The sequence below is a fragment of the Acinetobacter sp. 24-47-47 genome, from assembly GCF_057737035.1.
Genome location: NZ_CM173216.1, coordinates 1498009 through 1959381 on the forward strand (window position 1 = coordinate 1498009; position 461373 = coordinate 1959381).

At 38.4% G+C, this 461373-nt stretch carries 424 protein-coding genes, 4 tRNA genes, 3 rRNA genes and 1 pseudogene (2 of these 432 cut by a window edge); 195 read left to right on the forward strand and 237 right to left on the reverse strand.

Features of this window, described 5'->3' with window-relative positions; genetic code table 11:
* From AC1M9E_RS07030 to AC1M9E_RS07095, 14 genes are all read left to right on the forward strand, one after another.
* Nucleotides 1–240, forward strand: partial view of a hypothetical protein gene (locus tag AC1M9E_RS07030; RefSeq protein ID WP_481595310.1) — the 3' portion only. It extends 57 nt beyond the left edge of the window; 240 of the gene's 297 nt are visible here — the last part of the coding sequence; its start codon lies beyond the left edge, outside the window; the stop codon is at nt 238–240.
* Between the two features lie 102 nt (nt 241–342).
* Nucleotides 343–1530, forward strand: coding sequence for a DUF2213 domain-containing protein (locus AC1M9E_RS07035; protein ID WP_488225177.1), 1188 nt, complete (start codon nt 343–345; stop codon nt 1528–1530).
* Between the two features lie 14 nt (nt 1531–1544).
* Nucleotides 1545–2015, forward strand: coding sequence for a structural cement protein Gp24 (locus tag AC1M9E_RS07040; protein ID WP_488225178.1), 471 nt, complete (start codon nt 1545–1547; stop codon nt 2013–2015).
* A gap of 6 nt (nt 2016–2021) precedes the next feature.
* Nucleotides 2022–3017, forward strand: a complete 996-nt coding sequence (locus tag AC1M9E_RS07045; RefSeq protein ID WP_488225179.1) for a DUF2184 domain-containing protein — start codon at nt 2022–2024, stop codon at nt 3015–3017.
* A gap of 13 nt (nt 3018–3030) precedes the next feature.
* Complete coding sequence (locus AC1M9E_RS07050; RefSeq protein ID WP_481595307.1) at nt 3031–3417, forward strand: hypothetical protein; 387 nt, start codon at nt 3031–3033, stop codon at nt 3415–3417.
* Between the two features lie 8 nt (nt 3418–3425).
* Nucleotides 3426–3809 (forward strand): DUF4054 domain-containing protein, encoded by a 384-nt coding sequence (locus AC1M9E_RS07055; protein ID WP_481595306.1) that lies wholly within the window; start codon nt 3426–3428, stop codon nt 3807–3809.
* A gap of 9 nt (nt 3810–3818) precedes the next feature.
* Nucleotides 3819–4013, forward strand: coding sequence for a hypothetical protein (locus AC1M9E_RS07060; RefSeq protein ID WP_481595305.1), 195 nt, complete (start codon nt 3819–3821; stop codon nt 4011–4013).
* 7 nt (nt 4014–4020) lie between these two features.
* Nucleotides 4021–4503: a hypothetical protein gene (locus AC1M9E_RS07065; protein WP_481613920.1), complete on the forward strand. Its 483-nt coding sequence runs from the start codon at nt 4021–4023 to the stop codon at nt 4501–4503.
* Nucleotides 4496–4936, forward strand: coding sequence for a hypothetical protein (locus AC1M9E_RS07070; RefSeq protein ID WP_481595303.1), 441 nt, complete (start codon nt 4496–4498; stop codon nt 4934–4936). The genes AC1M9E_RS07065 and AC1M9E_RS07070 overlap by 8 nt, the downstream gene beginning before the upstream one ends.
* Nucleotides 4937–4996: 60 nt before the next feature.
* Nucleotides 4997–5758, forward strand: coding sequence for a hypothetical protein (locus tag AC1M9E_RS07075; protein ID WP_481595302.1), 762 nt, complete (start codon nt 4997–4999; stop codon nt 5756–5758).
* A 6-nt stretch (nt 5759–5764) separates the two neighbouring features.
* Complete coding sequence (locus AC1M9E_RS07080; protein WP_481595301.1) at nt 5765–6085, forward strand: hypothetical protein; 321 nt, start codon at nt 5765–5767, stop codon at nt 6083–6085.
* 26 nt (nt 6086–6111) lie between these two features.
* Entirely contained in the window at nt 6112–6345 is a 234-nt protein-coding gene (locus AC1M9E_RS07085; RefSeq protein WP_481595660.1) for a hypothetical protein, read from the forward strand.
* A 4-nt stretch (nt 6346–6349) separates the two neighbouring features.
* On the forward strand, nt 6350–6640 hold the full coding sequence (locus AC1M9E_RS07090) for a hypothetical protein (RefSeq protein WP_179998024.1): 291 nt from the start codon (nt 6350–6352) through the stop codon (nt 6638–6640).
* Nucleotides 6641–6736: 96 nt separating this feature from the next.
* The gene (locus AC1M9E_RS07095; RefSeq protein ID WP_481595300.1) at nt 6737–7504 is read left to right on the forward strand and encodes a hypothetical protein; all 768 of its coding nucleotides are present in this window, start codon (nt 6737–6739) and stop codon (nt 7502–7504) included.
* A gap of 35 nt (nt 7505–7539) precedes the next feature.
* On the opposite strand, the gene AC1M9E_RS07100 is transcribed toward AC1M9E_RS07095, so the two are convergent.
* A complete protein-coding gene (locus AC1M9E_RS07100; RefSeq protein WP_481590002.1) occupies nt 7540–7791 on the reverse strand; it encodes an Arc family DNA-binding protein in 252 nt (83 codons plus the stop codon).
* 108 nt (nt 7792–7899) lie between these two features.
* Between AC1M9E_RS07100 and AC1M9E_RS07105 the strand changes: the two genes are divergently transcribed.
* The 10 genes from AC1M9E_RS07105 (at nt 7900) to AC1M9E_RS07150 (ending at nt 21548) form a co-directional block, all read left to right on the forward strand.
* Nucleotides 7900–8052, forward strand: a complete 153-nt coding sequence (locus AC1M9E_RS07105; protein WP_481590003.1) for a toxin-antitoxin system HicB family antitoxin — start codon at nt 7900–7902, stop codon at nt 8050–8052.
* An 82-nt stretch (nt 8053–8134) separates the two neighbouring features.
* Entirely contained in the window at nt 8135–9067 is a 933-nt protein-coding gene (locus AC1M9E_RS07110) for a phage antirepressor N-terminal domain-containing protein (protein WP_481590004.1), read from the forward strand.
* Between the two features lie 96 nt (nt 9068–9163).
* Nucleotides 9164–12859 carry a lytic transglycosylase domain-containing protein gene (locus AC1M9E_RS07115; RefSeq protein ID WP_488225180.1) on the forward strand — a complete coding sequence of 1232 codons (3696 nt, stop codon included), beginning with the start codon at nt 9164–9166 and terminating at the stop codon, nt 12857–12859.
* Nucleotides 12860–12869: 10 nt separating this feature from the next.
* Nucleotides 12870–13511 carry a DUF2460 domain-containing protein gene (locus tag AC1M9E_RS07120; protein WP_488225181.1) on the forward strand — a complete coding sequence of 214 codons (642 nt, stop codon included), beginning with the start codon at nt 12870–12872 and terminating at the stop codon, nt 13509–13511.
* A complete protein-coding gene (locus AC1M9E_RS07125) occupies nt 13508–14365 on the forward strand; it encodes a DUF2163 domain-containing protein (protein ID WP_488225182.1) in 858 nt (285 codons plus the stop codon). Before AC1M9E_RS07120 ends, AC1M9E_RS07125 begins: the two co-directional genes overlap by 4 nt.
* A gap of 58 nt (nt 14366–14423) precedes the next feature.
* Nucleotides 14424–17588: a right-handed parallel beta-helix repeat-containing protein gene (locus AC1M9E_RS07130; RefSeq protein WP_488225183.1), complete on the forward strand. Its 3165-nt coding sequence runs from the start codon at nt 14424–14426 to the stop codon at nt 17586–17588.
* Nucleotides 17588–18010, forward strand: coding sequence for an NlpC/P60 family protein (locus tag AC1M9E_RS07135; RefSeq protein WP_488225198.1), 423 nt, complete (start codon nt 17588–17590; stop codon nt 18008–18010). The genes AC1M9E_RS07130 and AC1M9E_RS07135 overlap by 1 nt, the downstream gene beginning before the upstream one ends.
* Before the next feature lies 1 nt (nt 18011).
* Nucleotides 18012–20501: a phage tail protein gene (locus tag AC1M9E_RS07140; RefSeq protein ID WP_488225184.1), complete on the forward strand. Its 2490-nt coding sequence runs from the start codon at nt 18012–18014 to the stop codon at nt 20499–20501.
* A gap of 59 nt (nt 20502–20560) precedes the next feature.
* Complete coding sequence (locus AC1M9E_RS07145) at nt 20561–20797, forward strand: holin (RefSeq protein ID WP_481595292.1); 237 nt, start codon at nt 20561–20563, stop codon at nt 20795–20797.
* Nucleotides 20784–21548, forward strand: coding sequence for an N-acetylmuramoyl-L-alanine amidase (locus AC1M9E_RS07150; protein ID WP_481595291.1), 765 nt, complete (start codon nt 20784–20786; stop codon nt 21546–21548). Before AC1M9E_RS07145 ends, AC1M9E_RS07150 begins: the two co-directional genes overlap by 14 nt.
* Nucleotides 21549–21999: 451 nt before the next feature.
* On the opposite strand, the gene AC1M9E_RS07155 is transcribed toward AC1M9E_RS07150, so the two are convergent.
* Together AC1M9E_RS07155 and AC1M9E_RS07160 are read right to left on the reverse strand one after the other, a co-directional pair.
* Entirely contained in the window at nt 22000–22224 is a 225-nt protein-coding gene (locus tag AC1M9E_RS07155) for a hypothetical protein (protein WP_481590017.1), read from the reverse strand.
* Nucleotides 22225–22289: 65 nt separating this feature from the next.
* Nucleotides 22290–22478, reverse strand: coding sequence for a hypothetical protein (locus tag AC1M9E_RS07160; RefSeq protein WP_481595290.1), 189 nt, complete (start codon nt 22476–22478; stop codon nt 22290–22292).
* Between the two features lie 605 nt (nt 22479–23083).
* Between AC1M9E_RS07160 and AC1M9E_RS07165 the strand changes: the two genes are divergently transcribed.
* Nucleotides 23084–24247 (forward strand): MFS transporter, encoded by a 1164-nt coding sequence (locus tag AC1M9E_RS07165; protein WP_481607506.1) that lies wholly within the window; start codon nt 23084–23086, stop codon nt 24245–24247.
* Nucleotides 24248–24251: 4 nt separating this feature from the next.
* Here AC1M9E_RS07165 and AC1M9E_RS07170 read toward each other — a convergent pair whose 3' ends face one another.
* Entirely contained in the window at nt 24252–25718 is a 1467-nt protein-coding gene (locus tag AC1M9E_RS07170; protein ID WP_488225185.1) for a GGDEF domain-containing protein, read from the reverse strand.
* A 252-nt stretch (nt 25719–25970) separates the two neighbouring features.
* Between AC1M9E_RS07170 and AC1M9E_RS07175 the strand changes: the two genes are divergently transcribed.
* On the forward strand, nt 25971–26453 hold the full coding sequence (locus tag AC1M9E_RS07175; RefSeq protein ID WP_035270703.1) for a hypothetical protein: 483 nt from the start codon (nt 25971–25973) through the stop codon (nt 26451–26453).
* Nucleotides 26454–26535: 82 nt separating this feature from the next.
* On the opposite strand, the gene accC is transcribed toward AC1M9E_RS07175, so the two are convergent.
* The 5 genes from accC to AC1M9E_RS07200 form a co-directional block, all read right to left on the reverse strand.
* Nucleotides 26536–27900, reverse strand: coding sequence for an acetyl-CoA carboxylase biotin carboxylase subunit (gene accC / locus AC1M9E_RS07180; protein ID WP_035267832.1), 1365 nt, complete (start codon nt 27898–27900; stop codon nt 26536–26538).
* Nucleotides 27901–27915: 15 nt separating this feature from the next.
* Complete coding sequence (gene accB, locus AC1M9E_RS07185) at nt 27916–28335, reverse strand: acetyl-CoA carboxylase biotin carboxyl carrier protein (protein ID WP_035267829.1); 420 nt, start codon at nt 28333–28335, stop codon at nt 27916–27918.
* A gap of 18 nt (nt 28336–28353) precedes the next feature.
* Nucleotides 28354–28809: a type II 3-dehydroquinate dehydratase gene (aroQ, locus tag AC1M9E_RS07190; RefSeq protein WP_488225186.1), complete on the reverse strand. Its 456-nt coding sequence runs from the start codon at nt 28807–28809 to the stop codon at nt 28354–28356.
* Nucleotides 28810–29045: 236 nt separating this feature from the next.
* Nucleotides 29046–30377, reverse strand: coding sequence for a Y-family DNA polymerase (locus tag AC1M9E_RS07195; RefSeq protein ID WP_488225187.1), 1332 nt, complete (start codon nt 30375–30377; stop codon nt 29046–29048).
* A gap of 28 nt (nt 30378–30405) precedes the next feature.
* Nucleotides 30406–31023 (reverse strand): LexA family protein, encoded by a 618-nt coding sequence (locus AC1M9E_RS07200; RefSeq protein ID WP_257219868.1) that lies wholly within the window; start codon nt 31021–31023, stop codon nt 30406–30408.
* Between the two features lie 152 nt (nt 31024–31175).
* Here AC1M9E_RS07200 and AC1M9E_RS07205 point away from each other — a divergent pair, with 152 nt between their 5' ends.
* Complete coding sequence (locus tag AC1M9E_RS07205) at nt 31176–31526, forward strand: immunity protein Imm33 domain-containing protein (protein WP_035267817.1); 351 nt, start codon at nt 31176–31178, stop codon at nt 31524–31526.
* Nucleotides 31526–31897 carry a hypothetical protein gene (locus AC1M9E_RS07210; RefSeq protein ID WP_180027827.1) on the forward strand — a complete coding sequence of 124 codons (372 nt, stop codon included), beginning with the start codon at nt 31526–31528 and terminating at the stop codon, nt 31895–31897. Before AC1M9E_RS07205 ends, AC1M9E_RS07210 begins: the two co-directional genes overlap by 1 nt.
* A gap of 247 nt (nt 31898–32144) precedes the next feature.
* Here the strand turns inward: AC1M9E_RS07210 and AC1M9E_RS07215 are convergent, their stop codons facing one another.
* From AC1M9E_RS07215 to tusD, 4 genes are read right to left on the reverse strand one after another with little or no spacing between them, the layout of a single operon-like run.
* Nucleotides 32145–32468 (reverse strand): TusE/DsrC/DsvC family sulfur relay protein, encoded by a 324-nt coding sequence (locus AC1M9E_RS07215; protein WP_035267814.1) that lies wholly within the window; start codon nt 32466–32468, stop codon nt 32145–32147.
* 27 nt (nt 32469–32495) lie between these two features.
* A complete protein-coding gene (locus AC1M9E_RS07220) occupies nt 32496–32795 on the reverse strand; it encodes a DsrH/TusB family sulfur metabolism protein (RefSeq protein ID WP_035267811.1) in 300 nt (99 codons plus the stop codon).
* Between the two features lie 5 nt (nt 32796–32800).
* A complete protein-coding gene (locus tag AC1M9E_RS07225) occupies nt 32801–33151 on the reverse strand; it encodes a hypothetical protein (protein WP_035267809.1) in 351 nt (116 codons plus the stop codon).
* A gap of 44 nt (nt 33152–33195) precedes the next feature.
* Entirely contained in the window at nt 33196–33564 is a 369-nt protein-coding gene (gene tusD, locus AC1M9E_RS07230) for a sulfurtransferase complex subunit TusD (protein ID WP_481612664.1), read from the reverse strand.
* A gap of 71 nt (nt 33565–33635) precedes the next feature.
* On the opposite strand from tusD, the gene AC1M9E_RS07235 reads away from it, so the two are divergent.
* From AC1M9E_RS07235 to AC1M9E_RS07255, 5 genes are all read left to right on the forward strand, one after another.
* Entirely contained in the window at nt 33636–34637 is a 1002-nt protein-coding gene (locus AC1M9E_RS07235; protein WP_488224632.1) for an NAD-dependent epimerase/dehydratase family protein, read from the forward strand.
* Between the two features lie 110 nt (nt 34638–34747).
* On the forward strand, nt 34748–36142 hold the full coding sequence (gene fumC / locus AC1M9E_RS07240) for a class II fumarate hydratase (protein WP_488224633.1): 1395 nt from the start codon (nt 34748–34750) through the stop codon (nt 36140–36142).
* A gap of 269 nt (nt 36143–36411) precedes the next feature.
* Nucleotides 36412–37335, forward strand: coding sequence for a DUF4760 domain-containing protein (locus AC1M9E_RS07245; protein ID WP_488224634.1), 924 nt, complete (start codon nt 36412–36414; stop codon nt 37333–37335).
* 142 nt (nt 37336–37477) lie between these two features.
* Nucleotides 37478–37969, forward strand: coding sequence for a hypothetical protein (locus AC1M9E_RS07250; RefSeq protein WP_035267803.1), 492 nt, complete (start codon nt 37478–37480; stop codon nt 37967–37969).
* Between the two features lie 244 nt (nt 37970–38213).
* Nucleotides 38214–38816: a nitroreductase family protein gene (locus AC1M9E_RS07255; RefSeq protein WP_481597086.1), complete on the forward strand. Its 603-nt coding sequence runs from the start codon at nt 38214–38216 to the stop codon at nt 38814–38816.
* Between the two features lie 49 nt (nt 38817–38865).
* On the opposite strand, the gene AC1M9E_RS07260 is transcribed toward AC1M9E_RS07255, so the two are convergent.
* The 4 genes from AC1M9E_RS07260 to AC1M9E_RS07275 all read right to left on the reverse strand — a co-directional run bounded on the left by AC1M9E_RS07260 (nt 38866) and on the right by AC1M9E_RS07275 (nt 42230).
* Nucleotides 38866–40074 carry an MFS transporter gene (locus tag AC1M9E_RS07260; RefSeq protein WP_488224635.1) on the reverse strand — a complete coding sequence of 403 codons (1209 nt, stop codon included), beginning with the start codon at nt 40072–40074 and terminating at the stop codon, nt 38866–38868.
* Nucleotides 40071–40520: a MarR family winged helix-turn-helix transcriptional regulator gene (locus tag AC1M9E_RS07265; RefSeq protein WP_481590973.1), complete on the reverse strand. Its 450-nt coding sequence runs from the start codon at nt 40518–40520 to the stop codon at nt 40071–40073. Before AC1M9E_RS07265 ends, AC1M9E_RS07260 begins: the two co-directional genes overlap by 4 nt.
* Before the next feature lie 100 nt (nt 40521–40620).
* Nucleotides 40621–41175, reverse strand: a complete 555-nt coding sequence (locus AC1M9E_RS07270; protein WP_481607346.1) for a thermonuclease family protein — start codon at nt 41173–41175, stop codon at nt 40621–40623.
* A 140-nt stretch (nt 41176–41315) separates the two neighbouring features.
* Nucleotides 41316–42230, reverse strand: a complete 915-nt coding sequence (locus AC1M9E_RS07275) for a LysR family transcriptional regulator (protein WP_488224636.1) — start codon at nt 42228–42230, stop codon at nt 41316–41318.
* Between the two features lie 89 nt (nt 42231–42319).
* Here AC1M9E_RS07275 and AC1M9E_RS07280 point away from each other — a divergent pair, with 89 nt between their 5' ends.
* From AC1M9E_RS07280 to AC1M9E_RS07295, 4 genes are read left to right on the forward strand one after another with little or no spacing between them, the layout of a single operon-like run.
* Complete coding sequence (locus AC1M9E_RS07280) at nt 42320–43561, forward strand: acyl-CoA dehydrogenase family protein (RefSeq protein ID WP_481607344.1); 1242 nt, start codon at nt 42320–42322, stop codon at nt 43559–43561.
* Nucleotides 43562–43588: 27 nt separating this feature from the next.
* Nucleotides 43589–44710 (forward strand): phosphotransferase family protein, encoded by a 1122-nt coding sequence (locus AC1M9E_RS07285; protein ID WP_180027838.1) that lies wholly within the window; start codon nt 43589–43591, stop codon nt 44708–44710.
* Complete coding sequence (locus AC1M9E_RS07290) at nt 44707–45405, forward strand: histidine phosphatase family protein (protein ID WP_035267788.1); 699 nt, start codon at nt 44707–44709, stop codon at nt 45403–45405. The genes AC1M9E_RS07285 and AC1M9E_RS07290 overlap by 4 nt, the downstream gene beginning before the upstream one ends.
* A 31-nt stretch (nt 45406–45436) precedes the next feature.
* Nucleotides 45437–46180 carry an SDR family oxidoreductase gene (locus tag AC1M9E_RS07295; protein WP_481607343.1) on the forward strand — a complete coding sequence of 248 codons (744 nt, stop codon included), beginning with the start codon at nt 45437–45439 and terminating at the stop codon, nt 46178–46180.
* Nucleotides 46181–46204: 24 nt separating this feature from the next.
* On the opposite strand, the gene AC1M9E_RS07300 is transcribed toward AC1M9E_RS07295, so the two are convergent.
* Nucleotides 46205–47581 carry an alpha/beta hydrolase-fold protein gene (locus AC1M9E_RS07300; protein ID WP_488224637.1) on the reverse strand — a complete coding sequence of 459 codons (1377 nt, stop codon included), beginning with the start codon at nt 47579–47581 and terminating at the stop codon, nt 46205–46207.
* A gap of 147 nt (nt 47582–47728) precedes the next feature.
* On the opposite strand from AC1M9E_RS07300, the gene AC1M9E_RS07305 reads away from it, so the two are divergent.
* The gene (locus AC1M9E_RS07305) at nt 47729–48451 is read left to right on the forward strand and encodes an SGNH/GDSL hydrolase family protein (protein WP_481587907.1); all 723 of its coding nucleotides are present in this window, start codon (nt 47729–47731) and stop codon (nt 48449–48451) included.
* 13 nt (nt 48452–48464) lie between these two features.
* A complete protein-coding gene (locus AC1M9E_RS07310) occupies nt 48465–49052 on the forward strand; it encodes a uracil-DNA glycosylase family protein (protein WP_481607341.1) in 588 nt (195 codons plus the stop codon).
* Between the two features lie 29 nt (nt 49053–49081).
* Here the strand turns inward: AC1M9E_RS07310 and AC1M9E_RS07315 are convergent, their stop codons facing one another.
* Both AC1M9E_RS07315 and AC1M9E_RS07320 read right to left on the reverse strand, forming a co-directional pair.
* Nucleotides 49082–49519, reverse strand: coding sequence for a hypothetical protein (locus AC1M9E_RS07315; RefSeq protein ID WP_481607340.1), 438 nt, complete (start codon nt 49517–49519; stop codon nt 49082–49084).
* A 90-nt stretch (nt 49520–49609) separates the two neighbouring features.
* A complete protein-coding gene (locus AC1M9E_RS07320; protein WP_481607339.1) occupies nt 49610–51088 on the reverse strand; it encodes a phospholipase D family protein in 1479 nt (492 codons plus the stop codon).
* A 201-nt stretch (nt 51089–51289) separates the two neighbouring features.
* Between AC1M9E_RS07320 and AC1M9E_RS07325 the strand changes: the two genes are divergently transcribed.
* Nucleotides 51290–52399, forward strand: a complete 1110-nt coding sequence (locus AC1M9E_RS07325) for an S-(hydroxymethyl)glutathione dehydrogenase/class III alcohol dehydrogenase (RefSeq protein WP_092766302.1) — start codon at nt 51290–51292, stop codon at nt 52397–52399.
* A gap of 40 nt (nt 52400–52439) precedes the next feature.
* Here AC1M9E_RS07325 and AC1M9E_RS07330 read toward each other — a convergent pair whose 3' ends face one another.
* Nucleotides 52440–53645, reverse strand: a complete 1206-nt coding sequence (locus AC1M9E_RS07330; protein WP_035267772.1) for an amino acid aminotransferase — start codon at nt 53643–53645, stop codon at nt 52440–52442.
* A 243-nt stretch (nt 53646–53888) separates the two neighbouring features.
* On the opposite strand from AC1M9E_RS07330, the gene AC1M9E_RS07335 reads away from it, so the two are divergent.
* From AC1M9E_RS07335 to AC1M9E_RS07350, 4 genes are all read left to right on the forward strand, one after another.
* Nucleotides 53889–54650 carry an alpha/beta fold hydrolase gene (locus AC1M9E_RS07335; protein ID WP_488224638.1) on the forward strand — a complete coding sequence of 254 codons (762 nt, stop codon included), beginning with the start codon at nt 53889–53891 and terminating at the stop codon, nt 54648–54650.
* Nucleotides 54651–55034: 384 nt separating this feature from the next.
* On the forward strand, nt 55035–57170 hold the full coding sequence (locus AC1M9E_RS07340) for a sensor domain-containing protein (RefSeq protein WP_180027846.1): 2136 nt from the start codon (nt 55035–55037) through the stop codon (nt 57168–57170).
* Nucleotides 57171–57579: 409 nt separating this feature from the next.
* Nucleotides 57580–58617 (forward strand): 3-deoxy-7-phosphoheptulonate synthase, encoded by a 1038-nt coding sequence (locus AC1M9E_RS07345; RefSeq protein WP_488224639.1) that lies wholly within the window; start codon nt 57580–57582, stop codon nt 58615–58617.
* Between the two features lie 160 nt (nt 58618–58777).
* Nucleotides 58778–59941, forward strand: a complete 1164-nt coding sequence (locus AC1M9E_RS07350) for a PilT/PilU family type 4a pilus ATPase (protein ID WP_179997983.1) — start codon at nt 58778–58780, stop codon at nt 59939–59941.
* A 54-nt stretch (nt 59942–59995) separates the two neighbouring features.
* Here AC1M9E_RS07350 and AC1M9E_RS07355 read toward each other — a convergent pair whose 3' ends face one another.
* The 13 genes from AC1M9E_RS07355 to AC1M9E_RS07415 all read right to left on the reverse strand — a co-directional run bounded on the left by AC1M9E_RS07355 (nt 59996) and on the right by AC1M9E_RS07415 (nt 74938).
* Nucleotides 59996–61171, reverse strand: coding sequence for an MFS transporter (locus AC1M9E_RS07355; protein ID WP_481597092.1), 1176 nt, complete (start codon nt 61169–61171; stop codon nt 59996–59998).
* 196 nt (nt 61172–61367) lie between these two features.
* Nucleotides 61368–61742, reverse strand: coding sequence for a glycine cleavage system protein GcvH (gene gcvH / locus AC1M9E_RS07360; RefSeq protein ID WP_035267502.1), 375 nt, complete (start codon nt 61740–61742; stop codon nt 61368–61370).
* Between the two features lie 68 nt (nt 61743–61810).
* On the reverse strand, nt 61811–62842 hold the full coding sequence (locus tag AC1M9E_RS07365; protein ID WP_035267503.1) for an AraC family transcriptional regulator: 1032 nt from the start codon (nt 62840–62842) through the stop codon (nt 61811–61813).
* A gap of 117 nt (nt 62843–62959) precedes the next feature.
* Nucleotides 62960–63394 (reverse strand): MaoC family dehydratase, encoded by a 435-nt coding sequence (locus AC1M9E_RS07370; protein ID WP_481607333.1) that lies wholly within the window; start codon nt 63392–63394, stop codon nt 62960–62962.
* Complete coding sequence (locus AC1M9E_RS07375; protein ID WP_481607332.1) at nt 63381–65246, reverse strand: ABC transporter ATP-binding protein; 1866 nt, start codon at nt 65244–65246, stop codon at nt 63381–63383. Before AC1M9E_RS07375 ends, AC1M9E_RS07370 begins: the two co-directional genes overlap by 14 nt.
* A gap of 30 nt (nt 65247–65276) precedes the next feature.
* Nucleotides 65277–66518, reverse strand: a complete 1242-nt coding sequence (locus tag AC1M9E_RS07380; protein WP_481607331.1) for a mechanosensitive ion channel family protein — start codon at nt 66516–66518, stop codon at nt 65277–65279.
* A gap of 560 nt (nt 66519–67078) precedes the next feature.
* Entirely contained in the window at nt 67079–67615 is a 537-nt protein-coding gene (locus AC1M9E_RS07385) for a DUF2058 domain-containing protein (protein ID WP_481595267.1), read from the reverse strand.
* Nucleotides 67616–67627: 12 nt separating this feature from the next.
* Nucleotides 67628–68305 carry a YoaK family protein gene (locus AC1M9E_RS07390; RefSeq protein ID WP_488224640.1) on the reverse strand — a complete coding sequence of 226 codons (678 nt, stop codon included), beginning with the start codon at nt 68303–68305 and terminating at the stop codon, nt 67628–67630.
* A gap of 34 nt (nt 68306–68339) precedes the next feature.
* Nucleotides 68340–69542 carry a serine/threonine transporter SstT gene (gene sstT / locus AC1M9E_RS07395; protein ID WP_481590040.1) on the reverse strand — a complete coding sequence of 401 codons (1203 nt, stop codon included), beginning with the start codon at nt 69540–69542 and terminating at the stop codon, nt 68340–68342.
* A gap of 162 nt (nt 69543–69704) precedes the next feature.
* Nucleotides 69705–71450, reverse strand: a complete 1746-nt coding sequence (locus AC1M9E_RS07400) for a SulP family inorganic anion transporter (protein WP_481607328.1) — start codon at nt 71448–71450, stop codon at nt 69705–69707.
* A gap of 115 nt (nt 71451–71565) precedes the next feature.
* On the reverse strand, nt 71566–72978 hold the full coding sequence (locus AC1M9E_RS07405; RefSeq protein WP_481607327.1) for an amidase: 1413 nt from the start codon (nt 72976–72978) through the stop codon (nt 71566–71568).
* Between the two features lie 432 nt (nt 72979–73410).
* Nucleotides 73411–73752: a helix-turn-helix domain-containing protein gene (locus AC1M9E_RS07410; protein ID WP_481595263.1), complete on the reverse strand. Its 342-nt coding sequence runs from the start codon at nt 73750–73752 to the stop codon at nt 73411–73413.
* Nucleotides 73753–74362: 610 nt separating this feature from the next.
* Nucleotides 74363–74938, reverse strand: a complete 576-nt coding sequence (locus AC1M9E_RS07415) for a DUF6037 family protein (RefSeq protein WP_481595262.1) — start codon at nt 74936–74938, stop codon at nt 74363–74365.
* A gap of 261 nt (nt 74939–75199) precedes the next feature.
* Between AC1M9E_RS07415 and AC1M9E_RS07420 the strand changes: the two genes are divergently transcribed.
* Both AC1M9E_RS07420 and AC1M9E_RS07425 read left to right on the forward strand, forming a co-directional pair.
* Nucleotides 75200–75436, forward strand: a complete 237-nt coding sequence (locus AC1M9E_RS07420) for a VF530 family protein (protein ID WP_481595261.1) — start codon at nt 75200–75202, stop codon at nt 75434–75436.
* Nucleotides 75437–75643: 207 nt separating this feature from the next.
* A complete protein-coding gene (locus AC1M9E_RS07425) occupies nt 75644–76342 on the forward strand; it encodes a DUF1826 domain-containing protein (protein WP_481595260.1) in 699 nt (232 codons plus the stop codon).
* 17 nt (nt 76343–76359) lie between these two features.
* On the opposite strand, the gene zigA is transcribed toward AC1M9E_RS07425, so the two are convergent.
* A complete protein-coding gene (zigA, locus tag AC1M9E_RS07430) occupies nt 76360–77580 on the reverse strand; it encodes a zinc metallochaperone GTPase ZigA (RefSeq protein ID WP_488224641.1) in 1221 nt (406 codons plus the stop codon).
* A 246-nt stretch (nt 77581–77826) separates the two neighbouring features.
* On the opposite strand from zigA, the gene AC1M9E_RS07435 reads away from it, so the two are divergent.
* Nucleotides 77827–78972: an RICIN domain-containing protein gene (locus AC1M9E_RS07435; RefSeq protein ID WP_488224642.1), complete on the forward strand. Its 1146-nt coding sequence runs from the start codon at nt 77827–77829 to the stop codon at nt 78970–78972.
* A gap of 858 nt (nt 78973–79830) precedes the next feature.
* Here AC1M9E_RS07435 and AC1M9E_RS07440 read toward each other — a convergent pair.
* From AC1M9E_RS07440 to betI, 4 genes are read right to left on the reverse strand one after another with little or no spacing between them, the layout of a single operon-like run.
* A complete protein-coding gene (locus tag AC1M9E_RS07440) occupies nt 79831–80610 on the reverse strand; it encodes a TorF family putative porin (RefSeq protein ID WP_481607505.1) in 780 nt (259 codons plus the stop codon).
* 14 nt (nt 80611–80624) lie between these two features.
* A complete protein-coding gene (gene betA / locus AC1M9E_RS07445) occupies nt 80625–82292 on the reverse strand; it encodes a choline dehydrogenase (protein ID WP_481592578.1) in 1668 nt (555 codons plus the stop codon).
* A 10-nt stretch (nt 82293–82302) separates the two neighbouring features.
* The gene (betB, locus tag AC1M9E_RS07450) at nt 82303–83778 is read right to left on the reverse strand and encodes a betaine-aldehyde dehydrogenase (protein WP_481607324.1); all 1476 of its coding nucleotides are present in this window, start codon (nt 83776–83778) and stop codon (nt 82303–82305) included.
* Nucleotides 83779–83811: 33 nt separating this feature from the next.
* Entirely contained in the window at nt 83812–84393 is a 582-nt protein-coding gene (gene betI / locus AC1M9E_RS07455) for a transcriptional regulator BetI (RefSeq protein ID WP_481607323.1), read from the reverse strand.
* A 248-nt stretch (nt 84394–84641) separates the two neighbouring features.
* On the opposite strand from betI, the gene AC1M9E_RS07460 reads away from it, so the two are divergent.
* On the forward strand, nt 84642–86678 hold the full coding sequence (locus AC1M9E_RS07460) for a choline transporter (RefSeq protein ID WP_035268654.1): 2037 nt from the start codon (nt 84642–84644) through the stop codon (nt 86676–86678).
* A gap of 34 nt (nt 86679–86712) precedes the next feature.
* Nucleotides 86713–87321 (forward strand): MarC family protein, encoded by a 609-nt coding sequence (locus tag AC1M9E_RS07465; protein ID WP_035268656.1) that lies wholly within the window; start codon nt 86713–86715, stop codon nt 87319–87321.
* A 69-nt stretch (nt 87322–87390) separates the two neighbouring features.
* Here the strand turns inward: AC1M9E_RS07465 and AC1M9E_RS07470 are convergent, their stop codons facing one another.
* Nucleotides 87391–88005, reverse strand: a complete 615-nt coding sequence (locus AC1M9E_RS07470; RefSeq protein WP_481607322.1) for an OmpW/AlkL family protein — start codon at nt 88003–88005, stop codon at nt 87391–87393.
* A gap of 309 nt (nt 88006–88314) precedes the next feature.
* Between AC1M9E_RS07470 and AC1M9E_RS07475 the strand changes: the two genes are divergently transcribed.
* Genes AC1M9E_RS07475 through AC1M9E_RS07485 form a run of 3 tightly spaced genes read left to right on the forward strand, consistent with a single transcriptional unit; the run spans nt 88315 to nt 91430 of the window.
* A complete protein-coding gene (locus AC1M9E_RS07475; RefSeq protein WP_481607321.1) occupies nt 88315–90780 on the forward strand; it encodes a heavy metal translocating P-type ATPase in 2466 nt (821 codons plus the stop codon).
* A gap of 22 nt (nt 90781–90802) precedes the next feature.
* Nucleotides 90803–91198 (forward strand): Cu(I)-responsive transcriptional regulator, encoded by a 396-nt coding sequence (gene cueR / locus AC1M9E_RS07480; RefSeq protein WP_035268660.1) that lies wholly within the window; start codon nt 90803–90805, stop codon nt 91196–91198.
* Nucleotides 91199–91232: 34 nt separating this feature from the next.
* The gene (locus tag AC1M9E_RS07485; protein ID WP_035268662.1) at nt 91233–91430 is read left to right on the forward strand and encodes a heavy-metal-associated domain-containing protein; all 198 of its coding nucleotides are present in this window, start codon (nt 91233–91235) and stop codon (nt 91428–91430) included.
* 77 nt (nt 91431–91507) lie between these two features.
* Here AC1M9E_RS07485 and AC1M9E_RS07490 read toward each other — a convergent pair whose 3' ends face one another.
* Nucleotides 91508–97897, reverse strand: coding sequence for a BapA/Bap/LapF family large adhesin (locus tag AC1M9E_RS07490; RefSeq protein WP_488224643.1), 6390 nt, complete (start codon nt 97895–97897; stop codon nt 91508–91510).
* Nucleotides 97898–98218: 321 nt separating this feature from the next.
* On the opposite strand from AC1M9E_RS07490, the gene AC1M9E_RS07495 reads away from it, so the two are divergent.
* Nucleotides 98219–99289, forward strand: a complete 1071-nt coding sequence (locus AC1M9E_RS07495) for a zinc-binding metallopeptidase family protein (protein ID WP_481588080.1) — start codon at nt 98219–98221, stop codon at nt 99287–99289.
* 78 nt (nt 99290–99367) lie between these two features.
* A complete protein-coding gene (locus AC1M9E_RS07500; RefSeq protein WP_180029055.1) occupies nt 99368–100129 on the forward strand; it encodes a 3-oxoacyl-ACP reductase in 762 nt (253 codons plus the stop codon).
* Nucleotides 100130–100219: 90 nt separating this feature from the next.
* Here AC1M9E_RS07500 and AC1M9E_RS07505 read toward each other — a convergent pair whose 3' ends face one another.
* The 4 genes from AC1M9E_RS07505 to AC1M9E_RS07520 form a co-directional block, all read right to left on the reverse strand.
* On the reverse strand, nt 100220–101113 hold the full coding sequence (locus AC1M9E_RS07505) for a LysR family transcriptional regulator (protein WP_092766282.1): 894 nt from the start codon (nt 101111–101113) through the stop codon (nt 100220–100222).
* Between the two features lie 163 nt (nt 101114–101276).
* Nucleotides 101277–102548, reverse strand: coding sequence for a DcaP family trimeric outer membrane transporter (locus AC1M9E_RS07510; RefSeq protein ID WP_481608243.1), 1272 nt, complete (start codon nt 102546–102548; stop codon nt 101277–101279).
* 83 nt (nt 102549–102631) lie between these two features.
* On the reverse strand, nt 102632–104002 hold the full coding sequence (locus tag AC1M9E_RS07515; protein ID WP_035270292.1) for an MFS transporter: 1371 nt from the start codon (nt 104000–104002) through the stop codon (nt 102632–102634).
* Between the two features lie 386 nt (nt 104003–104388).
* Entirely contained in the window at nt 104389–105303 is a 915-nt protein-coding gene (locus AC1M9E_RS07520; protein ID WP_035270297.1) for a LysR family transcriptional regulator, read from the reverse strand.
* Between the two features lie 114 nt (nt 105304–105417).
* Here AC1M9E_RS07520 and AC1M9E_RS07525 point away from each other — a divergent pair, with 114 nt between their 5' ends.
* From AC1M9E_RS07525 to AC1M9E_RS07595, 15 genes are all read left to right on the forward strand, one after another.
* On the forward strand, nt 105418–106527 hold the full coding sequence (locus AC1M9E_RS07525) for a muconate/chloromuconate family cycloisomerase (RefSeq protein WP_092766279.1): 1110 nt from the start codon (nt 105418–105420) through the stop codon (nt 106525–106527).
* A 26-nt stretch (nt 106528–106553) separates the two neighbouring features.
* Nucleotides 106554–106844, forward strand: a complete 291-nt coding sequence (gene catC / locus AC1M9E_RS07530) for a muconolactone Delta-isomerase (protein ID WP_092766278.1) — start codon at nt 106554–106556, stop codon at nt 106842–106844.
* A 150-nt stretch (nt 106845–106994) separates the two neighbouring features.
* Nucleotides 106995–107915: a catechol 1,2-dioxygenase gene (gene catA, locus AC1M9E_RS07535; RefSeq protein WP_481590937.1), complete on the forward strand. Its 921-nt coding sequence runs from the start codon at nt 106995–106997 to the stop codon at nt 107913–107915.
* A gap of 74 nt (nt 107916–107989) precedes the next feature.
* Nucleotides 107990–109372, forward strand: coding sequence for a benzoate 1,2-dioxygenase large subunit (benA, locus tag AC1M9E_RS07540; protein ID WP_035270495.1), 1383 nt, complete (start codon nt 107990–107992; stop codon nt 109370–109372).
* Nucleotides 109369–109872, forward strand: coding sequence for a benzoate 1,2-dioxygenase small subunit (benB, locus tag AC1M9E_RS07545; protein WP_035270498.1), 504 nt, complete (start codon nt 109369–109371; stop codon nt 109870–109872). Before benA ends, benB begins: the two co-directional genes overlap by 4 nt.
* 90 nt (nt 109873–109962) lie before the next feature.
* Nucleotides 109963–110979, forward strand: a complete 1017-nt coding sequence (gene benC / locus AC1M9E_RS07550) for a benzoate 1,2-dioxygenase electron transfer component BenC (RefSeq protein ID WP_481595218.1) — start codon at nt 109963–109965, stop codon at nt 110977–110979.
* Between the two features lie 13 nt (nt 110980–110992).
* Nucleotides 110993–111772 (forward strand): 1,6-dihydroxycyclohexa-2,4-diene-1-carboxylate dehydrogenase, encoded by a 780-nt coding sequence (locus AC1M9E_RS07555; RefSeq protein ID WP_092768934.1) that lies wholly within the window; start codon nt 110993–110995, stop codon nt 111770–111772.
* Between the two features lie 56 nt (nt 111773–111828).
* Nucleotides 111829–113037 (forward strand): benzoate/H(+) symporter BenE, encoded by a 1209-nt coding sequence (gene benE / locus AC1M9E_RS07560; RefSeq protein ID WP_488224644.1) that lies wholly within the window; start codon nt 111829–111831, stop codon nt 113035–113037.
* Nucleotides 113038–113080: 43 nt separating this feature from the next.
* Nucleotides 113081–113752 (forward strand): 3-oxoacid CoA-transferase subunit A, encoded by a 672-nt coding sequence (locus AC1M9E_RS07565; RefSeq protein ID WP_488224645.1) that lies wholly within the window; start codon nt 113081–113083, stop codon nt 113750–113752.
* A gap of 20 nt (nt 113753–113772) precedes the next feature.
* Nucleotides 113773–114426: a 3-oxoacid CoA-transferase subunit B gene (locus AC1M9E_RS07570; RefSeq protein ID WP_180028014.1), complete on the forward strand. Its 654-nt coding sequence runs from the start codon at nt 113773–113775 to the stop codon at nt 114424–114426.
* A gap of 23 nt (nt 114427–114449) precedes the next feature.
* On the forward strand, nt 114450–115652 hold the full coding sequence (pcaF, locus tag AC1M9E_RS07575) for a 3-oxoadipyl-CoA thiolase (protein WP_488224646.1): 1203 nt from the start codon (nt 114450–114452) through the stop codon (nt 115650–115652).
* A gap of 47 nt (nt 115653–115699) precedes the next feature.
* Nucleotides 115700–116479 (forward strand): 3-oxoadipate enol-lactonase, encoded by a 780-nt coding sequence (pcaD, locus tag AC1M9E_RS07580; protein ID WP_488224647.1) that lies wholly within the window; start codon nt 115700–115702, stop codon nt 116477–116479.
* Nucleotides 116480–116661: 182 nt separating this feature from the next.
* On the forward strand, nt 116662–118323 hold the full coding sequence (locus AC1M9E_RS07585) for a phosphoethanolamine transferase (protein WP_488224648.1): 1662 nt from the start codon (nt 116662–116664) through the stop codon (nt 118321–118323).
* Between the two features lie 13 nt (nt 118324–118336).
* On the forward strand, nt 118337–119017 hold the full coding sequence (locus tag AC1M9E_RS07590) for a response regulator transcription factor (RefSeq protein WP_092768381.1): 681 nt from the start codon (nt 118337–118339) through the stop codon (nt 119015–119017).
* A 15-nt stretch (nt 119018–119032) separates the two neighbouring features.
* Entirely contained in the window at nt 119033–120346 is a 1314-nt protein-coding gene (locus tag AC1M9E_RS07595; RefSeq protein ID WP_481608202.1) for an ATP-binding protein, read from the forward strand.
* 4 nt (nt 120347–120350) lie between these two features.
* Here the strand turns inward: AC1M9E_RS07595 and AC1M9E_RS07600 are convergent, their stop codons facing one another.
* On the reverse strand, nt 120351–121019 hold the full coding sequence (locus AC1M9E_RS07600; protein ID WP_481608201.1) for a phosphatase PAP2 family protein: 669 nt from the start codon (nt 121017–121019) through the stop codon (nt 120351–120353).
* A gap of 151 nt (nt 121020–121170) precedes the next feature.
* Here AC1M9E_RS07600 and AC1M9E_RS07605 point away from each other — a divergent pair, with 151 nt between their 5' ends.
* Nucleotides 121171–122043, forward strand: coding sequence for an alpha/beta hydrolase (locus AC1M9E_RS07605; protein ID WP_488224649.1), 873 nt, complete (start codon nt 121171–121173; stop codon nt 122041–122043).
* Between the two features lie 4 nt (nt 122044–122047).
* On the opposite strand, the gene AC1M9E_RS07610 is transcribed toward AC1M9E_RS07605, so the two are convergent.
* The gene (locus tag AC1M9E_RS07610; protein ID WP_035270045.1) at nt 122048–122665 is read right to left on the reverse strand and encodes a TetR/AcrR family transcriptional regulator; all 618 of its coding nucleotides are present in this window, start codon (nt 122663–122665) and stop codon (nt 122048–122050) included.
* Nucleotides 122666–122769: 104 nt separating this feature from the next.
* On the opposite strand from AC1M9E_RS07610, the gene AC1M9E_RS07615 reads away from it, so the two are divergent.
* Both AC1M9E_RS07615 and AC1M9E_RS07620 read left to right on the forward strand, forming a co-directional pair.
* A complete protein-coding gene (locus tag AC1M9E_RS07615) occupies nt 122770–124125 on the forward strand; it encodes a flavin-containing monooxygenase (RefSeq protein WP_488224650.1) in 1356 nt (451 codons plus the stop codon).
* A gap of 113 nt (nt 124126–124238) precedes the next feature.
* Nucleotides 124239–125861, forward strand: coding sequence for a long-chain-fatty-acid--CoA ligase (locus AC1M9E_RS07620; protein WP_488224651.1), 1623 nt, complete (start codon nt 124239–124241; stop codon nt 125859–125861).
* A gap of 60 nt (nt 125862–125921) precedes the next feature.
* Here AC1M9E_RS07620 and AC1M9E_RS07625 read toward each other — a convergent pair whose 3' ends face one another.
* The 5 genes from AC1M9E_RS07625 to AC1M9E_RS07645 all read right to left on the reverse strand — a co-directional run bounded on the left by AC1M9E_RS07625 (nt 125922) and on the right by AC1M9E_RS07645 (nt 131737).
* Nucleotides 125922–127238: a flavin monoamine oxidase family protein gene (locus AC1M9E_RS07625; RefSeq protein ID WP_488224652.1), complete on the reverse strand. Its 1317-nt coding sequence runs from the start codon at nt 127236–127238 to the stop codon at nt 125922–125924.
* Between the two features lie 182 nt (nt 127239–127420).
* On the reverse strand, nt 127421–128419 hold the full coding sequence (gene cysK, locus AC1M9E_RS07630; RefSeq protein WP_481608197.1) for a cysteine synthase A: 999 nt from the start codon (nt 128417–128419) through the stop codon (nt 127421–127423).
* Nucleotides 128420–128541: 122 nt separating this feature from the next.
* Complete coding sequence (locus AC1M9E_RS07635) at nt 128542–129216, reverse strand: class I SAM-dependent methyltransferase (protein ID WP_481592301.1); 675 nt, start codon at nt 129214–129216, stop codon at nt 128542–128544.
* A 100-nt stretch (nt 129217–129316) separates the two neighbouring features.
* Nucleotides 129317–131008 carry an AMP-binding protein gene (locus AC1M9E_RS07640; protein ID WP_481592300.1) on the reverse strand — a complete coding sequence of 564 codons (1692 nt, stop codon included), beginning with the start codon at nt 131006–131008 and terminating at the stop codon, nt 129317–129319.
* Nucleotides 131009–131110: 102 nt separating this feature from the next.
* Complete coding sequence (locus AC1M9E_RS07645) at nt 131111–131737, reverse strand: TetR/AcrR family transcriptional regulator (RefSeq protein ID WP_092768402.1); 627 nt, start codon at nt 131735–131737, stop codon at nt 131111–131113.
* A gap of 145 nt (nt 131738–131882) precedes the next feature.
* Here AC1M9E_RS07645 and AC1M9E_RS07650 point away from each other — a divergent pair, with 145 nt between their 5' ends.
* From AC1M9E_RS07650 to AC1M9E_RS07680, 7 genes are all read left to right on the forward strand, one after another.
* Nucleotides 131883–133055 (forward strand): isovaleryl-CoA dehydrogenase, encoded by a 1173-nt coding sequence (locus tag AC1M9E_RS07650; protein WP_481592299.1) that lies wholly within the window; start codon nt 131883–131885, stop codon nt 133053–133055.
* A gap of 26 nt (nt 133056–133081) precedes the next feature.
* Nucleotides 133082–134683 (forward strand): carboxyl transferase domain-containing protein, encoded by a 1602-nt coding sequence (locus AC1M9E_RS07655; RefSeq protein ID WP_481608196.1) that lies wholly within the window; start codon nt 133082–133084, stop codon nt 134681–134683.
* Nucleotides 134684–134695: 12 nt separating this feature from the next.
* Nucleotides 134696–135496 carry an enoyl-CoA hydratase/isomerase family protein gene (locus tag AC1M9E_RS07660; RefSeq protein ID WP_481592297.1) on the forward strand — a complete coding sequence of 267 codons (801 nt, stop codon included), beginning with the start codon at nt 134696–134698 and terminating at the stop codon, nt 135494–135496.
* 13 nt (nt 135497–135509) lie between these two features.
* Nucleotides 135510–137504: an acetyl/propionyl/methylcrotonyl-CoA carboxylase subunit alpha gene (locus AC1M9E_RS07665; RefSeq protein WP_488224653.1), complete on the forward strand. Its 1995-nt coding sequence runs from the start codon at nt 135510–135512 to the stop codon at nt 137502–137504.
* Nucleotides 137504–138436, forward strand: a complete 933-nt coding sequence (locus AC1M9E_RS07670; RefSeq protein WP_092768465.1) for a hydroxymethylglutaryl-CoA lyase — start codon at nt 137504–137506, stop codon at nt 138434–138436. Before AC1M9E_RS07665 ends, AC1M9E_RS07670 begins: the two co-directional genes overlap by 1 nt.
* 78 nt (nt 138437–138514) lie before the next feature.
* Nucleotides 138515–139219 carry a CoA transferase subunit A gene (locus AC1M9E_RS07675; protein WP_488224654.1) on the forward strand — a complete coding sequence of 235 codons (705 nt, stop codon included), beginning with the start codon at nt 138515–138517 and terminating at the stop codon, nt 139217–139219.
* Nucleotides 139220–139222: 3 nt separating this feature from the next.
* Nucleotides 139223–139858, forward strand: a complete 636-nt coding sequence (locus AC1M9E_RS07680) for a CoA transferase subunit B (protein WP_092768415.1) — start codon at nt 139223–139225, stop codon at nt 139856–139858.
* A 39-nt stretch (nt 139859–139897) separates the two neighbouring features.
* Here AC1M9E_RS07680 and AC1M9E_RS07685 read toward each other — a convergent pair.
* Nucleotides 139898–140947 (reverse strand): annotated as a pseudogene (locus AC1M9E_RS07685) (phospholipase A); the annotation flags it as partial.
* 115 nt (nt 140948–141062) lie between these two features.
* On the reverse strand, nt 141063–144002 hold the full coding sequence (locus AC1M9E_RS07690; RefSeq protein WP_488224655.1) for an insulinase family protein: 2940 nt from the start codon (nt 144000–144002) through the stop codon (nt 141063–141065).
* A 258-nt stretch (nt 144003–144260) separates the two neighbouring features.
* Between AC1M9E_RS07690 and AC1M9E_RS07695 the strand changes: the two genes are divergently transcribed.
* From AC1M9E_RS07695 to AC1M9E_RS07730, 8 genes are all read left to right on the forward strand, one after another.
* A complete protein-coding gene (locus AC1M9E_RS07695) occupies nt 144261–145265 on the forward strand; it encodes an adenosine kinase (protein ID WP_481608191.1) in 1005 nt (334 codons plus the stop codon).
* Between the two features lie 16 nt (nt 145266–145281).
* Nucleotides 145282–145590, forward strand: a complete 309-nt coding sequence (locus AC1M9E_RS07700) for a Rieske (2Fe-2S) protein (protein WP_171076765.1) — start codon at nt 145282–145284, stop codon at nt 145588–145590.
* A gap of 17 nt (nt 145591–145607) precedes the next feature.
* The gene (locus tag AC1M9E_RS07705; protein ID WP_035266601.1) at nt 145608–146222 is read left to right on the forward strand and encodes an OB-fold-containig protein; all 615 of its coding nucleotides are present in this window, start codon (nt 145608–145610) and stop codon (nt 146220–146222) included.
* 415 nt (nt 146223–146637) lie between these two features.
* Nucleotides 146638–146829: a cytochrome oxidase putative small subunit CydP gene (gene cydP, locus AC1M9E_RS07710; protein WP_481587955.1), complete on the forward strand. Its 192-nt coding sequence runs from the start codon at nt 146638–146640 to the stop codon at nt 146827–146829.
* On the forward strand, nt 146829–148409 hold the full coding sequence (locus AC1M9E_RS07715; protein ID WP_035266593.1) for a cytochrome ubiquinol oxidase subunit I: 1581 nt from the start codon (nt 146829–146831) through the stop codon (nt 148407–148409). The genes cydP and AC1M9E_RS07715 overlap by 1 nt, the downstream gene beginning before the upstream one ends.
* Before the next feature lies 1 nt (nt 148410).
* Nucleotides 148411–149556, forward strand: a complete 1146-nt coding sequence (gene cydB / locus AC1M9E_RS07720; protein WP_092768425.1) for a cytochrome d ubiquinol oxidase subunit II — start codon at nt 148411–148413, stop codon at nt 149554–149556.
* A 26-nt stretch (nt 149557–149582) separates the two neighbouring features.
* On the forward strand, nt 149583–149684 hold the full coding sequence (cydX, locus tag AC1M9E_RS07725) for a cytochrome bd-I oxidase subunit CydX (protein ID WP_035266590.1): 102 nt from the start codon (nt 149583–149585) through the stop codon (nt 149682–149684).
* A 1-nt stretch (nt 149685) separates the two neighbouring features.
* The gene (locus AC1M9E_RS07730; RefSeq protein ID WP_488224656.1) at nt 149686–149982 is read left to right on the forward strand and encodes a cyd operon YbgE family protein; all 297 of its coding nucleotides are present in this window, start codon (nt 149686–149688) and stop codon (nt 149980–149982) included.
* Between the two features lie 64 nt (nt 149983–150046).
* On the opposite strand, the gene AC1M9E_RS07735 is transcribed toward AC1M9E_RS07730, so the two are convergent.
* The 3 genes from AC1M9E_RS07735 to ftsY form a co-directional block, all read right to left on the reverse strand.
* On the reverse strand, nt 150047–150688 hold the full coding sequence (locus tag AC1M9E_RS07735; RefSeq protein WP_488224657.1) for a DUF2057 family protein: 642 nt from the start codon (nt 150686–150688) through the stop codon (nt 150047–150049).
* Between the two features lie 114 nt (nt 150689–150802).
* Nucleotides 150803–151396 (reverse strand): nitroreductase family protein, encoded by a 594-nt coding sequence (locus AC1M9E_RS07740; RefSeq protein WP_481592290.1) that lies wholly within the window; start codon nt 151394–151396, stop codon nt 150803–150805.
* A 237-nt stretch (nt 151397–151633) separates the two neighbouring features.
* Nucleotides 151634–152713 carry a signal recognition particle-docking protein FtsY gene (gene ftsY, locus AC1M9E_RS07745; RefSeq protein WP_481592289.1) on the reverse strand — a complete coding sequence of 360 codons (1080 nt, stop codon included), beginning with the start codon at nt 152711–152713 and terminating at the stop codon, nt 151634–151636.
* A gap of 252 nt (nt 152714–152965) precedes the next feature.
* Between ftsY and AC1M9E_RS07750 the strand changes: the two genes are divergently transcribed.
* Both AC1M9E_RS07750 and AC1M9E_RS07755 read left to right on the forward strand, forming a co-directional pair.
* Nucleotides 152966–154273 (forward strand): M16 family metallopeptidase, encoded by a 1308-nt coding sequence (locus tag AC1M9E_RS07750; protein WP_481608205.1) that lies wholly within the window; start codon nt 152966–152968, stop codon nt 154271–154273.
* A 7-nt stretch (nt 154274–154280) separates the two neighbouring features.
* Nucleotides 154281–155792, forward strand: coding sequence for a M16 family metallopeptidase (locus AC1M9E_RS07755; protein ID WP_481608188.1), 1512 nt, complete (start codon nt 154281–154283; stop codon nt 155790–155792).
* On the opposite strand, the gene AC1M9E_RS07760 is transcribed toward AC1M9E_RS07755, so the two are convergent.
* The gene (locus AC1M9E_RS07760) at nt 155789–156109 is read right to left on the reverse strand and encodes a hypothetical protein (RefSeq protein ID WP_180028944.1); all 321 of its coding nucleotides are present in this window, start codon (nt 156107–156109) and stop codon (nt 155789–155791) included. The genes AC1M9E_RS07755 and AC1M9E_RS07760 overlap by 4 nt on opposite strands.
* A gap of 106 nt (nt 156110–156215) precedes the next feature.
* Nucleotides 156216–156575: a hypothetical protein gene (locus AC1M9E_RS07765; RefSeq protein ID WP_481587962.1), complete on the reverse strand. Its 360-nt coding sequence runs from the start codon at nt 156573–156575 to the stop codon at nt 156216–156218.
* A gap of 225 nt (nt 156576–156800) precedes the next feature.
* Between AC1M9E_RS07765 and AC1M9E_RS07770 the strand changes: the two genes are divergently transcribed.
* From AC1M9E_RS07770 to AC1M9E_RS07785, 4 genes are all read left to right on the forward strand, one after another.
* The gene (locus AC1M9E_RS07770; RefSeq protein ID WP_035266572.1) at nt 156801–157034 is read left to right on the forward strand and encodes an SEL1-like repeat protein; all 234 of its coding nucleotides are present in this window, start codon (nt 156801–156803) and stop codon (nt 157032–157034) included.
* Nucleotides 157035–157174: 140 nt separating this feature from the next.
* On the forward strand, nt 157175–157558 hold the full coding sequence (locus tag AC1M9E_RS07775) for a DUF2750 domain-containing protein (protein ID WP_481608187.1): 384 nt from the start codon (nt 157175–157177) through the stop codon (nt 157556–157558).
* An 87-nt stretch (nt 157559–157645) separates the two neighbouring features.
* The gene (locus AC1M9E_RS07780) at nt 157646–158077 is read left to right on the forward strand and encodes a CBS domain-containing protein (RefSeq protein ID WP_035266567.1); all 432 of its coding nucleotides are present in this window, start codon (nt 157646–157648) and stop codon (nt 158075–158077) included.
* A 174-nt stretch (nt 158078–158251) separates the two neighbouring features.
* Nucleotides 158252–159133 carry a hypothetical protein gene (locus AC1M9E_RS07785; RefSeq protein WP_488224658.1) on the forward strand — a complete coding sequence of 294 codons (882 nt, stop codon included), beginning with the start codon at nt 158252–158254 and terminating at the stop codon, nt 159131–159133.
* 35 nt (nt 159134–159168) lie between these two features.
* On the opposite strand, the gene trpB is transcribed toward AC1M9E_RS07785, so the two are convergent.
* The 9 genes from trpB to AC1M9E_RS07830 form a co-directional block, all read right to left on the reverse strand.
* Entirely contained in the window at nt 159169–160377 is a 1209-nt protein-coding gene (gene trpB / locus AC1M9E_RS07790) for a tryptophan synthase subunit beta (RefSeq protein ID WP_481595205.1), read from the reverse strand.
* Nucleotides 160378–160412: 35 nt separating this feature from the next.
* On the reverse strand, nt 160413–161600 hold the full coding sequence (locus AC1M9E_RS07795; RefSeq protein WP_481608185.1) for a vWA domain-containing protein: 1188 nt from the start codon (nt 161598–161600) through the stop codon (nt 160413–160415).
* 8 nt (nt 161601–161608) lie between these two features.
* Nucleotides 161609–162460, reverse strand: a complete 852-nt coding sequence (locus AC1M9E_RS07800) for an AAA family ATPase (RefSeq protein WP_092768445.1) — start codon at nt 162458–162460, stop codon at nt 161609–161611.
* A gap of 29 nt (nt 162461–162489) precedes the next feature.
* Nucleotides 162490–162861, reverse strand: coding sequence for a hypothetical protein (locus tag AC1M9E_RS07805; RefSeq protein ID WP_481589528.1), 372 nt, complete (start codon nt 162859–162861; stop codon nt 162490–162492).
* Nucleotides 162862–162895: 34 nt separating this feature from the next.
* Entirely contained in the window at nt 162896–163201 is a 306-nt protein-coding gene (locus AC1M9E_RS07810) for a YcgL domain-containing protein (protein ID WP_035266558.1), read from the reverse strand.
* A gap of 129 nt (nt 163202–163330) precedes the next feature.
* Entirely contained in the window at nt 163331–164473 is a 1143-nt protein-coding gene (locus AC1M9E_RS07815) for a ribonuclease D (RefSeq protein WP_035266550.1), read from the reverse strand.
* 209 nt (nt 164474–164682) lie between these two features.
* The gene (recR, locus tag AC1M9E_RS07820) at nt 164683–165279 is read right to left on the reverse strand and encodes a recombination mediator RecR (protein WP_481608184.1); all 597 of its coding nucleotides are present in this window, start codon (nt 165277–165279) and stop codon (nt 164683–164685) included.
* Between the two features lie 12 nt (nt 165280–165291).
* Nucleotides 165292–165621, reverse strand: a complete 330-nt coding sequence (locus tag AC1M9E_RS07825; protein WP_035266548.1) for a YbaB/EbfC family nucleoid-associated protein — start codon at nt 165619–165621, stop codon at nt 165292–165294.
* 24 nt (nt 165622–165645) lie between these two features.
* Nucleotides 165646–166833 carry an O-succinylhomoserine sulfhydrylase gene (locus AC1M9E_RS07830; protein ID WP_481614308.1) on the reverse strand — a complete coding sequence of 396 codons (1188 nt, stop codon included), beginning with the start codon at nt 166831–166833 and terminating at the stop codon, nt 165646–165648.
* Between the two features lie 141 nt (nt 166834–166974).
* On the opposite strand from AC1M9E_RS07830, the gene AC1M9E_RS07835 reads away from it, so the two are divergent.
* From AC1M9E_RS07835 to ppk1, 6 genes are all read left to right on the forward strand, one after another.
* Nucleotides 166975–168069, forward strand: a complete 1095-nt coding sequence (locus tag AC1M9E_RS07835; protein ID WP_481954882.1) for an alpha/beta fold hydrolase — start codon at nt 166975–166977, stop codon at nt 168067–168069.
* Nucleotides 168070–168074: 5 nt separating this feature from the next.
* Nucleotides 168075–168944: an NAD(P)-dependent oxidoreductase gene (locus tag AC1M9E_RS07840; protein WP_488224659.1), complete on the forward strand. Its 870-nt coding sequence runs from the start codon at nt 168075–168077 to the stop codon at nt 168942–168944.
* Between the two features lie 83 nt (nt 168945–169027).
* Nucleotides 169028–169294, forward strand: coding sequence for a YARHG domain-containing protein (locus AC1M9E_RS07845; RefSeq protein ID WP_481592277.1), 267 nt, complete (start codon nt 169028–169030; stop codon nt 169292–169294).
* A 29-nt stretch (nt 169295–169323) separates the two neighbouring features.
* Nucleotides 169324–169737, forward strand: coding sequence for an HIT family protein (locus AC1M9E_RS07850; protein ID WP_481587969.1), 414 nt, complete (start codon nt 169324–169326; stop codon nt 169735–169737).
* Nucleotides 169738–169956: 219 nt separating this feature from the next.
* Entirely contained in the window at nt 169957–171048 is a 1092-nt protein-coding gene (locus AC1M9E_RS07855) for a porin (RefSeq protein ID WP_179999803.1), read from the forward strand.
* Between the two features lie 177 nt (nt 171049–171225).
* Nucleotides 171226–173292 (forward strand): polyphosphate kinase 1, encoded by a 2067-nt coding sequence (gene ppk1, locus AC1M9E_RS07860; RefSeq protein WP_488224660.1) that lies wholly within the window; start codon nt 171226–171228, stop codon nt 173290–173292.
* Nucleotides 173293–173302: 10 nt separating this feature from the next.
* Here ppk1 and ybaK read toward each other — a convergent pair whose 3' ends face one another.
* Nucleotides 173303–173773, reverse strand: a complete 471-nt coding sequence (gene ybaK / locus AC1M9E_RS07865; RefSeq protein ID WP_481592275.1) for a Cys-tRNA(Pro) deacylase — start codon at nt 173771–173773, stop codon at nt 173303–173305.
* Nucleotides 173774–174042: 269 nt separating this feature from the next.
* Between ybaK and AC1M9E_RS07870 the strand changes: the two genes are divergently transcribed.
* Nucleotides 174043–174528 (forward strand): lytic transglycosylase domain-containing protein, encoded by a 486-nt coding sequence (locus tag AC1M9E_RS07870; RefSeq protein WP_488224661.1) that lies wholly within the window; start codon nt 174043–174045, stop codon nt 174526–174528.
* Between the two features lie 26 nt (nt 174529–174554).
* Here the strand turns inward: AC1M9E_RS07870 and AC1M9E_RS07875 are convergent, their stop codons facing one another.
* The 11 genes from AC1M9E_RS07875 to AC1M9E_RS07925 form a co-directional block, all read right to left on the reverse strand.
* Nucleotides 174555–175907, reverse strand: a complete 1353-nt coding sequence (locus tag AC1M9E_RS07875) for an MFS transporter (protein WP_481592274.1) — start codon at nt 175905–175907, stop codon at nt 174555–174557.
* A 553-nt stretch (nt 175908–176460) separates the two neighbouring features.
* Nucleotides 176461–176575: ribosomal RNA gene (gene rrf / locus AC1M9E_RS07880) — 5S ribosomal RNA — on the reverse strand.
* A 180-nt stretch (nt 176576–176755) separates the two neighbouring features.
* Nucleotides 176756–179647 (reverse strand): 23S ribosomal RNA (locus tag AC1M9E_RS07885).
* 379 nt (nt 179648–180026) lie between these two features.
* Nucleotides 180027–180102 (reverse strand) — tRNA-Ala (locus AC1M9E_RS07890).
* 55 nt (nt 180103–180157) lie between these two features.
* Nucleotides 180158–180234: transfer RNA gene (locus AC1M9E_RS07895), tRNA-Ile, on the reverse strand.
* 61 nt (nt 180235–180295) lie between these two features.
* Nucleotides 180296–181833 (reverse strand): 16S ribosomal RNA (locus tag AC1M9E_RS07900).
* The 16S, 23S and 5S rRNA genes sit together here with 2 tRNA genes alongside, the layout of an rRNA operon.
* Nucleotides 181834–182269: 436 nt before the next feature.
* Nucleotides 182270–184147, reverse strand: coding sequence for a 5'-nucleotidase C-terminal domain-containing protein (locus AC1M9E_RS07905; protein ID WP_488224662.1), 1878 nt, complete (start codon nt 184145–184147; stop codon nt 182270–182272).
* Nucleotides 184148–184209: 62 nt separating this feature from the next.
* Nucleotides 184210–185805 carry an FAD-dependent oxidoreductase gene (locus tag AC1M9E_RS07910; protein ID WP_488224663.1) on the reverse strand — a complete coding sequence of 532 codons (1596 nt, stop codon included), beginning with the start codon at nt 185803–185805 and terminating at the stop codon, nt 184210–184212.
* Nucleotides 185802–186263: a hypothetical protein gene (locus AC1M9E_RS07915; RefSeq protein WP_481611010.1), complete on the reverse strand. Its 462-nt coding sequence runs from the start codon at nt 186261–186263 to the stop codon at nt 185802–185804. Before AC1M9E_RS07915 ends, AC1M9E_RS07910 begins: the two co-directional genes overlap by 4 nt.
* 162 nt (nt 186264–186425) lie before the next feature.
* The gene (locus AC1M9E_RS07920; protein ID WP_481593701.1) at nt 186426–187040 is read right to left on the reverse strand and encodes a YidB family protein; all 615 of its coding nucleotides are present in this window, start codon (nt 187038–187040) and stop codon (nt 186426–186428) included.
* A 101-nt stretch (nt 187041–187141) separates the two neighbouring features.
* Nucleotides 187142–187609: a DUF6231 family protein gene (locus tag AC1M9E_RS07925; RefSeq protein WP_092767830.1), complete on the reverse strand. Its 468-nt coding sequence runs from the start codon at nt 187607–187609 to the stop codon at nt 187142–187144.
* 31 nt (nt 187610–187640) lie between these two features.
* On the opposite strand from AC1M9E_RS07925, the gene AC1M9E_RS07930 reads away from it, so the two are divergent.
* Nucleotides 187641–188510 (forward strand): DUF2797 domain-containing protein, encoded by an 870-nt coding sequence (locus AC1M9E_RS07930; protein WP_481593700.1) that lies wholly within the window; start codon nt 187641–187643, stop codon nt 188508–188510.
* Between the two features lie 66 nt (nt 188511–188576).
* Here AC1M9E_RS07930 and AC1M9E_RS07935 read toward each other — a convergent pair whose 3' ends face one another.
* Complete coding sequence (locus tag AC1M9E_RS07935) at nt 188577–189014, reverse strand: GIY-YIG nuclease family protein (protein WP_481593699.1); 438 nt, start codon at nt 189012–189014, stop codon at nt 188577–188579.
* 15 nt (nt 189015–189029) lie between these two features.
* Nucleotides 189030–190199, reverse strand: coding sequence for a lipid-A-disaccharide synthase (gene lpxB / locus AC1M9E_RS07940; protein ID WP_481593698.1), 1170 nt, complete (start codon nt 190197–190199; stop codon nt 189030–189032).
* Between the two features lie 186 nt (nt 190200–190385).
* On the opposite strand from lpxB, the gene AC1M9E_RS07945 reads away from it, so the two are divergent.
* From AC1M9E_RS07945 to AC1M9E_RS07955, 3 genes are all read left to right on the forward strand, one after another.
* Nucleotides 190386–191261 carry a sulfite exporter TauE/SafE family protein gene (locus tag AC1M9E_RS07945; protein WP_035269154.1) on the forward strand — a complete coding sequence of 292 codons (876 nt, stop codon included), beginning with the start codon at nt 190386–190388 and terminating at the stop codon, nt 191259–191261.
* A gap of 261 nt (nt 191262–191522) precedes the next feature.
* Nucleotides 191523–192614, forward strand: a complete 1092-nt coding sequence (locus AC1M9E_RS07950; RefSeq protein ID WP_051586615.1) for a 3-deoxy-7-phosphoheptulonate synthase — start codon at nt 191523–191525, stop codon at nt 192612–192614.
* A gap of 47 nt (nt 192615–192661) precedes the next feature.
* Nucleotides 192662–193186, forward strand: a complete 525-nt coding sequence (locus AC1M9E_RS07955; protein ID WP_481593697.1) for a protein-tyrosine phosphatase family protein — start codon at nt 192662–192664, stop codon at nt 193184–193186.
* A gap of 10 nt (nt 193187–193196) precedes the next feature.
* Here AC1M9E_RS07955 and ispF read toward each other — a convergent pair whose 3' ends face one another.
* Nucleotides 193197–193682 carry a 2-C-methyl-D-erythritol 2,4-cyclodiphosphate synthase gene (gene ispF / locus AC1M9E_RS07960; protein ID WP_481593696.1) on the reverse strand — a complete coding sequence of 162 codons (486 nt, stop codon included), beginning with the start codon at nt 193680–193682 and terminating at the stop codon, nt 193197–193199.
* Nucleotides 193683–193780: 98 nt separating this feature from the next.
* On the opposite strand from ispF, the gene AC1M9E_RS07965 reads away from it, so the two are divergent.
* A complete protein-coding gene (locus AC1M9E_RS07965) occupies nt 193781–194434 on the forward strand; it encodes an A1S_1983 family putative colistin resistance protein (protein ID WP_481608083.1) in 654 nt (217 codons plus the stop codon).
* Nucleotides 194435–194457: 23 nt separating this feature from the next.
* Here the strand turns inward: AC1M9E_RS07965 and AC1M9E_RS07970 are convergent, their stop codons facing one another.
* The 4 genes from AC1M9E_RS07970 to AC1M9E_RS07985 form a co-directional block, all read right to left on the reverse strand.
* Nucleotides 194458–195306, reverse strand: a complete 849-nt coding sequence (locus AC1M9E_RS07970; RefSeq protein ID WP_481596359.1) for an EamA family transporter — start codon at nt 195304–195306, stop codon at nt 194458–194460.
* Nucleotides 195307–195383: 77 nt separating this feature from the next.
* On the reverse strand, nt 195384–196421 hold the full coding sequence (fba, locus tag AC1M9E_RS07975; RefSeq protein WP_035269168.1) for a class II fructose-bisphosphate aldolase: 1038 nt from the start codon (nt 196419–196421) through the stop codon (nt 195384–195386).
* A 132-nt stretch (nt 196422–196553) separates the two neighbouring features.
* Nucleotides 196554–196802: a hypothetical protein gene (locus AC1M9E_RS07980; RefSeq protein ID WP_481592481.1), complete on the reverse strand. Its 249-nt coding sequence runs from the start codon at nt 196800–196802 to the stop codon at nt 196554–196556.
* Nucleotides 196803–196922: 120 nt separating this feature from the next.
* The gene (locus AC1M9E_RS07985; RefSeq protein WP_481596360.1) at nt 196923–198110 is read right to left on the reverse strand and encodes a phosphoglycerate kinase; all 1188 of its coding nucleotides are present in this window, start codon (nt 198108–198110) and stop codon (nt 196923–196925) included.
* Nucleotides 198111–198248: 138 nt separating this feature from the next.
* On the opposite strand from AC1M9E_RS07985, the gene AC1M9E_RS07990 reads away from it, so the two are divergent.
* The 5 genes from AC1M9E_RS07990 to AC1M9E_RS08010 all read left to right on the forward strand — a co-directional run bounded on the left by AC1M9E_RS07990 (nt 198249) and on the right by AC1M9E_RS08010 (nt 203380).
* Entirely contained in the window at nt 198249–198632 is a 384-nt protein-coding gene (locus AC1M9E_RS07990; RefSeq protein WP_035269188.1) for a DUF2237 family protein, read from the forward strand.
* The gene (locus AC1M9E_RS07995; protein ID WP_481592480.1) at nt 198632–199243 is read left to right on the forward strand and encodes a Maf family protein; all 612 of its coding nucleotides are present in this window, start codon (nt 198632–198634) and stop codon (nt 199241–199243) included. Before AC1M9E_RS07990 ends, AC1M9E_RS07995 begins: the two co-directional genes overlap by 1 nt.
* 460 nt (nt 199244–199703) lie before the next feature.
* Complete coding sequence (locus tag AC1M9E_RS08000; protein WP_488224664.1) at nt 199704–200198, forward strand: hypothetical protein; 495 nt, start codon at nt 199704–199706, stop codon at nt 200196–200198.
* A 234-nt stretch (nt 200199–200432) separates the two neighbouring features.
* Complete coding sequence (locus AC1M9E_RS08005) at nt 200433–201599, forward strand: ribosomal protein uL16 3-hydroxylase (protein WP_481608073.1); 1167 nt, start codon at nt 200433–200435, stop codon at nt 201597–201599.
* A 110-nt stretch (nt 201600–201709) separates the two neighbouring features.
* A complete protein-coding gene (locus AC1M9E_RS08010) occupies nt 201710–203380 on the forward strand; it encodes an FMN-binding glutamate synthase family protein (RefSeq protein ID WP_481608072.1) in 1671 nt (556 codons plus the stop codon).
* 36 nt (nt 203381–203416) lie between these two features.
* Here AC1M9E_RS08010 and AC1M9E_RS08015 read toward each other — a convergent pair whose 3' ends face one another.
* Genes AC1M9E_RS08015 through AC1M9E_RS08030 form a run of 4 tightly spaced genes read right to left on the reverse strand, consistent with a single transcriptional unit; the run spans nt 203417 to nt 207154 of the window.
* Complete coding sequence (locus tag AC1M9E_RS08015; protein ID WP_035266046.1) at nt 203417–204445, reverse strand: alpha/beta hydrolase; 1029 nt, start codon at nt 204443–204445, stop codon at nt 203417–203419.
* Nucleotides 204445–205575 carry a YdcF family protein gene (locus AC1M9E_RS08020; RefSeq protein ID WP_488224665.1) on the reverse strand — a complete coding sequence of 377 codons (1131 nt, stop codon included), beginning with the start codon at nt 205573–205575 and terminating at the stop codon, nt 204445–204447. Before AC1M9E_RS08020 ends, AC1M9E_RS08015 begins: the two co-directional genes overlap by 1 nt.
* A 10-nt stretch (nt 205576–205585) precedes the next feature.
* The gene (gene murB / locus AC1M9E_RS08025) at nt 205586–206620 is read right to left on the reverse strand and encodes a UDP-N-acetylmuramate dehydrogenase (protein ID WP_488225199.1); all 1035 of its coding nucleotides are present in this window, start codon (nt 206618–206620) and stop codon (nt 205586–205588) included.
* Between the two features lie 12 nt (nt 206621–206632).
* A complete protein-coding gene (locus AC1M9E_RS08030; RefSeq protein ID WP_481590721.1) occupies nt 206633–207154 on the reverse strand; it encodes a low molecular weight protein-tyrosine-phosphatase in 522 nt (173 codons plus the stop codon).
* 113 nt (nt 207155–207267) lie between these two features.
* Here AC1M9E_RS08030 and AC1M9E_RS08035 point away from each other — a divergent pair, with 113 nt between their 5' ends.
* Nucleotides 207268–208428, forward strand: a complete 1161-nt coding sequence (locus AC1M9E_RS08035) for an iron-containing alcohol dehydrogenase (protein WP_481590722.1) — start codon at nt 207268–207270, stop codon at nt 208426–208428.
* 37 nt (nt 208429–208465) lie between these two features.
* Nucleotides 208466–208909, forward strand: a complete 444-nt coding sequence (locus tag AC1M9E_RS08040) for an acyl-CoA thioesterase (protein WP_092767801.1) — start codon at nt 208466–208468, stop codon at nt 208907–208909.
* Here AC1M9E_RS08040 and dnaX read toward each other — a convergent pair.
* The 7 genes from dnaX to AC1M9E_RS08075 form a co-directional block, all read right to left on the reverse strand.
* The gene (dnaX, locus tag AC1M9E_RS08045; protein ID WP_481593689.1) at nt 208906–211032 is read right to left on the reverse strand and encodes a DNA polymerase III subunit gamma/tau; all 2127 of its coding nucleotides are present in this window, start codon (nt 211030–211032) and stop codon (nt 208906–208908) included. The two genes, AC1M9E_RS08040 and dnaX, sit on opposite strands and share 4 nt — an antisense overlap.
* 118 nt (nt 211033–211150) lie before the next feature.
* Complete coding sequence (locus AC1M9E_RS08050; RefSeq protein WP_092767797.1) at nt 211151–211609, reverse strand: copper resistance protein NlpE N-terminal domain-containing protein; 459 nt, start codon at nt 211607–211609, stop codon at nt 211151–211153.
* A 60-nt stretch (nt 211610–211669) separates the two neighbouring features.
* Nucleotides 211670–212287 (reverse strand): metalloprotease secretion chaperone CpaB, encoded by a 618-nt coding sequence (gene cpaB / locus AC1M9E_RS08055; RefSeq protein ID WP_092767795.1) that lies wholly within the window; start codon nt 212285–212287, stop codon nt 211670–211672.
* Between the two features lie 3 nt (nt 212288–212290).
* Nucleotides 212291–214021: a metalloendopeptidase CpaA gene (gene cpaA / locus AC1M9E_RS08060; protein ID WP_481608070.1), complete on the reverse strand. Its 1731-nt coding sequence runs from the start codon at nt 214019–214021 to the stop codon at nt 212291–212293.
* Between the two features lie 108 nt (nt 214022–214129).
* Complete coding sequence (locus AC1M9E_RS08065) at nt 214130–215389, reverse strand: serine hydrolase domain-containing protein (protein WP_481608082.1); 1260 nt, start codon at nt 215387–215389, stop codon at nt 214130–214132.
* 68 nt (nt 215390–215457) lie between these two features.
* The gene (locus tag AC1M9E_RS08070; protein WP_481597806.1) at nt 215458–216312 is read right to left on the reverse strand and encodes a MaoC family dehydratase; all 855 of its coding nucleotides are present in this window, start codon (nt 216310–216312) and stop codon (nt 215458–215460) included.
* Nucleotides 216313–216452: 140 nt separating this feature from the next.
* Complete coding sequence (locus AC1M9E_RS08075; RefSeq protein WP_035266061.1) at nt 216453–217844, reverse strand: 3-oxoacyl-ACP reductase; 1392 nt, start codon at nt 217842–217844, stop codon at nt 216453–216455.
* A 240-nt stretch (nt 217845–218084) separates the two neighbouring features.
* Between AC1M9E_RS08075 and AC1M9E_RS08080 the strand changes: the two genes are divergently transcribed.
* Both AC1M9E_RS08080 and AC1M9E_RS08085 read left to right on the forward strand, forming a co-directional pair.
* Nucleotides 218085–219614, forward strand: coding sequence for an acetyl-CoA C-acetyltransferase (locus AC1M9E_RS08080; protein WP_488224666.1), 1530 nt, complete (start codon nt 218085–218087; stop codon nt 219612–219614).
* 177 nt (nt 219615–219791) lie between these two features.
* On the forward strand, nt 219792–220790 hold the full coding sequence (locus tag AC1M9E_RS08085) for an OmpW/AlkL family protein (RefSeq protein ID WP_481587644.1): 999 nt from the start codon (nt 219792–219794) through the stop codon (nt 220788–220790).
* A gap of 43 nt (nt 220791–220833) precedes the next feature.
* Here AC1M9E_RS08085 and aceI read toward each other — a convergent pair whose 3' ends face one another.
* Entirely contained in the window at nt 220834–221265 is a 432-nt protein-coding gene (gene aceI / locus AC1M9E_RS08090) for a chlorhexidine efflux PACE transporter AceI (RefSeq protein WP_092767850.1), read from the reverse strand.
* A gap of 97 nt (nt 221266–221362) precedes the next feature.
* Here aceI and aceR point away from each other — a divergent pair, with 97 nt between their 5' ends.
* The 4 genes from aceR (at nt 221363) to AC1M9E_RS08110 (ending at nt 225278) form a co-directional block, all read left to right on the forward strand.
* Nucleotides 221363–222247 (forward strand): HTH-type transcriptional regulator AceR, encoded by an 885-nt coding sequence (gene aceR / locus AC1M9E_RS08095; protein WP_488224667.1) that lies wholly within the window; start codon nt 221363–221365, stop codon nt 222245–222247.
* Between the two features lie 94 nt (nt 222248–222341).
* A complete protein-coding gene (gene tal, locus AC1M9E_RS08100) occupies nt 222342–223328 on the forward strand; it encodes a transaldolase (RefSeq protein WP_481587645.1) in 987 nt (328 codons plus the stop codon).
* A 67-nt stretch (nt 223329–223395) separates the two neighbouring features.
* Entirely contained in the window at nt 223396–224046 is a 651-nt protein-coding gene (gene leuE / locus AC1M9E_RS08105) for a leucine efflux protein LeuE (RefSeq protein ID WP_481587646.1), read from the forward strand.
* Nucleotides 224047–224099: 53 nt separating this feature from the next.
* Entirely contained in the window at nt 224100–225278 is a 1179-nt protein-coding gene (locus AC1M9E_RS08110; RefSeq protein WP_488225200.1) for a benzoate/H(+) symporter BenE family transporter, read from the forward strand.
* Between the two features lie 19 nt (nt 225279–225297).
* Here AC1M9E_RS08110 and map read toward each other — a convergent pair whose 3' ends face one another.
* Nucleotides 225298–226092, reverse strand: coding sequence for a type I methionyl aminopeptidase (gene map / locus AC1M9E_RS08115; protein ID WP_481597802.1), 795 nt, complete (start codon nt 226090–226092; stop codon nt 225298–225300).
* 344 nt (nt 226093–226436) lie between these two features.
* Here map and brnQ point away from each other — a divergent pair, with 344 nt between their 5' ends.
* Together brnQ and AC1M9E_RS08125 are read left to right on the forward strand one after the other, a co-directional pair.
* Nucleotides 226437–227729, forward strand: coding sequence for a branched-chain amino acid transport system II carrier protein (gene brnQ / locus AC1M9E_RS08120; RefSeq protein WP_488224668.1), 1293 nt, complete (start codon nt 226437–226439; stop codon nt 227727–227729).
* A 420-nt stretch (nt 227730–228149) separates the two neighbouring features.
* Complete coding sequence (locus AC1M9E_RS08125) at nt 228150–228401, forward strand: hypothetical protein (RefSeq protein ID WP_035266079.1); 252 nt, start codon at nt 228150–228152, stop codon at nt 228399–228401.
* A gap of 91 nt (nt 228402–228492) precedes the next feature.
* Here the strand turns inward: AC1M9E_RS08125 and AC1M9E_RS08130 are convergent, their stop codons facing one another.
* Together AC1M9E_RS08130 and AC1M9E_RS08135 are read right to left on the reverse strand one after the other, a co-directional pair.
* On the reverse strand, nt 228493–228948 hold the full coding sequence (locus AC1M9E_RS08130) for a hypothetical protein (protein ID WP_488224669.1): 456 nt from the start codon (nt 228946–228948) through the stop codon (nt 228493–228495).
* 145 nt (nt 228949–229093) lie between these two features.
* Nucleotides 229094–230626, reverse strand: coding sequence for a TerC family protein (locus AC1M9E_RS08135; RefSeq protein WP_092767773.1), 1533 nt, complete (start codon nt 230624–230626; stop codon nt 229094–229096).
* 494 nt (nt 230627–231120) lie between these two features.
* Between AC1M9E_RS08135 and AC1M9E_RS08140 the strand changes: the two genes are divergently transcribed.
* Nucleotides 231121–231585 (forward strand): MarR family winged helix-turn-helix transcriptional regulator, encoded by a 465-nt coding sequence (locus AC1M9E_RS08140; RefSeq protein ID WP_035266085.1) that lies wholly within the window; start codon nt 231121–231123, stop codon nt 231583–231585.
* Nucleotides 231586–231602: 17 nt separating this feature from the next.
* Here AC1M9E_RS08140 and AC1M9E_RS08145 read toward each other — a convergent pair whose 3' ends face one another.
* From AC1M9E_RS08145 to AC1M9E_RS08165, 5 genes are all read right to left on the reverse strand, one after another.
* Nucleotides 231603–232268, reverse strand: coding sequence for an SOS response-associated peptidase (locus AC1M9E_RS08145; RefSeq protein ID WP_481592103.1), 666 nt, complete (start codon nt 232266–232268; stop codon nt 231603–231605).
* A 59-nt stretch (nt 232269–232327) separates the two neighbouring features.
* Nucleotides 232328–233776: an aldehyde dehydrogenase family protein gene (locus AC1M9E_RS08150; RefSeq protein ID WP_481608065.1), complete on the reverse strand. Its 1449-nt coding sequence runs from the start codon at nt 233774–233776 to the stop codon at nt 232328–232330.
* Between the two features lie 91 nt (nt 233777–233867).
* Nucleotides 233868–236030 (reverse strand): malate synthase G, encoded by a 2163-nt coding sequence (locus AC1M9E_RS08155; protein WP_481608064.1) that lies wholly within the window; start codon nt 236028–236030, stop codon nt 233868–233870.
* Between the two features lie 355 nt (nt 236031–236385).
* Nucleotides 236386–237528, reverse strand: coding sequence for a cell division protein ZapE (gene zapE / locus AC1M9E_RS08160; protein ID WP_092767765.1), 1143 nt, complete (start codon nt 237526–237528; stop codon nt 236386–236388).
* Nucleotides 237529–237628: 100 nt separating this feature from the next.
* A complete protein-coding gene (locus AC1M9E_RS08165) occupies nt 237629–238639 on the reverse strand; it encodes an AraC family transcriptional regulator (protein ID WP_481587653.1) in 1011 nt (336 codons plus the stop codon).
* A 155-nt stretch (nt 238640–238794) separates the two neighbouring features.
* Between AC1M9E_RS08165 and AC1M9E_RS08170 the strand changes: the two genes are divergently transcribed.
* Complete coding sequence (locus AC1M9E_RS08170; protein ID WP_481608063.1) at nt 238795–240315, forward strand: flavin-containing monooxygenase; 1521 nt, start codon at nt 238795–238797, stop codon at nt 240313–240315.
* A 39-nt stretch (nt 240316–240354) separates the two neighbouring features.
* Here the strand turns inward: AC1M9E_RS08170 and AC1M9E_RS08175 are convergent, their stop codons facing one another.
* A complete protein-coding gene (locus tag AC1M9E_RS08175; RefSeq protein WP_035266096.1) occupies nt 240355–240837 on the reverse strand; it encodes a glutathione peroxidase in 483 nt (160 codons plus the stop codon).
* Complete coding sequence (gene msrB, locus AC1M9E_RS08180) at nt 240834–241253, reverse strand: peptide-methionine (R)-S-oxide reductase MsrB (RefSeq protein ID WP_481608062.1); 420 nt, start codon at nt 241251–241253, stop codon at nt 240834–240836. The genes AC1M9E_RS08175 and msrB overlap by 4 nt, the downstream gene beginning before the upstream one ends.
* A gap of 151 nt (nt 241254–241404) precedes the next feature.
* Here msrB and AC1M9E_RS08185 point away from each other — a divergent pair, with 151 nt between their 5' ends.
* From AC1M9E_RS08185 to AC1M9E_RS08235, 11 genes are all read left to right on the forward strand, one after another.
* Nucleotides 241405–242640, forward strand: a complete 1236-nt coding sequence (locus AC1M9E_RS08185; protein ID WP_035266106.1) for a pyridoxal phosphate-dependent aminotransferase — start codon at nt 241405–241407, stop codon at nt 242638–242640.
* 186 nt (nt 242641–242826) lie between these two features.
* Complete coding sequence (locus AC1M9E_RS08190; protein ID WP_481608061.1) at nt 242827–243885, forward strand: type II asparaginase; 1059 nt, start codon at nt 242827–242829, stop codon at nt 243883–243885.
* 173 nt (nt 243886–244058) lie between these two features.
* Entirely contained in the window at nt 244059–247637 is a 3579-nt protein-coding gene (dnaE, locus tag AC1M9E_RS08195) for a DNA polymerase III subunit alpha (RefSeq protein ID WP_481590733.1), read from the forward strand.
* 13 nt (nt 247638–247650) lie between these two features.
* The gene (locus tag AC1M9E_RS08200) at nt 247651–248493 is read left to right on the forward strand and encodes an RNA methyltransferase (RefSeq protein WP_092767753.1); all 843 of its coding nucleotides are present in this window, start codon (nt 247651–247653) and stop codon (nt 248491–248493) included.
* Complete coding sequence (gene cysE, locus AC1M9E_RS08205) at nt 248486–249298, forward strand: serine O-acetyltransferase (RefSeq protein WP_035266113.1); 813 nt, start codon at nt 248486–248488, stop codon at nt 249296–249298. The genes AC1M9E_RS08200 and cysE overlap by 8 nt, the downstream gene beginning before the upstream one ends.
* Nucleotides 249299–249408: 110 nt before the next feature.
* Entirely contained in the window at nt 249409–250326 is a 918-nt protein-coding gene (locus AC1M9E_RS08210; RefSeq protein WP_092767751.1) for an ABUW_2363 family tetratricopeptide repeat lipoprotein, read from the forward strand.
* A gap of 114 nt (nt 250327–250440) precedes the next feature.
* Nucleotides 250441–252444, forward strand: a complete 2004-nt coding sequence (locus AC1M9E_RS08215) for an esterase/lipase family protein (RefSeq protein ID WP_488225201.1) — start codon at nt 250441–250443, stop codon at nt 252442–252444.
* A gap of 230 nt (nt 252445–252674) precedes the next feature.
* Nucleotides 252675–254111, forward strand: a complete 1437-nt coding sequence (gene antA, locus AC1M9E_RS08220) for an anthranilate 1,2-dioxygenase large subunit (protein WP_035266117.1) — start codon at nt 252675–252677, stop codon at nt 254109–254111.
* A 2-nt stretch (nt 254112–254113) separates the two neighbouring features.
* Nucleotides 254114–254605: an anthranilate 1,2-dioxygenase small subunit gene (gene antB / locus AC1M9E_RS08225; protein WP_035266119.1), complete on the forward strand. Its 492-nt coding sequence runs from the start codon at nt 254114–254116 to the stop codon at nt 254603–254605.
* 11 nt (nt 254606–254616) lie between these two features.
* A complete protein-coding gene (gene antC / locus AC1M9E_RS08230) occupies nt 254617–255651 on the forward strand; it encodes an anthranilate 1,2-dioxygenase electron transfer component AntC (protein WP_180028207.1) in 1035 nt (344 codons plus the stop codon).
* A 98-nt stretch (nt 255652–255749) separates the two neighbouring features.
* Nucleotides 255750–257093 carry an MFS transporter gene (locus AC1M9E_RS08235; RefSeq protein WP_092767747.1) on the forward strand — a complete coding sequence of 448 codons (1344 nt, stop codon included), beginning with the start codon at nt 255750–255752 and terminating at the stop codon, nt 257091–257093.
* Nucleotides 257094–257136: 43 nt separating this feature from the next.
* Here AC1M9E_RS08235 and AC1M9E_RS08240 read toward each other — a convergent pair whose 3' ends face one another.
* Nucleotides 257137–258117, reverse strand: a complete 981-nt coding sequence (locus tag AC1M9E_RS08240; protein ID WP_481590736.1) for an AraC family transcriptional regulator — start codon at nt 258115–258117, stop codon at nt 257137–257139.
* A 458-nt stretch (nt 258118–258575) separates the two neighbouring features.
* Here AC1M9E_RS08240 and AC1M9E_RS08245 point away from each other — a divergent pair, with 458 nt between their 5' ends.
* Nucleotides 258576–259613: an AraC family transcriptional regulator gene (locus AC1M9E_RS08245; RefSeq protein WP_092767742.1), complete on the forward strand. Its 1038-nt coding sequence runs from the start codon at nt 258576–258578 to the stop codon at nt 259611–259613.
* A gap of 48 nt (nt 259614–259661) precedes the next feature.
* On the opposite strand, the gene AC1M9E_RS08250 is transcribed toward AC1M9E_RS08245, so the two are convergent.
* The 5 genes from AC1M9E_RS08250 to AC1M9E_RS08270 are packed head-to-tail and all read right to left on the reverse strand — an operon-like array spanning nt 259662 to nt 264521.
* Nucleotides 259662–260606: a SphA family protein gene (locus AC1M9E_RS08250; RefSeq protein ID WP_481592093.1), complete on the reverse strand. Its 945-nt coding sequence runs from the start codon at nt 260604–260606 to the stop codon at nt 259662–259664.
* A gap of 53 nt (nt 260607–260659) precedes the next feature.
* Nucleotides 260660–261184 carry a flavin reductase family protein gene (locus AC1M9E_RS08255; protein WP_180028210.1) on the reverse strand — a complete coding sequence of 175 codons (525 nt, stop codon included), beginning with the start codon at nt 261182–261184 and terminating at the stop codon, nt 260660–260662.
* A 19-nt stretch (nt 261185–261203) separates the two neighbouring features.
* Nucleotides 261204–262442 (reverse strand): styrene monooxygenase/indole monooxygenase family protein, encoded by a 1239-nt coding sequence (locus tag AC1M9E_RS08260; protein ID WP_488224670.1) that lies wholly within the window; start codon nt 262440–262442, stop codon nt 261204–261206.
* A 21-nt stretch (nt 262443–262463) separates the two neighbouring features.
* A complete protein-coding gene (locus tag AC1M9E_RS08265) occupies nt 262464–263249 on the reverse strand; it encodes an SDR family oxidoreductase (RefSeq protein WP_488224671.1) in 786 nt (261 codons plus the stop codon).
* Nucleotides 263250–263270: 21 nt separating this feature from the next.
* On the reverse strand, nt 263271–264521 hold the full coding sequence (locus tag AC1M9E_RS08270) for a dienelactone hydrolase family protein (protein WP_180028213.1): 1251 nt from the start codon (nt 264519–264521) through the stop codon (nt 263271–263273).
* A gap of 298 nt (nt 264522–264819) precedes the next feature.
* Here AC1M9E_RS08270 and mutS point away from each other — a divergent pair, with 298 nt between their 5' ends.
* From mutS to AC1M9E_RS08290, 4 genes are all read left to right on the forward strand, one after another.
* Nucleotides 264820–267471, forward strand: coding sequence for a DNA mismatch repair protein MutS (gene mutS, locus AC1M9E_RS08275; RefSeq protein WP_488224672.1), 2652 nt, complete (start codon nt 264820–264822; stop codon nt 267469–267471).
* Nucleotides 267472–267706: 235 nt separating this feature from the next.
* Nucleotides 267707–268030 carry a ferredoxin FdxA gene (gene fdxA / locus AC1M9E_RS08280; protein WP_035266386.1) on the forward strand — a complete coding sequence of 108 codons (324 nt, stop codon included), beginning with the start codon at nt 267707–267709 and terminating at the stop codon, nt 268028–268030.
* 131 nt (nt 268031–268161) lie between these two features.
* The gene (locus tag AC1M9E_RS08285; protein ID WP_035266384.1) at nt 268162–268881 is read left to right on the forward strand and encodes a D-Ala-D-Ala carboxypeptidase family metallohydrolase; all 720 of its coding nucleotides are present in this window, start codon (nt 268162–268164) and stop codon (nt 268879–268881) included.
* Between the two features lie 136 nt (nt 268882–269017).
* On the forward strand, nt 269018–269683 hold the full coding sequence (locus AC1M9E_RS08290) for an O-methyltransferase (RefSeq protein WP_035266381.1): 666 nt from the start codon (nt 269018–269020) through the stop codon (nt 269681–269683).
* Nucleotides 269684–269962: 279 nt separating this feature from the next.
* Here AC1M9E_RS08290 and AC1M9E_RS08295 read toward each other — a convergent pair whose 3' ends face one another.
* The 11 genes from AC1M9E_RS08295 to AC1M9E_RS08345 all read right to left on the reverse strand — a co-directional run bounded on the left by AC1M9E_RS08295 (nt 269963) and on the right by AC1M9E_RS08345 (nt 281774).
* Nucleotides 269963–270805, reverse strand: a complete 843-nt coding sequence (locus AC1M9E_RS08295) for a universal stress protein (protein ID WP_035266378.1) — start codon at nt 270803–270805, stop codon at nt 269963–269965.
* A 110-nt stretch (nt 270806–270915) separates the two neighbouring features.
* Nucleotides 270916–271533 (reverse strand): acyltransferase, encoded by a 618-nt coding sequence (locus tag AC1M9E_RS08300; protein ID WP_481608080.1) that lies wholly within the window; start codon nt 271531–271533, stop codon nt 270916–270918.
* Nucleotides 271520–272122: an IMPACT family protein gene (locus AC1M9E_RS08305; protein WP_481608054.1), complete on the reverse strand. Its 603-nt coding sequence runs from the start codon at nt 272120–272122 to the stop codon at nt 271520–271522. The genes AC1M9E_RS08300 and AC1M9E_RS08305 overlap by 14 nt, the downstream gene beginning before the upstream one ends.
* A gap of 108 nt (nt 272123–272230) precedes the next feature.
* The gene (locus AC1M9E_RS08310; RefSeq protein ID WP_035266373.1) at nt 272231–273418 is read right to left on the reverse strand and encodes an HlyD family type I secretion periplasmic adaptor subunit; all 1188 of its coding nucleotides are present in this window, start codon (nt 273416–273418) and stop codon (nt 272231–272233) included.
* A complete protein-coding gene (locus AC1M9E_RS08315; protein WP_488224673.1) occupies nt 273415–275550 on the reverse strand; it encodes a type I secretion system permease/ATPase in 2136 nt (711 codons plus the stop codon). Before AC1M9E_RS08315 ends, AC1M9E_RS08310 begins: the two co-directional genes overlap by 4 nt.
* The gene (locus AC1M9E_RS08320; RefSeq protein WP_481596411.1) at nt 275547–276953 is read right to left on the reverse strand and encodes a TolC family outer membrane protein; all 1407 of its coding nucleotides are present in this window, start codon (nt 276951–276953) and stop codon (nt 275547–275549) included. The genes AC1M9E_RS08315 and AC1M9E_RS08320 overlap by 4 nt, the downstream gene beginning before the upstream one ends.
* Nucleotides 276954–278378: 1425 nt before the next feature.
* Nucleotides 278379–279125 (reverse strand): LPS export ABC transporter ATP-binding protein, encoded by a 747-nt coding sequence (gene lptB, locus AC1M9E_RS08325; protein WP_481587670.1) that lies wholly within the window; start codon nt 279123–279125, stop codon nt 278379–278381.
* Nucleotides 279125–279655: a lipopolysaccharide transport periplasmic protein LptA gene (gene lptA / locus AC1M9E_RS08330; RefSeq protein WP_481593707.1), complete on the reverse strand. Its 531-nt coding sequence runs from the start codon at nt 279653–279655 to the stop codon at nt 279125–279127. The genes lptB and lptA overlap by 1 nt, the downstream gene beginning before the upstream one ends.
* A gap of 25 nt (nt 279656–279680) precedes the next feature.
* A complete protein-coding gene (gene lptC / locus AC1M9E_RS08335) occupies nt 279681–280226 on the reverse strand; it encodes an LPS export ABC transporter periplasmic protein LptC (protein ID WP_481593664.1) in 546 nt (181 codons plus the stop codon).
* 39 nt (nt 280227–280265) lie between these two features.
* A complete protein-coding gene (locus AC1M9E_RS08340) occupies nt 280266–280805 on the reverse strand; it encodes a KdsC family phosphatase (RefSeq protein WP_179999563.1) in 540 nt (179 codons plus the stop codon).
* 3 nt (nt 280806–280808) lie between these two features.
* Nucleotides 280809–281774 (reverse strand): KpsF/GutQ family sugar-phosphate isomerase, encoded by a 966-nt coding sequence (locus AC1M9E_RS08345; RefSeq protein WP_481596412.1) that lies wholly within the window; start codon nt 281772–281774, stop codon nt 280809–280811.
* 222 nt (nt 281775–281996) lie between these two features.
* Here AC1M9E_RS08345 and cysS point away from each other — a divergent pair, with 222 nt between their 5' ends.
* The 3 genes from cysS (at nt 281997) to AC1M9E_RS08360 (ending at nt 284446) form a co-directional block, all read left to right on the forward strand.
* Nucleotides 281997–283418, forward strand: a complete 1422-nt coding sequence (gene cysS, locus AC1M9E_RS08350; RefSeq protein ID WP_481596392.1) for a cysteine--tRNA ligase — start codon at nt 281997–281999, stop codon at nt 283416–283418.
* A gap of 64 nt (nt 283419–283482) precedes the next feature.
* Nucleotides 283483–283558: transfer RNA gene (locus AC1M9E_RS08355), tRNA-Gly, on the forward strand.
* Nucleotides 283559–283786: 228 nt separating this feature from the next.
* The gene (locus tag AC1M9E_RS08360) at nt 283787–284446 is read left to right on the forward strand and encodes a cupin domain-containing protein (RefSeq protein WP_488224674.1); all 660 of its coding nucleotides are present in this window, start codon (nt 283787–283789) and stop codon (nt 284444–284446) included.
* A 48-nt stretch (nt 284447–284494) separates the two neighbouring features.
* On the opposite strand, the gene AC1M9E_RS08365 is transcribed toward AC1M9E_RS08360, so the two are convergent.
* Nucleotides 284495–285571, reverse strand: a complete 1077-nt coding sequence (locus tag AC1M9E_RS08365) for a nitrilase-related carbon-nitrogen hydrolase (protein WP_180028226.1) — start codon at nt 285569–285571, stop codon at nt 284495–284497.
* A 98-nt stretch (nt 285572–285669) separates the two neighbouring features.
* A complete protein-coding gene (locus AC1M9E_RS08370; RefSeq protein ID WP_092767707.1) occupies nt 285670–286119 on the reverse strand; it encodes a MarR family winged helix-turn-helix transcriptional regulator in 450 nt (149 codons plus the stop codon).
* A 174-nt stretch (nt 286120–286293) separates the two neighbouring features.
* On the opposite strand from AC1M9E_RS08370, the gene AC1M9E_RS08375 reads away from it, so the two are divergent.
* The gene (locus AC1M9E_RS08375; protein WP_488224675.1) at nt 286294–287655 is read left to right on the forward strand and encodes a spinster family MFS transporter; all 1362 of its coding nucleotides are present in this window, start codon (nt 286294–286296) and stop codon (nt 287653–287655) included.
* Nucleotides 287656–288259: 604 nt separating this feature from the next.
* Here the strand turns inward: AC1M9E_RS08375 and AC1M9E_RS08380 are convergent.
* The 17 genes from AC1M9E_RS08380 to AC1M9E_RS08460 form a co-directional block, all read right to left on the reverse strand.
* Nucleotides 288260–289246: a TauD/TfdA family dioxygenase gene (locus AC1M9E_RS08380; protein ID WP_488224676.1), complete on the reverse strand. Its 987-nt coding sequence runs from the start codon at nt 289244–289246 to the stop codon at nt 288260–288262.
* A gap of 17 nt (nt 289247–289263) precedes the next feature.
* A complete protein-coding gene (locus AC1M9E_RS08385) occupies nt 289264–290007 on the reverse strand; it encodes a class II aldolase/adducin family protein (protein ID WP_228143120.1) in 744 nt (247 codons plus the stop codon).
* Nucleotides 289997–290998, reverse strand: coding sequence for a ketopantoate reductase family protein (locus AC1M9E_RS08390; RefSeq protein ID WP_488224677.1), 1002 nt, complete (start codon nt 290996–290998; stop codon nt 289997–289999). The genes AC1M9E_RS08385 and AC1M9E_RS08390 overlap by 11 nt, the downstream gene beginning before the upstream one ends.
* Before the next feature lie 38 nt (nt 290999–291036).
* Complete coding sequence (locus AC1M9E_RS08395) at nt 291037–291810, reverse strand: ABC transporter ATP-binding protein (protein ID WP_481590751.1); 774 nt, start codon at nt 291808–291810, stop codon at nt 291037–291039.
* Entirely contained in the window at nt 291807–293609 is a 1803-nt protein-coding gene (locus AC1M9E_RS08400) for a branched-chain amino acid ABC transporter ATP-binding protein/permease (protein ID WP_488224678.1), read from the reverse strand. Before AC1M9E_RS08400 ends, AC1M9E_RS08395 begins: the two co-directional genes overlap by 4 nt.
* A complete protein-coding gene (locus AC1M9E_RS08405) occupies nt 293606–294643 on the reverse strand; it encodes a branched-chain amino acid ABC transporter permease (protein ID WP_488224679.1) in 1038 nt (345 codons plus the stop codon). Before AC1M9E_RS08405 ends, AC1M9E_RS08400 begins: the two co-directional genes overlap by 4 nt.
* 88 nt (nt 294644–294731) lie before the next feature.
* The gene (locus AC1M9E_RS08410) at nt 294732–295874 is read right to left on the reverse strand and encodes an ABC transporter substrate-binding protein (protein WP_180028233.1); all 1143 of its coding nucleotides are present in this window, start codon (nt 295872–295874) and stop codon (nt 294732–294734) included.
* A gap of 35 nt (nt 295875–295909) precedes the next feature.
* On the reverse strand, nt 295910–297145 hold the full coding sequence (locus AC1M9E_RS08415) for an OprD family outer membrane porin (protein ID WP_481587681.1): 1236 nt from the start codon (nt 297143–297145) through the stop codon (nt 295910–295912).
* Between the two features lie 226 nt (nt 297146–297371).
* Nucleotides 297372–298334: a p-hydroxyphenylacetate 3-hydroxylase reductase component gene (locus AC1M9E_RS08420; RefSeq protein ID WP_180028234.1), complete on the reverse strand. Its 963-nt coding sequence runs from the start codon at nt 298332–298334 to the stop codon at nt 297372–297374.
* Nucleotides 298335–298383: 49 nt separating this feature from the next.
* Nucleotides 298384–299337 carry a PDR/VanB family oxidoreductase gene (locus tag AC1M9E_RS08425; RefSeq protein WP_481592082.1) on the reverse strand — a complete coding sequence of 318 codons (954 nt, stop codon included), beginning with the start codon at nt 299335–299337 and terminating at the stop codon, nt 298384–298386.
* 30 nt (nt 299338–299367) lie between these two features.
* Nucleotides 299368–300105 carry an SDR family NAD(P)-dependent oxidoreductase gene (locus AC1M9E_RS08430; protein ID WP_481589334.1) on the reverse strand — a complete coding sequence of 246 codons (738 nt, stop codon included), beginning with the start codon at nt 300103–300105 and terminating at the stop codon, nt 299368–299370.
* Between the two features lie 9 nt (nt 300106–300114).
* Nucleotides 300115–300600 carry an aromatic-ring-hydroxylating dioxygenase subunit beta gene (locus AC1M9E_RS08435; protein WP_481608047.1) on the reverse strand — a complete coding sequence of 162 codons (486 nt, stop codon included), beginning with the start codon at nt 300598–300600 and terminating at the stop codon, nt 300115–300117.
* A gap of 10 nt (nt 300601–300610) precedes the next feature.
* Nucleotides 300611–301888: an aromatic ring-hydroxylating oxygenase subunit alpha gene (locus AC1M9E_RS08440; protein ID WP_035266339.1), complete on the reverse strand. Its 1278-nt coding sequence runs from the start codon at nt 301886–301888 to the stop codon at nt 300611–300613.
* A 36-nt stretch (nt 301889–301924) separates the two neighbouring features.
* Complete coding sequence (locus tag AC1M9E_RS08445) at nt 301925–302452, reverse strand: nuclear transport factor 2 family protein (RefSeq protein ID WP_481608046.1); 528 nt, start codon at nt 302450–302452, stop codon at nt 301925–301927.
* 10 nt (nt 302453–302462) lie between these two features.
* Entirely contained in the window at nt 302463–302822 is a 360-nt protein-coding gene (locus tag AC1M9E_RS08450; protein ID WP_035266405.1) for a hypothetical protein, read from the reverse strand.
* Nucleotides 302823–302846: 24 nt separating this feature from the next.
* Entirely contained in the window at nt 302847–304004 is a 1158-nt protein-coding gene (locus AC1M9E_RS08455) for an acyl-CoA dehydrogenase family protein (protein ID WP_488224680.1), read from the reverse strand.
* On the reverse strand, nt 304001–305134 hold the full coding sequence (locus AC1M9E_RS08460) for an amidase (RefSeq protein WP_488224681.1): 1134 nt from the start codon (nt 305132–305134) through the stop codon (nt 304001–304003). Before AC1M9E_RS08460 ends, AC1M9E_RS08455 begins: the two co-directional genes overlap by 4 nt.
* Before the next feature lie 138 nt (nt 305135–305272).
* On the opposite strand from AC1M9E_RS08460, the gene AC1M9E_RS08465 reads away from it, so the two are divergent.
* Nucleotides 305273–305740, forward strand: coding sequence for a MarR family winged helix-turn-helix transcriptional regulator (locus AC1M9E_RS08465; RefSeq protein ID WP_092767678.1), 468 nt, complete (start codon nt 305273–305275; stop codon nt 305738–305740).
* 30 nt (nt 305741–305770) lie between these two features.
* Here AC1M9E_RS08465 and AC1M9E_RS08470 read toward each other — a convergent pair whose 3' ends face one another.
* The 5 genes from AC1M9E_RS08470 to AC1M9E_RS08490 all read right to left on the reverse strand — a co-directional run bounded on the left by AC1M9E_RS08470 (nt 305771) and on the right by AC1M9E_RS08490 (nt 311385).
* The gene (locus AC1M9E_RS08470) at nt 305771–306757 is read right to left on the reverse strand and encodes a 3-hydroxybutyryl-CoA dehydrogenase (RefSeq protein ID WP_488225202.1); all 987 of its coding nucleotides are present in this window, start codon (nt 306755–306757) and stop codon (nt 305771–305773) included.
* On the reverse strand, nt 306748–307863 hold the full coding sequence (locus AC1M9E_RS08475; RefSeq protein WP_481587687.1) for an NAD/NADP octopine/nopaline dehydrogenase family protein: 1116 nt from the start codon (nt 307861–307863) through the stop codon (nt 306748–306750). Before AC1M9E_RS08475 ends, AC1M9E_RS08470 begins: the two co-directional genes overlap by 10 nt.
* A gap of 100 nt (nt 307864–307963) precedes the next feature.
* The gene (locus AC1M9E_RS08480; RefSeq protein WP_488224682.1) at nt 307964–308944 is read right to left on the reverse strand and encodes a helix-turn-helix transcriptional regulator; all 981 of its coding nucleotides are present in this window, start codon (nt 308942–308944) and stop codon (nt 307964–307966) included.
* A gap of 36 nt (nt 308945–308980) precedes the next feature.
* A complete protein-coding gene (locus AC1M9E_RS08485; RefSeq protein WP_488224683.1) occupies nt 308981–310327 on the reverse strand; it encodes a spinster family MFS transporter in 1347 nt (448 codons plus the stop codon).
* Nucleotides 310328–310494: 167 nt separating this feature from the next.
* On the reverse strand, nt 310495–311385 hold the full coding sequence (locus AC1M9E_RS08490) for a LysR substrate-binding domain-containing protein (RefSeq protein WP_481596405.1): 891 nt from the start codon (nt 311383–311385) through the stop codon (nt 310495–310497).
* Nucleotides 311386–311499: 114 nt separating this feature from the next.
* On the opposite strand from AC1M9E_RS08490, the gene AC1M9E_RS08495 reads away from it, so the two are divergent.
* From AC1M9E_RS08495 to pcaD (AC1M9E_RS08525), 7 genes are all read left to right on the forward strand, one after another.
* Nucleotides 311500–312609: a muconate/chloromuconate family cycloisomerase gene (locus tag AC1M9E_RS08495; protein ID WP_481608041.1), complete on the forward strand. Its 1110-nt coding sequence runs from the start codon at nt 311500–311502 to the stop codon at nt 312607–312609.
* A 26-nt stretch (nt 312610–312635) separates the two neighbouring features.
* Nucleotides 312636–312926, forward strand: coding sequence for a muconolactone Delta-isomerase (catC, locus tag AC1M9E_RS08500; protein WP_092766278.1), 291 nt, complete (start codon nt 312636–312638; stop codon nt 312924–312926).
* A 151-nt stretch (nt 312927–313077) separates the two neighbouring features.
* A complete protein-coding gene (gene catA / locus AC1M9E_RS08505) occupies nt 313078–313998 on the forward strand; it encodes a catechol 1,2-dioxygenase (RefSeq protein WP_481598102.1) in 921 nt (306 codons plus the stop codon).
* Between the two features lie 142 nt (nt 313999–314140).
* Nucleotides 314141–314812, forward strand: coding sequence for a 3-oxoacid CoA-transferase subunit A (locus AC1M9E_RS08510; protein WP_488224684.1), 672 nt, complete (start codon nt 314141–314143; stop codon nt 314810–314812).
* A 20-nt stretch (nt 314813–314832) separates the two neighbouring features.
* Nucleotides 314833–315486, forward strand: coding sequence for a 3-oxoacid CoA-transferase subunit B (locus tag AC1M9E_RS08515; protein WP_180028014.1), 654 nt, complete (start codon nt 314833–314835; stop codon nt 315484–315486).
* Nucleotides 315487–315509: 23 nt separating this feature from the next.
* Complete coding sequence (gene pcaF, locus AC1M9E_RS08520) at nt 315510–316712, forward strand: 3-oxoadipyl-CoA thiolase (RefSeq protein WP_488224646.1); 1203 nt, start codon at nt 315510–315512, stop codon at nt 316710–316712.
* A 47-nt stretch (nt 316713–316759) separates the two neighbouring features.
* Nucleotides 316760–317539 carry a 3-oxoadipate enol-lactonase gene (pcaD, locus tag AC1M9E_RS08525; RefSeq protein ID WP_481610355.1) on the forward strand — a complete coding sequence of 260 codons (780 nt, stop codon included), beginning with the start codon at nt 316760–316762 and terminating at the stop codon, nt 317537–317539.
* Between the two features lie 418 nt (nt 317540–317957).
* Here the strand turns inward: pcaD (AC1M9E_RS08525) and AC1M9E_RS08530 are convergent, their stop codons facing one another.
* The 7 genes from AC1M9E_RS08530 to AC1M9E_RS08560 all read right to left on the reverse strand — a co-directional run bounded on the left by AC1M9E_RS08530 (nt 317958) and on the right by AC1M9E_RS08560 (nt 323092).
* Nucleotides 317958–318065, reverse strand: coding sequence for a DUF2474 family protein (locus AC1M9E_RS08530; RefSeq protein WP_155757002.1), 108 nt, complete (start codon nt 318063–318065; stop codon nt 317958–317960).
* A gap of 11 nt (nt 318066–318076) precedes the next feature.
* On the reverse strand, nt 318077–319081 hold the full coding sequence (gene cydB / locus AC1M9E_RS08535; RefSeq protein WP_481592454.1) for a cytochrome d ubiquinol oxidase subunit II: 1005 nt from the start codon (nt 319079–319081) through the stop codon (nt 318077–318079).
* Complete coding sequence (locus AC1M9E_RS08540; protein WP_488224685.1) at nt 319078–320523, reverse strand: cytochrome ubiquinol oxidase subunit I; 1446 nt, start codon at nt 320521–320523, stop codon at nt 319078–319080. The genes cydB (AC1M9E_RS08535) and AC1M9E_RS08540 overlap by 4 nt, the downstream gene beginning before the upstream one ends.
* A gap of 236 nt (nt 320524–320759) precedes the next feature.
* Complete coding sequence (locus tag AC1M9E_RS08545; RefSeq protein WP_488224686.1) at nt 320760–321173, reverse strand: DUF2946 domain-containing protein; 414 nt, start codon at nt 321171–321173, stop codon at nt 320760–320762.
* 183 nt (nt 321174–321356) lie between these two features.
* Nucleotides 321357–322244: an MBL fold metallo-hydrolase gene (locus AC1M9E_RS08550; protein WP_488225203.1), complete on the reverse strand. Its 888-nt coding sequence runs from the start codon at nt 322242–322244 to the stop codon at nt 321357–321359.
* A 14-nt stretch (nt 322245–322258) separates the two neighbouring features.
* Nucleotides 322259–322675: a DUF6691 family protein gene (locus AC1M9E_RS08555; protein WP_488224687.1), complete on the reverse strand. Its 417-nt coding sequence runs from the start codon at nt 322673–322675 to the stop codon at nt 322259–322261.
* Nucleotides 322676–323092 carry a YeeE/YedE family protein gene (locus AC1M9E_RS08560; RefSeq protein ID WP_488224688.1) on the reverse strand — a complete coding sequence of 139 codons (417 nt, stop codon included), beginning with the start codon at nt 323090–323092 and terminating at the stop codon, nt 322676–322678.
* Nucleotides 323093–323194: 102 nt separating this feature from the next.
* On the opposite strand from AC1M9E_RS08560, the gene AC1M9E_RS08565 reads away from it, so the two are divergent.
* The gene (locus tag AC1M9E_RS08565) at nt 323195–323512 is read left to right on the forward strand and encodes an ArsR/SmtB family transcription factor (RefSeq protein WP_092768848.1); all 318 of its coding nucleotides are present in this window, start codon (nt 323195–323197) and stop codon (nt 323510–323512) included.
* A gap of 117 nt (nt 323513–323629) precedes the next feature.
* On the opposite strand, the gene dsbG is transcribed toward AC1M9E_RS08565, so the two are convergent.
* From dsbG to dsbD, 3 genes are read right to left on the reverse strand one after another with little or no spacing between them, the layout of a single operon-like run.
* Nucleotides 323630–324361 carry a thiol:disulfide interchange protein DsbG gene (gene dsbG / locus AC1M9E_RS08570; RefSeq protein WP_481596680.1) on the reverse strand — a complete coding sequence of 244 codons (732 nt, stop codon included), beginning with the start codon at nt 324359–324361 and terminating at the stop codon, nt 323630–323632.
* Between the two features lie 20 nt (nt 324362–324381).
* On the reverse strand, nt 324382–325227 hold the full coding sequence (locus AC1M9E_RS08575) for a prolipoprotein diacylglyceryl transferase family protein (RefSeq protein WP_481607620.1): 846 nt from the start codon (nt 325225–325227) through the stop codon (nt 324382–324384).
* Entirely contained in the window at nt 325227–327188 is a 1962-nt protein-coding gene (gene dsbD / locus AC1M9E_RS08580) for a protein-disulfide reductase DsbD (protein WP_488224689.1), read from the reverse strand. Before dsbD ends, AC1M9E_RS08575 begins: the two co-directional genes overlap by 1 nt.
* A gap of 1108 nt (nt 327189–328296) precedes the next feature.
* Between dsbD and AC1M9E_RS08585 the strand changes: the two genes are divergently transcribed.
* Nucleotides 328297–329109: a M48 family metallopeptidase gene (locus AC1M9E_RS08585; protein ID WP_180028996.1), complete on the forward strand. Its 813-nt coding sequence runs from the start codon at nt 328297–328299 to the stop codon at nt 329107–329109.
* A gap of 45 nt (nt 329110–329154) precedes the next feature.
* Here the strand turns inward: AC1M9E_RS08585 and AC1M9E_RS08590 are convergent, their stop codons facing one another.
* From AC1M9E_RS08590 to hrpA, 4 genes are all read right to left on the reverse strand, one after another.
* On the reverse strand, nt 329155–329982 hold the full coding sequence (locus AC1M9E_RS08590) for an SDR family oxidoreductase (RefSeq protein ID WP_481607623.1): 828 nt from the start codon (nt 329980–329982) through the stop codon (nt 329155–329157).
* Nucleotides 329983–330451: 469 nt separating this feature from the next.
* Nucleotides 330452–331222 carry a lysophospholipid acyltransferase family protein gene (locus AC1M9E_RS08595; RefSeq protein WP_481607624.1) on the reverse strand — a complete coding sequence of 257 codons (771 nt, stop codon included), beginning with the start codon at nt 331220–331222 and terminating at the stop codon, nt 330452–330454.
* 19 nt (nt 331223–331241) lie between these two features.
* Nucleotides 331242–332357, reverse strand: coding sequence for a beta-ketoacyl-ACP synthase III (locus tag AC1M9E_RS08600; RefSeq protein WP_488224690.1), 1116 nt, complete (start codon nt 332355–332357; stop codon nt 331242–331244).
* A 47-nt stretch (nt 332358–332404) separates the two neighbouring features.
* Complete coding sequence (gene hrpA / locus AC1M9E_RS08605; RefSeq protein WP_481607693.1) at nt 332405–336292, reverse strand: ATP-dependent RNA helicase HrpA; 3888 nt, start codon at nt 336290–336292, stop codon at nt 332405–332407.
* A gap of 510 nt (nt 336293–336802) precedes the next feature.
* Between hrpA and ahpC the strand changes: the two genes are divergently transcribed.
* Nucleotides 336803–337366 carry an alkyl hydroperoxide reductase subunit C gene (ahpC, locus tag AC1M9E_RS08610; protein WP_035270191.1) on the forward strand — a complete coding sequence of 188 codons (564 nt, stop codon included), beginning with the start codon at nt 336803–336805 and terminating at the stop codon, nt 337364–337366.
* A gap of 76 nt (nt 337367–337442) precedes the next feature.
* Here ahpC and AC1M9E_RS08615 read toward each other — a convergent pair whose 3' ends face one another.
* Complete coding sequence (locus AC1M9E_RS08615; RefSeq protein ID WP_481607625.1) at nt 337443–338027, reverse strand: O-methyltransferase; 585 nt, start codon at nt 338025–338027, stop codon at nt 337443–337445.
* A 65-nt stretch (nt 338028–338092) separates the two neighbouring features.
* Nucleotides 338093–338314 carry a DUF1653 domain-containing protein gene (locus AC1M9E_RS08620; RefSeq protein WP_035270203.1) on the reverse strand — a complete coding sequence of 74 codons (222 nt, stop codon included), beginning with the start codon at nt 338312–338314 and terminating at the stop codon, nt 338093–338095.
* Between the two features lie 236 nt (nt 338315–338550).
* Here AC1M9E_RS08620 and ahpF point away from each other — a divergent pair, with 236 nt between their 5' ends.
* From ahpF to AC1M9E_RS08640, 4 genes are all read left to right on the forward strand, one after another.
* Nucleotides 338551–340116: an alkyl hydroperoxide reductase subunit F gene (gene ahpF / locus AC1M9E_RS08625; protein WP_481607626.1), complete on the forward strand. Its 1566-nt coding sequence runs from the start codon at nt 338551–338553 to the stop codon at nt 340114–340116.
* Nucleotides 340117–340290: 174 nt separating this feature from the next.
* A complete protein-coding gene (locus tag AC1M9E_RS08630; RefSeq protein ID WP_035265393.1) occupies nt 340291–340635 on the forward strand; it encodes a hypothetical protein in 345 nt (114 codons plus the stop codon).
* A 149-nt stretch (nt 340636–340784) separates the two neighbouring features.
* Nucleotides 340785–341486, forward strand: a complete 702-nt coding sequence (locus AC1M9E_RS08635; RefSeq protein WP_180028406.1) for a VIT1/CCC1 transporter family protein — start codon at nt 340785–340787, stop codon at nt 341484–341486.
* 131 nt (nt 341487–341617) lie between these two features.
* The gene (locus AC1M9E_RS08640; protein WP_481607628.1) at nt 341618–342829 is read left to right on the forward strand and encodes a YeeE/YedE family protein; all 1212 of its coding nucleotides are present in this window, start codon (nt 341618–341620) and stop codon (nt 342827–342829) included.
* A 255-nt stretch (nt 342830–343084) separates the two neighbouring features.
* Here the strand turns inward: AC1M9E_RS08640 and AC1M9E_RS08645 are convergent, their stop codons facing one another.
* From AC1M9E_RS08645 to AC1M9E_RS08655, 3 genes are all read right to left on the reverse strand, one after another.
* Nucleotides 343085–344383 (reverse strand): dicarboxylate/amino acid:cation symporter, encoded by a 1299-nt coding sequence (locus tag AC1M9E_RS08645; RefSeq protein WP_035265514.1) that lies wholly within the window; start codon nt 344381–344383, stop codon nt 343085–343087.
* A gap of 536 nt (nt 344384–344919) precedes the next feature.
* The gene (locus AC1M9E_RS08650) at nt 344920–345699 is read right to left on the reverse strand and encodes a TIGR03915 family putative DNA repair protein (RefSeq protein WP_481607629.1); all 780 of its coding nucleotides are present in this window, start codon (nt 345697–345699) and stop codon (nt 344920–344922) included.
* Nucleotides 345700–346959, reverse strand: a complete 1260-nt coding sequence (locus AC1M9E_RS08655) for a putative DNA modification/repair radical SAM protein (RefSeq protein WP_180028409.1) — start codon at nt 346957–346959, stop codon at nt 345700–345702. It lies immediately after the preceding gene.
* A 178-nt stretch (nt 346960–347137) separates the two neighbouring features.
* Here AC1M9E_RS08655 and AC1M9E_RS08660 point away from each other — a divergent pair, with 178 nt between their 5' ends.
* Nucleotides 347138–348187 carry an NAD(P)H-dependent flavin oxidoreductase gene (locus AC1M9E_RS08660; RefSeq protein ID WP_488224691.1) on the forward strand — a complete coding sequence of 350 codons (1050 nt, stop codon included), beginning with the start codon at nt 347138–347140 and terminating at the stop codon, nt 348185–348187.
* A gap of 73 nt (nt 348188–348260) precedes the next feature.
* A complete protein-coding gene (locus AC1M9E_RS08665; RefSeq protein WP_180028411.1) occupies nt 348261–348461 on the forward strand; it encodes a hypothetical protein in 201 nt (66 codons plus the stop codon).
* Between the two features lie 45 nt (nt 348462–348506).
* On the opposite strand, the gene dusB is transcribed toward AC1M9E_RS08665, so the two are convergent.
* Entirely contained in the window at nt 348507–349553 is a 1047-nt protein-coding gene (gene dusB, locus AC1M9E_RS08670; protein ID WP_481607631.1) for a tRNA dihydrouridine synthase DusB, read from the reverse strand.
* A 282-nt stretch (nt 349554–349835) separates the two neighbouring features.
* Here dusB and AC1M9E_RS08675 point away from each other — a divergent pair, with 282 nt between their 5' ends.
* Nucleotides 349836–351041 (forward strand): DUF1615 domain-containing protein, encoded by a 1206-nt coding sequence (locus AC1M9E_RS08675; protein ID WP_092767037.1) that lies wholly within the window; start codon nt 349836–349838, stop codon nt 351039–351041.
* Nucleotides 351008–351655, forward strand: coding sequence for an HAD-IB family hydrolase (locus tag AC1M9E_RS08680; RefSeq protein ID WP_481589042.1), 648 nt, complete (start codon nt 351008–351010; stop codon nt 351653–351655). Before AC1M9E_RS08675 ends, AC1M9E_RS08680 begins: the two co-directional genes overlap by 34 nt.
* A 22-nt stretch (nt 351656–351677) precedes the next feature.
* Here AC1M9E_RS08680 and proB read toward each other — a convergent pair whose 3' ends face one another.
* Nucleotides 351678–352811 carry a glutamate 5-kinase gene (gene proB / locus AC1M9E_RS08685; protein ID WP_035265485.1) on the reverse strand — a complete coding sequence of 378 codons (1134 nt, stop codon included), beginning with the start codon at nt 352809–352811 and terminating at the stop codon, nt 351678–351680.
* Between the two features lie 28 nt (nt 352812–352839).
* Nucleotides 352840–354051: an Obg family GTPase CgtA gene (cgtA, locus tag AC1M9E_RS08690; RefSeq protein WP_488224692.1), complete on the reverse strand. Its 1212-nt coding sequence runs from the start codon at nt 354049–354051 to the stop codon at nt 352840–352842.
* 257 nt (nt 354052–354308) lie between these two features.
* Here cgtA and AC1M9E_RS08695 point away from each other — a divergent pair, with 257 nt between their 5' ends.
* On the forward strand, nt 354309–355490 hold the full coding sequence (locus AC1M9E_RS08695) for an MFS transporter (protein WP_481607633.1): 1182 nt from the start codon (nt 354309–354311) through the stop codon (nt 355488–355490).
* A 55-nt stretch (nt 355491–355545) separates the two neighbouring features.
* On the opposite strand, the gene AC1M9E_RS08700 is transcribed toward AC1M9E_RS08695, so the two are convergent.
* Nucleotides 355546–355920 (reverse strand): winged helix-turn-helix transcriptional regulator, encoded by a 375-nt coding sequence (locus AC1M9E_RS08700; protein ID WP_481607634.1) that lies wholly within the window; start codon nt 355918–355920, stop codon nt 355546–355548.
* Nucleotides 355921–356037: 117 nt separating this feature from the next.
* On the opposite strand from AC1M9E_RS08700, the gene AC1M9E_RS08705 reads away from it, so the two are divergent.
* The gene (locus tag AC1M9E_RS08705) at nt 356038–356901 is read left to right on the forward strand and encodes an SDR family oxidoreductase (protein WP_481607635.1); all 864 of its coding nucleotides are present in this window, start codon (nt 356038–356040) and stop codon (nt 356899–356901) included.
* Between the two features lie 28 nt (nt 356902–356929).
* Here the strand turns inward: AC1M9E_RS08705 and AC1M9E_RS08710 are convergent, their stop codons facing one another.
* From AC1M9E_RS08710 to uvrB, 7 genes are all read right to left on the reverse strand, one after another.
* Entirely contained in the window at nt 356930–357610 is a 681-nt protein-coding gene (locus tag AC1M9E_RS08710) for a hypothetical protein (protein ID WP_481607694.1), read from the reverse strand.
* Nucleotides 357611–357621: 11 nt separating this feature from the next.
* Nucleotides 357622–358380, reverse strand: a complete 759-nt coding sequence (locus AC1M9E_RS08715) for an MFS transporter (RefSeq protein WP_481607636.1) — start codon at nt 358378–358380, stop codon at nt 357622–357624.
* Nucleotides 358381–358569: 189 nt separating this feature from the next.
* Entirely contained in the window at nt 358570–360027 is a 1458-nt protein-coding gene (locus tag AC1M9E_RS08720; protein WP_481607637.1) for a glyceraldehyde-3-phosphate dehydrogenase, read from the reverse strand.
* Between the two features lie 245 nt (nt 360028–360272).
* The gene (locus AC1M9E_RS08725; RefSeq protein ID WP_481607638.1) at nt 360273–361985 is read right to left on the reverse strand and encodes a hypothetical protein; all 1713 of its coding nucleotides are present in this window, start codon (nt 361983–361985) and stop codon (nt 360273–360275) included.
* A gap of 157 nt (nt 361986–362142) precedes the next feature.
* Complete coding sequence (gene rarD, locus AC1M9E_RS08730) at nt 362143–363087, reverse strand: EamA family transporter RarD (protein WP_481607639.1); 945 nt, start codon at nt 363085–363087, stop codon at nt 362143–362145.
* Between the two features lie 106 nt (nt 363088–363193).
* Nucleotides 363194–363796, reverse strand: a complete 603-nt coding sequence (locus AC1M9E_RS08735) for a lipocalin family protein (RefSeq protein ID WP_035265500.1) — start codon at nt 363794–363796, stop codon at nt 363194–363196.
* 122 nt (nt 363797–363918) lie between these two features.
* Nucleotides 363919–365940 carry an excinuclease ABC subunit UvrB gene (gene uvrB, locus AC1M9E_RS08740; protein ID WP_488224693.1) on the reverse strand — a complete coding sequence of 674 codons (2022 nt, stop codon included), beginning with the start codon at nt 365938–365940 and terminating at the stop codon, nt 363919–363921.
* 190 nt (nt 365941–366130) lie between these two features.
* Here uvrB and AC1M9E_RS08745 point away from each other — a divergent pair, with 190 nt between their 5' ends.
* The 4 genes from AC1M9E_RS08745 to AC1M9E_RS08760 all read left to right on the forward strand — a co-directional run bounded on the left by AC1M9E_RS08745 (nt 366131) and on the right by AC1M9E_RS08760 (nt 373152).
* Entirely contained in the window at nt 366131–366916 is a 786-nt protein-coding gene (locus AC1M9E_RS08745) for an A1S_2505 family phage non-structural protein (protein WP_481607640.1), read from the forward strand.
* Nucleotides 366917–366992: 76 nt separating this feature from the next.
* The gene (locus AC1M9E_RS08750; RefSeq protein WP_092767051.1) at nt 366993–368408 is read left to right on the forward strand and encodes a sensor domain-containing diguanylate cyclase; all 1416 of its coding nucleotides are present in this window, start codon (nt 366993–366995) and stop codon (nt 368406–368408) included.
* A gap of 145 nt (nt 368409–368553) precedes the next feature.
* Entirely contained in the window at nt 368554–369996 is a 1443-nt protein-coding gene (locus AC1M9E_RS08755) for a sensor domain-containing diguanylate cyclase (RefSeq protein ID WP_481589035.1), read from the forward strand.
* A gap of 261 nt (nt 369997–370257) precedes the next feature.
* Nucleotides 370258–373152, forward strand: coding sequence for a calcium-binding protein (locus tag AC1M9E_RS08760; protein WP_481587794.1), 2895 nt, complete (start codon nt 370258–370260; stop codon nt 373150–373152).
* A 41-nt stretch (nt 373153–373193) separates the two neighbouring features.
* Here the strand turns inward: AC1M9E_RS08760 and AC1M9E_RS08765 are convergent, their stop codons facing one another.
* Nucleotides 373194–373376 carry a hypothetical protein gene (locus tag AC1M9E_RS08765; RefSeq protein ID WP_092767054.1) on the reverse strand — a complete coding sequence of 61 codons (183 nt, stop codon included), beginning with the start codon at nt 373374–373376 and terminating at the stop codon, nt 373194–373196.
* A 215-nt stretch (nt 373377–373591) separates the two neighbouring features.
* Here AC1M9E_RS08765 and AC1M9E_RS08770 point away from each other — a divergent pair, with 215 nt between their 5' ends.
* On the forward strand, nt 373592–374818 hold the full coding sequence (locus tag AC1M9E_RS08770; protein WP_035265512.1) for a pyridoxal phosphate-dependent aminotransferase: 1227 nt from the start codon (nt 373592–373594) through the stop codon (nt 374816–374818).
* Nucleotides 374819–375314: 496 nt separating this feature from the next.
* Here the strand turns inward: AC1M9E_RS08770 and AC1M9E_RS08775 are convergent, their stop codons facing one another.
* Nucleotides 375315–375758, reverse strand: a complete 444-nt coding sequence (locus AC1M9E_RS08775; RefSeq protein WP_481587793.1) for a hypothetical protein — start codon at nt 375756–375758, stop codon at nt 375315–375317.
* A gap of 239 nt (nt 375759–375997) precedes the next feature.
* On the opposite strand from AC1M9E_RS08775, the gene AC1M9E_RS08780 reads away from it, so the two are divergent.
* A tRNA-Asn gene (locus AC1M9E_RS08780) sits at nt 375998–376073 on the forward strand.
* A gap of 87 nt (nt 376074–376160) precedes the next feature.
* On the opposite strand, the gene AC1M9E_RS08785 is transcribed toward AC1M9E_RS08780, so the two are convergent.
* The 11 genes from AC1M9E_RS08785 to AC1M9E_RS08835 all read right to left on the reverse strand — a co-directional run bounded on the left by AC1M9E_RS08785 (nt 376161) and on the right by AC1M9E_RS08835 (nt 385420).
* Nucleotides 376161–376814, reverse strand: a complete 654-nt coding sequence (locus AC1M9E_RS08785; RefSeq protein ID WP_180028430.1) for a MiaE family protein — start codon at nt 376812–376814, stop codon at nt 376161–376163.
* Nucleotides 376815–376828: 14 nt separating this feature from the next.
* Entirely contained in the window at nt 376829–377554 is a 726-nt protein-coding gene (gene pdxJ / locus AC1M9E_RS08790) for a pyridoxine 5'-phosphate synthase (RefSeq protein ID WP_035267175.1), read from the reverse strand.
* A gap of 9 nt (nt 377555–377563) precedes the next feature.
* Complete coding sequence (recO, locus tag AC1M9E_RS08795; protein ID WP_481587792.1) at nt 377564–378277, reverse strand: DNA repair protein RecO; 714 nt, start codon at nt 378275–378277, stop codon at nt 377564–377566.
* Nucleotides 378278–378289: 12 nt separating this feature from the next.
* Entirely contained in the window at nt 378290–378481 is a 192-nt protein-coding gene (locus AC1M9E_RS08800) for an NF038104 family lipoprotein (protein ID WP_180028433.1), read from the reverse strand.
* Nucleotides 378482–378510: 29 nt separating this feature from the next.
* A complete protein-coding gene (gene era, locus AC1M9E_RS08805; RefSeq protein ID WP_035267178.1) occupies nt 378511–379539 on the reverse strand; it encodes a GTPase Era in 1029 nt (342 codons plus the stop codon).
* Nucleotides 379536–380237: a ribonuclease III gene (gene rnc / locus AC1M9E_RS08810; RefSeq protein WP_035267179.1), complete on the reverse strand. Its 702-nt coding sequence runs from the start codon at nt 380235–380237 to the stop codon at nt 379536–379538. The genes era and rnc overlap by 4 nt, the downstream gene beginning before the upstream one ends.
* Entirely contained in the window at nt 380209–380583 is a 375-nt protein-coding gene (locus AC1M9E_RS08815) for a DUF4845 domain-containing protein (protein ID WP_035267180.1), read from the reverse strand. Before AC1M9E_RS08815 ends, rnc begins: the two co-directional genes overlap by 29 nt.
* A gap of 25 nt (nt 380584–380608) precedes the next feature.
* Entirely contained in the window at nt 380609–381463 is an 855-nt protein-coding gene (lepB, locus tag AC1M9E_RS08820; RefSeq protein ID WP_481587791.1) for a signal peptidase I, read from the reverse strand.
* A 16-nt stretch (nt 381464–381479) separates the two neighbouring features.
* A complete protein-coding gene (lepA, locus tag AC1M9E_RS08825) occupies nt 381480–383297 on the reverse strand; it encodes a translation elongation factor 4 (RefSeq protein WP_180028436.1) in 1818 nt (605 codons plus the stop codon).
* 163 nt (nt 383298–383460) lie between these two features.
* Nucleotides 383461–383922: an acyl-CoA thioesterase gene (locus AC1M9E_RS08830; protein WP_481590304.1), complete on the reverse strand. Its 462-nt coding sequence runs from the start codon at nt 383920–383922 to the stop codon at nt 383461–383463.
* Nucleotides 383923–384034: 112 nt separating this feature from the next.
* On the reverse strand, nt 384035–385420 hold the full coding sequence (locus tag AC1M9E_RS08835; RefSeq protein WP_481613017.1) for a Do family serine endopeptidase: 1386 nt from the start codon (nt 385418–385420) through the stop codon (nt 384035–384037).
* Nucleotides 385421–385653: 233 nt separating this feature from the next.
* Between AC1M9E_RS08835 and nadB the strand changes: the two genes are divergently transcribed.
* Entirely contained in the window at nt 385654–387285 is a 1632-nt protein-coding gene (gene nadB / locus AC1M9E_RS08840) for an L-aspartate oxidase (protein WP_488224694.1), read from the forward strand.
* Between the two features lie 35 nt (nt 387286–387320).
* On the opposite strand, the gene AC1M9E_RS08845 is transcribed toward nadB, so the two are convergent.
* From AC1M9E_RS08845 to pabC, 4 genes are all read right to left on the reverse strand, one after another.
* On the reverse strand, nt 387321–387740 hold the full coding sequence (locus tag AC1M9E_RS08845; protein WP_481595969.1) for a PaaI family thioesterase: 420 nt from the start codon (nt 387738–387740) through the stop codon (nt 387321–387323).
* 61 nt (nt 387741–387801) lie between these two features.
* Entirely contained in the window at nt 387802–388425 is a 624-nt protein-coding gene (gene tmk / locus AC1M9E_RS08850) for a dTMP kinase (protein WP_488224695.1), read from the reverse strand.
* 14 nt (nt 388426–388439) lie between these two features.
* The gene (mltG, locus tag AC1M9E_RS08855) at nt 388440–389489 is read right to left on the reverse strand and encodes an endolytic transglycosylase MltG (protein ID WP_488224696.1); all 1050 of its coding nucleotides are present in this window, start codon (nt 389487–389489) and stop codon (nt 388440–388442) included.
* 5 nt (nt 389490–389494) lie between these two features.
* On the reverse strand, nt 389495–390304 hold the full coding sequence (gene pabC, locus AC1M9E_RS08860; protein ID WP_488225204.1) for an aminodeoxychorismate lyase: 810 nt from the start codon (nt 390302–390304) through the stop codon (nt 389495–389497).
* Nucleotides 390305–390457: 153 nt separating this feature from the next.
* Here pabC and AC1M9E_RS08865 point away from each other — a divergent pair, with 153 nt between their 5' ends.
* The 7 genes from AC1M9E_RS08865 to AC1M9E_RS08895 all read left to right on the forward strand — a co-directional run bounded on the left by AC1M9E_RS08865 (nt 390458) and on the right by AC1M9E_RS08895 (nt 397143).
* Complete coding sequence (locus AC1M9E_RS08865) at nt 390458–391465, forward strand: sulfate ABC transporter substrate-binding protein (RefSeq protein ID WP_488224697.1); 1008 nt, start codon at nt 390458–390460, stop codon at nt 391463–391465.
* Nucleotides 391466–391641: 176 nt separating this feature from the next.
* Nucleotides 391642–392658, forward strand: coding sequence for a sulfate ABC transporter substrate-binding protein (locus AC1M9E_RS08870; RefSeq protein ID WP_488224698.1), 1017 nt, complete (start codon nt 391642–391644; stop codon nt 392656–392658).
* A gap of 15 nt (nt 392659–392673) precedes the next feature.
* Nucleotides 392674–393279, forward strand: a complete 606-nt coding sequence (locus AC1M9E_RS08875; RefSeq protein WP_481591413.1) for an alpha/beta hydrolase — start codon at nt 392674–392676, stop codon at nt 393277–393279.
* Nucleotides 393280–393363: 84 nt separating this feature from the next.
* Nucleotides 393364–394197, forward strand: coding sequence for a sulfate ABC transporter permease subunit CysT (gene cysT / locus AC1M9E_RS08880; RefSeq protein ID WP_035267202.1), 834 nt, complete (start codon nt 393364–393366; stop codon nt 394195–394197).
* Nucleotides 394194–395084, forward strand: coding sequence for a sulfate ABC transporter permease subunit CysW (cysW, locus tag AC1M9E_RS08885; RefSeq protein ID WP_488224699.1), 891 nt, complete (start codon nt 394194–394196; stop codon nt 395082–395084). Before cysT ends, cysW begins: the two co-directional genes overlap by 4 nt.
* 12 nt (nt 395085–395096) lie before the next feature.
* The gene (locus AC1M9E_RS08890) at nt 395097–396158 is read left to right on the forward strand and encodes a sulfate/molybdate ABC transporter ATP-binding protein (protein ID WP_488224700.1); all 1062 of its coding nucleotides are present in this window, start codon (nt 395097–395099) and stop codon (nt 396156–396158) included.
* Nucleotides 396159–396213: 55 nt separating this feature from the next.
* Nucleotides 396214–397143 carry a CysB family HTH-type transcriptional regulator gene (locus AC1M9E_RS08895; protein ID WP_481612268.1) on the forward strand — a complete coding sequence of 310 codons (930 nt, stop codon included), beginning with the start codon at nt 396214–396216 and terminating at the stop codon, nt 397141–397143.
* Between the two features lie 93 nt (nt 397144–397236).
* On the opposite strand, the gene carO is transcribed toward AC1M9E_RS08895, so the two are convergent.
* Nucleotides 397237–397980 carry an ornithine uptake porin CarO gene (carO, locus tag AC1M9E_RS08900; protein ID WP_179997890.1) on the reverse strand — a complete coding sequence of 248 codons (744 nt, stop codon included), beginning with the start codon at nt 397978–397980 and terminating at the stop codon, nt 397237–397239.
* A 298-nt stretch (nt 397981–398278) separates the two neighbouring features.
* Here carO and dapD point away from each other — a divergent pair, with 298 nt between their 5' ends.
* Both dapD and queE read left to right on the forward strand, forming a co-directional pair.
* On the forward strand, nt 398279–399100 hold the full coding sequence (gene dapD / locus AC1M9E_RS08905; RefSeq protein WP_488224701.1) for a 2,3,4,5-tetrahydropyridine-2,6-dicarboxylate N-succinyltransferase: 822 nt from the start codon (nt 398279–398281) through the stop codon (nt 399098–399100).
* 110 nt (nt 399101–399210) lie between these two features.
* The gene (queE, locus tag AC1M9E_RS08910; RefSeq protein WP_481589025.1) at nt 399211–399921 is read left to right on the forward strand and encodes a 7-carboxy-7-deazaguanine synthase QueE; all 711 of its coding nucleotides are present in this window, start codon (nt 399211–399213) and stop codon (nt 399919–399921) included.
* A 72-nt stretch (nt 399922–399993) separates the two neighbouring features.
* Here the strand turns inward: queE and filA are convergent, their stop codons facing one another.
* Complete coding sequence (gene filA, locus AC1M9E_RS08915) at nt 399994–400869, reverse strand: putative pilus system protein FilA (protein WP_481587782.1); 876 nt, start codon at nt 400867–400869, stop codon at nt 399994–399996.
* 277 nt (nt 400870–401146) lie between these two features.
* Between filA and queC the strand changes: the two genes are divergently transcribed.
* From queC to AC1M9E_RS08930, 3 genes are all read left to right on the forward strand, one after another.
* Nucleotides 401147–401815 carry a 7-cyano-7-deazaguanine synthase QueC gene (queC, locus tag AC1M9E_RS08920; RefSeq protein ID WP_180028449.1) on the forward strand — a complete coding sequence of 223 codons (669 nt, stop codon included), beginning with the start codon at nt 401147–401149 and terminating at the stop codon, nt 401813–401815.
* 16 nt (nt 401816–401831) lie between these two features.
* Nucleotides 401832–402245 (forward strand): hypothetical protein, encoded by a 414-nt coding sequence (locus AC1M9E_RS08925; RefSeq protein ID WP_481590297.1) that lies wholly within the window; start codon nt 401832–401834, stop codon nt 402243–402245.
* Between the two features lie 87 nt (nt 402246–402332).
* Nucleotides 402333–402794, forward strand: coding sequence for a peroxiredoxin (locus AC1M9E_RS08930; RefSeq protein WP_481590296.1), 462 nt, complete (start codon nt 402333–402335; stop codon nt 402792–402794).
* Nucleotides 402795–402850: 56 nt separating this feature from the next.
* Here AC1M9E_RS08930 and AC1M9E_RS08935 read toward each other — a convergent pair whose 3' ends face one another.
* A complete protein-coding gene (locus tag AC1M9E_RS08935; RefSeq protein ID WP_488224702.1) occupies nt 402851–405007 on the reverse strand; it encodes a TonB-dependent receptor in 2157 nt (718 codons plus the stop codon).
* 132 nt (nt 405008–405139) lie between these two features.
* Nucleotides 405140–405742, reverse strand: a complete 603-nt coding sequence (locus AC1M9E_RS08940; RefSeq protein WP_488224703.1) for a LysE/ArgO family amino acid transporter — start codon at nt 405740–405742, stop codon at nt 405140–405142.
* A 101-nt stretch (nt 405743–405843) separates the two neighbouring features.
* On the opposite strand from AC1M9E_RS08940, the gene AC1M9E_RS08945 reads away from it, so the two are divergent.
* Complete coding sequence (locus tag AC1M9E_RS08945; RefSeq protein ID WP_488225205.1) at nt 405844–406725, forward strand: LysR family transcriptional regulator ArgP; 882 nt, start codon at nt 405844–405846, stop codon at nt 406723–406725.
* A 27-nt stretch (nt 406726–406752) separates the two neighbouring features.
* Here AC1M9E_RS08945 and AC1M9E_RS08950 read toward each other — a convergent pair whose 3' ends face one another.
* Together AC1M9E_RS08950 and AC1M9E_RS08955 are read right to left on the reverse strand one after the other, a co-directional pair.
* A complete protein-coding gene (locus AC1M9E_RS08950) occupies nt 406753–407310 on the reverse strand; it encodes a YceI family protein (protein WP_228143107.1) in 558 nt (185 codons plus the stop codon).
* Nucleotides 407311–407342: 32 nt separating this feature from the next.
* Nucleotides 407343–407924, reverse strand: coding sequence for a nicotinate-nicotinamide nucleotide adenylyltransferase (locus tag AC1M9E_RS08955; RefSeq protein ID WP_488224704.1), 582 nt, complete (start codon nt 407922–407924; stop codon nt 407343–407345).
* A gap of 103 nt (nt 407925–408027) precedes the next feature.
* Here AC1M9E_RS08955 and AC1M9E_RS08960 point away from each other — a divergent pair, with 103 nt between their 5' ends.
* The 4 genes from AC1M9E_RS08960 to AC1M9E_RS08975 all read left to right on the forward strand — a co-directional run bounded on the left by AC1M9E_RS08960 (nt 408028) and on the right by AC1M9E_RS08975 (nt 411974).
* Nucleotides 408028–408828 (forward strand): enoyl-CoA hydratase-related protein, encoded by an 801-nt coding sequence (locus AC1M9E_RS08960; protein WP_488224705.1) that lies wholly within the window; start codon nt 408028–408030, stop codon nt 408826–408828.
* A gap of 56 nt (nt 408829–408884) precedes the next feature.
* Nucleotides 408885–409634: a nitroreductase family protein gene (locus AC1M9E_RS08965; RefSeq protein ID WP_481591403.1), complete on the forward strand. Its 750-nt coding sequence runs from the start codon at nt 408885–408887 to the stop codon at nt 409632–409634.
* 188 nt (nt 409635–409822) lie between these two features.
* Nucleotides 409823–410830 (forward strand): DUF6670 family protein, encoded by a 1008-nt coding sequence (locus AC1M9E_RS08970; protein ID WP_481608828.1) that lies wholly within the window; start codon nt 409823–409825, stop codon nt 410828–410830.
* A gap of 124 nt (nt 410831–410954) precedes the next feature.
* Nucleotides 410955–411974, forward strand: a complete 1020-nt coding sequence (locus AC1M9E_RS08975) for a helix-turn-helix domain-containing protein (protein ID WP_481591401.1) — start codon at nt 410955–410957, stop codon at nt 411972–411974.
* Nucleotides 411975–411980: 6 nt separating this feature from the next.
* Here AC1M9E_RS08975 and AC1M9E_RS08980 read toward each other — a convergent pair whose 3' ends face one another.
* Nucleotides 411981–412295, reverse strand: coding sequence for an NGG1p interacting factor NIF3 (locus AC1M9E_RS08980; protein WP_481591400.1), 315 nt, complete (start codon nt 412293–412295; stop codon nt 411981–411983).
* The gene (locus AC1M9E_RS08985) at nt 412288–413196 is read right to left on the reverse strand and encodes a LysR family transcriptional regulator (protein WP_481587770.1); all 909 of its coding nucleotides are present in this window, start codon (nt 413194–413196) and stop codon (nt 412288–412290) included. The genes AC1M9E_RS08980 and AC1M9E_RS08985 overlap by 8 nt, the downstream gene beginning before the upstream one ends.
* Before the next feature lie 159 nt (nt 413197–413355).
* On the opposite strand from AC1M9E_RS08985, the gene AC1M9E_RS08990 reads away from it, so the two are divergent.
* Complete coding sequence (locus AC1M9E_RS08990; protein ID WP_488224706.1) at nt 413356–415098, forward strand: FAD-dependent monooxygenase; 1743 nt, start codon at nt 413356–413358, stop codon at nt 415096–415098.
* A gap of 62 nt (nt 415099–415160) precedes the next feature.
* Here AC1M9E_RS08990 and AC1M9E_RS08995 read toward each other — a convergent pair whose 3' ends face one another.
* Nucleotides 415161–415445: a hypothetical protein gene (locus AC1M9E_RS08995; protein ID WP_481591397.1), complete on the reverse strand. Its 285-nt coding sequence runs from the start codon at nt 415443–415445 to the stop codon at nt 415161–415163.
* Nucleotides 415446–416146: 701 nt separating this feature from the next.
* Here AC1M9E_RS08995 and AC1M9E_RS09000 point away from each other — a divergent pair.
* The gene (locus AC1M9E_RS09000; RefSeq protein WP_481591396.1) at nt 416147–416623 is read left to right on the forward strand and encodes a hypothetical protein; all 477 of its coding nucleotides are present in this window, start codon (nt 416147–416149) and stop codon (nt 416621–416623) included.
* A gap of 87 nt (nt 416624–416710) precedes the next feature.
* Here AC1M9E_RS09000 and AC1M9E_RS09005 read toward each other — a convergent pair whose 3' ends face one another.
* The 17 genes from AC1M9E_RS09005 to hcaE form a co-directional block, all read right to left on the reverse strand.
* Nucleotides 416711–416833 (reverse strand): KGW motif small protein, encoded by a 123-nt coding sequence (locus tag AC1M9E_RS09005; RefSeq protein ID WP_257219859.1) that lies wholly within the window; start codon nt 416831–416833, stop codon nt 416711–416713.
* Between the two features lie 405 nt (nt 416834–417238).
* Nucleotides 417239–417421 (reverse strand): abortive infection family protein, encoded by a 183-nt coding sequence (locus AC1M9E_RS09010; protein ID WP_488225206.1) that lies wholly within the window; start codon nt 417419–417421, stop codon nt 417239–417241.
* 433 nt (nt 417422–417854) lie between these two features.
* On the reverse strand, nt 417855–421688 hold the full coding sequence (purL, locus tag AC1M9E_RS09015; protein WP_488224707.1) for a phosphoribosylformylglycinamidine synthase: 3834 nt from the start codon (nt 421686–421688) through the stop codon (nt 417855–417857).
* 232 nt (nt 421689–421920) lie between these two features.
* Nucleotides 421921–422967 (reverse strand): M20/M25/M40 family metallo-hydrolase, encoded by a 1047-nt coding sequence (locus AC1M9E_RS09020; RefSeq protein WP_488224708.1) that lies wholly within the window; start codon nt 422965–422967, stop codon nt 421921–421923.
* Nucleotides 422968–423083: 116 nt separating this feature from the next.
* Nucleotides 423084–424007, reverse strand: a complete 924-nt coding sequence (pstB, locus tag AC1M9E_RS09025) for a phosphate ABC transporter ATP-binding protein PstB (protein ID WP_035267112.1) — start codon at nt 424005–424007, stop codon at nt 423084–423086.
* A 12-nt stretch (nt 424008–424019) separates the two neighbouring features.
* Entirely contained in the window at nt 424020–425408 is a 1389-nt protein-coding gene (gene pstA, locus AC1M9E_RS09030; protein ID WP_488224709.1) for a phosphate ABC transporter permease PstA, read from the reverse strand.
* A complete protein-coding gene (gene pstC, locus AC1M9E_RS09035) occupies nt 425408–426787 on the reverse strand; it encodes a phosphate ABC transporter permease subunit PstC (protein ID WP_092767091.1) in 1380 nt (459 codons plus the stop codon). Before pstC ends, pstA begins: the two co-directional genes overlap by 1 nt.
* A gap of 99 nt (nt 426788–426886) precedes the next feature.
* Nucleotides 426887–427912 (reverse strand): substrate-binding domain-containing protein, encoded by a 1026-nt coding sequence (locus tag AC1M9E_RS09040; protein ID WP_179997953.1) that lies wholly within the window; start codon nt 427910–427912, stop codon nt 426887–426889.
* 354 nt (nt 427913–428266) lie between these two features.
* Entirely contained in the window at nt 428267–429799 is a 1533-nt protein-coding gene (locus AC1M9E_RS09045; RefSeq protein WP_092767092.1) for a pyridoxal phosphate-dependent decarboxylase family protein, read from the reverse strand.
* 3 nt (nt 429800–429802) lie between these two features.
* Nucleotides 429803–431176: a diaminobutyrate--2-oxoglutarate transaminase gene (locus AC1M9E_RS09050; RefSeq protein WP_035267118.1), complete on the reverse strand. Its 1374-nt coding sequence runs from the start codon at nt 431174–431176 to the stop codon at nt 429803–429805.
* A 433-nt stretch (nt 431177–431609) separates the two neighbouring features.
* Nucleotides 431610–432515 carry a DMT family transporter gene (locus AC1M9E_RS09055; protein WP_481607657.1) on the reverse strand — a complete coding sequence of 302 codons (906 nt, stop codon included), beginning with the start codon at nt 432513–432515 and terminating at the stop codon, nt 431610–431612.
* An 88-nt stretch (nt 432516–432603) separates the two neighbouring features.
* Nucleotides 432604–433833 (reverse strand): 3-phenylpropionate/cinnamic acid dioxygenase ferredoxin--NAD(+) reductase subunit, encoded by a 1230-nt coding sequence (gene hcaD / locus AC1M9E_RS09060; protein ID WP_092767094.1) that lies wholly within the window; start codon nt 433831–433833, stop codon nt 432604–432606.
* A gap of 4 nt (nt 433834–433837) precedes the next feature.
* Nucleotides 433838–434803, reverse strand: coding sequence for a 3-carboxyethylcatechol 2,3-dioxygenase (locus AC1M9E_RS09065; protein WP_481591390.1), 966 nt, complete (start codon nt 434801–434803; stop codon nt 433838–433840).
* A gap of 68 nt (nt 434804–434871) precedes the next feature.
* A complete protein-coding gene (gene hcaB / locus AC1M9E_RS09070; protein ID WP_035267124.1) occupies nt 434872–435687 on the reverse strand; it encodes a 3-phenylpropionate-dihydrodiol/cinnamic acid-dihydrodiol dehydrogenase in 816 nt (271 codons plus the stop codon).
* Between the two features lie 2 nt (nt 435688–435689).
* Nucleotides 435690–436016 (reverse strand): 3-phenylpropionate/cinnamic acid dioxygenase ferredoxin subunit, encoded by a 327-nt coding sequence (gene hcaC, locus AC1M9E_RS09075; RefSeq protein WP_005181999.1) that lies wholly within the window; start codon nt 436014–436016, stop codon nt 435690–435692.
* Entirely contained in the window at nt 436016–436534 is a 519-nt protein-coding gene (hcaF, locus tag AC1M9E_RS09080) for a 3-phenylpropionate/cinnamic acid dioxygenase subunit beta (protein WP_035267127.1), read from the reverse strand. Before hcaF ends, hcaC begins: the two co-directional genes overlap by 1 nt.
* Nucleotides 436531–437898: a 3-phenylpropionate/cinnamic acid dioxygenase subunit alpha gene (gene hcaE / locus AC1M9E_RS09085; RefSeq protein WP_092767097.1), complete on the reverse strand. Its 1368-nt coding sequence runs from the start codon at nt 437896–437898 to the stop codon at nt 436531–436533. Before hcaE ends, hcaF begins: the two co-directional genes overlap by 4 nt.
* A gap of 282 nt (nt 437899–438180) precedes the next feature.
* Between hcaE and hcaR the strand changes: the two genes are divergently transcribed.
* Nucleotides 438181–439080 (forward strand): DNA-binding transcriptional regulator HcaR, encoded by a 900-nt coding sequence (hcaR, locus tag AC1M9E_RS09090; RefSeq protein ID WP_035267131.1) that lies wholly within the window; start codon nt 438181–438183, stop codon nt 439078–439080.
* 334 nt (nt 439081–439414) lie between these two features.
* On the opposite strand, the gene AC1M9E_RS09095 is transcribed toward hcaR, so the two are convergent.
* From AC1M9E_RS09095 to AC1M9E_RS09115, 5 genes are all read right to left on the reverse strand, one after another.
* Entirely contained in the window at nt 439415–440275 is an 861-nt protein-coding gene (locus AC1M9E_RS09095) for an alpha/beta fold hydrolase (RefSeq protein ID WP_035267132.1), read from the reverse strand.
* Nucleotides 440276–440538: 263 nt separating this feature from the next.
* Complete coding sequence (locus AC1M9E_RS09100) at nt 440539–441831, reverse strand: OprD family outer membrane porin (protein ID WP_481607658.1); 1293 nt, start codon at nt 441829–441831, stop codon at nt 440539–440541.
* Nucleotides 441832–442228: 397 nt separating this feature from the next.
* Nucleotides 442229–443248, reverse strand: coding sequence for a 4-hydroxy-2-oxovalerate aldolase (dmpG, locus tag AC1M9E_RS09105; RefSeq protein WP_092767099.1), 1020 nt, complete (start codon nt 443246–443248; stop codon nt 442229–442231).
* An 11-nt stretch (nt 443249–443259) separates the two neighbouring features.
* Nucleotides 443260–444156, reverse strand: coding sequence for an acetaldehyde dehydrogenase (acetylating) (locus AC1M9E_RS09110; protein WP_035267137.1), 897 nt, complete (start codon nt 444154–444156; stop codon nt 443260–443262).
* A gap of 25 nt (nt 444157–444181) precedes the next feature.
* Nucleotides 444182–444979 carry a 2-keto-4-pentenoate hydratase gene (locus AC1M9E_RS09115; protein ID WP_180028836.1) on the reverse strand — a complete coding sequence of 266 codons (798 nt, stop codon included), beginning with the start codon at nt 444977–444979 and terminating at the stop codon, nt 444182–444184.
* Nucleotides 444980–445522: 543 nt separating this feature from the next.
* Between AC1M9E_RS09115 and AC1M9E_RS09120 the strand changes: the two genes are divergently transcribed.
* A complete protein-coding gene (locus AC1M9E_RS09120; RefSeq protein WP_488224710.1) occupies nt 445523–446224 on the forward strand; it encodes an SIMPL domain-containing protein in 702 nt (233 codons plus the stop codon).
* Nucleotides 446225–446275: 51 nt separating this feature from the next.
* Here AC1M9E_RS09120 and AC1M9E_RS09125 read toward each other — a convergent pair whose 3' ends face one another.
* Together AC1M9E_RS09125 and AC1M9E_RS09130 are read right to left on the reverse strand one after the other, a co-directional pair.
* Nucleotides 446276–447370, reverse strand: coding sequence for a fatty acid desaturase family protein (locus tag AC1M9E_RS09125; RefSeq protein ID WP_179997864.1), 1095 nt, complete (start codon nt 447368–447370; stop codon nt 446276–446278).
* A gap of 12 nt (nt 447371–447382) precedes the next feature.
* Complete coding sequence (locus tag AC1M9E_RS09130; RefSeq protein WP_488224711.1) at nt 447383–448453, reverse strand: flavin reductase family protein; 1071 nt, start codon at nt 448451–448453, stop codon at nt 447383–447385.
* A 139-nt stretch (nt 448454–448592) separates the two neighbouring features.
* Between AC1M9E_RS09130 and fabR the strand changes: the two genes are divergently transcribed.
* Nucleotides 448593–449273 (forward strand): HTH-type transcriptional repressor FabR, encoded by a 681-nt coding sequence (gene fabR, locus AC1M9E_RS09135; protein WP_035267148.1) that lies wholly within the window; start codon nt 448593–448595, stop codon nt 449271–449273.
* A gap of 43 nt (nt 449274–449316) precedes the next feature.
* On the opposite strand, the gene AC1M9E_RS09140 is transcribed toward fabR, so the two are convergent.
* On the reverse strand, nt 449317–451023 hold the full coding sequence (locus AC1M9E_RS09140; protein ID WP_035267149.1) for an AMP-binding protein: 1707 nt from the start codon (nt 451021–451023) through the stop codon (nt 449317–449319).
* A gap of 318 nt (nt 451024–451341) precedes the next feature.
* Here AC1M9E_RS09140 and AC1M9E_RS09145 point away from each other — a divergent pair, with 318 nt between their 5' ends.
* Both AC1M9E_RS09145 and AC1M9E_RS09150 read left to right on the forward strand, forming a co-directional pair.
* Complete coding sequence (locus AC1M9E_RS09145) at nt 451342–452544, forward strand: iron-containing alcohol dehydrogenase (RefSeq protein WP_481607661.1); 1203 nt, start codon at nt 451342–451344, stop codon at nt 452542–452544.
* A gap of 79 nt (nt 452545–452623) precedes the next feature.
* Nucleotides 452624–453427, forward strand: a complete 804-nt coding sequence (locus tag AC1M9E_RS09150; RefSeq protein ID WP_481607662.1) for an enoyl-CoA hydratase-related protein — start codon at nt 452624–452626, stop codon at nt 453425–453427.
* A gap of 29 nt (nt 453428–453456) precedes the next feature.
* Here the strand turns inward: AC1M9E_RS09150 and rapA are convergent, their stop codons facing one another.
* The 6 genes from rapA to thiE form a co-directional block, all read right to left on the reverse strand.
* Complete coding sequence (gene rapA, locus AC1M9E_RS09155) at nt 453457–456294, reverse strand: RNA polymerase-associated protein RapA (protein ID WP_481607663.1); 2838 nt, start codon at nt 456292–456294, stop codon at nt 453457–453459.
* A gap of 202 nt (nt 456295–456496) precedes the next feature.
* The gene (locus AC1M9E_RS09160) at nt 456497–457141 is read right to left on the reverse strand and encodes an RluA family pseudouridine synthase (RefSeq protein WP_481607664.1); all 645 of its coding nucleotides are present in this window, start codon (nt 457139–457141) and stop codon (nt 456497–456499) included.
* Nucleotides 457142–457301: 160 nt separating this feature from the next.
* Nucleotides 457302–458012 (reverse strand): phosphopantetheine-binding protein, encoded by a 711-nt coding sequence (locus AC1M9E_RS09165; RefSeq protein WP_488225207.1) that lies wholly within the window; start codon nt 458010–458012, stop codon nt 457302–457304.
* A gap of 7 nt (nt 458013–458019) precedes the next feature.
* Nucleotides 458020–458436: a GlcG/HbpS family heme-binding protein gene (locus AC1M9E_RS09170; protein ID WP_035267160.1), complete on the reverse strand. Its 417-nt coding sequence runs from the start codon at nt 458434–458436 to the stop codon at nt 458020–458022.
* Nucleotides 458437–458525: 89 nt separating this feature from the next.
* Nucleotides 458526–459824, reverse strand: coding sequence for a glutamate-1-semialdehyde 2,1-aminomutase (gene hemL, locus AC1M9E_RS09175; protein WP_481607665.1), 1299 nt, complete (start codon nt 459822–459824; stop codon nt 458526–458528).
* A 31-nt stretch (nt 459825–459855) separates the two neighbouring features.
* The gene (gene thiE / locus AC1M9E_RS09180) at nt 459856–460476 is read right to left on the reverse strand and encodes a thiamine phosphate synthase (protein ID WP_481586403.1); all 621 of its coding nucleotides are present in this window, start codon (nt 460474–460476) and stop codon (nt 459856–459858) included.
* Nucleotides 460477–461319: 843 nt separating this feature from the next.
* Here thiE and AC1M9E_RS09185 point away from each other — a divergent pair.
* On the forward strand, nt 461320–461373 hold the 5' end (the start) of the coding sequence (locus tag AC1M9E_RS09185) for a hypothetical protein (protein WP_481588997.1). Its footprint extends 144 nt past the window's final position; only the first 54 of its 198 coding nucleotides appear in the window; it begins with the start codon at nt 461320–461322; its stop codon lies beyond the right edge, outside the window.

A 461373-nucleotide genomic window follows, 5' to 3' on the forward strand; every position in this document is an offset into this window, starting at 1 on the left:
TGGATTGGAAAGTATCTTTCTATGGATGTGGTTGATCCCCACTTTCAGCCTTTATTTGATGTTTTTAAAGAATCGAACTTCGATATCGAGTTGCTGTTGAATATGGATTCAATTGAAATTCTACAAGTGACTAAAAATTGTTGCGAAGGGATTGGTTTAAGTAAATTTGATAAAGATTGTGCTTTAGAGTGTTGGGCAGCAGATGCTTCGGTAATGATGAATTCGCTTAAAGATCAATAGTAAAGTCACTTGTTGTTTTATCTAATTTAACCCACTTTGGTGGGTTTTTTATTGCCAAAAATTGAAGGAGCCATAAAGGCTCTTTTTTATTGAGCTCAATTTATGAAACTCATTTACCAACTCAAAATTGGTGATTTTGCACCAAGCGAAAGTACACGCTCATTTACTCAAGAAGGGTATCTGAAATGCGTCAACGTACGTTTGGCTAAAGCACCTCAAGTACGTCAGTACTACGCTTATGAATTTCCAAATTTGGAAGGTTATTCAGCGGATCAGGTTATCAATGTCTATGTGGCAGCTGAGGACTTATTCAAACCTGAAGTCATCAATAGCCTTCAAGGTGTAGATGCAACGGACTATCACCCACCTAAAAATGAAATCAATGCATCCAACTGGAAGGAATACCACATTGGCGAATGTTTCAATGTACGCCAAGAGGGTGATTTCTTGGTCGGTGATCTGATCATTAAAGATCAGAACAGTATCGGTTTAATCCAAAACAATGAGCGCGTTGAGATCTCATTAGGCTATGCGGCTGATCTTGTCCTTGAACAAGGCACGGCGCCAGATGGTACGCCGTATCAAGCTAAATTTATCAATTTTAAAGGCAATCACGTGGCGCTGGTGAAATACGGTCGCTGTGGCGGTGATTGTCGCGTCGGTGACCAAAACCCAAACCCAAAAGAGGGAAAAACAATGGAAGTAGTTGTAAACGGTATTCGTTTTGATATTGGCGATAACAAGCCATTAGCGGACGCCTTAAAGATCCAGCAAGACCAGATTGAAAACTTGAAAGCAGCAAAACTTAAAGTTGGTGACAAACAATTTGCCGTCGGTGATGAATTGCCAGCTGTACAAGCGGTGGTTGATACCTTGCAGACTGAAAATGCAGAACTGAAGCAAAAAGTCGGTGATCTTGAAAAAAACCAAATCACACCTGAAAAGCTTGATCAGGTCGTCGCTGAACGTGCGTCAGTGGTTGCGGATGCCGTTGCATTGGTACCAGGTATCAAAACTGAAGGCTATTCATGTGAGCAAATCAAACGTGATGTGATTGCAGCCAAAGCAGGTGACACATTGGTGACCGCTGTACTTGGTGGTGTCGCCGTCGGTGATGCTAAACCTGAGCAGATCGACACGGTATTCCGTGCACTGTCAGCAGTGAAATCGACCACACCAGGCAATGCAGTCGGTGATGCATTACATCAACAGCAACAACAGCAAAACCAAGGTCAAGACCCTAAAGAAAATAAGGGTTATGACAAGTCTGCTGCATACAAAACAATTTGAGGGGAACTTGAATCATGGTTCAGCAATTAAATGCGGTAGTCGGTCAACGTGGCCGTTTAACTGCCAAAGAGGTTGTACTGTCATTACCGCTTTCAGGTCTGACTTTAGTCAATGACGGTGAAGTGGTTGTCCGCACGACTGATGGCAAATCTGTAACGGCTGTGGCAGGTGCTACACCGACACGTTTTGGTGTGGTGGTACGCCACGGCGTTGGTAAGACAGGCAAAACGGCGGCTGGTAAAGAAGCCTATAAAGCGGCTGATATGTTGCCTGTGATGTTTGAAGGTGCAATTTGGGTCAAGCCTACAGCGCCAATCACTGACATTACTGCTGCGGTTTACGTAAAAACTGCAAACGGTACCACAGCAGCGCCGTTGGGTTCTTTGTCGAGCTCAGCAACTGACGGAACAGTATTTCCAGGTGCAGCATGGGAAACCGTGACAGGTGCCGATGGTTTAGCCCTTCTTAATCTTCGTGGAGCTTAATAACACATGAGCAAATTAGCAAAAATGAAAGCGCGTTTAACGCCGATTTCACATGCCATTCAGGCACAAGTTGGCGATGCGTTCAACATGGATGCATTGGCACAGCTCTTCATAAAGATCGAAGAACAAAACGAAATTACACCACAGCTTGCACAGGTCCTTGACTACGCCAAGTTCATCCCAGTGACCAATGTAAATGCGGTTTATGGTGGTGGTGAAATTCTGTCTCGTAAAAAAGGCGTGGGTATCGGCGAAGACTATGCTGGTACAGGTGATGATATTCCGCTTGCAGAAGTTGAATACGATACTGTAAGCCTACCAGTGAAAGTCGGTGTGATTGGCTACCAATATTCAGTGGTTGAATTGGCGACCGCACAGCAAATGAACCTCACGCTTGAAGCGGATAAAGTTCAGGCTGCAAACTTAGCTGCTGAAAAGCACATGTCAAATGTCGCTTGGTACGGTTACACCAAAGCGAATGCCAGTGGACAGCTTGAACAAGTGAATGGCTTCTTGAACCAAACAGGCGTTACCATCGTGACAGGTCAGCACGATTGGGCTACAGCGACCATTGAAGAGGTTTTATCTGACTTCAATAACTCGTTGGCAAGCTCGACAGACTTGTTTGACGGTGATGCGTCTATTGAGCCTGATACCTACTTGATGGCATCAGCGCAGTACACACACCTTTCAACACGTGTGGTACCAAACTCAGGCGGTAAAACATTCCTGAAGTACATTGAAGAAAACAACATCTTCACCACTCAGGGTAAGCCATTAACGATTCGTGGTTCTGGTCGTGGTAATGGTAAAGGTACTGCAAGTGCTGACCGTTCGATCATTTATCGCCGTGATCCATCATGTATTCAATTCAAAGGTAACAGCGTTGTATTCCTGACGGCGCAACCAAAAGGCTTAGATGTGCTTGTACCTGGTCATTACAAATATCAGGGCGTTTGGTTGAAACGTGTTGATTCACTTCGTTACCTTGATCATGCATAAGGATTAAAATCTCATGGCTAAATATTCATACACTTACAGCGGCTCTAATGCCGCTTTTGTTTTTGCAGGCCTGGTGACTTTACCTAAAGGGATCGCCGTAGTAGTTGAAGCCAATCACCATAAAGCACTCCAAAAGAACAAGTTTGCCAAGCATATTATTGATGCAGGTGAGCTGGCTGTTGAAGAAATTGCAGAAGCCGGTGATTCAAAACCTGCTTCAGGTCGTGGCAAAGGCGCACAATCTGGCAAAGCTGACGATGGTAAAGGCAAGGATGAATCCAAAACTCCTGAGCTCACGATTGATGACGTGCGTAAAGCGCTGACTGATCTTGAAATCACCTTCGCTGAAGATGAAACACTTGAACAGCTGCAAGAAAAACTTGCTCAAGCTACTGAATAAGGTGAACTATGGACCCACAAGCTTTTAAATTAAAGTTTAAGTACGACACAACATTATTAAATACTTCTGATGCTGAAATTGCCGATGCATTAGAAGAAGCTGGTCTTGTTGTAACGGCGCTTGAATTTGGTGATCTGAAAGAACGTGCTGTGGGTCTATATGCAGCACATATTCTCAGAGTTGCATACAAATCAAAGTCTGGTAGCAGCTTTTCAGATGCATCAAGTATGACTATTGCAGGTCAGAGTGTGAGCTTTTCACGTTCTGGTACTGATGCATTTTATAACCAAAGCATTTATGGCCAGCGTTACCTGGCATTAAAAAATTCAATTCCAATTGGCAATGATGGTACCAATCCTAATCGTTTGGGTGTTGGTGCTTTCGTTGTTTAGGAGCAAGGCATGTCATTTAAGTATCAAGCGCCTGAAAATTTCAAAGCGACTTCGCTTGAAATTGCAGGCACCACGTACAAGGTTGAAAAAGGTGTGATCGAGTCGGATACCGACATTGCACACATCTTGGCACCACATGGTTTTAAACGTGCGGTACCTGAAATCAAAGCAGAACCTAAAAAAGAAACTGCTGCTGCAAAGTAGGTGATGTATGAGTGATTACCGTGTTGATGCTGATGTTGATTTTAACGAGGTCAATGAACGTGTACGTGCTGAAATACGGCGCACGGTAAATGCACTCACACTTAAACTTCAGCGCACTATTCAGGAAGACATGCTGACAGGTCAGCGCTTGAATGTGCAGTCTGGGCGTTTAAGGGGATCTGTTGCATCTAAGGTGGAAGAGGATAAGGATTGGATCGAGGGTACAGTCGGTGCGGGTGGTGCTTTGGTACCTTATGCCTTTGCTCATGAATTTGGGCTTAAAGGTGCATTGGCCATTAAGGCGCATCTTCGGATGATCAAGAAAGTCTTTGGTCAGCCGATCACAGCACGTCAAATCATGATCAAAGCCCATTCTCGTAAAGTCGATATGAAAGAGCGCCGTTTTATGCGTGATTCATTGGATGAAGTGGCGAAGAGTGTGCCGAAGAATATTGATGCTGCAATTGAAAGGGGATTGAGCAGTGAATAGTGAAGCCATTTACCAGGCATTGTTTGATCGTCTATCGGGTATCGATGGGATTAAAACCACGAGTCGCAGGCTAAGGCATTTTAACCATGTTACACCCGAACAGCGCCCAGCGTTATTTGTGACGCAAGGCAACCAGACTGAAGCACCGATCAAAGGCTTGGATGCCAAGGTTGAACTTGAAGCGGAAGTGTACGTTTACATTCATGAATCAAATCCATCTATACCGCCGAGCGTGCAGTTAAATCAGATGATTGATCAAGTACGTGCCAAGCTTGCGCCTGATCATCCTGACATCTGCGAATACCAAACCTTAGGAGGATTGGTCGAGCATTGTTGGATCGAGGGCACGATCGAAGTTTTTGAAGCAGTGGAAAATATGCTTGATGACCAAGGGATTGCCATTATTCCGATACGGATCCTCACCACTACCTAAAGCAATTCATAAATTCCATGACCGCCAATACGGCGGTTTTCTCATTTTTAAGAGGTCGATATGGCTCAATATTTATTTGGTGCCGGTAAAATCTTTGCCACACCATTACAGGATGTGCACGGTAATCCAATCTCCAACGGCACACCCGTTGAAGTGGGCGTACTGCAGTCAACGTCAGTTGATATCAGCTATGACTTAAAAGAACTCTATGGCCGTGGTCAGTTCGCCGTAGATGCCGCACGCGGTAAAGGTTCGATTAAGTGTAAAGCGACAATGGGTCGTATCAATGGCGCATTGCTAAATTCCATTTTCTTTGGTGGCGTGGTCACTGAAGGTGGTATTACTGCAGTCGCGCAGACCATCAATGGTGAAGTCGTTGCAGTGTCAGTAACACCAGTCGTTCCGAACAGCGGTACATTCGTGAAAGATTTAGGCGTGACTGACAGTAAGGCAATTCCATTAAAGCGTGTGGCGAGTGCACCAGTTGCAGGTCAATACAGTGTGGATGAAGCGACAGGTGTTTATACCTTTGCAGCAGCTGATGTGGGTAAAACGGTATTTATCAGCTTTAAATACACAGCGACGGTGGCAGGTGCTAAGTCAGGTGTCGTAAGTAACTTGGATATGGGCTATACGCCTGAATTCAGTGTTGATCTGTTCCGGGAATACAAGGGCAAGGGTCTTGGTATTGAATTCTACCGTTGTACAAGCAATAAGCTTGCGTTCAGTTCAAAACAAGATGATTACGATCTACCTGAGTTTGAATTCCAGCCAATGGCCGATGATTTAGGCCGTGTCTTCAAATGGACTACTTCGGAATAATACCATATGCAATTTAATCAGGTCGAAAACCCACGTGGTAACCCACTTAAAATTAATGGCCAGATTTGGATTTTTGCGCCGTTGTCCTTAGGTACTGCTGAAAAGCTGATGCCGAAGCTTAAAACCTTTGATCCAAGTGACTTTGCTTTAGTGGCAGATGTAGCACATAGCTCTTTAAAGCGTAACTATCCTGACATTACCCGCGAATTTATTGCTGATGAACTACTTGATATTGGTCACGTGAACGCCGTATTTGATACGGTCATGGGGGCTTCTGGTCTAGTTTATACAGGTGAAGACGAGCAGGCCACTGATTCGGGGGAATAGACTGGGAGGAGCTGTACACGCATTTGGTGCTTACATTGGGCAAGGATTACGACTATGTGCGTAATGAATTGGATTTTCCAAGAGTCAAAGCATTGAATGCGTATCATAAGCAGTGTCCTCCCAACCATGTTGGTATTCAGCGTCTGTGTCGGATCCTTGAGGCATTTATGGGGATTGAAGACAGTACTGGTTCAGAAGATGCTCAAAGCGATGATGAAGATGATTTAATGGATGCTTTGATTAACTTTCCACAAGGATAATTTTATGACTGTAGATTATGAGGCATTAGGTCGTTACCATACTGTATTGGAGCAGTACCAGCGATTAATAACCCAGCGACATAATTTAGCAAGCAGTATTGATCGAGTAACTTTGAATGCTCGTATTTCTGGAAGTGTATCTGATTCCATACAAACACTAGATCATGCAAAGTTGGGTAGTTTGGTGAATGAAATCACTTCGATTAACCAAGAATTGATGCATGTTGTTGAGCAGGTAAATCATTATGCTGGCATTGTGGATAAGCCTAAAATCAAAATTATGCGTAATGCGTAGTCAGTTTTATTCAGGGTGGCTAAGGCTGCCCTGATTGATTAAAGTTTTTGAGTTGGTTAAAGTTCGCGGGAACTTTATAACAACTTGGATATAACCATGAAAAAAGTAATTGGATTGGGTCTATTAACTTTGGCATTGACTGCTTGCGGTGGTGGCGGGGGTAATTCATCTTCTTCTAATAATGAGGGAGATAAAACACCTGTAGCTAATGCTGAAATCACTGGTGTTTACACTGGCAAGACCAATCAAGCGCAAAATGTTATTGGGTTGGTAGATAAAAATAATAAATTCTGGTTTCTATATACACCACCTTATTCTAACGGAATTACTGGCTTCATGACTGGTGACTTAACTGTTTCTGGTAACACAGTAAAAGCGATTAAAGGGAAAGACTTTTATTTTGGTGGTAGTGCAGTTTACGACACATCTATTAATGGTACTTTTGAAACTAAAAAGAGCCTAAATGGAACGATCACTTATACGCCTTCAAATCAGGTTACATTTGACACTTTATATGATGCTGAATTAAATAACTCGGTATCCAATCTCACGACAATCGCAGGATCTTATATAGGTCAATCAGCGATAGTTGAAGGTATTGAAGAAGCAACCTTAACAATTTCAAATACGGGTGTGATTTCAGGTAAGGGACAAAGTGGCTGTACGTTCACGGGGAAAATAGCAGTTGAAGAAAATGCACCTTACTACAATGTTGATTTAGCTTTTGGTTATTCACCTTGTCTCTTAGCGGGACAGTCTGTAAAGGGTGTGGTTTATTATGATTCATCAATTAAATCACTTTATGCAGTGGCAGAAAATAGTAATAGACAGAACGCAGTACTGTACTTAGGAACAAAACAGTAACTCCCATAGTTTTGAAACTTACTTAAAGAAGCACCTTAGGGTGCTTTTTTAATGCGCGCAACCTCTTCCACGGTAAGGCTATAACCTTTCATACGACTAGCAAGTTCCATCATTAGAACTTCGGTAGGTATTTTTTCAACAGCAGATAGGTTTTGAGAAAAGCTTTCTTCAAGGCGATAGACCGCCTCCGCTGTAATGGTTCTACCATTTTCAAGAGCTGCTTTTTCAATACGTTCTTTTAACTCCATGGGTACACGGAGGTTCATTTGTGGATCGTTACGTGCCATGTACGAAAGACTCTGCTAGTGATATAAAGAATAATATTGCATCACTGTGCTTTACATCAATAAAGCAGTGTGCTTTAATGTGATCACGGTGCTTTATTGGAGATTTAAATGGCACGTTCAGATACACAGGTAGCAGTACGAATTCCACCTGAGTTGCACAAGCAACTAAAAGAAAAGGCTGTAAAGGAAGACCGTTCAATGAATTATTTAATCAACAAAGCAGTTGAACTTTTACTTGACCAAGAGAATGCGAAAGCATGAAATCAACAGGCACAAAAAAACCTTGTTCAACTCTCACATATCACAAGGTTTAGTTGCCTATTAACCATAAAGGAAAATAGTTATGACAACTATGAGTTTACAACAAATCACAGTACCTTTCCACAATGCTGAATTATTTTTAGTTGAGCATAATGGGCAACCATACACACCTATGAAGCCTATTGTTGATGGCATGGGTTTAGACTGGGGTTCTCAATTTGTGAAGCTAAAACAGCGCTTCGCTTCAACCATTGTGGAAATCACAATAGTTGCAAATGATGGTAAAGATCGTCTTATGACGTGTTTGCCAGTTAAAAAGTTATTTGGCTGGCTTATGACTATTAGCCCAAACAAAGTAAAACCTGAACTTCGAGACACGGTTATTAAGTATCAAGAGGAATGCGACGATGTACTTTGGGATTATTGGGCTAAAGGTAAGGCTGTTAATCCACGTAAAACAACTCCTAAAGATCGTGAGAACTTACGTCATGCTGTATCAAACTTAGTATCGCGTGTGAAAATCAACTTTTCAGATGCGTATATCATGGTTCAACAGCGATTTAATGTTGATCACATTGACGAAATACCATTAGAAAACTTGGATGATGCGGTCGAGTATGTTCATGGATTAATTTTGACTTTCGATAAATACCAATCTCACGCCCCAGTAGATGTAAATGCTATTCAGAATTGTCACGGCGTTTTACAGTATCGTTTGATTGAGTACCAAAAGAATTTGGAAGCCGAGGTTAAACGCTTAGGTGGAAAAATGCCTGAACATCCATCCTTTAATCCTGAACAAGTTGCTCAGGCATTAATGTCGGAGATACTTCAAGGCAAGCAAATGACTGTAAAACTGAATTATCAGGGTGGGTTTGCTATTGACCTTGTGCCCGAAAACGCCGTGATGATTGAGTCTAATAAAATCCCAGAATTGGTGAATCGTACAGATTTAGTTTCAAAAGAGCAGCTCCCTTTAATTATGCAAAATGCTATGGAACGCCTAGTTAAATAACCCTAAAAAAAATTCGAAGGTGTGGTGATTTTCACCATACCTTGACTGACTACAACCGCCTCACGGCGGTTTTTTTATGCCTGCGAGATAGGAATTATGAGCAACAATCGAGTGGAAGTGCACGTTGGTGCGAAGACTTCTGAACTTAAAAAAGGCATGAATGAAGCCGAAAGTATTGTTAAAGATACGGCGCAGGAGATTGAAGTCACAGGTAAGAAAGTGGACTTTCAGATTGACGTGTCTGGTGTGCAAAAGATCTTCGATAATCTTTCAAGCAATATCTCAACGCAGATGCTGGGCCTAGGTAAAAAAATTGCTGCTGGTATTGGTTCTGCCTTAGCTGTAGATGGATTGGTCAGTTTCACTCGCAATGCAATTAGCACCGCTTCAGAAGTTCAGAAAATGTCTGACATGCTGGGTGAATCGGTAGAAGACCTCCAATACTTTGCCAAGGGTGCTCAAACAGCTGGATTGTCATTAGAACAGTTCGGCATGATGGGTAAGGATGCGCTAGATCGTCTCGGTGAAGCACGCCGAGGTGAAGGCGAAATGATGGACTTCTTTGAAAAGGTTGCGCCTAAGATTGGTGTGACCATCGATATGTTCAAAGATTTAAGTGGTCCAGAAGTTATCCAGGCATATTACGATGGATTGGAAAAAGCCAATTTATCGCACGCTGAAACTATCACCTACATGGAGCAGATCGTCAATGATGGCAGTTTGCTTATTCCACTACTCAAAGACGGCGGTGCAGGCTTTAAAAAATGGGGTGAGGAAGCCAAGAATGCTGGCGCTATCATGTCTAAAGATATGGTGGACAACCTCGGTAAAGCCAAAGAAAACCTTTACACACTAGAGCTTCAGTTCCAAGGCTTCCAAGCAATGCTGATCAATTCAGTAACGCCTACAGTGACTGCTATTGCGCAGAACTTTGACAACATCAAAGCTGTGGTCATCGCTTTAGGTGCAGCTATTTCAGCTAAATTGGTTGTTCAATGCGCCGTATTGGCTAAAGAGTTTGTGATTGGTGTTGCCCAAGGCATGGCTTATCAAATGCAATTGTCTGCGCTTCAGGGTCAAGCGATGCGTACTGCTACGGCGATGGGTGTACTGCGTAGTGCGTCAGCATTGCTCGGTGGACCTACTGGCTTAGGTATGTTGGCATTTCAAGGTCTAGCGGCAGGTGCTGCATTCCTTTACATGAAACGAAGCAGTGATGAAGCTGTTCCAGCGTTAAGCACACAAGGCAAAACAGTTGCTCAACTTCGTGAGGAATATGAAAAGCTTGATAAGGCTCAACAGCGTGTTTTGACGCGGCAAGCCACGGCGGATTTATCCAAAGCTGAACAAGGCTTTCGTAAACAGGAAATTGCATTACTTGGCTTGGTGCGTGCGGTAGTTAATCATTCCGATGCATCAGATGCTGATAAAAAAGCAGCTAAAGAGCTCCACGATCAATATATTCAAGGCAAGCTGAATGCAGATCAACTAGCCACAGGTATTAATAACCTACGAACAGTTGAGTCTAAACATAAGGCTGGAATTGATGAGAAAGCTGCTGCCGTTAATAAAGAGCGTAAAGCAGTCATTGATGCTCAGGGTGTTCTAAAAACTTATAACCAAGTTGTGACACAAGGTACTAAGGATAATAAGGAACACACAAATTCCATCAACGATAAAGCAAATGCATTAGCCAATTTGACTGCAAAGCAGATGGAGTATGTTCGTGAATCTAACAAACATTCTGAACGAGAACGCTATATTCAACACAACATGAAAGTTGGTGGTGTGTCGCGTGAGCGTGCTGAGCACATGGCAGATGCTCGTGATAAGGCAGGTATGGGATACACCGCTAAAGACGGTGCAATGCCTGAAGCTGTTAAACAGGCTGAAGAAGCGGACTGGAAGCGTAAACAAGCAGCTGAAGCGCGTGAGGAAGCTGAAAAGAAAGCTGAGGAGACTCAAAAACGTCAAACTAAGGAGCTTGAAAAACAGCAACAGATCTTGCAGGTCAATGCACGTGTAAAAGCGAATGCTGAAAAGTTTAACTATTCAGGATTTGAAGCCAAGTATGGCTTGCCGAGTGGCATGCTATCAGCTCTTAACATGCAAGAGACTAAGGGTCGAAATGTTGAAGGCGTTCAGACTAAATACGGCAAGGCGAAAGGCAACTTTCAAATGCTGGATATGACCGCCAAGCGCTTTGGCGTATCTGATCCATTCGACACAAAACAAGCTGCTGAAGGCGCAGCCAAATACATGCGTTTCTTGCTAGATAAGTATGGTGATATCAACAAGGCTATTTCTGCTTATCATGCAGGTGAAGGGAATGTTGATCGTGGTACCGGTATTGGTCCAATTAATCGCCAGTACGTGAAAAACGTCAAGGGTTACATGGCTGGCGTTAACGGTGTAGAAGCAGGGACTGAATCTTCAGATTTTGATAAATCACTTCAAGAGCAAATCCGCAAAGCTGAAGAAGCTGAAAAGGAAATGCTAGCACTGCAGTATAAATATGCAGATGAAAGCAAGCAGGTTGCTTTAGATCTTAAGAAAGAACTAAGTGACATTGATTCTTCTATATTGTCAGCTGAAGAAAAGAAAGCTTTTTCAATCAAAGCTGAGCAGGAAGCCGCCGACAAAATCAAAGCGATTCGTGTTGAACAACTTGAAAAACTCAAGACGCTTCATGAGGAAGAGCTTCAAGGCAAAATGATTTTGTCTCAGCAAATATTCGAGCTAGAAATGGCACGTTTGGATGCTGATTTTGATGCTGGAAGAATCAATAATGTTGAAAAGGTACGTCTTGCAAAGCAACTTGAAGAACAGTTGTATGCCATCAAGCGTATTGGATTGGAGGAGCGCCTAGATCTTGAACAAGAGCTAAGTCAACTCACTGGGAATAGTTCTGGGGTAAGTGGCGTAACCAATGAAATCAGTGCATTAGATCATCAAAGATCGGTGTCTGATATCCAAGCACCAGGCATGATTTCTGATGCCCAAATGAAAGACTTTGAAGATAAGTTTGGGAATCTAACGTCACGAATGTCTGGTCTATGGGATAAAGGCATTCAGTCCATGATGAATGGAACATTGACCTGGAAAAATGCCATGAATGCCATATTCACAGAACTTGCTGGTGAATTCATTCAAAATATGATCACTGAACCAACTAAAAAACTAGCTAAAGAACTCGCTGTTCGTTTGGCTACGAAGCTTGGATTCATCAAAACTGAAACCGCTGCGGAGGTGACAGGTCAAGCTGCACAGACTGGCGCCGTGGTAGCTGGTGAAGGCATGAAAACCGCTGCAACTTCAACAGGTGTAATTGCTCGTTTAGGTTTAAAGCTCATGGAAGTCTTAAAGTCAATTATGATGTCAGCTTGGGAGGCTATGGCTGGTGCTTGGGCTGCGCTTTCGTCTATTCCAATCGTAGGTCCTGCATTGGGTGTGGCGGCTGGTATTGCTGCATTCGCGGGTGTATCAGCAATTGTTGGAAAAGTGGCCTCTGCTCGAGGCGGGTACGATATTCCTGCTGGTGTAAACCCCATGACTCAACTTCACGAAGAAGAAATGGTTTTACCTAAGCAGCACGCGAATACGATTCGTGCCTTAGGTAAGTCACTAAGTGCAGATGGAAGCTTTGGCACACCTCAAACTCCAAGTCAACAAGTGAGTAACCATTTCTCAATTCAAGCCTTTGACTCACGTGACGTAAAGCGTTTCTTTGAAAAGCATGGTCGTGAATTGGCGAGTGGATTAAAGGGCCATCGCCGTAATTTCGGTACCTAAGGAGGTTTTCGTGTCTGATGTATTATTTCCTGAATTACCTGGTCTTGAATGGGAGTTGTCAAAAACTCCCATTTTTAATACCAAAATTATGACTTCTGTGAATGGTCGAGAGTTACGAGCAAGTTACCAAGCCGTTCCTAAGTATGAAATCTCAATGTCATTTGCATTTTTACGTGAAAATAATGGTAGGAATGAATTGCAGCAACTCGAAAGTTTCTTTTTAGAGCGCCGTGGTGCTTTCGATTCATTTCTTTTCAAGATGCCTGATGATTATGAGTTTAATTGCACTTTTACTGGTGATGGTGAAACCACTTCTTTTCAATTGTATAAGAAAATGGCCAGCCTAGAAATACCGGTAAGTCATACGGCTGAGTTTGTATCTGAAGACCCTCTTATGTGGAGTGATGATCTTGATCAACCAATGTGGACTGATCTTGAGGCAAAAATGTGGGTAACACAGTATGAAATTACAAAGAACGGTTTGTTGAATTTACCGATACCCCTTGCTGCAGGTGATACGTTGCAAGTTGATGGCATTTATTATTATCGGTGCCGATTTGCTGATGATGAGCAACAGTTTACGAACTTTATGCATAAACTTTGGAACGCAAAAAGAGTTGATCTGGTGGGATCTTTAGGAAATAAAGTATGAGAGCTGCTTCTCCAAAATTAATTGCGTTGCTTGATGCTGATCAGTTTGTAATGGCAGATCTCTATACTATTACAACTGTGCAGGGTGATGTATTCAGATATACGAATTATGACTTTGATTTGACTGTTGCAGGTCAAGCATATAGTTCGAAAGGTCCAATCATCAGTCGTGAAGGGATTAGCCTGTCACTCGGCATTGAAGTTGATAATTTATCGATCAGCATTAATTGTATTGATGATAATGAATGGAACGGCATTAATGTTGTTCAAGCGTTTCATAATGGCCAATTAGATGGTGCTCGATTTAAGTTGGAGCGCATATTTATGGATATGAGTATGCCAACGGACACCAGTGCCGGCACCATTAAGTTGTTCGAAGGTCGAATCATTGAGCCTGACTTAGATCGTAATTCAATTCAAGCCAGTGTTGCATCAGATCTGGATGAATTGAATGTGCAAATGCCGCGAAACCTGTATCAGCCAAGTTGTACCAATACGCTATTTGACACGGCATGCGGTCTATTGCGTCAAAATTTCATGGTGCAAGCAACGATTGAATCGGGCAGTACTGCAGCACGAGTTTTATGCCAGGTGAATCAGCCACAGGGTTGGTTCACGCAAGGCGTAATTGAGTTTTTAGATGGTGGCAATGCTGGTCTAAAACGGACGATTCGTATGCATGAGTCGGGGGCTTTGTTATTGACTTTGCCGTTGTTGGAAGCACCACAGGCAGGGCAACGAATCAAAGTTTATCCAGGATGTGATAAGCGACTGGAAACTTGCCAGAACCGTTTCAATAATTTCTCTCGTTTCCGTGGTGCGCCTTTTATACCGGTACCTGAAACCGCAGTTTAATCAAATTTGTAGTAATCCATACCCAGCCTTTGAGCTGGTTTTTTTATGGGGTAGGAAAATGCCTTTACCAAATATTCTTGAATTTATTGGTACTAATATTACTCAGCGTAAGTTCCAGCAAGCGCAAGCAAAGCTTATTAATTTCGTTGATGAATTGGATAAACGACAATCTGCTACAGCGAACGGTTACTATAAATCTTATGCAACGCTTTCTGCAGCCAATGCGGATATTGCTAATATTCCATTAGGTGTGTCTGTAAAAATCTTGAGCGCTGAAAATGGTGGTGATTATTATAAGTCAACAGAGAACGCGACGGTATTAACAAAAAGTGCATACGATCCGTTGACCCAAGCAATTAAATTTGCAAAAGAATTACCGGTCAACAGCTTAAATAACAAAAGTACGAGTAAATCAGATTTATATAGTCGTGTTTTTTACGATAAATTATATTTTGCGGGTTCGAGCATTAATAAATTAATCTTAGATTTCGGTGGTGTACATTACATTAAAGTCACATCCGGGGTTAAATATTATTTAGCTATTCCGAAAGACACACCGATTAACAGATTAGAAATCGGGGCAGTCAATGCAATCTTAAAACCCGATTCTTCTGAAAACAGTCTAGCAATAGTTAACAAAGTTGATTTTTTTAATACTACTGTTCCAACCATCAAAGTTGATTCTAAAGATTGCTATTTGCTTGAATACACGTCATCTGCTGATTATTTAGCACTATACACATGTTTTTTTAGTGCTACAGAGAATGTGCATCTAGATCAGCAAGATGTATATATATCGACTAATTTAAACACTGATAGTTTTGTTAAAACAAAAAAATATGCGGTAGATATCATTGATGATCTTCGATTAAGTCAATCATCTAAAGAAAATATTTTTGATGCTTTACCTGCTAACTACGTTTGCTCACATCTAGATAGCAAACCTCAAATGGGGTATGTGCTTGATTTTACGTCAGGTGAGGTTCAAACAAACAGTCAGTCAAATGCAAGTTTGTATGTTTTACCTGTGCAACCATCAAAAAATTATACTCTTGTTTCTCTTGGTGCTAGATCTCTAGATGTTGGTGAGTTTTTCAATGAGCCCAATGAAATATTGAGAGCCAAGCCTGATTTTCTTATTGATAACTCTACTTTTGTTCAAAAAGTGATAAATGGTGCTGAAACATTAATTGTTGGCAATTTTACGACAAGCGTAGAAGCGAATTTTTTACTTATTAGTCAAAAAGTAAACGTAAGAAATCCGCGTTTCGTATTATTTGAAGGCATGATCGATATTAATCACGCCTTGCCGATTCTTACAAATAATCAAATTAACATTGGGCGAGAGTTACACATTCCCAAAGCTGTGATTCCAAATCTAACAACAAGCAATATTGTCAAAGGCAAAAACTTGTTTAATAAGGATCGAGATTTAGTATTTAATGCGTATTTTGGGGGAGGTGTTGGTGCGTTATCAGTGATAACTTTTAGATCGGCGGAGCTTGAGAATAAAAAGGGCTCTCGTGTTGCAATTGTTGCAGTAAAGCCATCAACAACTTATACAGTATCAAAAAAAGGCGGAAATCGCTTTAAAATCGGATGGTCACGAAAAAGACCGTCATATCTTTCAGCAAGTCAAGATTATGGTATTAATATTATATTCGAGGATAACTCAGCATCATCATACACATTTACAACTGACGCAGAAGCTAATTATATTGAAATCTATTGCGCGTATGACGAAGCAGATTACAGCGATGATTTTCTTCAAGTAGAACTGGGTGACACACAAACACCATACGAAACCTACGGCTATAAATTTTCACCAGAAGCCAAAATTATTGAACCTGCTATAAATTCAGAAGGAGGCTTGTTTAGTGCGGGGGTGGGCGATGGTGTTGCTGATGATTCCGATAATTTAATTGCATCAATCGCGCTCATGCGCGGGGTGATTAATTTTGATCCCACTAAAAAGTATAAAGTAACCAAAACCATTGAGTTTAATTTAGCGAATTTGACTCGAGTAAATGGAAATGGTGTGACATTTATCCCACAAGGTGATATTGCTGCGATTCGCGTTAAAGGCTCGATGATTAATGGTCATGCGGGTGACACGATCTCAACACAGAATTATTGGAGAAAAGAAGCAGGTTTTGTACTTGATCAAGTTAAAGTGCACACATTGGACGACGATCGAGCAAGTCAAAAAAGCGGCTACGGTATTCAACTGATCGGGACTTGTAATGCAACGCTACGCAATGTTCATACTGCGCACCTAAAAAAAGGGATTTTAATATCAGGTCAAAATAGGAATATAAATATTGCTGATTCGTACATCTGGGTAAATACAGAATCTGGAATTGAATTTGATAATACGTGCAAACTGCATCAAATTAACATTACAGGTTGTCATATTCTATTCAACCGCATTAATATTTTTTTAAATGATGCAGAGATGTATAACATTCAAATCGTCGGTAATGATATTGAAGTTGATGGAACATTAACAGTTCGTGATGATCCAACAAGCAAATATTGTATTCTTGCGATTGCTAATGAGCGTTTTATCGAGGATCTAACAATTGTTGGTAATACAATTGAAGATCACTGGCATTGCATGGATAGTATGATCAAGCTGCAAGGTAGAAGTACTGGAAGTATTGTCTCTGTTTCTATTGGCGCAAATTCAACAGGTAATAGTCCAGAGCATGTGATCGCTCTTGGCGGTTGCTCTGGTGTTGAAATTCGCGGACAGTACAAAGGATCCAATAAATCGGTATTGAAATTTATTGGTGATGTTGATGGTGTACGGATGGATGTGCAGCAACGACCATCGGATGGAACGGTAAACGGCGGACTTGTTTTTTCAGATGGTTATTACAACATTAAAAATGTAAATACATCTGGTTCAAGTATGTGCAAAACAAATGCTTATGCTGTCAATATTACAGGTGCGAGATCCGTCATTAATTCTCGATTTTCAGATATGGTGATCGAAACAAACGGATCTTCGACACAACCTGCAATTAAGATTCATACTGAAACTGTAAAAGGGTTGAGGGTTGATAGTAATCAGATATCAAACGATTCTCAGACAACTTCAGTAAATGTAATCGATATTGCAGCTTCGAATGTGTCAGGCAAAAATTCAATGATGAATAACTCAGCTGACAAGGGTACATTTGTTGCCCCGTCAACTTTCAAAATTGAAGGCAATTGGTAATGAGAAATCTTGAAGCCGTTGCCGAAGCTTTGACCTGGCTCGGTACCCCATACCATCATCAGGGGCGCATCAAAGGTGTGGGTGTGGATTGCGGGACTCTAATTTGTGAAGTCTATGAAAAAGTTGGACTCATGGATTATTTAGATCCGCGTCCTTATCCTCCCGATTGGCACATGCATCAGCTCGGTCAACGATATTTAGAGCATGTTTTATCCGTCTGCTATGAAGTCGATGAGCCACAGCCTGGTGACATTGTTTTGTATCACTTTGGCAAGTGCATCAGTCATGGTGCAATTGTCGTCGAATGGCCAACGATTATTCACTCCTATATTCATCAAGGAGTAATACTCCAAGATGGCACAAAAGGAAGTCTAGCTCGCAGAATTGCGGGCTTTTTTCGTATGAAGAGGCTAAAAGAATAATATGGGTGGAGTATTTGGAAGTACGACGATCAGTACGTCTGATAAGCGCATCAATTCGATGCGCATTCAGCAATCTGCATACGGTCTGACTCAGCCATTGGTTTATGGCAAAAACCGTGTCGCAGCCAATATGTTTTGGTATGGTGATTTTAAATCCACTGCCCATACAACGACCACTAAATCTGGTGGTAAAGGTGGTAAAACCAAGACAAAAAACACAACATATACTTATTCAGCATCTTTGATGTTGGGTCTGTGTGAAAACAAAATCAAAGACATTGGCATCATCTGGCGTGATAAAGAGCAGATTGTCACAAAGACTGAAGGCGGTGTGCACCTCAAGCCAATAGATCAGATTGGTTTTGAACTCTTTGATGGTGATCACAATCCTGTTTGGGGATATTTAGCATCCAAGCATCCCGATGAAGCGGTGCATTATCCATTCCTTGGATATGTGGCATGTGCCAATTATGATCTGGGCGGTAGTGCAGCATTATCGAATCACAATTTTGAAGTGATCAGCGACATTACATTTTCAGAAACGATTCATGATGCGAATCCCGCCGACGTGATAGAAGACTTCATCACCAATCCACGGTACGGTGCAGCACCAAGTTTGAATATGGCAGATTTATCTGAATTTCGGACGTATTGTGCAGCCAGCAATTTGTTGATCAGTCCTGCTTTGACTGAACAGCGTGAAGCATTTGAAATCATCAATGAAATTGTGGAAGCGGTGAATTGTGCTGTGGTACCAAGTCCAGACGGTTTGAAAATCCGTTCATACGGTGACAGTGCAGTGACAGGAAATGGCGTGACATTTACGCCAAATCTTGAACCGGTATATCACTTAACAGATGACGATTTTTTAGGTGAAGATCAGCCAGTACGTGTGCGTCGAAGTCGCGATACCGATGCATACAACCATTGCCAAATTGAATACGTGAATCGCTTCAACCAGTACAACACAGAAACGGTTGAAGCAAAGGACCAAGCAAATATTGAAATGTTTGGGCTACGTACACAAGATCCAGTTAAGTTTGACTTTTTCTGTGAGCCAAAAATTGCTCGTCATGCGGTGCAATTGCTATTACAGCGAAAACTCTATGTTCGAAATGAATATGAGTTTGAATTGGGCTGGAAGTACTGCCGACTTGAGCCGATGGATATTGTGACGATTACGGATGAATCCTTAGGTTTGAATCAGTTTCCAGTACGAATCACACGAGTTGAAGAAGATGAAGAAGGAGTGCTTTCGATTACAGCTGAAGAGTTAGCCGTCGGATCTCGCTCAGCAGTTGAGTATGACCTGCAATCATCGAATGGGTATCAAGGTGGCAATGAAGAACCAGGTAATGTCAATGCACCGGCTATTTTTGAGCCTCCTTTAGAATTGACTGATGGTAAAAATCAGATTTGGGTAGCTGCGTCAGGTGGTATTAATTGGGGTGGCTGTAACGTCTGGGCAAGTATAGACAATACGACTTATGAAATGATCGGCACTATCTATGGTTCAGCGCGTTACGGTACATTAGTTTCAGCAATTGATGCAGATGACACATTGATGCAAGTTCAATTGAATACTTCTAGTCAAATCTTTGGTGGTACGCTTGAAGACGCTGAAGTTGATGCAACACTGTGTAAAGTCGGTGATGAATATATCAACTATATCGATGCAACCTTGGATGGATCAGGACGTTATACATTAAGTGGAATGCTTCGTGGGCGTTTTGACGATGCAGGCTCACACAATGCAGGTGAATCATTTGTTCGTATTGACCGAGCCATTTTTGAGTATGACTTCAACTCAAATATGGTTGGTAAGCAGATTTATCTGAAGTTCACAAGCTTCAATGGTCTTGAGCAAAAGGAAGAAACCTTGGATGAAGTGACGGCATACAGTTACACAATCAATGGTGGTCGTCCTGCAGGTGTTAAAGGTTTATCGCTGCAGTCTGCATTTGAAGGCACAAGCTTTAAAGTTCAATGGCAAAGTGCAGCTGGTGCGACAGGTTATATTGTGCAGATTTGGTCGAATGGTGTATTGCTTCGAACTGTTGATACAACAAATACCGACTATTCATACAGCATGGATGAAGCAAAAATCGATGGTATTCAACGTGCTTATACAGTACGTGTTGCAAGTAAAAACGGTTCGATTGTCAGCACTTTTGCAGAGCTGAATATCAGTAATCCAGTGCCACCACAATTGTTGAACGTGTACACATCGGCAACTGCAGATTCGATCACAGTGACTTGGATTCCAAGTGAAGTGCCTGATCTGAAAGATTACCAGGTGTGGATCAGTACCAATGCGAACTTTGATCCTGATACAACGGCAGCACGTTGGACAGGGACTGAAAATGCTTGCACGATTACTGGTTTGCAATCAACGACTACATATTATGTGCGTGCTGCTGCGCGAGACGTGTGGAAGCCGACCTCGTGGAACTATTCAACACGAATCACACAGGCAACTGCTGATAGTTAAAGTTTTCAACCATAAAGCACCTTCGGGTGCTTTTTTATTACCAAAATTTAGGGGGCGAGATGTCTGAAAAGGCGCAATTAGCCGTAGATGCTGCGGTTGCCGCGTCCACAGCTACAAAATTTACATATGGGTGTCTAGGAATAGGCACCCTTTTTTCATGGGTGGCAACTATCAACTGGATTCCTTGGCTGAGTCTGCTATTGGCATTTCTCACATTTCTAGTGAATTGGCATTACAAACGACTTGAAAACAAACGTGCTGAAGAAAAGCACAGAGGTAAAAATGAAATTAATTGATAATTGGAAACAGGCTTGGAAACTCAAGTCAGTACAAGTGGGCGCATTTGGCGCCTTTTTTTATGCCTTGATTTTATTCTGTGATCAGTTTGTGCAGGTGTGGAATGTTATTCCACCAGAGCTAAAAACCTACATTCCAGAACAATGGAAAGAATTTGTCGGGTGTTTTGTTGGTGTAGCAATGGTGCTCGCGCGCTTAAAAGCTCAACCTGAACTGCATGGCGTAAATCAGTTTGTAACTGTAACAGCAGGGCATTCAAATTCTGATCCTGGTGCGGTAAATGGCAGTCTTAAAGAAGCAGATTTAGTTGTAACCATTCGAAATGCTTTGGCTTATTACTTAAAGCACGCGGGCTTACAGGTTAAAACTGATGGTATCGGTACTCAGAACGATCCATTGTCTTCAGCACTCAAATTGATCAAAGGCTCTAAAATTGCTCTAGAGATTCACATGAATGCAGCAGCAAACAAAACTGCTGTTGGTATTGAAACAATCTCATTACCTAAAGATAAGAAATTGGCTCAAGAGATCTCTAAAGCCGTTCAGAAAATCACAGGTTCACGACTTCGTGGAGATAGTGGCTGGATTGATCAATCTAAATCGGCTCGAGGCAAATTGGCTTTCGTACAAAATGGAGGTTTAATCCTTGAAGTTGGTTTTATCTCTCATGATGCTGAAGCAAAGCTAATTCAAGATCAAGCATGGTTGATTGCCAGGGAAATCTCAAAAGTAATTATTGCTAATCAGTAAAGAGATAGCCCTCTAAATGAGGGCTAATTTATTTAAATATAATAAAATTTTTAAAATACAGTTTTCTGCCTGATTCACTATCTATTAATTTATATACATATAAATCATAATTATTCCTATGCTTTAAATCATATACATTTTGTTTGTAATCACCATCGAGCATTAATTTTCTGAAATATAAATTACGTTTTAAATCGAATGCACTTAGAATTTTTTTCATTTGCGACCTCTATCTCTATATACCTTGTGTAGATGACTTTCCAGAACCCAAATATCACCATCGATGACAACTTTATTGCCATCGTAAATAGATAAATTCTGGCCATAAAAATCTGTAATGTTATTTAGTTTCCCTTGATAATTATAGTTTGCCCAAGCACATCTACGATCACTGTGGTTTGACTCTTTGTGAAAAACGAGGATTACTTGAGGGTATTTAATCATCATGAGTTTAATTCTCGGCACTAATATAATCTGGTATTTCAACAAAGTAAGCTTGATTAGTAGCAATGCTTACCCATTGCAACGTCCCGATTTTATTAATGAGTTTAATATTATTGTTATCGTATAAGCTGATTAATACATTATTATCATCAAAAAACCCAACATATTGAATAGCTGGATTTCTGTGAAAGTTTTCATACATTTTATGGACTTTAACTTTAACAATATTCATTATTTATCCTAATCACCTAAAAGGAGTTAAACCTTTTAAATGATTTAAGAATTCTGAGTTATAAGTTATTTTTTAACTTCGACCTCAGTATGCTCTTTCGGAGCATCTTTAGTTTGTCTGTTCTCAGCATTTAATTGCTGTTCCTTATTTTTTTCTTGCTGAGTTTTTTGCGTATTATCGCCTGCAGGATTTGATTGTTGCTGGTTATGTTGTTGCTGGGTTTTAGAGTCACTTGACTTTGTGAAATTTGACATAATGATTGTCCTTGAATTGTCAATAGTATTATCGACAAACTCAGCATGTGCCTTATATTTATTAATAGATACCCTGAATATGTATCAAGATTTATAGTTTTAGAAATATTTATTATGAGTGCCTGATATTAATCGATTATTAATATAATATTTAAATTAATATATTTGTAATTTATAAAAACTCTTACTCATGCATTGTCATAAATTTATACATTAGCAATTTAGCAGTAATTTCCTCATCAAACTCTATTACCGCAGTCTAGTACGATTCAATCTATAGATTGAAATTTTTTCAATACTTTGCAAGTTATGCTATCCGCTGAATTCTCAAAAAAGAGAAATAGCAAAATTGGGTAGGAAACCTTATAGGTAAAGTATAAAATTTCTTTAGTAACTTACTAACAATTAATTCTGATGAAAATGATCACAGAATTATTTTCTAAGACGTAAATATCTTCAGTCTACAAAAAATGAAGAGTCTACAAAAAAATAAATTTGTAGACTGATTTGTAGACTGATGAAGTGCAATTACACCTAAGTGGTAACAAATGTATGCAACTATTAAATGATATTAACTTATTGAAAATACTGGTAATTGCAATATGATACAAGCGTTGCCAATTAAAACAAAATTAGGTGGATTCTACTTTTTCTACTATGCGATTGTCGGTACCTTCATGCCGTATTGGAGTCTATATCTGCTAGATCAGGGATTTAGCTTTTTAGAGATTGGGTGGCTTAGTGCAATTGCAATCATGACACGTTTTTTTGCGCCGTTTATTTGGGGTTGGGTGGCGGATAAAACGGGTAAAAGAATGCTATTGGTGCGAATCGCAACATGGATGGAAGCGAGTATATGGTTCCTCATTTTTATTATACCCAATAATTTTCAATCAATTGCCTTGTTAATGTTGATCTTCAGCTTTTTTCAAAATGCGATACTTGCTCAATTTGAAGGCGTTACATTATTTTGGTTAGGCGAAAAACGAAATGAACTTTATGGCAAAGTGAGAAAATGGGGATCGATTGGGTTTATTGTTGGTGTTTTCTTTATTGGTCTAATTCTTGAAATCATCGATATTCAGTATCTCCCGATTTTATTACTGAGTATTTCATTTCTAGCGTTCTTATGGTCATTTACAGTAAAAGAACCGAAGGGCGCACCAAAAGCCCAAAAAACACTTGAATCCATTATTCCAGTTTTAAAACAACCAGTTGTGAAAGCAATTTTCTTAATTGAGTTCATTATGTTGTTTGCTCAAGCACCATTCTATAGTTTTTATAGCAATTACTTACAGTCATCTGGATTTAGTACCACAGCAACAGGATTTCTTTGGTCAACAGGTGTTATTGCTGAAATCATGATGTTTGCCTATGCATCATTTTTTTTAAATCGTTTTACATGGCGTCAGTTGGTTGCGATCTGTTTATGGATGACTGGGCTTAGGTTTTTGATTGTTGGTTTATTTCCTGAAAGTTTTGTTCTCCAATTTCTCTCCCAGACAATGCATGCATTCAGTTTCGGTTTATTTCACTTATTGGCGATGCGCATTATTTTTGAGCACTTTTCTGCTGGGCAGCATGGTAGAGCTCAAGCTTTGTATAGTACGATGTGGGGCTTGGGTGTGGCATCTGGAAGCGTATTGGCAGGACAATATTGGGAGCTGATTTCTGGCAGCTATATTTTTATCATTGCAGGAGCTTCAACGTTGATTGGTTTCATATTTTTATCCGCTTTACCAAATCTCAAGCCCACTGAAGCAAGATAGTGACTTATGATGTTTGAGTAAATAGTAATTGCGGATCCACGCATAATCTATTTCGTCCTTCAGATTTCGCTTGATAAAGGGCAACATCTGCACGATTAATCAATTGTTGGAATGGGGTGCCAGACGGAAGTTGTTGATAACTTAAACCTATGCTTACACTAATATTGAGATGTTGATTTTGCCTGATCATAATCGGTGTTTCTGCCACGCGGTCGCATATACGCTGTGCGATTTTAATGCAGGCTGGTAGGTTACTATCTTTAATTAAGATGGCAAATTCTTCACCGCCAACTCTACCGAATAAATCATTTGATCTAATTTGAGATCTGACGATATTGCTAAAGTCTTTGAGAACAATATCACCTATTTCATGTCCATATTGATCATTAATTTTTTTAAAGTGGTCAATATCGAGTAGTAGAATAGACACGCTGTGAATATTGGATTTCGCCTCCCTATGAGTTGAATCTATCGTCTTTTCGCTTTCTTCATAAAAATATCGGCGATTCATAGTCGTTGTTAAACTGTCATGGTTCGCTAAATATAATATTTGGTGATATAGCTTTTGGCGATTCAAACTAATAATTGATAATGTTAGTGGGCCTAAAGCCAGCATGAAAAGACCGATGCGAACAGACTGTGTTGTCGAAATAAATGCTTCTGGAGATTCTGTTAGATAATATGCACTTAAGCTGTTGTATAAGAACATACATACAAAGCAGTTGATGATTGCAACCAACAATAAATTGTAGGTTAATGCTGCCCAGATGAGTGCTCCGATCGGGAACATGATGGCGCCAGGGCCAATAAAAAAGTGAGTTAGAATTACAGATACAACGACAAATATGAAGGGTAAGACAAGGGGCAAACTTAAACGTTGATTTTTTTGATTTACAAAATATTGTTGAACTGTAGTTTTGTTTGGTAATGCGAGAACAATAGGTAAAAAAGCGACAAAGTTAAGAATTTCACCACTCCACCACATGCCAAAATCAACCCAAATACGGCTGAGTTCCATAAAGCTGTTAGGAACATAAGGGATGGTTAAAATCGCAAAGGTTGGGCTCGCTAGGCACCCTCCAAAAGCACTAATTAAAAATAAGTAAACAAATGTAAGACCTTTATTGAATTCTTGATAATTGATTTTTAACCGGTTCAGTAGGTATAAGGTCACTAATGGGTTTAGCAAGTTAGCAAGAGTTAACAACCAAGTAAGTTGTAAAGTGTTGCCAGTACCTAGGTCTGCAAGCATATACCCAGAAAAGGCCCCAAGCCAGCCACCAAGATTATTGAGATAACTAAATCTTAAAAAAAGACCAAGTAGTACGGCATTTGCAGGCCAGAAAATTGAAAGAAATGAGAGAGGTCGACCAAATATTCCAGCCAAAGCACAAAGTGTAATGATGAGCATGACAATCAAAAAAGATTGTGCATTGTTTTTAATCAGCTCTGTTCGTATCCATATGGTCATACTTAACGTATATTCCCTTGCATAAAATCTTATATTTTTAAGCTTTCTGTGAGGTATAGAATGAATATTATTCTGATAAGAATATATTTTTGCACTAATAAATCAATAGATCGCATTAAACTGCTGATGATTTAAAGTTCATCAATAGGGAATTCATTTTCTTATATAAAATTGTTCTTATCACGTTAATTCTATAAGTTTTCTTGCTGAAATGTGCTAATTTAGCTCTAAACGTTGACCTATAGATGTTGTATGAAAAAAACAGTTTTTTTTGCACCTTTACTTTTATTAATGACGTCTTTTTCTTCTGCCGATCAAAATGTCCAAGCGCAAGCTAAAGGTGCTGATTTACAACAGCCTGAAAATAATATTCGAATCAACATGCGCCCAGAAATTTTAGGTTTATGGGGAATGGAAATTCCAAATAATAAAAAATGTGTTGAGTATTATAATTTCCGTGGTAACAATGAGGTGGTCGTGAATAGTGCTAAAGAGTGGTCGGTCGGTTTATTTGAGTATCAACCATCTCAAGACAGCTCTTCGGGTTTGTTGCCTACCTTGGTCATGCAAGTCAATTATGAGAACAACGAAAAAGACTGCTCTGGTAATCAAGTAGATCAGGCAGGAGATTTGTCTCAATATTTTGTAAAATGGGACAATCCGAATCAAATCAATTTCTGTGCATCTGAAAAGGGTGGACAATGTTTTGCAAAACTTAATCGTATATTGCCATGAGCTAAAATCTTTGCAGCGTATTCTTCAATAAAAAAAAGCCTCCTGAAAAAGAGGCTTTTTTATTCATCTTGTAAAGCTGTAATTACTCAGCTTCGCTATGTCCTTGTACCTGTTTCAACAAATGTTTCTCTAAGTAGTGAATATCCATAGCCTGTTCTGCAAAGTTCTTATCTTCAAGGATGAGATCTTTGTGTAGCGGAATATTGGTTTTGATTCCAGTTAAGATCATTTCATCTAAGGCTTGTTTCATACGAGCCAAAGCGGTTTCGCGATCTTTACCATGTGCGATTAGTTTAGCAATCATCGAATCATAGTAAGGTGGAATGCTATAACCTGGATAGATATGAGAATCTAAACGGATGCCTGCACCACCTGGTGTGTAGAATTGCTCGATTTTACCTGGTGATGGAAGGAAGGTGGTTGGATCTTCTGCATTAATACGGCATTCAATTGCATGACCGTGTACTTTGATTTGATCTTGTTCTAGATTTAAACCAAGACCAGCGGCTACACGAAGCTGTTGTTCAATAATATCGACACCCGTTACCATTTCAGTCACAGGATGTTCTACTTGAACACGTGTATTCATCTCAATAAAGAAGAACTCACCATCTTCAAATAAGAATTCGAACGTGCCTGCGCCACGATACTGCATTAATTCGCATGCTTTTACGCAAGCTGCTAAAATTTCAGCACGAGCTTCTTCTGGAAGGTTCGGAGCAGGAGCTTCCTCAAGCACTTTTTGATGACGACGTTGTAATGAACAGTCACGATCATATAAATGTACGGCGTGACCATTACCATCGCCAATCACCTGTACTTCAACATGGCGTGGCTTTTGAAGGAAACGTTCCATGTAAACCGTATCATCACCGAACCACATTTCAGCATCACGTTGAGCTGCTTGTACAGACTCCAACAGTGTATCAACACGTTCAACAATTCGCATACCGCGACCGCCACCACCAGCAGCAGCTTTAACGATAAGTGGGAAGCCAATCTCTTTTGCTTCGGCCAAGGCATTGTTTGGTGTTACAGCATGAGCTGAACCTGGAACGGTTGGTACACCAGCTTTACGCATCGCCATAATCGCTGACACTTTATTCCCCATAAGGCGAATATGTTCAGGACGTGGACCAATAAAGATAAAACCAGAACTTTCTACAATCTCAGCAAATTCAGCATTTTCTGATAAAAAGCCATAACCTGGATGAATTGCATCTGCACCAGTCACTTCCGCTGCTGTAATAATTGCAGGAATATTTAGATAACTTTCGCTACTTGCACCAGGACCAATACAAACGGCTTCATCAACAAAGCGTAAATGCATGAGGTCTTTATCGGCATCCGAGTAGATACCGACTGTTTTAATACCGAGTGTTTTGCAAGCACGTGTAATACGCAGTGCAATTTCACCTCGGTTGGCAATGAGAACTTTTTGCAACATACCAACCCCCAACGATTACGCGCGGTAGCGGAATAAAGGTTGACCGAATTGGATTACATCACCATTTTTAACTAAAATTTCTTCAATCACACCACTTTGAGTTGCCTCAATTGGGTTCATGATTTTCATTGCTTCAATAATTCCAAGCGTTTCGCCTGCTGAAACAGTTTGTCCTACATTTACAAATGGTGCTTCGCCTGGACTTGGTGCAGCATAGAACACGCCAACCATTGGTGAGGTTTCAACAGCACCACGAGAAGCTGGTTTCACAACTGGAGCTTCTGGCGCAGCAGATTGTATTGGTGCAACACCAGCGGCTACGATAGGATTACGACGCGCTAAAGCAATGGATTGATCACCTTCTTTTACTTCAATAGATTGAAGATCCGATTCAATCATTAAGTCGATGAGCTTTTTAATTTTGCGAATATCCATGAATTCGTATTCCTAAGGTTAAAGAGGTGTAGAAGTTTGAATTTTTTGCACGGCATGAGTTAATGCAAATGAATAACCCTGTGCGCCTAGTCCACAAATGACACCGACAGCTTTATCTGAGAGATAAGAGTGGTGTCTAAATGCTTCACGTGCGTGAACATTTGAAAGGTGAACTTCAATAAATGGGATCGCAACACCTAATAGGGCATCACGTACTGCTACTGAGGAGTGGGTCAGTGCAGCAGGATTGATGATGATAAATTTTATACCATCAATTTGGGCTTGATGAATTCGGTCGACAATGGCACCTTCCCAATTGCTTTGGAAGGTTTCAAGTTGAATTGAACTTTCTTGAGCTTGCTGTATGAGTTGATGATTGATATCGTCTAAAGTTAAATGTCCGTAAACTTCAGGTTCTCGCTTTCCTAGCAAATTTAAATTTGGTCCATGTATGACCAAAATGGTCGAACTCATGAAGACAGCTCCAATATGAAAGTTGCAATATAACCTTGCAAGATGTCTGCAAAGTTTGCATATTATGGCATGTTTTTAAGCTTTTCATTTATATTTTGTTTCAAAAATAGCAAAAAAACAATGTCGTCAATGAGCTGTATTTTGAGAACTTTGCAGTCAATTGGCAATGTTAAAAAATTACATTTTTCTTTTAATTCTTCGAGTCTGCTATTTTAAACTGAATTGACCAAAAGTATTCATTTGTTTTGTGTAACCGCCATATGTGAGTCATCAATAGTCAGCATTTCTGACCATGAGGTGGTATAGCGTGGAGAGTGGTGCAATTGCTTCATTTTCCATTGTTGTTGATTGGTATGATAGCCCACTTGAATACAATGCTTTCCAAAGCGGTTTTTCATAGCGCCAATTGTTGTCATGAGTGAATCTCGCTGCTGGATTAAATCATGAGGCTGCCAAAGGTCATGTGTATGTGTTTTTTTAGCACTCAAAGCAGAAAACATGACGGAAACTTTTACATAACGTATATTTTCTTTAAATAAAACATCAATTTGCTGTTGTGCTGCATGGGTCAGGATTAATAAATCATCCGTCGGATATTCCAAACCAATTACATGAGAATGTGATTTCTTGAATGGTTTTACTGGAATTTTTTCATGAAGAGACACATGGACACAGGCGCATAATTGTTCTTGCTTGGTTAAACGCTCATGAGCCCGACTTAAATGAAAAATCATGGCTTGCTTGATTAATGCTTTATCCTTTAATGCTGATGCAAAACTTCGTGATGCTAAGATTCGTTTAGACGGTAAATCAGGATCTTCTAGTGAAATACAGGACTGACCTTTTAGCTCACGAATGGTACGCCCTATGAGCACTGAAAACTGCTTCATCAAATAGTGTTCATTGGCAAAAGTTAAGTCATAGCAATTATAAATACCGTAACTTTCAAGTTGTTTACTAATTTTTCGACCTACGCCCCAAATTTCCGATACTGAGGTTTCTATAAGTAATTGATCAAAACTGCATGGATCCAAATCCAATAAAGAACACACTCGGTTAAAACCAGAACGTTTTTTGGCAAAGTGATTGGCGAGTTTAGCTTGTGTTTTACTGTAACCAATCCCGATACAACAAGGTAAACCGATCCATTGTTGAATACGGTCGACTAATTCTCGACAAAATTTTTCTAAATCAAAAAGACTTTGATAATGTGTTAGGCGAATAAAACATTCATCAATTGAATAGGGCTCTAGATCTGAATCTGCATGAAAGTGTTGCTCTAAAATAGTGAAAAAGCGACTAGACATATCGCCGTAGAGGGCATAGTTGCTTGAAAATACTTTAACACCAGCTTTAAGCATATCTTTTTCAATTTCATACCATGGCACGGCCATGCCAATATTGAGAGCTTTCGCTTCCTCACTACGAGATACGACACAACCATCGTTATTACTTAAAACAACGACCGGTTGACCATTTAAACTTGGATTAAATACACGCTCACAACTGACATAGCAGTTATTAATATCAATGAGCGCAAAAATCTCTTGATGATAAATATTTTGCATAGGAGTAGGGTGAACTGCTTAGATCAATTTATTTCAGTTTTTTTAAAATACAAGTCACTACACCCCAGACCATGATTTGTTCTTCGCTACGAGGATAGATGTCAGGGTAGTCTGGATTCTCGGCTTTTAACCATAAAAGGATCGTTCCATCATTTTGTTTTTCTAACATTAATCTTTTTACTGTGAATTCATTATTAATCAGCGCCAAGACGATATCACCATGTTCTGCATTCAAACTCCGGTCAATCAAGATTTGATCACCAACTTCAATCCCTGCATTTTTCATTGATAAAGAATTTACGCGTAGTATAAAAGTAGATGCTACGTTGTGAACCAAGTATTCATTTAGATCAATATGTCCTTCTACATAATCTTGTGCTGGGGAAGGGAAGCCTGCTGCCACAGATTCAATAGGATAGGCGATTTTTAAACGTGTTCTAAATTGGATTGGTGAAATTTCAATTTGTTGATTGAAATCATCTTCAGGTCGTATTTTTAACCATTCTTTAATTTGAATCACTTTTGATTCAGGAACACGCATTACTACTGTTTTTTCTGAAAACTGTGATTTTCGACCTGCATTGGCACGTTTACCACCATGTAGAGAAGCGGTATTTGTTGCTGAAATATTTGAATTGCTGCTCATATGAAATTCCCCCCATTTAATCTTGAATGTGTAACAAAATCAAGATAGCAAAAAAAACATTGTAAAAACAGATTGTTTCGTCGGATTGATTGTGCTTATACGACACTATGCTTAAAATTAGGTCTGAATTTATGATGAAAATGGAATCATCCATGTTGCAAGATTTTATTGAAGAGCAAAAATTAGTCTGTGAGGAGTTTGATTCTGCTTACATCAAAGTGAATGAAGATGATGTTGTTGCTGTGGCTAAGCATACTTTAGATCAAGAGCCAATCGTCGGTTTGCGTAATAAGCCTGAACCAGGTGAGAAAGTGGCATGGTTTATTTATGGTGGTGAATTAGGCGAGGGCGAAGATTTTTTTGAGACGATGACGGTGAAAGAGCTTGAAGAAATTTTACCCGACGCAATTCCATTTCTTGCATTGGAAACAGGTTTCCGTTTTATGATTGATCGAGATGATTATGAGGATGTTTGGAAAGCTGAGCCTGATTTAGGAATCTAATGCGCATGTTATGGGTGAGGTTGATTTTTGTAGGTTTAAGTTTTGTTGTATCACAACAGGTTGTAGCGAATGATTTGATTGATGCACAACAGATGGTGTATCAGCAAAAACTGGATCATGAAATGCAGCTGATCGAACAAACCAAGCAGATTTTAGATGATGAACACAGTACAGCCACACCGATGGAGCAACAACTTGCTTTATGCGGAAGGTTAAAGGCCTATCAAAACATTGTTGGTTTAGCAGACCAGTTTATTCAAGTTGAACAAGCACATGTAATGAAACGTATTGCGCAATTTTATTTAAATCAGCAATCTACGAGTTTTCAGCAATCGGGCATGACAATTGATGATTGGTGTAGCGCAAACTAGCAAATTTGTCAGATATTGATATGAATTTGGACTGAATTGATAACTCGAACTTTATTATAATTTTTTGCGTTGAGTTGACGTATTCCAATTTCCCTGATTGACACGCGACATCTTAACCATCATTAGTCTAGGTGATGTCTAAACCCGCTGCATAGCGGGTTTTTTAATGTCTATTTCACTGATTAATTCATTTTTTAAAGCTACGAACTGACTCGATATGCTATGTAAATCAAAAAGTAGTTTTGGTTTACAGACAATTGGCAGGCTTTGGTATTCCGGCTAATCGACTTAGATGGCGAGCAACTAGGCCTGTTTTAAACTTTTCTTGCAATACTGCATTATCAATGTCAGCGCTGACGTGTTTCATTAAAAATTTGATTAAGGGACGAGTTGCAGGAGAATGACCAAATTGAGCGTAGAACTGACGCACCGCATGCAATACTTCGAAATGCCAAGCTGTTAGCTCAAGCTCGAGTGTATTCGCGAGTACTTGCGCTACATTTTCATTCCAAATGGTATAGTCAACTAAATGACCATCTTGATCGAGTTCAAGGGATAATTCAGTGGTCATGGTAAAACCTAAGTCAATAAATTTGTTTTATTTAAGGCTAATACAGCGTGTAAAGCCCAGAATGATATCTGCAAAAGTGGTGTAATCAATCACTTCAATTTGAAAATACTCGCCGTTCAATAGATGCGAAGGTAATAACTCAGCATCTCGATCTAAAACGTAGACCTTGTTTTGAATCGTAAGTACAGATGGTGTAAACAATGCCAACACCGCATCCCCCATAAGCACTAAAGCATCATTGGTATCCAGTGTTTTTTGAACCTGTTGAATACAATGTTCAGTATTTGCAAATTGAGATTGTATTAAATAAAGCGTTTTATCGGTCATATGAGTTACCAATACAGCACATGGTCAAAGCTTTGAATTAACTCTTTATTAAATTCAATAAATTTAATTTCATGCGTAGTATGTTGAACAAAGGGATTATCTTGTTGATTGGATTCAACCAAAATAGGGCTTAGATCGTAAAACTCAAAGCTATCGACGAGGTTGGAAGCCAGTTTAAACGCATGTTTAATGGGTTCGAAGCTTAATTCGGAACGGAGTAAACTTAAAGCTGCGCCTTGCAATAAAACTTTTACTTCAGCGCCAAAAGTTGCTAAAACCATGGTTGCAGAAAGGCTCTCATGAACTTGTAGCGAGTTGAGATTTGATTGGGTTAATATAACCAGTACAGATTTCACACAATTTACCTTTCAATTGCAACAATCAATGAAAAATGAATAATTTAGAATTGAACTAGACGTGCTGAAGTTGAGACAGCATCTGCCAATTCACCGAGTCCTACCAGCTGAAAACCTTCAGCCAGATTATGGGACTCAATGTGATGGCGTTGAGCATTTTCAGCATCAGTGATTCCACGTGCTAGGGCAGCACTTACGCAAACAGGAAGTTTGATATTTAATTTTTGCCACTCTTGTGTGAGACTTCTTTGATCATCTGGCGACCACTGTAAGTTGTTTGCAACTTGAACGCCTTCTTGATAAAAGAAAACTCGAAAAATTTCGCCTTTCGCTTGCAATGATTGTGCGAGTCCTAATGCATGCCAAGCATGGATTGAGCTAGGTGCCGAGGTAATTAGTAATAACGTACTCATTTAAAACTTCGCATAGGGTGATCAAACTGAAAATAGCTTGTTCAGGCTTTTAAACAAAAAGGTAGTATACAATGATTTTAGTGACAGGTGGATTAGGCTTTATAGGTTCACACGTTGTTTTAAGCTTATTGGCACATGGTCAAGAAGTCGTCATTGTAGATAATCTTGCCAATGCGAATTTACAAACACTTGAACGTCTTGAATATATTTCTGGAATGTATGTACCTTTTGTAAAGCTAGATGTTAGAAATACGCCTGCTCTGAATAAAGTTTTTGAGCAGTACTCAATCCGTGCTGTTATACATACTGCAGGATTTAAGTCTTTAGAGGAGTCTCGCTTAAAACCGCTTGAATATTATAATGATAATGTCAGTTGCATTATGAGTCTGATGCGTGCAATGCAACGAACAGGTGTACGAACATTATTGCATCTTTCAAGTATGGCGGTTTATGGCACTTCGAGTTTGAATTTAAATGAAGAGCATCCTCTCAATTTTGCCAATCCAAACCCTTATATTAAATCCCAGCAAATGATTGAAGAGATCATCCGTGATACCTCTAAAACGGACGAAGAATGGAGTATTGCGATCCTGAGACTAGCAAATGTAGCTGGTGCTTTTGAACATGGAGTTTTGGGTGAAGTGGTTGCCCCTTTACCTAAAAATATTTTGCCTTTGGTGTTACAAGTCGCAGCCATGCAGCGCGATTCCATTCAATTACAAAAGAATGCCAAGACAAAAGACCAAACGGTTGAACGAAGTTTTGTGCATGTCATTGATGTGTGCGAGGCAGTCATTGCAACTTTAAAGTGGTTATTTAATCAAAGATCAACGTGCGAAGCATTTGATATCGCAGGTCAGCCAAGTTCAATTCAAAACTTGATTAATACTGTAGAAAAAGTGACTGAAACAAAAATTAGAACTGAGGAAACTGATTATGTTTTCCAAGAATTAGATCAAATTGGTTCGAATAGTTTAAAAGCATTAGAATTAGTGCAATGGAAAGCACATCGATCACTAGAACAAATGATTGAAGATCAATGGCGATACTATCAAAGCACCTTTAACAATTAAAATGATAATCATTTACATTTGTGGTTTTTTTGATTAGCATCAAATCAACGGTGGATCAATCTGAATCAAACATGATTCTTCCAATGAATAGCGAAATATTTGAGGTTGATATGCAAACACGTATAGAACACGACACGATGGGTGATGTAGAAGTACCAAGTGATGCGATGTGGGGGGCTCAAACCCAGCGCAGTTTGCAAAATTTCAAAATTGGCGGTGAGCGACTTCCTCGTGCGATGATCCGTGGTATGGGGCTGGTCAAAAAAGCGGCTGCACTTACCAATGCTGAGTTAAATCAGATTCCTGCTGAATTGGCGAATTATATTGTGGGTGCTGCAGAAGAAGTAATCACGGGACAATGGGACAGTCAATTTCCATTAGTAGTATGGCAAACAGGTTCTGGTACTCAAAGTAATATGAACTGTAATGAAGTCATTGCAAATATTGCGAATCAAAAACTGGGTAATCCGCTTGGAGCACAGAAACCCGTTCACCCAAATGATCATGTTAATCGAGCTCAATCTACAAATGATTCATTTCCAACAGCGATTCATGTCGCTGCTAGTTTACAGATTAATGAGTTACTGATTCCAGCAGTTCAAGCTTTACGTGAAACTTTACATCAGAAGTCTCAAGAATTTTCAAATATCGTTAAGATTGGGCGTACACATTTACAAGATGCAACGCCGTTAACTTTAGGCCAGGAATTCAGTGGTTACGTATCCCAACTCGATCATGGATTAAAGCGTCTAGAGCAAGCTTTAGAAGGGTTATACGAATTGCCATTAGGTGGTACAGCTGTCGGGACAGGTCTAAATGCTCATCCTGATTATGCTATAAATGTAGCAAAAAAATTGGCTGAGCTTACGGGTTTACCTTTTGTGACTGCACCAAATAAGTTTGAAGCACTAGCAGGACGTGATGCTGCAGTATTTGCTTCTGGCGCACTGAAAACACTTGCTGCGAGTTTAAATAAGATTGCCAATGATATTCGTTGGTTAGCGAGTGGTCCTCGTTGTGGTTTTGGGGAGATTCGTATTCCTGAAAATGAACCAGGTTCGAGTATTATGCCGGGTAAGGTGAATCCTACTCAAAGTGAAGCTATGACGATGGTTGTTGCGCAGGTTTTGGGTAATGACACGACGATTAATATCGCTGGTGCTTCAGGTAATTTTGAACTAAATGTTTTTATGCCGGTTATTGCTTATAATTTACTGCAATCAATTCAGCTGCTAGGTGATGCATGTAATAGCTTTAATGAGCATTGTGCTGTGGGGATTGAGCCGAACCAAGATAAGATTGATTATTTCTTGCATAACTCATTGATGCTAGTTACTGCATTGAATCCTGTGATTGGTTATGAAAATGCGGCAAAAGTTGCTAAGACAGCATATAAGGAAGGTAAAACACTTAAACAAGTTGCTGTAGAGCTGAATTTAGTCACAGCTGAGCAGTTTGATGAAGTCGTTGTACCTGAGAATATGGTTTCACCTAATGTGAAGTGATTTTGATTTGGTGAATTTTTGATTTGAATGTTGATAACATATATTGACAAGCAACTGTCTTTAATATATTGACCAATTATTCATTTCAGAATACTATTTATATAACGACCTTTCATACGTCACTTAAGGCTTTTACAAAGGAGACAATCATGAATAATTATAAAGCTCGTCTAATCCTTGACGAAGGCTATGGATTAGGTTGAGACTCATTTAAATTTGTGTAATAAAAAAGCATCCATTAGGGTGCTTTATTTTTAAGTAAAGTAAAATTGAATTTCGTTTATACTTATCTTCTGATAATTCCATATGTCACTGTAATTGCTTATTTTTATATTTATCGTAGAGATAATTTCTTTATTAAGATTAGAAGTAGTAATCAACTCCTTCTCATCTTAATTTTATTAGGTATCACGTTTGTAGAAATATTAATTTGGAAAAGTTTTTTTGAAGATTATAAATTCCTAAATTTTGATATAGAAAATACAGATGGGCAGTTTAAAACGACAGCATTAGTTACGGTTTTAGCAGCTATAGCTGCCGTTTTTGGTTGGATTTTTACTTCAAGGGTGCAAATTATAAACACTATAAGAAGTCATTCAGTACAAGTATTGATGAATAGTAGGAATTCTACTGCGTATATTGCTAAGGTTGATATTGCAACCAAAATAAGAAGGAATTTGGGGAAGGATCAAAACATAGAGTCGAAAGATAAAGTGCAATTGACTAGAGAAAAATTTAATTCATTGGAAGATGAGGAAAAATCGGCTGTAACATATTTATTAAATTTTTTGGAATTTGTAGCAATTGGAATCAGACATAACAACTTAGATGAAGACTTAATAAAAAGTAGTTTCAAATCAATACTTAAAGCTAATTACAATCTCTTCCAACCTGTAATTGAATATTTAAGAGAGATTGATAGTCCTAAAATTTACAATCAACTCGAAATTTTGCATAAAAGGTGGGAAGAGAACAAAAAACCAGAATGTATCAATTGTAAGCAAGGTATTGATGATGAAGTTCAGAATAGAAAGAAACATAAATTTAATAATCTTCGGAACATTACATTAACAATTTTAACGGGCTCAGGGTGGCTAATAATGATAGCTATCATGAGATTAATAGAGAAATTAACGAAATATTCAACAGAGGAAGATTTATTATGCGATAACTGCAAAACATTAAAAAAATAAGTAAAAACTTCATCACATAGTCATGTAATTATTATGAGATTGATTAACTCGTCACAATTGTTAAAATACGCATTGCTTTTAATTGCTGTTGTATCAAAGTTCTTATCTTAGACTTAAGACAGCCAATCTACGGAAATTTTCAATGCTCGATATATATTTAACAGATGTTCAAAAAAATGTTCAATTTCAAGATTATCCAGGTGAACATCCTGTTAAATTTATTCTTAACTTTAAAAAAATCTTCCCAAGTATTATGGAATTACTACTTCCTGTTCTACCTAAAGATGAAAATCTAGAAGACATGACATGGGAATCAACAACAAAAGATTTTGAAACCTTCAAACTGCTACTGACAGGTTGGGGTGTGATTGAACTGCGTCTGAATGCCATTACACAATTCAAAAATCGTGAATTTGCAGATCAACTAGTAAAAACTGCTCAACAAAAAAGAGCGAAGTTTTCTAAAGAACAACCTAAGCTCAGTACGGTAGATTTAGACTATTTGTTCATGCATGAAGTCCATACGGCGATTGATGCTGAATTAGTGGAGTTAGGTGAAAAATTCTATTTGCCAACCTTACGCTCCCTATGGAAAAACCAAGTATCGGCTCAGGTTCTTGAAGCTAAATTTTAAGCTTACATATGCCAAGACAAGCCCTCTATCATGGAGGGCTTTTTACTATTGGGTAAAAAAATACGAATAAAATCAAATCTTCGAATTAGGGTTCAAAATGGATAGATGTTGGTCTGATAAATGCTTAATGTAACACTACAACATATTTGATTTGTTGAATATTTAATCTTTGGTTAAGTATTTCTAATGAATTAAAGGTCATAGTATCGTATTTCCCCGAGGAAATACCAAAGGATTTCAGAAAATGTCGAATCAATTTTTAGATTTAATTCAAAAACGCCGTACGATTTATGCTTTAGGAAAAGCAGTTGAACAATCTCCTGAGTACTTAACAGATCTTATTCAGAATGCGATTAAACAAAGCCCATCATCTTTTAACTCTCAATCTTCACGTGCGGTGATTTTATTTAACGCTGAACATGAAAAGTTTTGGGGCTTTGTGAAAGAGAAGCTAAAGTCATATGCGAAGGACGAGGCGAGTGCAGCAAAAACTTCTGCAAAAATGGATAGCTTTGCTGCAGGCGTAGGCACTGTATTATTTTTCGAAGAAATGGATACAATCACTGACTTACAAGAGAAATATCCTTCGTATGCGGAAAACTTCCCAATTTGGGCGGAACATTCAACAGCAATGGCACAGTTTGCGGTTTGGACAGCTTTGCATACAGAAGGTTTAGGTGCAAACCTTCAACATTATAATCCGATTGTAGATGATCAAGTCCAATCTGAATGGGCTGTACCGGCTTCGTGGAAACTACGCGCACAATTAGTATTTGGATCTAAAGAAGGAGAGGCTTTCGATAAAGGCTATATTGACGACGCCACACGTTTTAAAATGTTTAAATAAAATATGGAAAAGCACTCATTGGAGTGCTTTTTTTAAACCCATAAATAGCCTAAGCAATATTCATATTTCGAACGTTTTTCCCATGTAATACATAATATAAGACAATGCAAAATAAAGTACCAATAGCACTATATAAATAGAGTTGTTGGTAACTGATCAAGTCTAAAGCTAAACCTAAGAAATAAGGACCGAATCCTAAACCTGCATCTAAAAAGATAAAATAAGTTGAGGTTGCAAATCCCATCCGTTCCAAACTAGTACTTTTTACTGCTATTGTTTGGCAAATTGATTGGATATTACCGTATCCTAAACCTAATAATCCTGCGCAAATCAACAAAAGACCCGAACTGTTAGCTTGGCTCAACAAGAAGAATGCAAGTGCCATAATGAGAAAGGCCGGATACATAATTATATTTTCGCCTTTCTTATCCATCAGTGGTCCTGTAATAGGACGAGAGAGCAGAATTGTTAACGCATAAATGAGAAAGAAAAACGATGCTGCTTCAACCAGATCGATTTCTTTGGCATAAAAGTTAATAAACGATAGAACACCAGAGTAGAAGAGGGAGCTTACCAACATGATCAGAGCAATGGGTAAGGCGCTCTTTTCAATATACTGAGATAGAAAACTATTTTGAGTATGTGCCTGATCAGGTATAGACGAAACCTGATGCAATTGAGGAACTTGAATAAATAATGCTGTAATTAAACATAAAACCGCAAGGATTGAAGATAGGGAAAAAATAATGTTGTAACTGACATGAAGCATTAGCCAGATTGCCAAAAATGGTCCAATTGCAGTTCCTAAAGTACTACTCATACTGTAGTAACCTATACCTTCACCACGACGAGTTGCTGGAATAATTTGAGCGATAATTGTGCCAAATACGGTGGAGGCAACCCCCATCATAAAGCCATGCAAGAATCGAACGATTAATAAAGTTCCAACCTCTAAATGGAGAAAATAAAAGCCTGAAAATATCAGAAATCCAGTGAGTCCGACCAGCATGGTGACTTTAGAACCGAATTTAACGAGGAATTTAGCCACCAATAAACGACCAATCAGTGTACCCACAATAAAAAGTCCTGATACTAAACCAGCCTGCGCCGTCGTCGCTCCAAGTTCTGCTATCGAAAATCCCACAATGACAATAACAAGAAGATAAAAAGTCAGTACCAATTGAAAGTTAATTAAACTGACCAAAATAAAATTACGTGTCCAAAGAGGCTGATCAACCTGATTTGAGGAAATACTCATAACTCCTCCACAATATTTAAGCTTTTATCACGCTCTAAAATAGACAAAAACAGTTGAAGTGTCTCAGCACTTTGAGCAATGTCTTCAGGATTTACTTGATTCAAAAACTGTTGTTCAAATTGATCAATCTGAATTGTACAAATTTGATAAAGATCTCTACCTTTTTCGGTTAATTGAATTAATTTTTGGCGTTTATCAGATGATTCTAAAAACTGAATAACATCTAATTTATGTAAAGTATTAATGCGTTTTGCAATTGATGGTTTCGAAACATTGAGTTCATGAGCCAAATCAATTGAAGTGATGGAGTCATGATCATAGATATGATAAATCAACTGCCACATTGAATAGTTCAGTTGGTATTGAGCCAAGATATCATTTAAACGGTCACTAAAGAGTCGCGCACTTCGCAGCAATACGACACGGAATTTGGGAGAGTTTTGCATATAGTTAACCAAGCTAACTAGTTTGTTGGCTTGAATTTACGCTCAATTATTAGACGAATCAAGCGTAATGCACTTATTGATAATCAGGGTACTGAAAATATTAGTTTTTTTGTTTTCTAAAAGTACTTGGTCGAATAGGACGGGTCCCGCGCCAGAGACCTCGTTTATTGCGTTTTGCATTATCTTGTAGCGAGATCATATATTTTAATTGCTTTGGATCACGTATGTATTCTTCGTAAACCCACGCACCACCACGCCTCACTAATTCTTCATTCATATTCTTGCGATAGCGGTAGACCACACCCACGCAACGTCCATAACGATCTATATCCGTGATTTTTACACGAACAATTTTACCTTGAACCATTTTCTTAACTAAGCGTTGGGATTCAAGCCCGTAACTTTGATTAGATTCAGGCGCATCTACAAAAGCAAAGCGTAATTTAGTTTTAGAACGCCTTAAATTCAAACGATGGCAGGAGAGGGTGTCACCATCACTCACCGCTGTAACACGGCACCAATAAGTTTTTCCTTTTTTAAAAGGTTTAAATACTTGAAGAAGATAAATTCTTACTTGTCTAAAAATGATAAGAAGTAATAAGCATAAAATCGCACCTAGCCCAATAAGCCATGATGCAGGGAGTTGATCAAACATAGAAAACACAAGAGAAAACAAGCCTTAATATGATAAATCAACTCGAAGTGAGTGTTTGATTCAATATTGAACAGATGGTGTTCACACAGATTTTCAACTAAATAGCCTAAGTTTTATCATCTATCACCGCCATAAATAGCCTAAGCAAAAATTTTATTAATTTCTGAAATTAAATACTGAAACTTTTGATGTGATGTAAATTGTGAATTCCAATAAATTCCCATTTTCATTAAAGGAAATTCAACAGGGAGTTCAGAAATTTTTAAATCTTGAGGTAATTTCAAATTTTTTAAAATACTAAAAGGTAAGGTTAACAATGTGTCAGGATACTCCTTCAAAATTTGTAGTGCTGTTGAGTAATGTTGACAGCGTAAAAAAATATCACGTTGAATATTCAACTTTTTAAAATGTAAATCTTCAATAAGCACACCAGAATGCCTTGATGAAACACCAATATGTTGGGCATGTTTGTATTGTTCTAAATTTTCGATGGTTGTCAAACCACATATGACAAAGCGATCATTCACTAAAGCGTTAAAATAAATTTTCTCATCAACTTTCTGTTGAAGATCGACCACTAAATCAAGTTGCTGTGATAATAAATCTTTTGTCCAGTTAGTTCGATCTAACTTGATACTTTGAAACCGTGTCGCTAGTCCTAAATCACGAAAATGACGAATTAACTGCGGAAAAATTAAAGGCTCAATTTCATCATGAATTGCTATACGAATAGATTGAATCGTCAGTGGATCAAAAGATATATGATGAGTCGAGATATGCTGAATTGCGATTAATGTTTCTTTTATTCGTGGATAAATTTGATGTGAAAAGGGTGTCGCAACCATCTTTATACCACTTCGGATAAAAAGATCATCTTTCAATTGTAGTCTTAATCGCTGTAAAGCATGACTGGCTGCAGATTGTGTAATACACATCAAATTTGCGGCTTTGCTGATACTTTGATGTTCGTATATCGCAATAAATAATGGATATAGATTGATATCAATGTGTGAAAAAGCGCTCAGGTCCACAGATTCCTGATGAATTCTATTCATAAAGTAATATTTAAATAAATCATTTTATTCATAGTAGATTTCAAGCTATGTTGATGTAAAGCGTGACGAGAATATAGTTTGAGGGATTAATGTTTGAATTAACGGAAAAAGCTAAACACTTTTACGATTTAGCACAACGCTTTATTCAAGACGAAATAGAGCCTATAGAACAAGAATTTTGGCATAAAGTTCATCAATTAAATCCAAGTGATGATTGGACATCATGGACGTGGCCAGCAGAACTTGAAGTACTCAAACAAAAAGCTAAATCACAAAATCTGTGGAATCTTTTTTTACCAGACCCAGAATTTGGTCAAGGTTTAACAGTTCAAGAATATGCACACATTGCTGAGTTAACTGGCCGTAATTTATTGGCTCCTACAGTTTTCAATTGTAATGCGCCAGATAGCGGTAATATGGAGTTAATTTGGCGTTATGGCTCAGCACAACAAAAAGAGCAATGGTTAAAACCTCTTTTAGACGGAAAAATTCGATCCGTATTTTGCATGACTGAACCAGAAGTTGCTTCTTCAGATGCAACGAATATGCAAGCCACTGCTGTAATTGAGGGAGACGAAATTGTTTTAAATGGACGCAAATGGTGGTCGTCAGGCTTAGGCGATCCTAATGCAAAACTCATTATATTTATGGCACATACACCAGACGCAAATAAAGGTCGACATCAACAACATTCAATGGTTTTAGTTCCAGTTGAAACTGAGGGCGTGAAAATTGAAAGAATGTTACCTGTATTTGGTGATTATGATGCGCCACACGGTCATGGAGAAGTAACCTTTAATAATGTTCGTGTTCCAGTCACTCATTTTATTGGTGGAGCAGGTCAAGGGTTTGAGATTGCACAGGGGCGACTTGGTCCAGGACGTATTCATCATTGCATGCGTTGTATCGGGGCTGCTGAGAAATCATTGGAATTAATGATTGATCGTGGAATGCAAAGAAAAGCATTCGGCAAGGAAATTTTGAAACTTGGTGGTAATTTGGAAAGAGTCGCGGAAGCACGTGTTGCCATCGATCAAGCACGTCTTTTGACCTTATATGCGGCATATAAAATGGATAAACTGGGCAATATGGCTGCACTCACTGAAATCTCTGCAATTAAAGTCGTTGCACCTAGTGTTTTGGAAAAAGTTGTCGATATGGCAATGCAAATTCACGGCGGTGCAGGTCTATCTAGAGATACGCCATTGACAGGTTTTTTTGCACAAGCGCGTGCATTACGTTTGGCAGATGGGCCAGATGAGGTGCATAAAGGCATGATTGCAAAATTGGAACTTGCGAAACGTGGTTTTTCAACTCGTCATTCTCAATAAGATGAGCACTCGATTTAAGGAAGAAATATGTCAGTTATAGATACAGCAGGGCAAGTCAGACGTGGTGAAGAGCTCGATATCGTTTCAGTCACAAACTGGTTAAATCAAAATGGCGTGGAAGTGATTGAGCCTGTAGAAGTTACACAATATTCTGGTGGAGCTTCAAACTGGACATACCGGCTCAAATATAGCAATGCAGATCTGATATTAAGAAGACCACCCGCAGGAACCAAAGCCAAATCTGCTCATGATATGGTTCGAGAACATAATGTTCAGAAAGCTTTAAAAGATCTATATCCAGTCGTGCCCAAAATGCTGGCATTATGTCAGGATGAATCTGTACTCGGATGCGATTTTTATGTGATGCAGCGAATCGAGGGAATTATACCAAGGGCAAAGCTTCCACCAGAACTAAAACTCACTGAATTTGATGTGCATCAGCTTTGTATAAATGTTTTAGATAAATTGATTGAATTGCACCAAGTTCCTTATCAAGGAACAGCACTTGAGCAAATTGGAAAAGGTGAGGGTTACTGCCGTCGTCAGGTCGAAGGTTGGGACAGTCGCTACGACAAAGCCCATACCATCAATGTGCCGACCTTTAAGTTTGTACGAAATTGGCTTAAAGACAATATTCCTGAGGATTCAACCAACTGTATTATTCACAACGATTGGCGTTTTGATAATGTCATTTTGAATCCTCAACAGCCTACTGAGGTCATCGGGGTGTTGGATTGGGAAATGGCGACAATTGGTGATCCACTTATGGATTTAGGATCAGCCTTAGCATATTGGGTTGAAGAAAACGACAATATGATCTTTAAATCGACACGTCGACAACCTACACATCTTAAAGGCATGTTTACACGTAAAGAAGTTGTGGATTATTACCTAGAAAAAACAGGACTAAAGCCATCTAACTGGACGTTCTATGAAGTTTTTGGGATCTTTAGATTAGCGGTCATAGCACAACAAATTTATTATCGTTATTACCATAAACAAACGGATAATCCTGCATTTAAGGATTTTTGGATTGTGATTCATGCATTACATATTCGTGCTTTAAAACTCATAGGTATACAAAAGCTTGAAGCGAATGAAATTGCAAAAACTTATCTCGCAAAATTACAGGATATTCTGCCAAGATGACGACAATATATTTGGTCAGACATGGTCAAGCTTCATTTGGTGCTGAAAGTTATGATCAGCTTTCTCAGAAAGGTGAAGTTCAAGCACGTGTGTTGGGGCAATATTTTCAAAAGTTAATACAAGAGCAGCCCTATGTATTAGCTGGCTCGATGAAACGTCATCAGCAGACGGCGGATATCTCTTTGAATGAGTGTTTTCCTGACAGTCATATTGATATCGATCCACATTGGAACGAGTTCAATCATCAACAAGTGTTTGCAAAATATGAACCACGTTTTGCAGATCCTGCATTACTTAAAAAAGATGTTGGTCAAGCGGTAGATCCTCGTGCCTATTTAGGAAAAATTTTTGAAGGTGCAATTCAACGTTGGACTAAGGGGGATCATCATCATGATTATGATGAAAGCTGGCCTCAATTTCAGCAAAGAGTACTTCAAGGCTTGAACAAACTATGTATACAACTTGAAACAGAAAAACCTCGCTATGCCGTGGTTTATACGTCTGGTGGTGTTATATCTGTTGTTGCAGGGCATTTACTTGGTTTAAGTGCAGACAAAACTTTTGCATTGAACTGGGCAATCACCAATACCAGTTTTACCACCTTAAGATTGGTTGGTACAGAACCACAATTACTCAGTTTAAATGAACATCATTATTTAAAAGAACAAGATCGTGATTTGCTCACTTGGATTTGATCAAGGCTATATGCCATAGAGAGAAAATGGAATGAACAAAACTATATTAATTACAGGTGCAAGCTCAGGTATCGGTGCTGGGATGGCACAAGAGTTTGCAAAAAAAGGATATAACCTAGCGATCTGTGCACGTCGTTTAGAAAGGTTGTATGCTTTAAAAGATGAAATAGAACAACGCTATCAGGTAAAAGTAAGTGCGAAGGTATTGGATGTCACGGATGATGAGCAAGTCTTCAGTGTATTTAAAGAGTTTAAAGATGAGCTAGGCACTATCGATCGAGTGATAGTCAATGCTGGTGTGGGCGAAGGACGTCGTATCGGTAAAGGTAATTTTGCGATTAATAAAGCAACAGTTGAAACTAATTTTATTTCTGCGATGGCACAATGTGAAGCAGCGGTCGAAATTTTTAGATCTCAAAATTCAGGACATTTAGTTGTAATTTCGTCGATGAGTGCTTTGCGTGGTATGCCAAAACATCTTACAGCTTATGCTGCCAGTAAAGCGGGAATTGCGCATTTAGCCGAAGGGATTCGAGCTGAACTTATTGGAACACCAATTAAAGTTTCAACGATTTATCCTGGTTACATTCGAACTGAAATTAATGAAGGTGCTGGAAAATTACCTTTTGAGGTCGATCAAGCCACAGGATCACGACTATTAGCTGAAGCAATCGAAAAGCAACCAGTCAAAGCATATGTACCAAAGTGGCCATGGTTGCCATTGGGTTTTGCAATGAAGGTTTTACCGCTTCAGCTCGTCAATAAGCTGAGTTAAAAGAACGTCTTATAAATCCCACATTTAGTGGGATTTATTTTTAAAGAAATATTTCAAAGCATCTTGTATGACGATTTGCCAAACGGCATATGAATGTCCGCCTATATATTGTTGATAGTGAACATTGTGTCCCTGATCGACTAAATCCTGAGCGACAATCGGAGAGGTTTCTAGAATGCTTAAGCTATTATTTTGTCTCGAATATTCATAGCTATTGGCTGAAATATACCAATTGAGTTTCTTTGTATTGTCTAATGTTGAAGCTCTGATCAGTTTACTCATACCATTGATTGTATCATTTGGATCAGATTTCCACCAAAATGAACCAGAAAGTGGCACGACGTGACTAATATCATTGGATGTTTTTAACGCCAAATAAGCAGAACTCAGACCACCTAAACTTGAACCCAATAAGACTGTTTTGTTGTCATCACGTTGGTATGGCAAATGTTGACTGATCCAAGGCAATAATTCTTCTTGAAAAAACTGTGTGTATTCTGGATTGGGGCTAAGTTCTTTAGCACGTAATTGATCATTAGGATGTCCAACAAAAACAGCCTGTATAGGTGGGAGTTGCTGTTGTTGAACCAACTGATCTAATATCTGGGGAACTTTAACTAAATGCGCATATTGCTCACCATCAAAAAAAATCAGAGTGATATATGATTTTCCGACTTGAGGTGGAGTTGCATAAATCTGAATAAGACGATCATTTCCCAAAACTTTACTTTTCAACACGGATGAAACTAATTGTTTTTCACTTTTTTCAGCCATTTGAGTTGGATCAATAAAATTGGGCGCTCGACTGAGTTTTGCGATATTTTCATTCCTCAGCGTGGTATTCGTTTTTAAGGCAATGTTTTTAGAATCAAACCACTTATGAGGATTGAAAGGGTCGAGTTGTTGTACCTTTAAAATAGATCGACGCTGATCTCGTGATTCTTTTAAATTTGGGTTTAAATGTGGACAGTAATTTGATAAATATCCATCGATATTCGGTGAATCCACAGCAAAACTATAACTTCCGATAAATCTTGAATCGACAATACTTTCTTTAAACCAAATATCAGTACCTTTAAGTCGAGTTAACCACTCATGATCATTACTCGGACCACCGATTAATCGCACATTGTGTTTTGCACCACGATATAAATAAATGACACGTTGGTGTGTTTCATTAAAATCTTCAATTATTGGGGTTTGATTTTTACGAATTTCCGACCAAAATTGATCGAGGAGATGATTTTTTTGATCAGGATACATCTGAATCTGTTTTTGGATTTGTTGAAGCACCGTACTTTTAGCATCCATATCCTCACATACAGGGGCATAGGATTGAGTGCTGACTTGTAATGAATGATTTACAGAGAGATCAGCACTTACTGCGGAACTCACTAACATCAATATACAAAAAAATTTGATAGGATGATTCATGGATTTTAGCTTTGAATTAATTATGTAAATGATAATTATTTTCAATAATAAATAGCAATGAAAATATCAAAAAATCGTTTAAAATAGGAAATATCAAAACCTAAAATCAAATACATGTTTCTTAAATTAGCGACAATCGCACTCATTCCAGCTTTACTTGTGCAAGGCTACCAAGTCAAGAAAAATACACCTCGTTTAGCAGAAGCTTTGGGGGAAAGAAATGGTTTGGTTGGTAATGGCCCTCAAATATCAATTTTAATTTTAGGTGATTCAGCTGCTGCTGGTGTGGGTGTGCAATTTCAAGAAGATGCGCTAAGCGGAACATTGTTACAAGAACTAAGAGATCATTTTCAAATTCGCTGGTCATTAATTGCAAAAACTGGAAATCGTACTTCAGATGTAATTCGAACTATACAGGCTATTAATAACGATCAGTTTGATATTGTAGTAACTTCGATAGGGGTCAATGATGTAACACAGCTCATCTCACCACAAAAATGGATCTGCCTACAAGAACAATTATATTCACTGATCGCTGAGAAATTTTCACCCAAGCTCATTATCGCGACTGGAGTTCCACCGATGAATGAGTTTCCTGCATTACCAAATCCTTTAGCTTGGTTGTTTGGAAAATATGCCCATCAAATGAATGTTGAATTGGAAAATTGGATTGAACCACAACCAAAATTTGAATTGGTTAAATATGATTTGGATGAGTATAAACAACTCAATTTGAAGATGGCTGAGGATGGATTTCATCCAAGTAAAGAAATCTATCAGCTTTGGGCAAAAAAAATTAGTTCGATTATTCAAAATCACTGTAGATCGAAAAGTTAGACCGAAATTTGATATGAGTGATATCGAAACACATCCACTTGAGCCATTTGTACCTCAACAAGCCAATTTGCTCATGCTTGGCAGTTTTCCTCCGCCGAAAGCAAGATGGAAAATGGATTTTTATTATCCGAATTTTCAAAATGATATGTGGAAAATATATGGGTTGATCTTTTTTCAAGACCCGCATTATTTTCTAGACCGTGAAAATAAACAATTCAAAGAGCAAATGCTGAAAGATTTTCTAAATGAGTTGGGCATTGCAATATTTGATACAGCCTATCAAATACGGCGTTTGAAAGACAATGCCTCAGATCAATTTCTAGAAATCGTTACACCGACAGATATGTTTCTATTGCTTAAAAAAATTCCATATTGTCGAGATATTATGACCACAGGTGATAAAGCAACTGAGACCTTATTAAAGTCAATGAATGCATCTGTACACACTAAAGTTAAAATGGGTACAATCGTGGATCTGCAATTTGATAACAAAGATATCCGAATTCATCGTATGCCATCTTCTTCAAGAGCTTATCCTTTAGCTCTTGAAAAGAAAGCCGAATACTATCGTGAACTTTTCCAGTCAATTGGATTAATTTAACAACCTGTTAAAGTCAATTGAGATGCTTATTACACATCATAATCTACATAATCCCACAAGTTTAAACGTGATTTAATTTCTTTACGAATATATGGAAGCATATTGAGTAGAGTACCATCAATCCATAAAGATAATGCTTGAGCAGATAATTCTTGTCCTTCTTCATCAACTAAGCGGGCACCCTTCACAATCACGAGCGTTTGTTCTGAGACAGAGGTTTCAATGCCTTTAAACAAAACTTGTAACTCATGACCATTGTCTAAAATTAACCAAGCCAATTCAATTTGAACATTATGGTTAGATTTTAATGTGATAGAACCTTCAACTAAGTCTTCATCAGTAAGGCAATCATAATCAACACTAATTTTAGCTAAATACCATTCATGCTGAGATAAATCTTCAAGTGATAAAAAAGGGGTGAGTATGTCGTTCAGATTATACTGTCGACTAAGATCAAAAAATTGCATGGGAGTAGAGTAGAACCAAGGGTTCAAAAAATAAAACGTGAATAATAATGCAATTTATCCTGGTTGTACAAACCAGTCACAACAAAGAATTTACATCATCCATTCGATTGGGAGATAGGACAAAGACTTGAACATAAATCTCTGAAAACGAGTCGTTTCAGGGTCATGATCATGTATTAACTTTTCTTCACCTCGTTGTTCTTCCCATCTTAAGTTTTGATGTGCATCCAAATGTAGTTGATAGGCAACTTTGGGAAGATTTTCATCTAAAGATTGAGATATCTCTGTTTTAAAATCGGCTGACTCAATGATCAGTCCAAGTTCAGTATTCAAATACGCTGAACGTGGATCAAAATTGAATGTTCCAATAAAAACTTTATCATCTACAGTAAAAAATTTAGCATGAAGCCGCGACGCATTTTTTCCTTTCGCAGGAATAACATTACCCGTCATAATTTCATACCAAGTCCGATCAGACCGTTCAATATAAGGTTTAAACTCGTAAAGTTTTACATCTGACCTTAAGAGTGAGGTTCGATATTTTTGATAAAATGCATGAACAATCGGGACATCATTTGCCAAATATGAGTTTGTTAAAACTCGAACTTTGACATTCTGCTCACTCAATTGTTTGAGTAAAGACTCACCATGAACAGTAGGAACAAAATAGGCAGACACCAAGTTTATTTCTTGAGCAGGTTTCCCCATAATGGATTTGAACTGATTAAACAGCAGTTCATGAGATTGAGCTTTCGCTCTGATTTTATTGGGGCTGTCTGCAACAAAATGAGCTTTAGACCAGCGAATAGGATGTTTTTTTAAATTTTCTTCTAAAAAACGTTCTGCTTGATCAATACGTTTTTTAGTTTCAGCACCTTGAAAATTTTGCTTGGTTGAATAATGCGATCTTAAATGCGCTAATTCTTTTTGAGACTCAGGAATTATTTGCTGAATATCATAACTCAGCTCATCATTCCAAAATTGGTGAAACACCGTGTTTGCAGCTGAAACTGATTGACCTGCAAATAAAATATCCATATCCGCGAATTGAAAATTGTCACTGGCATCAAAATATTCATTACTGATATTACGCCCCCCAGTAACAGCAATCGCTCCGTCAGCAATAATCAGTTTGTTATGCATTCTATGATTGACTTTATTAAAGCGAAACACGTAATCCAAAACTCTAAAGCTGCGAAATTTGTAGGGATTGAATAGCTTAATTTCGATATTAGGATGTTCAGACAATGCGCTTAAGGTCGAGTCTAGTTGAGTGCCATTTTGATCATCAATTAACAGTCGAACCTTCACATTTCGATCAGCTGCTTTAAGTAGGTCAGACAATAAATGCTGACCAATCACATCATTTTCCCAGATATAGTACTGTAAGTCTATCGTATGTTGCGCTTCACGTATTAAGTGAACACGTGAGGCCATACTCATAAAAGGATCATGAAGTGGTAAAAATGCGGTTAAACCTTGTTCAATATTGCGTCTTGTTTCTGGTGTATTGCTGAGCCAAAGTGTGGTATGAGGTTGGATTGGGGCTTGTTTTATACTTGTATTCATCGCCAAATTACATCCAGTTAAAATAAAGAATGTGAGTAAACACAATATATGTCGCAACATAAGCATCAAAGCTGTCGTTCCTAAATCTTATTGTTCAGTTGTATGGCTATAATATCATCAATCAAATAGTTGAATGTTTTTATCAAAAGCGGTTACTGTAACTTATCTTTTAAATCTTAATTTACAAAGGAAGTTTTCATCATGAAATCTCGTGCAGCGGTGGCATTCGGTCCAGGTCAGCCATTACAAATTGTTGAATTAGATGTTGCTCCACCACAAGCTGGTGAAGTATTGGTGAAAATTACGCATACAGGTGTTTGTCATACAGATGCATTTACACTTTCTGGTGAAGACCCAGAGGGCGTATTCCCTGCGGTACTTGGTCACGAAGGTGCAGGTATTGTGGTTGAAGTTGGTGAAGGCGTGACCAGTGTAAAACCAGGTGATCATGTCATTCCACTTTATACTGCAGAATGTGGCGAATGTTTGTTCTGTAAATCAAATAAAACAAACTTATGTGTCTCTGTACGTGCCACTCAAGGTAAAGGTGTTATGCCTGATGGAACGACTCGATTCTCTTATAACGGCGAACCTATTTACCATTATATGGGGTGTTCAACATTCAGTGAATACACAGTTGTTGCCGAAGTATCGTTAGCAAAAATTAATCCTGAAGCAAACCCTGAACACGTTTGTTTATTGGGTTGTGGCGTGACGACTGGTATTGGTGCGGTTCACAATACTGCAAAAGTACAGGAAGGTGATACTGTTGCTGTGTTCGGTTTAGGTGGTATTGGTTTAGCAGTTGTTCAAGGTGCTAAACAAGCCAAAGCTGGCCGAATTATTGTAGTGGATACTAATCCAGAAAAATTTAAATTGGCTGAGCAGTTTGGTGCTACAGATTTCCTCAATCCTAAGGACTATGATCAACCTATTCAACAAGTCATTGTAGAGATGACTGGCTGGGGTGTTGATCATTCATTTGAGTGTATCGGTAATACAAACGTAATGCGTTCAGCGCTTGAATGTGCACACCGTGGTTGGGGGCAATCTGTCATTATCGGTGTGGCTGGTGCAGGTCAAGAAATCTCAACTCGTCCATTCCAATTAGTGACTGGACGTAAATGGATGGGTACAGCATTTGGTGGTGTAAAAGGTCGTACTCAATTACCAAAAATGGTTGAAGATGCGATGAAGGGTGACATTCAATTAGAACCTTTTGTTACTCATACTATGGGGCTAGAAGACATTAATAAAGCCTTTGACTTAATGCACGAAGGTAAATCAATCCGTACAGTTGTACATTTTTAATTGGGCAATAAAAAACGGGCGATATGCCCGTTTTTTATTTTTAAGCGGTAGCTTTCAAAACTTCTGCAATTGATTCAGCCACATAATCAATATTATTCAAGTTTAATCCTGCTGCACACATACGACCACTACGGACTAAATAAATACCATATTTATCTTTCAGAATATCCACTTGTTCGCCAGTCAAACCTGTATAACTGAACATACCTTGTTGTTTTACTAGATAGCTAAAGTCACGTTCAGGCAGAGCCGCACTCAATTTAGCATTTAACAATTCACGCATTTTAATAATACGTTCACGCATTTCTTGTAATTCAGCTTGCCATTGAGCAGTTAGATCTGCGTTGTTTAACACGTTTTCAACCAACAATGCACCTGTGCTTGCTGGACTAGAATAAATACGGCGTACAGTTGCTTTTAATTGTCCAAGCACTTTTTGAGCAGTAGCTTGATCATCACAGACAAATGTTAAGCCGCCGACACGCTCACCATACAGTGAGAAGATTTTTGAGAATGAATTACTCACAATGAAATTCATACCTGATTTATCTAAAGCACGAATAAGGTATGCATCTTCTTCAAGACCTTTACCGAAACCTTGGTAAGCGATGTCAAGGAATGGAATAAGATCATTCGTCTTAAGTACTTCGATCACTTGATCCCATTCTGCTGGCGTTAAATCTGCACCAGTTGGGTTATGGCAGCAAGGATGAAGCAAAACAATACTTTTTGCTTTTAGTGTTTTTAATTCCTCAAGCATTGCTGGAACGTTAACGCCATTTGTATCAGCATCAAAATAAGGATAGAAATGCGATTGGATACCAGCGCCATTAAAAATTGCGATATGGTTATCCCAAGTTGGCTGACTTACCCAGATATCTGACTCAGGGAAATATTTTTTCAAAAAATCAGCACCAACTTTAAGTGCACCTGAGCCACCAAGTGTTTGAATCGTGACAGCACGACCATCTTTACGCGCTTGACTATCAGGACCTAAAACTAATGCTTGAGTCGCTTCGTTATAAGATTTCAAACCATCCATTGGTAAATAAAGTTTAACTTTATCGTTGCTCGGTTCAATATTTTTGTACGCAGCTTTGACCGCATTTAACTGAGGTACAATACTGTCTTCGTTATAATATAGACCAATACTCAAATTCACTTTTTGAGTACGCTCATCTTTACTATATTCTTCCATAAGTGAAAGAATAGGGTCACCTGCATAAGCATCTACATGATGAAACATGGTCTAAATTTCCTAAAATGTTCAAAGTAAAAAGTTTAATCGGATAATATATATAATTTCCGCACGATCACAAGATCGAATTACAGGACTAATTTTTATAAAACTCAATACTTTTACTTATAACCGATTTTTTTGATTGTCCTTAATTTACTGAATTATATAAATAAAAATTAAACTAACACTAAAATACAAACTCTACTGTTAGAATTTGAATCACATTTTTAAAGCTATTTGAGTATATATATGCGACTAAATGCTGAGATCACCAAATCAAATGCGAATCAATGTCAACCTGCTCTTGTTCTGATTCATGGTCTTTTTGGTAGTTTATCTAACCTCGGCATGCTCGCGAGAGCATTTCAGGAAACGCATGATGTCATCCAAATTGATTTGCGTAATCACGGTTTATCACCTCATTCTAATCAAATGAGTTATCAACTCATGGCGCAAGATGTTGTAGAAACTTTAGATGATATGAATGTGCAACAATTTCACATCATTGGTCATTCGATGGGGGGGAAAGTTGCCATGCACTTAGCAAACCTTGTACCACATCGAGTAGTTAAGTTGATTGTAGTTGATATGGCACCCGTGGCTTATCAAAAATCTCATCATGATCAAATTTTCAAAGCTTTAGAAGAAGTTCAAAAAGCTCAAGTTGTTTCAAGAAAGGAGGCAACCGAGTTGATGCATAAATATATTAATGAAATTGGCGTTATTCAATTTCTGCTCAAATCTTTCCGCAATGGACAGTGGCTATTCAACTTAGATGCACTTAAACAACAATATTTTCAGATTTTGTCATGGGAACGTCTTAATCCACAATCGAATGAAACTTTGTTTTTAAAAGGAGAATTATCCGATTATATTAATCTCGAGCGTGATAACGATCTTATTCGGTTCCAATATCCTAAAGCTAAATTTGTGACGATTGATGGCACTGGACATTGGTTACATGCAGAAAAACCAAGTGAGGTTATCAAAAACATTAAATATTTTTTATAATAAATTAATAATAAGTTTAGATTATTTTTATATTATTCGATACCTACTTAATATAAGTAGGTATTTTTTTTAATTAAAATCGGAATTATTTAATTCTAAGATGTCGAATTATCAAATAAATTTATTATTGTGTCGTATTTCATTATTTTTTATGCATTTTGTCTATTTAATATTCACAAGTGATAAAAATTATGTATCATGCAGAAATGGTATTTGTATTAATTTAATCCATTTAAGTGTTATTATTATCACGTATTTTAAAATTAATGATGATTAATAATCATTATTAACAAAATTTAAATACTGATTAATTAAATTCTAAATTTTTACGCTGATTTTTGTATTCGTCATTTTGATGGGTTGTTATTTTCGAATAGGTGAACTATGAGCATTCTGGATCTGAATAGAGCTGATCATTTACAGTCCAAAGCTGTGCCTTTGCATCTAACACTGTCAGATGACTTTAAATTTGCACTCGATTTACTGCCCAATTTGATTTGGGTCAGTCACACCAACTCAGGTTATTGTAATCTCGCACTTAAACAATATATCGGTGCGGATACGCAAATCTTACGTGACGTAGACTGGCTTAAATTTGTTCATCCTGATGATGCTGAACATCTTTATCAGATTTGGAATGATGCTCAAAAAAACGGTCAGAAATTTGAAAAAGAGTGTCGTATAAAAAATAAATCAGGTGAATATCTTTGGTTCTTAATGCTTGCTGAACCTAAGGTAATTCAATCCAACCAGCAAAATTGGATGATAAGTTGCACAAATATCCATGATCGTACAATCAAAATGCGTGAAACTGCTGAGGCCTTGCGTGCCAATACAGATATGCTCGATGTCAGCGTAGACTGTATAAAAATTATCACACCAGATGGCAAGCTTGAACACATGAACAAATCTGGATGCATGGCATTACTGGGTCAAGAGCGTGTTAAGAAATTTGGAATGGATTGGTTAACGCTGTTACCACCTGAAGTACGTGAACAGGGGGCAAAAGCGATTAAAACAGCAGCTCGAGGGAAGAATGCCCGTTTTGCGGGGATGAGCACACACGGCGATACTGTGATGTATTGGGATAATATTTTAACACCTGTGCATGATGAACAAGGAAATACGACCAGTATTCTCTGTGTATCACGTGATATTACCCGTCAACGTGTTGCCGAAGCTAAACTAAAAATCAGCAGTGAATATGATGATCTGACTGGTCTGATGAATCGTCGTGCCTTCAAAAATAAATTAAAAGCGGCGATTTCACAAGCAAATCGTGAAAAAACACTTATTGGTATGATGTTTATTGATCTCGATCATTTTAAAAACATTAACGATACTTTAGGTCATCCTGCTGGAGATCATCTACTTAAAGTCTTATCTAAACGTCTGCAAAAGAGTTTGGATCGCAAGTGTATTGTTTCACGTTTAGGTGGAGATGAATTTGCAATTATTGTCTCAGGGATGACCTCAGAAGAAGAATTACATCAAACCACACAGAAAGTGCTTAAACAAAATATTGCCCCCATTACTTATGCAGGAAAAGTGATTAATAGTGGGATGAGTATTGGATGTGCCATTTATCCTAAAGATGCTCAAGATGTATTCGGATTGATGAAATGTGCGGATACCGCTCTAAATGATCTTAAAGAAAAAGGTCGTGGTGGGTATCGTATGTATGATGACGAAATGTTTGCACTTGCTGAAAAGAAGATGCAACAACTTGATACTGCTCGCTATATCATACAGGACAATTTAATCGAACCGTATTATCAACCTAAGGTTCGCTTAGATAACTGTCAGCTAATCGGATTTGAGGCTTTGATGCGTTGGCATGATACACAGCAGCAACTTCATTATCCAGCTTCAATCTCAGAAGCGTTTAACGATTATGAGCTGGCCAGTAAAATCAGTGAAATCATGCATCAAAAGATTTTCAGTGACATGGCAGATTGGATGTCTAAGGGCGTTCAACTTGTACCGATCTCAATTAATGCCTCTCCAGTTGAATTCATGCGTGACAATTATGCAGAATTGTTAATTCAACGTTTAGAACGACATCAAATTCCTGCTCATTTAATCGAGGTTGAGATTACAGAACATATTCTGGCTGAGCGTGGAATAGAATTTGTGATTCGAGCACTACAAAAGCTCAAAAATTATGGTCTTCGAATCTCATTGGATGATTTCGGAACCGGTCATTCTTCAATGACGCATTTAAGAGATTATCCTGTCGACTGTCTCAAGATTGATTATGCTTTTGTGAATCGAATGAATGAGGAGAAGTCAATCAATTCAATTGTAGAGGGCATTGCTAAGCTCGGACCTATTCTGTCATTGGATGTGATCGCAGAAGGTGTCGAAACATGCCAACAGCTCTTAAGTCTTCAGGATGTTGGCTGTGCATATGGTCAAGGCTTTTTATTTAGCCAAGCGATTTGTAAGTCTGAGGCTGAGCAACTGATGCTCAAACAAGTATGTGCTATAAAAGATTGGCTTCCTACAGATAAGCAATAAACCATTGATATATTTGAGTTATGATTGATATAACGATATTTTTTATATAAATTGCTTGTCAATCAGTTTATTTATGCGTATTTTACTTTTAAGGGTTATATTTTAGATAATTTGATGAAAACGACACACTTGATTACTAACGCTTATTATTATTTTTGGCAATTTAACATCTAGTTGCCTAGACGTGTTCGGGCAACAAAAATGTTGCCCATCAAGTTTATACCTGATTGGCAACACCAATCAGGTTTTTTTTCATCTCAACAAATATAGGAGCATCTCATGAAAACATTGAATACTTTTTATTTTAGCAACGGTTATTGGTTCTATTTTAGTCAAGAACAAAACCCAGCCAATAGACACCTCACGCTCAAATAAAAGATAGGGCAATTGCTGCCCAAAGGAATTCAAGATGAATGCAATTAATTCTCAGCTTATAACCACGGCTCAACATACTTTAGAAAAAAAATTAAGCTTACCATTAGAACTAAAATCAACTTTACCTGTTAGTCCGATAGTTTCATTTCAAATTCGTCAACATCGCCAAACAATACAAGACATTTTAGCGGGTCATGATCCACGTTTATTGGTCATTACTGGTCCATGTTCGATTCATGATCCTAAAGCAACCCTCGAATACGCACAAAAATTAAAACAACTGCAAGAACAAGTCAAAGATCAGATTTTCATCGTGATGCGTACTTATATTGAAAAACCTCGCACCACTGTAGGATGGAAAGGCTTCTTGTATGATCCAGATTTAAATGGTTCAGCAAATATGCAAAAAGGACTTGAACAGTCTAGATCACTCTTCATTCAAATTGCTGAAATGGGTTTGCCGTTGGCCACAGAAATCTTAAGCCCAATGGCAACAGGATATTTTGATGATTTGATTTCATGGGGCGCGATTGGGGCGAGAACAAGCGAGTCGCAAATTCACCGTGAAATATCTAGCCATATGCCTTATAGCATTGGGTTCAAAAACGGTACAGATGGATCAATCCAAATTGCATTGGATGCGATTCAGTCCGCTTCACAACCGCATCAATTTCTTGGTTTAAGTCAAGATGGTGGTCCAAGCATTTTATCTTCAAAGGGTAATCCGCATGCACATTTGATCTTACGTGGATCGAATCAGGGTACAAATTACCAATTATCTGAAATTAAAAAGATTCAAGAAAACAATAACCATGTACTACCAGCTTTGATTATTGATTGTAGCCATGGAAACAGCGCTAAGAATCCATTGAATCAACCTGCTGTATTAAAGCAAATTGTGAATGAACGACCTCAAACACAAGTCCGTGGCGTCATGCTAGAAAGCTTTTTAGTCGATGGCAATCAGAAAATTTCTGATCACATGACTTACGGTCAATCAGTGACTGATGGATGCTTGGGTTGGTTAAGTACAGAGCAATTGATTTTGAATGTTGCTCAACAACTCTCCTAATATAATTCGTAAAAAAGAACCCATGAAATATGGGTTCTTTTTTTTGCCTTTAAGATTTGAATGTTTGTTTAAAGCATTAAATATTTGATGAAACAGCTGAAATAACCTTATATTTCTATTAGTATTTTAAGTATTTAATATTTATAACTTGGGGAAATTAATGTTCAGTAATGAATTACTTAGCGAAGCTCGGCAATTCATGTTCAGATTGCTTAAAAGCGTTTTTGACCATGAGGGATCAGATTTATTTATTTCAGCTGATTTTCCTCCAAGTATGAAACATCAAGGTTCAATGAAGCCTTTAAGTTCTCAAGCTTTGACTGCAGAAAAAACAAAACTATTCGCTTATAGCTTAATGAATGAAAAACAAAGAGCAGAATTTGAGAGTGAATTAGAATGTAATTTTGCCATTAATGTCCCAGATGTATCGCGCTTTCGCGTGAATGTTTTTCAACAGCAACTTAATGTAGGGATGGTCATTCGTACCATTACCTCTGAAATTCCAAACTTTGAAAAGTTGAAATTACCAGAAACATTGAAAGATGTGGTAATGGAAAAGCGAGGTTTAATTCTAGTGGTTGGTGGCACTGGATCGGGTAAATCTACTTCACTTGCTGCCATGATTGATTACCGTAATGAGAACTCAGCAGGGCACATCATTACTGTAGAAGATCCAGTTGAATACGTGCATAAACATAAAAAATCAATGGTCACTCACCGAGAAGTCGGAGTGGACTGTCACTCATGGCATAATGCGCTTAAAAATACACTTCGTCAGGCACCAGATGTAATTTTAATTGGCGAAATCCGTGATACGGAGACCATGGAGCATGCGATCGCTTTTGCAGAGACTGGTCATCTGTGCTTAGGCACGTTACATTCGAATAATGCCAATCAAACCTTGGATCGAATTATCAACTTTTTCCCTGAAGAACGGCGCAATCAGTTGCTTATGGATCTTTCATCAAATATGAAAGCCATTATTTCTCAACGTTTAGTTCGAACTGAAGATGGTGTCGGACGTAGAGCTGCTGTAGAAGTCATGCTAAATACACCTTTAGTTTCTGATTTGATTTTGAAAGGTAACTTTCATGAGTTGAAAGAAATTATGACCAAGTCGCGAGAACTTGGTATGCAAACATTTGACCAAGCACTATTTGATTTATATAACGAAGGTGCGATCAGTTATGATGAAGCCATTCGTAATGCTGACTCTAAAAATGAATTACGTCTACAGATTAAGCTAAAAAGTACACGCGTCCGAGAGAATGCTGAAACATCTTCACAAACCTTCAGTATGTTTGATGAAGATGCAGAGAGCTAATTAAATAAAAAAGCCTTCATCTGAAGGCTTTTTTTTGGACAAATTTTTAGCTCTCTAGAACGCTTTTACTTTAGTTTGAACAACGAAGCGGTAAAACAGCAAGCTTAATAGCGTCAATATCGCGCATAATATATATGCAATCGAATACTGATAGTGTGTGATCACAATACCTAAAATAAAAGAACCTAATGCGATGCCAATATCGTAAAAGGTGTAAAAAGTTGAACTCGCATGTCCAACACGTTCACGTGCTACAGCTTGAATGGCTTGCGTTTGGAGACATGGCTGAGCAGACCCAAAGCCTATACCAATAAAGACAGCAGATATCAATAATCCGGCAGCAGAATGAATTTGGCTTAGAATGAATAGCCCAATGCTAAAGCTCACAATCGCTGGATAGACAACGTAGGCAGGACCCTTAGAGTCATATAACTTTCCTGTGAAGGGTCTTAGAAGCATCATGGAAATTGCAAAAACAGCAAAGAATAAGCTCGCATAGGTCAATAAATTTTTTGATTCAGCATATGTCGAGATAAAAGACATGATACTTGCATAAGAAAATGAGATGAGCATCGCCATCATCGCAACAGGTAAAGCTTTAATCTCAACAAAATCATGAACACTAATTTTTGTTTTGCGCTTAACAGTTTGAAATTGTGTTTGGATCGGAATCAAAAAGCAGAACAAATAACCAATAAAAACAATTGCAGCTAAAAGTGTAGCCACTGGAATATATCCCCATGGTTGAATGAGAATCAAGCCCAACATGGGTCCTAGTACAATGGCAAGATTGACTGACATGACAAAATAGCCCATGCCTTCACCTTTACGCTGATTTGGAATGAAGTCATTGACGATTGGTATCATGGCAGTGGTCAAAATACTGAACCAAATTCCTTGTAGTAACCGAATGACCAGTAATAGGGTTAGATTATCAGCAAAGATATAAGCGAAAGAGAGCAGTACAAAAAATGACTCAGAGATATAAAGTGCTTTTTTAAGCCCAATCTTCTCGATAATGAGACCGGTAAACGGTCGTATTGCGATCGATGAAGCTAGAAACAAAGTCAGTGCAAGCCCAGCTTGGGTAATATTACCATTTAAATCATTCAGAATATAAATTGGCAATATCGTTGTCTGAGCAAAATAGAAGATGAAAATAAATAAGTTATTAATTAGACACAGAATAAAAGATTTATTCCATAGATGCTCAGCATGTATAGAAGACATAGACAACCTTGAAATATTGAACCATTAAAAGCTTCAATCTGTGCCAAATAAAATTATTTTTGGTTTTGGTCAGCAATGAAGTAGGGAGAGAAGTTGAATTAATTATAATCAAATTACATGAAAATTACAGCAAAAAGTGAGCCATTCATCCGAAAATGTATAAATAAAAAACCAGTCCGTAGACTGGTCATAAATATCACAAACCTGATTCATAATCTGTATTTGAGAGAAGTTGTTCTACATCTGCCAAATTAGATGGTTTAATTTTGTAGATCCAGCCTTTGCCATAGGGATCATCGTTTACAAAATCTGGATCATCTTCTAGATTTTCATTAATTTCTACAACTACACCACTTACAGGAGCATGAATATCAGAAGCTGTTTTCACAGACTCAACTACACCCGCTTGTTCACCAGCAGTCAACTCACGACCTACTTCAGGTGCTTCTACATAGACAAGATCACCCAATGCATCTTGTGCGTGATCTGAGATCCCAGTAACAACGAGATCACCTTCAATACGTACCCATTCGTGTGTGCGAGCATATTTAAGCTCTGAAGGATGATTCATCACGACTCCTCAATTCGATTTGAAAAATTTTCTTGTGTTATACAGTGTTTTATTTAAAAACGAAAGTTCTATAAATATGGATCTTTACGCCAACTGCTTGGACTTCGACCACTCCAACGTTTAAATGCACGACTGAAATTCGCAACATCTGAATAACCGAGTTCATCTGCGATTTGTTCAAGTGAATAGTCAGTACGTGACAGTAGGGAGGTTGCATGACGATATCGAACTTCATCCACTAAGGTTGAAAAAGAAGTTCCTTCTGCAGCCAACTGACGTTTCAGTGTACGATCAGACATATGCAGGCGATCTGCCACATTTTCAATACTTAAATAGTGCTGTTCAGAATGTGTCAAAATATCGCGAACACGCATTGAAATTCGACGGCGTTCTCCAAGCTCTGATAGTTCTGCTTCACACTGATTAATTGCAATTTGACTGGCAATCGGATCTGCGTTAACCATCTTCAAGCCTAAATAACTTTTATCGAAACTGGCAAGAAAATGAGTCTGGTCAAAATGAATAATCGTTTTAGGGTGTAGACGACTGATGTATTTGTCAAAGCCTTCAGGTTTAGGAAAGTCGAAATTAATTTCGCCATACAAATCATTTATGCCTGTCAGTGCTTTTGCCATGGTAATGACACCAAAAGTCAAAGCCATGACAATTTCAGTTCTCAGCGGTTCAAGATCAATATCACATTGTAACTGCAAAGAAACTTGTTCTGTAAATGTCGAAAAATGAAATTGCAGAAAAGGCATACGCAGTTGTATAAACCGGTTGGCTAAAATAAGTGCATCAGTAATCTCATTCGAAGTCATAATGGCATAGCCAATAAAACCATGGATAGAAATCCGCATTTGGTTACCAAGATGATAACCAAGAGAACTTTCACCTGTCATTTTGCGCGCGAGAATAATCATCTCATTCGCTACCTGTAGTGGAATTCTAAATTCAGGATCGGCAAGTTGCTCGTTGGTGAATCCAAAGGGAGCGAATAGCGACTCAGCACTATAACCCCAACGAGAAACAACATCTAAAAGTAAGAGTCCGTAAACACCTGGAATGCCTAAATCTGGGCGAACTGAAACTGTTTTCATGTGCGATCCATTGCTTTACACAATTTTTTTCATAATTTTTTGGTGAAAATAATACTGACATAAATTCCAGATAGAAAATACCAATTTTGTCGGACAAATCTAGTGTGAAACCGATGTTTAAGCCTTAAAAACGACAATTTTTGTGGTTGAAATCAACAAAACATCACCATGCTGATTTTTTGTTTGTGTGACATAACTCACAATTCCACGATCTAGCTTTGTTTTTGAAGGATTGATAGCAACAATTTCAACTTCCACATGCAAACGATCACCTGCACGAGCTGGTTTTGGCCATCTTAAGCTTGACTCTGAACCGATAAGCCCCTTGGCAATTGGAAAACATTCAGTCCAGAGACGCATGGTAATGGCTGAAGTTTGCCAACCACTGGCTGCGATACCTTGAAAAATAGGATGATCTTTAGCAGCCTCTTCATCAGTATGAAAGACTTGAGGGTCATATTTTTGTGCAAATTCTTTAATTTCTTCGAGTGTTAACTCATATTCACGACTTTTAAACTGATCACCCACATTTAAATCATCAAGATAAAGCATCTTCGTCTAATTCCTTGTCTTTCACTTTTTGTTCAACTAAAAATCCACCCGTTTGGCGTTGCCAAAGTTGGGCATAAATTCCATTCTGTTGGATTAGCTCATCGTGAGATCCTTGTTCTACGATGTTTCCTTGATCCAAAACAATTAATCGATCCATTTGAGCAATGGTTGAAAGTCGGTGTGCAATTGCAATTACCGTTTTACCTTCCATCAGGTCATCAAGGCTTGCCTGAATCGCAGCCTCCACTTCTGAATCGAGTGCGCTGGTTGCTTCATCTAAAATCAAAATTGGAGCATCTTTTAGGAATACCCGTGCAATTGCTATACGCTGTCTTTGCCCACCAGATAATTTTACACCACGCTCACCTACATAAGCGTCATATCCTGTCTGACCACGTAGATCTGTAAGCTGTGGAATAAACTCTTCTGCTCGAGCTTTACGGACAGCTTCATACATTTCTTCATCAGTCGCTTCAGGTCGACCATATTTAATATTCTCAGCAACACTTCGATGCAGCAAAGAAGTATCCTGCGTCACGAGAGCAATGTTTTTTCTTAAACTATCTTGGGTGACTTCATCAATCGCTTGGCCATCGATATAAATTTTACCTTGTTGGGTTTGATAAAAATGAAGTAGTAGTTGGATCAGTGTCGATTTTCCAGCACCAGACCGACCGACAATTCCAATTTTTTCACCCGGTTTAATTTCTAAATTCAAGTGATTAATAACATTTTTTTGATTATATGCAAAGCTCACATTATCAAATTTAATCGCACCAGAGTGTACCTCGAGTGGCAGTGCAGCTTCTTTGTCTTGAATTGCTATTGGTTTTGCTAGCGTGGTCATCCCATCTTGGATGGTACCAATATTTTCAAATAAGGCTGAAGTTTGCCACATCATAAAAGAAGCCATACTATTCAGCTTTAAAATCATGGCTGTCGTTGCGGCGATCACACCGATGTTAGCTTCACCAATAAACCAAAGCCAAACTGCTGTACCTAAAACGCCAAAGAATAAAATTGCGGTCAGTAGATTAATGCTAATTTCATAAGCAGTTCCCAGACGCATCTGGGTATACACCGTCTTCATAAAAAGTTGCATAGACTCTTTGGCATATTGGCTTTCACGACCAGCATGTGCAAACAATTTTACTGTTTGTATATTTGTATAAGCATCTGTCACACGACCAGTCATCACCGCGCGTGCATCAGCCTGCTTTTTTGAAATTTTTCCAAGTCGCGGGATAAAGAAGGATGCCGCGCCAATGAATAAAATCAACCATGCCATCAGGGGAATAAGGAGAAGAGGGGAGACGTTTCCTAAAACCACACTGATGGTAATAAAATAAATCACCACATAAGTAACGATATCCCCCAAAATTACCCAAAATTCACGAACTGCAAGTGAAGTTTGCATGACTTTAGCTGACAATCGACCTGCAAAATCATTGTGAAAAAAGTCTAAACCTTGAAGAAGTAATAAGTTGTGAAAACGCCAACGCAAGCGCATTGGAAAGCTACTGAATAAAATCTGATGCCTTATGATTGATTGCAAACTTGCAAAGAAAATATTAGCAAGTAGAAAACCAGACAAAATCAATAAATTTGTTTGGTTATTTTCGAGAAAATTTTCAGGCGTCGATGCGGATAACCAATCAACTAAATGACCAATTTGGGAAAAGAAAATTGCTTCAAATGAAGCTGTTGCTGCAGTAAATAACACCAGCACCAAGAGATAACGCTTAACTCCTGATGCTGCTTGCCAAACAAATGGAAAAAATTTCTTCGGCAAGGGCTGATTTAAATCTTTGGATGGATATGGATCAACGAGTTTTTCAAACCACTGCAGCATACGATCAATCTTAATTCATCTAATCAAAACTCAGTTTACTGTGTCTTGAGGGATCTTGAAATCATTCCCAGAAGGAATCTGGAATATTTTTAATCCAAACTCAGGAAGAATCGCCAAAAGATGATCGAAAATATCGGATTGGATCGCCTCATAAGCCACCCATGCTGTCGTATTTGTAAAAGCATAAATTTCTATAGGCAAACCTTGACCTGTCGGTTGTAATTGACGGACGATTAAGGACTGATTTTGTGCAATACCTGGATGATTTTTTAAATAGTATTCAATATATGCGCGGAATGTTCCCAAATTGGTTAAACGACGTTGGTTATTGACCCCATTATTTGCATATTGCTGATTAAAGTTTTTTAACTCGGTTTGTTTCTCATCTAGGTATTTTTCTAGAATCAGAAATTCTTTGAGCTTGCTGTATTCCATTGCAGATAAGAAGTGAACACTATTTTGATCGATATAGAGTGCACGTTTAATACGACGAACACCTTGCTCTTGCATACCTCGCCAGTTCTTAAAAGTATCTGTCACCAAACGATTGGTCGGAATAGTGGTATAGGTCTTATCAAAGTTTTGTACGGTCACCGTATGTAATGACATATCAATGACATCGCCATCCGCATTTAAGGTTGGCATTTCAATCCAATCACCAATCCGAACCATGTCATATGAAGAGATTTGAACTGAAGCCACTAGAGATAGAATTGTATTTTGGAAAACCAGCATGAGCACTGCTGCCATTGCCCCGAAACCTGCCAAAAGCGTGAAAACATCTTTTTTAAGAAATGTTCCTATGACCATCAGTGCACAAACAACAAAAATAATGAGTTTAACTAACTGTAAATAACCCTTAATTGGCTTATTGTGAGATTTAGGATTACGTTGATAAATAATATTAAAAATGGTGAGAAGCTGACTAATTGCCAAGGCAATGGTTAAGAAAATGAAGGCTTGTGCAAACATCTGAATCAATGTAATGACTTTTTCAGACAGGTGAGGAACCGTCACAATTCCATTCATAATCACCAATGCTGGGACAATGTTTGCAATTCTTCGAATAACGCTATGTTCCGCTAAGACATCACTATAACTAAAACGTAGTTTGCTAATAATTTTGCGAATACCACGGACGACCACTTGTTTAGCAATAAAATTTGCGATAAATGCAATGAGAATAAGAATGCTCAGAGAGGTCAACATCTCTAACCAAGGAAATTGATCTGACCATTCTTGGATTTGAGTTACAAAATTTAATCTGTCCAACTTGATCACCTCTAAATGAATTGGTATTAGCTTAATGGTTTAAGTTATTAAATTTATTAGAGTTAACGTTTATCAAACAGAATAGATTAAATTAATTACTTGAAATAAATTTTATGAACTTCTATTTTAAATAAAATTAATGTGAATTAAGTCACACTATAAAATTTCCTAGATTATCGTCATTACATTTTTAAATTATAAAGCTTATCTTGTAACCAGATTTTTTTTCATTCTCAATCTCACTGTATTCTTAACCTACACGAAAGGTCCTGAAAGAAGCATTATTGAGCTTTTTCATTTTCAGCATTTTGAAAATGAAAAAATAATATGAGAAAATCAATCCATTATTTTTTTGAGCTCCCCCAAATACCATCAATTGAAAAAAAATCGAATTAGAGAATAGAAGGCGAGCGCAGAAAATTGATAGACTCATCTCGTGATGGTTGGAAGCAGCAATATGACTTAAAGCATCTTAATCGTGAATTTATACCTGCTACACCGCAATCTGAATCACACATTAAGCGTAAAAAAAAGCCTAATAAATTAGGCTTTAGAGTAATTTACCACATTAAATCATCTGGAATAACATAAGCTGCATATGGATCTTCCTCATCTGTAATAGCTTCATTTTTCTCAGCATTATTCACAATAATAAATCCTTCGACTTTTTCATTAATCCGCTCAGATAGCGCTCTTGGTAGAACTGCATAACCGGCTTGATCTTTAGCGATGACTAATGTGCCTGCCACGAGTGCATTGTAAACTTGTTGATTAATATAAATTTTCTTGATTTTATTTTCATCAACGAACTGGTAGCTGATTTCACCATCAATATCTTTGATTTTATGTTGACCAATCATTTGCACTACTGCTGCACGTAATGCTTTTTCATCTTGCTGGCGTTTGATTTCAAGATTAAGATTCTGATCTTTTTCTAGTTTTTGCTTTAAATCTTGTTCAATTTTAGCTTTAATCTCAGCTTCGTTGCTTTGACCCGTGCGTTGCTCATGCACAGCTTGTTTAGAAAGTTTTTTAGCCTTTTTTTGATCGACTAAACCAGCTTTGAGCAATTGTGCTTGCAAGGCATTTTTTACCATGAGTAATACCAACTACGATTTTAGAAAATAACAATGACGGAAATATAAAATCCAATAGATCAGGGTCAGTAAAAAACTTAAACCTGCAGGAATTAAAAACGCTTCTAATTGTAAATAAGGATAGCTGAATGCCGCAACAGTACTGCCAATAATAAAACCAAATAAAATCACTAAATGCAAAATAACTTTTCTGGATTCCGTTGTAAGACCTCTTACAAAATATCCAAATGCTAAACCAAGATCGGTTAAGACACCAGAAAGGTGAGTCGTGCGAATAATCGCACCTTTATAATGACTTACCATGGCATTTTGTACACCCATCGCACAACATGCCCATAGCAGTGCATAACGAGGATAATAGGGAATAAATACCCAACAGAGCAGAATAAAAAAAGTCACTAAACTCAATGGTAGACCATATCTGCGTCCGAGTTTAAATTGACTATTCCCCAATATCAGACCGCTAAAACTAGAGCCTAAAACATAACTCAGGATAATAAGAATAAGAAAAATTACAGCTTTGAAATCATGGTCAATAAGACCGATGGCAAGCAAACTTGCATTGCCTGTCATGTGTGAAACTGACTGATGTAATAAAGAAATGAGACCCAAAACGTTGATCATGCCTGCATTTACTGCAAGCATGAAAGCCCCAAATTGTACCCAGTTTGGAAGGAATTGAAATGGCATATCTTTCATTCTAAAAGTTTATGCCATGAATATATTATTTTGAAGGAGCGCGATCAACCGCAGCAGTAAACAATACATCTGTAGATGAGTTGAGGGCTGTTTCAGTTGAATCTTGTAGAACACTGATCACCATACCTATTGCTACGACTTGCATAGCCACATCAGGTGAAATATTGAATAGCCCACAAGCGACAGGAATCAATAACAGTGAACCACCTGCTACACCAGAAGCCCCGCAAGCAGAAACTGTAGCAACAACAGAAAGAACAAGCATCGTGGTAAAGTCAACAGAAATACCAAGTGTATTCACCGCTGCTAATGTTAATACGGTAATCGTTACTGATGCGCCCGCCATATTAATTGCAGCACCCAACGGGATTGCTACACTCGCTGTCGATTCATTCACGCCCAAACGCTTGGCAAGATCCAAGTTCACCGGAATATTTGCTGCTGAACTACGGGTGAAAAATGCGGTGATCCCACTTTCACGTAGACATTGAATAACCAATGGATAAGGATTTGAACGCGTAACAAATGCCACCATAATTGGGTTAATTACAAGTGCAACAAAGAACATAGTACCTAATAGAACAGACAATAATTGTGCATAACTTGCTAAGGTTTTAAGACCTGCATCTGCAAAAGTCACTGCAACAAGTCCAAAAATACCGAAAGGTGCAAAACTGATGACAAGACGAATCACGTGATTCACGGCATTCGCAGCATCCGTCAGACACTGTTTTGTGGTGTCTGTGGCATGACGAAATGCTATACCCAATGCAACAGCCCAACCCAAAATCCCAATAAAGTTTGCTTCACTTAATGCAACGATAGGATTCGCAACAAAACTGAGTAATAAATTTTTAAGAATTTCAGTCAAGCTGCCAGGTGGTTGTAAATCAGCTTGCGCAGCGACATCTAAGAAAAGAGTGCTTGGAAATAAATTACTCACAATGACAGCAGTTAACGCAGATAAAAACATACCTACGGCATACATCATCATAATGGGTTTGATTTTCGCACTGCTGCTATCACCAACTTTAAAGTTTGCAATCGAAGAAAGGACCAAAACAAAAACAAGAATTGGTGCAACAGATTTAAGGGCTTTAATAAATAAATCACCCAGCAAGCTTAATTGTGGTGCAACTTGAGGAAAAAATATAGCCACCAAAACGCCAAGAATAATGGCGATAATGATTTTGGTGACTAAACTCAAACGTGCTAGAGCAGTGAACATAACTGAACCTAATAATGCCGAGTCTGGCTTAAAATCGGATAAATAAGTGGGGTATTCTATACTTAAAAATGATTTTAAATATAAAACTTATTCATAATAAAAATTAAGTGAATCAAATCACTGGATTTTTTTTGATAATTCTTACTTAAAAATATCAAATTCTTATGCAAAAGATGATTTATTTTCGCTGAAATGCGGGTCTAATTCATACACTGCTTGGAAATGAGTGAGGTATATTTTACCTGTCAGATGTTGTATCCAATTGGTTGAATTTAAGCGATCCATAACAGGACCTTTAACTTCGCTTAAGTGTAGTTGAATATTGAGTTTAGATAACTCAGAATTCATTTCTTCAAGAGTCTCTAAAGCTGAATAGTCAATATTACTAATACTGGAACAGTTAATGACAACATGTTGAAGCTCATCATGTTGGCTAACCTCTGAAATAATAAATTCCTTCAGGGTGTTTGCATTGAGAAAACTCAAATTTTCATCAATTCTCACCGAAACAAGCCTTTTACTGGTAATAACCTGGTGCCTTGAAATATTTCTAAAATGCTGCGTGCCTTCAACGAGACCAATCACTGCAATATGTGGACGACTAATTCTCCACAACAGCAACACAAATGTTGAAATAATACCCACCATTAAGCCTGTCGTAATATCTATACACAGCACTCCTAAAAATGTGAGTGCCATTGCTAAACCATCTGCTTTAGAATATTTCCAAGCCGCTATAAAAGGTTTAATTTCAACAAGTTTCCATATCGACACAATGATTGTTGCAGCCAATACTCCTAAAGGTAAATATTCAAATAGGCTTGTAAAATATAGACTGACCACAATAATAAGTAGCGAGGATAAAACCCCAGCCATAGGTGTTTTAGCACCAGCATCAGCATTGACCACTGTACGTGATAAGCTACCAGTGACAGGAAATGCGCCACTGATTCCAGCGCCAAAATTTGCAACACCGAGTGCAACAAGCTCTTGATTACTGTTCAAATTGCTACGTGATTGAAAAGCCGTAGCTTGCGCGATCGAAATAGATTCAACGAAACTCACCATAGCGATCATTACTGCGCCAGGAAGCAATATTTTTACCATGTCCCAAGTCCAGTACGGCATTTGAATCGGGGGTAATCCACTTGGAATTTCACCTACTGTTTTAATTCCATAGGCAGTTAAATCAAAGGACTGAACCAGTAAGATTGAAAATAGCACTAAGCATAATGGTAATGCTTTTTGTATAAATTGCATCATTTTTTGATGATTTGAAAATGCTGGAATTTTAAATAATTGTGGTAAATAAATGAGCGCTAAAATTGAAGCTAAACCCAAAGATAAGCTGGCCAAATCATATAAAGAAATGTATTGAGCCAAACTCGTAAAAAATTCGATTAAATTACTGGATTGCAATGGAATATTAAGAATAAATTTTATTTGACCTAATGCAATTAAGACAGCTGAAGCAATGATAAAACTCTTAATCACAGGATGGCTAATGAGACGAATCAAAAAACCAAATCTAAATAGCCCCAATAAAAATGAAATTATGCCAACCATTACTGCTAGCAAATAGGCAGCTTGAATATAGACTGGTGAACCCACTTCATATAATGGCTGTAATGTAGCAAAAGTCATCATGGAGATTAATGCAACTGGACCAATTGAAAGGGTAGTACTCCCTCCAATCAATGCATAAGCAATCATAGGGATAATACTGGCATATAACCCCATAATTGGAGGTAAGCCTGCAATCATGGCATATGCCATGCCTTGTGGTACAAGCATTGCAAGCACGATCACAGATGCAAGAAAATCAGATTTAAAATCTTGAGTATTGTATTTTTTTAACCATTTCCAAGCTGGGATGATTCGTTCCACAGAATGCTTCGTTAAATCCATACAAATCTCTAAATCACATTTATGTATATATTATGCATAAAAAGTGATAAACAAGCACTGAGTATTGTTGATAAGGATCATCAAGAATTTGATTAATGATCCTTAATGTATGATTTTAATCATATATTTTTTTAAAAGGTTGTATCTGTTCAAGCTGATAAGCGAGATTTATAAGTAAACGCTCTTGTCCCAAATCAGCAGAAAGCTGAATACCTATCGGTCTTGAATCTAATTTGGTCATACCCATCGGCAATGATATCGCTGGAGCACCTGCGATATTTTGAATAGGTGTGAATGCCACATAATTCCTTAAACGCTCAAATAAAACATCAAATTCGAGTTGAGGTGAAAGATATCCAATTTGAGGCGACACATGCGCTAAAACTGGCGAAAGGATGACATCATATTGCAGGAAGATTTGTTGATAGATGCGCTGGATTTGCTTTAAACGGTACAGAAATAAAGGAGTTTTATAGAAGTTTTTCTTGTACAATTTTGCAAGCCCAACTGTTAGATGATCTAACTCATTCACGTTAAAATCTTTGCCAAGTAGCGGTTTTCCAAACTGTTGAATCATAAATGATAAAAAACCCCAGTAGTGGCTGAAATCATCTACAAACGAATCTGGAATAGGAAGTGAGAATTCTTCAATATGATGACCTAAATTCCTGAGTAATTGAGCAGTAGACTCAATAGTTTGACGGGTCTCAGCATCAGTATTGGTTTGTAATGAATCATAAACAAGGCCAATCCTTAAAGGTTTGTTGGATGGATGCTGGATTAAGCCAATTTCGGGTAATTTTTTTGGCTTATATCGTTTTTCCATTTCAGCAAAGAAAAACGCGGTATCCCGCACAGAACGTGTTAAAACACCATCTGAAACAAGGTCAATTGGTAAATACTGCGAACCTTCATTTGGATACCAACGACCACGTGTCGGCTTTAAACCGATTAAACCGCAATTTGCTGCAGGAATTCGTATCGAACCACCACCATCATTTGCATGTGCAATTGGTACTACGCCTGAAGCTACTAGTGCCGCAGCTCCACCTGAAGAAGCTCCACACGAATAATCAGTATGCCAAGGATTGCGTGTGTAATCCCCAGACTTAAATTCTGTTGAAGCATTTAAGCCAAATTCAGGCATTTTGGATTTACCCAGTGCAATTAAGCCTGTATCTAACATTTGTTGAGTAATTTTAGAATTTTTGATCTTTTCCTTGGATTTGAACGATGTTGATCCTTGTTGCGTAGGAAAACCAATAAGATCCAAATTATCCTTAATAAATGTAGGGATTGCAGAAAAAATCTGATTTGGTTTAAAAGTAGGCGATTTAAGTATTTGTTCGAAGTTTTCGAATTCAATTGCATTTAGCAGAGGATTTACGAATTTTGCGCGTTCAATCGTAGCTCTTATAACTTCATCAATTGAGATGTCTTTAGATTGAATTCTGTTTGAGAGCTCAATCGCATCACTCGTACCTAATATATCATCCGTGAAAGCGTGAATTCTTTTTTGATTATCCATAATCGATTTTCTTTAAAATTGACTAAGCATATGTATACACATGAAATATTGATTTGTCGATTGACCAAAGATTGAATTAAAACGATTTCGCATAATGTATATTATGTTAAATATGATATCTAGAACAACAACCCTGAATATGGGTTTATATAATTTGTGATGGCTAAAAATTCAGTATCAAGAAATCTTAGATAAAACTCGTCTTTGAAAAAAAACTTTTGATGAAAGAATTAGATGTACTACATGCTCTGATCAAATATCACTTGAAGAATCTAAAAGCAGAAGAAGTTGTAAAATACCGAGAAGAAGTTTTGGGTAAGGAAGACTAACTACCCTTTTATTCTTAAATTTAAGACTAGAGTCCACCATTAGATAGCGTGGACTCTTTTTTTTAGACAAATAAAAAGCATCTTACGATGCTTTTTACCTAAATTATTGCTTACGTTTACGATGCCATTCAATAAATTGTTGCACCCTTGGATGTGTTAAAACATCTTGCAAATTCATAATATAGTATTTGCAATAATAAACATCTTTCCCCATTTCTGTTCGATAAGGGATTTTGTGTGCTTCAATTAACCACCCATCTTGCCTTAATTCACAAATACGGGCTGCTGAACTAACACAATCAAGCTTGTTACCCATTTGTTTATTTGTCGGCTGATCACCAGACAATAAAAACATTAAGATTTCAGCTTTATTTGTACCCAATTTCGGGAGTTTCCCGATAATTGGAGTCATTTTTGGCATATCACCAAAGTCTAAAAATTCCATAATGGAATCCTCTTATTACAGAGAGACTTTGATCACTATAGTGTCATACTCGTGAAATTAAACTAGCATTAATATAGGTAAAGCATTTCAATTCGATTTGCTTTTCGCTATAATCACGAGGCTTTTTGAATGAGCATCTCGAACGAAATTCAGCTTGACTAAATTTTGAATAAGATGTAATTCTAAACTTCAACACTTCGTTTAACGCTTTTAAGAGTGACATTTTTGATCTCCGTCTCTCACTTAAAGGTTTGTTGTGTTCTAGATTTGAATGAAAGGGAACTAGGCGGCCACCTAGTTCTTTTTCTATATCTAGTACACAGGTAACCGCTCAACCACTATATGTTGAGCATTGGGATGATTTTATTATAAAAGCTATGACAGTGGAAGTTTGTAGCGTCTAGATGTGACGCAGAGAGCGTCTAAGAGAGTATTACTGCAACCCTATACCTTGGGTCAAATTCACTTGAATATGCAGAAATAAGCGGGAATAATGAGATAAAAACATGACATTTAAGATATTTTGATTTAAATTTAACCAGTTTGCTATCTATATGCCTAAAATTATTTTTTTTGTAACAAATGATTTCCTAGTTGAATTTTATAATATTTACAATCTGAATACTGCTTCTTTTGCATATTCTTCTCGGTCAGTCCATCGACTGCTAATATTTTTCTTTCGACACCATTCATAGGCTTTATAACCCAAATACTCTCGTGTCTTTAAAAGATTTTTTTCTGTAACTTGCCCACCATCTTTGGTATTATCATTCCAACCATAAAAGTAAATTTTATCTGCATCTTCTACATCCCTTTTATATATAGCTATGTCTTGAGATGATACACGTTGTGTTTCTAAAGCAATTGCTGGAATAGCCTTATTGAACTCATTAAAAAAAGCAAATGGGGAAAACTTATTTAAAGGATCGTATTTAATACCTAAAACTTCACAAAGTTTTTTATAAGTCTCTCTAGGAAGTTTATCATTGATTAAAAAGCCATTTTGGACTTCAACAACAAAACTAAAATTTTTTATACGAACACCAAATAAGAGAATAAACGGTGATTCATCAATAAAAAAGAACACATCAAAAATTACATTATTTTTTCTAAAATTAAATTTATATCGTTGAATGCCTTGGCTTCTCATACTATTAAATAAAGGAACCAGACCATCTAATTTCATATAATAATTCTCTTTTGTCATTCTGAAGTCGCATAACTTCATTTTATGTTAAATAGGATATCTTTAACAGCGCACCAATACTAGCTAATGTCTTGTTACATTGCATAAAACAACGAATGATTAGAATTCAATTTGAAAAATTAAAAAAACTAAAACACAATCTGTAATTTTTGATGGACCATTGAGTATATACAGCAACGTTCTCAATTTTTGTCTAGCTCAGGTTATAATGCTCATCTTACACAATTCAGTTGATCTACTATGAACACCTCCAATGACCCTTTACATGGCAAAAAACTTGCTGACATTTTAGATGAGTTATTGGATTACTACGGAGGCTTTGAAGGATTAAGTCGTAAAATTGAAATTCGTTGTTTTTGCATCGACCCGAGTGTTAAATCATCTTTACGATTTCTACGGACTACACCATGGGCACGTGAAAAAGTAGAAAGCTTATATTTGTATGTTCTCCGTCAAAGAGCTAAACATAAATTCTAGCCAACAAAAAACTTAAGCTATGTTTAACTTTTTATACCCAATTGTAGAATAGCCTTAATGAGTATCTATCGTTTTTGTTCACATCGTGTAGTTATGGGTGGAAGCCCCACTCTCCTACTACATTGAACGACGATCAATCATCTAAATCCAGTCTTATCAAGTCTAGAGCTAAAAGCTATAATATGTTTTTAAAAAGTTTTAGATCATATGCTCGAACTCATTCACTCATATCCTCAAGCCAAATTGGTGAATACTTTCCAAGCATTAGCGAATGAAGTTTTTGAAGACCATGTCAATGCTTTATGTTGGTATAGGCATTTAGATTACAATTTCAAAGAAATCGTTGAAAAACTTACACTCATAGAAGATATTACTGAAATTTCCATCGCACAATTAGAGCAACTCAAACTTTCAGACTCTGCAAGCAAAGCGAGAGACGTTATTATTAATGATATAATGTTGCTCACCGAATTGGGTGCATCGCCGTCTTTAAACTTAATCAAAGAATATCAGCGTGATGAAGAATTGGATTTTATCAGCACTGATGTATATTCTTTTCATGTAGATCGATCGCCATTAGCAACGGATACATATCTGTGTACCTATTACGGGGCGGCTAGCGATATTATTTCCAATGATCAGGTTGAACAAAAAATTCATATCCCAGAAATCCGTCAAAAAATTAAATCATTGTTTGATGGCGAAGACCATGAGTTTGACGATTTTCTTGCAGAGACCTATATGGATCTTCACTATCAACCTAAAAATGGTGCAACACCTTTAAATTTAGGAATTGGTCATCTCTGGCGTTTGGCTGTAGATCATCCTGATCAGAAAGTACTTCCTTGTGTTCACCGTGCTCCAAAAGATAATGCAGGACAACTCAGATTACTCTTAATATGTTAAGGAATTCCTTGCTCAATTTAGGCGAGTAATTCTTTTTCAGTTTCAAATGGGTTAAAGAAATTACACCAAACGATTGGTCCTAAACTCATCTCCGAATCAGTAAGTAAACATTGATCAAAATTTTGGATTAATTGCTCTTTATCCATCTCTTGACCAATTAAAACAATTTCCTGTCTGGCATCACCCGTTTCCGGATGCCAACTCGATTCAATTGCCTGAATAGATTGCGTATCTTGTGGCCATTCCTCTTGTGGTACCGAAGCCCACCAATATCCTGCTTGACCATGCCGAGCCATACCTCCAGCTTGTGACCAAGACATAGCCATTGTTGGTTCCGCAGCAAGCCAAAAAAATCCTTTTGAGCGTATAACACCTTTCCATTCTGAATGGATAAAATTGTAAAAACGTTGTGGGTGAAAGGGTCTTCTTGCTCTATATACGAAACTTTCGATTCCATATTCTTCAGTTTCAGGCTTATGCTCTCCTCTCAACTCTTTTAACCAACCAGGTGCTTGTGAGGCTTCATCAAAATTAAAAAGCTGTGTGTTGAGTATTTTATCGAGTTCAACCTGACCAAATGTAGATGACTCAATTTTTGCTCTAGGGTTAAGCTTTTTGAGAATCGCATAAAGCTGGGACTTCTGATGCTCATCGATTAAATCAGTTTTGTTTAGAATAATAACATCACAAAATTCGATTTGATCTATCAGTAAATCCACAACAGTACGTTGGTCAAATTCTCCAAGTGATTCGCCACGATCATGTAGAAGATCATATGAACGATAATCACGTAAAAAATTGAATGCATCGACTACGGTCACCATGGTATCTAAACGAGCGTACTCATTTAGAGATACGCCGTCTTCATCTTCAAAGGTAAATGTTTCGGCTACAGGTAGAGGCTCTGATATTCCGGTAGATTCAATGACGAGTTGATCAAATTTTTTCTCTTCCGCTAATCGTCTTACTTCTACTAATAAATCTTCTCTCAAAGTACAGCAAATACATCCATTACTCATTTCAACGAGTTTTTCTTCCGTTCGTGATAATTCCGCCCCACCTTCTCTCACTAAAGCCGCATCAATATTGACTTCTGACATATCGTTCACAATTACTGCGACACGTTTTCCTTCTCTATTATTTAAAATATGATTTAAAAGTGTGGTTTTTCCTGCACCAAGAAATCCAGATAGCACAGTGACAGGTAATTTATACGGTTGTGAAGAATTAATATTCATGGTGAGTTACTCGTTTTAATGTTCAACCACATCATTTGATCGCTTATTGCAATCAATGAATGATCTTGATTTTTGATGTAACTAAATCATAATTGTTATGTTATAACATTTCAACATGTTTAATGTTTAGTTAAACTTTAATAAAATTTATTTATAGTGATTCTAAATTGTATTCATCACTGTAGAATCATAAGTAAAACTAAAGAATCTAAGTCTTAATTTTTATAATCATATGAGTATATAACAATGAATTTAATCAATCTTATTATTCGTACCACTTTAAGTACTTCTCTGTTACTTGGAGTTTCGAATACGTATGCCGTGGTTGCAGGCGGAATGGTTTCTACTGACTACCATTGGAACAATATTCCGGCTAACGGCTTTGCAACACTTGAAAATCAAATCATCATTACCAATGAGCCAGGAAATGATGGTAATACATTTTGGGCCAATCAATTTTCATTAAAAAATGGAAATATCGGTTATGTTGGATTACAGCAACGAAGCAATGATGAGAAGTATTTAAATTTCTCAATCTGGAAAACGACATCTTGGAAATCAGGATACCCTGCGTATTGCAGACAATTTGATCATGAAGGTGATGGCGTTCAATGTGACTTACCTTATGAATGGAAAGAAGGCACGAAATATAATTTTAAGATTGTGAAAAATAATGACAGTACAGTCTCAGCTTTTGTTAAAGACATGAGTACTGGTAAACAACTTGAAATTGCAAAAATCAATGTGCCTCAGACCTGGGGTGGTTTTGATAGTTTAGCTACATTTACCGAAAATTTCAGACAGCACCAACAACCCAACGGTATTTATGGCTATAACAGTTGTAATGATGTTCATACATCTGTTTCTGCCGCCTATTCTGCAATAGCAAACTCTTCAATTAAGTCTAAATCACAAACGACTAAAACTTATGGAAATTGTGTACAAGCGGCATCAGCGCATTGCACGGATGATTCTACTTGCATTTCTACTGTGAATAATGCCAATTACACCCAGCAAAAACCTTTCATTTTGAAAAATGGTGCACGAGGTTTTTGTGCAGATAGCTTGAATGGTGGTCAACAAATGGGATTGTATTCATGCGATCCCAACAACGGCAATCAACGTCTGAGTACGGATCACACACATCGTTTATACTTAACTCATCGGGATGCTTGTTTGATGGGCGATGTTAAAGATAATTTTGTTAAAGTTGCGCCGTGCAATAATGATAGCAGTCAACGATGGATGTATAGCCCCCATACAAGCCAATATATCAACTTAAAAACAGGTCTATGCCTTGATGCCGCTGATGGTGCAAATAGTATGGCACGCCTACAAATGATTGGATGTCAAAGCAATAATTCATATCAAACGTGGAAAATTACACGTTAACTTATTAATTTCAGAGCTTTAGCATTTAAAGCTCTGAATTTTAATGCTGAAATTTTAATTTTTTGCTTTCTTTGAGTGACTCGTACTAATTTTAGTAAAATTAGATATCTAAATTAGAGATTTTACTCATAGATAAGCCAGCTCACTCAGGTTAAAAGCATTCTTAATACTGGCTCAAAAAGCGAAATAAGTTCAATGATTTTAGGGAGATATTGTCTAAGGTATATTTGTAATATTGATGACAGCAATAAAATAAAAACAATTAAAAATATTCTTCATAAATCTTTGCTATTTTTCCGATAGCGCCGTTAATGATGAGAACAAAATTCTTCAAAATATTAAAACTTAATAAATGAGATTAGACGTTTAGTTATTTATCTCTGAAGATAGAAATCAAAAGCCCTATTTTAATATTGGAGAGAATCAAATTCTAACCTCATGTTTATTATGAACATTCATAGTTCTATTTTTTTAATCCATTGTCCTTCATGAATTATAAATTATAGGATATCTAGTTGATTTATGAATTTGGCTGAAATCAGTTAATACTTGAGCATAGTCATCTATGTAACATCAAAAAATCTTAGTGAACTTTTTTCACAAGAACTATTTCTAAATAAATTCTTGTGAAAAAATTGCGTAAAATTTTACTCTCCTCGTCATATTCATGACCTATTTTTGGTCAATGCTTTACTTCTATCACTTATTAAATAAACACTAAGTTGATAAATTTTTTACTAATAATCTTTGATATGTCGATATTTTATTTATTGATGAGTCTAATTTAAAAATTACATTTTTGCTTAGGCTATTTTGGTATTCAAAATTTAAGCCTAAGCATTTGAAGATTTTCTTAAATTAGAAACTATAGGTGAAAGCCACTACACCTAAATTTTTCTGTTTTTCGTTATAGCGGTTCTTACCACCAAAAATATATTGTCCAATCAATCCGAGTTCTGGTGTCAAGGCATAATCTAGCCCGATAGATGAGAAGCGATAAGCAAATTCTCGTTTTGTATCACCGAGCTCTAGACCTTCATATTTCCCATTATCATTAAAATAGCTCGCTGCAGCACTTGCTGTAGCAGATAATTTATCATTGAGTTGGTGGGTATATATTACGTTTAGATAAGTATCCCCTTGGTTTGCATACACGACATCATATGTATATGCAGATAAACTGGTTGATAAAGAGTTTTTATCATTGAATTGGTGTGTGGCAGTTACCCCCATTTCATTGGAAGTTGTATTTGACGTGTTCGGATAGAAATAAGTGGCATTCCAAATATTCCAATTTGTCCTACCAGTATCAAAACTATAGCCGACAATAAAGTCGTGCTCTAATTTATCAGTTTTACGGCGCTTATCACCTTGAAGTTCAGCATAAGAGTAGCCTAATGTAGACCCCCAATACCCGACATAGAAGTTGTTATAACTGAGGTTTAGACCTGTTTGAATTGCGAGGTCATCATTTTCTGGTGCATTTGTTAAACCACGTGAAATGTATTTGGAGGTTAATGTGACATATCCATCAAATTGAATTGGTGAATTTGTTTCTTGATTCGTAGAGTTTGCATAACTGGGTAAAATAATAAAGCTAGCAGTGCTCAACAGCACTGCTTGAGTCGTTTTAATCATCATAAAATTTATAATTAAGAAAATAAGGGTGAAGTTTCTGCACGATAAAATGGTGCATCTGAAGGGGTTAAAGCAGGTCGATTACGAATGTGATCAGCAATCTTCTCGGCCATCATGATCGTCGTTGCATTGAGATTACCAGTAATAATCAGCGGCATGATAGAAGCATCGACCACTCGCAACCCATCTATTTCATGGACACGACCGTAACCATCTACAACAGCTAAATCATCTTCACCCATTTTACAGCTACACGAAGGATGATACGCTGTTTCTGCATGATTTTTTACAAATTCATCAATTTGCTGATCTGTTTTTAATGCTGAACCTGGACTAATTTCTCTACCTCGATACTGATCTAATGCAGGCTGATGCATAATTTCTCGTGTAATTCTCACTGCATCACGGAATTCGCGCCAATCTTGTTCAGTGCTCATGTAGTTAAATAAAATGCTCGGATGATCAAAAGGATTTTTCGAGGTTAAGCGAATTCTTCCTCTTGACGGCGATCGCATAGATCCAACATGTGCTTGAAAACCATGTTCATTGATTGCATTGGTACCATTGTAGTTAATTGCAATTGGTAAAAAGTGATACTGGAGATTCGGCCACTCAAACTCATCACTAGAGCGAATGAATCCACCTGCTTCAAACTGATTGCTTGCACCAATTCCTTTACCCAAAAACAGCCATTCAGCGCCAATTTTAGGTTGGTTATACCATTTTAATGCAGGGTAAAGACTGACGGGCTTCTTACATTGGTATTGAAGATACATTTCTAAATGATCTTGCAGATTTTCACCCACTCCCGGTAAATCTTGCACAACCTTTACATCCAGTGACTCTAATAATGACTTAGCTCCTACCCCAGAGCGCTGTAAAATTTGAGGCGATGCAATAGCACCTGCGCACAGCAATACTTCTCGCTCAGCATAGACCTTGTGTAAATTAGTTACATCTTGACCAAGAATGTATTCAACACCGATAGCTTGTTTTTTTTCAAATAAGATTCGATTGGTTGTGGCATGCGTAATAATCGTTAAATTCTGACGACCTTTAGCCATATCTAAATAGCCACGAGCGGTACTGGAACGTCTGCCTTGAGGTGTCACCGTACGATCCATTGGACCAAAGCCTTCTTGTTGGTATCCATTTAAATCATCCGTACGTGGATATCCAGCTTGCACACCCGCTTCAACCATTGCATGAAATAACTCATTATTGTCTGACTTTGGCGTAGCAACACTTACTGGGCCTTGATCACCGTGATATTCATTTGCACCAATATCTCTAGACTCTGCTTTTTTATAGTAAGGTAAACATTCAGCATAGCGCCAATGACTGAGTCCTTTCATTTGAGACCATTGCTCTAAATCCATGGCATTCCCACGGATATAACACATACCGTTAATTAATGATGAACCACCTAAACCTTTACCACGTCCACATTCCATACGGCGGTTATTCATATGGGGTTCTGGATCGGTCAAATATGCCCAATTATAACGTCGACCTTGTAAAGGATAAGCCAAAGCAGCAGGCATTTGAGTTCTAAAATCTAAACGGTAGTCAGGGCCACCCGCTTCAAGGAGCAGAACTTTAATATCTGGATCTTCGGTGAGTCTCGCTGCAAGTACATTCCCAGCAGAACCTGCACCTATGATAATGTAATCATATGTCATAGTGTTCTCCTTAGGCTTTAAATACAGATTGAAATGGACTTAATTCCACTTGTACCGATTTGATTTGCGTGTAGTGTTGTAAAGTCGTTAAACCATTCTCTCTTCCTACACCAGAATGCTTATAGCCACCGACTGGCATTTCAGCTGGCGATTCACCCCACGTATTGATCCAACATATACCTGCTTCAATTTGGTGGATGATTCGATGTGCTTTGACAATATCAGGGGTAACCACGCCAGCAGCCAATCCATAAGAAGTATTATTAGCGCGACGAATCACTTCTTCTTCTGATGTATATGTCAAAATACTCATCACAGGACCGAAGATTTCCTCTTGAACAATGGTCATCTCATCTCGACAATCACTGAAGATTGTAGGCAGTACAAAAGCACCTTTTTTTAAATGATCATCTGTTGCTCTAGAACCACCACACACTAAACGTGCTCCCTCCCTTTTAGCAGAATCGATGAATGCCAAAATTTTATTCATATGCGCAAAGCTAGATACTGGTCCAAAATTTGTTTCTGGATCAAGCGGATTACCTAAGCGGATATAAGAAATACGTTCTAATAGCTTTTCTTCAAATTTTGGCTGTAATGATTCTGGAATAAATACTCGTGTCCCATTCGTACAAACCTGTCCAGAACTATAGAAATTTGCCATCATTGCAATATCTGCAGCTAAGTCTAAATCTGCATCTTCACAAATAATTAATGGTGACTTCCCACCCAACTCCATCGTGACTTCTTTAAGACTGGATTCAGCAGCTTGAGCCATCACTTTTTTTCCAGTGCTCACACCACCAGTAAATGAAATTTTCGCAATATCTACATGCTGGCTTAAATAGGCACCAATATCACCGCCCCCTGTTACAACATTGAATACCCCATCTGGCACTCCAGCTTCGGTATAAATTTCTGCCAATTTAAAGGCTGTTAATGGGGTAATCTCGCTGGCTTTGAAAATCATTGCATTCCCCGCCGCCAAAGCAGGTGCTGACTTCCATAAGGCAATTTGAATTGGATAATTCCATGCTCCTATACCAGCTACAATTCCCAAAGGTTCACGTCGTGTATAGACAAATGAATCTGTTCTTAAAGGAATCTGTTGACCCTCGAGTACAGGTAAAATTCCAGCGTAGTATTCGAGTACATCAGCACCTGTCACAATATCTACAGTCGATGTTTCACTATAGGCTTTCCCACTATCTAAGGACTCAATGGTGGCAAGTTCATCATTTCTTTCACGTAAAATAGCTACAGCTTTATTTAAAATTCTTGAACGCTGCATAAAAGTCATTTCTGCCCAAATTTTCTGTCCTTGTTGGGCAGATAGAATGGCTTGATCCACATCCTGTTGAGAACATGCTTGAATGGTCGCAAGAACTTGACCCGTGGCTGGATTAATCGAATCAAAAGTTTGACCTGATTGAGCATCGACGAATTGTCCATGAATATAAGGACGTTGTAACGGGAATTTATTCATACGATTAGCCTCAGATATAGTAAATATTAAAAATTATTGTGTAAGTTGCTGCTGGATAAAGGCATGGCAAAGACGGATAGAAAGATCGGTTTCAATCTCACTTCTTGTTAATGCGCCCCTTAACCAGAACCCATCAATTAATGCAGCCAACCCTTGGGCTGCTTGTTCAGCTTTTATGGGGCTTAAACGTTTTAAAAACTCATGTTTTAAATTTGAATGTAGCCGACAGTGATTCACTTGCTGTAATCGTTGTAGATCGGGTTGATGCAAACTAATAGCCCAAAACGCGAGCCATACTTTCATCGCGGCTTGATTGGTCTGAGGAGTTGCAAAATTCGCTTTAACAATCGCCATTAAACGATCTTCTGGAGAATGCCCAACCTCTGATTTTAGATCCCTTACACTTTCTCCAAGTTGCTGTAGTAAATAGCGCATGGTTGCCTCAATCAATCCATTCTTGCCACCAAAATAATGACTAATAATGCCCGTGGAGACACCTGCTCTTTGCGCGATCTGTTGAATGGATGCATCAGCAAAACCGAGCTCATTCACAGTGGAGAGAGTGGCATCAATCAATTGTTGACGACGAATGGGTTGCATACCAACTTTTGGCATAAGATGACCTAAACCTACAGGAGATTATAATCAGCGTTTATCAATAAGAACGCTGTAACATTAGTAAACGTTTTTTTAATTGAACGTTCAATCAATAAAAATTATAGTGCTATTACTTCCATGATGTACAGCTCAGTTTGTTTTGTATTTGCAAAAGTTTGTAATTGTGGATCAAGCAAGCTTCTATCAGGATATAAATCGAACTGCGCTGTAGATCATTTCATTACTCATTGAATGGTCACTGATTTATGCATAACAAAAATGATCAAACGCAGGATAGTTTGAATAAGGTCGTGTTCTATGTATCAGCATCATTGATACTTTTGTTTTCGATCACCACAATTTTGTTTAATGAAGCTGCTAATAACGTCATTACACAAACCCTCGATTGGGTAAGCAGAACGTTCAGTTGGTATTACCTGCTTGCTGCGACACTCTATTTTGTCTTTATTGTATTTATCGCATGCTCTCGATATGGTGAAATTAAATTAGGACCTAAACACTCTAAGCCTGAATTTAGTTTACTGAGTTGGTCTGCAATGCTCTTTTCTGCGGGTATTGGTATTGATCTCATGTTCTTTTCCGTGGCTGAACCTTTATCGCATTACATGAACCCACCTGTAGGTGAAGGACAAACCTTTGAAGCAGCACGTCAGTCCATGGTATGGACTTTGTTTCATTATGGTTTAACTGGTTGGAGTATGTATGCATTAGTTGGTGTAGCCTTAGGTTACTTCAGTTATCGTTATAACCTTCCGCTTACGATCCGTTCAGCTCTCTACCCTATTTTTGGGAAAAAAATTAACGGCCCTATAGGTCACACTGTAGATACAGCTGCCGTCTTAGGTACGATTTTTGGTATCGCGACTACCTGTGGTATTGGTGTCGTACAACTCAATTATGGTCTTCATGTTCTCTTCGATCTACCTGAAAATTTGTGGATTCAAGCTGGTCTAATCGGGATCGCGGTAGTCATTACTGTAATTTCAGTAACGGCAGGTGTGAATAAAGGGATTCGCGTACTTTCCGAAATCAATATCTATGTCTCGATTGGATTACTCCTCTTTATTCTTTTGATTGGTAATACAGAATTCTTACTCGCAGGCTTAATCCAAAATTTAGGTGATTACCTCAGTCAATTCCCAAAATTGAGTTTAATGAGTTTTCCATTCGAACAACCTAAAGAATGGATGAACAGTTGGACGCTTTTCTTTTGGGCTTGGTGGATTGCATGGTCGCCATTTGTCGGTCTGTTTTTAGCACGAATTTCTCGTGGTCGTACCATTCGTGAATTTGTATTTGGTACGTTGATTATTCCGCTACTATTTACACTGACTTGGCTATCCATCTTTGGAAATAGTGCGCTTCACAATGTAATTTTTGATGGCAATGCGCAACTCGCAACTACCGTTTTAGAAAATCCAGCGCATGGTTTCTATGACCTACTTGCACAATATCCTGGTTTTACGTTCTTAGCAGGTATAGCAACAATTACAGGATTATTATTTTACGTTACTTCTGCAGACTCAGGCGCTCTTGTTTTGGGTAATTTCACGACAAAATTCACCAATATCGAGCATGACTCTCCAAGATGGCTTAGCGTATTTTGGGCTATAGCCATTGGTTTATTAACCTTAGCGATGCTGATGGCAAATGGTATTACTGCCTTACAGAACACAACCATCATCATGGGTCTGCCTTTTAGCTTTGTCATATTCTTTGTGATGGCGGGTTTGTACAAATCCTTGAGATTGGAAGATTTCAGACAAGCCAGTACTAGCTTAAATGCTGCGCCAGTCGTGGGCAATGTGGATATTCTCAATTGGAAAAAGCGACTCAGTCGCGTAATGCTGCACCCAAGCCATGAACAAACATTAAAAATGTTAGATGACGTGTGTAAACCTGCAATGGATGCCGTGGCACAGGAACTTTTATCCAAAGGTGTCAAAGTCGATGTGAATACTAAGCCTCTTGAAGATAATGCTGAGCTTTATCATTTGGACCTCATTATTCACTTGAATGAAGAAGAAAATTTCGTATATGAGATTTGGCCCGTTCGTTATGACACCCCTAACTTTAGTACCCGTGCTAAACGAACAAAGCGTTATTACTATCGTTTAGAAAGTTACTTGTTTGAAGGTTCGCAAGGTAATGATTTGGTCGGATACAACAAAGAACAAGTGATTAACGACATTTTGGACAAATATGAACGTCATATGATGTACCTTCATATTAACCGAATCAGCCCAGGTAAACGTCCACAATTTCCGGATCGTGACATTTAGTTAGTAGTAGCTCATCTAAACAAGGAAAATGACCATGTCAGAAAGTCTAAACGCCTTTGCTCTATTTTTTTCGTTGCTTAATCCCTTTTTAATGAGCATTTATATGCTTGGGATTATTCGAAATTCAGATGCAAAAGTTTTTAATATGGCCCTGATCCAAGGTAGTTTGATTAGCTTTGTGGTTTTTGTCATTTTTGCTAAAACAGGTGAAGCTTTTTTTAATGATGTACTTCATGCACGATTTGAATCTTTCCAAATTTTTGGTGGAATCATTTTCTTGGTGATTGGTTATCGTTATGTATTTGAAGGTGCTGATACGATTGGGGTCATGCGTGGAGCACCAAACCATTTGGCTGGTACGATCGCCATGCCTTTTATGATCGGTCCAGGAACAATCTCTGCATCTGTAATCACTGGCATTCAATTAAGTTTATGGCAGACGATCACAGTCATCTTTATGACCTTATTCTTAACCTGTAGTCTTTTGATATTAATGAAATATTTGCATGATAATTTACAGCATAAATATTCTAATTATATCGACTTATATGTAGATATCGTGGGTCGTGTTGCTGCATTGCTTATCGGTACGATTGCCATTGATATGATCGTGACTGGTGTTACTGGGATCATCAATGGCTAATGGAAGGTTGTTGTTGATATTTATAAAAAAGGAGTCTTATCATTGACTCCTTTTTTTAAACCCTAATATTTAGAATCTATATCCGATATTTAAACTATACACCGTTGGATCTACGTCCACACTTCCTACCTTTTCTCCATTTACTTTTACATCAGTTTTGATATCCGCATATCGGATATCAGCACCAACACTCCATTGAGGGTTAAATTGGTAATCTACGCCTATTTGACCAGCCCAACCAAAAGAATCTGAGAGATCGAACTTATCACCACTATATAATCGGTCATTAAAAAAATAGGTGTAATTTAAGCCCAGACCCACATAAGGTTGTAACTTTTCATTGGGTAAGAAGTGATATTGCACACTAAAAATTGGAGGTAAATGTTTTGTTTTTGCAACTTCATTACCAGCAACATTAATTTTATGCTCTGGTGGCAAACCGACTAATACATCAAATGCAATATTTGGTGTATAAAAATAAGAGATCGTGCCAGTGACTCCCCAAGCATCATCTATTGTGACGGGTGCTGTTTGATTAAAAATACTACCTGGAGAAGATGTGGGATCAATATTGCTAATCGCACCTCTTATCTTCCATTTATAATCTGCGCTGTGCGCATTAGAACTTAATGCCATGGTACTCAATAAAATCGCGAATAAACCAAAACTTAATTTATCATTCATATCATTACCCATTTTTTATAAATATCTGAAATTTTGAAGATTGTTAATCAATTAAATTGAATGCTTTAGATCATATCGATAATTCTTTTTGTTGGTTATTTTTTATTCTGATTTGTTTTGATGATTTTTTATTTAAGAAAATTTATTCAATTTAAATGGATTTTTGGAATATTGTTTTTAATTTAAGTGAGTAAAGAACATACGCCTAATTTGGATTCCAATCAGTATTGATGAAACAAGAAACAAATCTTATTGACCTTACCACAATGGGAAGGTTTAGAATGATCGTGACCTTATTTCAATCAGCATATGGAGTTAAGTATGTCATCTACTTCAACTAAATCTATTCAAATCAAAATTGAAGGAATGACCTGTGCTGCTTGTGTAAGCCGTGTTGAAAACTCATTAAAAAAAGTCGATGGTATTCAAGATGCCAGTGTGAACCTCGCCGCTGAAATAGCTCAAATTGAGTTAACAACAGACGTAACAGATCAACAAATCATTCAAGCCGTAAATAAAACAGGTTTTAAAATTAAAAAATGGGCAACAATAAAATTAAAAATTTTAGGCATGACTTGTGCTGCATGTGTGAGCCGAGTTGAACGTTCTTTACTAAAAATACCAGGTGTATTAGCAGCACAAGTAAGTTTGGCAACTGAGATAGCAAGCATTGATCTACTTTATCCAGTTCCTGTTGATCAAGTTATTGAGCGTATTGAAAGATCAGGGTTTGAAGCTGTACTTGAACAGCAAACGATCACAGCACTTCCAAATCGCGAACTTGAATCAAAAAAAATTCTCAAGCATTTTATTATCGCACTTGTACTCAGTTTACCTATATTTATCATTGAAATGGGCTCGCACCTCTTGCCTTCATTTCATCATTTTATAGGTACTTACATCAGTCAGAATCAGAGTTGGTTATTCCAATTTATTCTTGCGACTTTAGTTATTTTTATACCTGGACGGCATTTTTTCACACAAGGTATCAAGTCACTGATAAATTTACATCCTGACATGAATTCTTTGGTGAGTTTAGGATCAGGAGCTGCCTATTTATATTCTATTGTTGCTACGTTCTTTCCAAGTTTATTGCCACAACAGTCAGTACATGTCTATTACGAGCCTGCAACACTCATTATTACATTTATTTTGTTAGGCAAATATCTAGAAGCACGAGCTAAAGGTCGAACTTCTGCAGCGATTCAACATCTGATTGGCTTACAACCTAAAACAGCGCGAGTTAGAGTATCTGACCTCCAGACTAAAGATATATCGATTGATAAAATTACAATCGGTATGCAGGTTGAAGTTCGGCCTGGTGAAAAAATTCCTGTAGATGGCGTGGTTATTTCAGGTGAAGGCTTTGTAGATGAGTCAATGATCAGTGGAGAATCTTTTCCAATCCACAAATTGATGGGTTCAGAAGTTGTTGGTGGAACCCTCAATCAAAATGGATTTCTTGTCATTGAAACCAAACATTCTTCTGAAAGTAGCATTTTATCTTCAATTATTCAGTTGGTTGAAAATGCTCAGACACAAAAGCTCCCCATACAATCTTTAGTCGATAAAGTCACCTTATGGTTTGTTCCAGTTATCCTCTTGATTTCGATGATTACTTTCATCGCGTGGCTGGTGATTGGACCTGAACCTAATCTGAGCTATGCTTTGATTAACGCCGTTTCTGTTTTGATTATTGCATGCCCTTGTGCGATGGGTCTTGCAACCCCGATGTCAATAATGGTTGCGACGGGACGTGCTGCTGAACACGGAATTTTATTTAAAAATGCGACTTCACTTCAAAAACTTCGAGATATTTCAACATTTGCATTTGATAAAACTGGAACACTAACAATAGGTCGACCTGCGATTAGTCATATCGAGATTTTCGCACCATTTACACTTCAGCAGATTCTACAAACTGTTGCATCCGTTGAATATCATTCCGAGCACCCAATTGCTAAAGCGATTGTTCAATATGCATCCGATCATCATATAAAGATGATCGAAATTTCTGAGTTTAAGAGTATTTCAGGATTGGGCATTCAAGCACAATTGAATGGTCAGGATATTAAAATTGGATCTGTAGAATTTATTACTCGAGAAAATACAAAGCTTTCTCATGCACTCTCTCACCATCAAAGATTACTAGATGAAGCTCAAACACCCATCGCGGTCTCCATCGATGGTGAGCTTGCATCAATTATTTTAATCACGGATCAATTAAGACCTGAAACCTACGAGGTAATGACTCAACTTAAAAAGAACGACAAGCACATTGCTTTGATTACTGGCGATCATCAAAATGCAGCGCAATATGTGGCGAATCAACTTAATATCAATGCAGTTTATGCACAGGTCAAACCACATGAAAAGTTAAACATCGTTGAGACCCTTCAAACGCGATATGGAAATGTTGCTTTTGTTGGTGATGGGATTAATGATGCTCCAGCACTTGCTCAAGCTCAAGTCGGTATTGCGATAGGTTCAGGTACAGATGTCGCCATTGAAACGGCTGACCTTATTTTAATGTCATCAAATTTAAATAACTTATCTAAAGCCATCAAATTAAGCGAAATGACCATTAGAAATATTCATCAAAATCTGTTCTGGGCTTTTCTATACAATATTTGTTTGATTCCGATTGCTGCAGGTATCCTTTATCCATTGACTGGTATCCTGCTCTCACCTGTTTTAGCTGCGATCGGAATGGCACTTTCTTCGATATTTGTATTAGCGAATGCTTTAAGACTCAAAACTTTGAAACTAAATTAGACGCTTAAACAAAGGAAAGATAATGAATATTGGCGAATTAGCACGACGTTCAGGCTTAACTGCTAAAATGATTCGATATTACGAAAAAATCGATCTCATTTCTGTTCCGATCAGAAGCGCTAGCGGTTATCGTGTTTACACAGAGCAAGACCTTTCGACTTTAAGTTTTATTAAACATGCTAAAGATCTTGGTTTTTCGATCGATCAAATCAAAAGTTTAGTTGAGCTTTGGAAAAATCCTGACAGAAAAAGTGCTGATGTGAAAAAAATTACAGATCAACATATCCACTTTTTGACAGAACAAATTCATTCGATGCAATCAATGATTTTAAAATTAAAGGCTGCGAGTCAGATGTGCTCTAATGATTCGACTTCAAACTGCAGTATTCTGAATAAAATTGAACATATTCAATCGTGACAGTGATAGATGTTAACTAACGCAAGAGGTTATTATGAAATTATTTATTGAAAATATTAGTTGTTCGGGTTGTGCTAAAGGTGTCACTGCATCTGTATTGTCACTTGATCCTAATGCAAGCGTCAATGTAGATGTTGCCAACAAAATTGCAGATATTCGTACAACATATAGCTTTGAAAAAATCGCTGAAGTTTTGACTGAAGATGGTTTCCCTCCTGAATTAAAAGATTAAATTGACATAAAAAAGGCGAAATATTGTTTCGCCTTTTTTGATAAAACGCATACCGTAGTATGCGTATTTTTAAAGAATTAATAAATGATTTGACCGTTTTGAAGTAACTGCTCCAACGTCAGATCTGCATTTTGAGGACCAATATTCAACAATTGAGTAGGTTCAAATTGTGTACCTTCACCATCGCGATCGATTGAAATTACAGAATCTTTAACAGTGATATATTTACTTAAGATATCCGCAACTTGATCAGTCGAATCTGTTGAGAATGTAGTTGAAGTATTAGCATCAACAAATAGTTGAGATACATCAATTACATCGACACCTGCTTCGAAATCTGACCACGTATCAAAACCATTTCCACCCGTTGCATCGGCTTCATCAAGTAAGTTGAAGATTAATTTATCCGCGATATCACTTCCAGTGAATGCGTCATTAAATTTCGAACTTGTAAATGATTTGTTTACATCAAAGCTTAAAGTAGCTGTTGAAGTCGTTCCACCAACTGTCGAAACAGTATAGCTAAATTCTTCTTTACCAAATCCTTTTCCTGATGGTGTATACGTATAGCTACCATCATTATTGAAAACAAGAGTACCAAATTTACCTTCGACAGTTACACTAGGATTACCACTATAAGTCGACGTCGTTAATCCATTAATAGTATAAGAACTAATAGAATTTAAACCTTCATCATTATTGGAAACGTTTCCAATAACTGGATCTAAAGCAACTGGAGTAAATTCATTCAAGTAAGTTGTATTAAACGTGATTGTAGAGTCCTCGAAATAAGCAAGGCCAGGATTAACAAGATTAGCTTGTACAGTATATACACCAGCGGGAAGATCATTTAACTGTAATACTTTTCCAGTAACAGCATTTAACTCACCAGTCTTAACTACTGTGCCATCTGCATTTTTCACTGTGTAACTAATACTTCGTGATGAAGTTAGAGATAGAGTACTTTCAAAAGAAATTGCAACTGTACTGACTGAGTTTTCAGCTATTGCAAATTTAGCATCGATAGTGCGTTGAGCCAGACCAATATCTAAAATTGTATCATTCACAATAGTTTCTGATTTATTTTGCATTACAATTTCAGATTCTTCAAAATCATCTTGCGCAACAGCTAAATCAATTTTAATCGTTAACGTTTCTAGTGAACTATTTCCATTCTGATCTTTAATGACATAAGTAAATGTCTCGATTTCACCATATGGTAAGCTTGTGCCTTCACTAGGTTTATTTACGAAGTATTGGTAAGTTCCATCCTTATTGAGAATTAATTTACCATAGACACCTTGAAGTTCTGATTCTTCAACAAGTTGAGTATTACCAGCAATAATGATTTCTGAACCATTAGATAATTCAATCTGACCTGAGGTTTGACCGACAAAATCATTGTCTGTTTTAACAGTCGAATAATCATAAAGTGTGTCTTTATTTACATATAGACCAGATCCACCAAGCACATTAAGTCCTGTTGGAACAGTCACTGCATAATAGTCACCCTCTGTAAATTTAAGTGTAACTTCATCAGATTTACCACCTAAAATTACTGTGTACCAGTTATTTATGCTGTGAACTTGGACATATTCATTGGTATCAGCGTTGAATTTATAAATAAATAAAGAGTATGAAGTTAAACTTACACCGCCGCCATCGCCTTGGAAAGTCATTTCACGAACATTATTTTCATTCACTGTGAAATTCATGAACGAAGATAAATCAACTGCACCAGCTTTAATAACTGGATCTAACAAACTTACATCTAGAACTTTGACATTTGTTAATTTAGGCACTTCACCAGTGATATCTTTAATCTCAGGAAGTGGATTGATGATAACAGTGTCGTTGATTTCTGATTGTTTTACCTCAACAACTTTATTATCAATCGATATATTGAGCTTCGCAGAAGCTGTATTACCTAGTTCTGTTTTAACGTAATAGGTAAACTCATCTACTTGCCCGAATGGGCCTTTAAAGTCTTCATTAATCTCGTAACGATAGCTTCCGTCTTGATTAATAAATAACGTACCAAATTTACCTTCGATCGCGGTTTCAGAATTACTATTCAACGTAATTGCTGCATTAGAACCAGCCATAACTGACTCTACAATCGTACCAGTTGGCAGTACATCCTGACCATCAACAGCATCTGCATCTGTGATTACATTACCAGTTGCTTCGCCATCGACTGACACAACTTCATTATAATCCAGAATAATGTCATTCAATACCTTCAATGTATAACCACTTAATACTGTTACCCCAACAGAAGGTGTTAAGAATACAATATATTTACCTTCAGGAAGGCTCACGTTCAATTCTTCAGAAACACCAGCCAGTAAATAAGCTTTCAACCATTGTTTCTCAGTCATGTACTCTTTGTATTGACCAGTTTCTTCATCAAATTGATAAATTTTAAGATCGTACATCGAGACGATCGAAACACCACCTGATTGTGATTTCAATGTTAAGTTGCGAACTGTCCCATCAGCAACATCTACTGTTAATGAATTTTGAAGAACTTCTGTTAAAACATTAGCTTCGAGCACTGCACCCAAGCCAACACTTGCTACCGCAAATGCAGTTTTATCTTCAAGTTGTTGTTCTGCTGAAGGTAATTTAGTAGTCGGGTTAATCACTTCAGGAATGAAATTAACTGAGTTATCCGCTGGAAGTACTATTTCTTGAAGATCATCGACAATACCATTGTTATCTAAATCGTTCACTGCCGGTACTGCTGTATCCAGAGCATCTAAACGAGCATCTAGATCATCTTTAGCTGCTGATGCAGGTAATGCATCAACCAAGCCTTGTGCTGTACCTTTCAACGCATTCAATTCTTCTTTGATCGCTTGTAATTCAGCTTGAGTTGTTGGGCTGATTACACCATTTTCAGCTGCAATTGCCTCTACCAATTCATCATGCTTAGCTTCTGCAGTTTGAACCGCTTGTGTTGCTGCTGCAATCGCAGCATCAACATCATCAGCAATACCATTGCTATCTGTATCGTTCACTGCTGGTACAACTGTATCTAGAGCATCTAAACGAGCATCTAAGCTATCTTTAGCTGCTGATGCAGGTAATGCATCAACCAAGCCTTGAGCTGTACCTTTCAACGCATCTAATTGATCTTTGATCGCTTGTAATTGAACTTGCGTTGCTGGACTGATCACACCATTTTTAGCAGCAATTGCCTCTACCAATTCATCATGCTTAGCTTCTGCAGTTTGAACCGCTTGTGTTGCTGCTGCAATCGCAGCTTCCGCAGCATCAATAATACCATCATCATTTAAATCATTAACTACTGGCACAGCTGTATCTAAAGCATCTAAACGAGCATCTAGATCATCTTTAGCTGCTGATTCAGGTAATGCATCTACCAATCCTTGTGCTGTACCTTTCAATGCATCTAATTGATCTTTGATCGCTTGTAATTGAGCTTGCGTTGCTGGACTGATTACACCATTTTTAGCAGCAATTGCCTCTACCAATTCATCATGCTTAGCTTCTGCAGTTTGAACCGCTTGTGTTGCTGCTGCAATCGCGGCATCAACATCATCAGCAATACCATTGCTATCTGTATCGTTCACTGCTGGTACAACTGTATCTAGAGCATCTAAACGAGCATCTAAGCTATCTTTAGCTGCTGATGCAGGTAATGCATCAACCAAGCCTTGAGCTGTACCTTTCAACGCATCTAATTGATCTTTGATCGCTTGTAATTGAACTTGCGTTGCTGGACTGATCACACCATTTTTAGCAGCAATTGCCTCTACCAATTCATCATGCTTAGCTTCTGCAGTTTGAACCGCTTGTGTTGCTGCTGCAATCGCGGCATCAACATCATCAGCAATACCATTGCTATCTGTATCGTTCACTGCTGGTACAACTGTATCTAGAGCATCTAAACGAGCATCTAAGCTATCTTTAGCTGCTGATGCAGGTAATGCATCAACCAAGCCTTGAGCTGTACCTTTCAACGCATCTAATTGATCTTTGATCGCTTGTAATTGAACTTGCGTTGCTGGACTGATCACACCATTTTTAGCAGCAATTGCCTCTACCAATTCATCATGCTTAGCTTCTGCAGTTTGAACCGCTTGTGTTGCTGCTGCAATCGCGGCATCAACATCATCAGCAATACCATTGCTATCTGTATCGTTCACTGCTGGTACAACTGTATCTAGAGCATCTAAACGAGCATCTAGATCATCTTTAGCTGCTGATGCAGGTAATGCATCAACCAAGCCTTGTGCTGTACCTTTCAACGCATCTAATTGATCTTTGATCGCTTGTAATTGAGCTTGCGTTGCTGGACTGATTACACCATTTTTAGCAGCAATTGCCTCTACCAATTCATCATGCTTAGCTTCTGCAGTTTGAACCGCTTGTGTTGCTGCTGCAATCGCGGCATCAACATCATCAGCAATACCATTGCTATCTGTATCGTTCACTGCTGGTACAACTGTATCTAGAGCATCTAAACGAGCATCTAGATCATCTTTAGCTGCTGATGCAGGTAATGCATCAACCAAGCCTTGAGCTGTACCTTTCAACGCATCTAATTGATCTTTGATCGCTTGTAATTGAACTTGCGTTGCTGGACTGATCACACCATTTTTAGCAGCAATTGCCTCTACCAATTCATCATGCTTAGCTTCTGCAGTTTGAACCGCTTGTGTTGCTGCTGCAATCGCGGCATCAACATCATCAGCAATACCATTGCTATCTGTATCGTTCACTGCTGGTACAACTGTATCTAGAGCATCTAAACGAGCATCTAAGCTATCTTTAGCTGCTGATGCAGGTAATGCATCAACCAAGCCTTGTGCTGTATCTTTCAACGCATCTAATTGATCTTTGATCGCTTGTAATTGAGCTTGCGTTGCTGGACTGATTACACCATTTTTAGCATCAATTGCCTCTACCAATTCATCATGCTTAGCTTCTGCAGTTTGAACCGCTTGTGTTGCTGCTGCAATCGCAGCTTCGGCAGCATCAACAACACCATCACCATTTAAATCATTAATTACTGGTAAAGCTGTATCTAGAGCATCTAAACGAGCATCTAAGCTATCTTTAGCTGCTGATGCAGGTAATGCATCAACCAAGCCTTGAGCTGTACCTTTCAACGCATCTAATTGATCTTTGATCGCTTGTAATTGAACTTGCGTTGCTGGACTGATCACACCATTTTTAGCAGCAATTGCCTCTACCAATTCATCATGCTTAGCTTCTGCAGTTTGAACCGCTTGTGTTGCTGCTGCAATCGCGGCATCAACATCATCAGCAATACCATTGCTATCTGTATCGTTCACTGCTGGTACAACTGTATCTAGAGCATCTAAACGAGCATCTAGATCATCTTTAGCTGCTGATGCAGGTAATGCATCAACCAAGCCTTGTGCTGTACCTTTCAACGCATCTAATTGATCTTTGATCGCTTGTAATTGAGCTTGCGTTGCTGGACTGATTACACCATTTTTAGCAGCAATTGCCTCTACCAATTCATCATGCTTAGCTTCTGCAGTTTGAACCGCTTGTGTTGCTGCTGAAAAATCTAAATTAGTAAGATTATCCACAGCATTATTTAGTTCATCACGAGCATTATTTACATCATCAATGCTTGGCTTGTCACCAATATTATTATTAAAGTCATCTACAAGCTTTTGAGCTTCTTCAATTTCTTTTTCTAATTCTGATCTAGTTTCATCAGTATATGGATCATTTGGATCTTCATTTTCCAACTTATCCTTTGCATTTTCCAAATCAGCTTCAAGATTATTAATTGCTTCTTCTAATTTAGCAGCATCTTTAGCTTCTTGATCTTTTAAAGCATCTTCAACAATAGAAATTAAATCATCAGCCGTCTGGTCAAGTAATTCTTGACTTGATTCTGGGTCTTTTAAAACAGCTTCTGCATCATTAATAGCATTTTCAACTCGCTGTTTTTCATCACCATCCAATTGATTTAATGAATTTTTAGCATCATTGATTGCATCAACTAATTTGCTGAGATCTTTGGAAGGTTGTTTTGTGTCACTTGATCCATTAGCAGCATCAAATACAGCAACGCCAACTCCAACTGCACCTAGTGCAAGTGCACCACCAGCTAACCAATTATTTAAGATTGTAGCGCCAGTTCCAGCACCACCTTCTAGTAACGCTTCTATGCTTTCTAAAGGGTTGTATTCTACATTTTTGAAATCAAGAACAAACATCTCACTATTTTGGTTACGGAAAACTAAATCAGATGTTTCATAATTGAAGTTTTCTAGGGTTATTGTTTCCCCATTATTAAGTTTAATAATGACCTGATTATCATTCACAATCAGCTCTTGAACATCTTCAGGAGCCACGTCGATCATTACAACTGAGTCTTCAACAATTTTAATTATATTGCTTTCTGAAGTGATCGTATTATTCAAGGTTTTTTTTGAGATAATCTGAGTTTGCATATACAAAATACCCATAGATTTAAAGAAATTTTACTTGATAGCATTAAACGATCATTTAGTTTTCTAATCAAGATTTTTTTAGATTAAAAATCATATATTTCAATATATTGTGATTTGCATCACACTATTTTTTAATAAAATTGATTTTATTTTATACAGTAACTAAATGATCTTAATTATACTGCTATTTACAAATTCAATACGTTGATTACTTATTGTTCATCATTTTTCTTGCTTTTAATTTTCATTATTTAATATCAGAAACACAAATTTTTTTTTGAAAAAAGCAATGGTATAATCTCAAAAAAATGAATAATTTTTATGAAATATTTTTCTTGCGCGCAGTGCAATCGGCAAATCTTTTTTATGAATTCTACATGTACTCATTGTGGAATTAATTTAGGATATGTTGTAGAAGAAAGAGAAATGGGAAGTTTCCATAAACATACTAGTCAATTGTGGAAATCTATTAATCCCAAATTCAAAAGTAAACTCTATAAACCCTGTTTTAATTATTTGCATCATCATGTATGCAATTGGATGATTCCTGCAGAAAGTTCTGATATTTACTGTGACTCTTGCAAACTAACCTCTATTATTCCAAATTTAAATAATCCTGATCACACCATCTATTGGAGCAGATTAGAGCATGCGAAGCGTCGTTTCCTTTATATGATGCAACAACTAAATATCATGCCGAGACCAAAAAAAAATGATCATGATCAATTTGGACTTAGATTTAATTTTTTGATGCCCGAACCAGATCTTCCTGTTTTAACTGGTCATGCTCAAGGTACAATTACATTAAATGCAAGCGAAGCAGACGTCGTATACCGCGAAACAACCCGAATAAAAATGGGTGAAAACTATCGAACCCTACTCGGTCATTTTCGCCACGAAAGCGGGCATTACTATTTCGATCTCATTCAACAGCTTCGACCAGATCTGATTGATGCGTTCAGAGTAATGTTTGGAGATGAACGACAAGATTATGCTGAGGCTTTAAAGCGACATTATCACGAAGGTCCACCCATAGACTGGCAGAAAAATTTTATTAGTTCCTATGCGAGTGCTCACCCATGGGAAGATTGGGCTGAGACTTGGGCACATTATTTACATATGATGGATACCTTAGAAACAGCATACTATGCGGGTCTGAGTGTTCAATCTAAACGTGCTGATCTCCCAAGTATGACGATCGAAGAAAATCCGATTGGTGCTAAAAACTTTGAAACTGTTTTACAAAACTGGTTAACCATCACTTTTAACTTAAATGCACTTAATCGCAGTATGGGTTTAGATGATGCATACCCATTTACGCTATCAGATAAAGTCTTAGACAAGCTCAGATTTATTCATCACAAACTATTAGAAATTTCATTTCAAAAATAAATATTTTTGCTTTATCAAAGGTTGAAGTTACTTATTATTTAAATACAATCTTCACCAAGTCTTATTGATTGTGTGTAAATGAAAATAAACGAACAGATTGTACTCGTTACAGGTGGGGCACGAGGCCTTGGCTTGGCTATTACCAAGGCATTATTGAGCGAAGGCGCTCGTGTCGTTGTCAATTATCATAGTAGTCATGAGTCCGCTAAGACATTAAAACTTTCACATCCTGATCAAGTTTTTAGTTATCAAGCGGATATTACTGATGCAGATCAAGTTTCAGAAATGTTTAACGCTGCCAAACTGCATTTTGGTGAAGCTATTCATTCAATTGTGAATAATGCACTCGTTAGATTTAAATTTAACGGGGATGCAAGACCAAATATTTCACAAATACAATGGAATGATATGCACACTCAGTTTGAGGGTGCTGTCAAAGCTGCCCTTAATACCACTCAAGCCGCTTTAGCCGACATGAAAGCTAATCGATTCGGTCGAATTGTGAATATAGGAACAAACTTGGTGCAAAATCCTGTTGTGCCATATCATGACTATACTACTGCAAAATCTGCCCTTCTCGCATTGACGAGAACATGTGCTCATGAATTAGGTGAGTTTGGAATTAATGTCAATATGTTGTCTGGTGGATTACTTCAACAAACTGATGCAAGTAAAAGCACGCCACAGGAAGTTTTTGATTATATTGCTTCCGCTACCCCCTTGCGTAAAGTAGTCACTCCTGATGAGTTTGCTTCAGCCATTTTAATGTTTTTGTCACCGTACTCCAAAGCTGTCACTGGTCAAAATTTAATAGTGGATGGCGGTTTAGTTAAAAATTAATATCGATGCTTAGAGCTTAGGCTATTTTTTATTTAAGGAATAGCCTACCTATATAACCCCAATCGCTTGCTCATAGAGTATTTATGAGTGTTATTTTACAAGGATTTCATGAAACATATGTCTAAGCCATTGATGGCTGGTCTTATGATGACAGGACATATGCCAGTATTGTTTAACACCATATGTCGGGAAAGCAATAGGTGCATCAAAGATTTTTAAATTGCCTCGTGATAATAAAACTTCACTTAGATAGTAAGGCACTGTAGCAATCGCATCAGTTTCTTGAACAACAAGACCAACACCAAGATAACTTGGTAATCGCATTAAAATATTTCTTTTAAGTTCAAGGTTTAACAGCTCATTTTCAATATGATAATGCCCCATTCCCGCATCAATATCAATGTGTGATTCTGCCAAATACTGCTCTTTGCTGATTGAATCTCCCGTTAAACGAGGGTGATCTTTTGCTGCAATTACAACATAATATTGCTCGAATAGTTTTTGTTGATAAAAGCCATTTTCCAAATGAGGCAGAAATCCTAATGCAAGATCAATTTCACCATTTGCCATTTGATAACTTGTTTCAGAAGTTATTGGACGCACATTTAATCTGACATGAGATGCTTTTGCTTTTAGATATTGGGAAATCTTAGGCAGTAATACTAAATGCGAAACATCAGTCATCGCCAAGGTGAATTGTTGATCTGATATAGCTTCATCAAAATCGATCGTAAAATTATTAATCGCTTCAACTTTACTTAATGCTTCACTGACCAATGGGAATAATTGCTTTGATAATTCCGTAGGGATCATTTCATTCCCAATTCTTAAAAAAAGCGGATCGTTATAATGTTGTCGAATTTTATTAAGAATATTACTTACAGCAGGTTGACTCATCTGCAATTGCTCAGCAGCAACTGAGACACTTTTAAATTTATAAACATGAAAAAAAATACTGAGTAATTTGCAATCTAATTCGTACACGAAACGCGCCTTCTCCTAGTAGATGAAAATGTAAAGTAAATAAGATCTCATAGTACTTTTATATTTTTATTTTTTCTAGGATCTATTCTGACATTCTCTAAAACCATCCCATAAAAAAAGAGCGAAAAATCGCTCTTTTTATCATCATTCAAGTTTGAATAATCTAGAAATTATAAATTGCTACAGCACTTACACGATTATCCTCACCTGTGTTAGAACCATTTGGTGCAGATACTACAGCTTTACGCTCACCATACACATATTCCAATCCAAGGCTAATCGGGTTGATCGGACTATAGAATGCATTGACCCAACCTTGCCAAAGCTCCTTATTGATCTCTGTCAGATTTACTGCACCACCTCGATAAGCATTTGTCACATCTTGATTCATATAACCAAAACCAACAGTTCCACGCCATTGAGGATTAAATTGCTGCGTTAGACCTATGGTAATTGAGTCAAATTCATTCTCATCTAAAATTTCACCAGATGAGCTACGGCTGATACCAGGATTCGTCCATGAAACAAAACTACTATCTCCTTTTACATGATAGTAGTCAGCTTTCAGTGTAGTTGAAGGAGCTAATTTATATTGCATACCAAGTCCTACGCCCCATGCAACGACTTCATCAACTTCTGTTTTCTTTTCATTGACCATAGTACGTAAACTGAGTTTAGCATCATCATTTAATTGATGATTCAATCGCGCTGTGACTGCAGGTGTACGCATTTTAGATAATCCATCTTTTGGATCTTCTGCTGCAAGGACCAAGCCTGTTGCAGGTGCTAAACTCATACTATAACGAACTTGAGGTGTACGTTTTACAGCACCACCCACATAACCTAAGGCATCAATCGTTTCAGGCATATAGTCTGGCACAGCAAAGTTAGACCAAGTTTGACCAATTAACCATTTATCGTAATTCATATAAGCATGACGTATACGAAGATTATCTAATCCAGCTCCACCCAAAAAGTCGACTTCAACTTTACCTGAAACTTTTTTATCATTAATTTGACTATGAATATCCAAACCTAAACGTGTTGCTGATAGAGTCGACTTAAGCTGATCACTCGCCTCATTATTACCGGTTAAAGGAACCTTATTAATATTATTATATAGGCGATCTAACCCACTACCTTCAGCTTGATATGAAGCATCTAGACGAACATTTCCATAAAAATTAAAAGTGGTATCTTTACCAACATTGAGTTTTGGTTGGGGTTTAACAGATTCAGTTTTTAATGTCTCAATCGATTTTGTCTGTACAACAGCATTCTTCTGTTGTTGTTCCATCATTGATTTAAGTACTTCAATTTCTTGACGTAGTTGCTCTATTTCAGACTGTTGTGGACTATTCGCGTATGCTGCAGTAGATGTTAAAACAGCTAATGAGATTAAACTTAAAGTAAAAGGTTTGTTTGAAAAGATCATCCTAATCTCTCTTATCCTATAAAATGGTTTAAAAGTCTAAGTAACAGCCACCTTCTGGCAGCTGTCTTATTTATAAAGAATTTTTACTGAGTTTGTTCTACGACTTTAGAAGAGTGTACAGATTCTTCCTGAGCAATTTTACCATCTACTGAATTTTTCAGATTCACCATGAAAATTGCTAAGGCTGCAATCACACCAGGAATTGCGATGACCAAGAAATTCATTTGGTGCGGAAGTTCCATGGTTAACAAAGCACCGGTGAGTACTGGACCTACGATTGCACCTATTCGACCAATACCAGATGCCCACCCCATACCAGTTGAACGAACTGTTGACGGATAATATTGTGCGACGAATGTATAAAGTAGAATTTGTGAGCCAATCGTTGCAGCGCCCGCGATTGCAATTAGCGTATACAACACGATTTGTGGACTATTAAAGCCGAGAAGGATAAGTGCAAGTGCACCGCACACGAACATAATTGTAAGTACTTTTTTGATGTGGAAACGATCTGCAAGATATCCACCACCAATTGCACCCACCATACCACCGATATTTAATGCAAATAGGAAGATCATACTTGCACCAAGGGAGTAACCCGCTTGAATCATAAGTTTTGGCAACCAGCTTCCTAAAGCATAAACCATAAGTAAACACATAAAGAATGCGATCCAAAACATGAATGTACTAAAGGTACGACCTTGCTGGAATAACGCTTTTAAAGGAGCTTCATCACCTGCTGTGACTTCATCTAATACAAATTGAGTGTCAGCAGTAATATTTTTTTCAGGTGCGATTTTCTTTACATTAATTCGCACTTGCTCGGTTTGGTTTTTGTTGGTCAGGTACATCAAAGATTCTGGTAGGAATTTCCAAATCAACGGCAATGCGATTAAAGGCAATGCAGCGATATAGAACATAATTTTCCAGCCATATTGTGGAACTAACCAAGCACCTAATAATGCTGACGTCATACCACCAATTGCATATCCACTGAACATAAGAGCAACTAAAGTACTTCTAATTCGCTTAGGTGCATATTCAGTCATTAAAGCAACAACGTTAGGCATCACACCGCCAATACCCAGACCAGCAAGAAAGCGTAAAATACCAAATTCAGTCGGATTTGATGCAAATGCCCCCAAAAATGTAAATCCACTGAAGATTGCCACACAAATCATGATGGTTTTTTTACGACCAAGCTTATCTGATAATGTACCAAATGACATAGCACCGAACATCATCCCAAATAAAGCTGTACTTGCTAACAATCCAGCTTGTACTGAAGTTAATGCCCATTCCTGCATTAATAAAGGTAATGCAACTCCGTAAATGACAAGATCATAACCATCAAAGATAATAATCAATAAGCACCAAAACAATACACCCCAATGAAATGGTGTGAACTTAGCATCATCAATCACACGATTGATATTTAATTTGTTTGCTTCCAAGGTTGCGCCTCCTGCAAATAAACTCTCCAAAAATATGACGCAACATTGACTTAAAGCTGAAAAAATGTCCAAAACCGAATATATCTATATATATACCTTCAAGGTCTAAATAATCTCGAGGGCTTATTTCTATTATGATTGAATAAAAATTATACGAATAATTACTTAAAAAAAAAATTCTTTGAGAATTTCTAATTTGAATTTTTTATTGCAACCTACTTTTTCTTTAAAGTTAAAATTATTTGTTTGAAATTTATCAAAAAAAATTAAGCCCCTTTTCGGGGCATAAGCTAAAGTCGTAGTTATTTTGAGTATTTAAGATTTTTGATTGCTATTTTTTATCCAATAGCTTTAGACCTAAGTCTAATTATTGTATTAGACCCTATCTAAATTAAATTTCTATCATACTTAATTGCTTCTAAATCATACACTTGGTAAATACAATCTATTAGAGACATGATGTCCTCGCTCTCATCTAGATTACGTATCGTCATAAATACTGGACTTACTGCAGTTTCATCTAAAATTGGGATGTAAAGCAAATGGGATAGCTGAATTGATTTCGCACTTTCTGGAACAATACAAATACCTTCACCAGCTGCAACCAAACCAAGAGATAGCTGAATTTCTCGCACCAAACGTATATTTTTAGGTTCTAAATTATATTCTGCAAACAAGGCTTGGACTTGAGTTGCAAAGCTAGGGGTTGTATGGCTAGGGTATAAAAAAATATTTTCATCAGAAATATCAGATAGATAAACACCTTCTTTTTTTAAACTTAAAGGATGACTCGCATGCACTGCCATCATTAAGCGCTCTTCACGAAGCAAAATTCGCTTCAATGCTGGATCTGAAATTCTAAGCCGCCCAAATCCAACATCAATCTTCCCCTCTTTGAGTGCTTTAACTTGTTCTAACGTGGTCATTTCAACAAGTTCAATCTTTAAGTGGGGTTGCTGCTGCCTATATAAATATACAATTTTAGAAAGCAGCCCATAAAGCAGTGACCCGACAAACCCCATTGTTACTGTACGTTCAACTAGACCTATACGCTTTGTCATAGACTTAACTTCTTCAGCATTGGCAAGTAATTTCACTGCGTGCTGATAAAAGAAATAACCGGCTTGTGTTGTTTTTAATGGACGGCTACCTCGCTCAAATAAAGCAATGCCAAGCTCTGATTCCAAATTTTGAATTTGTCTACTTAATGGTGGCTGCGCAATAAATAACTTTTCTGCTGCTTTTGTAAAACTTTGTTCTTCTACCACTGCGACAAAATATCGTAGATGTCTAAGCTCCATGACTTCCATACCTTTAAAATATATTAAAATGCAAAAATGATCTTCGACTCTATTTTTGCATTCTTTTAAGGTATACCACATGAAATACACAATGCAAGAATGCGTAGAGTGGAAATGATTACATCAGTTGAAACCTTGCTCGTTGAAATCCCGACGATCCGCCCACACAAGATGGCGGTCGCAACGATGCAAACTCAAACCTTAGTCCTCATTAAAATCGAAACTTCGGATGGTTTCATTGGTTGGGGCGAAGCAACCACCATCGGTGGCTTAGGCTATGGTGAAGAAAGCCCTGAAAGTATCAAAACCAATATCGATACTTATTTTGCTCCACTACTCAAAACTTTTACTGATCTCAACGTTGCTCAAATTATGCAAGTGTTGAAGAAGAATATTAATGGCAACCGTTTTGCAAAATGTGCCATTCAAACTGCTTTACTGGATATTCAGGCTCAACGTTTAGGTTTGCCGCTGTCTGAAGTGTTAGGTGGCCGTCTGCGTGACAGCGTTCCTGTACTTTGGGTGTTGGCTTCTGGTGATACAGATAAAGATATCGCTGAAGCGAAAAAGATGATCGAAGCTAAGCGTCATAACTTCTTTAAATTAAAAATTGGTTCTCGTGCTGTAGAAGCAGATGTTGAGCATGTTCTCACCATCAAAAAAGCGTTAGGTGCTGATATTTCTATCCGTGTCGATGTGAACCGTGCTTGGTCTGAGTTAGAAGCGATCAAAGGTATTCAGCTTCTGCAAGATGGCGGTGTGGATCTAATTGAACAGCCATGTGCGATTGACAATATTGATGCCATGGAGCGTTTAACTCGTCGTTTTGATATTGCCATTATGGCGGATGAGTCATTGATGGGTCCAAGTACAGCTTATCGTTTAGCGAAGCGTAATGCTGCTTCTGTGTTTGCTGTAAAAGTTGCTCAGTCTGGTGGCCTACTCGAAGGTCGTGATGTAGCAACCATTGCAAACCTCGCTGGTGTAGATCTGTATGGTGGCACGATGCTTGAAGGTTCTGTTGGCACCATCGCTTCTGCACATTTGTTCTCGACCTTTGAGAATTTGGCATATGGCACTGAATTATTTGGTCCATTGCTGTTAACTGACGAAATTTTAAAGACCCCGCTTCAATATCGTGATTTCGAATTACATCTGCCTCAAGGCAATGGTTTAGGTATTGAGTTGGATTTAGACAAGATTGACAACCTTCGCCGCAAATAAGCGACGTGATACATCAGGAGTGAGACATGCTGTTTCATGTACGAATGGATGTGAACATCCCACTGGATATGCCAGTTGAAAAAGCGAATGAGATCAAAGCTGTTGAAAAGGCGTATTCGCAAGAGTTACAGCAACAAGGCAAGTGGCGTCATATCTGGCGAATCACAGGTCAGTATTCAAACATCAGTATTTTTGATGTGGAAAGCAATGAAGAGCTTCATTCAATTTTACAAGGTCTTCCGCTTTATCCATATATGAATATCGAAGTAATGGCGTTAAATCGCCACCCATCTTCTATCCGTGAAGATGATCGTTAAGTTTTAAGTGTCTTGGCTTGATTGATTCAGGCCATGACATCAATACATCCAGAGGTTTTTTAGCGTCATTTTAAACAAGGATTGTGGCAGCGAGCTCAAACACATTAGAAGTCAGCCACCACACAGCAAGCATACTTAAGGAGAAATAGTATGAACCGCGAACAAATTAATGCTTTAGTTAAAAAGATGAACGTTGATACTGCAACAGGTCCTGTTGATGAACGTGTTCAGCAAATCGTTGTACGTTTAGTATCTGACTTATTCCAAGCGATTGAAGATTTAGATTTAAGCCAATCTGAAGTTTGGAAGGGTCTTGAGTACTTTACTGATGCTGGTCAAGCAAACGAATTAGGTCTTTTGGCTGCTGGTTTAGGTCTTGAGCATTTCCTTGATTTACGTGCAGATGAGAAAGATGCTCAAGCAGGTATTACAGGTGGTACTCCACGTACAATTGAAGGTCCATTGTATGTCGCTGGTGCACCAGAATCAGTTGGTTTTGCACGTATGGATGATGGTTCTGAAGAAGGCAAAATTCCAACTTTAATTATTGAAGGTATCGTTAAAGATACTGAAGGTAACATCATTGAAGGCGCTAAAGTTGAAGTTTGGCATGCAAACAGCTTAGGTAACTACTCGTTCTTTGATAAGTCTCAATCTGACTTCAACTTACGTCGTACGATCTTCACCGATGCACAAGGTCAATATACAGCATTAACCACAATGCCTGTAGGTTATGGCTGCCCACCAGAAGGTACAACTCAGTTTGTATTAGACAAACTTGGTCGTCATGGTAACCGCCCTTCACATGTGCATTACTTCGTCACTGCGCCTGGCTACCGTAAATTAACTACGCAGTTCAACATCGAAGGTGATGAATACCTTTGGGATGACTTTGCATTTGCAACGCGTGATGGCTTAGTGGCAACTGCTGTAGATGTAACTGATGAAGCTGAAATTGCGCGTCGTGGTCTAAAAGGTGCGTTCAAACATATTCAATTTGACATTGAATTAGTGAAAGACGTTGAAGGTGCGCCTTCTACTGAAGTTGAACGCCGCCGCGCATCAGCTTAAATCAATTAGTCGGAATCGGGATAAGTCAATTATCCCGATGACTTCCCCTCAATTTGGAAAGTCGGAGAACGTCCATGCCACGTATTCCTGTAATTAATACCAGCCATTTAGATCGTCTTGATGAGTTACTTGTAGACAACTTTGAGACAGGTGAATTTAAACTTCATCGTTCAGTTTTCACTGATCAAGCCCTTTTTGACCTTGAAATGAAATACATCTTTGAGGGTAATTGGGTTTACTTGGCACACGAAAGCCAAATTCCAAATAACAATGATTATTACACGACACACATCGGTCGTCAGCCAATCGTGATTGCTCGTAACCGTCAAGGCGAGCTAAATGCAATGATCAATGCGTGTTCACACCGTGGTGCACAACTTTGCCGTAACAAACGTGGTAATAAGGCTACTTATACTTGCCCATTCCATGGTTGGACATTCAATAACTCAGGCAAACTTTTAAAAGTTAAAGACCCAACAGATGCTGGTTATTCTGACTGCTTCAACAAAGAAGGATCACATGATCTTAAGAAAGTTGCACGTTTTGAAAGTTATAAAGGCTTCTTATTCGGTAGCTTAAACCCAGACGTCTTGCCATTAGAAGAATTCTTAGGTGAAACGACTAAAATTATCGATATGATCGTGGGTCAGTCTGATCAAGGTTTAGAAGTTTTACGTGGTGCCTCAACTTATACATACGAAGGAAACTGGAAACTCACTGCTGAAAATGGTGCAGATGGTTACCATGTATCTGCGGTTCACTGGAATTATGCTGCGACTACGCAACAACGTAAAGAAAAACAAGCTGGCGACAATATCCGTGCAATGAGCGCAGGATCTTGGGGTAAACAAGGCGGTGGTTCTTACGGTTTTGAAAATGGTCACATGTTGCTTTGGACACAATGGGCTAACCCTGAAGACCGCCCTAACTTCCCTAAAGCAGATGAATACTCTGAGAAATTCGGTCCTGCTATGTCGAAGTGGATGATCGAGCGCTCACGTAACCTTTGCTTATATCCAAACGTTTATTTGATGGATCAGTTCGGTTCACAAATCCGTGTACTTCGCCCAATTGCTGTCGATAAAACTGAAGTAACAATTTACTGCATCGCACCTGTAGGTGAAGAGCCAGAAGCTCGCGCACGCCGTATTCGCCAATATGAAGATTTCTTCAATGCTTCAGGTATGGCGACACCAGATGACTTAGAAGAATTCCGTGCATGTCAAGCAGGTTATGCTGGTATCGAACTTGAGTGGAACGATATGTGCCGTGGCTCAAAGCATTGGATCAATGGCCCAGATGATGCAGCAAACGAAATTGGTCTAAAACCTAAACTTTCAGGCGTTAAAACTGAAGACGAAGGTTTATACCTTGCTCAACATCAACATTGGTTAGAAGAAATGAAACGTGCGATTAAAGCAGAACAAGCTTTAGCTGAACAAGGAGATAACGCATGAGTAACGCGAATCTTGAAGCAACTTTAGAATCAGTGAGCCAGTTCTTATTTAAAGAAGCGCGCCTACTTGATGATGAACAGTGGGATGAATGGTTAGAGTGCTATGCACCTACAGCATCGTTCTGGATGCCATCTTGGGATGACTACAATACATTAACTGAAGATCCTCAATCAGAAATCTCGTTAATTTATTATCCAGATCGTCAAGGTTTAGAAGACCGCGTGTTCCGTATCAAAACTGAACGCTCTTCTGCAACAATGCCTGATACACGTACAAGCCACAATATTAACAACATTGAAATTCTTGAACGTCATGAAGATAAGGTTGTTGTTCGTTTCAACTGGAACACTTTAAGTTACCGCTACCAAAAGTCGTACAGCTACTTCGGCATGTCACGCTACGAAATCAATTTGTCTGGTGAAAAACCACAAATTTTAAATAAATATGTGGTACTCAAAAATGATTACATCAATCAAGTAATCGACGTATATCACCTGTAATTAGTAAATAACAAGTTCAGTAACTACCAAATGGAATTTTGGTAGTTACACCAAAAAATTGTTCAAAAGATTCTTAAAGGATATTCAGCCATGTCAAACCATAATGTTGCACTTCAATTTGAAGATGGCGTAACCCGATTTATTTCAGTTGCACAAGGCGAAACGCTTTCTGACGCTGCATATCGTCAAAAGATTAATATTCCGCTGGATTGCCGTGATGGTGCATGTGGTACTTGTCGAGCTTTTTGTGAGTCTGGCAGCTATGACATGCCTGAAGAAACTTATATTGAAGATGCACTTACACCAGAAGAGGCTGAGCAAGGCTATATCTTAGCTTGCCAGTGCCGTCCTACTTCAGATGCAGTTTTCCAAATTCAAGCATCATCTGATGTATGCAAAACTCAAATTCATCAATATCAAGGTACACTTTCTCGTGTAGAAAACTTATCTGAATCTACAATTACCTTTGATATTCAACTAGACGAGGGTCAGCCAGATATCAATTTCCTTGCTGGTCAGTATGTAAATGTAGGTATACCTGGATCAACTGAAACACGTTCATACTCTTTCAGCTCTAAGCCAGGCAACCGTTTGACCGGCTTTGTTGTTCGTAACGTTCCTAACGGTAAGATGAGTAGCTTCTTAAGCAGCGAAGCGAAAGTCGGCGAAAAAATGACATTCACTGGTCCATTTGGTAGCTTCTACTTACGTAATGTAGTACGCCCTGTAGTAATGCTTGCTGGTGGTACAGGTATTGCTCCATTTATGTCGATGCTTCAAGTATTAGAAGAAAAAGGTTCTGAACATCCAGTACGTTTAGTTTTTGGTGTAACCAATGACTTTGACCTAGTTGCTATTGAAGAACTCAACAAACTTCAAGAAAAACTTGATTGGTTTGAATACCGTACCGTAGTTGCAAACCCAGAATCTGCACACGAACGTAAAGGTTATGTGACAGGTCACATTGAAACTGAATGGCTCAACGGTGGTGATGTAGACGTTTACCTCTGTGGTCCTGTTCCTATGGTAGATGCAGTTCGTGGTTGGTTAGATGCTGAAGGCGTTAAACCTGCAAACTTCTTATTCGAAAAATTCTCTGCGAATTAAAGTGGAGAGGAACATGAATCAAAGATTTGAAAATAAAATCGTAATCGTTACTGGTGCCGCTCAAGGCATCGGTCGCGGTGTTGCTCTTCAAGCAGCTAGCGAAGGTGCAAAAGTTGTACTGGCTGACCGTGCTGAATACGTGACGACCACACTTGAAGAAATTACGACTCAAGGTGGCACAGGTGTCACTGTCTTAGCTGATCTTGAAACCTATGCTGGTGCACAATCCGTTGTAAATAAAGCGATCGAGACTTTTGGCCGAATTGATGTGCTGATCAACAATGTTGGTGGTGCGATTTGGATGAAACCTTTTGAAGAGTTTTCTGAAGAGGAAATTATTAAAGAGATCAATCGTTCTTTATTTCCTACTTTATGGAGTTGTCGTGCAGTTTTACCACACATGCAACACCAAAAATCTGGTGTGATCGTGAATGTATCATCTATCGCCACATGTGGAATTAACCGTCTTCCATATTCTGCAGCTAAGGGTGGTGTAAATAGTTTTACTCAATCAATGGCATTTGCACATGCTAAAGATGGTATCCGCATCAATGCTGTGGCTACAGGTGGTACTGAAGCTCCACCACGTGTAATTCCACGTAATACTTCACCACTATCTGAGCAAGATCAAGCTTGGATGCAAGAAGTGGTTGATCAAACAATTGACCGCAGCTACATGAAACGCTATGGCACTATTCAAGAACAAGTAAATGCTATTTTGTTCCTTGCTTCAGATGAGTCTTCATACATTACAGGCACAGTCGTACCTGTAGGTGGTGGTGATCAGGGTTAACCCTGATCACGGACTCTTTAAATTCACAGGATCATTGACGCAAGGAGGCAAATACAATGGCAACCCTGTTTAAAACACTAAAAGAAGATTGGTCTATTTCCGCCACTGTCGCCGGCTTTTTAGCTGTATTGATTTCATATGCCGGACCATTAATTATTTTCTTTCAAGCAGCACAACAAGCCCAAGTTTCACCAGACATGATGATTTCATGGATTTGGGGTATCTCAATTGGTGCTGCTGTAGCTGGAATTCTATTATCAATAAAATTTAAAGTTCCTGTCATTACCGCTTGGTCGGCACCTGGTACTGCTCTTCTAGTCACACTTTTTCCAGATATATCACTGAATGAAGCAGTTGCTGCATATATCACTACAGCTGTAGTGATTTTCATCATTGGTATTACTGGATATTTCGACAAACTATTGGCTTTGATACCGCAATCAGTGGCTGCAGGAATGATGGCTGGTATCTTATGTCAGTTCGGATTTGGTCTTTTTACCGCGACCAATACCATGCCATATATCGTGTTTGGAATGCTTATTTCGTATTTGATTGCTAAGCGTTTAACACCTCGATATGCCATGCTTTTTGTATTGGCAGCTGGTATTTTCATTAGTTTAGTCCTCGGAAAATTCAATGCTGTGAATATGGAGTTTTCACTTGCAATACCTCAATTCATTGCGCCCGAGTGGACGCTTAACTCTTTTCTAAATCTTGCAGTACCTCTTATTTTAGTCAGCCTTTCTGGTCAATTTTTACCTGGCATGGCAATTTTGAAATTAAGTGGCTATGACATTCAAGCAAAACCGATTATTACCACTACCAGTATCGTATCGTTAGCTGTTGCTTGTGTGGGCGGGATCACCATTGTCCTGGCATCAATAACAGCCGCACTCTGTACAGGTAAAGATGCACATGAGCTCAAAGAGAAACGTTATATCGCAGGTATTGCGAACGGTATTTTCTATATTTTAGGTGGTTTATTTGCAGGCAGCATTGTGATGCTTTTTAGCTTACTGCCTAAAGAACTTGTTGCTGCATTAGCAGGTTTAGCACTTTTAGGTGCTATTGCTACAAATTTACACGTTGCTATGTTCCAAGAAAAGGATCGTGATGCAGCTCTCCTTACTTTCTTGGCGACTGTTTCAGGCATGCAATTTTTAGGTTTAAGTTCAGTTTTTTGGGGAATCTGTATAGGTATTTTAGCGCACGTGATTTTAACGAAGCGTCAAAATACTACCCCATCATCGTCTACATCGACCTGATCCTATTAAAGGTAAATGTAGATCGTTTGTTTAGGAAGTGATTATGATTGATAAAAGCTCAGCGTCTTTAACCGAAGCCCTCTCCCAAATTAAAGACGGTTCAACCATTATGATTGGTGGGTTTGGTACTGCAGGTCAGCCTGCTGAACTCATCGATGGCTTAATTGAACTCGGTATTAAAGACTTAGTGATCGTCAACAACAACGCAGGTAATGGTGATTACGGCTTGGCTAAACTGTTACAAGCAGGCGCTGTACGTAAAATCATCTGTTCTTTTCCTCGTCAGTCTGACTCTTATGTCTTCGATGAACTCTACCGTGCAGGCAAAATCGAGTTAGAACTTGTACCACAAGGTAACTTGGCTTGCCGTATTCAAGCGGCGGGTATGGGCTTAGGTCCAATCTACACACCTACAGGTTTTGGTACTTTGCTCGCTGAAGGCAAACCAACCGTGAATTATGAAGGTAAAGACTACGTTTTAGAAAATCCAATTAAAGCTGACTTTGCGTTAATTAAAGCGCATAAGGGCGATCGCTGGGGGAACTTGGTGTACCGTAAATCTGCACGTAACTTTGGTCCAATTATGGCCATGGCAGCAGATATCACCATCGCACAAGTATCAGAAGTCGTGGAACTCGGTGCCTTAGATCCTGAACACATCATCACCCCTGGGATCTTTGTACAACACGTTGTACAAGTTCAACCTGCGCAGTAATTTGAGATTGGAGAAATACAATGAGTTATCAAAAATTAACCCGTGATCAAATTGCTGAACGTGTTGCACAAGATATTCCTGATGGTGCTTATGTCAACCTTGGGATTGGTTTGCCGACCAAGATCTCGAGTTACTTACCTGCTGACAAAGATGTCTTTTTACATTCTGAAAATGGTTTATTGGCCTTTGGTCCCCCCCCTGCGGAAGAAGACCGTGACCCTGAGTTAATTAACGCGGGTAAAGAGTTTGTGACTTTATTAGAAGGCGGAGCTTTCTTCCATCATGGTGATTCATTTGCAATGATGCGTGGTGGTCACCTAGATATCGCTGTACTCGGTGCTTTCCAAGTGGCAGAAAATGGTGATCTTGCAAACTGGCATACCGGTGCACCTGATGCCATCCCTGCTGTGGGTGGTGCAATGGACTTAGCCGTGGGTGCGAAGAAAGTCTTTATTACCACCGATCATGTCACTAAAAAAGGCGAACCTAAAATCGTTGCTGAGCTGACTTATCCTGCGACAGGTTTGAAATGTGTGGACCGCATTTATACGGACCTTTGTGTGATTGATGTGACGGCAGATGGCATGAAAGTCATTGAGAAAGTTGAAGGCTTATCTTTTGAAGAGCTTCAATCGATGACGGGTGCCAAACTCATTGATGCCACTCAGGCTTAAGACTGGTTTTAGGATCTTACACTATGAAAAACGCATACATCATTGATGCCATCCGTACGCCTTTTGGTCGTTATGCCGGTGGTTTAGCCCCTGTCCGTGCGGATGACTTAGGTGCAGTGCCATTAAAAGCATTAATGGAACGTAACCCTTCTGTGGATTGGAATGTCGTCGATGACGTTTTATTTGGCTGTGCCAACCAAGCCGGTGAAGATAACCGTAACGTCGGTCGTATGTCGGCGCTTTTAGCAGGTATCCCTTATACAGTACCTGCAACCACAGTCAACCGTTTATGTGGTTCATCACTCGATACCGTAGCAATGGCCGCGCGTGCCATTAAAGCTGGTGAGGCTGACGTGATTGTGGCAGGTGGTGTTGAATCCATGTCACGTGCCCCATTTGTGATGGGTAAATCTGAGAGTGCATTTGGTCGTAGTCAAAAGATTGAAGACACCACCATGGGCTGGCGTTTTATCAACCCGAAGCTTAAAGAAATGTATGGTGTTGAAACCATGCCGCAAACGGCCGAAAACGTGGCTGAACAGTTCAACATTAGCCGCGCTGATCAAGACCAATTTGCTTTAACCAGCCAACAACGTACGGCTGGAGCGCAAGCACGCGGTTTCTTTGATCAAGAAATCGTGCCTGTGACTATTCCACAGCGTAAAGGTGATGCGGTTGTGGTGGCAAAAGATGAACATCCTCGTGCAACCACCCTCGAGGCCTTAACCAAGTTAAAACCTGTTGTAAAAGCAGACGGTACAGTAACCGCAGGTAATGCATCAGGGATTAACGATGGTGCTGCTGCGATTCTGATTGCGTCTGATGCAGCTGTAGAAAAATATGGTTTAAAGCCTCGTGCCAAAGTGATTGGTGCAACCACCGTTGGGGTTGAACCTCGCATTATGGGCTTTGGTCCTGCACCTGCGATTAAAAAGTTACTGGCTCAAACAGGTTTAACACTAGAGCAAATGGATGTGATTGAGGTGAACGAAGCGTTTGCAGCACAAGCATTGGCATGTACACGTGACCTAGGTTTAGCCGACGATGATGCGCGTGTAAACCCAAATGGTGGTGCAATTGCACTGGGTCATCCATTGGGTGCATCAGGTGCGCGTTTGGTGACGACTGCACTGAATCAACTTGAAGCAACTGGTGGCAAATATGCATTGTGCTCTATGTGTATCGGTGTGGGTCAAGGCATCGCTTTAATTATTGAACGTGTTTAACTATTAAAACCCCCTCCCTTTTCTTAAGGGAGGTCGGGAGGGATTCTATGCCTACTTTTTCTTCAAATGATGCGCAAATCAATTATCAAACTTTTGGTGATTCAAGCAAGCCTGCTCTTGTTTTCTCTAACTCTTTAGGGACAAATTTCAGCATGTGGCAATCACAAATTGAGTTTTTTAAAGCTTCTCATTATGTGATTTGTTATGACACGCGTGGTCATGGTGCATCAGACGCGCCTCAAGGTCCATATACCATTGATCAACTTGGTCAAGATGTGGTGAATTTACTCGACCATTTAAATGTTGATAAAGCTGCATTCTGTGGTATTTCGATGGGTGGTTTGACAGGCCAATGGTTAGCGATCAATCATCCTCAACGCTTTAGTCATGTGATTGTGTGTAATACCGCCGCTAAAATTGGCAATGAAAATGCTTGGAATGATCGTGCCGTATTGGTTCGTGAACAAGGTTTAGCACCGATTGCATCAACGGCTGCAGGTCGTTGGTTTACAGATCCCTTTATCCAAAGCAACCCAGCAGTGATTGAAAAACTTTCAAACGACTTAGGAGCTGGCAGCCCTGAAGGTTATGCAAGCTGCTGTGAAGCTTTGGCTAAGGCGGATGTGCGTGAACAACTCAAACAGATTTCGATTCCTGTATTGATTATTGCAGGTCAGCAAGACCCTGTGACCACTGTGGCAGATGGTCAGTTTATGCAAGCCGCGATTGCGGGTAGTCAACTTGTTGAGATTAATGCTTCGCACATTTCTAATGTTGAACAACCACAGGCGTTTAACCGAGCTGTGGCTGAATTTATTCAGGCTTAAGTTTAGAACAACTCAAACCTGAACTCAGGAAACATCACTTGTCACGGGTGACTCATCTTGACGCTTTGCCAGATTGCTCCACCAGTCTGGCTTTTTTTATGTCCTAGAATTCAATCATTTATTCAGTAAATTTTAAGAAATAAAACCTAATCTCAGCGTAGTTAAATATTAGAACTCATCGTATGCGCTACACATCTATCATTCAGCAATGGAAAAAACCAACGATAAGCCTAGCACTATTCAATTTAGTACTCTCAGTATGGGTTGGCATTGGTTTAAATATTGCGTTCTACAAACAACTTACTTCACTCACACCTTATCAAGGTTACCCAGCAATTCTTTTTTTAATAGGTTCATCTGTCTTAATCACAGCTGCTTATTTTTTTATTTTCAACCTTATTCATTGGAGATTGAACGTAAAGATATTTGCAAGTATCTGGATTGTATTAGGCGGTATGTCTGCATATTTTGTAAGTAGTTTAGGCATTATTATTAATGCTGATCAGATTCAAAATATGATGCAAACCAATACGATGGAAGCATTTGATCTGATAAATATAAGATTATTTATTTGGGTTGTATTTTTTATTTTAGCGCCTCTTTTTTTTATTTATTGGGTGAATATCAAAAAATCAACGTTTTCTCATACCCTTTGCAGGAAAATGTTACACAGTGCAATCAGTTTAATTTTAGTGTTAGGTTGCGCTTATTTATATTATGTTGACTATGCAGCTATTTTTAGAGAAAACAGAGAGTTGAAAGGAATGATCAGCCCTCAAAATGTCGTTGCAGCGTCCTTCAGTTATTATAAACATCTTCAACCTCCCAAAAATACTATAATTCAACCCTACGGACGTGATGCACACCAATTTATTCAAACGGCGACCCATCAAACTCCAAAACTGATGGTTTTAGTGATAGGAGAAACAGCACGTGCAGAAAGTTTTCAGTTGAATGGATATGATCGAGCTACAAATCCAGAATTAAGCAAATTAAATATAATCAATTTTCGTAACGTCAGTTCCTGTGGTACTGCAACGGCGGTATCCGTACCTTGTTTATTTTCTGGTATGACTCGACAAGCATATACAGAAAAAGTCGCAAGACAACGGGAGAACTTACTCGATATTATTCAACGTGCGGGCTACAAAGTAACGTGGATCAATAACAATTCAGGATGCAAAGAGGTTTGTAATCGGGTTGAGCGTTATGAAATTCCCGAATCTATTCATAAGCAATGGTGCGATTCTAAGGGTGAATGTAAAGATGAAATATTGATTGATAGCCTTAATGCCTATATTCAAGCCATTCCCAAAAATGATAAAACGCCAAGACTTATCGTACTCCATCAAATGGGAAGTCACGGCCCAGCTTACTATAAACGGTCCACTCATCAATACACACCCTTTCAGCCGACCTGTAACACCAGCGCAATTCAGGGATGTAGTCAACAAGCTCTGATCAATACGTATGATAATTCAATTGTATATACAGACCATATTCTCGCTTCGACAATCAATTTATTAAACAAACAAACTCAATTTCAATCCGCTTTATGGTATTTATCAGATCATGGTGAATCCACGGGTGAACATGGAATGTATTTACATGGCGCCCCTTATCAAATTGCACCATCACAACAAACTCATGTTCCGATGATCATGTGGTTTTCAACAGCATGGCGAAAACATGAAGCGTCAACTGTACGATGCATTGAATCTCGGAAAAATGATGTACTAAGCCAAGACAATGTCTTTCACACCATGCTAAGTTTATTAAATATTCATACTACAACATTACAACCCGCATTAGACCTCAGCCAACAATGCAAACCTCAATTATAGAACAGAGCCTAATATGAATAAAATCCTGATGATTGAAGATGACTTTATGATTGCAGAGTCATCTCAAAAGTTGCTCCAATATCAATCATTTGAAGTAGTCTGGGTCAATAATGGCATCGATGGCTTAAAACAATTAAATCAACAAGCATTTGATTTAGTGCTGCTCGATCTTGGATTACCTATGATGGATGGCATGCAAGTACTCAAACATCTTCGCTCACTATTTCCTTCAATTCCTGTACTCATTATTTCAGCAAGAGATCAACTTCAGCACCGTATCGATGGATTAAATCAAGGCGCTGATGATTATCTAGTAAAACCATACGAGTTTGAGGAGTTATTAGCGCGTATTCACGCCATACTCAGACGTGCATCTCAACAAAATACACCCCAGATAAAACAAATTTTAGAGTTTGGCGGACTCAGGTTAGATCTTGAACAACATATCGCGAGTTTTGAAAATCAGACGGTTGAGTTTTCAAACCGTGAGTGGGCTTTATTAATTCCACTCTTAACTTATCCAAATAAGATTTTTTCGAAGTCTAATCTTGAAGAAAAACTGTATGATATTGAAAATGAAATCAGCAGTAATACCATTGAAGTCTATATTCATCGCATACGCTCAAAATTAGGTAAAAATTTTATACGTAATGTGCGAGGATTAGGTTATCGGCTAGGTCAGCCTACACCATAAAACAAGAATTGATACATGACGCAACCCTACTCTTTACAAAAGCAACTTGTTGTATTTACCTCAATTTTTAGTGTGGTGATGGGATGTATATTGGTTTTTTCAGCCTATAGAACAGCTTTAGAGGAAACAAATGAAATACTTGATGCTCAGCTGAAAAATCTGGCAGAGCGCGTTGCAAAATTTAATCCAGATCCTGTAAAGAGTAAATTTTCACATTTAAAACAGTACCATGAAGAAGATTTATTTGTAGATGTTTGGGCCTATGACCAACAATCACATTTACATGAAAAGTTTAAACAGTTGGTTGAGCCAGTCGCTAAGTCAGGTTTTTATCATCACACTAATCATTATGGTAAATGGCATACCTATGTGATTCCATTGAAAACTGTTCAAGTTCAAGTGAGCCAACAAGACTCTGTTCGACAAGCTTTAGCCATAGAGCTCGCAATCAACATGTTTTTACCTTATTTAATCATTATGCCTTTCGCGATTTATGGCTTAGGTTTTATAATTAGAAGAAATTTTGCTCCATTTGAGCAATTTAAATCCGAATTAAGTACACGTAAACCAAGTGAGCTGACCGTAATTGCCCCTCAACAGTACCCTATTGAGCTAGTACCCAGCATTCAAGCGATCAATCAATTATTTCAAAGGATCTCTGATGCCCAACAAGAACAAAAACAATTTATTGCAGACGCCGCTCACGAATTAAGAACACCAATTACTGCATTAAATCTTCAAACTAAAATTTTACTCAAAGAGCTCCCCCATCACGAATCGTTAATCAAAATGAATAATGGTTTACACCGAACTCAGCATTTGGTCGGTCAGCTTTTAAATCTCGCTCAACAAGATTCATTAAATGCCAGTAACGAGAAAAAAGTGAGTATTCGTTTAGATGAACGTGCTTATCAATCTATTGAGCAATTGATTCATTTAGCCTTAGCCAAAGAAATCGATTTAGGTATGGAACGTTATGAATACGTTCAAATTATAAATTACTCATCTGCTATAGATTCAATATTAACCAATTTAATAGAGAATGCGATTAAATACACGCCCCCCAATGGCATCATTAACGTTTCTACATTTCAAGAGAATGATATAGCTATCATTCAAGTCGAGGACAGTGGCCCAGGAATTTCAGCAGATCTGTATGAACGTATTAAAAAAAGATTTTATCGAGTCGAGCAACATCAAGAAATTGGTAGTGGCTTAGGTTTATCAATTGTTGAAAAAGCGGTAGAACGTATGGGGGGCAATCTTATCTTTGATCGCAGCCCTCAATTAGGTGGTTTATTGGTGAGAGTGGAAATTAAACTACATTAATTGCTTAGGCTAATTTAACCTTTTCTTTTAGACTAAATATTACGACATTGAACATCCAAATCAGCCAACCAGTCCAAAGATTATGACTAAAAAAATGCGCTCCTCTGAGCATTTGCGTCCATCCCATAAGCATTCCCAAGAGAATTGCACTCAATAAGTAAAATTGAGCTAATTTGCTTTTTTTGCTCCTGAACACAAAATACCCACTCAATAATGCAAAACCTGCAGAAGCATGACCTCCAGGAAAACAATGCCCAACTTTACTACTGAGACTCCAGACAACTGTCATTCCCTGAGGTTGAGCTGCATCCCATGGACACATCAAGTTCGACTGTGATTTGAACAACGCTATTAAAATAATTGAAATTAAAGCAACTGCAAAAATTGTGATGTAATTTTTAGAGGTTTCCAAATTTTGATTTCTCGATTTGGGATGAGCAACCATGACTACAGATATCAGCATACTGCAGTACATCGCGATTAGCACATATTTAACCCATTCATGCCCGACTACACTTGGCCAAAATGCATCTTTTAAATAGAACACTCCTTTTGAATTTAAGCCTAATTGAATCAATTTCATGTCGACTGCACCATGTACTGGAAATAGATTGACCAAAATGAAATAGCTCAAGATTAAGGCGATACATTGCTTGCGATAGAAAAAACTCATACGAATACATCGAATAAAAATGTATTTAAATCAATCAGGCTTAAAATTTTCTGAACGATTTGACATCAAATAGACTTTTATACTGCATAACGATATGCTTAAACCAACCTGAGTTGGGTTTAAAAATAAAAAAGTGTTAAGGATAACCACGATGCAAACTCAAGAATTACTCATTCCGAATGGCAACTATCAAATCCAAGCGGATTTTTATATGCCAGAGCCGATCACAAAAGATTCTAGTATCATCATTATGGCTCATGGCTTAGGTGGAGAAAAAAGCTGTGGCTTAAACTCTTTCGCTGAAGCTTATGCAGAATTGGGATATAACGTATGCGTATTTGATCATTCTGGTTTTGGATTAAGCGGTGGTCCTGTTCAGCATCTTGTTGATAAAAATAGTCAACTTCAGGATTGGAAAGTCGTTATCGACTATATTCAAACCCGATTCTACATCCCGAAAAAAAATATCATTTTATGGGGGTATTCGTTCAGTGGTGCGCATGTTCTAACATTAGCAAGTGAACACACCTTTAAAGCAGTGATCTCTAATTTTCCACACGTTGATGGTTTAGCGAGCTTGACACTGTATCCGAAAAAATATTTATTGCCTGCAACCATGATTGCATTACAAGATTTAGCCCTAGCAAAAATAGGTAGACTCAAAACCATGCCTGTAGTTGCAAAAGATCGGTTTGCCATTTTGGCGGGTGAAGATTGCTATGATGCCTATTATCGACTGATTCCAGACGGGATGCATTGGAAAAATGCTGTACCAGCTCGAATCGTTGCAACCATTGGTTTATACCGACCAACAATGATCGTTCATAAAATTCAATGCCCTGTTTTTGTGTCAGGTGCGGAACTAGATTCACTTATTCCTGTCAAAGCAACACGTAAACTCGCACAAAAACTAAAACAAGGTGAATATCGTGAGTTCGTCTGCGGTCACTTCGATCTATTTCATTCGCCCGTTTTTGATCAACTCATCGCAGCGCATCAACATTTTTTGGAAAAACTAAAATAAACTTTTAAAGTTGGTAGTTATATCCCTTACTGCTTAAGTAAAATTCACTGATGAAATGGCATTCTTTTAGAATGTCATCAGTGACTTGTTGATGCTGATAGTAGCTGTGTTTCATTAATGCAAAAACCATTTCAACCAGATACACCGCTTCCTCTTTTCTATTCAATTTCAGCGGATGTACTTTCTGCTCAAATACCGCTTGTAAATCATGAGCAATCTTCTCAATGACGATTTCCTGTAAATTAAAACCATCAACATGTACTGGCCCACCCAAAATCAAAATACTTGCAGCAGGATTTGAATTGTAGAACTCAGCCACCTTAGAAATTAGATCAAAACAAATATCACGTGTTGACCAAGTTTGATAGCACTCATTTTTAAACAAAACATAGGCCTGCAGTTCATCTAAATAACGTTTCACCAATATGCTGAACAAATGATTAACTGTTGGAAAGTATTGATAAATCGTAATCTTAGGAAGATCGGACTGTGCTGCAATTTCGGGAATAGTACAGTGATTGATGCCTTGTTCTTCTAATATTTTCTTTGTTGTTTCTAGTACAAGTTCTAACCTTGCTTTACTTCTTTTTTGTACAGGAAGCTTAATTTCATCAAAAAGCATTTAAACAAATCCCCTGTCTTGCTGTTTAAAAATAAATCGATTATAGTCATAAAACCAACTATAGTTGGTTATGAATAAAAAGAACATCATTCAAGGATATGAATATGAACACAGTCTGTATCATTGGTGCAGGTCCGTCAGGAATTACGGCTGCTAAAAATTGTCAACAAAATGGTATTGCATACGATATCTTCGAGAAGAATGACAAAGTCGGTGGGAATTGGGTGTTTAATTCTAAAACTGGTCATTCTTCAGTCTATGAGAATACACACATTATTAGCTCGCGTACAATGTCTGAATATGAAGATTATCCAATGCCAGACAGTTACCCTGATTATCCACGACATGATCATTTGCAGCAGTATTTTGAAAATTATGCCAAACATTTTGGTGTATATGACAAGATTAAATTTCATCACACTATTAACCATATTCATAAAAATGAAAATAAAAAATGGGTGGTGGATTACACCGATGATCAAGGTAAAGAACAACAGAATATATATGACTATTTAATGGTTGCAAATGGTCATCACTGGAAACCGAAATACCCTGAGTATGAAGGTGAATTTACTGGTAAGTGGATGCATTCACATGATTTTAAAGGTGTGAATGACGACTGGCGAGGAAAGAAAATTTTAGTTATTGGTGCAGGTAATTCAGGTTGTGATGTTGCCGTAGAATCAGCACGTGTCTCAAAAGATGTGTATATATCGATGCGCAGCCCACAATGGTTTGTTCCAAAATTTATGTTTGGACATCCCGCAGACATACTCGTCAAGTCAATGGAAAAACTTCCGCCCAAAATGCGTCAAAAAATTCTGACCAAATTGGTAAAAGCATTCAGTGGAAATTACGCAGATTTTGGCTTGCCTGTAAATGACAAACCGATGCTGACACAACATCCAACGGCGAACTCTGACTTCATTGACTATGTGCGTCACGGTAAAATCAAACCAAAACCAGCGATCAAGCGTCTCAATGGTAAAATTGTAGAATTCGTCGATGGTACTCAACAAGAGTTTGATATTATTTGTTGTTGTACTGGTTTCTGGACCGTCTTCCCTTTCTTCGATAAAGATTTTATAGATTTCCAACATGCTGAAAAATTACCGCTTTACCGTAAAATGATGCATGCAGAACATGACAATCTTTATTTCATTGGTTTATTCCAGCCACTAGGTTGTATTTGGCCAATTTCAGATCATCAAGCCAATTTGGCATGTCAGGAAATCTTAGGAAAATATAAACGTCCTGCTGATATGAAAAAAGCGATTCAGCATGAGTTAGATCATCCACATTACAACTTTGAAGGCGGTCAACGTCATGCAGCAGAGGTTGACTATAATGACTTCCGCGCTGAACTCGTGTCAGACCTTAAAACTGCTGGTGTCATCATTCCAGAGCGTAAACCTTTGGTTTCAATCCGTAAATTAGTTGGTTCTTTACTGACTGCATAATTTAGTGTATTTCTAGGTCATCAGTGAGTGTTACGTTAATCGTGAGCACTCACCTTACATAAATATAATCAACTCAAAATAAAAACTTAAATGATCAATAGCAGGAGCTTTGCATGCACGGACGTATGATGTTTCAACCTTTATTAATCAGCAGTTTACTAGAACATGCTGCTGAATTTCATAAAGACACCCTGATCGTTTCAAAAAACACCGATGGCTCACTTTACGAAACCAATTGGGGCGATGTATCGGATAATGCTAAACGTGGTGCAAAGGCATTAAATGAACTTAAACTCATTCACGGCGATTGTATTGCAACATTAGCTTGGAACAATCATCGTCATTTAGAGGCTTGGTATGCTATTTCTGGTAGTGGCTTAATCTGTCACACCATTAACCCAAGATTATTTCCAGAACAACTGATTTTCATTATTAATGATGCACAAGATAAAGCGATTATTTTTGATAAAACATTCCTACCTTTGATTACAGGAATAAAAGCACATATTCCACTGGTGCAACATTTCATCTGCTTAGATGCACCTGATGAAAAGATTCGTCAAGCCTTACCCGAAGTCTTGTTCTACGATGATTTAATTGCGGGTCAAACTGCAGAATATACATGGCCTGAATTTGATGAAACCACTGCAAGTTCACTATGTTATACCTCTGGAACAACAGGCAATCCTAAAGGTACTCTCTATTCTCATCGCTCAACTGTTCTTCACAGTTTAGCGGCCAGCTTACCTGACTCACTCAATCTATCAGCCAAAGATATTATTTTACCTGTAGTTCCGATGTTTCACGTTCATGCATGGGGAACACCTTATGCCGCAGCGATGGTAGGTGCTTCAATTATATTACCAGGGCCGGGTCTTGATGGTGAGAGTCTAGTTAAACTCATTGATCAATATGAAGTGACTGTTGCACTTGGTGTTCCTACCATTTGGCAAAGCTTGTTGATTGCTGCAAAAGCAATGAACAGTTCACTGACCTCTTTAAAACGTAATGTCATTGGTGGCTCGGCTTGCCCACCAAGCATGTTAGCGACATTCCGTGATGTATATGATTGTGAAACCATTCATGCATGGGGGATGACTGAAGCTAGTCCACTTGGCACTGCCAATCAATTCAAAGCCAAACATAAACAACTTTCTCAGGATCAACAAGCAAATCTACGTCTTTCCCAAGGTCGCCCGCCGTTTGGAGTCAGGATTCGTTTAGTGTCTGAAGAAAGAGGAACCGATCTTGTTCCACATGATGGTGAGACTATTGGTAATTTACAAATCAAAGGACATTGGATTGTTGACAAATACTTTGGTCAGTCCGACTCACCATTGACCAGTGATGGATGGTTTGATACTGGAGATATTGCGTCTATAGATGCTGATGGCTATCTGCATATTAGTGATCGTGCCAAAGACTTGATTAAATCTGGTGGAGAATGGATCTCTTCTGTAGAGCTTGAAAATATCGCAATGGGTCACCCAGAAATTGCGATGGCTGCGGTCATCGCAGCACAACATCCAAAGTGGGATGAAAGACCTGTCTTAATCGCCGTTAAACATCCTAATAGCCAAATCACTGAACAACAACTCATTGATTACTATGCTGATAAAATTGCTAAATGGCAAACTCCAGATAAAGTGATTTTTGTCGATGCCATACCGCTTAGCGGCACTGGAAAAATGCTAAAAAGAAAACTTCGCGAAGAATATGGACATGTATTAATGTGAGTTCAGGTTAATTTCTCAACTCACTCATACTAACTAAATAAAGCTGTAACTGTACATCAGTTACAGCTTTATATTTGAGCCATTACGAATAATTAAATTAGCAGTATCACGACCTGACAGATATGCACCATGCACAGTGCCTGCATAATCGGTATGACAATGTTCACCTGCAAAATATACTTGCGCTGGATGCTCTTTTTTAAAGATCTCTACATCATCTTTAGTATGTTCAACTTTTGGAAAACTAAATGAACCTAAACTAAACGGATCACTTCCCCAGCGGGTAATTATGATGTTCTGAATTTCATTGGAGTGCATGCAAATCTTCAATATTTTCTTGATATATTCATGCACCTGTTGATCCGTTGCTTGATCAACCCATTCTGACTTTGTACCTCCAACGAGAAGTAGATAAGTCGGTTTATTATATAAACGACTAAAATCTAAAATACTATACAGCTCACGCTCATCCCAAAAAAATGCCGTATTGTGTTTAAGTGCATTCCCATTAAATTCTAGAGCTTTTGAAAATTGTATAAATATTTTATTGAAAGATCCAAAACCCAGCTTTTGAATCGATCGGACTAATCCACTAGTCAAAGGCGGCTCAAACTTAATTTTATCTTGCTTTAAAATACCGAGTGGAACTGTCACCACAACTTGAGAACCTATGTAAAGCTGTCCACATGCTGTTTTTATCTGCACTTGATGAGAGTCATGATCGATTTCAACAATATCTGCATTCGTAAGAATCTCTAAATCAGTAGCCAGAACTTTAACAATCTGTTCATAACCTTTTGGAAATATCACCTCATCGCCTGAGAAGTAGCCTTCAAAATCCATAAAATTATGGGCTAATTGCTCTAAATCAGTCGCAAAAGGATCATTGGCAAGCCTTGAGTAATACTGCTTAATTTTTTGTGTGATGACGTCTCGATCAAAATAATGAAGTTGAAAACGTATCTTTCCTAAAACATTCTCAAGTTGCTCAAAAGCGGAGATATCCTGCTCTTTTGATTTATTTTGAAAAACCTTCTGAACATCACGAAGGCATTTTTCAAATTCTAAGCTCTCTTGTTCGGTAAATGGCTGACCATTGGCATGAAAATAATCCACTTGATCATAATTAAAAACTTGAGTACTTATCCGATTGGACTCTGCAATTTTCCATATCGGATTATTATCAATACCATGTATCCATGATGCACCAAGGTCAAAACAATGACCATCAATGTTTTGTGTATGTATTCTCCCACCTATACGATCACGTGCTTCTAAAACAACAACATTAAATCCTGCTGATTTTAAATGCTGAGCACAACTTAATCCTGCAACACCAGCGCCGATAATATAAATAGGATGATTAAAGTCGTTCATTCATTTTTTTATTAGAAAAAATTCGCTTAAAGATATCGCGTTCAAAACTGTGAAAATAGTCGTGTGATGTAATAAATTTAAAATGATTGGTAACTTAAGAAGAGTTAAAAATTGTTTTAATCAAATAAATCACAAAAAAACGGCCATGAAGACCGTTTTTTTAGAATGCTTTGATTTTCTCGTTAATCTGCTGAGATATCTTCAAATAAAACTGAAGATAAATAGCGCTCTCCAGCATCAGGTAAAATCACCACTATGGTTTTACCGGCATTTTCAGGACGTTGAGCAAGTTCATGAGCGGCCGCTAATGCTGCACCACTTGAAATCCCCACAAAAATCCCTTCTTTGATTGCAGATTGACGAGCAAAATCAATTGCAGTTTGATTTTCAATCGCGATAACTTCATCCACCAAATCTAAATCTAGGTTCTTAGGAATAAAGTTTGCACCAATGCCTTGGATTTTATGTGGTCCAGGAGTCAGTGTTTCGCCACGCTTCGCTTGTCCAATAATTGGTGAGTCTGCTGGTTCAACTGCAACTGAGTAAAGGGCTTTATTTTTAACTTTCTCAAAATAACGCGAAATACCAGAGATCGTACCTCCCGTACCTACACCAGCCACTAAAATATCAACCTTACCACCCGTTGCTTCAAAAATTTCAGGTCCAGTTGTAGTTTCATGAATGGCAGGATTTGCTGGGTTTTCAAATTGCTGAGGTAAATAATAAAGCTCTGGGTTCTCAGCAACTAAACGTTCTGCTTCTTGAACAGCACCATTCATCCCTTTAGCAGGATCGGTTAATACTAAATGAGCACCCAATGCTTTGAGTACTTTACGGCGCTCGATACTCATACTTGCAGGCATGGTCAGTGTGATATCATAACCTTTAGCAGCAGCAACAAAAGCTAGCGCAATTCCGGTATTACCACTCGTCGGTTCAACAATATGCATTCCTGCTTTAAGCACACCACGTTGTTCTGCATCTGCAATCAAAGCTGCACCAACACGGCATTTTACTGAAAATGCTGGGTTACGTGCTTCCACTTTAGCAAGAACTGTAGCCCCACCCTGTATCACACGATTAATGCGAATAAGCGGTGTATTACCAATCGCTTCAGCGTTATTACTGTATACCGCGATTCCACGATTAGAAGTTTGTGGAAATTGAGTCTCTGTGGTCATGAACAATCCTTATATTCATAAAACAATACTTTTATCATAATCCTTTTTCATTTTAGATATATAACCATTTGTAGGATTTTCATATAAGATAAAATGAATAGGTTATTCTAAATATGAAATTATCACTTTACTGCTTTTAATCCATAAAAATTAGACATTTGACAAAAAGTTCTTAAATTTTGATAACCAGCCTGAAGGTATAGATTCTTAATCTCTTTCACCGTCATTAAATTAAAGTCATCATGTATTCTTTCCAACATGACCTGACTTTGTTTTTCACTTAATCCTATTTTTGTCACCAAATTTTTTAATACTAACTGATCATTTGGTTCTTCGAATTGCATCAGATCGAAACTCAGAACCACACCATCTTGTTTCAAAGCATGGTAAATATCACCTAAAAAACTCTTTTTGTATGCATGTGAAACAAAATGAAAAACCAAAATACTCAATACTGCATCAAAATTTTCAGAATATTTCTGGAGCACCGTCGTGTCACCTTGCAGAATTATGACTCGGTGCATTTGCTGCTTAAACTGAACGATCTGTTTTGTTTTTTCAAGCATCGCTGCCGATGGATCAAACACAACAAACTCCGCCTTTGGAAAATGATCTAATAAATAATTCAGTTCAAATCCAGTTCCGCACCCGACAATGGCAATTTTAGCCTCTTCTTTGAGATGAGTTTCAAGCAGCGCTAATATATGTAGATGCATCAGTTCATATCCTGGTATGAGCTGCCTGATATGTTCATCATAGTTTTCTACGATTTTTGGGTGATCAAAATTCTTTGCCATATCGCTCTTCTACTATTTTTTAAAATTAAGCCGAACTTAGTGAACTAAGTTCGGCTTTGTTGTTTTTCTAGCTTGAAGTTAAAATATTACTCAATGACGATTAAGCACTCTCATCAAAAATATTGAGCTGCTCACGCATATATTCTTGGAGTTTAAACTTCTGAGCCTTACCAGAAGCAGTCATTGGGAACTCTTTAAGAAAATGTACATATCGTGGCACTTTATTATGTGAGATATTGGCTTTGCAGTAATCTTTGATCACTTGTTCAGAACATTCATGTCCTTCATGCAAAATAATACAAGCACATAACTCTTCGCCATATTTCGGGTCAGGAAGCCCAATGACTTGAACATCGCTAACAGCCGGATGTTTATATAAGAAGTCTTCAATCTCTTTAGGGAATAAATTCTCACCTCCCCGAATCACAACATCTTTAATGCGACCTTTGATTTTGATAAAGCCTTCATCATCCATTTCAGCGATATCACCGGTATGCATCCATTTTGCGACATCTACGACTTCTCGGGTTTTTTCTTCTTCATCCCAATAGCCCAGCATGACTGAGTATCCTCGTACACACAACTCTCCGAGTTTGCCACGAGGCACTACTTTACCGTGTTCATCGACTATTTTAATTTCGATATGTGGATGAACTCGACCAACAGTGCTCACTCGTTGTTCTAGCGAATCTGTGATCGAACTTTGTGCGCTTACTGGCGCTGTTTCAGTCATGCCATAACAAATCGTGATATCTCGCATATGCATACGCTCAATGACGCGCTTCATGATTTCTTTTGGACATGGACTGCCAGCCATGATGCCTGTACGTAATGTGGTCAAATCAAATTCGTCAAATTGCTCATGATCAAGCATGGCAATAAACATGGTAGGCACACCATAAGCTGCGGTACATTTCTCTTGTTCAATCGCTTTAAGACTATCAAGAGGATTAAATACAGCTGATGGATAGATCATGGTTGATCCATGTGTAATACAGGCAAGATTACCCATCACCATACCAAAGCAATGAAATAACGGTACAGAAATACAAACTCGATCTTTAGAAGTCAGTTTGATTGCCTCTCCCACAAAATACCCGTTATTCAGAATATTATTGTGTGTCAGCATGGTCCCTTTGGGGCTACCTGTCGTTCCGGAGGTAAACTGGATATTGATGGTTTCATCGAATTGAAGACCAGATGCTATCTCATTAAGTTGATCTAACTGCTCTGAAGTCGGTTCAGCCAATAAATCACTAAAGCGATAAAACCCAGTATGTTGTTGATCATCTATTTTGATCAAATACTTTAAATGCGGCAATTTTTCAGCATTTAAAACGCCATTGGTCGTATGTAAAATTTCTGGTGCAATTTGCGTCAAAATTTCTTGATAATTGGTCGTCTTAAAGGTCGATGCAATGATCAATCCTTTGCAAGATACTCGATTGAGTACGTATTCTAGCTCGTAGCTTTTATACGCAGGATTTAAGTTGACCAAAATAATTCCAGCCTTGAAGGCTGCAAATTGTGCGATCGTCCATTCCACACAATTAGGGGACCAAATCGCTAGACGATCTCCCTTTTCTAAACCGATTTTTAATAAACTACATGCAAAAGCATTTACTTTCTCTTGTAACTGCTGATAGGTCAAACGTACATTTTGATGCACACTGACCACAGCATCCTGATCGGCATATTGTAGGCATGCTTGATCAAATTTATGGCCTATGGTCATACCCAATAAGGGTTGCTCACTGGTGCCATAGGCATAACTGAGTCGTAATTGCGTCATTGAATCATACTCCTTGATTCTATTTTCTTATATCAATCCAATATTTCGTTATTAATTACGCGATTACTCGTTTAAACATGACATCCTTTTGTGTGAATTAAATTAATTTTCCTCCTTTGCCTTAACTGCATTGACACAAAAGTCTGCAATTTGCTTAACGAAATAACCTTTATAACCGTCATCAAACATCACATTACGCGATGGATTTAAAGGTTCAATCACAACGAATGTCATCGCACCAACCACGCATAATGCAGCTGTATTTAAATCTTCAAATTCGAACTCACCATTGACCTTTCCTTCGGCAAGAATCTCCTTAATGGATTGTTTTATCAGTTGCTTACTTCTAAAACGTTCATGCTCAATCGTTGGGTCTACGGGCTCAAACATGAGTGAATATGCAAGTTGAGGGCTATTCAAAGCACGTTTTACGAAAGCAGTGACGGCCTTTGTCAACTTCTCAGTCGAAGTCCAATCATTTTTTGCAATCTGATTCAGAATATCGACCTCACCTTTGATGGCCTGTGAAAGCACTTCAATCAAAATCTGATTTTTGTTCTCAAAATAGCGATAGACCAAACCACTCGAGACACCAGATTTATCTGCAATCGCTTGCACTTGTGCATCTTTAAAACCACCACCCGCAATAAGTTCGCGCGCGGATTGCAGTATCGATTGACGATTTTGCTCCATACGCTCTTGCATCAAAGTGGATCTTTTATAACTCATAATTGTTCACCCAATCAACTAAAATGAATTATAAATCATTTTCTGAATCTATATTCACTTTTTTAAAAAATAACTGTATTGTATTTCTCAAGCAAGGACAAAATGCTTCACTGGAAATAAAAATTAAATTTTAGGATGAATGAAAATGAATTTACAGAGTATCGACTTTGGACTAGACGAAACACTAATAGCTTTACGTGATTCTGTAGCTGCATTCTGTGCAAAGGAAATCGCACCTATTGCTCAACAAGTTGATCAAGACAACTTATTTCCAGCTCACTTATGGAAAAAATTTGGTGATATGGGGTTACTTGGACTTACCGTGAGTGAAGAATACGGTGGTGTCAATCTGGGTTATTTGGCTCATATCATTGTCATGCAGGAAATTTCACGAGCATCTGCTTCCATTGGACTTTCATACGGGGCACATTCAAATCTTTGTGTGAATCAAATTAACCGTAATGGTAGCGAAGAACAAAAACAAAAATATCTTCCTAAATTAATTTCTGGCGAATATGTCGGTGCTTTGGCAATGTCTGAACCAAATGCGGGTTCAGATGTCGTTAGTATGAAATTACGTGCTGAAGAGCATGGTGATCACTTTGTACTTAATGGCTCAAAAATGTGGATTACCAATGGTGGAGATGCTGACGTGCTGGTGGTTTACGCCAAAACTGACATCAATGCTGGTGCCAAAGGCATGACTGCTTTCATTATTGAAAAAGGCATGGAAGGCTTTAGTCATGGGAGTCACTTAGACAAACTCGGAATGCGTGGTTCAAATACTTATCCCCTGTTCTTTGACAATGTCAAAGTGCCTAAAGAAAACGTCATGGGTGGTGTGGGTAACGGTACAAAAGTGCTCATGAGTGGATTAGATTACGAGCGTGCAGTTCTCAGTGGTGGACCACTAGGCATTATGGATGCATGTTTAGATGTGGTCATCCCATACATTCATGAACGTAAGCAATTCGGTCAATGTTTAGGTGAATTCCAACTCATGCAAGGCAAAATTGCGGATATGTATTCTACATGGTTGGCGAGCAAGGCTTTGGTTTATGCCGTGGGTGCAGCATGTGATAAAGCTGATCATGATCGTGGTTTACGTAAAGATGCAGCAAGTGCCATTCTCTACTCAGCTGAAAAAGCAACCTGGATGGCTGGTGAAGCAATTCAAACCCTTGGGGGCAATGGTTATATCAATGATTACAACACAGGTCGATTATGGCGTGATGCCAAACTTTATGAAATCGGTGCAGGAACTTCTGAAATTCGACGCATGTTAATTGGTCGTGAGTTATTTAACGAAACCAAATAATTCAAGTTAATACAAGGAAGTCATTGATGAACGAAATTAAAAGCAAAATCAATCCACGTAGTGAAGAGTTTAAAATCAATCAAGCTGCGATGCTTGAATTGGTCGCAGACTTAAAAAAACAAGCTCACACCATTGCCTTAGGCGGTGGAGAAAAAGCACGTCAGAAACATTTAGCACGTGGCAAATTATTACCGCGTGAGCGGATCGATCAACTCATTGATGCAGGAACTGCCTTTCTTGAAATTGGTCAACTCGCTGCTTATCAAGTTTATGCTGACGATGTTCCAGCTGCAGGTGTGGTTGCAGGTATTGGTCAAGTGCATGGTGTGACTTGCATGATCGTTGCCAATGATGCAACGGTTAAAGGGGGGACATATTATCCTTTAACTGTAAAAAAACATTTACGTGCGCAAGAAATTGCTGAACAAAATCATCTTCCTTGTATTTATATGGTCGACTCAGGCGGTGCATTTCTGCCAATGCAGGATGAAGTATTCCCTGATCGCGATCATTTTGGACGAATTTTTTACAACCAAGCACGCATGTCGAGTAAAGGTATTGCACAAATAGCCGTGGTTATGGGGAGTTGTACTGCGGGTGGCGCATATGTCCCTGCCATGTCCGATGAAACAATTATTGTCCGCAATCAAGGCACGATTTTCCTCGGTGGTCCACCTTTGGTAAAAGCTGCAACAGGTGAAGTGGTGACTGCTGAAGACCTTGGTGGTGGCGATGTTCATACCCGTTTATCTGGTGTCGCAGATCATCTTGCAGAAAGTGATGAACATGCGATTCAAATTGCACGCAATATTGTTCAAAACCTAAATATCGAACCGAAAGCATTAAAGACCGAAATTGAAGAACCACTTTATGGTGCTGAAGAACTCTATGGTGTCATTCCGAGTGACTCACGCAAACCCTTTGACATCCGTGAAGTGATTGCACGTATCGTGGATGGTTCAAGACTTGATGAATTTAAGGCTCGTTTTGGTACAACCTTAATTACAGGTTTTGCATCTATCTACGGCATGAAGGTCGGAATCATTGCCAATAACGGAATTTTATTTTCAGAGTCTGCTCAGAAAGGTGCGCATTTCATTGAACTGTGTACGCAACGCAATATTCCACTGCTCTTTATCCAAAATATCACCGGTTTCATGGTCGGTCGCCAATATGAAAATGAAGGTATTGCCAAAAATGGAGCCAAATTGGTCATGGCAGTAGCTACCGCAAATGTTCCTAAAATCACCTTGGTGGTCGGTGGTTCTTTTGGTGCAGGCAACTATGGAATGTGCGGTCGAGCATATTCTCCTCGCTTCTTATGGACTTGGCCGAATTCACGTATTTCCGTGATGGGCGGTGAACAAGCTGCTAGTGTTCTCTCCACGATTAAGCGTGATCAAATTGAGCAACGTGGTGAAACTTGGTCAGCTGAAGAAGAAGATCAATTCAAACAACCTTATCGTGATCAATTTGAAAAGCAAGGACACCCTTATTATGCATCTGCACGGTTGTGGGATGACGGTGTGATTGATCCAGCAGAATCACGTCATGTCTTAGGTCTGAGTTTGGCTGCTGCATTGAATGCACCAATTGAACCAACTCAGTTCGGCGTGTTCCGCATGTAAGGAGAAAATGACATGAGTTATGAATTTTTACAGCTTGAAATTGAACGCCAAGTTGCGACCGTTTGGATTAATCGTGCTGAATTACACAATGCATTCAATACACAAGTGATAGAAGAACTGAATCACTGTTTCACAACTTTAAATGCTAATGATGACGTTCGTGTTGTCGTTTTGGCAGGTCGTGGTAAAAGCTTTTCTGCAGGTGCGGACCTCAATTGGATGAAACAAGCAGGTCAAGCATCAAAAGTGGAAAATGAAGAGGATGCTTTGAAACTTGCCAAAATGTTACAAAGTTTAGCCACGCTGAAACAACCGACTATTGCACGTGTCCATGGTATTGCATTTGGCGGCGGCATGGGGCTTGCTTCAGCATGCGATATTTGTGTGGCTTCCACTGATGCTAAGTTTGCCACTTCAGAAGTGAGATTAGGTTTAGCACCTTCAACGATTAGTCCATACGTGATCCGTGCCATCGGTGCTCGTCAAGCATCTCGATATTTTCTCACGGCTGAACGTATTTCTGCAGAACAAGCAAAGCATATTGGTCTCGTCCATGAAGTTTGTCAGCCAGAACAGTTGGATGCCACCGTATCGGAAATCATTGATGCAATTTTGCTTGGTGGCCCTGAAGCTCAAGCTGCATCAAAGTCTTTGATTCGTTTAGTTGATCATCAAGAAGTCACAGAAGATTTACTGATTCAAACCGCTCAACACATTGCGCACGTACGTCAAGGTGATGAAGCCAAAAATGGCTTAACTGCTTTTTTAAATAAACAAAGCCCAGCATGGATTCAAGCAACGGCAGAACAATAAAAAGGGATTCTATATGTTTAAAAAAATTCTCATTGCAAACCGTGGCGAAATTGCATGTCGTGTGATTCGTAGTGCACAAAAATTAGGTATCGCAACGGTTGCAATTTACTCAGATGCAGATACTCAAGCGCAGCATGTCAAATTAGCGGATGAAGCTATTTATATTGGTGAATCCCCTGCTGCACAAAGTTATTTACAAGCAGATCGTATTATTCAAGCTGCACTTAAAACAGGGGCTGAAGCCATCCATCCAGGTTATGGTTTCCTATCTGAAAATGATCAATTTGCGGAAGCCTGTGAAAAAAACAATATTACTTTTATAGGGCCTCCAGTGGCTGCCATCTTAGCCATGGGTTTAAAAGCAACGTCTAAAGCATTGATGGAAAAAGCAGGTGTACCACTCACACCTGGGTATCATGGCAGCAATCAAGATGCAGATTTCTTAAAACAACAAGCTGATCAGATTGGCTATCCTGTACTGATTAAAGCCAGTGCAGGTGGTGGTGGTAAAGGCATGCGCTTAGTTGAGCGTGCTGAAGACTTTCTTCCTGCACTGAACTCATGCAAAAGTGAAGCGAAATCAAGCTTTGGCAATGATGACGTTCTAATTGAACGTTATGTTGTCAATCCTCGTCATATTGAAGTGCAAGTTTTTGGTGACAAACATGGCAATTATGTTCACCTCTTTGAACGTGATTGCTCTGTGCAGCGCCGTCACCAAAAAGTCCTAGAGGAAGCCCCAGCCCCTAAAATGGCCGAAGTTAAACTCGAAGCGATGCGTGAAGCTGCGATTAATGCTGCCCGAGCAGTAGACTATGTCGGTGCTGGAACGGTTGAGTTCATTGTTGAGCAAGATGGTACAGCTTACTTCATGGAAATGAACACTCGCCTTCAAGTTGAACACCCTGTGACGGAAATGATCACAGGACAAGATTTGGTTGAATGGCAATTACGTGTTGCTTATGGTGAACGTTTGCCAAAACAACAGTCTGAATTAAAAATTCATGGCCATGCACTTGAAGCTCGTGTTTATGCAGAAGAGCCAGAGAAAGGATTTCTCCCAGCAATTGGAAAAATTAATTATCTTCATTATCCGACTCAAAATGAATGTGTCCGTGTTGATAGTGGCATTGTGCAAGGTGATGAGATCACAACGTTCTATGATCCAATGATTGCTAAACTCATCGTATGGGGAGAAAATCGTGAAGCAGCACTCGTCCAAATGCATCATGCTTTGAGCCACTTTCATGTCGAAGGCTTAGGCAACAATATTGCATTTTTAGATCGCTTAGTGGCATGTGACTCTTTCAAAAATGCCAATCTAGATACTAATTTAATTCAGCGTGAAGATGAGTTCCTATTTAAAACCACTACTCCTTCTTCGTCTGAAACAATTGTCACAGCAGCATTTATTGAACTGCATTCTCAGTTAAATGAATCCAAGCATACAAGCCATCCAGTTTGGAAAGCAAAACCCCTTTGGAGAAGTAATGTTGATGCGCGTACACCGATAAAACTTGAACATCTCGGACAAAAGTATCAAGTTGAATTTATCTCAACTTCACAAGGGTTCGAAGCACAGCTTGATGGCGAAAGCTACGCTATCTCAGGTCAGTTGCTCAATGAAAATCTCATGGCGATCTATACCTCTTTCGGTCAAGAGAAAATCAGTTTTAAAAAAACCAATGATGCGGTCACCCTATTTAAAAATGGGCAGACTTTTAAATTTGAACTCATCAAACCTAATTTTAATACAAATGATCAATCTTCATCTGACTCAAATCTAAAAGCACCAATGCCGGGTGCAGTGACACAAGTATTTGTTTCAGCAAATCAACGTGTAAAAAAAGATGAAGTGTTATTAACGTTAGAAGCAATGAAAATGGAATACGCTATACGTGCACCATTTGATGGTGTCGTAGTCGCAGCTTATTTCCAACAAGGTGATCAAGTGAAAGCTGGTGATGAGCTGGTTGAGTTTCAAGCTGCTGAGGAGAATGCGGCATGATGAAAACAACCAATCAAACCACACCAAATCACGATAATTTTGTGAAAATCGTTGAAGTTGGACCTCGTGACGGTCTTCAGAATGAAAAAACACCCTTAACATTCGAAGACAGACGCAATCTTATTCTTGATTTGATGAAAACTGGTTTGAAGAATATCGAAGTCGGTTCTTGTGTATCTGCAAAGTGGGTACCTCAAATGGCAGAAAGTGATCAACTCTATGCTAGCCTACCACATGATGAAGATATCCAGTTCAGCTTACTGACACCAAACCTTAAGGGATTCGAGTCAGCTTTAGCTGTAGGCTGTAAAGAAGTTGCGGTTTTCACCGCTGCTTCTGAAAGCTTCACTCAAAAGAATATAAATTGTTCAATTGAGGAAAGTTTTGAGAAGTTTGCTGATGTATTACAGTTTGCTCAACAACATGATATTAAAGTACGCGGATACGTTTCATGTATCGTCGACTGCCCCTATGAAGGTCCAATTGATCCATCTAAGGTTGCTGAAGTCAGTGCAAAGTTAATTGATCTAGGTTGCTACGAAGTATCCTTGGGTGAAACCATCGGCACAGCTACACCTGATCGTGTTTCCAAAGTTTGGAATGCATGTTTGGAACGAATTGAACCACAACTTTTAGCTGGTCATTTTCACAATACCTACGGCATGGCAATTGCCAATATCTATCAATCACTGACACAAGGCATCCGCATATTTGACTCATCGATTGCAGGACTTGGCGGTTGTCCTTATGCCAAAGGTGCTTCGGGTAATGTATCCACTGAAGACCTATTTTATCTCTTGTCCAATATGGGCTATGAAACTGGCATTGACCTAGATGCCCTGATGCTTGCGAGTCGTAACATTAGTCAAGTTTTGCAACGAAACAATCCATCTAACTATGCCAATGCGTATTGGCAAAAAAAATGTGCTTAGTACGTATCAGCATTATGAAATGATGAAGATCGGAAGCTGATTCAGGATGAACAAAATAAAAATACAATGAGGTGTTCAATGACGAACAAAGTGTATGAAAGTGCTGAAAGTGCACTGAACGATATCATTCAAGATGGTCAAACCTTAGCTGTTGGTGGTTTTGGCTTATGTGGTATTCCTGAGGCTTTGATTGCTGCCCTGAAACAAACAGGAGCTAAAGAGCTGACTTGTATTTCAAACAATGCAGGTGTAGATGATTTTGGTTTGGGATTACTACTTGAAACAAAACAAATTAAAAAAATGATCTCGTCCTATGTCGGAGAAAATAAAGAATTTGAGCGACAATACTTAAATGGTGAACTTGAAGTCGAGCTAACCCCTCAAGGCACTTTGGCTGAAAAACTCCGTGCTGGTGGAGCTGGGATTCCTGCATTTTTTACCCAAACAGGCGTAGGTACGTTGATTGCAGAAGGTAAAGAAGTACGTGAGTTCAATGGTAAAGAATATATTTTAGAACCCTCTTTAACTGCAGATGTCGCTTTGGTCAAAGCGTATAAAGCAGATAAGGCAGGTAACCTAATCTTTAGGAAAACAGCTCAAAATTTTAATCCCGTTTGTGCGATGGCTGGGAAAATCACAGTCGCTGAAGTTGAGGAAATTGTAGAGATCGGTGAGCTCGATCCCGATTCGATACATTTGCCCGGCATTTATGTAAATCGTATCGTTCTTAACACTACACCAGAAAAAAGAATCGAACAAATGACCTTAAAGGCGGAGGCATAAGTTATGGCATGGACGCGTAATGAAATGGCACAACGAGCTGCCTTGGAACTCGAAGATGGATTTTATGTCAATTTAGGGATTGGATTGCCTACATTGGTTGCGAACTATATTCCTGAAAATATCAATGTTTGGCTCCAATCTGAAAATGGTTTGCTGGGAATTGGCGAATTTCCAACAAAAGAAACCGTAGATGCTGACCTGATTAATGCGGGTAAGCAAACTGTTACGGCGCGAGCAGGCGCTGCATTTTTTTCCAGTGCTGATTCATTTGCCATGATCCGTGGTGGGCACGTGAATATAGCTATACTTGGCGCTATGGAAGTCTCTGAGCAAGGTGATCTTGCGAATTGGATGATTCCAGGGAAAAAAGTCAAAGGTATGGGTGGAGCAATGGATTTGGTGGCTGGCGTACAAAAAGTCGTCGTGCTAATGGAACATTGTGCCAAAGATGGCACCCCAAAAATTGTTCCGCAATGTTCACTGCCCCTTACAGGTAAAGCAGTCGTTCATCGCGTGATTACAGATCTAGGGGTTTTGGATATCACGCCTCAAGGGGTAAAACTGATAGAACTGGCTCATGACGTCAACTTTGATGAGATACAGAAAGTGACTGGAGTTCCCCTAATTCAATCGCAATAAGATCGCTAAAAAAACCACGCCTAAGCGTGGTTTTTTTATTTAGAAAGCATTCATTAAAGAGACGCCAATACCCGCATAGGTAGCACGATGATTATAATCAATCAAACTCTCACCATACCCATCGAATAATTGAAAATGACCTCTAAGTTTGCCACTGATTGGAAATGCCCAATCAAATTGAACAGCTCCTCGAGAATCATCCCCACCCTTAAGTGAATGTCTTAACATCAAACTAAAATCATGATCATTCCAACGGTAAAAAGTCGTTAAATCACCACGACCAATATAGTTTTTAATGTCAGGATTGTTATCATCATTGAAATCTTCTTCGATTCGATACCAAGGTCGAATCATCATAGCGAAATTATCACGCTCAAATCCTAAGTTCAGCATCACACGGTTCCAACTACGTGATAAAGGATCCGAACGTCCATTTGATTGATGATTCAGCGTTAAACCGAGTAAGCGACCATTTAAACCTAAAAATTCATAGTTGGTTCTAAACACAATACTTGCTTCAGGTTCATAATTCGTTTCACGAAATGGTCGTGATTCTTCAGAGTTGTAAACCTGCCAACGAGAGGACTGGGTATAACCCAACCAAATATCGCCATTATTCCCGATTAAGTTTTCAACAGCTTTGGTTTTGAGTGAAATTTGAAACTTAGACTCTAAAGACTTTAAATTTTGATCATCTTCTACGGTATTTTGAGGATTTGGGCTCGATGGAAATTCGTTCTTATCAGACGTCCAAAATGCAGGAAGTAAATATACAGGTTGATGTGCGCGTATATTCCATGTACCTAATTTACTGTCTTCAGCCAATTCCCATCGTTTATCAAGCAACGATGAATTCGGTGTAATTACAGGACCTTCCACCGAAAACAAGTTTTCAACTTTATGTTCGATTTTAGACTTTAAATCCTGTGGTTCAACCTGCGGTACTGGTATTTCACGCGCAGCCTGACGCTCAGAAACATAAGCAGGTTGCTCACGTTCAGGGGCTTTGAACAATGCATCATAACAGGCTAAACGCTCTGCATTTGAATCAAGTGCAACGCACGCTTGTGGTGACGCTGGATTCGCTGGTACCACATCTGTTGCCCAAACTGTCTGTATAGGCAAACACATAAACGACGACACACCCAACCATATTGGTGAACGTTTTATTCTATTTCGCATTGGCTAAGCCCCATTTTTAATTTTAATTCACTTGTTTTATTGAAAACCCAAGTTCTGCAAGTTGCTCTTTTTTAGCCATTGGTGCTACAACAGCCTTCGTTGGTTTTTGATTCACTAAATACGTTTCTGCTACACGCTTTAGATCATCTAACGTTACATTGAGCAAACGCTCTCGTAAAGTTTTTCTGAATTGAGGCGTGCGTCCATGCAATAATGCATAACATGCAGTAATTGCTTCACCTGCTGGAGAACCTGGCTTATCCATGCTCGATACAAGACCCAGAATCGCCTCTTCAAGTTGGTGTGGTTTTTGTTCAGTATTCAATAACCAATCAATACTTGCTTCAAAATCTTGGAAAGTTTCTGCTAAACGTGGATCACGATAACTATAGAATCTAAATGCACAAGCATTGCCATCATAGCTTGCACCACCACCATAAGCGCCTCCTTTTTCACGGATTGCACTGTGTAGGAAACCATTTCGTAGATAAGCCGCAAGCACCATTAACGGTGCTGCATCCGGATGAGAAACTTCAACTGCTGGATAAGCAGAAGCACAGAATTGGACATTGGATTGAATCAGCCATGCTTCGTCATTTTGCGTTTGTTCAAAATTAACTTCAGCAAGATGCACTGGCCCACGCTTCACTTCAAGTTTATCCCAAACATTTTGAATTTCTTCAATTAAACGTTCAGACTGTTGCTCTTCACAGACCAGTAGGAACTGTTTAGGCGCGAGTAACAACAAACGGTGAATATTTTGCAACTCTTGAATGAGGTTCGCATATGCTTGTTCATCTGTTTCAATGCTTTGCACAAGCTCGCTCAGCCAATTAAGCGCACCTAAGCCGGTATTATTATAATCACGTAATGCCAATGCACTCATATTACGAGAAGCAATCTGCATGGCATAGCTATGTCCAGAACCAGACAAACGGGATGCCCAACGCGTCTTACGCTGTTGTAAAAGTTCAATAATACGGTCCTTTTCATCAAAACGCAGTTTCTCAAATGCCAGTTTTAACAATTGAATCGTATCTAGTTTGTGGGCAAGCGATTTGGTTGTCAGCGTTAAAAATGCGCTAATTTTACCTTTATCATCAACTTTACTACGTAGAGATGCCCCCATACCAAGGCCACCACTTACCGCTGTTTGTAATTGCTGTAATTCTAAATAATTATATTGACCTGCACCAACCTCCCCCATGAGCACGGAGAGTAAGTTAAAGTAAGGTGATTTCACGACTTGATCAGGAATTTGAATAATCACTTGTTGATAATAAATTCCGTTAGTACCAGCATGGTATAAGTTCAAGGGTGTATCTAAGTTATTAGAATTGATTTCTCTCAATTGACCTTGAACGACTGGAAGTTCGGCAGGAATATCTTCTAAACCAACTTTCGGCAATAAATCTAAGTTATCAGGAGTTGCCTGTCTTTCATTTAATGCTTCAGTCTGGCGTACAATTTCCGCTTTTTCATCATCTGTTAAGCGTGCGCCTATATCAGCTAAACGGTGTTTTTCTGCTTCAGCCTCTAATTTCGACTTATTCGCATCTGGTACAAGCGTCATCTGTACACGATGCGGATTATCAATCAAATGGGTCTTAATCAGATTAGGCAACCACATCGGGTCTTTCAACTGCTCTTTCACTTGCTCAATGGTCGAATCTACGTCCCAAACATGTATTGGATCATTATGATGAATTGCACTGCTTAAACCATTGAGGATGAGGCTTAGACCATAAGGCGTGCCATCTCCACCAATTTCTCGTTGGTGTAATTCAATTTGATGCAAAATCGCATCAACCAATGACTGATCTACAGGCTTCGAGGCAACCTCGTTCAGCACATTCAACACACCGTTTTTGAATGTTTCTGCATGTTCAGGATTTGAACCTTGAATACCACAGTAGAAAGTCATTTCATAGTTAGAATCATCAAGACCTAAAATTGGTCCTGTAGATTGAGCATAACCACACGTTTCTAAATAGTGACGTAATGGTGAAGCAGAATCTTCCAATAAGATCCCTTCAGCCAAACGTAAGCCTAAACGAAGTTGAATATCACTAGATTCAGGAAGTAACCATGCCAGTACATGGTAGGTTTTATCTTTCAAATCTTTAGCATCTACCGCGTAAGTCTCTGTCACCTCAATAGGTGCTTCTAGACGCTGTTCTGGTGTCGAATATAAGGTTTGACCTTTCTTAAACTTAGATAACGCTAAAGTTTCAAACTGCTCTTGTAACTCATAGGCAGATTGATTACCAAAAGTCATGAAAATAGCGTTACTTGGATGATAATGTGACTTATAGAAACTGACTAACTCTTCGTAAGTTAAATCAGGAATATCCTTAGGATCACCACCTGAATTATAGTGGTAAGTCGTTTTAGGGAATAAATGATGAGCAAGTTGGTGATATAACTGATCTGAAGGTGAACTCATTGCACCTTTCATTTCATTAAAAACCACACCCTTGTAAACAGGCTCACCATTTTCCAACTCAATTCGGATACCTTCTTGAGCGAAATCCAAAGGGTTTAAATTGGCTGCAAATGCTGCATCCAAATAGACGGAAAGTAAGTTTTGGAAATCTTTTTTATTCTGTGTCGCAAATGGATAAGCTGTCCAATCGGCAGCTGTAAATGCGTTCATAAACGTATTTAGAGAACGACGGATCATTAAAAAGAATGGATCACGTACAGGAAATTTTTCAGAACCACATAATGCAGTATGCTCAAGAATGTGTGCTTCGCCTTTTGAATCCATCGGTTGTGTACGGAAAGCAACTAAAAAAACATTTTCATCATGTTCAGTTGCTAGATGAAAATGCACAGCGTCAGTTTCTTTATGACGGTATTCTGAAACTAATATATCGAGTGCGGCTACATGATGTTGACGTACCAACTGAAACGCGGGATGAACGGTGTTTTGAATGGTTTCAGTAACATCTACGGTCATGTGTGCTCCTTAATTTACATAAATTTTAACAAAGATCATTATACTGATAGTTCAATACAATTCATCATTTATACAACAAACTCCAACTATTTTCCGAGTAAAATAGTCAGATTAAAACTAAATCAATAAAACTATATCTGAATTAAATGATTCATTTCGATTAAATGTAGGTTAAAGCTTGAAAATCAAGCTATACGCTACTGAATTCAATCGCATTGGTGTAAAATCGTTTTCTTTTTTCGTGATGTGAATTTAGACATGGCTAAAGTTGACCTTTTTGCGATTGGCAATGCCCTCATTGACCAAGAATTCAAAGTATCTGATGAATTTCTTTTAGAGCAAAATTTGCAAAAAGGTACTATGCAGCTTACAGATGGGGAAACTCAAGCCCGTCTATTTCAAAACTTAAAAAATTCTCAAGAATATAAAGGTCAAGCCTCTGGGGGATCTGCAGCTAACTCAACAGTGGCTTTTAGTGCCTTAGGTGGTCAAGCGTTTTATGGATGCCGTGTCGGCAATGATGATCTTGGAGCGTTGTACTTAAAAGGTCTAAATGATGCAGGAATACAAACCTCTGAACGTTCGATCAGTGAAGGCGTAACTGGGACTTGCATGGTTTTGGTCAGTCCTGATTCAGAACGTACCATGCATACTTTCTTAGGTATTACAGCTGAACTCAGTAATGAACAAATTGATTTTGAAGCGCTAAAAACCGCTAAATGGTTATATATAGAGGGTTACCTTTCTACGAGTGATACAGCACGAGCTGCCGTAAAGCAAGCGCGTGTAATTGCGAAAGCAAATAATGTGAAAATTGCGTTAACGCTCTCTGATCCTGCTATGGTGCAGTATGCGCGTACAGGCTTGGACGAATTATTAGATGATGGTGTAGATGTTCTATTCTGTAATGAACAAGAAGCATTGATGTATACACAAACTGATGGCTTACAAAATGCTCTTGCTGCACTTAAAAAATTAAGCTCTACCGTCATTATTACGCTTGGCGCAGACGGCGCTCTTGTAGCAACGGAATCAACTGAACTTCAAGTGAAAGGACGTAAAGTTGTTGCTTTAGACACGAACGGTGCTGGTGATGCTTTCTCTGGTGCATTTTTATATGCATTAAATGCTGGTAAAGATTTACAAACAGCGACTGAATTGGCTATTTTAATCTCAAGCCAAGTGGTTGCTCAATTTGGTCCACGTTTAGACGTAGCTGATTACGCTAAACTTCTTAAAGAATTTCAAATAGAAGTCGCATAAAATGAATAAAATTTGCATGACTGAAGACATTCCTGAAAGAGAATCTCGATCTTTTGAAACTGAAAATGGTGACAACATTTTCATTACGCAACGAGATGGTTGCTTCTATGCGTATCAAAATGTATGCCCACATTTACAAGTTGAGCTCGAGTTTCTTGAAAATCAATTCTTAGATCGTGATCAAGAGTTCATTGAATGCTCTACTCATGGTGCTTTATTTGATGTAGAAACTGGTGTGTGCATTTCAGGCCCATGCCAAGGTGAATCTTTAGAAAAAGTCGAGATTAAAGTTCATTCTGATGGTGGAATTTACTTAGAATCTTAAGTCATGAGGTGAAGGACATGCTGGCATTTTTAATGGAAATTGATTTAATGCCATTTCATATGTGCGTGTTTGCATTGCTAATGCTCAGCATGGCTGAAACCTTAGGCTATTTTGTTGGCTTAAGACCTAGTCAATTTATAAAAAAATTAACACCTTATTGGCTTATTCGCCTTCCTTTGCTTCAAGTTAAATTTTCCAAAGTTCTCATTCTTGTTTTTTTTCTGATCAATTTTAGTTTTGCTGGATATTTTCTTCAGCTCATTGTATTTGCAAGCCAGAAAACCTTTCTAGCTTGGTACTATGTTTTATTACCCGCTTTAATTATCGCAATCTTCTTTACGGTATTTATGATTCATTGTTTGGATCAAGTAATCAAACCCAAATACAAATCAGAGCACTCAAATTTGCTTGGTCGACTAGCAACTGTTTCTAGTGGTAATGCACGACCTGGTTTCTCTGCTCAAGCACGCGTTCGCGATGAATTCGGTCAATTACATTATGTACAAGTTGAACCAGAGTTTGGGGAACTTGAATTTCAATCTCAAATCCTCCTGATCCGTGCAAAAAGATCTCATTTTATTGCTAAAAAAATTGCAAAAACAAATCAACTTTTCAATGTTGATCAGCATTAATGAGCTATTAACACCCCACTTCAATTATATGCATTTGATTTGAAAATAGTTCATTCAAGGTATTTTGTGACGCCTATTAAATTTAAATCCAACCAACTCAACGATTATATAAAAATTAATAAAATTCTTATAACCAACCATTTCAATCAGATTTAAAACCAACTAATTTAATAAACTTTAAAACAATAATCCTATTATTTTGGTTGGAATTAAAACATTAATACCAAGTATTTTAGTCTATTTTATTTTTTAATATAACCATTTTAGTAGGATTTAATTTTATTAAAAATAAAAATTACAAATAACTGTTTTTATTATATTTTTTATATTAAAAATATTTATGACTATAAAGTATTTATTTTAAATAAAAAAAAGATAATAATAATTAAAATAGATTCAAATAATGCATTTAAATATGATGATTAAACCTTCAAGTTTAAATAAAAATTTAATCAAAGAGATTACTCTGATTCTTATTATCAAAGTAATCATTCTTATCGTGATTAAAAATATCTGGTTTGATGCACCTACCATTCCCAAAAACTTTGACCATCAAGTCGCTGAACGAATTACGGGCAGCGAACTTAAAATGAAGGAGACACGTTGATGATTTCTGAAAGCGTGGTCGATCTATCGCGGTTTCAATTTGCAATGACCGCAATGTATCACTTTATATTTGTACCCCTCACTCTAGGTTTGGCATTTATCCTTGCCATCATGGAAACCACCTATGTCATTACAGGCAAAGAGATTTACCGAGACATGACCAAGTTTTGGGGTAAGTTATTCGGGATCAACTTTGCTTTAGGGGTAACCACTGGACTAACGATGGAATTCCAGTTTGGTACAAACTGGGCTTACTACTCACATTATGTAGGTGACATTTTTGGTGCACCATTAGCAATCGAAGGATTAATGGCCTTCTTTTTAGAATCTACTTTTATTGGTTTATTCTTTTTCGGCTGGGAACGTCTTTCTAAAGTCCAACATTTATGTGTGACATGGTTAGTGGCTTTAGGCTCTAATATGTCAGCACTTTGGATCTTGGTTGCAAATGGTTGGATGCAAAACCCTGTCGGTGCCGCATTTAACTATGAAACCATGCGTATGGAACTGGTAGATTTTGCCGCACTAATCTTTAACCCAGTGGCACAAGTTAAATTTGTCCATACTGTTTCTGCGGGTTATGTGACTGGTGCAATTTTTGTATTGGCAATTTCAAGTTATTACCTACTTAAAAAACGTGATTTGGCCTTTGCCCGTCGTTCATTTGCCATTGCTGCTATTTTCGGTCTTGCTTCGACATTATCCGTAATTTTACTGGGTGATGAATCAGGATATGAATTAGGTGATGTTCAGAAAACCAAACTCGCTGCAATTGAAGCAGAATGGGATACACATCCAGCACCAGCTGCATTCACATTATTTGGTATCCCCAATCCCGAGACGCAAACAACAGACTATGCTGTGAAAATTCCATATGTCATGGGTTTAATTGCGACTCGCTCTACAACTGAACAAGTCACAGGGATCAAAGATTTAATCGCACAACATGAGCAACGTATCCGTAATGGTATGGTCGCTTATGCACAGCTTGAACAACTTCGTGCTGGAGATCAATCACCAGAACTCAAAGCTGCATTTGACGAGACTCAAAAAGATTTGGGTTATGGTCTATTGTTGAAGAAATACACACCAACTGTGGTTGATGCTACTGAACAACAAATTAAATCTGCAGCTTTAGATACTATCCCTCATGTTCCAAGTTTATTTTGGGCATTTAGAGCGATGGTGGCGTCAGGTTTCTTAATGCTCTTGTTGTTCATTCTTGCAACGTATGCCGTCATGAAACGTAATGCTGAAAATAAAACTTGGTTGCTCAAGTTTGCACTGATCGCCCTTCCACTTCCATGGATTGCAGCTCAAACAGGTTGGTACGTTGCTGAAGTTGGTCGTCAACCATGGACTATTGGTGAAGTTTTACCAACACACCTATCTGCATCAAGTATTAGTTCAGCGGATGTATGGGGTTCAATTTTAGCACTCGCTGCTTTCTATACAGTGCTGCTCATCATAGAAATGTATTTAATGATCAAGTTCTCAAGACTAGGACCAAGCTCTTTACATACTGGAAAGTATCATTTCGAAAAACTAGCAGCAGCCAATAAGTCAACTGAGGAGATTTAACATGATTGAATATGAACTTCTCAAAATCATTTGGTGGGTATTGGTCGGCGTCCTCCTTATTGGGTTTGCTTTGACTGATGGATTTGATATGGGCTCTATGGCACTGATGCCGTTCGTCGGTAAAGACGATGAAGAGCGTCGTGCTGCTATCAACACCATTGCACCACATTGGGATGGAAACCAAGTTTGGTTTATTACGGCGGGTGGTGCACTTTTCGCAGCTTGGCCAATGGTATATGCAACAGCTTTCTCGGGTATGTACTGGGCGCTGTTACTCGTATTATTTGCTTTATTCCTTAGACCTGTTGGTTTTGACTATCGCTCTAAGCTCGAAAATACTAAATGGCGTAATGCTTGGGATTGGGGCTTATGTATTGGCGGCGCAGTACCAGCACTCGTTTTTGGTGTTGCATTTGGCAATATGTTCCTTGGCATCCCCTTTACACTTGATGAAACTGTTCGTTCAACTTACACAGGAAGCTTCTTTGCACTTTTAAATCCATTTGCCTTGGTCTGTGGATTGGTCAGTTTGACGATGCTTGCTGCGCATGGTGGTGCATGGTTAATGCTACGCACTGAAGGTGCATTAAGAACACGCTCTGCTCAAGCTACACGATATATGGGTATTCTTTTTCTCATCTGTTTTCTCGGTGCTGGTGCATGGTTGTATTTCGGCAATATCGAAGGCTACACGCTTGTAACACCTTATGATACGAATGGTGTAGCTAATCCACTTGCTAAAGAAGTACTCACTAATGCCAATCATGGCTGGATGAACAATTATTCTATTTATCCAATCACAATATTGGCACCGGTAATGGCGATTATCGGAGGAATAATTGTGGTTTTAGCATCGTCTAAAAATAAAGCGGGACTTAGTTTTCTGGGTACATCGTTCGCTGTGATTGGCACAATTCTCACTGCTGGTTTTGCCCTATTCCCATTCCTGATGCCATCTAGTATTCATCCAAACATTAGCTTGACGATGTGGGATGCAGTATCTAGCCAAATGACGCTTTCAGTAATGACTGTTGCTGCATGTATTTTTGTTCCACTGATCTTGGCATACACCACTTGGTGTTACTACAAAATGTGGGGTGTGATTACCAAGAAACATATTCAAGACCACACGCATAGTCTGTATTAAAACCGAATCACTGTTAGGAGAAAATTATGTGGTACTTCGCATGGATACTAGGTGTGTTAATGGCATGTTTCGCGAGTGTACTTGCAGCCATTTACATGGAACAACATCAAGACTTAGATGGTGAATGAAATGATTGAGCTTGCGATGTCAAATTCTGAAAAACGTAAATACTCATTTGCAATGATCATTTCATTTCTGATGGCATTGCCTCTCGCTACCATATTACTCATCCACCCAAGTCTAATGTTGGATGCGAGTGGTAATTACAGTCACCGTGCCATGATGCTGATTATGATTGGAATATCTGGTGGTTTTATCCATGGCGTAGGGTTTATACCACGTTATTGGATATGGAAGTATTTATTTAGCCCATTTGTAGCATGGCCATTAATGATTTATGGTTACTATACTTGGCTGTTCACTTAATTTATAAAAAGCCCTCTATGAGTATGAGGGCTTTTTTATATCTGTTTATGAAATATTAAATGTTTTATTGCGTTGCAAGCCAAGTCATAAATTTTTGACGTTCCTGCTTTGAAGAATTTTTCCATACTTCAATCAACGTCTGACCATCATGAGTATTTGAATTTGTATTTTTAATGTCAGCTTGTTCCACTGTTTGAGTATTTATTGATGGTGAACTTGACTTGGTCATTAGGCTAACTTGTGGATCATTATGCAATATCTGATTGATCGTACCGCCTAGCAAACTTTGCGAGGTCATTTGAACAATCAGATTATTTGAAATGAGTTGATTATTTTGATTATAAATTGCCAATTGAGGATTTTTGGCGAATATTTTTGCTTGGTCCAAATCTCGTGGTGGATGAATTAAATCCAATTTGTATGACCTATTATCCTCTAGGGTTGGCAATTTCAAAGTAAGAATATCAGACTTTACGATCTCATGATTATTTAAAGGTAGTTCAAAGTATTGATTATATCGAACATTCACCAAAGGTTGATTCGCATCAATTTGGTATTGTTTTTTTGATTTAAATAGTCCTGATTTAACCTCTTGATTATTCACTGAAATTACGACCAGTTCCTCTGGAACCTCCAAGGTCGCCGCTGCAAAAATTTGACTGCTCAAACCCGTAAATATCAATGCAGACGCAATTTTTAATTTCATAAATAACTCAATATTAGATTGTTAGATATGACTACTATGCTACCAAGCGATGACAATTTAATGACAGAACTCGTCATAAAAAAAAGGCACCGAAGTGCCTTTATATGATTTGGATTAATTAAAAGTTTTAAAACGAATTTCGTCATCAATAAACGTTTTATCTCCTGCAGGCGCTTCGATTGAACCGAGCACAAGCTGAGCACGAAGTTTCCAAGAAGATGGAATTTCAAATGTTGAAGCCACTTCTTCATCCACAATTGGATTGTAATGTTGTAATGATGCTCCAATATTTTTTTCTGACAATGCAGTCCAAACCGCAAATTGAGCAATAGCTGTTGAATGTTCAGACCAAATTGGGAAATTCTCAGCATAAAGTGGGAATTGCTCTTGTAAACCTTTCACCGTATCTTGATCTTCATAAAACAATACAGTTGCGTGACCCGCTTTAAAGCTATTGATCTTATTTTGAGTTCCCTCAAATGCTTCTGCAGGAACAATTTTACGTAACGTTTCTAAAACGATATTCCAAAATTTGTCATGTGACTCACCAAAAAGTGTTACAACACGTGATGTCTGTGAGTTAAATGACGATGGACTTTGACGTACCGCTTCTTTAATGGTTTCTTCAATCTGAGTATTGTCTAAAGAAACATTCTTACCAATTGCATAGATGGTACGGCGATTTTTAATTTGATTTAGAAAAGACATAACTTATTCCTTATTTTTAACATTCATTGTGTGCTAACGATAATGCTATCTTATTCATATTACGAAACCTTTTCAGCCTTATCTTTATAACAAAGTGTTCTATTTTTGGAACAAATTGCGTATTTAATGTATTGAGTCTAAAGATTCGGCTTTCTCATATTTGATTAACCTTATGAATTTTAATTATTTATAAAAAAAGCTCCGTATAAGGAGCTTTTTAAATTAACCCAAGAATAATTATTTTTCGTTATCAAATAATGCAGCGACAAATGATTTTGCTGAGAACGGTCTCAAATCATCAATCTTTTCACCTACACCAATAAATCGGATTGGCACATGTGTGCGGCTCGCAATGTTAAATAGCACACCACCCTTTGCAGTACCATCCAATTTGGTAATAGTAAGACCCGTTAAACCTACAGCTTCATCAAATATTTCAACTTGATTAATCGCGTTCTGTCCTGTGCCAGCATCCACAACAAGCATCACTTCGTGCGGTGCAGTCGCATCAATTTTCTGCATAACACGTTTTACTTTTTTGAGCTCTTCCATCAAGTGACCTTTGTTATGCAAACGCCCTGCGGTATCTGCAATCAATACATCGATCCCTTTCGCTCGTGCACTTTCAAAAGCATCAAAAATTACAGAAGCACTGTCTGCACCATGACCTTGTGCAACGACATGAATATCGTTACGTTCACCCCAAATTTGTAGCTGTTCAGTCGCCGCAGCACGGAAAGTATCGCCTGCCGCGAGCATGACTTTTTTACCTTCACCTTGTAATCGTTTTGCGAGTTTACCAATTGTGGTTGTCTTACCTACACCATTTACACCCACAACCAAAATCACATAGGGATTTTTATTAGGATCGATATGTAACGGTTTGACACGTGGTGCTAATAAAGCAACTAATTCTTCTTGAAGAGCTTTATAGAGAGAATGAGAGTAGATCAAATCGCCACGCGCAGTTCTTTCAGTCAAATTGGCAATAATTGTTTTCGTCGCCTCTACCCCAATATCTGCGACCAATAATTGTTCTTCAACTTCTTCGAGCAGCTCATCATCAATCTCTTTACCACCGACTAGAATATTCATCATTCCATCAGCTAAATTTTTACGAGATTTTGATAAGCCTTCTTTCATACGACTGAAGAAACCACCTTTCGGTTTTGTTTCTTCAACGGCCGGCACCGTTTCCAGCTTTTCTACTTCATTGTTTTCGATAATAGGCACATTAACGGCCGGGAGGCTCGGTAAGGTGACATCGTCATCACCAATATCCGCATCAATCAAGAATTTATTTTGCTGTTCTTGCATGCCGATTCCTTGAAAAGCATTGCGATTAAAAGAATGGAGTTTAGCATAGATTGCTTTAAATTCACGATCTGCAATTACTTTTAAAACGATCAACCAAATTGCAACAGTTCAATCTTGAATAAATATACGACATCATCAAGAATAATTTTAAAGTCATTATTCGGATTAATTGTGTCTCTCAGCCGGCTCAAATTCTCTCTGCAACTCATTTTCAAACAGACAATCATCATTGCTGCGATTACATCAGCACCGATGATGGCATTTGCAAATCAGCAAACTACTCAACTCTCTCGAAACACCGTCGAAACAACACTGGATAATGGTTTAAAAGTCATTATTAGAGAAGATCACCGCGCACCTGTAGTAATTAGCCAAATTTGGTATGCCGTCGGCAGTAGTGACGAGTCAGGGAATTTACTCGGCATTTCACACGTACTAGAACATATGATGTTCAAAGGCACTAAAAAAGTACCGAATGATGAATTTACACGCCTTAGTCGAATTTACGGTGGTAGTGTCAATGCATTCACATCCACAAATTACACCAATTACTATCAATTCTATCCTAAAAAATATCTTCCACTGGCATTAGAGTTAGAAGCAGATCGAATGCAAAATTTAGTTCTGCGCCAAGAAGATTTCGAACCCGAAATTAAAGTCGTAATGGCTGAACGACGGCAACGAACAGAGGACAATCCTCGCAACCTTGCTTTTGAAAGATTTAAATGGATTGCATACCCGACCAGTCACTATCGCCAACCAGTGATTGGCTTAATGAAAAATCTGAATAACATTCAATTGAACGATTTAAAACAATGGTACGAAACTTGGTACGCGCCGAATAATGCAACATTAGTCATTATTGGGGATGTAGATCCTGAACAAACCATTCGAGATGTAAAAAAATATTTTAATAAGATTCCCAAAAAATCAGTTCCTGAACGAAATGATGTGCTTGAATTTTCAAGAATTGGATATCGCTTCATGCAGCAATATCAGGCTGTACATGTTCCCAACTTGTTTATGGCTTGGAATGTCAATTCCATTAAAACAGCAAAAAACCCTCAAGATGCCTACGCTTTAACCATTATTCAAAATCTATTGGACGGCGGAATTTCAGCACGTCTACAAGAGAGACTGATCCGAGATAAGCGAATTCTGACTTCAATTAATGTGAGTTATGATCCATATAATCGTGGGGATAGCCTATTTTTAATCTCTGCCATACCAGCTGAAGGTATTAGTCTTGAGCAAGCGCAAAAACGCATACAGCAGGAACTAGATTTATTCAAATCAGAATTGGTCAATGAAAAAGAACTCAATCGGGTCAAGGCGAATTTCATTTCCAATTTAGTGTTTAGCCAAGATGATGTTATTGGGCAAGCTCGACTCATTGGTTTGCTCAGCATCAATGATCTAGACTATCGCATGATTGATCAACTCCCTGATTACTTCGATAAAGTCACACCTTATGATTTACAACGCATTGCCAATATTTATTTTAATCGTGACAATTTGAGCGTTTTACATCTTTATCCTGAACAGAAAAACAATAACTAGGTGTTTTATGAATTATTTGTCTTCTCTATTTTTAACGAGTGTGTTGTTTAGTGCCATTTTGAGTTCACTGTCGCATGCAGAGGAACTTATAGAAGCGGAACCAATTGAACAGATCATCGAAGAAGATCCCAGTGGTCTAAGCTCGATTAAAAACTTGTTAAGCTTAAAAGAGATCACAAAATCTTCCCAAAATTATAAAGCGCCTTTTGTTCAAGAACTTAAAAACTCTTTAAATGTACGAACCTTATTTGTCGAAACGAATGATCTGCCAATGGTCGACATTCAAATTACATTTAATGCTGGATCTGCACGAGATGAAGTCATAGGTAAAGGACTTTACGGTATATCCAATATGGCAGCTCGCCTTATGCTTGAAGGAACAGATCAGCTCAGTGCCAAACAGATTACCACCACATTTGAGGGATTAGGCGCCAAATATTCTTTCAACGCCTATCGTGATATGTTTGTTGTTCGACTAAGAGTGTTAAATGATCCTGAAAAATTTGACCCTGCACTGAACTTACTACTGCATTTAATCAAGCATGCCACCTTTAAACAATCAGGCATTAATCTCGCGCTCAGTAATACTCAAATTGGGCAAAAACAACTTCAAGAGAATCCATCTAGACTAATGTCAATACAACTGTACCGTATGCTGTATGGAGATCATCCATATGCTCAACCAACAGCTGGGACAGTCGGTAGTTTAAAAAACATTACGCCTGAATTACTCAAAGAATTTAGAGATCGATTGCTTGTCGCTCAAAATTCCAATATAGCAATCACAGGACAACTCACTCAAGATCAAGCTCAACAGATCTCGGAACTGATCAGTATCAATTTACCGCAAGGGCAAAGGCAGCCTGACCTTCCAACTCCCGTCAGTGAATCAGGTTTTAAAATTTCAGTACTAAAACGCGAAAGCCTACAAGCACATGCATTATTGGGTCATTTATCTTTAGAACGAGCACATCCAGATCGTGCCGCTTTGGAAGTTGCCAACAGAATGTTTGGTGGTGGGAGTTTTAATTCAATCTTATCAAAAGAGTTACGAGTTAAACGAGGACTCACCTATAGCGCATCGAGTACGCTGACTACACCACAGGTACCTGGCGTTTTTAGTTTTGGATATGCGACACAACAAGACCAATTGCTCGAAAGCTTAAAGCTCGCACATCGAGTATTCATTGACTTCAAAAAACAGCCTATTACTGAATCATTGCTTAAAGAAAATAAAGAAAGTATTCTTCGGTCTTTTCCAATGACCTTAAATAGTAATGCAAATATTAATGCCCAAATCGCATCAATTGGTTTTTACGGACTTAATTCCAATTATCTAAATGAGTATCAGGAGCAGATTCGAAAACTAACTCGCCAAGATATTCAAAATGCAATACAAAAACATTTACACCCCGATCAAATGACTGTTATTGCTGTCTCTGAACGTGTCACTGCCAAGGAGATCGAAGAAATACTGAATCAAAATCTTGGGCTCAATCTGAATAAGATTGAAGACTAATCCAACTTCTCAATCGCTGGATAAATTTTTATATGAGCATTCTCGATATGATAAGCATTCAGCAAACGATAAAATTCAATATTTTTAATCTTAGGTTTTGCAAGTAACAAAGTTGCCATTTCATGCGTTCGCTCTAAACGATTTTGAGCCGCGAGCGCTTGAACTTGTTCAAAGTGGGCAGAATTAATTGGACGATTCAGTGCAATACTAGAGACAATAAGAATAAAAAGTACAATGCCTATGATGAAAGCATTTTGAATCTGCTCAATATTTAATTGTGAGAAAAGATCAGACGAAATTTTTTTTAAATGGAGCATGTACAACCTCGGATTAGCTTAAGTGTAATCCGAGATGCTTTAAAAATATAGTGTTAACGTTGAATTTAACAAGAACCATTATGCTAACAATGGCGCTTATTCACCTTTAAGAGACAACATTCTGCACAACACCAAAATATAAGATAGCAGCGATCACCGCGAGTACGATAAAAATAGTGAAAACACTTAAACCACCTTCAGCATCATCAGGGTGTTCTTCGTCAATGACGGCGATACGTTTTAATTCACCATCATAGTAGCGATAAAATTCAGCTTTCGCTGCAGGATCAAGCGTCTGCGTGTAATCATGCACACGTTTACGCTGCTCTAAACAGTAGTGACCTAAATGGATTTCTTGATGAAAAATTGCTTCATCAAGTTGTTTTTTATGATGATGTGCAAGCGCAATAATATCGGATGGCTCTGGTGGATTGCCAAATGTGAAACCATCAATGGTATTAGTCATAAGTCATTCTCCTTTATAGTTATTTACAGTTTTATCATAAACCCAATATAAAATGATTAAAGTTTAATCATGTAAGTATTTTTTAAAAGATTTATCTTGGAAATTTATTTGACAATTAACGCAAATTGTAATATTAGTTTAATATTACTTTGTTATATTCCATTTTGACCTAATTTAGGTCTTTATAACTTTAGTACTAATCATAATTAGAATAAGGAGTTTTATATGATTAAACAATTCTCTCAACAAGACCTCGAACATATGTATTCGAATGCTGTAAATACCATTCAATTTGAAATGAATTTTACAGACGCAGTTTCAGAACTTGAGAATGCAGCACGTGCGGGTCATGGTAAAGCAGCGATGTTTCTAGCTGAACTCTATCTTCAAGGTTTCCGTGTAGAACGTGATTCTTTGAAAGCACAGTATTGGCAAAACATGGCCACAATGCAAGCATAAATAAACGTCACATTAGTGGCGTTTTTTTAGCTCTTTTATTTACATATTTGCTTACCAAACTTTAAATTAATGCAACTAAACTTTAAGAAAAAATCATTAGACTGAACTTATCATCATTGGTAATGAATCATCGAACGATCATGAACACCTTTGTACAGTTGCAACCAAATTCAAAGCATTTTTTACTCAAAATTAATATCCTTAAAACCATGATGTATTGTGGAGTACTGTGGGGACTGTACAATCCAGAACATCAAGGTTGGGCCATTCGATCAATCAATCAAGAACACATATTCCCCTTCTGGCTCAATTCAGTGCAGGCTTTACATTATGCAAAAATTCACTGGCCGCACTATCAGCCTCGAAAAATAACGCCTGATGATTTTAAAAATTCACTACTCCCAACCCTAACGCGACTAAAAGTCACACCTGCCCTGTGCAATCATCGAGATCGCCACTTTAAGCTCACTATTCCACACATGCAGATGCTATTTTTTCAAAATCATTTGAGCCCATCTATTTAGCAGAAAATTCCACTAAAACGATTGTAAAGATTTAAGATTTCAGTTATTAACTTATACATGGACGAATAACCAACAAGAGGAACCTTTATGACAACAGTAGCTCAAGTCCTACAAAATAAAAACAATTCAGAAATCTCTACCATCACACCTGATGCTACGGTTTTAGAAGCAATCACACTAATGGCAACAAAAGGTATTGGTGCCGTTGTTGTCGTACAGGATGAAAGACTTGTTGGAATTTTATCTGAACGGGATTACACGCGTAAAATTGCACTTATGCAACGTACATCTGACTTAACTACAGTCTCAGAAATTATGACTGGTACGGTTTTATCTGTAAGTAAAAGCAACACCGTAGATGAGTGTTTAGATTTAATGACAGAACGTCATATTCGCCATCTGCCAGTATTAGAAGACGATAGACTCGTCGGAATTGTATCTATTGGTGACTTAGTTAAAGCCGCGATGGAAGACCAAAAAGTGTTGATTGAACAACTTCAACAGTATATTTCAGGATAAAGCTAAGCTCCCATCTCGGGGGCTTTTTTGATAATTCAATCATGATCTCAATTTTGAACAATAGATTGAAATTGGTCATCTTTTACAATGATTTTCTTTTATTGAGTCATTGAACTATTTAAACAGCATCAGTAAAGTCATTACATTATGGAATTTATTGCCTAAGGACTGATGATGTATAAAAAGTTATTTTGTTACACCGCTTTATTTGTAACTGCTTCCACTTATGCATCTGAACTTGAACCAACGATAAAGAATCAAATAGAGCTGCTAAAAAAAGCAAAAACATATCAAAAAAAGACACTCATCACGCCTGCATGTAATACCTATGAAAAAGCCTACAAAATGGGATATTTAGGGGCTGATCAAGATATGAAAAATCCAAGAAAAAACAAAGAATTTGTTGAAGCCGCCCTGCAAACTTCTGCCTGTTATACAAATTTGAATTATACAGAACAACCCCAAAAATGGCTCGAAGGCACTGTAACGCTATTTAAGTTAAAAAATTATTTTGCAGTCCCAAACTTAGATGGCCGACTCAAAGAAATTCAAGATGAAATGATGTCGATCGCAGAAGTGCTATATTTCAAAAAAAATGCTGACTATCGCAATCCCTCTTCTGAAGTAACCAATGCCTGTGCTGCATCTGAAATTGGCTTCAAAATTGGTTATTTAGGTGATCCTGATAAAGCTAAAGATCCTGCATTCAATGCAACATACGTACAACATGGTTTATTTCATGCCGCTTGCGTTTCTCTACTTCCATCCAAGGTTAAATCTGAGAATCCAGCATTTACGAGTTATTTGTCTTACGCAATTTTAAAAGAACTTGCCACCAAATATGACAGCAAAAAAGCACACGAACTAAGTGCACCAGCTGATGAAATTATGAAAACCATGGTTCAAGCTCAACAAGCTCAACAAGCTCAACAAGCTCAACAAGCGACTGAAACACTTGCTCAAGATCTTTCAATTGAAACTCCGCTCATTCCTATTGAAATTTCCTCCTTTGAAAATATTCTTACGCCTTTGAATGAAGAACCACCAGAAATGTAATTAAAAAAACCAGCCTAAGCTGGTTTTTTTATGTGTTAATTTAAACCTAATTTTTCTGCCACATAGTCCGAGTCTTTATCACCTCGACCTGATAAATTCACCACAACAATGGTATCTTTGGACAATTGTGGAGCTTCGCGTATCGCCCAAGCAACAGCATGTGAACTTTCTAATGCAGGCACAATCCCTTCAACTCGAGATAGAGTCATGAATGCATTCAGACATTCTTCATCAGTTGCTGTTGAGTACTCAACACGACCAATATCTTTTAAGAAACTGTGTTGAGGCCCCACACCAGGATAATCTAATCCAGAAGCAATTGAATGCACAGGTAATGGCTCGCCATTTTCATCTTCCAGTACATAACACGCCATACCATGAAGTTGACTTGGTTTACCTAAAGTTAGTGTTGCCGAATGTTGATCAGTATCTAAACCATGTCCTGCTGGTTCAACACCAATCAATTTCACACTACCATCATTAAGGAATGCACTGAATGCTCCCATTGCATTTGAGCCACCGCCAACACAAGCAACAATATAATCAGGATATTTGTTAAATCTGTCTTGTGATTGAACTTTAATTTCATCACCGATAATTGCTTGGAAATCACGCACCATTTTAGGAAATGGATGTGGACCAACGACTGATCCGATGGCATAAATAAAGCTATCAGGGTCTTTCAAATACTCTTCGAAAGCACTATCAACAGCATCTTTTAATGTTGCTGTTCCACGAGTGACTGAAATTAGATTCGCACCCAAAATTTTCATTTTCACGACATTTGGATGTTCTTTTTCAATATCAACTTGACCCATATGAATTTCACACGGGATACCAACCAAGGCACAAGCGGTGGCTAATGCGACACCATGTTGACCTGCCCCAGTTTCAGCAATGACTTTTTTCTTGCCCATGTATTTAGCAAGTAAAGCTTCACCCAAACAATGGTTAATTTTATGCGCACCTGTATGGTTCAAATCTTCACGCTTCAGATAAATTTGAGCACCGCCCAATTGTTCTGAAAGTCGTTTGGCATGAAATAAAGGACTTGGACGACCTACATAATGCGCAAACAGCTCTGAAAGCTCATTTTGAAATTCAGGTGTTTTACGAATTTCTTCATAAGCAACATTGATTTGATCCATTGCTGCTTTTAAATGAGGTGGAATGAATTGACCACCATATTCACCAAAAAAACCTTCTTCATTTGGCAATGCCACACCATTGATTTGATAGCTCATATCAAGATCCTTTAGATGAATATAATTTAAAAAAGTTAGCGCGAGAGAAATTTAGTCATATCTTCAATGCCTTTTAAAGTCATTGGATACATATGATCTTCAAATAATTCTTTGATCATTCCTATCGTTTGAGTGTAATGCCAGTAATTCTCAGTTTCAGGATTCAACCAAGCCGTCTTTTCATAATGCTGGCGCAAACGACGCAACCAAATTTCACCCGACTCTTCATTCATGTATTCGACAGAACCACCAGCAGATTTTAATTCGTATGGCGCCATACTTGCATCACCAACAACAATCACTCGATAATCTTTACCATAGGTATTAAATAAATCTAAGGTATTCATTTTTGTCGAAGTACGGCGATGATTGTCTTTCCACACGTAATCATAAAGACAGTTATGGAAATAGAAATATTCTAAAGTCTTAAATTCTGTTTTGGCTGCACTAAACAGTTTTTCACATTGTGCAATATAGGCATCCATAGAACCGCCTACATCGAACAACATCAAAACTTTAATTCGATTACGACGCTCTGGCACCATCTGTACATCAAGAATTCCCTGCTTAGCCGTTTCGCGAATCGTTTGATCTATATCAAGCTCTTCTTCAGCACCTTGACGCGCAAATTTTCTCAGACGACGCAACGCCATTTGCATATGACGTGTTCCCAAAATTTGATCATCATCAAGATTTTGGTATTTACGTTGTTCCCACACTTTTACCGCAGATTTTTTACGTCCCGGCCCTCCAATTCTCACCCCCTCTGGGTGATCACCAAAAGCTCCAAACGGTGAAGTGCCACCAGTGCCAATCATACGATTACCACCTTGGTGTTTTTTATGTTGCTCACGCAAACGCTCTTCCAGCATTTTCATGAGCTCTTCTAAAGAACCTGCTCTTTTTAGTGCTTCACGTTGCTCTGGCGTTAAGTGTTTTTCAAGGAGTTCTAAATCAAACCATTCTTTAGGAAGTTGATTAACTTTACTGAGTAAATCATCTACATCAAAGGTTTGAATGCCCTGAAAATAATCCTTCATAGCACGATCATACTTATCGAAGTAACGCTCATCCTTGACCATGACTGTCTTCACAAGCTGATAAAAATCATCTTGATCTGCAAAAACCAAACCTAGACTAATTGCTTGATTTAAATCAATCAGCTCGCGCGTCGTTACGGGGATTCCGTATTTTCGCAAGGTGTAAAACAGTCTTACGAACATAGTATTACCTATCGACGAGTCATAAATGCGAGGCGCTCAAGTAGCTGCACATCTTGCTCATTTTTGATGAGCGCACCATACAGCGGTGGAATTGCTTTTGACTTATCATGGTTTCTTAAAATATCTTCAGGCATATCATCAGCCATCAATAAGCTTAACCAATCAATTAATTCAGAAGTTGAAGGTGGCTTCTTAAGACCAGGTATTTGGCGAAGCTTAAAGAAGACCTGAAGTGCCTCACTGACCAATGTCGTTGAAATTCTTGGAAAATGAACTGCAATAATTTCACGCATGGTCTGTTCATCTGGGAATTCAATATAATGAAAGAAACAACGGCGTAAAAAAGCATCAGGAAGTTCTTTTTCATTATTTGAAGTGATGATCACAATTGGACGCTGTGTTGCAGTAATTGTTTCACCAGTTTCATAAACAAAGAATGACATTTTGTCTAGTTCATGAAGCAAATCATTTGGGAACTCGATATCTGCTTTATCAATCTCATCAATTAATAAAACGCAACGTTCTTCAGAGGTAAATGCTTCCCACAATTTACCTGGTTTAATATAGTTTTTAATATCATAAACACGCTCATCACCCAATTGACTATCGCGTAATCTTGAAACGGCATCGTATTCATAAAGACCTTGTTGAGCCTTCGTCGTTGATTTGATATGCCAAGTAATCAGTTTTAAACCCAGGCTATCAGCAACTTGTTCAGCCAATAATGTTTTACCTGTACCTGGCTCACCCTTCACTAAAAGAGGCTTTTGCAACGCTCGAGCGGCCTTCACAGCAAGCTTGAGACTATCTGTGGCGATATATTGATCTGTACCCGTAAATTGATGTGCATCAACAGACATAATGAAACCTTATTTTTTTATTTGGATAATTAAAGTGGTGGTGTCTTCACTGACGATGTGTGTCTCAGATTCTTTTGTTTAGAAGCGTACTTAGTCCAGAAATAACCTGCCAATAACCCTAAAGCAATAACAAAGGCAATCAATGAGAAATTAGACCAGATCAAAGGTGAATCTTTTGTTAATACCCCAAAGATCAAACCAAAAGTTGCAGGTGCTAAGGCGGAATTAGGACCTTCAGAAATCGTTGGTGTTGCCAAAATAGCAAACACAAAAATCCAAGTCACTCCACCTAAAGGTGAAGGTAGGCGTTTCGCTATGCCGTACCAACACCACAGAATAATCAAAGTTCCGAGAATATAGACGGTAATTGCAATGTTATATTCTGGAATTGAATCCAACATTGAAACAAACTGATCCCATCCTCCAACTTGATTATCACGCACCGCGTAGTCCCTCTGGCTCTACAGCATTAGGATTGATCAATCCTTCAGGCGGCAATTGTAAAAAGAATCCTTTCGTCTGAATTGAATCCATCACATGTAAAACATTTGCACGCGCTAATTTGCGTTCTGCATGTAATTCCAGTGACATCACAAATGTCGCTCGGCCAAATGCATTTTTCATTGCATCAGATAATACTGATAACGGATCAACAGCTTCTTGGTTTTCCGCTTGTTCAGGACGCGCAACGTAAATATACATTTCGTCTTTCTTACTAGATTTGTAGATTTCACACCACATGATTCAAACAACACCTTTTAAACTCAAAGCAAAGCATACATCAAAAAAAACGGCGAAACATTAGCGTTTGTTAACGCATCAGTCTAGTTTAGGATGACTGGTAATTCTTTAATCAAATTTTGAGAGAAGTCATTCATTGACTTTCATTTGCATACTCAAATATTGTGCATCTTTATGAAGCAACTCAATTAATGGCTTCGTCAGTAAATCATAACGCCAACCGAGTAAATATTGAGGTAAGTCTTGTTCATCGCCATGAAAAACCACATGCTGATATAAAGCCCCGAGCCATTTTTTTCGCATTAACACTTCTTTGGGGATCACCAACTCTTCTGCAAGATTACCAATCATGTTATCAACATCATGGGTAATATCTTTAGATGAATGTTTAATTGGTCGAGCAATTCGTAATGGCCATTCTTCCATTGGGGGCAGCAACGCAATAATATCCAAAATCGTTTTACCGTGCTCACGAACCACATTCGGACGAATATTTTTAACTTGGGATAATTGAAATGTATTTTTTGGATTTTTTTCCACCAAATCAATCATAGTGGCATTTTTCAGAATAAAACTTCGAGGCTGATTTAAAGCCTTCACCATTTCTTCACGCCAAACACTGAGCAATTGTAGCTGCATTAACTGCTTTCGAGAGTGTCTATAATTTCCGACATCTTCGTATAGTTTCTCTTTCGGCGTTTCTGTCGCAATCTCAAGCGTAAGGCTCTTACAATCCTCTAGTACATACTGATAATGCCCTTTTTTCTCTAATTCATTTTTTAGCGCATCGGCTAAATTCATAATATATAAGACATCATTCGCTGCGTATGCTTTTTGCTCTTCAGTTAAAGGACGTGCAAGCCAATCTGAACGTGTTTGATCTTTATCAATTTCTATATTTAAAATTTCTTTGAGAGCATTTTGATAACTGACCTGTAATCCGTGTCCGAGAAAAGACAAAGCCACCTGAGTATCAAATACATTATTAAGATGATTGCCTTTTGAATAATGGTAAATCAGATCAATATCTTCACCACAAGCATGGAAAATATTTTGCTTTGCAGCAAAAACTTTAGGCCAGAAACTCGAAAAATCTAGACGTGTACCGTCTAATAAAAACACCTGATCTGCGACATTGATTTGCAAGACACCCAATTTTGGCCATAGTGTATCAACTTTGATAAATTCAGTATCTAAACCATAAACATCTTGTTGACTCATTAGTGTCAAAACATGCTCGAGTTCTTTTTGCTCTTGGATAAATTGAAACATCATAAAAAACAATGTGCTAGATTGGTATCGAGATGTATTTTAGCTTAAATTATCAATTTTAAATATAAATTTTCAATTAAAGCGTCAAGCAAATCTATGTATACACTGTAAATAGTTATAAAACATGAAAAATTTAATATTTTTTTTGACTAAAAAACTATTCCGAAAAGTGATATTTCTCTAATCAAAAAAATAAGCACAATTTGTGCTTATTTCATTTGCATACGATTATGAACTGCTTGGCTTAAGGTGTGACTATCGACATACTCAAGCTCACCCCCTTGTGGTACACCTTGAGCAATACGTGTCATTTTGATATTCAAATGACGTGTAGCTTCTACCAAATAATGTGCCGTAGCCTGTCCTTCAACCGTTGCATTGGTAGCGAGAATAACCTCTGCTACCTGACCTTCAGCTAAGCGTTGAACTAATGCAGGTATGCCAACCTCTTCAGGCCCTATACCATCTAAAGGAGATAAATGCCCCCCCAATACATGATATTTGCCTCTGAAACTTCCACTTTGCTCAATTGCCATCACGTCTGCAGGAGATTCAACCACACAGAGCAAGGTATCATCTCGGTCTTGCGACAGACAAATGTCACACACCTCATTCTCAGTCAATGAGTGGCAAATTGAACATTCATGGATATGATCAGCGGCATCGCTAAGTGCTTCAGATAATTCCAAAGCACCTTGCTTATTCTTCATGATCAAATGCAACGCCATGCGCTGAGCCGACTTAGGCCCAACGCTTGGTAAAATTCGCAGTGCTTGGACGAGTTGGTCAAACCGTTCGCTGAACACTCGGCAATATCCTTAAAATAAACCTGACAAGCCAGGAGGTAATCCCATACCACTATTTGCAGACTTCATTGTTTCTTCTGAAATCGCTTCGGCTTGGCGTGCAGCATCATTCATAGCAGCTGCAATCAAATCCTCAATCATATCTGGATCGTCTTGAAGTAATTCTGGATTGATTTCAATGCGTTTTACCACATTACGGCAAGTCATTGTCACTTTTACCAAACCACCACCAGCTTCAGCATGCACTTCTTTCTGTGCAAGCTCTTCTTTCGCTTTCTTGATATTGGACTCTACTTCCTTTTGCATGCGCTGTGCTTGTTGCATAAGCATGTTAATGTTCATTTGTATACTCCGAACAAATTTAAATTAGACTAAATCAAGACCACGTTGAATGTCTGCAATAATATCATCAACGTCTTCCAAACCTACTGAAAGACGAATTAAACCTTCTGCAATGCCAGCTGCAGCCTTCGCTTCATCAGACAATTTACCATGAGTAGTCGTTGCAGGATGAGTAATCGTTGATTTTGCATCCCCAAGATTCCCAGTAATAGAAATAAATTGAGTGTGATCAATCACTTTCCAAGCAGCTTCTCGCCCACCTTTTACCACGAATGAAACGATACCACCAAAACCTTTTTGTTGCTGTTTAGCCAAATCATGACCTACATGATCCGTTAAGCCAGCAAAGAATACTTTCTCGATTTTATCGTGCTGATGAAGCCACTCAGCAATCTTTTGTGCACTTTCAGAATGAGCCTTCATACGTAGACGAAGCGTTTCCAAACCTTTTAGGAAAACCCAAGCATTGAACGGACTCATAGAAGGCCCAGTTGTACGAACGTAGCCAAAAACTTCTTCAAGTAATTGATGATTACCTACGACAGCACCACCCAACGCACGACCTTGACCATCTAGATATTTTGTCGCTGAATAGACAACTAGATCCGCGCCCAATTTTAATGGTTGTTGTAGCACTGGCGTACAGAAACTATTATCAATTGCGAGTAAAGCATCATTTTCATGCGCGATATCTGCTAATGCGCGAATATCAGCAATTTCCGATAATGGATTTGACGGAGATTCTACAAATAGTAGTTTAGTTTCTGGTTTGATCGCAGCTTTCCAAGCATCTAAATCTGTTAAATCAACAAAATTGACAGTCACACCAAACTTAGAAATGTATTTTTCAAATAAGGCCACGGTTGAACCAAAGACTGCGCGAGAACATACAATATGATCACCAGCCTTTAAGAATGACATCGCCACCGCCATGATCGCAGCCATACCCGTACTTGTTGCCACTGCACGTTCAGCACCTTCCATTGCAGCCAATCTTTTTTCAAACATTGCGACTGTTGGGTTTGTAAAGCGAGAATAAATATTACCGGGCTCTTTCCCAGAGAATTTAGCTGCTGCTTCTGCTGCATTTGCATATACAAATGAAGAAGTTAGAAACATCGGTTCAGCATGCTCACCTTCAAAACTGCGCGTATGACCTGTACGAAGTGCTAATGTATCAAGTTGGTATTCAATGTCGTCTTGCTGGCTCATTGCTCTAAATCAGTCCTAAAAACTGCCTTTGTGAATAATTGCCAACATTTTGAGCGCCCAAAGCATTTAAGGTCAAGGTAAAATATATAAATATCGCTTAGACTTCGTTCAAATCACATGCTTATGAGATCTTCAACCTTCATGGAACATTTAAAAACTAACTGGCGTTCTAAACAAAGCAAGTTAAAAAATTTAGGGACACGCATTTTTTACGGTAAATCTTTGGTTTTATCTCAAGCAACGCCGTATGAAGTGATAGGTACTCATAAATCGAGTAAAATTCGATATTACGCATCTGAAAATAAAAAATATGTTGAGCCATTGGTCTTTGTCGCGCCTTTAGCGATCAAGATGGATATTTATGATCTTTATCCATACCGTTCTCTTATCAAATATTATACAGAGCAAGGTTTTGACGTGTATTTGTTGGATTGGGGACACTTTAGCTATAAAGATCGCGATCTCAACTTTTTAGGTTTTATTGATGATGCAATCCCGAATTGTATCGATCAAATTCGTACACACGCTAAATGTGATCAAATTTCTTTACATGGCTGGAGTATGGCGGGAATATTTGTTCTGTTGTACACAGCGCTCAGACAGCCGAACCATGTAAAAAATCTAATCGTTTTAGGTAGTCCAATTGATAGCTTTGCTTCAGGCAATATCGGAAAGCTATATGCTAAGATGAATCGCTATCTTGAAAGAACTCGTCTACTCAAACATAAAGTTTATAACGGTCGTATTCCTAAGCGCCTCATTCACTCCCCAGGTATTTTAAATGCAATTGGATTTAAAATTTTAGATCCAAAAGGTTGGTATGAAGGTCACAAACAATTATTACTGAATCTTGATGATAAAAAACTTTTGCATGAACATGCCACTTTAGGTTATTTCCTCAATCATATGATTGATTATCCTGCTGGGGTAAACCAAGATATGTTATTCAATGTCTGGTTAAGAAATCCGCTAAAAAATGGTTATATCGAACTTCAAGATAAGAAAATCGAATTAAAAAATATAGACTGCTCTCTTATGATTGGCGCGGGTTCAAGCGATCAAATGGTCACAGCTGATGCTGTTAGACCATTGACTGAATTGACAAATAGTCGTGATGTCACGTTTACTCTTATTCCTGGTGGGCATTTAGGTTTAATGTCGAGTCAAAAAAGTGCCGATCAATTTTGGCCTGAACTTGCTCACTGGTTAGCAGAGCGTTCAACACAAATAGAGTAAAGAAAATGACGACAGTTGCATTTATTGGATTAGGCGCAATGGGTTACCGTATGGCAGCTCATTTACCCAAACACTATGAATCAGTTTTGGTATGGAATCGAAATTTCGAGAAAGCCAAACAACATGCAACTGAATATCAAACACAAGCTGTATCACTTCAAGAAGCTGCCCAAGCTGATATCATTTTTAGTTGCTTACCAACGAGTCAGCAAGTCAATGAGATCATTCATCAAGTCGACATTAAATCTGGATCAATTTGGGTAGACTGTACCAGTGGCGTGCCTGATGCAGCTAAAGCACAACAAGCTTTTTTAAAATCAAAAGGTGTATTTTTTCTAGATGCGCCGGTTAGCGGACAAACTATTGGTGCTGAAAATGCGACTTTAACCTTCATGGTTGGTGGTGAAAAAGCGGCTTTTGAAGCTGCATTACCAGCAATGCAAGCCATGGGTAAACTGATTAAGCATGTAGGAGACTCAGGATCTGGTTTTGCTGTGAAAGCAGTGAACAACATGCTCTTGGCTGTTCACTTATGTGCCGCTGCTGAAGGTTTTACTGCACTTAAAGCACATGGTGTGGATTTAAATGAAGCATTAGAGTGCATCAATGCTTCAAGTGGTAAAAGTGGTGTGACTGAAAATGTATTGCCTCAACGGGTATTAAATCGAAGTTTTCCAAATACTTTTGCCTTACCGTTACTGAGCAAAGACACTGGTATCGCAGTAGACCTCATTCATCAAGCAAAATTATCCGCACCTGTCATTACGCTTACTCAAAGTCTAATTGGTGCTGCTAATGCAATAGCTGAACCTAATAGTGATTTTTCGACAGCAGTTAAAATGTACGAATCATGGAGCAAAATTACCTTAGAATAAATTTTCGCCATTGAATTCACATATAAAGCCCATATAATTGAAATGTGACAATTTCAAATGTCCATTTCTAAATGAGGATACTCATGAATAAGTTTTTATTAGGTTTAATTACTGCTGTATCTATTTCAGCTGGGGTCAATGCTTTTGCCGACACTACAAAAGAGTGTGAAAAACTTAAAGATGATTACAACATCATCTATGCATCAAAAGGCTTCTGTTTTAAAGATCCAGATACTAAGGCAAAGTTCGGCAATGAAAATTGCAATACAACTAAACCTAAGTTCTCAGAAAAAGAGCAACAAAAGCTTGACTCCATTAAGCAACGTCAGAAAGAATTGAACTGTAAATAATTCAATCTAATTACATTCTGGGAATAGTTATGGCTTACGATGATCAAAATATTTTTGCAAGAATTCTACGTGGTGAACTTCCTGCAATTAAAGTGTATGAGGATGAGCAAGTTCTTGCATTTATGGACATTATGCCTCAAGCAGATGGTCATACTTTAGTCATCCCTAAATCACCTGCCGTAACTTTACTCGACTTGGACCCAAACACTGCAGCATACACGATTCAAATCGTTCAAAAAATTGCAAAAGCGATTGAAAAAGCACTAGATGCAAAAGGTATAGTGTTGATGCAGCTATCTGGTGCTGCAGCTGGGCAAACCGTGCCTCACGTACACTTTCATCTTATTCCAAGTTCAATCCATGAACTGGGGAAACACGCAGCACAAATGGGTGATCAAGAACGTATCAAGGCTTTGGCTGAGAAGATTAAAGCTGCTTTATAACAGATGCTTATAGAATTAAGGAGCTTTGGCTCCTTTTTTGTTTTTATTCTTTTTAATTACTACAGCTTGTTTCTATCCATTTTCATGATAATGAAATAAATTCTTAATATTACTGACTTATTTGTAATGAATACTTAGCACCAATAGAGAACAGTAGTTACAAAAAAACTACTGATCATGATTATTAGGACAATAAATCAGTCTTTACTGGAGCTAGAAATGAAAAAAACACTTTGTGCATTAGCAGTTGGGGCAACACTAATTACACCAGCAATCGCAATGGCAGCTGACGTTAAAATTTATGGTCGCGCACATGTTTCATTAGATTACCTTGATGATGGTAAAGATTATAATGAAGTAGGTCTATCATCTAACTCATCTCGTCTAGGCTTTAAAGTTGAACAAAAACTAGAAAACGATATGACCGTTTTTGGTCAAATTGAACAAGAAATCAACTTTGCTAGTGGTGGACAAAATTCAGGTGTTGATTTTGCAACACGTGATACATTTGTTGGTTTAAAAGGTAATTTCGGTCAAACTCGTGTCGGTCGTTTTGATAGCCCTTTTAAAATAGCACGTGGTCCAGTTAACTTTTTCGGCGATCAAGTAGGTGATTTACGTAATGTAACACGTGCTGGTGACTTACGTTTTGATGAGCGTAATGAAAATACCATCGAATATAAATCACCAAAATTCGGAAATGGGTTCAATGTATTAGCAGCACTTTCATTGCACGAAAGCAATTCTCCAGGCTTCACTGAAACAATTGTAGATGAAGATACTGGTGAAGTTATTCAAAAGAAAGGCGACTCTAAAAAGAATAAAGCTTACGATCTTGCATTGACCTATAAAGAAGGTCCTGTTGATTTCGCAGCTGCTTATGAACACTATGAAGAAGATGCGACTCGCGGCGAACGTGATGGCTTCCGTTTAGCTGGTGCTTATAAAATCACACCTGAGCTAAATATTGGTGGTTTATATCAATATATGACTCATGACAATGACGTAAAAAATCCTGATGCACAAGTCATTGGTGTTGCAGCTGATTATAAATTTGCACCAAAAACATATATCCGTGGTCAAGTGATGCACCGTGATGTAGATGCTAAAGATGCGAACGCAACACTCATTGCTTTAGGACTTGAACATCGTCTTGATAAAGCAGTTCGTGTTTACGGTAACGTCGCAACTGTGCTTAATGACAAAAACTCAAGCCTTACACCGTGGGAACAAGCACGTACAAATAATGTGAAGGGTTTCAAAGGTGAGGATGCTTTAGGTTTATCTTTAGGTTTCCGTTACGATTTCTAAGCCCTAATTGAGTTAAAAAAAGCACACTTATTGTGTGCTTTTTTGATTAAAATAAAATAAATCCAATTATATATATTTATCGAATATATACCAATCAATGTAATATTACTGTCACACATCAAACGTACCATCGCTGCAAGGTCTTTCCTGACGGCTTATAAAGCAATAATTGGTACTATGCACTCTTTTGAAAACTTTCAACACAATTCAGACACTTACATTAATCGCGAACTTTCATTATTAGAATTCCATAAACGAGTTTTAGCTCAAGCTAAAGACCCTCACCATCCCTTATTAGAGCGACTAAATTTTTTAATCATCTTTTCTCGGAATTTAGATGAGTTTTTTGAAATACGCGTTGCTGGACTTTTAAAACAGATCGAATTAAATCAAATAACTACTGCGCCTGATGCTATTCCCAATGAAATTATTTTAGAACAAATATCTAAAACAACGCATCATGCGGTTCAAGAACAATATCAGATACTTAATAACGAGCTAATTCCTCAACTTAAATCTTATGGTATCGAATTTATCCAATATCATGGAATTTTAGATAAATATACGGAATGGATTCAAAACTACTTCAGTAAATTTATTCAACCAGTAATCACGCCCATCAGTTTAGACCCTGCCCATCCTTTTCCCCGTTTAGTCAATAAGAGCCTTAATTTTATTGTCACACTTGAAGGTAAAGATGCTTTTGGTCGTCAGATTGAGCTTGCGATCGTACCTGCACCGAGAACTTTACCAAGAGCGGTCAAAATTCCTGATGACTTATGCGAAGGTAAGCAACATTACATCCTGTTGTCGGCTATTCTACAACAACATATCAATGACTTATTTCCAGGAATGAAGGCGACAGGATGCTACCAATTCCGTGTTACACGCAATGCTGACTTAAATTTAGCTGACGATGTAGACGATCTGGCAGTTGCTCTTAAAGATGAACTTTCTTCGCGAAGATTTGGACGTGAAGTTCGACTTGAAATTGATCACAATTGCCCAGAAACGATTAACCAATATCTACTTGATCAATTTTCTTTAGAACCTTCACAACTCTATCGTGTTCAAGGTCCTGTAAATTTAGCTCGATTATTTTCAGATTTTGATTGTCCAGATTTGAAGTTTAAACCCTATCAACCCGTAATACCGAAGATATTGAGACAATCAAAAAGTATATTTGATGTATTAAAACAACGTGATGTCCTTTTACATCATCCTTTTGACTCATTTTCACCCGTCATCAACCTGTTAAAAGAGTCTGCAAAAGACCCTAATGTCTTGGCAATTAAGCAAACTCTTTATCGCAGCGGACCAGATTCAGAGATCGTTCAGGTCTTAGCAGAAGCAGCACGAAATGGTAAAGAAGTTACTGCGATTATTGAATTACGTGCTAGATTCGATGAAGAATCCAATATCATGGTCGCCAACCTCCTGCAAGAAGCTGGAGCTGTTGTTGTGTATGGCATCGTGGGCTATAAAACTCACGCTAAAATGATTCTGGTTGTTCGTAGAGAAGCAGATCATCTGAAACGGTATGTTCATTTGGGAACTGGCAATTATCATGCTGGTAATGCAAAAATGTATACCGATTACGGTCTTCTGACCACTGATGATGACATTTGTGAAGATGTCCATAAAATCTTTCAAGAATTGACAGGTATGGGAAAAATGGCAAAGCCTAAAAAGCTGTTCCATGCACCTTTTACCTTGCATGAACAGCTTTTAAAACTCATTGCCAATGAAATCCACCATGCTAAGTCTGGTCATAAAGCGCATATTATTATCAAAGTTAACGCTTTAACTGAACCACAATTAATCGCGGCACTTTATCAAGCGTCAAATGCAGGTGTTCAAATCGATCTGATCATTCGTTCCATCTGTTCATTAAGACCTCAAGTACCACAGTTATCAGAAAATATCCGCGTCAGATCCATTGTAGGACGTTTTTTAGAACACACACGGGTCTACTATTTTCTAGATCGGGGCAATGAAAAATTATATTGTTCAAGTGCAGACTGGATGGGACGTAATTTATTTTCAAGAGTAGAAACTTGTTTCCCGATTGAAGATAGAAAGTTAAAGAAAACGATTATTAAAGATGGTCTACTGAATTATCTGAACGATAATCAACGTGCTTGGGAATTAGATCAAGAACATCAATGGAACAAGGTATGCCCAACTGATGATCAAGAAATTTTTATCGCTCAAGAATATCTAACCAATCTACGTCAAATGTAGTGATCAAACATTAAGTGTGATCCACAATGTCCTTAAATTGAGCATCTAATACTTGGGCCAATGATTGAGGATCTAATCCGATATCTAGCCCTCGTTTGCCACCACTCACGTACACCTTTTTAAGAGAACTTGCCGATTGGTGAATGACTGTCTTAAGTCGCTTTTTTTGAGCAATTGGACTAATCCCACCCACTAAGTAACCGGTCAGACGCTCAGCCACTTTCGGATCAGCCATTTTAAGTTTTTTACAACTGAAAGCATTCGCCGCCTTTTTTAAATTAAGTTGATGGTCCACTGGTAAAATTGTCACAAAATAATTGACATCATCTGTCACTAGAAGTGTCTTAAAAACTTCATGTACAGATAAACCCAATTTTTGAGCTGCTTCTAAACCAAAACTTTCAGCATTAGGATCATGCTCATATTCATGAACAGAATAATCTATCTTTTTGTTTTTCAAAAATTTACAAGCTGGCGTCATGATGATTTCAGGCATTTAATAATGGCATTATTATAAGAAAATTTTGAATCAATTTTAAATTTTTTCTGATCTATTTATCTTACTCATCAATATATTGCAAAACTGCAACACTCCAATTTATCTAGGGCTTGACCCCAATCACCAGCTTACTTATGATTTTTGCAAATTGAATTTGCACGGTTACTATTTTGCTTTTTTTACAACGTTTACAATCACCTCCCCCATCCTTTACTTTCCTTAAATATAGTTTAGTTCTATCATCGTGTATCGTGTTTGTTGGTTGCTCATCTTTAGGTGGTGGTTCAGTACAAAAACGCGCCGCAAAACTTTCAACAGGTATTCAAAAGGCATACTCTGTACACCCAGACACCGCAAATAGGGTTTCACCACTAATTGTGCAAAGTGCGCAACAATTTGATGTCGACCCCCTGTTAATGGCCGCACTTATTCGACAAGAATCGAGTTATCGAAATTATGCAGTATCACCAGCAGGTGCTGTAGGTCTTACCCAAATTATCCCTAGATATTGGCTACAATCTTGTCCAGGTGACCTTTTTCAAGAAAATATTAATATACAATGTGGGACTTTTATCCTATCAAAATATAATCAATCTGCTGGTAGCTGGAAAAAAGCACTGGCCTATTACAACGTTGGACCTACTGGATACAACACAAATCGAAAAATGAAAAAACAAGGTAAACGTTATGCCAAACAGGTTAAAGAGCATCAAAAAATTTTAAAATCACATTTATAAAAAAAGCCTCTTATGAGGCTTTTATTCTACTGTGTAATTGAAGATGCGATTTTTATTTTTTCAGGAACTGTTTCAATCACTTTTGACCTTTTAATACATAATACGGCTATTGCACCAATTACTGCTGGTATAGCAACGGCAATGAAATTCCATTTGTGCGGCAATTCCATTCCTAAAAGAATACCAATGACAATGGGGCCGACAATTGCACCTATACGCCCTACTGCTGAAGCCCAACCAATCCCAGTTGAACGTACAGCAATTGGATAAGATTGCGCTACATAGCTATATATTAAAATACTTGTACCAATTGATGCTGCACCAGCCAATGCCACAAGTAGATAAATAACCATTGGCGGCGAATTGAAACTTAATCCAAATAAAGCAAAAGCTCCAATTACAAACATCGAAATCACTACAGGTTTGAGATGAAATTTGTCTGCTAGAATTCCACCACCAATAGTACCGATGACAGCGCCAATATTTAATGAAAGTAAAAACGTTAAACTACTTCCTAAAGAATAACCTGCAGCCATCATTAACTTTGGTAACCAACTTCCTAATGCGTATGTCATTAAAAGACACATAAAAAAGCAGCACCAAAATAACAACGTCGTTGTCGCTCTATTATCAGTAAAAAGAGATTTAACCGATGCATCAGGTAGTTTAATTTCGTTTAGAACCAAATGAGTTGTAGAATTAACATTTAAATCTGCGTTGATCTTATTAATAATTCCTGAGGCAGGTTCATAATTTTTTTGTTTCACTAAAAATGTTAGTGATTCAGGCATATACTTCCATATAAACGGTAATACTAATAATGGAATTCCTGCAATAAAGAACATAATCTGCCAACCAAATTCAGGTGTAAATTTTACACCCAATAAAGCCGCCATAATTCCGCCAACTGCATAGCCACTAAACATAATCGTAACTAAGGTACTTCTCAATTTTTGTGGTGCATATTCAGAAGTTAAAGTTACTAAATTTGGCAAAACACCGCCTATACCAAGTCCAGCAATAAATCTTAAAATTCCAAATTCTGTTGGATTACTTGCGAATCCTCCTAAAAAAGTAAAACCACTGAACAAGGTTACACAAATTAAAATAACTTTTTTTCGACCAATTTTATCTGCCAACATACCAAAAAGCATCGCACCAAACATCATTCCCGCTAGCGCTGTGCTCGCTAATAACCCAGCTTGGACAGAAGTCATACCCCACTCTTGCATAAGAAGTGGCAACGTTACGCCATTAATTGCTAAATCATAACCGTCAAAAATTACGATAAATAAACACCATAATACGATTGATAAATGAAAGGGTTTAAATTTTGCATTATCAATTACAGCATTCACATTCATTGTCTGCGCTGTCATTTTTATCTCACCTCCAATTGTGAGTATTTTTAAAATAATGAACCTAGATTCATATTTTATATAAATGCAATAAATTAGGATTTTTGTCTATACAACTTTCTAGTGGACTATTCATTTAATAGATTGATTAATAATTCAATTGGCATAAAAAATCATGAAAATTCAAGTTTTAAGAGTTTTATATTTATTCTTAGTTACTAAGAATGAATTCTTATATAACCTTTCGGCTGAAATCTTGATTTTTAATACTCAATCTGCAAATTAGGATTGGCATTTTATTTAATAGTCAACTTTGATGCTCTTTGTAAATAAAAATTTCATTGTAAATCATTCATTTTTTGAACCATTCATTATTGTTTATTATTTAGCTTTTCAACTAATTAGTTGGGTTGTTTTTATGATATTAGCCTTATCACTAAGGCATTTATTGTTTAGCATAAATTAACTGAATGGAGCTTCTTATTTAAGTTAAAAGGATTTAATTATTTTCAAATTCATTCTTTACTGCATAAAAAAACACCCCCTTGTATTGAAGGGGGTGTTTAGAATAATGAGCTGGCGATGACTTACTCTCACATGGGTAACCCCACACTACCATCAGCGCTAAGAGGTTTCACTTCTGAGTTCGGGAAGGGATCAGGTGGTTCACTCTTGCTATTGTCGCCAGCACAACTGTTGTGACTTTGCTTGGGTCTTATTCGCATATATTGTTTGCGTGCCTTTGCTTGGTCAAAGAAGTTATTAACAGCTATTTGAGTTGCTTTAGTTTGTGCAGTTTAGCGTTTTATCTAACTAAATCAAGTTATTTGTCATGATTTGAACCACAACACCAACTGTTTGGGTGTTGTATAGTCAAGCCTCACGAGTAATTAGTATTGGTCAGCTTCATACGTCACCGTACTTCCACATCCAACCTATCAACGTTGTAGTCTTCAACGGCTCTTTAGAGGACATAAAGTCCTTGGGAAATCTAATCTTGAGGTAGGCTTCCCGCTTAGATGCTTTCAGCGGTTATCCCTTCCGAACATAGCTACCCGGCGATGCGACTGGCGTCACAACCGGTACACCAGAGGTTCGTCCACTCTGGTCCTCTCGTACTAGGAGCAGATCCTCTCAAATTTCCAACGCCCACGGTAGATAGGGACCGAACTGTCTCACGACGTTCTAAACCCAGCTCGCGTACCTCTTTAAATGGCGAACAGCCATACCCTTGGGACCTGCTTCAGCCCCAGGATGAGATGAGCCGACATCGAGGTGCCAAACACCGCCGTCGATATGAACTCTTGGGCGGTATCAGCCTGTTATCCCCAGAGTACCTTTTATCCGTTGAGCGATGGCCCTTCCATACAGAACCACCGGATCACTAAGACCTACTTTCGTACCTGCTCGACTTGTGGGTCTCGCAGTTAAGCGCGCTTTTGCCTTTATACTCTACGCGTGATTTCCGACCACGCTGAGCGCACCTTCGTACTCCTCCGTTACTCTTTAGGAGGAGACCGCCCCAGTCAAACTACCCACCAGACATGGTCCTCGCTCCAGATAATGGAGCAGAGTTAGAACCTCAATATTACCAGGGTGGTATTTCAAGGACGGCTCCATAGAAACTGGCGTTTCTACTTCAAAGCCTCCCACCTATCCTACACAAGTAAGATCAAAGTTCAATGTCAAGCTGCAGTAAAGGTTCACGGGGTCTTTCCGTCTAGCCGCGGGTACACCGCATCTTCACGGCGAATTCGATTTCACTGAGCCTCTGCTGGAGACAGCGCCGCCATCATTATGCCATTCGTGCAGGTCGGAACTTACCCGACAAGGAATTTCGCTACCTTAGGACCGTTATAGTTACGGCCGCCGTTTACTGGGGCTTCGATCAAGAGCTTCGCTTACGCTAACCCCATCAATTAACCTTCCAGCACCGGGCAGGCATCACACCCTATACGTCCACTTTCGTGTTTGCAGAGTGCTATGTTTTTAATAAACAGTTGCAGCGGCCTGGTTTCTGAGGCTGCCAGTAGCTCAAGGAGCAAGTCCTATCACCGCCGGCAGCGTACCTTCTCCCGAAGTTACGGTACCATTTTGCCTAGTTCCTTCAGCAGAGTTCTCTCAAGCGCTTTGGTCTACTCGACCTGACCACCTGTGTCGGTTTCGGGTACGATTCCTGTGTAACTGAAGCTTAGAGACTTTTCCTGGAAGTATGGTATCAGCCACTTCGCTAGTAAACTAGCTTGCTATCGATTCTCAGCATAGAGTACCCCGGATTTGCCTAAGATACATGCCTACAATCTTCCACCTGGACAACCAACGCCAGGCTGACTTAACCTTCTCCGTCCTCTCATCGCATTACACAGAAGTATTGGAATATTAACCAATTTCCCATCGACTACGCCTCTCGGCCTCGCCTTAGGGGTCGACTCACCCAGCCCCGATTAACGTTGGACTGGAACCCTTGGTCTTTCAGCGAACGGGTTTTTCACCCGTTTTATCGTTACTCACGTCAGCATTCGCACTTCTGATACCTCCAGCAGACTTCTCAATCCACCTTCATCGGCTTACAGAACGCTCCCCTACCACTTGCAATAAATTGCAAATCCGCAGCTTCGGTACATAGTTTTAGCCCCGTTACATCTTCCGCGCAGGCCGACTCGACTAGTGAGCTATTACGCTTTCTTTAAAGGGTGGCTGCTTCTAAGCCAACCTCCTAGCTGTCTATGCCTTCCCACATCGTTTCCCACTTAACTATGATTTAGGGACCTTAGCTGGCGGTCTGGATTGTTTTCCTCTTGACTACGGACGTTAGCACCCGCAGTCTGTCTCCCGGATAGTACTCATTGGTATTCGGAGTTTGCATCGGTTTGGTAAGTCGGGATGACCCCCTAGCCGAAACAGTGCTCTACCCCCAATGGTATTCGTCCGAGGCGCTACCTAAATAGCTTTCGGGGAGAACCAGCTATCACCAGGCTTGATTAGCCTTTCACCCCTATCCACAAGTCATCCCCTGGCTTTTCAACGACAGTGGGTTCGGTCCTCCAGTAAGTGTTACCTCACCTTCAACCTGCTCATGGATAGATCGCCTGGTTTCGGGTCTACACCCAGCAACTAAACGCCCTATTAAGACTCGATTTCTCTACGGCTCCCCTATTCGGTTAACCTTGCTACTGAATGTAAGTCGCTGACCCATTATACAAAAGGTACGCAGTCACATCACGAAGATGCTCCCACTGCTTGTATGCATGCGGTTTCAGGATCTATTTCACTCCCCTCACAGGGGTTCTTTTCGCCTTTCCCTCACGGTACTGGTTCACTATCGGTCAGTCAGGAGTATTTAGCCTTGGAGGATGGTCCCCCCATATTCAGACAAGGTTTCACGTGCCCCGCCCTACTCGACATCATCATGTAAGCCCTTTCGTGTACAGGACTATCACCTACTATGGTTGCACTTCCCAGAGCATTCCACTAAAGCTTACATAACTTAATGGGCTTTTCCCCTTTCGCTCGCCGCTACTGAGGGAATCTCAATTGATTTCTTTTCCTACGGGTACTGAGATGTTTCACTTCCCCGCGTTTGCCTTGCAACACTATGTATTCATGTTGCAATACCTATCTTATGATAGGTGGGTTCCCCCATTCAGATATCTCCGGATCACAGGATATTTGCCGCCTCCCCGGAGCTTTTCGCAGGCTATCACGTCTTTCATCGCCTCTGACTGCCAAGGCATCCACCACATGCACTTAATTACTTGACTATACAACCCCAAACAGTCGTTCGATCCTACAAGTAGATCGTTCAACATTACAGTTTGAAGTACTGTGTATCTAAACACTGTACAGCTTCAATTCAAATTCATATACCAAAACGCTTGATTCAGTTAATTTCGCTAGTTCTCATTTCAATCACTTCAACTCAATAACTTACGTTATCTCGTTTCCGCTCTTTCTATGAGTATGAACAAATTATTTCAACTCAAATATATGCTGTTAATGATTCACTACGTCTTCGTCAGATCGCAGTCAACTGTGATAAATCACAGAGCTTAATAATCAAGGCGTGCAGTATACACAGCTTTATTACTAAGCTCTATAAGCTATCAACTCGTTTGCTTACTACGTATTCGAATGAATACGTGGTGGAGACTAGGAGAGTCGAACTCCTGACCTCCTGCGTGCAAAGCAGGCGCTCTACCAACTAAGCTAAGTCCCCAGCTTATCATTTAGATCAATGTATCTTTCTTCTGTATGAATTGCTTCGTCAGTAGTGGTGGGTCTGACAAGACTTGAACTTGTGACCCCACGCTTATCAAGCGTGTGCTCTAACCAACTGAGCTACAGACCCTCAGATACATCGTCATGAAGAACAACTTGTTGTGGATTCTTACCAATCGTCAATCTTTCGTTAAGGAGGTGATCCAGCCGCAGGTTCCCCTACGGCTACCTTGTTACGACTTCACCCCAGTCATCGGCCACACCGTGGTAAGCGTCCTCCTTACGGTTAGACTACCTACTTCTGGTGCAACAAACTCCCATGGTGTGACGGGCGGTGTGTACAAGGCCCGGGAACGTATTCACCGCGGCATTCTGATCCGCGATTACTAGCGATTCCGACTTCATGGAGTCGAGTTGCAGACTCCAATCCGGACTACGATCGGCTTTTTGAGATTAGCATCCTATCGCTAGGTAGCAACCCTTTGTACCGACCATTGTAGCACGTGTGTAGCCCTGGTCGTAAGGGCCATGATGACTTGACGTCGTCCCCGCCTTCCTCCAGTTTGTCACTGGCAGTATCCTTAAAGTTCCCGGCTTAACCCGCTGGCAAATAAGGAAAAGGGTTGCGCTCGTTGCGGGACTTAACCCAACATCTCACGACACGAGCTGACGACAGCCATGCAGCACCTGTATGTAAGTTCCCGAAGGCACCAATCCATCTCTGGAAAGTTCTTACTATGTCAAGACCAGGTAAGGTTCTTCGCGTTGCATCGAATTAAACCACATGCTCCACCGCTTGTGCGGGCCCCCGTCAATTCATTTGAGTTTTAGTCTTGCGACCGTACTCCCCAGGCGGTCTACTTATCGCGTTAGCTGCGCCACTAAAGCCTCAAAGGCCCCAACGGCTAGTAGACATCGTTTACGGCATGGACTACCAGGGTATCTAATCCTGTTTGCTCCCCATGCTTTCGTACCTCAGCGTCAGTATTAGGCCAGATGGCTGCCTTCGCCATCGGTATTCCTCCAGATCTCTACGCATTTCACCGCTACACCTGGAATTCTACCATCCTCTCCCATACTCTAGCTTCCCAGTATCGAATGCAATTCCCAAGTTAAGCTCGGGGATTTCACATCCGACTTAAAAAGCCGCCTACGCACGCTTTACGCCCAGTAAATCCGATTAACGCTCGCACCCTCTGTATTACCGCGGCTGCTGGCACAGAGTTAGCCGGTGCTTATTCTGCGAGTAACGTCCACTATCCAAGAGTATTAATCTTAGTAGCCTCCTCCTCGCTTAAAGTGCTTTACAACCAAAAGGCCTTCTTCACACACGCGGCATGGCTGGATCAGGCTTCCGCCCATTGTCCAATATTCCCCACTGCTGCCTCCCGTAGGAGTCTGGGCCGTGTCTCAGTCCCAGTGTGGCGGATCATCCTCTCAGACCCGCTACAGATCGTCGCCTTGGTAGGCCTTTACCCCACCAACTAGCTAATCCGACTTAGGCTCATCTATTAGCGCAAGGCCCGAAGGTCCCCTGCTTTCTCCCGTAGGACGTATGCGGTATTAGCATCCCTTTCGAGATGTTGTCCCCCACTAATAGGCAGATTCCTAAGCATTACTCACCCGTCCGCCGCTAGGTCCAGTAGCAAGCTACCTTCCCCCGCTCGACTTGCATGTGTTAAGCCTGCCGCCAGCGTTCAATCTGAGCCATGATCAAACTCTTCAGTTTAAAATCAATAGTACCTAAAGGGTACCAATCTTGGCTCATCAATTACTGACAAAAAATTTGCTCAAATAAACTTCGAGAAATTTCTACCAATTATTAATGATAATATATATCGATCAATCAACCAGTAAAAATCCACACAAGTTGTTCTTCATAATCTCTTAATGATCTTTCTAACATCTCGTCAATGCTAGAAGCTGGACTCGAAACACTTAACAACTCAGCAACCTGCTTCGCTCGTTTCCGTGTATCTCGTCGGTATGGGGTGCATTCTATAGATTTTTTCTTCCCTTGCAACCCCTTATTTAAACAAAAACTCATGCATGTTTATTTTTTAAGCAAATTTATGTTTTTTACACTAAAAAATACACAAAAACGATTAATTAAATTATAAAACCCCAATTAAATCGAGGTTTTTCAGATCAAAAAGCTCTAAATCTTATTCTATGTATTTTTGAGTACTATAATATGAAGTAGGTAATTTTCGAATTGTTTTTATTTCTTGATGACCATCTATTGAATTTAAGTAATTTAAGAATGCTTCTGCATAGTCCAATCCAACATCTATTCGACGATCACCTGTAATTTTTTTCAATGTATGATAGTAATCAGCCCCATCAGCTAAAAAATTGATGGTTACAATTTTATATAACTGATTTAAATCTAATGGCACAAGCTGGTCAGACCTATTTCTGACTTGAATATTTGTAATACGCTTCCCATTAGGCTGCGTCATATCAACTTGCCAAGTTAATCCAGCCGTATATGGATAACTTCCAGTATTTTTTTGTTCAATCACGCCTGAAATGGCATCTTCAAGCGTATCTTTAATTTCTTGACCAGTCATATTCAGTTGAACGAGCGTATTTTTAAAAGGTAAGACTTGGTAAATATCCGCCACAGTGATATTTCCTTTCGCCAAATCAACTCTTACTCCACCTGCATTTTGAAATGAAATATCAGCATTAAAATATTCTTTGCCTTGTTTAAGAAATGCTTCGGCAACCATTTGTTGAATATCACCACCATGGGCATCGACATGCGCATTCAAATTACACACATCACCTAAAGATGATCGTGAGCGATCAAATTGAGTTCCCGGCACACGTCTTGAACATAAATTATCAACTGCCTGCCCAACAACTTTGGCTGCAAATAATTTTTTAGATTGCTTATAGGGCTCTAAGACACTCAAAATACTTTGATCTTCTTTAACAATAGAAAAAGGTGCTTGTTCTTTTTCGAATTGATGTTCTATATATTTTTTTTCTTGATCACTGACTCTTTCATTATTTTGCTTACGTTTAAAATCATCGCCAATTAATACATGCGGTGTGCCCACACAACTTTTAACCGCACCATCTGCATCAAATTTTACGTTAAGCTCACCAACCACATAACTGTATTGCCATGCTTGAGCAACACAAACAGTTTCGCCATTTTTATTTTTCAGTTGTAATGGGTAGGCAGCGACAGGAGACATACCATACTTTTCTAATATATGAGGTCCAAACAATGTGTGGGAGTCGCCTCCAATAATCACATCCACATCCGTAAGTTCTTGTGCTAATTTTTGATCTAGTTCATAGCCTACATGTGTTTGTAAAATAATTTTTTTAATTCCCTGTTTTTTGAGTTGATTAATCTCATTTTGAGCTACTGTAATCTCATCTTGGAATAATGTGTCTTGATTTGGTTGAGAGGAGTTTTTAGTTTTTGATGCAATGGTGAGCCCCACAACCCCATATTTTTCCCCATCCCGCTCAAGAACAATAGATTTTTGAATCCGATCTGTCTGATATAAAGGTGAACTCACCCCAAATTCAACATTTGCAGAAAGAATCTCTGTTCGCTCTTTACAGTGTCCTTCGTCTAAAAAACCAATAAAATCTTTTAAGCCTTGATCTTTTGCATCAAATTCATGATTTCCCAAGGTGAAAGTATCAAAACACACTGTATTCATCATTTCAGCATCAGCTTTTCCATTTGAGAGGTTGTAATACAAATCTCCTGTTATCGCATCACCAGCATGAATTTTCACTACATTCTGTTGATTTTCTGCTTTTAAATTCATAAATGTTGCTACACGAGAAAATCCACCACGCGAAACGACTAGTTGTTCTTCACCATGACCTAAATCAAAATTAAAGCTAAGCTCTTCACCATCTAAATGGGAGTGATGGTCATTAATATGAAGAATTTTTAACTCTGAGAGTTGTGTAATATTAGGGTTGGATTTTTGGTCATCTCCACCACAACTACTTAGCAATAACGATGTCGTTAATAGAAGACCTGTTATTTTTATCTTGTTCTTCATTTGAATACTCCTTTTTTTAAACCAAGAGTATTCAACGAAGATATGACATTATGATGGTGGATTTATGACACTTTATCGAAATGACTAATTTTATATTTTTCCGCAAATCGCTCAGCTAATGCCGTGATGGTCAAACTCGGATTAACACCAACATTCACAGGAATCGCACTTCCATCAACCACATATAAGCCTTGATAGCCAAAAACCTGATGATTAGAGTCAATCACACCTTTAGAGGAATCTTCAGCCATAACTGCACCACCCAATATATGCGCTGTAACAGATAAGTGCCCCATACTTTCCAATATATTATTCTGTGCTTGACCACCACTTACTTCAGCAAATTTTTCCGCAGCTTCATTTGCTAACGGTATAAAAGACGGCGCTCTTTGTCCAACTGAAACCTGCGTTTTCAAAAAACGCCTAAAACCTCTGAGTGCAGTACGTCCATATACAAATCGTAGTTGATTGTCTGCCTGTTGCATGACGGTTAATACAGTGACACGTTTATGCCAGTTTTTAGAACGCCATGATCGAGTTGAAACAAAGGGGTGCAGAAAAAAATGCTTTAAAACATGGAGTGCACGTTTTACAGGTTGATCGCCATTGACCAGTGGTCCCATATAAAACTTCATAAACTCATAACTTGCTGGAAATCGATTCTGAGTAATATGTGTTTTGTCATCTGCATGAAAATGACTGGAAATGGTCGTCCCTCTCGTTAAATCTATTGTTTTATCATTATTAGAGATTGCAACAATCGCCTCACTATTGGTTCGAATATGCTCACCTAACTGACCAGAAATATTCGGTAAGGTTTTGTACACTTCTCTTGAAGCAAACAGAATTTCAACGGTTCCTATAACACCTGCGGATAGAATGACCTGTTTCGCAGAGTAATCTTGTTTTTCTTTGGAGTTAAATGACTGATATGTATGAATGATATATTTTCCATCAACATGTGAAAGATGAGTCACTTTGGTTTCTGGAATAATCTCAACTCCATTGTTCTCTGCAAGATATAAATAGTTTTTATCCAAACTATTCTTCGCACCCTGCGCACACCCCGTTATGCAATTTCCGCACTGATTACAGCCTATTCGTTCGGGACCTTGACCATTCAAAAGTGGATCACTCACCCAATGATGAGGATCACCAAAGTAAATTCCCTGTGGTACAGTGTCAAAACTATCTCCAGAACCCATTTTTTCTGCTGTTTGTTTTAACCACTCATCTTGCTGATCTTTATATGGATTTGAACTTACACCTAGCATGGACTGAGCCATCTGATAGTGCGGTTGTAATTCCCTCTCCCAGTCTTCTGACAAATGACTCCAAGTTGGATCACGATAAAACTTTTGACCTGGTTTTAACAACACAGCAGCATAAACAACACTGCCACCACCAACGGCAACCCCTCGAACCACACCCATATGTTGGAATACGTCTTGTGCAAGAAAACCCTTCATCCCTAACGTCGGTGCCCAATTTAAGTATTTAGAACTCCGACTTGCTCGATGTAAATCATCTTCAGTGAGCCTTCTTCCCTGCTCTAGCACAGCTACTTTTAATCCAAGCTCAGACAATCTTAGCGCAGCTACACTTCCACCAAAGCCTGAACCTACAATAATGACATCATATTCAAATTTTGATTTCATACATCACGACTTAGAATAAATGGAAATGAAAAATGCTTTAAAAAAGGAAGATTAATGATAGTCATACATAACATCGTATGTTCATCAAGCTGTCTTAACTCATCAACCACCCAACGCCATGGAATTGGTGCTGTCTTGCCATAATACAAGGCGATCGTTTGTTTTCCATCAATCAAAGACGCCTCTTCTAGACACTCCATTTGAAGCTTTTCACTTCTCTGCCCGCGATTGAGTAAAATATTAGTGACTAAATTTTGATTGATGAATTTTTTCCCAAACCATCCCCCCAATCCACTTAAAAATAAACTCGGTGCTGCAGACACTCTTAACCACCAAGGACCAATAAACTGAGCCTTATATTCTCCTCGTCTCATGGCAAGTGGCGCGGATGAAAGTTGTTGATAGGTTGCCTTAATCGAGGACAACGAAGCAGTGATTAAATGCTCCTTACGGATCATGAATTTCTCCCTCAATGATTTTTGTTTTATTCAGCATGTCCTATGCTTCTTTATGAAATATATCAATCGTTTAAATTTTATTCCACATACATCCTTTGATCGATTGCATAAAAAAAGCCGAATGTATGTCACATCCGGCTTTTAACTCAAATTAATTTCACTTTATTTCTTTAAAAATCCTGATACAAGATTCAACACATTTTGTATATCTGAATTCGCTTCTTGTGGATCGGTCTTATTTGCTTGAGGTGTAAGCGAATCAATAATTTGTGGTAAGACTGAAGAAATCGCACTGTATACATCCTGTTTAGGAACTTGCGCTTCTTGTGCAACTTGCTCTACATCTTGCTGATCAAATAAATTTTGAACCTGTTGCGTGCTGACATTGGCATTTTCGCCAGGACCAGTTGAAACCCAATCATCCACTTGACTCGTCAGACCCTGACCTTTCAGTTGATCAAGTGCACCTTGCAAACCGCCATTTTTTTGAATCCAATTGAGAATTAAAGGAACTACTGCGATTAATAAGGTTTGAGCGTTTAGACCTGATGATTTGCCTACACCACCAGATTGACTACCCGATAAACCACCAAGTACAGATCCCAAAATCCCTCCCAATCCACCTTGTTGTTGGTTTTGATTGGTCTGATTATTTTGTCCCGTTAAACTCCCGAGTACCGAACCAAGTACACCACCCAATCCCGATTGATTAGATTGTGGATTACCGCCTAAAGCCTGTTTCGCTAAAACTTCAACGATATTACTTAAATTTGTCATCAAGACACCTTTACATTCTTATTTTCATTGATCAGCATATCGTTAAAAACATGGCTTTGTACATTGAAATTGTTGTGTTTTGATAAACTCAAAGTTTGCCATTACCATCGAAACTTATTCCAATTTTCTGGATTAGCCCAAAACTTAGAATTAAACCAATCTGGCACATGCTTATAATTCAAAATATTGAATTGCCATAAGGCGAAATCTTGCTCTGTATTTTTTTGCTCAATGAGCTGCGTGAATCCCAGACTTCTTAATAATTGTTCATCTGCAATATGACTCAACACGACGATTCTTTTTGCCATTAAATCACGCAGTTTTACCAGCATTTGTGATTTATGATGGGTTGATAGTGTATCCATCTGTTCATTATTTAAAATCACAACACCTAGATCATAGCGTTGCTGAAAAGGAAGCATTAAAAATTCAGTTACGTTAAAATGATTCCATTGGATTGTTTGTGCATAGTCTTGGCTGAGATCCTGACCAAGACATACGGCAGTTTGAATTGGCTGTTCTTTAGATAAATCGTCTAGCATTGACGTGATGACATTTTTCTCAGCCATGAGCTGCACCTTATTTGAGTGAGATTAAAGCATGGAATTACAGGGCATTTGTCATAAAATGCACGCTGGTTTAACCAACCTAAGTGTAACTGAACAACAAACACAACAGGCAAATGTTGAATATAAATTTATTTTAGATCGTTCAGAAATCAATCTCCCGTTCAACTTAGGTCAAGAAATTGAAATTGAATGGACCGGCAAAATTTACTGTGTTTCCTGTGGGAATAAAACACCAAAATCATACTCCCAAGGTCACTGCTTTAAATGCATGAAAACGAAAGCAGCCTGTGATATGTGTATTATGAAGCCAGAAACATGCCATTACCATTTAGGGACTTGTCGTGAAGAAAGCTTTGCTCAAGAAGTATGCTTTCAACCCCATATTGTCTATCTTGCCAATTCAAGTGCATTAAAGGTTGGCATTACCCGTTTAGGTCAAATGCCCACACGTTGGCTAGATCAAGGGGCTACCCAAGCTTTACCTATTATGAAAGTGGGCTCTCGTCGGTTATCAGGACAACTTGAAGTCATGTTTGGTGCGCAAGTCGCTGATAAAACAGACTGGAGAAAATTGCTGAAAGGTGAAGCGGAAAAGGTAAATTTGTTAGAGATCAGAGATGAATTGCTCACGGAGTTTGAACCTCAAATTGAAACCATTCGAGATGAGTTCAGCATGAGCCTAGATTTCAATGAAAATGTACAAATTTTAGAAAACGAACTTCCTCGTGAATTCATTTATCCTGTCGATCAATATCCTGAAAAAATTAAATCGCATAACTTAGACAAAACGCCAGTCATACGTGGAAAACTGCACGGTATCAAAGGACAATATCTGATTATGGACACAGGTGTAATCAATATACGCAAATATACGGGTTATGAAATTAAGATTCGAACTTAATTAATATACTTAAAAAAGCGACTCAATTGAGTCGCTTTTGGTTTTAATAAAACAAAAAATACAACTTTATGCTCTGTTTCTTCTACCAATTTTATTATGAATAGGATTCAAACGTGAAATCAAGAATGCCTCCAATCCATATGCCAGGTAGGCATATTGTGATTCGAATCCAATCGTAACAACTGTCCCTGAATCTTTTAATCTTTGATCAACAATATATGGTTTTTTACTTTCCTTATCGACTTTAACATACGATTGAAATCTTCTACTTAAACCTCTGTCAGGATAAATTCCACCTCCTTTAGATGCCCCCACACCAATATATGTAACTTCCTTATCTTTTAAGAAAGCATATACACCAGCTTTTAAGTAATTTGGCATTCTTATGAAATCTGAGAATGCCTCTGACCAAATTGGAGGCGTTCCCAATTGTATTTCATCCCAATGTAATTTGAAAAAATCTTCAGTTAATTCAATTAAATTATCGAATGTTGGATTTTTCACTTTAATAATATCAACCTATAATAATTTTAAAATCGCTTGCACTGGATCTTCATTTTGATCCGACAATAATTGCTTGTGCATCGTCAACAATTGCATAGATTGTATTTTTGAGTTTTCGATATTCATCAACAACTCAATCTCATGTGCTAAGTTTTCTGGAGTTGCATCATTCTGGATTAACTCCTGAATTACTTTTTTTCCTGCAATAATATTAGGTAAAGAATAATAAGGAATTTTTACTAAAAGTTTCGCAATCCAGTAGGTCAAACTGTTTAATTTATAAAAAGTCACCATCGGACGATGCAATAACATCGCCTCAAGTGTTGCTGTACCCGATGCCAACGCCACAATATCACTGGCATCCATGACCATCCGACCTATTTTAGATTCCGCGTCAATATTTTCCATTAACTTGATATTATCTCTGAACCTATCTGGGTAACCTATTAGGATCTGCTCAATTTGTTGTTTACGAGCCTCATTGATGGCTGGAATTAAAAATTGATACTCAGGATATTTTTGATGGACAATCTTTGCTGCATCTAATACAAGCGGTCCTAACTTATCAACTTCACCACGACGACTTCCAGGCAGTAATGCGATATGTTTTTGTGCAGGATTTAAACCAAGCGCCTGCTTTGCATCGAGTATAGGATTTTCCAGCGGTAGTTGATTAGCGAGAGGATGTCCAACGAATACCGCTGGCACATTAAATCGATCATAAAAAGTTTTTTCGAATGGAAATAGACAAAGTACCAAGTCAATTGTGGCTTTAATCCCATGAACACGACCTTGACGCCATGCCCAAACTGAAGGACTCACATATTGAACAGTCTTAATTGGCAACGATTTTTGCTTTATTTTTTTTGCTAAGCGTAAGTTAAAATCTGGTGCGTCTATCCCTATAAAAATATCAACAGGTTGTTTAGTCCATTGATCAACCAAGCCATCTCGAACCGCAAAAAGTTTTTTAATATCTTTTAATACTTCAACAATTCCCATCACCGATAGAATATCCATCGCATAATAGTTTTTAAAACCCTCTGCAATCATTTGAGGACCGCCAATTCCTTCAAATTCAGCATCAATTCCCTGCTCTCGAAAACGACGTATTAATTTGGCGCCTAAGGTATCACCTGAAACTTCACCAACCACAATGCCAATTTTAAGTTTTCGATTTTGCAAATGAATATCCTCTTTCATGCTCTACAAGTATCTTAACATAAGCATCTCATAACAGACTGAGTTCTTGAAATATCTTAACTTAGTAATGCTTTATCTTATTTTTGAATAAGTAAATGAATAATCAAGACAACAGCTTATATTCAAAAATCATAAGATATGCCGGTTTTCTGATAAGTAGCACAAACGATGTACGGTTCTATTGAATATATTTTAGCAGGTGTTTTAGTTGGTTTCTGTGTAGGGGTCACTGGCGTGGGTGGTGGCTCACTTATGACCCCTATCTTGATTGGTTTATTTAAAATTGAACCACATATTGCGATTGGTACAGATCTACTTTATGCCGCGATTTCTAAGTTTTGCGGCTCTTTTGTACATGCAAAAAAACTTAATATTGTTTGGCCTATCGTCATTTGGCTCGCGATCGGAAGTATTCCAGCCTCTTTAGCCACAACTTGGGTTTTAGACAACTATTTGAGTCAATCCACACATTACAAAGCCATTCTCACGATGGTCTTAGGCTTTATGCTGACCATTACTGGTATTTCAATTGTATTCCGTACACAGGTAGAAAAATTCTTCAAAAAATTTTCCAAAGAAGTTACTGAACAGGAAGTTGAATTAACTCGAGAAAAATTAAAGCAGAAGCGTTTATATATAGCTTTAATGGGTATTGTACTGGGTATTTTTGTGACCTTATCTTCAGTTGGCGCGGGTGCATTCGGCATTATGGCGCTGATCATCATGTTCCCTAATTTACCTATGATTAGAATTATTGGTTCTGACGTTGTACATGCAGTTTTACTGACGCTCGTGGCAGGTATGGGGCATATGAATTCAGGTAATGTGGATTTCAATTTATTAATGTGGCTTTTAGTCGGATCGATTCCTGCAATCATCGTTGGTACGCTGGTGAGCTCCCATTTACCTGAAAAAATTATTCGCAAGGTACTGGGCATCACCTTATTTGCCATTGGTGTTAACTTCATGCTTAATCCAGTCAAAGCGAAACCTGTGACCGCACCTGAGGCAGTTATTGAAACCTCAACTCAAGCCCAGTCTTAATTAATATCATGTTCAAACTGTAACCTCAGTGAAGCTGTATAATTCACTGAGGTGAAATTAAATGATTTATTCAATTTAATAATTTTCAAAAATTAAATCATTCTATACAATACAAGTAGAAACTCTGATTAATACCAAAAAGACAATTTCATTACTTTTTTTTATTAAATCCATTCAACTTTTTGATAACAAATGATCTACTGAATCATGCTATATTCAATAGATTGAACATTTTCTTGTAAAAACGAACCAGTGACGGCAATGAATACTTTACAGTCAAATTCTATCACCCAAAACGACATTGATGACGTGAATGTACAAAGCATTCAGCCTCTTGTTACTCCTGCTGAATTAAAAACAGAATTACCGTTAACTGATAATGCATACCAAACAGTCCTAAAAGGTCGTGAAACTGTACGTAATATCTTAGATGGCAACGACAAACGTTTATTCGTAGTCATTGGACCGTGCTCTATTCACGATCCTGCAGCAGCTCATGATTATGCTGATCGTTTAAAAGTTTTAAGCGAAAAAGTGAAAGACACGCTTTATATCATCATGCGCGTGTATTTCGAGAAGCCTCGTACAACAGTGGGTTGGAAAGGCTTAATTAATGACCCTGACATGAATGACTCTTTCAATATTGAAAAAGGTTTACGTTTAGGCCGTAAATTATTGCTTGAACTCAATGAGAAAGGCCTGCCATGCGCAACTGAAGCGCTTGATCCAAACTCTCCACAGTACTACCAAGACTTAATTTCTTGGTCAGCAATCGGTGCACGTACAACAGAGAGCCAAACACACCGAGAGATGTCTTCAGGTTTATCATCTCCAGTTGGCTTTAAAAATGGTACGGATGGCGGTCTCACTGTTGCGACCAATGCGATGCAATCTGTAAAACATGGTCATAGTTTCCTTGGCTTAAATGACCAAGGTCAAGTTTCGGTCATTCGTACTAAAGGCAACCAATATGCCCATGTCGTGTTACGTGGTGGTAATGGCAAACCGAATTATGATGCTGGCTCTGTAGCAGAAGCTGAAAATGCATTGGCGAAAGCAAAAGTAAGTAACAAGATCATGATTGATGCGAGTCATGCCAATTCTAATAAAGACCCATACCTTCAGCCATTGGTTCTAAAAAATATCACTGAACAAATTTTAGATGGCAATAAATCGATCGTAGGTATTATGGTTGAAAGTCATTTAAAAGGTGGCCGCCAAGATATTCCTGCAAATCTTTGCGATTTAGAGTATGGTAAGTCTGTTACAGATGGATGCATCGATTGGGAAACAACTGAAAAAGTTTTGTTGGAAATGGATGCAGCTTTGAAAGACGTTCTACCACAACGTTAATCAGATAAAACGCCATCACACGATGGCGTTTTTTATAAGGTTAAATCATGGATCAACTCGAAAAAGAACTTAGCTCAATCCCCCATTTTCAATTTGTTCATGAGCATTTGTTTAGCTCAGGTCAGCCAAACGAAGAACAACTTAAATCGATTAAAGCTTATGGTATCGATACTATCATTAATCTCGCTTTTACTGATGCTACACCGAATTTAAATCATGAAGATCGCGTAAGTGCTGAAATTGGTCTTAACTACATCCAAGTCCCTATTGATCCAGAATTTCCACATGATGATCAATGTTTATTTGTACTCGATCTGATCGATCATCTCGTGAAAGAGAAAATGGTCTGGATACATTGCACCAAAAATCATCAATGTAGTTCATTAATCTATCTGTACCGACTACATTATATGAATATGGATTTACCTACTGCACATGAGCTATTACACCAAGTATGGGAACCCAACAACACTTGGACTGGCTTAATGCACGCGGTCGGCTTACAGTTGCAAGGACGTAAAGCTACTCAAGAACTGCAAGCCTCTTTGATGAAAGCGCAAAACTTTGAATGATCGAAATTGCTCATTGATGACTAATTAATACGGTCGCTGTAGACAGGATTCCTTCCTGACGACCAGTAAACCCTAATTTTTCAGTGGTAGTGGCTTTAATACTAATCTGATTGATATCCACATCAAGTACATCTGCAATACTTTGACGCATATCCAAATTATGTTTCGCTAATTTTGGACGCTCACAAGCCACTGTAATATCCACGTTATTCAGTTGATAACCACGATCCAATATCAACTGATAAACATGCTTTAATAAAACCTTACTGTCCGCGCCTTTGAACTGTTCATCAGTATCTGGAAAGTGCTGTCCAATATCACCGAGCGCTAAAGCACCCAACAATGCATCACAAAGTGCATGTAAAACTACATCTCCATCAGAGTGTGCTTTCAAACCATGTGTATGCGGAATACGAATACCAGCCAATGTGACATAATCGCCTTCCTCAAAAGCATGAACATCAATACCTTGACCTATACGAATAGCTAAGCTCACATTGAACTCCTTTACACAGTTTTTGAAAATGAAATCTTGTATTCTTTGATTCTTGTTCGCTATAGTAGATGCGCAAACATTTGAAAGTATAAGCGATGATGTTGTCAAAAAGCGTATCAAGTTGGATGAAACCTTTAATTTCTATCTTTTTCATTGGATTAAGCAGTGTTTCTGTCGCACAGGCACAACTTATTCAATGCGATAAGCCTCAATCAAGTTTTAAAAATTCCATGATTTGTGCTGTTGATTTTTCATCTTTGAGAGATGAATTGAATGAACGCTTTTTAACATCCTACTTAGTTACCGATGCTCCAACTCGATTAATTCAAGATACACAACAGCTTTGGCTGAATCGACTGCAGCAGTGTAAAAATAAAAATTGTGCGTCATTACAAATCAATCAACGCATTGATGATTTAAACTTTTACATGTCGATGAATCAAACACTCACTCAACATTACATTAAGTTTGAACAAGGTAAAATTGCAGCGCAACCTGTACACCTTAAGATTCATCAATTGAGCAAGGATCGCGTTAAAATTGAAGGTATTGCTTATCGTAGCCCTAACAATCGCCTAGAAACCCAGACCATCCCATTATTGGCTTATACAACCACTCAAAACAAACACGAAATTATTGATAATGAGCATGATTGTCAGTACAAACTCAAATATGAAAAATCATTACTGATTGTCTCAACTGAGCAAACAGGCTGCGAGCGCTTTAGTGGAATCTATCGACTATATGATTAAACAGAATGTATGCAAGTTCACAGTTAAATTGCGAATGCTAAACACAACACTCCTGTGATCGCTAACAGAATACCTAAGCTGTTTTTTAGGGTTATTTTTTCTTTAAAAACTAATATACCTGCGATCACACCTAACACTACGACTAGAATATTCATACCAGCGAATACGATTGCAGGTGAATCCTTTAACAACATATGTGCTTTCACATAAAGTGCAATATTGGCAAAATTCAATACACCTAAACTTAGTCCAGCAAGAAAATTTTGCAATGACCATGATGTTTGACGCAGGGACAAATATCCCATGGAAATAATGAAAGCAAACACAAACATCAAGTTTAAACTGACTGCAAATTTTAACCCTAAACTTGTACTGTATTTTAACAGAACATCTACGAGTGCATAGCCAAGCCAAACTGCGAGCAAATACATTCCTGCTTTTTTTGTTTGCAATGTTGGTGTCGATGTTTTAGAAAAAATGATCAAAACAATTGCACTCAAACCCAATGCAATACCAATCAATTTCAGGGTGCTAAATTTTTCTTGGAAAAGAAAATAGGCTGCCAACAATGAAAGAACAACGGATAATCTTTGCGCGATTTCAGTTCTGATAATTCCAGCTTGATCAAGTGATTTGGAAAGCAGCAAGAATATTGAGGGTAAAGCTATTCCCAACAACCCAATAAGCCACCAAGGTGTGGAGGTTAATGATATTTGGTAGAGATCTGGCTCAAACCAAAAAAAACAGAGTATCGTGGCGATGGCATAATTCCACGCAATCATTTGCATGACATCAAATCCACGAGACTTACTAAACTTCAATAAAATCGATACTAGTACACTGCATAAAGCTGCTGAAAAAATCAGTTCCATAATTTGCTCTTGTTTTTTATTCAAGAAAAAGCCCACAATCACTGTGGGCTTTTTAAAATTATAAATAATTTTATTAATTATTTATAACGATCTACCATTTTCTCTAAAGAAATTGGGCGAATCTTGTCAGCATGACCTGCTGTACCAAATGCAGTATAACGATCTACACAGATTTGCTTCATTGCTTCAACAGTTTGAGCAAAGAATTTTCGTGGATCAAATTCACTTGGTTTTTCAGCCATCATACGACGCATAGCACCTGTTGAAGCTAAACGTAAGTCAGTGTCGATATTGATTTTACGTACACCGTGTTTAATTGCTTCAACCAACTGCTCAACAGGAACACCGTAAGTTTCTTTGATGTCACCACCGTATTGGTTAATAATCGCTAACCATTCTTGTGGAACTGAACTTGAACCATGCATTACAAGATGAGTATTTGGAAGTGCAGCGTGGATCTCTTTAATACGATCAATCGCTAAAATATCACCTGTAGGTGGACGCGTAAATTTATAAGCGCCGTGTGAAGTACCAACCGCAATTGCTAACGCATCAACGTTAGTATCAGCGACAAATTGAGTCGCTTCCTCAACCGAAGTAAGGAGTTGTGAATGATCTAGAACGCCTTCAGCGCCAACACCATCCTCTTCACCAGCCAAACCAGTTTCAAGGCTACCTAGGCAACCAATCTCACCTTCTACAGATACACCACACGCATGTGCCATTTGAACAACACGACGAGTTACATCTACGTTGTAATCATAAGTTGTTGGTGTTTTACCATCTGCACCTAATGAACCATCCATCATTACAGATGAAAAGCCCAATTGGATTGAGCGTTGGCAAACGTCAGGATCAGTACCATGGTCTTGGTGCATCACAACTGGAATGTGTGGCCATTCTTCGATTGCAGCCAAAATAAGATGGCGTAAGAATGGAGCACCAGCATATTTACGAGCACCAGCAGATGCTTGAACAATAACAGGTGAATTTGTTTCATCTGCGGCTAACATAATCGCGCGCATTTGTTCTAAGTTGTTTACGTTAAACGCTGGTACGCCGTAACTATGTTCTGCGGCGTGATCCAAGAGCTGGCGCATTGAAATAAGAGCCATAATTTCCTCCCAGGTAATGCTCCATATTCTAACCTGACCTGTGTTTCAATTCAGCAACAATTGACAGTATTTCATAAAAAATCCCTGCAATTGCAGGGAGATTTTCAATTTAATACTTATTGAAGTAGAAAATCACTCCGCCGTTGCTTGATCAGCAGGTGCATTTGCAACTTCTTCAGGAACATCAGTATTATTTTCATCTTGTAATGGCTGATCAATAGCATCGATAGCCGCTTGTTGTTCAGCACTAATATCTGATGCTTCAACAGCAACTTCTGATGTTGATGTTTGATCTGCCGCTGGTGCACTTTCTTGTTTAGAACAAGCCGTCATTGCAAGAGTAGCAGTCAATAGTGCAATTACGCCTAATTGTAATTTCATGATGTTATTCCGCATGATAAATCAGATTATGATCATAATATTTCAAAATTATTTCATTTTCATGACGAAAATTAGTCATAAAAAAAGACCTTCTTAGAAGGTCTTTTTTCTTAAATCCAATTAAGCGCGTTCAAGTAGAACAGCGACTGCTGGTAATGTCTTGCCTTCTACAAATTCAAGGAAAGCACCCCCACCCGTTGAGATATAACCAATTTTGTCAGCAACTTCATACTTATCAATCGCAGCTAAAGTATCACCACCACCGGCAATAGAGAAACCTTCAGATTCTGCAATCGCTAAAGATAGCGCTTTCGTGCCCTCACCAAATTGATCAACCTCAAATACGCCTACTGGACCATTCCAAAGAATTGTTTTTGAAGTTTTTAAAATTTCAGCAAACGCTTGAGCTGTTTCTGGACCAACATCAAGAATCATGTCATTGTCAGCAACATCTTCAACTTTTTTCACTACGGCTTTTGCTGCCGCTAATGAGCCAAGGAAGTCATCAAAGTTAATTTCTGATGCGTCAGCAACAACAACATCTGTTGGCAATGGAACCGATACTTTCGCAGCAATTGCTTTAGCTGTATCGATTAAATCATTTTCACAAAGTGATTTACCAACGTTATAGCCCGCAGCTGCTAAGAATGTATTCGCAATACCGCCACCGACAATGAGCTGATCACAAATATCTGATAACGATGTTAAAACATCAAGTTTAGTCGATACTTTTGAACCCGCTACGATAGCAACCATTGGTTTTTCAGGCGTCTGAAGCGCACGACCGAGTGCGTCTAATTCAGCGGCAAGTAATGGACCTGCTGCTGCAACTTTAGCAAGACGAGCCACACCTTCTGTCGATGCTTCTGCACGATGTGCAGTACCAAATGCATCCATCACAAACACATCACAAAGTGCTGCATATTTTGCTGCTAACTCTGGATTATTTTTCTTTTCGCCTGTGTTAAAGCGACAGTTTTCAAGTAACACAACTTGGCCTGGCGCAACTTCAACACCATCCAAATATTCAGTGAGTAATTTAACTTCTCGACCCAATGCTTCAGTTAAGTAGGCAGCAACAGGTGCAAGTGATTGTTCAGCTTTAGGCTCACCTTCAACTGGACGACCAAGGTGAGAATAAACCATTACTGCTGCGCCTTTTTCAAGAGCGGCTTTAATTGTTGGCAATGCAGCGCGTAAACGTGCATCACTCGTAATCACACCATTTTTAACAGGAACGTTTAAGTCTTCACGGATCAGAACACGTTTACCTGCTAAATCGAGGTCAGTCATACGCTGAAAGTTCATGTATAGCTCACTTTATAGATATTAAAACCGCATAGATTCTAAATGATTATGGTAAAAAAGGTGAGTAAAATTTCAGAAAAGCTGTAGAAATCTTTAGATTTGATTATGATAGATGGAGTCGAACCATAAAGTGTTACTATGTCTATCCATCCAGATCCAAGTATTAATCGTTTAAATGTTTTCGGCGAACCGCTCGCCAGTTGTTGTTTTGATCCTATCACAGGATATTTCAGAAATGGTTTTTGCCACACTGCGCCGTCTGATTTAGGTCAACATACAGTCTGTGCCGAAATGACGTCAGAATTCTTAAGTTTCTCGCAACGAATTGGGAATGATTTGACAACACCACTACCCGAAGTTGGTTTTCCTGGTTTAAAGCCTGGTGATTTCTGGTGTATTTGTGTGACGCGCTGGGTTGAAGCTTATCAGAATGATATGGCCCCGAATTTAAAACTTCAGGCTTGTCATCAATCAGTACTTGCTTATGTCCCGATCGACATTTTAATGGAATTCTCAGTGTAATGAATCATCATGTTGCTTCAACGTCAGCAAGAATTATTTTAGCTTCTGGCAGTCAGACACGTAAGGAACTACTTAATCGATTACATATCGATTTTGAACAAATATCACCCGATATCGATGAGACTCCGCGTGGGGAAAGCCATGCCGATGATCTTGCCTATCGACTTGCATATGAAAAAGCAAAATATTTTGCTGAGAAAGATCCAGATGCGATCGTTATCGGTTCTGATCAGGTGGCTTGGCGTGAAGGCGCACCTGACATATTTATTGGAAAACCTTTATCTCCTGAAAAAGCAATCAAACAACTTCAAGCAAATTCAGGAAAAATTGTTTATTTCAGTACGGCATTGAGTGTTCAACACGCTTCATCTGGGTTTGAAGAAACCATTGTTGAACATTATAAGGTCAAATTTAGGCATTTGAATCTGGAAGAAATTCAGCGTTATGTCGCACTTGAACAACCTTTACAGTGTGCTGGAAGTTTCAAATGCGAAAGTTTGGGCATCAGCTTATTTGAAGAAATGATCGGTCAGGATCAAACAACTTTAATGGGTATGCCGATGATCCAATTGTGTAAGATTTTACGTGAATTGAAAATTCTAGTGCCTTGATACGTTGCTTATTAATAAATAAGACCGAGTTCAATGACTCGGTTTTTTTGGAATTATTTGTTACTAGCAACTGATGAATGAAATAAATACCCTATTTTTAGCTCAAATAATTACAACTGAGCTAAATTAATTTATCTACACAAAGCTGTGGAAAATTGATCGATAAGCGATCTCAAAACATAGAAATTGTAAAAAAGTTCAAATGATCATATTTGGGTTGTTCATTTCAAGTTAAGAATATGAATTACATGAACAAGTTAAGAAACTTTGTATAACATCCATTATCTTAGTTTAAGTTATCATTGTTAAAGTTTTTTTCAATTTTGGATAATATCTTTAGGGGGATACATATGCATGATAACTACTGGAATAGATTTCTACATATAGAAAAAAACTAAAAGAATTTAGTACTCACGTAGATTTTGACATTAGAAACAATGAAACTTTTTCTATAGAAATAATGAATTTGTATCTTACAATTTGTTCAGAAATTGAAGCTATTTTTAAGGCTTGTACATCTAATATTGGTAATTCATTCAACTTTAGAGATTTTCGTGAATACTATAAAGATGAAACACAACTACAAAGTCTATCTCTCTTAAAGTCTGACGTAAAAATTAAATATACATCTTTAAAATTCACTCCATTTGATAAGATAGATAGCGATGAAACAATTTTATGGTGGAATCACCATAATAAAATTAAGCATGATCGTGAGATTAATAGAAATCTCGCGAACTTAAAAAATCTATTAGACTCAGCTAGCGCACTTTTTTTACTTAACTTAGTCTACAGATTTGTAGTTCAAGAAAAAATATACCTTATACCCCCTCCTGAAATTTTCGAAACAAAAGACTTCTTGGTCAGCATTCATTCTTCAGGAGGTGGGCTTCTATATACATCCAAAGCCTGTATAAATAGTTTTAGTGCTGAAAGCCCTTTTGATGATGATTAGTTTAGTTAATATTTGATTCAATAAATCTGCCTCATTTAACATAATGGCTGTTATACGATATGAAATTCCCCTCAAAGTGTAAATTAATTATTTCTTTAAAATAGCTATATTCATTTTTTTCATATTCATTTGTATCATCCATAAGCAAGAAAACATGCGCTTTTAAAGCCGTGTCACTTGCAGAACTTGCATCGTTCAAGGGACAATAAGCCAAACTAAATTGTAGTCCTTATTATGTCCCAAACTTTAGACGTTCTCGGCGGTATTAGCGCTGAACAATTCCTTACGGAATATTGGCAAAAAAAACCGCTCCTCGTTCGTAATGCAGTTCCTGAAATTGTGGGTTTACTTGAACCCAATGATGTTATGGAGCTTGCACTCGATGAAAACGTGACTGCACGTTTGATCAAACAAAAAGATCGTGACCCTAATCAATGGAATGTGAAGTCATCGCCACTGCTCAAAGCAGACTTCCAAAAAATGCCAAAATTATGGACACTACTCGTTCAAGCGGTCGATCACTATTCGTTTGATCTTGCTGAGTTATGGAAAAAATTTCCTTTTATTCCTCAATGGCGTCGTGAAGATATTATGGTGTCTTACGCACCACAAGGTGGTTCTGTCGGTAAACACTTCGATTTTTATGATGTATTTTTAGTTCAAGGTTACGGACATCGCCGTTGGCAATTAGGCCAAATGTGTGATGAACAGACAGCACTCGTTGCAGGTCAGCCTTTAAAACTTTTGCAAGAAATGGAAGTTCATTTTGATGAAGTTTTGGCGCCAGGAGATTTACTATATGTCCCACCTGGTCTTTCTCATTATGGCGTAGCTGAAGATGAGTGTTTAACCTATTCTTTCGGTTTCCGCATGCCAAATATCTCAGACATGATGGATAGTCTTGGTGATTCTTTTTCAGAACAAGAGCAACTGAAAAAACCATTATTAGATATCACACGCTCTGTCAGCACTGCTGTCGGCGAAATTTCAGATCATGAGCTTAGCTATTTGCGCGAACAACTTTTAGCTCAACTGCAAAATCCTGAGATGCTAAATGAAGCAATCATGTGTCTCGCTTCGCAACCTGGTTATCCTAACAATATTCCAGAAAATGACGAAATTGGAACAGGTGATTTAGAAGAAGCACTTGAAGAAGGTTATTTATTAAAAATCGAACCTGCTTCACGTTTGCTGTATAGCAACTTCAATGATGAACTTAACTTTTGGGCAAATGGAGAGCGCTTATGTATCTCCGAAGAATTTAAACCTCATTTAAAACGTATCGCTGATGGTGAAATGATCGCTTTAGATGAAAGTTTATATGATCAACATATTCTTGAAGATCTCGCTGAACTCTTGAATAGTTCGATCATTATGTTGCTTCCTTCGGAAGAAAACTAAACCTATAAATATAAATTGTTAGCTTACAGCTGTAAGCTAACAATTCACTACTTGTCTGATTCCATAGAAGTTCGTAAGGTAATTACAGTAAAGAACGATGGAAAATAAAAATGGCAAGTCCTGCTCAAGCAATAAGACATAAATTACTGAACACTTTTTTTTCAAGACATTCTGTATGGTTCGCATGTATTATCATCGCCCTGAGTATTACGTGGCTTAGGCTATTTTACAGCCCCCATTATATTTATTATTTTCTATCCGACAGTGTCATTAATATTATTTGGCTACTGACCAGTTTACTCAGTGTCTTAGGCCTATATGATGTACTTCAAAATAAACATTCAATTTTAAAGAACTACCCAATCATGGGGCATTTTCGCTTCTTATTTGAAGATTTCAGACCCGAAATTCGTCAATATTTTATTGAATCAGACCAAGACGCTTTACCCTTTTCAAGAATGCAACGTAGCTTAGTTTATCAGCGTGCAAAGAATGAAAATGCTGATAAGCCTTTTGGTTCAATTATTGATGTATATCAAGATGACTATCGTTTCATTACTCACTCTCTTGCACCGAAACTCCCAGCTGATACCAGCACCTTCCGTATTAAAGTGGGTAATGATCAGTGCGCTCAACCTTATAGTGCATCAATCATGAATATCTCAGCCATGAGTTTTGGGAGTTTAAGTGCTAATGCAATACGCGCACTTAATCTCGGTGCCCACATGGGTCAGTTCTATCATGATACTGGCGAAGGAAGCCTAAGCCCCTACCATCTTGAAAATAATGGAGATATTGTTTGGCAAATCGCCAGTGGATATTTTGGTTGTCGAACTGAAGACGGTCTATTTGATCCTGAAAAATTTAAAGCTCAAGCCAAACATCCCAATATCAAAATGATTGAGCTAAAACTGTCTCAAGGTGCAAAACCAGGTCACGGCGGTATTTTACCCAAACATAAGATTACAGAAGAAATTTCGAAGATTCGTGGTGTTCCTCGTGATCGCGATTGTATTTCCCCGCCAAGCCACCCTAGCTTTAATACACCGATTGAAATGATGCATTTTATTCAAAAGTTACGTGAACTATCAGGTGGTAAACCTGTTGGATTCAAATTATGTATCGGACAGCCTTGGCAATTTATGAGTATTGTCAAAGCGATGCTTGAAACCAATATTGTTCCTGATTTTATCGTCGTAGATGGATCAGAAGGTGGAACCGGTGCTGCACCGATTGAATTTAGCGATAATATCGGAACACCACTGCGTGAAGCGCTCTTGTTTGCACACAATACCTTAGTAGGTGCTGGATTAAGAGATAAAGTAAAAATTGGTGCAAGTGGTAAAATCATCAGTGCTTTTGATATTGCAAGTACCTTTGCCTTAGGTGCAGATTGGGTGAATTCAGCTCGTGGATTTATGTTTGCTGTCGGTTGTATCCAAGCTCAAAGTTGCCATACCAATCAGTGTCCAGTTGGGGTAGCAACACAAGATGCTGAGCGCCAAAAAGCAGTCCATGTACCAACGAAAGCAGAACGTGTTTATAATTTCCACAAAAATACATTGCATGCACTGGCGGAAATGATAGCAGCTGCAGGTTTAAATCATCCGAGCGAAATTAAAGCTCATCATCTCGCGCAACGTATAAATGATCGTGAAATCAAAAATTATGCTCAATTACATTTTTGGTTAGAATCGGGTCAACTATTGAACTGTAAAGATAAAGACGAAGAAAATTTCTATTTCAGAATGTGGAATTTGGCAGATGCCAGCAAATTCTAGTTTCATCAAAAAGGTGCTGAAATCAGCACCTTTATTTTAAAAGTATCCTTTATGACTTTGCGCATGTAAGAATGCTGGGATTAAACCCGTTAATGCTGCCCGTATATCCGCACGCTCATTGATCAACTGATGAGATCCCTCCTCTAACATGAGCAAGGTCTGAAGGCGAAACTTTCTGCGTATAAATTCGATATTATAACGCCAGTCTACGGTTTGATCTTGAGCACCTTGAGCGAGCCAAACTGGAATTCGGCATGCAGGTCGATTTTCCATTTCCAACATCCACTTTGACATTGCTAATATCCAATCCATCCCCATCATACGCGGTTGTAGTGGATCTTTTAGACGTACAAATCTTAAAAATTCAGGATTGTGATTATTGCGTTTAAAATGTCTCGGAACTTCACGTTTAATACGGCGAATGATGCCCAAGCCTACTGGATTATGCCACCATGCTGTTTTTGCAGGTCTGACTAATGGCGACAAGAGTAATACGCGTTCTACAATTGGATTTTTACGTTGTTCAGCAAACTCCAACAAATGATGCATCCAAATTGCACCACCAGTACTCTGTCCGATACCTAGCCATGGTTTAGGCAATTGATCAGCTTGTTTTACATATTGGTGAACCGCATGGAGTACTTGCTGATAATGATCAAAGTTCTGAATGCTGGCAGCATTGCCATCACTTAACCCATGTCCAGGCAAGTCATAAGTTAAAACACTAAACCCTTGATCCAGCAATTCACCAATAATTGGTTGGTAAATCCCACTGTGTTCCAAATAGCCATGCAATAAGAATACAGTACCTTTCACCTGCTCTATGCGAGGTTGATACACCTGCACATGAAGTTTGAACAAAGGCATTTTGATATAACCCTGCCAATAATTCGCTTCAAGACGATCAAGTGCGTAAAGATGACGATAAGCTTGAATCTCTTTCGAAGGAGAATAAGGTCGATTTAAGTTTAAAGGTTCCAACCTTAGTGGTGTTTGTTCTCGATTCGGAATAGGTAAATCGAGTTGTTTCAACACATTTGGATTCAGAAATGGAATATCAGACATTATGGCACCTCCCGACAACCGCTAGAGCCAAACATTACATCTCTGATCGTGGCAAGTAATTCATAATTTGCACGACGACTGTGATCGTAATTTAATTGGCTAGGACGCCATGTTGTCAGCATTGTAGGCATAGGCGCTTCAACAGGAATTGTCTTGATACCGTTCAAAGCAAAAAGACGTCGTGTACGTGTCATATGATAACGATCGGTAATCAGAATCACTGTCGGCGCTCCTCCTTTTTTTTGTAATAATAATGAACTAAAGCGTGTATTCTCACAGGTATTCATGCTGCGTTGCTCTAATAGATTCGCTTCTACGCCACGCGATGCTAGCCAAGCTTGCATGTACGGTGCTTCAACACCACTCAACACAATAGGTAAATCCGTTTGCTTCTCAATCTCAAGTGTTTTTTCTAGTCTAGAGCGTGTATAATCATTAACTACGATATCAATTTTATTATCCCCTAGCGTCAACCCTCCACCCAACACTACTATCGCATAAGGTTTATCCTGTTGATTTGATAAAGTTTTATTTTCATTTTGAATCAACGCGATATCTTTGTAGATTTGCGGATCTAATGTTTGAACATCGTCTTCTTCTAAGGGATGATTTCTAAGGAAAAATTCATATTTTTCCATTAAAGCCAAGCGCTGATTTTTTTCTTCATTGATGGATGAGTTTGTTGAATCAGTTTGGCTTATGGCAACATCACTGGCTGAATCAGGCTGATCAATTGCGAAGACAACATCCTCTTTAGTTTCATTCTTTGTATTTACATCTATAAGCAATTCATCTTTAATTTTTTGTTTTAATAAAACATAGCGAGTTTGAATTTCAGCAAGCTGTTCAGCCCCTTGATCATTCAATTGTTCTTCAATAAGTTTGAGATAAGCTTGTCTTGCAATCCACAATCTTGAACCAGGCTCCAAATCCTCCTTATCAGTTAATGCTGCCATTTGCTGGCTCTTGGCAGCAATTTCGTCAACTTTGATAGGGACAAATGCGTGAAGTGATTTCACAACAAGTGCTGAATAAAATGGTGTATACCAGAAAACCATGAGACAGCCCAAAAGTGCGAATATGATCGCCATCATACGCACCGTTGTCACCATCCAATGTTTTCTAGACATACTGTCCTTTTTATACTAAATGAGATTGAATAGAACCTTTTTGATCGAACAAAACAGGCTCAGGTTCTAATAAAATACCAAACTTATTTAACACATCTTGCTGCACAGAGCGATAGGTTGCCTGCACATCTGTGAGAGATGCATCGGCGTAATTGACTAAAACTAAAGCCTGTCGATCAAACATTCCCACTTTTCCTAATTTTTTTCCTTTCCAGCCTGATTGGTCAATCAACCAACCAGCTGCAACTTTTACGGAACCATCCGCTTGAGGATAGTGTGGAATCGTGGGATGAAGCTGTAAAATTTCCTCAAATTTCGTTTTAATTAAAATCGGATTTTTAAAAAAGCTCCCTGCATTTGGATATTCTGCAGGATCTGGGAGTTTACTTTGACGAATTTTGATCACTTGTTGCTGTAAATTATATGGCGTAATGTCATCGCCCATCGCAGCATTTAAATCTCCATAATGCATTTTGAGTTGTGGGTGTTTAAGTAATTTAAAGATGACCGCAGTAATAACAAACCGCTCAGGGTGATCTTTAAAAATACTGTGTCGATATGAAAAATGACAATCACTCGCTTGGATTTGTACGATTTCATTTTTAGTACGATCAAAAGCCTCTACAAATTCAATAAATTCACCGACTTCAACGCCATAGGCACCGATGTTCTGAACAGGTGCAGCACCCACCCACCCTGGAATCAATGCGAGATTTTGCAATCCATAAAAACCTTGCTCTGTTGTCCATAGCACGAACTCATGCCAGTGACGTCCAGCACCTACTCGAATTGTTACATAGGTATCATCTTCAGCAAGCAGGACAAGATCATCTAAATGTAATTGAACAACCAAAGCATCTAGATACTCGGGAAGCAGCATATTACTCCCCCCAGAAAGTATCATCATGTTTAATTGAGCTTGCTCAGCAAATTGAATTGCTTCTCGCAAATCTTGAAGAGATCGAACAATACAATAATGAGATGCAACAGCATTTAAATTCAACGTATTGAAAGACTGGAGTTGTATATTAGTTTGAATATCAATCATATTTTTATCTTACTCAACGTTTGACTGCTGCAACATTGGTTTTAAGTAACTAATCCATGCTTTACTGTTCGACTCACATTGATCTAAGACCAACTCAAAGCCATCATCTCCACCATAGTAAGGATCTGGTACGGGTTGATTTAAATATGAATGATCCTTGGCACTCATGAGCTCTATTTTTGCTCGCAATTCATGGTTTTGAAATATCTGCGCTGCTTCAACTTGCAGTTTCTGAATATTGACTAGATTTTCATGATCCATCGCCAAGATTAAATCAAATTCCTTAAAGTCTTCAATACGAATCTGTCTCGCACGTAATGAAGATAAATCATACCCTCGTTTCAATGCGTGCTTTTGACTTCGATGATCAGGCGCTTTGTTTGGGTGGTAGTTACTGGTTCCAGCTGAATCAACTTCAATATTTAATTTTTCTAAATCAGCAAAGTGTTTCATTACCACTTCTGCTGTTGGGGAACGACAAATATTTCCTAAACATACACATAAAATTTTGTATGGCATTTTCGTCGTCATCTTCGCCTCAAAAATACATATACTTTCGCAGTGCATATGTTAAGTTATTTAAGGAGTGAATCCTATAGAACTGTAAAACAATAATCTTATTTAAAGCGCAAAAAGGATGTGTGATGAGCCAATTTCAATTTCAAACTGTCGGGAATATTATTTCTGGTTTAGGGAGTATTCAACAGCTTGGCTCAATTTTAAAACAACATCGATTTAATAAAGTTCTTCTCGTCACAGATCAAGGAATGATTGATCATCACCTCCACCAACCTATTCTTCACATTTTCAACGCTACTGGGACTGAGTTCAGTATTTTTTCCGATGTCGTTGCAGACCCTCCTGAGGAAGTCATCTTAAATGCAGTAGATGAAGCAAAACGTTTACACATTGATGCAGTCATTGGTTTTGGCGGTGGTAGCTCCTTAGACGTGGCAAAAATTATTGCCGTACTTGCACACCCCAATCAAACCCAAACGATTTCTGAGTTATATGGCGTCAATCAAGCTCAATCGCCACGATTACCACTTATCTTAGTGCCTACAACTGCAGGTACGGGTTCTGAAGTTACACCAATCTCTATTGTCACTACAGGCAAAACAACAAAAACAGGAATTGTTTCACCCGTTCTGTATGCGGATACTGCCATTTTAGATGCAACTTTTACTCAAGGTCTTCCGGCTCACATCACTGCAGCAACAGGAATTGATGCAATGGTGCATGCAATTGAAGCCTACACCTCAAAACTAAAGAAAAATTTCTATTCTGATTTGCTCGCTAAACAAGCATTGGATTTATTGAATCAAAATTTAAAACTTGTTCTAGAGCAACCCCAAAACCTAGAAGCGCGCCAAAAAATGCTCTTAGGCTCTATGTTGGCTGGACAAGCATTTGCAAATGCTCCTGTTGGAGCTATTCATGCGCTTGCCTATCCTTTGGGCGGGCATTATCACTTATCGCATGGTCATACCAATGCAATCGTGCTTGTTGAAACACTGAAATTCAATGCACCTCAAGCGAAGAAATACTATGCTGAACTGATGCAATGGATTGACCCATATAGCAAAGGCAATACTGATGGCTTATGTGATTTATTTATTGATCATATGGAAAGGCATGTTAGCCAGAGTGGGTTGAGCTTAAAACTCAATGAGCTAGGTGTACAAGAATCAGATTTAGAGATGTTAGCTAATGATGCGATGCAACAAACGCGCCTCTTACAAAACAATCCTAGAGCTCTAAGCTATGCTGATGCTTTAAGCATCTACCAAGCAATTTATCATTAAATGACTCGAAATCTTTAATCAACTTTCTGAATAAAATATGACAACTATTTCAAAAAAAACTAGAGCAGACTATCAATTCTTTTTTCCCATCCAAACCCGTTGGGCTGATAATGACGTGTATGGGCATGTCAATAACGTCACTTATTACAGCTACTTTGACACCGCCGCAAATGCGCTACTTATTCAACACGCACTATTTGACTTTAAAACTTCGCCTATCATTGGACTCGTTGTTGAATCAAAATGTACATATTTTTCTGAACTATCCTACCCCGAAGTGATTGATGTTGCTGTCGCTATCGAAAAGATTGGACGATCTTCAGTGACGTATAGCATTTCAATATTTAAGAAAAATCAATCAGAGCCTGCTGCTCAAGGTTATTTTGTGCATGTATTTGTCGACCGTGACTCTCGTAAAAGTATTGAATTACCAAACTCAATACGCGAAGCCTTAACTACGTTTATGACGAAATCAACTTAAGACTTAAGCTGAATATTATGTAGCTCACCGCCGAAAATTTTTAACAAGTCTTCCACGACGGGTTCTTGATGAATCAATTCTTCAGCACGTCGATATGCCTTTTGCTTACGCTTTTCCTGCAGATCGAAAGGCGTCTCACCGTTTGGTTCGTTGTATTTTACGATTAATTGAGATTTTGAAAATGATTGCTTGAGTGCTGCTTCTAAACTCGGAATGAGTGAGTGCAATAAAGCTTCGTATTTTGCAGGGATATAGAATTCACATGTTCCATCAATTTGACCTTGCATAAGACCTTGTTGTGCTAATTCTTGTACCGCAGGTGTTAATGGACTATTTCTGAACCAATATTCCCACTTTTGAGTATCCCATTCACCTACCAATTCGACAGGCTCAAGCCTTAAAATATCTTGAGGCATTAAACCTTTTAAGCCAGCATCTGCGACAATATTTTTATTCTCATCAAGTAGATCTAGACTTGGGCAATGAGTGCCATTCGATGATCCTTCTTCTTGAACTGACAATTCAGCGCTTTCAGCAGAATGTTCACTTGGCTTAGGCTCTAAAAAGAAAATATTGTCTTGATCAACAATAGAAGATTCAACAGGCTCTGAATTAAAGCTTGCTCCAAATGAAGTCAGCTCAATCTCCCCACTGCCTACCACAGAGTTGGTTAAATTCTCTTGTTTCACTTCAACAGATACAGACTGACCGACATCATCCGCATGATTTAATTCTGTTGAATGCAAGCTTTCAGATTCAGATTTTTCAGGATGAACTGACTCCGTAGGAACAGCCTCATCATCTGATGCCATCATCTGCTGAAATAAGATTAGATCCGTATTTTCCTCATCATTTACATCACGACTACGCTGAATCGAACTCGTATTATTCTCAGGCGAACTGATTTTCGATCCTGCCTCTTGATGATCAGCCGATATAGATTCTGAATTCTCTGTCGAAATCTGATTGAAATTTTCAGCTTCTTTTAAGACATTTGATTGTTCTGGAGGTGCTTGAGTGGTCAGCTGCTCATTATTCGCCATCGGGCGGAATGCCAACAACCTGAGCACACACATTTCAAAGCCTTGCTCTTGAGTCACTGCAATTTGTAATTCAGCACGACCTTTACATGCAATTTGATAATACAATTGTAGATCTTGAGCAGAAATCATGCTCGAAAGCTGCATAATTTTCTGATTAATCTCAGCACTATATTTTAAACTCAAGTCTGGTAAGTATTGGAGTAAAGCCAACTCATGTAAAGTTGAAATGAGTTGATCCAACACCAAAGAAACATCAAGTGCTTGTTGACGGAATTGGAGTAATAAAGCACTGACTTTAGCACGTTGATTTTGATGTATCGCCAAAATAAGGTCGAAAATAATCGTGCGATCAATCAAACCCAGCATTTCTTTCACATCTTGGTGGTGAATCGCACCTTGCCCATATGCAATTGCTTGATCTGTTAGCGACAGTGCATCACGTAAAGAACCTTGTGCTGACTCAGCGATCTGCCAAATCGCATCAGCTTCCGCATTAATTGATTCTTTAGTTAAAATTTGTGTGAGATGTGAAGTGATTTCATCAACCGCCAATGGGCGTAAAGTAAATTGCAAACAACGTGAAATAACCGTAATTGGAAGTTTTTGAGGATCTGTCGTCGCAAATAAAAATTTGACATGTTCAGGCGGTTCTTCAAGTGTCTTGAGTAAAGCATTGAAAGAATGTGTGGACAGCATGTGTACTTCATCAATGAGATACACTTTAAAACGACCTTGCGTTGGTGCATAAGGTACGTTATCCAATAATTCTCGTGTATCCTCAACTTTGGTTCGGGAGGCTGCGTCAATTTCAATTAAGTCTATAAATCGACCTTCATTGACTGCGGTACACGTTGGGCATACTTCACACGGTGTAGATGTTACACCTGTTTCACAGTTCAGACATTTAGCAAGAATCCTTGCAATCGTTGTTTTACCAACGCCACGCGTCCCCGTAAAAAGATAAGCATGATGCAGTCGACCACGCTCTAAAGCACTGGTTAATGCACGCGACACATGGTTTTGACCAACCAATTCTAAAAAATTACGTGGACGATATTTACGCGCAAGAACCTGATACATGAATGCTCCCTAATTACAGGACTAAGCATACTGTTTTTTTTGGCAAGAGTGAATGCGTTACAGATCATTCATACATTCAAAAAACAATTTAAACCCAACTCTTTTTTCTTGGGAAAATTTAACCTGTTAAATTCAAACTAAAATCATCAAAATTTTCGTATTCCTCACCAGTCCCATCGATACGAATTTCTAGCATTTTGTTGACCAAATCGACAAGAATGATATTTCTGGTTGGAACACCGTTTAATTGAATCAAAGACTTCTCAGTATTAATGAATTTGAACTGACCTTTGATTTCTTCTGCTTGGTTATGACCGCTTAGACTTAATCGTGACAACACATACGTTTGGTCTGCGTTAAGTTGTAAATCAACAGCCATACCAGGACAATCATCACAACGCGAAAAACACCCCATACATGGCGTAGTACCTTGATATAAACCAATATATTGAGGTGTTACTTGATTTTTTATCGAATCATTCTGTTTCAAGAGTTGATTTGATTGCGTGGACTGATCGCAAGAAGCCATATGAATCGACGATATCAAAACGAATGGGATGACAGTACTACGGCGCATAATCACAAATCAATTTTAACAATTTTGTGAAAATTACCATATCTCAAGTCTGCATATGAATCAATGCGTATGTTGGTGCACGTGAACCCCATCATCATGTAAAACTTGATCAGGGTAAGCGAGTCCAATCCCTTTAATTACTTCAGCAAAATATGACCCTTTATCTGTATAAACTTTAATAATTGCATATTGATCTTCAATACTTTGAGTAATCGTAAAATAGTTTAGATCAGCAGGATAATCCTCAAATTGCCCCTTATATCTCACAATTCCATCCTCAACTTGTTCAATCTCAGTAATTTCGGCCACACGATTGATACCAAATTGCAAAAGTTTCAAGGGAAATTTACTGCCCTCTTTCATGCTCGCCACTTGATCAGGGCTAAACTTAAATAAATAACCCGTGTCAGCCCGATGCTGAAAACTTTCTGGAAGAATCATATGCCGTTCAACATTTTGTTCTAGTACAGGCATAAGCTCAGGCATCAAATGAGAACTCGATGACTCATTCTTATTTTTAAGGCGTTCGTCATGAGCATAAACATTTTGACCCAGTTCATTTTCAACTTGATGCTGCTGTAAGCTTGCAGATGGTTTGTCTTTTTCGGGTTTTAGATATAACGTAAATGTAGCAGTCACAAAAACTGCTACACCCAATAAAATATAAATTACTTTCATATATTATTTGAATAGCGACACTGCTTTAGCATTTTTATTAATCATAGTGACAGCATCACGATCATTCGTACCCCCTAATTGGTATCCATACTTTGGATGGAATAAATCTGGGCTTGAGAAATAAGAGATACTATTACCTCCCATAATCGTACTACCCAAAGGATGCTCCAAACCACGTGCTGGCCCAGCGGTATCATGATGATTAACCCCCATATTATGACCGAATTCATGTCGTAAAACCGTGATTCCACAGTTAATACTTCCACTACCGATCATATAATTGGAGTTAGGGTTTACAAGTAAGTACGCTAAACCACAGCCCTCTTCATCACCTTCATAATATATAGCATCAGCTTTTAAGCGATTACGCTCATTCTGAATAACTTTGTCCACACGACCAATATCAAGGACATTGTTTAATGTTTTAGAACCTGGTGTTTTATATTGCAGATAACCAACGTTGCGTAGATAAAACTTGGCATTTGAATTCTCTGCAGACACATTGGTTAGGTCAAAGCCTTCAATCAATCTAATTTTCGCTGCATTTGCACCTAATTTCTCTGTAACAGCAGGACTACTCACCAAAAGCATGTCAATCGTTGAACTATCAGCTTGCCATCCTTGAGATGTATAGACAAAACGTTGCGTTTCACCAGTTTGAATCGTTTGTCGTAAATTATTGGATGCCTGAATTGTGCTGCTCCACGCCGCTCCAGAACTTATGATTATCTTGTCATTGATTTGAGCGCGATCAGGTAAATTAATTACTGATTGCCAATTTCCATTTGCCAACTTAACACGTGTCACTGGTTGTTTAGGATCAGGAACTTTTTGATTATTTAAATCTTTCGCTTGTATCACACGTTCTGGTGCAGAAACTAAAATCCACTTCGCTAATTCTTTTACAAACATAAATTCATATCGTTCACCTCTATTTAGTTTTAAAGTTGCTGAGGTATTGATATTCTGATTTGCAATAGTAGCTTGCCATGTTGCAGTCGACTTCACGATCACACGATCACGGTCATATGCTGAACTTGGTAATGTGAATTGTGACACCCAGTTTCCATCACCAAAAATAATTTCAGTTAAAGGGCTATCTGTTTTATTTAACTGAGTACCCACTGAACTAACATTTAGTTGTCTCGGCTTGATATATTCAGGCACCCATTTTTTTAGATTTTGATTAAATACAAACCAATAGCGATCTCCTTTTTTTAAATTAAAATTACTCGAAAAAAGAAGATTTGTTGTATCAATTGATGAATCCCTGCCTGCATCAGATTCAATCAACATTACCGTATTGTTAGCAACATCGCTCGGCAATACTATTTTCTTTGCCCAAGCGCCATCTTTTAGATGAACTCGCTGTATTGTTTGTTGATTAGATATAATATTTTGTACACTTGAATTATCTAAAATGACACTGGGTGTACTGTTGATTCGCCATTTTTTTAAAGATTCACTATAAATAAAGTCGAATGTGTTTCCTTTATTGATTTGAATTGATTCAAGGGGAATATCAATATTGGAAGTATCTAGATATGCCGCATATCCCGCCGATGAGGAAATTCTAATCTTGTCATTATTTTTTGGATTGTTTGGCAGATAGATTTGTTTCGTCCAATTTCCATCACGCAATTCGAATTCTAATTCAGCATAACCGCTCGGAATCTGCCCGCTTTGCTGATTTTGGTTTGGTGTAAGTACTGTACTTGCCACAACACCACTCATCAAACAACCCATTAGTAAAAAGGTAATTTTTTTATTCATCATGTCACTATTTGTTTATTTTAGTTAAAGTTAGTATACATTATAAATACAAATTCTCCTTTGTAAATGTTAAAACCATCCCTTTTTACCATTATTAATGTGATCCACACATCTTAATGCCTCTTGCGATAAACTCCACAAACGATAATCCCCTGTAATTGACCCAACAGGATAATTATGGGTATAGGCAAAGCTTAATTTTCTTTCAGGATCACACCAAGCCCCTGATCCGTTGTAGCCCATATGACCAAATCCATTTTTTGCACTTTTACCCAGCGTGATAACTCTGTGATAACCCAAACGCCAATGCATAGGTATTGGCATCACCTTGTCTCGATCATAGCTTTGAATTTGCGAAAGTTGTTTGAATACAAGTGGCTTGATAAATTGTCTTGATTCGAACTGACCATAGTGCGCCATCATGGCATAGATTTTCGCTAAACTTCTGGCTGTAAAGACACCATTAGCAGCAGGAATGGGTTGAGTCAGAACACGATCATCAAAAAAGCTAAACCCCTTCATTCCCTTTGGAATCATTGCATCTATAAAATCATCAGGATTTTGACCAGAATATTGAATGATACGATCCGAAAATGAAACTTTCTGTTTTTTCTTCTTTTGTTGTGCAACTTGAGTAGTTGATGACTTTTTTTCAATATTTGTTTTTTCTAGAGGTTTGGCTATTCTTGAAAGTTGATCCTGAGGGACACCAAAATAGGCACCATCTAATTGCAGTGGTTCTACTAAATATTGATTCATCAGCTCAGAAAGATTTTGCTGAGTCGCTTTTTCAATCAGCCCTCCTAATAACCAGCCATACGTAAGTGCTTGATATGCATAATTTGAATTGGGTTTAAAACGTGGTGTCGCGCTAGCCATCACATTGAGCATGTGATCCCAGTCTGCCATTTCAGATGCTTGAGCAATGACATTTCTAACATCATATAAACCACTACGGTGACTCAATACGTCAGCCAAAGTAATCTCAGATTTTCCATGTTCAGCAAATTCTGGCCAATAATCAGCTATGGGTTGACGATAATCTAATTTCCCTTCACTCACTAGAATATGCGACAAAGTCGCTAAGATCCCTTTTCCGGTGGAATAGCACATCGCCATCGTGTCTTCTGACCACTCTTCACTCGAAGACTTTTTTCCAACATAAATATCAACCACTTTTTCTTGACCATAATATACAGCCAATGATGCACCACCTTGTTCAGTACGAGAGTCTTGTAAACGACTAAATAAATGTGCCAAATCTGCAAACTGATGGTGAACGATACCCTTATAATTATGTGTGTCAGCGTAAATTAAATCTTTTAGAATTTTCATCTTCTATCCTTGATTTATAGTTATAAAAAAGCCTAACAAACATGTTAGGCCTAGAGCATCTATTAAAGTGGTTTCACAACACCAGAAACATGAGGTTTTTGTGATTTTGCATTACGAACTAACAAATATGTCGCTTGATCTCGCTCACCCGTTAAAAATTCAACCTCAGATGGTAAAAACATAGGCAACTTAAAATAAACATCAGCATCATAAGCATCCGGTAAACTAATACTTGCTAATGCTTTAGCCTTACTCCACATGCCATGCGCAATCGCTTGTTTAAAACCAAATGCTTTCGCTGTAACTGCATGAATATGAATGAGGTTAAAATCACCTGAAACGAGCGCATAGCGACGACCCGTGTTTTCAGCGACTTTCCAATTACCCTGTGATTTAAATTCAGGCAACTGATCTTCTTTCGCCTTTGAAGAGGATGAAGTATTTGTTTTTTCACGAGAAAGATAGGTTGTTAAACCCTCCATCACCACATCATTACCTACTTTCGCAGTGGTAATGAAGTCAAATTGCAAACCTTTGTCATGTGGTTTTAACTCACCAAATTTGCATGATAGCGTGATGGTTTCATTCACTCCAATTTTGCGATACTGCTTAACTTGATTACGAATATGAACTAAACCCAGCAAAGCAAATGGGAAAGGTTCTTGTGTCATCATTTGCATCTGCAAACTTTGAGAAATGACTGCCAAGTAAGTCGATGGTACATATCCATTATTCTTATAACCACAAATTTCGTTATAAGATTTTAAATGGTCATGATCAACACGATATTCATCAACGATGTAATCCACTTGTGGCAGTGTCTTTTCGCCTTTCGGTTTTTTAAAAATTAAACCTTTAATGACTTTAGGATAAGCTAAATAAGCTTTTGGCAATTGACTAAAGTGACGTGTTTTCATGTTAAAAATTCCCATTTATCTTTATAAAAAATTTAAAGTTTGCAGCTCAACAAAACGATCATAACAAATCATACGAGCAATAAAGAGAGCAATGCCTGAACATTACTCTCTTTCATTTAACAATCTATGACCACTAAAGCTTAAGCACCTAATAAACTTTGACCGCACACACGTACAATGTTTCCATTCAGCCCCGTTGAAGCAGATGAAGCAAATAATGCGATTGTTTCAGCCACATCAACTGGTTGACCACCTTGACTCATCGAATTCATACGGCGACCCGCTTCACGAATTGCGAATGGAATCGCTGCTGTCATTTGAGTTTCAATAAATCCAGGAGCAACAGCATTAATCGTTACACCATTTTTCAAAATTGGTGCTGTAAATTTCACTAAACCAATCACACCAGCTTTAGAAGCTGCGTAGTTCGTTTGACCGAGGTTACCCGCAATACCTGAAATCGAAGATACGCAAACGATGCGACCATTTTCATTGATGCCTTCATTAGACAACAAATAGTCATTCACACGCTCAATCGCAGATAAGTTAATGTTAATCACAAGATCCCAAAGCTCTGGCTTCATATTAGCAAGCGTTTTATCACGTGTAATACCGGCATTATGGACAATCACATCTAGCCCGCCTTGAGCAGCCGCTGCAGCTTTGATTTTTTCTCCAGCATCTGGTGCAGTGATATCAATCGCTAAAGTCGATCCACCAATTTCACTCGCAACACGATCAAGATCTGCTTGTTGTTGTGGTACATCTAAGCAAATGACATGAGCACCATCACGCGACAAAACATGCGCAATCGCTTCACCAATACCACGACTTGCACCTGTGACCACTGCAGTTTTGCCCGCAAGTGGTTTAGTCCAATCAACATCAACAACATTTGCTTTTGAAACACGAATGACTTGACCTGATACATACGCTGAGCGCGGAGAAAGTACAAAACGAAGTGTAGATTCAAGATTTAAAGCAGCATCTTGATCTACATAAACCAATTGTGCAGCAATACCTTTCTTAAATTCTTTACCTACAGATTTCACGAATCCTTCTAATGCACGTTGAGCAATCGCTTGTTTCACTGTAGGTGCTGATTCTGGTGTCAAGCCAACGACGACTACACGACCTGAAGTTTGAATTTGGCGAGCAATTGGATTAAAGAATTTATACAATTCAATTAACTGTTCAGAGTCCTGAATACCCGAAGCATCAAACACAACTGCTTTGAATTTCGACTCTTTATCGCCTTCATTAAACGCACCTAAGTTCAACCCTACTTTAGCTGCAGCTTGTTGTAACTCAGCATTGTTTCCCGCATAGCTGTTGGCATGAATATTACTCAGAACTTGCGCAATTTCACCATTAAAAAGACTTTTAGACGCAGAACCGAATAAAACAGCGCCTTGAACAACAGGCGTTGCTGATTCAAAGCGATCTAAGTGAATTGGAGATGGTAAACCTAAATTTTTGATGACAAATTTACCAATTGGAGATTTTGCAAAAGCTTGATATTGGTCAGTCATGAATATGATCTCTCGATAGAATAATTTTTTGAAGGATCTATGGTGTAGATGAAGTTCAGTTCAAACTCTGATACTTAGTAAATTAATCGATCCCTGCGTTTCAGTTAAATAATACTTGAGTTACTCTATGTATGTCTTGACCTGAAAGCATTGCTAAATGTCATTTTAGTCAATACGACCTCTTAGCGATTATGCTAATGTAGCACTCAAGAATATCCCAAATATGCTTGGAAAAGCCTTATGAGCAAAACAACTCAAGAAAATCCAACAACTGAGAATTCTGCGAAAGCGACTGTGTCAAATACATCAAAAGCTCGTTCAAATACGAGTAGTGGTAATGCAAACAGTGCCAACAACGCAAATACTCCAAAAGCGACTCGCCCTCGTACGTCGACGACTCGCAAAAAAACAGCAGCAACAAATAAAACTAAAGCTGAAAATCAAACTTCAGCAACTACGACTCAATCTTCCGCTGAACAGGAAAAAACTATGACTCAAAATACTGTACGCCGTGTTGCAATTATCGGTGGTAATCGTATTCCTTTCGCACGTTCTAATGGTGCTTATTTCACAGCTACAAATACGGATATGCTTACAGCAGCATTGAATGGTCTAGTTGAGCGTTTTAATCTTCAAGGTCAACGTCTGGGTGAAGTTGTTGCTGGTGCTGTACTGAAGCACAGCCGTGATTTCAATATGACGCGTGAATGTGTGTTAAGCACAGAGCTTGCACCTGAAACTCCAGCTTACGATATCCAACAAGCTTGTGGTACTGGGCTTCAAGCCGCTTTCCTCGTAGCGAACAAAATTGCACTTGGTCAAATTGAGGTGGGTATTGCAGGTGGTGTGGATACCACTTCAGATGCTCCTATCGCATTTGGTGATGGATTACGTAAAGCCCTCTTAGAACTCAACGTTGCAAAAACAGGTAAAGATCGTCTTAAAGCGTTAACTAAAATTAACGTAAAAGATTTGCTAGATGCTCCTAAAAATGGTGAACCTCGTACTGGCTTATCTATGGGCGATCACCAAGCGATCACAACACTTGAGTGGGGCATTTCTCGTGAAGCTCAAGATGAACTTGCTGCATCGTCTCATCAGAAAATGGCTGCAGCTTATGAAGAAGGATTCTTTGACGATTTAATGACGCCATTCCTTGGCCTTGAGCGCGACAACAACTTACGTCCTGATTCAACTGTAGAAAAGCTTGCAAAACTTAAGCCAGCGTTTGGTAAAGGTGATGCTCGTACAATGACTGCTGGTAACTCTACTCCACTTACCGATGGTGCTTCTTGTGTATTATTAGCATCAGAAGAATGGGCTAAAGCAAATGGTCACGAAATTTTAGCGTATTTAAGTTTCTCTGAAACTGCTGCTGTAGATTTCATTGGTAAAAAAGAAGGTTTGTTAATGGCTCCTGCTTACGCAGTTCCACGTATGCTCGAGCGTGCTAATTTAAAACTTCAAGATTTTGACTACTATGAAATTCATGAAGCATTTGCATCTCAAGTTCTTTCTACATTAAAAGCTTGGGAAGATCCTAAATTCTGTAAAGAACGTCTAGGCTTAGATGCGCCTTTAGGTTCAATTGATCGTGCGAAGTTAAACGTTAAAGGCTCTTCGTTGGCTGCGGGTCACCCATTTGCCGCAACGGGTGGTCGTATTATCGCAACTGCTGCAAAAATTTTAAATGAAAAAGGTTCAGGTCGTGTACTTGTCTCGATCTGTGCTGCAGGTGGTCAAGGTGTAACGGCTATTATTGAAAAATAATTCGATGTTCATAACAAAAAAGCCCCTCGATTGAGGGGCTTTTTTTATTTACATAAAAAAGATTGACAGAGTATTTATTTTTTTTAGATGAATGACTGACATTAAACTTTAAAAATTAGCATTTTATTACATAATTAAAGAGCTAAAAATGGATTTTAGCCAATTAAAGGAAAAAAAATGAAAAAGATACAAAAAATATACTCAGTAATTCTATTATGTTGCATCAGTACCACAATTTTGGCGAACTCAGTTGAGCCTAAATATAAATGGTCTGTTAGTACTGGATGGCTACATATAATGCCTCAGGGGAAATATGGAAATACGTCGATTAATACAGCCGTTGATCCTGATTATGAGTATGACCTATTAAAAAATATAGGCATAACCTCAAAAATGGAGGGATTAAGCAATTGGACAGAAAATGCTGGCTTAAAACCTAAGGATGGGGATACTTTGGGCTTAATGATTAATTATTATGTCAATGATAACATTTCACTTCAAATGATTGGAGGTGTTCCACCCAAAATTGATATTAAGGGGAAAGGTCAGATTAATGCAAAACCTATTGCACTTAACCCAATGATTGATGCTGCTATTATTGATATATTAGGACCTGATCGAAATTTGTTTATAACTGATCTTGGGAGCAGATCAAAGTTGGCAGAAGCAACAGCTTGGACTCCAGCTGCAACCGCACAGTACCACTTTGGTACTACAGGTATAAATAAATTTAGACCTTATGTAGGGGCAGGAATAATGTATGCAACATTTACTGGGCTAAAAATTGATAAAGGTCTTGAGGAAGAACTAATAACTGCTGGACATCGTATCGGTCATATTACAAATATTGTTAGAGATGATGACCCGATGAAGGATATCAATGGAAATCTATTAGATGCTATTGTAGATCCTATAGGAGTAAGAATTAATTCTCCAGTAGATCCAAAGGTTAAAGTGAAAGCCACTGATGCTTTAGGAGCAGTATTTACTTTAGGTGCAAATTACGACATTTCAAATAGAATCTATATTACCGGATCACTAACCTATGTAGATTTATCGAATAAGTCGAAAATTACAGTTTATGACCAAATATCAGGGCGTCAATTAGTTTCATCATCAACAAAAATCAATCTTAATCCTTTAATCAGCTATATTGGAATTGGTTATAAATTTTAATTAAAAAAAGCATCTCAATAGAGATGCTTTTTTATTTTGAGTTTTAGTGATTTAAAGCCTCAGGTGCATAACCCAGTTTAGCTTCGATCCCATCATAGAACCATTGAAATATAAACGTATACACCAGAATACTAAGCGTCAAAGCTAAGTCGACGATAAAAGCTTGTATGAGCGTCATATCCATCATATATGCAACAATTGGAATGGTCACTAACATTAAGCCACCTTCAAATCCTAGCGCATGCAATATACGAACTTTTACAGTACGCTTCCACTGATTGCGCGCTTCAATTTTTTCGAAATAATGATTGAAAATCATATTCCAGATCACTGAAAGTACAGCCATAATCACACCTAATGAACCTGCAATCTCCAGTGGAACTTCAAAAATAAAACTCAAAGAAATTGCGATGATCACCAATAGAATGATTTCATAGCTTATTGCGTGAATAATTCTTCTCTTTGAAAAAAACATGCGTTCACTCATCAACATTGTTATTCATGAGCGCATTTTATTTTCATAATATTGAATGATCGAGTTAGAATCTATCAAAATTTTTGAAAGAATAAACATGAATATTAATCAAGAACAATTGGTCGTTTTTAAAACTGTGATGGAAACAGGTTCTTTTTCCGCAGCCGCACGTCAGTTAGGCAAGGTCCCCTCTGCTGTCAGTATGGCGATTTCAAATTTAGAGATTGATCTGAATCTTCAACTGTTTGAAAGAGTAGGACGTGAACCACAGCCAACACTTCAAGCCAAAGTTTTGTATGAACGTACTAATCATTTATTGATTGAAATGAATCAATGGAAACAACATGCATTTGGTTTGAGTAGCGGCATCGAAACCGAATTAAATATTGTGGTGGTATCTGAGTTACTGCATAGTAGATGGACTGATTATATTGTTTTATTAGAACAACAATTTCCTCAAATACAAATCAATATATTCAGCGCACCACAAGAAGATGCTCAACAAATGATTTTAACGGGTAAAGCACATTTAGCATTGATGTTTGAGCGTGAACATATTGAGGCGAATGAACAATTCGTGGAATTAATGAAAGAAAGTTTAATTCCAGTTGCATCTGTTCATCATCCGCTGTGCCAAAATCAAAAAGTGAGCTATGAAGAAATTTTTCAAAGTCGTCAGATTGTAGTCGCTAGTCGCGATCGGAACATTAAGCCTGAATTACTCTTTTCCAAAGATGCATGGCGTACAGACAATCACCATTCTGCATGTAGATTAATTTCACAAGGACTTGGATGGGGAGTTTTACCCACTGAAATGCTTATCGAACAACCAACATTAAAGAAAAAACTTAAAGTTCTACGATTTTCAGATTTCACTCCAAAATTTGATTATTTTATCGATCTGGTTTGGAGTAAAGAGCAACCATTGGGCAAAGCTGCTCAATTTTTAATTCATCACATCAGAAATAAAAGAAAAATGTAGGAAAATAACTTGATTTAAAACTTTTGTAGCATGTTTCAAAATAATCATGTGTTATAAAGATGGTATAAGTAATGAAACAAAGAATTAGATCGCAATGACTGAAACAGCTTTATCTCAATTAAAAAACTTCACTACAATTGTTGCAGACACAGGTGACTTAAACGCTATAAAAAAATTTAAGCCATTGGATGCTACCACTAACCCTTCACTCATCACGGCAGCAGCTTCATTCCCTGAAAACAAAGAACTGATTGAAGCTGCATTTGATCAAGCAAAGTCAGAGGGTTATCAGTCAGATGAGTTAATCGATAGAACAATTGATATCCTGACTGTCAAATTAGGTGTGGAAATTCTAAAAGTAGTTGAAGGTCGAGTATCAACAGAAGTTGATGCAGCACTTTCATACGATACAGCCGCGACAATTGCTAAAGCTAAAGAATTACTCGCTCTCTATGCGACGTATGGTGTTGATCAAAACCGAATTTTAATTAAAATCGCCTCAACATGGGAAGGCATTCAAGCTGCTAAGGTTCTTGAAGCAGAAGGCATTCATTGCAACTTAACTTTGTTGTTTGGCTTACATCAAGCAAAAGCATGTGCGGATGCTCAGGTCACATTAATTTCACCATTTGTAGGTCGTATTCTCGATTGGTATAAAAAAGCTGAAAATGTGGATCACTATCCAATTGAACAAGATCCTGGTGTACAATCCGTTAAACAAATTTACGAGTTCTACAAACAAAATCAGGTGAAAACTGAAGTTATGGGCGCAAGCTTTCGTAGCATAGAACAGGTTCTCGGACTTGCTGGATGCGACCTCTTAACTGTATCACCGAATTTACTTGACGAATTGGCTCAAGATCATCGCCAAGTTGAAGTTCAGTTAAATGCAAATGCACACAGCTCAAATATCGAATCACTTAGTCCAATCACTGAAATAGATTTTAAAGCGCAAATTCAGAAAGATCTTATGGCATCGCAATTATTGCAAGGCGGTATAGATGGCTTTATTAAGGCAAGAGATCAACTCAGCTCTCTGTTAAAACAATCATTTGGCATAGATGCTGATATAAAAGCTTAATTGCACCTATCCATCATTCTTTCAATCGAGCTCTTAGGAGCTCGATTATTTTTTAAGAGATAAATGAGTGTTTGGTATAACTGATCTTCCAACCTATTTAATAGGTACATTACTTATTATTTTATTACCTGGACCTAACTCGCTCTATGTCATGTCTATTGCGACTCGCTTTGGCATAAAAGTGGGCTATCAAGGTGCTTTCGGTATTTTGTGTGGAGATAGCATCCTTATTTTGCTAACTGTCTTAGGTGCCGCAACATTATTGCATCAATTTCCCTGGATTTTTTTCGCCCTAAAAATTATTGGTGCTTTATATCTTAGTTATTTAGGTATCCGTTTAATATATGCAGCCTATTTAACTTGGAAACGTCCAAGTAAAGATCAAGCTAATGTTTCTATTGTACAAAAACAAGAAAAATTTCATCCTTTTCGTACCGCATTACTCATTAGTCTGATTAACCCAAAGGCAATACTGTTCTTTTTATCGTTTTTTGTTCAATTTGTAGATCCAGCTTATCCTTATCCAGCCCAAAGCTTTTTAATGCTTGCTGTAATTTTACAATTAATGAGTATAGCCTACTTAAGTATGTTGATCTTCACAGGTATCAAAATTTCAAATTACTTCAACACGCATTATAAATTAGCAGCTGCTTCTGTTGCCGCTATTGGTATTTTATTTGGATTGTTTGGGATCAAACTTGCGACATCAACAATGTAATCTTAACTTCACAGAATCATTAGGGAAATAATATAAAAATGCTCATAGACGTGATAACAAGAATAAAAAAAGATTTAAGTCTACCTGCTGTTTTCGCTGGCTTTATTACATTTTTAATTGGCATTAGCGTTTCATCTGTACTGGTTATTCAAGCTGGACAAGTATTAGGTGCAAATCAAGCACAGATTAGCTCATGGTTTTGGGCACTGGGTTTGAGTATAGGATTATCAGGACTGATCTTAAGCTGGAAGTTTAAATATCCAGTTGCAACATCATGGTCAACAGCAGGACTAGCACTGATTATCGCTACAGGCTCAGGATACAATTTGAATGAGGCGATAGGGGCATTTTTAATATGCGGAATTATGACTGCTGTATTGGGCTTTTTTGGAATATTTCAAAGAATTCTTGAATTTTTACCGCAATCTCTTACAAGCGCCATGTTAGCTGGAGTGTTATTAAAATTTGGCATTTCATTATTTACGGTCATGCAAGACCAATTGATCTATGTTTTAATGTTGATCAGTACATATTTTATAAGTAAAAAAGCATTACCCCGTCACTCCATTGTCATTACATTGTTAGCTTGCATTATCGCCACACCTTTTTTCTTTGAATATACAGCAACCAAAATTCACTACGGAATGACGTATCCAGTATGGATTCAGCCTGAATTTCACTGGTCAAGTATTCTGGGTTTAGCTATTCCCCTCTTGATCATCAATATGGCTTCACAATATTTACCTGGTTTAGCAATGATCAGATCCTATGGTTACAAACCTCATGTCAACCAATTAGTAAGTTGGACAGGAATTGCTCAAGCAATATTCGCTCCGTTCGGGGCATTTTCAACCAATATCGCAGCAATTAGTGCAGCTGTGAGCCTTGATGAACAAGTTCATCAAGACCCTGCTAAACGCTATATTGCAGGTATGGCTTGTGGAGTGTTCTATATCTTTATGGGCATTTTTGCAGCGACACTAACGGGATTATTACTGTCATTCCCTAGAGAAATGATCACCACTTTGGCGGCGATCGCACTTTTTGCAACGATTGGACATAACATCAGTATCGCATTTAAAGAAGATTTAGATCGTGATGCTGCTTTAATCACTTTTTTAATGTCTGCATCTGGAGTTCAGTTTTTGGGCATTGGATCTGCTTTTTGGGGATTGGTTATTGGATTTATTATTTATCATTTGATGCGTATACAAATTAAAAAGCCTATTTAAAAAAATAGGCTTTTGGGAATTAAATTACAGGATATTCACCCGTACCTTCAGGCCAAGGTGTCAATAATTCATATCCTTCATCAGTCACAGCAACCATATGTTCCCATTGTGCAGACCAAGATTTATCTGCTGTTACTACTGTCCATCCGTCTTTTAATTCTTTAACTTTGGCTTTGCCTGCATTCACCATAGGCTCAATGGTAAACACCATTCCTTTTCTTAATACTAATCCCTGACCAGGCTGTCCGTAATGCAATACATTCGGTTGCTCATGGTAGGTTTTTCCAATACCGTGACCACAATATTCACGTACAATCGTAAAACCTTCGCGTTGCGCAACTTGTTGAATAGCATGACCCACGTCACCTAGTGTCGCGCCAGGTTTAACCGTTTTAATACCTGCAAGCATCGCTTCATAAGTCGTATCGACTAATTTTTTTGCTTCAGGTTTAATTGTACCTACATAGTACATTCGACTGGTATCACCAAAATAACCATCCTTGATGATTGCAACATCAATATTAATGATGTCTCCATCCTCTAAGATAATATTGGAAGCAGGGATACCATGACATACAACTTCATTTTTCGAAATACAGGTTGTTTTTGTATATCCGTAATAACCCACATTTGCTGGCGTCACCTTGAGTGTATTGACGATGTAATCATTACAGATATCATCAAGATACGCAGTACTCACACCTGGCTTCACATAATCACCAATCATTGCAAGCACTTGTGCCGCAAGCCGACCCGATATTCTTAGTTTTTCAATATCTTGTTCAGTTTTAATGGTGACAGCTGTTGCCTTCATGATGAACCCCTTTTTAATTCAGGATTCATTATAGGACTTTCATTTGTCGATCACAAACGCTATAGACTATCTGTAACTTAATCATTTTCGACTATTATTTAACCATTCAGTACATTATTTTATTTTGCGAATCAAGATCTATGCTCTGCTTAATTTCAATTCAATAAATAAATTTATTTTATTAGTTTTATAAATACATAGACTTAATTTAACTCATAATTTCCCATCCAATAAAATTATTCGCTTCTTGCTTTTTTACTATTCCATTCGATGGATGACCGCCCTCCCTATTTACTGACATTTGCTCTAAAATCGCTTTCTTTTTTCTTGAACCGATCTCCCTTATGACCAATTTGCGTACACGGGACATTATTGCCTTAGGTTTTATGACCTTTGCACTATTTATCGGTGCAGGCAATATTATCTTCCCACCTATTGTTGCTCAACAAGCGGGTGAACATGTTTGGTTAGCTGCTTTTGGCTTCTTAATTACTGCTGTTGGCCTTCCTGTTATCACGATCATTGCGCTATCGCGTGTTGAAGGCTCTATTCAACTTTTAAGCTCTCCACTGGGTAAGATTGCAAGTTTAATCTTAACCGTAGCATGCTATCTTGCTGTTGGACCACTTTTCGCGACACCTCGGACAGCTACAGTTTCTTTTGAAATTGGTTTTTCGAGTTATTTTGGAACGTCTTCATCGACCTTGTTGATCTACAGTGCAATTTATTTTGCATTTGTAACGTTAATCTCACTTTATCCGAATAAAATTTTGGATACTGTCGGCTATGTTTTATCTCCACTCAAAATTCTCTCTTTGATCATTTTAGGTGGTAGTGCCTTTTTAGTTTCTGCAGATTATATCCCTGCACCTATTGGAAACTATATCAATAGTCCTGTTTCAGAAGGTTTTGTTAATGGTTATTTAACCATGGACACTTTAGGAGCTTTAGTATTTGGTATTGTCATTATTAATGCGATACGTTCACGTGGTGTAACTGATCAAAAGTTAATTACCAAATATGCAGTAATCGCAAGTTTAATTTCAGGTATTGGCCTTACACTGGTTTACATTAGCCTATTTAAACTTGGACTGAGTAGTCACGAGGCTGCACCTAACGCTGCAAATGGTGCCATTATTCTCCATGGCTATGTTCAGCATGCCTTTGGTGACTTTGGCTCATATTTTCTAGGGGCGATGATTTTTATCGCATGCATGGTTACGGCAATTGGTTTGACTTGTGCATGTGCAGAATATTTCTCACAAATCACGAAGATTACTTACAAAAAATGGGTTTTCATTCTTGTTGGTTTCTCATTTGTCATTTCCAACTTAGGTTTAACCAAGTTAATCGCCTTCTCTGTACCTGTATTAAGTGCAATCTACCCACCAGCGATTGTGGTGATCATGATGGGATTTATGTGGAAGTTCTTTAATTCCACTCCACGCGTCATTGCGCCTGTTACAGCGGTTGCTTTCATATTCGGTATTATTGATGGACTTAAGGTTGCAGAATTAGATCATTTCTTGCCAGCATTTATGAACAATCTACCATTGGCTGAACAAAATTTAGCATGGTTGATTCCTTCTTTAGTTGTATTTGTCATTGTCTACATACTGGATAGACTTAAGAAGTAAATTCAGGTGATTTATCAATAAATATTGTTTTACCCAAGCCGTATTTGTTCTGTAATCAATAATTGTCTCGTTTATCCAACAGACTATTATTGCTTACCCACCTTAACTTTGACCTCATCAGTCTGATTTGGAATGACTTTTGCTACTATTTATTTGTTTTGCAAGGTGCTAAAAAGTAAATAGATTAAAGAATTACAAGAAACTCTATTCATCTCATCACGATTTATCGAAATAATTCTAGCACTTAGCTCACGTAGTATCTTAATTTCAAATATTTCGACTTTTGTCATATTAATGTCATAATTTATTTACATAATAGAGTGTTAAAAACTTGCTTTATTCTTCAATCCCCTGTACAAGTATGTAAACAAAGTCGACTAAATCATTCAGATTTGTCATGAATTATCAGGAGGGATGGAGATGTTATCATTACATTTCAACAAGCAAGTCTTCATTAATACTCTTAAAGCGAACAACAATGCTGTCGTTTTTTTAAGCACAATGTTTGCTCTCATGCTGACACTTGTTGTGCAAGGTACAATTCAAGGCACGTTGAAGCTTGAATATTTTGCTTATGCACTTGCTGCGACGCTAGCATTTTACGTGTGGGCCTTTATTGACACGAAATATCGTACTCAAAAGCTTTCTGATCAAGAAGCACATTTAGACTAAGAGATGGATGCCAAAGCATCCATCTTAAAGTCAATGTCATCATTTAAAGCACTCTATCAAAATAACAAGTTTTTCAATTCTGCTCTACTTATTAGAATAACCCAACATATAAACCATAAAGCAAACCTAAGGTCGCCCCAACCTCACCTAAGACCAATAGTACCATCGCACCTCTCATGAGCAATTTTGGTAATTCAATACGCCCTAATTGATGTGGTTCTTTGAACTGATTTGTCGTATCTTTCAATAAGCCATGCAAAATATAACTTAAAATTGAAAGTGCAAAAAAGAAAATATTAATCAAAATAAAGAGCAAATTTGTCGATTCATTCAACGCTGAAAAATATGCCATAACCGCTAGAATTAACGTTGCAGGTGCATATAGCAAACTACTCCTATGCGCAATATCAACATAACAATGTGCTCGAGCTTGTTTAGATAAGCTGATTTGCACATACTTCCAAACGCCAGTAAGCATACCCGTCAATAAAAAAATACCACTAAAAAAAATAGCAAGTCTTACCGATAATTCCATTTGATCAATCATGATCTTACATTCCTTCGCTATAAAACAGATTGCAATATGTTTAGCATCTTATCTCATATTTCGTACTACTACTTGGCTACCTCCATACCTTATATAGAAATTTAAGCCAAAAAAAAGCTCCAATAAGGAGCTTTTTTATTAGAGTTTAAAGCGTGATTTTAACGGTTTTAATTCGATTATCTTCCATTTCTAGAATTTCGAAATTAACCCCTTGGTGTTCAATCAACATACCAACTTCAACCGCCCCACTCGTTTTATCTAAAATCAGTCCTGCAACACTAAAGTAACCTGAGTCTTCTTGCACCAGATCTAAATCTAATATATCGAGCGCCAGCTCTAATTGATATAAATCTAACATACCAGACGCCTTCCAAGTGGTATCATCGATTTTAACCAATTCAAGCTGTTCATCAGCATCTGGGAATTCACCAGCAATTGCTTCAAAAACATCTAATGGTGAGATTAAGCCTTGAATATTGCCATATTCATTTGTAACAAGTACCAATGAACCTTTAGAAGTTCTTAATGTATTAATTGCATCAATCACTTTCATTTTTTCATAAATGAAAATAGGACGGACACGTTTCATCAAATCTTTTAGTTGATCTGGATCATCTAATGCATCAATCAATTCTTTTGCACGTACAATCGTGATGACTTTATCCAATTGTCCACGACAAACTGGGAAAAGACTATGAGGTACAGCTAATACCTGTTCACGAATTGCTTCGGCATCGTCCTCAATATTAACCCAAGAAATTTGATTTCGAGGTGTCATAATTGAAGCAACTGAACGTTCAGCAAGTGATAGCACACCACCAACCATATAACGCTCTTCATCACCAAAAGCTTGTTGAATTTCTTCAACTTCTTTGGATGTTGCAATATCGGCATCCAATTTACTGCCCATCAATTTCAAAATTGAATCTGCAGTTCGATGACGTAACGGGATCTTCGCTTGATTTTTTTCAAGATTACGATTCGAAAATTGATTGAATGCTTCAATTAGAATTGCAACACCAATACCTGAATAAATATAACCTTTAGGGATATGGAATCCAAAACCTTCAGCGATTAGACTTACACCGATCAATAACAAGAAACTTAAACAAAGGATAACCACCGTAGGATGACGGTTAACAAACGTAGTTAACGGTTTTGATGCAATTAACATGACAACCATAGCCACAATCATCGCAGCCATCATCACGTAAATATTATCCACCATACCAATCGCAGTGATCACTGAGTCGAGTGAAAATACCGCATCAAGCACGACGATCTGAGCCACAACTGCAGCAAAACCAGCGTATACGACATTGTTATTCGTTTTAATCTCGGGTTTACCCTCCATTTTTTCATGGAGTTCATTGACAGCCTTATACACAAGGAATAGACCACCAAACAGTAATATCAAATCCCGACCTGAGAATGTTTTTCCAAAAATTTCAATCAATGGTTGAGTTAAAGTCACTAACCACGAGATCGCAAAAAGTAGACCTAGACGCATTAATAATGCGAGGGATAAACCGATTACACGGGCTTTATCACGTTGTTCTGGAGGAAGTTTTTCTGCAAGTATCGCAATAAATACTAAGTTATCAATACCTAAAACGATTTCAAGAATGATAAGGGTAATTAACCCTATCCAAATGCCAGGATCCAATAAAAATTCCATATTAGATCTCCTGGTTCTTATTATTTAAGATAATGTAAGAAGCTAAATTAGGCCAACACGGCGACGGGTCCATATATAAAGTTACCTTTTCAGAAATGATGAAACTATTATGCATAAGAATTTTATTTTGTAATTACTTTTTTTATGTTCAAAACAATTTTTTATGTAAATTTAGATCATATCTTTAGTCGTAATTGCCATCCTTGAATAGTCTTTGACATTTTCGACACAAAAAAAAATATCAGTGCCAAGTTATAGTTCCTCTATTTTTCAATAGAATTTGGTCAGCGTGGAATTGACATAAAGATATTTACAGATCATTGAAATATGTTTTATAAAACTGAAGTCAATAGGTGTCATACCTTTTGTCTGATTTAAGGTAAGCGCTTGAACATAAGTTGATTATTTGAACATAGTTCTTTTAATATAGGTTATGCTTCATGTAATATTTAAATTAATAAAAACAATTAAGTTACACTGACAAGGACGTAGCGATGTCAAAAAAATATGCAAAATTTTTACCTTCATCTGAAAATTTTGAACTCGAAAATTTTCCATTCTATTGGATCACTCAAGTCCATTCTCAGTATGTACTGAATGTTGACCATGTGCTCAAAAAGTATGGCGTTGATAATTCTCGTCGACGTTTGCTTGTCGCATTGTCTACTAAACCAGATGCAAGTGTTTCAGAACTCTCTGACATGATTGTGTCAAAAATGTCGACGACTACAAAAATCGTTTACCGTTTAAAAGATGAAGGAATGGTTGACACTTACTCGTGTGAAAACGATGCCCGTATTACGCGTGTGGTACTAACACCAAAAGGTTTAGAAATGACAAAAAAAATTAATGACCTGATGAGTGTGGTTCTTGAACAAACATTTGAGGGATTAACCCCACTTCAAATTGAAAAACTAATGGAAAGCTTAAAGCATATTTTCAAAAATTTAGCGCATTAATTTTCCTAAACTTTAGATTAAAGCCCATCATCAAACATATTGAGTTGGGCTGTATTGTTCTGCCGTGGTTTTGGACAATAAAAACATTCAAATTCCCCTACTGGAAAGCCTTCAACAAAGTTCTGAATGTCGGGGGATTTTAAACTCAACCACTGATCTAATTTATGGTGCGGAATAATAATTACTGACCGTTTAACATCTCCAGGCTCATGAAAATCCTTCATCATTTCGTGATGAATAGCATCCATGGTAATCATCGTTGCTGAACGATAAATAATTTGATCAATTTTCGTGATTTCATACAACGCTGCGATAAAAAATGCCTGACCATCTTTTCTTCTCACACCCCATCGTTGCGGTCGTCCATTAATATATTTTGCTTCATAAAACTCAGTGACTGGAATTACACCAAATTTACATTTTTCAAATGCTTCTTGAAAACTTCTTTTTTCGCTTAATGTTTCATTGCGTGCATTATAGGTTTTCTTCGCTATTTCTGTATCAGTTGCCCATTTTGGTATAAAACCAAAATTAACTAACCTCCACTCGTAGCTATGATCAGATTTAAATAATAACGGGGTTTCGTAGCTTGGATAAACCTCTTCCACATATTCAAATGAAATATGTGGAAGTTCTAATGCTTGGATTTGATGCGCTTGTATTGGCTTAAAGTTGGCACACATAGCATAATTTTCAATACTATAAAAAACTTAGGCTATTATAGCCGATCCAATTCAGTTCATTATGATGATATTGGTACTGTCATCCAGTGTGTACGCGTGAATTCATCCATAATCCAATGCCCATTAAAGCGCCCTAATCCAGAGTTCTTTTCTCCACCGAATGGTGCATTAGCATGGTCCGCGACACTTATACCATTAATATGTGTCATTCCAATATCGAGTTTTGAAGCGATTTCTACTCCGCGCTCAATATCAGATGTACATACAGCACCAGATAAACCAAACGGTGTGTCATTGGCGATTTTTATTGCATGTGCTTCATCATCTGCTCTGATGATCGGCAGAATTGGTCCGAAGCTTTCCTCTTGAGCAATTGCATATGTCGGCAATACATCGATAAACACATGAGGTGAAACCAAATTATTCTCAATACCCCCAGCATAGACCAACTTAGCACCTTCTATTTGAGCCTGATCAATGATTCGTTGATGCTGTTTCACTTGTGTATTATTAATAATAGGTCCTATAAGCGTCTCATCAAGATTAGGATCACCCACAGGAATATCTTTGACTTTGTTTAAAAGCTTTTCAACATATTCATTGTGAATCGATTGATCTACGATGACACGATTAGTGCTCATACAGATTTGACCTTGGTGAAGGAAGCGCCCCTTGATCGTCAAATCGACTGCCAAATCTAAATCTGCATCTTTAAGAATTAATAATGGCGCATTCCCCCCAAGCTCTAAAGCAAGTCGTTTGATTCTAGAGCTGGCCATCGCTTTAGCACCAACATTTTGTCCTACTTCTGTAGAGCCAGTGAATGAAATCATCTTCGGGATAGGATGCTCGACAAAATAATCCCCTATTTCACTACCACTACCCACAATGACATTCAGTACACCAGCGGGCACACCCGCCTCTTCAAACAATTTCCCTAATAATGTTCCACCTGTAACAGGTGTGTCACTCGCAGGTTTTAGTACCACTGTATTTCCACATGCGATTGCGCAAACAACCGATCGCATTGACAAATGAAATGGAAAATTCCAAGGGCTAATGACAGCAATAACACCCAACGCTTTGCGTTGATAAAAACTTTTTCTCGCAGGATCTTTACTTTCTAGCTGAACAGTTTGGATTTGATCAGGAAAAGTGAATGATTCTGAGATAATATCAAGCGCAGCACCTACTTCAATATTTGCCTTGAGACGCGTACTTCCAGACTCGGTAATCAGCCAATCTATAATTTCGTCTTTACGTAATTGTATAATGTCATGCAGCTTCTGAATGATTTTCTTGCGATCTACAGCAGAGGTAATTAAGCCAAGATCAAATGCTTGTTGTGCTGCAGAAAAAGCGAGATCAACATCAGACTGATTCGCCGCTTGAATTTGGTGTATTTCTTTTAAATCAAATGGATTTAAATTTTGTATGACACGCTCTGAAGAGCCTTTTAACCAAAAACCGTTAATAAACTGTTGATTTAAATTTGAATATTGCGTCATTTTATGTCCCTCTACATGCCACTTTTTACCCAATGGTCAACTATTTTACACAATCGTAAAAAAAGCCTCCGGAGAGGCTTTTTTATTTTAATTAGTCACCAGTGTAACCTTTAAGCTTCAAGCGGTAAGCATGAAGTAATGGTTCTGTATAACCTGATGGTTGTTCAGCACCTTTAAACACTAAATCATATGCTGCTTGGTAAGCATAACCGTCAAACCCAGGCGCCATTGGTGTGTACGCTGGATCGTTCACATTTTGCTCATCTACAATTTTAGCCATACGTTGCATTACTTCTTCAACTTGCTCTTTAGTCACGATACCGTGACGTAACCAGTTAGCAACGTGTTGAGATGAAATACGTAAAGTTGCACGGTCTTCCATCAAACCAACGTTGTTGATGTCTGGAACTTTAGAACAACCAACACCCAAATCAACCCAACGAACAACATAACCAAGAATACCCTGAAGGTTATTTTCTAACTCTTTGGTTTTCTCTTCATCAGTCCAATTCGTATCAGTCGCTAATGGTGGAGTTAATAAATCATCTAAAGGTAATGCTTCAGTTTTTAACAACTCTTTTTGACGCGCTGAAACATTACATTGGTGATAGTGAATCGCATGAATTACAGCACCAGATGGTGAAGGAACCCAAGCACAGCTCGCACCAGCTTCAGGATGCTCAATTTTGGTTTTATACATATCTAAAAGCATATCTGGTTTAGGCCACATGCCTTTACCAATTTGTGCTTTGCCACGTAAGCCTGCTTGTAAACCAACCATCACGTTACGGTTTTCATATGCAGGGAACCAAATTTGAGATTTAACTTCACCCTTACGAACGAATGGACCTGCTTCCATAAAGGTATGGATTTCGTCACCTGTACGGTCCATGAATCCTGTGTTAATGAAGATGGTACGATCTTTCGCTTGAGCAATACAGTTTTTCAAGTTTACAGAAGTACGGCGCTCTTCATCCATGATCCCGATTTTAAGTGTTTTTGCTGGCAAACCTAGAGCTTGTTCTGCACGCTCAAATAGTTCAACTGCAAATGCAACTTCTTCAGGGCCATGCATCTTAGGTTTAACGATATACATAGAACCTTTACGAGAGTTCTTGATTTCATTTTGACCTTTGATGTCAGCAAACGTTAATAACGGTGTGATCAATGCATCCATGATACCTTCATAGATTTCTTGACCATCCACTAGGATCGCCGGGTTCGTCATCAAATGACCAACGTTACGAAGAAGCATCAATGAACGACCGTGTAAAGTTGTTTCGCCACCGATCAGATTTTTGTGGGTACGGTCTTTGTTTAAAGCACGAGTAATGGTTTTACCATTTTTCTCGATTTTCTCTTCCAAAGTACCCTTCATCAAACCTAACCAGTTACGGTAGCCTTCAACTTTTTCTTCAGCATCAACCGCAGCAATTGAGTCTTCCAAATCTTGGATCGTTGTTACCGCAGATTCTAAAACAAGATCTTTTACGCCAGCAGCATCCGTTTGACCAATTGGGCTTGTCGCATCGATTTCAATGATGACATGTAGACCATTATTTAATAAAACGATCTCTGTCGGCGCAGACTCTTCACCATTAAAACCTACAAATTGAGCTTCTTTAGCCAAATTCGTTGTGCTGCCATCTTTAAGCGTTACCACTAATTTTTTTGCTTCAACAGCGTATTTCGTAGCATCCGCATGTGATCCATTTGCTAAAGGGAAAGTTGCATTTAAGAAATTTTTAGCAAAAGCGATAACTTTTTCGCCACGAACAGGGTTATACCCCTTACCTTTTTCCGCACCGCCTTCTTCCGAGATGACATCGAAACCATACAATGCGTCATATAAAGAGCCCCAACGAGCATTTGCAGCGTTCAAGCAGTAACGTGCATTACGTACAGGCACAACCAATTGTGCACCCGCCAATAGTGCGATTTCTTCATCTACATTTTCAGTTGTAATTTGAAAATCTTCTACTTCTGGTAATAAGTAGCCAATTTCTGTCAGGAAAGCTTTGTAAGCTCCTAATTCAAATTTATTATTGCGGTGCCATTCATCAATTTTCGCTTGAATGTGATCACGCTTAGCCAAGAGTGCTTTATTTTTTGGGCTAAGATCAACAACGACTTGTTCAAAGTTTTTCCAGTAAGTTTCACTGTCTAAACCAGAACCTGGTAGTGCTTCATTTTCGATGAAATCGTAGAGTTCTTTAGCAATCGCTAACTTGCCTTTCTGAATACGTGCAGTCATTGTCTTTCCTGATATTGCTACTTTTTATACAAGAGAATCTAGTATACCCATTTATAAATTGCTGAATAGTAATATCACATTGCTAAATAGTGATCATTTATTATAGACACCAATCAGATGAGACTTTTGATCTATTACTTATTGAGTCGTTTTAATTCAACAATCTAATTACAGTGTATAAAGTTTTATAAAGGTAGAAATTAGACTTAAGTGCCAATTTCCATCAAATCTGATTTAATTTAAACCAATATGTCTATTTTCTCTACGCTTTTAAGGAACGATTTCAAATTTATTCCACTCCAAATAAAAAAAACCCAAACATCATCTGTTTGGGTTCATTTGTGAATTCTCACATTTATTCAGCGGGCTTATCAATTTGTCGATGCGCAGATTGTAAATAGTCATCTGATTGCATTTCAAGTAAACGTGAACGTGTACGTTCGATTTCAAACGCTAATTTTTCGCCACTATATATATCAATGATACTGGCATGTGAGGTCAGTAATAATTTAACACCACGATCATAAAACTCATCGACTAAATAAATGAATCGGCGTGTCCCTTCTGATAAATAATCATTCAGATCGGGAACATTACTGACTAGGACTGTATTATAAGTATTCGCAATTTCGATAAAGTCCGCAGGACTTCGTGGCTTCATACAGAGTTCAGAAAACTCACACCACAATACATCTTCAGTATGACCAATCGTATCGACATTACGTCCATTAATGATGATCGGTTCTTCACTGACATTTTGAGCACTGGTTAATGCTGAAAAACGTTGTGCCATCCATACCTGATTATCATGGCTTAAAGGTGATTTGAACAATTGCGCTTGTTTCAGTACACGCAAACGATAGTCAACACCTGCATCCACATTCAAAATGACACAGTTCTTTTTTACCATTTCAATCGTTGGAATAAAGCGGTCGCGATGTATGCCGTTCTTGTATAAACCATCTGGTGCAATGTTTGATGTTGCAACAAGTGTAATTCCACGAACAAATAGCTTTTGGAATAAATCACTTAAAATCATCGCATCAGTGACATTTGATACAAAGAATTCATCAAAACAAATCACAACCGCATCTTTGTAAATTTGATCAGCAACGATGTCGAGTGGATTTTGTTGTCCTGAATTTTTATTTAACTCTTTATGCACATATTGCATAAAATGATGGAAATGCATACGCGTCTTGCGACGGAAAGGTATCGCATCATAAAACTGGTCCATCAACCAAGTTTTTCCACGCCCAACACCACCCCACATATAAACACCCTTAGGGGCTGTTTGACGGCGAAAACGTCGAAACGCTTTTTTAGAAGCTTTATATCGTAAGATCAGTTCTTCCCAAACACGATTAAGTTCATGTACAGCTTGAGCTTGAGCATCATCAGGCATAAATTGTCCTGACGAAATTGCGTGAGCATAACGTTCTGCAGGTGATTGCGGAGTGTGACTTAAACTATTTTGCGAAGAATGAGAATGGAACATAGATATAGATTACTTTTTTAGGCCGTCGGAAGTATAACGAATATTTAAAAAAATGATAAATAACACTTTGGCATATACCATTTGAGCATACATGCTGAGGTTATTTCCCATACTGTCGTGGACTTTGTCCAAACCATCTTTTAAAAGCATGGTTAAATGCTGCAGGTTCTGAATATCCAAGCATTTCAGCTATTACTTCGATCGAATACTCTTTGTACTCAATCAATCGAAGCGCTTTCTCTCGAATGAGTTGCTCCCGTATTTGCTTATAGCTTGTATTCAGTTGGTTAAGCTGATGTCGCAAAGTACGCTCTGGAATATTCAAAGCTTGAGCAGTTTCTGCCATTGTTGGAATCTGCCCCGTTTGTAAATCCAAATAATCGTGAATTCTTTGAATCAACTGGTGTTGATTCAATTGTTGCGCATTTAATCTTTCGATCTCAGCATTACATCTTTGTTGGTGGACATTAAATGTGATTTGATCAGCTGAAGGCAACTTCAATTCTAAAATTTCTGCATCAAAAATCAGTCGAAATTTGTCTTGTTCAAACCGAACTTGTTCACTGAAATAATTCAAATACTTGTTCAAAAAAATGGATTCTTTCGGTCGTGAAAACGGCAATTCAATCTGCACTTCAGGAAAAGGCAATCCTATCATTTTGTAGATATCTTGCACGAATTTAACCGTACCTGAAATTTCACATTGAGCCCTGAACTCATCAACTTCACTTTGTAAATTGAGAGGCTCATAACATAAAGCCGCATAGACACTCGTCTGCTCTAATGTAAGTCTACCCGATAAATGGGTAAGCGCTTGATAGCGTATTCCATTTGTGAGAGCCGCACCGACATTCGGGCTTGTGACCAATAGCATGAGAAGCGGACCATAGCCTGCGAGCGCATAATGTTGACCGACATCTAAACCGAGCAGCGGGTTAACCCCTTTAGCAATAATTCTTTGAATGATTTGTTCTAATTCAGGTTGAATCGTTGAACTCGGATCTAAGGCGTCCGCCTTTAAACCGACAGCTTCCAATCTTTCGTCCACATTTATTCCGACTTGTCGCATACCCTGTATGAGATACAACAAACCTAGAATCGACCTTTTCATAAATCAGAATTTTAAAATTAAAGTTGCATATGTTTTACCCTAAAAAAAAGGGAAAGAATATTGCCGAAAATATCAATATTAAATGTCAATGAAATCATGTCAGTTTCAGTCCAGACTGCTTATGATAGCTTCAAATAATATAAACGAGTATTAAAATGGAAGTTACATCAGATCAGCTAGATACAAATTCAGTCGACTTAACTGAAACGCAATTCATCAAGAAAAATTCTAAAATTGCGATTATCGGCGCCGGATTTGGAGGATTAGCCACAGCTATTCAACTTCTTAAACGCGGCATTGAAGATTTTGTTATTCTTGAAAAAGCTAAAGATGTAGGTGGTACTTGGCGTGAAAATCAATACCCAGGTGCTGCATGTGATGTGCAGTCTCATATGTATTCATTATCTTTTGCACCAAAATCTGATTGGACAAAACGATATGCTGAAGCACCTGAAATTTTCCAATACATTCAAGATCTTATTCAAGAATATGATTTAAAAAAATTTATTCAATTTGATACCGAAGTCATTTCGACACGCTTCGATGAGCAAGCTCATACGTGGGAAATATCCATCAAGAATCAAAGTGCTCTACACAGTCAATTCCTTATTTTTGCCTCTGGTCCATTGCATATTCCTCAAATTCCAAAGATTAAAGGAATCGAAAAATTTAAAGGCGAAGTATTCCACTCCTCATCTTGGAATCATGCTTATGACCTGAATGGTAAACGTGTAGCCAGTATCGGCACAGGTGGAAGTGCAATTCAATATATTCCTGAGATTGCACCAAAAACCAAACAGTTATACGTGTTTCAAAGAACGGCTGCATGGGTAATACCGCGCGATGAACGAGCTTATAATGCTTTAGACAAAAAACTATTTGCCCAATACGACTGGTTTAGAAAATTGCATCGAGCACGCTTATATTGGTCTAACGAATCACGCGTAGTTCCGATTGTAAAACCTCAAATGATGCGACTGGGTCAAAAACTTGCAGAAGCTTTCATTCGCTTCCAAGTCAAAGATAAAGAAATAGCAAAAAAACTGACACCAGATTACACCATGGGGTGTAAAAGAATTTTGGTATCAAATCGATATTTCCCAACATTTAATCGCAAGAATGTAGAGCTCGTGACGGGCAGCATTCAAGAAATTACTGAAAATGCGATTGTTACCAAAGATGGTCAAGTTCGAGAAATAGATTGCTTAATTTACGGTACTGGTTTTATTACTGATCCACGAATTTATTTAAAAGATTTTAAATGTTATGGCGAAAATGGTATTGAGTTGAAAGAAGCATGGAAAGAGGGTGCTGAAAGCTACTATGGAATTTCTACCAAAGGATTTCCAAATCTCTTTCAACTTTTAGGCCCGAATACTGTTTTAGGTCATAACTCAGTAATTTTTATGATCGAATCTCAAGTGAATTATATTCTGCAATTGATTGAAGCTGTCGAAAAATCCAAGACTAAAGCAATTGTGGTCAAAGATGTAGTCCAAGAAGAATTCAACCGTAAAATCCAAAAAAAATTTGCAGGCACAGTTTGGCAATCTGGCTGTGTGAGTTGGTATCAGCAAGAAGGCGGAAAGAATTTTTCACTTTGGCCGAGTTATACATGGAAGTATTGGCTAGAAACCAAAAATGCAAATCTAGCCGATTATCGTTTCTTAAATTAAATGAATAAAAAAAAATCAGCTCAATTGAGCTGATTTTTTTTACTGAGCCAGCGCTTTTTGAATATCATCTTCAATGCTTTCTGGTTTAGTTGTAGGTGCATACCGATTAAGCACTTTGCCATCTTTTCCAATCAAAAATTTGGTAAAGTTCCACTTAATTCCACTTCCTAAAATGCCTTTGCTGTTGTTGGTGAGATACCGAAAAATCACATGGGCTTCAGGACCTTTTACATCCACTTTAGCGAACATCGGAAAGGATACACCGTAATTTCTCTGGCAAAAACTACCAATTTCTTCGTGCGTACCCGGATCTTGCCCACCAAATTGATTGCACGGAAATCCTAATACCTCAAAACCTTGATCTTTATACTTTTCATACAGCGCTTCCAACCCTGCAAATTGTGGCGTAAATCCACATTTGCTGGCTGTGTTGACTATCAATAGCACTTTACCTTCATAGTCCGAAAATTGCTTATTTTCCCCTTCTAGCAATTCTGCCTCAAATTGATAAATATTGGTCATGGATAGGTTTCCTCATCATTTTTTTCTTGGGTTTTTAATTCTAATGAAGCTGAGTTTACACAATAACGAAGACCTGTAGGTTCAGGTCCATCCTCAAAAACATGACCTAGATGTGCGTCACAATGATGACAAACAATCTCAGTACGAATCATGCCATGTGAGTGATCGTCATGTTCTTCAATGACTGTTTGGCTGATTGGACGATAAAAACTAGGCCATCCACAACCACTGTCATATTTGGTTTCTGAAGTAAATAAAGGTTCGCCACAGCAACGACAAACATAAGTTCCTTCTTGTTTGGTATTCCAATATCGCCCTGTGAAAGCAGGCTCAGTTCCCTTTTGACGGGTAATGCGATACTCCTCTGGTGATAACTCTCTTTGCCATTCTCGGTCTGTTTTATTGAGTTTTCCCATGATTAACTCCTTTAAATCTTTGACATTCAATGTCATGCTTCAGTACCTTCATATTTACGCTAGAGCTTGAAAAATTTCTAGCTAAATTTCTACATAGATTGTGATATTTAGTAATCTATTTTTATTCACTCAAAAATAATTGGATGGGAATATGTCCGTTTTAGGTAACACTACTCCACGCGAAATTAAGAAATCGTCTAAGCTCGAGCATGTATGCTATGACATTCGTGGACCTGTGTTACGCGCCGCCAACGAAATGGAAGAAGCCGGACATAAGATAATTAAACTCAATATCGGCAACCCAGCCCCCTTCGGTTTTGAAGCACCTCAAGAAATTATCAATGATGTTGCGTTGAACTTACCAAATGCAATCGGCTATACAGACTCAAAAGGGATTTTCCCTGCCCGCAAAGCGGTTTGTCAGTATTATCAACAAAAAGGTATTTTCAATATGCATGTCAATGACGTGTATATTGGGAATGGTGTTTCTGAGCTGATTGTAATGGCTATGCAAGGCCTGTTAGATGACGGCGATGAAATGCTGGTACCAATGCCAGATTATCCATTATGGACTGCTGCCGTTAATCTTTCTGGTGGTACAGCAATTCATTATAAATGTGATGAAGAAGATAATTGGTATCCTGATATTCAGGATATGGAAAACAAAATTACGCCTAATACTCGTGGGATCGTGATTATCAATCCGAACAACCCAACGGGTGCTGTTTATCCACGCCATGTCTTAGAAAAAATTGTCGCTCTTGCAAAAAAATATGACCTGATTTTATTTGCTGATGAGATCTACGATAAGATCGTTTACGATGGAATCGAACATGTATCGGTCGCTGCCCTTGCGGGTAATCAACTGTGTATTTCATTTAACGGATTATCTAAATCCTATCGAATTGCTGGATACCGTTCAGGCTGGATGGCAATTACGGGTGATAAGACTCGTGCGGCAGATTATATTGAAGGTCTAGATATGCTCGCGTCAATGCGCCTGTGTGCTAACCATCAAGCTCAATACGCTATTCAAACTGCATTGGGTGGCTACCAGTCTATCAACGATTTAATTCGTCCAGGTGGTCGTTTGTATGAGCAACGCAATATTGCTTGGCAAATGTTGAATGAAATCCCAGGTGTAAGCTGCGTTAAACCTGAAGGTGCAATGTATTGTTTCCCTAAACTTGATCCTGAAATTTATCCTATTCAGGATGATGAACAGTTTATGCTTGACTTCCTCAAAGCAGAAAAAGTTTTATTGGTTCAAGGTACAGGATTCAACTGGCCTACCCCTGATCATTTCCGTGTGGTGTTCTTACCTGCCGAAAATGAATTACGTGAAGCAATCAATCGTTTAGGAAGATTCTTAGCAAAAATGCGTTAATTCGGTCGTTTTATGTGAATGATGTATTTAAAACCCCCAGATTTCAATCTGGGGGTTTTATATTTAATATTTTGATTATTTCATGATATTAATTTCATTTTGATTATATACAAACACCCTTCTTTTCCTTTATCGTGATTAAGCATTATCCATGCACAATACTATAAAAAACATTTAGGAAAAAAGATGAAAAAGACGCTAACCGCACTGACTCTATCGATTGGCTTGTTATTACCCCTAGCGAGCTTTGCTAAAAATAACGTTGTCGTCGTTGCAACTGGGGGAACGATTGCGGGTGCTGGTGCAAGCTCAACCAACAGCGCCACTTACACTGCCGCAAAAGTTCCAGTTGATGACTTACTGAGTGCCGTTCCTCAAATTAAAGATTTAGCCAATGTGAGCGGCGTACAAGCAATGCAGGTTGCTTCTGAAAGCATTACAGACAAAGAATTACTTTCCCTTGCCCGTCAAGTCAATGATTTGGTTAAAAAGTCAGATGTAAATGGCGTTGTCATTACACATGGCACAGATACTTTAGAAGAAACCGCTTTTTTTCTTAATCTAGTCGTACAAACGGAAAAACCTATTGTTGTTGTCGGCTCAATGCGCCCATCGACGGCTTTATCTGCGGATGGCCCACTAAATTTATATAGTGCAGTTGCTCTGGCAGCAGACCCGAGTGCAAAAAATAAGGGGGTGTTCGTCCTTATGAACGATAGTATTTTTGCAGCTCGAGATGTGACTAAAGGCATTAATATTCATACTAATGCCTTTGTAAGCCAATGGGGAGCTTTAGGGACGTTGGTAGAATCTAAACCTTATTGGTTCCGAAGTTCTGTTAAGCGATTTAATCAGCGGTCAGAATTTAATATCGAGAATATTAAGGGTGATACACTCCCATTAGTTCAAATTGTCTATGGCTCTGGCAACATGATTCCTGATGCTTATCAAGCGTATGCCAAGGCTGGGGTTAAAGCCATTGTCCATGCAGGTACAGGAAACGGCTCAGTCGCGAAAAATATTGTTCCCACGCTGAATCAACTTCAGCAAAGTGGTATACAAATTGTACGTTCTTCACGAGTGCCACAAGGATTCGTTCTCCGTAATGCCGAACAGCCAGATGACAAATATGGTTGGGTAGTTGCACATGACTTCAACCCTCAAAAAGCTAAAATTTTAACCGCGCTTGCTTTATCCAAAACCAAAGATGCAAAAGAAATACAACGCATGTTCTGGGAATATTAAGCCCAATTTTCATGTTATAAAAAAGTGCCGAATGGCACTTTTTTTGATTGATATAAAATCGCCTTTATTCAAATCGAAGATAATTTGTGCGAATCATATAAAATATCGTGGATTCTCAGCTCTAAATCACTTTGCATGATAAAATACGCTCTGCTCTTGTAAAGGACTCATCTATGCAGTTTGTTCATCTCGGTGTTCATACAGAATTTTCTATTACTGAATCAATCGTACGTATACCTGATCTAATGAAGTCTGCTGTACAGGATTCTATGCCTGCACTCGCGATGACAGATTTATCGAACTTACATGCAGCAGTGAAGTTTTATACCTCGTGTCTTAAAAAAGGGATTAAACCTATTTTAGGAAGTGTGATTCGTTTGAATGATGAATCACATCGTATGACTTTACTGGCGATGAATAATGAGGGTTGGCGTAGTTTAACTGAAGTAGTATCACGCGGCTTTATTGAAGGACAACAACTCAGTATCCCGTGTGTAAAAAAAGAATGGGTGTTAGAACAAGCGCCGGGCATGATTGCACTTTTAGGGATTAAAAGTGATGTTGGAGAAATGCTGTGTTCAAGTAGCCCTGAAAAAGCTGAACCCTTACTTGAAGCTTGGATAGAAAAATTTGGCAACCGTGTCTATTTAGCACTCACGCGCACCAATCGCCCACAAGAAGAAGATTTTATTATTGAAGCTGTTAAATTAGCCGCAAAATATCAAATCGGTGTTGTCGCTCATAATGATGTTCATTTTATTAGAGAAGAAGACTTTGAAGCCCATGAAGCGCGCGTCTGCATCGCAGATGGCTATGTTTTAGGTGATAATCGTCGTCCACGTACTTACAGCCCTGAGCAATATTTCAAAACAACAGCGCAAATGGTGGAGTTATTTGCTGATATCCCCAGTGCTATTCAAAATACAGTTGAAATTGCTAAACGCTGTAATGTGACACTTCGCTTAGGTAAATACTTTTTACCTGACTATCCAATTCCTGAAGGTCATACAATTGATACCTTCTTTGCCCATTTGTCTAAAGAAGGATTAGAAGAACGTCTTAATCACCTTTATCCTGTGGAGAAACGTGGAGAAGACTGGCCTGAAATTCGCAAAGAATATGACGATCGATTAGATTTCGAAATCAAGATCATTAACTCGATGGGATTCCCAGGTTACTTCTTGATTGTCATGGACTTCATTCAGTGGTCCAAGAACAATGGCGTACCTGTAGGCCCGGGCCGTGGTTCAGGTGCAGGCTCATTAGTTGCATACAGTTTAAAAATTACAGATTTAGATCCACTACCATACGGACTTCTTTTCGAACGTTTCTTAAACCCTGAACGTGTTTCGATGCCAGACTTTGACGTGGATTTTTGTATCGCAGGTCGTGATCGTGTAATTGATTATGTAGCACGAACTTATGGGCGTGACGCTGTATCTCAAATTGCAACATTTGGTACGATGGCAGCGAAAGGTGCAATTCGAGATGTTGCACGAGTTTTAGGTAAGTCTTACGGCTTAGCAGATCGTATTTCTAAAATGATCCCGACTAAACCTTTGGGTTTAAGTTTAGAAGAATCTTTAGAAGCAGAACCACAACTTAAAGATATTGTAACCAACCCATCCAACCCAGATTATGAAGATGCATCAGAAATCTGGGAAATGGCGCTTAAACTTGAAGGAATAACGCGTAACACTGGTAAGCACGCAGGTGGTGTTGTAATCGCACCGACCAAGATTACGGACTTCTCAGCTGTACTGTGTGACGAAGATGGTACCGGTCGTGTCGCTCAATTTGATAAAGACGATGTTGAGGCGGCAGGACTTGTTAAATTTGACTTCTTGGGGTTGCGAAATCTTACTGTAATTGAAGATGCTATTCAGCACATTAACCAACGATTAAAGTTTGATATACCTCTAAAGATTGAGAATATTCCGCTAAATGACAAAGCTGCATATTCGATATTTGCCGAAGCAAATACCACTGCGGTATTCCAATTTGAATCCGTGGGCATGAAAAAAATGCTCAAGGAAGCACGCCCAAGTAAATTTGAAGAAATTATTGCCTTCGTGTCATTGTACCGCCCGGGCCCAATGGATCTAATTCCAGACTTTATTCATCGTATGCATGGTGGAGAGTTCGAATACTTACATCCCCTATTAGAAGGTGTCTTAGAACCAACATACGGGATTATGGTATATCAAGAACAGGTCATGCAAGCAGCACAGTATTGTGCAGGATATAGTCTAGGTGGTGCGGACTTACTTCGTCGTGCGATGGGTAAAAAGAAACCTGAAGAGATGGTTAAACAACGCCAAATCTTTATTGAAGGTGCTGCAAAAAAAGATATCGATGAGCAAACGGCGAACCATATCTTTGACTATATGGAAAAATTTGCAGGCTATGGTTTCAACAAATCACATGCTGCAGCCTATGCATTGGTGGCTTATCAGACGGCTTGGTTAAAAGCACACTATCCTTCTGAGTTTATGTCCGCTGTACTGACTTCGGAAATGCAAAACACAGACAGTATTGTATTTTTGATTGATGACTGTCGTAACAATGGTCTCGATGTGTTACCACCTTCCGTCAATATGTCGATTTATCAATTCCATGCAATTGATGAAAAAACCATTGTATATGGTCTAGGTGCAATCAAGGGTGTTGGTGAAGCAGCAATGCAATCTGTCATTGATTCACGTAAGCAACTTGGACCTTATAAAGATTTATTTGATTTCTGCCATCGCATTGATCTGAAGAAAATCAATAAACGTACACTTGAAGCTTTGATTCGCTCAGGTGCATTAGATTGTCTCGGGCTTGAACGCGCGACTTTAATGGCTCAATTGCCTGAAGCTGTACAAGCAGCCGAACAAGCTCGTTCAAACCGCGAAACTGGCATTATGGATTTATTTGGTGAAGTTGAAGAAGTTCAACGTAAACCTACTAAACCTGTAAAACCTTGGTCTGATGAAGTCCGTTTAAAAGGTGAAAAAGACACCTTAGGTTTATATTTAACGGGACACCCGATCGATGTGTATCGCCCCGAGTTAAAAGCGTTTATTTCTAACAAAATTAATGAGCTGACTCCAACACGTCGTGGAGTAACTACTGTATTTGCCGGCTTGGTTGTGGATGTCGCAAATTTCCCTAACCGCATGATGATCACACTCGATGATGGTACTGCTCGAATCGAAGTCTCAGCAAATCATGAACGCTTCCAACGTTTTAAAGACGTTATTGTGAATGAAAGAGTGATCGTGATTGAAGGTGAAATTTATGAACGTGAAGGCTTCGACCGTCCGATGGGACGCCTTACTAAGGCGTTTACATTAAACGAAATTCGTCAAAAACGTGCGAATCACATCCTCATCAAATTACAACCTGAGCATATTCAGCCAAATCTTGGTCAAGAGCTTTCACAGATCATTCAACCATTTTGTGATGTAGATATGTGTCAGCATGTGCCATTACAAGTACAACTCGACTTTCCATATGCAACGGCTGATTTTCATTTACCACCACAATGGAATGTCGCACCACTCGATGACTTATTGTTCAAACTGCGCGACTATTTTGGTAAAGAGGCCTTACATGTGGAGTATCATGTCAAGTCAAAAGCTGCACGTTCCCACGCCGCAGAACCAAAATCAGAACCAGTCATCACATCACATGCCTCTCCACCTGACCAGATCAGTATGGATGAAGCAATGGATCAATACATGACGGAAGTCAGTCAATACTCTTAATTTTGGAAGATTTATGAATTTAATTGATAATGCTGCTGTCTCAGCGCATTTGTCTCATGTGCGTATTGTCATGGTGAATACTACCCTGCCTGCGAATATCGGTAGCGCACTTAGAGCAATGAAAACCATGGGGCTTTCAAAATTGGTTTTAGTTGCACCTAAAACTTATCCTCATCCTGATATTGATGCACTTGCAGCCGGTGCAACCGATTTAATTGATCAAATTCAGATTGTAGAAACGCTTGAAGAAGCCATCGCAGATTGCCATTTAGTCTTTGGTACAAGTGCTCGTAGCCGAACTATTCCATGGCCTTTATTAGATGCTCGGCCTGCTGCTGATAAATCGATGCAAGCGGTGATCAAAGAACAACAAGAAATTGCCGTAATATTTGGGCGTGAAGATCGCGGATTAACCAATGAAGAGTTGGCTTTGGCGAATTACCATGTGACCATCCCTGTGAATACAGACTATGGGGTACTCAATGTCGCTCAAGCCATTCAAATTATTTGCTATGAAATGCGAATGGCGACCACGGCTCTCATGGAACAAGTTGAAGATCCTCAAGCAGTTATGAAAGTGACTGATGAAGATTCTATGCATTGGGATGAGCCGTTGGTAACACATCAACAGATGGAACAATTTTATCCTCATTTTGAAAAAATGTTGCACGAAATCGAGTTTTTAGACCCAGAAAACCCACGATTATTGCCTTTACGCTTGCGTCGCTTATTCGGACGTATACAATTAGATCGTATGGAGTACCATCTTCTTAGAGGTATTTTCAGTCGTGTTCAGGCATTGAACAATGGCACATGGAAAAAGTCAGATTCTAAAGAGAAATCAAAAGATGCTTAAACAGCTTAAAGAAGATATTCAAGCTGTGTTTGCCCGCGATCCTGCGGCGCGCAACACATTTGAAGTTTTAACCACTTATCCAGGAATTCACGCACTGATTATGCATCGTGTTGCGCATGAGCTTTGGAAAAAAGAGTGTAAAACTTCAGCCCGCATGCTGTCTTCTTTTAGTCGTTTTGCAACTGGTATCGAAATTCACCCAGGTGCCAAAATTGGCAAACGTTTTTTTATTGATCACGGTATGGGTGTGGTCATTGGGGAAACAGCTGAAATTGGTGATGATGTGACGCTCTATCATGGCGTGACATTAGGTGGCACCACTTGGAATAAAGGCAAACGTCACCCAACTTTAGAAGATGGTGTAGTCGTTGGCGCAGGTGCGAAAATTTTAGGACCATTTACCGTGCATAAGAATGCGAAGGTGGGTTCGAATGCTGTGGTCACCAAAGAAGTCCCTGAAGGTGCTACTGCCGTAGGTAACCCAGCGCGATTTATTATTAAAAATCAGCAAAAAGATTTGGACAAAGAATCCGAACGACGCAATTATGCAGAAAGCATCGGTTTTCAGCCGTATGCGACAACCCAAGATCAATCAGATCCTATGTTAGAAGGTATGCGAGTATTATTGGATCGTATACAGCACAATGAAAAGCGCATGAACACTCTATGTCAGCGACTTTCATTACTTGATCCAACATTTAATAACGCTCAAAGTAATGGACAACCATTTAGTGCTGAAGAGTTAAAAATCATTGACGAAGTTCGTCGTGAGTGCGAAGCTCAAACTGCACAATCAAAAGCTTAATGTATAAGTTTGACTAAGTTAGGTGAATCTGAGTTGCATGTTGTTTCGACTTTTCATAGACTCAGATACAACCTGAACTAGAATTTAAAAACATAATATTGGAAGAAAATATGACGATTAAGCCCCTCATTGCCACCATGATCGCTGTTTCATTATTGAGTGCTTGTAGCTCTCCAGCAGTAAAAAAACAATCTAAAACAAACGATCCAATCGTCTTTTCTGAGCCTGATTTAAGTGCGCCATTTTATGCATTAAATCCTTTTAATTATAGCCAACCACCAGTATTCGAGCTTGAACTAAAAAAAGCTGCTGCTGCACCACTTCAAAAACTTGAGGTGACTGATCCAAATAATCCAAACAGAAAGATGATCCTCGACCAAAACAAATTAATCGTACCGACTGTGAATAGTTCACAACGTGCGATGAAATACACGGTTTTAGCGGGTCAAAATGAAATCGATATTACAGAAATTGATGACTTCCTCCAGATGGTTGAAGGTAAAGCACGTCACTATCCTCCTCGCTTTACAGATCGTCAAGAACGTCGCGGTTTTGAAGCTAAATTACGTGAAGTTTCAGCTCAACTAGATACTTTAGCAGCGAAAGATAACGCGTCATTCGATATCCTAATTCGTGCATTTAAAGCAAGTATATTGGGTCGTAACCTCGATCTTGGTTCTGCTTATACCACTAAATCATTAAAATATGCACAACAAATCCTGAAGATCAACAAAGAAGACGCTGAAGCGAACTTCTGGTTTGGTTTCTCTTTGTCTGAAGGTGGTGGTCAAAAAGAAGCTATTCCATATATCGATAAGGCCATCAAAGCGGGTGTTCAAGAAGCTTATCTCGTAGCTGTTAATAACTACCTCGCATTGAGCCAAAAGAAAAATGCAATCACAACTTTAAAAAATTACAAGGTGAAATATCCTGAAGAAACTGAAGTTGCTGACCGCTTGATTCAAGAAATTGAGAAACAAGGTCGTTACAATGTTTGGCAAATTTTAAACAATCCAGCGAAATCATAATCTTATTAAAAAAAAATAGACTGATCATTCAGTCTATTTTTTTTAGCACTTATTTTTATCTCCCTAAAAATAACGTATGCTCAGCGTTAATGATTCATGCTGACAGTTGAAAATATGTTTATGATGAACAATAAATACATCGGCGTCCTACTGCTCGCAACACCACTATTTATGACAGGTTGCCAAGTCGTCAGTGTAAAAAATCAAGCGCTTAATGTTTCGATCGCGAATGAACGAGATAGCATATTAACGCGTAAAAAAATGAGTGAAGCGAGTCTTAATGTCCTCTCCATGACAGGCAGTGAGGCTGAAAGTTGTTCTAATGATCCAGATAAATGCGTATCTGATCTAAAAAAAATAAAACAAATTCAAGATGAACAACTTTATTCAACTGCAAGTGAAGCATATTTGACACGGGCATTAACCCTCAGTAATTCTTCTGATTGTAATACCAGTTTAATTAATAAATATCAGTCAGAAGAAAAGCAAAAACTTCATCAAGAAAACTATAGTCAATGTCTTGACCAACAGTTAGCAATGCTTGATAAAAGTATTCGTTATAGTTATGCCTATCTATTCAAGACAAAACGCCAACCAAGCGACCGTATTTTCGATAATAGACAAGTTCAAATACGAGATTTCTACAATCAAGCCTTGGCGAAAATGGTGATGACCTATGGTATGCGCTATACGGGTGAAAAAGTTCCCAAACAAATAAAAATTGGTGAAAGCATTTATACCATCAACTATGACCATTACCCTCAGATTGCTAATCAAAAATTAGATAGCCTGCTTTCAAGCTACAACCTCAATTTTAGTGGCTTGCGTTCGATTAACCGTCGGGATGGTTTCGGTGCGGAATTTGTCGCAACGCTTCCAGCGCCAGAGCGAAATAGCGATTCAGGTAAATATATTGTAGATCCATTAAATCACGCTTATAAAAATGGTCGTAACCCTAATATTCATCCACCACGTTATCTTTCAGTCACGATGACTGCTGAGCCTGCGCGTCAGAGTAATGTAGAGGATATTCTGAATGACCCGCATTTCACCCTGAATATTTATGATCCTTATGGATTAGATCAATTAAAAGTAGGTGGAAAAGTTTATCCCTTAGCTGCGAATTACTCTGCACCTTATGGTTTGTGGCTTGCCGAAAATAACTTAGGTGCTGCTGCATATTTGAGTTTGATTGATCGTGACAATACAATCACAATGCCCCATCTCTTTATGCTCGAACCCTATAATCCAAACAAAAAAATTATTGTTTTGGTGCATGGACTTGCAAGCAGTCCAGAAGCTTGGATTGCATTAACCAATGACATTATGGGAGATAATGTTCTAAGAGAGCATTATCAAGTTTGGCAAGTATTTTACTCAACCAATATGCCAATTTTAGAAAGTCGCTTTCAGGTGAATGCGATCATTCAACAAGCATTTAATTCACTTGATCAATCTACAGCATCAGCTAAAGATGCAGTTCTGATTGGACATAGTATGGGTGGTATTATTTCAAGATTATTGGTGAGCCAAGCTGATTTAACACAACCTGCATTGTCTCAATTAAAAAATTCTCAAATTAGCCGCTTTAAGAATGAACCTTTATTTAAAGCTCGTTTACAAATCAAACCTGTGCCACAGTTCAATCGTGCTATTTTCTTAGCAGCACCTCATCGAGGTACAGATTATGCTGATCGTTGGTTTACACGAGCTGCGCGTAAAGTGATCAAGTTGCCAGGTGCATTTTTGGGTGCATTTGCTGAATCGCTCTCAGATAAAGATATTAATATTAAACATTTTGTCAAAGACTTAGGTCATGGATTGATTCAAAATGGTCCGAGTGATCTGAGTCACAACTCTCCTTTCACCAAATTAACCTCACCTGTGACGCCAATTAAAGGATTTAAATTTCACTCCATCATGGGGAATGTGACTGAGAGTAAAGATCCTAATGTTATGTCAGATGGGATCGTGCCTTATCAGAGTGCTCATCTTAAAGGGGCACAATCTGAGATTATTATCAAAGGTGGTCACTCAATTCAGGAAACGCCTGAAGCTGTTTTGGAATTAAGACGAATCCTAAGACTTCATTTGACAGAGCTTGGAATTGCCAAATAACGATTTCCTTTAGCTTTTATCAGGCGATGTATCAAAGATGCATCGGCTTTTTGTTTTTATAGTCCCAAAGGACGACTTTTGAATCCCACTCATATTTTTAACTACCTTCTCCATAAAATATTTGAGAAAAAATGGATAACGATTAGAACAAACTGGATAGCCTGACTCCGTTAATCACTGTTCAATAGATTCAAAGATAAATGAAATCAAGTGATATAAGGAGTTAGACCATGGGATCTCGTAGCAGCATCGAATGGCATGATTTTATTGAAGGATGTATCGATTTTCGACCAGAGGATGGCGTCTATCGTATCGCACGTGACATGTTTACTGAACCAGAACTTTTTGATCTAGAAATGGAAATGATCTTTGAAAAGGTGTGGATCTACGCGTGTCATGAAAGTGAAATTCCAAAACCAAATGACTTTGTCACTGTTCAAATTGGTCGCCAACCGCTCATCATTAACCGTGATGGTCAAGGTAATTTAAATGCAATGGTCAATGCCTGCGAGCACCGTGGTGCTACATTGACCCGAGTTGCTAAAGGTAATCAATCCACATTTACCTGCCCGTTCCATGCTTGGTGTTACAAATCGGATGGTCGCCTCGTAAAAGTTAAAGCTCCTGGTGAGTATTGTGATGACTTTGATAAATCATCACGAGGTCTAAAAAAAGCACGTATTGCAAGTTATAAAGGATTTGTCTTCGTTAGTTTAGATACAACAGCTACAGACACCTTAGAAGATTATTTAGGTGATACACGTGTTTTCCTTGATCTTATGGTTGAACAATCACCTACAGGTGAATTAGAAGTTTTACCGGGTAAATCAGCATATACCTTTGCTGGAAACTGGAAGCTACAAAATGAAAATGGTGTAGATGGCTACCACGTAAGTACTGTTCACTATAACTATGTCTCTACAGTTCAATATCGTCAGCAACTGAATGCACAAAAAGGGACTGGACCAAAGGACACACTTGATTACAGTAAATTAGGTGCTGGTGATGACACAACTGATGATGGTTGGTTCTCATTTAAAAATGGTCATAACGTTTTGTTTAGTGACATGCCTAACCCAACTGTACGCCCTGGTTACGCAACTGTGATGCCATATCTGGTTGAAAAATATGGTCAAAAACGTGCTGAATGGGCAATGCATCGTCTCAGAAACTTGAACTTATACCCAAGCCTTTTCTTTATGGATCAAATCAGTTCGCAACTTCGTATTATTCGTCCAGTTGCATGGAATAAAACTGAAGTCATTAGCCAGTGTATTGGTGTTAAAGGTGAATCGGCTGAAGCACGTCGTAACCGTATTCGTCAATTCGAAGATTTCTTCAACGTATCGGGCTTAGGCACACCTGACGATTTAGTCGAATTCCGTGAACAACAGCGTGGTTTCCAAGCTCGTTTAGAACGCTGGAGTGACATTTCGCGCGGTTATCACAAGTGGAATTATGGCGACAGCCCGAATGCTCAAACATTAGGGATCAAACCAGTCATCACGGGTACTGAAATTACTCAAGAAGGTTTATATGTCAATCAACACCAAGTTTGGCGCGATCTCATGTTAAAAGGCTTAAAAAATAAAGCACTTAAACTCACTGAAGATACTTCTGAACCACACGAATGCCCTGCATCACAAGCGACAACTGAGGAGGCTTAATCATGACACAAGCTCTTGTACATCAAGTTTCTCAATTTTTATATGAAAAATCTGCGCTTTGTGACAACTATGAATGGGACGCATATCTAGAACTCTATGACGAAGACAGCGAATACCACATTCCACAATGGATCAGTGACCATGAATACGTCACTGATCCAAACCAAGGGCTTTCATATATCTATTATGAAAACCGTGCTGGCCTTGAAGATCGCGTATTCCGTATAGGAACTGGTAAAGCTGCATCAGCTACGCCCCTTCCGCGTCTCATGCATGCGATTCACAACATCCGTGTAAAAACACTTGAAGACGGATTATTAGAAGTTAAAGCGGGTTGGTCGACATTCTATAACCGCCAAGGTTTAGAAGGCTATTTTTACGGGCATGTCACTTATATCCTTCGTCAACATGAAGACACTTTCCGCATTCGTAAACAGCACACCATTTTGTTGAATGACAAAATTGATTCTGTGCTCGACTTCTATCACGTTTAAGGAGTAAAAGAATGAGTCATTCTGTTGCACTCAACTTTGCAGATGGTAAAACGTTCTTTATCTCTGTGAATAATGATGAGCTTTTACTTGATGCTGCGTTCCGTCAAGGTATCACATTGCCTTTAGACTGCCGTGAAGGCGTTTGCGCAACCTGTCAAGGGCAATGTGAAAGTGGCAATTACACTCAAGATTATGTCGATGAAGAAGCATTAACCGAACGTGATCTGGCAGAGCGTAAAATTTTAGCTTGTCAAACACGAGTGCAATCGAATGCTGCATTCTATTTCGATCATGACTCAAGTTTCTGTAATGCTGGTGAAACACTTCAACTCGAAACCAAAGTGACTCACGTAGAATTAGTCTCTGAAACTACGGCAATCATTCATGTAGATGCCAGTCAACATACGCAGAAAATTGATTATTTACCGGGTCAATATGCTCGATTAAAAATTCCTGGTGCAAATGATTGGCGTTCTTATTCCTTTGCCAATTTACCCAATGAAGGTAATCAATTACAGTTTTTAATTCGCTTACTGCCGCAAGGTCTCATGAGTGACTATCTGCGAGATCGAGCAAAAGTTGGGGATACAATTTTACTCGAAGCACCTTTAGGAAGTTTTTATCTTCGCGAAGTGGAAAAAGAAAAGCCATTAGTCTTTGTCGCAGGAGGTACTGGATTGTCAGCATTTTTAGGAATGCTAGATCAAATTGTGAAACAACCTCAAATTCCACCAGTACATCTATATTATGGTGTAAACAAAGAGCAAGATTTGTGTGAACAAGAAAGGTTAAAAGCATACTCAGCTAAGATTCCACACTTTGAGTATCATCCCGTAATCGGACAACCTTCTAATGATTGGACTGGAAAAAAAGGATTTATCCACGAACATTTAGATCAATCGCAATTAAGCGAATCAGCATTCGATATGTATTTGTGTGGTCCGCCACCAATGATCGATGCTGTCAAAAATTGGTTAGCTGATCACCAGATAGACAACGGACGTGTTTACAGTGAGAAGTTTATTCAAAGTCATAGCTCTAGATAATTAAATGAGCTGATGACAATCACTAAGGACTATCGTTAATATTCTTTGCAAACGATAGTCCTTTTTTGTTCTAACGTTTGAATATATGGAAATTTTAAATGCAAAAAATAATTGTAAATGACGTTATTGATCGGGAAAAAATGTCCCCTTTACAATGGACAGTTTTCTTTCTGGGGTTTTTGGTTTTTTTCTGTGATGGATTAGACACTGGCATCTTAGGCTTTATTGCACCAGCATTGTTAGATGATTGGGGGATTTCAAAACCAGATCTAGCACCTGTGCTGAGTGCGGCCTTAGTAGGCATGTCGATCGGCGCCATTATCTCAGGACCATTATCAGATAAATTTGGACGCAAGGGTGTCATCGTAATGACGACTTTGTTGTTTTCAATTTTCACCATCATGTGTGGATTTGCTTCTAACACACAAGAACTTATGATCTATCGTTTTATTACAGGGGTCGGACTTGGTGCGGCTATGCCGAATATCAGCACAATGGTATCCGAATACATGCCTCTAAAACGTAAAGCATTCCTGACCGGATTAGCAGGTTGCGGATTTATGTTAGGGATCTCAAGTGGCGGTGTCTTATCTGCGTTCTTATTAGAGAATCAAGGGTGGGCAAATGTCATTATTATCGGCGGTGTAATCCCACTGATCGTATTGGTATTTTTGATTACCAAGTTACCTGAATCACCTCAATACCTCATCAAACAAAATCGTCAAGAAAAAGCAAAACCAATTCTTGAGAAGATTCACGGTCAAACATTTGATCAAAGTACTGTATTTGTTCTACCTGAAGCAGAAGTATTAGATCCTAAACAAAGCCCTGTTAAAATTTTATTTAGCAAATACTTTTGGGGTTCAGCAATGCTTTGGCTGTGTTGCTTTACCAGCCTAATGGTATTTTATCTGTTAACCAGCTGGATGCCGACTATTCTTAAAACCGCTGGATTCACAACAGAACAGTTTAGTTTAATTGCAGCGATTTTCCCATTTGGCGGTGTGATAGGTGCATGCTTTATGGGGTGGTATATGGATAAAGTTAATCCAAATACTGTGATTAAATATTCTTATCTCGCAGCATTTGTATTGTTCTTCGTAGCAGCATTCGTAAGCCAAAGTATTGTTTTACTCGGTATTGCAATTTTCTTAATTGGCGCATTATTAGTGGGTGCTCAATCATCACTACTTCCATTAACAGCACTGTTCTACCCTTCAGTGTGCCGTGGTGTAGGTGTTTCATGGATGCATGGTATTGGTCGTATCGGTGCGATCTTAGGTGCGTTCTACGGATCACTGATTTTTACTTTTGAATTATCTCTTGCAGGTATTTTCTATGTCCTAGCAATTCCGACATTTATTTCGTTTATTGCGCTCGCATTAAAAGGACTAAAACAACCTGAATCAGCCAATACTGCAACTGCAGAGGTAACGCAGTAATCTCAACTCAGTCATTAAAAAGCCCCAATCAAGGGGCTTTTTTTTAAACCATTATTTTAAGTGTTTCACTCGGGAGAACCCCATATTTGGCTTTGTATTCTTGAGAAAATCGTCCTAAATGTCTGAATCCCCAGTCATAAGCCAATCTTGAAATGGAAATATTTGCATTGTTCTGCAGCAAAGCATGATGAATCTGTTCAAGTCTATAGTTTTTTAAATAATCCATAGGACTCATATGAAGCGCTTGTTGAAACTCACGGTATAAAGTCGATTTTGAAGTTCCCGATATCATGACTAAATCTGATGCATCCAACTCTTGATCAGCAAAACGATGGATAAACTCTCTGACCACCATGACTGGCTTCGGAAGTTGATACTCTTGGAGCGATCTTAATTCATTGGAATAATTATTGTGCTGGGTTAAAAGCAAAGCCTTAATCAAAAAACTTTCATAATCTTGAGAAAGCAGATTTAAACCATCAAAACGAGAATAATCTTGCCTGAGCGATAAACATTGTTGAATATTATTCCACCACAATCTTAGGAAGTTATCTTCACTAAATGGCATATCTGGCTCAAAAATCACCCGCTCTTTAACAGGTTTAGAAAGCAAATTGGAAAGTACAGATTTGACACTTTCTTCAGGAATCACCACTTGAAATTTTTTACAATTACGGTGAATGATGAGTTCTTGCTGATCCTGACTAGAAACAATGATTCCATTATTACTGTGTGATAAATGAGTTTCTCCATTCATACGCAATGTTTGCTGTCCATGAATAGGCAAACTGATACTGTATGCACCTAGCTGCTGAATTTGAATAGACACATCAGTGCCATAACTGATACAGCCAATTGCCATTTTTTTACTCGGCAAGCGTATACCTGAATAATGAAAATCAAGCTGATCTTTACGAGCAGTTTCTAATTGATGTGAACCACAAATAAGGCTCATTAATCGTTGAGCAACATTCAATTCACGCGATGCGTGACTAAGATCCTTATGTTGGCTGAGTGTGATCATCCTGTTCACCTAGCTATTTTGAATCATGATAGATACTATAAAACATTTTTAATAATAATGTCGAAATAAAGTCTCTTCGCTTCGACTAAATATTTAAATATATTTTTGAACACAGATTAGTAAATTAAAAAATACTAATTTGGTATCTTATATTACTTAATAGGTATTTTTATTTTTTATATTATTTTCATTAACTTATATTAAAATAATAATGATAAAAAATTCGGTTTTATTTGACATTCAGCGATTATAGAGATAGATTTTTAAATAAGTCCTAAGGATAGGACTGATATAAATAAATGTAATTTTTTCAATTACCACTATAGCTATTAAATTTTAAAATTATTATTTCTGGTCTGAATATTGCTTCATTTATTTATATCGTAAATCTCATTCCATGATATCAATTTAACACTACTGTCATGGTACGGACTACTAATGAGCCAAAAGGATTCACAATGAACCAGCTTCATTCCTCTCAGCTAACTGGGCAAAATTTTAGTAATGAATCAATTTTCAACAGTCAAAACTTGGTCTTCAATCAAGCAGATTTGAGCGAAACTTGTAAAAATGTAGGGCAAATTTTTAAGCCTCATGCTCTTAAAGTGTTAAAATCAGCTAAAAATTTTAGTGCAAGCATGCATCATGTTCAAACTGGGGCTCTTTCTATCAGCCGCTTGGAATATGGCGCAGATGTATTGATCGAACCAGATCAACTTGAAAAGTTTTATCTTATTCAGATTCCTACTCGAGGCTATGCTGAAATTGAATTTGGTCAAGATAAATTTATTTCATACTCAGAAGTAGCGTCAATTATCTCACCTGACCAATCACTCAGAATGCGCTGGCGTGCTCACTCCCCTCAACTCATTCTCAAAATTTCAAAAGATGATTTTGCACATCATTGTCAGCAACATATCGTGAAATCTGAACAAAAAAATGTAATTTTTAATCCTCGACTTGATTTTACCACTCAATCTGGTGGTTATTTTCTGCAACTTTTGAGAACCATGATGGATGCACTTAAATGTGAGCATCATCCTCTCCACCACCCACTTGCATTTAAGCAGTTTGAATCAAATCTATTTAATGCGCTAATTTATGGACAACCAAATAATGCTTTTTTTAAAGCAAATTCTCATCATGAGAAAAAATTAGCGCCCTACTTTATCAAACGTGCTGAAGCATACATTCACCACCACTTACATGAACCACTCAACATAGAAGTCTTGGCGGAACAATCAGGTGTAAGTGCACGAACACTCTTTGCAGGATTCAAAAACCATTTTGGCATTACCCCTATGGCATATTTACGTGAGCTTCGTTTTGAACAAGCTCATCTTGAACTGATGAATAATGAACATGCCACGGTCACTGATGTTGCATTTAAGTGGGGCTTTACTCATTTAGGTCGTTTTTCACAAGAGTACAAACGTCGTTATGGCGAGCTGCCATCATCAACGCGTAAGATTACACAAAATTCACTCTTCTCTTAATTTTATGTCTGTCAATAAAAAAGCCTGTGAAATCACAGGCTTTTTTGATTAGAAATGATGAATGTATCGAATTTGAAATCGATCGCCTTCAGTTCTATTTTTTGCATCATGCTCAAAATATGCATTTGCGACTACATGATTTTTTGGCGAGTGACTATACATAAGTCCAGGTCCAACTGCCCACACACTTTCTTTGCGACCATCGACTTTTACACCATCAACTTTAGTATCGGTAAGCTGTTTTAAATAGTACCCACTTAAACCCAATCGAATCTGATCATGTACAGCATATTCAGATGCTAGGTTAATGTGTACTGCTTGCCCCGCTTGGATGTCATCAGCAGCACCAAAACCATAAGTTGGATCATCATTTTTAAAATTATACAAATAATGAGCGCGTGTCGAAGCTGTCCATTTCGGATTAAACCAATACGTTGCAGCCCAATATGGATTGAAGGAAAATGCATTATTACCCGGATTAATATCACGGTTTTGCTGATATTCCCCTGTTGGCAAATTTATCTGTAATTCTATTCGATGGACAAATTTTGGTCCCTGTTCACCCATGACTGGATCAAACTGGAGAAATGGACCAATCATCAAATCTCCAAATCCACTTTTAGCTTTTAAAGCTTGATTATTTAAACCATCGTCAACACTGATTTTACTTAAATAAGGGATAAGTAAATTCAGACCTAGACTTGAATGAGCAGTCGGTTTATAGGTCGACATGTAACTTAATTGCTCGACAATCACTTGATAATTTAAATCTGTTTTGGGCAATGGAAGCTTTTGTCCACTCGCATCTCTCAACTTGTCACTGTCATAATGTTGAAAATACGTTTGCGAATACCAACCAGGTCCAGCTGGTAGTCCACCATCTAGAAAACTGGTCATACCCAAATTCACAGTCGGTAAATCATAAGCAAAAACATGTGATGAATTTGCTGTAGTAAACAAGGTTAAAGCACTTAATATAATTTTATTTTTCATGTGTATTTCCCATAAAAAACCACGATTATTCATCGTGGTTTTTAAAACAATGATTAAAGGTCTGGATGGCTCGCTGCAATTTGGTAACGACCAGCATGAAATACTAAGGGCTCACCAGCAGTTTGTTGATATTTTTGAATTTCACCGATAAAAATCAAGTGATCACCACCTTCGTATTGCTGTACATTTTTACAAACAAGTGTAGCAAGTGCTTCGTTCAGTAATGGAACACCAGTATCACATTCACCATGATCAACTGTGGCAAACTTATCTTGTGCACCACGGGCAAAATGGGTAGAAAGCTGATGCTGCTCCTTCGTTAACATATGAACTGCAAAGTGCTCAGCTGCAACAAAATCGGGCAAACTTGGTGCTGTTTTCGACAAGCTCCACAACACAAGCGGTGGATCTAATGACAACGAAGAAAATGAATTGGCTGTCATACCCACTTTTCGTCCATCCGTTCCACGTGTGGTGATTACGGTAACACCTGTGGCAAACTGACCAAGAAGATTACGAATCTCGCGAGGATTACTGATGTCAATCTCTTGCAGATTAATTTTATCTAATACATCCATTTTTAACACCTCAGTTCCATCAAGCCACTTGAGAAACTTGATCTGTTTCTAATAATTCTTTCGCTGCGTTTTCGTCAAACCACCACGGTGAAAAGTTACGTGGATCATCAAAATTATTAACGATCTGAGAAGCTAAATTGTGATTTTGAGAGGCTGCACCTAGCAGCTCAACAACATGAGGTTGAGGTGGAACCAATAAACTATTTGTCCAGCTCACGACTTTTTCAGCATATGACCAATATTTCTCAAACGTTGACTCCATCCAATCTTGAGTAAACGCTTGATTACCGTGTGCTAAAATCGCATCGAAATAAACCTTGCTACATTTAGCCGCATTATTTGATCCTTGACCTGTGATTGGATCATTCACCACCAATGCATCTGCCATACCAAATATTTTTTTACCAGAAGCCAATGTCATGACAGGTTTACGTACCGTTGGCGGGAAACGTCCTGCTAAATATCCGCCATTATCCGTAAGCGTTACGTCTTGACAACGCTCATACTCCCACGGCAAATGTTGTTTCAGAATTTCTAAGCTTTTATTTAAATGCTCTTCTGGTGTTTTAACTTCAGCCCAGCAATCCATAGGACCATTAGGAATTCCTTCAAAAACCATAATGTCACATGGACCATTTACTGTAAGCGCAGGAAAACAAAAATACTCACCCACCCCAGGAATAATATTAAAGCTCACTCTCGAGTATGGTGAAATTGGCTTCATTCCATTCACATAAGTCAAAGCCAATGCACGCTGAGGTTTGTCAAAAGTACTACGTTCTGCGTCACGTACAAACTCTTTAACAACTTCACCTTTACCCGCAGCCAATAGCACTAATTCATACTCGTCAGCCAAATGTTCTAATTCATTTAGACCGACATCTTGAAGAACAAACTTGCCTCCACGGCGCTGAAACTCTTCAAGCCAATAAGGCATCTTGACACGTTGATCAACAGATTGAGCATAACGCTCTAATCGCGCACTCCATTTAAATGCTCTTTCACCACTTGCTGGATGAACCAAAGCAAAACTAATACCTTCTACCGCTGGACAATGCTCTTCCCAAAAATTTAATCCTAAATCACGCTCAGTCTGTAACGCAGTATGGAACATACATTGACTAGACATGACTTTACCTTGACGAATCTCATCAGGAGTTTTATTCGACAAAATCGTGATGTCATATCCCTTATCAAGCAGTCCTAATCCAAGTTGAAGTCCTGACTGACCTGCACCAACAATTGCAATTTTTCTCATCTTTATTCTCCAATATTTAATTTATTCTGCTAAACGTGGTATTGCGGGTTGATTCGTTTCAGGCCCCATGACTGAATACCCACCATCTACTGCATAGTCTGCGCCAGTCACAAAACTTGCAGCATCCGACAATAAGAATGTCACTACATTTGCCACTTCTGCCGGATTACCCAAACGTCCCAAGAGATGATAATCACTTGCTACAGCATCAGCTTTCGTACGATTTTGTCCACTCACTTCAGAAATCACTCTCGACCAAGTCCAACCTGGTGAAACTGAGTTGACACGGATACCATCTGGCGCAAAATCCATTGCCATCGATTTGGTCAGTTGTAAAATTGCCGCTTTAGAAACTGGATATAACCAACGTCCCGTTTGAGCACATTGCGCTGAAATCGAGGTGAAATTCACCACTGACCCTTTATTTTTTTGCAAATCTTCATATACGGCACGCGTTAGCTCAACAATAGACACCAAATTGATATCTAATGCTTTTAACCAATCTGATCGTGGTGATTTGAAACCATCATCAAGATAGGTACATGCCAAGTTCACTAAATAACTGACTTCACCTAGATGATTTCTAATGCTGTTTACCGCTTCATGAATTGCAATGTCTGAAATTAGATCAGTTTGTATAAACATCACCTCATACGGATGTTGAGCAGCTATGGTTTTTCCGTAATCATCAATGTCTAAAATGGCAACTTTAGCCCCTAAATTCACGAGGCTTTGAACCACAGCCTGTCCAATCAAAGTTGATCCACCACTGACAATGGCAACTTTATCTTTAATATTTAATTCCATTTTTTGCCCCATATATTTTGATTATTCGATTGGCTTACCAGCACTCGACTCCCAACTTGGCATCAAGCCATTTGAAGGAATATCTTCATCTAAAAGTTTTTTCGCTGTTTCTACACCTGCAACAGGCAATCCTTCTGGATTAAGTAATCCGATTTGGACAAGTACAGAAGCTTGATCCCAATAAATATGTTCGTGACAAAGTTTTGGACCTCTAAACTGAATGACCCCCAACATTGGAATTTCGACATATTTTCCAGTCGGTTTTATACCTGGTAATAACCAATCAATTTCAGTGTCGTGAGTGAAACTCATGATGAATTCATCCACAACCTGAGTAGATCCCACAGTTCTAGAAATTGAGGTGATTTTCATATCTTGAGGGTTTTGATGTACAAAATGATATCGATAGAATCGCGCTAACTGGCTATATCCCACACCACCTGTCAACGTTGGAATGTGATTCACATATGGTTGAGCGACCATCGTTGCCATGGTTGCTGGTACATCGCGCGTGTCGAACTCATGTCTGATATGCTCTTCCCACAATGCAACTAAGTCATAGTGAGGGCCAACCGTTTCATGTAATGCTGTTACGGTACGTTCATGGGCAAATCGCGCCGATGGTTTGTGATAATGATCGCTGTTCGGTCGTGCAAATGCGTGATCAACACCTTCATAAACATAAGCATGAATATGTTTAAATTGTGCGCATGCTTCAGTAATTTGATTTCGCGCTTCAGCTGGACAGAATTGATCAAGTTCAGCCATGTGTAGCACAAGCTTACCCTTCACATTCGAGAGTTCATCGAGCGCTTTTTCAATGCCTACACCGTAGTAAGCAACCGAACACGCTAAGTTATCAATACGGCATGCAGCCAAATATGCAAGTTTTCCACCAAGACAATATCCAACCACTGACTGACCCGTAGTCGTGTCACACGCATCTAAAGTCGTTAAAAAATCTAAACTTTCACGAATATCATTTACACCCTGATCTTCATCATATTGCTGATAAAGTTGAAAAGCTTTTTCAAAATCCTCAGGTGTATAACCTAAATCAATGTTTGGTGCAGTACGCCAAAATAGATCAGGGACTAAAACGGTATAGCCTTCCTCTGCGAGAAAGTCAGCTTTTGCTCGCATCGCTGCATTGATACCAAATATTTCATGACACAATACAATCCCAGGACCTTTCTTTGCTTCTGGGACTGCCAAATACCCTGAATAGCGATTCCCCGATTTGGTAGTGATCTCAATCGTTTGACCTGTCATTTTTTCTTCCCTAAGACATCGAATATGATCTGATCATGAAATGAAATGCGATAACAAACTGTCCAAAAGATGCGGAGACTATCCAGAGACTGCTGATTCTTTACACAAAGAATTTGCATAAATGGATATCGAATTTAATTATTCAATGAACGAAATTGAGTCGTTGGTTATAATATTGGTTCGACTCATTTATCTTTTGCTAAAAATAGATCTTATAATCGATTTACGCATTTTTTCTCATGCTAAGCTTGAGCAGTACTTCTTCGTTTCAAAATTTAACTACAGGTTTTTTTCAAAGATGACTTTAGATCAATCCAATATCGATCTTTCAACATTGACGCCAATGATGCAGCAATATATGACGGTGAAATTACAGCACCCGCATTCGTTAATGTTCTATCGTATGGGTGATTTCTACGAGTTATTTTTTGACGATGCGCATAAAGCCGCCAAAATTTTAGGGATTACGTTAACCCACCGTGGTAAAGCGAATGGACAACCGATACCAATGGCTGGAGTTCCGTATCATGCAGCAGAAGGATACTTAGCGCGTTTAGTTAAAAAAGGTGAAACCGTTGTTATTTGTGAACAACTTGGGGAAGTCACTGGTAAAGGACCTGTTGAACGTGGTGTAGTCAGAATTATTACACCGGGTACATTGACAGACGACGCATTGCTGAATGCCCATCAGAGTTCAAATTTAGTATCCATCTGTATTAAATCTGATGAAATTGGTATCGCCCTATTAGATCTCAGTGCAGGTATTTTTAAAGTCCAACAACAAAGTTTTCAAGCTGAACAACTTCCTCTGGAACTTGCGCGTCTTATGCCAAGTGAACTTTTGATTGATGAGGATTTCAAGCATCCAGAAGTGGTTGAACAGATCAAGCAAATTCTTGATTGTCCCGTTACAAAACGCCCAAACGTAGACTTCAATCTGAATAATGCGCAAAAAACTTTATGTGATCAATTCGCCGTAAGTACTTTATCTGGTTTTGGAATTGAACATCTTGAGTTGGCGAAAGCAGCTGCGGCAGCTTTAATTCATTATGCCAAAGATACCCAAAAGACGGCATTGCCACATATTCGTTCAATTCGACTTGAACAAAGCTCCGACTTTATTGCACTTGATCCTGTGACGCGACGAAATCTAGAGATTATTGATCCTTTGTTTGAGCATGGCACTTCATTATTTGATTTAACCAACCAATGCCAAACGGCTATGGGTAGCCGACTGCTTAGTCGAACGTTAATGCAACCGATTCGTGATACTGCGTTGTTGGATCAGCGTCTAAATGCGATACAAACCATATTATCTGGCTATCATGAAGCTCCAATTCGTCTGGTATTAAAAGAAATCAGTGATATCGAACGCGTACTCAGCCGTGTGGCATTAGGAAGTGCGCGACCACGTGATTTAGTGCAACTACGTCAAGCATGTGCTCAGATCCCGTATTTACGCCATGCATTAGCACCAATGACCTCAACACCGCAATCCGCTTTAATCAATCAACTGAATGAGGAATTGGGTGACTTTAATGGTTTACATCATCGCCTCATGTCAGCCATTGTGGAAAACCCACCTGTTCTACTCAGAGATGGTAATGTCATTGCAAATGGTTTTGATCATGAATTGGATGAACTTCGTCAAATACGCGATCATGCAGGACAATTTTTAATTGATTTAGAAATCAAAGAAAGAGAAACAACAGGTATAAACACACTAAAAATCGGTTATAACCGAGTGAGTGGCTACTATATTGAATTAACCAGAGCGCAAGCAGAACAAGCTCCTGCCCATTATATTCGTCGTCAAACATTAAAAAATGCTGAACGTTATATCACCCCTGAATTGAAGTCTTTCGAAGATAAAGTGCTTTCAAGCGAATCACGTGCATTGGCTCGTGAAAAACTTTTGTTTGAAATGTTATTGGATGAATTACGTCAAGATATCGCCAATCTTCAAATGATGGCGAGCGCTATTGCTCAACTGGATGTTCTTACAAACTTCGCACATCTATCAAGATTATATAATTGGAATCGTCCGGAATTTAGCCCTGAAATTGGAATACACATTCAAGCAGGACGCCATCCCGTTGTTGAATCACTGATTAAAACGCCTTACACCCCAAATGATACTTATCTAGATGTGCAGCATCGTATGTCGATTATCACAGGCCCAAATATGGGTGGTAAATCTACATTCATGCGTCAGACGGCGTTAATTACGCTATTGGCATATTGCGGTAGTTTCGTTCCAGCGAAATCTGCAAAATTGGGACCTATTGATCGGATCTTTACGCGTATCGGTTCAGCAGACGATCTTTCTTCTGGCAAATCTACATTTATGGTGGAAATGACGGAAACTTCTCAAATTTTACATCATGCCACTCAACAATCTTTGGTATTGATGGACGAAGTAGGTCGTGGCACAAGCACTTATGATGGTTTGTCATTAGCTTGGGCGTGTGTTCTTGATTTGACGCATCGCATTAAATGTTTATGTCTTTTTGCAACGCACTATTTTGAATTAACAGAATTAGGCATGGATCCGTGTATTGATAATTATCATGTCACTGCGCAAGAAGTGAATGGTCATCTCATCTTATTGCATAAGGTTCAAAAAGGTCCTGCAAGTCAGAGTCATGGTTTACAGGTCGCTAAACTAGCAGGTATTCCTCAAAACGTGATTAAAGAGGCTCAAGCTAAACTTAAAAAACTGGAGAAACTCCAACTGCAAACTCAACCTGTGCAAAAAGATCTGTTCTCTCAAGATTTATTTTCAAATAGTGAACCTGTAGAAAAAATTATTGAAGTTGAAAATGTGGTTGAAATTCATCAACCTTCTCAAGTTGAACAACTTCTTTCAGAAATTATTGTAGATGACTTAAGTCCAAGACAGGCTTTAGACCAACTCTACCAACTCAAACAATTACTCCAAAAATCTTAGTTCAAGCACACTCAATCAATAAGCCAGCGATCTGCTGGCTTTTTTTAATCACGATTTTTGAAATCAGAGGCAGAATGCCTGAGAATTTGCAAATTAGTACGATCTCATCATAAATATTATTGATTTAGTAGCATCCCCTATATTAAATATCAAGAAAAGGAATTGTTAGTTTCGTTCAATTTGCCTAAAATACAGCATTCGTTATTAGAACCATATTTTTTAGGTAGCTGACGCCATGACCTTTGTTGTCACTGAAAATTGTATTAAATGTAAGTATCAAGACTGCGTAGAAGTTTGCCCAGTTGACTGTTTCTATGAAGGTCCAAACTTTCTAGTCATTAATCCAGATGAGTGTATTGACTGCGCGTTATGTGAGCCTGAATGCCCTGCAAATGCCATTTTCTCGGAAGATGAACTACCTGAAGGTCAAGAAGTCTTTATCGAACTCAATGCTGAACTTGCAGAAAAATGGCCAAACATTACGCAGATTGGTGATCAACCAGCTGACCGTGAAGAATGGAATGGCAAACCAAATAAATTGCAATATTTAGAAAAATAATCCAATGAGAGATCAGCTTCGGCTGATCTTTTTTATACCCAATTGGTACATTTATTTGCAATTTATACGCATTCTTGATAATCAATTAGCATAAAATAGAAACTTATTTGCTTTAGTAAAATTTATTTATAATGAAATTAATTTTGAAGGGCTTGTGCTCAATCAGTGCAATATCGTTGATATTGATTGGATGTACGTCCTCCCCTCAAAAAGGACGAACAATCGTCACCAATGATGGTCAACGCATATATATTCCACAAGAAAAAATAACCTATGAACGTCCAGCGCGACCAAAAGTCATGCCGAATTCTTATCGTGTTTGGCTGATGCAAGGTAATAACCAAGCTCAAGCACGAGAATATGAACAATACTTAGAACGTAATAATGTTGGCAATATTATCCCAAGTTTTGAACTCTTTAAATCAGCACGTGCTTGGCAAAAATGTGGTAAATCTGAATATATGGTTCCGAACCGTGAGTTATGGTCGAATCAGTTACCGACACTGAAGGTATTTAAATATCTCGTTGCAGCAAGGATTTTAACTGATTTTGAGGTTACATCTGTATATCGTGACCTTCCATTAAATCAGTGTGCTGGTGGCGCAGGTTCGTCTCGACACTTGTATAACTCAGCCATTGATTTCAGAATCGGTCCTGAATTTCCTCAGGCTGAAGATTATGCCTTCATCGAAAATTCTAAATTTAAATTGTGCCAATTTTGGCAAAATTATGGTCAAAGCTTAAATATGGGCTTAGGTTTGTATGCGACTGGTCAAATACATATTGATACTCAAGGTTACCGAACTTGGGGACCCGATCTGACTCGAAATACATCTTTATGCCATTACTAATATTAGATGATCACATTTAATTAAGAGGTCTTTGACCTCTTTTTTTTTGACTGATTTTTCAGCATCAAAGCATCAGAAATTTGCACATTCATTCGAAACGATTACAATGCACTGAACTCCCTACAGGTACTCAGTTATGCAACAACAATGGTCAGATATTGATGCTTATATTGAATCTCATCTGATGCCAGAAGATCCAATTTTAACTCAGACTCTACAAAATACAGCTGATAAGGGTTTTCCTGACCATCTAGCAGTTGCTGCTAACCAAGGCATGTTATTACAAATGTTGATTCAAATGAATCAGTGTAAGCGTGTGTTAGAGCTTGGAACCTTTGCGGCTTATAGCACCATGTGGCTAGCAAGAGCTCTTCCTGAGGATGGATATATTCTGACGATCGAGGGTCGTGATACACATGCAGCACTCGGTCAAGAAAATATCGACAATGCGAAATTAAAGCAAACGGTTGAATTAAAAGTTGGTCGCGCTGCGGATATTCTCAAATCTTTACCTGAAAATTTTGAGCCATTTGACTTTATATTTATTGATGCTGATAAACAAAGTTACCCAGAGTATTTAGAACTATCACTTAAATTTTCACGCTCAGGTACCATTATTTTTTTAGATAATGTGATTCGCGCTGGTGATATTTTGGATGAAAAAAATGTCAAACCAAGCATCGAAGGTATTCGTGAAATGTACCGCCTTATGCAGAATCATCCTAGACTATTGTCGAGTACAGCCTTACAAACCGTCGGCAGTAAAGGACATGATGGTTTTGCACTGGCGATTGTCAAATAAATCTTAATACTAGTCATTAGTATCACTTAAAGGAGTATTCATCAATTTGAATACTCCTTTTTCTTGCACTAGAGCCCTGAAAAAGTTATCCCCGATTCCTGTTTGTATTCCTGTGGATAAAAATAAAATATTATGGCAAACACCTGATTTTCATAAACTTTAATCAAAAGATTATAAAATAATCAAACCATAAAACCCTACTGTTCTAAAAATTTATCCACCTTCTACCAGTAAAGTTGACCGAATATTTATCAAGTAAAATTAATCAAAACTGACTGATCATTTCGCAACCAACAATGGAACGACTGAATTTCTAAATATATTGGTCGTAATACTGCCCAAGAAAAATTGTTTTACTTTACTGCGACTATAAGCGCCTAGCACAATTAATTGAATTTGATGTTGTTGCTGATAATCTAAAATATTCTCAGCGACATCTCCAAAACGGTATTCAACAACCACATCCAATCCAGCTTCACGTAAATACTGAGCTGGGATATCAAGAATTTCAGGATGATCACCCACATAAAGCAAATGACACTGAAGTGTTCTTAATAAATCACTTTTAGCAACACGATGCATCATCTCTTTACAAGTCTGAGAATCTTCATAGGCGAAAATAAAACGTGTTGGTGGCTTAAAGGTTTCACCAACAGTTAGAACCGTACAACGAGCACCACGAATAAAATTCTCTACATTACTCCCTAAGCTTTTGTGTTTTTCCGCGGAGCGCTCACCCACTCGACCAATAATCGCAATGTCATTTTCATTTAAAACATTGAAACTCTGTTCGAGGAAATCGCCTTTTTCTTGAATTTTTATCGGCGTAATACCATATTTTTCTTCAATCACTTCTGAAATATGTGAAAGAAGATTATTACTATAATCTAAGGCTAATTCGCTTTGTTTTTGTTCTAATTCCGCGAGTTCTTTTAAGAGCATCGCATTACTTTCAAATCCAATCACACCACTAATTTCACCCAGATGATAACTTGCAGGATAGTAATCTAAAACCTGTAAAAGGACTAACTCACGTTTAGTTCGATCCGCAATCCAGGCTGCTGCTTCAGCTAAGGCATGAATACATGGGGATGAATCAATACACGCAATTACACGGTTCATGATTGCCTCACTTTGACATGATGTCTGATTGTTCTTTTCTTTAAACTATCATAGCTTTCGGGCAAATGAACATGGTTTATGTAATTTAATTCGATCTTTCGCGTTACGAATTATTCACGCATTCGTATAAATTGAGCTGGATTGCCTACAACAACTTCTCTTGTCTGAATATCCTTAGTAACCATACTATTCATACCTACAATCGCCTGTTCATGTATGGTCACGCCATCTTTAACACCTACATGTGCCCCCAACCAAACATCGCGATGAATCTCAATGCCTTTTGAGCGTATTGCTTGCTGGTAAATAGGTTGATCTAAACTCATGCCATGATCAAATGCATAAAGATGACAATAAGCTGCGATTCGTACTTGGTCATGAATTTTAATCCCAACGCGTCCACCATCTAAAATACAATGATGATTAATGGCGACTTCAGACCCAATTTCTAGAGGACCATGCAAGGTACAATCCGCGGCTATAAAAGTATTATCCCCAATAATAATCTTTCGACCACGCTCAGCAAAAATATGGGCTAAAGGAGAAATAAAACAATTTTTTCCAATTTCAACAGTCTCCATATCCATTAAATAGGCTTGATAATCTTTTTGCCAAGCTTCTGCCCAATCACGATGCTTTGCCTTGAGTGACCAATATAACCAAGGCATGTAATTCAAACGATGTTTATGCTGTTCTCGGTACTTGAGTAAAGGATCATGTTGCGTCACGTTCGACATCCTCTATATTCAATTGTTCACGTCCACGAGTCACATCTTGGATTTTCAGTTTAAACGGCTCAATTTCATGAATTTGCATACGTGCAGAAATCAATACTCCAGAGTCAACATATTCTTCAATATATTCAATTTTTTGTTGATTTAACTCATATTGAAAAATAGACCATTCATTAAATTGGCATTTAAAATTTACAGTTTTCTTTTCGATGAGTTCAATTTTTTCGACTTGTAATAAACATTGCCCAGCAACACCTCCGTATGCTCGTACCAAGCCTCCAGTTCCGAGTTTGATACCACCATACCAGCGGTTCACCAATACAATAATATTAGTCAACTCATTCCCTTCAATCGTTGCGAGTATGGGTCTTCCAGCTGTTCCTGAAGGTTCTCCATCATCATTAAAACGGACTTGATGCCCAATTTTCCATGCCCAGCATTGATGGGTCGTCGAGGCATCAAAGTACTGGTTTAAAAATTCTTTTACATCCTGTTCATTTTCCACAGGTGCGGTGATCGCCTGAAAACGGCTTTTCTTAATATCCTCTTCATAGATATAAGTCTGAGCAAGAGTAAATGGCATGGTAAATCACAACGATTGAACTCACATACATTATGCGTGATTCAATCATATTAAAAAACCCAATCAAAAGATCATTGATTGGGTTTTAAACAGACTGAAAAATAAAGATTATCGTTCGCGTAACGCTTCTTTCGCCTTATTGAATGGCTTCAACAGGTATTCAAGAATCGTTTTTTGACCTGTCTTGATATCGACCGTTGATACCATACCCGGGGTGATTGGGAATGCTTGCCCAGCTTTGTTATAAAGCTTGTCTGAATCAGTACGAATATACACACGATAATAGAATTGATCTTGTTTAACTTCATCACGAAGCGTATCAGGAGAAATGACTGTTACCTCTCCTTTCAAGCCACCATAGATTGAATAATCGTAAGCAGTGATTTTAACTAAAGCTTCCTGTCCAGGATGAATAAATGCAATATCACGCGGTGAAATTCGCGCCTCAATTAAAAGTTGTTCATCCAAAGGGACAATGGTCATCAACTTACCATTCTGAGGAATAACACCACCCAAAGTCATCACATCAATTTCTTTCACTACACCGCGGACTGGTGCTTTAAAGATTGTACGATTCAGACTATCCGATTTACCTTTGATTACTTGTTGTTGAGTTTCGACATCAGTGCTCGCCTTGGATAACTCTTCACGTGCCTGAACATAGTACTGATTACGAATATCGTTAATTTGGTTGGTTAATTCATTTGCTTGACGTTTTAAACGTAAAACCTCAACCTCACTCGCAGCACCTTTGGCAACAAGCGGTTCTGTCATTCTCAATTCTTGTTGAACTAACGTAAGTGCTTGAGTTAGGCCAGCAATAGACTCTTCCATATTGGCACGTCTAGAACGATAAAGCTGAGTTTCTTCAGCAACCAATTTTGGAATTTTTTGAACTGATTCTGGAAATACCAGTGGACCGCCATTCACTTCCGCACGTAAACGCGCAGCTGTTGCTTGCGATGACAGTAGTAAAGATTCTGATTCACCCACATTTGAAGCAAATCGTGTCGGATCAAGTTGAGCAAGGGTTTGCCCTTTTTCAACAATATCACCTTCTTTAACTTCAAGTTTGGTTAGAATCCCGCCCTCTAAAGATTGAATCACTTGTTCTTTAGAAGTTGGAACCACTTTACCTGTACCATTAGAAACTTCTTCAAGTTTGAAAATAGCTGCCCAAATAATGAGTGCAAGCAAACCCAGACCAATAATCCAAATCGTAATACTGACCTTCGGTAATGGTGGCTCTAACTGAGACACTTTTAATGAACGTTGTTGTTTTAATTCTTCGCTCATGATTTAGCCCCTGAATTTGCTTGTTGCTGGCCAGAATTATTTAAAATTTGATCACGTGGGCCATCCATAACGATACGACCATCATTCACCACAATAATACGATCCACTAACTCTAATACTGCACGGCGGTGGGTTGCCACAACCAATGTGCGATGTCCAAGCCAGTTCTTCATATGATCAATTAATTGTTTTTCAGATACATCATCAATCGCAGCTGTAGGTTCATCTAACAACAGAATATTTGGCTGACAAATGAGGAGTCTTGACAATAAAAGTGCCTGACGTTGTCCACCTGAGAAGCCTACACCACCTTCTAAAATAATATGATCTAGTCCCTCCTTCTTTTCTTGAATGAAGTTGAGTGCACCGGTTACTGCAAGTGCTTTTAATAAATCATCATCTGTAGCTAATGGTGCACCTAACGTTAAGTTTTCTCTGACTGTACCAAAGAATAGGTGCGCATTTTGATTCAACAAACCTACGTCACGACGAACGTCCGATGGATCTAACAAGGTAATATCAATATTATCTAATTGAACCTTACCTTGAACTGCAGTTTGCATACCTGAAAGTAATTGAAGAATGGTCGATTTACCTGCACCGTTACGTCCAAGAATCGCTATTTTTTCACCTGGTTTAATTTCAAGTTTAGGAATAACGATACTTGGTTTAGGATCTTCTTCGCCGTATTTAAAGACCACACCATTTAATTCATAATGACCATCGAGTACTGATCGCTGAATCAATTGTGAACGCTCAGGATGGTCAACCTGTTTACTCATTAATTCATCAAGACTTTCTTTCGCTGTTTTAGCTTGCTGATAACGACCAAGAACACCTGTAACCTGTGCAATTGGCGCTAACATACGTGATGATAGAATCGAACATGCCACCAACGCACCGGTGGTCATTTCTCCATCCATTACCGCAAAACAACCCACCAACACCACAATTGCAAAAGTCAACCCCTGTAATTTTTGAGTCCAAAGATTCAATACGCCTACAATTTTACGTTGTTTCATGCTGATAGAAGCTGAAACATCATTCATGTGATTCCACTGATTTTGAAAGCGAGACTCTGCACGTAGCAGTTTAATATCTTCAATACCTTGAACAGCTTCAACGAGAATCGCATTACGTATTGATGACTCACGCATACCCTCTTTAGCCAATTGCGCTAATTTTTTTTGCGCCAAAAGCCCTGGAATAATCATCAGCGGCACAACCACCAAAATTACCCAGAAAAGATTGCCACCAATAAGCCAAAAAATACCAAGAAACAGAAAGAAGAATGGTAAATCAGCAAAGGCGGTAATTGTTGTAGATGTTACAAGCTCACGCACACCTTCTAGTTCACGAATTTGTGAAATAAACGTTCCCGTGGATTTAGATCGTTCACTATTTTTAATACGTAAAGCATGACCAAAGACCCGATCCGAGACTCTTAAATCCGCACGCTTACCAATCATATCTGAAAGAATTAATCGTGAGTATTTCAATGCGAATTCAAAGATTGCAGCAAGTAATACACCACCTGCCAATACCCACAAGGTTGGAATAGATTGTGCTGGAATAACGCGGTCATACACATTCATCGAGAAGACGATTGTCGCGAGTGCTAATACGTTTGCAAGCAATGATGCAAACATAATATCGATATAGCGTTTCCAATCGCGTAATACAATTTCCCAAAACCAATTTTTTTCGTACGGTTTAATGTATTCGTCAATACGCGCATCAGGTACTGAGGTTTCTGGTCTTAAAATATAGACTGAGTCGATGACATCTAATAATGTATCTACTGAAAATGTCTGTGCTAACCCTTCATCACCGCTCAGTTGAACACTTGCGTTACCTTGTGAATCTGCACGATCAATGACGCCAACTTGCCCATCTTTAAATCCGACCAATACCGGTAAACGCCACGGATTTAAAATATCGGGGCTAAAATCCACCTTACGGACATGCAAACCTACTTGGCGTGTCATAATTGCCAAGATGTCATCGACTGACTGGTTCTGATTCCAATTTAGTTCTAAGCGAATACGTTCAGCAGAGGTTTCAATTCGATAATGACGTGCAACCGTCAGGACACCTTGTAACCATGGTTGATAATTTATTCTTGTATTCATGGTTTCAATTCTACCCCTTGAATGGTCAAATTATTAAGTTGATATACATCGCGGCTCTTACCAGAAGCGGCAATATATTGAACTAAGTTTTCATAAATATCATAACGTGCCGTTTCAATATCTGAATTTGAACGGTGAATCGCTTGCTCAGCATTTAAAAGATCAACAGCTGTACGAGTGCCAAGTTTATATTGTTCTTGATATAACTCTTTCGTTCTGACTGATGTCGCTTGTTGATCAATCAATACTTTCATTTGTCGCTGTTTATTTTCTACTTGCTCTTGAGCACGACGTATTTCATCAATTGTTTCTAAATAAACTGCATTTACTTTTGCTTTAGCAGCTTCTTCTGCAAACGATGCCGCACGACTACGTGAACTAATTGCACCACCTTGGAAGAAAGTACTATTTGCTTCAAGCATAATAGAGCTATCTGTTCCATCGTCTTGATTGTTATTCGGATTACGTCCGTTGACTGCTTGACTTAATGTACCTTTAACATTTAACGTAGGATAACGACTCAATTGAGTTTGTTTTTTTTCCAATTCTGCAACATCAACTTCAGCTTTGGCAGCCATCATTTTCGGAATTTCGTTAAACTTTGGCTCTGAATAAATATCTGAAGCCTTAATTAAACTCTCAGGAATTTCCCAGTTATATTTTGATATATCTGTTCCCATCAAAGTTCTAAGACGTTGTTTAAATACATTGAGCTGTGTTTCTTGCAGAATTAAATTTGATTGTGCAGATTCATAATATGATTGCGCTTGAATTGGATCGGCCTGACTGCTGATACCTGCCTCTGCACGTAAATTAGCAATTTCTCGGATTCGTGATATACCAGCAATTTGCTCACGTGCAATACGTGTAATTTCTTCATATCGCTTAATATTCACAATGGCAGAAGCCACTTCAAGAGCAATTTGGTCAATTGTGACAAGAACTTGAGCTTGGCTAAACTGTAACTTGGCTTCTTCTGTACTAACTAGTGATTTTTGTTTACCAAAGTCAAAAAGTAGTTGCGTCGCATTGACATTAAATAATTGACGCCCTCTTTCTCCTGAAGTCATATCTCCAGTTGAAACACCTGCACTCAACTGTGGGTAATAACCTGCTTTAGCAACATCAATAAATGCATTTTGTGATGCGAGTGAAGAAACACTTTGTGTCACTTCAGGATGTCTCGCTACTGCGATCTTGATCGCATCGTATAAGCTTAACGTTTGTTTATCAGCCGTCCCATTCACAAGTGGCATCATAGATACTGGAGCACTTGGCGAAGCTTGTGTCGTGATCACAGGCAATTGTTCGACCTGTTTAGGATCAAAGCTAAAATCACTCAGTTCATTTAACTTAACTTGTCTAAAGTCATCATCAGCTTTAGGTTTAAAAAACTGATCCATATTTGATTTTAATGCAGTTAAACTGAATTTTTTCTTTTCTTGCGGTTCAGCATTCACCGTATTGTATTTTTGTTCGGATACGACTTGATCAGCTTTAGGCTTAATATTTACAACTGGCTTAATCGACTGCAATTGTTCAGATATTTTCGCTTTCTGCTCTATTGGTTTTGAATAAACGATTGTAGGTTTATTTACAGCCAAAGCACTAGTCGGTTGCTGAACGATCAAGTTTGGACGCTCAATTACATTCTGTGTTTCTGACTTATTATGAGAACCTGATTTAAAAGGCCAAAAAGCTTTGGCTTTAGATACAAGACTTTGACGATGCTCAACTTGCGCTACTGTTGAAGGTGGAGCTTGTAGCAAGTTGTTTTGGCTGTTAATTTGTTGATCATTAACAATCTTCGGTTTTGGTGTACTAGACACTTTCAATGAAGATTCACTCACCGATTTTTGTAAAGACGGTGTCAAAACTTTTGTATTTGATACATTGCCAGCAGCTTGGTGATGACCCTCATCCAGCTTAGTTTTATCTTTGCCTATATTCCCAATAAATGTAAAGAGTTTACTTTTTGGTTTTTCTGTTTTGTCTTCTGAAACCGATGTTTCATTTTCTAGTAATTTTGCGTGTTGCGCCTCAATTAAAGATTCTGTTAGTTCATTTTGGATCTTTGGTTTAAGCGGTTTTAAAACCTGACGAGTGTCTTTAGTAGCGGGTTGTACAGTAGATGAAATAGTAGGTTTTAGAACATTTGGCGCTGAAGCCTCTTCAATATCCTGCTTTACCTTTGGCAGCAATACTTTTGGTTCAGATGCCGCTTTTTCACGCTTAACAAATGCAAAGAAAGATTTCTTTTGAGTCTTTTCCTTCGACTCATTCTGAGACTTCGAATTAGATAAAGGTATAGTGTTAACTTGAGCAATTTCATTTTCGACTATGTCGTCTAAATCAGGAACTTGTTCAATAACTTTAGGAACAAGAACCTGTTCTTTCACTTGCTCTTTCGAGATTTTGGATTTCGATTGGAATAATTTAAAACGTGGCTTTTCAAGCTGTTCAGGTATATCTTCAACAGTCTTTTTTTCCAAACTAAAATTGATTTTGGGTTTTTGTAATTCTGCTGATAGTGCACGTTGGGTATCGTCAATTGCTAGAGGAGCGATTGCATCTTCAGCATGTACTTGTGTCGCACATAAACTGATCGCAAACAGCGTGATATACCCCATATCCTTCTGACTTAATTGATGTTTAGCCACTTGTAATCTCTATTAAAAAGTGTGAACTACGTCACATAAAATCAATCGTATTCTACAATGATTTTTATATTATTTCTGCGTCAATTGTAAACTTACGATTTGTTTGAGTTAATTTACAGTCTAAATATCTATAAAACAACATTATTTTATAGATATCACACTATTTTTTTAAACTGTGAAATCATCACCTAAATAAACTTTACGGACAGTTTCATCCATAAGTACTTGATCTGGGGTCCCTTCTGCAATGACGGATCCTTCACTAACTATATAAGCATGCTCACAAATCGCGAGCGTTTCGCGAACGTTATGATCTGTAATAAGCACACCTATTCCTCGTTCTTTTAAATTGCGAATGATATCTTTGATATCACCTACAGAAATTGGATCTACCCCAGCAAAAGGCTCATCAAGGAGCATAAACTTAGGATCGGCGGCTAATGCTCGAGCGATTTCAGCACGGCGACGTTCCCCCCCTGACACACTCATCCCCAAAGAATCTTTAATATGTGTAATTTTAAAATCTTCTAATAACTCTTGAAGTCTCTCTTTACGTTGTTGCTTATTAAGATCCTTCCGCGTTTCAAGAATCGCCATAATATTATCTGAAATACTCAATTTACGAAAAATTGAAGCTTCTTGTGGCAAATAACCAATTCCATGACGAGCACGCTCATGCATTGCAAGGTCCGAAAGATCAAGATTATCTAAGTGAATTTCACCTTTATCCATTCGAACCAGTCCGACTACCATGTAAAAGCTTGTCGTTTTTCCCGCCCCGTTCGGTCCAAGCAAACCAACAATTTGACCACTCTGCATGCTAAATGAAACATCTTTCACCACCCAGCGTTTACTATAAACTTTGGCAAGATGTTTAATTTTTAATGTTTGGATTGGTGATTCATCGACGCTCATTAATCACGTACTCCAGAGAATGATTTTGAGGCAGAAGGTGGAATGATAATTTGTACGCGACCTTTTGAACTACCCGTTTCACTACTGCCACCGCCTACAACTTCGATATCACCCTTATTCATACTATAACGCAAAGTGTTCCCACGAATACTTGCGCCATCTTGATACAAATATGCATTACCCGACAAAGTAATAATGCCTGTATCTGCGTTATATACAATTTTAGAGGCTTCACCACGTGCAATGCCACGTTTAGACTCTAATTGCTGTTGGAACTTTGCAGGAGAACCTGACGCATTTACTGAGCTAATTTGGCGATTGGCATTGAGATTAGCAACTATAGAGGCTGCATTTAACTTAAAAGTACCTTGTTCAACTGAAACATTCCCCACATAGGTCGTTATACCTGTTTTGTCATTATAGGTCGCACGATCAGCTAAAAGCATGATGGGTTGATTACGATCACTGGGCAATGCAAATGCCATAACAGAAATAGAACTGAGTGCCACCATTGCTATTGCTTTAAGCATTTTCGAACCTGATAAATAAGAAGGTTTAGTTTGGTGCATACTTTCCTCGAATATTTTTAAAATCGTACTGACCTTCATTCAAATCTGCTTCTAAGCCTTGGCTGACAAAATCTGCATTTGGTGTTTGTACAGTAACTTGCTCAGATGTTTCAAGCTTTCTTGTTTTTGGATATCCTGTAAGCGCATCGGTTCGAAAAACCATTTTGCCCATTTCTCCTTGCTTGGTTGCAACAACATCTCCAGATAACACAATCTTCTCATTGTCATTGAAACCATGTGCTTGTTTAGCATAAAACGTAGCGTCTTCTACATTATCAGTAAACATGCTGGCATTTAAATTCTGCAAGCTTGATGTTTTCTGTTTCATATCTTGATTCAGTTCATCCACTGTAGCCTTAACATAAAGCATGCCTTTTTCATCAGTTTGCAAAAGATTAATATTCTTTGCCGAATATGTCATCGATTGAGCGGATGAACCCTCTAATTTTTTCCCTTTACCACTGTAATAATAATAGCCGCCACTTATAGCAGCGACGATAACAGCAGTAATGTATAAAACTTTAGTATCCATAAATCATCAACTATATTCAGCGTTCATATCAACTGCGTATTAATGCGTTACAGCCAAATATTTTTCAAGAAGTTCATGGTAAACCCCTTTTGACAACAATAACATGTCACAAATTTCACGCACAGCGCCACGACCACCATAAGCTTGGGTTACAAGGTCTGCACGACGACGAACCTCAACATGACCATTTGGCACTGTTACTTTCATTCCCGCAATCGCAAAAGCAGATAAATCTGGCCAATCATCACCCATATACAAGCAATCTTCTGGTTTTAAACCCAGTTGCGTACAAGCTTGCTGTAAGGCAGTCCCTTTGTCTTCACGCCCCTGATAAACTAAGTCTACACCTAGATCACTCATACGCTTTGTCACAATATTGCTTTGGCGACCGGTAATAATGACAACTTTAATTCCAGCTTGCTGAACAAGTTTCATCCCAAGTCCATCACGAATATCAAATGACTTAATTTCATCACCTGAGTTCGTCAACGTTACAAAACCATCACTTAGAATACCATCTACATCCAAAACCAATGCTTCGATATGTCGTGCTTGTTCTAACAATACATAAGATGCCATGAATTAATTTACCCCAGCTTGAATTAAATCGTGCATGCTAATCACACCAATCACTTGTTTGGCATCGTTGACTACTACAAATTGATTGATTTTTTTAGCATTCATTTGCTCTAGCGCTTCAACCGCTCTTGCTTCTTGTGAAATGGTTAGAGGATTTTCAATCATAACCTTTGATACAGCAAGATTAACATCAAAACCTTGTTGCTTATCAATGAGACGTCGCAAGTCGCCATCGGTAAATATACCTAACAGAACATCATTTTCATCCACAATTGTGGTTAATCCGAGACGTTTGTTTGATATTTCGTATAAAACTTTATTCATTGGTGTATCAGGTGAAACTTTTGGTAGAGAGTCACCCACGTGCATCAGATGTTTAACATGCAACAGTAATCGCTTACCGAGTGCACCAGCTGGATGCGACATGGCAAAATCATTTGCAGTAAATCCACGCGCTTCAAGTAAAGCAACAGCCAAAGCATCACCTAAAGCTAAAGTCGCTGTGGTGCTTGAAGTTGGTGCCAAACCTAATGGGCATGCCTCTTGAATATGACCAAGTGTAAGCGCAACATCAGCGTTCTGTGGCATTGGTCCACGGTCATCACCTGAAATTGTTATCAATGGCACACCCAAATGTTTGATGAGTGGCATTAACATCATGATTTCATCACTTTTACCAGAGTTCGAAATCGCGATCAGCACATCTCCACGCACTAACATCCCGAGATCACCATGACCAGCTTCACCTGGATGCATAAAGAAAGACGGAGTTCCTGTTGATGCAAATGTTGCAGCCATTTTTCGACCGATATGACCAGATTTCCCCATACCAGTGACCACTAAACGACCTTGACACTGTAGGATAATTTGACATGCTTGGGAAAAACGATCATCAATCTGACTGGATAGTACCGATAAAGCTTGACGCTCAATCTCTAAGGTTTCCTTTGCAACCTTTTGAAAATCAATTAGATATGTAGTATTTTCAGAATTCAAATCTGGGCACCTTGAGGCTGGATTCAGCCACAATTTCAATCATTAAATTATTCTTCATATATTAACATAAGCATGCAAGTATCTTTTTCTTAAATGTATAAATTTCATTTGCATAGATTTTTTACGCATAAAACTTTGTGAAAGATAAGCCTTAGGTTAAGATGAACCACCATTTTTTTAGCTTTTTGAAGACCTATGCAACCATTTGTTCTATATAACTCAGAGCAACGAAAAAAAGTTGAGTTTGTACCACGCAAAGAAGGACATATTGATATGTATGTCTGTGGGATGACAGTTTACGACTACTGTCATATCGGTCATGCTCGGGTTATGGTTGCATTTGACTATATTATTCGTTTTCTTCGTAGCCAAGGTTGGAAAGTTAAATATATTCGCAATATTACTGACATTGATGACAAAATCATTGCACGTGCAAATGAAAATGGTGAAAGCATTACAGCACTCACTGATCGCTTTATTCAGGCAATGAATGAAGATGCTGCCAATTTAGGATGCTTGGCACCTGATGAAGCACCTCGTGCGACAGAGTACATCGATCAAATGCAAAATATGATTGGTACTTTGGTCAATAATGGCACTGCATATCCTGCGTCAAACGGTGATGTGTACTTCGAAGTTGAAAAATTTAAAAAATACGGGCGTCTATCTGGTCGTAAACTCGAAGACATGCAAGCAGGTGCTTCCGAACGAGTCGATGTTGAAGTTGAAAAGAAACATCCTTTCGATTTTGTGCTATGGAAGCATGCAAAAGAAAATGAACCTTCTTGGAAATCTCCTTGGGGGAATGGTCGTCCAGGTTGGCATATCGAATGTTCAGCAATGTCTACATGTTGCCTTGGTAATCATTTTGATATCCATGGTGGTGGTTCTGACTTAACCTTCCCCCATCACGAAAATGAAATCGCACAAAGTGAAGCTGCAACTGGCGAACAATATGTAAACTATTGGATGCACGTAGGCTTTATCAATGTCGATGGTGAAAAAATGTCTAAATCTTTAGGCAATTTTTTCACGATTCGCGATGTCATGGAAAAATTCCATCCTGAAGTTATTCGTTACTTCATTGTTTCATCACACTATCGTAGTCCTGTGAATTTTTCTGATACCGCGCTTAAAGAAGCTAAAAACACATTAAGTCGTTTTTATCATTCATTTAAAGCATATCAACAGATATATGGTGCCGAAATTAATTCGCAATACGATGAAGTACTCGTTGAAAAGTTTAATGCAGCAATGCGTGATGACTTCAACACATCTGAAGCGATTGCGGTACTGTTTGAAATCAATAAAGAATTAAATCGTGCCGTAAAAGACGAACTTGCTGAACAGGCGGCCATATATTATGCCACCTTGCGCCATCTGACCAATATCTTAGGTCTTGTTCAACATAATGTTGATGAATTCCTAAAATCAGATATTGGTCAAGAAAGCTTATCTTTGAGTAATGATGAAATTGAAGATCTCATTCAACAACGCAAAGATGCCAAGAAAGAGAAAAACTTTGCACGTGCAGATGAGATTCGCCAAAATCTTCTTGATCAAGGCATTGTACTTGAAGATACGCGTCAAGGAACTTTATGGCGGCGTGCTGATTAATTCATCAATTAAATTTTGGAAGTGTTGACAGGGTGTGCAAAATCACTATAATTCACACCATATTGCGGGAATAGCTCAGTTGGTAGAGCACAACCTTGCCAAGGTTGGGGTCGCGAGTTCGAGTCTCGTTTCCCGCTCCAAAATTTTAAAAGCTTCAGTCGAAAGATTGAGGCTTTTTTTTATTGACTTAGATTCTCAAATAAAGTCGACCTAGATTAAATTATTCGAAAGAGAAAAGAGAAGCTAGCCGACCAAAGTCAAAGTTGCTCCACACCCCATCACTCTCGAACTTGAACAGGTTTTCATCTTAAATTCACGCTTTTTTTGATAATATTAATCACTTTAATGCTCTTTTTTAGGCTAAAAGCATGAGATTAAATGCTGACTTCTCTCAACCTGTAATAATTACTCCAGAGGATTATCAATGGATTCAATCCCCAAGAGGCGAAGTTAAACGAATGATGTTTGATCGTGTTGGCTTAGAACAAGCAAGAGCAACCAGCCTAGTTGAGTTCCCTTCAAATTCTCAGTTCCCAGAGCATCAACACCCCTTCGGTGAAGAAGTTCTAGTGTTAAAAGGGACTTTTACTGAAGATGATCATCAGCACTATCCATCTGGATGGTATATGCGAAATCCTCACCTTTCTAAACATATTGTCTCGAGCTTAGATGGATGTCTGATCTTGGTGAAACTCATGCAAATGTCTGAAGAAGAAAAATTAGCTACCCGAATTGATATTCGTGACGAGCGAAACTGGACCTATTTTAACAACAGAAAGATTTGCCAACTATTTCAGTCTGAGTATGAAGACACCTTTCTCGAAAAACTCGAAAGCCAACAGGTTTTAGAATCAACACATCATAACGGTATTGAAATTTTCATTATCGAAGGTGAATTGGTGATGAATGAACGAAATTATTCAGCTGGTTCGTGGATGAGGTTTCCGACTCAACATCGTATTGAATTCAAAGCAGGTGCTTCTGGCGCTTTGATTTATGTAAAAAAAGATCATTTAAAAAATATATAAACCCAAAAAAACCCAATACATTATTGGGTTTTTAAGCTAGTGCATTGATTAAGACTCATCATATGCGCTTTTTTTCCAGACACCCATATCAATAAGCTTCTGAATTTGCTTATCAATCACTTCCGCTTTATATTCGTCGTGATGTCCCTGTTTTTGCTGCAAATACAAATTTTTAGGATATATATTATTTTTATAAATTAATTGTGCGCATTCTGCACGTATATCTTTCATCCAATTGGTCACCTGAGCGTGTGTACGATGATAACGAAGTGCCTCTATATCAACTACACCAGTGACATAGGTAGATCCATTGGTATCATGCTGTTTACCCACTATTTTACCTTTATGGTCCACAATCATAGAAAGACCACCACCACAATCGATCGGTGCTAATGTATTTTCATCAAGATACATCCCCCCAATATTAGGTGCTACTACGTACATATTATTTTCCAAAGCACGAGCACGATTGGAGATTTCAAATACATCATTTTCAGTAAATGAAGCTGGTAAAGATGCACGATAGACGACTTCAGCACCATTCATCGCTAGGCCTCGACCATTTTCTGGAAAATTACCTTCCATTGCCATCATGATGCCCAATCGACCAATTTCCGTATCAACTACTGGCCAAAATGATTGAAGCTCTTCACCATATTTTTTTACCCACTCATCATACAAATCATGAGGTGATGCTGAACGCTCGCATGGCAATAAAGCAGACATTTTGTGGTGTTTTAAAATAATTTCGCCTTGAGGATTTATAATAAATCCGACATTAAACATAATGCCTGGCCAATCCTCATTTTTAGCTTTGGCTTGCGCCATGATAAAAACATTATGTTTTTTAGCTAACTCACCTAAACGATCTGTTTCAGGGCCTGGTATATCGATCGCACCATCATCCAAGAATTCTTGAATATCAACATCTAGTGCTTCATCGTTGAAGCCCTGTAATGCCCCCTCTGGGAGAACCAACAGTCTTACTGGAATATCTAAAGAACTCAACCATAATGCACCGGATGTAAGTTCCTCTAAATGAGAGATATTTTTCATAATATCTGCTCTACAACTTGTGCCCCATATTGTTGGAACTAATCCTACTACACCATAAGGTTTGATCATTTTATTTTCCTCTAAATCCATTCAGTTTTTTTAATGCACTTAAAAATTATCAGTGTGCTGATAATTATGCAAGTTCAAAAACCAAATAATTTAGAAAATTATTCTTCATTAATTTTTTTCATCCAATTCCTGACGATTCTTATTTCACTTTCACTAAAACCATCGACTAGAGAATCTTCTAAACGATCAATAGCATCACCACAATCTTCCATAAGTTTTTTCCCTAAATCTGATATCTCAATTAATTGAATTTTCTTATTCGTAGAATGAGAAGTTTTATAGAGAATATTTTGTTTTTCTAATTTTGAGATCATCAAATTTACTGTTTGCGGTGTTAATGAAGCAAAACGTGCTATTTCCGCATTTGTGAAACCTGGGTAAGTCAAAATAATTTTCAAAATTGTGAACTGTGGTGGAGTGATTGAATATTCAGCAAGTACACGCTCCATTTTTAAACGATATACATGGGATGTCTTTCTTAATAAAAATCCAAGGTAACCCGATTCATTATCAAATATTTCAGGTGAATTCGTATTTTTTTTAAACATACCTATTGCCCTTTTATAAAATCATAAATATTATCAGTATGCTGATAAAAAAGTATTTGAGTTTAATTTTGCATTATATATGACTAATGCTGCTTAAATTTGAATACCTAGTCACAGTTTAGCTAAAAAAATAATGGAATAAAAATCAAACCCTTAAGGATATAGGATACGAAAATGCAGAATACTCTAAATGCTGAAGAACCCGCTTCGGTCAAAAAAAATACGAGATACGGTTGGTACGTAGTCACACTATGTATGTTGGCTTATATATTTTCTTATATTGATCGACAAATTTTAGTCTTGATGATTGAACCGATCAAAGCAGATTTAAATTTAACTGATACTCAGTTTAGTCTATTGCACGGTTTAGCTTTTTCCCTATTTTACGCATTTATGGGATTGCCTATCGCTTATTTAGCAGACCGATTTTCCCGACCAAAAATTATTGCAATTGGCATTATTTTTTGGAGCTTAGCAACAGCGGCTTGTGGTCTAAGTAAAAACTTCATTCAACTTTTTCTTTCAAGAATGGGGATTGGCATTGGTGAAGCAGCATTATCACCCGCAGCATATTCCATGTTTAGTGATATGTTCAGTAAAGACAAATTAGGTAAAGCCGTTGGTATTTACTCCATTGGTTCTTTTATCGGTGGAGGGATGGCTTTTCTCGTTGGCGGCTATGTGATCAGCTTATTAAAAGATGCAACGTTTATTGATGTTCCTTTACTCGGCATGATGAAGGCTTGGCAAGTTGCCTTTATTCTCGTTGGATTGCCAGGCGTTTTTATTGGTCTTTTATTTATTTTAACAGTAAGAGATCCGCAACGAACAGGACAAAAACTCGATGCCTCAGGTAATGTCGTAAAAGTTAAATTTACGGATTCGTTTAAATTCTTAAAAAAGCACAGTAAGACATTTACTTGTCACTACATGGGCTTCACATTCTATGCAATGGCATTGTTTTGTGTCATGAGCTGGTCACCTGCATTTTATATGCGTAACTTTGGTCTGAGTCCTGTTGAAACAGGTTATATGTTAGGAATGATTCTACTTATCGCAAACACATCTGGCGTTTTCTTTGCAGGCTGGTTAACTGACTATCTGACTAGTAAAGGTCGACGTGATGCTGCAATGTATGCTGGTTATTTAGGTGGTTTAGGAATTATCTTACCGATTATTAGCTATACATTAGTAGACTCACTGTGGTTATCTGTTGCTATTTTTACAGTGGCTATGTTCTTTGCATCTTTCCCAATGCCAACCTCAACAGCAGCTATGCAAATTTTAGCTCCAAATCAATTACGAGCTCAAATTTCTGCAATTTTCTTGTTAATCAGTAGCTTAATTGGTTTAGGTATTGGAACAACTTTAGTCGCATTAATTACCGATAAAGTATTCGGTGATACCAACATGGTGGGTTATTCAATTTCAATCGTAGGTGGATTCTCAGCGTTATTGACTATTATTTTACTCAAAACAGGATGTAAACATTTTGTGAAAAGTCTAGATGTAGAAAAAGATGAAATGGTCAGATAAGAAGTGATTTGTGCAAAATTACATAAAGCATTTTCTAAAATCTAAGCTCATATTTAGTTTATTTTAGAAAAAGAACTCGAACATCTGTTCGAGTTCTTTTTTCTCAACTGAGAATCAATAATGATTAAACTAATCAAAGGTAGAAAAAAATAATCAAAATCTACTTGTTGCAAGCCAAAGCCGCATTATGATGAATACCCATGTCCGATGCCCGATTAAATAAAGATAAACGACGTATTCCCTGTCAGGTCTAGGCTTTCAACATTTTTCGTTTGAAGAGCAGATTATTCTCCCTACTTGAATAGAAATCACTCTCAAATTTAATAAAATGCGTTCAGGACTGCTGAATGAGGAAAACTCACTTCCAGAAGCTGATTTAACTTAACTCATTCAAAGTGTGAATATTGTTAGACGATATAATACCGAACCATATAGCGCGTTAACAAAAAAAGAATATTGTTTAGGTGATCAATCAGATGAGTGCGTAATTATTATTTATACTCATCTCTAAATCAGATTCAGTCTTACAACTTTTGAGTAATCGCAAAAAAAAGACTCGGACTTAAAAGTCCGAGTCAGGTTGTAGTCAAATATTGAGCATTTTTTAAGAAAGATTTACTTTTTGAATACCATTTCTACCTGGGAAATCCTTGGCTAAAGATCGGGCATTAGGCATTTTTAACCATAATCTTAATAATTTTCTTCGCTTTGAGATGTCTTCATCATCTATAAATGACGATCGTGAATGCATTACACAATAGTTATTACAGAACTGCATATCACCCGGTTCAAGCATCATATCTAGTCTGAGATCAGGATGTTGTATGTACTGATCGAAAATATCAAGCGCATCGACTTGAACTCTGGATAAAGGTATTCCTTTTCGCTCATGTCCTAGTTCAATATATGCTCTTAAGTATCGGCAACTTAATTTATTGTCATAAAAGCTAAATATAGGCGTGAGTGTTGGTTCTGAGTCACCAAGATGATCACAATAAGTCGGATGATAATAATAACCTAGATATTCAGGATAATTTTCTAAAATTCTATTGTAGACTGTGGCAGCACTGACGAGACTACTCAATCCTCCACTCATTGCTTTTCTAATTGATAGCAATCCAACTACGTCAGATAAGTCAGTGTGGTAAGGGAGATATGCGTTTGTTTCATAAACTCGCGTTGATTTGTTGTTAAGATCACCAACGTTTTCTACTTTACCCAATAAATCGCCTTTAGGATTTTGGGTAACGGGTTGACCCATATACATGCCTATTAAATAGTAAATAATCGCCAATTGGCGTTCACTAAATTTAGAGACATCCAAACCTTTTAATAGAAAGAAACCATATCCATTCTCAAGCTCATCGGCATATTTTTTAAATTCAGATAAAACTTGTGGATTATTAATCGTTAAATGCGTGTTATTCAATTGATCAATTTCTAGATCTTGTTGTTCTATCAATTGCAAATTTTGGCTTAATTCATGAAGCATTTCTTCGCTTAAATAATAAATCCAATCTGTCTGATTTTTTAGGTCTTTGCCCACCCATGCCGACTTATGACTGATTTTCTCTTTTAATATCGTATTCATCGCAATCTATCCCTGAACTAGTGTTTGTTTTCCTGCATTTTTCGAACCATTGCATTAAAAAATTTATCTGCGAAAGCACTTTCTTGAATTAACATTTGAGTTAAGTCTGCACACTTCTGTTTTACGATATGATCTAATTCAACATCGTCACCACGCATTGAATCCGCTTGGCATTGTATTTCTGCGGCTCGTTGAACTGTCCAGAGTAGGAAAAAAGCTTTTTCAATCGTACTCTCTCCCACAGCTACACCATGATTTCTAAGTACCAGAATGTGATGATCACCTAAACTTTTGATCATTCTTTGTTTTTCTTCTTCGAATAGAGTAATGCCTTCAAAGGCGTGATAACCTACCCGCCCATATAACTGCGCACCATAAAAATTGTCATTTTTAAAGCCATCTTTCTTTTGTGCAATGGCACTGATTGGTGTGGTATGTGTATGTATTAAACATCGAATATCATCACGAGCACCATGAACAGCACTATGTAAAGCAAATCCTGCAGGATTGGCATCATATTCAGAATGAATCACTTTATTACCGTTTAAATCTACTTTTAATAAATTTTCGGGTGTGATTTCCGTATAGTTCAAGCCGAAAGGATTTACTAAATAATAGTGTTCAGCTCCTGGTAAGCGCGCTGAGACATGATTAAAAATTGTTTCCGTCCAACCAAAATAATCAATAAGGTGATAACAATTCGCTAATTTAACTCTGAGCGCCCATTCAGCTTCAGAGACATTCAATACATTATTTTTCATCTTCATTATTCCTTGTTCTGGCTTGTTCGCTTAAATAGACCGTTAATTCATATATAAGTTTGGATGTCGGCATCGGACATTCATAAGCATCTGCCAATTCAAATACAGCTTCTGCAATGGGTGCTAACTCTAAAGGGCGACGATTTTTGTAGTCATGCCACATTGATGTATATGTTTCCCCCATCTCTGAACCTAACTTTAAAAATGTGTTTGGGTCGATATTGATACGAGCGCCATAGCAAGCCGCAACAGCTCGAACTTCATATAAAATTTGTTGCGTAATTCGAGTTAAATTGTGATCAGCATAAATTTTACTTAGCGGAGCATCAGCCACAACCGATAATGGATTGGAGCTCAAGTTAGCCATAACCTTGGTCCAAATTTGATCTCGGATGTTTTCTACGGGTCGTGCTTCAATACTTGTATTTTCAAACAATTCAACAAGCGCATCTAATCGTTCAGTCATTTGATGACTCGGCTCACCAAAGATCAACAAATACGGATTGTCTGATTTGACCTCATTTTCATTGACACTTTGCGCTGTAATAAATACAACAGCGCCAATTAAATGTTCTAATGGAAAATGGTCATTTAAAACGCCCTGTTGATCTAAACAATTTATCCTTGAATTTTTAGAGTTATTCTCTAAACCGTAATAATACCAAAAGGGTATTCCATTCATTAACGGGACAATGACTGTCGCGTTATGCATATAACGCTTCAGCTGAGTTGAAATTTCATATAAAGCGTTAAACTTCGTTGCTATAAAGATAAAATCTTGTTTTTCAATGCATTCTTCTGTATCCACAATTCGAGATGGATGTACTTGGAATTCACCCAGTACATCTTTTAAGTGAATCCCTTTTTGCTTTAGCGTTTCGACTTTTTCCCCTCGCGCTAGAACAGTGACTTGGTGTCCTGCTAGCGTTAATCTAGCAGCAACTACACAGCCTATGGCTCCAGCACCATATACCAAAATTTTTTTTGACATCCATTCAAATCCCTGAAAAGCGTATGAGTAGTTATGTTCTAAATAGCTAATACGTCTTGATGCTTACTATTAATTCCTAAGTAACTTTCGATGATTCTTGGATCTTCAACTAAATCAGAGCCCTTTCCTTCCATTGAAAGCTCTCCCATTTCTAAGACATAAGCATAATCTGCAAGTTTTAAAGCAGCTCTAGCATTCTGCTCAACTAACAAGATAGACACGCCATGTCCTCTTAATTGGTCAATCACCTTAAAAATTTCTCGGGTGATGAGTGGCGCTAATCCCAAACTCGGCTCGTCTAACATCAACAATTTAGGTTTAGCCATGAGTGCACGACCTACTGCAAGCATTTGTCGTTCACCACCAGAAAGTGTTCCTGCTTGCTGTGATCGTCTTTCTTTCAAACGAGGAAAAATGTCATACACTTCATCTAAAGTGCTCAAAATCTCTTTGTCTCTTTGGCGATAGCGTTGAAAAGCGCCAAGCATAAGATTGTCTTCAATAGACATTGTTCCAAATAACTCTCGTTTTTCAGGCACTAATCCAAGCCCACGAATGACCATTTGCTCAACCTGTGGACATTGCTCCACATGTCCATCGAAATCGACGTGTCCTTTAGAACCCAGCACCCCCATAATTGCAGACAATAAAGTTGTTTTACCCGCACCATTTGGACCAACAACAGAAACAATTTGGCCTTGATTAACACGCATATTAAAATTTGAAAGCGCTTCGACTTTTCCGTAAGCAACACTCAAATTATTTACTTCTAGCAGAGGCGTGCCCTCTTGATTTCCAAGCATTGTGATCATGCAGCACCTCCTAAATAAGCTTCCAATACAGCTTCATTTTTTTGAATTTCTTCTGGTAATCCTTCAGCAATTTTTTGACCGAACTCCATGACCACAATTCGGTCTGCGAGATTCATGACAAAGTCCATATCATGCTCGACCAAGAGAATCGCCATACCTTCAGCACGTAATTTCGCTAGAAGTTCAGCTAAGGCTTGTTTCTCTTTAAATCTTAATCCTGCTGCGGGCTCATCAAGTAGTAATAAGCTTGGGTTCGCACATAAAGCACGTGCAATTTCTAAAATACGTTGCTGCCCGAGTGCTAAACTGCCAGCTTCGACATACAAATATTCTCCAAGCCCTACACGTTCTAGTTGATATTTAGCCTCATTGAGAAGTTCATTTTCTTCAACTCGATCAAGAAGTAACATGGATGAGATGACACTTTTTTCTCCGCGCAAATGTGCACCTATGGCTGTATTTTCTAATACAGTCATTTCAGGCAATATTTTTACGTGTTGGAATGTGCGACTTAATCCTAATTTGGCAATTTCTCTGGATGGTATGCCATTTATTTTTTTACCTTTAAATAAAACTTCACCACTTGTTGGAACATCTACACCTGATATTTGATTGAACATGGTACTTTTACCAGCACCATTCGGACCAATTAAAGCGAGAACCTCTCCAGCATGAATTTTCAGATTCATTTCATTGTTCGCAACTAAGCCACCAAATTTTTTCGTGATGTTCTTCGCATCTAATATCAATTCACCCTTGTTGATTTGATTTTCTACTTTGTCCATTTGAGGAATGGGGTGGATTGAAGGATATAAATCTACAGGATTATATTTATTTGGGATCAACTTAGTAATAAATGACCAAATCCCTGATGGTGCTTTTTGCATCAATACAACAATGATTAATCCAAATACGATTGTTTCATAATGACCTTGTCCGCCAAAAATAATAGGCAAAGCATCTTGCAACCATTGGCGTACCATGGTGAATATGCCTGCACCTAATATTGCACCCCAAATACTACCGACACCGCCTAACAACGCCATAAACAAGTAGTCGATACCCATTTGGAGTCCAAAAGGTGTCGGGTTAATAAAAGTTTGCGTGTGTGCATAAAGCCACCCTGAAATTGATGCAAAAATTGCAGCAATCACAAAGATGATCATTTTTGCTCTAAACGTATTTACTCCCATAGACTCAGCCATTACTTGTCCGCCTTTCAAAGCACGGATTGCTCGACCCTCTCGAGAATTTAAAAGATTTTTTGTCAAAATAATGGCAATGAATACAATGAGCCAAATGAGGTAGAACATTTTGTTGCCATTATCAAAGGCAAATCCTGCGATAGAAATAGAGGGAATATTCGAAATTCCAGAATGCCCACCTAAAGTTTCAATGGTGGAAAAGAAATAATAAAGTGAAATGCCCCAAGCGATCGTACCTAAAGGCAGATAATGCCCTGAAAGTTTAAGTGTTAAGCCACCCACCAAAATCGCAGATGCGACTGTAATGACTATTCCGAGCAGAAGTCCAAACCAAGGATTGCCACCTGTCCATGCGAGGAAACTTGGTAATTGTTCAGTCACAGTTAAGTAAGCAGTTGCGTATGCGCCAATTCCAACTAAGGCTGCTTGACCAAATGTAGTCATGCCTCCAACGCCTGTCACCAATACAAGACCTAACACGACTAATGCATTTAGACCAATATAGTTCAATAAAGTGACTTGATAGGTCGGTAAAAAAAATGGGCTGATGAATACAATTAGCGCAAATATAAAGAAATAAGTTTTTGATTTCATTCTTCATCCTCCTCAACATGACGAGTTGTGAGTGATTTCCAAAGTAAGAAAGGAATAATTAATGTAAAGACGATGATTTCTTTGTAATCACTTGCCCAAAACATGGAGAAAGACTCAATAACACCAACAATCACGGCACCAATTGCTGCGACTGGGAAGCTGATTAGTCCTCCAATGATTGCCCCTACAAATCCCTTCAGACTTAAAATAAATCCTGAGTCGTAATACAGGGTTGTGATCGGCGCAATTAAAATGCCTGATAAGGTTCCGATAAATGTAGCTAAAACAAAAGTAAGTTTGCCCGCAAAGATTGGAGAAATACCCATGAGCTGTGCACCGATTCGATTGACAGCGGTTGCATGCAAAGCCTTACCATAGAGTGTTTTTTCAAAGAAATACCAAAGCACTAAAATCATCACAAAGAATGAAACGATAATGATCAAAGTTTGACTGCTTAAAACAAGAGTCCCAATTTCAAAGCTTTTATCACTAAATGGTTGTGTTTGAGCACCATTTGGACCGAATATCACGAGTCCTAAACCGACTAATGCCACATGAACCGCTATCGACACGATCAATAAAACTAAAGGTTTGGCTGCGACTAAAGGTTGAAAAAAAGTGCGATACATTTGAGGACCAAGCGGTGTAATCACAGCCAAAGTCAATAAAACTTGAATTGGCATTGGAAGCGTCGCTAAAGGTAGTGTGTACATCGCGATAACGATCAAAGAAATATAAATCAATGACGCAATAAAAATTTTGATATTAAATGTCTGATTTTTAAAAAATTTAGCGTATAAATCCAGACTTGTATTGACAATAAAAAACGCAACGACCAGCCAAACTATTAAGCTTGGAATACCTGCTTGAATGGATGCCAAAGTCAATGCACCAAATACAGCAAATTCACCCAATGGAATGAGTAATATCCGAGTGACAGTAAAAACTAAAATGATACATAGCGCTAATAATGCATAAATAGCACCACTGGTAATACCATCCTGCCCCAAAATTAACGCGATATTTAAATCCATAACATCTTCCTACCCTTTTTTGAGGATGAATTTACCTAGAGCGACATATGCATATCGCTCTGATTTCATTTATGATGAAAAGCTAAATTTACTTCAGTAGTTTCCACTGACCATTTTTAACAATGATCATTTCACGCCCACGCTTGTCAAATCCACTATGATCAGATGGGCTCATGTTATACACGCCTTGAGTTCCTGCGACTTCTTTTGTAGATTCCAATGCATCACGTAGAGCTTCACGGAATTGCACGGTGCCAGGCTTTGCTTTTTTCAAAGCAGTCGGTACAGCTTTTTCAAGCAAAATACCTGCGTCATACACATTTGCCCCGAAAGTTGCAGGTGTTTGTTTATATTTTGCTTTATAATCATTGATATATTTAGTAGCAATTTTCTTAGAAGGATGTGTATTAGATACTTCATTTAAAACAAGCATTAAACTGGCAGCTAAAATCGTATTTTCTACTTTCTTGCCACCCATTTTTAAATATTGATCTAAAGCCGCACCATGCGTTTGATAAATTTGCCCTCGATAGCCTCGATCATATAAAGCAGTTTGTGGAGGCACTGCTGAACTACCTGGTGCTGCAACTAGAATTGCCTGTGGTTTTTTACTTATGAGTTTTAACGCTTGACCAGTTAGAGAAGTATCTTGACGTTGAAATGATTCTTGAGCAACGATTTTAATCCCATTTTTCTTTGCTAAATTCGCTAAGACTTTTCCCCAGTTTTCTCCGTACGGATCAGCAGTACCGATAAATCCTAGAGTTGTAATTTTTCGCTTCACCATATCTTGCACAAGCGCTTCTGCGATGATTTCATCATTCTGAGTGGTCTTAAACACCCATTTTTTTTGATCCGTCATTGGCATGACTATCGTAGAAGTTCCAACCGGTGCAAGAAGAGGTACTTTCGCTTTAGCAATCGTCCCAATCACAGCAGAAGCATTTGGTGAACCAGAAGGACCAATGATTGCATCAACTTTGTTTTCTTTAATTAGTTTCTCGACAGCTTTGACAGATGCTGTAGGATCACTCGCATCATCAAGAGAAATATATCGAACGTTCTCATTACCAATTTTTTTAGGTAATAAAGCAACTGTATTTTTTTGTGGTATACCTACCATTGCTACAGGTCCGGATGATGATGTCACAACTCCAATCGTGATATCAGCTTGAGCATAAGTGGCAATTGCGATTAAGCTTGTTGATAATAATAATTTTTTAAACATCATATAATCTCCAGTTTGTCCATTAACTGTTTATGTAATTAGAATTTATAGCTATATGTAGTAATGATTCGATTTTCAACAAAATCATTACCATTGGTTGTTCCTGCACCATATTTAGTAGTCGTGTCGATATACCTCCATTCTATACCCAACCCTTTAAAAGACCCTTCTGGAACGGTGTAGCCGACAATGAAATTAGCTTCAGTTTCTTTATTATCTGGTAGGCCATTACGCTCTATGTTCGTACCATATAAATAACGCAACGTCGTTCTTAAACCCGGCAAACCAACATTTTTAAAGTCATAAGAATAAAGTGCATGATAAGTAAGTTCTTCAGGTTTGATGAAACCTAAAGTTGACCAAGTATGTAGGAACGGTTGAGGAGCGAATCCATCAAATGTTGGAAAATTGGTATCCCCGGAATTTTTTTGAACACCTGCAGCAAAACTATGTGAGCCATTTTGAATGTTGGCCTGAACGCCAAATGTTTTGCTATCTATGTTTCCATAGTATTTGTCACCAGCTTCACTGTTATGGAAATAACGTGCATCTAATTTGATTTTAGAGTCGCCAATTTGAGTGTTATATGCTGCATTTAAATAATGTTGGTTATAAATATCTTCCAGCTGACCAAACCAGTAAGAGCCTGAAATTTTAGGGCTAAAATTATAGTCTAAACCAACATAACTTAAACCATTACTTTCTATTCTTGCTTTACCTGGTGCAAACAAGCTTAGTTTTTCAAACTCATCATCATTACGCGCATTAATATGCGTGATTCGTCCAGCAGACAGTTTTAAATCTTGAATGGCTTTGGTTTCAAATGCCGCACCAGCATATGTTGTCACCAACTGACGTGAATCATCAATAAATGCAACAGGTGTTTTTGGCGAAAGTTCCCCAACTAATAGCTCAGAATCTTTATATTTCAGCTTTAAGGTTGCACCAAATTTATTATAACTACGTTCTTGCTCATTTTTTATGGGATCAAATGGTAAGATCGAATCAGACCTTTCAGCATTATGATTTGATAATCTTAGTGCGTAACTTGAAGTCACGTCAAAACCCACCTGAATGGGTGTATTGGTATAACCTGAACTAAACTTTAGACCTAATGCTTGTGACCAACTACCAACATCAGGCTGTGTTGTGTTATTTCGATCAATAAAGAAATTTCTTAAATTTATTGTCGTTTGACTATCTTTTACCAAGTCCGCATAAACTGCTGTATTACAGCAAATTGCTAGTATTGCAAATGTAGGTAACTTTTTCACTCAACTTCCCCTTAGTTTTTTACTGATTTTCTCACTCAACCCTGTTTAATTTTTTCTATTCAGCTATATGAAATTTCATATATTCAACCCAATTCTTTTCCAATTCCATAGAAAATTCAATTTTCTTTTAAGTATATTTATATACCTTAATTAATAATTAAATCCCTTTTAAATCTTTATAGATTGAAAAAAAGGCCAAATGATCTAACATTTAGCCCAATTTGATTTAATGAATACCCGCAATATCTTTTAGAATGGTGATAAAAGTATTCTTTTCTTGGTCACTGTATTTTGCAAATACTTCATTTTGATGCTCATCAGCAATATCAAATAAATAATGTGCGGTTTTTTTACCTTTATCTGTTAATTGGTAGAATTCTTCTGTTTCGACTAGTAGCTCATCTTTCTTAAGGATTTCCGCTGCTCTTTCTATTTCTCGCATAGGCATTGCTATATCACGTGGCAAATCATCTTTGCATGAACTTGCACCACTGCCTAGCACTAAAAGCATTCGAGCTTCACTCGTTCTAAAACCTGTGACTAATTGCTTTGGGATATAATCATTTTGATAAAACTTGAATGCTCGACTCATGAGATAGGCAACATTATTATATAAATTACCTTGATATAGTTGACCCAAATCATCAGTTTGGACCGGATTTGAATCTTTAATTCTTAACATTGGGTGTGGTGTTACTGCTGAGTACGCACCCTGGTGATATACTAATGGACTACGACCTTCATCTTGAAAATTAACGACCTTTCCAATAATAATCCAGTGATCCCCGCCTTCTACAATTTGAAATAATTCACATTCAAAAACAGCAGAGCAATTTTCCAGAACTGGAGCATTACCTACACCCAAACGGTAGTTTGCTCCTTCGAATTTATCAATATTGCGTTTAGCAAATTTATTCGATACCTCGATTTGTGATCCAGATAAAATATTGACTGCAAAATGACTAGAGTTTTTAAAAACTTCAAAACTGGTCGATTTTTTATCAATACTCCACAAGATTAAAGGTGGGTCTAATGAAACTGAGTTAAAACTATTGGCAGTTACACCCACTTTTTCACCTTGCGCATTTTGCGCTGTAATAATAGTAACCCCAGTTGCAAAATTACCGAGTGCTCTGCGGAATTTCATCGGATCAATAGCTTGTTCTTCCGATTTTTGATAACTATTCATTCCCTTCTCCTGAATCCCAAAATGACCTTCCATGATGGCAATTCAACTATTAAATATCTAAAACTAATCTCGGTGTTTTTGATCGAGAACAACACACTAAAATCTGCTCATTACTTTCTTTTTCTTCGTCAGTAAAGTAGACGTCTCGATGATCGGGTTCGCCTTCAAGCACATCACACATACACGTTCCACAAACGCCCTGTTCGCACGATAACTCGACTTTAATCCCTTCTCGCGCTAAAGCTTGCAGAATAGTTTCCTCTGGAGCTACTTGAATCGTTTTACCACTTTGTTGTGCAACAACTTCAAAACTAGCGCCACCTAAATCAATATCTACCTGAAAATATTCTTTATGTAATTGATCGGAACTAAAACCCTTAGACTCAGCAAGATTAATAATCCAATCCATAAATCCATTAGGACCACAGGTATATAAATGTGAATCTTTGGCAATATCTTTCATTGCGTGATCAAAAAATTCACGATGATTTGCACCATCATCTTTAAAATGGAAAGTTGTATAACTCGCTAAGGGACCTTGCTTGATTTCATCTACAAATGCAGCAGTTTGTTTAGAGGCTGCACAATAATGCAATTCAAATGACTTATTCTTATTCAATAAATCATAAGCCATGGTAATTAACGGTGTAATCCCAATACCACCACCAACTAAAACGCTGTGAGATGCATCTAACAATGGGAACAAATTTTTAGGATGGCTGACTTGTAGTTGCATCCCTTCAGAGATGTCATTAAACGCCGACAGTGATCCCCCTCTTGATGCTTCATCTTTTAAGATCCCTAATCGAAAAACACCTTTTAAACTAGGATCTTGACATAGAGAATACTGACGGATTAAACCATTAGGCAGGAATAGATCGATATGTGATCCAGCTTCGATTTCAGGTAATGGAGACTCAGTTGCTGAAATTAAATCTAAGACAACAACATTTTCCGCTTCTACTGATCTTTTATTTACTATTACGGAGTATTTTTCGTTCATAGTTTTCCCCCTTTATGACTAAGCCAATGCTTAGCGCATAAATAGTCCTCCGTTAATATCCCATGTTGCTCCTGTCACAAAAGCTGCTTGTGGGGATGCTAACAAAGCACAAGTTTCAGCGATAAAACTCATACTGCCTAAAGCCTTAACAGGAATATTATTGATAAACGCTTCCATTTTTTCATCTGAAACAACGCTGTGTACTATTGGAGACTCCATTGGTCCTGGTGCTACGGCATTTACCGTCACACCTTTAGCGGCAAATTCTTTTGCAAAAATTTTAGTCAAAGTTACGATTGCACCTTTTGAAGCTGCATAATGTGCTCCTGTTGCAGTACCACCATTCTGACCAGCCAACGAAGCCATGTTGATAATTCGACCAAAGCCTTTAGATGCCATATATTGACCAATAATTTGACATGACTGAAAGGTTCCTCGTTGGTTGACTTGTGTCACCCAATCAAAATCTCTCGCAGTGATTTCAAGGACAGGAGTTGCTTTAGTTACTGTGGCGTTATTGATTAAAACATCCAACTTGTTGAAATGAGTTTCAATCCAACTCACTGCATCTCTAAAGTCCTGCTCTACTGATATATCCAGTTTTAAGGGATACATCTGCGATGGATACTGACTCGCAGCTTTAGCGCTTTCCGCTTTTTCTAAGGTACTTGCAGTTAAAATAACTTGATGCCCTTGTTCAGCAAAATATTCAGCAATCACATTACCTAAACCAGAGGCAGCACCAGTAACCAAAACAACTTGTGACATGGTCACCTCCTATAGAATGTAACTGATACCAGCTAAGGTATCTGTCGAATTGACTAGATTGATAATTTTACGGTCTATTTTGAGTTCGCCATTCTCTTGACGTATTAGCTCATAAATCACATCAGCAGTGTAATGACGCAAATTTTCTTTGCGGAACTCTCTTAAATTTTGTGCACAGCGTAAAATTATCTTTTGATCAGTTTCTTCAATAATTCGCACACGTGACAGGCTGCGAACAGTATTGGCCTTGGGAGCTGTCGAGATTGCTTCACCATTTTCTAAACGCTCTACACGTAATTGACGCATGTGGTGATTGTCATATGCATAGTTCAAATGGTTTTCGTAATCTGTCAATGATGGATCAATTGGAATGATGTATTTGCCATTTTCATTCCATAAATTTAACCATGCTTGATACTCTGAATGATCTAACATGTCAGCTTCAGCCCAAATGAATGCTGTTACTTCGTTCAAAAGATTTAAATTAATTTTCATGCTCTTCCCCTTAAGCCGTCATCAACTTTTTCCATTGTTGGTAAGCGCCACGCATGCCTGTTTCAGCACTCACGTCACTCTTCAGACCATCTTCAGTTTTGACTTCTCCTGGTAAACCACGGTTCAACATGATCCAAAGATCATTGCCCGCATTTGCACCATGCTGTACACGCTCCCAAGCTTCCGCATCATCTGGCGTACCAAAACCGAAAGGACCTTGGAAATGTTCATGTAGACGTAGGCGATATTGGTTGGCAATTTGTGGTCCACCATCCATCGTAATCACTGAGTGGTGAATTTCAGTTTTATCTACCGCTAATGGTTGCATTACACGGAAGAACGCCATAGAACATGCAATGTTAGGGAAAATATTTAAGTTAAAGCCCGAACCACCGACAGCACGGCAAATTCGACGAACTTCAAGTTCCTCATGACCTTCTTCACGCAGCGCTTGGGCAAGTTCTTCAAAACGCTCTTGGATTGGTCGCTCCATCAACTCTTCATCAAGATCTACCAGTTCTGGAATCATCACCATCACGCTGTGACCATTTCCTAGATCTTCAACATAGCCTGGTTGATTTTCAAAGTTGAAAAGCTCTTCTGTTTTTTCGTCTACAGAACTTAAGAATGATTTATGAACTAATGGGAAATGATACGCGTCAGTTGTATTTTCCAACTGAATCTTCCAGTTACCTGGGAATGTAAAACGATGTTCACCTAATACTTTGACTGGATAACCTGCGCCTTGCTTCATGAATAGATCAATCCACTTTTTCGCAGCACCTAAAAAGTCTTCTAATGGCTCGATATCGTCTTTGAAGGTTGCAAAGATCATACCGTTATATTCTTCTACACGTAGGCTGATCAGTGGAAATTCAGATTTATCTAAACATTCGCCATAACTTTCAGGTGAAGGAACGCCACGCAATGTACCATCCAAAGCGTAACTCCAACCATGATATGGACATACAAAGCTATTTGTTTTGCCTTTTTTATGCTCACAAACTGTAGCAGCACGATGGCGACAGCGGTTGAGTAAAACGTGGACTTTTTTCTTACGATCCCGTACAGCAACTACAGGTTGTTTACCAATATTAATCGTTTTATAACTACCAGCATCTGGAATTTCACTTGCATGAGCAACCCAAACCCAAGTGCTGTAAAAAATTTTTTCCATTTCATCTTCAAAGATTTGTGCATCTTTATATAAAGAGGTATGCACTCGGTCACTTTGAACTAATTCATTGTAATCAATTTCAATATTTTGAACTGGTATTGCACTATTCATCATGTATTCCCTTATAACTTATGCAACTCAACCGACTTAATTTGATTGCGGTACTGGTAACTCATCATCACTGGTCCAATGCGTTACTGGTCGACTGAAAATATTTTCTGTTTGGAAGTGTTTGATTTTCCAAATGCCATTATTTTGTTGCTTAAAACGGATTGTCAGTTTGGCTGCATTCAAGTGGCTTGCACCCGTTTTGAAAGTTGATGTTTGCAACATCAACCAGTGTCCAACAGCCACATCACCCTCAATATAAATTTGTTCAGAATTCACAAAATGTGCATTCATAACAAAATGCGAGTCCTTCAGCGTGTATTTTTTAAACATGTCATATACTGCCTGCCAAGACTCAAGCCGACCAAATGACTGGGCGTATTTTTTCCCTACCCCCTCCCAAATACACTCACGATCAAATAAATCCATCAGCGCTTCTAAATTTGTGTTTTGATTAAGTTCATCACAAATTTCCATATAGCGATTTAGGCAATTACGAATTTGATTCTGCGCTTCCAACTGTTGAAGACGTTGAAGAATGCTTTTGAGTTCATTAGAGTCGACCATATCGATATCCTTATCGTTGAATAATTAATTCACGACCAACTCTTGCTTCAACTTTGCAATACTTCCAAAGTTTATATGGACCTTCTCCGACCACAGTCGTACGGAATAAATTACATGCAGCATGAACTGTTTCAATATCAGGTACATCAGCCAATAAATAGGTTGTCCAAGGCCAACCCGTACTTGCACCTACCATGCTTTGATCATCATCTAAGTTGCCGTATACATGAACGCCAGGTAAATCATGGATACCATTCCACATTTCACCAAATGCTGCCCATACTGCTTTTGCTTCTGCTGGCTCTGCATCAAAGAAGTTTTGGTTAATCCCCATACAGAATAATACGCGTAATGATTTTTTAGCTTCCATTTCGATTTCCTTCTTTTCGGTCATTTATAAATATCCAGGTGTCGGATTAAGCCCAAAGCTCATCGCACCAGCATTTTGTAAAGTTGCATCACCCATAAATGCATGCTGTGTCACGACATTCGTGTCATTCACAAAGCGACTAAATGGATGGTTGGTATAAATGGCAGTCATGCCAGCTAACATTTGCATTTTGCGGGTGACCTTTGCACAGACTCTTGCCGCATGTGTACAAGATAGACGCATATCACTAATTAAATGTGGTTCAGGTTTTCGCCCGTTGAGTACTTCTTCCCATACAATATCCATGGTGTTGTAGAACCATGTTCTTGCAGCTAGGAACTCAGCTTCAGCTTTCGCAAATTCGTACTGAGTGATAGGTCGATTAGCAATTTCTGCACCTCCAGTAATCGACGACTTACCTGGAGCTAATTTTCTAAATTCTTCCAATGACGCCGAGGCTACGCCAATTCCGACTACGGTGAGGACTTGAGTCGCCAAAGAGAGGGATGGATATTTGAAAAATGGTTCGCTGAGTTTAGATGGCTCACCCCGAACAAAAGTCCAATGCTCAGGTACAAGTACATTATCGACAATGAGATCGTGACTACCTGTGCCTTTTAAACCTACTGTATCCCACGTCATTTCAATTTTAGCTTTATGCGCTGGTAAAACAGCCATCCGTGGTAAGCCATGAGATTCATTATCTTTGATCGGGGCAATGCCTACACCAACGATATCTGCACCTTTACAACCACTTGAGAATTTCCAACGGCCTTTTACAACTAAACCCTCATCTATCACTTGAGCAGCTTGCGGTGGAAAAATTCCACCAGCAAAAACGATATCTGGGCCATTTTTATAAAGTTCTGAAAGTGTCTCTTCAGGTAAACTCCCAAGATAAGCTGGGCTCATACCAAAACTTGCAACCCAACCTACTGATCCATCTGCCTTAGAAAGCTTTTCAATAAGTTCACAAAATGCGCGCGGTGAAACCTCATCACCACCGAAACGTTTTGGAACTAAAGCACGATATACCCCAATTGATTTCAGTTTTTGAATAATGTCTTGACTCACGTATGCTTGTTCGTCAAATTCACCTGAACACGCTCGCTGTCTAATCTCTTGACATAATTCTTCTAGATCAATCAGGCTCTCAGTTTGATCTTTGGCTAAATTGCTCATTTGCCACCTCCTTGTGAATGCTTCGTAATATCGACAATGTGTTGTGCAATAGCACACAATTTTTCATCTTCACCATGCTTAGCAATTAATTGCATACCAACAGGTAAGCCATTTGATGTTTCATATGGAATCGTAAGCGCTGGATGGCCCGATAGATTGAATGGTCGCACGAGCTTAGTTAAATTGAGGAAAGCAACAGTATTTTCAGCTTCGTCTAATTTAGGTGGAAATTGAGGTAGTGTCGGCAGTATCAAAACATCAACATTGTTGAGTAAATCATTGATCTGCTCTGTGAATTGAGTTCTTATTAATTCAGCATTTTCTACATCTTTTTGAGTGGTTTCAGATGCTTTTAATAAACGCTGCTGAACATCATTGGCTAGAAGTCCAGTTTGAGTAAGATCATGATATGCACCCCAAGTTTCGTAATTAATGATCGACATACCTGCTTGATATGCCTCATCAATATTGTCTATGAATAGATTTTTTTGAGGTAAATCAATTTTTGTTAACTCAGCATCTAAGACACGCCAAATTTCAGATTCCGCTTCGACACGTAATATTCCTAATTGAATCTGCTGTAGATCGATTTGGATTTCTTTAAATGAAGGATCAATGATCTGCATAGCAAGAATCAGATTGTTGATATCTGATGCGAATGGTCCGACGCAGTCTAAAGTGGTATCTTTTGGCCAAACACCATCACGACTTACACGACCAAATGAAGGTTTTAATCCATACACTCCACAGCAAGCGGCTGGCATACGAATTGATCCACCAGTATCCGTACCAATACTGAAGTCCGCTATATCTGCCGCAATAGCTGCAGCCGAACCACTGGAAGAGCCTCCTGGAATAAGTTGCGGATATTTAACATTTAATGGTGTTCCGAAGTTTTTGTTTATTCCAGTTATACCGAATGCAAGTTCATGAAGATGAGTTTTTCCAATAATTTTGCAATCACTGCTGAGTATATTTTTTATAATTTCAGCATGTGAAATTGCAGGGCATGCTCCACTGCGCGCCTGAGTTCCAAGTGTCGTCACTTCATTTTGTATATCAATTGAGTCTTTAACCACGACTCTAATTTTTCCATCTCCTAAAGAGAGACTTCTAGATATAATATTCAATTCACTTTTCCATGTATTTTTATACTCAACATCAATATCTGAAAAATTAATGTATTTGTCAAGTTATTTTGGAATAAAATAATCTTTGTCTTTTTTCTTGTATAATCAATTATATTTTTTTAAGTTTAATTGCTGCTCATGTTAAAAAATTTTGAAAATTATTTGCCAAATAACGATCCCAAAAGTTTGGAAAATTTCCCATTTTTTTGGATATCTCAAGTTAATGGTAAGTATTCCCAATTGATTGATAAATCTTTAAAAAAAATCGGTCTCGATAATACAAAAAGAAAAATCATTTTGAGTACAAATGCTCTCGGTGAAGCCAATATCACTGAAATAGCAAATTTAGCAACAATCAAATTAACAACTGCAACTAAGGCAATCTATAGATTAGTCGAAGAAGGTATCGTTGAAGTTTTCTCATCCCCTCATGATGAAAGGATTTCTATGGTGAAGCTCACTGAAAAAGGATATGGTCTGGTGGATGAAATTAATCAGATCAATCGTGTTACTTTAGCTGGTATATTAAATTCTTTTGATGAACAAGAACTTGAGTCACTAAATTTACAATTAAAGAAAATATTCAATTTAATGCCAAATAGGTAAAAAGACTAAAATCTTTTTACCTACTAACGCTTATTTCATAATTTCATATTGTGGAATAAGCTGATTAAATCGCAAATTTTCAGCGAATTTTGATATGACATTTAGTTTATATTGATAAATATCCATGCTTTCATATTTGTAAAAACCTGATAGTTCTCTAATACCATTTCTATTTTCCCTCATATTTTTTTTGATAATATCAGGGGCTTTGTAACGCTCACCAAGTTCTTCTCTCAAATACTCAGAAGCTTGATACAAAATATCTCCTCCACCCCAATCGATAAACTCTAGCATACCTAACACTGAAAAACGCAAACCAAAACCTGTACGAATCGCTTTATCAATATCCTCAGCACTTGCTACGTTTTCTTCAACCATTCTCGCTGCTTCATTCATTGCTAATGCTTGAATTCTTGGAACAATGTATCCAGCAACTGCATTACAAATCACGGGGACTTTACCAATTGCCTCAAGTAATGTTTTTAGTTTTTCTACTGCTATATCAGCAGTATGCTCCGATCGGCTTAGCTCAACTAAAGGCATTAAATACCCAGGATTAAGCCAATGCGCATTAACAATACGTTCTGGATGAGAAATTAATTTTGCTATATCAGTGACCAAAAAGGTCGAAGTCGTTGATGCTACAATACAGTTTTTAGAAATTAAGGGTTCTAACCACCGAAAACAATGTTGTTTATGAGTCATTATTTCAGGCACACCTTCAATAATTAATTCACAATTTTTCCAATCAATAGTTTGATTATCTTTGAAATAGAAATGAATTCTTTCTTTTAATACTTTACATTGATCATTCACTAACATCCCGATATGTTCTAAGAGATGCAACTCTTGGTCGAGGCTGTCATTCCATTTTTGCAGAAATTCATTTTTTTCTGCTGGGTTTCGATCTTTTACGTCTACAAGTGCAATCTCAATTCCTGCATATGCGAATGCGATCGCAATCGCATTACCCATTCTACCTGCACCTACAATAATAATATTTTTAATCATGCAGATTGCTCTCCGGAGTTCAACAGGTGTTTTAATTGTTGCTGTGTTAAATCAAATAACCCTAAATTTTCAAGAGTGCGACCCTCACTATACAAATCCCTACCAGTAATTGATGATGCGATATTCAGAAGCCCTTCAGCAATCGGCGTTTTGACTCCAACATACTTACCAACCGATACAATAAATGACAGGCCTAATCGTGTGTCTTCGAGCATATACCGATGTGAATGTAAATCTATTTTCTCGCGCCAATCGCCACTGTCAGTCAACTTACCATGTGCCCCCCTACCATACATCCACTCATCTCCTTCACCCTCTTTATTGTAATGATCTGCGAGTGGGAAATGCTGTTTCGAGTATCCCAATGCTTCACGAATATTCATTCGCTCTTGATCTAATAAGCTCGTTACTCTCCTCACTGAAGGTTGAGTACCTTCATTATGAATATCCCATACATCAAAATGTTCTAAAGGTGCAGCATTGAGCATAATTAATGGAGGATGAATAATGGGTCCTGCATTCATTAAAGCTCCACTCAAAGCATCCTCTATAGGCTCGATGCTGTCATAAGCTTGCTTTAATACTCTAATAGCATGATCTTTTAATTTTGCTGGATAGACCCCAGTAGGCAATCGCGTCGCATATACACTAATCACGATAGAATTCGGACTATGTTTTCTTACTAAATATGGCAAAGTACCCGTTTCAGCAAAAGCCACGTCAGACTTATTCCCAACTTTAAGCATTGCTTGAGCAAATAGGTATGTTCCAAAAGTACCTGGGGGTAAAAATACGACTTGACCAGATGTTAAGTAGGGTGCTATTTCAATCGATAAATCTTCATGGCTTGTTGCGGGTAAAGGAATAATAATCAATTCAGCGTTTTCAATAGCTTTGGATAAATCAGTTTCAAGTTGGATTTTTTGATGTTCATCCCCAACAGATACTGTTCTAGTGCCACGAAAGTCTTTTACAGTAAGCTCACCATATTTCGCTAATTCTTTTAGTGAATCTCGATCTCTTCGCCATAATTTAACTTCGTGATTTTTTTCCGCCATCTCCACTGCTGATGCATAACATCCATGTCCACCGCCAAGAACCGTGATTTTCATTTTCTTCCCTTACATATCTATTGTGTATTGTGATAGTAGGAAAGATTCTTCTTTTTGCTCGCGTCAAAAAGCGGTACTGCTATTCGAATTACGAATTTATTTATATTAATTTGTTTTGTTTCACGGTTTCTGAAGGCGTGCATCCATAACGTTTTTTATAAAGCCGAGTAAAGTGTCCAAAGCTTCTTACACCATGAGCATTGAAGATATCAATTATAGGCTGATCAACCTGAGTGTGTTTAAGTTCTTGATGAACTCGGTCCAATTTGATTGATGTCATGAAACTGAGAGGCGTTTGGTTCAAATAGGTATTAAATCCCTTTTGAAGCGTTCTTACCGAGACTTTTACAAGCCTCGCAACTTCCTCAATCGAGATTGCTTCCATATAATGTTGCTCAATCAAATGAGCTGCATTTTTGATATAACTTGGGATGAGTTGATATTTTTTATCTGCGATTCGTTCACTGAAATTATGTGGAATTTTGATCAGTAATAACTCAGTCAAATATGAACTAAAGCTATCAGAAATTTGCCACCAGTTTTCAATATTTGAATATGCAAAGCATAAGTAGTTCAGTGTTTCTAAAATTGAAATTCTTTCTTCAGATGTATAGGAAATGCCACTATCGAAAATAAGATTTTTTTGAGGGATATACCCCAACAAGCGATATAAAACAGTGTTGATCAACTCATGATCAATTTTTAATATGATATTTCTACATTTGGCTTGGAGTTCAATTCTATTTTCAAAATGAGGATGAGAAACTGTAAGTAATCCAGGACGTTGTTGATAAGTTGAATGATCATATTTGACTTTACATTCCCCTTCCAAATTAAATCTAAACAGATAACTTTGACACTCAGCACCAAAACTAATTTGAACTGGAGCATTGTAACTTAATTCAAATAGTGCAACTTGACCAAATGAAAACCCACTTAATTTTACTTCTAAAGATTCATCATTCAATACTTCAAATTGATGAGGGCACAAGTATTGTCCTATCACATCTTTAATCTGAAAATAATCTTTTGAAGACAATAAGTTGAATTTCTTTAAAAGTTTCAGATTCGATAAATACATGATAGGTGTACCCTCATTATTTTATTCAGACATGATTTATTTAGACTCAACTTGCAAACTATTTTCGAAGGCTTTACAACCCACTTTCAATAATACAAAGCACAATACGCATGATATTGCACCAACGATAGATATCGATGAACCGACCATTAAAGGATTTTCAAAAATACGATCCGTAATTAAAGCCACTAATGTGGTACCAATACCTAAAGCAATCAAATTACTGATGAGTAAAAAGATAGATGAGATTTGGGCACGTAATTGATTTGGCGAAAGCATTTGCATTGCTGTTGTTGAGATCGGCATTGGGAAAGAAGCGAAAAACATTGCAACAACCAACAATGTAACTGATAGCCATAATTCATTAACTTGTGAAAACAAAATCATTGGAATAATCAGACCTACGATTCCAATCACACCCACAAACATAGGCGAATCTTTTCTGCCTTTTTGAATAAAATAATCATTCATCCAACCAGCCGCAAATACACCTAAAGTATTTGAAATCAGTAACACGGCACCCAACATATAGCCCACTTCAGTAGGTGTCATATTGTAATGTCGTATGTAAAATGCAGGTGTCCAGCTAATTAAGCAAAACAATGCCATGGCATAAAAAGTAAATCCCAAATAATGACATGTAAATGTTTTTTTATGCTTTTTCAAAAATTTAAAAGTATCACTAAGCTTTACTTTTACCACGTTCCCCTGCGCATCGACCATTTGCCCTTTACGCTTAGGATCTTTAACAGTTAAAAGTACCAATATGCCAATAATGACTCCTGGTAAACCTACTAAAATAAACGCCACTTGCCATGCCTTTAACATTCCAAATAAGGGTACAGCAATAAGAGACATGTCCTTGAGTAATCCAATGACAAAACCACCTACTAAGAATGCGATTCCCCCACCAACAAAAGATCCAATCGAATAAATAGCGACAGCTCGACCCAATTTATCTTTTGCAAACATATCACTAAACATTGAATAGGCTGCAGGTGACAAAGCAGCTTCACCAATTCCTACGCCCATTCTGCTCAAAAACAACTGGATAAAGTTCTTACTTAAACCACATAAAGCTGTTGCAATGCTCCAAAATACAATCCCGGCAGCAATTAATTTTGGTCTTGAGAATCGATCTGCGATATAAGCCAATGGAAGACCCATGAATGCGTAAAATAAAGAAAAAGCTAGTCCGTGAAGTAAACTGAATTGCGTGTCTGTTAAATTCAAATCTGCTTTTATCGGTTCAATCATCAAAGCCAAAATTTGACGATCGATAAAAGAAAATATATATGCAATCATGCAAAGTATTACAACATACCAAGCATAAATATCCTTTTTTTTTGCATCATTACTCTTTAACTCGGAAATTTTTTCCATCGAAATCATCCTAAATATTTTATAGATCAGCGCTATCCCTATGACAAATCCATGCCAATTTATGCTGATTTATAAAATTAATATCATTTTTAACATTATTATTCTATTTATTTTTCCATTAAATATTACATATAAATAGATATTTTATATTAATCTAATCATAAAAATTAGTTCATGCTCTTCAATTCGTCTAGATAATCTAATATTTGTTTGATGTATTCATTATTATCGATACTTCTATAGGCAACTGTAATTGGACTTTCAGCCTCATTATCTAGAATTGGTATAAATTTCAAATTTTTCATACCTATAGAGCATGCACTCTTTGGAATAATACACCCCCCCTCACCAGATGACACCATCCCCAATGCCATATGGATTTCTCTCGTCTCGATCAGATTTTGTGGAATTAAGTCAAGTTCAGAGAATATTCCTTGAATAAAAGTTGAGAAGTTTGGTTTAGGAGTATTTGGATATATATAAATATGTTCGTTGACCAATTGTGATAAATGTACTTCCTTAACATTTTGGGTCACTAATGTATGATCTTTGTGCACTGCTAAAAAAAGTTGCTCTCTTTCGATCACTATTCTTTTTATTGAAGGATCACTAATTCCTAATCGACCAAACCCAATATCAATTTTTCCCAATTTCAAAGCTTCTACCTGGTCTCTGGTTCCGCATTCCACTAATTCAACTTTTATATTTGCAATATGCTTTCTTAAATAATCAATAATCTCAGGTAATTTCCAATAAAAAAGCGAACCAACATACCCAATTCGTACGGTAGTATCTGTCACTTTATATCGATTTACCATCGATTTAGCATGTGCTGTTAAGGTCAGTATCTGTACAGCATATTGGTAAAAAAATTCTCCAACTTCAGTTGTTTTGATCGGTCTCATGCCTCTTTCAAATAATACGACACCTAACTCTGACTCTAAGTTTTTGATTTGTCGTGTAAGTGGTGGTTGTGCGATACATAATTTTTCAGCAGCTTTTGTAATACTTTTTTCTTCGACCACAGTAGCAAAATACTTTAATGTTCTTAATTCCATTGAAATTTCCTCAATCCATACTTTTTTAGTATTTTAATATACTACTTAACCTCTATTTTCAATACTTTATTTCAAATAAGGTATTTAGCATATATTAATGGAATATATTGCTGCATGTACAAAAATATTGAAACCTTGCTCGTTGAAATCCCGACGATCCGCCCACACAAGATGGCGGTCGCAACGATGCAAACTCAAACCTTAGTCCTCATTAAAATCGAAACTTCGGATGGTTTCATTGGTTGGGGCGAAGCAACCACCATCGGTGGCTTAGGCTATGGTGAAGAAAGCCCTGAAAGTATCAAAACCAATATCGATACTTATTTTGCTCCACTACTCAAAACTTTTACTGATTTCAACATTGCTCAAATTATGCAAGTGTTGAAGAAGAATATTAATGGCAACCGTTTTGCAAAATGTGCCATTCAAACTGCTTTACTGGATATTCAGGCTCAACGTTTAGGTTTGCCGCTGTCTGAAGTGTTAGGTGGCCGTCTGCGTGACAGCGTTCCTGTACTTTGGGTGTTGGCTTCTGGTGATACAGATAAAGATATCGCTGAAGCGAAAAAGATGATCGAAGCTAAGCGTCATAACTTCTTTAAATTAAAAATTGGTTCTCGTGCTGTAGAAGCAGATGTTGAGCATGTTCTCACCATCAAAAAAGCGTTAGGTGCTGATATTTCTATCCGTGTCGATGTGAACCGTGCTTGGTCTGAGTTAGAAGCGATCAAAGGTATTCAGCTTCTGCAAGATGGTGGTGTGGATCTAATTGAACAGCCATGTGCGATTGACAATATTGATGCCATGGAGCGTTTAACTCGTCGTTTTGATATTGCCATTATGGCGGATGAGTCATTGATGGGTCCAAGTACAGCTTATCGTTTAGCGAAGCGTAATGCTGCTTCTGTGTTTGCTGTAAAAGTTGCTCAGTCTGGTGGCCTACTCGAAGGTCGTGATGTAGCAACCATTGCAAACCTCGCTGGTGTAGATCTGTATGGTGGCACGATGCTTGAAGGTTCTGTTGGCACCATCGCTTCTGCACATTTGTTCTCGACCTTTGAGAATTTGGCATATGGCACTGAATTATTTGGTCCATTGCTGTTAACTGACGAAATTTTAAAGACCCCGCTTCAATATCGTGATTTCGAATTACATCTGCCTCAAGGCAATGGTTTAGGTATTGAGTTGGATTTAGACAAGATTGACAACCTTCGCCGCAAATAAGCGACGTGATACATCAGGAGTGAGACATGCTGTTTCATGTACGAATGGATGTGAACATCCCACTGGATATGCCAGTTGAAAAAGCGAATGAGATCAAAGCTGTTGAAAAGGCGTATTCGCAAGAGTTACAGCAACAAGGCAAGTGGCGTCATATCTGGCGAATCACAGGTCAGTATTCAAACATCAGTATTTTTGATGTGGAAAGCAATGAAGAGCTTCATTCAATTTTACAAGGTCTTCCGCTTTATCCATATATGAATATCGAAGTAATGGCGTTAAATCGCCACCCATCTTCTATCCGTGAAGATGATCGTTAAGTTTTAAGTGTCTTGGCTTGATTGATTCAGGCCATGACATCAATACATCCAGAGGTTTTTTTAGCGTCATTTTAAACAAGGATTGTGGCAGCGAGCTCAAACACATTAGAAGTCAGCCACCACACAGCAAGCATACTTAAGGAGAAATAGTATGAACCGCGAACAAATTAATGCTTTAGTTAAAAAGATGAACGTTGATACTGCAACAGGTCCTGTTGATGAACGTGTTCAACAAATCGTTGTACGTTTAGTATCTGACTTATTCCAAGCGATTGAAGATTTAGATTTAAGCCAATCTGAAGTTTGGAAGGGTCTTGAGTACTTTACTGATGCTGGTCAAGCAAACGAATTAGGTCTTTTGGCTGCTGGTTTAGGTCTTGAGCATTTCCTTGATTTACGTGCAGATGAGAAAGATGCTCAAGCAGGTATTACAGGTGGTACTCCACGTACAATTGAAGGTCCATTGTATGTCGCTGGTGCACCAGAATCAGTTGGTTTTGCACGTATGGATGATGGTTCTGAAGAAGGCAAAATTCCAACTTTAATTATTGAAGGTATCGTTAAAGATACTGAAGGTAACATCATTGAAGGCGCTAAAGTTGAAGTTTGGCATGCAAACAGCTTAGGTAACTACTCGTTCTTTGATAAGTCTCAATCTGACTTCAACTTACGTCGTACGATCTTCACCGATGCACAAGGTCAATATACAGCATTAACCACAATGCCTGTAGGTTATGGCTGCCCACCAGAAGGTACAACTCAGTTTGTATTAGACAAACTTGGTCGTCATGGTAACCGCCCTTCACATGTGCATTACTTCGTCACTGCACCTGGCTACCGTAAATTAACTACGCAGTTCAACATCGAAGGTGATAAATACCTTTGGGATGACTTTGCATTTGCAACGCGTGATGGCTTAGTGGCAACTGCTGTAGACGTAACTGATGAAGCTGAAATTGCTCGTCGTGGTCTGAAAGGTGCGTTCAAACATATTCAATTTGACATTGAATTAGTGAAAGACGTTGAAGGTGCGCCTTCTACTGAAGTTGAACGCCGCCGCGCATCAGCTTAAAAATTATAAAGGGATGGATCTTGCATCCATCCTTTATCTTATTCACCTAAAGAATTTAGACCAATCCAAATCTAATCATTTTGATTTGTTTAAATTTTTGCAAGACCGAAAAGGATATAGATAGCTTTATCTATAAAACGCTATGATTGATAAATCTCAAAAGACTTTAACCGAAGCCCTCTCCCAAATTAAAGACGGTTCAACCATTATGATTGGTGGGTTTGGTACCGCAGGTCAGCCTGCTGAACTCATCGATGGCTTAATTGAACTCGGTATTAAAGACTTAGTGATCGTCAACAACAACGCAGGTAATGGTGATTACGGCTTGGCTAAACTGTTACAAGCAGGCGCTGTGCGTAAAATCATCTGTTCTTTTCCTCGTCAGTCTGACTCTTATGTCTTCGATGAACTCTACCGTGCAGGCAAAATCGAGTTAGAACTTGTACCGCAAGGCAACTTGGCTTGCCGTATTCAAGCGGCGGGTATGGGCTTAGGTCCAATCTACACACCAACAGGTTTTGGTACTTTGCTCGCTGAAGGCAAACCAATCATGAACTATGAAGGTAAAGACTACGTTTTAGAAAATCCAATCAAAGCTGACTTTGCGTTAATTAAAGCGCATAAGGGCGATCGCTGGGGGAACTTGGTGTACCGTAAATCTGCACGTAACTTTGGTCCAATTATGGCCATGGCAGCAGATATCACCATCGCACAAGTATCAGAAGTCGTGGAACTCGGTGCCTTAGATCCTGAACACATCATCACCCCTGGGATCTTTGTACAACACGTTGTACAAGTTCAACCTGCGCAGTAATTTGAGATTGGAGAAATAAAATGAGTTATCAAAAATTAACCCGTGATCAAATTGCTGAACGTGTTGCACAAGATATTCCTGATGGTGCTTATGTCAACCTTGGCATTGGTTTACCGACGAAAATCTCGAGTTACTTACCTGCTGACAAAGATGTCTTTTTACATTCTGAAAATGGTTTATTGGCCTTTGGTCCACCCCCTGCGGAAGAAGACCGTGACCCTGAGTTAATTAACGCAGGTAAAGAGTTTGTAACCCTGCTAGAAGGCGGAGCTTTCTTCCATCATGGTGATTCATTTGCCATGATGCGTGGTGGTCATTTAGACATCGCGGTACTGGGTGCTTTCCAAGTGGCAGAAAATGGTGATCTTGCAAACTGGCATACCGGTGCACCTGATGCCATTCCTGCTGTGGGTGGTGCAATGGACTTAGCCGTGGGTGCGAAGAAAGTCTTTATTACCACCGATCATGTCACTAAAAAAGGCGAACCGAAAATCGTTGCTGAGCTGACTTATCCTGCGACAGGTTTGAAATGTGTGGACCGCATTTATACGGACCTTTGTGTGATTGATGTGACGGCAGATGGCATGAAAGTCATTGAGAAAGTTGAAGGCTTATCTTTTGAAGAGCTTCAATCGATGACGGGTGCCAAACTCATTGATGCCACTCAGGCTTAAGACTGGTTTTAGGATCTTACACTATGAAAAACGCATACATCATTGATGCCATCCGTACGCCTTTTGGTCGTTATGCCGGTGGTTTAGCACCTGTCCGTGCGGATGACTTAGGTGCAGTGCCATTAAAAGCGTTAATGGAACGTAACCCTTCTGTGGATTGGAATGTCGTCGATGACGTTTTATTTGGTTGTGCCAACCAAGCCGGTGAAGATAACCGTAACGTCGGTCGTATGTCGGCGCTTTTAGCAGGTATCCCTTATACAGTACCTGCAACCACAGTCAACCGTTTATGTGGTTCATCACTCGATACCGTAGCAATGGCCGCGCGTGCCATTAAAGCTGGTGAAGCTGACGTGATTGTGGCAGGTGGTGTTGAATCTATGTCACGTGCCCCATTTGTGATGGGTAAATCTGAGAGTGCATTTGGTCGTAGTCAAAAGATTGAAGACACCACCATGGGCTGGCGTTTTATCAACCCGAAGCTTAAAGAAATGTATGGTGTTGAAACCATGCCGCAAACGGCCGAAAACGTGGCTGAACAGTTCAACATTAGCCGCGCTGATCAAGACCAATTTGCTTTAACCAGCCAACAACGTACGGCTGGAGCGCAAGCACGCGGTTTCTTTGATCAAGAAATCGTGCCTGTGACTATTCCACAGCGTAAAGGTGATGCGGTTGTGGTGGCAAAAGATGAACATCCTCGTGCAACCACCCTCGAGGCCTTAACCAAGTTAAAACCTGTTGTAAAAGCAGACGGTACAGTAACCGCAGGTAATGCATCAGGGATTAACGATGGTGCTGCTGCGATTCTGATTGCGTCTGATGCAGCTGTAGAAAAATATGGTTTAAAGCCTCGTGCCAAAGTGATTGGTGCAACCACCGTTGGGGTTGAACCTCGCATTATGGGCTTTGGTCCTGCACCTGCGATTAAAAAGTTACTGGCTCAAACAGGTTTAACACTAGAGCAAATGGATGTGATTGAGGTGAACGAAGCGTTTGCAGCACAAGCATTGGCATGTACACGTGACCTAGGTTTAGCCGACGATGATGCGCGTGTAAACCCAAATGGTGGTGCAATTGCACTGGGTCATCCATTGGGTGCATCAGGTGCGCGTTTGGTGACGACTGCACTGAATCAACTTGAAGCAACTGGTGGCAAATATGCATTGTGCTCTATGTGTATCGGTGTGGGTCAAGGCATCGCTTTAATTATTGAACGTGTTTAACTATTAAAACCCCCTCCCTTTTCTTAAGGGAGGTCGGGAGGGATTCTATGCCTACTTTTTCTTCAAATGATGCGCAAATCAATTATCAAACTTTTGGTGATTCAAGCAAGCCTGCTCTTGTTTTCTCTAACTCTTTAGGGACAAATTTCAGCATGTGGCAATCACAAATTGAGTTTTTTAAAGCTTCTCATTATGTGATTTGTTATGACACGCGTGGTCATGGTGCATCAGACGCGCCTCAAGGTCCATATACCATTGATCAACTTGGTCAAGATGTGGTGAATTTACTCGACCATTTAAATGTTGATAAAGCTGCATTCTGTGGTATTTCGATGGGTGGTTTGACAGGCCAATGGTTAGCGATCAATCATCCTCAACGCTTTAGTCATGTGATTGTGTGTAATACCGCCGCTAAAATTGGCAATGAAAATGCTTGGAATGATCGTGCCGTATTGGTTCGTGAACAAGGTTTAGCACCGATTGCATCAACGGCTGCAGGTCGTTGGTTTACAGATCCCTTTATCCAAAGCAACCCAGCAGTGATTGAAAAACTTTCAAACGACTTAGGAGCTGGCAGCCCTGAAGGTTATGCAAGCTGCTGTGAAGCTTTGGCTAAGGCGGATGTGCGTGAACAACTCAAACAGATTTCGATTCCTGTATTGATTATTGCAGGTCAGCAAGACCCTGTGACCACTGTGGCAGATGGTCAGTTTATGCAAGCCGCGATTGCGGGTAGTCAACTTGTTGAGATTAATGCTTCGCACATTTCGAATGTTGAACAACCACAAGCGTTTAACCAGGCTGTGGCTGAATTTATTCAGGCTTAAGTTCGGAACAACTCAAACCTGAACTCAGGAAACATCACTTGTCACGGGTGACTCATCTTGACGCTTTGCCAGATTGCTCCACCAGTCTGGCTTTTTTTTTCACAGTAATTAGACCATGAACAACGACAATTAAATATCAGTCTCGTGATTCCTTAAAACGGCGATAGTTATGTCATAAGTGATTGAAACGATGTCACTCATCATTCTCAAAGATTCAGATGATTCTTCTAATTTGATCTTAAATCAATTATTTAAGTAAATTTTTAAAGCGTTGGTTTAGAAGCTAAAATCCGCTTAATTGTGCCTATATCATAGTTTCTATTATCCAATTATGATCAACAACGATTAGTCGTTAGTATTTAAATTAAAAACCCATCACCTAGATGATGGGTTAATTGTTGATGTCTAAAGATTTAGATTAATACGCCCACTGGATGAGCAATCGAAATAGACCAGCAATCAATAATAGACTTAAAAAACCACCGAGCCATAAAACAATAAACCACCCTGCTTGATTCAGTTTCATTATCATTCTCCTCAGTGATAACCTTCGTCACCAACACGGACCTTGTCTCTAAATACCCAATAAGATAAAGCGGTATAAAACAATATAATTGGGATTAGAATGAGTGCACCAATGAGAGCAAATAATTGACTACTTTGAGGTGCAGCAGCTTGCCAAATCGTTACACTTGGCGGAATGATATTAGGCCATAAACTAATTAAGAAGCCCGTATACGCAAGAAATACCAAAGCCAATGTACAGATGAAAGGCGCAAACTCCTGACGACGTTTACAAGCTCTGAGCGCAAGGAAAGTAAAAATCAATACCAGTATTGGTACGGGGCTGAAATACCACATTTGTGGTTGGCTAAACCAACGCTGTGCAATATCGTCATGTACAAGGGGGGTATAAATACTGACAGCGCCAAATATTAGAAATAACGCGATCATAAGCTTCGGCATCAGACGGTACATATGATCTTGTACACGCTCATCCGTTTTAAAAATTAACCATCCACAACCGAGTGTCGCGTATAACACAACAACGCCTAAACCTGTAAAGAGTGAAAATGGAGTGAGCCAATCCAGACCACCACCCGTGAACACACCATTGGTCGTCTGAATTCCTTGAATATAAGCGCCTAAAATCACACCTTGTAAAAATGAAGCTAAAATTGAACCCCAAATAAATGCTTGGTCCCAAAGTGCCTTAGTCCGATTAGCCTTAAAACGAAACTCAAAAGCGACTCCACGAAATATAAGCGCGATCACCATTAAGGTGATGGGCATATATAATGCAGACAACACAGTCGAATAGACCAGTGGAAAAGCGGCAAATAAACCAGCTCCACCAAGTACCATCCAAGTCTCATTGCCATCCCATACGGGTGCTACAGTATTCATCATGACATCACGCTCTTGGCGATCTTTTACAAATGGAAATAAAATACCAATTCCCAAATCAAAACCATCAAGAACGACATAAATCAAGACACCTAGTGCGATGATCACAATCCAAATCAATGATAAATCAATCATTTCAAATTCTCCTGATCATTCACCCTGTTTGATGCTTCAAGTTGTTGTTCATTATCAATGGTACTCATCGGGCGTTTAGACGCTCGGATCACTTCGCCATCTGAATGTGGTGTTAAATAAATAAATTCTGGTCCTTTTACCATCATTTTCAACATATAAAAGATACCGATACCAAATACGATGCAGTACACCACAACAAAAATAATTAGCGTAAGTCCAACCTGTTCCGCAGAGACAGGAGATAACGCATCTTTCGTACGCATTACGCCATAGATAATCCAAGGTTGACGTCCCACCTCTGTGGTAAACCAGCCTGCCAATAATGCAATAAAACCTGAAGGCCCCATCCACAATGCAAACTTGTGCAACCATTTAGAATCATAGAAGTTGCCAGTCTTACGTAGCCATAGACCAAATACAGCCAGTAAGATCATGAGCATGCCCATACCCACCATGATTCGGAAACTCCAAAAAACGATGGTTGAATTAGGTCGATCCTCAGGAGCGAATTCTTTTAAGCCTTTAACCTCACCATTAAGAGTATGTGTCATGATCAGGCTACCCAGATTTGGAATACCAATCGCATATTTAGTTTCTTCAGCTTCCATATCTGGAATACCAAATAGATACAACGGCATACCATGATCTTTATTGGTTTCCCAATGACCTTCGATTGCAGCTAATTTAGCAGGCTGATGTTCTAAGGTATTCAATCCATGTAAATCACCCACGAACATCTGTAGTGGAGCTAAAGCAAGGATCATCCACATTGCCATCGAGAATGACTTTTTAACTAACGCATCACGGCGTCCTTTGAGTAGATGCCATGCAGCAGTTGCGGCAACCAATAAGCCTGAAACCAAGAAAGCGGCCAGTGCCATATGGGCTAATCGATAAGGAAAGGATGGGTTAAAGACAATCGCAAACCAATCTTGGGGAACGATTATTCCATTTTCAAATGCAAAGCCTTGAGGTGTTTGCATCCAGCTATTAGATGACAGAATCCAAAACATGGATATACATGTTCCTATTGCCACCATTAAGGTTGCAAAAAAATGCGTCTTTGGTCCAACTCGCCCCCAGCCAAACAACATGATACCGAGGAAACCAGCTTCTAAGAAAAACGCACTGAGCACTTCATAAGTTAGCAATGGTCCGGTGACACTACCAGCTATACGTGAAAATTCACTCCAGTTGGTTCCAAACTGATAGCTCATCACCACGCCTGAAACGACACCCATACCAAATGAAAGTGCGAATATTTTTATCCAAAATTTAAACAGATCTCGATAAACAGGATCATTCGTTTTAAGCCAACGCCATTCGAGCACAGCCAAAAAACTTGCCAATCCAATCGAAATTGCTGGAAAGATAATGTGAAATGAAACAGTGAATGCGAATTGAATACGCGCCAATTCGAGCGCTGTTAGTCCTAGATCCATGACGTCACCTTATCGTTGAGTTTTGTGGTGAATGTTGTTCTTCACTGAGTTTAAAACTACAGTTAGAATTACATTGTAGATGTCATGTATCACTCCGATAACACGCGATTTTAAATACACTTTTTTGAGGATGAGTGAATACCGTCTGTTGGCTACAGACTGTTTAAAGATTTTTTTCATAATATTGAACTCTACATAAATTGATTAAGATCAAAATGATCCAAGGTTTAAATCAATTAGAGTCCAAAAGGTGGCGCTCGGCCTTGAGGCAGAAGATAGAGCTTCTGTAGAGAAAAATAAACGTGCCAAAAAGAATTGCGGTAGAAACTCAGCTTAACTTGTAAGCGATCAAAAATTTCTTTTACACCAAAATCGAATGGTAAGACGAGGTCTCCATACACAGTGCAATATTGGCATTGGTGAGTAATTTGATTATGGTCGTGATGATGTTCGTTTTTACTTAAATGGTGGACGAGATCGTGATAAGTCTCATGAACATGCTGATGGCGTTCTGGAGAAAGTAAATTATGCATAATAGACATGCATACCGGAGCGATATGAAATTTCTCCGGTAAGATCGGTTGTAAATAAACCGCTAGTTGTAATAACACCGTTGCAAATGCAATGATGAGTCCACTAGATCTTAGCAAAATTTCCTCTCAACTCTTATCGATAAAGAGTGTTTAGAAACATAGAAAAAATCAAGTTAATAACCGACTAGGCTGATCAACTTTCATACTTAACTATACGCCTATTTAACTTGTTTTTAAAGCCTTTTTCAATTTTATACATAACATGTATTTATAAAAATAAAAGTAGCTAAACTTTAAGATTTAAAAAAAATTTAAAGGGATTTTCAAATAAGACACTCCATTGTGTTCAGTGGGCGGAAATTTGCCACCATTTATATTAATTTGAATGGCTGGTAAAATGAGCTTTGGCATCCCCAATGTTGCGTCACGGCTATTGCGCATTTCCACAAAATCATTCTTTTTTGAATCAATTCGAATGTGTATATTCGATGCTTTTTGCGTTCCTATATCCGTTTGACACATATATTGGTGTCGATTTTCTGGTAAATAATCGTGACATAGATATACACGCATATGATCAGGCAGTTGATAAAGCTTCTGAACTGAATCAAATAATTCTGCTGCACTGCCCCGTGGAAAATCACAACGTGCTGTACCATAGTCTGGCATAAATATAGTATCACCCACGAAAACTGAATCACCTATCACATAACTAAGACAAGCAGGTGTATGACCAGGCGTTGGAATATTGTAGGCTTCAATTTCTCCAATTTTAAAACACTCATGATCTTTAAATAAATAATCGAATGGTTGCTGTGCGTTTATTGCCTTAATATCCAATTGATAAATTGAGCCAAATGTTTCTTGTACAATTCCAATATGATGACTCATGGCAATTTTGCCACCTAGCTTTGATTTTAAATATTGCGCAGCGGTCAAATGATCAGCATGCACATGTGTTTCTAAAATCCACTCAACCTTGTAATGCTGTTCATGTATGTATTGAATAATCTGGTCAGCATGTTCCGTCGTTGTTGTCGCAGAAGCAGCATCAAAATCTAAAACACTATCGATAATGGCACAACTTAATGTCACAGGATCAGCCACGACATAACTAAATGTATTGGTATTTTGATCAAAAAAATCTTTAATTAGCGGCTTGATTTGATCTTGAGTGGCGTCTTTCATCACTAGTTTCATAACTATGCCCCCATCCATTTACGGTGAATTAAAACTCCTATCAACATCGCAATCACAAAATAGAGTGATTGATAATGCCCTAAACCAATCAATGTTAATCCTGGTGCTGGACAGATGCCTGCGATGCCCCATCCTATCCCAAACAAGCTAGCACCTATGATGAGCTTGTTATCAAGCTGATTGTTCTTTGGTAAATCAATAGTCTCATTGAATAGAGTTAAAGGTTTTTCACTTCTGGTTACGATCTGAAAGGGTATGAATGCCACGACAATGGCACCCATTATGACAAATGCCAAACTTGCATCCCACTCACCGAATAAATCAAGAAAATTAAGAACTTTTTCAGGGTTCGACATTCCAGATAACATGAGCCCCACGGAAAAAAGTGAGCCAAACAAAAAAGCAAAAAGGTTTTTCATTTAGAATGCTCCTGTGACATGTCGAATTAAATAAACCGTTATAAAGCCTGTCAGCATAAAACTTAGTGTTGCCACAATAGATCTTTTGGACAATCTACTTAAACCACAAATGCCATGCCCACTTGTACAGCCAGAACCTAAACGTGTTCCAAATCCAACTAAAATACCTGCCACGATCATCATGAATGGACTTGCTTCGAGTTCAATTTCAGGCTGAACCCAAATACCATAGATCAACGGTGTGATGATGAGACCCATTAAAAACCACAATGCTGGTGTTTTGAAAACTTTATGCGGATTTAGTACTTGACCGATTAAACCACTAATCCCTGCTATTCGACCATTCACATATAAGTATCCAACCACAGATAAACCGAGTAGTGCTCCACCTAAAAAAGCAATCACAAAATCATGCATAACAATTTACTTATTTACAATATATTTTTTTATATTATATAATTTTGAAAAATAATCAAGATGCTTTAACATACGCATCCTTCTGTTTCAAAGGAACATCCAATGCCGTCTGATGTTGAATTAAATCAAATGGATTTTTCACAAGTTGATCAAGTCAGCGATCGACTTAAAGTCCTGTCGAATCCTGATCGCTTAAAGATACTTTGTATTTTAGTAGATGGTGAATTGAACGTTCAGGAAATTGAGAATCGAACTCAAATTTTTCAACCCACGCTTTCACAACAGTTAACCGTATTACGTAAAGCTGAAATGGTGGTGACTCGTCGTGAAGGTAAACAAATTTTTTATCAAGTGAGTGATCCTAAAGTCCTCACCATTATGCAAACGCTTTATCGCTTATATTGCGATCCTACTTCATAATCTTGCAATTCTTTCAGTTGTGGATATGAGACTCAAATACGATCATATTCTCCATGTAAATGACCATGTATTAAATTTTAAAGTTTTGTATTCAAGAGTACTAAAGACCAAAAAATTCTATTTTTCAAAAACTTCTTGCAAGTCTTTTGCCATTCCTTGCATAGACTTGAACTCTCCTTGTTGATTTTTCCATACCATAGCTGGCGTGGAAAAAAATCCATATTTATCCATAAGTGACTCGTTATAGTCGATTTTTTCATGTAAAGATTTTGATATATTTTGCGTAACAACTAATCGCTCTTTACCTTTCTTTTTATTGTAGTCATTAAATACTTTAGCAGGATCACTTGAGTTAAGTATGGTGGCAATCTGCCCTCGACTTTCTTCTCGAATTACACCAACTTGTATATGTCGAAGTTGAACTTTTCCCGAGTTTACCCATGGTCGTGCAGCTTCCCAAAATTGATGGCAATATGGGCAGTTAGGATCTGAAAATACATAAACAACGCGTGCTGCTGTATTTTCACCATCTTGAATCCAAGTCGACTTTTCAATGCTCTTCCATACATCATCTAATACGGCGTCTTTGACATGTGTATTTAATGCTTCAATAGAAATATTTTCACCTTGAGCATTATATAAATCACCCATAATGTAATATTTCTGATCATTAGAAATAAAAACCGTGCCTGGATGTTGGTTCATATGCCCTGCCCATCCTGTCATACCTGCTGGTGCTGGAATTTCTTTTACAAACTCAAAGCCCTCTGCTGAAATCTGCTTTTTTAAATCCGCATAACTGACGCTACTTATTAAAAATACGCTAGACAACAATATTAATTTATTTATATCTTTCATAACCTTTAGCTCTACTCAGCTGTCATTTTAATTAAATATTCTTGCATTTTTGCAGCGCTTAACTCACCCATATGTCTATCCACCAATTTACCTTTTTCATCGTAAAACAATGTAGTTGGCAAGCCAAAACTATTGCTCTGCTTGGGCATTTCCCCATTTACATCAAGTCTGACATTTTTAAAGTTGAAGCTGTGTTTTTGTAAATAGTTTTGAACCGTTGTGATATCTTCACCTTGATTGAGCATCACAAAATGAATATTGGGATGAGCCTTTTGTGCTTGAAAAAGTATTAGCATCTCTCTATGACATGGCGGGCACCAACTCGCCCACAAATTAACGACTGTAGGCTGACCCAAAAAATCTGTGAAATACCCTTCATTCTTATTTTCACTATGATCAGTTGGGAGTATCTGAAAACTTAGATCAGGATAAAAACTTTCAACCTTGTATTGAGTTTTTATCATTACGCCAATCGCTACCCAAAATAAAAACACCCCAACTAAAATGATCTTCATTTTTGTTCGTAAGCTTCGATTGAGAATGATATAGCTTAGCCCACCGAAGAATAATCCACTCCATAAGCTAAATCCTTTATCTTGGATTTTGAGTATATCTAAAGGATTTGCAATATAAGTCTCCCAATAGAACATAACAAAGATGACTCTAGCGGCAACTGCTCCAATAATGATGCTTGTCCACACTGAATCTTTACTGATTTTGACTTGGGTATCTGTCCATTTATAGTGATGACCTAAAACATTGATCAGGATACTGATGAACAGTATCCCACTGAATAGAATCAATAAAACCCATGGAAACATGAGTGATCCAAGTTGAATCCCATCAAATGAAATCATTACTGAACCATCCCGACAGATTGTTCCTGCAATCGATTTAATAACTGTGTTGCAGTAAAAGTTCCAGTCAAGCGCAGATCACGTATTTCATCATGTTGCGTATTTAAAAAAATAAATGTTGGCGGACCTAAAATTTGCCATTTTTTTAACAGTTCATCTTGGCTTGGTTCAAAATGAGTGAGATCTAATTTAATTAAAACCAACTCATTGAGTTTGGCTTGAACATCTTCACGCGGAAGTACCTCTTTTTCAATCGGTTGACATGCAACACACCAATCTGCGTAAACATCAATTACTACGGCTTTACCTTGATTTGCGTTCAAAACATTTGAAAGCTGCGCGGCAGAGTTGACTTTATGCCATGTATGTAATGTTTTGGCCTGCGTTACAAGTGAGTGCGTATACCCTTCCTGCACATAATTCACTCCTAAAAACATCATGCCAAGACTGAATAATATGATGATGCTTTTAACCACTATTTTTTCGACATAAGGTCGCATTTTCCAGAGTAAATATACAGCGAATCCAAGAAGTAAAAGACCCATCAGAATTTGATAAATACTGGTTGGAATAAGTGGCCGTGCAAAATAAATGGCCACAAGCAACATCACGAAGCCAAAACAGACCTTGAGTCGATCCATCCATACCCCAGGTTTAGGTAAAAAATGCGTCCCGAAAACTGCCGCAATAAAAAGCGGCAAACCAATCCCAATGCCCAAAACAAAAAGAAAAGTCGACCCTAATAAAGGTTGGTTCATCTGTGAGACAAATATCAATGCTCCAGCCAACGGAGCACTCATGCAGGGTCCAACTATCAGTGCAGAAATCATCCCCATGAGTCCTGCACCGATCAATGTTCCGCCTTTTTGTTTTTGTTGCCAAAGATCTAAGCGTTGTAACATTCCTTGAGGTAAAGAGATTTGAAATGCACCAAAAAGATTAAGGGCAAAAATAATAAACAGGAGACTAAAAATACTGATGAAGATCGGACTTTGAAACCAACGCTGAAAACTATAGCCCAGTTGAGAAACAACGAATCCCATTAACGCATAAACGATAGCCATCCCTGTGACAAAAATAAAAGCTATTATCGCGGCACGATAACCTCTGTGATTTTGCACAAGAATGCCTGATAAAATCGGAATTAAGGGCAATGAACAAGGCAAGAATGCCAACAATATTCCAAGTCCTAAAAACACCAATAAATTAAGCCATACACTTTGTTGAGAGAGCAAATTTAAAAAAAATTGATCGTTGTTCCATACACTCGAAAAGCTGGCTGGCCTGTTCAAATTTTCTTTAGATAAATTTGCATCTAGCGTGGATTGATCCTCACTGATTAAATTATTTTCCCCAAATTCGGTTTTATCTAACTCAAGCGCAGAAGCGTTAAAATTTTTACGATCTGAGACTGTATTATTATCCTTTGAAATGAGTTGTGTTTCTGTTTTTGGTGAAGCATTTTCTTGTGCATCTCGAGTATTTACAACTCCATTAGATGCCGCTGAAATTTCTTTGAGATTTAAAACTTTCTTAGCTTGTGTAGTTTGCTGCGCTGGGAATAAACCTGTGCTGTCAGTTGTTATCGTTGTTCTTTGAATCGGATAACATAAACCACTTTCAGCACATCCTTGCCATTGAATCTTAAATTCTTGATTTGGTTTGACTGGAATATTGCTGATTACATCCTGATAATGCACTTGGGTCATACCAAAGTTTGGATCATCTTTCTCTTTTGGGCGTGGTAGAGATAACTTTACAGGACCTTGAATGTCTGAAACTTTGATTTGATCATGATAGAGATAGTAACCATCTGCGATCTTCCATTTTAGTTCAGCTTGATGATGACTGACTGATACTGCCTCAAATTGAAATGCTTGATCTGGTGGTAGAAAATCTGCAAATGCAAAATTACTCACCAAAGAACCAAGCAATAAACTACCCTTAAACCACTTATTCATATTGACTGTATCAGTTCCTGTCTAGTCGTTCAAAGTTCAAAGAATGAATTAAGAAAGCGTGATAAAACAAATGCCGCTTCAACGCCCATCGTCACTCGAGATCGCTCATACATTTGTACTCGCCCTAACATGAACTTTATATCGCAAAAAATCTCATTATTCCGTTGGAATTCTTTAAATATTTCTGTTGATCACCTTGGCACAGCGTTTGTGATTGAGACTTTACTCGAACCACCAAAGAAACCCTCATTTGATTCACCGAGTACTCAACATCAAGATTAATCATTCTTTCAAAATACGATGCGATTGAATGACGAGTACTGAAAACTCAAGTTCAGGTTAAACATCTTTGAAATTGAACGAATTGATACTTATATTGACTGAAGACAAAATAAGTTTAGATGAATTTATTTTAAAGTGTTCTGTTGCATCGATTGGCTAGGATAAGCAGCATGCGCATATTAATGAGGCTCAGACCTTATCAAAAATCAAACAGGCCTTAGAACACTGTGATCAAAAAAATTCGTGGTTATAAATCATATAATTAGTCCACCCAAATTTAATTAAAACACCCAACGATAATATGTGTGAATTAAATCACAAAATACACCAATTCAATGTAAGAAAAACTTCACAATATAAGAATTAATTTTTAATAGCCTTGAATGGAATTCCAAAATATTTCGTTATGAGTTATTTATCAATATTCAACTAAAATAGTGAGAATTTATTCTCATATTAAATTAAATTAAAAAACAGAATCACACTTAAATATTTAAAAAAACAATAATAAAACATAAATTACTGATTTATATATATTATTAATTTTAATAAATATTAATCCAACCACCAATAATATAATAAAAGTATAATAAAATACAAAATATATATAAATAAAATAATTTATCTAAATAATAAAATAACGAATTAATAAATATTAATGTGACTAAAATCTCATTATAACCACCATGATATTAATTAGTTCAAATTAATAGTTAAAATAATGTTTGTTTAATTAATCTAAATACTGAACAATAATTAAACACGAAATCTGGCCATTAAAAATCAAGTCAGCTTTCAAATAATATCCCATCATTAAGGTGTAATTATGAAATCCTTCGCGTTTGGTATTATAAGTTCAATTGCATTAATCTCGACTGGCTGTGTTTCAACCACATCATTAGGCACTGTAGCTTCCGAACGTAAACAACTCATGATTATTCCGGAATCAGCTTGGAATAAAATTTCAAATCGTAGCTATAATAAATTTGAAAAGAAAGCGAAGACTAAGTCTTTATATCTTGAAGATCCACGCTTAAATCAAATTTTGGCACGTTTAATCCCACATGCTAATCAATATTTACGTGAAGGTCGTCAACCAATTCAATGGCGAATTAACGGTGTGCTCAGCAGCAAACCGAATGCCCAATCCTTTCAAAGTGGGCAAATTGTAGTTAATTCGGCTGTATATATGTTTGAAAACTTATCTGATGACGAGTTAGCCACCTTAATTGCGCATGAAATGGCACACATTATCCGTAATCATAGTCGTGAAAAGGCTTCTCGTTTCGCAGCAATGAATTTGGGTCTAATGGGTGCAACCATGGGAACTGGGGCTGCCATCGGGCTTGCAAGTGGTTTATCAGGCAATCAAACCAATATGTCTCATCGCCGTCATCTAGAAGAAGAAGCTGATTTGATTGGTTTAGATTTGATGGTGAGAGCGGGCTACAATCATAATGCAGCACTCTCATTTTGGGATAAATTCGAAGCAAATCTCAACAAACGTAAAATGAATAAAGATCAATCAACTTTGTTTGCAAGTCATCCGAGCAATGACCAACGTAAAGCATTCTTAACTGAGCAAGTCATGCAGATCGAGATGTATCAAAAGGATGTCAACCTTACTGCATTACGATAATTTAGTATAAATAATAAAGCCCAACGCTATGTTGGGCTTTCTCATTTATGGATCAACAAATAAATCGACCATCAATTCCTGATCTGATGGCTCAACTCGATATTTTTCGAAATCAGTTTCACCTTTCTCTCTTAATATCTCTTCATCGATCATCATACGACCCGTGATCGAACGTTTCTCACTCGTCAAGATTGCATACGCTGCATCAGCCATGATTGCCGGTGTCCGAGCCTTGCTAAATAACTCACGTCCACCGAGAGAAAATTCTATCGCTGCAGTTGCAATAATGGTTCTAGGCCACAAGGCATTAACACTTATCCCATAACGTTCGAATTCTTGATTCATTCCCATGGTCAACATACTCATGCCATATTTACTGATGGTGTAAGGAGAATGAACCGCAAACCACGATTCTTTTAAATTTAAAGGTGGAGAGAGACTAAGAATATGTGGATTTTGACTTTGTTTTAAATAAGGCAAGGCAGCTTGACTACAGACCATAACGGCGCGAGTATTAACTTGATACATGAGATCAAAACGATTTGGATCAAGCGTTTCAACCCCACTCAAATTAATCGCACCAGCATTATTAATGAGGACATCTATCCCACCAAAATGTTCAGCAGCCTGTTTCATTGCGGCTGCGACAGCATCTTGATCTCGGACATCAAGTTGGATCGCTAATGCTCTCCCACCAGCTGCTTCTATTTCTTTTGCAACAGAATGAATCGTACCACTGAGTTTCGAATGTTCAGTGCTCGTTTTTGCAGCAACCACAATATTTGCACCATCTTTTGCAGCTTTAAGTGCAATCTCACGACCGATACCTCTGCTTGCACCTGTAATGAACAGTGTTTTTCCTTGTAGTGACATAATCCCTCTGTGTTATTTTGTTTTTGAATTTTCAATGTACAAAAAAAAACCACTTATGCAAAATTTCTTTATGAACCTCTAAGTCGTAGAAGCATACATTTTGCAATTACAAAATTAGAATTGTTTTGATAGCAGGCTAAAAAATTTAAATAACATTCTGTTTTTATTAATTTTTATAAAACCAACTATAGTTGCATTTTGTACCAAAAATTCACCTTTGATTTTCAAACTTAATTTGTGTGAAATTTAAAAAGTGAAAATCGCTCTCATACGCCTATTATTATTCTGAGATAAAAAAAAGCCCAAGGAGGAGTACAATCTTTGGGCTTAGTAAACTGAATATTTACATTAAAATAATATACCTAATTGATATAAAATAGAAAGCACTAATTTATTTTTTTAATATTATTTTAAAAATATTTTTATAATCAACAATATAATTAGATTAAGAAGTATAATTTTCTAAGATTTAACTTTGTCTATCTCGTATCAACTGCGTTGATGCAATATTTTCGTAAATTGTTTGCTGCAATTGATCTCTGAATTCAATCAAATCTTGTTCTGTTTTGATATTTGAGATTGATTGTCGTGGTAAAAATTTGAAATAGAATGGGACTCTTTTAGGAATAATATTTTTGGGTATTGAAGGCAAGACATCACCTTGACGGAGTATTTTTCCAATTTGAGGTACAGCTAAAAGCTTTTTAAACCACTTTTTTTCAAGCAAATAATTGGCATCAAGTGCCAAATCGAATACTTCATCACCACCTACAGCTACAAAAGGTACAATGTCGTAGTCAAATTCTTGAGCTAACTTTAAGAATCCATAGCGCTCTTTCCATATGAGTTGATATTCTTCCCCTTTGCGCTTTACTACCTCACGCCCACCACCTGGAAACACTAGGATAGAGTATCCTTGTTGCATTGCATCTCTGGCGTATTCTCTTAGACCCTCAATTGCACCCATTTTATGAACCATATCTTTCCAATACGGTATTTTGAAATGAATGTGATCACCTAAACTCACAATTTTAATTTTGTGCTCTGTATATAGATAATCAATCAATATTGGCGTATCAAATACACCATAAATTGTATGATTACCCACATACATGGCAGGTCGATCAGCATTGAGATGTTCAACACCAAGAAAGGTCGGTTTAAAATAAAAACGTTGCAACAAACTACCATATCGGATCATTTTAGAATGGTGTTGGATTTGCAATGCTTTATTTTCCATTGAACATCTCTTTATATAATTAAGCTACTCGCTTCTGAACCAGTATTGAACCAACAGAATAACCCGCGCCAAATGAACATAATACACCGTATTCACCATCATTCACTTGATCTGCAGTTCGGTGTAACGCAATGATGACCCCAGCTGAAGAAGTGTTTGCAAACTCGTCTAAAATGATTGGAACTAAGTCTGGATCTGCTTCAGCAGCAGCTTTACCCACAACCAGCTTTAAAATTAACTCGTTCATGCTGGCATTGGCTTGATGTAACCAGAAACGTTTAACATTCGTCGGTTCGATTTGGTTTTTCTCAAGTTGCTTTGTAATCATTTTCGCAACCAATGGGCATACTTCTTTAAACACTTTACGGCCATCTTGACGGAAGCGTTTATCATCCGCATTGGTTGTTTCACTTGGATTCAAGAAACCAAAATTATTACGAATGTTATTAGAGAATTGCGTAAACAATTGCGTATCTAAAATTTCGAATCCTGTTTTAGAATCTGTATCTTCGATAATTGAAGCTGTCGCCACATCACCAAAAATGAAATGACAATCACGTGAACGATAATCTGTATGACATGATGTGATTTCCACATTGACCAAGAGCACACGACGAGCACCAGACTTAATCGCATCATAAGCTTGTTTTAAGCCAAATGTTGCAGCAGAACAAGCAACATTCATGTCATAAGCATAACCTTGAATGCCTAATGCAGTTTGAATTTCAATAGCAACCGCAGGATATGCACGTTGCATATTTGAACAAGCCAATATTACAACATCAATGTCTTCAGCAGTTACACCGGCATTTTCCATTGCTTGTTTTGAAGCGATCACACCCCACTCAGCTTGAAGTGAAATTTCATCATCTGATCGTTCTGCTAAGTTTGGACGTAAACGATTAGGATCTAATACGCCTTCCTTCTCTACAACATAACGTGCTTTAACACCTGAAGCCTTCTCAATAAATTCTGCACTTGAACCACGGCGTGCTTCGATTTCGCCCGCAGCAATTTTTTCAGCATTCTCTTGATTAAACTTTTCTACATAAGCATTTAAACTTTCAACCAATTCTTCATTGGTGATGACATGTTCAGGATGGAATAAGCCAGTGCCTGTAATACGAATGCCCATGCAAAACTCCTTTTTTGAGTAACTCAATATTTCAAATTAAAGCTATATTAACTGATTCCGAGACGTTCCCATACTTTTTGAATACGGTTTGGCGAAATTGGCATCTTGGTTTTCATCGGTTGAGAGAATAATGAGATTCTCAGTTCTTCAACCATAAAATATAACTCTTTTAATTTCTGATCATTTTTATATTTAAATAATTTATCCATCCAAGGATCGACTTGAGCAATCGCATCATCATCTCGTTTGAGATTATGAGGCAAACGATCAATCCTGATCAATAAAGCTTTAAGATAGCGTGGAAATTCAATCCACACGTCTACAGATTTACTATAAGCAAAATCCGCTAAACTCATTAGATCAAGTTGATCTTCAATATCATCGATATTTTTACCAAATACATTGGCATCAATCATCATCAACTCGCGTCGAATTTGTTGCCATTGTACATAAATGTCATTAAAGGCAGCCAAGACCTTTTGACCATGCGTCAGGAAAGACTGCTTGACAGCCTGCAGAATTGTTTGGAAATCTTGCGCATCTACAGGCTCTTTTTCTAAAGCCATTTGCAATGTTGCGTAAACTAACATTTGTTCTAACTTAGCTTTATCACCCAAAGGGGAATAGGCTAATGCGAGTGGTTTAGAAATTTGTTTTTTAAGCTGTCGAATCAAATCACCTAGCTGCATATGAATCAGGCGAATAATACCAGCACGATGATGGCGTATCGCTTCATGCTGATCATTAAACGTTTGAATGACAACACCTGACTCATCCTTTTGCTCAAGCTTAGAAAATTCCTTGCTTGGTACAAGTGCTTGATATTGTTTGACGACGACACCTGTGACTTTTTGCGATGCTTCAAACACAAAATGCTCAGGGAAAGTTTGATACTCACCTTTTAACTGCTTGACTGGACTATGCGTTTCAGTACGACAGCGTGCTTTTAATTCAGATAAATCGCGACCTTGCTCAATCACTCGTCCTTTTTCATCGATGACTTTAATGAGCGGTAAAAGATATTGTTCAATTCGATCTACATTAAAATCTTTTTCAGTGATCTGTTCGCCTCTCAATTGAAAAGCTAAAAAACTAAAAATATGCTTTTGTAAATCTTGCGCATCTATTTTGGACATCAGTTTACGCGCTGTATCTGGTATAGGTACCAAGCCACGACGCTTATCTTTTGGAAGAGCTTTTAATAGTGCTTCAATCAAATCAAGACGCCAACCTGGAATGCCCCATGACCATAAGTTTTCATCTACTTGTGGCAGGGCCTGTAGTGGAATCTTGACCGTCGCACCATCTTCATCATGACTTGGGTCAAATCGATAACTTGCCGCTAAACGAAGGTCCCCATTACGTAAGTAATCAGGGAACTGTTGGGTGGTTGGACGATCGTTAAGCCACAAAGCATCGTCATCGATGAACAAATAACGTGGTTTTTGAGGCTCAACTGTTGCACGCCAATCTTCAAAACTACGCCGACTCGCTACATCTTCAGGCACTTTTGCTGCATAAAACTGATAAATCGTCTCTTCATCTACCACCAAATCACGACGACGCAATTTGTCTTCAACTCGCTCAACTTCTTCTAGTTTAAGCAAGTTATGTTTTAAAAATGGTGGTGTAATCCCCAGATGACCCGTCGTTAAAGCATCGCGAAGGAAAATTTCATGCGCCGCAGTTTGATCGACCTTTTCATAATTGATTTGACGCTTAGGTTCAATAATCAAACCAAACAGTGAAATTTGATCATATGCGTTAACTACACCTGCTTTTTTCGACCAATGCGGTTCAAAGTAATGATGTTTCACTAAATCACGTGCAGCTAGCAAAATCCACTCAGGCTCAATTTTTGCCAGTGTTCGTAAATACACCTGAGAGGTTTCTACCATCTCAAATGCCATGACCCATGGTGTATTGGTTTTGTGTAAGGTTGATGCAGGAAATATACGTGCCTTTTGTTGACGCACTGCCATGAATACATTGCGTTCATCTGTTTTATTTGCAATGAATGACAATAGTCCCGTGAGTAAAGCTCTGTGAAGATTTTCGTAACTGGTTTTCTTTTCATTAAAAGAAAGCTTTAAGCCTTGAGCAAGATCAACCAGTTGCTCATGTGTTTTTTTCCATTCTCTCAAGCGTAACCAACTGAAGAAATGATTACGTGCAAATGTGCGACGCTTATTTTCACTCATCTCCCGATTTGCAACCAACGCATCCCATAATTTGAGATAGAACAGAAAGTCAGAGTCGGCTTCACGAAACAAGGCATGCTTCTGATCCGCTTGCATTTGTTTATCAGCAGGACGCTCTCTTGGATCCTGAACAGCTAACGCTGCCACGATAATCAATACTTCATTGAGCGCCCCAAAATGAGCACCCCCCAAAATCATACGTGCGAGTCTTGGATCAATTGGCATTTTTGCCATTTGTTGACCAATTTTGGTGAGAGAATCGCCTTTGCCTTGAAGTCCACCTTTATCTAAAGATGAGGCTGTTTTAGCCACAAGAGAAGGATTACTCTTTTCCGTCATCGCCCCGAGTTCAATCAGCAGTTTACGACCATCATTGACGAGACGATGATCAGGCGGTTCAATAAAGTCAAAATCTTCGAGTGTTCCAAGACCTAAACTCTGCATCTGCAAAATAACAGATGCCAAATTAGTACGTTTGATTTCAGGTTCAGTAAATTCGGGACGACTTAAAAAGTCTTCTTCTGAATACAGTCGAATACACACACCCGGTGCAATACGACCACAACGACCTTTACGTTGATTGGCTGCTGCTTGAGAAATCGCTTCAATCGGTAAACGCTGAACACGCGAACGGTAGTTATAACGAGAGATACGTGCAAAACCACTATCAATGACGTAACGTATGTTTGGAACGGTCAATGCAGTTTCCGCAACGTTGGTGGCAATAATGATACGCCGTCCACCACCTGCAGGATTAAAAATCTTTTGTTGTTCAGATAACGCTAGTCTCGCATACAAAGGTAGAACTTCTGTATGACGAGGTCCATGTTTGATTAAAGTTTCCTGTAGCTCACGAATCTCTTGTTCCGTACTGGCAAAAATCAAAATATCTGCGTGTTCAGGATGACCTTTTTCCTGTGCATCTTTGAAACATTCTTCAACAGCTGATACTACTGCGCGCGGTAGGTTTTCTTCAAAGTCATCAAACTCATCATCATCACTCCCTATAATACTCATTTCAGAGATCGGACGATAACGCACTTCTACAGGAAAACTACGACCTTCAACCTCAAAGATCGGTGCGTTATTGAAGTAACTTGAAAAACGATTAACGTCTAAAGTTGCAGATGTGATGATGACTTTAAGATCTTTACGACGTGGCAAGAGCTGTTTTAAATAGCCCATGATGAAGTCAATATTGAGCGAGCGCTCATGTGCTTCATCAATAATAATGGTGTCATATTTGGTTAAGAAACGATCATGAGCCAATTCAGCCAGCAAAATACCATCTGTCATTAAACGAACGATAGAGTCCTGTGAACCCTGTTCGTTAAACCTTACTTTAAATGAAATAGACTCACCGAGTTTTTCACCCACCTCTTCTGCAATACGTTGCGATACACTGCGCGCAGCTAATCGTCGTGGCTGGGTATGACCAATTAACCCTGTTAAACCACGCCCCGCAAGCATGGCTATCTGAGGAAGCTGAGTTGTTTTACCTGAACCTGTTTCACCCGCAACGATAATGACCTGATGTTTTTGAATGGCCTCAATCAATTTGTCTGCATATTGGGTAACAGGTAAATCTTGATTAAGTTTGATATTAGGAATGCGTTGAATACGCTGTTGTACTTTTAAATTTGATTTTTCAAAAAGTTCTTGATATTGCTTTTCATTGGCATCTTTTCCTTTGCGTAGTCGATTTAAACGATGAAGATCTCGTACCATCACCATTTGTTCTACATTTAACCCTATCGTTGCCAAGTTTTAGCCCTATATCAATTACGAAACGCTTTATTCTACTCATTTTCAAAAATTATCCCAAATCTGAATCGGACTATTTTTTTAGATTAAATGAGAATATAAAGCTTAAAATGATCTTATGTTGAAATAGAAACATGTCAGCCGTGTTATGTGACAATTCATACAATTTTTGAAATTTTCATGTAGCTTTTTATATTTTTGAAAAACCAAATCCAAAATAATGATGATTTTTTTAATATTTACCCTTGAATTTTCACTTCAGTGTCTTCATGTTGGTAGGCATGTGAAATTTTCTCATCCTGTCACGAATACATCATTTTGATGTGTTACAAGGAAGACAGATGACAAACTTAAATGGCAATCAATTTACATAATTCGGTTTTTCCGATTTTTGTAATGTAAAAATACCATTTCAGCACAGAACGAAAGTTCGATACTCTAATTGAAAATTAAAGACTAACCTCAATCATGGAGACAATGATGAGCTTAATTAATACTGAAGTTAAACCATTCGCAGCTACAGCTTACCACAACGGTCAATTCGTAGACGTGACTGAAGCTGATCTTAAAGGCAAATGGTCTGTAGTATTTTTCTACCCTGCTGACTTCACTTTCGTTTGCCCAACTGAACTTGGTGACCTTGCTGACAACTACGCTGAATTCCAAAAATTAGGCGTGGAAATCTACGGTGTTTCTACTGACACTCACTTCACTCACAAAGCTTGGCACGACACTTCTGACGTAATTGGTAAAATCCAATACCCATTAATCGGCGATCCAACTTGGACTCTTTCTAAAAACTTCGAAGTTCTAATCGAATCTGCTGGTCTTGCTGACCGTGGTACTTTCGTAATCGACCCAGAAGGTAAAATCCAAATCGTTGAAATCAACGCTGGTGGTATCGGTCGTGATGCTCAAGAACTTCTTCGTAAAGTTAAAGCAGCTCAATACGTTCACGCTCACCCAGGCGAAGTTTGCCCTGCTAAATGGAAAGAAGGCGATGCAACTCTTGCTCCTTCAATCGATCTAGTTGGTAAAATCTAATTCATTAGATAGCACTAAAAAAAACCACGCTTTGCGTGGTTTTTTTGTGTTCAATCCATCAAATTCTCAATCACCATCAATTCCGCGTAATCATCAATAATCCACACCCAATATTCAGCGTCATCGTGCAAAAATCAGGATCAGCCTTAACATCCTTTAAAAAACTTTGTATTTCAGCAGCATGGGAAATCACTTTATCTACAAGTATTACGCCATGTTCAGGATGTAGTACCTTTTTTAAATATTGCCAATAATCAGGATATGCATGTCGATTCGCATCTAAGATAATTAAGTCATACACATCGCCTTCATTAATTAATAAATTAATTGCATCACTGCTGATAAAATCAATAAGGTGATCTAAACTAAACTGTTTGGCGTACTGAGTCGCAAGTGCTGTTCTTTTTGAGTTTATATCAACCGTCGTCACTCGACCCTGATGATCCGAAACCGACTCCGCCATCCATAATGTTAAATATCCTGTCGAAGTTCCTATTTCAAGAATTCGTTTAGAGGTCTGGATCTTAATAAGCATCGAAATATAATGGGCAGATTCTGGTTTTATATTTCGATATCTCAGATCGCGATCAGTTTGATATGCATCATGTTGAATTAACTGCTGATATAAACTTTGCATTTGACTTAAAAATTCAGCATTCATGACATATTCTCATTGAATCGATTTCTATAAACTAATCAAAGATAAAGTCTTTACTATGACAATCATCATAATTTTTGAATCAATTTAAAACGTTCAATTTCACGATCATCATCCTCTAGATAAATGCTTTCTGTAAACATCGCTAATGGCCTTACCCATATTGAATAATCTCCATAAAGGCATTGATAGACCACAAGCTTTTCTTGAGTTTCACTATGCGTCGCTACATGAAGGACTTGATAAAGTTGTCCTTTATAGTGTTTATAAATGCCTCTCTCTAAGGTCATAATTGGTCCTCGCTCATATCTATTAAAATAATTTTAATGTAAATATCTGAATTCGAATTGCTTTTATACTTGAAAATTCAAGTTTTAACTCAATACTTTCATACAACTACACCAAAGACTTTGATTAAATTCATTTTTCCGATTGAATTTATAAAAACAAACTGTTTTATCTATTCAATCAATTGTCTTAGTATACCTGTATCGAATGAATTATTACTCCTTTGGAGACGTTAGCAATGTTAGATCAAAATACTTCAGCTCAATTAAAAACGCTTTTAGAACGCCTTGAAGGTCCAATCGAATTGGTTGCGACTTTAAATGATTCAGACAAATCTGCAAAAATCAAAGAACTTGTGGAAGAAGTGGCTGCACTGTCTCCATTCGTCACAGCTCGTTTTGATGGTCAAAATAAACGTGCGCCGAGCTTTGGTATTGCAAAAGCAGGTGAAGAACCGCGTGTCTTCTTCGCAGGTTTACCAATGGGTCATGAGTTCACTTCTTTGATTTTGGCATTGCTACAAACTTCTGGTTATGCACCAAAAGTATCTGATGAAGTATTAGCATCCATCAAAGCTTTAGAAATCAAATCTGACTTTGACGTATTCGTATCTTTAAGCTGTCATAACTGTCCAGATGTGGTTCAAGCACTTAATTTGATCGCAATCTACAACCCTGGCACAACTGCAACCATGATTGATGGTGCATTCTTCCAAGACGAAGTTGAAGAACGCAAAATCATGGCTGTCCCAATGGTGTTCCAAGACAACGAACATATTGGTCAAGGTCGTATGACATTGGAAGAAATTGTTGCGAAGCTCGATACTAACTCTGCAGCGAAAGATGCTGAAAAACTCAATGCCAAAGATGCATTTGACGTGCTTGTGATCGGTGGTGGTCCTGCAGGTAACACATCTGCAATCTATGCGGCTCGTAAAGGTATCCGTACAGGAATCGTTGCTGAGCGCATGGGTGGTCAGGTCATGGACACCATGGACATTGAAAACTTTACATCAGTGCAAAAGACGCAAGGTCCTAAGTTTGCGGCTGAAATGGAAGCACATGTTCGTGAATACGGTGTCGACATCATGAACTTACAACGTGTGTCTGACATCAAAGGTGCGGATGAAACTGCCAACGGTTTAGTTGAAGTGACTTTAGAGAATGGTGCAAAACTTGAATCGAAAACGGTCATCCTGTCTACAGGTGCTCGTTGGAGAGAAATGAATGTACCAGGTGAGCAAGAATACAAAACCCGTGGTGTTGCGTACTGCCCACACTGTGATGGCCCATTGTTCAAAGGTAAACGTGTGGCTGTGATCGGTGGTGGTAACTCTGGTGTTGAAGCTGCGATTGACCTTGCAGGTATTGTTGAGCATGTCACTTTGGTTGAGTTTGATACTAAGCTGCGTGCTGACCAAGTATTACAAGACAAACTTAACAGCTTGCCAAATACCACTGTCATCAAAAATGCGCTGTCTACAGAAGTTGTGGGTGATGGCAAACAAGTGACTGCACTGAAATACAAAGACCGTGCGACGGATGAAGAGCACATTGTTGAACTTGCGGGCATCTTCGTACAAATTGGTTTGTTGCCAAATACGGATTTCCTCAAAACGACAGAGGTTGAGCTTTCAAACCGTGGTGAGATTGTGATTAACGATCGCAACGAAACCAATGTAAAAGGTGTATTTGCTGCGGGTGACTGTACAACAGTACCTTATAAACAAATCATCATTGCCACTGGTGAAGGCGCGAAAGCATCACTGTCAGCGTTTGATTACATCATTCGTTCTGGACAGTAATTTCAGCCTTAATATACCGCATTAAAGTGTAGCCCTGAGAAAACTCTTTCTCGGGGCGTTTTTATAAGCCAATATTATCTTTACAATTTTTGAATAAAACTTTATTTAAAATCTGCTTATATTGTTCTCATCCATGCTACTTGGATACTCATTGAATTAAAAAAGGAAGATAAAATGAATAAGATTCTTGTTGCTTTAGGTCTTGCTGCTACAGTTGCTTTGGTTGGGTGTAATAAGGATAAAGCTCCTGAAACTGGCGCGACAACTGGTGAACATTTAGAAAATGCCGCTGAACAAGCAGGTGCAGATATTCAGAATGCGACTGAAGATGCAGCTCAATCAACTGCAACTGCAGTCGACAATGCTGCTGATGCGACAGCGCAAGCTGCAGATAATGCTGCTGCACATGCTGAAAATGCTGCGCACAACGCTTCAGAAGCGGCTAAAGAAGCAACTGCTAATGCAGCAGCAGCTGTAGAAGAAGGTGCAGCGAATGTAAAAGAAAAAGCTCAACAATAATTTGAGTTCTACCAATTAAAGCCTCTTTAGAGGCTTTAATTTTTTCTCTTACAGAGCAATTTTACAGCCCCAAGATACGAATCAAGCCTATACTGTATGAATAACAACTCTTTTTTGAATAACATTTTCAGATAATAAGACAAAATCCTATGAGCTATTCACATCATACAGAACCACATTATATACATCGCACAGGTTGGTTAAGAGCTGCTGTTCTTGGTGCCAACGACGGTATAATTTCAGTCACTAGTTTAATCATGGGGATGGCAGCAAGTGGCGCGAATCAACATACCCTTTTAATCACTTGTATTGCTGGTTTGATTGCAGGCGCAACCTCCATGGCAGCTGGTGAATATATTTCGGTAAAATCTCAGTCTGATATTGAAGAAGCTGATCTAAAGTTTGAAGCAAGTGAGTTAGCACGCAATCCACAAATCGAACTGAAAGAATTAACGCATATTTATGTACAAAGAGGATTATCACCCGAACTTGCTCATCAAGTTGCTATACAACTGAGCGAGCATGATGCGTTAGCTGCACATGCACGTGATGAAATTGGTATCCATGAAAATACAACAGCTCAACCTTTTCAAGCCGCTTGGTCTTCTGCCACCGCCTTTTCAATAGGTGCAGCTTGCCCTATGATCGCTATACTAATCAGTCCTCCTGCATATTTAGAATACAGTGTTGCCTTTTTTTGCATTTTAGCGTTATTTATTCTAGGGGCTTTATCTGGATATTTTGCTGGAACGTCTAAAGTAAAATCTGCATTGCGAATTACGCTTTGGGGAATCGCAGCGATGGCATTTTCAAGTTGGATTGGCTCACTGTTTAATGTACATGTCGGCTAACATATAAGAATTACAAATATATAAAATCAATATTACTCAGCAGCATTTAATGCATAAATGCAGTGTAGGACTATCAACCCACAATCAATCAATTAAAATACTGATGTGTTTTATCAGCTTTTCTTATCTTCATGTCCATTATTGCAGCTCAATCTGACCGATCACAGTCATCGGTCTGGATCGCTATTGTTTTATTGATTGTAGGCACCCTTGGTGCTTATCAAATTGTGGGAATTAATCAAGCCCTGTTATTCCTTATTGGTGGTGCGCTTGGTATGACGCTCTACCATGCATCATTTGGTTTTACATCGAGCTGGCGCGTTTTTATTAAAGAACGCAAAGGTCGTGGTTTACGTGCACAAATGATTATGCTCGCACTGGCAGTGCTGCTCTTCTTCCCAGCTTTAGGTGCAGGTGAATTATTTGGTCAACCCGTTAAAGGCAACGTCAATCCCGTATCGATGTCCGTGATGATTGGTGCATTTATTTTCGGAATTGGCATGCAACTGGGTGGTGGTTGCGCATCTGGGACACTCTATACAGTCGGTGGTGGTAGCTCACGTATGCTGATCACTCTATTCTTTTTCTGTTTAGGCTCACTGATCGCTACTTCACATATTGAATGGTGGTTTGCACTGCCACACTTAGCCCCTATTTCAGTAGTACAAAGCTTTGGTGTTATTCCAGCGCTAATACTCAATTTCGTGCTATTTGGTTTGATCGCATTAGCAACAGTCTACTTCGAGAAAAAACGCCACGGTCAGCTTGAACAAGAACCTGTTGCAGCACATCAAGGCTGGAAACGTTTCTTAAAGGGACCATGGCCTTTAATTTGGGGTGGTATTATTCTCACCCTGCTTAATTTCGCCACGCTTGCATTGGCTGGTCGCCCATGGGGTGTCACATCTGCACTCGCAGTATGGGCAGCGAAAGGTGCAACATTAGTCGGAATTGATGTAACAGCTTGGGACTATTGGCAACAACCTGGAAATGCTAAAGCTTTAGCAAATTCGTTGTGGTTTGATATCACCTCTATGATGAATTTTGGCATCATGCTCGGCGCTTTACTTGCAGCAGGTCTCGCTGGAAAATTTGCACCGAGTCTTAATATCCCTAAACGCTCAATTCTAGCAGCAGTCATTGGGGGGATCATGTTGGGTTATGGCGCTCGATTAGCATACGGTTGTAACATCGGTGCTTATTTCAGCGGCATTGCATCAGGCAGTCTACATGGGTGGTTATGGCTGATTTTCGCTTTTATTGGTAATGGTATAGGTGTGAAACTTCGTCCACTATTTTTCCCGAATGAAAAGCCTCAGCCTGAAAAACTTACAGGTTGCTAATCAGCAAATATCGATATTTGAGAACGCCTAATTTCAATTGGGCGTTTTTATCTTTCTATAGTGCAATTACAACCACTTAATAGAATAAGAAAAAGAAAGGAGTATTAAATTTCATCCGATTAAAATCAGCTAAGTCACCAAAGTTTGTTCTTATAATAAGTCTTTATGTGCTTACTTTGAGTTTGTTAAATGCTGCATCATCTATATAAAAACCCATCCGAAGATGGGCTTAAGATTTAGATATTAAAAGTGAAGTCAAGCCTCTACTTTCTTTTTCAAAGTTGCATCTAATTGTTCTTTATCTAATGCATTATCCCAACGTGCTACAACGATTGCTGCACAAGCATTGCCAACAAGGTTAGTTAATGCGCGGCATTCAGACATAAAACGATCGATACCTAAAATAAGTGCCATCCCTGCAACAGGTAATGCTGGAACAACGGATAATGTAGCTGCCAGAGTAATAAAGCCCGCCCCCGTTACACCTGCAGCCCCTTTTGAACTAATCATCGCAACCAACAAAATTGTGATCTGTTCCCAAATGGTCAAATCGATATTACAGGCTTGAGCAATAAAAAGAGCAGCCATCGTCATATAGATATTTGTACCATCTAAATTAAATGAATATCCAGTTGGAATGACCAAACCAACGACCGACTTTTCACAACCTGCTTTTTCCATTTTATTCATCAGCGTTGGAAGTGCAGCTTCAGAAGAGCTCGTGCCTAATACTAACCATAATTCATCTTTGATATAGCGGATGAGATCAATGATAGAAAATCCATTGTATCGTGCAACTGCTCCCAGAATAAGCAGAACAAATAAAAGTGAAGTAATATAGAACGTTACGATTAATAATAGTAAATTTCCAATACTCGAAATACCGAAAGCACCAATCGTATACGCCATCGCACCAAATGCACCAATTGGAGCTAGTTTCATCAACATACCGACAAGGTAAAATACCGGAGCGGTCAGTGTCGTTAAGAAGTCTGTAACTGGTTTCCCTTTTTCACCCACCGCTGCAAGCGCTAAACCAAATAGAACAGCAACAAATAAAACCTGAAGAATATCACCACCCGCCAAAGGACTGATTAAAGTCTTTGGTATGATATTCATGAAGAAGTCAACAATAGAGGCATCCTGAGCTTTTTCAACATAAGTTGAAACTTTGTCACCTTCTAAAGCAGCAGGATCGATATTAAGACCTTTACCCGGCTGAATAAGATTAGCAACAATCATGCCCACAATCAGCGCAAGCGTAGAGAAAGTTAAAAAGTAAGCCATTGCTTTACCCGTCACTCGCCCCACTGCGCCCATATTCGTCATACCAGCAATACCCGTGACCACAGTCAAGAAAATAACGGGTGCAATGATCATTTTGACGATTTTAATAAAAGCATCGCCAAGAGGTTTTAAACTTGCCCCCAACTCCGGCATAAAATGTCCAAGTGTGACACCCGCAATAATTGCAAAGATGACTTGAACATATAAAATTTGATAAAACTTTTGCTTCTTAGGTGGTTGAGATTGCTCATCAACGTGAATATCCATGGAAGGCCCTTCTAATTCAAAAAAGTGAATCCATTGTTAAATGCAATAAATTTCACACTCAAAAATGAATTGCGCGTTAAATAATTTCAAAGGTCGAAATTCTAGTGACATTCACTTTTTGAATGAAAAAGTCGGGCTTAACTATTAGTCTAAGAAAAAAAGATTTATGGAGTCCAATTGGGCTGAGATGACTAAATATGAATCGTCATAAAAATTAACTCATATAAAATTAAGTTTTGATATTTTTAGAAAAAAAAATGAAAATTAAAAATTCATAAGTTAATTTTGAATATTAAAAATACAAATAATTTTATTTTATGACCCAATATATACCTATAAAGTATAATTAAATTTTAATGCAATCTAAGAACAATATATATAAATATATAATTCAATAGTTTATATGAATTACTCCTAAATAAATATAACAAAAAAATATTAAAATTTTTAGCCGTATAAATTTAAAACACTCTTATATAATCGTTTTTATTATATTTTATTAATTAAATTCAAAAACTTATTTTTAAAAAATCATACTAAACCTGTTTTTCATTCATATATCTCCAATACCTTTTAGGTACGTATTGAACATGCAACTTAGGATTATCACGTGCCACTATATTTACACTCTTAAAATAATCCTTCCAAAGTTGATCATATAGCTCTTCTTGATCATCGAGTTCAATCATGAATGATTGACTAGAACCTATATGGATATTTTGATCAATTTCGGCTGCATTCAAATTAACTTGATGGACTTGCTTCAAATCATAGTAAATTCCGTAGCGTCGCTTTTCATCATAAATTAACCAACGCTGGTCTTGATAACGTGCTTTGAAATGCTTAGAGATTAAAGGCAGAACATTAAAATCTGGTCTTACTAATGATAAAAATAAACCATCCTTACACTTTTTAAAGCGAACAAATGCCTCCATTCGGTGCTTTTCACGACCAACTTGTTTAGCCCATTGTGCAAGCGCTAAAACATCATGATGACCGAAATTTTTTTCAACGGCATATTGGTGCTTAAAGATATAAATGGAATAATCAAATAGATGTTGGTATGCCACTTCCTGCTCAGACAAAAAAGTAAAATACCAATTACGCAAACTTGAAGCAGAAATTTTAGATTTTAAACCTTGCCAGACTCGTTCAGCTTGCTTTTCTTCACTGTAAACTCGGACTGACTCATCAAATAAATTCTGGTGAGAGTTTCCTTCAGTTTGAACTTTTACGTCGAACTCTTTGAATTGAAAAGCTCTAAATACACAGCACAGCAACCCAGTCATGGTACCATCAAAAACATACACAGCCATTTAAAACCCAAATCCTAGTTGAGGTGACAGTTGTTTCACATATTTTGATTGCCCACTTTGTAAAATTTGCTGGCGGATCTGATGAGCGTGCTGTTCTCTTTTAAACTTAGGTGTATCAGCACATCGAATAAAATGTTGAGCACGATTATAAGCAACGCCTAAGCGCTTTAACTGATCGATATGAATTTTTCCAAAACGGCGAGCCTGTACAATTTTCTTAGCAGATCTCACACCAATGCCAGGAACACGTAAAATCATTTTATATTCAGCAGTATTAATATCCACTGGAAACTGCTCTGGATGTCTTAAAGCCCAACCTAATTTAGGATCAACCTCTAAATCTAAATTGGGATGTGCTTCATCCACAATTTCGTTGGCTTCAAATCCATAAAAACGCATTAACCAATCTGATTGATATAAGCGATTTTCTCGCAATAACGGCGGTGCAGAACCTACAGCAGGTAAAGCAGACTCTTCTGGATTGATAGGTATATATCCTGAGTAATACACCCGTTTTAATTTAAAATCTTTATAGTGCTTGTCAGCCATCAAGATTACATCACGATCTGTTTCGTGATGCGCACCGACCACCATTTGTGTTGTCTGACCAGCAGGCACAAATTTAGGAACCGACTTGATTAGTTTTCTCTCATCTTTCAATTCAATCAAACGGTCTCTCACAATACCTAAATCTTTCTGCACTTCTGCATGCGACTTTTCAGGTGCAAATTTCACCAAGCCTTCTTCTGTCGGCATTTCTAAGTTAATGCTCATCCGATCGACATACAGTCCAGCCTCATGAATAATTTCTTGCGAAGCGCCCGGAATAGTTTTGAGATGAATGTACCCATTAAAATTTTCTTCCAGTCTTAATTTTTTTACGACTTGAAGCATTCTCTCCATGGTGTAATCCGCGGATTTAAAAATTCCTGAACTTAAAAATAACCCTTCTATATAGTTTCGACGATAAAAATTAATGGTCAGATCTACCACTTCTTGGACGGTAAATGCTGCTCGCTTTACGTCATTTGAACGGCGAGAGACACAATACGCACAATCATAAATACAGACATTTGAGAATAAAATTTTTAATAATGAAACACAGCGACCATCTTCGGTATAACTATGGCAAATTCCGGAACCTGTATTACCAAGACCTTTATCTTTGTTCTTGCGGTTACTACCACTTGAGGAACAAGACACATCATATTTGGCAGCATCAGCTAAAATCTGTAATTTTTCACGGATACGATCAGACATATATGTAAGGGGAAACAATGAGATTTCGAATATTATAATTGTTTATTTATTCTACTAAATGTCGCTGATCATTCATGCGACACAGTTTGACGCTTTGCATTTTCGCACTAAATAATGAATATAATTTGATTCTCCGATCATGATTGTGCAAAGTGAAATTAAATCATGGAGCTTGATTATGTCTTTACTCGAACAATTATCCATTCAGCATCCCATTTTTTTGGCGCCAATGGCTGGGGTATCCACACCAGAACTGGCAGCTGAAGTATCCAATCAAGGTGGATTGGGGTCTCTTGGTTTAGGTGCTGCCAGTATCCAAAATGCTCGACAACAAATAGTTGCAACTCAAAAATTAACAGATTTACCCTTTCAGGTGAATTTCTTTTGCCACAAACCAACTGAACTTGATTCTGAACGGAATCTAAATTGGATAAATTATCTAAAACCCCACTTTGATAACTTTAATACTGAACCACCCAAAGAATTAAAATGTATTTACCCCAGTTTTTTAGATAATGATGATTTTTTAGATTTAGTCTTAGAAACTCGACCTAAGGCGGTGAGTTTTCACTTTGGGATACCTCATGCACATCAAATAGCTGCCCTCAAAGAGGCTGGTATTATTACGATGGTATCAGCAACGAACTTAGCGGAAGCTAGAGCAATTGAAGACGCTGGGATTGATATCATCATTGCACAAGGTATTGAAGCGGGAGGACACCGTGGTATTTTTAATGAGCATTTTGACAGTGCAATCAAAACAGCAGATTTAATAAAATTACTTGTTCCTACCTGCAAGATACCTGTCGTAGCAGCTGGTGGAATCATGAATGGCTTTCAAGCTAAATATATGATGAATCTCGGAGCTTCAGCCGTACAACTCGGTACTGCATTTGTACAATGCAAGAGTTCAGCTGCAAATGCAGCTTATCGTAATGCATTATTAAGTAAGCCTTTAACTCAAATTACATCAAGCATCTCTGGGCGACCAGCGAGAGGGATAATCAACAGTTGGTCAACTCTCGTAGATTTACCTCAGCGTGAGTTAGTTGCTCCCTACCCTTATGCATATGATTTAGGTAAACAACTAAATGCAGCAGCATTAATCAACAAAGATGAAAGTTTTGGTGCATTCTGGGCAGGAAGTAATGTAAATCAAATCAGAGTTTTAGAAGCACCTGATTTAATCAATCAAATCATATTAGAAATTGATCAATATGATACTTAAATAATCGATAAAACCCATACCGAGCTGTAGTTTTTTAATTTACAATGAATTGTTAAATTATGTAGCGAAAAGTATGGGTTTTGTATTATTAGCACTTATGGCGTTTGGATTCGGAATAGACACCTATTCACATGCTCAAGATAAAGATCAGTCCACTCAACATAATGTTGAGCAGCTAGATGCTCAAATTTTAAATCAAGATCAATCACATTCTTCTGAAGAGAAAAAATCGGATTCTGAAATAAATTTACAACCTCTTGAATTTAAACAGTAGAATCTATGAATAACTTATTTCAGTTAAGTGCAGACATATAGAAACTCAACCTGATTTTAATAAATCCACAGATTCCACTTGAACATCACTCATAATTTGCCCTTCTGACAAAAGTAAATCGAAATAATTGGCTACGACTTTGGCTTGTTCCGCTGTACTTTCTACTTTGTACATATTCTGACGAAATTCATTACTTGAGTGGAGACCTTTTGTGTACCACGCGATATGTTTACGTGCAATGCGACAGCCTGAATACTCACCGTAAAATTCATATAGCTCATTCAGATGTCCCAATAGAACTTCTTTCACTTCAGCAATCGATGGCGCTGCAAGTGGCTGTCCCGTTTTTAAATAATGAGCAATTTCTCTAAAAATCCATGGACGACCTTGTGCTGCTCGGCCAATCATCACGGCATCAGCACTAGTATGATCTAATACATACTTGGCTTTCTCTGGGCTATCAATATCTCCATTTGCAATGACTGGAATAGAGATATTTTGCTTCACTTCTTTAATTAGATCATAACGTGCAGTATTTAAATACATATCTTCCCGTGTACGACCATGCAATGCTAAAGCTGCAATACCCGCTTGTTCTGCGCGCTTCGACACACGCATAATATTTTCATGTCCGTTTAAAAATCCTAAGCGCGTTTTAAGTGTTACAGGGACATCTACTGCCTCGACCACCGCATCTAAAATTCTGGCTACCAAGTCTTCATCTTGTAAGAGTGCAGAACCTGCTAATTTATTGCACACCTTTTTCGCTGGGCAGCCCATATTGATGTCAACGATTTGAGCACCATTTGACACTTGATATCGTGCAGCTTCAGCTAAATCCCGTGGCTCTGATCCTGCTATTTGTGCTGAAATTGGAGCAATTTCACCATCAAAGTTGGCTCGGTAGAGACTTTTCTTGCTCATACGAAGCGTTTTGTCAGAAGTCATCATTTCACTAACTGCATGTCCTGCACCAAAATATTTACACAAGGTTCTAAATGGTCGATCCGTTACACCTGCCATGGGTGCTACAAAAACAGGAGTTGTTTTTTCGCGATCAAATAAATCACGGATCACAGGATGTTGAGACATGAATAATACCAATGATGATGAAACAGTTTCAGAATGCTTAACTTTTTAAATCTGCACTCATTGAGAGATTGAAATTGGATACAAGCATTAAATTATATAACGTTTGAAACTAAAAATATGTTTTATCTCATTTTGCTTGAATGTTAATGGATGAACTTAAGCTCAAAACTTAGATTTTGATTTGAAGCATGCTGCCATCATCTTGTATACATATAAGTTCTCACAAATCGTGAATGAAATAGTATACTTCGCTAGAATCTTTATCCCTGATACTTTGCATTTATGAAAAATAGCTTTCGCTCTAATGTAATTTTTAAAGCCTGTAGTGTTGCTACATTAAGTTTATTCATGAGTGCTTGTGGTGACTCATCGTGGTGGAACACACAAGACAAAACGATTGATGCAGAACAAATCTCAAAACTCATTCCTGGCCGCGTTAATAATCGTGGTTCATGGGCCGAGGATATTTATAAAATAACCGAGCAACTTGGTATACCTCAAACGAAAGAAAATGTGTGTACCATTATTGCTGTAGTCGATCAAGAATCTAATTTTGTTGCAGATCCCCATGTACCCGGACTAGGTGCCAAAGCAGTGAAAGAAATTGATGATCGTTTAGATGAAAAATTTAAAGATAAATTAGGGGATAGTATCGGAGGCACAGTTGCGGGCTATTTCCAAGAGGTCTTAAAAAATCAGCCAACCCCTGAAGACAACTATCTGAAACAAATGCGGAAAGTGTCTACCGAACGAGAATTAGATGAATTGTATCGTGAGATTTTTGCTCACATGGCAAAACACTACCATGTCAGTGCACTTACTGGTGCAGCTAAACTCGTTGGTCAAGATATTGGTGAAAAACTAAATCCCATTACCACTTTAGGCTCTATGCAAGTTCATATTAGCTATGCAAAAGATCATAAGCGCCAAGGTGGAAGTATCGCTGATCTAAGATCAGACCTTTATAGTCAATATGGCGGACTCTATTATGGTATTCACCGCCTGATGATGTATCCAGCAGATTATGATCAACCCATATATCGCTTTGCAGACTACAATTCAGGCATGTATTCAAGTCGTAACGCCGCTTTCCAAAGCATGCTCAATGAATTAACAGCAGCAGAGTTAACGCTTGATGGCGACTTATTACTGTACAATAAAAATGGCAATCCAAAAGCTGAAAAGAGTCAATCTGAACAAGAACTTATCAATGTATTTGCCGCAAATAATGTATTTATTACACCTCGTCAAATTCGAGCTGATTTAAAGAAAGAAAAAGAGAAAAAGTTTGAAGATACGCAAACTTATAAAGCTGTGACTGAGCTTTACGAAAAGAAAATTGGAAAAGAAAAATTTTATGCCATTATGCCTGAAGTGGTTATTTCAGGTCCTAAGCTTAGTCGCGACTACAACACCAACTGGTTTGCTACGCGAGTTAACGGTCGATATCAAACATGTATGCAGAAAGCAAAAAGAATCAAAACCTAGCATTATTTGATTTTGATGGAACATTATGTGATAAAGATAGTTTTACTAGCTTTATCTTTTACGCCTTATCAAAACGACATATTGTTAAGCAAGGACTAAAAACCTTGCCTTGGATTCAAGCCTATTTTTTAAATATTTACCCCGCGCACGCAATGCGCCCTAAGCTATTCAAGGCAATGTTTACTGGATTTTCTAGGTCTGATGCAGATCCGATTGCACTTGAATACGCCCATTCATTACAACAACACTTAAACTCACCCATTTATGAACAATTAATCAAGCATCAACTCCGTGGTGACCGCATTGCGATTGTCTCTGCATCCATTGATATTTATTTAAAACCCATTTCTCAGATTTTAAATGTAGATTTGATTTGTACTGAAACTGAAGTGCTCAATCAGTTTTATACGGGTCATTATTCTTCTCCTGATTGTAGTGGCGAAGAAAAAAGACAGCGCATACTCAAGCAATATGATGTAGACCAATTTCAATCAATTTATGCTTATGGAAATTCTTATGAGGATCAAGCGATGTTAGATATGGCTGATTATCCTTATATGGTCGGATCATCTCATCAATTACCCGATCTTGACCCACAAAAAAAGCTCGCCTAAGCGAGCTTTTTTTAATAAGAAATTAATAGATCGCCATATGATTGCGATGGATCATTTCTAATGAACGTGCTTCACCTAGAACTTGGTGTACCTTATCTGATGGTAAGCCTTTGACAATTTCAGCGCTACGTGAACTAAAGTTGACACGACCAACTGCGACGCGATGCCGTTGCTGATCCACACACTCCACCACATCACCACGCTCGAAATGCCCTTCAACTGCTTTCACACCTACAGGCAATAAACTCCGATGATTTTCTTTGATTGCTTTCACAGCACCATCATCAATCACCAATCGCCCTGCAGTTTGCAAATGCGCAGCTAACCATTGTTGGTGAGCAGTTATTCGATCATTATCAGTGATAAACAACGTACCCAGCATCTCACCCGACATTAATCGAGTTAACACATGATTACTGTCTCCACTGGCAATCAGTGTAGGACATCCTGATTTCGCGGCTAAACGTGCAGCACGCACTTTGGTCAGCATTCCACCTCGACCAAACTTACCACCACCACCTGCCATATCAAACAAACTTTCATCTAATGCACGAACTGTATGGAACAACTTCGCATTAGGATTTGAACGCGGGTCTGAATCAAACATCCCCTCTTGATCTGTCAATATAATCAGCAAGTCAGCATGAACTTGGCCTGCAACCATTGCAGCTAAAGTATCATTGTCTCCGAATCGAATCTCATCAGTAGATACAGTGTCATTTTCATTAATCACTGGAATCACTTTCCAATCGATTAAATGTTGTAAAGCATCACAAGAATTCAAATAACGGCGACGGTCAGCCAAGTCATCGTGAGTCAATAAAACTTGGGCAGATTGAATATTGTGATTCAATAATACACTTGACCAAGTTTGTATGAGCCCCATTTGACCAATGGCAGCACAAGCTTGAAGACTGGGTAGATCCGTGGGTCGATTCTCAAGTTTCATTCGAACCATACCTTCAGCCACAGCACCGGAAGACACGAGAATAATCTCATGCCCTGCATTGTGTAGATCTGCAATTTGCCCCGCCCAATGCGAGATTGCATCTATATCTAAACCTTTTCCGTTTGCTGTGAGTAAAGATGATCCGATTTTAACAACGATTCTTTTGCAACCCTTGAGCTGACGTTGCCCATCTACCACTTCTATCATCTTGTCCTCTGTCTCTTATATAAAGAGATTAACGTACGTAGTACACTTCCATTTCGCCATCATCTTCATCATCGTCAAAATCGTCATCCTCTTGACTGGCAAGACGTTGTTTACGACGCATTTCACGATAAGCCTCTTTAGCGGCAATGGTTTGTTCACGTGTTTCAGCTTCAAGCTGATCACGGAATGCTTGCATTTCTGCTGCATACTCTGGATCTTCAACTTCGCGTTCGCGCTGTTGTTCAATTTGATCCATTAAATAATAAACGACTTCTTTGGTTCCCTCAGACATCAAGCCTGAAGTCTTAAATACTGGACCCTCCCATTTCAACTCTTCAAGGATGTGATTGCACCACTCATCTCTTGAGTCTTCAGGCAACTGATCTACTTTATTTAAAACCAACACCACTGGGAGTTTTGACAATGTTAGAGAGAACTTTAAAAGTTCATTTAAAATTGCCTTAGCATTATAAGCTGGATCTGATCCATCAATTGGCTGTACATCCACGATATGTAGAAGAATACGAGTACGCGCCAAATGTTTTAAGAAGCGAATACCAAGACCTGCACCCTCTGCAGCACCTTCGATCAAACCTGGAATATCAGCCATTACAAATGAACGGTGACGATCTGCATCTACAACACCAAGATTAGGTATCATAGTTGTAAATGGGTAATCTGCTACTTTTGGTTTTGCTGCAGAGACAGCACGAATAAATGTTGATTTGCCCGCATTTGGCATACCTAATAAGCCAACATCTGCCAAGACTTTCAGCTCTAGGCGAATTTCGCGGAACTCACCTTTGTTACCATGTGTACATTTACGCGGAGCACGGTTCGTTGATGACTTAAAGTGAGTGTTACCTAAACCACCGTCACCACCTTGAGCAACAAGAACACGTTGACCATTTTCAATTAAATCACCAATGATGTCGCCAGACTCAGTATCTACAATTGTTGTTCCTACTGGAACATATAGTGTTACGGATTCACCACCGCGACCTGCACAGTTTGCGCCAGCACCATTTTTACCACGTTCAGCACGAAATCTACGGGTATAACGATAATCTACAAGCGTACTGGTGTTGTCATCAGCTTGAATATATACGCTGCCACCACGACCACCATCACCACCATCTGGACCACCAAATGGTACGAATTTTTCACGGCGAAAACTGGCTACGCCATTGCCACCGTCGCCAGCCTCTACGGTAATGACTGCTTCATCAACAAAGCGCATAATGCCAATCCTCTAAAAACTTTAAAACCGCCTATTCTGCCATATTTTAAAGTATTTCTCGACTATATTTATGCAGGTTGAGAATAAGTTAGCGACTTTTTTCATAAATTGAGTCTTTAATATTTTGGTGTATCACTGCATTAAATTTGATTTATTCATTACTCATTGTTTTATCAAATGACATCATTGGTTTTATTTATTTCTGAAACCATAAAATAATGCCTATAGTGCATTAAATTGCACTCTAAGATTTTGACATGGATCGCTCTGCTACCCCTTTATCCTCACAATTCGTGCTTGTTATGGCTTTGGCCTGTGGTGTCTGTGCAGGTTCAGCTTATTTCAATCAACCACTGATTTATTCAATCGAAAGAAGTTTAGAAATTTCGACCAGCCAAGCCGGATTTACCGTAGTTATCGCTCAAGTGGGTTATATGCTCGGACTCATGCTTTTGGTACCCCTTGGAGATTTTTTTAATAAACGAAAACTCATTGTGAGTTTAATGATATTTGCGGCAATTTCGCAGATCCTTTTATCTTTCAGCTCAGATATTAGCACTTTATATATCTTTACCCTCTGTGCAACATTTGGAGCCATATCAGCACAAGTATTAATCCCTTTTGCTTCTTCCATTAGCCCACCTGAATTAAGCTCAGCAGTTGTAGGTAAACTCATGAGCGGACTGGTCATGGGGATTATTTTATCTAGGACATTTGCCGGCTTTGTTTCAACTTATTGGTCTTGGGAAGGCGTTTATTTCAGTAGTGGTATTTTGACTTTATGTTTTGCATGTTTAATGTGGAAAAAACTCCCCAACACTCAACCTGCTTCGCATTTACACGTCACCGATATTTACAAATCACTTTGGAGCATCGCGAAGCATAATCCGCATCTCATACGCCGTGCCTGCGCGGGTGCCCTAGGATTTGGCATTCTATCAATGGTGTTTACATCGATGACTTTTGTTTTAGGGAGTGCCCCATATGAATTTACTGATTTTCAAATTGGTCTATTTGGTCTGTTAGGTATTATCGGAATTTATTCCTCGAGTTGGTCTGGTAAAACAGTTGGCAAAGGGAAAGAAGAATTTGTCGCTCAATTATGTATCACCTTGATGCTGTTCACTTGTATTCCATTATATTTCGCGCAACAGAACATCTTCATTTATGCACTTGGCGTATTGATGAGCTATTTTGGTCTCACTGCATTTCATGTTTTAAATCAAAATCTAGTCTATCGTATTGATGGTCAAGCACGCTCACGAATTAATGCTGTCTATATGACCATTTACTTTTCAGGCGCTGCATTAGGTTCTTTAGGTGCTGTTTATGCTTGGGAACATTATGCATGGATTGGTTGCGTTGCTTTGGGACTGTTTTTCTCAATTTTAATTTTATGTATTGATCGTTATGATTTTAAGATCATGAAAACCATATAAACATCTCGCTCAGTACACACTTTAAACTGAGCGATAACGAAATGATGAAATATAACTATCGCGTAATAATTGCCTTACTTTCCAAAATCTCGGGTAAATTTCGCTCAATCCAATGGATCAACTCATTTAATTTCATCGCTGCATTTGAACCCAATACAGTGAGTTGATACTCCACCTTTGGAGGAACTACTGGATAGACAGTGCGCAAAATAAAACCATCTTTTTCTAAGGTTTTTAGTGTCTGAGCCAACATTTTTTCGCTCACCCCCTCAATTCTTTGTTTTAGCTCACTAAAACGATGCACACCATCACTCAAGCAACTTAGGATGAGAACTGACCATTTACTGGTGAGATGCTCCAAAATTTCACGAGAAGGACATTCACTGGATAAAACTTGACCTAATAAATCACTATGCGCATATGTATTCATCATTTTTCTCTTAACAGTTAATAACTTACTTTTAGGTACGTACTTTCATTAAGTAAGTTAACAGATTAATATGCCTTCATCAAGTTTATTTTTTAGCCACAATGAGAGGAAATTAAAATGAAAATTGCGATTACAGGTGCAACTGGTGAATTAGGTCGTTTAGTTGTTCAAGAGCTTAAAAAGCTTCAAAACGAGCATGAAATTATTGCTTTGGTTCGCAACCCAGAAAAAGCTAAAATTTTATTTTCTGAAGGTATTCAAGTACGCAAATTTGATTATGATCTGCCAGATGATCTCGCAAATTCACTTCAGGATGTTGATAAACTCCTGCTCATTTCTGCCAATGAAATTGGTCGTCGCACTCCACAACATAAGGCTGTTATTGATGCTGCGATTCAAGCTAGAGTTCCTCACTTAATCTATACCAGCTTACTGAACGCAGATCATTCTCCGCTTGGCTTAGCCAATGAACATCGAGAAACGGAAAAATTAATACGTGAAAGTTCTATTACCTACACCTTTTTAAGAAATAATTGGTATAGCGAAAACTATTTATCTGCGCTCACCCATCAAATCGAGACAGGCATTGTGTACGGAGCGGCTCAAGATGGTTTAATTAGTTCAGCTTCTCGTTTGGATTATGCCACTGCTGCAGCTCAAATATTAAATGATGAATCCACTCAACATTTCAATAAAGTTTACGAGCTTGCTGGTAGCGAAAGCTTTAGCTTAAAAGATTTTGCGACCCTACTTTCTGAGTTTTCACAACAGCCTGTGAAATATCAAAACTTATCTCCAGAAGATTATCGTCAAGGATTAATTCAAGCTGGTTTACCAGTAGGTCTCATTGACGTCATTGTAGATGCAGATCTTCACACTTCCCATGGTGCGATGTACAGTGAACACAAAGATCTTGAACATTTAATTGGTCGAAAAACCACATCGATTCGTGAAAGCATTCAGCAAGCCCTGAATGCTTAGAGGATAGACTCCCCTTAAAGGGGAGTTTTTACTTTTTAATATTGCGAAGGGGTAAATCCAAGTTCATATCTAAATTCGCCTTTGTTTCTCGCTCCAAGTTATACATTGTTGCTCTAAAACTAGATATATCCTTCATCAAAATTGGATCATTTAAATGCAATACCGGTTTGAAAACATGATCAATATCCACATCAAGCTGCTCATGCAAATCTAAATAGACAGGACCATCAAAATCAATCGTAATCGGAACCTGATAAGTACGCTTTAAATGAAATGGAACTTCAAGCTGAATAGGCAAATCTAAATTTAACGGAAATTTAGGTAAAAATCGTGTTTTATACACCAAATCTGTTGTTGCACTAATTGGAATCGTTTGATCGATTTTTACTTTCGTTTGATAATCCACACTCACAGAAACAGGGACTTCGACTTTAAACTTGAGATTGGTTTTGTATTTACCCTGCAAATCTAAATCAATATTTTCCTGTACTTTAATTTCTGTATTTAATGCGCCAATCGCTTGTACCTCAAGATAATTCCCAACATCAATTTTGGTCGGCAATGATTCTGACAACTGTACACTTGCATTCTTCGCACTGACTTGAACAGATGCTTGAATATTGAGATATAGCCAAAAACCTACGGCAACAATGCTTGCCACGATAATAAATAAGAGCGAACCATATCCCACGATTTTTTTAGCACCCATGCTTCTCGAGCTCACTGGGCTTTCACCGATTCAGCAGATTGATCATCCTTCTGAACTTTAATGGGTGATGCTGCTTCCACTTTTTGATTTTTTTGTAATGTTAAGGTATTGAGTGGGATAACCAACTCACCTTTTTGTATTTTAATTGGCAAAGTATTTTGTACGTTGACTGAAGCTTCTAACGCAGTTTTAATTGGTGCATTCAAATGACCTTCTACTGGTATATCCACATCTAAATCCTTATTTAATGGGATGCGTAGATTCTCTTTTAAATCCGCTTGAACAGGTGCTTGAAATTTCAAGTGAACCATTTGATCTAAGGGAACATCCATTTCAACAGGTACATCAAGTTTAATCGGAATCGTCCCTTTCAATGGCAGTGTAATATCTTTGCCTAAAATGCGAACCTTAACTTTAGTATCCACTGCTAAATTTTGATCCACAATCAAATTTTCACGGACTGGAATAACCGTTTTAATTGGTACTTGATTGTCGAAATGAACCATAGGATTCAATGTTTGTTGTACAGGAATAGAAAGATTTTCACGTATAGGAATGGTCGTTTTCACACGACCTGTCACATTCACATCCAAAGCATCATGGATTTGAACTTTCGCTTGCAATGGCTCTTGAAGATCAATATTCACGGCTTGATCTTCAAGTGGAATGTAAATTTTAAAATGTTGAAAAACCCATAAGGCAATTGCTATACCACTCGCGGCAGCCAAAGCAATCAGCACGAAGCCAATGACAAGATATTTGATGCGCAAAAATATAATCCTTTAACACTTATTTTTTTAATCACCTGCTCACAATCCATATTTTATGTGAACAAATACACAATTTTTCAATATTAAACCACTTATTTTGAAGAAACCATATTGCTCTAAAGTCTTAATTACGTAAATTTAGGCAAATAAAAAAGAGCCTCGAAAGAGGCTCTTTTTATGTCTTACAAATTATGCATTTGTTTCAGCAGGAACTTTTGGATAGCTTACGCCGCCCATTTGTTCAGCAATACGCAGAACTTGGCAGCTATAACCTACTTCGTTGTCGTACCATACATATGCTGTTAAACGGTTACCAGACGTAATTGTTGCTTGCGCATCAAAAACACCTGCAGTGCGTGAACCGATAAAGTCAGATGATACAACTTCAGTAGAGTTTGTATAACCAATTTGACCTTGTAGATTAGAGTTGATAGAAATTTGACGAATATATTCGTTCACTTCATCACGATCAACTTCTTTATCTAAAGTCAGATTAAGGATTGCTAAAGACACGTTAGGTGTTGGAACACGTACAGAGTTACCAGTTAATTTGCCTTTAAGCGCTGGAAGTGCTTTAGCAACTGCTTTAGCAGCACCCGTTTCAGTGATCACCATGTTCAACGTTGCAGCACGGCCACGACGGTCAGCTTTATGGTAGTTGTCGATCAAGTTTTGGTCATTCGTGAATGAGTGAACTGTTTCAACGTGACCATTAATCACTGTATATTTGTCATGAAGTACTTTCAACGTCGGTGTAATCGCGTTTGTAGTACAGCTTGCAGCAGAGATGATTGTATCTTCGTCAAGAATGTCAGCTTGGTTAACACCAAACACAACGTTCTTCATATCACCTTTACCAGGTGCAGTTAAAATTACACGTGCAGCGCCTGGGCATTTAAGGTGCTGAGCAAGACCTTCAGCGTCACGCCATTTACCAGTGTTGTCAATCACCAATGCATTTTCAATACCATATGCAGTGTAATCCACTTCTGATGGATTAGATGCATAGATCACTTTGATGAATTGACCATTCGCAATAATTGCTTCGTTCTCTTCATCTACAGAAATCGTACCTGCAAATGGACCATGAATAGAGTCACGACGAAGTAAAGAAGCACGTTTCTCTAAATCACCATCAGATGATTTACGAACAACAATCGCTTTAAGGTTTAGACCACGACCAAGACCAGACTGACCAATCATAAGACGTGCAAGGATACGACCAATACGACCAAAACCATAAAGCACAACATCTTTATGCTCAACAGATGCAGCATTTCCTTGTAGTGATTTAACAGCGTCAGCAACGAATGCATCTACATCGCCACCTTTTGCTTTAAATTCTACAGCAAGTTTGCCTAAATCGATTTCAGCTGTGCCGATATTTTGTACTTTAACCAATGCTTCAAGGATTGGGAAAGTATCTACAACAGAAAGTTCAACGTCTAAAACACGTGTACGACGGTGAGCTTTAAGAATTTGGATAACCGAGCGGTTAATTAAAGAGCGACCGTATACTGTAGCTACGATGTTTTTTTCACGGTATAACTGACCAACAAGGGCAATCATACGTTCCGCGAGTTCTTCACGGTTTTTCCAGCGACCTTGGTGCTCTGCATGTAGGGCAACGATAGTGTCTTTGCTCACAGATACGTCCTCTAATTAATTGTAAATCTAAGCATAAATTTCAAAACCTCATAATTGTAAAGGAATTAACTCAGAGTTGAAATGAAAACTCGGTTTATTTTTTACTAAAGCAATTTTCTCTTGGTAAAAAATATATTTTAGCCATTGAATTACAATATAATTTTTTTGGTAAATGATTTCATTTAGATATCAAATACTGATCATTAAGCCTACAAATCCAATTTCGTCACTGAGTTGAAGCCTGTTCAACTAAATACTGGTGAAGCCGAAATATCCTGACTCAACATCATATTTAAATCTTCTAAATTAAAATCTTCTAAGTTTTCTGGGAGTTTGACCAATACTGGAAGCTTAGTTAAACCATTTTGCCCCGAAGGGAATGCATAATGTCGTTCAAACTCACTTGTAGCTGAAAAACTTTCGAATTCAATAAATACACTATATTTTCGATAGTTTTTAGGCACACTTAAAATATCTAGATAAGCCTGCTTCTTGATTTTCACCATGGCCAATGAAGTTTGTTGAAGTTCTTTTTCTAACTTTTCTCCAGCCACCATTCTTTTTAAAAATGAGCCTTGAACTTCAGCATAATCTCGTTTCAAACGCATCGTATGAGACAGCATTTCTCGGTAATCTTGAATATGTTGGCTTAAATCTTCTTGTAATGCATTTAACGGTTTCTTGGAGCGCTCATGCATGACTACACGCTCATACATATTCAATGGTACAAATATTTCATCTTTACGCTTTTCAAGTAGTTTTAAATAGGCTAACAACTTGTATTCAAACAATTGGACTGAGGAATTAAAAAATAATGAAGGCTGTTGTTTAAAATCTTTATAATTCGCCAGAATATCTGAAAATATGCGATGCACACTTTTAAACAGATGCTCATATTCTTCAATATGTGATAAATGCTGTTCTAAAGCCACCACGAGAGGTTGTAGCAATTCGACAGTCAATGCTTGCTCAATCTTCCGTAAATGCTGTTTGGCTACAAAATCACTATTACTTCCAGCCATCCCTAAATTTTGTGTCAAAAGCGGTAATATCTTCTGTTCAGCAACATCTTCAAATTCTTGCACAATTTGAATGACATCTTTATGGACTTGATGCTGAATAGTAACCATCATCTGCACGTGTTCCATAAACTGTTTGATATACCCCTCTTCATTGTAACGGCGCATATCCAAAACCAACCCATTGAGATAAATTTGCTGGTTGTATTCCATTCGATCTTCAAATAAAAAACGACGGATCGAAAATGGATTTTGTTCAAACTGACTGGTTGGTGCGATGACGAATAGAAATTCAGAGGTTTTAACAATATCAAAGTGTCGAATGGACTGTTCTTTCAGCAACCATTGTGCAAAAAAAGGATGCTCCATGATCGATGAGCTTCTAGGTAGAAGGGGTTTAAACCAGTACCCCAATAATTGTTGCTTAATAAATACCTCTATCATAAAGCTCTTAATCTGAGCTGAAGTTAACTGACGAGCTCCAACTGGTGTTTCAAGATTTAATTCACGAATTAACTTAGCAACATCTTGCAAAAAAACCCGACGCATTAACATTTTTTCGCGTTGTAATTTTAAATTGTCCTCAACAGCAATTAGGTCAATTTGATACAGCGCATTTTCTAAATAGTCTGCCACTTGTACGCAATCCGTCATCTCCTTCAACCATTGGATAGATTGACATAACTTTGCTGCAATGGAGCGCATTCTTTCACTAGAAAAACTATGCTTTAAAATTCCCAGCGACGTCGTGACTTTATATTCGAATGTGTTATTCACACGATTCCAAAATATATCTTTAGGTTTGAGAATTTGACGATCAATTTCTTCGCGAACGTCACTATCTGAATGTTGAAATATACGCTCTAAGAGTCTTTGCCAGTTTAAATCCAGACTAGGCTCCATCTGTAATAATGCTGCTCTTGTTTGGTACTGAATCATGATTGTTAAATTAGAATTATTATTGATTTAACAAATTTACCACATTTTTATGTTTTAGTTAATTATGTCACAAATATTTTTAAAGAATAAGTAATTATTCTTATCATTCAGTCAAAAACTCTTATGTACAACTCATGCTTATGTAATGATATGAAACTTAGTGCTCATCTTTTTTGGCTAGACGCGATTGTAGTTTCTTATGTTGATATTGAAGTAACTTTTCAGTTCTTCTTTGACGATAGAGATAAATTGTACCTTCCAAAATAAGGAGCAATACAGCAAACCAAATTGGAATATAAGTCAACCATTCTCCTGCTTCCACGCGTTCACCCATTGCTATTGATGCTCCTGCCAACAAAATTGGCTCTAAATAACTCAATAACCCAAAAATCACAAATGGAAGATATCTGCTCGCCAAGATGTAACTTCCAAGCCCTAAGGCACTTAAGCAACCTAGACCTAGTACAGCTAAAATGAGATATTTAAACTCAATAATCAGGGGCAATGTGTTTGAATAAAAAAATGCTAGAAAAATAGCAACTGGAATCACCAGCAATAAATCCCACCAGAATCCACCTAAATGATCTGTTCCAAATTTTCTTCTTAAAAAAAAGTAGATCGGATAAGCCACAGCAACATACATGGTCTCCCATGCCACAGTACCGATGCGCCAGATTTCATGGCTGACACCAAGAATTGCAAAAAACACTGCTGCAATTTGCCACTTTGAGAGCTTTTCTTTGTAAAGAACGCAACCAAAGAGAACCATCACCAGAGGCAACAAAAAATATCCTAAAGAAACCTCAAGCCCCCGACCATTGATTGGTCCCCACAAAAATAACCAGAGTTGAGTTGTACACAAAAACGAACTGATCAAGAGCCAAATTAAAATAGATGGTTGTTTGCAAATTTTATTATAAATTTCTCGAACATATTTTAGATCACCCGACCACCACATAAACAGCGTTAAAAAAGGTAATGTTGCTAACATTCGCCAAGCAAAGGTCTGCTCACTGTCTAGTGGTCTTAGAAAATACGTATAAAAATATAGCACCCCAAATGTCACTGATGCCATAACTGACAATGCTATACCTTTTAACATATCTGAACCTAAATTTTACCAAACGATATTATAGCTATAATTCATATCAATAGATGTCGATGCATAAAAAAACCACGCTTTAGCGTGGTTCTCATCATTTTCAACATTATTTTGTTGAACCAGGTTGTTGACCCGTTTGCTTTGTACGTATCACATCACTTAAGTCATAACCAACAGATTTAGCATAATCAAGATACTCATTCACGACTGCTTGATCAGGATTATGCGTGCGAGAAAGTACCCACATATACTTACGTTTAGGCTCACCCACGAGTACAGTTTGATAATCCTCATCCAGTTTCAGCACCCAGTAGTCGCCACGACCAACTGGTAACCATCGAATAGCACTCGGCAAAAAACTGACTTTCAATTTTGTATTAAATGGCTGATTTTGTACAAATGCCTCACCCACTGACTGGGTAACTTTACCGTCAGCGGTAAAACAACGGTTATCAACAGTCACATTACCATTTTCATTTAATGTATATGTCGCAGTTACATCACGATCACACTTGTTTTGGAAATAAAGTGGCTTACGTGCTACTTCATACCAAACACCTAAGTATTTATCGAGTTCAACTTTTTCAACAGTATTGAGTGGCTTGTCCTGAGCATAAACCATCGTTGCTGCCCCTAAACCAACCAATAAGGCACCACCCAATACAATCTTGCTAACATTGAAACCAGCAGATGGGAGACTCTTGATCATCTAAATAACCCCTATTTATTGAATTTGTTTGTGAGTATTCATTTACTCTTCAACAATAACGGTTATTTTTCGGCTTAATGTTACGTTATGTGATGATTTTACAGTGTTTTTTGTAAATTAAATCACTGAATTAACTGTGCTTTTAAACGCACGATCTCATCACGGAAACGCGCTGCTTGCTCAAACTGAAGCTCTTTCGAAGCTTTGAGCATTTCTTTCTCTAATTTAGCCAAATGTTTTGCCAATAGTTTTGGATCGGAAACTATATGGCGCTCATCCGCACTTAATGCACGTGCTTGTCCCGATACACTCTCATCAATTGACTCATCATCATACACTTCACCAGTATCAATTTCTTTGATGACTTGGCGGACTGCTGAACGCGGAGTGATGCCATGTTCTAAGTTAAAATTAATTTGTTTGGTACGGCGACGCTCCGTTTCATCAATCGCTTTTTGCATTGAATCCGTAATCCGATCCGCATATAAAATAGCCTTTCCTTCAACATTTCGAGCAGCACGACCAATGGTTTGGATAAGTGAACGTTCTGAGCGTAAAAAGCCTTCTTTATCGGCATCTAATATTGCAACTAAAGATACCTCAGGCATGTCTAAACCTTCACGGAGTAAGTTAATTCCAATCAAAGCATCGTAGACACCTGTTCGTAATTCATGAATAATCTTCACACGTTCAACAGTATCGATATCAGAGTGCAGATAAGCCACTTTGATCCCGTACTCTTTTAAATATGACGTCAAATCTTCAGCCATGCGTTTGGTTAACGTTGTGACCAAGACACGTTCATTTTTGTCTTTACGTTGATTAATCTCCGAAAGAACATCGTCCACCTGAGTCAATACTGGACGAATTTCAATGACGGGGTCAATCAACCCTGTTGGACGCACCACCTGCTCAGCAATTTGTTCTGATTTTTCTAATTCATAATTGGCAGGCGTCGCACTGACATAAATTGTAGTAGGAATAATACGTTCCCACTCTTCAAACTTCATTGGTCGATTATCCAATGCACTTGGCAAGCGGAAACCATAATTCACTAGATTTTCTTTACGTGAACGATCGCCTTTATACATCGCACCAATTTGAGGAACCGTAACATGCGATTCATCAATAATAAGTAATGCATCCTCAGGCAGGTAGTCGAAAAGCGTTGGCGGGGCCTCTCCAGCTGGTCGACCTGATAAATGTCTCGAGTAATTCTCAATACCATTGGTATAACCAAGCTGTTGCATCATCTCAAGGTCATATCGAGTACGCTGTTCAATACGTTGAGCTTCAAGCAATTTATCTTCAGCTCTGAAATATGCCAAGCGCTCTTTGAGTTCTTCACGAATCGTTTCGATGGCACGCTGCAAGTTATCTTTAGGCGTCACATAGTGACTTTTTGGATAAATCGTAATTCGTGGGACTTTACGAATCATTTTTCCAGTCAAGGGATCAAACCAGCGGATCGAATCCACTTCATCATCAAATAGCTCAATCCGCACTGCATTTTGTTCTGACTCTGCGGGGAAAATATCAAGAATTTCTCCACGAATTCGATAAGTACCTCGTAAAAATTCGAGTTCATTACGCGTATATTGCATTTCTACCAATCGACGAATCAACTCATCACGGCTGACTCGATCACCTGTCACAATATGTAGGAGCATATTCATATATGCATTAGGATCACCTAAACCATAAATGGCGGATACCGAAGCAACGATAATAGCATCCTTACGCTCAAGCAAAGCACGCGTTGCAGACAACCGCATCTGATCGATGTGATCATTGATAGCAGAATCCTTTTCAATAAAAGTATCAGATGACGGTACGTATGCTTCTGGCTGATAGTAATCGTAATAACTTACAAAATACTCAACAGCATTATGTGGAAAAAATGCTTTAAATTCTCCATAGAGTTGAGCCGCAAGGGTTTTGTTATGTGCCATTACTATAGTAGGACGTTGTAATTGCATAATCACATTCGCCATCGTATAGGTCTTACCAGAGCCTGTTACCCCTAGTAGCAATTGATCCTTAAAACCTTGTTGTACTCCTTTAACAAGTTTCTCAATCGCTTGAGGTTGATCTCCTGCAGGCTCGTAATTAGTTACTAATTCAAATGGATGACTGTCACTCACTCGATAATTCTCGCTATACGGATGATGAAAATATGCAATAACACTGGTAATGCATGGCTTGCTTGCTCAAATCTTTATGATTTACTCATCTGATGATGAGGGTGAAAACCATAAATTCAATCAATTTTACTTGACCCTTACAGCAATCAATTGCACCATGAACTTAAATTGCATGTTGATGTAAAAAACTATGACTTACCAATATCACGATGAAACGATTATCAACAGTTTAAAGGAAGATACAGTATTTGTATTTGGTAGTAATTTAGCAGGCACTCATGCAGGTGGTGCTGCAAAAATTGCACTTCAACATTTCGGTGCGATTAAAGGTGCTGGCCGCGGATGGGCTGGACAGAGCTATGCAATACCCACCATGAATGAGCATTTGCAACAAATGCCTCTATCCCAGATTGAACACTACATCAATGATTTTAAGATCTATACAAAAAACCACCCCAAGATTAAGTATTTTATTACAGCCGTTGGTTGTGGTGTAGCAGGTTACAAAGTTGCTGAAATAGCCCCCATGTTCAAAGGTATATCAAAAAATGTGATTTTCCCGATTTCGTTTAAACCTTTCGTTGAACGAACCTTTCCTAAATTAAACCAACCTTTATTACATGCCATTTTTTCTTCCGAACTACTGTTCGCGGATTCTTTAGAAACGGCATTTGAGCAACTTAATTTAAATGAATCTGAAAAGAAACTAGCCAATATTTTGATTGAAACGCCGATGTTCCCCGTGGATAGTAATGGACGTGAACGCATATTTGAAATCGAAGATATCCTCTATCATCTAAAAGATCAAACCTTCCAATATGAACCGAAGTCCGATCGTGCATTCATGTTGGGTGGTGTGGTATTGGCTTTACTTGAACTCTACCAAATTAATGAACAAGATTTTGTTGATGTTTGGCAAGGGCTTAAGTCAATTTCTGCGCCAAAACCTGAGCATCGAGCAAAAAAATCAGTTTAATAAGATGTTGATTTTATAAAATTCATTCACTTATATTGTATAAATGAATGAATTTTAAACACCAAGGCTCGCATCTATGGATCATTTAGATCTGACCATCTTTGATTTATCTCCAATTGCGATGTGGCTACAAGACTTCAGCGGTGTTAAACAAATTTTCGAACAATGGACTGCTGAAGGTATTGAAGATATTGAAGCATATTTAATGGAGGATCACAGTCGTCTCCACCTTTGCTTGAGTACGATTCATACCTTACGTGTTAACCAAAGTACGCTTAAACTGTATGAAGCAAAAAACTTAGAAGAAATTTTAGAAAGTTTTCAGAAGTTCCTTCATCCTGAAGTCAGCACTTTCCAAATCCAATTTTTTGTATCACTTTGGAAGAATACTGAACATCATATTCCAGTGATCAATTATACGACCAATGGAAAGCGTTTAGATGTTCAATTACGCGGTATGAAATTAAAAGGTTATGAGGATAATTGGAAATGCCTACTCATGACCACCGAAGATATTTCCCAATATCAAAAAGCACGTCATTTTGCCGAATCTTTATTTACTTATAATCCAACAGCACTATGGATCATGGATTTTAGCCAAATTAAAAAAAGATTTGAGCTGCTCCGTTTGCAAAACATTGAGAATTTAGACCAACACATTCATCAACATCCAGAATTTGTTGTGGAATGCTTTGAGCAAATAAATTTCATTGATGTCAATGAAGCGGCGCTCAAACTTTTTGCTGTGAAAGATAAATCTCAATTTTTACATCATTCTCATGATTTATTTGATATTAAACGTTTGGAAAATTTTAAAAGCCAGTTACTACAATTGTGGAATCATGAAGAATATCAACAGCGAGAAAGTAGTTTCTACAACGCGAATGGAGAACAAATCTTCGTTTTAGAACAATTAAATATTTTTCCACATAATTTAGATGATTGGGCGGTGATACAAGTCGCCCTTACAGATATCACTGAGCGAAAAAAATTAGAAAATCACTTACATTATTTGGGTCAACATGACATTTTAACGGATTTACATAACAGAACTTATTTTAATGAAGAAATTGAACGGATTGAGCAACTTGATCTCTATCCAGTGTCTTGTATTTACATTGACATGAACGGTTTAAAAATCATCAATGATCAGTTCGGACATGATGTCGGTGATCAGTATCTAAAAAACTTTGCCGAAATTCTTCAATTTGTCACTCACAAAAAAGATTTTTCAATTTCTAGAATAGGTGGCGATGAATTTGTATTGTTGATGCCTCATGCCGATGTTGAGCAAGTTAAAATCCTTGTTCATGATCTTGAAACTCAAATACATCAACATAATCTAGATCACCCTCATCTTTCTATCAGCGTTTCACTCGGACATGCCACAAGACTTAAAGGCGAAACCTTAGAAGATATGTTACGCCGTGCAGATAAATGCATGTATATTAACAAGCATCATTTTTATCAAAATAAAAATCTAACGAATTGAGCTTAGGATTTAGCTCAACGTTAGCTTAGCTTAAAAAAGTGTCTTAAATCACGTAAATAATAAAAAATTTGAATTTTATATCAAAATAATTTAGTGCTATATTATCCACAATTTATTGTTTTAAAAGAAAAGTTCAAGGATAGTTATGGAGATACTTGATTCATCAATTTTTGATTTATCTCCTATCCCAATGTGGTTGGAAGATTTTAGTGCCATTCAAACCATCTTTAACCAATGGCGTAGTGATGGGGTTACTGATTTAGCTTTACATCTGCAGCAAAATCCAGATCTTGTGACTTTATGCGCACATCAAATTAAGATTGTTAAAGTAAATCAAAAAACACTCGATCTTTTTGAAGCACAAAGCCTTAAACATCTCACCCAAAATTTAAGCACCATTTTCCAACATCAAATGTTTGATGCACATGTAGCGGAATTAGTTGCACTTTGGAAGGGTGAATTAGAGTTTACAAGTACAACCACTAATTTCACCTTGAGTGGTCAACCCTTAGACATAAAACTGCGAGCTGTCGTTTTACCTGGTTCAGAACAAAGTTTAGACCGTATTTTGCTTACTACAGAAGATATTAGTGGTTATATGCAAGCTCGGCGTTTAGAAGAAAAAAATCGTCGATTAGCTGAAGCAAGATTTAGTTATTCACCCACATCATTATGGGTTGAAGACTTTAGTCGCATTAAATTAAGACTCGATCATCTTAAATCAATTGGTATTGATGATTTCAGAACTTTTTTAGATGTGCATCAAGATTTCGTACAACAATGCATTGAAGACATTGTATTACTTGACGTCAACCAAGCAACATTGGATTTGTTCAAGGCATCGACGAAATCAGATTTATTTCAAAATCTAAAAAAAGTTTTCTCGAAAGAAATGCATCAAACTTTTAAGGAACAATTGATCGAACTATGGAATGGGAAAATTCATCATAGTCGTGAAGCGATCAATTATGCTTTGGATGGTTCAATTCGCTATGTTTTACTTCAATTCACTGTGTTTCCAGGTTATGAAGAAGATTGGGGACTTGTACAACTTGCCCTAACGGACATTACAGCGCGAAAAAAAGCTGAGAGCTATTTAGAATATTTAGGTAAACACGACGTTTTAACAAAACTCAAAAATCGCTCGTTCTACACTGAAGAAATCCATCGATTGGAACGCGCACTTATTCGCCCAGTTTCTGCAATTTTTCTAGATATGAATGGCCTTAAACCGATTAATGATCAATTTGGTCATGATGTAGGTGATGAGATTTTACGCAGAATGGGTAATATCTTAAGTAGAACGATTCACAATACCAGTTATACAGCCTCTCGAATTGGAGGTGATGAATTTGTTATCCTGATGCAAGGTGCAAATGAAACTACCGTTCAGTCGACGATTTTGACCATTCAAGAATTATTGAATATCGATAATCAATATTATTCTAACCATATCATCAGTGCATCAATGGGATTTGCTACAAGCCTTGAGAATGAAACAATTGAGGATATGTTAAAGCGTGCAGACCAATCCATGTATGATCACAAGAGACAATACTACAAATATTTATCCAATAAAAATCAATAATTTACAGTATTTATATTTTTAGATCATACATTTTATTTGCCCTTGAAACACTAGTCATTGCACTGGTGTTTTTTTTTAAAAAAATCAATCTTATTTAGTTCTCATATAAGCTTTACTATATTTTTCATTAAATTATGACAAAAAATTCATGATCTTGTCTAACAAAAGCAATTGATTTTAAATTAATAAAATGTGATTCTCATCACACTTTAATCACGAACAATGATTAAAAACACTTTATTTTTATAAGAGACTATAACAATGGCTTTGTTCAATTATAAATCATTCGATTACTTACCTAACTTTAAATTAAGTTCAGTTCTCTCAATTCCAGCTCAACTCGTTGGTAATGGTCTAATCGCTGCCACCAATGCTGTGAATACTGTTCTTGATGTAGTATCTCCTATTGGTTTAGCAGGTAATGCTTTACTTGGCAAACCTTTCGAAGCAGTGCACGAACTTGGTGATAAAATTATTGATGCAGCTTCAGATGCAGTGAATTCAGTGGGTAAAGCACTTGGTGCAACCATCGAACCGAATGACACTCATCATAAAAATGAGTGGGAAGACAAAGAACTCAGCTTAGATAACATTTTAAGCCTTCCTGGGGATTTAATTGGAAACACCATTATCGGTGCAACCAATATTGCCAATGATATTCTTGATGCTGCTGCACCGATTGCTATTGCAGGAAATGCGCTTATCCCTGGTTTTGATGTTGTTCATAAAGCAGGTGATACGATTATTGATGCTGTCTCTGATGTGGCTCATGACATTGGCTCAGCGATTGGCGGGACAATTGAACCTAAAGATACTCATTATGATAATGAATGGTCTCAAGAGCTTCCATCAGCTACTGAAAACCTAAAATCAATTGTGAATACAGTTGCAAATCAAGTTGAAAATGCACTTGAACCTATTTTCGATTATGTTCCTGATTTCAAATTTAGCTCAGTACTTTCTATTCCAGCTCAGTTACTAGGTAATGGTTTAGTCACGACAGCAAATTTAGTCAATACAGTTTTAGATGTGGCTTCGCCTATTGGCCTAGCAGGTAATGCTCTACTTGGTAAACCATTTGAAGTTGTTCATGAGTTAGGTGACCGCATTATCGATGCAGCATCGAATTTACTCAGTGGTGCTGGTGAGGCCCTCGGCTCAAATGTAGAAGCAAAAGATACACACCACAAAAATGAATGGAAAGATGGCGAACTTAGCCTTGATTCAATTTTAAAAATTCCAAGTGAGCTGGTTGGTAATTTGATTATCGGCAAAGATGGCATCGTGAATGATTTATTAGATAGCGTTGCGCCATTGGTTAAAGTTGGTGATAAATTCATTCCTGGTTTCGAAGAAATTCATAAAGCCGGTGATGCAATCATTGATCAAATTTCAGACATTATCGTAAATATTGGTAAGGATATTGGTGCCACTCTTCCACCTTCAGACTCACATTTTGATCGAGAATGGGGGCAACCAAAACAACCAGATCAATCTAATCCATCAGATGACGGTCGTCCTAAATTCTACAAAATTGACAATCAATTCAGTTACCGCGTAAGTGAATCTGCATTTAAACAAGTTCAAGAACTATATAACAAGTTTATCTCAACTGGTTCTTTACAAGGTAAAAATTTCTGGCGCCCTATTTATACCGTGATCAAAGAAGATTTAGCATCAAATGACGCAGTTGATCAGGGTACTAAAAACTGGTTAAAAGTTGCTGAAGCTGTTGCAATAGCTGATCCTCAGAGCTTCCTTTATCAATATGTTCGCTTAGGAACAGGTAAATCACTCGCAGATAAAGGCATCTATATTACGGATGAACAATTCTGGCAAGCATCAAATGTATTGATCAAAACTTTAGCTGACAATTTCTTGAATGGCGTTAAAAATGCTGATGGCGAGACTGTTGTTCCAGCAGGATATTTACCAAGCTCTGATGGTAAGTTTGGATTGGTACTTATGGATGCAACTCAAGCTCTTGAAAACTTGGGTGGCGAGCTAGGTGATTGGACAGGTATCACACCATTAAGTATTCTTGATCACTATTTAGGTGTGGATACTTCACAATTGAACGGTGGTGATAGCCGTCCGTTTACTTGGTATTTAGAGCTATTAGGTGATGTGGTTAAAGCGAACTTAAAAGCTGGTGCGAGTATCTTTGATGTTGTGAATCAAATCGTGACTGAGGGCTTAAACTTCGTTGGACAATTCATCAAAGGTGAAATATTTGATGATGGCTTCTCTTCACGTGATCAACTTGTAAATACATTGACTCAACTTGCTTACGCATATGCAGGTGATTTAGCTGGTTCTGTAGCAGTAGCGACAAACTTATTTAACCCTAACACCAACATTATTACCACTTACTCAGTTTTCGGACGTACCTTAAACGGTAAAGATGGTAATGACATCATTAAAGGCGGTGTCGGCAACGATACGCTTGTAGGTGGTAAAGGTGATGACTTGCTCTTTGGTGGTTGGGGCAATGACATTCTAAAAGGTGGTGAAGGCATCAATGTCCTCGTAGGTGGTCGTGGTGACGATACCTATTATGTACAATCAAAATATGACTTCGTACTTGAACACAACTATGAAGGTACAGACACTGTCATTAGTTCTGCAGATCAGTATCAATTAACCGAAAATATTGAAAACCTTACGCTGATCAATCCAATCAAAGAACTTTTGATTGCTGGATCAGAAATTCAACAAAGTGGTACGGGTAACCAATCTGACAACATTATCACAGGTAGCAAATTCGTAAATAACGAACTAAAAGGCCTCGCTGGAGATGACACCTTAATCGCAAACGGGGGTCTAATTAACATCTTAAATGGTGGTATTGGTAACGACAAATTGTATGGCGATCTTGGTAACGAGACATACTATTTTGATCAAGGCTTTGGAATAGATACAATCTATGAAAAAGGTGGTCAAGATACCATTCAATTTGGTGCTGGTATCTCAATTGATGATTTACTCGTTCAAGACTCTGGGAATGATCGTATCATCAAACTTAAAGATTCTGCTGATCAAATCACTATTAAAGATTGGGCTAAAGGTGAAGCACATCAAGTTGAATCAATCGTATTTAAAGACGGTTCTACATTCAACTTACTGACTCTAGATCAAAACTTAAGTTACGTGTAATTCTTCCCTGCAAAAAAATAGGTGCTTAAAGCACCTATTTTTTATCTTTTACCCATCGAGCGACGTGTACCACGTGGCGGCATCCATGTGCGATCAGCATAGCGCTGAGGCTTTGGACGTAGAACTTCGATTTCTTCATCAGCTTGCTTTGCGTCATTCACTTGCTTGATAGGAAATGGAAGATTCACTACAGGCTTCTTTTTGGGAGAATTTTCCGAACTCATTTGAGACTACTCATTTCAATCTAACGCTATTGTACGGAAATTTGTTTTTTTATGCGACCCACGTTGTTTAATGTGGATATGTATCATTGCATTAAAATTCGGTGAATTTCGTGATTTTTTGCTAATTTGCCTAGATATTGGACGACTAAAACATTCAATTTAAGCTAAGATAGTGTGCTTTTTATTTTTTAATCCCTATAAGAAGGAATACTGCCGTGGACGTACGTCTCTCTGATCGTGTCAATGCCATCAAACCGTCCCCAACGCTTGCTGTGACCAATAAAGCTGCAGAACTTAAAGCTGCTGGTAAAAACGTTATTGGCTTAGGTGCAGGTGAACCGGATTTCGATACACCACAACACATCAAAGATGCAGCAATTGCAGCGATTAACAACGGTTTCACTAAATACACCGCAGTTGACGGTACGCCAGGTCTTAAAAAAGCAATTATCGCTAAATTAAAACGTGATAATAACCTTGATTATGCTGCTAACCAGATTCTCGTTTCTTGTGGCGGTAAGCAATCATTCTTTAACCTTGCGCTTGCATTGTTAAATAAAGGCGATGAAGTAATCATCCCTGCTCCATTCTGGGTAAGCTATCCAGATATGGTGATCATCGCAGAAGGTGTGCCAGTTATTGTTAAATGTGGTGAAGAACAACGTTTCAAAATCACACCAGCTCAATTAGAAGCTGCAATTACTGATAAAACTCGCCTAGTTGTTTTAAACAGCCCATCTAACCCAACAGGTATGATTTATACCAAAGAAGAATTAGAAGCATTAGCTGAAGTTCTTCGTAAATATCCTGAAGTATATGTTGCTTCTGATGATATGTACGAACCAATTCGTTGGGACGACGAGTTTTATAACATTGCTACAGTTGCACCAGATCTTTACGATCGCGTAATCGTTCTCAACGGTGTATCTAAAGCATATGCAATGACAGGTTGGCGTATCGGCTATGCAGCAGGTCCTGCTAAATTAATCGGCGCAATGAAGAAAATTCAATCACAATCTACTTCTAACCCAACTTCAATTTCGCAAGTTGCGGCAGAAGCTGCATTGAATGGTCCTCAAGATGTACTTAAACCAATGATTGAAGCTTTCAAACGCCGTCATGATTTGGTTGTTAATGGCTTGAATGATATCAAAGGCATTACATGCTTACCTGCTGACGGTGCATTCTATGCTTATGCAAACATTCGTCCATTGATCCGTGCAAAAGGTTTAAAATCTTGCACAGAATTCTCTGCATGGTTATTGGAAGAAACTGGTGTTGCGGTTGTTCCTGGTGATGCATTCGGTTTAGGCGGTTATATGCGTATTTCATATGCAACAGCAGATGAAGTATTGGTTGATGCGCTTGCACGTATCAAAAAAGCAGCTGACTCAATCGAAGGCGTAGATGCAGCAATTGCTTCTATCGCAGCTGAAAAATAATCTGATAAATTAATCAGATCAAAAAACCCGCGATTTACGCGGGTTTTTTTTATTAAATCTAAACCCCTTCATGCACCTACATAACCCAATACGCAACATAAAACCTTTTGGTTAATACGCTCTCTCACTGAAGCGAAAAAAGTGTGCTTTTAGGATTGGATAAACGTCGGAGGTTTTTTTAAAGCTATCCAAACATGATCCATCAGTGATCCAAATAGAATATTGAAATTTAAACACTATTCATAGTATCGATAGCTCATTCTGAAAGATCATATTTATCACTGAAAAATCCCATTTATAGATATGCTTTGCACCATCATATAGAAGTTGGAACTGATCTAAGTAACCATAATATGGGATTTAATTAATGAAAAATAAGTTCTAGAAACACCAATTCACCCTACTAAAGAAGATAAAATGACACAGGCTAACTTGGACTATATTAAAAAAAAATCAATTCACTCAACAATTTCAGATTTGACTTGTGAAAATTTGCCTAAACTGCAAGCTGTTTATTAAACAAATGCTTTGAAGGACGAGAACAACTTAGGCATTCAACATAATATTTAAGTGGTGACTTTAATAAAATCTCACTCACCGCATTCGATTCATTTAACCAAGCAAGCGATTTATTCGTGCCAAGAATGGCATTCCCTTTTATGGAGTAGATATAGACTTTATTTACGTTAGGTGTTAAGTCATTTGCTGCCAAATATTGTTCAAGCGTGAATGATTGATCTTGATCAACAGACCATTTTTCAGAAAACCACAGCTGTAATAACTCACCCAAAACCAGATGATGTTTTTTAAAAGGAAATACATCAATTACCGCACCCTCTACTTCAATGAAATAAGAACTAGGCGAATTCAAGATAGACAGGTAATTTTGTTTATAGAATTCAAGATTAGAAAAGATCTGAGAAATGGTAAGCGTATTCATTCGCTTTCTCCTATTTTAGCCATTTAGTGCTGGCAAGTTGGTATAAATCCACACTGCTTAAAACTCTGTTTCAAGCGCTCTGTTGTTAAATAAATCTAACAAGCTCATTCTAAATTGGCAAGTAAATTTAAAAAAAACATTTTATTTGAGCAAATAAACAACATGCGGCTCAAAAGTGACAATTGTATGGCAATTTACACTTGACCCAATCTTAAATCCCCTTATAATCGCATTCAGATTCTCCAATAGCTCAGTCGGTAGAGCGACGGACTGTTAATCCGCAGGTCCCTGGTTCGAGCCCAGGTTGGAGAGCCAAATACTAAAAAGCCCAAGCATTTAAGACTTGGGCTTTTTTTTATGTCAAAAAAATCCCCCACTTGGGAGGATTTTCTCAACCATATTTTAAGCTGCTTTTGCTGGAACTCCACTGTGAAAACGGAAGGTTTCATCAGGTGTTAAGATGAGTTGCTTTTCAACTTCACGAATGTGCTCTATACGACTTTGAATATCCTCCTCAGGATCTTTCAATTTCGCAGTTTTAGCCACATCCAGAGCTAGAGCCAAATAATCCTCATAATGGCGTGATTCAGATTTTAGTAAGTAGCGATAATAGCGCCCTAATTCCTCATCGACTCTAGGCGCTAATGCATAAAAACGTTCACATGAGCGTGCTTCCACAAACGCACCAATAATTAAAACATCAATTAGCGCTTCTGGTTCATACGTCCGAATTTCTTTGCGTAAGCCACCCGCATAACGCCCAGCACTTAAACCGACCCATTGCTGCCCGCGCTTGTTCATAAACTCTAAAACCTGCTCATAATGCAGCATTTCCTCACGCACTAATTGAGCGAGCTTAACTTGTAAATCTACAAAAAAGCTGTATCTAAACATGAGATTCATGGCTGTACTGGCTGCTTTCTTTTCACAGTTCGCATGATCTTGCATCAAAATATCAAGATTATTTACAGCCTCATCTAACCAAGCTTGTGGAGTTTCGCAACCAAGGAAGCTTATGACAGGCTTCATTAATTCATCATAATCAATATTTGACATAGTACTCATCAATCTTATCGTGCAGCTTTGATTGCTGCTTTCATATCTTGAACTGCTTGCGTAAGTCCTTTGAAAACAGCATCGGCAATCAGAGAATGTCCAATATTCAATTCGTGTATTTGAGGAATTGCTGCAATAGGAGCAACATTGTCAAGATTAAGTCCATGCCCAGCATTTACGACCAAACCTTTAGCAGCAGCGTATTCTGTTCCACGGATAATACGTTGTAACTCTACCTGCTGTGCTTCTTCTGTTTCAGCATCTGCATAAGCACCTGTATGAATCTCAATAGTTGGCGCACCACAGGCAATTGCAGCATCAATTTGTTCAATATCAGCATCGATAAATAACGATACATCACATCCAATCGCTGCTAATTCCTGTGTAGCAGACTTAACAGCCTCAAAATTACCAACAACATCTAAGCCACCTTCGGTCGTGACTTCTTGACGCTTTTCAGGCACAAAACACACGTGATGCGGCTTTATTTCTTTAGCAAATGCCACCATCTCATCTGTCACTGCCATTTCAAGGTTCATGCGTGTTTTAAGTACAGGGCGCATGCGACGGACATCATCATCATGAATATGACGACGATCCTCACGTAAATGTAATGTAATGCCTTCAGCCCCTGCCTCTTCACAAATTAGTGCTGCCTGTACTGGATCCGGGTAGCGTGTGCCTCGAGCCTGTCTTAGAGTTGCAACATGATCAATGTTCACACCAAGCAATGCAGCCATAACATTTTCCTAATTTGATTTTGATTGAGCGTTTTGAATCCACAATTGACGACTTTTTAGTGGGCGATCACCCAATAATGAAGTAATCATTTGACGATATAATTTATTCAACAATTGTAACTGTTCAGCGTTGAAATCTGTACCATTTTCATAATTTATCATGCTGCGAATTTGCTCACCTGTCAGTGTAGCGGCACTTGAATACTGAACTGGTATGAAGCCTTCGTTTAATTGAAATTGATATTTTTGTGAAGTTAAAATTTCATTTTGGTGTGCATCTATCGAGTAATCAATCGCATAACCAAGCTCTTCTAGAAGTACGTATTCAAATTGACGAAGAATTTGCTTCAAGAATTCGTTAGGATTTGAATGTTGAGCTAATTTTTGTAAACTTTCTAATGTCTTGTGGTACTGTGCAAAAGTATCTGGCATTGCCTCTTCTAATGGACATAATCTCAATAAGATTTCATTTAAATAAAATCCTGAAAAGAATGCATCTCCATGAAAAAAAATAGGATGATTAACAATTTCTAATTTTGTGAAATTTTTTAATTCAGACTTACCTGTCGCTTGGAGTGCGATAGGCTGATATTGCGGTGGTGGAGGTTGTCTTAGTATGCCGTCAACTCGTCCATACTCTTCAGTGAATAAATGGACAACATGACTCCGCTCTCGATACTTTCGATGATGGATTAAGTATCCATGCAAAAGTTCATTTCGCATCGACTAATCTTATTATTTATCTTTTTTTAGTTCTTTTTCATCATCGTCATCACCATCGGGAATAACAGCCCCAACTACTGCTGCAGTACCTTTGACGACTCCTTTGGTGGTTTTATACGCAACTTTTACAGGAACTGTGACAACTTTATGAATGCAACCTTGTAAAACCAAAGCACATACAATTATCGCAACCATCTTCATCATCATCATCAGCTCCTATAACCGTTTAATCCTTAGATATCACTATATCCTAGGCTTTTTAATGCACGCTCATCATCAGACCAACCGCCTTTGACTTTAACCCAAAGGGTGAGCATGATCTTTTCTTCGAACATTTTTTCCATATCAGCACGTGCATCCATACCAATTTTTTTCAACTTTGATCCTTTTTCACCGATGACAATGGCTTTTTGCCCAGGGCGATCAACAAAAATCGTAGCATCAATATAGGTACAAGCAGGCTTCATACGACCAGTTTTCTCATTTAAAGTCGCTTCTTCTGTTTTAAACGATTCAATTTGAACCGTTAAATCATATGGAAGCTCTTCACCCAGTTGACGCATGATTTTTTCACGAATAATTTCAGAAGCTAAGAAGCGCTCAGAACGATCTGTGAGTTGATCTAGTGCATACAATGGTGGTTGAAACGGTAAGTATTTTTCGATCGTATCACGAAGATGATCAAGGTTAGCGCCACGCAATGCCGATACTGGAACGATCTCAGCAAAATTCATTAATTTAGTACGCTCTTGAATTAATGGTAATGCCTGATTTTTATTCTCAAATGTATCCAATTTATTAATGACCAAGATGACAGGCATTTCGGCATTTTTGAGCTTCTCAAGGACTAATTCATCATTTTGAGTCCATTTGTCAGCGTCTACAACAAACAGTACAAGATTTACATCACGCAAGGCTGAATGAGCTGCACGATTCATCATTTTATTGATAGCACGGACTTCTTTCTTATGCATTCCAGGGGTGTCAACAAATACTGCCTGAGATTTCTCACGCGTATCAATGCCCACAATCTTGTGTCGAGTTGTTTGAGGCTTACGAGACGTAATCGAAAGCTTCTGACCCAAAATATGGTTCATTAATGTAGATTTACCTACATTCGGACGACCTACAATTGCTACAAAGCCACTTTTGTAGTCTGAGGGAATTGTAGTACCTTGAGAACTAAAAAATTGATTGATTAAATCATTGCCGCTGTCTTGCGACTCGTGATCAGCATCGATGTGATCGGAATGAGTAGTCATGAAGACTTTTGCTCCAAAAATTTTAAAATTTCCGCCGCTACTGCTTGCTCAGCAAAACGACGACTTGAACCCTCACCCATACATTTTGGCAAGCCTTCAACCATACATTCCACTTTAAAATGTTGGTTTGGTGCATCACCCTGAATATCAACAACCTCATACACTGGGAGAGGTTTTTTACGAGCTTGAAGATACTCTTGTAAACGGGACTTAGGATCTTTCAATTGATCTGTTGGTTCAATATGATCTAAATAAGGTTCATACCATTTCAACACAATTGATTCTAACAACTTTAAATCTTGGCTATCAGTATAGATTGCACCAATAATCGCTTCGACTGTGTCAGCGAGTATCGACTCTCTATGATGACCACCAGATTTTAATTCACCAGTACTGAGTATTAAACTCTGACTAAGTTTCAAATCTGTTGCAATTTTGCCTAACGCTTCTTGTCGAACCAAAGTAGCTCGCATACGCGTCAGACGACCTTCGTTTTCATGTGGATAAGCATGATAAAGGTAATTGGCAATAATCATACCTAACAATGAATCGCCTAGAAACTCTAGGCGTTCATAGTTATGTTTATGGCTAACCGATCGGTGTGTCAATGCAAGTTGAAGTAATTCAATTTTCTTAAACTGATAACCGATGCGACTCAGTAAGCGAGAATCACTTACTTTGAACTGACCTTTGATCAAAACTTTTCTCGAATGTGAGGACTAAATCAATATTAAATAAGAATGGCTTTCTTACTTCATATTTCTTTGTCACTTGTAAACCTTGTTTAGATTTGACAGTCGCAATATCTTTGAACTCAATGTCACGGATATTGTTCATGCTAAATTTCTGCCCCATTGTTGAAGCAAACTGTTGTGGTGTTGTCGCCTTTGAGCTGATTGCAACTTGTTCTTCAATCAATTGATTGATTAGTCGGTCATCCCAATAAGGCTGCCACAATGCTACGAGCACTTTAAGTCCAAATGCCGCAACAATTACCCCTAATAAAATCGCTGTATACGATGCACCGCGTTGAGTGTTACGCATTTTTTATTATCCATATATTTGAAGATTACTGAATTTGACCATTACGACTGAATGATGGCAATTTCAAACCAGCTTCTTTATGCATCCATACATAAATTGCTTGTCCTGTTAAATTTGCCTCAGGTACGAATCCCCAGATTCGACTATCAGCACTCTGATCACGGTTGTCACCCATGGCAAAATAATATCCTTTCGGAACAGTTACTTCCCAGCTTTGACCATTTGTTCTCACAAAGCGATCATTCGCAGTGGCAACATAAGGAAGATCTTGTTTGGTTTGTGCATAATTGAAATGCGCAATAATCGGGTTTTGACCTTCCAAATTACGAACCAAATACTTATGATCACCTAAAGTTTCATAATGATAAATTGAATTTGGCGTGTCTGAAACATCTTTTACACGATTAAATTCAGCCGATTCCGTTACAACTTTTTCACCATTGATGGTTAATTGATTATTCTCAAAAACGATATGATCACCAGGTAAACCAATAATACGCTTAATATAGCTAATTGATGGGTTTGGTGGATATCTAAATACCGCCACATCACCACGTTCAGGCTCATTGACATTCAAGACTTTGGTGTTGCTAATCGGTAAACGAACACCATATTGATATTTGTTCACCAAGATATAATCACCCGTTTCCAATGCCGGAACCATGGATTCAGAAGGAATATTATAAGGTTCAAAGAAGAATGAACGCAGCACTAACACAACTGCAAGTACAGGCCAAAAATCATATGCCCATGTAATAATGAAATTTTCATTCCCTTTTCCTTTGGTTGCTCTTTGTTTGAGCACCAATTTATCCAGCAACCATAATCCAAAAAAGATTAGGGTTGCAGGTACGAGAATGAGGTTAAAATCAAAATCCATGGGATATTCCTTGTTGTTATCGCTCTACTTTTAACACAGCTAAGAAAGCTTCTTGTGGGATTTCTACACTACCCACCTGCTTCATACGTTTCTTACCTTCTTTCTGTTTAGCGAGAAGTTTCTTCTTACGTGAAACGTCACCACCATAACATTTTGCCAATACGTTCTTACGCATTGCTTTTACTGTTGAACGAGCGATAATTTGAGCACCAATCGCAGCTTGAATCGCCACATCAAACATTTGACGAGGAATCAAATCTTTCATTTTTTCTACAAGTGCAATACCACGATGACGCGCATCTTGACGGTGACAAATCATTGCCAATGCATCAACTTTTTCACCGTTGATCAAGACATCTACTTTTACAAGAGAAGAAGACTCAAAACGGACGAAGTTGTAATCTAATGATGCAAAACCACGTGAACATGATTTCAATTTATCGAAGAAATCCATCACGACTTCAGCCATTGGTATCTCAAATGTAATGGCTACTTGATTTGCCATAAATTTCATGTCTTTTTGAACACCGCGTCGTTCAACGCACAACGTCATTACATTACCAAGATATTCTTGTGGCACAAGGATATTACATTCTGCGATCGGCTCACGAAGGTCTTCTACAGTAGATCCATCTGGCATTTTTGATGGACTGTCGATATAAACTGTCTCACCACTCTTCATAACAGCTTCGTAAATTACAGTCGGTGCCGATGAAATCAGGTCTAGATCATATTCACGCTCTAAACGCTCTTGAACAATCTCCATGTGCAGCATACCCAAGAAACCGCAACGGAAACCAAATCCTAATGCATCTGAACTTTCAGGTTCAAAGAATAATGCTGAATCGTTAATTTGCAGTTTTTGTAATGCTTCACGGAAAGGTTCAAATTCACTCGAATCAATTGGAAATAAACCAGCGTATACCTGTGGTTTAACTTTTTTGAATCCAGGTAAAGTTTCTACTTCTGGCGTTGTAGCAAGTGTAATCGTATCTCCAACTGGCGCACCAAAAATATCCTTGATACCAGCAATCACAAAGCCAACTTCACCTGCTTCTAAAATATCAGTTTCTGTATGTTTAGGATTGAAAATACCGACAGAGGTAATGATGTGCGTTTGACCTGTTGATTTCATCAACATTTTATCGCCTTTACGCACCCGACCTTGCTTAATACGAACTAAGGATACAACACCTAAATAGTTGTCAAACCATGAGTCAATAATTAAAGCTTGAAGCGGCGCTTCACGGTCACCCGTCGGAGCAGGAATGGTATTCACAAGTGTTTCTAAAACACCTTCGATTCCTAATCCAGTTTTAGCTGAACACGTAGGTGCTTCAGTTGCTTCAATTCCGATAATGTCTTCAATTTCTTGAATAACACGCTCTGGTTCAGCTTGAGGTAAATCAATTTTATTGAGTACTGGAAGAACCTCAAGACCTTGCTCAATAGCTGTATAACAGTTTGCAACTGACTGAGCTTCAACACCCTGAGCTGCGTCTACAACTAAAAGTGCACCTTCACAAGCAGCAAGCGAGCGCGAAACTTCATATGAGAAGTCAACGTGCCCAGGTGTATCAATAAAGTTCAGTTGATATTCTTCGCCATTAGGGTGTGTATAATAAAGCGTCACAGATGCAGCTTTAATGGTAATCCCGCGCTCACGCTCAAGCTCCATTGAGTCTAGAACTTGCGCTTGCATTTCGCGATCTTGCAAACCACCACAGGTCTGAATAAAACGGTCAGCTAAAGTTGACTTCCCGTGATCAATGTGAGCAATGATCGAAAAGTTACGTATATTTTTGATATTTACGGATTTTTTAGCTTGCGCCATGGGTTACCTTGAACAATAAATTGCGCTATGCATGAAATAAAAACTACATAGCAAAAGCTGTTTAACAAATTGCGGACGATTATAGCAGATGGATTTTTCAAAGTATTCATAATAATGAACACCATGTGGTGAAATATTTAATTCGTCCGACTCAAGCAATTCTTTAGTTAGCGGGTAAAGAATAATCTTGAGTGAAATCCAAAGGATTTAATACCTCAGAAATAGGCTGATAAGCTTGAGTAAATGTTGGCGATAATCGTTTAGGTCTGCCTGTCGCAATCTCTACACAGGCCCATTTGGTATTTCCCACAAATAATAATGATTGGTCTGAAGGTCTAAAAAAAGCGTACTGACGGAATGAATACATCGCATTCAAATCATTAAGCCAAGTTCTTAAAATAATTTCATCATTTTCAAAACACGCCTTTCTGTAATTCATGTGATGCTCAACAGCAACCATGGCATGTTTGAGTTCTAGATATTGCTCAACCCCCAAACCCAGTTGTTGAATATGTGCTGTTGCAACATCTTGCATCCATTTTACATACACCACATTATTCACATGACCTAAAATATCAATGTCTTGTGCTGTTGCTTTTATTTTAAGGTCAAAGATTGTACTCACTGTATTCCCTTGTATTGCGTATTCATCATCAACATTCGAAAAGAGTTTAATATAATTTTAGGGTTAAATAAAAAAGACCTTGCTGTCGCAAGGCCTTTTATTCAATTTATGTTTATTTGATTCTTAATCCGATCATGGCATTTCGCCCTTCACGGATGATACCCACTCGTGCAACTGTATTCGTTTTAAGATTAGCCACCGCTTCCACAAAATCTTGTGTTGTACTTACATTCTTACCATTAATCGAGGTGATCACATCACCAGCCATAATACGAGATTGTGCCGCCAAACCTCCGCGTACAACCTCTTGAATGTAGACACCACCTTTAACACCAAGGCGTGTTTTTTCAACAGGTGCAAGTTCGCGTATCGCAACACCTAATGTAGGTCCGCGTTTTTTAGCTTCACTTACATTTTGCGCTTGTGCAGGTGTTTCATCTGGTGCTGATGCAAGTGTTGCTGAAATCGTACGTACACGTTCATCACGCAAGATTTCTAACTGAATTTTTTGATTTGGCTGTGTTCTATTTAAGTAATTTAATAGCTCACTCGTTCTTGAAATTGCAGTTCCATTGTATTTCAAAATAATATCATTTTGCTTTAAACCAGCGCGCTCTGCTGGGGAGTTTGGCGCAATTTCTGTAATTAAAGCACCTTCAGGTTTTGGTAGTTTATAAGCTTCTGCGAGATTACGATCAATCTCTTGTAAATGAATACCAAGATATGAGCGAGTAACTTTACCATTTTTCTTTAATTGATCCGCCACATCCATCGCTACATCGATTGGAATGGAGAATGACAATCCCATATATCCGCCAGTACCACTGAAAATACGAGAATTCACACCAATCACTTGACCTTGTTGATTAAACAATGGTCCCCCAGAGTTACCAGGGTTTAATGCGACATCGGTTTGAATAAACGGAACTGATGTTTCACCCAACATATTTCTTGATTTGGCACTGACAATCCCTGCAGATGCCGAGTATTCAAAACCAAACGGTGAGCCAATGGCAAGAACAGGTTCTCCAACTCTTAATTGGTCGATATTCCCAGTCGAAAGTGCTGGGTAGTTCGTACCTTCAACTTTCAGTAATGCCACATCAGTACGTTCATCACTACCAATAACTTTGGCATCAATCTCGCGACGATCATTTAACATGATGGTGATTTGAGAAGCATTTTCTACAACATGATGGTTGGTAATCAGGTAACCATCACGACTAATAAAAAATGCACTCCCAAAACCCGTTTTCTCTTGAGGAGCTTGGCGCTGCGGAATAATAATTTGATTGCCGAAGAATCGTTTCAGTAGTTCAGGTACTTGTTGTTGAAGAATTTCTTCTTGTGTCATTTTCTTAACAACATTCACGCTGACGACACCCGGACTTACTCGCTCTACAAGATTTGAAAAGTCAACAGTAGCCGCCGCTTGAGTTTGTACTGCCGCAGTAAAGACTGCAGCAAAAAGTCCTGATGCTATAACGCGATTTTTCATGTTAAGTGAACTCTCATTTATGATTCTTGGATAAAATAATTTTTAGCACAATCAAAATTCTCTGTGCGTAAATAAATGTTTCTATATTAATAGAAAACAATACTTTACTTAAAATATGATTAAAAACTATTAGTTCAAGTGCATAAAAAAAAAATTGATCAATCAAACTCTTGAATTTTGCTTTGAAAAAGAGCCATATTAACGCACTTTTAAAATTCAGTTTGCGAATGGAAATGCCGAAAAATACAAGTACGCATCAATTTGATGTGATTATTGTGGGCAGTGGCGGTGCGGGTTTAAGTCTAGCACTCTCATTACCTGATCATTTTAATATCGCAGTGTTAGCAAAATCTCATTTGAAAGATGCCAGCACGTATTATGCACAAGGAGGCGTTGCAGCTGTTCTTGATGAGGCTGATTCTATTCAACAACATATTGATGACACGCTCATTGCAGGTGCTTATCTCTGTGAAAAACAAGCTGTTCAACACACGGTTGAAGGAGGAAAACCCTCTGTTGATTTTTTACTGAAACAAGGTGTTAAATTCACACTAGATGATGAAGATAACTTGCATCTCACACGTGAAGGTGGGCATTCTCAGCGCCGCATTATTCATTCCGCAGATGCAACAGGGAAAGCAATTTCAACCACTTTAGTTGAACGGGCACAAGAAAAAAACAATATTCACATCTTTGAAAATTACATTGCGATTGACCTCATTACAGCGCATAAGTTAGGGCATTTGAATCAGGAAAATCGTGCTTTGGGCTTATATGCTTTAGATGAGCAAACCGAGCAAGTGCATACTTTCTTAGCACCTTTTACTGCACTGGCATGTGGCGGTGCCATGAAAGCATATTTATATTCCTCTAACCCTGATATCGCTACAGGCGATGGTATTGCAATGGCATATCGTGCTGGATGCCGCGTCGCCAATATGGAATTTAATCAATTCCACCCAACCTGTTTATATCATCCTCAAGCACGTTCCTTCTTAATTACTGAAGCAATGCGTGGTGAAGGCGCTTATCTTCGTTTACCTGATGGCGAACGCTTCATGCTCCGTTTCGATGAACGTGCTGAGTTAGCACCACGCGATATTGTAGCTCGAGCTATCGACTACGAAATTAAAAGATTGGGTATACGACATGTATGGCTAGATATTACCCACAAAACCCCTGAGTTCATTAAAGAGCACTTCCCTACGTTGTATGCTCGCCTACTCGAACTGGGTATTGATATTACCAAAGATATGATCCCAGTTGTGCCAGCAGCGCACTACACCTGTGGTGGTGTCGTAGTCGATGAACATAGTCAAACGGACATTCAAGGTCTATATGCGATTGGTGAGACGTCTTATACAGGTTTACACGGCGCTAACCGTATGGCAAGTAACTCACTTTTAGAATGTTTTGTATATGGCATGAGTGCAGCAAAGCATATTCAAGATCAACATCAAAATATTATAGATCACTATGAAGTTCCTGAATGGGATGCTTCTCAAGTCATGAATCCTGATGAAGACGTTGTCATTTTGCAAAACTGGGATGAGTTACGTCAGACCATGTGGAACTATGTAGGTATTGTACGAACGACCAAACGTTTAGAACGTGCATTACATCGCGTTGAAATGCTGAAACATGAAATCACCGAATATTATCAAGATTATCATGTCAGTAAAAATCTAATTGAGCTTCGTAACCTTGTGCTCGTTTCTGAAATGATTATTCGTTGTGCGATGCAAAGAAAAGAATCACGCGGATTACATTACACTTTGGACTATCCTGAGCCTTCGCAAGAATTACGAAAAACCGTACTCACCCCACCAAATTTTGAAGTGGAAACACCTTTAGTTGAGGTTTAAGTTCAACATAAAAAAGCGAGTTCATACTCGCTTTTTTATGCCCTTTTGGGAGGAATTGAGTAAGTTCCAGTAACGTGAGCTATCGGCTCATCATTCCCAACAGAGTACAAGTAAACCTCTCCGACAACTAGAGTTTTGCCAACTTTCATTAATTTACAAACACCCTTGATGTCACAACCACCTTTCGGTTTTTTAAGAAAGTTTATATTCATATTGGTCGTCACTGTAAGACCTACAATACCAATTTCTCCGAGTATTGCGATATACAATCCATAATCGGCTGCTGTCATCATGGTCGGACCTGAAACTGTCCCTCCAGGTCTTAAATCATTTTCATCAACATGATAAATGACTGTAGCACCACGTGGCTCTACTGACACTATTTCACATTTTTGGAGACTTTGTGGAAATTCGGTTTGTAGGAATTTGAATATTTCTTCTTTATTACTGATCATATTGAGTCTAATCGTTTTTCCATAAACAATGACTCAATATAAATCAAATTTGCTTTTTTAATTAGCATTTATGCTCAGCTTTCCATGAACTAATTCGTTCAATTGCATCATTAAATACTTGCTCAGGACTTCGTGTTGCATCAATACGCTTAACACGATTGGGTTCTAACTGATGTAATTCAGCAAATCCTGCGCGTACTTTTTCAAAAAAAGCTGCTTTTTCTTGTTCAAACCGATCCAATGCTCCACGCGCACGCGCTCGTTGCATTCCGAATTCAGTCGGAGCATCCAACCAAAATGTCAGGTCAGGCATTTTTAGAACAAAGTTTTGGTTTAAAAGCGCTAATTTTTCACGGCTTAACCCACGACCTGCACACTGATACGCGAAACTGCTATCACAAAAACGGTCGCATAACACGATCGAACTATTTTCAAGTGCAGGCATTATAACTTGTTGCAGATGTTGCGCTCGAGCTGCGTACATTAATAATAGTTCAGTATCATTACTCATTCTTTCTTCATGATTCACTGTCAGAAGTACGGAACGAATTTGCTCAGCGAGCGGAGTACCACCTGGTTCACGAGTTAGAACAACTTGCTTTGATTGCTCAAGGAAGTAGTCACGAATTTTATGAATCAATGTCGTTTTACCAACACCTTCTGTGCCTTCAAAGCTAATAAACACGTCTATTTTACCCCTTACTTTTTAGATCGAATCACAGCAAGATATTCTTGAACAGCGCGATTATGGTCATCTAGATTGGTACTGAATTTGTGACCTCCATTTCCAGTCGCCACAAAATAAATATAGTCAGAATGATCTGGATGCATTGCCGCTTCGATCGCTTTATCACTTGGTAATGCGATCGGTGTTGGTGGCAATCCGTAATTCGTATAAGTGTTATATGGTGTTGGCGTTCTTAAATCTTTACGGGTAATGTTACCCGTATATTGATCGCCCATACCGTAAATCACGGTTGGATCAGTTTGTAAACGCATACCAATTTTTAATCGACGAACGAATACGCCCGAGACTTTATCTAACTCATGATCAACATTGGTTTCTTTCTCAATGATTGATGCCATGATGAGCGCTTCATATTTATTTTTATACGGCAAATCAGAAGCTCGATTTTCCCAGGCTTTATCTAGCGCCTTCATCTGGTGTTGATACAAATCAGTTAAAATTTTACGATCTGTTTCACCCTTTGCAAAAAAATAAGTATTTGGCGCAAACAATCCTTCTGGATGTGAAAATGGAATATTCAATTCCTTTAATATTTCTGCATCGCTCAAATGAACCAGCTCTTTCGTCACCAATTCATCATTCTTAAGTGCATTTTTTAACTGCTTAAATGTTGTACCCTCAATGACCAAAATTCGATTCAATTGTGCATTTTCAGAATTCGAAATCATGTCTAGAACTTGACGGACACTCATTCCCTCTTTAACTTCATAAACTCCAGCTTTCATGCTGTCATGAATCATCAATCGTTGATAAATCTTTAAAATAATGGGAAATGAAACTTGTTTATTTTGAGCTAAACGATCAATAAATTGTGAGTAAGTATCACCATGATTAATCGCGAGCATTTGCTTTTTACCCTCTACAGGATAATCCTTCCATAGACTTGTAGATAGAATCATGGTTGCAAGCAACATTAGGCCTGCAATAATGAGTAAAAGCGCTTTAAGTTTAAAGGATGTCTTGCTGTTCTTTTTCTTTGTTGATTTCTGAGGAGAGGACATAAGCTTTAAATCTGATTAAGTTGAAGGTGGTGAAAAAGATCAATACACGCTTGTGTATCTAAGCGACGATCATCAAGGCAAGAGGCGATTTTCATTGGGTGGAGCGCATTACAATAAAATACACTTTGAATGTGAAGAAGTTCATTCAAATCAATTACTCTTTTTTGGAACGTTATACCATAATGATTCATACGCTCCAAAATTTCAGCACGCATCACCCCATGAACGCCATTATAACGAAGTTCAGGACAAATCCACGTATCATTCAATCGTATAAAGCAGTTACTGCTGATTCCTTCAACAATATAGCCTTGAACATCTGTAACTAAGGCTTCTTGAAAACCCTTCTCATCAGCTTCCTGCTTTAGTAACACTTGTTCTAACCGATTCAGTGATTTAATTCCCACCAATTGTGGCATGGTTAAACCCATTACTCGCTCAACTAAACCACTCTCAATGACTTCATAGTGATGATCAGTCACGTTTTGCGGATAATAATACAACCAAAGATCTGCTGAATGATGAGGTAAACTGTATCCTCGTTGCCCCTCGCCTCGACTCAGTACAATTTTAATCGTCCCGTTTAATTGATCATACTTTTGCTGTAAATACTGGATAGACTCAGAAATATAGTCAAGATTAGCTTGAAGTGACAATCGCTCAATGGCGGTATTCAATCTTTTTAAATGACGTTCAAATAATTCAATTTTATTATTTCGAATTCTCGCCGTGGTAAAACAGCCATCTCCATAATGGAAGCCTCGATCAATAATAGATATTGCATCCATTGGCTTGGCATTTTTTAAACAGATCATTTCAAGCAACCTCATTCCGTTCTCATAGTGTAAAAAGTCACTCACAAAATGAATAGCTGTTTTGATCATAACTTTTTCATTTCTTCTTATTTTTTTATTTTAAAAAATTTCCCTATGCTCAAATCATCAAAAAACGACAAACACATAGGAATAATGATGCGTTCTTTTAAAATTGGGGTCATTGCAGCTTTACTTTCAGTCACTTCTGCTTCTACACTCGCAAAAGATTTTTTAAATGTTTCATATGATCCAACTCGCGAACTTTATGACAACTTTAATAAAGAGTTTGGAGCATATTGGAAAAAGCAGACTGGTCAAGAATTGAATTTTAAACAATCTCATGGTGGATCTGGTAAACAAGCCCGTGCGGTCATTGATGGCCTAGATGCAGACGTCGTGACTCTCGCACTCGCAGCAGATATTGATGCGATTGCTGAAAAAACCAATTTATTACCAAAAGACTGGCAGAAAAAATTCCCACAGAACTCTACACCCTATACCTCAACCATCGTGTTTTTAGTCAAAAAAGGCAATCCCAAAGGGATCAAAGACTGGGGAGACTTGATTAAAAATGATGTTGGAATTATTACGCCAAACCCTAAGACGTCAGGTGGTGCGCGTTGGAATTACTTAGCAGCATGGGCTTGGGCAAAACACCAACCCGGCGGTAACGATGCTAAAGCACAAGAATTTGTACGACAAATTTATAAAAATACTAAAGTGCTAGACTCTGGTGCACGTGGTGCAACAACAACTTTTGCAGAGCGTGGCATTGGAGATGTACTCCTGGCTTGGGAGAATGAAGCACATATAGCTCTTCGTGAACAACCTGGAAAATTTGAAATCATTACACCAACACTTTCCATTCTTGCTGAGCCCCCTGTAGCAATTGTTGAGAAAAATGCGCAAAAAGATGGCAACCTCAATGTCGCAAAAGCTTATTTGAATTATCTGTATTCTCCAGCTGGTCAAACCATTGCTGCCAAAAACTTTTATCGACCACGAAATGCAACGGTACTTTCAAAATATCAATCCGTGTTTAAACCTTTGAAATTAGTCACGATTGATAAAGAGTTTGGAGGTTGGACAAAAGTCCAAAAACAACATTTTGATAATGGCGGGATATTCGATCAAATTGTCAAAGCAAACAGTAATAAATAAAATTAAGATTTAAGCTTTAACTTATGACGTACCGATCATATTCATGATCGGTATTTTTTTAACAATACATCTAAATCTTTTTTTTTCATATAAAATTCATTTTTAATTATTTTTTATGCATAAAGATTAGATTTATTCTAGTGCCATGTAACAGAATATTTTCTTTTGAGGTTGCCATGCGCTTTTCAGCTAAATTAAAACTTGGGGTTCTCGCAGCTTTTGTTTCGGCTGCTTCGCTTAGCGCTTCCGCTAAAGATTTATTAAACGTCTCTTACGATCCTACTCGTGAACTCTACGTAGAAGTAAATAAAGAATTTGGTGCGTATTGGAAATCTCGGACTGGGCAAAACGTCAACTTTCGTCAGTCACATGGCGGTTCAGGTAAACAAGCGCGTGCAGTCATTGATGGTTTAAATGCAGATGTCGTGACTCTCGCACTCGCAGCTGACATTGATGCGATTGCTGAAAAAACCAATTTATTACCAAAAGATTGGCAGAAAAAATTCCCACATAATTCCACACCCTACACTTCCACAATCGTTTTCCTCGTCAAAAAAGGAAATCCAAAAAATATTAAAGACTGGGGTGATTTAGTAAAACCGGGTGTGGAAATTATTACACCAAACCCTAAGACGTCAGGTGGTGCACGTTGGAATTATTTAGCGGCTTGGGCATGGGCTAAACACCAACCAGGTGGAAATGACGCCAAAGCACAACAATTTGTTCAACAAATTTATAAACAAACCAAGGTCTTAGATTCTGGCGCTCGTGGCTCAACTACAACTTTTGCTGAACGCGGTATAGGCGATGTTTTGCTTGCTTGGGAAAATGAAGCTCATTTAGCACTGCGTGAACAACCAGGTAAATTTGAAATTGTGACGCCAACACTTTCTATACTTGCTGAACCACCTGTAGCGATCGTTGAAAAAAATGCAGAAAAATCAGGCAATAAATATTTGGCGCAAGGTTATTTGAATTTCCTTTACTCGCCTAAAGGACAACATATTGCCGCAAAGAATTTCTATCGTCCGCGTAATCAAACTGTATTAAAACAATATTCATCAACATTTAAGCCACTGAAATTGGTCACAATTGATCAAGAGTTTGGTGGCTGGGCGAAAGTACAAAAAGCTCATTTTGAGAATAATGGTATTTTTGACCAAATTACCAAAGCAAATAACACAAAAAAATAACCAATGGAGCATGACATGATACATACACTCATTGTACCCGGCGTCGGCGGAAGTGATGAAAATCATTGGCAATCATGGTTGCAACGTCAAGTCATGCCATGCTCACGTGTTCAACTAGATGATTGGAACTTTCCTTTACTCTCAGATTGGATCCATCGTTTTGTAGAAAAAATTTCGCAGATAGATGCACCCGTACAGATTGTTGCACATAGTTTTGGCTGTTTAACGTCTGTCGCTGCTCTGCATCAGCACCCAGAAATAGCACAGAAAGTTAAACAACTGGTTTTAGTTGCACCAGCCAATCCAAGTCGTTTTGGTGAGAATGGTTTTGCTCGTTTGAGTTTGACTGATTATAGTTTTTACTTTCATCAAATTAAGATTAGCGTTCCCACAAAAATGCTCATCAGTGAAAATGATCCGTGGTTAGGTTTTGAGGATGCAAAAAAACTAGCAAAATCATGGGGTGTAAAACCGATTAACTTAGGTCAAGTTGGTCATATTAATGTTGATTCAGGATTTGGACCATTTCCAGAGATCTTCGATTTTTTGATTCATGATAAGCTGTCGAACTATATCAATAGTATTGATAATGGCAAGTTGTATTACAAATTTGCAATTTAAAGTTCGCCACTTATTCTTGATAAATTTTTTAATTCAATTGCTTATTGATTTCGGTAAGCTTTTTCTCTCATTTGAGGAGTAGTCATGTCGCAGCGATCCCGAGTGCTGCCAGGATTTGGTCTATCTCTAGGCTTTACCCTAGCGTATTTATCTTTAATTGTGCTCATACCCTTGTCGGCTGTTTTTATTAAGTCTTTAGGTATTGGCTGGGAAGGTTTATGGGAGATTTTAAGCTCTGAGCGTATCTTAAAATCATTACAACTAAGTTTCAGTGCTGCACTTATTGCTGCCTTCATTAATGTGGTATTTGGCTTATTACTTGCTTGGTGTCTCGTGCGCTATAGTTTCCCTGGTAAACGAATTGTTGATGCATTGGTTGATTTACCCTTTGCGTTACCAACAGCTGTTGCTGGGATTGCATTAACATCTTTATATGCTCCGACAGGCTGGATTGGTCAATATCTTGAACCCTTAGGAATTAAAGTCGCTTATAGTCCTATTGGGATTACATTAGCCCTGATATTTATTGGCTTACCTTTTGTGGTTCGTACAGTACAACCTGTACTGAGTGACTTAGAGACTGAACTTGAAGAAGCAGCGTCAGCATTGGGTGCAAATCGACTGCAAATTGTAACCAAAGTGATTTTACCAATTCTTTTCCCTGCTTTAATCACAGGATTTGCTCTCGCTTTTGCCCGTGGCGTGGGTGAATATGGTTCAGTTATCTTTATTGCAGGTAACCAACCCTTCGAAACTGAAATTGCGCCATTAATGATTATTTCTCGATTGGAAGAATATGACTATGCAGGTGCAACTACGATCGCCGTTGTCATGCTCCTTATTTCATTCGCTATCTTGTTCTTGATTAACTTGTTACAAGCATGGGCGAGTCGTCGTACAGGGAGAACTGCACAATGAGTTTGAATACAAATAGCAATGCTTTAGCGGAAAAATTGCAATCTCGTGATGCGACGCGAGAACCGACTTGGGTTCGTTGGACACTTATTGTCGTTGCCATGATTTTCTTCCTCAGTTGCTTAATCCTGCCTTTGATTTTAGTTTTTGTTGAAGCATTCAAACAGGGTGTCGGCGTTTATGCGCAAGCTTTAGTCCATCCAGATACGTTGTCGGCTGTAAAGCTCACCTTACTAACAGCTGCAATTGCTGTACCGCTCAACGTAGTATTTGGTGTGGCGGCGGCTTGGTCTGTTGCGAAATTTAATTTCCGTGGTAAATCCATATTGACCACGATTATCGATATGCCTTTCTCAGTATCACCTGTAATCGCAGGTTTGATGTTGGTATTGATGTTTGGTACTCAAGGTTGGTTCGGTGGATGGCTGTTGGATAACGACATTAAGATTCTATATGCCGTTCCAGCAATTGTACTAGCAACCATCTTTATTACAGTTCCTTTTGTGGCGCGTGAGCTCATCCCACTGATGGAAGCTCAAGGTACAGAAGAAGAGGAAGCGGCAATCGTTTTAGGTGCTTCAGGCTGGCAAACTTTTTGGAAAATCACGATTCCAAATATTAAATGGGGCTTGATATACGGGGTTATTCTTTGTAACGCACGTGCAATGGGTGAATTCGGGGCAGTCTCTGTAGTATCGGGTCATATTCGTGGAGAGACCAATACATTGCCACTTCATGTAGAGATTCTCTACAACGAATATACCTTTAGTGCAGCATTTGCTGTTTCATCCCTCTTGGCTTTATTGGCGATTGTGACATTGATTCTTAAAACATGGGTCGAAATTCGCCAAGAGAAATTAAGCAAACGTAATGAAGATTCTACAGTTTAAAGGAAGTATCCGATGAGTATTCAAGTTAAAAATATTGAAAAACACTTTGGTGCTTTCCATGCACTAAACAATATCTCCCTAGATTTTCCTGATGGTCAACTCGTTGCATTGTTAGGACCTTCAGGCTGCGGTAAAACGACTTTACTTCGCATTATTGCTGGTCTTGAATCTGCCGACAGCGGTCAAGTGATCCTTGAAGGCCAAGATTCAACGAATGTTCATGTCCGTGAACGTCAAGTTGGCTTCGTATTCCAACATTATGCTTTATTCCGTCATATGACAGTATTTGACAATATTGCTTTTGGTTTACGTGTTCGTCCACGTTCTACACGCCCCTCAGAATCTGAAATCAAAAAACGAGTTACACGACTACTGGATTTAGTTCAATTAGGGTTCTTAGCAGATCGTTATCCAGCACAATTGTCAGGTGGACAGCGTCAACGTATTGCGCTTGCACGTGCGCTTGCAGTTGAACCTCGTGTACTACTTCTGGATGAGCCATTTGGCGCACTTGATGCAAAAGTTCGTAAAGAGTTACGTCGCTGGCTGAGAACTTTACATGATGAACTCCACATCACCTCGATTTTTGTAACCCACGATCAAGAAGAAGCGCTTGAAGTTGCAGATCAAATCATTGTAATGAATAAAGGTAATGTTGAACAAATTGGCTCACCTCGTGAAGTCTATGAAAAACCAGCAACGCCTTTTGTATTTGACTTCTTAGGTCAAGCCAATAAGTTCGAAGGTCATAATCAAGCGGGAATCGTACAGATCGGAAATGATCGCATTCAACTGCCTTTAGCTAAAGATTCACCTGAAGGTAAAGTGATTGCCTTCATTCGACCAGATGAGTTCCAAATTCATGCTCAACCTACAGACAATGCAATTCAAGCAACGTTCTTACGTGAAGTTTGGATTGCAGGAAAAGTGGTTGCCGAACTTCAAGGTCAAGATGGCAATCTCATCGAAATTCTACTCACTCCAGATGAAGCTAAACTGCATCAATTCCGCCCAAATCAATCGGTTTGGTTAACGACTAATACATTGCACTTATTTGCACAAGAAAACGCATAAAAATGTGTAGATGGGGCTTTTATATAGCCCCATCATTTTAAAGGTAACAAAGACTATGAACTTTCAACAATTAAGAATTATTCGAGAAACCGTCAGACAAAATTTTAATTTAACGGAAGCTTCCGCTGCCCTTTACACGTCTCAATCAGGCGTAAGTAAGCATATTAAAGATTTAGAAGATGAATTAGGTGTTCAACTATTTATCCGAAAAGGTAAACGCTTATTAGGGTTGACTGAACCTGGTCAAGCTTTGCTCGGTATTGTGGAGCGCATGCTGGTCGATGCAGACAATATTAAAAGATTAGCTGATGATTTTAATCGTGTAGATGAAGGTACATTAACCATCGCAACCACTCATACTCAAGCGCGATACGTATTACCACCAATTGTAAATTCATTCAAAAAATTATTTCCGAAAGTTCATTTGATTTTGCAACAAGCAAGCCCAACTGAAATCACTGAAATGTTACTTTTAGGCGATGCTGATATTGGTATTGCTACTGAGAATCTAACTACTGAAGAAAACTTAGCAAGTGTTCCTTTTTATAACTGGAAACACAGTATTATTACGCCTCAAGGTCATCCACTTACTCAAATAGCAGCGCGAGAGATTAGCTTAGAACATTTGGCAGAGTATCCGATTATTACCTATCACGGTGGTTTTACGGGACGTTCAAAGATTGATAAAGCCTTTGAAGACTCAGGACTTGATGTTGATTTAGTGATGTCTGCGCTTGATGCTGATGTAATCAAAACTTATGTGGAATTAGGTATGGGTGTCGGGATTGTCAACGATGTTGCCTACGATGCAGAACGAGATCATCGCTTAAAACAAATTGATACTGATTTATTTGGGGTGAATACCACTTGGATTGCTGTACGTAAAGGTCATTTGTTACGTGGATACGGTTACGAGTTTATTTCGCTATGTGCACCTAGTGCTGATATCAAAGCGTTAAAACGAGTAGCTTATCCTGAAGATTAACAAGCTACAAATAATAAAGGCACCATAGCGCCTTTATTATTTGCATTAACTTGCATAAAAAAACGAGCCGAAGCTCGTTTTTTTAATTGGATCTTACCAGTGGAAGCTCACACCCACTTTACCGACTGGAAGCCACTCATATTTGTCTTTAGATTCAATTTTCGCTTCTAAAGCTTCAGCTGCATCAGCACCAGTACCAGTACCACCAACTTCAGCTAAACCTACTGACGTAATATTTGCAGAAGGGTTACCAGTGTAATAAGCACCTACTTCACCAAATACACCGAAGTTTTTATTGATTTTAGGAGCAAAACCAAAACCTACGTATGGAGCAAAGTCATTTTTGTATGACATTTTACCATCGATGAAACCTTGACCAGATGGAGCGTTGTAATTTTTGCCATCAATCTTAACAACATCATTCGTATTGTTTAAGCGCTTAGTAACATCGTATTCATTATCGATATATGCTACACCAGCAGCCATATATAGACCTTGAGCCCATGGATTTTGACTCGCGCCCCAAGGACGAATCTCAGCATTTAAGTATGCCAAACTATTATCCATATCTAAATCGTACTTAGTACCGTCAATAGATAAATCATCAGACCAAGAGATATCACCACCGTTGTAACCTAAAGCAAGACCAACGTATGGGTTAGCAGTCCAAAGTAATGCACCACCGTAACCAGTTGTACCAACTTCAGCACGAACACCAGTAGGGATTAATTGATTAGCTTCAAATACATTACCTGTACGTACAACTTGAGTGTCCGCCATAGCGAAGCCTGAAACAGATAATGCTGTTGTAACAGCGAGTAATTTTAACACTTTCATTTTTTTCTCCTCAAAGAAATGAGTTGTTCTTTAATCATTAATGTGTTCGACTCGGAAGCATCTTAATGGAGATTTCAAAGCTGGTTAATATTCAAATTGATGCTTTTTTGTTATTTTTTGATACAATTTTGATTTAGTTGTTGTTTTATAAATAATTTGCACTTAAGTCTTTTATTAACTTTTATTAACATACTTATAAAGAATAGTCATTATTGTCGGACATTTTTTCAGGATTAATTGTAATTTTTATAATCAATTTAGTGTAAAATCTTGGAAATTTTTTTTGGAAGAGAAGATTATGTCTCAGCTTTCGTCAATCATCGAACAAGCGTTTGAAGATCGTGCAAACTTCACAGCTACAGATTGCCCTGCTGAAATTCGCCAAGCAGTCGAGGAAGCAATTGCTGGCTTAGATAATGGTTCATTACGTGTTGCTGAAAAGATTGATGGTGAATGGGTTGTTCATCAATGGTTAAAAAAAGCTGTTCTATTGTCATTCAAACTCAATGATAATAAACCAATCGAATCATGCGATCTCCAATTCTATGACAAAGTAAACACTAAATTTACGGGTTGGACTGAAGAGCAATTTAAAGCAGCTGGCGTACGTGTTGTACCGCCTGCAGTTGCACGTAAAGGTTCTTACCAAGCTAAGAATGTTGTGCTTATGCCATCTTATGTCAATATTGGCGCTTATGTTGATGAAGGTACGATGGTTGATACATGGGCGACTGTAGGTTCATGTGCGCAAATTGGTAAAAATGTTCACCTTTCTGGTGGTGTTGGGATTGGCGGTGTACTTGAGCCTCTTCAAGCGAACCCTACGATCATTGAAGACAATTGTTTTATCGGTGCACGTTCTGAAATCGTTGAAGGTGTAATCGTTGAAGAAGGTTCAGTGATTTCAATGGGTGTTTACATTGGTCAATCAACTAAGATTTATGACCGTGAAACAGGTGAAATTCACTATGGTCGTGTTCCAGCAGGTTCAGTGGTAGTTTCTGGTAGCCTTCCTTCAAAATGCGGTAAATACAGCTTGTATGCTGCAATTATCGTGAAAAAAGTCGATGCTCAGACTCGTGCTAAAACAAGTTTGAACGACTTATTACGCGCTGACTAATTTTTTTATACTTTATAGTATTTGGAGTTACACTCCCCATCTCTACGGTTAGTAATAATCGTAGAGATTTTTCTTTTATATAATCTCTATTTTAGTTTGGTTTTGTCGATATGAGTAATTTGCGATCTTCCGCTATTCCTGTTTCTGATCCGTCTGCGGGGTTACGTATTACGGAGATCTTCTATTCATTACAAGGTGAAGCCAACACTTCAGGCTTACCTACAGTGTTTATACGCTTAACAGGTTGTCCGCTGCGTTGTACTTATTGTGATACCACCTATTCTTTTGAAGGCGGTGAACGACACTCTTTAGAGGATATTATCCAGACCACGCTTGATTTTAAGACACCTTATATTTGTGTTACTGGTGGTGAACCATTAGCCCAACCCAATGCGTTACCACTCATGGAGCGTCTAGCAGATTTAGGCTGTGAAGTTTCCCTTGAAACGAGTGGAGCACTAGATGTTTCAAAAGTGGATCGTAGAGTTTCCAAAGTCCTAGATTTAAAGACACCAACTTCAGGTGAAGACTCACGTAATTTAATGAGTAATTTAGACCATTTAACTCAACATGATCAGATTAAATTTGTCATATGCAATCGTGAAGATTATGAATGGTCTAAACAACAAGTGAATCAATATGAATTGCACAAGCGTGTAAGTACCGTTTGGTTCTCACCTGCGTTTGCTGTTGAAAAAGGTGCTGCAAAGTTACCGCAACTTGCGCGTGATTTAGCACAATGGATCTTAGAGGATCACTTACCAGTTCGTTTCCAGCTTCAATTACATAAGTTGCTCTGGAATGACGAAACAGGTCGTTAAAATGTAACAAATAGCTCAAATTAAAAACAGTACAGCACTTTTTGTGCTGTTTTTTAAAGAGAAAATGATCTTTTAGTGCGCTGACACTTTAATGGTCGTGCCATTTAAATTAATCCCTTTCATTGAAATATCCCCAATCTTATTATTTATTGTTGATGCATCTCCAACGCCTACTCCCCATAACATTGCATTAAAGCCATTTTGATCTCCAAGACGATTTATTTTGAGTTCCAGTCCATCTGTACGTATCGAACCTGCAACATCGAAATCAAGATTATTGATGCCGAAACGCCCTGGTTGAGTATTTTTTAAATTAATAAATTCTATTCCGAATGCGCCACCACCATCATGATCGTGGACTTTGAAGCCCTCTAAACGTAAGCCGTCTTTAAATATTCCATTCAGTTTTAAAAGACTGCCTTGAGGTGCTGAACCGAGCTGAATATTGGTAGAGAGATTGGATACATAAAATTTCATATTATCCATTATTTTAACGGGGTCACTATAGCCTCGTCCTGTTGGACTAACTTGACCCGATTTACCCACCCAAATATCACCGGTATTAATAATAATATCTTCAGGAACAAATACACCTAAATTCAGAAAAGGGCCTGTAGTACTACTCCCTCCTTGAGCATCGATTTTTAAGGTAATACTAATATCTGCCGAACCAGAAGAAAGTGATAATGGATTCTTACTACGACCATTCGCTGTACCGAAAATTAAGGCACCTGCTTTTGTGTTTCCTTCGTTGTAATCTGGCCCGAATCCACTGTTATCGTGCCAAATCAAATCAGCTTGAATGGGTCCACCTGGTAAAAGGCTAATCGTAATACCATCTTGTGCTGCATATGTTGACAATTCTTGATCTGAAAGCTCCTCAAATGCAAAAGAATTTGTACTGATCAAGGCAGCAGTGGTTAAAATTAAAGTATTAATTTGATTCATTTTCATTCCGTAAAAATTATTTTTGTAAGTTTTAATCAAGTGTTTGTTAAATTATATTTAATATTTAAACAAAAACAACAACTGTTTAAACTTTATTCGACTCAAAAGAGAGTTTTATCTCATCTTCTAAAACGAACATTTCGCGTTCTTTATAATGATCTCATTTAGTTTTGTGACTTATGCAGATCTATATATTCAAAAAATTTATACCCCATTATTCTTTATATAATCAGTTATAATTCATTTTTTATTTACTTTAATTTTTTGGAGTTCTCCTATGCGCCCTCGTGCCATTGTATTGTTATCAGGTGGTTTAGACTCAACGACTTGCTTGGCTTGGGCGCAAGCACGCTATGAATGTATCGCTTTAAGTTTTATGTATGGTCAACGCTCAACAACTGAATTGGATGCTGCACGTAAACTGACACAACAAGCAGGCGTTGAACATCGCGTGATTAATATAGATTTGGGTAATTTAGGTGGTTCTGCATTAACTGATCATTCCATTGATGTTCCTGATCAAGAACAAGAAGGGATCCCTGTCACTTATGTTCCAGCACGTAATACAATTTTCCTGTCTTATGCACTTGCAGCAGCAGAAGTGTTTGACGCAGAAGCCATCGTAATTGGAATTAATGCGGTAGATTATTCGGGTTATCCAGATTGTCGACCAGAATTTATTGAAGCATTTGCCAATATGGCAAGATTAGCGACAAAAGTAGGTGTGGAAGGAAAACCTCTTAAATTTGAAACACCTTTACTACAATTATCCAAAGCAAATATTATTCGCTTAGGCATCGAACATGGCGTAGACTACAGTCAAACGGTGTCATGCTATCAAGCAGATGACCAAGGACGAGCTTGTGGAAAATGCGACAGCTGTCGTTTGCGTAAACAAGGTTTTGCAGATGCTGGCGTTGAAGACCCAACTCGTTATATACCGTAATAACAGGGTGCCATATATGAAAAATTTAAAATCAAACATTATTCTTTCAGCGATTGTTTCTGCTGCAGCACTTTTCGGTTCTGCGGCTCAAGCAAATGAGCCGAATAATAAAATGCAGCAAGCCTACAAAAGTACTAACGTAAAATCTGCACTGATTAATGTTTGTAAGGAAGAAACTGCTAAAGGGAACAAGCTTTCTGCTACTGAAGTCAGCAAATATTGTACATGTGCAATTGAAGCAGACGGCAAGCTCACTAATGCTCAAAAATGGGAAATCCAAAGTGCGATTAACCAAAAGAAAAGCCCTTCTACTTTAGCTATCGTGAAGAAACAGAACGCTGATCTTCAAGCATGCTTCGGCCCACAGTTAACGTCTAAGCTACAGTCGTTAACAGAGGAAGCAATGAAAGCAGCACAAGCTAAAAAATAATCGCAGTTAACATAAGATAGCCACCTCGTGTGGCTATTTTTTTTGAATTCCCCTATAAATGTAGTGACAAATTTTGAGGAAAATATAATGTCTACGGAAACGATTAGTTTACCCAATCAAACATTCCCAACGACTACAGGTTCTGTGAATTTAACTGAGTTGAATACAGATTGGCTCATCATTTATTTTTATCCAAAAGATTCAACGCCTGGGTGTACAACGCAAGCTGTTGGTTTCTCATGTTTGAAAGATCAGTTTGATGCGCTTCATACCACTATTTTCGGTGTTTCTAGGGACTCAGTGAAAGCCCATCAAAACTTCACCGAAAAGCAATCTTTAACAATTGATTTGATTAGCGATAAAGAAGAAGTGCTTTGCCAACACTTTGATGTGATTAAAGAGAAAAATATGTATGGAAAAAAAGTGATGGGGATTGAGCGCTCAACTTTTATTTTTCATCAAGGAAAACTCGTTAAAGAATATCGTAAAGTCAAAGCTGCAGGGCATGCTGAACAAGTGCTTGAAGATTTAAAAGCTTTGCAAAGCTAAGAAAAAACCCACGATTGACGTGGGTTTCATCTATTTATACTTCTTTTTAACTACGATTAGAAATCAAAACTTACTCCAAGTTTATAAGTTCTTGATCCACCAATCAGCGCATAATTCGAGTTAAAAGCACCTTCCCAGTATTTTTTATCTGTAATGTTATCAACATTAGCTAAGAACGTCGTATTCACGCCGCCAAGCTTGGTCTTATAACGTGCACCTAAATCGATGACAGTATAATCTGGAAGTTCCAAGGTATTGGTATCATTTAAATACTGTTCGCTGACATAACTTGCTCTGGCATTTAAATTTAATCCTTCGAGTTGTGGGACATCATAATCCACCCCAAGCGATGCGGTAAAATCAGGTACGCCAAAAACTTGATTTCCTTGATTCATTTGAGCTTTGGAATATTTTGCATCAATATAAGCCATACTTCCCATTAGGTTTAAATCTTCAGTAATGGCTCCAGAAAATGACCACTCAATGCCGCGTGATCGAGTTTCAGCACCATCTGTTGTAATTTGATTAATTGTTACACCATTTTCTGTATAAGGTTCAATCGACTTGCTCATCGTGCTTGGTTTTTCAATTTGATAGAGTGCCAGCGTATTCAGCCAAGTTCCATGCTGATGTTTTGCACCTAACTCATATTGCTTCGTCACAAACGGCGCAAAAGTGACTTTGTCGTTTGCATCATTGACATTATCAACGGTCGATCCTTCAGATAACCCTTCTACATAGCTTGCATATAGTGACAAGTCTTCACCAAAAGGTTTAACGACGATCCCTAAACTTGGTGAAATACGGCCTTCTTGGTAATTTTTTTTGGTCTGTAAATTATTCGTTTCAATATCTTGATAACGAGCGCCTACAATCAATTGAAGCTGATCATTCAATAATGAAATTTGATCAGTCAATGTATAACTGATGTACTTATTATCTGCTAAAGGTGCAATTTCTGGACGCTGTAAAGGCATATTGCCTTCTTTACTTGGGTCATAAAGATTGGTGTTAAAATCTACAGGAGGAGCTCCACGTCCTTTATGTTGATCCGATTTTTTATTTAAATAATCTGCACGCAATCCAACATTATGCTGTATTCCAGCAGTATCAAATTTTCCTTCAACCCCAATGTGTGCTGTTTTATTTTTTTCATTTGCACCCACTCGGTAATATTGTGAAGAGGCATCGCCGTCTTCATTCTTTACGATCATTCGTGTACCGAATAAATGACCATCATATGATTTTTCAGCATATCCTAGACCAGCAAAGGTTTTCAAATAGGGTGAAAATTGATATTCACCTGATAAGCCAGCAAATTTACTGTCAGAATTCCCTTCTAACCACGGAAAATAGTTTTGGTCACCTTTAGGCGGTGCAATGACTTTGTTAACTGTATCTTTTCCACCCAGTGCAACCATTGTTGGTGACCCACCATCGCGATTTTGCTTAATAGCATAACTATCAAAATTAATTTTAAGTTTATCCGTGGTGTAATCCGCAGCGATGGAACCAAGAACTAGGCGATCATTCATATCATTAATGATATGTTCACCATCACCATATGCACCATTGACCCGAACACCAAACTCACGGTTTGCACCAAATCGTCTTGAGACATCAATACCTGATTGATAGTAGCCGCCATCTTGGTATTGTGTGTTTAGTCTTGTCATGTCTTGGTCAGCGCGTTTAGAGTTGGCAATGACCACACCACCAACGCCTCCATTCGGTGCCATACCAGCGACAATTGCATTTGGTCCTTTCAAAACTGTCACTGATTCTAAAAATTCAGTCGGTACTTTTCCGTATGGTGCAATACCATAAAATCCGTTGTAGTTCATATCCTCATGATTTAAGTCAAAACCACGAATTTTGAAGTTTTCGTTTAAATGACCTTGATTTGTCGTCAGTCGAATACTGGCATCATTTTTTAAAACATCACCTACGGTGGATGCCTGTCTTTCTCGTATTAATTGCTCCTCATATTGCATTACAGTGAATGGTGTATCGATTAATTTTTTTTCACCTAAAGCACCCAACTTAGATACATTGCTTAATTTTCCATCTGCATAAGCATTTATCGCTTCAGCTTGTGTTGTAATCGTAGGAAGTTGGTTTTGATCATTTGCCCATGTGATAGTCGCTATACCGCCACTCATCATAAGAACACTTACAGATTGAGAGAGTAATTTGGTACTGTAATTTTTCATTTTCGGAACAATTAATAATAATGAGAATCATTATTATATGATTCTCATTATTATCTTTATGTGAGTTTTTGTTCATTAAATGTTGTCATCTAATCGACGTACAAGCTTTAGAGGAATTTATCTAATCAATATTCATATAATTAAGTGATAGGCGATGTACCACATGATTAAAGCAATCAAAATATCCAAGACTTGCCATGCGCGGGGATTGTGAAAGTAAGCTGATAGATATTGCGCACCAAAACCTAAACTAAAGAAAAATAACCATGATGCCGTGATCGCACCGATAGCAAACGATAATAAGTGATCTTCAAATTGCGTTGATATCGCACCTACAAGCACGACAGTATCTAGATATACATGGGGATTCAGCCATGTGAATGCCAAGCAAATGAGAATAATTTTAAACCATGAAACAGTAGTGTGATGATCAAGACTCATCGTTTTTTTGGGCGAAAATGCTTGATAAAAATGATGAACACCATATACAACTAAAAATGTAGCCCCACCCCATTGTGCATACGTCATTATTTGTGGATGGCCTGAGATAAACTTCCCAAATCCAAATACACCAGCCAAAATTAGAAGTGAGTCTGAAAAGGCACAAATCAGGCAAATGGATAAAACATATTCTTTTTTTAAGCCCTGTTTAAGCACAAAAGCATTCTGAGCACCTATCGCCATAATCAAACTTAAACTTGTTACAAAGCCATTAAACAGTACGAATAAAGACATAAAACACCTAATATTTATCATTAGGCGGATTATGAACAATTCAATCTTAAATTGAGTATTATTAAATTAATATTAAGTTCATTAAGTTTTATTAAATCATGATCTTCAATTATAAAGACTGTGTCGCGTTTATCACCGTGGCGGAAACTGGAAGTTTTGATCTGGCTGCTAAAAAGCTTTGTCTCTCTGCGGCTGCAATTACTCTTCGAATCCAACAATTAGAACGGCAGATTGGGCAAACATTAATCCTGAGAGAACGACCTTGTCGTGTGACACATTCAGGTGAAATATTGCTTGAACATTTATTAAGGCAAAAGCGTCAAGAAGAAAATGTTCTGCAGCTTATTCAGGGAAAAAGTCAAAATTCTGAGTTTTATAAAATTATCATTGGAACGAATGCAGATTCATTAGAAACTTGGCTTTTGCCTGCGATTGCTGAAAAGTTAATAGAGCATAAAATCACAATACAACTTCGAATAGATGATCAGGATCATACGCATCAATTAATGGAATCAGGCTATGTAAATGCATGTATAAGCGCTGAATCCCAACCCATGACAGGTTGCCACTCAGAATTTTTGTTCACGATGCGTTATCAAATGGTGTGTACGCCAGAATTCAAATTAGCATGGTTTAAAAACGGACTAAATCGCGATTCCTTTCGCCGTGCGCCTGCGGTCATCTTTAATGATAAAGATCATTTACATGAAACGATTCTACTGAATCAATTTGGATTACCGCAATCTAGTTATCCATATCATTATGTCCCCTCTTCTAAGTCATTTGTCGATGCAATCCAACTCGGCTTAGGCTATGGCATGGTGCCTGAACTTCAAATTCAAGACTTACTCGACCAAGGACTATTGATTTGTTTGTTGCCTGAGGCAACACAAGACGTTGATCTATATTGGCATCATTGGAAACAGCAGTCCCCACAACTCAAACATATTACTGACATACTCATGACATTAAAAAAGCAGTGATTCACTCACTGCTTTCTTTTCATCGATTTAGTTGGCTTTCCACTGCCCTTCAAGCTTGATATTCACTTTTTCACCAATTCCACCAATCGCTTTGCGCATACCGAAATCACTACGGTTGATGACTGTTGAAGATTGTACATTCAACACATTTGGATTCGATGCATTTGGAGTTAAAGTTGTATCAAATGAAACTGGGCGTGTCACACCACGCATGGTGAGTTGTCCATCAAATTTGTATTTATTATTTCCTAAAGCACGAATTTGATTACTTTGAAAGGTCACAGTTTTATATTTGCTTGCATGAAAGAAACTGTCACCAAAGACCATATCCTTTAAAGAGTTTTTGCTCAGTTTAAGGCTATTCACATCCATCACAAATTTAGCTGAACCTTGATTAGGCTGTGCCGGATCAAAATTCATCTGTGATTGATACTTTTGAAATTGCCCATTTACAATCGACATTCCTGCAGATCGGATATCAAAGCTGATCTTACTGCTAGGTGATAGTGTCCATGTTTGCGCTTGAGCAAAAACAGAAGCAGACAATAGCACTGTGGCCAAACTCATTTGTGTAATAGTACGCACGATTTCCCTCGGTTTTCTTGTGTTAAACACAATCATTCAATTGATGCACTCAAACTTGTACTGTCTTGACGTTGGTATTTAGTTTTAAGTTGTTGGTAAATTTCTGAATTTTGAAACGCTTGTAAAAATTGAATGGTTCCGTGGGGAAGTTCTTTTTCCATAATTTCCCCCCGATAGTATGCTTCGCGAAGTGGTGTTGCAGAAATTGCACCTTTTAAACTATCGAGTTCCACCATCTCCCATTCTGGGAAAAATTTTAGATAATAGGATGAGTCATCTTTAAAGTGACCGATTAAGCCAACTTGATCATTTGGCTGTACTACACTCGCCACTAAAGATTTGACCAATTTTTGCCATTTTTTATCATTATAAACATCAATGACGTGTACAAATTTGATTCTTGCCTGTTGATCAGGAGAAAAGTTAGACAAAATCATCTGTTCACGTTCAATGGCTAAAAATGGATTTTTTATATTCCTCTCTAATTGAGCAGAACCAAGCGCTAAAATAACATTCTGGCTATGCGTTAGCGCAATTTTAATGGTTTCCATATGTGCCAAATGAAAAGGCTGAAAACGTCCGATATAAACCAAATAATCAAATTTATAATTCATCGCCAAGTCACGTTTATGAACTGATCAGTTATGTCACTCTTCGCCAGATTACGACATAATAGATTTCATAAAATCTATATTAATTGAAAGCAAGGATAGTACGATGTCATTAAGTTGTATTCAACAACCTCATGAGCATTTAAATGCAAAATTAGAAGATGGTGTGCTGACCTTGGCGATTAATCGTCCTAAAGCCAAAAATGCATTATACGGCGAATTATACCTCTGGATCGCCAAAGCCCTTGATGAAGCAGACAAAGATCAAGCTGTTCGTGTGGTCATTTTACGTGGCGAAGATGCGGATTTCAGTGCTGGTAATGATATGCAAGACTTCATGAAATATGCGGCGATGAAAGATCAAATTCGTCCAGAAGATGGTCCTCCTTTTGTGCTTTTAAAATCTGCTGCTAAATTTTCTAAACCACTGATTGCTGCGGTACGTGGTGTCGCAATTGGTATTGGCGTAACGATCTTATTGCATTGTGACTTAGTTTATGCAGATAACACTGCTTTGTTCCAAATTCCATTTGTAAGCTTAGGTCTTTCACCTGAAGGCGCATCTAGTAAATTACTAGCACGTCAAGCAGGTCATGTGAAAGCAGCAGAACTTTTATTAACTGCTGATAAATTCGACAGTGAAAAAGCATTGGCTGCAAACTTGATCAACAGTATTGAATCTGACGTTTATGCAATTGCCGCTCAAAAAGCCACTCAACTGGCTTCACTACCACTTGCTTCTCTCGTGCAATCTAAAGCCTTAATGAAACATGATGTTGATGAGATCGTGTCCTGGATTGATCATGAAGCAGTAATCTTTATGGGGCGCGTCGGTTCTCCAGAAATGATGGAAGCTGTACAAGCTTTTATGCAAAAACGTAAACCTGATTTCACACAATTTAATTAAGCTAAAAGATCCGAGTCTCACGACTCGGTGAATACTCTCTATCTAAGGAATGGATCATGACGACTGAAAAAAAACGCTACTACGAACCTGCACCACAAGGCATTGATGTTGAAAATTTCAAAAAGGTCGTGACCAGTCGTCGATCTGTTCGGAAGTTTACAGGAAAACCTATACCGTCTGATATCCTCGATCAATGTTTAGATTTAGCACTCTTGGCCCCTAATTCATCTAACTTACAACCTTGGACTTTTTATGTTGTCCAAAATCCTGAAAAGAAACAAAAGATTGTAAAAGCGTGTCTAAATCAATGGGCTGCGCGCACAGCGGCTGAATTGATTGTCTGTGTCGCACGTACAGATCGAATTAATGAAATGGCAAAGCTGAATATTCAAGAATTTCCATTTCCTGAGATTCCTCCACTCGTCAAAAAATATTACACCTATATTCCACTGAATTATAAAACGGGTTACTTCAATGCCTTAGGTCATTTCAAAAAGGTGGCTTTTGGTGTTGCACGTCGTTTAGATAAACAACTTCCTGTGACAGCGTTTCAACCATCAGATGCTGTACTTTGGGCAACTAAAACAACGGCTCTTGCCTGTGAGAACTTAGTACTTGCTTTGCGTGCCTATGGATTTGATAGCTGCATGATGGAAGGTTTCGATGAGCCTATGGTTCGTAATATTCTCAATCTGAACGATCAACAACATGTCGTAATGGTGATTGGCGCAGGTGAACGTGCAAAAGATGGTGTCTTCTTCCCGCAGTATCGTTTTGATCGCCAACTTTTTATTGAAACAGTCTAATTTTCATAACTGTTTTAAAGTGATCTAATCCTCTCCATGAGCTCTGTCAGCACAAAATATTTTTACTAAGGATGTCTTGTGTTGACAAATCACTTCACCCTACCGATGATAGATTGTCAAAAATTTTCCTCTGTGATCTTCTAGACTTCATGCTATAGACATAAAAATAGCAATGAGGTTTGTCAGATATGCCAATTTCACTTCCGAAAAGCATCGTCAACGCAATTGATCAATCAGCACTAGTTAATGGGCAGCCACTAGACCCACAGATTCCAACACATACCCCTCAAGCCAAATACACCACCGTACACTATGGAATTATGGTGCCAAACTTAGTCGCACCTTTTCACTTTCTGAATATGATTGCGATTATTGGACAGCCTAATGTGCGAATCTTTAGTAATCCTCATATCGTGAAAACAACACCACTTGATACTGCAAACCTGTTAGTTGGTACAGCCGTCGCCAATAATCAGCAGTTCAAAGGGTATTCTGTTACCCAAGAATGTAATTTCTCTAGCCATGGTCGACATCTTGAATTTGCCAATGACTTAACTATTGATGTGAATGGCAAGCAAGTGATTGCATCACGTCAAGGTCATGATTTTAATTTTGAGCTTGAACTCACCATGACAGATAAAATCGCACATTTTGTCAAACTTCGTGGTGGCTTATACGATCATTGGTCTATTTTATGCCAATACAAAGGACATATTGAGTTTCGTGGTGAAAACACAGAGATCTCTGGTCTATGTACCTATGAATATGCACGTGGAGCCAATATTCCTCTGCCAATTCAATTCTTTACCTATCAAATTTTAAATATTGATGAGCACACACAAGTTCTATTTGTTGACACGCATGGAGCTGGTTTAGTGTTACAACGTCGGGTCTATGTTCGTGGTGTCAATGACCATGGTGGCATCTATGAAGCTGGTTTGAAATCTGTGGTAAATGAATACCTTGATCCCGTAACATCACCCAATGGTATTCGAATGCGATTACCTAAACGCCTTTCTTGGCAAGTAAATGACCATTCAGGGCAATGTTTAATTCAGATTGATGCGATCTCAAATAATGACTACCAATTTGGCATGACGGGTGGCTATGCGGGTAGTTATGAATATAAAGGTCAGTTTAAAGGCAAAGCAATTGATGGTAGAGGTTATATTGAGTATATCGACCCAATCAATTAATTTAATTTTTTAGCATATTAGACATGATGTCCTGATCTCACATTTTCGGGGCATTTTCTGACCTAGAGCTGAGCATTTGATTCACTTAAATTAAACTGTCTTGCTCAATGCTAGGTTCAGAATAATGACAGCGATACTACGCAACGATGCGGGTTTATTCCCTTGGTTGGTTTATGAAACCCTACATAAAATGGGTCATAATGCCGATCAGATTTATGGTAATGTCGATTCTCAAGGTGTATCACGTCACAAACCCCACCCTGAAATGCGTTATGACAACCGTCTACAATTTCAGTTTTGGCAAGATGCCGCACGTATCAGTCATGATCCACTTATTGGATTACACGTAGGGCAACAACTTCCCCCTTTTCGTGGTCAAATTTTTGAATATGTATTTATGAGTAGCGCTAAATTTGGTGAAGCGCTTTCTTTCTTATTAGAACATTATCGCTATTTTAGTTCAGCTTTAGACATAGGATTACATGTCAAAGGCGAAGATGCTTATCTGTTTGGCTTTGAGCATGAGTCACCTCATTATCTGCATTGTGTGATATCGATCGTGTTGTCATTTTTGCATCATGTTAGCAAAGGCAAATTTAAGCCCACAGCCATTTGGCTCACCCATCATCAACCAGATTCATCACCTTTTGAACACGCCTGGAAAAGCCCTGTAAAGTTCAATATGCCACAAGGCTGTATTCAATTTTCAACCGCTTTACTTGACCATCCTTCAGATAATGCTGAACCTTTATTATTTGACTTACACCGTCAAGCAATTATTCAGAAGCTATCATGGGTTGAATGTCACGAACTGATCTTTAAGATACAAATTCTGCTGCCTCAACAACTACAGCGCCGTGAATATCGTATTGAAGATATAGCCCAACAATTAAACTGTTCAGTCCGTCAGATACGCCAACAACTTAAAGCTTTAGGCACGACCTACGAAAAACTATTACATGATTTTAGAAAAAAATTGGCACGTGACTTGGTCTTAAATACCGAGATCAGTAGTGATGAAGTGGTCTTTTTAACTGGCTTTTCAGAGATCTCTGCCTTTTCACGAGCATTTAAGGAATGGACAGGAGAATCCCCTTCTCAATATCGTAAGCGGATTCAACAAAAACAATCTGTGCCTGTTTAGCTCAGGCTATTCAACATCAATCAATTGAAGAAACTCGAAAGCCGGTTCTTCATAAGGATGACTGGCTTTTAATGCACGTGCCACTTCTATGGCTTTATCTTCAGGCACAATAGTTTCTACACGCCACTCTTCAACTTGTTCAAGCTCTCCGACTTGACCTATAAATGGTTGAGCCCCATTGACAGGTTTAAATTGACCTAAGCCCTTGACCTGCCAAGCGCATTGCTCATAATCACCGATCCCGCCTGCACCTGCTTCAAATACTGCCTGTTTCGTCAACTCTAGATGTGATTCTGGTACAAAATAGATCAGTTTAAGCATGAATAACCTCTTCCACTCTTTTCCGCTCTGTTGTCATTTGCATAAGGGCTTCAGTAATCATTTTCAATGCAATATTGTTTGAATGACGATGATAATTCGCATATAGACCAAGCTGTGGTAATTGCTCATCTGTTTTCACAATTTTGATATTATGATTTAAAAACTTCAGGAGGTATTCGGGAGCAAAACTAAAGCCCATTCCCAAATTAATCAGATTGATATGCTGTAATACATTAGTCACCCACAGCATTTGATCATCCATCTTTTCGAAGGGAACTAGAACATTTAATTTGTCATAGAATATTGGTGAAGCATTTTGTTCACACATAATGACTGATGAATTTTTTAATTCTTGTAGTTTCAATGTCCGTTCTGAAGGATGAAGATTGTCTGCAGCCACCAAATAAATTTGTTCTGTCAAAATATGGATATCTTCATAATCTGAATGATCCATTTTGTATCGAGTAAAACATATATCAAGTTCAGCATTTCTAAGTTTTTGTATTTGCTCAGTACAAGTCAAACTGTGTAAATGAATTTTAAGATTAGGAATATTCTTTCTTAACTGCGCCAGAATGCTAGGCATCAGTTTCAGTTCAGCCACATTCAAAAATCCAATGTGAATCTGATTATTCTTTTGCTGAGCGACCTGTCTAGCTGCAGCTACAGCTTGCTTGGCATTGTCCAGCGTCAAAGCTGCGTATTTTAAAAATGCTTCCCCCTCATCAGTCAGTTTGACTTTACGAGTGGTCCGATCAAATAAAGTAACACCGACTTCCTGTTCAAGATCTTTAATTTGCTGACTGAGTGATGGTTGTGCGGTATAGAGCTTTTCGGCAGCTTTAGTAAAGCTTTGCTCTTGAGCAACAGTCATAAAATACCGTAAATGTCGTAATTCCATATCTCAATCAGCCCATCGTGCATAAGTGCACGTTCATTACTTTGAATTTTATATAGATCGATAGTTTATATGAATACGACTATAGATCACTGCACTTTTTTTCTAGACTGACTCAATTCAAAAACTCTCCCCATGTATTCAATTCATTTAGGAAAAAGCATGTCTCAACATTTTGACACTGATGTTCTTGTCATTGGTACTGGTCCTGCTGGTTCAACTCTGGGGCTTGCCCTTGCCAATTATGGCGTCAAAGTTCAATTGTTTACCCAGTTTAATTGGTTAGCCAACAGTCCTCGTGCACATATTACTAATCAACGTGCCATGGAAGTCCTCCGTGATTTAGGTATCGAAGAACAGGTGAAGGAAATCGCAACACCTTGGGAACACATGGGTGAAAGCCTGATCACAACCAGTTTAGTCGGCGAAGAAATTGCCCGTATCAGTGCTTGGGGCACAGGTGATGAGCGTCATGGCGATTATATCAAAGGAAGTCCATGCCCTTTAGTGGATCTTATCCAACCTAAAATGGAAGCGCTGCTCGTTAAAAATGCGGCAGAGCGTGGCGCTATTTTTAACTTCAATACTGAATATTTATCTCACGTACAAGATGAACACGGCGTGACTGCAACATTCCTCAATCATATTACCAATACCGAATTTAGTTTACGTGCAAAATACTTGGTGGGAATGGACGGTGCACGTTCAAAAGTTGTCGAACAATTGGGATTACCACTTGAAGGCGTGATGGCGCGAGCTGGTACAGTGTATGTGACCTTTAAGGCGGACTTATCTAAATATGTTCAGCACCGCCCTGCGATTTTGCAATGGATAGTCAATCCTGAAGCAAGTTTTGGTGATTTAGGTATGGGGCTATTGCGTGCCATCACCCCATGGAATGAGTGGATTATGGGTTGGGGCTTCGATATTTCTAAGGGCGAGCCTCAAGTGACTGCAGAGCAAGTTCGTGCACGTTTAGATGCTTTCGTTGGTGAGCATGTTGAAGGTGTTGAAATTCAAAAATTGTCTTATTGGTACGTGAACCAAACATGGGCAACTGAATATTCGAAAGGTCGTGTATTCTGTGGTGGTGATGCAGTGCATCGTCACCCACCATCAAGTGGTCTAGGCTCAAACACCTGCATGCAAGATGCCTTTAATCTCGGTTGGAAACTTGCATATGCAGTTAAAGGTTGGTCTCAACCTACGCTTCTCGATTCTTATACCGTTGAACGTGCGCCTGTAGGTAAGCAAATTGTTGCGCGAGCAAACCAATCACGATTTGATTATAAACACCTCAAAGAAGTTTTTGGTTTTGATCAAGGTGTAACAACCCAAAAGCAAATGCTGGAGCGTATTTTTGCTGAAAATGAACAAGGCGCTGAAATACGTACAAAACTCTACAATGCATTAGCAATTAAAAATTTTGAATTTAATGCTCAAGGTGTTGAACTGAATCAGCGTTATAGCTCAAATGCTGTCATCTCTGAATCAGAACCTGAAGTATTTAAACAAGACGATCAACTTTACCTACAAGCCACTACACGCCCTGGAGCAAAAGTACCGCATACTTGGCTCATCAATGCTAAAGGTCAAAAAGTTTCAACTCTAGATATTACGGGCAAAGGTCGTTTTACCTTACTCACAGGCCTCTCAGGCAAAGGCTGGAAACAAGCTGCTGAACAGCTTAATCTTGAGTATTTAGATGTCATTCAAATCGGTTCAAGAGATTATCGTGATGTCTATGGTACATGGAATGCGAAGTCTGAAATTCATGAATCTGGTGCTGTTTTAGTACGTCCAGATGGCTATGTTGCTTGGCGTTATCAAGACAGTACCAATGAATCTTTTGATTTTGAAAATACTTTGAGAGCAGTTCTGAAACAGATTCAATTGATCATTTAACTAATAAAAGCCACCAAACGGTGGCTTGCTAACTTGGATGAAATTTCATACGAATGTCAGCATCAGTGAAGAAAGGACTTTATGATGGTAGTCAAAATTTGTTGGATACGTTTATTTGAATCTTTATATCCGATATAAACGCAGCTTAGCTTGGTATTCCTTTGAGATGTTTCATCAAAACTCGGCTCACTCTCCCACTTTTCACCAAAGTATTTTTTAAGTTGATACAGTACAGTCGATGGGTGACCTTCAAAAATAAAATAATAAGCGCCTGATTCACTCTCTGAAGTTTTAATTGCTTGAAATGCAATTTTGATGACTCGCACACCATACTTTTTAAAGTTCACAGCAAAATCATCTCGAACCATATGTTTGGTTTTATAATTTTGATAAGCATAAACACCCTTATAAATATTATGGGCTAATTTTAATTCGTGGTTTGTCTGATTTACCTTAATTCCACGCTTTTTTGTTCATTAAGATCATTTGAAATTTGAAAGATTTGCGCTGACGCTTGACAGTTTAAAGAATTTAAATTCATCAGTTTATCATCTGTAATATTTGTTGGATAAGCATGACTGCACATAAGTGCCAAGCCTGTTAAGATCAATATTTTTTTCATAGTGACTATTCTAAAATCTAAAATTTATAAAACATTATAACCACGAACAATCTGATGACTTGATTGAGTTTTAAAGTTAAATAATAGTTACTCAGTTTAATTTTACAGGTATTTTTAAGCTCCAAATATATTTTTCATATAATTCAACAATTTAAAAAATATTTTACTCTACAAAATGCTTTATTTAATTGTTTATTGAAATAGTAGAATTAACTTATAGAGGGCTTTTGATAAAAATCTGCCTCACTACTTGTGAGTGACTGTTTGGATATATTCCGTTATTGAACAAAATAGTCATTATTAAGTTTTATTTATACAAATTATCATTAAAGCAAAAAAATTAGCTGAGTATTCAAAGGATTGTCACATTTCTTTCATATCATGACATGGTTCAATTATGAACATATTATAATGAAAGGAGTTTAAATGAATAAGTTAATTTTATCATCCCTACTTTTAGGTTTATCTGTTCCAGCGCTCGCTGACTTTAATTGTAACGGTGTAATTAAGAATAAAACCATTGATGACAATGTAAAAGTGACACAACCATGTACGCTTGATCAAGTTACAGTCAAAGGCAATGTAATGCTCTATTCAAATGCGCAAGTAACTATTTTAAATAGCACAATTGACGGTAACCTCGAATCTAAAGGAAATTTCGGTCAAGTGACGGCTAAAAACAATAGCATTGACGGCAATATTCAACTTGAAAAAGGCAAAACGATCCAACTGCACAATAACCGTGTAGATGGCAATATTGAACTTAAAGAAAATCGTTCAAGCATTCAGGTTACTGCAAATCAGGTCGATGGTAATTTAAAATGTGAGTCAAATAGCCAAACTCCAAAAGGCGGACAAAACCGCGTTAAGGGGGACAAAGAAGGACAATGTCGTAGCTTGTAATCATTTATTCGATCAGCATCAACTTAAAGATTCATGAACTGAGCTTTAAATTCGAATTTAAAGAAAGCCACCGTAAGGTGGCTTTTTTTACGCTGTTAAGAAATAACCTGCAATTAAAAATAGGATTTGAAGACTGGCCACAAAAGCGAATAGCTTCCAGCCTTTTTGCCTCAACTCGTGTTTGTTCAGTATCATCATTGTTTTGGTCATATCGTCACCTCATACCTGAGTTAAAAACGAACCGCATTAAATTCTTACTTATTATGGTTAGCTATATGTCCAATAAACACACTTGTCCTAACCTCTATATAAAAGCAAAAACCAAACCAAGTCCAGTGGGAGAAAGATTTTGAAACCAAGTCTATAAAAACAAAAAACCACCAAAATGGTGGCTGAATAAGCTCATGTTAGCGAATCTACATTTATTTTTCCATAAGGTAAATTTAAGATACTATTTAACAATGCTTTTTATTAATAAAATTATTCATTATTTTCTTTTAAGCTCCACGTTGAAAATAAAAAAACTGACATTGTTCCAGCTAAATTGACTGCCAATTCAGCATGACGCGATGCAGGCTTAAAATTCTTTTTGCCCTAACCATGTGCATCCCCTACTTAGTTTCTCAATGATCCTAAGCCTTCAATCACTGTACTACATCTTTCAAGAATCTGTTTAAAAGTTTGTTCTGTGTGTTGAGAAGGCGCTAAATTTAATTTTTTACTGACTAATCTATACAGTTGATTAATATCAGGATCAGTTACTCTCCGCTCTAGTGATTTCTGCCATATTTGATGAATATAATCAGAACTTAATTCTCAACTCCACTACTTGATCTTAGGGAGAAGTATTTCGTCTTTCTAAAACACTCAATAACTCTTTAAATTCTGAATAAATATAATTCTCACGTTCAACATAAGATTTAAAATCCCATTTAATTCTCGCTTCAAACTCATCTAAGGTATTTGTATCTTTAACAATAAATGGAATATAGCCATAAAATGTTTTTTTATCATCAATTCTTTTCTAAGCTCTTTAAATGCCTCTGAGGCACCTTTTTCCTAACTATCTGTAGCCCTAGCTATTAGCAATTCACGCAAGTGTAATACTTTTCAATTAAACTAGGCATTTGAGAACTCTTTATTTGTTTTCAACTCAATTCTACATCTTCAAAACAATAATTTACTTATGAAAAAGCCACCTTATGGTGGCTTTTTCAATCTATTGATTTAATCAACCAATAAACTTACGAGCATTACGGAACATACGTAACCATGCACCATCTTGATCCCAATCTTCAGGTTTCCAAGAGTGCTGAATCGCACGGAAGTTACGCTCTGGATGAGGCATCATAATCGTTGCACGACCATCAGTAGATGTAACACCTGTAATTGCTTCAGGTGAACCATTCGGGTTCAATGGGTAATGTTGAGTTGGATTACCTTGGCTATCGACATAACGTAAAGTCACTTGATTACCCGCATTCAATGCAGCAATACAGCTGTCCGCTGCAACAACGCGACCTTCACCATGCGCCACAGCAATTGGTAAAATCGAACCTTCCATACCTTCTAACAGTACAGATTTAGATTTTTCAACACGAACGTTTACAGCTCGCGCTTCAAACATTTCTGATACGTTACGATGGAAACGTGGCCAGTTTTCAGCACCTGGAATGAGTGGAGCCAATTGAGACAACATTTGGCAACCGTTACAGATACCGAGTGAGAATGTTTCTTGACGGTTAAAGAATTTCTCAAATTGATCACGAAGTTTAGGATTGAACAATACTGACTTCGCCCAACCACCACCAGCGCCTAAAACGTCACCGTAAGAGAAACCACCACATGCCACTAAACCTTCAAATTCATCAAGGCTTACACGACCAGCGAGTAGGTCACTCATATGGACATCAATCGTATTGAAACCAACTTTGTCGAATGCAGCTGCCATCTCCACATGACCATTTACACCCTGCTCACGCAAGATTGCCATATTTGGACGACGTGTATTGATATACGGTGCTTCAATTTCTTCATTCAAATCGAATGTCGCTTTTGCAATAAGACCTTTATGATCTTTATTCGCAATTAGACTATATTCTTGATCTGCAGTTTCCACGTTGTCACGTAAACGTTGAATCTGATGTGACACTTCAGTCCACGCTTGTTGCAGTTCAACACGATCTAGCGTTAAACCATTGATCGTTAGCGTATCAGTAGTATTCACTGTACCAACGACACTGATCGCATCTTTTAAGCTTGATGCTGCGACTTCAGCTTGTAGTGCATCCCAATCAGCTTTAGCAATTTGTAATACCGCACCAATTTCTTCAGCAAATAAGCTTGCTACAGACTGATCTTCTAAAGCCACACCTAAGCGTGAAGCGAACATCATCTCTGCAACAGTTGCGATTAAACCACCATCACCGATGTCATGATACGCCTTAATTAAGCCACGGTTGTTCCAATCTTGTACCAATGCAAAGAATGCTTTGAAGTCATCGAAGCTATCTACATCTGGTGTCACAGAACCAATTGCTTTATACACTTGCGCAAGGATCGAACCACCTAGACGGAATTGACCTTTAGACAAATCAATACGTACAAGTACTGAATCTAAGTTTTTCAATTCTGGTGTTAATGTCTTACGCACATCAGTCACTGGTGCAAATGCTGTGATCACACCTGACATTGGAGAAGTTACAGACTTATCTTCACCTTCGTCATTCCAAGTCGTACGCATCGATAAAGAATCTTTACCTACAGGAATTGCGATGCCAAGCGCAGGACACATTTCCATACCGATGGCTTTTACACCTTCAAATAATGCTTGGTCTTCGCCTACTTGACCTGCTGCAGCCATCCAATTCGCAGACAATTTAATGTCGCTGATTTTCTCGATTTTTGCAGACATGATGTTGGTGATTGACTCAGCCACTGCTAAACGTGCAGATGCCGCAGGATTTAACAATGCTACAGGTGGACGTTCACCCATTGCCATTGCTTCGCCTGTGTAGCCCACTAAACTTGTTGTTGTTACCGCAGCATCCGCTACAGGCACTTGCCATGGACCAACCATTTGGTCACGTGCAACCATACCTGTAATTGAACGGTCACCAATGGTAATTAAGAATGATTTAGACGCAACTGTTGGGTTCTTAATCACACGGTAAATCGCATCTTTAAGATCAGTCACTTGTGCAGCATCAAAGTCATCACCGTGACGTTCGATACAGTCATACGCGCGGCTCATACGTGGCGTACCACCTAAGATCACTTGCATTGGTACATCAACTGGGTTGTTACCAAACAATGGATCTTCAACCGTTAAATGACGCGCTTCAGTCGCTTCACCTAATACGGCAAACGGACAACGTTCACGCGCACAGATAGATTCAAATAATTCTAATGAAGATGGACGGATCGCCAATACATAACGCTCTTGCGCTTCATTTGACCAAATTTCCATTGGCGCCATACCTGGCTCCAATGATGGTACTTTACGAAGATCAAGTTTTGCACCTAATTCGTGGTCATTTACCAGTTCAGGCATCGCATTTGAAATACCACCAGCACCTACGTCATGTACAGACACGATTGGGTTGTGGTCTTCCATACGCCAGCAAGTATCAATGACTTCTTGGCAACGGCGTTCCATTTCTGGGTTTTCACGTTGTACAGAAGCAAAGTCTAAGCTTTCGCCCATTGTACCGCTATCTACAGAAGAAGCAGCGCCACCACCAAGACCGATGAGCATTGCAGGACCACCAAGCACGATCAATAAATCGCCCGGTTGGATCGCATCTTTTTCAACGTGGTCAGGACGGATGTTACCGTAACCACCAGCAATCATAATTGGCTTATGGAAACCTTTTACATCACCATTTACATTTTGCTCAAATGTACGGAAGTAACCATTTAACGCAGGACGACCAAATTCGTTGTTAAATGCAGCACCACCCAATGGACCTTCAATCATAATTTGAAGTGGAGATGCCATACGAGATGGTTTACCGTAGTTTTCTTCCCATGGCTGTTCAAAGCCTGGAATATTCAAGTTAGATGTAGTGAAACCTGTTAAGCCTGCTTTTGGCTTACCACCACGACCTGTTGCACCTTCATCACGGATTTCACCGCCCGAACCTGTTGCCGCACCTGCAAATGGTGCAATCGCTGTAGGATGGTTGTGGGTTTCCACTTTCATTAAGATGTGGGCAGCTTGGCTCTTGTATTTATAAACATAATGACCATTTTCATCTTTTTTTGGATAAAAACGTTGCGTATCAAAACCAACAATCACTGAAGCATTGTCTTTATATGCTGACAATACATCTGTAGGTGATTCTTTATAGGTATTTTTAATCATTTGGAACAATGACAATGGTTGGACTTCTCCATCAATTGTCCATTCTGAACCAAAGATTTTATGACGACAATGCTCAGAGTTCGCTTGTGCAAACATCATGAGTTCAATGTCATGCGGATTGCGACCTAACTTGATAAATGCATCAGTTAAGTAATCAATTTCTTCATCCGATAAAGCAAAACCAAATTCAGAGTTTGCTTTTACGAGCGCTTCTTTACCTTGACCTAAAATATCAATCGAGTTCAGCGGTTTTGGCTCAGTTTCAGTGAATAAAGCAGCAGCATCTTCAATTTGATTGAAAACACTTTCTGTCATTCGGTCATGCAGAATTTGCTTAATTTCATTTGAAACGTCTTTTACACCCTTCAAAGTAAACAAAACACCGCGTTCAAGACGATGAACCGGTGTGTTGCAGTTCGCGAAAATATCGGTCGCTTTTGAAGACCACGGCGAAATTGTGCCTACGCGTGGAGTGACTAAGATTTGAATCTCATCTGTGGCTGCTTGGCGTAATTCAAATGACGCACCATCATTTAGAAGCTGTAAAGCTGATTGCTGTTGTTGCTCGTTGAGCGCTTGGTCGAATAAATAAACCCATTGACTTTCTATTGATTGAACCGAACTAATTGACTGTAAACGAGTTAATAGTTGCGTTTGCTTAAAAGAAGAGTGTGCTGGTGCACCGGCCACGATAAACATGCTGATTTTGGCTCCACGGGATGGTCTTTTGAACCATGCCACAATGTGACTTGAAGAGAGCGCATATTCTACTGTGTATTGCAAAATTCAGCTAGATAGCAAAACTGCTTTAAGACATATTTTCGATCGAGTTTACGAATAAATCTTTTTTATTCAGTAAAAAAAAAATTGAATTGCACCCTATGATGCAATTCAAATGAGATACGCCTAAATAATTCTTCAGTCATCTCAACTATTGAGTGTTGGTGACTTTTAACAGATGTTGAATCGCCTCTAGAGCCATAACCATAGATTTTGGATCAACTAAATCCTTGGTATCACAAGCTTGGTGATAACATGGCGCAAAATCTAAAATTATCTCCCCCTCGTTTGCACCTGGACGTTCTTGTTCATTAAATAAAATGATCGATGTGACCGGCACTTTTCCTAGAAATGGTGATGTGTCGCTTGCTGTTAAAGTGGTGATGTCTTCTTTGATCGTTAAGTTCTTTGCTTTAAAGAATGATTTTAAATGTTCTTCAAGCGCAGTATCTTCTGGATGACTAGGTAAAGACTTTAAGCCATCAATCATTGGTTTATAGTCAGATTCAGATAATCCAGCAGACTTAAACTGGGCTTCTAAATCTTTTAATGAAGATTTATCTACATCAGCAACCAAAATATTCGGATTTTTTGTACCGACCATATCAACATTGATATAAGCCTTTATTCCCTTCAGCTGTTCAGGTGTCATTTTAGCAACAAAATCTTGCGAACCTCCGATACCATCTTCTTCAGAATCCCAAAATGCAAGGTAAATTGTATTTTGAGGATGATTTTCAGATTTTGAATAATGTTGTAATAGCTCTAATAGAACGGCTACACCTGTACCATTATCATTGATCCCAGGCCCTGTGGTCACAGAATCATAATGTGCACCGATTATCGTAGCTAAATCAGGATTTTTACCTTTGATTTCGATAATAATATTCTGACCTACAATCTTATTGCGATTTTCAAACGGCAACATCTGAGCGTGCAAACCAGCTTTTTTTGCCTCTTCAATAATATAGGTTGCAGTTGCCTTACCACCATCCGTTCCAACTGCGCGATTACCGCCATGAGCTGCTGCAATATCTTCTAAGGCACTAAGATGACTCATGAGACGTTGTTCGATCAAATTCGAAGTATTGATTTGCATGGTTACTTGTTGATTTTGATTTGGTGTATGTGAGCAAGCACTCAACATAAAAATACTGGTCATTAATGCTGTTAAACAAAGTATTTTTTTCATTGTCATGTGGATATCAGTTTATTAAGAATTCCATTTTAGAGAAAAACCTTATTCCATCCACAGATTTTTGTAATAAAAAAAGAGCCCGAAGACTCTTTTTATTTATGTTTCTAAATTTTTAATTAACCAAATCGACCCGTAATATATGCCTCAGTCAATTGATGATCAGGTTGAGTAAATACTTTTTCTGTCGAATTCACTTCAATCAAATCACCTAAATGGAAATAGGCAGTACGGTCTGATACACGTGCAGCTTGTTGCATTGAGTGCGTAACGATTGCAATAGTATATTGTGTTGAAAGCTCAGCGATTAACTCTTCAACTTTAGCCGTAGCAATTGGGTCAAGTGCTGAACAAGGTTCGTCCATTAAAATCACTTCTGGCGAAACTGCAATAGTTCGAGCAATACATAAACGTTGCTGTTGACCGCCTGATAAACCAGTTCCAGGCTGATTCAAACGATCCTTAACTTCATCCCACAAGCCCGCTTTACGTAAACTATTTTCAACGATCTCTTCTAAATCATATTTGTCACGTGCTAAACCATGGAGTTTAGGTCCGTATGCAACGTTTTCAAAAATTGATTTTGGGAATGGGTTTGGCTTTTGGAACACCATACCCACTTGCGCACGAAGTAGTACTACGTCGAGATTAGGATCATAAATGTCTTGATTATCCAACATGACTTTACCCGTTACCCGACAACTATCTATCGTGTCGTTCATACGATTTAAAGTACGTAGGAATGTTGACTTACCACATCCAGATGGACCAATAAAAGCAATCACTTCATTTTGGTAAATATTAAGATCAATGCCTTTAATCGCTTCAGATTCACCATAATAAACATGAACATCAGTTGTACTCAGTTTTACAACATCCGATTTTGCTTCTTTTTTATTTTCGCTTTGCGTGTCAAATTGTGAAACAAACGAAGTTGACGTTTTTTGATTTGCATCTTGAGATGTAAATTGTGTTTGATCTGAATTCACTGATTGATCCTTTTTTAAGGAATTTTGAGTTACTTGCGAAGTTACTGTATTCATATTTTGCTCCGACTACCAACGGACTTCAAATTTCTTACGTAACCAGATCGCTAAACTATTTAAGCTAATCATCATCGCAAGGAGAACAATAATGGCTGCAGCAGTACGACCTTCAAAGAAGTTACGAAGTTCATTACCCTGCCACAAGAAAATCTGTACAGGCAGCGCTGTAGATTGATCAAATGGACTTGCTGGAACACTGGCTACAAAAGCACTCATACCAATCAACAACAACGGCGCAGTCTCACCCAATGCTTGAGCCACACCAATAATTGCACCTGTTAAAATACCTGGTAATGCCAAAGGTAGAACGTGATGAAAAACAGTTTGCAGTCTTGATGCACCCAATCCTAATGCAGCTTGGCGAATCGAAGGTGGAACGGCTTTTAAAGAAGCCCGTGTCGTAATAATCACCGTTGGCAATGTCATTAAACTTAACACAAGACCACCCACCAAAGGGGCAGATAATGGTAAATGCATCCAACCAATAAAAATTGCAGCACCAAGCAAACCAAATACAATCGATGGAACAGCAGCCAAATTATTGATGTTGACTTCTACAATATCTGTAATCCAGTTCTTTGGTGCGAACTCTTCAAGATAGATCGCAGATGCAACGCCGATTGGAATCGAAATAAAGATTACAATCAACATCATAAACAATGAGCCCATGAATGCACCAGCTAAACCAGATGTCGCTGGTGAACTACGAGAGTCAGGACTCGTGAAAATATTCGTGTTAAATGAATTTTCGATGACACCTTTAGCCTTGAGTTCATCAGCAATTTGACGAATCTCAGGACTAAGTTGTTGCTGTTCATCTGGCAAAGAACGATCAATATTACCTGCAAGCCACACATCAATATTTGCATCAGCAAGGACTTTTACATCGACTGTTTTACCAACCAAGCTTGGATCATTCATCACCATATCACGGATACGATATGCTTCAGAGCTCGTATAGATATAGCTTAAATCATCACGTTGTGCTTCAAGTTGAGGATCTTGTTTGATCATTGCATTGATGATCAATGCATCCCAATCCACCATGCCAACTTCAGTCTGCCACTCAATAAAGCGTTCTTCATACTGAGCTGGATTCTCACCTTCAGCCAGTACAGGTTTTGGACCAACTTCAATAATTTTTGGATCGAAATAGATTGGCAAATTCATGCTACTTTGCCAAAAAGCAGGCAAGCCTTTCGCTAAAATACTACCGAATAGCAATACTACGAAGAATAAGCCAGCAATCACTGCTGAAAAACCGAAGAAACGGAACGTCTTTTCTTTACGATGACGTTTAGCTAAAGAATTCTGAATAGTCTTCTTACGCTTTTCTCTAAGCTGCTCAGCTATTGCTGAATCAACTGTCTCGAGAGTATTAGGATTAGAAGTACTCATTAGTCGTATTGCTCACGGTATTTACGCACGATGTAAAGTGCAACAATGTTCAAACCTAAAGTAATCACAAACAATGTAAGTCCTAGTGCGAAAGCGACTAATGCTTGCGGACTTGCAAAGTCAGTATCACCTGTTAATTGATTAACAATCGTAATCGTTACGGTCGAAACAGCTTCTAATGGATTTGCGTGTAAAAGAGGACTGTTACCAGCTGCTAGAACTACGATCATAGTTTCGCCAATTGCACGGGAAGCAGCCAATAAAAATGCACCAATAATGCCAGGCAACGCTGCTGGAATGACCACTTTACGAATCGTTTCAGATTTGGTCGCCCCTAATCCTAAAGATCCATCACGTAATGCTCGAGGCACTTGAGTAATAATGTCATCAGATAAAGAAGACACAAAAGGAATGATCATGATTCCCATGACAAAACCTGCAGTGAGCGCACTCGTTGCGTTGATATCAATTCCAACCATTGCCCCTACAGTTTTAATAAATGGGCCAATAATCATGAGTGCAAATACACCATAAACGATCGTTGGAATACCAGCTAAAACTTCAATGGTCGGTTTTGCCCAAGAACGGAAGCGAGGAGAAGCATATTCAGCCAAATAAATCGCGATCATTAAACCTACTGGTACAGCAACCAATAGTGCGATCCCACTGACCATGAGCGTACCCCACAACAATGGAAGTAAACCATAGCTTCCTTCTGCACTTCCCGAAGTACTGAAACCCGGGTTCCACTCTGTTCCAAAGAAGAAATCAAAAGGATTAACAAAGCTGAAGAAGCGCATCGCTTCTCCAAACATCGACATTACAATTCCAAGTGTTGTAAGAATTGCGACACCAGAACATAAAGCTAAGCCAACATTGATGACTTTCTCGACCTGATTACGCGCTCTAAAATCTTGGCTAATTCTTTTTTTTGCCCATACTAAACCTGCCAATGCAGCGCAAATGACAACTGCTAATTTTGCAAAAGAGCCAATAGTTGAAAATTTACTCAGTTGCTCTGCAGCTGCAACTTCATAGGACGTTGCTGTATCACTGACACCAAATCCGGATGCAATCGCTTGAACACGGTCAACAACTACGTTTAGGCTTGCTGGATCTAGACTTGCTTTAATATCCTGTGGCAAATGATTAAGCACCACCTGCTCCAAGATCGTTGGCTCAACCAAGTTCCAAACAATCAAAATTAAAAATGCAGGGATACCACACCACAACGCAACTAATGCCCCATAGTAACCAGGACGTGAATGCAAAGCGGCAGAGTTATTTCCCTGACCTGCTAAGTTACGGCTTTTGCGTAATCCGATTTGATAGGCAATGGCGATGATCGCCAGTAACACACCTATAAGTAGCAGATTCATGTATTCTCCACTGTCTTTTCAATTTTCATGGTTTGAAAAAACTTTTTTCAATGAAAAAACCAATGGCAGGATAATTCCTGCCATTAGTTTGTCGTTTGATTACTTAACAGCTTTACCTGCTTTAAAGTTTGCCAAAATTGATGCGCGCTCTTTGTCAGAGAGTGAAATTAAGCCCGCTTTTTCTAACTTAGAACCTTTACCTGAAACACGCTTGTTTAAGAAATATTCAGTAAACTGTGGTAAACCTTTGATTGATTTCAAGTGTTCACCTTTTACATAGAAGAATAATGGGCGTGATACAGGGTAAGAACCATTTAAAATCGTGTTTTCAGACGGTGCCACATTGTTCACAGTTGCAACGCGTAAACGGTCACGGTTTTGATCATAGAAACCTAAACCAAACACACCAACAGCACTTGGAGAAGTTTTTAAGCGTGCAAGTGTTTCTGTATAGTCACCCGCAATTTCCACAACACGACCATCTTTACGGAACGTTGTGCAAGCTTTCTTTTTGGCATCTTTATCTAAAGCTTTAATAGCAGCATACGATTCACAACCAGCGTCCACCATTTTCTCCTGGAAGACTTCACGTGTACCATGATTCGAAGCTGGGATTACAAGCGTGATTGGCTCATTTGGTAATGATTTATCAATTTGATTCCAACGCGTATATGGGTTTTTTACCATTTTACCGTTTGAAGGCAATTCAGCTGCCAAAGCTGCAAATACATGTTGTGGACGTAATTTATAAGCTGCTTTGTTAGCATTTGAAGCAAATACGATACCGTCGTAACCGATTTTAATTTCTAATACTTGGTTAACGCCATTTTTCTTACATTCAGCCAATTCGCTCGATTTAATTGCACGAGATGAGTTAGCAATATCGATCGTATTGTCGCCAACACCATTACAAAATTGTTTTAAACCACCCGACGAACCGCCTGAACCAACTACTGGTGTTTTAAATTGAGGGAAGTTATTACCGAATTCTTCAGCCACAATACTTGCATATGGCAATACTGTAGAAGAACCCGCAATTTGAATTGTGTCACGTGCTGCATTTGCGGTTGTTGCTACAGCTGCCCCAGAAAGTGCTAATGCAATTGCAATATTTGTAAAGCGCATCATGTTATCTCTCAATTTATGCAAATTTGGAGTACGCTACTTTTTATTGAAGTATTGTACTTATTTCGATACATGCATTTTGATTTGATAATATGACAATAAGGTTACAGCTTTATTACGATTTTATTATTTTTATTACACCAACCTGCTTATTTATTTTTTAATTATATTTCAAAGATTTATAATAATTACGGTTAAATACTGATATTTTTATTACCTACTTATTCTTTAATAATTATCCCCCCTAATTCCGCATAAAGATTTCTTCAATCATGATCTAAAAATATGTCAAAGTTATGAATTTTGAATATCAAAAAAGCGCTCAATTGAGCGCTTTTTTCAAAAAACAATCTATTAATCGATTGGTGGCGTATATGTACCATCAGCAATTGAAGCTTTGATGCGATCAGACTCAGCCAGTACAAGCGCAAGCAAGTTCTTCACATTGTCTAAAGTTGCTACTGGACTTAAAGTTGTCATTTTCAATGATTGAACCTGACCGACTTTAGTCACACCAATATTCGCTTCACCACGTGCAAACAATTCATCCGCAACGTTTTGGTTCAGTGTATCGAGTAATTCTGTTGGGTAACCTTCAGGAATTACACGGAATAAGACTGATGCAAATTGTGGCTCAACCAATAACTCTAAACCATCTGTTGCTTTAATATAATCTGCAACATCACGCGTTAAAGTAACACCATGGTCAATCATAGAGCCGTAAAGCTCTTCACCGAGTGCTTCAATCGTCATCCACAATTTCAACGCATCAAAACGACGTGTTGTTTGTAGCGATTTAGACACTAAGTTTGGTACACCATGCTCTTCGTCATAAGCAGAGTTTAAGTATTCCGCTTCATAATGCATAAAGCGATAGTTCGCTTCATCTTTAAGTAAGAATGCACCACAAGAAATCGTTTGGAAGTAATGCTTATGGAAATCAAGTGTGATTGAATCAGAAAGCTCGATACCATCTAACAAATCACGGTGATTATTAGATAGGATTAAAGCACCGCCCCATGCTGCATCGATATGCATCCACGCGCCGTACTTGTTGGTGATTTCACGGACTTTCTTTAAAGGATCAATTGCACCCGCATCGGTAGTACCTGCAGTTGCAACCACACATGCCACAATTTTGCCTTCATTTTGAAGGTGTGCCATGGTTTTCTCTAGTGCATCCATGTCCATACGCGCATTTTCGTCGACAGGCACAGTCACTACAGATTGGAAGCCCATTCCCATCATCGCCATGTTCTTTTGCACAGAGAAGTGAGCATTTTCAGAACAAATGACTTTAACGTTTCGCATCGCTTCCGCAGGTACGCCATCACGCTGAACAGACCACGGATTGCCGTTTTCGTCTTTCCAGTTTTTCGCGATACATGCATCACGTGCAAGCAATACACCCATCAAGTTTGACTGCGTACCGCCAGAGGTGAACACACCTGCTTGACCTGCACCATAACCAACTTTTTGACGAAGCCAATCGATCAACTGAACTTCCATCAATGAACCTGCAGGGCTTTGATCCCATGAGTCCATCGATTGGTTAGTTGCGTTAATGAGTACTTCTGCGATTTGGCTAGTCACCATAGTAGGACAATGCAAATGCGCTAAAGAATGAGGATGATGTACTTTTAAGCTCTTATTAAGGAATAGCTCAACCATACGCTCTAATGACTTTTCCACACCCAATCCTTCTTTAGAAGGATTAAATGCAATTGCACTGCGTAGCTCTTTAATGCTACCGCCTGTGTACATTTTGTCATTTTGTAACCAAGCTGCTACTGCTTGAGTTGCCTGATCCATTGCTGACGTATAGTCAGCAATGGATGCAGCATCATTACAGAGCAAAGCTTTACGGTGTTCTGCAAAATCTACCATGAATTAAGCGCCTCGTACCGCAACTAATGCTTCAGAAATTGCTTTCTTAAAGCGCACAATTACTTCTTCACATTCAGCTTGGTTAATAATTAATGGGCAAAGTAGACGAATCACTGTACCGTTACGTCCACCCTTTTCTAACAACAATTTGTTGTTGAAACACGCTGCTTGGATTGCAGCAGCCAATTGACCATCTGCAGGAAGTGAACCCATATGGTCAGCAGGTTTACGCTCATCAACGATTTCGATACCGATCATTAAACCGCGGCCACGTACATTACCGATACATGGGAATTCTGCAGCTAATTTCTTCAATTCAGCTTGAAGGAAATCACCGCGCTCTTGTGCGTTTTGCGCAAGATTTTGTTCTTTAATCGTTTTGATCGTAGCAAGACCAGTACCCATAGCCAATTGGTTACCACGGAAAGTACCCGTGTGACCTGCAGGCTGCCAAGCATCAAACTTACGCTTAATACCAAGTACTGCAAGTGGTAAGCTTCCACCTACTGCTTTCGACATCACTACAACATCAGGTTCGATACCCGCATGTTCAAAGGCAAACATTTTTCCTGAACGCGCGAAACCAGCTTGTACTTCATCAAGAATTAAAACGATGTTGTGCTTTTCAGTCACTTCACGAATTTTTTTCAACCATTTCACAGGTGCTGTAACCACACCGCCCTCGCCTTGAATCGCTTCAAGGATAACTGCAGCAGGCTTAGTCACACCGCTTTCAACATCTTCGATGAAGTTTTCAAAGAAATAAGTAAGCGCGTCAACACCCGCTTCACCGCCTAAACCTAGTGGGCAACGGTATTCATGTGGATACGGCATGAATTGAACGCCTGGCATTAAACCATTAACAGCGTTTTTAGCAGACAAATTACCTGTCATTGCTAATGAGCCGTGAGTCATACCATGGTAGCCACCAGAGAAGCTGATCACAGTGCCACGGCCAGTATATGTTTTTGCAAGTTTAATTGCTGCTTCTGTACCATCTGCACCAGATGGACCACAGAACTGTAGGCAGTACTCTTCTTTACCACCCGGTAATTCAGCAAGTAAAGCTTCAGTAAAAGCATCTTTTAAAGGTGTCGTTAAATCCAAAGTATGTAATGGAAGACCACTCGCTAAAGTGTCTTGAATACTTTGAATGACCGCAGGATGATTATGGCCCAAAGCCAATGTTCCTGCCCCAGCTAAACAATCGAGGTACTCTGTACCTTCAACATCAGTAACCCAGCAACCTTGTGCTTTTGCTATCGCTAACGGCAATTTACGTGGATAGCTACGAACATTAGATTCCATCTGACTTTGGCGAGTCAAATAGTATTCGTTAGTAGAATTAGGTGCAGGATTTACAGAAGAAACGCTCATATCGAATTACCATCTCTGATATGGGTTAATAGAAATAAGTCGGGTGACTTGCGGTCCTTTGACTCGGTGCTTTATAGAGTTCTAGTTAGCCTATTGTGTAGAGTTATAACTAGAGGGCGCGATGATAACGAATTTTGAAATAAAATAAATAGATTTCTATCGTTTTCACCAGCAGATTCTAAAATATTAATGTGACAAATTGATAACTTGTATAGATTTCAAACTGTACCACTTCTATTTTAGATAAGTTTGAACTTGAGCTAAAGTAAAACAGTCCAAATTATGCAAAAAATGTTCAATTTTTTTTGCTGATTTGAACTGACTTTTTCAGTATTCCTAAATTCGAGCTTGGGCTAAAGCATAGTTTTGTAACATTATGAATCTTATATATTCATGTAGTTGTACGTGTGTGATTAAAACCACTTTTTTTCACTCATTTTTTTAAGAATAGTTTCAAGAGTTCTCGATTAAAATACATCAGCAACCCCATCATCACCACGACAATCCCCCACAAGGCTTCATTATGAATAATTTCATTATTTAAGGATGCCCCCAAAACTAGGGCGATGACTGGCGTCATGACATTACTCAAAGACACTGTCGACGCTGCTAAGCGGCGGATTAACCAAAAATAGCACAGCATCGCAACAATTGATGACATGATCATTGTGAACAAAAAACCCACCATCGCTTGCGTACTTGGTAGCACAGTTGGGATTTGTTGCCAAATGAATGGAATGATTAAGAGTGATCCTAAAGCTGAAAAGATTAATGAACCTGTCGCCTGACTCATGGGGCTTAAAGGTGCATTAATTTGTTTGACCCAAAAAATCGAACTGATATACGACACCATACTGATCAGCATCAGAACCACACCCCAAGGATTGACTCGCTCATCTGCAGATTCTGCAAAAACAAATGTGAGACCCAATACGGCAATGACCATTCCACTCCATTGTAAAATAGACAACTTATGTGTTTTTAGGATGAGATGTCCAATGAGACCTGCAATTAATGGCGAAAATCCGAAGATCAGTGCCATTAAGCCTGACGTTAAATAATTCGCTGCCAAATAGATAAATAACTGCGCACCTATTAAATTTAGGCTACCAGCTACATAACTTTTCAGCGATACATGATCAAACGGGAGTGGATCACGCATCATTTTGAGCAACGCCAAAGCAATTATAGATGCACCAAAGTATCGAATGATGAGCACCCACATTGGATGAATTTCTGCAACACTCCATACAATGGCAAGTGGTGTTGCAGCCCATATCAATACCAATAAGGCATATATACTCGCAACGACCATTATATTTGAGGAACTAGAATTCATAATTTGCTCAAAATTAAATCAATATTTTCTTAGGCACATAAAAAACAGACCTAAGTTACCCTAGGTCTGTTGCACAATCTCACCAAGTTTACTTCACAAGTTTACGAAGGTCTTGGCTAAGATCTAAATATTTATCTGCTTCAAATGCAGCTTGTTTGCTAATCAATTTTTTAAGATGACGCATTTCTTTAGCCGCATTTACCGTAATACCACCAACAATAATACCGTCAGTCACACCGAACAATACAAATGAAGATTCTGCACGTAGCTCAGGATTGATTTCACCACGTACTAACCACTCAGCTGCTGCCATATCACCTACGAATTGGTAGTTAATGTCCAACTGATCTGTCCAGAACCATGCTGGATTAGGAGTAGGATGTTCTACACCCATCACATGGCGTGCAAAGATACCTGCTTGAAGATTAGCATTTTCCCAAGTCTCAACACGACGGTGGTTACCACAGTCACGAAGTTGAGTTGCCACATCACCTGCCGCATAAATATCAGCATTCGAGGTTTGGCAATTTTCGTTTACTTTGATCGCGAGATCAACGTCAAGACCAGCATCAACTGCCAACTGTGCATTTGGCACAATACCGATACCGTAAACCACAGCATCCGCACGAAGTTCTTCGCCATCAGCTAAAGTCACCACAATTTCTTCGCCATCAAGCTTGCAATCTGCAATTGAAGTTGAAAGACGAACATCCACACCTGCCAATTTTTGCTGTTCAAGCAAGAATTCACTCAAGATGCGTGGCGATGAACGCCCCATCACCATTGGTCCCATTTCAATGACAGTGACTTCACATTCTTTGAAACGTGCAGATGATGCAAGCTCAAGACCGATTACACCACCACCAATCAGGATGATACGTTGACCTTTTTGTAACACTGGTACAAGGGCTTGTGAATCTTCAAGATTACGCAGCGTGTAAACATGTTTGCCAAGTGCGTCGAAGTTTGGAAGACGACGTGCTGCACCGCCAGTTGCAATCAGCAATTTGTCATAAGCAACAACATCACCATTTTGAAGTTCGACAGTTTTGGCTTCAGCGTTGATTTTCACGACACCATTACCGCGAATTGCTGTCACACCAAGATCTGCTAATTTTTCTTCAGATAAAATTTCAATCTTGGTTTCTTCAGGTTTTAAAATCACGTCTTTAGACAGTGGTGGACGCTCATAAGGAAGATGCGTTTCATCACCAATTAATGTGATTTTACCTTCATATTTGTTTGCACGAAGCTCAAGGATCGCACTTGCGCCTGCTTGACCCGCACCAACGATGACGATGTTGTTTACATTGCTCATGGGATTAACCTTTTAATTCCGCAGATACGATACCGAAGCCCGCAATCCACTCACTAATATCTTCATAGCAGTGAGTTGTCATTTCATACTCACCAACTTCGCTCAGTGCAGCAAATGCTGCCATCCAGCAACGCACTTCTTGACCACCACGACCACCTTCGACACGAATTTCTGCCTCAGTCATCGCTTCCATTGCAGCAAAATCTGCTTGTTTAAATTTCTCAAGCAATGCAATATCCCACTCAGGGCTCAGCGGTACTGCAACTGATGTATCTCCAGCAGCGAGTTTCTGACCAACTGCAATAATTTTCGCTTGACGCGCATTACGTGCTTCTTCAGTTGGATTACGGCCAGCAATTAAAAACTCTTCAACTTCTGGTGGCACTGAACCCATTTGAGGTGTTGGTGGATCATGAGACAAACCACCTGTACCCAATACAAGTACACGCTCATTTTCAAGATTAAGTGACTTAATATATTGTCCAACCGCACGGCCTAAAGCAATGGTACGCTTTGTGGTTGGCATTGGTGCGGCAGCACCATTAATAAATATTGGAATCGTTTTATAACGATCAAGTTTTCCATCACAAAGGAAGTGTAATGGTTGAGTCACACCATGGTCAGCCTGCATACGATATGAGTATGCAACATCAACACCTTCATCTAGAACTTGACGCACAAGTGCCAAAGCCTTGTCTTCAGGAACATCGATTTTATTGTCAATTTTACCGTAATCCCAGTCACCAGCAGCCGTAGCACGGATACCGACACAGAAACTTGGCATAAGGTCGTAGAAAAAACCGTTAAAATGGTCTGGACCAAAAGTAATGATCAGTGTTGGATCGTAAGCTTTTACTTCAGCAGATAATTGTTCAAAAGCAGCACGTACTTTTTGCTCTTTTGACTGATCTTGAGGTGAAGCAAATTCCATTAAAGGACTGTGCGAAGCACAAATAAGTTTAACGGCCATGAGAGACTCCTTAAAAGGAAGGCAGCCTTAGAACAGGCTGCCGATAAGTCCATTTTTTAGACTAGATTTTATTCGTCAAAGAAACCAGCACGTGGTTGACGTAGACCACGAATACCCAAACCACATTCTGCATTGATCAGAACACCAGTTAAAGGTCGGTTATTTTGACGAGATGCCAAGAGCACATAAGAACCTGTCATTTCTTCAGGCTCAGGTAAGAAGTTCAACGGCATACCACGCGCGATTTTCTCAGGATCACGCGCATCTAAAAGACCTAGATTTTCTTGGCCTAATGATGCAGCACCTTTAATGTTTACATTCATACCTGACGGCGCAACAGCATTCACACGAACTTTGGGTGCAAGCTCGTACGCCAATTCCTTCATGATGCCTACGCCAGCATGCTTAGATGCTGTGTAAACTGGACCACCACCCGCAGAATATAATGCTGAGTTAGATAGTGTGAAGATTATCGAACCTTCAGATTTTACTAACTCATCAAGTGCAGCTTTAGCACCTAGAATTAATGCTTTCGTATTAATTCCCATGATTTCGTCAAACGCTTTATCAAGTTGCTCACCTGAAGTATTGACGATATCTGCGTAGTGATCCCAGATTCCTGCATTACCAATAAAACAATCAAGCTTACCAAAACGCTCAACAGTTGCTTTTACAGCACGGACATTGTCTTCATAGTTGGCAACATCACCAGCGATTGCAACAATTTGATCACCAAAGCGTTCTTTTAAAGCATCGACTTTAGATTGTGAACGTTGTAACACACCAACGTGCGCACCTTCTTCAAGGAAGCGTTCAACTAAAGCCCAACCTAAACCAGAACCACCACCTGTGATCAGTGCAACTTCGCCTTTAAGCCAACCCATGATTACTCTCCTGCCATCTCAACGTATAACGCACCATCTTCAACAATCACTGGGAAAGTTTGAATTGGATCTGTCGCTGGTAAACATAATGCTTGACCGGTTTTTAAACAGAAGCGAGCTGAATGCAATGGACATTCGACAGTGCCATCATCTTCAAGATAACCTTCTGACATTGAAGCATTACCATGAGAACAACGGTCATTCATTGCGAAGAACTCACCACCATTGTTAAACACTGCAAGCGCATCGATACCGTTAACGCCGCAATCTACTTTCAACGCTTCGCCTTCGTCTAATTCGTCAACTTGGCAAACAAAAATCTTATTCATTAGAAGAACACACTCAGGTTGTGAGAGTTATAGGTAACTTGATCAAGCGTGATCTTACGGTTGAAAATTTGGAAGCCTAGGCCACCTTCAACTTTACGGATCTTGTCATGACGTTTACCACAGTAAATCGTGACATCTTTCTCTTTTTGTGTACGGTACAAAAGATATGTAACGTATACATCGTATTCGCCTTCAACTTCAGTAGCTTCTACGATCACGTTACTCACCATATGAGTTGTACGTGATGGAGGCTCTTCAGCCCAAGCCATACCTGTTTCAAGACGAGCAACACGACGCTCTAAAAGATCTTTCGTATCATTGAACACCCAAGTTGTAGGTGGTTCAATTGAACGACGACGGTCACGTGTTTGAGCATTTGGTGTTGTACGTAGCGTGTAAGAAATATCTTCAGCTAACGTATCTAACCAGTCGCGGAATTTCCAATCGTCAAGCAATTTCGCTTCACGATAGAGGAATTGGCTAATTTGATGGTGAAGTTCTAAACTCACTTGACTCATTTCATAAGCTCCTTCTCATATTCGTCAGCTGCTTTCTCAACATCTTCCCATTTTTCATGGATTAGCAAGTCTGCCCAACGACGGTACATGCCGCGTGCCGCAGTTTCTGAGAAAATATAGTTAGTGATACCAGGGATACCATCTTCACGAATTTTCTCGTTACCAAGACCCATTTCCATAATGAGTTTGTTTTGACGCGCTTTGTAACCACGTAAGACTTTTTGAATTTCGATCCAGTTTTCAGAGTCATCTTGCTCTAAGAAACCAGCTGGACCAAATGCACGTGTCGCAGAACGTTCAAACGCTTCTTTCACTTCTTGTGACGCTTCAGCATCCGCAATACAGAACGCCCATACTTCAGTTTTGTTTGGACCACGTGGATGCCATACGCGAAGTGTTGCTGTACCGTTTAACCAAGACAATGTTGGGAACATAGTGTTATGACCCGCAAGACGTAACGCACGGATTTCACCAAGACGCTCTTTAACTTCTTCGTAAGTTTCGCGGAAATAGTTTGCTACTTCACCATCAACCCATACGTTTGCATCTGGTTTCTCTGTAAAGAAAAAGCCTGAACCGTGACCACGTGAACCATATTGGATTGCGTCTTTCGCAGTTTCCCATACAGGACGTGCAGTTTGCGCAGCACCTAATTTCTTAGTAGATTCGTCATCAGGTTTAGCACCTAATACTTGAATCGCAGATGCGTGAGAGAACAATGCATGATATTGGTCAGATGCAAACTGTTCAGCCGCAAATTTCCAGTTACATTCGATTTCCCACTTATGAACACCACCGATGATCTCAGTACCACCTGGACGACGATCTAATACGCCATCTAAGTACCAAGCGATATCACCCATGTATTCTTCAAGGTCTGGAGTTGTTTCATCCCAACAACCGAAGATTAAGCCTTTATAAGACTTCACACGGTTTACTTCGATCAAACTCCACTTCTCTTTACATGCGCCTTGAGGGAATGCACGATCTTCAAGAGGAATATCTTTAAGAGAGCCGTCTACGCCATAAGACCAACCATGGTATGGACATGTAAATGCACGAGTGTTACCGCAGTCAGCAAAGCTCACGCGCATCGAACGGTGACGACATTGGTTTAACAATGCTTTGATTGAACCGTCTTTTTGACGTACCACGATGATCGGATCTTCACCCATATAGGTATTGAAGAAATCACCAGCCTTTGGAATTTGGCTTTCATGGCAAAGGAATAACCATGTACGACCGAACACACGTTCAAGTTCTAGTTCATAGATATCTGGATCTGTATAAATAGATGGCGTGATACGTCCATTTTGTGCATCGACTAAAGCATCGATTTCGCGCACATCAATTTTCCCACTCATGAAAAGCTCTCCTGTGACTAAATTAGACACAAACTAATAGACTCAACTTTGCAGAGATAATGAGTTTTGAACGAGTTTTGGGGAAATATTTTTTTTGTTTGAATCAAGATGTTTTATCGATAAATTAATCAATCGCTCAATACGTGAATTTTACCATATTTTAATAATAACGTTGATATTTCAATATGCTCAGTCCCACTTCACCGAATATCCATTTGTGAACTATACTCGCACTTGATCATATTTAGACATTATATGAATCAATCTTTGGATGATTTTTTTATGGAACTACGACACCTACGATATTTCATTGCTGTGGCAGAAGAACTCAACTTCACCAAAGCAGCCTTGCGCCTTTATACTGCTCAGCCATCATTGAGCCAGCAGATTAAAGATCTTGAAGATGAAATTGGCGTCCCTTTGCTTTATCGTACAAAACGTAAGGTAGAACTCACTGAGGAGGGTCAAGTCTTCCTTGAACAAGCTCGCCTCACGATAGCCCAAGCAGACAAAGCAGTCGCAATGACTCGTCAGATTGCCAAATCTAAACAGCAATTGTTACGTATCGGCTTTGTTCCTGTAGTTGAAATGAAAATTTTTCCTTACGTTCTCCCTAATCTTCGTGTTCAAAACCGGGATTTAAAGATTGAATTGTTAAGCTTAAACAACTCCGATCAGTCAAAAATGTTAAAAAAAGGCGAAATTGATATCGCTTTTACTCGTCAAAATCTATTTAGTGATGAAATCGAAAGTCAATTTGTTTTACGAGAACCTTTGATTTTCTTACTCCCCAAAGATCATCCACTCGCTAAATACGATCGCATTCCAGTAAAAGAGCTCGATGGAATCGATTTCATTATTCCTTCTGAACAGCAATCTCAAACCCTAAATAAGATCATTCTAGATTTTGCAAAATACCATCAAATCAATTTAAATATTGTTCAAACTGCAGACAATATCCTCTTTAACATTAATTCTATTGGCATGAACCTGGGCTGTACTTTTCTACCTGGATATATCGCACCACTGACGATGAATAACACCGTGATTCGCCCGCTAGACGTGGAATTACCTTCAATCGATTTATTTGCAAGCTATAGAAAAAGTACTAACTCAGAAGGCGTCAAAAAATTTATGGACTTACTGAGCTCTGTTTTTTACCTTGATATTAATCGTAATTAATTAATTTTTTTTCAAATTAATGATCACCGTTAAACATAGCGGTGATTTTTATTTTTTATTTCAACCATCAGTCTTAGACTTTAGTCTAATAAAGTTTTACGAATATCATCATAAATTGTATGAATTCAGGCTTTAGATTAGACTAATTTTTAAACAACCCATTAACTAACTAGACTTGCTCTACCACTTAAGTCTAATGAATTAAAACAGATCAATGCTCAATATTGATTATCAATATGCAGATTTAAACGTATTAAACACATGTTCTGTATTTTCAGTTTTAAAAAAGAGGATGATTAAATCATCCTCTTTTTTAGTTTTTTAGGATCTGAAATTATTTAACACCATGAACTGCTAGATAATTTTTGATCACCGTATTAAATTCTTCTGCTTTTTCAACTTGTGACCAGTGACCGCACTGACTGAAAATATGTGCATCAGCATTAGGAACGATATTTAAAATGTCCCAAGTACGAGACACAGGAATCACCACATCTTGAGTACCATGAATCAATAATACAGGAACTGTAATATCTTTCATTTTTTCAAAGTCTAATGGGAACTCGAAACGATCACGGTCACGCGCACCCACAACATCCATTAAACGATCAGATGCGTAGTCATTCGCCGCAGAATCAAAACGTACTTTTACCAGCTCATCTGTAATTAAGTCTTTATTTACAACGAACATTGAAAGTGTCTTACGAATACCTTCTTCTGTTAAAACTGGGTTTGCATGCGCTTTTAGGGCTGCAGTTTGTTTTGCACCACCTGTACCCATTGAAACAATACCGAGTACACGCTCTGGATAATCAAGTGCCAACTGGAATGCTAACCAACCACCTAGCGAATTACCTACTAACCATGTTTTTTCAATACCAAGTGCATCAAGAGTACGAATTGCATGATCAACCCATGCACGAATACCGTATTGAGTTCCTGGTGCAACGACAGTTTGACCATAACCAATGGTATCAATTGCGATACAACGCGCTTGCTCACCAATTGCAGGTAAATTCAACCACCAGTTAGCAGCTGCTGATACACCAGTACCAGAACCATGAAGGAATAAAATAGGCGTGCCTTCACCAATTTCATGATAATGGGTTAACTCACCTTCAGCAGTTTCGATCCATTTATCTTCTAAACCAAAGAATGAATCCGTTTTATATTCTGGAATTTGAACAGTGCTCATCATAGTCCTCTAACTGTCTATAACTGATCATATATTTGTGAAACAATCATCAGTTGATGTTTACAAATGATAGTTTTACAGGCTTATATTAACTGCTCTGTACCTTTCAACTGATACAAATTTACGATTGCATCCATCTTTTTAACAATTAAATAAATTACTGTTTTTTCTTATTTTTTTAAAATCAATATTCACCCTCTGAATATGACTTAATAAGATCTCGATATAATCCCTACTCATCATATCGAGATCAATTTCATTCTTTAGAATTTATAACTATAACTTAACGCCACACGATGCTCTTCTAAATCACTCAAGGTGCCTGGAACATTGATGTTGTTATAATTAGTATCAATGAACATGTAGTTGAAACCAAGACCTTTGTACTTACCTTCTGGCACAACATAGTTCACGATAATATTATTTTCGTTCTCACGACCTCGACCTGGTGTTGTAGTATCAATATTCCAACCTTGGAAATGACGCACAGTTGCCGATAATCCTGGGACACCCATTTCTTTAAAATTATAGGTATAACCAACGCTCCAAGATTTCTCATCCTTACGGATAAAACTCGCGACGGACCAATTATCTAAATAAGGTTGTGGCACCCAACCACCCAATGTTGGGAATAGTGTCGCTTTATCTCCATGCTCCCCAAACATCTCTTGATAACCCAACTGAACGGTATGCATACCATGGTTGACTTTCGCCCCCATAGAAATAGCTTGGCTATCGATTTCACCAAAAAGTTTATCGCCAGTTTCACTGTTATCGAAGTAACGAATATGTGCATCTAAATTCGTTTTTTCATCAAGTTTAGTTTTATAGCTTGCAGCAACATAATGTTGCTTGAAGATATCAGTTAAATCAGCGAACCAATAACTACCACCAATCTTTGATGTAAACTGGTGATCAACACCAACAATATACATTCCGTCATCAGTTGTGAGACCTTGAGCTTCTGCCTTTGCAAAATCATTGTTTGGGAATAAGGTCAAATCTTGATACTGATTATCGTAACGCGCATTAATACCATCAATATAAGCCAAGGTTAATTTAGTATCCTGAATATCTTTCGACTCTAACCATGCACCACTATAGGTGGTTAATAATTGGCGTGATGGATCGAAGAAAATAACTGGTGACATCGGCAATAAATCACCTACTTTAAGTTCAGTTTCAGAAACTTTAACTTTTAAAGTCGCACCGAATTTAGCATTATCGCGTTCTGTACGACCTTGACTGTTATCATATGGCATATGAATGTCATTTACAGAATCACGAGATTTCAATCCAATTGCATATTGAGCCAAGAGATCTGCACCAACTTGAATGCCTGCACCAATATCGTGATAACCCGATTTAGCATCTAAAGTGATTGCTTGCGTCCAGTTACCATAATCTAGATTTGGTGCTGTATCGTAATTACGTTCTAAATAGAAATTTTTAAATTTAAGCTGAACATTTGAATCAGCCACAAAATTCGCGTGAGCAGCAGTTGTCCCTAGAGTTGTTGCAGCAATCATTGCTAGCCATAATTTTTGATGACGCATGGCTTCATCCTATACTCAAATCAGCGTTGATGAGCATATTGCTAAATTGTGCACTCTGAAGAAATCAGACTAGAGTCTAAAAAAAATTTAGACTTTTCCGATGAAAAACAATACTTTAAAAACTCTCATTGTTATAAACAATTAATAATAGCTCAGTAACTAAGCAAATTAACTTTTACTATGGATAATTTATTATATTTTAATATCTTACAAATTAACCCAAAAGCATTTTGCCATTTTATTTAATAGTTTTTAAGTTTAACAATCACGATACGCTCTACACCAAATCACTCAATATAAGCACCCAAACATCTCACGCAATTGTTTTTTTATATGTATCTTTTCTAAATTCATAAAAAAAGCACTCCTAAGAGTGCTCTTTCAAATCACTTTTAAATTATGCGTTAAGTTCTTTTGCTTTAGCCATAGTCAAAGCTAGATCTTCAATCATGTCTTCCTGACCACCAACAGTACCACGGCGACCAAGCTCCATTAAGATTTCACGCGCAGATACGCCATATTTCGCTTCAGCACGTTTAGCGAACAATAGGAATGAAGAGTAAACACCCGCATAACCTAAAGTAGCTGCATCACGGTCTGCACGAATTGGGTTGTGCATCATTGGAATCACGAGATCTTCAGCAACATCTTGTACTTTGAACAAGTCAACGCCTGTGTCCATACCCATACGATTTGCAACAGCGATGAACAATTCAAGTGGTGTGTTACCTGCACCCGCACCGAGACCTGCAGATGCCAAGTCAACACGTACCGCGCCTGCTTCAACAGCAGCAACAGTATTTGATACACCCATACCTAAGTTGTGGTGACCGTGGAAACCCAACTCAATGCTTGGGTCCAAGTGTTGACGTAAGTGTCCAACGCGATCAATTACATCTTGAGGAAGCATGTAACCTGCTGAGTCAGTCACATAAATACAGTTTGCACCGTAAGACACCATCTTCTTCGCTTCTTCTAAAAGACGCTCTGGAGATGCCATGTGAGCCAACATTAAGAAGCCCACTGTGTCCATTTCTAATTTACGCGCAGCGGTGATGTGCTGTTCAGAACAGTCAGCTTCAGTACAGTGAGTTGCAACACGAATCGTTGATACACCGATTTCATGTGCCATTTTCAAGTGGTCAACCGTACCGATACCAGGAAGAAGAAGTGCAGAAACTTTTGCATTCTTCATACGCGGTACAACAGCAGACAAGTATTCTTCGTCAGTCGCAGCAGCAAAACCGTAGTTTACTGATGAACCACCAAGGCCGTCACCGTGAGTGACTTCAATTAATGGTACGCCTGCATCATCAAGTGCTGTTGAAATTGCAATCATTTGCTCAACAGTCGTTTGATGGCGCTGCGGATGCATACCATCACGTAAAGTCATATCATGAACAATAATCTTAGACATGCGGTTGCTCCTTAAGCTTCTTCTTTGTTGAATACGTGTTCAGCAAACATTTCTGCTGTACGAGCAGCTGCAGCTGTCATAATGTCGAGGTTACCTGCATATTTCGGCAAGAAATCACCCAAACCTTCTACTTCCAAGAAGATAGAAACACGGTTACCATCAAAAATTGGACCATTTACAAGTTTGTAACCTGGTACATATTTTTGCACTTCTTTAATCATCGCGTGAACTGATTCAGTGATCGCAGCTTGATCTGGCTCACCTTCAACAAGACAGTGTACTGTGTCACGCATCATAAGTGGTGGCTCAGCAGGGTTAATGATGATGATCGCTTTACCTTTTTTCGCACCACCAACTTTCTCAATAGCACCCGCAGTTGTACGTGTGAATTCGTCGATATTTTTACGTGTACCAGGACCTACAGATTTTGTAGACACAGTCGCGATGATCTCACCATATTCAACAGGTTGAACACGTGAAACTGCTGCAACCATAGGAATTGTCGCCTGACCACCACACGTTACCATATTCACGTTAGGCACTTCACCTTCTGCAAGTAAAGCTTCTAAGTTCACAGGTGGAACACAGAAAGGACCAATTGCAGCAGGTGTTAAGTCAATCATCAGTACACCAAGTTCATTTAACTTGCGGCTGTTTTCAGCATGTACATATGCAGACGTTGCATCAAAAGCAATTTTGATATCATCTTCAATGACGTGAGGAAGAAGACCATCAACCCCTTCTGCAGTGGTTTTTAAACCCATTTTCGCAGCACGAGCAAGACCTTCAGAAGTAGGATCGATACCCACCATCCAAACTGGCTCTAACCATTCGCTACGTTGAAGTTTGTAAAGCAAATCAGTACCAATGTTACCTGGTCCGATCATTGCACATTTAATCTTTTTCATTAACGTACTCTCTCAAAATTCCGACTTATTCAGCAGCGAAAGCAGCAGTCACTGAACCAAAGCCTTCAATCTCAACTTTGAATTCATCACCTGGGTTTGCTACAACCATAGGGCCTAATGCACCTGTTAAAATAATGTCACCAGCTAACAATGGACGACCACGACGTACCATTTCATCAGCAAGCCAGACAGCTGCATTTAAAGGGTTTGCTAAGCAAGCCTTACCAACACCTTGAGACACGACTTCTTCACCACGTGTCATGATCATTTTACAATTCACTAGATCAAGGTTATCGAGTTTTACAGGACGTGAACCCAATACAAATGCAGCTGAAGATGCATTATCTGCGACAGTGTCAATCAAACTGATCTTCCAGTTTTCAATTCGACTATCCACCACCTCAACAGCAGGAAGTGCATAATCAGTCGCGCTGATAATGTCAGCATAAGTGTGTTTTTCTTTCGTTAAATCTTGTTTGATCACCAAAGCGATTTCCGCTTCTACTTTAGGTTGGATCAATAGACCTGCAGGAATCGCCTCTCCATCACCATAAGCCATGTCTGCAAACAGCATACCGAAGTCAGGTTGATCTACACCGAGTTGTGCTTGAACCACTTTTGATGTCAAACCGATTTTACGCCCAACTAAACGACGACCTTCTGATAAGGCACGCGCTGTATTCACTTCTTGTACAGCGTAAGCGATATCTACATCAGCAGCTTCACCACCCAACGTTGGGCGAATTGGTGCGATTGCACTTTGTGATAATTCAGCAGTTCGTAACGCTTGTGCTACTGATTCAACTACAGCAGAATTAGACATCAAGACTTCCTTCAACTTCATTCGATGATCTATTTGACCTTAGGAAATTGCTTGAAAACAATCTTCTAAAGGACAAATTCTTTTAGAGAGATACCTGCATCTCTGATGAGAGCTAGAATGGAAAAATCTTGACCTATATGCCAATACTTATTTTCTTTATGACAATAGTTTCAGACTATAAATAATTTATCAAATGAAAACACTATCTTATTGTTTTACATGTTTTTAAAATTTTATTATTTAAATATACAGAATGTTTAATCTATTTCTAATACTACTTATTAGACCATTGATAATAGAATTATCCATGAATTACAAATTATTAATGCACTAATCCAAAGACAAGTTATATTCTTTTATTGTTCAACTACAATTCAATTAAAATACATTTTAAAAGCCTTGTTAAGGCGACTTAAGTCGTAAAATCGGTGTTGAATATTACAATTGCTACTATCTCATCACCAAATAATCACATTTTTTCTCCATCAAAAAAGATTAGAATATTCTGTAGAATATTCATCAGGTGAAGATACAGAGATAACAATGAAATTATTAAAACTGCCACTATTGATCTTAGCTACCGGGATTAGCTTTTCGGTACTTGCTGACACAGAACCTAAAACTAATATTATTAATCTTCAAGCAGACGCTTCTAAACAAGTCTCTAATGACGAAATGCACGCCATTCTATTTATTGAAAAAAGTAATAAACAGCCTGCACAACTTTCAACACAAATGACCCAATTGATGAATCAGGCCATCAACATCAGTAAAAAATACCCCCAAGTTAAGGTCGAAACAGGTTCTCAGACCACTTACCCTGTCTATGACAACAACAATTCAACAAAACTGAAGGAATGGCGCGGCCGCGCTGAAGTGAATATTGAAAGCAAAGATTTTAAAGCAGCGAGCCAATTAATTAGCGAGTTACAACAAGATTTTCAAACACAATCGATTAATTTCACTGTTTCCACTGAAAAACGAAAGCAGGTTGAAAATGAGTTATTGACTGAAGCCACGCAAAATTTCCAACAGCGCGCTCAGGTTCTCACTAAAGCTTGGAATCGTTCTAGTTATAACTTGGTTAACTTGAATATGAACACCAATAATTATTCACCAAGACCATTGGCCATGGCACGTGCCGCAATGGTTATAGAGAGTGCACCCGTTGCAGACTCACAAAATATGGCTGCTGGAGAATCAACAATCACAGTCAATGCAAATGGATCAATTCAATTAAAATAGTTTGCTATTAAAGTTCAAAAAGCCACTCAATAAGTGGCTTTTTTTTGTTCCTTACTTTTTAAATGGGAAGGCATATTTCACAATACGTCCCAAAACCTGACCATATTGTTTAAATAAACTCGCATTATTGTAATTCAAGCCGTATTTTTCACACACCGCTTTCACTTTAGGCCCCATTTGACGGTAACGTCGAGCAGGAATATCTGGATAAAGATGATGCTCAATCTGATGACTCAGATGCCCCGTCAGAATATGGAATCCTTCTGAACCTGTGAGGTTAGAAGACCCACGAATTTGACGCATATACCAATGGCCACGGCTTTCATTTTCTAAAACTGACTTCGGGAAAACTTCCACATCTTTGGTGAAATGACCGCAGAAAATAATACTGAATGTCCAAATGTTACGAATACCATTAGCGACTAAATTACCTGTTAAAACGGGTAATGCTGCAGGACCAGCGATGAGTGGGAAGAAAACATAATCTTTAAATAACTGTTTCCCCATTTTCTTTTTCATCGGGTTCAAACGTTGTTGAAATTCTTCTTTGGTCATGCGCCCTTTTAAGCGCTTACCAATTTCTAAGTTCTGAATCGCTACACCCCACTGGAATAACAAACAGAATGGAATACTGTAAAGTGGTTGTAATAAATATCCTTTTTTCCAGCGTTGCTCTGGGAACAAACGAAGAATTCCATAACCAATATCATCATCCATACCTTTAATATTGGTATAGGTATGGTGTTTGTAGTTGTGGGTTTGGCGCCAATCATCAGATGTGCCGACGATATCCCATTCGTAAGTTGTCCCTTTAAATTTAGGGTCGTTCATCCAATCATATTGACCATGCATCACATTATGGCCCAACTCCATGTTTTCCATGATTTTGGCAAAACCAAGCAAGCCTGTGCCTAAAAGCCATGCTGGAGGAAACCAGCCAGCAAATAAGCATGCACGTCCAAGGATTGAACTGTAGCGAATCGCTGCATACACTCGCTTAATATACTTTTCGTCTTTTTCACCTAAATCATCAAGAACTTCCTGCTTAATTGCATCAAGTTCACGTGCGAGTTCATCAAGTTGTGCATCAGTGAGTTCACGATTTTTTGGGTTTTTGAAATATTGTGCTTGAACTGGCATATTCATGATTATTCTCGCTTATAGGTCGATAGTGAGATCAGACTGAGCTGAATTGATACAGATTTTGAGCAGATTTCCAGGCTCAGTATTTTCTGCACCATTGACGAGGTTTTTAGTTGCACCTTGCGCTTTATGGCATGCACATTTATTACATACCCCCATGCGGCAACCGTGCTGTGGGCGAATATTTTGTTGCTCTAAACTTGCAAGTATTGATTGTCCCTTTGGAATCGTGACGACCTCATTTGATTTCGTAAGTGTGACCTGAACAAAACCAGTCTCATCACTAATGAATGGTTCAACACTAAATGCTTCACCTTTAAATTTATGAACACGATTATCAGTTAGTTGTTCAGCAAGTTGCACAAATCCTGCTGGACCGCATGCATAAACCGTATATTGATCTAAGGATTCGATAGCCGTTAAATGAGAATCCTCTAAACGGGAATCAGCCTCTTCATCTTGAGTGGTAAAAAATTCAACATTAAAATTTGAGTGTTGATTCGCCAAAGCAATCAACTCTGTTTGAAATGCTAAATCTTCTGTTTTTTTTGCCCAGTACATCAATTTAACTGGCTGAACTAATTTTTTTTCTTGCTGCAATAATGCCTTGATTAAGCTGTACATTGGAGTAATACCACTCCCTGCGGCCAGCATTAATAGAGGTGTATTTACACTTCCAAGTGTCATATCTCCATAGGGTGCACCAAACTCAACAATATCGCCTACCTCAGCCATATCGTTAATCCAAGAACTGACTACACCCTGATCGACTTTCTTAGCAGTCAACAATACATGTTGAGTGTCGATTTTGGTCAAACTATAGGTACGTTCAAAACAACGACCTCGTGTCGTGACAATAACTGGATGATGTTGCCCTGCTTCACCAAACTGAAATTTTCGATTAACCGCAATTTTTAAGCTGACCGTATCATTTGCAACTTGTGTACGTTCAACAATTTTGCCTAATGATTGATTCACCGACCAAATTGGATCGATCTTTTGCAACCAAAAATTGGCAGCATTCGGATCAAATACAGCATTTACTGCGGATCTAATCAAATTTTTAGGTGGCTTAACTGCTTGCATTATGGGCTCATCACAGTGGGTTTAGAATTATTATACACATGTATATATATTTGTATAGACACTTGTATATCATCTATTGATTTCCATATCCTGACACAGAGCGATATAATGCAACTCTAAATGTAAACTTCTGATATTTATGAGCAGCTCTACGATTACTCTTTCTCCTCTACATGCCAGTGAATCCGCATCCATTTTGGAGCATCCAACTGCACGTACAGTCGGAAGAAAAGCCACAATCACGAAAGAAGAATTATTCCAAGCTGCTCTCAACCTTATCGGACCTCAAAAAAGCATCGCATCTTTAAGCTTGCGCGAAGTTGCCCGTGAAGCAGGAATTGCGCCAAACAGTTTTTATAGACATTTTAAAGATATCGACGAACTTGCCATTGAATTGATTGATCGCTCAGGTATTGTTTTACGTCAAATCTTGCATCAAGCTCGCTTAAAAGCAGTTCGCAATTCAAGTATTGTGCGTAGTTCAGTTGAAGTATTTATTGAACAGTTAGATGCTGACGAAGGTAATCTAAGCCTGTTGTTACGTGAAGGTTATACTGGTTCTGCCTCTTATAAAGAGGCGGTTGAAAAACAGCTCAATTACTTTCAGCAAGAACTCATGGATGACCTTGTTCGTCTTGAGCAAAATAACCCTCATAAAATCAAGCACCCAGAATTGGCAGCTAAAGCGATTACCCAATTAGTATTCACTATGGGTGCTAAATTAATCAACATGCCACACGATGAAAGAAAAGTTGTAGCTGAACAAACGATGACGATGATCCGAATGATTTTAGAAGGCGCACGTCATCTGAAAGAATAAATACTGAGTGTAAAAAAAGCCCTTCAGTTGAAGGGCTTTTTTATTACTTTTCCCAAATAACTTCTTTATTTTGAGCAACCCAAGTTGGAATAAGGGCTTCGTACTTCGCCTCAATTTTATTACGCTTAATCTTCATAGTCGGCGTCAACATATCGTTATCCATCGTCCACAAATCCATGATGACCACAAAGAATGCAATTTTTTCATGCGGTTCAAGCTTTTCATTAATTTCATTCTTTAACTCAATTAATTTTGCTTCGATATCATCACGTTTATTATCTTGCTGTAATTTATTGCGAATTTCTTCTGCCAACATCACAAAGGCGATCGGCTGTTTATGGCTTGCACCACCAACACAGACAGATTCAATCATTTGGTTATTACCAATCTTTTGTTCAATTGGTACAGGCATTACATACTTACCTTTCTGAGTTTTAAAGATGTCCTTTACACGTCCAGTAATTTTTAGACGGCCAGTCGCATCAATTTCACCCATGTCACCTGTTCTTAAATAGCCATCCTCAGTCAAATCTTCAGCTGTTTTTTCTGGGTTTTTGTAATAACCCAACATGGTTCCTGGGCTTCTGACTAAAATCTCACCATTTTCATCAATCTTGCAGTCTACTCGTGCTTGAACATGTCCGACATATCCACTCATATATTCACCCATACGTGTGATATGCGAGTATCCACAGTTTTCTGTCATTCCATAAACTTCAAGCAACTCTAAGCCCAAATTACGATACCATTTAATAATATCTACGGGTAAAGGTGCAGAACCCGTTAAAGCATAACGAACATGATTCAAACCCAATTTTGCCAAGAGTTTTTGCTTAATCTTATTGCCCAAGAATGGGATTTTAAACAACACGTTTTGTACATTAAGCGGAATTTTTTCATTAATCCCCAAATAAAATTTAGTCCATAAACGTGGCACAGAAAAGAAGATCGTTGGTTTTGCACGATTAAGATCTTCAATAAATGTATCTAATGAATTAGCAAAATAAACGGTAAAACCACAAATCATCACGGATGATTGAATAAATACACGCTCTGCAACATGAGCTAGCGGCAAGTAAGATAAAGCACGATCTTTTTCTGAAACACCAAACGTAGATTTCAGCTCACTCGCAGGTGAGAGCAAGGTCTTATAACTTTGCATAACGCCCTTAGGTAGACCTGTACTGCCCGAGGTATAAATAATGGTCGCAAGCTCATCCTCGTTTGGAAAATAAGGCTCACTGGTTGGTGCTGTTTTCGCAGTGATTTCATCCCATGTTGGCGCATTATAGTCAGGTGCCAATGGCAATTTAATACAATGCATATCTTGCGGGATGATTTGTTTCACATCGTTCCAACTGTCTCCAATACCATCCAGTTTACCGATAAACAAAGCCTTAGTTTCACTATGATCTAGAACATATTTGGTTCCTTCACCATTGAGAGTCGTATATAAAGGAACCGACACATGACCTGCCATCCAAATTGCAAGATCTGCCATAATCCAATGCGCACTATTTTTACCAAAAATTGCAATCTGAGAACGACCAGGCAAATTCAAAGATTGTAAATAAGCAGCCATTTTTTTGACTTGACTGGCCACTTCTCCCCAAGTGTATTTAATCACCTGACCATTTGGTAAAGGCTGAACCAAGAAATCTTGGTTTGGCGATTTCTTTTCCCAATACATTAAATAGTGAATATGAGTCGGTAAAAACTCAAATTGGTTGTTGTTCTGATTTACTTCCATGTGTAATGACTCCCAATAACGCATCATTGTTGTTATGTAATTACTCATAACCGAAAGCTGATTTAATCGTTTTAAACTCGTCCTGAGTTACTGATTGCCGAGTAAAAACTACAGCTTTACGATTTAAATTTTCGAATTATTTTCTATTTTCTATCATGAATTCTGATCAAAATCCAACCATTATTTTGCTCAGTTTAATAGCGCTATATTTTTGATAAAATTGTAATTTAAGACCAATGTGTTGATGATTATCGCCAATGTACTTGGACAATGATTATCCTATAACTAAATCAAACTCATGGATAGAGATTGATCATTATGGCTCAGATTGCCACTATTTTACGTGCAAAAACTCAACTCATGGCTGTCAAAGCCCTCACCCTTGCAATCCCAGTATCACATCCTCTCGTATTTGCGGGTGAAGATTCATCAATGCAATTGTGTGGCAATATTGCTCAGCTCGGCATGAAAAAAGTGATGATTGTGACTGATGCAGTATTGGTCAAATTAGGTGTCATACAACCCATTCAAGATCAATTACAGCACAATGGGATTGAAGTTGTTATTTTCTCTGATGTAAAACCTGATCCAACTTGTGAAATTGTCGAAAAATCTCTAGCACTGTTTAAAAATACCGCATGCGATAGCGTATTGGGTATAGGGGGTGGTTCGACGATTGATACAGCAAAAGTATTAGCGCTCGCAGCCGCAAACAATAAATCGCCTAAACAACTTTTTGGAATTTTAAAAAGCCGTAAACCTGCATATCCATTGTTCGTGATTCCGACCACCGCAGGTACAGGTTCTGAAGTTACCATTGCCGCAGTTATTTCAGACAGTGAAACTCATATTAAAGGCTTAGTTATTGATCCCAAAGTCGTTCCATTAGCAACTGCTTTAGATCCCGTCATCATGAAAGGCATGCCACCTGCTATCACTGCTGACACTGGTATTGATGCCCTTACTCATGCAATTGAATCGTGGGTAAGCGGATTCGCCAACAAACAATCAGATTATTACGCCAGTGCAGCCATGAAATTGATCATGGAAAATTTAAAAACTGCATTTGAAGATGGTCAGAATATTGCAGCACGTGAAGCAATGGCGCTCGGTTCTCATTATGCTGGCTTGGCAATGAATAGTGCTGGAATTGGCTATGTACATGCTTTAGCGCATCAATTAGGGACTCAATATCAAATCCCACACGGACGCGCTAATGCCATTATCTTGCCTCATGTTCTAGAATTTAATCGTAAAGCATCAGAAAAACGCTTAGCACTAGCAGCGAAGAAAATTGGTTTAAGCTCGTCACACACTTCGGATGAACAAGCCGCAAATATTTTCATTCAAAGCGTAAAGCAATTACTCAAAAATTTGAAAATCAATACTGAGATTCCGAATTTAAAAAAGCAAGATTTCCCAGAGATGATTAAATCTGCTTTTACTGAAGCCCATGGAATTTATGCCGTACCAAAATACATGAATTATTCAGATGCTGAGCAAATTTTAAATCGACTTTAATGCCAATAAGGCACGAATAAAAGCTCAGTATACAATCGTGCCTACTGAGCTTTTTTAATTTGCGACAAGGAATGCCGCCATGTTAAAAAATTTAGATTCACTAAACTCTTTTATTCATGTCACGATTGAGAATAGAATCCTGACCATCAAAATTGATCACCCCGAGCAAAAAAATGCTTTAACTGGGGAAATGTACAATGACATTGCAAAAATATTGGATGCGGCAGATCAATCTCAACAAGTGAATGTTGTGATTTTACAGGGTAACGAACATGATTTTACCGCAGGAAATGATCTGAAAGATTTTATGTCTGCCGCTCAAAAATATGTTGGTTTAGCCGCTGATGCTACACCACCATTTGTCTTCCTAAAAGCGATCGCAAGATTTTCTAAACCTATTATTGCTGCGGTACGTGGCTGCACTATAGGCGTTGGCGTCACTATGCTATTTCACTGTGACATGGTATACGCTCACCCCGATACAGAATTTCAAATTCCATTTGTAAGTTTGGGATTATCTGTAGAAGGTGGCACCAGCCTTCTTTTCACTGAGTTGGCTGGTTATCATATGGCTGCCGAATTATTGCTAACAGGTCGAAAATTTTCAGCGGAAGAAGCGCTAAAATGTCGAATCATCAATCAGATTTGCGAGCAACCTGAACAATTAGCTTTACAGCGAGCTCAACAGATGACTCAACTGCCAATGACCACGCTAAAAATTATTAAAAAACAAATTCGACCCGAGCAAGATCAAATTCAGAATTGTATTGTTCAGGAAGCTGAGGTTGTTGCAGAACGTTTAACATCGCCTGAAATGATTGAAGCCGTGATGGCTTTCTTACAAAAAAGAAAACCTGACTTCAATCAATTTCTGCAGTCCTAAAAAAGCACCCTAGGGTGCTTTTTTTTATTTTATGGCTTTACCACCACCAAGACTCGAATCGCTTCAGGCGTTACAGCTAAACCTTCTAAAAGGCTTAAGCCTTCTTTTTGAAGCTTCTGCAAACGTGCAATTTCATCTTCGCGAATACTTGGGTTAAATTGTTTCAAATAACTTAAACGATCAATTTCATATTGCCATTTATTGCTATAAATTTCTTTCGCTTGCTGTTTTAATTCAGGCAAAGCACCTTTTGCAATGTCTAAAGCTTGTGCATAACGTTGTTCAACGACATCACGACGTGCTTTCACCACTTGGCGACAACTATTACCGTCAAGATGATGTAAGTAGGGTTTCAAAATATCTGGTGCAATTTTAGCTGATAAATCTTGGCCTTTTTCACTTAATAACACACGAATCAATTGTGTTGGTAAACTCGCTGGCAAGTTCAATGCTTTCGGAGCAATCACATCCACTTTGAACCACACCTCAACTAAAACTGAACCTTGTGGTAAAGCTGCAGACTTCAATAACGCCACATTGGTACTACCGAACGATTGCGTATTGATCATTTCCATGACACTTTCAGTGAAAGGATGCTCAAGCGTTATGTATTGCGCATCTTCACGGATTTGAGCCTGATCACGATAGAACGTCACGGTCATGCCTTCCTCATCCAAAGTCAGACCTTGGACTTGCATTTGATCAGTAGGCTTAATAATCACCGTGCCATTACTTTGCTCATCAAAATCAATATTGGTTGACGCCATGAAGCGTTTCATAAACATTGGCAAAGTCGTATTGTCATCATACTCTTCGAGTGCTTGCACAATTTCTTGCGCAACCATTGGGCGACAAGAATTGTATTCCAATAAACGATCACGTCCTGCTTGTAGCTCTTGCTCTAAAGCTTCACGTTGCACACTTACAGCTTCAAGAAGATCTTCAAACGCTTGACCTTTATCAGCCAACAAGCAATCTTTAAGATCAACAATAAAGTTTTCTTGTAAGGTTTGCGCAGTTGGAGAAATATTGCTGAAAATATTTAATGCTTCATTGTACCAACGGAACATGCGCTCTTGTGCAGTGCCCACTAAATATGGCACATGAATCTGAATACGGTTTTCTTGACCAATACGATCAAGTCGACCGATACGCTGTTCAAGAACATCAGGGTTCGCTGGCAAATCAAATAGGATTAAATCTGAAGCAAACTGGAAGTTACGACCTTCTGAGCCAATTTCTGAACACAATAAAATCTGAGCACCATACGAATCTTCTGCAAAATAAGCAGCTGCTTGGTCACGCTCTAATAGACTCATGCCTTCATGGAACATTGCTGTACGGATCCCTGCATGGATACGTAATGCATTTTCTAAAGCTTCAACTACAGGCCCACTACGCGCAATGAGCAAGACTTTTTTATGCTTTAACTGAGTACGGAGCATTTCCATAATCCACGTTACACGCGGATCAGTTTCCATCCAAGCCCCGTCCAATTGCGCTTCTTCTGGCCACATTTGTTCACGAAGTTTACCATCCATCGACCATCCTTCTGGCGCAGGTAATGGTGCAGGCTGACAATCACGACCAGGGAAGCCTTGAATCGCTTCACGTGTATTACGGAATAGTACACGTCCCGTACCGTGACGATCTAACAATTCATGAATTGCACGGAAACGCTGTTCTGGCTCATCTTCAATCTTGTGACCCAATAACTGCTCAATTGCTTGGAAATGATCAGCTTCAAGAGGTTGATCCGACATCAGCACTTCTGCAATTTGAGCTGTTTGCTGATATTTTTCCTCTTCATCTAAGAAACGATCAAGCGAACTAAAACGTTGCGGATCGAGTAAACGTAAACGGGCAAAATGAGACTCGACCCCTAACTGTTCAGGCGTTGCAGTCAGTAAAAGTACGCCTGCAGTTTTTTCAGCAAATTCTTCAACAAGGTCATAGCGGTCATTACCACCTTCTTCTTCTGACCACATCAAATGATGTGCTTCATCCACCACAAGCAAATCAAAACCTGCTTCGAGCGCTTGCACACGTAAATCTTCATGGTCGATCATAAGATCAACAGACGCAATGATGCACTGTTCAGTTAAGAACGGATTCAATTCTGGATCATGTTCTTTGATCGAAGCAGTACGCGTTAAATCAAATAGCGAGAAATTCAAATTGAAACGGCGACGCATTTCAATCATCCACTGATATTGCAGCGAATCAGGAACTAAAACGAGGATGCGTTCAGAACGTCCTGTTTTAAGTTGCTGGTGTATGATTAAACCTGCTTCAATAGTTTTACCTAGACCAACTTCATCCGCCAATAAGACACGTGGAGCAAAGCGCTTACCTACTTCATGCGCGATATAAAATTGGTGAGGTATCAATCCAACACGAGCACCCACCATGCCACGTAATGGACTATTTTGCATATTAGCTTGCATTTGTAATGCTTCAATACGCAGGTCATACCATTCTTTATAATCAATTTGGCTTGCCAGTAAACGATCAAGTGGTTTAGACAATTGAATCGTCGCACCAACACGAGTTTCATTTAATGATTTACGTTCATCAGTACCATCTTGTAACTGACGAATGACGTTGTAACGAATAACGCCACCACGCTCTTCTAATGATTCGACTTTCCAGACGATGCCCTCTTGGTCTTGAAGCTCATCATTCACATTGAACACAATTCGAGATAAAGGTGCGTTACTACGTGCATAGACACGGGTTTCGTCACTTTTAGGAAAGAGGATACTAATTGATCGTTCATTTACATCAATCAAAACCCCTAAACCTAACTCTGTCTCTGTGTCTGATAACCAACGTTGACCAATAGCAAACTGCTGCAATTTTTCCACCTTATCTCAAGTTAGGACTGAAAACTTATGCTCAAACAGGAGATGATTTGAGCAAAATTTAACGTCTATAAGCAATATATTTTGACATAAAGCCCACCAAAAAGTGAGCAATATTTAGCACCGATCTATTTAATTGATCATATCCAAGATTTCATCATGATCAGATCATAAAATATTCGTATGCTGATTTAAAAATGTGTATTTAGAACGGCACTGGACAATGAAAGTTCAATCGTTCACCAGTAACAGGATGATTGAAACTTAACTGCTCTGCATGCAAACAGAGTCGATCTTTCAAAGCTTGTTGCGCTGGTGTTGCATACAAAGTATCCCCTACGATGGGATGCCCTAAATGCTGCATATGAACGCGAAGTTGATGTGCTCGACCTGTGATTGGCGTTAATTTTACGCGTGTCACCCACTGATCTTGAATTTGAAATTGTTCAACTGCTTCCCAATGCGTTAACGCTGCTTTATTGTGATGCGCATCTACGATATGCAATGGCGGACGCGATGGGTCGTAAATCACGGGGATGTCTACAGTTCCTTGACCTTTTACACATCCCGCGACTAGTGCTTGATAAGTTTTATCCGTTTCACGTTCTTGAAATTGGCGCGAGATCGATTTTTGACCTGCTTTGCTGAGTCCAAACACCAATAAGCCTGATGTATCACGATCTAAACGATGAATCAAAAGCGTACGCGGTTCTTCTTGAAGAAGACGATTGATAACGCAATCTTGAAGGTCAGACGTTTTGCCCGGAACAGAAAGTAATCCAGCTGGTTTGTGAATCACCATAAAATCTTGATCACGATGAATGAGATGTTCCTGAAGAAAATGACTCAAATTTCTATTCCTAGCAGATCGTGAAAACAAGGCGGCAATAATAGAAAGCTTAGCGATAAATTACAATCTTGAAATGGACAAACAGTGATGATTTTTCCGATATCTGATAGAAATTAAATCAATCTAACGATTCAAATGAATTAAGTTTTATTTTTGACATCTAGCAGTCTTTTCTCAGGATAGGAAGCAATTGAGAAAGTGTGCAATTTTGCACAAATGATTCAAAATCTATATGTGCGCCATTGGCTCTCCACAAGCCAATCAAACTCACCATTGCGACTGAATCTAAGCCATAGTTCCGTAAATCTTGAAATGGATCAATTTCTAAAATATCGAATTCGAGGTATTCAGCAATAGACAATAATATGCCCTTTTCAGAAAGAATAAATGAAGTCGGCGCACTTAATTCCAGCATTCGAATCATGGCAGAGGTATTCATATGATGAATACCTTGTTCTACATAGTTCTCAATCCACTGTAAATGTTGGCTCTTCGTTTCTAGATGAACAGCATCGTTCACCACACAAATTTGAGGAGTAATCGAAATGATATGCTGTAAAAGTTGTTTTATAGGTGAATTGATCATGCCAGAGACAATGAGTTGTTTCTTTTCTGCGAGTAATTCACCCAACTGCGCTACTTTAGAAAATGATTGCTGCTCTTCAATTTCAATCACTTCAATATCTAAAGCCTGAGCTTTTTTAATTAAGCGATTTAAATGAATTAATAATTCTTGATGTTGGTCATTGCTATATTCAGCTAAACGTTGAAATCCAAAAACCACCAAGACGCATTGTTCAGCTTCAATGGACCACTTTGCCAAACTCGCGCTGAGTTCAATTTTTTTGGGTGGTGTATAAAAATATGACATTGCCACTTTAATCAGCTAAAGCCAAGAAAACTTCAATGGCATGCAGCGCAATTTCAGCATCTTCAAAAGATTTAGCACCTGAAACTCCCACGGCTCCCACCAATTGCCCTTGATAAATAATGGGTTCCGCACCTTCTAACATTCCCGACAATGAGTGAACAGTCAGAAAACCCAATTGCCCATCTTTGATCAGCTCTTCAAAAATTTGAGATGGGTGGCGGCTCAAAGCTGAACATTTTGCTTTTTCAGCTGACAAATTCGCAGTCATCGGAGAGGCACCATCCATACGTTTCATTGCAAGTAAACTTCCAGTTTCATCTACAACAGAAATACTGACATTCAACTTTTTATCAATCGCATATTGTTGCGCACGCGTCAGTAAAAACTCCGCGTCTTCTAAAGTTAAATAATGTTTTAATTTCATTTCTATTTTAAGTCCGTGAATTTTATACGTGCAAAAAAGCCTACAGTATTTACACTGTAGGCTTATGTTAATAGATTTTCAAAAAAATTCTATTTTAAACGCGCAAATACATTCTTAGCTGCTTGAATAGTGAACGCAATATCCTCATCGGAATGCGCACTTGAGATAAAACCGGCTTCAAAAGCAGAAGGCGCTAAATTTACACCTTCATCCAACATGCCATGGAAGAATTTACGGAACATTTCAACATCGCATTTCAACATTGAATCAAAGCTTGTGATATCTTCTTGATCAGTGAAATACAATCCAAACATACCTCCAACCTGTTGAGTCTTAAATGGTATACCTGCTTCATCAGCGGCAGTCTGTAAACCAATCAATAACTTTTCGAGCTGTGCGGTTAGATTTTCATAGAAACCTGGTTGACGAAGATGTTTAAACATCTCAATCCCAGCTCTCATTGCCAGCGGATTACCTGACAAAGTTCCCGCTTGATAAACTTTACCTAGAGGTGCAATACATTCCATCACTTCGCGCTTACCACCAAATGCGCCTACAGGAAGACCTGCACCAATAATTTTACCTAGCGTAGTTAAATCAGGTGTAACGCCGTAGTGTGCTTGAGCTCCACCTAATCCCACACGGAATCCAGTCATCACTTCATCAATAATGAATACTGAACCATGCTCATCACACACATCTCGAATGGCTTGCAAGAATCCATCAATTGGTTTGACCAAGTTCATGTTACCTGCAACAGGTTCAACAATAACACCCGCAATTTCGGAACCAAACTTAGCAAAACATTCTTTTAAAGTCGCAATATCATTGTATGGAAGCGTTAATGTATGTTTTGCAAAATCAGCAGGAACACCCGCAGATGTCGCCTCGCCTTCACCACTTGTGAGTAGACCAGAACCTGCTTTCACTAAAAGTGAATCTGAGTGACCATGGTAACAGCCCTCAAACTTAACAATCTTGTCACGACCTGTATACCCACGTGCAAGTCGAATCGCAGTCATTGTTGCTTCTGTCCCTGAGTTGGTCATACGTACCAATTCAATCGACGGCATAATTTCACAGATAATATCTGCCAATGTCGTTTCATGCACCGTAGGTGCACCAAAACTTAGACCATCAACAGCGGCGTCTTGAACAGCTTTAATAATCGCAGGGTGTGCATGTCCTAAAATCATTGGTCCCCATGAACCCACATAATCTACATAGCGTTTGCCATCTACATCATACAGGTAGGCACCTTGAGCTTTTTCAATAAATACCGGCGTACCGCCTACACCATTAAAAGCACGTACTGGTGAATTCACACCACCAGGAATATGTTTGCTGGCTTGTTTAAATAGTTGTTCTTGCTTAGGAGATAAACTCATGAAAATCACTCAACTCAAAAAAGTAAAAAATTTAAGCTTGTTTAGCAAATAGCTCTGACCAGTCGTAAACACGTTGACCAACAGTTGACATAGACCGACCCAATACATCGCTAATGACAGCACAAAGATCTGCTCCGGCAGCAATCACTTCAGCGCCATTTTCAACCGTCAAACCTCCAATCGCGCAAATAGGTACATTTAATTTTGCTTTTGCAGCTTTTAATGTTTCTAAACCAATATTACCTGCTTCAGGTTTGCTTTGTGTCGCATAAATTGCGCCAAATGCTACATAATTTGCGCCGTCTGCGATCGCTTGCTCAGCTAGTTCAATAGAATTATTACAACTACGTCCAATTAAGACGTTTTTTGGCAATCTTTCCACAGCCTCTTGGATTGAACCATCATCTTGACCAAGATGCACACCCACGCCATATTTGACTGCGGCCTCTAAATCATCATTGATGACAAAAGGAACCTTATATTGATTACACATATTCTTCATGTATTCAATTTCATAAGCTTGATCTTCTTTCGCAACGTTTTTACGACGATACTGAAGTACTGCAACTTCATAAGTTGCCATCGCTCCTTCAAGCTTTGCTAATAGAAGTTCAATAGGATCATCGTTGGTGATTAAATACAAACCGCGCATAAAGAATAACTCTAGGCAAATACTAAAAATTTAAAACATTATAGGACAAAGCCTTGGAAGAACACATTGATAAAATGTAGAAATTAACAGGCTCTATTGTTGACTAAGCGTGTTCAAGATATTGATTGAAATGAATTTGAGAAATTTAATCCAAGAAAAATTGGCTCCAATACGCTTGAATATATTCCATCTAGTTCTTCGAAAGACACACTTAAGTACATAAAGGAAATTTGCGAAAAAAGAGATATGTTGCCTGCGAAGGAGCCTATACCTGGCATTAGTTATAAACGAATCAGTATGAAAACACCTTTTGGCATGTTATGTACAGCAAATGACTAAGAGATTCCCTTTTAAGATTAGGAGGAAAATAAAATATTATTAAAAATCATAAGTTTATGTGTAAAAATAATAGTAAGGACTTAGTAAATGTAATTATTGAAAAGTAAATAACGATTTATCTAATTAAACCACTTTCAGTGAAAATTTTCTGACACGAGTAAAGAAAGTCAAATTGAATTTATTTGTTTTAAAGAAAATTTAGTAAATATTTATTTTGATTTTGAAGAAATTTCGGTAGTACTAGATGGCAAAGACATTACGTCCGACTATCCAGTAAAGAAAATAGATAGCAGAAGAATATTTGAATTATACAAACCGCTTACATGTGTAAGGTGTAGTTAAAAAAGATGGTGTTGCACTTCAAATGCTAATCTAAGATTTATGAAAGAGATGTATATGTTCTAAAAAGTTCTTATTTGAAGAACAATACACCATATAATTGAATAATTCAGGATCTCAACGTAATATTATTTATATCCTAACCAATATTTATAGAAGAGAAAAATGGATCAATTAAAAAAAATAAATGATGATTTGCATCAAGCCGCTATATTATTA

What these genes read in the sequence shown, in the direction of transcription:
- AC1M9E_RS07035 (WP_488225177.1), top strand. Translation starts at nt 343, where the DNA reads ATGAAACTCATTTACCAACTCAAAATTGGTGATTTTGCACCAAGCGAA.
- AC1M9E_RS07040 (WP_488225178.1), top strand. Translation starts at nt 1,545, where the DNA reads ATGGTTCAGCAATTAAATGCGGTAGTCGGTCAACGTGGCCGTTTAACT.
- AC1M9E_RS07045 (WP_488225179.1), top strand. Translation starts at nt 2,022, where the DNA reads ATGAGCAAATTAGCAAAAATGAAAGCGCGTTTAACGCCGATTTCACAT.
- AC1M9E_RS07050 (WP_481595307.1), top strand. Translation starts at nt 3,031, where the DNA reads ATGGCTAAATATTCATACACTTACAGCGGCTCTAATGCCGCTTTTGTT.
- AC1M9E_RS07055 (WP_481595306.1), top strand. Translation starts at nt 3,426, where the DNA reads ATGGACCCACAAGCTTTTAAATTAAAGTTTAAGTACGACACAACATTA.
- AC1M9E_RS07060 (WP_481595305.1), top strand. Translation starts at nt 3,819, where the DNA reads ATGTCATTTAAGTATCAAGCGCCTGAAAATTTCAAAGCGACTTCGCTT.
- AC1M9E_RS07065 (WP_481613920.1), top strand. Translation starts at nt 4,021, where the DNA reads ATGAGTGATTACCGTGTTGATGCTGATGTTGATTTTAACGAGGTCAAT.
- AC1M9E_RS07075 (WP_481595302.1), top strand. Translation starts at nt 4,997, where the DNA reads ATGGCTCAATATTTATTTGGTGCCGGTAAAATCTTTGCCACACCATTA.
- AC1M9E_RS07080 (WP_481595301.1), top strand. Translation starts at nt 5,765, where the DNA reads ATGCAATTTAATCAGGTCGAAAACCCACGTGGTAACCCACTTAAAATT.
- AC1M9E_RS07090 (WP_179998024.1), top strand. Translation starts at nt 6,350, where the DNA reads ATGACTGTAGATTATGAGGCATTAGGTCGTTACCATACTGTATTGGAG.
- AC1M9E_RS07095 (WP_481595300.1), top strand. Translation starts at nt 6,737, where the DNA reads ATGAAAAAAGTAATTGGATTGGGTCTATTAACTTTGGCATTGACTGCT.
- AC1M9E_RS07100 (WP_481590002.1), bottom strand. Translation starts at nt 7,791, where the DNA reads ATGGCACGTAACGATCCACAAATGAACCTCCGTGTACCCATGGAGTTA.
- AC1M9E_RS07105 (WP_481590003.1), top strand. Translation starts at nt 7,900, where the DNA reads ATGGCACGTTCAGATACACAGGTAGCAGTACGAATTCCACCTGAGTTG.
- AC1M9E_RS07110 (WP_481590004.1), top strand. Translation starts at nt 8,135, where the DNA reads ATGACAACTATGAGTTTACAACAAATCACAGTACCTTTCCACAATGCT.
- AC1M9E_RS07115 (WP_488225180.1), top strand. Translation starts at nt 9,164, where the DNA reads ATGAGCAACAATCGAGTGGAAGTGCACGTTGGTGCGAAGACTTCTGAA.
- AC1M9E_RS07125 (WP_488225182.1), top strand. Translation starts at nt 13,508, where the DNA reads ATGAGAGCTGCTTCTCCAAAATTAATTGCGTTGCTTGATGCTGATCAG.
- AC1M9E_RS07130 (WP_488225183.1), top strand. Translation starts at nt 14,424, where the DNA reads ATGCCTTTACCAAATATTCTTGAATTTATTGGTACTAATATTACTCAG.
- AC1M9E_RS07135 (WP_488225198.1), top strand. Translation starts at nt 17,588, where the DNA reads ATGAGAAATCTTGAAGCCGTTGCCGAAGCTTTGACCTGGCTCGGTACC.
- AC1M9E_RS07140 (WP_488225184.1), top strand. Translation starts at nt 18,012, where the DNA reads ATGGGTGGAGTATTTGGAAGTACGACGATCAGTACGTCTGATAAGCGC.
- AC1M9E_RS07145 (WP_481595292.1), top strand. Translation starts at nt 20,561, where the DNA reads ATGTCTGAAAAGGCGCAATTAGCCGTAGATGCTGCGGTTGCCGCGTCC.
- AC1M9E_RS07150 (WP_481595291.1), top strand. Translation starts at nt 20,784, where the DNA reads ATGAAATTAATTGATAATTGGAAACAGGCTTGGAAACTCAAGTCAGTA.
- AC1M9E_RS07155 (WP_481590017.1), bottom strand. Translation starts at nt 22,224, where the DNA reads ATGAATATTGTTAAAGTTAAAGTCCATAAAATGTATGAAAACTTTCAC.
- AC1M9E_RS07160 (WP_481595290.1), bottom strand. Translation starts at nt 22,478, where the DNA reads ATGTCAAATTTCACAAAGTCAAGTGACTCTAAAACCCAGCAACAACAT.
- AC1M9E_RS07170 (WP_488225185.1), bottom strand. Translation starts at nt 25,718, where the DNA reads ATGACCATATGGATACGAACAGAGCTGATTAAAAACAATGCACAATCT.
- AC1M9E_RS07175 (WP_035270703.1), top strand. Translation starts at nt 25,971, where the DNA reads ATGAAAAAAACAGTTTTTTTTGCACCTTTACTTTTATTAATGACGTCT.
- accC (WP_035267832.1), bottom strand. Translation starts at nt 27,900, where the DNA reads ATGTTGCAAAAAGTTCTCATTGCCAACCGAGGTGAAATTGCACTGCGT.
- accB (WP_035267829.1), bottom strand. Translation starts at nt 28,335, where the DNA reads ATGGATATTCGCAAAATTAAAAAGCTCATCGACTTAATGATTGAATCG.
- aroQ (WP_488225186.1), bottom strand. Translation starts at nt 28,809, where the DNA reads ATGAGTTCGACCATTTTGGTCATACATGGACCAAATTTAAATTTGCTA.
- AC1M9E_RS07195 (WP_488225187.1), bottom strand. Translation starts at nt 30,377, where the DNA reads ATGCAAAATATTTATCATCAAGAGATTTTTGCGCTCATTGATATTAAT.
- AC1M9E_RS07200 (WP_257219868.1), bottom strand. Translation starts at nt 31,023, where the DNA reads ATGAGCAGCAATTCAAATATTTCAGCAACAAATACCGCTTCTCTACAT.
- AC1M9E_RS07205 (WP_035267817.1), top strand. Translation starts at nt 31,176, where the DNA reads ATGTTGCAAGATTTTATTGAAGAGCAAAAATTAGTCTGTGAGGAGTTT.
- AC1M9E_RS07210 (WP_180027827.1), top strand. Translation starts at nt 31,526, where the DNA reads ATGCGCATGTTATGGGTGAGGTTGATTTTTGTAGGTTTAAGTTTTGTT.
- AC1M9E_RS07215 (WP_035267814.1), bottom strand. Translation starts at nt 32,468, where the DNA reads ATGACCACTGAATTATCCCTTGAACTCGATCAAGATGGTCATTTAGTT.
- AC1M9E_RS07220 (WP_035267811.1), bottom strand. Translation starts at nt 32,795, where the DNA reads ATGACCGATAAAACGCTTTATTTAATACAATCTCAATTTGCAAATACT.
- tusD (WP_481612664.1), bottom strand. Translation starts at nt 33,564, where the DNA reads ATGAGTACGTTATTACTAATTACCTCGGCACCTAGCTCAATCCATGCT.
- AC1M9E_RS07235 (WP_488224632.1), top strand. Translation starts at nt 33,636, where the DNA reads ATGATTTTAGTGACAGGTGGATTAGGCTTTATAGGTTCACACGTTGTT.
- fumC (WP_488224633.1), top strand. Translation starts at nt 34,748, where the DNA reads ATGCAAACACGTATAGAACACGACACGATGGGTGATGTAGAAGTACCA.
- AC1M9E_RS07250 (WP_035267803.1), top strand. Translation starts at nt 37,478, where the DNA reads ATGCTCGATATATATTTAACAGATGTTCAAAAAAATGTTCAATTTCAA.
- AC1M9E_RS07255 (WP_481597086.1), top strand. Translation starts at nt 38,214, where the DNA reads ATGTCGAATCAATTTTTAGATTTAATTCAAAAACGCCGTACGATTTAT.
- AC1M9E_RS07260 (WP_488224635.1), bottom strand. Translation starts at nt 40,074, where the DNA reads ATGAGTATTTCCTCAAATCAGGTTGATCAGCCTCTTTGGACACGTAAT.
- AC1M9E_RS07265 (WP_481590973.1), bottom strand. Translation starts at nt 40,520, where the DNA reads ATGCAAAACTCTCCCAAATTCCGTGTCGTATTGCTGCGAAGTGCGCGA.
- AC1M9E_RS07270 (WP_481607346.1), bottom strand. Translation starts at nt 41,175, where the DNA reads ATGTTTGATCAACTCCCTGCATCATGGCTTATTGGGCTAGGTGCGATT.
- AC1M9E_RS07275 (WP_488224636.1), bottom strand. Translation starts at nt 42,230, where the DNA reads ATGAATAGAATTCATCAGGAATCTGTGGACCTGAGCGCTTTTTCACAC.
- AC1M9E_RS07280 (WP_481607344.1), top strand. Translation starts at nt 42,320, where the DNA reads ATGTTTGAATTAACGGAAAAAGCTAAACACTTTTACGATTTAGCACAA.
- AC1M9E_RS07285 (WP_180027838.1), top strand. Translation starts at nt 43,589, where the DNA reads ATGTCAGTTATAGATACAGCAGGGCAAGTCAGACGTGGTGAAGAGCTC.
- AC1M9E_RS07290 (WP_035267788.1), top strand. Translation starts at nt 44,707, where the DNA reads ATGACGACAATATATTTGGTCAGACATGGTCAAGCTTCATTTGGTGCT.
- AC1M9E_RS07295 (WP_481607343.1), top strand. Translation starts at nt 45,437, where the DNA reads ATGAACAAAACTATATTAATTACAGGTGCAAGCTCAGGTATCGGTGCT.
- AC1M9E_RS07300 (WP_488224637.1), bottom strand. Translation starts at nt 47,581, where the DNA reads ATGTTAGTGAGTTCCGCAGTAAGTGCTGATCTCTCTGTAAATCATTCA.
- AC1M9E_RS07305 (WP_481587907.1), top strand. Translation starts at nt 47,729, where the DNA reads ATGTTTCTTAAATTAGCGACAATCGCACTCATTCCAGCTTTACTTGTG.
- AC1M9E_RS07310 (WP_481607341.1), top strand. Translation starts at nt 48,465, where the DNA reads ATGAGTGATATCGAAACACATCCACTTGAGCCATTTGTACCTCAACAA.
- AC1M9E_RS07315 (WP_481607340.1), bottom strand. Translation starts at nt 49,519, where the DNA reads ATGCAATTTTTTGATCTTAGTCGACAGTATAATCTGAACGACATACTC.
- AC1M9E_RS07320 (WP_481607339.1), bottom strand. Translation starts at nt 51,088, where the DNA reads ATGAATACAAGTATAAAACAAGCCCCAATCCAACCTCATACCACACTT.
- AC1M9E_RS07325 (WP_092766302.1), top strand. Translation starts at nt 51,290, where the DNA reads ATGAAATCTCGTGCAGCGGTGGCATTCGGTCCAGGTCAGCCATTACAA.
- AC1M9E_RS07330 (WP_035267772.1), bottom strand. Translation starts at nt 53,645, where the DNA reads ATGTTTCATCATGTAGATGCTTATGCAGGTGACCCTATTCTTTCACTT.
- AC1M9E_RS07335 (WP_488224638.1), top strand. Translation starts at nt 53,889, where the DNA reads ATGCGACTAAATGCTGAGATCACCAAATCAAATGCGAATCAATGTCAA.
- AC1M9E_RS07340 (WP_180027846.1), top strand. Translation starts at nt 55,035, where the DNA reads ATGAGCATTCTGGATCTGAATAGAGCTGATCATTTACAGTCCAAAGCT.
- AC1M9E_RS07345 (WP_488224639.1), top strand. Translation starts at nt 57,580, where the DNA reads ATGAATGCAATTAATTCTCAGCTTATAACCACGGCTCAACATACTTTA.
- AC1M9E_RS07350 (WP_179997983.1), top strand. Translation starts at nt 58,778, where the DNA reads ATGTTCAGTAATGAATTACTTAGCGAAGCTCGGCAATTCATGTTCAGA.
- AC1M9E_RS07355 (WP_481597092.1), bottom strand. Translation starts at nt 61,171, where the DNA reads ATGTCTTCTATACATGCTGAGCATCTATGGAATAAATCTTTTATTCTG.
- gcvH (WP_035267502.1), bottom strand. Translation starts at nt 61,742, where the DNA reads ATGAATCATCCTTCAGAGCTTAAATATGCTCGCACACACGAATGGGTA.
- AC1M9E_RS07365 (WP_035267503.1), bottom strand. Translation starts at nt 62,842, where the DNA reads ATGAAAACAGTTTCAGTTCGCCCAGATTTAGGCATTCCAGGTGTTTAC.
- AC1M9E_RS07370 (WP_481607333.1), bottom strand. Translation starts at nt 63,394, where the DNA reads ATGCTTTATCTTGATGATTTAAATGTGGGTGATCAGTTTAAAAGTCGT.
- AC1M9E_RS07375 (WP_481607332.1), bottom strand. Translation starts at nt 65,246, where the DNA reads ATGCTGCAGTGGTTTGAAAAACTCGTTGATCCATATCCATCCAAAGAT.
- AC1M9E_RS07385 (WP_481595267.1), bottom strand. Translation starts at nt 67,615, where the DNA reads ATGGTAAAAAATGCCTTGCAAGCACAATTGCTCAAAGCTGGTTTAGTC.
- AC1M9E_RS07390 (WP_488224640.1), bottom strand. Translation starts at nt 68,305, where the DNA reads ATGCCATTTCAATTCCTTCCAAACTGGGTACAATTTGGGGCTTTCATG.
- sstT (WP_481590040.1), bottom strand. Translation starts at nt 69,542, where the DNA reads ATGTTCACTGCTCTAGCACGTTTGAGTTTAGTCACCAAAATCATTATC.
- AC1M9E_RS07400 (WP_481607328.1), bottom strand. Translation starts at nt 71,450, where the DNA reads ATGGATTTAACGAAGCATTCTGTGGAACGAATCATCCCAGCTTGGAAA.
- AC1M9E_RS07405 (WP_481607327.1), bottom strand. Translation starts at nt 72,978, where the DNA reads ATGGATAATCAAAAAAGAATTCACGCTTTCACGGATGATATATTAGGT.
- AC1M9E_RS07410 (WP_481595263.1), bottom strand. Translation starts at nt 73,752, where the DNA reads ATGGAATTTTTAGACTTTGGTGATATGCCAAAAATGACTCCAATTATC.
- AC1M9E_RS07415 (WP_481595262.1), bottom strand. Translation starts at nt 74,938, where the DNA reads ATGAAATTAGATGGTCTGGTTCCTTTATTTAATAGTATGAGAAGCCAA.
- AC1M9E_RS07420 (WP_481595261.1), top strand. Translation starts at nt 75,200, where the DNA reads ATGAACACCTCCAATGACCCTTTACATGGCAAAAAACTTGCTGACATT.
- AC1M9E_RS07425 (WP_481595260.1), top strand. Translation starts at nt 75,644, where the DNA reads ATGCTCGAACTCATTCACTCATATCCTCAAGCCAAATTGGTGAATACT.
- zigA (WP_488224641.1), bottom strand. Translation starts at nt 77,580, where the DNA reads ATGAATATTAATTCTTCACAACCGTATAAATTACCTGTCACTGTGCTA.
- AC1M9E_RS07435 (WP_488224642.1), top strand. Translation starts at nt 77,827, where the DNA reads ATGAATTTAATCAATCTTATTATTCGTACCACTTTAAGTACTTCTCTG.
- AC1M9E_RS07440 (WP_481607505.1), bottom strand. Translation starts at nt 80,610, where the DNA reads ATGATTAAAACGACTCAAGCAGTGCTGTTGAGCACTGCTAGCTTTATT.
- betA (WP_481592578.1), bottom strand. Translation starts at nt 82,292, where the DNA reads ATGACATATGATTACATTATCATAGGTGCAGGTTCTGCTGGGAATGTA.
- betB (WP_481607324.1), bottom strand. Translation starts at nt 83,778, where the DNA reads ATGAATAAATTCCCGTTACAACGTCCTTATATTCATGGACAATTCGTC.
- betI (WP_481607323.1), bottom strand. Translation starts at nt 84,393, where the DNA reads ATGCCAAAAGTTGGTATGCAACCCATTCGTCGTCAACAATTGATTGAT.
- AC1M9E_RS07460 (WP_035268654.1), top strand. Translation starts at nt 84,642, where the DNA reads ATGCATAACAAAAATGATCAAACGCAGGATAGTTTGAATAAGGTCGTG.
- AC1M9E_RS07465 (WP_035268656.1), top strand. Translation starts at nt 86,713, where the DNA reads ATGTCAGAAAGTCTAAACGCCTTTGCTCTATTTTTTTCGTTGCTTAAT.
- AC1M9E_RS07470 (WP_481607322.1), bottom strand. Translation starts at nt 88,005, where the DNA reads ATGAATGATAAATTAAGTTTTGGTTTATTCGCGATTTTATTGAGTACC.
- AC1M9E_RS07475 (WP_481607321.1), top strand. Translation starts at nt 88,315, where the DNA reads ATGGAGTTAAGTATGTCATCTACTTCAACTAAATCTATTCAAATCAAA.
- cueR (WP_035268660.1), top strand. Translation starts at nt 90,803, where the DNA reads ATGAATATTGGCGAATTAGCACGACGTTCAGGCTTAACTGCTAAAATG.
- AC1M9E_RS07485 (WP_035268662.1), top strand. Translation starts at nt 91,233, where the DNA reads ATGAAATTATTTATTGAAAATATTAGTTGTTCGGGTTGTGCTAAAGGT.
- AC1M9E_RS07490 (WP_488224643.1), bottom strand. Translation starts at nt 97,897, where the DNA reads ATGCAAACTCAGATTATCTCAAAAAAAACCTTGAATAATACGATCACT.
- AC1M9E_RS07495 (WP_481588080.1), top strand. Translation starts at nt 98,219, where the DNA reads ATGAAATATTTTTCTTGCGCGCAGTGCAATCGGCAAATCTTTTTTATG.
- AC1M9E_RS07500 (WP_180029055.1), top strand. Translation starts at nt 99,368, where the DNA reads ATGAAAATAAACGAACAGATTGTACTCGTTACAGGTGGGGCACGAGGC.
- AC1M9E_RS07510 (WP_481608243.1), bottom strand. Translation starts at nt 102,548, where the DNA reads ATGATCTTTTCAAACAAACCTTTTACTTTAAGTTTAATCTCATTAGCT.
- AC1M9E_RS07520 (WP_035270297.1), bottom strand. Translation starts at nt 105,303, where the DNA reads ATGGAGCTTAGACATCTACGATATTTTGTCGCAGTGGTAGAAGAACAA.
- AC1M9E_RS07525 (WP_092766279.1), top strand. Translation starts at nt 105,418, where the DNA reads ATGATTACATCAGTTGAAACCTTGCTCGTTGAAATCCCGACGATCCGC.
- catC (WP_092766278.1), top strand. Translation starts at nt 106,554, where the DNA reads ATGCTGTTTCATGTACGAATGGATGTGAACATCCCACTGGATATGCCA.
- catA (WP_481590937.1), top strand. Translation starts at nt 106,995, where the DNA reads ATGAACCGCGAACAAATTAATGCTTTAGTTAAAAAGATGAACGTTGAT.
- benA (WP_035270495.1), top strand. Translation starts at nt 107,990, where the DNA reads ATGCCACGTATTCCTGTAATTAATACCAGCCATTTAGATCGTCTTGAT.
- benB (WP_035270498.1), top strand. Translation starts at nt 109,369, where the DNA reads ATGAGTAACGCGAATCTTGAAGCAACTTTAGAATCAGTGAGCCAGTTC.
- benC (WP_481595218.1), top strand. Translation starts at nt 109,963, where the DNA reads ATGTCAAACCATAATGTTGCACTTCAATTTGAAGATGGCGTAACCCGA.
- AC1M9E_RS07555 (WP_092768934.1), top strand. Translation starts at nt 110,993, where the DNA reads ATGAATCAAAGATTTGAAAATAAAATCGTAATCGTTACTGGTGCCGCT.
- benE (WP_488224644.1), top strand. Translation starts at nt 111,829, where the DNA reads ATGGCAACCCTGTTTAAAACACTAAAAGAAGATTGGTCTATTTCCGCC.
- AC1M9E_RS07565 (WP_488224645.1), top strand. Translation starts at nt 113,081, where the DNA reads ATGATTGATAAAAGCTCAGCGTCTTTAACCGAAGCCCTCTCCCAAATT.
- AC1M9E_RS07570 (WP_180028014.1), top strand. Translation starts at nt 113,773, where the DNA reads ATGAGTTATCAAAAATTAACCCGTGATCAAATTGCTGAACGTGTTGCA.
- pcaF (WP_488224646.1), top strand. Translation starts at nt 114,450, where the DNA reads ATGAAAAACGCATACATCATTGATGCCATCCGTACGCCTTTTGGTCGT.
- pcaD (WP_488224647.1), top strand. Translation starts at nt 115,700, where the DNA reads ATGCCTACTTTTTCTTCAAATGATGCGCAAATCAATTATCAAACTTTT.
- AC1M9E_RS07585 (WP_488224648.1), top strand. Translation starts at nt 116,662, where the DNA reads ATGCGCTACACATCTATCATTCAGCAATGGAAAAAACCAACGATAAGC.
- AC1M9E_RS07590 (WP_092768381.1), top strand. Translation starts at nt 118,337, where the DNA reads ATGAATAAAATCCTGATGATTGAAGATGACTTTATGATTGCAGAGTCA.
- AC1M9E_RS07595 (WP_481608202.1), top strand. Translation starts at nt 119,033, where the DNA reads ATGACGCAACCCTACTCTTTACAAAAGCAACTTGTTGTATTTACCTCA.
- AC1M9E_RS07600 (WP_481608201.1), bottom strand. Translation starts at nt 121,019, where the DNA reads ATGAGTTTTTTCTATCGCAAGCAATGTATCGCCTTAATCTTGAGCTAT.
- AC1M9E_RS07605 (WP_488224649.1), top strand. Translation starts at nt 121,171, where the DNA reads ATGCAAACTCAAGAATTACTCATTCCGAATGGCAACTATCAAATCCAA.
- AC1M9E_RS07610 (WP_035270045.1), bottom strand. Translation starts at nt 122,665, where the DNA reads ATGCTTTTTGATGAAATTAAGCTTCCTGTACAAAAAAGAAGTAAAGCA.
- AC1M9E_RS07615 (WP_488224650.1), top strand. Translation starts at nt 122,770, where the DNA reads ATGAACACAGTCTGTATCATTGGTGCAGGTCCGTCAGGAATTACGGCT.
- AC1M9E_RS07620 (WP_488224651.1), top strand. Translation starts at nt 124,239, where the DNA reads ATGCACGGACGTATGATGTTTCAACCTTTATTAATCAGCAGTTTACTA.
- AC1M9E_RS07625 (WP_488224652.1), bottom strand. Translation starts at nt 127,238, where the DNA reads ATGAACGACTTTAATCATCCTATTTATATTATCGGCGCTGGTGTTGCA.
- cysK (WP_481608197.1), bottom strand. Translation starts at nt 128,419, where the DNA reads ATGACCACAGAGACTCAATTTCCACAAACTTCTAATCGTGGAATCGCG.
- AC1M9E_RS07635 (WP_481592301.1), bottom strand. Translation starts at nt 129,216, where the DNA reads ATGGCAAAGAATTTTGATCACCCAAAAATCGTAGAAAACTATGATGAA.
- AC1M9E_RS07640 (WP_481592300.1), bottom strand. Translation starts at nt 131,008, where the DNA reads ATGACGCAATTACGACTCAGTTATGCCTATGGCACCAGTGAGCAACCC.
- AC1M9E_RS07645 (WP_092768402.1), bottom strand. Translation starts at nt 131,737, where the DNA reads ATGAGTTATAAAAGATCCACTTTGATGCAAGAGCGTATGGAGCAAAAT.
- AC1M9E_RS07650 (WP_481592299.1), top strand. Translation starts at nt 131,883, where the DNA reads ATGAATTTACAGAGTATCGACTTTGGACTAGACGAAACACTAATAGCT.
- AC1M9E_RS07655 (WP_481608196.1), top strand. Translation starts at nt 133,082, where the DNA reads ATGAACGAAATTAAAAGCAAAATCAATCCACGTAGTGAAGAGTTTAAA.
- AC1M9E_RS07660 (WP_481592297.1), top strand. Translation starts at nt 134,696, where the DNA reads ATGAGTTATGAATTTTTACAGCTTGAAATTGAACGCCAAGTTGCGACC.
- AC1M9E_RS07665 (WP_488224653.1), top strand. Translation starts at nt 135,510, where the DNA reads ATGTTTAAAAAAATTCTCATTGCAAACCGTGGCGAAATTGCATGTCGT.
- AC1M9E_RS07670 (WP_092768465.1), top strand. Translation starts at nt 137,504, where the DNA reads ATGAAAACAACCAATCAAACCACACCAAATCACGATAATTTTGTGAAA.
- AC1M9E_RS07675 (WP_488224654.1), top strand. Translation starts at nt 138,515, where the DNA reads ATGACGAACAAAGTGTATGAAAGTGCTGAAAGTGCACTGAACGATATC.
- AC1M9E_RS07680 (WP_092768415.1), top strand. Translation starts at nt 139,223, where the DNA reads ATGGCATGGACGCGTAATGAAATGGCACAACGAGCTGCCTTGGAACTC.
- AC1M9E_RS07690 (WP_488224655.1), bottom strand. Translation starts at nt 144,002, where the DNA reads ATGACCGTAGATGTTACTGAAACCATTCAAAACACCGTTCATCCCGCG.
- AC1M9E_RS07695 (WP_481608191.1), top strand. Translation starts at nt 144,261, where the DNA reads ATGGCTAAAGTTGACCTTTTTGCGATTGGCAATGCCCTCATTGACCAA.
- AC1M9E_RS07700 (WP_171076765.1), top strand. Translation starts at nt 145,282, where the DNA reads ATGACTGAAGACATTCCTGAAAGAGAATCTCGATCTTTTGAAACTGAA.
- AC1M9E_RS07705 (WP_035266601.1), top strand. Translation starts at nt 145,608, where the DNA reads ATGCTGGCATTTTTAATGGAAATTGATTTAATGCCATTTCATATGTGC.
- cydP (WP_481587955.1), top strand. Translation starts at nt 146,638, where the DNA reads ATGATGATTAAACCTTCAAGTTTAAATAAAAATTTAATCAAAGAGATT.
- AC1M9E_RS07715 (WP_035266593.1), top strand. Translation starts at nt 146,829, where the DNA reads ATGATTTCTGAAAGCGTGGTCGATCTATCGCGGTTTCAATTTGCAATG.
- cydB (WP_092768425.1), top strand. Translation starts at nt 148,411, where the DNA reads ATGATTGAATATGAACTTCTCAAAATCATTTGGTGGGTATTGGTCGGC.
- cydX (WP_035266590.1), top strand. Translation starts at nt 149,583, where the DNA reads ATGTGGTACTTCGCATGGATACTAGGTGTGTTAATGGCATGTTTCGCG.
- AC1M9E_RS07730 (WP_488224656.1), top strand. Translation starts at nt 149,686, where the DNA reads ATGATTGAGCTTGCGATGTCAAATTCTGAAAAACGTAAATACTCATTT.
- AC1M9E_RS07735 (WP_488224657.1), bottom strand. Translation starts at nt 150,688, where the DNA reads ATGAAATTAAAAATTGCGTCTGCATTGATATTTACGGGTTTGAGCAGT.
- AC1M9E_RS07740 (WP_481592290.1), bottom strand. Translation starts at nt 151,396, where the DNA reads ATGTCTTTTCTAAATCAAATTAAAAATCGCCGTACCATCTATGCAATT.
- ftsY (WP_481592289.1), bottom strand. Translation starts at nt 152,713, where the DNA reads ATGCAAGAACAGCAAAATAAATTCTTGATTGATGCGGATATTGGTGAT.
- AC1M9E_RS07750 (WP_481608205.1), top strand. Translation starts at nt 152,966, where the DNA reads ATGATGGCATTTGCAAATCAGCAAACTACTCAACTCTCTCGAAACACC.
- AC1M9E_RS07755 (WP_481608188.1), top strand. Translation starts at nt 154,281, where the DNA reads ATGAATTATTTGTCTTCTCTATTTTTAACGAGTGTGTTGTTTAGTGCC.
- AC1M9E_RS07760 (WP_180028944.1), bottom strand. Translation starts at nt 156,109, where the DNA reads ATGCTCCATTTAAAAAAAATTTCGTCTGATCTTTTCTCACAATTAAAT.
- AC1M9E_RS07765 (WP_481587962.1), bottom strand. Translation starts at nt 156,575, where the DNA reads ATGACTAATACCATTGATGGTTTCACATTTGGCAATCCACCAGAGCCA.
- AC1M9E_RS07770 (WP_035266572.1), top strand. Translation starts at nt 156,801, where the DNA reads ATGATTAAACAATTCTCTCAACAAGACCTCGAACATATGTATTCGAAT.
- AC1M9E_RS07775 (WP_481608187.1), top strand. Translation starts at nt 157,175, where the DNA reads ATGAACACCTTTGTACAGTTGCAACCAAATTCAAAGCATTTTTTACTC.
- AC1M9E_RS07780 (WP_035266567.1), top strand. Translation starts at nt 157,646, where the DNA reads ATGACAACAGTAGCTCAAGTCCTACAAAATAAAAACAATTCAGAAATC.
- AC1M9E_RS07785 (WP_488224658.1), top strand. Translation starts at nt 158,252, where the DNA reads ATGTATAAAAAGTTATTTTGTTACACCGCTTTATTTGTAACTGCTTCC.
- trpB (WP_481595205.1), bottom strand. Translation starts at nt 160,377, where the DNA reads ATGAGCTATCAAATCAATGGTGTGGCATTGCCAAATGAAGAAGGTTTT.
- AC1M9E_RS07795 (WP_481608185.1), bottom strand. Translation starts at nt 161,600, where the DNA reads ATGTTCGTAAGACTGTTTTACACCTTGCGAAAATACGGAATCCCCGTA.
- AC1M9E_RS07800 (WP_092768445.1), bottom strand. Translation starts at nt 162,460, where the DNA reads ATGTCTGTTGATGCACATCAATTTACGGGTACAGATCAATATATCGCC.
- AC1M9E_RS07805 (WP_481589528.1), bottom strand. Translation starts at nt 162,861, where the DNA reads ATGTTGGATTCAATTCCAGAATATAACATTGCAATTACCGTCTATATT.
- AC1M9E_RS07810 (WP_035266558.1), bottom strand. Translation starts at nt 163,201, where the DNA reads ATGTGGTGTGAAATCTACAAATCTAGTAAGAAAGACGAAATGTATATT.
- AC1M9E_RS07815 (WP_035266550.1), bottom strand. Translation starts at nt 164,473, where the DNA reads ATGTTTCAATTTATCCAAGAGCAAAAAGAACTCGAGCATGTTTTGACA.
- AC1M9E_RS07825 (WP_035266548.1), bottom strand. Translation starts at nt 165,621, where the DNA reads ATGAACATTAACATGCTTATGCAACAAGCACAGCGCATGCAAAAGGAA.
- AC1M9E_RS07830 (WP_481614308.1), bottom strand. Translation starts at nt 166,833, where the DNA reads ATGAGCCAGCAAGACGACATTGAATACCAACTTGATACATTAGCACTT.
- AC1M9E_RS07835 (WP_481954882.1), top strand. Translation starts at nt 166,975, where the DNA reads ATGGAACATTTAAAAACTAACTGGCGTTCTAAACAAAGCAAGTTAAAA.
- AC1M9E_RS07840 (WP_488224659.1), top strand. Translation starts at nt 168,075, where the DNA reads ATGACGACAGTTGCATTTATTGGATTAGGCGCAATGGGTTACCGTATG.
- AC1M9E_RS07845 (WP_481592277.1), top strand. Translation starts at nt 169,028, where the DNA reads ATGAATAAGTTTTTATTAGGTTTAATTACTGCTGTATCTATTTCAGCT.
- AC1M9E_RS07850 (WP_481587969.1), top strand. Translation starts at nt 169,324, where the DNA reads ATGGCTTACGATGATCAAAATATTTTTGCAAGAATTCTACGTGGTGAA.
- AC1M9E_RS07855 (WP_179999803.1), top strand. Translation starts at nt 169,957, where the DNA reads ATGAAAAAAACACTTTGTGCATTAGCAGTTGGGGCAACACTAATTACA.
- ppk1 (WP_488224660.1), top strand. Translation starts at nt 171,226, where the DNA reads ATGCACTCTTTTGAAAACTTTCAACACAATTCAGACACTTACATTAAT.
- ybaK (WP_481592275.1), bottom strand. Translation starts at nt 173,773, where the DNA reads ATGACGCCAGCTTGTAAATTTTTGAAAAACAAAAAGATAGATTATTCT.
- AC1M9E_RS07875 (WP_481592274.1), bottom strand. Translation starts at nt 175,907, where the DNA reads ATGACAGCGCAGACAATGAATGTGAATGCTGTAATTGATAATGCAAAA.
- AC1M9E_RS07905 (WP_488224662.1), bottom strand. Translation starts at nt 184,147, where the DNA reads ATGAAGAACAAGATAAAAATAACAGGTCTTCTATTAACGACATCGTTA.
- AC1M9E_RS07910 (WP_488224663.1), bottom strand. Translation starts at nt 185,805, where the DNA reads ATGAAATCAAAATTTGAATATGATGTCATTATTGTAGGTTCAGGCTTT.
- AC1M9E_RS07915 (WP_481611010.1), bottom strand. Translation starts at nt 186,263, where the DNA reads ATGATCCGTAAGGAGCATTTAATCACTGCTTCGTTGTCCTCGATTAAG.
- AC1M9E_RS07920 (WP_481593701.1), bottom strand. Translation starts at nt 187,040, where the DNA reads ATGACAAATTTAAGTAATATCGTTGAAGTTTTAGCGAAACAGGCTTTA.
- AC1M9E_RS07925 (WP_092767830.1), bottom strand. Translation starts at nt 187,609, where the DNA reads ATGGCTGAGAAAAATGTCATCACGTCAATGCTAGACGATTTATCTAAA.
- AC1M9E_RS07930 (WP_481593700.1), top strand. Translation starts at nt 187,641, where the DNA reads ATGGAATTACAGGGCATTTGTCATAAAATGCACGCTGGTTTAACCAAC.
- AC1M9E_RS07945 (WP_035269154.1), top strand. Translation starts at nt 190,386, where the DNA reads ATGTACGGTTCTATTGAATATATTTTAGCAGGTGTTTTAGTTGGTTTC.
- AC1M9E_RS07950 (WP_051586615.1), top strand. Translation starts at nt 191,523, where the DNA reads ATGAATACTTTACAGTCAAATTCTATCACCCAAAACGACATTGATGAC.
- AC1M9E_RS07955 (WP_481593697.1), top strand. Translation starts at nt 192,662, where the DNA reads ATGGATCAACTCGAAAAAGAACTTAGCTCAATCCCCCATTTTCAATTT.
- AC1M9E_RS07965 (WP_481608083.1), top strand. Translation starts at nt 193,781, where the DNA reads ATGTTGTCAAAAAGCGTATCAAGTTGGATGAAACCTTTAATTTCTATC.
- AC1M9E_RS07970 (WP_481596359.1), bottom strand. Translation starts at nt 195,306, where the DNA reads ATGGAACTGATTTTTTCAGCAGCTTTATGCAGTGTACTAGTATCGATT.
- fba (WP_035269168.1), bottom strand. Translation starts at nt 196,421, where the DNA reads ATGGCTCTTATTTCAATGCGCCAGCTCTTGGATCACGCCGCAGAACAT.
- AC1M9E_RS07980 (WP_481592481.1), bottom strand. Translation starts at nt 196,802, where the DNA reads ATGAAATTACAATTAGGCGTAATTGCACTATTGACTGCTACTCTTGCA.
- AC1M9E_RS07985 (WP_481596360.1), bottom strand. Translation starts at nt 198,110, where the DNA reads ATGAACTTTCAGCGTATGACTGACCTCGATTTAGCAGGTAAACGTGTT.
- AC1M9E_RS07990 (WP_035269188.1), top strand. Translation starts at nt 198,249, where the DNA reads ATGTCTATCCATCCAGATCCAAGTATTAATCGTTTAAATGTTTTCGGC.
- AC1M9E_RS07995 (WP_481592480.1), top strand. Translation starts at nt 198,632, where the DNA reads ATGAATCATCATGTTGCTTCAACGTCAGCAAGAATTATTTTAGCTTCT.
- AC1M9E_RS08000 (WP_488224664.1), top strand. Translation starts at nt 199,704, where the DNA reads ATGAATTTGTATCTTACAATTTGTTCAGAAATTGAAGCTATTTTTAAG.
- AC1M9E_RS08005 (WP_481608073.1), top strand. Translation starts at nt 200,433, where the DNA reads ATGTCCCAAACTTTAGACGTTCTCGGCGGTATTAGCGCTGAACAATTC.
- AC1M9E_RS08010 (WP_481608072.1), top strand. Translation starts at nt 201,710, where the DNA reads ATGGCAAGTCCTGCTCAAGCAATAAGACATAAATTACTGAACACTTTT.
- AC1M9E_RS08015 (WP_035266046.1), bottom strand. Translation starts at nt 204,445, where the DNA reads ATGTCTGATATTCCATTTCTGAATCCAAATGTGTTGAAACAACTCGAT.
- AC1M9E_RS08020 (WP_488224665.1), bottom strand. Translation starts at nt 205,575, where the DNA reads ATGTCTAGAAAACATTGGATGGTGACAACGGTGCGTATGATGGCGATC.
- AC1M9E_RS08030 (WP_481590721.1), bottom strand. Translation starts at nt 207,154, where the DNA reads ATGACGACGAAAATGCCATACAAAATTTTATGTGTATGTTTAGGAAAT.
- AC1M9E_RS08035 (WP_481590722.1), top strand. Translation starts at nt 207,268, where the DNA reads ATGAGCCAATTTCAATTTCAAACTGTCGGGAATATTATTTCTGGTTTA.
- AC1M9E_RS08040 (WP_092767801.1), top strand. Translation starts at nt 208,466, where the DNA reads ATGACAACTATTTCAAAAAAAACTAGAGCAGACTATCAATTCTTTTTT.
- dnaX (WP_481593689.1), bottom strand. Translation starts at nt 211,032, where the DNA reads ATGTATCAGGTTCTTGCGCGTAAATATCGTCCACGTAATTTTTTAGAA.
- AC1M9E_RS08050 (WP_092767797.1), bottom strand. Translation starts at nt 211,609, where the DNA reads ATGCGCCGTAGTACTGTCATCCCATTCGTTTTGATATCGTCGATTCAT.
- cpaB (WP_092767795.1), bottom strand. Translation starts at nt 212,287, where the DNA reads ATGAAAGTAATTTATATTTTATTGGGTGTAGCAGTTTTTGTGACTGCT.
- cpaA (WP_481608070.1), bottom strand. Translation starts at nt 214,021, where the DNA reads ATGAGTGGTGTTGTGGCAAGTACAGTACTTACACCAAACCAAAATCAG.
- AC1M9E_RS08070 (WP_481597806.1), bottom strand. Translation starts at nt 216,312, where the DNA reads ATGAAAACACGTCACTTTAGTCAATTGCCAAAAGCTTATTTAGCTTAT.
- AC1M9E_RS08075 (WP_035266061.1), bottom strand. Translation starts at nt 217,844, where the DNA reads ATGACTGACCAATATCAAGCTTTTGCAAAATCTCCAATTGGTAAATTT.
- AC1M9E_RS08080 (WP_488224666.1), top strand. Translation starts at nt 218,085, where the DNA reads ATGAGCAAAACAACTCAAGAAAATCCAACAACTGAGAATTCTGCGAAA.
- AC1M9E_RS08085 (WP_481587644.1), top strand. Translation starts at nt 219,792, where the DNA reads ATGAAAAAGATACAAAAAATATACTCAGTAATTCTATTATGTTGCATC.
- aceI (WP_092767850.1), bottom strand. Translation starts at nt 221,265, where the DNA reads ATGTTTTTTTCAAAGAGAAGAATTATTCACGCAATAAGCTATGAAATC.
- aceR (WP_488224667.1), top strand. Translation starts at nt 221,363, where the DNA reads ATGAATATTAATCAAGAACAATTGGTCGTTTTTAAAACTGTGATGGAA.
- tal (WP_481587645.1), top strand. Translation starts at nt 222,342, where the DNA reads ATGACTGAAACAGCTTTATCTCAATTAAAAAACTTCACTACAATTGTT.
- map (WP_481597802.1), bottom strand. Translation starts at nt 226,092, where the DNA reads ATGAAGGCAACAGCTGTCACCATTAAAACTGAACAAGATATTGAAAAA.
- brnQ (WP_488224668.1), top strand. Translation starts at nt 226,437, where the DNA reads ATGACCAATTTGCGTACACGGGACATTATTGCCTTAGGTTTTATGACC.
- AC1M9E_RS08125 (WP_035266079.1), top strand. Translation starts at nt 228,150, where the DNA reads ATGTTATCATTACATTTCAACAAGCAAGTCTTCATTAATACTCTTAAA.
- AC1M9E_RS08130 (WP_488224669.1), bottom strand. Translation starts at nt 228,948, where the DNA reads ATGATTGATCAAATGGAATTATCGGTAAGACTTGCTATTTTTTTTAGT.
- AC1M9E_RS08135 (WP_092767773.1), bottom strand. Translation starts at nt 230,626, where the DNA reads ATGGAATTTTTATTGGATCCTGGCATTTGGATAGGGTTAATTACCCTT.
- AC1M9E_RS08140 (WP_035266085.1), top strand. Translation starts at nt 231,121, where the DNA reads ATGTCAAAAAAATATGCAAAATTTTTACCTTCATCTGAAAATTTTGAA.
- AC1M9E_RS08145 (WP_481592103.1), bottom strand. Translation starts at nt 232,268, where the DNA reads ATGTGTGCCAACTTTAAGCCAATACAAGCGCATCAAATCCAAGCATTA.
- AC1M9E_RS08150 (WP_481608065.1), bottom strand. Translation starts at nt 233,776, where the DNA reads ATGACGCAATATTCAAATTTAAATCAACAGTTTATTAACGGTTTTTGG.
- AC1M9E_RS08155 (WP_481608064.1), bottom strand. Translation starts at nt 236,030, where the DNA reads ATGACTGCACGTATTCAGAAAGGCAAGTTAGCGATTGCTAAAGAACTC.
- zapE (WP_092767765.1), bottom strand. Translation starts at nt 237,528, where the DNA reads ATGTTCCATTCTCATTCTTCGCAAAATAGTTTAAGTCACACTCCGCAA.
- AC1M9E_RS08165 (WP_481587653.1), bottom strand. Translation starts at nt 238,639, where the DNA reads ATGAAAAGGTCGATTCTAGGTTTGTTGTATCTCATACAGGGTATGCGA.
- AC1M9E_RS08170 (WP_481608063.1), top strand. Translation starts at nt 238,795, where the DNA reads ATGGAAGTTACATCAGATCAGCTAGATACAAATTCAGTCGACTTAACT.
- AC1M9E_RS08175 (WP_035266096.1), bottom strand. Translation starts at nt 240,837, where the DNA reads ATGACCAATATTTATCAATTTGAGGCAGAATTGCTAGAAGGGGAAAAT.
- msrB (WP_481608062.1), bottom strand. Translation starts at nt 241,253, where the DNA reads ATGGGAAAACTCAATAAAACAGACCGAGAATGGCAAAGAGAGTTATCA.
- AC1M9E_RS08185 (WP_035266106.1), top strand. Translation starts at nt 241,405, where the DNA reads ATGTCCGTTTTAGGTAACACTACTCCACGCGAAATTAAGAAATCGTCT.
- AC1M9E_RS08190 (WP_481608061.1), top strand. Translation starts at nt 242,827, where the DNA reads ATGAAAAAGACGCTAACCGCACTGACTCTATCGATTGGCTTGTTATTA.
- dnaE (WP_481590733.1), top strand. Translation starts at nt 244,059, where the DNA reads ATGCAGTTTGTTCATCTCGGTGTTCATACAGAATTTTCTATTACTGAA.
- AC1M9E_RS08200 (WP_092767753.1), top strand. Translation starts at nt 247,651, where the DNA reads ATGAATTTAATTGATAATGCTGCTGTCTCAGCGCATTTGTCTCATGTG.
- cysE (WP_035266113.1), top strand. Translation starts at nt 248,486, where the DNA reads ATGCTTAAACAGCTTAAAGAAGATATTCAAGCTGTGTTTGCCCGCGAT.
- AC1M9E_RS08210 (WP_092767751.1), top strand. Translation starts at nt 249,409, where the DNA reads ATGACGATTAAGCCCCTCATTGCCACCATGATCGCTGTTTCATTATTG.
- AC1M9E_RS08215 (WP_488225201.1), top strand. Translation starts at nt 250,441, where the DNA reads ATGTTTATGATGAACAATAAATACATCGGCGTCCTACTGCTCGCAACA.
- antA (WP_035266117.1), top strand. Translation starts at nt 252,675, where the DNA reads ATGGGATCTCGTAGCAGCATCGAATGGCATGATTTTATTGAAGGATGT.
- antB (WP_035266119.1), top strand. Translation starts at nt 254,114, where the DNA reads ATGACACAAGCTCTTGTACATCAAGTTTCTCAATTTTTATATGAAAAA.
- antC (WP_180028207.1), top strand. Translation starts at nt 254,617, where the DNA reads ATGAGTCATTCTGTTGCACTCAACTTTGCAGATGGTAAAACGTTCTTT.
- AC1M9E_RS08235 (WP_092767747.1), top strand. Translation starts at nt 255,750, where the DNA reads ATGCAAAAAATAATTGTAAATGACGTTATTGATCGGGAAAAAATGTCC.
- AC1M9E_RS08240 (WP_481590736.1), bottom strand. Translation starts at nt 258,117, where the DNA reads ATGATCACACTCAGCCAACATAAGGATCTTAGTCACGCATCGCGTGAA.
- AC1M9E_RS08245 (WP_092767742.1), top strand. Translation starts at nt 258,576, where the DNA reads ATGAACCAGCTTCATTCCTCTCAGCTAACTGGGCAAAATTTTAGTAAT.
- AC1M9E_RS08250 (WP_481592093.1), bottom strand. Translation starts at nt 260,606, where the DNA reads ATGAAAAATAAAATTATATTAAGTGCTTTAACCTTGTTTACTACAGCA.
- AC1M9E_RS08255 (WP_180028210.1), bottom strand. Translation starts at nt 261,184, where the DNA reads ATGGATGTATTAGATAAAATTAATCTGCAAGAGATTGACATCAGTAAT.
- AC1M9E_RS08260 (WP_488224670.1), bottom strand. Translation starts at nt 262,442, where the DNA reads ATGAGAAAAATTGCAATTGTTGGTGCAGGTCAGTCAGGACTTCAACTT.
- AC1M9E_RS08265 (WP_488224671.1), bottom strand. Translation starts at nt 263,249, where the DNA reads ATGGAATTAAATATTAAAGATAAAGTTGCCATTGTCAGTGGTGGATCA.
- AC1M9E_RS08270 (WP_180028213.1), bottom strand. Translation starts at nt 264,521, where the DNA reads ATGACAGGTCAAACGATTGAGATCACTACCAAATCGGGGAATCGCTAT.
- mutS (WP_488224672.1), top strand. Translation starts at nt 264,820, where the DNA reads ATGACTTTAGATCAATCCAATATCGATCTTTCAACATTGACGCCAATG.
- fdxA (WP_035266386.1), top strand. Translation starts at nt 267,707, where the DNA reads ATGACCTTTGTTGTCACTGAAAATTGTATTAAATGTAAGTATCAAGAC.
- AC1M9E_RS08285 (WP_035266384.1), top strand. Translation starts at nt 268,162, where the DNA reads ATGAAATTAATTTTGAAGGGCTTGTGCTCAATCAGTGCAATATCGTTG.
- AC1M9E_RS08290 (WP_035266381.1), top strand. Translation starts at nt 269,018, where the DNA reads ATGCAACAACAATGGTCAGATATTGATGCTTATATTGAATCTCATCTG.
- AC1M9E_RS08295 (WP_035266378.1), bottom strand. Translation starts at nt 270,805, where the DNA reads ATGAACCGTGTAATTGCGTGTATTGATTCATCCCCATGTATTCATGCC.
- AC1M9E_RS08305 (WP_481608054.1), bottom strand. Translation starts at nt 272,122, where the DNA reads ATGCCATTTACTCTTGCTCAGACTTATATCTATGAAGAGGATATTAAG.
- AC1M9E_RS08310 (WP_035266373.1), bottom strand. Translation starts at nt 273,418, where the DNA reads ATGAGCGAAGAATTAAAACAACAACGTTCATTAAAAGTGTCTCAGTTA.
- AC1M9E_RS08315 (WP_488224673.1), bottom strand. Translation starts at nt 275,550, where the DNA reads ATGAATACAAGAATAAATTATCAACCATGGTTACAAGGTGTCCTGACG.
- AC1M9E_RS08320 (WP_481596411.1), bottom strand. Translation starts at nt 276,953, where the DNA reads ATGGATCAGTTTTTTAAACCTAAAGCTGATGATGACTTTAGACAAGTT.
- lptB (WP_481587670.1), bottom strand. Translation starts at nt 279,125, where the DNA reads ATGAGCGTCGATGAATCACCAATCCAAACATTAAAAATTAAACATCTT.
- lptA (WP_481593707.1), bottom strand. Translation starts at nt 279,655, where the DNA reads ATGCTTAAAGCAATAGCAATGGTGGCACTCAGTTCTATTTCTGTTATG.
- lptC (WP_481593664.1), bottom strand. Translation starts at nt 280,226, where the DNA reads ATGGATACTAAAGTTTTATACATTACTGCTGTTATCGTCGCTGCTATA.
- AC1M9E_RS08340 (WP_179999563.1), bottom strand. Translation starts at nt 280,805, where the DNA reads ATGGCATCTTATGTATTGTTAGAACAAGCACGACATATCGAAGCATTG.
- cysS (WP_481596392.1), top strand. Translation starts at nt 281,997, where the DNA reads ATGCAACCATTTGTTCTATATAACTCAGAGCAACGAAAAAAAGTTGAG.
- AC1M9E_RS08360 (WP_488224674.1), top strand. Translation starts at nt 283,787, where the DNA reads ATGAGATTAAATGCTGACTTCTCTCAACCTGTAATAATTACTCCAGAG.
- AC1M9E_RS08365 (WP_180028226.1), bottom strand. Translation starts at nt 285,571, where the DNA reads ATGATCAAACCTTATGGTGTAGTAGGATTAGTTCCAACAATATGGGGC.
- AC1M9E_RS08370 (WP_092767707.1), bottom strand. Translation starts at nt 286,119, where the DNA reads ATGTTTAAAAAAAATACGAATTCACCTGAAATATTTGATAATGAATCG.
- AC1M9E_RS08375 (WP_488224675.1), top strand. Translation starts at nt 286,294, where the DNA reads ATGCAGAATACTCTAAATGCTGAAGAACCCGCTTCGGTCAAAAAAAAT.
- AC1M9E_RS08380 (WP_488224676.1), bottom strand. Translation starts at nt 289,246, where the DNA reads ATGAATACGATATTAAAAGAGAAAATCAGTCATAAGTCGGCATGGGTG.
- AC1M9E_RS08385 (WP_228143120.1), bottom strand. Translation starts at nt 290,007, where the DNA reads ATGAAAAATAATGTATTGAATGTCTCTGAAGCTGAATGGGCGCTCAGA.
- AC1M9E_RS08390 (WP_488224677.1), bottom strand. Translation starts at nt 290,998, where the DNA reads ATGTCAAAAAAAATTTTGGTATATGGTGCTGGAGCCATAGGCTGTGTA.
- AC1M9E_RS08395 (WP_481590751.1), bottom strand. Translation starts at nt 291,810, where the DNA reads ATGATCACAATGCTTGGAAATCAAGAGGGCACGCCTCTGCTAGAAGTA.
- AC1M9E_RS08400 (WP_488224678.1), bottom strand. Translation starts at nt 293,609, where the DNA reads ATGAAATCAAAAACTTATTTCTTTATATTTGCGCTAATTGTATTCATC.
- AC1M9E_RS08405 (WP_488224679.1), bottom strand. Translation starts at nt 294,643, where the DNA reads ATGGATTTAAATATCGCGTTAATTTTGGGGCAGGATGGTATTACCAGT.
- AC1M9E_RS08410 (WP_180028233.1), bottom strand. Translation starts at nt 295,874, where the DNA reads ATGATGTTTAAAAAATTATTATTATCAACAAGCTTAATCGCAATTGCC.
- AC1M9E_RS08420 (WP_180028234.1), bottom strand. Translation starts at nt 298,334, where the DNA reads ATGAATAGTTATCAAAAATCGGAAGAACAAGCTATTGATCCGATGAAA.
- AC1M9E_RS08425 (WP_481592082.1), bottom strand. Translation starts at nt 299,337, where the DNA reads ATGAACGAAAAATACTCCGTAATAGTAAATAAAAGATCAGTAGAAGCG.
- AC1M9E_RS08430 (WP_481589334.1), bottom strand. Translation starts at nt 300,105, where the DNA reads ATGTCACAAGTTGTTTTGGTTACTGGTGCTGCCTCTGGTTTAGGTAAT.
- AC1M9E_RS08435 (WP_481608047.1), bottom strand. Translation starts at nt 300,600, where the DNA reads ATGAAAATTAATTTAAATCTTTTGAACGAAGTAACAGCATTCATTTGG.
- AC1M9E_RS08440 (WP_035266339.1), bottom strand. Translation starts at nt 301,888, where the DNA reads ATGAATAGTGCAATACCAGTTCAAAATATTGAAATTGATTACAATGAA.
- AC1M9E_RS08445 (WP_481608046.1), bottom strand. Translation starts at nt 302,452, where the DNA reads ATGGTCGACTCTAATGAACTCAAAAGCATTCTTCAACGTCTTCAACAG.
- AC1M9E_RS08450 (WP_035266405.1), bottom strand. Translation starts at nt 302,822, where the DNA reads ATGGAAGCTAAAAAATCATTACGCGTATTATTCTGTATGGGGATTAAC.
- AC1M9E_RS08455 (WP_488224680.1), bottom strand. Translation starts at nt 304,004, where the DNA reads ATGAGCAATTTAGCCAAAGATCAAACTGAGAGCCTGATTGATCTAGAA.
- AC1M9E_RS08465 (WP_092767678.1), top strand. Translation starts at nt 305,273, where the DNA reads ATGTTAAAAAATTTTGAAAATTATTTGCCAAATAACGATCCCAAAAGT.
- AC1M9E_RS08475 (WP_481587687.1), bottom strand. Translation starts at nt 307,863, where the DNA reads ATGAAAATCACGGTTCTTGGCGGTGGACATGGATGTTATGCATCAGCA.
- AC1M9E_RS08480 (WP_488224682.1), bottom strand. Translation starts at nt 308,944, where the DNA reads ATGTATTTATCGAATCTGAAACTTTTAAAGAAATTCAACTTATTGTCT.
- AC1M9E_RS08485 (WP_488224683.1), bottom strand. Translation starts at nt 310,327, where the DNA reads ATGGAAAAAATTTCCGAGTTAAAGAGTAATGATGCAAAAAAAAAGGAT.
- AC1M9E_RS08490 (WP_481596405.1), bottom strand. Translation starts at nt 311,385, where the DNA reads ATGGAATTAAGAACATTAAAGTATTTTGCTACTGTGGTCGAAGAAAAA.
- AC1M9E_RS08495 (WP_481608041.1), top strand. Translation starts at nt 311,500, where the DNA reads ATGTACAAAAATATTGAAACCTTGCTCGTTGAAATCCCGACGATCCGC.
- catC (WP_092766278.1), top strand. Translation starts at nt 312,636, where the DNA reads ATGCTGTTTCATGTACGAATGGATGTGAACATCCCACTGGATATGCCA.
- catA (WP_481598102.1), top strand. Translation starts at nt 313,078, where the DNA reads ATGAACCGCGAACAAATTAATGCTTTAGTTAAAAAGATGAACGTTGAT.
- AC1M9E_RS08510 (WP_488224684.1), top strand. Translation starts at nt 314,141, where the DNA reads ATGATTGATAAATCTCAAAAGACTTTAACCGAAGCCCTCTCCCAAATT.
- AC1M9E_RS08515 (WP_180028014.1), top strand. Translation starts at nt 314,833, where the DNA reads ATGAGTTATCAAAAATTAACCCGTGATCAAATTGCTGAACGTGTTGCA.
- pcaF (WP_488224646.1), top strand. Translation starts at nt 315,510, where the DNA reads ATGAAAAACGCATACATCATTGATGCCATCCGTACGCCTTTTGGTCGT.
- pcaD (WP_481610355.1), top strand. Translation starts at nt 316,760, where the DNA reads ATGCCTACTTTTTCTTCAAATGATGCGCAAATCAATTATCAAACTTTT.
- AC1M9E_RS08530 (WP_155757002.1), bottom strand. Translation starts at nt 318,065, where the DNA reads ATGAAACTGAATCAAGCAGGGTGGTTTATTGTTTTATGGCTCGGTGGT.
- cydB (WP_481592454.1), bottom strand. Translation starts at nt 319,081, where the DNA reads ATGATTGATTTATCATTGATTTGGATTGTGATCATCGCACTAGGTGTC.
- AC1M9E_RS08540 (WP_488224685.1), bottom strand. Translation starts at nt 320,523, where the DNA reads ATGGATCTAGGACTAACAGCGCTCGAATTGGCGCGTATTCAATTCGCA.
- AC1M9E_RS08550 (WP_488225203.1), bottom strand. Translation starts at nt 322,244, where the DNA reads ATGAAAGACGCCACTCAAGATCAAATCAAGCCGCTAATTAAAGATTTT.
- AC1M9E_RS08555 (WP_488224687.1), bottom strand. Translation starts at nt 322,675, where the DNA reads ATGAAAAACCTTTTTGCTTTTTTGTTTGGCTCACTTTTTTCCGTGGGG.
- AC1M9E_RS08560 (WP_488224688.1), bottom strand. Translation starts at nt 323,092, where the DNA reads ATGCATGATTTTGTGATTGCTTTTTTAGGTGGAGCACTACTCGGTTTA.
- AC1M9E_RS08565 (WP_092768848.1), top strand. Translation starts at nt 323,195, where the DNA reads ATGCCGTCTGATGTTGAATTAAATCAAATGGATTTTTCACAAGTTGAT.
- AC1M9E_RS08575 (WP_481607620.1), bottom strand. Translation starts at nt 325,227, where the DNA reads ATGATTTCATTTGATGGGATTCAACTTGGATCACTCATGTTTCCATGG.
- dsbD (WP_488224689.1), bottom strand. Translation starts at nt 327,188, where the DNA reads ATGAATAAGTGGTTTAAGGGTAGTTTATTGCTTGGTTCTTTGGTGAGT.
- AC1M9E_RS08585 (WP_180028996.1), top strand. Translation starts at nt 328,297, where the DNA reads ATGAAATCCTTCGCGTTTGGTATTATAAGTTCAATTGCATTAATCTCG.
- AC1M9E_RS08590 (WP_481607623.1), bottom strand. Translation starts at nt 329,982, where the DNA reads ATGTCACTACAAGGAAAAACACTGTTCATTACAGGTGCAAGCAGAGGT.
- AC1M9E_RS08595 (WP_481607624.1), bottom strand. Translation starts at nt 331,222, where the DNA reads ATGGAAAATAAAGCATTGCAAATCCAACACCATTCTAAAATGATCCGA.
- AC1M9E_RS08600 (WP_488224690.1), bottom strand. Translation starts at nt 332,357, where the DNA reads ATGGGCATTCGTATTACAGGCACTGGCTTATTCCATCCTGAACATGTC.
- hrpA (WP_481607693.1), bottom strand. Translation starts at nt 336,292, where the DNA reads ATGGTGATGGTACGAGATCTTCATCGTTTAAATCGACTACGCAAAGGA.
- ahpC (WP_035270191.1), top strand. Translation starts at nt 336,803, where the DNA reads ATGAGCTTAATTAATACTGAAGTTAAACCATTCGCAGCTACAGCTTAC.
- AC1M9E_RS08615 (WP_481607625.1), bottom strand. Translation starts at nt 338,027, where the DNA reads ATGAATGCTGAATTTTTAAGTCAAATGCAAAGTTTATATCAGCAGTTA.
- AC1M9E_RS08620 (WP_035270203.1), bottom strand. Translation starts at nt 338,314, where the DNA reads ATGACCTTAGAGAGAGGCATTTATAAACACTATAAAGGACAACTTTAT.
- ahpF (WP_481607626.1), top strand. Translation starts at nt 338,551, where the DNA reads ATGTTAGATCAAAATACTTCAGCTCAATTAAAAACGCTTTTAGAACGC.
- AC1M9E_RS08630 (WP_035265393.1), top strand. Translation starts at nt 340,291, where the DNA reads ATGAATAAGATTCTTGTTGCTTTAGGTCTTGCTGCTACAGTTGCTTTG.
- AC1M9E_RS08635 (WP_180028406.1), top strand. Translation starts at nt 340,785, where the DNA reads ATGAGCTATTCACATCATACAGAACCACATTATATACATCGCACAGGT.
- AC1M9E_RS08640 (WP_481607628.1), top strand. Translation starts at nt 341,618, where the DNA reads ATGTCCATTATTGCAGCTCAATCTGACCGATCACAGTCATCGGTCTGG.
- AC1M9E_RS08645 (WP_035265514.1), bottom strand. Translation starts at nt 344,383, where the DNA reads ATGGATATTCACGTTGATGAGCAATCTCAACCACCTAAGAAGCAAAAG.
- AC1M9E_RS08650 (WP_481607629.1), bottom strand. Translation starts at nt 345,699, where the DNA reads ATGGCTGTGTATGTTTTTGATGGTACCATGACTGGGTTGCTGTGCTGT.
- AC1M9E_RS08655 (WP_180028409.1), bottom strand. Translation starts at nt 346,959, where the DNA reads ATGTCTGATCGTATCCGTGAAAAATTACAGATTTTAGCTGATGCTGCC.
- AC1M9E_RS08660 (WP_488224691.1), top strand. Translation starts at nt 347,138, where the DNA reads ATGTCTTTACTCGAACAATTATCCATTCAGCATCCCATTTTTTTGGCG.
- AC1M9E_RS08665 (WP_180028411.1), top strand. Translation starts at nt 348,261, where the DNA reads ATGGGTTTTGTATTATTAGCACTTATGGCGTTTGGATTCGGAATAGAC.
- dusB (WP_481607631.1), bottom strand. Translation starts at nt 349,553, where the DNA reads ATGTCTCAACATCCTGTGATCCGTGATTTATTTGATCGCGAAAAAACA.
- AC1M9E_RS08675 (WP_092767037.1), top strand. Translation starts at nt 349,836, where the DNA reads ATGAAAAATAGCTTTCGCTCTAATGTAATTTTTAAAGCCTGTAGTGTT.
- AC1M9E_RS08680 (WP_481589042.1), top strand. Translation starts at nt 351,008, where the DNA reads ATGTATGCAGAAAGCAAAAAGAATCAAAACCTAGCATTATTTGATTTT.
- proB (WP_035265485.1), bottom strand. Translation starts at nt 352,811, where the DNA reads ATGATAGAAGTGGTAGATGGGCAACGTCAGCTCAAGGGTTGCAAAAGA.
- cgtA (WP_488224692.1), bottom strand. Translation starts at nt 354,051, where the DNA reads ATGCGCTTTGTTGATGAAGCAGTCATTACCGTAGAGGCTGGCGACGGT.
- AC1M9E_RS08695 (WP_481607633.1), top strand. Translation starts at nt 354,309, where the DNA reads ATGGATCGCTCTGCTACCCCTTTATCCTCACAATTCGTGCTTGTTATG.
- AC1M9E_RS08700 (WP_481607634.1), bottom strand. Translation starts at nt 355,920, where the DNA reads ATGAATACATATGCGCATAGTGATTTATTAGGTCAAGTTTTATCCAGT.
- AC1M9E_RS08705 (WP_481607635.1), top strand. Translation starts at nt 356,038, where the DNA reads ATGAAAATTGCGATTACAGGTGCAACTGGTGAATTAGGTCGTTTAGTT.
- AC1M9E_RS08710 (WP_481607694.1), bottom strand. Translation starts at nt 357,610, where the DNA reads ATGGGTGCTAAAAAAATCGTGGGATATGGTTCGCTCTTATTTATTATC.
- AC1M9E_RS08725 (WP_481607638.1), bottom strand. Translation starts at nt 361,985, where the DNA reads ATGATTCAGTACCAAACAAGAGCAGCATTATTACAGATGGAGCCTAGT.
- rarD (WP_481607639.1), bottom strand. Translation starts at nt 363,087, where the DNA reads ATGTTAAAAGGTATAGCATTGTCAGTTATGGCATCAGTGACATTTGGG.
- AC1M9E_RS08735 (WP_035265500.1), bottom strand. Translation starts at nt 363,796, where the DNA reads ATGATCAAGAGTCTCCCATCTGCTGGTTTCAATGTTAGCAAGATTGTA.
- AC1M9E_RS08745 (WP_481607640.1), top strand. Translation starts at nt 366,131, where the DNA reads ATGACTTACCAATATCACGATGAAACGATTATCAACAGTTTAAAGGAA.
- AC1M9E_RS08750 (WP_092767051.1), top strand. Translation starts at nt 366,993, where the DNA reads ATGGATCATTTAGATCTGACCATCTTTGATTTATCTCCAATTGCGATG.
- AC1M9E_RS08755 (WP_481589035.1), top strand. Translation starts at nt 368,554, where the DNA reads ATGGAGATACTTGATTCATCAATTTTTGATTTATCTCCTATCCCAATG.
- AC1M9E_RS08760 (WP_481587794.1), top strand. Translation starts at nt 370,258, where the DNA reads ATGGCTTTGTTCAATTATAAATCATTCGATTACTTACCTAACTTTAAA.
- AC1M9E_RS08765 (WP_092767054.1), bottom strand. Translation starts at nt 373,376, where the DNA reads ATGAGTTCGGAAAATTCTCCCAAAAAGAAGCCTGTAGTGAATCTTCCA.
- AC1M9E_RS08775 (WP_481587793.1), bottom strand. Translation starts at nt 375,758, where the DNA reads ATGAATACGCTTACCATTTCTCAGATCTTTTCTAATCTTGAATTCTAT.
- AC1M9E_RS08785 (WP_180028430.1), bottom strand. Translation starts at nt 376,814, where the DNA reads ATGTCAAATATTGATTATGATGAATTAATGAAGCCTGTCATAAGCTTC.
- pdxJ (WP_035267175.1), bottom strand. Translation starts at nt 377,554, where the DNA reads ATGGCTGCATTGCTTGGTGTGAACATTGATCATGTTGCAACTCTAAGA.
- recO (WP_481587792.1), bottom strand. Translation starts at nt 378,277, where the DNA reads ATGCGAAATGAACTTTTGCATGGATACTTAATCCATCATCGAAAGTAT.
- AC1M9E_RS08800 (WP_180028433.1), bottom strand. Translation starts at nt 378,481, where the DNA reads ATGATGAAGATGGTTGCGATAATTGTATGTGCTTTGGTTTTACAAGGT.
- era (WP_035267178.1), bottom strand. Translation starts at nt 379,539, where the DNA reads ATGACTACTCATTCCGATCACATCGATGCTGATCACGAGTCGCAAGAC.
- AC1M9E_RS08815 (WP_035267180.1), bottom strand. Translation starts at nt 380,583, where the DNA reads ATGCGTAACACTCAACGCGGTGCATCGTATACAGCGATTTTATTAGGG.
- lepB (WP_481587791.1), bottom strand. Translation starts at nt 381,463, where the DNA reads ATGGATTTTGATTTTAACCTCATTCTCGTACCTGCAACCCTAATCTTT.
- lepA (WP_180028436.1), bottom strand. Translation starts at nt 383,297, where the DNA reads ATGGCGCAAGCTAAAAAATCCGTAAATATCAAAAATATACGTAACTTT.
- AC1M9E_RS08835 (WP_481613017.1), bottom strand. Translation starts at nt 385,420, where the DNA reads ATGAAAAATCGCGTTATAGCATCAGGACTTTTTGCTGCAGTCTTTACT.
- nadB (WP_488224694.1), top strand. Translation starts at nt 385,654, where the DNA reads ATGCCGAAAAATACAAGTACGCATCAATTTGATGTGATTATTGTGGGC.
- AC1M9E_RS08845 (WP_481595969.1), bottom strand. Translation starts at nt 387,740, where the DNA reads ATGATCAGTAATAAAGAAGAAATATTCAAATTCCTACAAACCGAATTT.
- mltG (WP_488224696.1), bottom strand. Translation starts at nt 389,489, where the DNA reads ATGTCCTCTCCTCAGAAATCAACAAAGAAAAAGAACAGCAAGACATCC.
- pabC (WP_488225204.1), bottom strand. Translation starts at nt 390,304, where the DNA reads ATGATCTGTTTAAAAAATGCCAAGCCAATGGATGCAATATCTATTATT.
- AC1M9E_RS08865 (WP_488224697.1), top strand. Translation starts at nt 390,458, where the DNA reads ATGATGCGTTCTTTTAAAATTGGGGTCATTGCAGCTTTACTTTCAGTC.
- AC1M9E_RS08870 (WP_488224698.1), top strand. Translation starts at nt 391,642, where the DNA reads ATGCGCTTTTCAGCTAAATTAAAACTTGGGGTTCTCGCAGCTTTTGTT.
- AC1M9E_RS08875 (WP_481591413.1), top strand. Translation starts at nt 392,674, where the DNA reads ATGATACATACACTCATTGTACCCGGCGTCGGCGGAAGTGATGAAAAT.
- cysT (WP_035267202.1), top strand. Translation starts at nt 393,364, where the DNA reads ATGTCGCAGCGATCCCGAGTGCTGCCAGGATTTGGTCTATCTCTAGGC.
- cysW (WP_488224699.1), top strand. Translation starts at nt 394,194, where the DNA reads ATGAGTTTGAATACAAATAGCAATGCTTTAGCGGAAAAATTGCAATCT.
- AC1M9E_RS08890 (WP_488224700.1), top strand. Translation starts at nt 395,097, where the DNA reads ATGAGTATTCAAGTTAAAAATATTGAAAAACACTTTGGTGCTTTCCAT.
- AC1M9E_RS08895 (WP_481612268.1), top strand. Translation starts at nt 396,214, where the DNA reads ATGAACTTTCAACAATTAAGAATTATTCGAGAAACCGTCAGACAAAAT.
- carO (WP_179997890.1), bottom strand. Translation starts at nt 397,980, where the DNA reads ATGAAAGTGTTAAAATTACTCGCTGTTACAACAGCATTATCTGTTTCA.
- dapD (WP_488224701.1), top strand. Translation starts at nt 398,279, where the DNA reads ATGTCTCAGCTTTCGTCAATCATCGAACAAGCGTTTGAAGATCGTGCA.
- queE (WP_481589025.1), top strand. Translation starts at nt 399,211, where the DNA reads ATGAGTAATTTGCGATCTTCCGCTATTCCTGTTTCTGATCCGTCTGCG.
- filA (WP_481587782.1), bottom strand. Translation starts at nt 400,869, where the DNA reads ATGAATCAAATTAATACTTTAATTTTAACCACTGCTGCCTTGATCAGT.
- queC (WP_180028449.1), top strand. Translation starts at nt 401,147, where the DNA reads ATGCGCCCTCGTGCCATTGTATTGTTATCAGGTGGTTTAGACTCAACG.
- AC1M9E_RS08925 (WP_481590297.1), top strand. Translation starts at nt 401,832, where the DNA reads ATGAAAAATTTAAAATCAAACATTATTCTTTCAGCGATTGTTTCTGCT.
- AC1M9E_RS08930 (WP_481590296.1), top strand. Translation starts at nt 402,333, where the DNA reads ATGTCTACGGAAACGATTAGTTTACCCAATCAAACATTCCCAACGACT.
- AC1M9E_RS08935 (WP_488224702.1), bottom strand. Translation starts at nt 405,007, where the DNA reads ATGAAAAATTACAGTACCAAATTACTCTCTCAATCTGTAAGTGTTCTT.
- AC1M9E_RS08940 (WP_488224703.1), bottom strand. Translation starts at nt 405,742, where the DNA reads ATGTCTTTATTCGTACTGTTTAATGGCTTTGTAACAAGTTTAAGTTTG.
- AC1M9E_RS08955 (WP_488224704.1), bottom strand. Translation starts at nt 407,924, where the DNA reads ATGAATTATAAATTTGATTATTTGGTTTATATCGGACGTTTTCAGCCT.
- AC1M9E_RS08960 (WP_488224705.1), top strand. Translation starts at nt 408,028, where the DNA reads ATGTCATTAAGTTGTATTCAACAACCTCATGAGCATTTAAATGCAAAA.
- AC1M9E_RS08965 (WP_481591403.1), top strand. Translation starts at nt 408,885, where the DNA reads ATGACGACTGAAAAAAAACGCTACTACGAACCTGCACCACAAGGCATT.
- AC1M9E_RS08970 (WP_481608828.1), top strand. Translation starts at nt 409,823, where the DNA reads ATGCCAATTTCACTTCCGAAAAGCATCGTCAACGCAATTGATCAATCA.
- AC1M9E_RS08975 (WP_481591401.1), top strand. Translation starts at nt 410,955, where the DNA reads ATGACAGCGATACTACGCAACGATGCGGGTTTATTCCCTTGGTTGGTT.
- AC1M9E_RS08980 (WP_481591400.1), bottom strand. Translation starts at nt 412,295, where the DNA reads ATGCTTAAACTGATCTATTTTGTACCAGAATCACATCTAGAGTTGACG.
- AC1M9E_RS08985 (WP_481587770.1), bottom strand. Translation starts at nt 413,196, where the DNA reads ATGGAATTACGACATTTACGGTATTTTATGACTGTTGCTCAAGAGCAA.
- AC1M9E_RS08990 (WP_488224706.1), top strand. Translation starts at nt 413,356, where the DNA reads ATGTCTCAACATTTTGACACTGATGTTCTTGTCATTGGTACTGGTCCT.
- AC1M9E_RS09000 (WP_481591396.1), top strand. Translation starts at nt 416,147, where the DNA reads ATGAATAAGTTAATTTTATCATCCCTACTTTTAGGTTTATCTGTTCCA.
- AC1M9E_RS09005 (WP_257219859.1), bottom strand. Translation starts at nt 416,833, where the DNA reads ATGACCAAAACAATGATGATACTGAACAAACACGAGTTGAGGCAAAAA.
- purL (WP_488224707.1), bottom strand. Translation starts at nt 421,688, where the DNA reads ATGTTTATCGTGGCCGGTGCACCAGCACACTCTTCTTTTAAGCAAACG.
- AC1M9E_RS09020 (WP_488224708.1), bottom strand. Translation starts at nt 422,967, where the DNA reads ATGACAATGAAAAAAATACTTTGTTTAACAGCATTAATGACCAGTATT.
- pstB (WP_035267112.1), bottom strand. Translation starts at nt 424,007, where the DNA reads ATGAATACAGTAACTTCGCAAGTAACTCAAAATTCCTTAAAAAAGGAT.
- pstA (WP_488224709.1), bottom strand. Translation starts at nt 425,408, where the DNA reads ATGAGTACTTCTAATCCTAATACTCTCGAGACAGTTGATTCAGCAATA.
- pstC (WP_092767091.1), bottom strand. Translation starts at nt 426,787, where the DNA reads ATGAATCTGCTACTTATAGGTGTGTTACTGGCGATCATCGCCATTGCC.
- AC1M9E_RS09040 (WP_179997953.1), bottom strand. Translation starts at nt 427,912, where the DNA reads ATGCGCTTTACAAATATTGCAATTGCATTAGCACTTTCTGGGGCAGCT.
- AC1M9E_RS09045 (WP_092767092.1), bottom strand. Translation starts at nt 429,799, where the DNA reads ATGGTAGATTTTGCAGAACACCGTAAAGCTTTGCTCTGTAATGATGCT.
- AC1M9E_RS09050 (WP_035267118.1), bottom strand. Translation starts at nt 431,176, where the DNA reads ATGAGCGTTTCTTCTGTAAATCCTGCACCTAATTCTACTAACGAATAC.
- AC1M9E_RS09055 (WP_481607657.1), bottom strand. Translation starts at nt 432,515, where the DNA reads ATGAATTCTAGTTCCTCAAATATAATGGTCGTTGCGAGTATATATGCC.
- hcaD (WP_092767094.1), bottom strand. Translation starts at nt 433,833, where the DNA reads ATGAGCAATGTAAACAACATCGTCATCGTTGGTGCGGGTCAAGCAGGC.
- AC1M9E_RS09065 (WP_481591390.1), bottom strand. Translation starts at nt 434,803, where the DNA reads ATGGCCGTTAAACTTATTTGTGCTTCGCACAGTCCTTTAATGGAATTT.
- hcaB (WP_035267124.1), bottom strand. Translation starts at nt 435,687, where the DNA reads ATGGGTTGGCTTAAAGGCGAAGTTGCACTGATCACAGGTGGTGGTTCT.
- hcaC (WP_005181999.1), bottom strand. Translation starts at nt 436,016, where the DNA reads ATGAATAAGATTTTTGTTTGCCAAGTTGACGAATTAGACGAAGGCGAA.
- hcaF (WP_035267127.1), bottom strand. Translation starts at nt 436,534, where the DNA reads ATGAGTCAAGTGAGTTTAGAACTTCACCATCAAATTAGCCAATTCCTC.
- hcaE (WP_092767097.1), bottom strand. Translation starts at nt 437,898, where the DNA reads ATGAGTGGGAAAATTGATGTGCGCGAAATCGATGCTTTAGTCGATGCA.
- hcaR (WP_035267131.1), top strand. Translation starts at nt 438,181, where the DNA reads ATGGAACTACGACACCTACGATATTTCATTGCTGTGGCAGAAGAACTC.
- AC1M9E_RS09095 (WP_035267132.1), bottom strand. Translation starts at nt 440,275, where the DNA reads ATGAGCACTGTTCAAATTCCAGAATATAAAACGGATTCATTCTTTGGT.
- AC1M9E_RS09100 (WP_481607658.1), bottom strand. Translation starts at nt 441,831, where the DNA reads ATGCGTCATCAAAAATTATGGCTAGCAATGATTGCTGCAACAACTCTA.
- dmpG (WP_092767099.1), bottom strand. Translation starts at nt 443,248, where the DNA reads ATGTCTAAGATTATTGTTCATGATATGACTTTACGTGATGGTATGCAT.
- AC1M9E_RS09110 (WP_035267137.1), bottom strand. Translation starts at nt 444,156, where the DNA reads ATGAAAAAGATTAAATGTGCAATGATCGGACCAGGTAACATTGGTACT.
- AC1M9E_RS09115 (WP_180028836.1), bottom strand. Translation starts at nt 444,979, where the DNA reads ATGTCTAATTCTGCTGTAGTTGAATCAGTAGCACAAGCGTTACGAACT.
- AC1M9E_RS09120 (WP_488224710.1), top strand. Translation starts at nt 445,523, where the DNA reads ATGAAATTATTAAAACTGCCACTATTGATCTTAGCTACCGGGATTAGC.
- AC1M9E_RS09125 (WP_179997864.1), bottom strand. Translation starts at nt 447,370, where the DNA reads ATGAATATGCCAGTTCAAGCACAATATTTCAAAAACCCAAAAAATCGT.
- AC1M9E_RS09130 (WP_488224711.1), bottom strand. Translation starts at nt 448,453, where the DNA reads ATGCAAGCAGTTAAGCCACCTAAAAATTTGATTAGATCCGCAGTAAAT.
- fabR (WP_035267148.1), top strand. Translation starts at nt 448,593, where the DNA reads ATGAGCAGCTCTACGATTACTCTTTCTCCTCTACATGCCAGTGAATCC.
- AC1M9E_RS09140 (WP_035267149.1), bottom strand. Translation starts at nt 451,023, where the DNA reads ATGGAAGTAAATCAGAACAACAACCAATTTGAGTTTTTACCGACTCAT.
- AC1M9E_RS09145 (WP_481607661.1), top strand. Translation starts at nt 451,342, where the DNA reads ATGGCTCAGATTGCCACTATTTTACGTGCAAAAACTCAACTCATGGCT.
- AC1M9E_RS09150 (WP_481607662.1), top strand. Translation starts at nt 452,624, where the DNA reads ATGTTAAAAAATTTAGATTCACTAAACTCTTTTATTCATGTCACGATT.
- AC1M9E_RS09165 (WP_488225207.1), bottom strand. Translation starts at nt 458,012, where the DNA reads ATGTCATATTTTTATACACCACCCAAAAAAATTGAACTCAGCGCGAGT.
- AC1M9E_RS09170 (WP_035267160.1), bottom strand. Translation starts at nt 458,436, where the DNA reads ATGAAATTAAAACATTATTTAACTTTAGAAGACGCGGAGTTTTTACTG.
- hemL (WP_481607665.1), bottom strand. Translation starts at nt 459,824, where the DNA reads ATGAGTTTATCTCCTAAGCAAGAACAACTATTTAAACAAGCCAGCAAA.
- thiE (WP_481586403.1), bottom strand. Translation starts at nt 460,476, where the DNA reads ATGCGCGGTTTGTATTTAATCACCAACGATGATCCTATTGAACTTCTA.